Raw genomic sequence first — 443,826 nt, forward strand, 5'->3', positions numbered from 1 at the left:
GCCACGCGGTGCAGGGTCTGGCCGCGGGCCAAATGCCACTGGGCGGGGGGCAGGGCCTCGCTGGATTGATGCCGTTGGGACATTGAACTTCTCCTGAGTGAGTCGCCATTCTTTGGAAACAGTCCAGGCGCGTCCAATCAAAAGGCCGCCTTGGATTGATACGCTTGGCGCATGAATCAACGCACCCGCCCTTTGGCCGTGGGTCCCTTGCGGGCCTTCGAGGCCGTGGCCCGCTTGCTCAACTTCCGCGCGGCGGCGGAGGAACTGCACCTGACGCAGCCCGCCATCAGCCGCCAGATCAAGGCCCTGGAAGACGAGCTTGGTCAGGCCCTGTTCCAACGCGGCACGCGGCACGTGGCCCTGACCCCTGCGGGCCAGCAACTGCAGGCCGCCGTCGTGCCCCTGCTGCTGCGCCTGGACGGCACGGTGCAGCAACTGCGGCAAGACCAAGGCCGCCAAGTCATCCACCTCACGACCTTCGCCAGCCTGGCCAGCCTGTGGCTGCTGCCGCGCCTGGAGGCCTTCCAGCGCGCCCAGCCCGACATCGACATCCGCGTCAGCGCCAGCGACGCGCTGCAGGACCTGGAGGGCAAGGGATTCGACCTCGCGCTGTCGCTGAGCGTGCAGCGCCCGCCCGAGGCCGAGCCCATGTTCCCCGACTGGGTCACGCCCGTGCACAGCCCGGCGCGCGCGGCGCGCATCGCCAGCGGCGACCTGAAGCCCCTCAAACGCCCGCAGGACCTGGCCGAGCACACCCTGGCCGAGGAGGACGACAACCGCCCTTCCAGCCAGTACGCCAGCTGGCGCCACTGGCTGCGCGCGCAGGGCCTGGCGCAGCTGCAACCGCGCCGCTGGCTGCTGCTGAACTTCACTTACCAGCAGATCCAGGCCGCGCTCAGCGGCCAGGCCGTGGCCCTGGCGCGCCTGCCTTTGGTGGCCGACGCCCTGCAACGCAGCGAGCTGATCGAGACCTTCGGGCCCGAGCGCCGCGTCCTGACCCCGTCGCGCTACTGGCTGCGCCTGCACCCGCAGGCCCTGGGCCGGCCTGAGGTCGCGTGCTTCGTGGCCTGGTTGCGCGACGAGGCCGCGGCCACCTGCGCGGCCATGGGGCTGACGGAGGCCGCGCCATGAGCGCCGGGCTGTCCGCCCGCTTCGACACCCGCGTGCTGCGGGTGGCCCCGCTGCACCCCCTGGGTGCAGTGCAAGCGGCCGACGCCGCGCCCTTGGCCGCCCTTCGCCATTGGTGCCTGGCCGAGCCGCAGCGGCGCTTGGCCTGGCGCCCGGCCGAGGCCGCCCCGGGGGTCGACCTGGCGCGGGCCTTGGAGGCCCTGCAGCGCGAGTTGGACGGCGACTTCCAGCTCCTGGCCTTGGCGCCCGGCTGGCCCCGCCTGGCCTTGCGCCTGCGGGTCAAACTGGCCGACGCCCTGCCCGCGCGCTGGCGCCCGGCCGATGCGCCGTGGGACGCCGGCTACCTCGCCGACGACCCGGCCGTGCGCGCCGCGCTGCGCCAATTCCGGCCGCGCCGCCCCACCCTGATCGTCAGCGACCCGATGCCCGAGGCCGCCCTGCAAGCCAGCCTCGAGGCCCTGCACGCCGCCGCGCCGGGCTTCGCGCGCCCGGTGCGCCTGCTGGTCCAGCCCGGATGAAGACTCAGGGGGCCCAGACCTCGCGCTCCGTCACCACCACGCCCAAGGGCACGTCGTGCGGCTCGGCCGCGAAGGCGCACTCGCCCACGCTCCAGGCCAAGCCCACGGCCATCACGCCGGGGTTGGCGGCCAACCAGCGGTCGAAGTAGCCGCCGCCATAGCCCAGGCGCAGGCCCTCGCGCGTCACGCCCAAGCAGGGCACCAGCACCACGTCGGGGTCGGCCGGCGCGCCGGTGGCCGTGGGAATGCCCATGCCGTCCTTGGCGCTCGGCGGCTGCCCATTCCACGCGCGGTACTGCATGGCGCCACCGGGCTCGGCGTGCGGCAGGGCCAGGCTCACGCCCGGCAGGGCATGGGCGGCCCAGTAGGCCGGCGCGTCGAACTCACCCGGCAACGGCCAGTACAGGCCCAGGCACAGCGGCTCCAACTGCTGCATCACCGGCGCCAGTTGCGCCGCCAAGCCGGCCGGGGCCTGCGCGCCCGCGGGGCTGGCCAGCCAGGCCTGGCGCTCGGCTTTGAGGCGGGTTCTGAGGGCCGCACGCGCCGAGGGCAAGGGGTTTTCGTGTTCAATGGCGTCCATGCGTTTCCTGAAGTTGTTGAAGTTCTGTGCCGCGGCGACGGGTGCCGCATTGTTTCTGGCCGGCGCAGCCGCCGGTCAAGCCGCGCCCGTGGCCGACGACCCCTTGCTCAATGCCGCGCGCGAGGCCTGGCGCAAGCGCGACCGCGCCGACCTGGCGGTGCTGAGCGAGCGCGCCCAAAGCGAGCAGCACCCGCTGGCCCCTTGGGTGGACTACTGGGCCCTTTTCGCCCGGCTGCCGGCCGCGCAGGTGGCCGACCTGCAGGCCTTCTACCGGCGCTGGCCGGGCAGCTACGTCGAAGACCGGCTGCGCAACGACTGGTTGCTGGAGCTCGGCCGCCGGCAGGACTGGTCGGCCTTCGCCGCCGACTACCCGAGCTTTCGCATGGACGACGACCGCGAGGTGCACTGCCACGCGGTGGTGGCCGAGCACCAGCTCGGCACCGGGCCGCTCAAGCCCGGTGGCACGGCCGCGGAGCCCTTCAAGGTGCGTGCCTTGGCCGTGTGGCTGGCCCAGCGCGAGGCCACCGAGCCCTGCACGCGCTTGGGCGAGCTGCTGAGCGAAGGCCGCAAGCCGGTGTTCGGCGCGGCCGAGCACTGGGCCAAGCTGCGCAGCGCCGTCGAGGCCAACCGCTTGGCCACGTTCAAGCAGACCGCCGAGCTCACCGGCCGCCACCAACAAACCCAGCTGGTGCGCGCCTTCGAAGACCCCACGCGCTACTTGCTGCGCGTGGCAAAGGCCGGCGGTCGCGGCGACCAAGAGGCCGCCGCCGTGGCCCTGGTGCGCCTGGGCGCTAGCGACACCGACCGCGTCGAGCAGCTGATGCGGCAGACCTGGAGCGCCGCCCTGGCCCCCGACCTGGCGCAGTGGGTCTGGGCGCAAACCGGCCGCCAGGCCGCGCTGCGCCTGGAGCCCGACGCCGCCGCGCAGTACCAGCGGGCCCTGGCCTTGGGCAAGGCCCCGACCTGGAGCGCCGACACCTGGGCCTGGGGCGTGCGCGCCGCGCTGCGCGCCAACGGCGGCGCCGGCGACTGGGCCCTGGCGCAGCGCCTGCTGGACGCCATGCCCGAGCCCGTCCGCCAAAGCGACCCGGCCTGGGACTACTGGCGTGCGCAAGCCCAGTACCGCAACGCGGCCGAGGGCCCCGAGGGCGAGCCGGCGCGCCGCGCGGCACGTGCCGCCTTGCAGGCGCAGGTGTCGCCCCTGAACTTTTACGGCCAGCTGGCGGCCGATGAGCTGGGCCTCAAGTGGGCCCTGCCGCCCACGCCCGCCCCGCTCACGGAGGCCGAGCGCCAGGCCGCGGCGCAGCACGCGGGTCTGAGCCGCGCCCTGCTGCTCATCCGCCACGGCCTGCGCAACGAAGGCGTGCGCGAGTGGAACTTCAGCCTGCGCGACCTCGGGAACGACCGCGCGCTGCTGGCCGCCGCCCAGCGCGCCTGCGACGCCGAGGTCTGGGACCGCTGCATCAACACCAGCGAGCGCACCAAGACCGAGGTCGACCTCGCGCAGCGCTACCCCACCCCCTTCCGCCAGCAGGTGGTGAGCCACGCCCAGGCCGCCGGCCTGCACGCGGCCGACCCCTTCGGCCTGATCCGCCAAGAGTCCCGCTTCATCACCGACGCCCGCAGCGGCCCCGGGGCCAGCGGCCTGATGCAGGTCATGCCCGCCACCGCCAAGTGGACGGCCAAGAAGATCGGCCTGAGCGACTACCACCCCAAGCAGATCCACGACGCCGACACCAACCTCAAGATCGGCATGGGCTACCTGCGCCACGTGCTGGCGGCCTTCGACGGGGCCTTGCCTTTGGCCGCCGCCGCCTACAACGCCGGCCCCGGCCGCCCCACCCGCTGGCGCGAGGGCGTGAGCATGGATGCTGCCGCCTGGGCCGAGACCATTCCTTTCACCGAGACGCGCGACTACGTGAAGAAGGTGCTGACCAACGCCACCTTGTACGCGCGCCTGCTGGGCCAGCCCGACGCACAGCTGCGTCAGCGCCTGGGCCAGCGCATCGGCCCGCGTGCAGCGGGCAGCCCCAACCCTGCGGACACCCTGCCATGAGCACCCCTTCCCTTCGCGTCCTGGTTCTGGGCGGCAGCGGCTTCGTCGGCCGCGCGCTGTGCGAGCAATTGCAGCGCGCGGGCCACCGGGTCTCCGTGCCCACCCGCCGCGACCGCCAGGCCATGCCGCTGGGGCCGTTGCCCGCGCTCACGGTGGTGCGCGGCGACGTGCTTCAGGACCCCGCCCTGCTTGAGCGCCTGCTGCCCGGCCACGACGCGGTGGTCAACCTGATCGCCGTGCTGCAGGGCAACCACGAGCGCTTCGAGGCCGTGCACGTCGCCTGGCCGCGTCGCTTGGCGCAGGCCTGCCTGGCCGCCGGCGTGACCCGCCTGGTGCACGTCAGCGCCTTGGGCGTGGACGCCAAGGTGGACGGCGACGACAGCGCCCCCTCGCGCTACCTGCGCTCCAAAGGCCGGGGCGAGGCCGCGCTGCGGGCCCACGCCGGCTTGCGCCTGACGGTGCTGCGCCCCTCGGTGATCTTTGGCGCGCAAGACCGCTTCTTGAACCTGTTTGCCAAGCTGCAGGCCCTGTTCCCCGTGATGCCCTTGGCCGGGGCCAGCGCGCAGCTGCAACCGGTGTGGGTGGGCGACGTGGCCGAGGCCATCGCGCGCTGCTTGGTGTGGCGCGAGACCGAGGGCCAAACCTACGAACTTGCCGGCCCCGAGGTGCACACGCTCAAGGCCCTGGTGCAACTGGCCGGCACGGTGAGCGGACATCCCCGCCCCGTGCTGCCGCTGCCGGGCCCGCTGGCCTTCGCCCAGGCCCTGGCCATGGAGTGCCTGCCGGGCGAACCCTTGTTGAGCCGCGACAACCTGGGCTCGCTGAAGGTGGCCAACGTGGCCACCGGCCGACTGCCGGGCTTGCGCGAGCTGGGCATCACGGCCCACAGCCTGGCGGCCGTGGTCCCGAGCTACCTGGCCCCCGGCCAGGGCGTCGCCCGCCTGGACGGCCTGCGGGGCCGGCGCTGACGCGCACAAAGTGGTGAATTCACGCCGGCCCTAGGGAAACACCCAAGGGCTCGCGTCAGCCCGGCTTCAGGGTGCGTGGCTACGCTCGAACATCGCACTTCATTGAATGAGGCCATGTTCAATCTCAACCGGTGGCGCATCTCCCAACGCTTCTTGCTCGTCATGGGCCTGTTTTGGGTGGCCTTCGCCTTCGTGGCTGGGCTCAGCCTGTGGGGCTTGTTCCGCGAGGCAGGCGATCTTTCCGACGTGGCCGAGCGACGGTTGCCGGTCATCTCGAAGCTGGAGCACTTGATCAAAAACAACCAGGCCAATCGGCTGGAAGTGCTGCTGATGTTCCAGCACGCGCCCGACAGCCCCACCGCGGCGCTGCACGACCACCCCTTGACCTTGCACTTCGACGCTTTTCAAAAGCGGCGGGACGCGAACCAAGCCCTTTGGGCTGACATCAAAGCCAGCATCTCCGATCCCGAAGGCCTGCGCCTCCTCGCGGACACGGACATCAAACGCAAAGCCTGGATCGACAAGGCCGACGCCGCGATCAAGGCCATACAGGCCGGGGACTCCAGCCCCGCCACGGTAGGCGCCTTCCTCGCCGCCGGGCGCGCAGAAGGCAAGGCCTTGTTCGACGCGGTCGAACTGCTCATCGACCACCAGGAGGACTTGACACAAGCCGCGGCCGACGGCGCCCAGCGAAACGCCCAGCGTACGTTGTGGATCATCGTGGGCCTTGCCGTGCTCGTCGGCATCCCGGCCACCTGGATGTTCCTGAGTCTGTTGGCCCGCATTCGAATGGGCTTTGCACAGGCCGACGAGGTGGCTACGGCAATCGCCCAAGGAGACTTGCGCGTGGACACCGACGCCGAGGGGCACGACGAGATCAGTCACCTGCTGCACCAGATGCACGACATGCGGCTTCGACTGCTTGAACTGATTCGCTCCGTGAAGCAGGCCGCCGAAGGCGTGCAGGTCGCCGCCAGCGAGGTGGCCGACGGCAACATGGACTTGTCCGCCCGTACCGAACAAACGGCCAGCAACTTGCAGCAGACGGCGAGCACCACGGACGAACTCAGTACCACGGTGCGGCAAAACGCCGACAACGCCCAACAGGCCAATGCCCTGGCCCAAAACGCCTCCGAGGTGGCTGGGCGGGGCGGCCAGGTGGTGGGGGACGTGGTGTCCACCATGCGCGGGATTCATGACAGCTCCCGCAAGATCGCCGACATCATCGGCGTCATCGACGGCATCGCCTTCCAAACCAACATCCTGGCCCTGAACGCCGCCGTGGAAGCCGCGCGCGCAGGCGAAGCCGGTCGCGGCTTCGCCGTGGTGGCCAGCGAGGTGCGCAACTTGGCGCAGCGCAGCGCCGATGCTGCCAAGGAGATCAAGAGCCTGATCGGCGCCAGCGTCGATCACGTTGAGCAGGGGACGCAACTGGTGGACCGGGCCGGTGCCACCATGACCGACGTCGTGAGCGCCATCGAGCGCGTCAGCGCCATCGTGGGCGAGATCAGCCGTGCCAGTGCCGAGCAAAGCGAAGGCGTCGGACTGGTCGGTCAATCCTTGAGCCAAATGGACCAAGCCACTCAGCAGAACGCAGCCCTCGTGGAGCAAAGCGCCGCGGCCGCCGCCAGTTTGCGCGACCAAGCCAACCAGTTGGTCGACGCCGTGGCCGGCTTCAAGTTGCCCTGAACGCCAGAGGACCGCCACCTTGCGTGGCGAGCCCCTGGCTTCATCGGCCTGGGCGAGCGCCCAAGGTCGCACTCAATCCAAGGTCAACGCCACCTTCACGCTGCCGTCCACCGAGCCCTTGTCGATGTAGCCGATGGCGTCGGGATTGGCCGCGACGAACTTCTTCACGTCGGCGGCCGTGGCCATTTCCTTCGGTGGCGTGGCCTTGCCCGAGAAGGCCAAGCGAGCCCAGGTGGCCTTCACCTGCGAGCCGGTTTTGCCCGCGGCCTTCGTGTAGAACTGCTCGCGCGCCGGGTTGCCTTCGGGCAGGTCCACCGCCTGCGCCACCCCACCCGGCAGGCTGTTGGTTTTGCCCATGAACATGGACGCCACCTGCTCGGCGCTCAAGCCGCTGGCGCTGCTTTTGGGGTTGACGATGACGGCCACTTGCGCGTGGCTCAGGCCCGCCGCCAGCCCCAAGCCCAGGGCCAGGCCGACGCGAACCACGGTTGTGTTGAATCGCATGGCGGGCTCCTCAGAAGACGACGTCGTAGGCGACGCTCAGCACACGCGCCTTGCCCGAGAACGCGGGCACCGTCTTGTCCTTGACCTGGTCGATCTGGAACTTCAGCGCCCCGCCCTTGTGCACGTCATAGCGCAGCGCCAGGGTGCGCGTGTCCAGCTTCACCGGCACGTAGGTGTTGGCCTCGAAGCGGGTCTTTTCCTTGTACCCACTCAGGCCCGCCGTCACCGTGAAGCCGCCGAACATCCGGCCCAAGGTGATCAGGTGGAAGTCGGCGTCGTAGCCCACCGCGTTCATGCGCTTGGCCTTGCCGAATTCGCTGCGCAGCTGCCACTCGTCCCAGTCGCCGTTGAACACGAGACCGAGGAAATCTTGGCTGGCCTTGGTGCTGCCATCGAACAGAACGGCTTGGTCGCCCGTGGTTTGGTCCTTCGCTTGGAACTTGGTGCGCGTGTAGCTGATGCGCCCGGTGAACCAGTCCTTGCTCATCTCCAGCGAGAGGCCGGTCACGCCGCTCCACTTCACCTCCACCGGATCGGGGCCGAACAAGGTCGAGTAGGGGTTGTCGCGGCTCTTTTCGGCGCCGGCATAGGCCTCGGCGCGCAGCGACCAGTCGCCCAGGCTGCGCGTGGTGCTCAGGCTCGCGCCGTTGTAGTTGACGACGTCCCAGCCGTACACGTCGGGCGAGGGGCGGATCGTGTTGTAGGCAAAGCCCACGTCCTGGAAGTCGGAGTAGTAGTACAGCGGCAGGCGCTTGCGGCCCACTTGCAGCTTCCACTCGGGCGTGGGCGACCAGGTGAGGTAGGCCCACTCCAGGTTGACGCGCTGGTCCTTCAAGGTGCGCGCCGTCACCTGCGCCGTGGCCGACCACTGCCGGTTGAAGCTGTAGTCGGCCTGCACGCCTGCGCGGGTCTCGCGGTTCAAGGCCAAATCGTCGGTGTAAACCGCGCCGGTGCCCCAGTTGGCCACGTACCGGGTGCACGCCTCGTTGTACTTGTCGGCCAGGGAATCGACGGGCACACAACTGCCGCTGGTCTTGCCCGCCACCACCGAGGCAAAGCCGCTCAGCTTGAGGTCATCGGCCTGAGCGGGCGCCGCCACGACCAGCGCGCAGCAGGCCGCCGCCACCGCTTTCTTGTTGCTCCAGCAAATCTTCATCGAGATCTCCATGGGTGAACACAAAGCTGCAAGGCAGGAGGCGGTGCAGCCCCTCCCTTATAGCCAGTCCCGGTTCCCTTGGTGCAATCGTTGCCAAAGAGCGACGCCGGCGGGCGCCGGCCCCTGATCAATCGCGGCCTCATTTCGCATCAATCGCGCGTCGCATCCCGGCACACTGGCGGCCAGCAAGGAGATCCGGCATGCAACTCGTCATCGGCAACAAGAACTACTCGTCCTGGTCCATGCGCCCCTGGGTGCTGCTGACCCACTTCGGCATCCCCTTCACCGAGGTGATGCTGCGCTTCGACACCTTCCAAGAAGGCTCGCGCTTCAAAACCGCCGCCGCGCAGTACAGCGCCACGGGTAAGGTGCCGGTGCTGGTGGAGGACGACGGCTTCGTCACCTGGGACACCCTGGCCATCGCCGAGCGCGTGGCCGAGCTGGCCCCGCAGCACGCCGTGTGGCCCACCGACCCGCTTCAGCGCGCCCGCGCCCGCAGCCTGGCCGCCACCATGCACAGCGGCTTTGGCGACCTGCGCCGCCTGTGCCCCATGAACATCGACGCCGAGCTGGCCGCCGTGGGCCGCCGCCTGCTGGCCACCGAGCCCGGCCTGAAGGCCGACCTGGCGCGCCTGGAGGCCCTGTGGGGGCCCGAGCTGCAGCGCCATGGTGGCCCCTTCCTTTTTGGGCCTTTCAGCGCCGCCGACGCCTTCTTCGCCCCCGTGGCCATGCGCGTCACGCGCTACGGCCTGCCCCTGTCGGCCCCGGCCCAGGCCTACGTCCAGGCCCTGTGCGACAACGCCGCCGTGCAGGCCTGGGTGGCCGGCGCCCTGGCCGAGAAGGACTTCGTGGCCGAGGACGAGCCCTACCGCACCGACCCCGCCCAGCCCTTCGTCTGACGCCCCTGGGGCGGGGCTTGCGACACTCCGCCCCATGGAGATCTACGAAGTCGGCGGCGCCGTGCGCGACGCCCTGCTGGGCCAGCCCGTCAGCGACCGGGATTACGTCGTCGTGGGCGCCACGCCGGAGCAGATGCTGGCCCAAGGCTTTCAGCCCGTGGGCAAGGACTTCCCGGTCTTTCTTCACCCCGAGACGCACGCCGAGTACGCGCTGGCCCGCACCGAGCGCAAGACCGGCCCCGGCTACAAAGGCTTTGCCGTGCACGCCGCGCCCGGCGTCACGCTGGAAGACGACCTGGCCCGGCGCGACCTCACCGTCAACGCCATCGCCCGCGCGGCCGACGGCACGCTGATCGACCCCTTCCACGGCCAGCAGGACCTGCGCGACCGCGTCCTGCGCCACGTCAGCCCCGCCTTCGAGGAAGACCCGGTGCGCATCCTGCGCCTGGCGCGCTTCGCAGCGCGCTGGCCGGACTTCACCGTCGCCCCCGAAACCCTGGCCCTGTGCCAGCGCATGGTCGAGGCCGGCGAGGTGGACCACCTGGTGCCCGAACGCGTGTGGCAAGAAATCGCCCGCGGCCTGATGGAGGGGGGCCCCGCGCGGATGCTGGCCGTGCTGCGCGACTGCGGCGCGCTGGCGCGGCTGGCACCGGAGCTGGACGCGCTGTGGGGCGTGCCCCAGCCCCTGGAGCACCACCCCGAGGGCGACACCGGCACGCACATCGAGCTGGTGCTGGCCGAGTGCGTGAAGGCCGCCGCCCCGCTGACCGTGCGCTTCGCCGCGCTGACGCACGACCTGGGCAAGGCCCTGACCCCCGCGCACGAACTGCCCCGCCACATCGGCCACGACGCCAAGGGCCGCAAGCCGCTCAAGGCCCTGTGCGAGCGCTGGAAGGTGCCGGGCGACTGCCGCGAACTGGCCGAGCTGGCCTGCGCCGAGCACATCCACGTGCACCAAAGCTTGGGCTTTGGCGCAGCCGCCGTGTGGCGCCTGCTGCAGCGCAGCGACGCGCTGCGCAAGCCCGAGCGCTTCTTGCAAATGTTGCAGGTCTGCCAGCACGACGCGCAGGGCCGCACCGGCCTGCACGAACGCCCTTACCCCCAACGCGCACGCTTGGGCCAAGCCCTGTCCGCCGCCCAGGCGGTGGACAGCGCCGCCGTGAGCGCGCCCTTGCTGGCGGTGGGCGCCCGGGGCGAGGCCATCGGCCGCGCCGTGGCCGCCGCCCGCGAACACGCCATCGCCACGACACTTCAGGCATTCGATTCCGAAGGAGCTTCCGCATGAAAGCCAACACCGTTCTCGACACCATCGGCAACACGCCCCACATCCGCCTGCAGCGCCTGTTCCCCGGCGCCGAGGTCTGGATCAAGAGCGAGCGCAGCAACCCCGGGGGCTCGATCAAAGACCGCATCGCCCTGGCCATGGTGGAAGCGGCCGAGGCCGACGGCAGCCTCAAGCCCGGCGGCACCATCGTCGAGCCCACCAGCGGCAACACCGGCGTGGGCCTGGCCATGGTGGCCGCCGTCAAGGGCTACCAGCTGGTGCTGGTGATGCCCGACAGCATGAGCATCGAGCGCCGCCGCCTGATGCTGGCTTACGGCGCCCGCTTCGAACTGACCCCGCGCGAAAAGGGCATGAAAGGCGCCATCGCCAAGGCCGAAGAGCTCATGGCCAGCACGCCCGGCGCCTGGATGCCGCAGCAGTTCAACAACCCGGCCAACGTGGCCGTGCACATCCGCACCACGGCCGAAGAAATCGCCGCCGACTTCCCCGAAGGCCTCGACGCGATCATCACCGGCGTGGGCACCGGCGGCCACCTCAGCGGCTGCGCCGAGGTGCTCAAGAAGCGCTGGCCGCAGCTGAAGGTGTTCGCCGTCGAGCCCGCAGCCAGCCCCGTCATCAGCGGCGGCAACCCCTCGCCCCACCCCATCCAGGGCATCGGCGCCGGCTTCATCCCGGGCAACCTGCACATCGACCAGCTCGACGGCGTGGTCCAAGTCGACGCCGAAGCCGCCCGCGAGATGGCCCGCCGCAGCGCCCGCGAAGAGGGCCTGCTCGTCGGCATCAGCAGCGGCGCCACGCTGCAAGCCATCGCGCAGAAGCTGCCCGAACTGAAGCCCGGCGCGCGCGTGCTGGGCTTCAACTACGACACCGGCGAGCGCTACCTGTCGGTAGACGGGTTCTTGCCGGCGTGAGCCACGGGTCCGATCAACCCGCCGGCGGCCGCGGCGCAGTCAAGGCCGCGCTGGACGCTTTCAGCGAGCAAGGCATCCCGCTCAAGGTCGTCCGCAGCTTCCTGAAAGCGAACAAGCCGGAAGGCTTCGACTGCCCGGGCTGCGCCTTCCCCGACCGGCCCGGCGCCTTCGGCCCCGACAGCTGCGAGCAGGGCCAAAAGGCCATCGCGTGGGAGATGACGCCCAAGAAGGCCGACGCCGCCTTCTTCGCGCAGCACACGCTCACCGAACTGCGCACCTGGAGCAACCGCGACCTCGAAGCCGCCGGCCGGCTCACCGAGCCGCTGCGCTTCGACGCGGCGCAAGACCGCTACGTGCCCATCGGCTGGGGTGAGGCCTTCGCCCTGGCCGCCGAGGCCATGCGCGCCTTGGCGCCCGAGCGCGTGAGCTTTTACGCCAGCGGCCGCAGCAGCAACGAGGCCGCCTTCCTGTGGCAGCTGCTGGCCCGCGCTTATGGCAGTGGCAACCTGCCCGACAGCAGCAACCTCTGCCACGAGCCCTCGGGCCTGGCGCTGAAACAACAGATCGGCGTGGGCAAGGGCACGGCGCAGCTGGACGACTTCGAGGCCGCCGACTGCATCTTGGTGGTGGGCCAGAACCCCGCCACCAACCACCCCCGCCTGATGGGCACCCTGCACGCCGCCAGCAAGCGCGGCGCCACCGTGCTGGCGCTCAACCCCATCGTGGAGCGCGGCTTCGTCAATTTCGCCGACCCCAAAGACCTGGGCGAGATGCTGACCAACACCGGCCGCCGCGTGGCCAAGCGCGTGGTGCCGGTGAAGATCGGCGGCGACCTGGCGGCGCTCAAGGGCGTGGCCAAGCAGTGGTTCGAGTGGGAGTTCCAAGGCCGCTCGGTCTTCGACCTCGACTTCATCCACACCCACACCCAAGGCTTCGACGCGCTGGCCGCCGACGTGAAGGCCACGCCCTGGGACGCCATCGAAGGGCAAAGCGGCCTGCCGCGCGCGGCCATCGCCGAGCTGGCCGAGGAGCTGGCGCGCGCGAAGGCCACGCTCATCACCTGGTGCATGGGCCTGACGCACCACGAGCACGCGGTGGCCACCATCCAGATGCTGGTGAACCTGCAGCTGCTGCGCGGCCAGATCGGCCGGCCCGGTACCGGCGTGGTGCCCGTGCGCGGCCACAGCAACGTGCAGGGCGACCGCACCATGGGCTGCACCACCAGCGTGAGCGAGCGCTGGCTGGCCAACCAGGAAGACGCTTTTCCGGGGCTGCGCCTGACCCGTGCCGTGGGGCTGGACGCCACGGCCACCGCGCAAGGCCTGGTGGATGGCAGCGTGCACGGCCTGCTCTCCTTGGGCGGCAACTTCGGCGTGGCCGGGGCCGACGCCCCGCGCGTGCTGCAGGGCCTGTCCGGCACGGCCTTCACCCTGCACATCGCCACCAAGCCCAACCGCACCCACCTGCACCCCGGCCGCACCGGCCTGCTGCTGCCCTGCCTGAGCCGCACCGACCTCGACCCCGCCGGCCCCATCAGCGTGGAAGACAGCATGAGCATGGTGCACGCCTCGCGCGGCATCCAAGCGCCCTTGAGCCCGCTGATGCGCAGCGAGCCCGCCATCGTGGCCGGCCTGGGCGCCGCGCTGCTGGGCGAGGCCAGCGTGCGCTGGCACTGGCTGGCCGAGGACCACGCCCGCATCCGCGACGCCATCGAGCGCTGCCAGCGCGGCGTGTTCGACGGCTTCGACGGCTACAACGCCAAGCTGCAGCAGCCCGGCGGCTTCTGGCTGCCCAACGCCGCCGCGCGGCGCGAGTGGCGCACCGCCAGCGGCAAGGCGCAGCTGGTGCCCCAAGCCCTGCCCGCACAAGGCGCCGTGGCCCGCGCCTGCGCGCAGCTGCCGCAGGGCGAACGCGCCCAGGTGCTGACGCTGATGACCGTGCGCAGCCACGACCAGTTCAACACCACGGTGTACGGGCAGGACGACCGCTACCGCAACGTCTTCGGCACCCGCACCGTCGTCTTCGTCAACGAGGACGACGGCCGGCGCTTGGGCCTCGTGGAAGGCCAGCGCGTCGACGTCGAAGGCCTGCCCATCGACGACGGCCAGACCCGCTGGCTGCGCGGCTTCGAGGTGCGCTGGCTGGCCATCGCCCCCGGCTGCGCGGCGGCCTACTTCCCCGAGGCCACGCCCCTGGTGCCCCTGGGCCTGGTGGCCCAAGGCGCACGCACCCCGGCGGCCAAGGCCCTGCCCATCCGCCTGCACGCGGCATCCGAATGAGCGCCCCAGACTGGGCCGCCCCGCCGCCCGAGGCCTACGCGCAGGGCTGGTCCAGCGTCCACGCCGAGCGCCACGAGGGGCACGCGCCCGAGGTGGGCCTTGAGCCCGTGGTGGAAGAGGCCCCGGTCACCCTGGTCTTCAACGCCCAGCACGCCCAGGTGCTGATGGCCACCCCGCTCGACGTCGAGGCCCTGGCCCTGGGCTTTTGCCTGAGCGAAGGCCTGATCGAGCGGGCCGACGAACTCGTCGACCCCCTGCAGGCCCTGCCCGCTGGTGCGGGCCTGAGCGTGCTCGTCACCCTGCCGCCCCAGCGCCTGGCGCCGCTGCACGCCCGCCTGCGCCAAGGCGCCGCTGTGGGCGCCTGCGGCCTGTGCGGTCTGCCCGACCAAGCCGCGGCGCTGGCCCTGCCCTCGCCTCGCACCATCACCACCGCGCCCCCCAGCGCCGAGGCCATCGCCCGCGCCCTGCAAGCCCTGCCCGCCGCACAGCCGCTGAACCAACGCACCGGCGCCGCCCACGCCGCCGCGCTGGCCGCGCCCGACGGCCGGCTGTTGGCGGTGATGGAAGACGTGAGCCGCCACTGCGCGCTGGACAAGCTCATCGGCCACGCCGCCCGGGTGGACCTGCCGCTGCGCGACGGCTTCGTGCTGATGAGCAGCCGCGCCAGCTTCGAGCTGGTGCAAAAGGCGGCCCACGTGGGCGTGCCAGCCTTGGTCACCGTGTCGGCCCCCACCGGCCTGGCGCTACGCGCGGCGCAGCAGGCCGGCTTGCACCTGATGGGCTTTGCGCGGGAGGGGCGGGTCACCGCTTACGGCGAGCGTCAGCGCTGACCCGCCGGCGTCAAGTCGCGCCCAAGCGCGACAGGTAGAGGTGCAAGGCCCGCAGGTCGGTGTCGTTCATCGTTTTGAGGGACGAGAAGGGCATCACCGCGATGGCGGTGCCATCCGCCCGGCGGCCGCTGCGCATCATGGCCACGAAGGCGTCGGCGCTGGCATAGCGCGGCATCGCGCTGCCCTCCCCGGGCGCCAAGCGCGGTGCCGCCGGCCAGTCGGGCGGTGCCCCCACGATCTTGCCGCCGGCCCAGGCCGCACCATGGCAGCCCTGGCACATCTGCGCCACGTAGCGGCCGTGCTCGACCGTCACGCCCTCGGGCACGGGCATGGCAGCAGGCAGGCGGTGGTCGATCTTGGTGTACGCCTCGGGGATGGCACCCAAGCCATACATCACCCGGCCGGGCAAGGGCAGTTGCACCACGCCGGCCTCGCGGCCGGGCTGCGCGGGCAACTGCCGCACGTAGGCCACCAGGCCGGCGAGGTCGTCGTCGGTGAGGCGGTTGTAGTCCTCGCTGGGCATCAGGCGCAGCACGCGGCCGTCGGCACCCACGCCGTGGCGGATGCTGCGCACCCAGTCCTCGGGCCGGTAGCCGGCCATGCGCGGGTTGCCGGCCGTGAGGTTGGGCCCCGCCAGGAGCAGGCCCTTGCCATCGTCGGCCAAGGTGGCGCCGGCGCCACTCGCCCCGTGGCAATCGGCACAGCCGCGCGAGCCGTACAGGTAGGCCCCTCGCTCGATGGCCGCCGCGTCGGTGCGCAGCGCCACCGCGGGCACGTCCAGCGTGACCCGGCGGGCTGCCCGCTGCTCGCCCAAAACCAAGCCAGTGGCCACCACACCGCCCACGGTCAGGGCCAACAACACCACCGCAGTGCCACCCCATTTCCATCCGAGCTTCATGCAACCCTCCTCATCCCGCTTGAACCCGTGCCCGTTGCGCGACCCACCCGGGGTATCAGCCGAAAGCCAGCACCACGTCCCAATGCGCCACCAGCGCGTCTTTCTCGTGATGGCCACTTGGTTCGATCCAGCGGGCCATCTTGGTGGCCCGACCGGCGGCCGAGCCCGCGTTCAACAGCCCATCAGACTCGTTGCGCCGCTCGCCTTCGAAATACATCTGCGTCACCAAGCGCGATGCCGCGCCCCGCACCTCGAAGTGAATGTGCGGCGTGCGGCGTCCGTACTCGCCGGGCTTGATGGTCTTGAGGGCGTAGCGTCCCTCGGCATCGGTTTTCAAGCGCGCGAAGCCCAGGAAGGCGGGGTCCAGCGGCGCGCTGCTGTCGTCGCCAGAATGCGCGTAGCGCCCCACCGCATTGGCCTGCCAAATGTCCATTTGCACCCCGGCCAAGGGCATGCCGCGTCGGTCGAGCACGCGGCCACTGAGGTAGAGCAAGGTGCCCATGGCCTTGCCGCTTCGGCCTGGGGCACTGGTCAGGTCGGCGTCGCTGTCGGGCGCGTGGCCTTCGGGATAGAAGGGGCCCAGGGCGTCTTCCGAGGTTGGTCGACTCAGGGGCGACTGCGCCCACGCCAATCCCACCGCGGGCAACAGCAGGCCCCCTGCTGCTGCCCGCAGCACTGTGCGGCGTGACAGCCCCGTCAAAGGCCCGTCATCGTGTGCGTCGGCATCGGGTTCGGTGGGAAGCAGCAAACGGCCCATCTCCATCTCCAGCGCGTTCCAGGACCCCCAATCTAGGACGACCGGCGGGCACCGTCCTTCGCACTTACCCGCGCCTGCCCCCTCAACGTGGGGGCGAGTACCGCCCCAGCTCGTTCTTCGCGATGGTGACCCGGTGCACCTCGTCCGGCCCATCGGCCAGGCGCAGCGTGCGTGCGCCGCCGTAGAACTCGGCCAGGGGCGTGAGGTCGCTGACGCCGGCGCCGCCGTGGGCCTGGATGGCCCAGTCGATGACCTGGCAGGCGACGTTGGGGGCCACGACCTTGATCATGGCGATCTCGTTCTTGGCCACTTTGTTGCCCACGGTGTCCATCATCCAAGCGGCCTTGAGCGTGAGCAGGCGGGCTTGCTCGATCATCAAGCGGCTTTGCGCCACGCGCTCGTGCCACACGCCCTGGGTAGCCAGGGGCTTGCCGAAAGCGACGCGGCTGCTGAGGCGCTCGCACATCAGGCGCAGCGCGCGTTCGCTCATGCCGATGAGGCGCATGCAGTGGTGGATGCGGCCGGGGCCGAGGCGGCCTTGGGCGATCTCGAAGCCGCGGCCTTCGCCCAGCAGCATGTTGGCGGCGGGCACGCGGACGTTCGTGAAGCGCATTTCGCAGTGGCCGTGCGGCGCGTCGTCTTGGCCGAAGACGGGCAGCGGGCGCACGACATCGACCCCCGGGGTGTCGGCCGGCACGAGGATCATGGACTGCCTCTCGTGCTTGGGCGCCTCGGGGTTGCTTTGGCCCATGACGATGTAGATGGCGCAGCGCGGGTCGCCGGCGCCGCTGATCCACCACTTGCGGCCGTTGATGACGTAGTCGTCACCGTCGCGCTCGATGCGCGTGGCGATGTTGGTGGCATCGCTGCTGGCCACGTCGGGCTCGGTCATGGCGAAGGCGCTGCGGATGCTGCCGGCCAGCAGGAGCTTGAGCCAGCGCTCTTGCTGGGCGGGCGTGCCGTAGCGGGCCAGCACTTCCATGTTGCCGGTGTCGGGCGCGCTGCAGTTGAAGACCTCGCTGGCCCACAGCACGTGGCCCATGCGCTCGGCCAGGGGGGCGTACTCGGCGTTGGTCAGGCCCGCCCCAAGTTCACTCTCGGGCAAAAAGAGGTTCCACAGGCCTTCGGCCTGGGCTTCCTTCTTGAGCGTCTCGATGGTTTGCAGCGGCGTCCAGCGCCGGCCGGCGGCGGTGTTGGCGGCCAGCTCGTCGCGGGCGGCTTGTTCTTGGGGCTCGATGCGTTCGCGCATGAAGGCGTCCACGCGGGCCAGCAGGGCGTTGCCCCGGTCGGTCATTCCAAAGTTCACAGTGCGATTCCTTGTTGGGCGAGGTGCCAGCCGAGTTGGGCCACCTGTGGCGCCAGCGCGCCTTGGGCCACGGCCTGCTGGCTGCTGGCGATGCCCTGCGCGGCGCGTGCGGCCACGCCTTGCATGATGGCCGCCAGGCGGAAGAGGTTGTAGGCGAAGTAGAAGTTCCAGCGCTGGCCCACCTGCAGGCCGGTGCGGGCCTCGTAGCGGGCGCAGTAGTCGCGCAGGGCGGGGATGCCTTGGGCCGCCAAGTCCACGCCGGCCAGCCCCCGCATGGGGCCAGGCGGCGCCACCCAGGCCAGCGCGTGGTACGCGAAGTCGGCCAGGGGGTCGCCCAGGGTGGACAGCTCCCAGTCGAGCACGCCGATGACCTGCGCTTGGTCGCGCGTCCACACCAGGTTGTCCAGCCGGTAGTCGCCGTGCACCAGGCGCGTGAGCACGGTGTCGGGCGCCGGGGCGTTGGCGGGCAGCCACTCGATGAGGCGCTCCATCGCGTCGATGGCCGGGGCGTGCGCACAGCTGGCGCGGTACTGCTTGGTCCAGCGGCCGAGCTGGCGGTCGTAGTAGTTGCCGGGGGCGCCGTAGTCGCGCAAGCCCGCGGCATCGAGGTCCACCGTGTGGATGGCGGCGATGGTCGCGTTCATGGCGTCGAAGATCGCGCCGCGCTGTTCGGGCGTGTGGGTTTTCAGGCGCGGGTCCCAGTGCACCTCGCCGTCCAGGTAGTCCATCACGTAGAAGGCGCGGCCCAACAGGGCTTCGTCTTCGCACAGCGCGTGCACGCGGGGCACGGGCACGGCACTGCCGGCCAGGGCCGTCATCACGCGGGCTTCGCGCTCGATGGCGTGGGCCGTGGGCAGCAACTGGGCCACGGGGCCGGGCTTGCAGCGCATCACGTAGGCCTTAGGCGGCGTGATGAGCTGGAAGGTGGGGTTGCTCTGGCCGCCGTTGAAACGGGCCACCGTCAGCGGCCCTTGGAACCCGGCCACGTGGGCCTGCAGCCAAGCCTCGAGGGCCGGGACGTTCAACCAGGGCGTGTCGTCGGCCGCGCGGGTGCCGGCAAAGGAACTCATCGGGGGGTCTCCTATCGAGCCGCCGATCATCGCGCCGCGCGGTGGCCACAATCTGTCCCCCAGGCGACAACCTGGGAAGACCCCAGCATGAGCCCCCCCACCGCCGCCGACCCGACGCTCGACCCCCTGCCCCTGCTGCGCCGCCACCCTTGGTTCGCGGCGCTGCCGGACGCCTTGCAGCAGGCGATCGTGGCGCGCGCGCGCCCACTTCGGCTGGCCCACGGGCAGGCGCTGTTCCACCGGCGCGACCCAGCGGACGCTTGGTACGGCATCTTGCAAGGGGCCATCCGCATCGGCGCGGCCTCGGCCGAGGGACGCGAGCTGACGCTGACCTACCTGGAGCCGGGCGCCTGGTTCGGCGAGATTTCGCTGTTCGACGGCGAGCCGCGCACGCACGACGGCCAGGCCCAGGGCGACACCGTGCTGCTGCGCGTGGCCCGGGCCGACTTCGAGGCCCTGCTGGCCGAGCACCCGGCGCTGGCGCGCGCGCTGCTGCAACTGCAAAGCCAGCGCCTGCGCATGATGTTCGGCCTCATCGAAGCCGCCAGCCTGCTGCCCCTGCCGCAACGCCTGGCGCAGCAGCTGCTGAGCCTGGCCGACACCTACGGCGAGCCCGGCCCACAGCCGGGCACGGTGCGCATCGCGCTGCGCCTGCCGCAAGACGCGCTGGGCCAGCTGCTGGGCACCAGCCGGCAGCGCATCAACCAGGCCCTGAAGGCCTGGGAGCGCGACGGCTGGCTGCAGCAGCGTTACGGCGAGATCGTGCTGCTGCGCTTGGACGCGCTGCGGGCCGAGGCTGGGGGCTGACTTAGCGCACCGAGGCCAAGGCGCTGGCCCAGGCCTTCGTGGACTGGCGCACCCAAGCTTCGGCACGGGGGCCGTCGTCCACGGCGTAGGCGCCTAGGGCGACCAGGCGGTCTTGGTGGCGCACCATCACCGTGCCCAGCAGCATGGGCATGGGGCGCCCGTCGCCCACGTCGAAGACGGTTCGCATCAGGTAAGCGAAGGTCTGCGGCTCGTCGAACACCACGCCCAGGGGCTGGAGTTCACCGACCTTCAGCTGCACCTTGCTGTCGCCCGTGGCGCGCTGGACCTGCTGGCTCACGCTGTCGGCCACCTTGGGCATCTGCTGGCGCAGTTGCTGCATGAAGCTGGCCTGGTCGCCAATGACGGCGTTGCGCACGGCCTGGAAGTCGGCCGCCGACAGGGCCATGCCTTCGCGTCGGCGGTGCACCTGCAGCATGTAGTAGCGCTTCAGGCCCTCGGCCTGGCCAGCGCTCATCGCGCGCACCTCGGCCGGATCGACCCAGAAGGCCAGCAGGCGGTTGGACGGGCCGGTCATCGCTTCGCCCATGCGCTGCAGGTCGGGCGACAGGCTGGCCGCGTCCACATAGCCCTGGGGCACCGGGAAGGGCAGCGCCTGGCCGTTGACCTGCAGGCGCACCGTGCTCGGTGGTGCTGCCAGCGCGGTCGCCACGGGCGCGAACAGCGCCGCCGCCAGGCAGACCGCCGCGAAGAGCTTGGATGAAATCGGGGCCATGCCGCGCGCTCCTGGGCCGGTGAAAGTGGGGCCGGATTGTGGCGGCGTCGGGTTCAGGCGCGTCCGAGCGCGAGCCAGGCCACGGCCCCCGCCACGCCGCACTGCGCCAGCAAGGCCAGGGCCACGCTGCGTCCGTAGGCCACGCCCCCCGCGGTGAAGGCCAGCACGCCGCGCGTCAACCCGTTGGCCCCAAGCGCCAAGAGCAGGGCCAGCGCCAGCGTGGGCGCTTCGATGCGGCCGTCGCGCGCCAGCCCGGCCAACGAGGGCAAGGCGGCGTGCGCGTCGGCCAGGCCGGCCAAGGCCGCGCCACCGAGCACGCCCAAATCGCCCAGCGCGTGTTGCGCACCGCTCACCAGCACCGTCACCCCCGTGAGCACCGCCGCCAGCACCAAGGCCTCTCGCGGACGCAGCGGGCGGCGCCCTGCGGGGGCGGCCTCGGGCAAGCTGGGCGGGGCCAAGAGCCAACCCGCCACCAAGGCCACGGCCAGGCCGCTCAGCGCCACCGGCGTCCAGGCCCGCGCCGCCGCAGGCGCCAGGGGCCACAGCATCAGCAGGGTCTGCACCCAGGTGGCCGCGGTGGACAAGACGGCCGCCGCGGCAAAGGCCCGTGCGCTGCCCCCCTGCTGCCGCGCCTGCGTGCCAAAGCCGGCCACGGCCGCGGTGCTGGACACCATGCCCGCCAAAAAGCCCGACGCCAGCCAGCCCGCGCGGCTTCCCAGCAGGCGCAGCGCCACGTGCGCCAAGGCCTGCAGGGCCAGCAGCAGCAGCACCAAGCCGCCCAACTGCCGGGCACTGACACCGCCCAACCACGCCAGCGGCGCGGATGGCAGCAAAGGCATGACCAGCAGGGCGATAGCGCCGAGCAGCAGGAGGTCGTGCAACTCTTCCTCGCGCAGCACGGCGCGGGCGAAGTGGTGCAGCCGCGTGCGCAGCGCCAACAAGCCGGTGAGCACGCAGGCCGCGGCGGCCGCGCCCAAGGGCTGGGTCAGGGCCAGCGCCCCGATCAGGTAGGTGGCCAAGAGCGCCAGCTCGGTGGTCAAGCCCGGGTCTTTCGGGCGCTGCCGCCACAGGGTGGCGCTGAGCACCGCCGCCACGGCCAGGAGGCCAGCGGCCACCAGCCAGGGCTCGGCCAGCCAGGCCGCCAACGCGCCGGCCAGGGCCGCGACCGTGAAGGTGCGCAGCCCGGCCACCTCGCGATCGGGGCCTTCGCCCTTGCGGCGCTCCCGCTCCAGGCCCACCAGGAGGCCGCAGCCCAAGGCCACGGCCGCACCGACCCAGGGCAGGCTGTCGAGCGCCATCAAGCGTCGAAGAAGTAGGCCTTGGCGATCAGCCCGTCGCGCACCTCGTACACGGCCGCCACCTCGAAGGGCTCGGGCCGCACGCCATGCACGCGCTCGTGGTCGAACACCTTGCTGCCCACCACCAGGCGGCCCAGCAACTCGGCGTGCAAGCCCGGCAGGTTGAAGCGGTTCGCCGCGTAATGCGTGGCCAGCGCGGCCTTGCCTTGGATCGAGGGCTCGGCCGCGGGCGGCCGGTACAGCGCGATGTCCTCGCTGTAGCAGGCAATGAAGCGCGCCAGGTCGCGGGCGTTGTAGGCGTCGAGCTGTTCTTGGGCGAGTTGTTCGGGCGTCATGGGTGGCATCCCAAGTTCATGCGTGGTGTCCCAAGCCCCGCCGGGCCGCCCCAAGGGGCTTGCGCCCCCTCGGGGGGTGGCGACCGAAGGGAGACTGGGGGCTTTACCCCACCCGGCAGACCTTCAGCATGTTCGTGCCGCCCGGGTAGCCCATGGGCTCGCCGCAGGTGATGGCGTAGGTGTCGCCCGGCATCAGCACGCCGCGCTCGACCAGGATCTTTTCCGCGGCCAGCAGCGCCGCATCGCGGTCGTCGAACTTGGGCATGAGCAGCGGGTAGACGTTGCGGTACAGCGCCATCTTGCGCTGGCTGATGGGCTGCGTCGTCAGCGCAAAGATGGGCACCTTGATGCGGTGGCGGCTCATCCACAGCGCGGTGGAGCCCGACTCGGTCAGCGCCAGGATGGCCTTGCAGCCCAGGTGGTGCGCGGTGAACAGCGCGCCCATGGCGATGGACTGGTCGATGCGCGCGAAGCGGCGGTCGGCGAAGTCGGTCTCGATGCTGACGTACTCGGCGCGCTCGGCCTCGAGCGCGATGGCGGCCATTTGCTCGACGGTTTCGACCGGGAACTTGCCGGCCGCGGTTTCGGCGCTGAGCATCACGGCGTCGGTGCCGTCCAGCACGGCGTTGGCCACGTCGCTCACCTCGGCGCGCGTGGGCACCGGGTTGACGATCATGGACTCCATCATCTGCGTGGCCGTGATGGTCAGCTTGTCCATCTCGGCGGCCATCTTGATCATGCGCTTTTGCAGCGCCGGCACGGCGGCGTTGCCCACTTCCACGGCCAGGTCGCCGCGGGCGACCATGATGCCGTCGCTGGCCTTCAAGATGGCTTCCAGCTGCGGAATGGCCTCGCTGCGCTCGATCTTGGCGATCAGCGCCGCCTTGTGGCGGTAGGGCTCGCCGGCCACGTTGGCCAGTTGGCGGGCCAGTTCCATGTCGGTCGCGTTCTTGGGGAAGCTGACGGCCAGGTACTCGCACTGGAAGGACATCGCGGTCTTGATGTCTTCCATGTCCTTGCCGGTCAGCGCCGGGGCGGTGAGGCCGCCGCCTTGCTTGTTGATGCCCTTGTTGTTGCTGAGCTCGCCGCCCATCTTGACCGTGGTGTGCACGGCCGCGCCGCGCACCGCGTCCACCGTCAGCACCAGCAGGCCGTCGTTCAGCAGCAGGGTGTCGCCGGGCTTCACGTCGCGCGGCAGCTCCTTGTAGTCCAGGCCCACGGCGTTGACGTCGCCCAGCTCGGTGCGGTCGGCGTCCAAGATGAAGGGGGCGCCGTTCTCCAGCATCACCTTGCCTTCGGCGAACTTGCCGACGCGGATCTTGGGGCCCTGCAGGTCGGCCATGATGGCCACTTCCTTGCCCACGCGGCGACCGGCCTCGCGCACCATGGTGGCGCGGTCGATGTGGTCTTGCGCCTTGCCGTGGCTGAAGTTCAGCCGCACCACGTCCACGCCCGCGCGGATCAAGCGCTCCAGCATCTCGGGCGTGTTGGAGGCAGGGCCCAGGGTGGCAACGATCTTGGTGGCGCGGGTCATGGCGATGTAACTCAATTACGTAATCTGGCGATTATGCGATTACATCGTGGCTCGGCGCCAGGGGGTCGGCACCCCCTCTGACAATGCCAACATGTCCCGCCTGCTGACCATTCCCCAACGCCGCGACGAAACCCTGAGCCCGGCGCAGCGCAAGTTCAACCGCCTGCAGCAGCAGATCCAGGAGGTTCGCGAGCGCTTGGCCGCCTGGGACGCGGCCTGGCCCGGCTTTGCCAAATCGCACGCCGAGTCCGTGGTCCCGCTGCGGCAACTGGCCGAGCAGTACCGCCGCGAAACCGCCATTCACCTGGACCACTGGCTGTCCGAGGGCGGCTGGTCGCAGGGCGAGCGCGGTGCGCTGCAAGACCTGGTGTGCGAACTGGCCCGGGAGGTCATCGAGGACCACGGGCTGGACGCCGGGCAGCAGGCCTGGTGGAAGGACCTGCACGACCGCCACGCCGAGCTGGGCTTCGACGCCGAGAACGCGCACCACATGGCCGTGCTCAAGCGCATGCTGGAGCGGCAGACCGGGCTGGACCTGCGCGACCTGGAGGTGGACAACGAGGCCGACCTGATGCGTCACGTGCGCGAGCGCCTGCACGCGCAGCGCGACGCCGAGGGCGAGCCCGAGGAGGCGCCCACGCCCAAGCCCAAGAAGCTCAGTGCCGCCCAACGCAAGCGCCAGGCCGAGCGCGAGGCCGTGGCGGCGCAAGCCCAACAGTCGCTGCGCACGGTGTTCCGCAAACTGGCCAGCGCCCTGCACCCCGACCGCGCCAGCGACGCGGCCGACGGCGAGCGACGCACCGCCCTCATGCAACGCGCCAACGCCGCCTACGCGGCCGAGGACCTGCTGGGCCTGCTGACCCTGCAGTTGGAGATCGAGCAGATCGACGACGCCCACCTGCGCGGCGCCAGCGAGGCCCAGTTGAAGCACTTCAACGCCGTGCTGCAGGAGCAGTTCGACGAACTGCAGTCGGAGCTGGCGCTCAAGGAGCGGGCCTTTTGCGCCGAGTTCGAGTTGCGTCCCCGCCAAGGCCTGAACCCGGCCAAGCTGGCCCCCGTGCTGGCCCATGCCGTGGCCGACATGCGGGCCGTCGCCTACGAGGCCAAGCGCGACCTCGCCTGCGTCATCAGCCGCGACGGCACGCGGCGCTGGCTCAAGAAGCGCAAGGCCGAGCTGCGCGTCGATTTCGGCTGAGGCTCATTCGTCCCAGCGGAAGCGCCACAGCGCCACCGCGGCAAAGGCGGCACTGAAGGCCAGCAGCACGGCCGTGGGTTGCAGCGCGGCCTCCAGCCCCAGGCCGCGCCAGGTCATGGCGTCGATGCCGTCCACTGCCCAGCGGGTGGGCACGAACAGGGTCACGGTCTGCAGCCACTCCGGGAAGATGAACGAGGGCACCCAGGCGCCGCCCAGCATCACCATCAGCAAGGTGACCATGATGGCCAAGCCGCGGGTGGCCTCGGGCGTGCGCCCCAGGGCGGCCACCATCAAGCCGAAGGTGGCGGTCAGCACCGAGAAGGCCAGCAGGATCGCCAACAGGCCCAGCGCGCTGCCGTGCACGCGCACGCCGAACACGCCCATGCCCACGGCCAGGATGGCCACGAACAAGCCGAAGGCGATGAGGGTCGCACTGGCCATGCGGCTGCCCAGCAAGCTGGCGCGGCCCAAGGGCGCGGCGCGCAGGCGCTTCCACAGGTCCATGCGGCGCATCAAGAGCAGGCCCACGCCGATGTCCACGCCCAGCATGAGGATGAACTGCACCCCCATCCCACCGAAGGAGTGCGCGTAGCCGTTGTAGCCCTGGGCCGGCCCGCTGCCGGCACTGGCTTCCACGGCGCGCAGGGCGAAGGGCTGGCGCAGCCCACCGACCGCGCCCGACGAGGCCGCGCCCGAGGCCGGGGCCGCCTGCGCCTGCACCTTCTCGATGCTGCGGAACATCGCCGCCAGGTCCTCGCGCTGTGCATCGGGCAGGCCCTCGGCCGACTCGGCCTGCTGGCGCAATTCGCGGAAGGTGCTGCCGCTGGGCGACATCGCGTCTTGGCCCACCACCTGCATCACCGACTGGCTCAACAGCCCCTCCACCATGGGCAGCACCATGGACTGCGACGGGTCGTGCGTGACGACGATCTCGGGCGCCGGACCGGCGCCGAACATCGCCCGGCCCGCCTGGGCGCCAAAGCCCGCAGGCAGGGTGATGGCGGCCCGCAGCTCGCCCTTGCGCACCTGCGCCGCCGCCTGCCCGGCGGGCAGCACCTGCACGCTCAGGTTGGCGTGGGCCTGCAGGCCGGCCAGCACCTTGGCGCTGCTGGGGCTGCCGTCCAGGTCGGTGACCGCCACGGGGATGCGCGAAGGCTTCCCCGCGCTGCCACTGCCACCGAACAGGGAACCGAAGAAGGCGGCGATCAGCACCGGCGCCAACAGGTTGAGCACGAGCGCACGGCGGTCCTGCAAGAACAGGCGCAGGTCCTTGCGCACCAGGGCGAAGAAGGCGGGGCTCATGCCGACGCTCCATCGCGCAGGGTGCGCCCGGTGAGGTGGAGGAACACGTCCTCGAGCGAAGCGCGGCCGCTGCTCAGGTGCTTCACGCGCCGCCCCTGGGCGGCCAGGGCCTGCAAGACCGCCGGCGCGACCTCGAGGTCGTCCACCCCCAGCACCAAGCGCGCATCGAAGGCCTGCACGCGCTTGACCCCCGGCAGGGTCGCCAAGGGCGGCAGCGCGGGAGGCCCGTCCAGGTCGATTTGCAACTGCTGCGCCGCCGGCAACTGCGCCAACAACTGCGTCAGGGTGCCCTGGGCCACCACGCGCCCGTGGTCGACGATGACGATGGCATCGGCCAGGCGCTCGGCCTCTTCCATGTAGTGCGTGGTGTAAAGCAGGGCCTTGCCCTCGCGCTTGAGGCCTTCCAGCGTGTCGAAGATGGCGTTGCGGCTTTGCGGGTCCACGCCGGCGGTGGGCTCGTCCAGCAGCAGCACGTCGGGGCCGTGCACCAGCGCGCAGGCGATGTTGAGCCGGCGCTTCATGCCGCCGCTGAAAGTCGAGGGCTTGTCGCCGGCGCGGTCCAGCAGGCCCACGCGGGCCAGCACCTCGGCGGCGCGTTCGCGCTGCTGCGCGCGGCTCAGGCCGTACAGCGCGCCGAACAGCTCCACGTTGGCCTGCGCCGGCAGGTCCTCGAAGAGGGCAATTTCTTGCGGCACCAGGCCGATGCGGCGCTGGTAGGCGTTGCGGTCCTGCGCCAGGGTGTGGCCGCCGATGGCCACGCTGCCGGCGTCGGGCGCGGTAAGCCCACACACCATGCCGATGGTGGTGGACTTGCCAGCGCCGTTGGGGCCCAGCAAGGCCAGCAACTGGCCCGGGGCCAAGGACAGCGAGACGCCGTCGACGGCGACGCGGCTGCCGTAGGTTTTGCGCAGTTGCTGCGCTTCAAGGCCGAGGCTCATGGGGGCTCCTGGGAGGGGATGGCGCGCATCTTCTCCGTCCCACCCGGCCTGGAGCATCCCCCTGGCGACGGATGGCGCGCGCGCGGCGCCAATCGACGGCCGCGCGGCGCCAGCAGCGTCAGCCCGCCGCGCGCTTCGCCAAGATCTCGAAGGCCGGCAGGGTCTTGCCTTCCAGCACTTCCAAAAAGGCGCCGCCGCCGGTGCTGATGTAGCTGACCTGGTCGGCAATGCCGTACTTGGCGATGGCCGCCAGGGTGTCGCCACCGCCCGCGATGGAGAAGGCGCTGCTGGCCGCGATGGCGCGGGCCAGGGTTTCGGTGCCGTGCGAGAAGGCCTCGAACTCGAACACGCCCACCGGGCCGTTCCAGACGATGGTGCCGGCGGCCTTGAGTTGCTCGGCCAGCATCGCGGCCGTCTTGGGGCCGATGTCCAGGATCAGGTCGTCGTCGGCCACCGCGTCGGCCGCCTTGACGGTCGCCGACGCGTCGGCGGCGAAGGCCTTGGCGGTCACCACGTCCACGGGGATGGGCACCGCAGCGCCACGGGCCTTCATGGCCTCGATCACGGCACGGGCCTCGCCCAGCAGGTCGGGTTCGGCCAAGCTCTTGCCGATCTTCAAGCCCGCGGCCAGCATGAAGGTGTTGGCGATGCCGCCGCCCACGATGAGCCCGTCCACCTTGGACGAGAGGGCCTGCAGGATGGTGAGCTTGGTGCTGACCTTGCTGCCCGCCACGATGGCCACCAGCGGGCGCGCCGGTTGGGCCAGGGCCTTGGAGATGGCGTCGATCTCGGCCGCCAGCAGGGGGCCGGCGCAGGCGATGGGCGCGTACTGGGCGATGCCGTAGGTCGTGCCCTCGGCGCGGTGCGCCGTGCCAAAGGCGTCGTGCACAAAGATGTCGCACAGCGCGGCCAGCTTGCGGGCCAGCTCGTCGTTGTTCTTCTTCTCGCCCTTGTTCAGGCGGCAGTTCTCCAGCAGCACCAGCTCGCCCGGGGCCACGTCCACGCCGTCCACCCAGTTCGCCACCAGGCGCACGGGGCGGCCCAGCAGCTCGGCCATGCGCGCGGCCACGGGGGCCAGCGAGTCCTCGGGCTTGAACTCGCCCTCGGTGGGGCGGCCCAGGTGCGAGGTGACCATCACGGCGGCACCGGCCTTCAGCGCCAGCTCGATGGCGGGCAGCGAGGCGCGGATGCGCGTGTCTTCGGTGATGGCACCGCGCTCGTCTTGCGGCACGTTGAGGTCGGCGCGGATGAAGACGCGCTTGCCCTGGGCAGCGCCTTGGGCGACGAGGTCGGCGAAACGGATGACGTTCATGGTCGTGGGAGGAAGTGAAGAAAAAAGATTACCAACCGAAGCCCAGCTTGAGCACCAGCATCGCGGCCATGCCGCACACGATGGTGGCCAGGATGCTGCGGCGCCAAAAGTAGGCCAGCGTGCCCACCAGGGCGGCCGGCCAGCGGGGGTCCTGCCAGGTGCCGATGAGTTGCCCCTGGGTCATGAACACCTCGGGCGCCACCACGGCCACCAAGGCGGCCAAGGGGGCCACCTTGAGCGCCTCGCGCGCCCAGTGCGGCATGGGCCAGGGGCGCTCACTCAACATGAAGAAGTTGCGCGCCAGCACGCTGATGCCCGTCAGGCCCGCGATGACGATCCAGATCTGCGCTTCCGTCATGCTTTGCCTTCTCGCGCATCCAGCCACCAGCCCAAGGCGCCGGCCACCACGATGGCGGCCACGATGTGCAGCTTGAAGGGCAAGGCATAGGCCGCGATGGACACCGCGCCGGCCACGCCGGCGACGATCCACAGCACGCGCTCGTTGAGCAGCGAGTAGGCCATGCCCAGCAACGCCAGCACCCCCGCGAAGCCCAAGCCCCAGGTGGTGGGGATGCGTTCGGCCAACAGGATGCCGGCGATGGACGCCGTCTGCCAGGCCGTCCAGTTCACCGCCACCGTGCCCCAAAAGTAGGCCTCTTGCCCCGGCCCGGGCTGCGGGTCGGGAAAGCGTTTGACGAAATTGACGAAGTTCAGGTCACCGGCCAGGTAGCCGATGGGCCAGCGGCGGTGCCGCGGCAGGTGCCCGAAGTAGTGCCGCCACTGCGCGCTGAAGATGACGAAGCGCAGGTTCACGCAAAAGGCCGTACCCAACAGCACCCACAGCGGCGCGCCGGCGGCGATGAGCGGCAGGCTGGCCAGTTGCGCGCTGCCGGCGAACACCAGCAGGGTCATGGCCAGGCACTGGGCCAGGGTCAGGCCACTCTTGACCATGGCCACCCCCGTGACCAAGCCCCACGCGGCAATGCCCAGCGAGGGGCCCGCCATCTCGCGGGCGCCGCGCCGGAACTCGGGGTGGCGGTAAAAAGGGGGGGCGCTGGACGTGTTCAAGGCCCGCCATTGTGGCGGGCCCGGGTTTCACCCGAGTACGGGTCGGTTCACAGCTTCTTGACGCTGCCGCTGCCGGCGATGCTGCTGCTCACCTCGGCGTTGCCGCTGTAGCGCACGTCGCCGCTGCCGGCGATGCTCACCTTGAGCTTGCGATTGGCCTGCACCGAGGCATCGCCGCTGCCGGCGATGCTGACCTTGACCTCGTCGGCGACGAGTTCGCCGGTCTTGACGTCGCCGCTGCCGGCGATCGAGACGCCGAGCTCGGTGCTGCGCCCGTCGACCACCACGTCGCCGCTGCCCGAGACGTTCACGCTCAGCTTGTCGGCCTGCAACTGGCGGGCCAAGACGGTGCCACTGCCGGCCACGCTCAGGTCCAGGGCGCCGACCTTGAAGCTGGCGATCTCGGCCTTGCCGGAGCCGGCGATGGCCAGGGCGCGCAGGGTGGCCATGTCGACTTCGACCTTCAGCGGCTGTTTGGCGTACAGGTTGTAGCCGCGCTTGACGCCAATCTCCAGCACCTTGCCCTTGTGACCGTCCACGACCCGGGTCTCGACGTAAGGCAGCAGGTTGCCATCGCCCTCGAGTGACAGGCGTGCCGTCGGGGCCTGCCGAACGGTCACGTCAAAATGACCGGCCAGGCGGATGGCTTCGAAGCCGTCGACGTTGCGGGCTTCGCGCAGCGGCTTGCCGTCGCCCTTGACCTGCTCGCCCGCGCTGCTGCCGAAATTGAAGGTGAAGGCCACGGCAGCGGCGCTGAAGGTCAGGGCCAGGGCGGTGGCGCCCGTGAACAGGGTGCGGCGAAGGAGGGGGGACGTCATGGCAAGGCTCCGTGGGTGTTCAGTGCCTCGCATCCTGCCCCGCGGTGGCTGACAAGCCATGGCCGCTGCGACGAACTGCGATTTGCTGCGCCTGATCGGCGCCCTGCGCGGCCCGGCCGGGCCGCGGCCTCACTCGCTGGCCTTCTTTTTGGGCGGGGCCGACGCCTCTTCCTCGTCGTCCTTCTTGGCCTTCTTGGGCTCGGGGCGGGGCACCACCGGCGCCACGCCTTCGAGCTTGTTTTCGCGCATGTACTCGTCCATCTCCCGCCAGCCCGTGTACACGGCCGACTTCTGGGCCTTGGGGTTGAGCGTGTAGCAGTCCTCGATCGCGCGCATGGCGTGCCGGCAGGCGCTGCCGATGGCCTTGCCCTCGGCCTCTTTGGCCGCAGCCTCCTTGGCCGGATCGGGGATGCCCAGCATCTCGCAACCCGCCAACAGGCCAACCAGCGCCAGGGCGCTCAGGGTCCGGTGGGGGGCAAGACGGCGGTTCATGGGGTACTTATCGGTGGGCGGGCGCGCGCCTTGAACGAGAACAGCGGGGCAAACACCGGCCTTATTGGCCGCGGGCCATGGCCATCAGGCGCGCCACGCGCTCTTCGGTGCTGGGGTGCGTGCTGAACAAGCCGCGCAGGCCGCCACCGGACAGCGGGTTCATGATCATCATTTGCGCCGTTTCCGGGTGCGCCTCGGTGGGGCTCAGGGGAATGCCACGGGCCAGTTGGTGGATCTTCTCCAGCGCGCTGGCCAGGGCGGCCGGGTCGCCGCTGATCTCGGCGCCACCGCGGTCGGCCTCGAACTCCCGGGCCCGGCTGATGGCCATTTGGATCAAGCTGGCAGCCAAGGGCGCGAGCAGCATCACGGCGATGCTGGCGATGGGGTTGGCCGGGCGCCCCTCGCTGTCGCGTCCGCCAAAGATCATCGCGAAATTGGCCAAGGCGGAAATGGCGCCGGCCATGGTCGCGCTGATGGTGCTGATCAGGATGTCGCGGTGCTTGACGTGCGCCAACTCGTGGGCCATCACGCCGCGAATCTCGCGCTCGCTCAAGGCGCGCAGCAGGCCGGTCGTGGCCGCCACCGCGGCGTGCTGCGGATTGCGCCCCGTGGCAAAGGCATTGGGCGCTTGCTCGTCAATCAGGTAGACCCGCGGCATGGGCAAATTGGCGCGTTGGGCCAGCTCGGCCACCATGGCATAGAAGCGCGGGGCCGACTGGGCGTCGACCTCTTGCGCGTTGTACATCTTCAGCACCAGCTTGTCGGAGAACCAGTAGCTGAAGAAGTTCATCGCCAGCGCGAACAGCAGCGCCAGCATCATCCCGGTTTGCCCGCCCATGACCTGCCCCACCGCCATGAACAAGGCGGTGATGGCGGCCATCAGCAGGGCGGTTTTCAGCAGGTTGAACATCGCAGGGACTCCTTGGAGGGGGATCGTCGCCTTAGATGGGCGCGACGGGCCTTCAATTCAAGCCCAAGCCTGGCCCACGTGCAGGGGCAAGGGCTTGAGCACCGTCGAGGCCGGGCCGCGCTTAGCGCCCGGGCGTTGCGCTTCGGTGACGACCAGGCTGCCCTCGCCACAGGCCACCTCGGGGCCGTCGGCGTGCCAGGCCAGCACCGCGCCGGGCGAACCACCGCCCTGGGCCACGCGCGCACGCCACAGCTTCACGGCCTCGCCGCCCAGGCTCGCCACCGCCCCCGGGAAGGGGTCGAAGGCGCGCAGCCGGCGTTCGATGGCCGCCGCGGGCTGCCGCCAATCGATGGCGGCCTCGGCCTTGTCGATCTTGGCGGCATAGGTCACGCCCTCGGCCGGCTGGGGCACGGGCACCAGGCGGTCCAAATCGGCCAGGGCCTCCACGATCAAGCGGGCGCCTTGCTCGGCCAAGCGCTCGAACAGGCTGGCGCTCGTCTCGTCGGGCGCCAGGGGAAAGGCCTCGCGCAACAGCATGGCGCCGGTGTCCAGGCCCGCGTCCATTTGCATGATGGTGTTGCCGGTTTCCAGGTCGCCCGCCTCGATGCAGCGCTGGATGGGGGCCGCCCCCCGCCAGCGCGGCAACAGGCTGCCATGGATGTTGAGGCAGCCCCGCGGGGGAAGGTCCAGCACCCACTGGGGCAGGATCAGGCCGTAAGCGGCCACCACCATCAGCTCGGGCGCCCAGGCCTGCAACTGCGCCCGCGCCGCTTGGGCGTCGGCGTCGAACTTGCCCCCCAGGCGCAGGCCCTGCGGCTGGATCACGGGCACGCCAGCCGCCAGGGCGGCCTGCTTCACCGGCGAGGCTTGTAGCTTCATGCCCCGCCCGGCGGGCCGGTCGGGCTGGGTCATCACTCCGACGAGTTCGTGGCCCGCGGTCAGCAAGGCCTGCAGCGCCGCTTCGGCAAACGCCGGCGTGCCGGCGAAGACCAGCCGCATCAGCCCAACCGGTGCGCGGTGCGCGCCTGTTCGTCGCGGGTGCGCTTGAGCATCTTGGTCTTGATGCGGTCGCGCTTGAGCGGGCTGAGGTACTCGACGAAGACCTTGCCCATCAGGTGGTCCATCTCGTGCTGGACGCACACCGCCAGCAGGCCCTCGGCCTCGAACTCGTACACCTCGCCATCGCGGTTGAGGGCGCGAACGCGAACCTTCTCGTGGCGGCGCACCTTGTCGTAGGTCTGAGGCACCGAGAGGCAGCCCTCCTCCTCCTCCCGCAGGGTCTCGCTGGCTTCCACGATCTCCGGGTTGATGACCACCATGGGCTGGTCGCGACCCTCGCTGCAGTCCATCACCAGCACGCGCACGTGCCGGTCCACTTGCGTGGCGGCCAGGCCCACACCCTCGGCGGCGTACATGGTTTCCAGCATGTCGTCGACCAATTGGCGGATGCCCGCGTCCACCTCGGCCACGGGTTGGGCGACGGTGTGCAGGCGGGGATCGGGGTAACGCAAGATGCTCAAACGGGCCATGGGCTTGTATCGGGGTGTTGCAGAGGCGATGCTGGGCGGCGTCAACGGGTTCTTGCCAGCGCGAACCGCCTCCAGATGGCGGCAGAATGGCGCCGGTCAAGGGAGGGGTGAATTGTCGCCCAGGCCCCGCGAACCATGGACGCGCCAGGCTTTGCTGGCGCGAACCCAACCGGGAGAGTTCCGTTGAAGCCTTATCGCCTGAGCCCCATCCCCCTGCTGCTGGCCCTGAGCCTAGGCACCGGTCTGGCCCACGCCACCAACTTCCCCGTCACCAACGACCAAAAGGCCACGGCCGAGCGGGTGGCGCAGGCCGGCGTGCCGCTGGAGGCGCTGGCCCCCAATGCGCCCGACAGCTACACAGTGAAGTCGGGCGACACGCTTTGGGCCATTTCGACGATCTTCCTGAAGACGCCCTGGCGCTGGCCCGAGTTGTGGGGCATGAACCGCAGCCAGATCGCCAACCCGCACCTGATCTACCCGGGACAGACCCTGTTCCTGATCAAGCGCGACGGGCGCGCGACCCTGGAGTTGGCGCGCGAAGCCGGTGGCGTTGCTGATGGCAAGTTGAGCCCGCGCGTGCGCGGCAGCGCCCTGGCCGACAACCCGGTGGCCGCCATCCCGCAGCACCTGATCGAGCCCTTCCTCAACGAGGCCGTGGTGTTCGACCGCGACGAACTGGCCACGGCACCGCGCATCGTGGCCGCCCCGGAAAACCGGGTGCTGATGACCGAAGGCGACCTCGGTTACGTGCGCGGCGTGCAACAGCCGATGACGGAGTACCGCGTGTTCCGCACGCCGGTGCCCCTGCGCGACCCGAGCACCGGCGAGATCTTGGGCTACGAAGCCCGCTACCTGGCCAAGGCCGAACTGACCCGCCTGGGCGGGCAATCCGGCGGCAAGGACGACCTCGAGATCCCGGCCACCATCAAGATCGGCAAGGTGCGCGGCGAGGTGGGGGTGGGCGACCGCCTGAGTCCCGTGCCGCCGCGTTCGTTCAGCCAGTACGTGCCGCACGCGCCGGACAAGCCGATCGAGGGCCGCATCATCTCGATCTATGGCGACGCCCTGACGGCCGGTCAGAACCAAATCGTGGCGCTCAACCGCGGCACCGCCGACGGCGTGGAGCGCGGCCATGTGCTGAGCCTATGGCGCGCCGGCAAGCGCGTCATCGACCGCACGGCCGAGCGCCCACAAGACGTGCAACTGCCGGACGAGCAGCACGGCGTGCTTTTTGTGTTCCAGACCTTCAGCCGCGTCAGTTACGCGCTGATCATCACGGTCAAGGAACCCGTCAGCCCCGGCGATCGATTCAGCCAACCCTGACGGTTCCGCGGTGGACCCGCGCCGCGAACTGCAGGCCTGGCTGACGCTGCTGGGCACGGTGGGTCGGGGTACGGCCCGCAAGCTGCTGCTGCGCCACGGCAGCCCGGAGGCCGTGCTGGCCGAGGCCGCCTTGCCCGCCCCGAAGGCACCGCTCGAGCCGATCCTGGCGCAGACCTGGGCCTGGCTCGACGGCGGCCCGCAGCGCTCGGTGCTGCGCCTGGGCGACCCCGACTACCCCGCCGGCTTGCTGGCCGCCCCAGACGCGCCCTTGTTGCTGTTTCTGGAGGGCGATCGCACCCAGTTGGGCCGCCCGGCGGTGGCCATCGTCGGCAGCCGCAACGCCACCCCGCAAGGCGTGGAATTGGCCGAGCGTTTCGCCGCCGAGTTGGCCGCACTGGACTGGGTGGTCGTGTCGGGGCTGGCCCTGGGCATCGATGGCGCCGCCCACCGCGGCGCCTTGCGCGCGGGTGGTTCGACCTGGGCGGTGCTGGGCAACGGGCTGGATGCGCCCTACCCGACGCGGCACCGCGGCTTGGCGGACGACATCCGCCGCAGCGGGCTGTTGCTGAGCGAACACGCCCCGGGAACGCCGCCCCTGCCGGCCCATTTCCCGGCCCGCAACCGGGTGATCGCCGGCCTGAGCCACGGCTGCTTGGTGGTGGAGGCGGCCTTGCAGTCGGGCTCCCTGATCACCGCCCGCCTGGCCCTGGAGGCCGGTCGCGAAGTCTTCGCCGTGCCCGGCCCGATCCGCTCCCCACAAAGCCAGGGCTGCAACGCCCTCATCCAGCAGGGGGCTCAATTGGTGCAGAGCGCCGCCGAGATCGACGCGATCTTGGCGCCTCAACGACCGCGTTCCGCGGCGCCCACACCGGCAGCATCGCCCGCCCGAGAGGCCGCCTTGGAGGACGATCCCTTGCTCGTGGCACTGGGCTGGGAGCCGAGCAGCTTCGATGCCCTGCAAACCCGGCTAGGCTGGCGCACCGATGCCCTCAGCGCGCGTTTGCTCGAGTTGGAGCTGCTTGGCCTCGTCCGCACGCTGCCCGGGGCGCGCTTCGAGCGGACCTGAAGGCGGGGAAAGCACGGGCTTTGCGGGCCCGTTTTCCGACCGAGCGCCAGAACCCGGCGGGTATCATGGGCCCATGTTTGACGTGCTCGTCTACCTCTACGAGACCTACTGGCGTCCCGACGCCTGTCCGGATCCCGCCCAGCTGCAGCGCAAGCTCACGGCCATGGGCTTCGAGCGCGACGACATCCAGGACGCCCTGACCTGGCTGGACGGACTGGCCGCCAGTGCCCAAGCAGTGCAAAGCCAGTCTCGCGCCAGCAGCGTCCGCGTCTATACGGACGACGAGCTCGACCACCTCGGCGAGGCCTCGATCGGTTTCATCCGCTTCCTGGCCACGGCGGGCGTGCTGCCGCCGCCCATGCGCGAAGTCGTCATCGACCGGGCGATGGCCGTGGGCGGCTCGCCCATGGCCCTGGAAGACCTGAAGATCATCGTGCTGATGGTGTTCTGGAGCCTGGGTGAAGAGCCCGATGCGCTCATCCTCGACGAGTTGTTCGTCGACCCCGAAGATCGCCTGATCCACTGAGCGGCGCCCAGGCGGCACCGCGCCGCCATCACGGCGGCCCGCTCACTTCAGCGCGTCGGGCTGGGCTTCCAACATGGCCAGCGCATCGCGCGTGGCCTTGACCGTCAAGGACTCTTCCTGGGCCGGCTGCAGCAAGCCGGCTTGCAAGTAGCCCGCCAAGCGGTGCAGCGGGAACAGGATCGCGCGCCCCTGGGGCGACACGAACAGCCGCAGCGAGTGCTGCGCACCGACCCAGGCCAACTGCACCGTGTCTTCGCGGCCGCGGAAGTTCAAGCGGAACCAACCGCCCACCGGCAGCTCCCGCGCCCACTGGTACATGGCCTCGTTGGGCTGCTGCCCCCCGTCCGACACGACCTCCAAGCCTTCGCGCTCGTGACCGGACAGGTCCCGGACCAGGTCCTCGTCGAGGTCGATGTCGGCCACGCTGGGCAGCATCGACTCCAGGTCTTGCAGGCGCTCGAACAACTCGTCCAAGCGCTGCTTGGGGATGGGCGCGGCCTTGGTCGTGAAGGCCGTGGCCAGCACCGCATTGAGCTTGCGGATGTGCTCGTCTTGCTTCTTGGCCGGGATCGTGGCGTGCCCCATGCCATCGCGCAGGGTTTTGAGCAGGGCCGGGAAGCGGCGAATCACCTCCGCCCGCTCTTCCGGTGAGCTCTTGGCGCCGCCGGACCAAATCAGGTCGGCCGCGGCACGCTTCATCTTCACGGTGGTTTCGGCCTGCGGGCCGTGGCGCATGGCCGTCACGGCCAGCACATCCGCCCAAACCTGGAACAAGAACTCGCGCAGGCCGTCGTCCACCGGCATGTCGGCCAGCATCTTGCGCAACTCGATCGTGTACTGGATGGCCAGGGTTTCGCGCTGCTCCACCTGCTGGGCCAGCGAGACGCCCTTCTTGCTCGCGTCGTTGTCTTCGGCAAAGAAGTGCGACAGGAAGGACTCGAACTCGGTCAACACCGTCTGGAAGACCTTGCGGCCGGTGTCCGGGTAGGCCTCGACCACCTGGACGATGCGCTTGACCTCGCGCTCCAGCACGTCGCCCATGGCCTGCGACGGGTCGAAACCCAGTGCGCAGGCGCCCATGCGGTCGATCAGCGAGCGCGCCGGGTGGTCGTTGGTGGCGAAGAAGTCGGGCTCCAGCACCGCGACGCGCAGAACCGGCATCTGCAGGCGCGCAAACCACACGCGGATGCTGGCCGGCAGGCGCTCGTCCTGCAAGATGCTTTGGAACATCATGGCCACCAACTCGATGGTGGCGCGCTCTTCCGGACTGCCGGCCGCCTGCTTGAGCACCTGCTTGAAGGCCTGGCTGCGCGCCCGCGACTCTTCCAGCAGGCCGCCCGTTCCCACCGCCTCGGCCGGCGCACCGCTGCCCCCCCCGTGGGGCCGTTGCAGGGCCACTTGGGCGCGTTGAATGACCGCCTGCAGCCGGGGCGAGATGCGCACCAGCCCCTGGGCATCCAGCGGGGCGGTGCGCGCGCCGCCCTCGGCGGCCATCAGCCCTTCGGACGAGGGCGCCATCGCCAGCGCTGGGCGAACCACCGCCATGGCAGGCACCTCGCGGGCCAGCACCTGCTGCATCTGCTCCAACACCTCGGCCGAGCGCATCGCCACAGGGCTGCGGCGCACCGCGTCCCGTGCGCCGGACCCGCTGACCAAGGCCCCTCCGCCGGTGGAGTGCGACACCGCCCCGTCCACCATCACCACCTCGTAGGCGGGCGACGCGCCGAAGTCGGCGCGGTGGCGGTGCTCGGGCCGCAGGTTCCCCGCCGCCGAACTCGACTCGACGAAGCTGGCCCCCACCGGCACGGTGGCCTGCACGCCGCGCGTGCGCCGGATGAAAGGCCGCAAGTCCACGTCGGGCAAGACGCCCTGCTCCAGCAACCAGTGGTTGGCGTCGTGGTAGGCCGCTCCCAACCACTGGGCAAACTCCGCCTCCAGGGTCTCGTGCAGGACCTGCCACTCCGATGGGGTCAGGTCGGCCTTGGCCCAGGCGTCGATCCAAATCAGGGCGGTGGTTTGCGGCCGCAGCAGGTCGTCGGGCAACAGGTCGCCCCGGCGCTCCAGGGCCTGCATGCGGGTGCGCAGGTCGGTGAACTGCCAATGGGCGTCGCCCACCAAGGACAAAGCCAGCCGGCTGCTGGCGATCTCGCGCTCGATCGTGGCGTCGCCCACCAAGGACAGGCTGCTTGCGCCTTGCGGCGGCGGCGTCGCGGGTGGGGCTGCGCTGGGCGCGGGGGCGGTCGTGCTGCCCTTGGCGGCACGGAACTGCGCGCGCAGGGCTGCAATGAGGCCCATCTGCCACGTGGCGCCATGCTGCTGAAGGCTCGACAAGACGTCGCGCAGTTGCCCAGGCCGCACCGAGTCGGCCACCTTGCTCATCAAGCGCTGCTGCACGGCCTCCACGAGCACGGCCGGCACCGCGGCAGAGCCGCGGACCAAGCTGTCCACGAAGACTCGCCGCGCGGACTGCGCCAGGGCGGCGGGGGCGGGGGCCGTGGTCATGAAAGGGGGTGGCTGGCGGCGGGTCGCAAAGGGCCCGAAACCTTACACCACGGCCCCGGCGTTCGGGTCGTCCGGGTCTTCGGTTTTCACCGAGACTTTCACCAAGTCCTCGCGCTTCACGCCCAGCCACATGGCGATGGCCGCGGCCACGAAGACCGACGAATAAATGCCGAACAAGATGCCGATGGTCAGCGCCACCGCGAAGTACTTCAGGGTGGGCCCGCCAAAGACCAGCATCGAGAGCACCATCATTTGGGTGCTGCCGTGCGTGATGATGGTGCGACTCATGGTCGACGTGATCGCGTGGTCGATGACCTCGTGCGGCGTCATCTTCCGGTACTTGCGGAAGGCCTCGCGCACCCGGTCGAAGATCACCACCGACTCGTTCACCGAGTAGCCCAACACCGCCAAGATGGCCGCCAACACCGCCAGCGAGAACTCCCACTGGAAGTAGGCGAAGAAGCCCAAGATGATCACCACGTCGTGCAGGTTGGCGATGATGCCCGCCACCGAGAACTTCCACTCGAAGCGGAAGGCGAGGTAGACCATGATGCCGATCACCGTGAAGGCCATCGCGTAAGCGGCATCCCGGGCCAATTCGTCACCCACCGACGGGCCCACCACCTCGCTGCGGGTCAGCTTCAAGGGCTCAACCCCCTCGGCCGTGACGCACACCTGCTTGCTGACCTGCTCGCCCTTGTCGGTGACGTAGGACTTGGTTTGCACCTGGCCGTTTTCTGCCGCACAGAGACGCTGGAAAACTTCGGACACGACCTCCGTTTGCTTCTTGCCAGGACGCACCGGCAGGCGAAGCATGATGTCGCGCGACGACCCGAACTTCTGCACCTGGAACTCGCCGAAGTTCATCGGTTCGACCGTGTGTCGCACCGCCTCGGGGTTGGCGGGTTGGGCGTACTCCACCTCCATCACCGTGCCGCCGGTGAACTCGATCGACAGGTGCAGGCCCCGGGTCACCAGAAAGAACACCGCCAGGGCGAAGGTCAAGAACGAGATCGCGTTGAACACCAACGCGTACTTCATGAACGGGATATCCCGTTGGATGCGGAACAGTTCCATGTCAGGCTTCCCCGTCTTTCGTTGCCGGCTGCGTGGCCGGGCGCCATACCTGACCGATCGACACCTTGCTCAGCTTGCGCTGGCGGCCGTACCAAAGATTGACCAAGCCGCGCGAGAACATCACCGCCGAGAACATCGAGGTCAAGATGCCCAGGCAGTGCACAACGGCGAAGCCCTTCACCGGCCCCGAACCAAAGGCCAACAGGGCCAAGCCGGCGATCAAGGTCGTGACGTTGGAGTCCAAGATGGTCGCCCACGCGCGCTCGTAGCCGATGTGGATGGCCGTCTGCGGCGCCACCCCCGCCCGCAGCTCCTCGCGAATGCGCTCGTTGATCAGCACGTTGGAGTCGATGGCCATGCCGAGCACCAGGGCGATGGCCGCCATGCCGGGCAAACTCAAGGTGGCCTGCATCATGGACAGCACGGCCACCAACATCAACAAGTTGAAGCCCAGCGCCAGCGAAGAAAACACGCCAAACAGCATGTAGTAGCCGCACATGAAAACGGCCACCGCCACGAAGCCCCAGATCACCGACTGGAAGCCGCGCGAGATGTTTTCCGCGCCCAAGCTCGGGCCGATGGTGCGCTCTTCGATGATGTCCATCGGCGCGGCCAACTGACCGGCGCGCATCAGCAGCGCCAGGTCCGTGGCTTCTTGCGGGTTGGCCATGCCCGAGATGTGGAAGGACGCGCTCAGCTCCGACTGGATCGTCGGGGCCGTCAGCACTTCCTTCTTGCCTTTCTCGACCAGGATGACCGCCATCCGGCGCTTGACGCCGTCGCGGGTCGTCGCCTTCATGGAGGCCGCCCCGGCACTGTCCAGGCCCACCACCACGACCGAGCCCCCGCCGCCTTGCTGGTCGAAGTTCGCATCAGCGCGGTTCAGGTTGTCGCCGGTGAACACCAGTTGCTTGGAGACGAGCAGCGGCTCCGGGCCGTTGCCGCGGTTGTCGCGGCCGTACAGCAATTCCATGTCCGAAGGCACGTCACCCGCCAGCGCAGCCTGCAAGCGGCCGGGGTCGTAGTCGCGCACGCCTTGCTGGCCGTGGGCCTCGACCATCCGCACTTCCAAGGTGGCGGTGCGGCCGATGATGCCCTTGGCCCGCGCCGTGTCCTGCACGCCCGGCAACTGCACCACCACCCGATTCAGGCCCTGCTGCTGGATCACCGGCTCGGCCGTGCCCAGCTCGTTGACGCGGTTGTGCAGGGTGTTGATGTTCTGCTTCAGGGCCGCGTCCTGCACCGCCACCAGGCTCGTGGGCTTGAAGCGGCCGGTCAAGGTCAAAGATTGACCCTCGCCCGCTTCTTCCCAGGTCATGTCGGTGATGCGGTCCGACAGCAGGTTGCGCGCGGTGTTGCGCGTGGCGGCGTCGGTGAAGTTCAGCACCAAGCTGTCGCCCACACGGGCCACGCTGGCGCGGATCTTCTTCTCGCGCAACGCCAAGCGCGCATCGCCCATCAATGCGTCCACCTTCTTGCTGATGGCCGCCTTCATGTCCACCTCCAGCAAGAAGTGCACGCCGCCCCGCAAGTCCAGGCCCAAGTACATCGGGAAGGCCCGGATCTGGGCCAGCCACTGGGGCGACCGCGACACCAGGTTTAAAGCCACCACGTAGTCCGGCTCTGCCGGGTCGCGGTTCAGGGCCTTGCTGATGGCGTCCTTGGCCTTGATCTGCACGTCGGTGTCGCTGAAGCGCGCGCGCACCGAGTTGCCTTCCCACTGCACGAAGTCGGGCGTGATCTTGGCATCGGCCAAGGCACCCAGGACGCGGTCACGGACGCCGGCGTCGACCTTCACCGAGGTGCGCGCGGCCGACACCTGCACCGCAGGGGCCTCGCCAAAGAAGTTGGGAAGGGTGTACAGCGTCCCGATGACCAGCGCAGCGGCCAGCACCAGGTACTTCCACAGGGGGTAACGATTCATGATGGGCAGTCCTCACGCCAGCGCCACAAAGGCCCGGCGGCGTCGCCCGGCGCGCGGCCGGGCTGGCGATTCACTTCAGGGTGCCCTTGGGCAGCACTTGCGCCACGGCCGAGCGTTGCACTTGCAACTCGACGCCCGACGCCACTTCCACGTGCAGGACGCTGTCGCCCAACTTGCTCACGCGGCCCAGCACGCCGCCGGCGGTCACGACCTCGTCGCCCTTGGCCAAGGCCTCGATCATGGCCTTGTGTTCCTTCTGACGCTTCATCTGGGGACGGATCATGATGAAGTACAGCACCACGAACATGGCCACCAGCGGCAGCAAGCTCAGCAGGCTGGATTCGGGCGAGGCCGCAGGCGCAGCGGTTTGGGCAAAGGCGGTAGAGATCAGCACGGCAATGGCTTCCTGGGCAGTGACACCGAGGTTGACCCCTCGGCAAACGAACCCGCCATTCTAGGTGGCGGGGGATGGCGTGGAACTGGGGCGTCGCGGCGCTTTCTCAAGCCCGGACAATCCCTGGATGACCCCCCCGCAACTCACCATCGACGGCCCCATCGCCACGCTCCGCCTGTGCCGCCCGGCACAAGCCAATCGACTGGAACTGGACGACTTGGAGGCGATCCGGGCGCACATCGATGCACTGAACGCCACGCCTTCGGTGCGGGTGGTCCTGGTGCGCGGGGAAGGTAAGCATTTTTGCAGTGGCTTCCACATCGACACCGTGCCCCAGGTCGATGCCCCCGCCCTCTTCGAGGCCTTGTGCAGTGCCTGGGAGTCGGTGGAGCCCATCACCGTGGCCGTTCTGCACGGCGGCGTGTGGGGCGGCGCCACCGACCTGGCCCTGGCCTGCGACTTCCGGCTGGGTAGCCGCGACACGCAAATGGCCATCCCGGCCGCCCGCCTGGGCCTGCACTACCACGCTGGGGGCATGCGCCGGCTGGTCAGTCGTCTCGGTCTCGGAACTGCCAAACGCTTGCTCCTGGCCGCACAAACCCTCGACGCCGAGGCCATGGCCGCGGCGCACTTCCTGGACGAGCTCTACGACGACCGCGCGCGACTCGAGGCAGGCGCCCTCCGCTGGGCCGAACAACTGGCCGGCCTCGCGCCTTTGGCGCTGCGCGGCATGAAGCGGCAGCTCAATGCATTGGGCCAAGGCACTTGGAGGGCCGACCGGCACGCCCAAGACGCCGCCGAATGTGCGCGGTCTCGCGATTTGGTCGAGGGCGTGGCCGCGTGGCAGGCACGACGACCCCCTGAATTCAAGGGCGAGTGATCGCACGCGGCCGGCTTGAGCGACAATAGCTGGCTGCACGGGAGCCGTGCCGTTCATTCCAACCATTCGAACAGGCGAGAACCAGCGTGGCCAAGGACACCACCAAAACGTTGATCGAGGCCGATGGCCTGCGCTACAAGTCCAAAGCACCGGGCTCGCCGTTCGCGGCCACCTCGTCGTTTGGCGCGGCCACCATGTCCTGCTTCTTGTGCGGCAAGCACCGCCCCCGGGCCATGCTGAAGTCGCGCAAGCTGTTGGGCAAGAGCCAGCCGGTGTGCGCACCGTCGTGCAAAGAGCTGGAAGAGCAGCTGGCGACCAAAAAGTAATCAGCGCCTGCCCCGGGTTCAGGGGCAGGGCAAGCCTGTAGGCAGTTCGTCACGAACTCGCCCTAGCATCGCGCCCGGTTTCCACCACCGGTACGCGCATGACCCCCGACACCCACACTGCCGTCAGCGATGACGGTCTGCGTTTCGAGGCCAAGCTGAACGGCTCGCCGTTCTTCGGGAGCGGCAACATGCGCTCGTGCTTCAAGTGCGGCAAGCACCGACTGCCGTCGGCGCTGCGCACCTTCAAGTTCATGGGCCGGCAAGAGCGCGTGTGCGCGCCGGCTTGCGAGCCCCGCTGAGTCAACCCTTGGGCTTCGCCCCGCGATCGGGGCGGGGACCCCGGCGCTCCGACGGTCGGCCATCGGGACGCTGACCCGGCCGCCCTTGCGGCGGGCGGCGCGGCGCTGACGGCGGCATGGCAGCCAATTCGGCTTTGGCTTGCGCCAACAGGGCGTCCAACGACGCCTCCTCGACGCCTTTCAGCGCGCAGAAATTGGCGCGGCTGAGCGACGTTCGCTGCCAGTCCGCCAAAAGATCCAGCCGCCAGCGCCGGGCGGCCTCCATCTCTTGCTCGCGCGCCTGCTGGCGCTCGCGGCGCTCGGCCAGGGCCTTCTTCGCGGCCTCGCGGTGCTCGTCGGCCACGTCGCCCGCCGGCTGGCCGTCCAGGTCGATGCGGTGCGGCTCGCGAACGATGGCCCGCAGGTAGGCATTGCCGGCCGTGTAACGCCGCAAGAAGGCCGTCAACACCGGCCTGGGGAACACGCCGGGCGCACGGGCTTCGATGTCGGCCTGGATCTTGAGCTTGATGGGCTTGGGCGCCCCGCCGAACAAGGCCGGAAACAAGGCTTTCAAGCGCTCGGCCGCGGCTTCGGGGCTGCGCACCGCCGCCGGCGCGGCGGGGGCCTCAGGAACGGGCTCGGCGGGGGTATCGGACGACATGGCAACAACCGTCAAGGGAAACCCGGCATCGTAAGCCAGGGGCCTTGAAACGCCTCGGAGCGACCCCAGGTGCCTTGGCACCTCGACTCTGTCAGTCACCGCCCCATGAGCAAGCACACCCACGCTTTCCAAGCCGAAGTCCAGCAGATCCTGCACCTGGTCACGCACAGCCTGTACTCGAACAAGGAGATCTTCCTGCGCGAGTTGGTCTCCAACGCCAGCGACGCCTGCGACAAGCTGCGCTTCGAAGCCCTGGACAACGCCGCCCTCTTCGAAGACACGCCCAACCTCGACATCCGCCTCTTGGTGGACAAAGAGAAGCGCACGCTGACCATCCGCGACAACGGCATCGGCATGAGCGCCGACGAAGCCATCGCCCACCTGGGCACCATCGCCAAGAGCGGCACGCGCGACTTCATGGCCCGGCTGGGCGACGACAAGAAGGGCGACGCCAACCTCATCGGTCAGTTCGGCGTGGGCTTCTACTCCGGCTTCATCGTGGCCGACCGCATCACGGTGGAAAGCCGTCGCGCCGGACTGGATAAAGGCCAAGGCGTGCGCTGGAGCAGCGACGGCACGGGCGAGTTCGAGGTCGAGACCATCGAGAAAGCCGAGCGCGGCACCGACGTCATCCTGCACCTGCGCGCCGACGAGGACGACTACCTCCAGGCCTGGCGCCTGCGCAGCATCGTCGGCAAGTACAGCGACCACATCAGCCTGCCGATCCTGCTGAAGAAAGAGGTGTGGGACGCCGAGAAGAGTGCCTACGTCGCCACCGACGATTGGGAGACGGTGAACAAGGCCAGCGCCTTGTGGACCCGCGCCAAGAGCGAGATCACCCAAGAACAGTACGACGAGTTCTACAAGACCCTGAGCCACGACAGCGAGGCCCCGCTGGCGCACACGCACAACCGCGTGGAGGGCCGCAGCGAGTACACGCAGCTGCTCTACATCCCGGCCAAGGCCCCGTTCGACCTGTGGAACCGCGACAAGAAGCCCGGCGTGAAGCTCTACGTCAAGCGCGTGTTCATCATGGACGACGCCCAGGAGCTGATGCCGACCTACCTGCGCTTCGTGCGCGGCGTCATCGACTCGGCCGACCTGCCGCTGAACGTCAGCCGCGAGCTGCTGCAAGAGAGCCGCGACGTGCGCGCCATCCGCGAAGGCTCGACCAAGCGCGTGCTGTCGATGTTGGAGAGTTTGGCCAACAGCGAAGACCAAGCCGAGAAAGACAAGTACGCCGGTTTCTGGAAGGAGTTCGGCTCCGTGCTCAAGGAGGGCCTCGGTGAGGACTTCCAGAACCAAGAGCGCATTGCCAAGCTGCTGCGCTTCGCCTCGACCCATGCCAGCGAAGGGGTCAGCCTGGCCGACTACGTGGCACGCATGAAGGAAGGCCAAGAGGCGATCTACGTGATCACCGCCGACAGCCTGGCCGCCGCCCAAAGCAGCCCGCAGCTGGAGATCTTCCGCAAGAAGGGCATCGAGGTGCTGCTGCTGACCGACCGCGTGGACGAGTGGATGCTGAGCCACCTGCACGAGTTCGAGGGCAAGCCACTGCAGTCGGTGGCCAAAGGCGCGGTGGACCTGGGCAAACTGCAAGACGAGGCCGAGAAGAAGGCCCTGGAAGAAGCGGCCGAGGCCTTCAAGCCCTTGTTGGACAAGCTGAAGGACAGCCTGAAGGAGCGCGCCAAGGACGTGCGCATCACCACGCGCCTGGTGGACAGCCCGGCTTGCGTGGTGGTCGACGAGGGCGACATGAGTGCGCACCTGGCACGCCTGCTCAAGCAAGCCGGCCAATCCGCGCCCGACACCAAGCCCACGCTGGAGGTCAACCCCGAGCACGCACTGGTGAAGGCTTTGGACGGCCATGCGCAGTTCGACGACCTGGCCCAGGTGCTGTTCGACCAGGCTTTGCTGGCCGAAGGCGGCACGCTGGCCGACCCCGCGGCCTACGTCAAGCGGGTGAACCGCCTGCTGTTGGCCTGAGCTCAGGCAAAGCCGTCGCCGTCAAAGTCGACGGCGTCGTCCCCCTCGGACACCGGGGGCGCGCGCAGCGCCCCCGAGTCGTTCTGGGCCTCTTGCATGGCCTCGAGTTGCTCCCCCAGCTTGGTCACTTGGTCTTCCCAGTAATTGGGCGTGCCGAACCAAGGAAAAGCAATCGGAAACGCGGGGTCGGTCCATCGCTTGGCGATCCAGCCGCTGTGGTGAACCATGCGCAAGGTCCGCAGGGGCTCGATCAAGCGCAGCTCGCGCCGGTCAAAGGGCATGACCTGCTCGTAGCCGTCGAGCAAGCAGGCCACCTGCGAACGCGCTTGGGCCGGGTCGCCACTGAGTAACATCCACAGGTCCTGCACCGCCGGACCGGTCACCGCATCGTCCAGGTCCACGAAATGGGCGCTGCCACCGGGCGTCCACAGCAGGTTGCCCGGGTGGCAGTCGCCATGCAGGCGCTGCAGGCGAAGGTCCGGCAAGGCGTCGAATGCGGCTTGAACCGCGTCCAAACAGCGATCGACCTGGGCCAACCACCGCCCTTGAACGTTCGGGGGCAACTCGCCGCTGGCCACCACCGCGGCGCGGGCGGCGTCACCGGGGGCTCGCCCCACCCAGCGCGGTCGGTGCACGAACTCGCGCTCGCGGCCGCTGCGGTGGATGCGCGCGATGAAGCGCCCCAGGGCCTCCAGCACCTCGGGGTCTTCCAATTCCGGCGAGCGGCCACCTCGGCGGCCCGCGGCCGCGTAGCGCAGGCCTTGCCAATGGGCCAGCGTGGGCGGCTCCCCCATCAGCTGCGCGCCAGTGGCTCTCAAGGTCAAGGGGGCGGCCAAGGGCACCTCGGCCAGCTGCAGATCGAGGGCAAAGCGGTGCTCTTCCAGAATCTGCGCATCGGTCCACCGGCCCGGCCGGTAGAACTTGGCCACGATCGGCTCCCCTTCCTCCAAGTGGACCAGATAGACCCGGTTCTCGTAGGAATTGAGTTGCAACAGACGGCCGTCGCCGCGCAAACCCGCGGCATCCAAAGCGTCCAAAACCCGGCTGGGGTCGAGGTCGGCGTAATCGAGGTTCAAGGCGAGGGGTCCGGCGGCGGGGGCGGCGCATCATCCCCCAGCAACTGCCGGACTTCGCCCTGGACCGTGTCCACGAAGTCTTGCAACTGCTTGGCCTGGTGCTTGAAGCGGAAGTCCCACTCGCCCAACTGCGTTTCGATGGCTTCTTCGGTGTGGCTGCGCCAGGTGTCGCTCGGCAGGTGCAAGCGGGACGTGACCGTGCCACCGTCGGTCGCTTCGGGCCACGCGCCAGCGCGCTCGGCAATGCGCAACATCGGCGCGTTCTCGGACAGCGCGTGGATCAACAAGAAGCGCTTGTTGCGGTTGCGGGCGTGCAAACAGGCCAACTGGAACAGCCGCCCGCCCAGTCCCCGCCCGCGGTAACGGGGCAACACCGACACGCCAAACTCGGCGGTGTCGTCCTGCCATTCGGCATCGGGGGGGTAGGCCACGTGCGCCGCGGCGACCAACTCCAGGCGCCGGTTGAAGATGCCCAGGACCTCGTCGCGCTGGAAATCCAAGGACAGGGCGTAGCGGGTGATCTGCGCATCGCCAGCGGCATAGCCAAATCGCAAGTAGCGATCGGCCGGGCTCAATGCCAGCAGGTGGCGCAGGAGGCGCCGCCGGTGGCGACGGGCCAGCGCACGGATGGGCACCCAGGCGACCAGTTCGCGCCAGCGTTGGAGGGCGGCATCCAGGGAGGCGGGCATGGGCGAAGGGTCGCAGCTTGCCGGCCTGGGGTCAACCCTGTTAGACTCGCGGGCTTTCCTGCGTCTTACTGGGTTTGGGCGCAGGGGTTGGTTTGAGAGCCTGCCGGGCGCCTTTTCTGAGGCGCTCCTCACAAGCAGGGCCGAAAAGCAGCCTGGAATTCTCCAAAGAAGCCCAACATCGAGAACATCTCATGAAGACCTTCAGCGCCAAGCCGGCCGAAGTGACGCACGAGTGGTTTGTGATTGACGCCACCGACAAGGTGCTCGGACGTGTTGCCAGCGAAGTGGCACTCCGACTGCGCGGCAAGCACAAGGCCATTTACACGCCTCACGTGGACACCGGCGACTTCATCATCGTCGTGAACGCCGACAAGATCCGTGTCACCGGCACCAAAGCCGAAGACAAGATCTACTACCGCCACAGCGGTTTCCCGGGCGGCATCTACGCCACCAAGTTCAAGGACATGCAGGCCAAGCACCCCGGCCGCGCCTTGGAAAAGGCCGTCAAGGGCATGCTGCCCAAGGGCCCCCTGGGCTACGCCATGGTCAAGAAGCTGAAGGTCTACGCCGGTGGTGAGCACCCGCACGCCGCTCAGCAGCCCAAGGCTCTGGAAATCTAAGGACGCACGATGATCGGAAATTGGAACTACGGTACCGGCCGTCGCAAGTCCTCGGTGGCACGTGTCTTCATCAAGAAGGGCACGGGCAAGATCGTCGTGAACGGTCGTCCCATCGAGCAGTACTTCGGCCGTCAAACGTCGATCATGGTCGCTCGCCAAGCCCTGGTGCTGACGAACAACAGCGAAACCTTCGACGTCAAGGTCAACGTCCGCGGTGGCGGCGAATCCGGTCAAGCCGGCGCCGTGCGCCTGGGCGTGACCCGTGCCCTGATCGACTACGACGCGGCCCTGAAGCCGGAGTTGAGCAAGGCCGGCTTCGTCACCCGTGACGCCCGTGAAGTCGAACGTAAGAAGGTCGGTTTGCACGGCGCCCGCCGCCGGAAGCAGTTCAGCAAGCGCTGATCCGCACCTGCCCCGACAAGAAGGCCGCAGCAACCCTGCGGCCTTTTTTCATCACGCCGATAATCGCGCGTCTTGCAGAAAGGTTTGCCCATGTCCGCCCTCGCCGCCGAAGCCCCCGTTGCCATGCCCGTCCCGCTGGTGTTCACCGACAGCGCCGCCAACAAGGTGGCCGAGTTGGTGGCCGAAGAGGGCAATCCCGACCTGAAGCTGCGCGTTTTCGTCCAAGGTGGCGGCTGCTCGGGCTTTCAGTACGGCTTCACCTTCGACGAGGTGGCCAACGAAGACGACACGCAAATGAGCAAGAACGGCGTCACCTTGCTCATCGACTCGATGAGCCTGCAGTACCTGATGGGGGCCGAGATCGACTACAAGGACGACCTCCAGGGGGCGCAGTTCGTGATCAAGAACCCCAACGCCACCACCACCTGTGGTTGCGGTTCGAGCTTCTCGGTCTGAGCCCCAACCCTCCCCGCCAAAGCCGCCCTCGGGCGGCTTTTTTCATGCGGGGTACATGGCCCCCAGCACGCGCGGGCCGCGCGCCCCCGTGACGCCTGGCAGGTTCCCCGGTTGCTGGCGAACGAAGGCGGCCGCCAGCCAAGCGAACGCGGCCGCTTCCACCTGCATAGGCGGCAAGCCCCGGTCGCCACTGCCCACGAGCACGACGCCGGGCAAGCGCGCCTGCAACCGGCGAAGAAGGTCCGCATTGAAGGCCCCGCCCCCGCACACGATCAACTCGACGGCGCCGGGCTGGTGCCGCTTCAGCGCGTCCGCCACCGACCAAGCGGTGAACTCCGACAAGGTGGCCTGCACGTCGCGCGGGTCGATGCCGGCGAGCGGCTGGCGCTGCAGCCACGGCCAATCGAAGAGGTCGCGCCCCGTGGAGCGTGGTGGCGGCAGGGCGAAGTAGGGTTCGGCTTGGAAGGCCCGCAGCAAAGCGGGCTGCACCGTCCCCCCTGAAGCCCAACCCCCCCCGTCGTCGAAGGGCAGATCCAGATGGTGAGCCGCCCAAGCGTCGAGCAAGGCGTTGGCGGGCCCGGTGTCGAACCCCAGGGTGCGGCCGTCGCCGTGCAGAAAGCTCAGGTTGCCCATGCCCCCCAGGTTCAACACCGCGATGTCGACCCCCGCCTTCCCAAACACGGCGCGATGGAAGGCCGGGACCAAGGGCGCGCCCTGCCCGCCCGCCGCCACATCGCGGCTTCTCAAGTCGGCCACGACGTTCAGCCCGCTCAGTTCGGCCAAGAGCGCCGGGTTGAGCAATTGCAGGGTATAGCCCCACTCGGGCCGGTGGCGGACGGTTTGGCCGTGGGCCGCCACGGCCCGCACCGGCGGCAAGGGCCCCAAGGCCTGGATCGCCGCGGCGTAGCACCGGGCCAGCTCCTGCCCCGCCATGGCAGCGCGGTGCAATTCGTCCGGCCCACTGTGATTCAGGGCCAACAACTCGGCGCGCAGCGCGCCGGGGAAGTCCAAGTGGGCGTGGGCCAGCACACGAAGCCCCCCGCCGGCCGGCAACTCGGCCAGCACCGCGTCCACCCCGTCCAGCGAGGTGCCGGACATGAGGCCGATGAAGGCCTCAGTCGCGACCGGTGACACCCTCGGTCAGCGAAGCGGCCACGGCCAGCTGGGTGCGAGCCGACGCAACCTGCGCCTGGAAGGGCTTGGCCGCGGCAGCCGACAGGCGCACCGCTTCGCTGGCACGTGCCAACAGCCGCGGGTCTTGGTGCCGTCCGTTGACGCGGAATTCAAAGTGCAGGTGCGGTCCCGTGGCCCAGCCGGTGGCGCCCACAGCGCCGATCCGCTGCCCCTGTTCCACGCGCTGCCCTTGCCGCACGTCGATGCGGCTCAGGTGGGCGTACAAGGTTTCTTTGCCCCCGGCGTGGCGCACCACCACCGTGTTGCCGTAGCCGTTCTGACGGCCGGCGAATTGCACCCAGCCGTCCCCCACGTTGCGCACGGGCGTGCCCGTGGGCGCGGCGTAGTCGATGCCGTTGTGCTGCCGCCAGGTCTGAAGGATCGGGTGGAAACGCATGGAGAAGCCCGAGCTGACGCGCGAGAACTCCATCGGGCTGGCCAAGAAAGCGCGGCGTTTGCTTTGCCCGTCGAAGCCGTAGTAGCCCGCCTTGCCGCCCCCGGCCTCGTCTTTGAACCACACCGCCTGGTGGGTCCGGCCGGCATTGACAAACTCGGCCGCCAGCACCTGGCCGGCACCGCCGCCCCAGGTCACTGGCTCGCCATCGGCCGTGAGCGCTTCGAACACCAAGCTGAAGCGATCGCCGCGGCGCAGTTCTCGGTGGAAGTCGATGTCCCCGGAGAACATGTCCGCCAGTTGCGACGCCACCGCATCGGGCAGTCCGGCCTCGTCGGTGGCGGCAAACAACGAGGTCTCGATCTGACCGCTGCCCAAGCGAACCTGGGTTTCGTAGCGCCCGAGCTCGACCCGCGCGCCCCATTGGCCCTGCGCATCGCGCTCGACGATCAAGCGGGAAAAGTGCGTGCGCTCCAAATCGGCGTTGGCCACCGGGAAGCGCGCCACCAAGCGCTCAACGCGGCCGTCGGCGTCGGCCGCCAACTCCACGCGCTTGCCAGCGCGCCCTTGCAGCAGTTGACGGGCCGTGCCATCGCTGCGCAAGAAGGCCACGAACGTGGGATCGAACGCCCCCATGCGGCTGAGCAGGCTGTCGGCGCTGTCGCCAGGGCGGGTTTGGTCATGGCGAACCAGGCTCAGCCGGTGCTGGGCCAGGGCCTCGATCTGGTCTTCCAGGGCCAGCGCCGGCAAGGCCTCCACCACCGCCTGCTGCGGCAGGCTGCGGCCGTCGGGCACCAAGGGCCCCAGGGCAAAGGCGGTCACGCCGGAGCCACCCAAGAGCGCCAACAGGACCCCGGTCAGGGCGCGCGGGTGGCGGGCAGCAAATCGTTCCAGAGGGCGGAGCCACAGGCTCGCGCGTTCAAAACCAAGCATGCGAATCGACAGTGAGGCGGCATCGAGCCGCTGGGGTTTGTTGGCAGCCTCGGGGCGCACCCCGGGGCGTCGAACAAGGCCAAGCCCCTGATCCGCGTGCTCGACCGGCCCTCCAAGGCCAGGAGCGCGGGCAGGCCGCTCACCTAGAATCTTGCCGACCCCACCTCCTTGGGCGGCGTCGCAAGACGGCGGAGTTTAGCCGAGACGCCCCGAACCCCCAAGTTCATGGGATGCCCGCATCGGGTTTGCACGATGACGCCGACCCCGCCGGCGGCAAGACGACGGCAAAAGCCGCGAGTTAACGCCCTTTAACGACCGAACGACGCCATGAGCACCCAAGTCACCCCCCATCCGGTCACCGACGCCGTGCGCGAGGCCTTGGCCGTCACGCGCCGTGGGGTGCAAGAACTGCTGCCCGAGGACGCCTGGGTGGCCAAGCTGGAGCGCTCGGCCGCCACCGGCAGGCCTTTGCGCATCAAGCTGGGGCTGGACCCGACGGCGCCCGACATCCACCTCGGGCACACGGTGGTGCTGAACAAGATGCGGCAGTTGCAGAACCTGGGGCACCAGGTGATCTTCTTGATCGGCGACTTCACCAGCATGATCGGCGACCCTTCCGGCCGCAACAGCACCCGCCCGCCGCTGACGCGCGAGCAGATCAAGGCCAATGCCGAGACCTACTACGCCCAAGCCAGCCTGGTGCTGGACCCGAGCAAGACCGAGATTCGCTACAACTCCGAGTGGAGCGAGCCGCTGGGCGCCGCCGGGCTGATCCAGCTGGCAGCCAAGACGACCGTGGCGCGCATGATGGAGCGCGACGACTTCACCAAACGCTTCCAGGCGCAAACGCCGATTTCCTTGCACGAGTTCCTGTACCCGCTGATGCAGGGCTATGACTCGGTGGCGCTGAAGAGCGACCTGGAGCTGGGTGGCACCGACCAGAAGTTCAACCTGCTGATGGGCCGCCAGCTGCAGCAGGAGTTCGGGCAAGAGCCCCAGTGCATCTTGACCATGCCCTTGCTCGAAGGCCTGGACGGCGTCGAGAAGATGAGCAAGAGCAAGAACAACTACATCGGCATCACCGAACCGGCCAACAGCATGTTCGCCAAGGTGCTGTCGATCAGCGACACGCTGATGTGGCGCTGGTACGAGTTGTTGAGCTTCGAGTCGCTGGAGGCCATCGCCAAGCTCAAGGCCGAGATCGAGGCCGGTCGCAACCCCAAGGACGCCAAAGTGGCCCTGGCGCGCGAGATCACCACGCGCTTCCACAGCGCGGCAGCGGCCGACGCGGCGCAGGCCGACTTCGAGAACCGCGCCCGTGGCGGCATCCCCGACGAGATGCCCGAGCTGACGCTCAGCGGCGACATGGGCCTGGGCGCCCTGCTCAAGGCCGCCGGCTTGGTGCCGAGCAGCAGCGAAGGCCTGCGCAAGGTCGAGCAAGGCGGCGTGCGCGTGGACGGCACGGTCGTCAGCGACAAAGGCCTGAAGCTGCCCCCCGGCACCTACGTGCTGCAGGTGGGCAAGCGCCAGTTCGCCCGCGTCACCCTGCAGAGCGCCTGAGCATGAGCAAGGCGCCGCCCGAGTTCAAGGCCAAGCTGCCGCGTGGCGCCACGGTGCACGCGCTGTGGGTGCTGCCGCTGATCGCGGTGCTGGGCCTGTGGCTCGTCAACCCCTGGAAGAGCAGCACGCCCCTGGCCTTCCGCGCCAAGGCGGCGATGGAGGCCCAGCGTGCGCAAGAGGCCGAACGCGCCGGCACCGCAGCCGCCAAGGCCGGGGCGGTGATGCCCATCGGGGCCGTTCCAGCCGAGGCGCCGGCCTCGCGCTGACGCGACCCCGCCTTAGGCGTTGCTGACGCCACTGGCCACGTGGCCCGAGGGCACGTGGCGGCTGGCGTGGGCGATGTGGCCGAGCTGGTCGTCGAAGAAGAAGTCGGGCTCGAACTCGCGCAGGAATTCGCCCTTGGGCAGGCCACCGAGGAACATGGCCTCGTCCACCTCCACCTGCCAGTCCATCAGCGTGCGCACGGCGCGCTCGTGGGCCGGGGCGCTGCGGGCGGTGACCAGCGCGGTGCGCAAGCGCATGGGCGCGTTGGCCTCGCTGCCCACGGCCTGCAGGCGCACCAGGGCGTCCAGCAAGGGCTTGAAGGGCCCGGGCGGCAGCGGCTCGTGCTGGTGGGCGCGTTCGTGGGCCTGGAAGGCGTCGAGCCCGTCGCGCTGGAACACGCGCTCGGCCTCGTCGCTGAACAGCACGGCATCGCCGTCGAAGGCGATGCGCAGCTCGTCCGGATGGGCGGCGCTGGCATGGCGGCTGTCGGGGTACACCCGCGCGGCGGGCACCCCAGCGGCCAGGGCGTCGCGCACGTCGGTTTCGTTGGCGCTCAAAAACAGCTGCGCGTTCAGCGGCTTGAGGTAGCGCCAGGGGCTGCGGCCGCGGGTGAACACGCCCCGTTGGATGGGCAGGCCCAAAGCCTGGGCCGAGCGGTAGACGCGCAAGCCGCTGATGGGGTCGTTGCGGCTGAGCACCACCACCTCCACCTGCGGCGCCTGGCCGGGCGTGTTGAAGGCGAGCAGCTTGTTGGCGAGCGAGAAGGCCACGCCGGGCTTGGCGGGCTGCTCCAGGCGCTGCTGCTGCAGGGCCATGTAGGCGTGGTCGTCGCTGGCTTCGAAGAGCTGGTTTTCCTCTTCGAAATCGAAGAGCGCGCGCGAGCTGATCGCGACGACGAGGCAGCCATCGAGCGACACCGGCACGGTCAGCCTTTCAGGCCCAACTGGCGCCAGCCGTCGATGCCGAGCTTCTCCAGCGTCGCCATGTTCGTGTCGAAGATGGACTCGGGGTTCGGGAAGGCGGCCACCGCGCGGTCGATGCTGTCCTCGCGCAGCAGGTGCAGCGTCGGGTAGGGCGAGCGGTTGGTGAAGTTGGTGATGTCGTCGGGCTCGGTGCCCTCGAACTGGTACTGCGGGTGAAAGCTGGCCACCTGCAACTCGCCCTCCAGGCCGATATCGGCCACCAGCGCGTCGGCGGCCTCCAAGAAGTCGTTGTAGTCCAGGAAGTCGGTCAGCACCCGCGGGTGGATCAACAAGGTGGTGTCGGTCTGCTCGGGCGGCGTGTCGTGGAGGTGGTTCAGCTCCGCCGCCAGCTCGTACAGCAGGTCTTCCACCGTGGTGGCCGCACTGACCACGTAGCGCACCTTGCCCTGTACCTGAACGGCCTTGGCAAAGGGGCACAGGTTCAGGCCGATGACGGCCTTCTCGACCCAGGCTTGGGTGTCTTGCAGGACTTGTTCGTCGGTCATGGGGTGGCGTTCAAAAAGGCCTCGGCCAGGCGCACCCACATGGTGCCGCCCACGGGGATCAAGGCGTCGTTGAAGTCGTAGCTGGGGTTGTGCAAGGTGCAGGGGCCCAAACCGTGGCCGCCCACGCGGTGGGTGCCGTCGCCGTTGCCGATGAGGAAGTAGCAGCCCGGCTTGTGCAGCAGGTAGTAGCTGAAGTCCTCGGCGCCCATGGTGGGCTCGAAGTCCTGCACCGTGGCGCCCATGTCCACCAGGGCCTGGCGCACGAAGGCGGTCTCGGCCACGTGGTTCACGGTGGGCGGGTAGTTGCGGTGGAAGTCGAACTCGGCCGTGAGCTCGAAGGCACCGGCCAGGCCTTCGGTCAGCTCCTTCATGCGGCGCTCGATCAGGTCGAGCACCTCCACCGTGAAGGTGCGCACCGTGCCCTGCAGTTCCACGCTGTCGGGGATGACGTTGGTCGCCTCGCCGGCCTTGAGCATCGTGACGCTGATGACGCCGGTGTCGATGGGCCGCTTGTTGCGGTTGATGATGGTTTGAAAGGCCGTCACCAGCTGGCAGGCGGCCGGCACCGGATCCAGGCCCAGGTGGGGCATGGCGCCGTGGGCGCCCTTGCCGCGCAGCGTGATCTTGAACTCGTTGCTGCTGGCGAACACCGGCCCCGGGGCCAGCGCAAAGGTGCCGGCCGGCATGCCGGGCCAGTTGTGGGCGCCGAACACCGCGTCCATGGGGCAGCGCTCGAACAGGCCGTCCTTGATCATTTCGCGCGCCCCGCCGCCGCCCTCTTCGGCCGGCTGGAAGATCAGGTAGACCGTGCCGTCGAAGTTGCGGTAGCGGCTCAGGTGCTGCGCGGCGGCCATCAGCATGGCCGTGTGGCCGTCGTGCCCGCAGGCGTGCATGCGACCGGGGTAGGCGCTGGCGTGCGCAAAGGCGTTTTTCTCGGTCATGGGCAGCGCGTCGATGTCGGCGCGCAGGCCCACGGCGCGGGGGCTGCTGCCGTTCTGCACGATGCCCACCACGCCCGTCTTGCCCAGCCCGCGAATCACCGGGATGCCCCACTCGGTGAGTTTGGCGGCGATCAGGTCGCTGGTGCGCTGCTCTTGGAAGCAAAGCTCGGGGTGGCGGTGGATGTCGCGGCGCAGCGCGGTGATCGCCTCGCCTTGGGCGAGCACGGTGTCGAGCAATCGCATCAGTCGTTCTCCAGGGTCCAAGTCAGGCCGGCGTCGGCGAGCACCGGCATCGCCGCGGGGCCAAAGGCGGCGCCCGGGCTGAGCACGCCCGCGCGCCCGGCACCCAAGCGGCCTTCGGCCAAGGCCAGGCCCACGGCGGCCATCATTTCAGGGGTGGAACGGTAGCCCGGGTGCCCCTCGGCCACCAACTCTCCGCGCAAGGCCGCACCGCCCTCGCCCACGGCACGCCAGCGCAGGGCGTAGCCCATGGTGTCCAAGGCCTCGGGGCTGGGGCCTTCGCCCGGCTTCGGGCCCACCAGCTCGATCAAGCGTTGCAGCGCCTGCCGGCCCAGGTCGGAGGGCGCGCCGGCCGCGGCACTCATTGCCGCCAGCGGCGCCGACAAGGTGGCCGCCGTGGACCACTGCGCCGCGCGGCTGGTCGCGCCCAGGCCGGCTTGCACCCAGGCGCTGGCGGGGAGCACGCTGGCGATGGGGCCCAGCCAGGGCTCGACGCCGTCGCGCATGGCCATGCCCTCGCGGTAGCGGAATTGCGGGGCAAAGGCCTCGCCCCGCAGCACCGCCGAGCGCAGCACCAGCGGCGGGTTGATGAAGGGGGCCGGCAGCGCGGGCGCCATCACCGAGCCCCAGGCCTCGTCCCACCAGGGCGACAGCGGCGCAGCGTTGCGCTGGGCCACGGCATTGGCATTCCAGCCCTCGGGCAGCTCGTCGGGCAACAAACAGTCCATGCGCTGCAGGCTGTTGCTGCGGTCCAGCGCCAGCACCGTGCCCATGGAGGCCAAGGTGCCGCCGCTGACAGCGTCGGACAAGCGCCGGATGCCCGGGCCGGTGAAGCGCACGGCCACGTCCAGGTCCAGCAAACGCTGGCCGTGCCGCACTTGCATCTCGGCGGCCACCGTCTGCGCCAGCACGTCGAAGGGCAGGGCCTCGTAGCCGCAGGCATGCACCACGAGCACCCCCTTTTGGGCGGCCTCGGCGTGGTGGCGCTGCACCATTTGGCGCATCCAGAAGGTCTCGCCGCTCAGGTCCAAGTGGTGGCAGGCCCCGGCCAAGCAGGCCTGCACGACCGGCTCGCCCTGCACCGCGTACGGACCCGCCAGGTTCAGCAGCACCCGGCTGCTGCGCGCGAGCTTGGCGATGGACGCGGCGTCGCCCAAATCGGCCGGCAGCACTTGGAACGAGCCCCCGCTGACGGCGTCCAAGGCCTCGGGCCGGCGACCGGCCAAGGCCACGCGCAGGCCGCGGCCCGCCGCCTGGCGGCGCAGGGCGCGCACCAATTGGCGCCCGGTGAATCCGGTAGCGCCCAGCACCACCACGTCGAAGGGTTTCTTGGTCACCGTGACATCATCGCCGGATTCACAGGGCCCCTGCCTCCCTGCGGTCGCCCCCAAGCGGGCGCGGTGGGCGGGTGGTGGCCCGGCGTCCGCCGGTCCCCGGGCCTGCGCTCACCGTTTTGTTTGAACTGCCCGCATGACCTCCCGAATCGTTCACGGCGCCTGCCCCCACGACTGCCCCGACACCTGCGCGCTGGCGGTGCACGTGCAAGGGGAGCAGGTGATCAAGGTGCAAGGCCGCGCCGACCACCCCAACACCCACGGCGCGCTGTGCACCAAGGTCAGCCGCTACGCCGAGCGCACGCACCACCCCGAGCGGGTGCTGACGCCGCTCAAGCGCGTCTCCAAGAAGACCGAGCCGCCGCGCTTCGAGCCCATCGGCTGGGACGAGGCCGTGCGGGCGATCGCCACGAAGTTCAACGCCATCGAAGACAAGCAGGCCATCCAGCCCTACAGCTACGCCGGCACCATGGGCCTGCTGCAAGGCGGCAGCATGGCCGACCGCCTGTGGAACCGCCTGGGCGCCGCCCGCCTGGACCGCACCATCTGCGCCAGCGCCGGCGCCGCCGGCCTGACGGCCGCCTACGGGCACCGCATTGGCATGCACGTGCGGCACTTCGCCGACGCCAAGCTGATCCTGATCTGGGGCAGCAACAGCATCGCCAGCAACCTGCACTTCTGGACCTACGCCAACCAAGCCAAGCGCAAGGGCGCCAAGCTCGTCGCCATCGACCCCCGCCGCACCGAAACCGCCGACAAATGTCACCAGCACCTGGCCCTGCGCCCGGGCAGCGACGGCGCCTTGGCGCTGGCGCTGATGCACGAGTTGATCGTCAACGACTGGCTGGACCTGGACTACATCGAGCGCGCGGTCGAGGGCTTTGAGGGCCTGCGCGCCAAGGCGCTCGAATGGCCGCCCGAGCGTGCCGCGCCCGTGACCGGCCTGAGCGTGGACGAGATCCGCGGCCTGGCGAAGGACTACGCCCAGACCGCCCCGGCCGCCATCCGCCTGAACTACGGCATGCAGCGCGTGCACGGCGGGGGCAACGCGGTGCGCCTCATCGCCCTGCTGCCCTGCCTGACCGGCGCCTGGAAGCACCACGGCGGCGGCCTGCTGCTCAGCGCCTCGGGTTGGGCTGCGCCCTTCAAGAACAACGACGCGCTGGAGCGCCCCGACCTGCTGGCCGGCCGCCAGCCGCGCATGGTGAACATGAGCGCGATTGGCGACGCGCTGCTGCACCCCGGCTCGGCCGAGTTCGGCCCGCCCATCCAGGCCCTGGTGGTCTACAACAGCAACCCCGCGGCCGTGGCGCCCGAAAGCGCCAAGGTGGTGAAGGGCCTGCAGCGCGAGGACCTGTTCACCGTGGTGCTGGAGCACTTCATGACCGACACAGCCGACTTGGCCGACCTCGTGCTGCCGGCCACCACGCAGTTGGAGCACCTGGACGTGCACACCAGCTACGGGCACACCGACGTGCTGATCAACGAGCCGGCCATCCCGGCGCAAGGCCAGGCCAAGCCCAACACGCAGGTCTTTCGCGAGATCGCCGCCGCGCTGGGCTTCACCGACCCTTGCTTCGCCGAGGACGACGAGGCCCTGGCCCGCCAAGCGCTGACCGGCATCGACTTCGACGCCCTGCGCGCCCAAGGCTGGCTGCCCCTGCCCGTGCCCGAGCACCCGCTGGCCGATGGCGACTTCCCCACCCCCAGCGGCAAGGCCTGGGCCACGCACCCCACCCTGGGCGTGCCCGACTTCGTGCCCAACCACGAGTGCGCCGAGGTGGACCCCACCCTGGCCGCGCGCTACCCGCTGGCCATGATCAGCCCGCCGGCGCGCAACTTCCTGAACAGCAGCTTCGTCAACGTGAAGAGCCTGCGCGACATCGAGCGCGAGCCGGTGCTGGAGATGCACCCCGACGACGCCGCGGCCCGCGGCATCGCCGACGGCGCCATGGTGCGCGTGTTCAACGACCGCGGCGAGCAGTTGCTGCGCGCCGCCGTGAACGGCCGCGCGCGGCCCGGCGTGGTCAACGGCCTGGGCATCTGGTGGCGCAAGTTCGGGGTGGACGGCAAGAACGTCAACGAGCTGACGCACCAGCGCCTGACCGACCTGGGCGCCGCCGCCACCTTCTACGACTGCTTGGTCGAGGTCGCCCCCGCGTGATCCGCCGGGCCCTGCTGGCCTCCGCCGCGCTACCGGCCCTGGCGGGTTGCGCCGGCCTCGGCGAGTGGGCCTACCGGCTGCGGCAGTTCAACGGCCACGTCGAGCTGCTCAACCGCGCCCGCCCCGTGGACGCCTGGCTGGCCGACCCGGCCACGCCCGAGGTCACCCGCCAGGCGCTGCAGCTGGCCCTGCGCCTGCGCGCCTTCGCCGTGCGCGAGCTGGCCCTGCCCGACAACGCCAGCTACCAGCGCTACGCCGCCCTGCCGCCCGAGGCGCAAGGCCAGGTGGTCTGGAACGTGGTGGCCACGCCCGCCGCCAGCCTGCGGCCCCGCAGCTGGTGCGCCCCGGTCATGGGCTGCGTGGCCTACCGCGGCCACCACGAGCGCCGTCGCGCCGTGGACCAAGCCGACGCCCTGCGCGCCGAGGGCTGGGACGTGCACCTCTACGGCGTGCCCGCCTACTCCACCCTGGGCTGGAGCAATGCGCTGGGTGGCGACCCCTTGCTCAGCAGCTTCGTGCACTGGCGCGAGGACGACCTGGCCCGCTTGCTGTTCCACGAGATGGCCCACCAGCGGGCCTACGCCCCCGACGACACCGGCTTCAACGAGAGCTACGCCACCGCCGTGGAGCGCCTGGGCGTGGCCGCCTGGCAGCGCGCCCAAGGCCGCAGCAGCGAAGCCACCCCCGAGGACGCGGCCCGCGAGCAGCGGCGCGAGCGCTGGCGCGCCCTGGCCCTGGCGGCCCGTGCCGACCTGGCCGCGCTGTACGCGCAGGCCCCACCCGACTGGGCCGCGCGCAAGCGCCAGCGCTTTCAGCAATTGCACGACGAACTCGCCGCGCTGGCCGCCCGCGATGCGGGTTACTCGGGCTACCTGGCCTGGGCGCGGCAGGCGAACAATGCCCACCTTGCCTTGCTGTCGGCCTACCAATCCCAGGTGCCCGCCTTCGAGGCCCTGTTCCACCGGCTGGGCGGCCGCTGGCCGGACTTCCACGCCGAAGTCGCCCGCCTGGCCGCCCTGCCGTCATCGCAACGATCGTTCTGAGGTTTCCATGTCCCACATCCGCATCCACCGCGACCACCACCTCGGCCTGGCCAAAGCCCGCAAGATCGCCTGGGCCTGGGCCGAGCAGGTCGAAGCCGAGTTCGGCATGGAGTGCACCGTCATGGAGGGCGACGACAGCGACACCGTCGAGTTCACACGCAGTGGCGTGAAGGGCCAACTCGTGGTCACCGCCAGCACCTTCGAGCTCGACGCCAAGCTCGGCCTGCTGCTGGGCGCCCTGCGCGGCACCATCGAGTCGCACATCGAGAAAGAGCTCGACAAGCTGCTGGACAGCTCGAACAAGTCAACTCGAGCCAAACGCTGAGCAGTCCTCCAACGTAAACATTACTAGGTCTTCGAATTGAAATACAGGGAAAGTCAAAAAGACAAATCACTCCGGTCATGGTTTAACTCGGACATGACCAAAGGGTTGCTCCGAAGAATATCATTAACCACAGGTACTTTGAGGGGGTTATCAGCCTTCTCAATGACGATTGAATATCCCATTACCGCAATAGCAGGCAAAAACGGCGCCGGAAAATCAACATTCTTAGCGATGGCCGCGTGCGCCTTCCACGCCCCCGCATCTAGCTACAAATCGCCACGTCGCAAGAACGCCTATTACACCTTTTCCGACTTCTTCGTACAGCACCCTGCCGAGGTTCCACCGCAGGGACTCGAAATACATTACGACATCGCATATAACAATTGGCGAGCGACGCCCGATCTACCAAACGGAGTTGGAATTGGCACCCAATCTCGACACAAGTCAAAGGGGGGCAAGTGGAACGACTACGACACCAGGGTGAACAGAACGGTAGTGTTTATTGGCATTGAACGAATCGTTCCGCACAGCGAGCGCAGTCAATCAAAGTCATATTCTCGCGCGTTCAAAGACTCTCCCAAAAAGGGTTGGGAAGACAAGGTTATGGCGACTGTCGGCGCCATATTGGGAAAAAGCTATTCCGATTTCAGGTATGTTGAACACTCAAAGTACAACCTACCAATAGTCGCAGTGGGCCAGACCATCTATTCAGGCCTAAACATGGGAGCGGGAGAGAATGCGCTATTTGAAATCTTCTCTACGGCCTATTCCGCCGGAGAGGGAGCGCTTTTAATCATCGACGAGATTGAGTTAGGCCTACATGCTGAAGCACAGCGCAAGTTCGTCGAAAAGCTCAAGGACGTATCCCTTGAACTCAAGATACAAGTTATATGCACAACTCATTCCAAAGAAATTTTCGACTGCCTACCATCCGATTCGCGCTTCTACATGGAGTGCATCGGAAATAGGACTCGAATTACTCCAGAGGCCTCCTCAGATTTCGCATTTGCCAAGCTCAGCGGCAGCGAATCCTGCGACATGGATATTCTGGTAGAAGACACAATAGCAGAGTCAATCGTCCGCGCCGCATTACCGGCCTCGGCCAGGAGTCGAGTAAGGTTCGTAGTCGTAGGATCGGCTTCTGCACTTTCGAGGCAACTAGCTGCAGCTTACATTCGCAATCCAAGTGCACCAGTGCTTGCAGTATTTGATGGCGATCAAGCAAACAAGATGCAGGCGAATTTTGGTCATGCAAAGAGCATGGCAGAGCGAGTCGCCGCCGACTTTGAAGGCTGGTTCAAAGCACACTCTATTTGCCTACCAGGAAAAACATGGCCAGAAGCTTGGCTGCTTGCAGAAGCGCGCCAACTTGCAGATGTAATCGCACCGACATTCAAGACAGAAGAAGCCGACTTCATTGAATATCTTGAATATGCCCTACAGGCGGGGAAGCACAATGAATTTCACGAACTTGGTAAGCACCTCGGCCTGACGCCTGACGTTTGTCTGTCGCACATCTGTCAAAAAGTTTGCGAGTCACCTTCCGACCAAATACTTGAGCTGATCGAGATGACTGCAAATACTCTTCCGTAAGCAAGCTAGAAGCTTAGTGACCTACGCTTCGTATAGGTTGAAGTTGTCCCTGAAAGTGCATTAGCCACATTTGCCGATCTAGCTGACAGGTCTATGCTTTCCCAAAGAGCTGATATCGGCTCCGCAGTCCTGTTCTTCATCCAAACGGCCTCGACCCTGGGCTACGCGGTGCTGTACTCCACCTTGGTGCTGTACGCCACGCAGCACCTGGACTACCCCAGCGACAAGGCGGCGGCGGTGATGGGCGTGTTCGGCGCCTTCAACTACGGGCTGCACCTGTTCGGCGGCACGCTGGGCGGGCGCTGGATGAGCAACCGCAACCTCTTCGTGGGCGGCATGCTGTTGCAGGTGGCCGGTTGCGCGGCGCTGGCGCGGGGCGACGAAGCCGGCCTGTTGTGGGGCCTGGCGATGTTCTTGACGGGCAGCGGCCTGAACGTGACCTGCCTCAACATGATGCTGACGCAGCGCTTCGCGCCCGAGGACCCGAGGCGCGAGGGCGCGTTCTTGTGGAACTACGCCGGCATGAACGTGGGCTTCTTCATCGGCTTCACGGTGGCGGGGCACTACGAGCAGGCGCAGGCGTACTCGGCGCTGTTCAGCTTCGCCACCGTCGGCAATGCCGCGGCCATCGTGCTGGCCCTGGCCTTTTGGAAGACCCTGGCCGATCGCGACACGCCACTGATGCAGCAGCCCCCGGCGGGCTGGCGCTGGCGCTTCGCGGCGGCCAGCGCCGTGATGCTGGGCCTGGTGCCGGTGCTGTGGTGGGCCCTTCAGCGCCCGGGCGACACGGCCTGGGCCCTCAAGGGCTTTTGCGCGCTGGTGGCGCTGTGGGTGCTGCAGTTGACCTGGCGCCACCCGGTGCTCGCCGAGCGCCAGCGCATGAAGGCCTACGGCGTGCTGACCTTGGGCTCGCTGGTGTTCTGGTCGCTCTACCAAATGGCGCCCAGCGGCTTGCAACTCTTCGCCGTGGGCAACGTGGACCTGCAGCTGTGGGGCTGGCGCATCGCCCCGCAGTGGGTGCAAAACATCAACACGGTGGTGATCGTGGTGGGCGGGCCTTGGCTGGCTCACCTGTTCGCGCGCTGGCGGGCCAAGGGCTGGCCGGTGGACGTGCCGCAGCAGTTCGCCGCCTCGCTGTTTTTGATGGGCCTGGGCTTCTTGGCCCTGCCGCTGGGCATCCAGCTCGCGGGCGCCGACGGGCGCGTGGCCTTCGGATGGCTGGGTTTGAGCTACGTGCTGCAGTCCCTGGGCGAGCTGCTGATCTCGCCCGTGGGCTACGCCATGATCGGCCGCCTGGCCCCGAAGCAGCACCAGGGCCTCTTGATGGGCGCCTGGATGCTGGTGACCGGCCTGGCCTCGCTGTTCGCGGGCGACTTCTCAGGGGTGGTGGCCCAGCCGGCCGACGGCTCGCCCCTGACCAGCAACCCGGCCTACGCGCTGCTGTTCACGCAGCTGGGGGTGGGCAGCCTGCTGACCGGGGCCGTGATGCTGGCCCTGGTGCCGCGGCTGCGCCGCATGATCGGCTGAGGCCCCAAAAACAACGGCTCCCGAGGGAGCCGTTTCAGCGGGGCGACGCTGGACTTACTTCAGCGACTCGACCAGGTCGATGTACTGCTGCATCGCGTCCTTGGGGTCGGTGCCCTTGAGCTCGTCCCAGGCGCCCCACTTGGCGCGACCGACCATGTCCATCATGCCGGGCTTCTTGGTTTCGTTGTCGCCTTCGGTGCCCTGCTTGTAGAGCGCGTAGAGCTTGAGCAGGGTTTCGTTGTCCGGGCGCTCGGACAGCTTCTTGGAGTCGGCCACCGCGGCGTCGAATTTCTTCTGCAGGCTCATCGTGTCTCCTTCGGCAAACAGCCATTGAAAAAGGGGGTGGTGCGGGGGATGTTAGCGACAGAATCGGAGCCCCTTCGCCTCCTTCTTGCGCCCTGCCCATGACTGTGCTGCACGAACGCATGTCCCGCGTCGACACCGCCTGGCTGCGGATGGACACGCCCGAGAACCTGATGATGATCGTCGGGGTCTGGCTGCTGAGCCCGCGCATCGAGCTGGAAGCCCTGCGCGAACGGGTGAGCGAGCGCCTGCTGCAGTACCGCCGCTTCAAGCAGTGCGTGGTGGAAGACCCGATGGGCGCCCAGTGGGTGGACGCCCGCGACTTCGACCTGGCCGACCACGTGGTGGCCGTCGAGCTCGAGCCGCGCAAGGGGCAAAGCCGCATGGAGGCCCTGAAGGAGCACGTGGCCGCCCTGACGGCCGAGCCCTTGGACCCGCGCATGCCGCTGTGGCAAATCCAGCTGATCCAGGACGTGGACGGCCGCAGCGCGATGGTCTCGCGCATCCACCACTGCATCGCCGACGGCATCGCGCTGATCTCGGTCATGCTGTCGATCACCGACGGGGGCCTGCCGCCCCCGAAGCGCCGCAAGAAGGACCCCGAAGAGGAGCACGAGCTGGACTGGCTGGTGGACAGCCTGCTCAAGCCCGTGACCAACCTGACCGTGCAGGCCGTGAAGCTGACCAGCAAGGGCGTGGCCAAGGGCATGGACGCCTTGATGCTGCCCGAGCACCCCATGGACGGCACGATGCACATGGCCAAGATGGGCTTCCAGGCCATGAGCGACATCACGGCCTTTGCCATGATGCCCAACGACTCGCCGACGCGGCTCAAAGGCAAGCCGGCCATCGCCAAGCGCGTGGCCTGGAACGACGACCTGACCTTGGACCGCGTCAAGGTGGTGGGCAAGGCGCTGAGCGGTTCGGTGAACGACGTGCTGCTGAGTTGCGTGGCCGGCGCCATCGGCGACTACCTGCGCCACAAGGGCGACGACCCCACGGGCAAGGAGATCCGCGCCATGGTGCCGGTCAACCTGCGGCCCATGGACAAGGCCTACCAGCTGGGCAACCGCTTCGGCCTGGTGCCGCTGGTGCTGCCCATCGGCATCGACAACCCGGCCGAGCGCATGTACGCCGTGCGCGCCCGCATGCACGAGCTCAAGGGCAGCTTCCAGCCCATCATGGCCTTCGGCCTGCTGAGCGTGGCCGGCCTGCTGATCAAGCCCGTGCAGCACGCGATGCTGGGCCTGTTCGCCAAGAAGGCCACGGCGGTGATGACCAACGTGCCGGGCCCTCAGGTGCCGCTCAAGTTCTGCGGCAGCACCGTGGACAAGGTGATGTTCTGGGTGCCCCAGAGCGGCGACATCGGCATGGGCGTCAGCATCCTGACCTACGCCGGCAAGGTGCAGTTCGGCCTGATCACCGACGCCGGGCTGTGCCCCGACCCGCAGGCCATCGTCGACCGCCTGGGCCCCGAGTTCGACAAGCTGGAAACGCTGACCCTGATGCTGCCCTGGGGCGAGGACCAGCTCAACGCCCTGGCCTGAACGGCGCCGGTCGGCGCGGCGTCAGAGCACGTGGCTGCGGTCGCCGTGGGCAAAGCCCATGGCGTCCCACTCGACGCCGGCGGCGCCGAAGCCGATGACCTTGAAGATCTCGCCCATCTCGTGCTCGGTGATGAGCTTTTGGGCCATGGCGCGCTCTTTCAGCGACGCCGCCTGCAACAGGTCGGTCAGGCCGCAGTTCAGCAGGAAGTGCGCCTGCGTCGTGTAGCCCAGCACCGCCAAGCCGGCGTCCTGACCGGCCAGGGCGATGGTGGTGAAGTTGACGTGGGCGGTGATGTCCTTCTCGCCCACGGCCGTCAGCGGATCGGGGTCGGCCCGGTGCTGGTGGTGGCACATCAGGGTGCCCCCGATGCGCTGGGGGTGGTAGTACTCGCTGTCGCCAAAGCCGTAGTCGATGAGGAACATCGCCCCAGCCTCGAGCGCCGCCGCCAGCGTGCGGATCCAGGCTTTGGCGTGCGGGTGTACCTCGGTGACCGTGCCCGCCACCCAATGGCCGGAGTCGAAGGGCGGTCGGCGGTCGGTGGGGCGGTCGGCCCAGCCGAAGCCGGTCTCGGTCGGCACCACGCCGCGCTCCAGCCAATGCTGGCCGTCGAAGTGCAGCAGCTTCACGGGCATGGCATCCAAGACCTCGTTGCCGATGACCACGGCGGCCAGGCGCGACGGCAAGGCATCGACCCAGCGCACGCGCTCGCCGAAGCGCGCGAGGCGCTGCTGCTGCCGCTCGCGCAAGGTGGCCGACAGCTCGACGATGACGTACTGCGGCAGCGCGGGCCCGGCCAGGCTCAACGCGTCCAGCACCTGCTCGGCCAGCGCGCCGCTGCCGGCACCGAACTCCCACACCTCGTTCACGCCGGTCACGTCCAAGGCCTGCGCCACCTGCCGCGCCAGGGCGTGGCCGAACAGCGGGGACATCTCGGGCGCGGTGACGAAATCGCTGCCGCCATGCGGCCCCAGGCCGAACGTGGGGCGGCCGCTGGCGTAGTAGCCCAGGCCGGGGGCGTACAAGGCCAGGGCCATGAACTCGTCGAAGGGCAGCCAGCCGCCGGCCTGCGCGATGCGCGCGGTGATCTGCGCGGCCAGGGCGCTCGGGGGGCTCGTGCTCACGGCCGCTGGCGCTGCAGCGCCCATTGCACGAAGTCGCCCGCCGACAAGGCCGGCGCCACCAGCTCACCCTGCAGTTCCTGGCAGCCCCAGGCCTGCAGCAGCTGCCACTGCTCGCGCCGGCGCACGCCCTCGGCCCCGACGCGCAGGCCCAGGCCCTGGGCCATCTGCACGATGGCGCGTGTCACGGCCATGGCGCCTGGGTCGTGGGGCAGGCCGGCCACGAAGCTCTGGTCGATCTTCAGCTTGTCCAGCGGCAACTGGGTCAGGTGGGCCAGCGCGGTGTGGCCGGTGCCGAAGTCGTCCACGGCGATGGACACGCCCAGGCGGCGCAGGTCGTGCAAGGTGGCGGTGGCGCTGCGCACGTCGTCCATCAGCATGCGCTCGGTCAGCTCCAGCTGCAGCCAGCCCGCGGGGATGCCGACCTCGTCGATCACCTGCGCGACGGTGTCGGCGAAACCGTCGATGCGGAACTGCAAGTGCGACAGGTTCACGGCCACCGGCACCTGGGGCACGCCGGCCTCGTGCCAGGCCTGGGCCTGCAGGGCCGCCTGCCGCAAAACCCACTGGCTCAACGGCACCATCAGCGGGTGGCGCTCGGCCACGGCGATGAAGCTGTCGGGCGTGAGCAGGCCCCGCTCGGGGTGGCGCCAGCGGATCAGGGCCTCGGCACCGACGAGCGCGCCGTGCACCGGCTCGACCTGGGGCTGGAAGAAGAGCTCGAACTCGCCCCGGGCCAGCGCGTCACGCAGTTGGCTCTCGATGACCAGGTCGGCGTAGGCCGACTGGGCCATCTCCGGCCGGAAGAACTGGAACTGCTTGTCGCCCCGGGCCTTGGCCTCGTACATCGCCGTGTCGGCGTGCTGCAGCAGGGCGTCGGCGTTGTCGCCGTGCTCGGGGTACAGCGCGATGCCGATCGAGGGCGTGACCGACAGCGAGCGGCCGTGCGCTTCCACCGGCACCTCCACCACGCGCAGCACGGCCTGCACCACGGCCAGCACGTCGTCGCGCTGGTGCAGGGTGTCGAGCAGCACGACGAACTCGTCGCCGCCGAAGCGGGCCACGTGGTCGCCCGCGCGCAGGCAGGTGCGCAGGCGCTCGGCCACGGTGACGAGCACGCGGTCGCCTTCCAGGTGGCCCAAGGAATCGTTGACCCGCTTGAAGTTGTTCAGGTCGATGAAGAGCAGGGCGAGCTGGTCGTCGCTGCGGCGCGCGCGCTGCAGGCTGCCCTGCAGGCGCTCCATGAAGGCGACGCGGTTCATCAAGCCGGTCAGGGCGTCGTGGTGCGCCAGGTGGTGGATGCGCGCCTGCGCCGCCAAACGGTCGCGGATGTCGCGCACGATGTTCATGCGCAAGGTGGTGCCGTCGCGCTGCAGCGTGCGCGCGATGAGCTCCACCGGGATGATGTGGCCGTCGCGGTGGACGATGGCGCTGTCGTAGCGCAGCTCTTGGCCCTGGCGCATCACGGCCTCGACGCGCGCGCGCTCCCCCGGCGCCACGAAATCCAGCACGAAGCGGCCGACCAGCTCGTCGCGGCTGTGGCCGATGAGGGCGCACAGCGGCGGGTTGGCGTCGGTGATGCTGCCTTGGTGGTGGAAGACGATGCCCTCCACCGTGGCGTGCAGGAACTTCTCCAGGCGCGACTCGCTCTCGCGCAGCGCCTGCTCGGCGCGCCGGTGCTTGCTGATGTCGGAGATCAGCACGAAGGCGGCCACGGTGCGCCCCTGCTCGTCCAGGTGCGGCAACAGGTTCACCTCCAACCACTGGAGCTCGCCGTTGGGGCGGGTCACGGTGCGCTCGTAGGTGGCGGCGCGGCCCTCCTCGTTCACCCGCTGCACCGCCGGCTCGATCTGCGCCGCGGCCTCGGGGCCGATGATTTCGGCGAAGGTCTTGCCGATCGCGGTTTCTGGCGTCAGGCCGAAGGTTTCGGCGTAGAGCCGGTTCGCGTACAGGCAGCGGTTGGTGCCGGCCTCAAACTGGGCGATGAGCACGGGCACGTTGTCGCCCAGCAAGCGAAAGCGGGCCGCCTCCTCCAAGGCCTGGCGGTGGGGGTCGCTGAGCGCGGGGACGCGGTCGCTCACGGCAGGGCGTCGAAGGTGTCCATCGCCAGGCACAGGTCTTCCCAGGCCTTGAGCTTGTCCTGCGGCTGGCGCAGCAGGTAGGACGGGTGGTAGGTCACGATGGCCGGTCGGCCGTCGGCCAGGCGGTGCACGCGGCCGCGCAGCTTGCCCAGGGCCTCGTCGGTGCCCAACAGGCTCTGCGCCGCCATGCGGCCGAACAGCAGCACCAGCTTCGGGTTGACGAGCTCGATCTGGCGCAACAAGAAGGGCTGGCACGCGGCCATCTCGGCCGGCTCGGGGTTGCGGTTGCGCGGCGGCCGGCACTTGACGGTGTTGGCGATGAAGACCTGCCGCGCCGGCTCGGGCGCGGCGCGGTGCAGGTTCATCGCGGCCAGCATGGCGTCCAGCAACTGGCCGGCGGGACCGACGAAGGGCTCGCCCTGGCGGTCTTCCTGCTCGCCGGGCGCCTCGCCCACGACCATCCAGCCCGCCGGCATGGCCCCAACCCCGGGGACGGTTTGCTGCCGGCCCTCGCACAGGGCGCAGGCGCGGCAGTCGCGGATGGCCTGCACCAGGGCGGGGGCGTCCAGGGCCAAGGGTACGACCGGGGCCGATGCCCTTTCGACGGCGGGTGCGGGTGCGGGTGGGAGTGCCGGCGCGTGGGCAAGGACAGGGGGGGGCGCCGTCGGCGTGGCGGCTTCGGGCGCGGCCCGGCGAGGCACGCCGGCCGGGGCCGGCGCGGCCGTGGTCACGGCGGGCGACGGGACGAGCGCATCCGGCATGGCCGCTGGCTCCCCGGTCTTGGCCGGCCACCAAGCGCGCACGCCCAGGGCCTCCAGCAGCGCGTGCTGGCGGGCGGTCCAACGGGGGTTGGCACTCACAGGGCGGGCTCCTTCAACAGCCGGCGCATCAGGCGGGCGTCCTCGCGCTGTTGGGCGTTGAGCGGGTAGTAGCCGCGGCGCAGGCCCATGGGCTCGAAGCCTTCCCGCGCGTACAGGGCCTGGGCGCGGGTGTTGCTCACGCGCACCTCCAGCCACAGCTGCGCGCTGTCGCGTTCCTGCGCCACGGCCACCATGTGCTGCAAGGCCACGCGGCCCCAGCCTTGGCCCCAGCGATCGCGGGCCACGGCCAGGTTGAGCAGGTGGAACTCGTCCAGCACCGCCATGGCCACCCAGTAGGCCACAGGCTGCTCGCCGTCCGAGCCCACCCAACCGAGGTGACCGGCCGCCAGCGAATCGATGAAGTTGCCGCGGGTCCAGGGGTGGCTGTAGACCTGCTGCTCGATGGGCAGGATGCGCTCGACCTCGGCCACCGTCATCGGCGTCCACTGCAGGGCCGGGGCGCTGGGGCGCAGCACGGCGTTCACGGCGCCTCCGCGGCCGGCTGGGCCTGCGCGCGAGCCTGCTCGCGCTCGGCCGTGGTTTGCGCGACCTTGTCGCGCACGTACAGGGGCAGCGCATCGGCGGCGTCCAGCCAGCGCCCGGACCTCGCCGCGGCGATGGCCAAGCGCCCCAGGGCCTGGGCACGGTGGGCTTGCTGCGGCCAGGTGCGCGCGCCCGGCGGCGGGGTCAGCAGCGCCAGGCCGTTGCCGGCCCAATCGCTGCCATCGTCGGTTTCGCCGACCAAGGCCTCGGGGCGGTCGAGCCCCGGCGCGCGCACCACCGTCCAGCCTGCGTCGCAGCGGGCGTAGCGTGCGTGGTACAGCTCGCCCATGCGGGCGTCGACGACGACCGTGCACGCGCGCAGGCTGCCCTGGGACTGGGCCCAGGCGTCTTCGGCCACCAGGCACAGGCTGTCCACGGCCATCACCGGCCGGTCCAGGCCCAAGGCCAAGCCCTGGGCCACGGCGCAGGCGGTGCGCAGGCCGGTGAAAGCCCCCGGCCCTTGGCCGAAGGCCACGCCCTGCAGGTCGCGCCAGGTCCACCCCAAAGCGTCCAGCATGGCCTGCGCCGTGGGCAACAGGGTGTCGGACGACTGGGCGCCGCCGGGGGACTCGCGCGCCTCGCGCACGGCGTCGCCCTCGGTCAGCGCCAGGCTGAGCGTGTCGCCCGCGCAGTCCATCGCCAGCAGGCGGGTGGACGCGGTGAACGGGGCGAACGGGGGCGGCATCGGCATGGGCGCAGTTTAGGTGGCACCCCCTCTAGGATGGCGCCATGAAACGTCGTGACACCTTGTCGCTCGCGCTGGCCTGGGCGAGCGCCAGCGCCTGGGGCCAGGTGCCCAGCGCCGTCCTGCCCGACGCGGTTCAACAGGCGCTGCGCCAAGCGCAGCTGCCCGCCAGCGCCCTGGCCCTGTGGTGCGCCCCGGTGCAAGGGGGCGAGCCGCGCCTGGCGTGGCGCGCCCAGGCCCCGCACAACCCCGCCTCCTTGGCCAAGCTGGCCACCACCTGGATGGCCTTGACGCAGCTCGGCCCCGGCTGGCGCTGGCGCACCCCGGTCTGGTTGGACGGGCGCGTGGACGCGGCGCGTGGCGTGCTGAAGGGCGACTTGGTGATTCAAGGCCGCGGCGACCCCAGCCTGGTGCTGGAGCGCCTGTGGTTGCTGCTGCGCCGCGTGCAGCAACTGGGCGTGCGCGAGATCGACGGCGACCTCGTGCTGGACAGCAGCGCCTTCGCGCCCGAACCGCAGTCGCCCGCCGACTTCGACGGCGAGGCCTGGAGTCCGGGCAATGTGCAGCCCGACGCACTCCTGCTGAACTTCAAGTCGCACACCTTGGCCATCCGCCCCGACGCCGAAGCCGGCGTGGCCTGGGTGCGCGCCGACACGGGCCTGCCGCCCTTGCTCCAAGTGCCGCTGCGCCCGGGGCCCTGCCGCGACCCGCGCGGGGCCCTGCGCGCCAACTGGGTCGAATCGCCCGGGCAGCCGGCCCCCCTGCACCTGGCCGGAAGCCTGCCTGCCGCATGCGGGCCGCAGCAGTGGCCGCTGGCCGATGCCGACCCAGCGACCTACAACGCGCGCTTGCTGGCCCAGGTGTGGCGCGAGTTGGGCGGGCAGTGGCGCGGCCAGGTGCGCTCGGGCCCTGCCCCCACCACGCCGCCCAGCTTCGAATGGAGCTCGCCGGCGCTGGCCGAGGTCGTGCGCGACATCAACAAGCACAGCAACAACCTGATGGCCGAGCAGTTGGCCTTGACCCTGGCCTGGGAAGCGGGCGACCGACCGGCCACCCGCGCCGCCGCCCGCCAACGCCTGGCCGCCTGGCTGCAAGCGCGCCTGGGCTGGGCCGAGGGCAGCTTCGTGCTGGACAACGGGTCGGGCCTGTCGCGGCAGGCCCAGCTCAGCGCGGCCCAACTGGGGCAGCTGCTGCAGGCCGCCTGGCAAAGCCCCGTGATGCCGGAGTTCGCCGCCTCCTTGCCCTTGGCGGGCGTGGACGGCACCTTGTCGCGCGACCCCACGCGCTTCGGCGGCGCGCAGGCGCGCGCCCACCTCAAAACCGGCTCGCTGCGCGACGTGGCGGCGGTGGCCGGCTACGTGCAGGCCCAGGACGGGCAACGCTGGGCCTTGGTGGCGATGCTGCAGCACCCGCAAGCGCGCAGCGGCCGCGGCGTGCTCGACGCCGCGGTGCGCTGGGCCGCCGGCGCTTAGAAGGGGTTGTTGACCGCGCGGGTCAGGGCCAACTGACCCAGCAGGGCCTGGCCCCGGGGCGACAGGCGCTGTGCATCGGCCCACAGCCAGGTGTTGGCGTTCGCGTCGGCCACCAGGGTGCTGGTGGTGCAGTTCGGCAGGGGCGTGGCGCAGGCCGCGGCCGTCACGTTCGCCAGCGACTGCAGGCTGGGGAAGCGAACGACCTGCGAGATCGACTCGTCCAAAAGCACCAGGCCGATGAGGCGACCGTCGTTCAGCAGGTCCAGGCGCATGGCCGTGTTGAAGGTTTCGGTCAGGCGCGTCAGCAGCGCGGCCCGGTCGGTGTCGGTGTTGGCCGCTTTCTGGGCCAGGCCGTAGGGCGTCAGGCCCAGGTCGGCGATGGTCGACACCACGATGCGGCCGTTGGCGTTGGCCAAGCGGTTGACCTGGGCGGCCAGGGCCCGCGCGCGCACGGTCAATTGGTCCTTGATCTGGGCCTCGGTCAGCGCGGGGTACTGCTGGTACAGCTCCACCACGTCGTTGCTGCCGGCCATGATGGTGATCAGGTCCTTCGGCCCCACCGTGCCGCTGGCGAGGTGCTGGTCGACCTGGGTCTTGATGTCGGCCACCTTCGCACCCAGGGTCGCGTACTGGAACGCGGTGACCGTCTTCGCTTCCGGGTTGCAAGCGGCCATCACCAGGCCAAAGTTGTTGGCCAGGGTTTGCGTCCACACCGGCGAGGCGGCGCAGTCCAGGGTCGCGGGGGCGATGATGGTGCCGTCGGTGGCGTTGCGCTTGAAGTCGCTGATGCCGTAGCGACGGCCGTCGGGTAGGACCAAGCTGGACTCGTCGCCAAAGGACAGCAGGCGCGTGGGCTTGAAGGGCTCGACCTGACCGCCTCCGCCACCGCAAGCGACCAACAGGGCGGTCAGGGAGGTGGCCAGCAGGCCCAGGCGCCAGCGCGCAGCGTTCATCACAGGATCTCCAACACTCAATTCATGACGGGTGGGCTGCGGCCGCCCGTTGCAGGCGGTCCAGCACCCCGGCCCATCGCGGGTCGTCGCCCGGGGGGGCTTCGACCCAAATCTCGCGCACGCCCTCGTCGTCCAAGCGCCGCAGGGTGGCGAACAGTTGCCTTGCCGTCAAACCCGGGTCGTCGGCCATGGCCACCCAGCGCCAGGCCGCGTGGGCCCAACGGGCGCGGGAATATACCGCCAGGCCCGCCGGCGCCCGGGCGGCGGCTTCGGCCAGGGCCTGCGCCAAGCCGGCCGGGCTGAACAGGCGCAGGCGGGCGTGGGGGGCGTAGTGCGCCGCCAAGGTGCCGGCGGCCTTGGGGGCTTGGGCGTCGGGGGCGCGCAGGGCTTCGCCCGCGGCGGCGGCCAAGGCGGCCGCCGACAGGGTGCCCGGCCGCAGCAGCACCGGGTGGCCGCGGGAGCAATCGACGATGGTCGACTCGATGCCCACGTCGCAGGCACCGCCGTCGAGCACCGGCACCGCCCCACCGAACTCATCCAGCACGTGCTGGGCGGTGGTGGGGCTGACGCGCCCGAAGCGGTTGGCACTGGGCGCGGCCAGGCCAGGCACGCCCAGGCGCTGGGCCTCGGTCAGGACGGCGGCGAACCCGGGGTGCGACGGGCAACGCAGCCCGATGGTGGCGTGGCCGCCGGCGGCGCCCTCGGCCACCCCCGCGCGGCGCGGCACGATGACGGTGAGCGGGCCGGGCCAAAACGCGGCCGTCAGGCGCTGGGCCAGCGCGGGCCAGTCGGCGGCAAAGGCCTGGGCGGCCGCGGCGTCGGCCACGTGCACGATGAGCGGGTGGTCGGCCGGCCGGCCCTTGGTGGCGAAGATCTTCGCCACGGCGCGGTCGTCGTCGGCCCGGGCGGCCAGGCCGTAAACGGTCTCCGTGGGCAGGGCCACCAGGCCGCCATCGGCCAGGGCCTGCGCCGCTTGGGCCACGCTGAGCAGGCTCACGCGCCGTCCAGCCCGTCGGTTGGCAGGCCCAGGCGGGCGGCCACCTGGCGCGCCACGGCCAAGGCCTCGGGCTGCGAGCCGGCGGTCACCGTCAGGTGGCCCATCTTGCGGGCGCGGCGCGGTTCGGTCTTGCCGTAGAGGTGCAGGTGCACGCCGGGCAGGGCCAGCACGCCGGGCCAATCGGGTTCCCGCTGAGCGCCTTGGGCGTCGAACCACAGGTCCCCCAGCAGGTTGAGCATCACCGCCGGGCTGTGCAGGCGCGGGGTGCCCAGGGGCAGGCCGGCCATGGCCCGCACCTGCAGCTCGAACTGCGACACCGTGCAAGCGTTGATGCTGTGGTGGCCGCTGTTGTGCGGGCGCGGGGCCATTTCGTTGGCGAGCAGGCGGCCGTCGGCGAGCACGAAGAACTCGGTGCACAGCACGCCGACGTAGCCGAAGGCGTCGGCGATGGCGCGGGCCGAGGCCTCGGCCTGGGCGATCAGCGCCGGGTCGATGCCCGTGGCGGGCACCACCGTGGTGGCCAGGATGCCGCCCACGTGCCAGTTGCGCTGCGCGGGCAGGGTGACCATGGCGCCGTCGCGGCCGCGGGCCACGATGACGCTGAGCTCGGCCGCCAGCGGCAATAAGGCCTCGAGCACGCAGCGCACGCCGCCGAGCTCGGCGAAGGCCGCGCGCAGCTCCTCGCGGCTGCGCACGCGGCGCTGGCCCTTGCCGTCGTAGCCCATCGTGGCGGTTTTGAGGATGCCGGGCAGCAGGGCGTCGGGCACGGCGTCCAGGTCGGCCGGGGTGCAGAGCACCGCATGCGGCGCGCAGGGCACGCCGCTCTTGGCGAAGTGGGCCTTTTCCAGCGCGCGGTCTTGGCACACGGCCACGGCCGCGCCGGCCGGGGCCACGGGCAGGGAGGCCGCCAGGGTGTCGAGCACCTGGGCGGGCACGTTCTCGAACTCGGTGCTCACGGCGCCGCAGGCTTTCGCCAGCTCGGCCAGGGCCTGCGGGTCGGTGTAGGCGGCTTGCAGGTGCCAGTCGGCGGCCGCGCCGGCGGGGCTGGCCGGGTCCGGCTCCAGCACGGCCACGCGGTAGCCCAGGCTTTGCGCGGCGTGAACGGCCATGCGGCCCAGCTGACCGCCGCCCAGCATGCCCAGCCAGGCGCCCGGCAACAAGGCGTCGCTCATTTCAGCTCGGCGCTCATGGCGCGGGCCGCGGCGGTTTGCTTCTCGCGGAAGGCCTGCAGGCGGGCCTGCAGCGCCGGGTCGCTGCCCGCCAGCATGGCCACGGCAAACAGGGCCGCGTTGGCCGCACCGGCGGCGCCGATGGCGAAGGTCGCCACCGGGATGCCCTTGGGCATTTGCACGATGGAGTGCAGGCTGTCGACGCCCTGCAGGTGGCGCGAGGCCACGGGCACGCCCAGCACGGGCACGGTGGTCTTGGCGGCGATCATGCCCGGCAGGTGGGCCGCGCCGCCGGCGCCGGCGATGATGGCCTTCAGGCCGCGGCCCAGCGCGCTTTCGGCGTAGCGGAACATGTCGTCGGGCATGCGGTGGGCCGAAACCACCTGGGCTTCGAAGGGCACGCCGAACTCCGTGAGAATCTCGGCCGCTGCCTTCAGGGTCTCCCAGTCGCTGCTGGAGCCCATCACCACGCCGATGCGTGGGTTGGTCGGGTTGGTCACTCGCGCTCCTTGCGCTGGGTCGCTCAAACAGATTGAATTTTAGGCAGTCCCCCTCACCTGCCCTCCCCATGATCGACATCACCCTCGAGAACTTCCAAAACGACCTGCTGGCCGCCAGCGTGCAGACCCCCGTCCTGCTGGACATTTGGGCGCCCTGGTGCGGCCCCTGCAAGTCCCTCGGGCCGGTGCTGGAGCGCCTGGAGGAGGAGTACGCCGGCCGCTTCGTGCTCGCCAAGCTCAACAGCGACGAGCAGCCCGAGATCGCCGGTCAGCTCTCGGCCGCCTTCGGCGTGCGCTCCATCCCGTTCTGCGTGATGTTCGTCGGCGGACAGCCGGTGGACGGCTTCGTCGGCGCCCTGCCGGCCGAGCAGATCCGCCAGTTCCTGGACAAGCACGTGCCCAGCGAAGGCGCGCTGGCCGCCGAGGCCGAGGTGCAAGAGGCCGAGGCCTTGCTGGACCAGGGCGACACCGACGCCGCGCTGGCCCGACTGCAAGACGCGCTGGACGCCGACCCGGGCAACGAGGTGGCGCGCTTCGACCTGGTCAAGGCCTTGATCGAAGGCGGGCACCTGGCCGCCGCGCAGGCTGCCTTCGAGCCCGTGGCCGCGTTGGCCGCCGACAAGATCACGCCGCACGCGCGCTTTGCAGCGCTGGGCCAATGGCTGGCCGCGCTGCAGGCAGCGCAGGGCGCCGACGCCGGTGCGCTGCAAGCCGCCATCGCCACCAACAAGCGCGACTTCGACGCCCGCTTCTTGCTGGCGCAAACGCACGCCGCGCGCGGCGACTTCCCCGCCGCGATGGACGAGCTGCTGGAGATCGTGATGCGCGACAAGGCCTGGAACGACCAGGCCGCGCGCAAGCTCTACGTCGCCCTGCTCGAAATCCTGACCAAGCCCCTGCCCAAGCCCGCCCCCGGCAAGGAGGCCGGCGCCAGCAAGCTGCAGCTGACCGGCCACGCCGTGACGGCCCCGGCCGACCCGGTGGTGGACGCCTACCGCCGCAAGCTGAGCATGGCGCTGTTCTGAGCGCCTGAGCTCAGGCGCTGGGCTGCAGGCCGCTGGCCGCCAGCCCGGCGCGCCATTGCGCCTGCAAGGCAGCGAACGCCGCCCAGGCCTCGCGCGCTTGGGCCGCGTGGCGCGCGGCGTCGGCCGCCTGCCCCAAGAGCCCGTGCACCTGCGCCAGGCGGCCGTGCGTCACGCCGCGGTCGTCGTGGTGCACCTGGGGCGTGAGGGCCTGCTCGGCCACCGTCGCCATGTGGCGGGCTTGGTCGGCGCGCCCGAGTTGGGCGTGGCACCAAGCCAAGTCGGCCAAGAGCGAGGATTCCAGCCGCTGCAGGCCCTGCTCCACGGCGGATTGCAGATTCGCGTCGTACAAGGCCACGGCCTCGGCGAACTGCCCTTCCACGACCAGCACCTTGGCGCGCAGCAGCGGGTTGAGCACCTGCAAGGAGGCGATGCCCACCGCGCGCTCGAAGTTGTCGGCCGAGTTCACGCTGGCCAAGAGCGCCGGCAAGGCCGCCTGGCCGCCCTCCCCCAGCTCGGCCTGGCGGACGTGCGCCACGCGCAGTTCGGCGGTGTTGTAGACCAGCGAGGCCACGGTGGCGTCGTCGCCCGCCCGGGTGGCCAGCGCGCGGCAGGCCAGTTGCCAAGGGCGCGAGGCCGCCGCATCCCCGGCGTACAGGTGGGCCAGGGCCACCCACAGGTGGATGCCCGCGTGGGCCACCAGGTCGGTGTCGGCCGGCAGGGCCAAGCCGGCTTGGGCGTGCCGCACCAGGGCCGGCAGGTCGTGCCGGTAATAGGCCATGTTGGCCAGGTAGCGGTAGGCCTGCGCCTCGGCGGCCTTGGCCCCGCCGGCCCGGGCCAGGGCCTGGGCCTTTTGGAAATGCTCAGTGGCCTGGGTGCCGAGGTCGTTCAGGTAGCCGATCAGGCCTTCGGCCAGGTGCAGCCAGGCGGCCAACTCCGGGTGGGGGCTGGCGAAGGCGAGCTGGTGCAGGCCCGTGAGCTCGTCGCGCGCCGTTTTGAGCTCACCCTGGCGGATGAGCAAGAGCGCGCGCTGGGCGCGCAAGATCAAGGAGGGCAGGCGTTGGCCGGCGGCCTCGGCCGCTTGCAGTTCCTGCTCGACGCGGGCCAGCAAGCGGGACTTCATGCTCAGCCCTTCAGGCGCGCGAAGGCCTCGGCGTAGGTGGCCGCCGTCTGGGCCACGACCTCGGGCGGCAGGGCCGGCGCAGGTGCGGTCTTGTTCCAGGGCTGGGCCTCGAGCCAATCGCGCACGAACTGCTTGTCGAAGCTGGGCGGGTTGGCGCCCTGCTCGAAGGCGGCCTGGTAGCCGCTGATGGGCCAGTAGCGGCTGGAGTCGGGCGTCAGCACCTCGTCCATCAGCGTCAAGGTGCCATCGGCGTCCAGGCCGAACTCGAACTTGGTGTCGGCAATGATGATGCCCTTGGTCAGCGCGTAGTCGGCGGCGCGTTGGTACAGGGCGATGGCGGTGTCGCGCACCTTGGCGGCCATCTCGGGCCCGATGAGGGCGGCGGCCTGCTCGAAGGAAATGTTCTCGTCGTGGTCGCCCACGTCGGCCTTGGTGGCCGGGGTGAAGATGGGCGCGGGCAGCTTGGAGGCGTTTTGCAGGCCCGCCGGCAGCGGCACGCCGCAGACCGCCTGGCCGGCTTGGTACTCCTTCCAGCCGCTGCCGGCCAGGTAGCCGCGCACCACGGCCTCGATGGGCAGGGGCTTGAGGCGCTTGACGAGCATGGCGCGGTCGCGCACCTGCGCGACCTCGTCGGCCGCGACCACGCTCAGCGGGTCGTCACCGGTGAGGTGGTTGGGCACCACGTCCTGGAGCTTCTCGAACCAGAACAAGGCCATCTGCGTCAGCAGCGCGCCCTTGCCGGGGATGGGCTCGCCCATGACCACGTCGAAGGCCGACAGGCGGTCGGTGGCCACCATCAGGATGCGGTCGTCGCCCACCGCGTAGTTGTCGCGCACCTTGCCGCGGGCCAGCAGGGGCAGCGAGTGCAGGGAGGACGAAAGCAGGGCGGTGGTCATGGTTCGCAAGGGACGGGGGCAGCAAAGGCGGGAATTGTCACAGGCCGCGCAGCGCCTGGACGAAACCGGGCTGGGCGCGGTGCTCCAACTTCAGCCAGGCCAGCCACAGGCGGCCGGCCTCGGGGGAGAGGCGGCCCAGGGTCTCGCGCACCAGGGCCAGCGCGCCCTCGAAGGGGGCGCGCGCTTGGCGCAGCTCATCGGCCAGCAGGCGCTTGAGCCAGTCGGCGGCCACGGCGTCGTGCTCGGCCGGCAGCTCGCCCACCCAGCGGCGCAAGGCCCCGGCGGGCACGGCGCGAGGCGTCGCCAACCAGGCCAGGGCCTCGTCGACGCGGCCCTCGCTGCGCCACAGGTCCAGGCGCAGGCCGGCCAGGGTCTCGGCGGTGAAGCCGGGGGCGGCATCCAGCGCCGCCCAGCAGCGCTCGCGCTCGCGCGCCACGTCGGCCCCGGCATTGGCCGCCGCCTGCAGCAGCGCGTGGTAGCCGGCCACGCTGGGCGCGCGCTCGAAGGCGCTGCGGCGCAGGGCCAGCACCTCGGCGTCCCAGCCGTCGCGTTCGTACACGGCCACCAAGGCGGCTTCCAGGCCCGCGTGCCAAGGGTGCGCGCGGTGGGCCTGCTCGGCGGCCTGGACGGCCTCGCGCTGCCGGCCCCAGCGCTGCAGGGCCTGCACCAGGGCCAGGTGGTCGTCGGCGCTGCGCAGGTCCTCGCGCAGCAGCGCCAGTTCGCCCGGCCCATCGCCCGTGGCCTGCAGGTGGGCGCGCCAGGCTTGCTTGGCGGCGGCGCGCTCGTCAGGGTCGGCCTCGGGGTCGTCACGCCGCGTCGCCCAGCGCTCGGCCAGGCGCTGGCCCCAGCGGGCCACGGCCTCGGGCGACAAGGCGGCGAGCACGGCCGCGCGGTCGACCACGCCCTCGGCGTCGTCGACCGCGAGCGCGTCCGCGGCCGCGGCGCACTCGGCGGGCGACCAGCCGGACGCCGGCAAGGCCTGACACCAGCGGGCCACCAAGGCCCGCATCAGGTCGTCGGCCTGCCCCTGGGCGTCGCCCACCCGGCGCGCGCTGCGGCGCAGCCGGGCCAGGGCCCAGGCGCAGGCCTGCACGGCCAAGGCGGGGCGCTCGCTCAGCCAGCCGTCGACCAAGCCCAGCACGCCCTGCGCGCGGCGCAGGTGCGCCGGCCAGGTGCGGGCGCGCAAGCCCCCGGCCGGCGCGGCCAAAAAGGCGGCCACGGCGCGGCGCGCGGCCGCGGTGTCGCTGGCGGGGGCCGCCAGGGCCGCCCAGGCCTGCAAGTTGCGGCGCAGACCGGGGTCCACGGCCGCCCAGTCCAACAGCCGCTGGGCCAGGGCCTCGGGCGGCTGGGCGCGCACGAAGGCGGCCCAGGCCGGCTCGCGTTCGGGCGGGGCGATGGGCGGCGCCGCCACGGCCTCGCCCAAGGCCGCCCGCCACACCATGGCCACGGCCGCCGCGTGCTTGCAGGGGTGGCCGCTGCGGGCGTGCGGGCAGTCGCACTGGGCGCGCAGGCGCACCCCGGGGGCGTGGGTGAGGCGCACGGCGTAGGCCCGGCTGCCTTGGACCGTCGCTGTCACGGCCTGCGTCGCGCCTTCGTGCGCGGCGCTCAAGGGCCCCACGGCGCGGGCCAGCACCGCGGGCGGCCAGTCCCGCGCCAGGGCGTCGTTGCTCAGGGCCTCCAGCAGGGTGCGGTCGGCCCCCTGCCGCGCGGCCTCACGCACTCATGGCCCCAAGCGCGAGCACGGTCAACATCCCCAGACCCAGCAAGATCCAGTGCAGCACGACCAGCACCGTTGCGCGCAGCAGCACCGTGGGCCAGCGCCCACCGTAGACCCGGCGCAGGGCGATCAGCGGGTACAGGTTGGACCAAGCCCAGACCCCGAAGCCCACGACGGCCGAGGGGATCAGCGCCAGCAGCAGGCAGCCGTACCAAAAGGCGTGCAGGTGCATGGCGAACACGAAGTGCTCGCCGTAGGTGCGCCGGCGCCCCCAGGTGACCAGCGCGAGCAGGCCGGCGTAAAACGGAATGGACGCCAGCACCGCGTAGGGCGCCATGCCCATCACCGAGGCCCAGAGCTTCTTGTTGAAGGCTTCGGGCTCCTTGCGGTAGTGCTCCCACACCCGCTGGGCGCGCTCCTGCATCCAGGCCGGGGTGCCGTCGAAGCGGGCCTGCGGCTCGTCGGCCTCGATGGGTTCGGACGCCGCCGACGCCGCACGGGCGGCTTGGATCGCCGACGCCGCAGGCTTGGGCGGCACGCTGGGCACCGGGCCCGAGGCCGCGGACCAGGGCGCGTCGGCCTCGATGGCCGCCCGCTCCTTGGGGTCCAGTTGCACCATGTCGGTCGGCGACACGGACAGCTTGAGCAGCAGGAAGAACACCAAGCCCAGGGTCAGCACCAAGCGCAGGGGCAGCACGTAGCGGCGGCGCCGGCCCGCCAGGTACTCCAGCGTCAGGAAGCCCGGGCGGGCCATCAGGCCCCACAGGCTCTTCCACAGCACGCCCTCGGCGGCCACGTAGTGGGCGATCCACTCGTGCACGAACTCCCACAGCGTGGGTGGGTGGTTTTGGGCGTGCTGCCCACACTGGCTGCAGTAGTGGTCCCAGGGCGCGAGGCGGTGGTCGCAGTTGGGGCAGTGGCTGGGGGGCGTGTCGCTCATGGCAGGGCGTTCGGAAAGCAACACGGCGGCCCAAGGGCCGCCGTGCGTCAAGCGTCAGGGGCGCTGAAGTGTCTCAGTTCACCTGCTGGGCCAGCTCGCCCTTGGCATACGCCGCGGCCATGTCCACGAGGGTGCGCGGCTTCTGGGCGCGGCCTTGGCCTTCGCAGCCGAACTCCAGGTAGCGCTGCTTGCAAATGGCCTGCGCCGCGGCGCGGGCGGGCTTGAGCCACTCGCGGGCGTCGAACTTGTCGGGGTTCTCGGCCAGGAACTTGCGCACCGCACCCGTCATCGCCAGGCGGATGTCGGTGTCGATGTTGATCTTGCGCACGCCGTGCTTGATGGCCTCTTGGATCTCCTCGACGGGCACGCCGTAGGTCTCCTTCATCTGGCCGCCGTACTGGTTGATGATGGCCAGCAGCTCTTGCGGCACCGACGAGGAGCCGTGCATCACCAGGTGGGTATTGGGGATGCGGGCGTGGATCTCTTTCACGCGGCCGATGGCCAAGATGTCGCCCGTGGGCTTGCGGCTGAACTTGTAGGCGCCGTGGCTGGTGCCGATGGCGATGGCCAGCGCGTCCAGTTGGGTGGCCTTGACGAACTGCGCCGCCTCTTCGGGGTCGGTCAGCATCTGGTCGTGGCTGAGCTTGCCCTCGGCGCCGATGCCGTCTTCCTCGCCAGCGTCGCCGGTTTCCAGGTTGCCCAGGCAGCCCAGCTCGCCCTCGACCGACACGCCCACGCGGTGCGCCATCTCGACCACGGTGCGCGTGACTTCCACGTTGTACGCAAAGTCCGCCGGCGTCTTGCCGTCGTCGCGCAGCGAACCGTCCATCATCACGGAGCCGAAGCCCAGGTCGATGGCGCCTTGGCACACCTTGGGGCTGGTGCCGTGGTCCTGGTGCATCACCAGCGGGATGTGCGGGTAGGCCTCGGTGGCGGCCTGGATCAGGTGCTTGATGAAGGGCTCGCCCGCGTACTTGCGCGCCCCGGCGCTGGCCTGCAGGATGACCGGCGCGCCCACCTCGTCGGCCGCGGCCATGACGGCCTGCACCTGCTCCAAGTTGTTGACGTTGAAGGCAGGAATGCCGTAACCGTGCTCGGCGGCGTGGTCGAGCAACTGGCGCATCGAGACGAGTGCCATGGGAAACCTCAGCGGGGAGTTGAAAAGACTTTCCAGGCGCGATGTAACCGCGCCGTAACTGCTCGGGATTCTACGGAGGCCACTCTGCCGCCATTCCCCCACGGTCGGGGTGGAACTGCGGCGTCTGGCCCACGAATTACGCGGTGTTTCAGGACTTCGTCAGCGTTTGCGGGGCGGGCGCCGTTCCTAGACTGGAACCATGTCCGTGAACCGCCGCCGCCTCGTCCTGCTGTTGCCCGCGCTGGCCGCCTTGGGCGCCTGCAGCGCGCCCGTGCGCAGCCCCGCCCCCGTGGGCGTGCGCCAGGTGCTGCAGTGGCAAAGCTGGGTGGACCCCAAGCTCCAAGGCCAGATCGCGCTCGGCCAGGTCACGGGCGGCGACGCCCCGGCCACGGGCATGCTCAAGAAGACCTTGGCCTGGTTCTGGGGCACCCCGGCCGACACCGCCGTGCTGAGCGACGGCCTGGAAGACCAGCTGCGGGCCCTGAGCCTGCTGGCTGCGCTGCCCGGCCAAGGGCGTTTCGCGCTCGACGCCAAGCTGCTGCAACTCGACGCCGGCGGCTTGGTGCTGGGCGCCGAGGCGCAGTCCCAAGTGCTCTACACCCTGCGCGAGGGCGACAAGGTCGTCTACCAGCGCCGTGTGCGCGCCCAGGCCCAGACCGGTTGGGGCGACCACGTCCTGGGCAGCGACCGCCAGCGCTTGGCGAAAGAAGCCGCGATCAAGGAGAGCCTGCGGCTCTTGGCACTGGACTTGGTGACGCTGCGGGTTTGAGACCCTGGCGGGTCACCGCCACCCAAACATCATCTGCCGCGCCAAGGCCTGCCGCAGCGGCGGCAGGTGCTGCAGGGCGCGCAGGCCCAGCTCGCGCAGGCCGGTGGCGAGGGGCAAGTCGACGGCAAACCCACGGGCGAAGAGGTCGGTGGCGCCCATCAGCATCCAGCGGTCGGGCGTGCGCTGGCGCTGGAAGCGGGCCAGGCCCTCGTCCAGGCCCGCGGCGTCACGCAGCGCGCGGGCCAGGGAGACGGCGTCGCGCAGGCCCAGGTTCAGGCCTTGGCCGGCCACGGGATGCAAGGTTTGCGATGCGTTGCCGATGCGCACCACCCGGCCCTGCACCTGCTGGCGCTCGGCGTTCAGGCCCAGCGGAAAGGCCTTGAGCGGGCCGATGCCGGTGAGGTCCTGCGCCTCGGGCGGGAACAGGCTGCGCAGCGCGGTCAGGCGTTGGCCGTCGTCCAGCGCGGCCACCGGGTCGTCGGTGCTGGCCACGCACCAGACCAAAGCGGCACGCCGGCCCTGCGCATCGTCAGGCAAGGGCAGCAGCGCGAGCGGGCCGCTGCGGGTGAAGCGCTCCACCGCCAGCCCGCGCGGCACGCCGGGGCCCAGGCGCAGCTCGCCCACCCAGGCGGTTTGGCCGTAGTCGCGGCGCAGTTCGCGCCCGGCTTGGTCGGCAAAGAGGCCCCCTTCGGCCAGCACGACGAGGTCGAAGGCCTCAGCCACGCCGGCGTCCAGCTCCACGCGGCCGTCGCCCAAGGGCTTGAGGCCCGAGGCGCGCTGGCCGAACTGATGGCGCAGGCGCTGCGGCGCTGCGGCCTGCTGATGCAGCCAAGCGCTTTGCAGCGCGCCGAGCACGCTGCCGTACGCGAGCACGGCACCCAGCAGGGGCGCGCGCATCTCGGCCGCCGTCAGGCGCAGTTCGGCCGCACCGGGCGGCACCTGGCTGACGCTGATGGTGGTGATGGGCTCGGCCTGCTCGGCCGGCCAGGCCTGCAGGCGCTGCAGCAGCTGCACGCTGCCCAGGCCCAGGGCCAGGGTGCGGGCGTCGCGGGTGAGGTCGGCGTCCAGCGGACGGGCGTCGAACACGGAAACCGCCGCCCTCGGCAGGGCTTGGGCCAAAAGTTGAGCGGCGCACAGGCCCACGGGGCCGGCGCCGACCACGGCGATGGAAGGGGAAGGCACACTCACCCTCCCATCGTACGGACCCGCCCTTCCTCCCCATGCACTACAACCGCCTTGGCCGCGCTGGCCTGCAAGTCTCTGCCCTGTCCTTGGGCTCTTGGGTCACGTACCACAACCAGGTGGACGTGGACGCCGCCGTGGAGCTGATGGCCGCCGCCTTCGACGCCGGCGTGAACTTCTTCGACAACGCCGAGGTCTACGCCAAAGGCCAAAGCGAGGTGGTCATGGGCGAGGCGCTCAAGCGCCTGGGCTGGCCGCGCCTGAACTACATCGTCAGCACCAAGTTCTTCTGGGGCTTGGAGCGCGACGGCAACACCGTGAACCGCAAGGACACGCTGAACCGCAAGTACCTGATGCAGGCCATGGACGGCAGCCTGAAGCGCTTCGGCTTGGACTTCATCGACCTGATTTACTGCCACCGCCCCGACCCGCACACGCCCATCGAAGAAACCGTGTGGGCCATGCACAACCTGATCGAGCAGGGCAAAGCGCTGTACTGGGGCACCAGCGAATGGCCGGCGGCCGACATCCGTGCCGCCTACGAGATCGCCGAGCGCCACCACCTGCACAAGCCGCTGATGGAGCAGCCGCAGTACCACCTGCTGCACCGCAGCCGCGTGGAGCAGGAGTACGCCCGGCTGTACGAGGAAATCGGCCTGGGCCTGACCACCTGGAGCCCGCTGGCCAGCGGCCTGCTGACGGGCAAGTACCGCGAGGGCGTGCCGGCCGGCAGCCGCGGCGCGATGGAGAACATGGCCTTCTTGCGCGACGGCCTGCTGGACGCGCAGCGCAACGCCGCCGTGGCGCAGCTGCTGCCCATCGCCGCCGAGTTGGGCGGCAGCGTGGCGCAGTTGGCCATCGCCTGGTTGACGATGAACCCGCGGGTGTCCACGGTCATCCTGGGCGCCAGCAAGCGCACGCAGTTGGACGAGAACCTGGGCGCCTTGGCCTTGCGCGACAAGCTGACGCCCGAGGTGATGGCGCGCATCGACGCGATCACGAAGCCGCTGGCGGCTTGAGCGCTTCCGGCAGGGGGCGCACGCAGTTGCGCCCCGCCGCTTTGGCGGCGTAGAGGGCCTGGTCGGCCTGGCGGCACAGGGCCTCCAGGTCGGTCGCCTCGGTGCTGTGGGCCACGCCCAGGCTGGCCGTCAGGGTGCAGGGGCGCCCGCCGTGCACGAAGCCCGCGGACGACAGCCTTTGGCGCAGGCGCTCGGCCAGCTCCAGGCCCCCGGCCATGGGCGTGGCCGGCAGCAGCAGGGCGAACTCCTCGCCCCCGTGGCGGGCCAAGGTGTCAACGCCCCGGCACCCCGCCTGCAAGACCCCGGCCGCATGGCGCAGGGCCGCATCGCCCCCGGCGTGCCCCAGTTCGTCGTTGACGCGCTTGAAGTGGTCCAGGTCCAGCAGCAGCAGGCAAAAACCCACGCCCTGGCGCTCGGCGCGCGCCCACTCCTGGGCCAGCAGGTGGTCGAACTGGCGCCGGTTGTAGAGCTGGGTCAGGTGGTCGCGCTCGGCGCGGTGGCGCAGCACCAGCAGCAAGCGCGTGAGCACGCCCACCACCAGGCTGCCGTTGAGCAGCAGCGCCAGCACCACGAAGGCCCACAGGGTGCCCGAGGGGTCGCCGGCGGCGCCCGCGTGGGGGTCGGGCGAGGGACCGAGCAAGCGCCCCGCCATGACCAAGGCCGCCAGCGCGAAGGGGCTGGCCAGGGCCCAGGCCATGCGAGGACCGAACTCGCGCTGCGTGGCACGCCAGAGGTCGGCGGCCAAGCCGCTCAGCAGCCACGCGGCCGTGCAGGAGTACAGCCAAAAGTAGGCCATCACCGACCCAGCCCCCACCGGCAGACCGGCGTACACCAGCGCCACCAGGCCCAGGCCGAGCGCATCGCGCCGGGCCGTGGAGGGCCGCTTGAAGAGGGCCTGCACCCCGCCGCGCGCCAGCCAGAAGGCCGACAGGCCGAGGACGTCGGCCACCGGCCAGGCGGCCAACGCGGGCACCGGGCCGGCCAGGGCGCTGCGCTGCAAGGTGAGCACGACGCTGGCCACCAGCACCAGGTTGGCCGCGGCGAAGCGCCCTGACGCCGCCGACGCCACGCGCAGGGCTTGCCCCAAGAACAGCCACAGGCCCACGAAGCTGCCGGCCAGCAGGCCGATCACCGCGAGCAAGGTGTCGTGGACGCCCATGGCGCAGGGCCGGCTAGCTGGCGCTCAGGCCGCCGCTGAGGGCCACGGCATCGCGGCCGGCGGCCTTGGCCCGGTACAGGGCCTCGTCGGCCCGGCGCAGCCAGGCGTCGGGCGCGTCACCCACATGGGGCACGGCCACGTGCACGCCGATCGACACGCTCAATCGGCCCAGCGGGGCGTCGCCATGCGGCAAGGCCCGCACGGCCAGCGCGGCGCGCAGCAGTTCGGCACGGTCCACCGCGGCCGCGGCGTCGCAATGCGGCAGCAGCATCACGAATTCCTCCCCCCCGTAGCGGGCCGCCATGTCGGTGTCCCGTCGGGCGGCATCCTGCATCATGGCCGCCACCGCCCGCAAGGCCTCGTCGCCGGCCTGGTGGCCGTGGCGGTCGTTGTAGCGCTTGAAATAGTCCACATCGATCATCAGAACCGCCAGGGGCGTTTGAGACCGGAGTGCGTTTTGCCATTGGTGCTGCAACTGCGCCATCAGCGCCCGGCGGTTGGCCAAGCCCGTCAGCTCGTCCACCCCCGTGAGTTGCTGCAGGCGGGCGTTGGCGGCGCGCAGCTCGGCCTCGGTGCGGCGCTGCTCGGTGACGTCGGTCATCACGCCCACGAAGAAGCGCTCGCCCGCGGCCTTGACCTCGCTCATGGCGGCTTGGAGCACCAGCGCCCGCCCGTCGCGGTGCCGCGCGTTCAACTGACGGCGGGTGCCCAGCCAGCTGGAGTCCTCGCCCCGCAGGTGGCGCCCCAGCTCCGCACGCAGCACCTTGGCGTCGTCCTCGGCCAGCACCAGCTGGCCGGGTTGGCCCAAGAGCTCGGCCTGGCTGTAGCCCAGCAAGGCTTCGGCGGCCGGGTTGGCGCTCAGGAAGCAGCCGCTCAAATCCATCGTGATGATGGCCGCGCCCGTGGTTTGGATCAGCGCCTCCAACTGCGCCTGGCTGGCCGCCAGGCGCGACTCCTGGCGCCCGATGGCGGTCACGTCCTGGCGCACAGTGACCACAAAGCCCTCGGGGGTGCGCGTCTCCTGCATCAGCACCTCGCGCCCGTCGGGCAAGCGCTGCAGCCGCGGTTCGGGCCGCTGGCCGTGCTGGGCCACGCGCTGCGCGATCCACTCCTCTTCGCGGCCCTGGGCCTCCACCGGCAAGCGGCCCAGGCGCTGCGACACCCGCACGGCCTGCTCGAAGGTGCCGCCGATCAAGGCGTCGTAGTCCACATCCGGGTTCCAGCTGCGGAACAGGCGGTTGACGATGAGCAGCTTGCCCTGCGGGTCGTAAATCTCCAGGCCCACCGGCAGCGCGTCGACCGCGCGACGCAGCAACTGCTGCTCGCGCTCGGCCTGTGCCTTGGCCTGGGCCAGCAGGTGGCGGGCACCCACCAGCTCGCTGACGTCTTGGCGCGTGGCCACGAGGTAGCCCGAGGGCGTGCGCTGCTCTTGCACCTGCAGCCAACGCCCCCCGGTTTCCATCAAGAAGGGCCGCCCCAGCTTGCCCCGCTGCGCCAGGCGCTCGGCCAGCCATTCCTGCACCCGGCCCACGGCCGCCGGGACGTAGCCGGCCTCGGCGCTGCGGCGGGCCAGGTCGGTGAACAGGACCCCCGGCTGTAAAAAGTCAGCGGTGCCGGGGTGCAATTCGCGCACGCGCTGGTTGCAGCGGATCAGGCGGTCGTCGGGTCCCCAGATCTCGAACCCCGCCGGGAAGGCCTCGAGGGCCTCCTCCAGCAGGGCCGAGGCGGCCCGCGCCGCGGTGCTGGCGTCGCGCAGCGCGTCCTCCTGCGCCACCCGGTCGGTCCAGTCGGTTCGCAGGCTGAGCGTGCCCCCGCCGGGCAAGCGGCGCTCGACGATGCGCAGCGTGCGGCCATCGGCCAGGCGCTGCAGGCGCGTGTCGCCGCCCGCGCGGTGCACGGCCAGGCGTTGGGCCACCCAGGCCCGCTCCTGCCCCGCGGGCAGCTCGGCCCGCCCGCTGGCGGCCACGTCACGCAACAAGGCCTCGTAGGTTTGGCCGAGGTACAGCAGGTCCCGCCACTCGGGGTATTGCGCCGTGAACGCGGGCGAAATCAGGGCCAGGCGGTCGTCGGCGTCGAACACCAGCACCGCCTCGTCCATGGCAAAGCTGGCCTCACTCCACAGGGCCTGGGCGCGGTTCGCGCGGCCTTCCCGCCAAGCCAGGACCGCGACCCAAGGCACGCACAAGCCCAACGCGATGGCGGGGTCGAGGCCGCCCCAGCCCACCCCGACCACGAGCCCCGCCGTCAGCGCCAAGGCCGCCATGCCCCACGCCGACGGCCGGCCCATCACGCCAAGGCCCCGTCGTTCAGGGCCTGCCAACGCTCCGGCGTGCCGACGTCGACCCAAGGCGTCTCCAGGCGCTGGGCGCCCACCCGGTCTTGGGCGATGGCCGCTTCCAAGCAAGGCCGCAGGGCTTGCCGCTGGCCCGGGCGCACACCCGCCACCAAGCCCGCACGGAACAGACCGACGCTGGCCCAGGTCAGGCAAGGCCCTTCAAAGCCTTGCGCACGGCTGCAGGCCAAGCCTTCGGCGTCGATGCCGAAATCGCCCTGCGGGTGATGCGGCGCGTTCGGGGCCAGCCACAACTGCGCGAGCCGTTCGGGCCGCGCCGCGAACGCGGCCACCGCCGCGGCCGGAAAGTCAAAGCCGGGGATGAACACGTCGCCCGACACCACCCAAAACGGGTCGTCGGGCTGCTCCACCAAGCCCGGCAAGGCCGTGGCCATGCCGCCCGCGGTTTCCAGCGCGCCCCCGTAGGCCGCCTCGTGGCTGTAGCGCAGGCGCAAGCCCCAGCGGCTGCCGTCGCCCAGCGCCGGCTCGAAAGCCTCGGCCAGCCAAGCGGTGTTGATCACCACCTCGCGCACCCCCGCCGCCGCCAGGGCTTGCAGGTGCCACACCACCAGGGGCTGGCCGCGCACGGGCAGCAGGGGCTTGGGGGTGTGGTCGGTGTGCGGCCGCAGGCGCTCGCCTCGACCGGCGCACAGGATCAATGCCTTGGGAGGACGCATGGCGCGCAGTGTCGCAGTGGCGGGGGGCGCCGGGCGCGCGACACCCCCCGGGCTTGCCCTGCCGTCGACGGCTTCGCCGCGCGGCAAGCCGCGCTGTGCATCCCTGCCACAGCGGGCGGTGCCGGGGTTTCTAGAATCCCGTGTTTTCCCCAATCCGCGCTGCCCCACCATGCCCAAGAACACCGCCTTGATGGCCCACGCGATCCGCGCGCTGGCCATGGACGCCGTCCAAGCCGCCAACTCCGGTCACCCCGGCGCCCCCATGGGCATGGCCGAATGCGCGGTGGCGCTGTGGGGCGGCGCCCTGAAGCACAACCCGGCCGACCCGCTGTGGATCGACCGCGACCGCTTCGTGCTGAGCAACGGCCACGGCTCGATGCTCATCTACGCGCTGCTGCACCTCACGGGCTACGAGCTGCCCATGAGCGAGCTGCGCAACTTCCGCAAGCTGCACAGCAAGACCCCCGGCCACCCCGAAGTGGACGTGACCCCGGGCGTGGAAACCACCACCGGCCCGCTGGGCCAAGGCATCGCCAACGCCGTGGGCATGGCCCTGGCCGAGAAGCTGCTGGCCGCCGAGTTCAACCGCCCCGGCCACAACGTGGTCGACCACCGCACCTACGTCTTCCTGGGCGACGGCTGCATGATGGAAGGCGTCAGCCACGAGGCCTGCGCGCTGGCAGGCGCCTGGGGTTTGAACAAGCTGATCGCCGTGTACGACGACAACGGCATCTCCATCGACGGCCAGGTCGCCCCCTGGTTCGCCGACGACACCGCCAAGCGGTTTGAAGCCTACGGCTGGAACGTCATCGGCCCGGTGGACGGCCACGACGTGGCCGCCATGCAAGCCGCCATCGCCCAGGCCCAGGCCAGCACCGCCAAGCCCACGCTGATCCGCGCCAAGACCGTCATCGGCCAAGGCAGCCCCAACCGCGCCGGCACGGCCAAGGCCCACGGCGAGGCCCTGGGCGCCGACGAGATCGCGCTGACCCGCGCCGCGCTGGGCTGGACGCACGAGCCCTTCGTCATCCCCGAGGGCGTGTACGCCGACTGGGACGCCAAGGCCGAAGGCGCCAAGCTGCAAGCCAGCTGGGCCGAGCGCCTGGCGGCTTACGCCAAGGAGCACCCGGCCCTGGCCGCCGAGCTGGACCGCCGCATGAGGGGCGAGCTGCCCGAGACCTTCGCCAAGACCGTGGCCGACCTGCTGGCCAGCACCCACGCCAAGGCCGAGACGGTGGCCAGCCGCAAGGCCAGCCAGCTGGCGCTGGAGGCCTTCACCGCCGCGCTGCCCGAGATGCTGGGCGGCAGCGCCGACCTGACCGGCTCCAACCTGACCAACACCAAGAGCACGCCCGCGCTGCGCTTTGAGGACGGCAAGCCCAATGGCGGCCGTCACATCAACTACGGCGTGCGCGAGTTCGGCATGGCCGCCATCATGAACGGCGTGGCCCTGCACGGCGGCTACTTGCCCTATGGCGGCACCTTCCTGACCTTCAGCGACTACAGCCGCAACGCCATCCGCATGGCCGCGCTGATGAAGCGCCGCGTGGTGCACGTGTTCACGCACGACTCCATCGGCCTGGGCGAAGACGGCCCGACGCACCAGTCCATCGAGCACGCCGCCAGCCTGCGCCTGATCCCGCACCTGGACGTCTGGCGCCCGGCCGACACCCTGGAAACCGCCATGGCCTGGGCCGCGGCCATCGCCCGCCAAGACGGCCCCAGCGCCCTGCTGCTCAGCCGCCAAAACCTGCCTTACGCCCCCAAGGCCGACCTGTCGGTCGTGGCCCGCGGCGCCTACGTGCTGGCCGAGCCGAGCGAAGTCGGTTTGAAGAAGAAGCCCAAGGCGGTCATCGTCGCCACGGGCTCGGAAGTGCAGTGGGCACTGCACGCGCAGCAGCAGCTGGCCAAGGACGGCATCGCCGTGCGCGTGGTCTCCATGCCCAGCACCAACGTGTTCGACCGCCAGGACAAGGACTACAAGAAGTCGGTGCTGCCCAAGGGCCTGCCGCGCATCGTCATCGAAGCCGGCGTCACCGACGGCTGGTGGAAGTACGCGCCCGACGCCGTGATCGGCATCGACCGCTACGGCGAGTCGGCCCCGGGCAACGTGCTGTTCGAGCACTTCGGCTTCACGGCCGCCAACGTGGTGGCCACCGTCAAGGCGGTGCTCAAGAAGAAGCGCTGATCGGATTTCGCGGGACCCCTCACCAGGGTCCCGCTTTGTTTTTCAACCTTCCCCCTAGGAGACTCTCATGACCATCAAAGTTGGCATCAACGGCTTCGGCCGCATCGGTCGCATGGTGTTCCGTGCGGCCGTTCAGAACTTCTCGAACGAGATCGAGATCGTCGGCATCAACGACCTGCTGGAGCCCGACTACCTGGCCTACATGCTGAAGTACGACAGCGTGCACGGCCGCTTCCAAGGCGACGTCAGCGTCGACGGCAACACCCTGGTCGTCAACGGCAAGAAGATCCGCCTGACCGCCGTGAAGGACCCGGCCGAGCTGAAGTGGAACGAAGTCGGCGCCGAGGTGGTGATCGAGTCCACCGGCCTGTTCCTGACCAAGGAAACCTGCGAGAAACACCTGCAAGCCGGCGCCAAGAAGGTCATCCAAAGCGCCCCGAGCAAGGACGACACGCCGATGTTCGTGTACGGCGTGAACCACCAGACCTACGCCGGCCAGACCATCATCAGCAACGCCAGCTGCACCACCAACTGCCTGGCCCCGGTGGCCAAGGTGCTGAACGACAAGTGGGGCATCAAGCGCGGCCTGATGACCACCGTGCACGCCGCCACCGCGACGCAAAAGACCGTGGACGGCCCGAGCAACAAGGACTGGCGCGGCGGCCGCGGCATCCTGGAGAACATCATCCCCAGCAGCACCGGTGCCGCCAAGGCCGTGGGCGTGGTGATCCCCGAGCTGAACAAGAAGCTGACCGGCATGTCGTTCCGCGTGCCCACCAGCGACGTGTCGGTGGTCGACCTGACGGTGGAGCTGAACAACGCCGCCACCTACGCCGAGATCTGCGCCGAGATGAAGGCCCAGAGCCAAGGCGCCCTGAAGGGCGTGCTGGGCTACACCGAGGACAAGGTCGTGGCCACCGACTTCCGTGGCGAGCCCTGCACCTCGGTGTTCGACGCCGAAGCCGGCATCGCCCTGGACGGCACCTTCGTCAAGGTCGTGAGCTGGTACGACAACGAGTGGGGCTACAGCAACAAGTGCCTGGAGATGGTGCGCGTCGTCGCCGCCTGAGCGGTCGCATTCCACGCGCCTCGACAAGCCCCGCTCCGTGCGGGGCTTTTTCTTGGGCGCGTGCCACGGCCAGGCTCCCTAAACTCGGCGCATCGCCCCCAACAAGGTCCGCCCATGCACCGTGCCTTTGCCCTCACCCCCCTGGCCGCCCTGCTCGTCGCGAGCGCGGTGCAAGCCACCCCCGAAGCCGAAGCCCGCCTGATCGTCCGCCTCAAGGCCGACGCCCCGGTGGTGCAGGCCCGCCGCCTGGCCGCCCGCGCCGACGCGCACGAGGTGGCCGACGTGGCCCAACGCCGCGCCGACGCGCTGGGGCAGCGCCTGGGATTGACCCTGACCGCCGGCCGCGCACTGGACACGCGCACGCAGGTCGTCACGGCACGGGGCGTGAACAGCGAGACCCTGCGCCAGCGCCTGGCGCGCGACCCGCAGGTGGAGCTGGTGGCGGTGGACCGCATTCGCCGCCACAGCCGCGTGCCCAACGACCCCATCTACGGCAATGGCGGCGGGGTGGGCCCGGCGGCCGGGCAGTGGTACCTGAAGCCGCCCGCCGGTGACGTGCGCTCGTCGATCAACGCCGAGGGCGCCTGGGACCTGACCACCGGCTCGTCGACCGTGGTCGTGGCCGTGCTGGACACCGGCGTGCGCCTCGACCACCCCGACCTCGTGGCCAACCTCGTGCCGGGCTACGACATGATCGGCGCGGGCGGCGGCGGCAGCGTGCGCCTGGCGGTGGCCAACGACGGCGACCTGGCCGACCCCGATCCCAGCGACCCCGGCGACTGGGTCTCGCAGGCCGACGTGGACGGCGGCACCTTGGGCAGCGGCTGCACGGCCGACAGCATCGACGACAGCAGCTGGCACGGCACCAAGGTGGCCGGCCTGATCGCCGCCACGGCCGACAACGGCGTCGGCGTGGCGGGCGTGGGCTGGGCCACCAAGGTGCAGCCCATCCGCGTGCTGGGCAAGTGCGGCGGCTACGACTCCGACATCTTGGTCGGCATCAAGTGGGCGGTCGGCGCCTCGGTGCCCGGCCTGCCGGTCAACACCACGCCGGCCAAGGTCCTCAACCTCAGCCTCGGTGGCACGGGCCCTTGCACGGGCAGCACCGGCGCCCTGTACGTGGAAGCTTTCGCTGAAGCGACCGCGCGCAACGCGGTGGCCATCGTGGCCGCCGGCAACTCGGCCGGCGAGCCGGTGGACAGCCCGGCCAACTGCACCGGCGCCATCGCCGTGGCCGGCCTGCGGCACGTGGGCAGCAAGGTGGGCTTTTCCAGCATGGGCCCCGAGGTCGCGCTGGCCGCCCCCGGCGGCAATTGCGTGAACCTGAACGGCAGCTGCCTGTACCCGATGGTCACCACCAGCAACAGCGGCACGCGCGGCCCGGCGGCCAACACCTACACCTACAACGAGGCGGCGGTGGGCACCAGCTTCGCCACGCCCCTGGTGGCCGGCGTGGCCGCCTTGCTGTACGCCCGCGACCCCAGCCTGACGGCCGCCCAGGTGCGGACCGCCCTGACCAGCACCGCGCGCCCCTTCCCGACCAGTGGCAGCGGCAGCACCGTGAACGCCTGCCCGGCCCCGGTCACCGGCACGGAGGTGCTGGAGTGCTACTGCACCGCCACCACCTGCGGCGCCGGCATGCTCGACGCGCGCGCGGCCGTGGCCTCGGTCGGTGCGCCGCCCCCGGCCCCACCCGCACCCGCCACGGGCGGGGGCGGCGGTGGTGGGGCCTCGCACCCCGCTTGGTTGTTGGGCCTGGCCTTCGCCGGCCTGTGGCTCAACGGCCGGCGGAAGCCGGGCTCGAAGCGGCCGCAGGTGCCGCCTCCGGCACCGCGCTGAGGCCCGCGGCGCAGGCACGCGGCGCCCCGGGCCAGTCGGCGCCCGTGGCCTGGGCCTGCGCGGCCGGCCAATCGGCGCTGCGCAGGTAGAAGTTGCGGCTGGGCTCTTGGGTCGTCACCAGGCGCAGGGCGCGCAAGCCTTTGTCGCGCAAGCGGTTGAGCTCGGCCTGCGCCTCGTTGCGGCTGCTGTGGCGCGACACCACCCAGCTGCGCTGCGCCTCGGAGCCCAGGCGCTCGGCCTTGGCCTCCACGCCCACGCGGGCCAGCACCTGCTTCTTGCGCGCCAGTTCGTCGGCGTCGTCGGCCGGTCGCGTGGCCACCGCCCACTCGCCGGGCTGGGTGTGCACCCAGGCCTGCAAGCCCTGAACTCCCAGCGCGTCCAAAGCGGCCCGGGCGGCCGGCACCGCGGCCAGGTCGGGCCACGGGCCCACCTCGCGGCACACCGGCACGTGGCGCAGCACCTTCTGCGCTTCTTCCGCGCTCAGCCACTTCAAGCGCTCCGGCGACTGCTGCTGCGCCAAGCGCTCGGGCTCGCGCTGGGTCGAGCCCGGCGAACCGCCCAACCAACCGCGGCCCCACGCCCACATCAGCGCGTTGGCCGCCAAGAGCACCACCAAGATCCAGCGCAACATCGTCGTCAGCCTTCCATCGATCGCACGCTCACCTCGCCCGCCGCGACGGCGTGCAGCCCCCCGGCGTCGTCGCGCAGGGTCAGCGCGCCCTCGCCATCCACCCCCAGCACGGTGCCTTGCAGGGCCCCGGCTTGCACGCGCAGGCCGCGCAAGGCGTCGCGCGCCTCGAAGGCCGTGCGCCAACCCGCCCAGCCTTCGCGCGGCCAGCCGTTCAACAGGGCCACCAGCGCTGGCCCCACGCAGGCCAAGGCCGTGCTGGCCGTCCAACGCGGGTCCAGGCGCTGCAGGCCGGCGGCTGGCTGGCCGGGGTCGGCCTCGGGCTCGGCCACGTTCAGGCCCACGCCCACGACCACGGCTTGCACGCGATCGCCCTTCAGCACGGTCTCGATGAGGATGCCGCCGAGCTTGGCCTCGTCCAGGCGCAGGTCGTTGGGCCACTTCAGGCGCATGCGCTGGCCCTGCGGCTCCAGGGCCTCGGCCAGGGCCGCGCCCACGGCCAAGGACAGGCCGGTCAGCGGCGCGCCCTGCCAGGGCCAGGCCAGGCTGAAGGTCAGCGAGGCGCCCGGCCAGCTGTGCCAAGCCCGGCCCAGGCGGCCGCGCCCGGCGGTTTGCCGGTCGGCCACCAGCAGGCGCGGGGCGCTCAAGCCCTGGCGCGCGGCCTCGAGCAAAGTGGAGTTGGTGGACGGGCACTCGGCCACGGCCTGCAGGTCGAAGCCCGGACCCAGGGCCAGGCGCAAAGCCGTCAGCGCGTCGCCCGCCATGGGGTCAGCGCTTGGGCGCCAGCATGGTGCCCCGGCAGTTGGGGGCGCCGCACAGGCACTGGTAGGCCCGCTTGAGCTTGGGCGTATAGCGCGCGTCGAGCACCAGGCGGTAGTCGTAGAACAGCTCCTCGCCCGGCTGCAGGTCGCGCAGCGCCTTGATCCAGACGCGGCCCTGGATCTCCTCGGTCTCGCAGTTGGGCGCGCAGCTGTGGTTGATCCAGCGCGCGTCATTGCCGCCGTACAGGGCGTCGATCGTCAGGCCCGATTCGAGCTGGAAATAGAAGGTGTGGTTGGGGTCGCTCGGGTCGTGGGGGTGGCGCCGCTCGGCCTCCTCCCAGTCGATGCGTTCACCCTTGTACTCGATGACCTTCTCGCCCGCGGCGATCGGCGCCACGGCGTAGACGCCCCGACCGTGCACGCCCGACTGTTTCACCTGGATGCGGGACGGGGTCTTGGCGGCGGGCATGGCTTCGCTACAGTGGTTTTGTGTGGGCGTGCGCGCGTGAGCGTGTGCGCACACGCACGCGAGAGGCGGCGCATTGTGCAGCAGCCCACCTTTGAACCGAGAACGATCCCGCATGAGCCTCAAGACCCTGGTCATCGCCGAAAAGCCCTCCGTGGCCCTCGACATCGTGCGTGCGCTCACGCCCAGCAGCGGCAAGTTCGAGAAGCACGACGAGTACCACGAGAACGAGCACTACGTCGTCAGCTCGGCCGTCGGCCACCTGGTGGAGATCGCCGCCCCCGAGGGCGTGGACCCCAAGCGCGGCAAGTGGAGCTTTGCCAACCTGCCGGTGATCCCACCGCACTTCGACCTGCAGCCCATCGACAAGAGCAAGGGCCGGCTGAACGCGCTGGTCAAGCTCATCCGCCGCAAGGACGTCGGCCAACTCATCAACGCCTGTGACGCGGGCCGCGAAGGCGAGTTGATCTTCCGCTTGATCGTGCAGTACGCCCAACCGGCGCGCGGCAAGTTCGACAAACCCATCCAGCGCCTGTGGCTGCAGAGCATGACGCCGCAGGCCATCCGCGACGGCTTTGCCGCGCTGCGCAGCGACGAGCAGCTGCTGCCCCTGGCCGACGCCGCGCGTTGCCGCTCCGAGGCCGACTGGCTGATGGGCATCAACGGCACCCGGGCCATGACGGCCTTCAACAGCCGCGACGGCGGCTTCTTCCTCACCACCGTGGGCCGGGTGCAAACGCCCACCCTGTCGATCGTGGTGGAACGCGAAGAAAAGATCCGCAAGCACGTGGCCCGCCCCTACTGGGAGGTGCGCGCCGAGTTCGACGCCGCCGCCGGCCAGTACGAGGGCAAGTACATCCAGCCGGGCTTCAAGAAGGGCGACGACCCCGATGCCCGCGCCGACCGTCTGTGGGACCAGGCGGCCGCCGAGGCCATCGCCAAGGCCGTGAAGGGCCAGCCCGCCACGGTCACGGAAGAAAGCAAGCCCAGCACCCAGGCCAGCCCCACGCTGTTCGACCTGACCACGCTGCAGCGCGAGGCCAACTCCCGCTTCGGCTTCAGCGCCAAGACCACCCTGGCCCTGGCCCAAGCCCTGTACGAAAAGCACAAGGCCCTGACCTACCCGCGGACCGACAGCCGCCACCTGCCCGAGGACTACGTGCCCGTGGCCAAGCAAACGGCCGAAATGCTGCGCGACGCCGACCTGCCGGGCCCGCTGGGCGCCCTGAGCCAGCACGCGGCCACGGCCTTGAAGGCCGGCTACATCAAGCCGACCAAGAAGGTGTTCGACAACACCAAGGTCAGCGACCACTTCGCCATCATCCCCACGTTGCAGTCGCCCTCGAGCCTGAGCGAGGCCGAGGCCAAGCTGTACGAGCTGGTGGTCAAGCGCTTCCTGGCCGTGTTCTTCCCGGCGGCCGAATTCCAGGTCACCACGCGCATCAGCACCGCCGCCGGCCACCAGTTCCAAACCAACGGCAAGGTGCTGGTCAACCCCGGTTGGCTGGCCGTGTACGGCAAAGAGGCGCAGGACGACGACGCCACCCTGGTGGCCGTGGCCCCGGGCGAGGTGGTGCGGGCGGAGAGCGTGGACGTCAAAGGCCTGCACACCAAGCCGCCGGCGCGCTACACCGAAGCCACGCTGCTGGGCGCCATGGAAGGCGCGGGCAAGCTCATCGACGACGACGAGTACCGCGAGGCCATGGCCGAGCGCGGCCTGGGCACCCCGGCCACGCGAGCCAGCATCATCGAAGGCTTGCTGACCGAGAAGTACCTGCTGCGCGAAGGCCGCGAGCTCATCCCCACGGCCAAGGCCTTCCAGCTGATGACCCTGCTGCGCGGCCTGGAGGTCGAGGAGCTGACCCAGCCCGAGCTGACCGGCCAATGGGAGTACCAGCTCAGCCAGATGGAGAAGGGCAAGCTCAGCCGCGAGGCCTTCATGGCCGACATCGCCAAGATGGCCGAGCGCGTGGTGGCCAAGGCCAAGAGCTACGACCGCGACACCATCCCGGGCGACTACGCCACGCTCAGCACGCCCTGCCCCAACTGCGGCGGCGTGGTCAAAGAGAACTACCGCCGCTTCGCCTGCACGGCCTGCGAGTTCTCCATCACCAAGATCCCCGGCGGTCGCAGCTTCGAGCTGGCCGAGGTGGAGCAGTTCCTGCGTGACAAGCGCATCGGCCCCTTGGAGGGCTTTCGCTCGCGCATGGGCCGCCCCTTCACGGCCGAGCTGCAGCTGGTGCGCGACGACGAGATCAAGAACTGGAAGCTCGAGTTCGACTTCGGCGACGACAAGGCCGGCGACGACGGCGAGCCGGTGGACTTCAGCGCGCAATCGCCGCTGGGCGCCTGCCCGAAGTGCCAAGGCCGCGTGTTCGAGCACGGCAGCAACTACGTGTGCGAGCACGCCGTGGGCGACAAGGTCAGCTGCGACTTCAAGAGCGGCAAGATCATCCTGACCCAGCCCATCGAGCCGGCGCAGATGAGCAAGCTCTTGGCCGAGGGCGGCACCGACTACCTGGAAAACTTCGTCAGCAACCGCACGCGGCGCAAATTCAAGGCCAAGCTGGTGTTCGATGCCAAGGCGGGCAAGGTGAACTTCGAGTTCGAGCCGCGGCCCGAGAAGAAGCCCGGCGCGGCCGCCAAGGCCAGCAAGACGGCCGCGCGCAAGCGGGCCTGAGGTCGGTGCCCGAGTTCCTTCGCGCCAAGCCGGGCAGCCTGCAGTTCCGCCTGCTGGCCGCCCTGGCGCTGAGCGCAGGGCTCATCGTGCTGCTGGCCGGGCTGGGCTGGCAGGCCTTCGAGCAAGACCGCCTGGACCGGCAGTTCCAGCAGCACCAGACCACCCTGGTGGAGCTGGGCAAGCGCGGCCTGGCCACGCCCCTGTGGAACGTGGACGGCGCGGCCGTGGACAGCGTGCTGCAAGGCCTTCTGATGGACCCGGCGGTCGACCGCATCGAGATCCACGCGCCCGGCCTGCCTGGGGGCAGCTTGGCGCGCCAGAAGCCCCACAGCGGCCCCGCGACCGAGGCGGGGCCCACGGTCGCGTTCGACATCGACTACAGCGGCACCGGCAGCGCCGGCGCCACGCGCGTGGGCCGGGCCGAGATGGTGATGAACCAGGCCCAGTTGCGCCAAACCCAGCGCGACGCCCGCCTTTTCATCCTCGCGCTGCTGGCCGCGCTGCTGCTCACCCTCTCGGTCGTGGCCTACCTTTGGCTGGACCGCCTGGTGCGCCGGCGCCTGCAGCAGGTGGGCGATTGGAGCCAACGCCTGGCCCACGGCCAGTGGGACGCTCCCATGCCTGCGCAGGCCCAGGACGAGCTCGGCGTGCTGGCCGAGCAGCTCACGCACATGGCCCGGCAGATCCAAGGCTCGGCCCACGAACTGCACGTCAGCGAGCAGCGCTACCGCAGCCTGTTCGAGAACGCCGGCGAGGGCCTGTTCCAGCTGGACCACCGCGGGCGCCTGGTCGACGTCAACAACGCCCTGGCGACCATGCTGGACTTCGGCAACGCCGCCCAGGCCCTGGCGCAGAGCCGCCGCCCCACGCGCCTGGTGCGCATCGCGCGCGACGACCGGCGCCACATCGCCGACCGCCTGGCCCGCCAAGACTCGGTCACCAACCTGCCCATGCCCATCACGACCCGCAGCGGGCGCACCCTGTGGGTGGAGCTCTCGCTGCACCGCGTTGTGGCCGACGCCAGCGAGCGCCCCCTCTACCAGGGCATGCTGCTGGACATCACCGAGCGGCGCGCCGCCGAGAAGGCCTTGAGCCTGCACCGCGAGGAGCTGGAAGAGCTGGTGCAGGCGCGCACCACCGAGCTCATCGAGGCCAAGCAGCGCGCCGAAGCCGCCAGCGAGGCCAAGAGCCGCTTCCTGGCGGCCATGAGCCACGAGTTCCGCACGCCGCTCAACGCCATCCTGAGCTTTTCGCAGCTGGCGCAGATGAACGACGCCCTGCCGATGGACACCCGGCGCCAGCTCGGCCTCATCGTCGACTCGGGCGAGCACCTGCTGGCCATGATCACCGAGCTGCTGGACCTGGCCGCCATCGAAGCCGGCCGCCTGCGCTTGAACCTGGCCCCGGTGCAACTGGCCTCGCTGGCCGAGCTGTGCACCGACGCCGTGCGCCTGCGCGCCCAGGCCAAGCAACTCGGCCTGCAAATCAAGATCGACCCGCAGCTGCCCTACCGCGTGCTGGTGGACGGCCAGCGCCTGCGCCAGGTGCTGCTGAACCTGCTGTCCAACGCCGTCAAGTTCACCGACCAGGGCCTGGTGAGCCTGGAGCTGCGCGTCACCGAACGCACGGCCGGCCGCGTGAGCCTGCAGTTCGTGGTCAGCGACACCGGCATCGGCATGAGCAAGGCCCAGCGCGCGCACCTGTTCGAGCCCTTCGCCCAGGTCAGCGACGTGGCGCAGCGCCGCAGCGGCGGCAGCGGCCTGGGCCTGACGATCTGCGCGCAGCTGCTGTCGCTGATGAACAGCCAGCTCGAGCTCGACAGCGCGCCCGGCCAGGGCAGTCGCTTCTCGTTTGAGCTCGACCTCGCCATCTACGAACCCTTGGGAAGCCTGCCCTAACAATCGGGGCATGGACACCGACGGCCTCCTTCCCGCCCTTTCCGCCCTGAACCGCGCCGCGCGCGAGGCCAGCCGCCGGATGGCGCGCGCCTCCACCGCCGCGCGCAACGCCGCGCTGCACGCGCTGGCGCGTCGCTTGCGCGCCGCGCCCGAGGCCTTGCAGGCCGCCAACGCGCAAGACCTGGCCGCCGCCGCCCACCTGGACGCCCCGCTGCGTGCACGCCTGGTGCTGGACGCCGCCACGCTCGCCACCCTGGCCGAAGGCTGCGAGCAAATCGCCGCCCTGCTCGACCCCGTCGGCGCCATGACGAACCTGCAGCGCCGCCCCAGCGGCATTCAGGTGGGCCAGATGCGCGTGCCCCTGGGCCTGTTCGGCATGGTGTTCGAGAGCCGCCCCAACGTCAGCATCGAGGCCGCCAGCCTCGCCATCAAGAGCGGCAACGCCTGCATCCTGCGCGGCGGCTCCGAGGCCCTGCACAGCAACCGCGCGCTGATCCAACTGGTGCAAGAGGCCCTGCGCGAGGCGCAACTGCCCGAGGCCGCCGTGCAGCTCATCGACACCCCCGACCGGGCCGCCGTGGGCTGGCTGTGCCGGGCCGACATCGACCTGCTGATCCCGCGCGGCGGCAAGGGCCTGATCGAGCGCGTCAGCGCCGAGGCCACCGTGCCCGTGCTCAAGCACCTGGACGGCAACTGCCACTGCTACGTCGACGCCCACGCCGACCTGGCCCAGGCCTTGACCGTGGTGGACAACGCCAAAACGCAGAAGGTCAGCCCCTGCAATGCGACGGAAAGCCTGCTGGTGCACCGCGCCGTGGCCGCCGAATTCCTGCCGCGCCTGGCCGCGCTGTGGGCTGCGAAGGGCGTGACCTTCCACGCCTGCCCCGACAGCCTGCCGCTCCTGCAGCGAGTGACCACCGCGGCCGTGCCCGCCACCGAGGCCGACTGGGGCACCGAGTACCTGTCGCTGGACATCTCCGTGAAGCTGGTCGACGACCTCGACGCGGCCATCGCCCACATCAACCAGCACGGCAGCCACCACACCGACGCCATCCTCACCACCCACCACCCCAGCGCCATGCGCTTCCTGCGCGAAGTGGATTCGGCCAGCGTCATGGTCAACGCCAGCACGCGATTCGCCGACGGTTTCGAGTACGGCCTGGGCGCCGAAATCGGCATCAGCACCGACAAGCTCCACGCCCGCGGGCCGGTGGGGCTGGAAGGGCTGACGACCTACAAGTGGGTGGTGCTGGGCGAGGGGCAGGTTCGCACTTGAGCCCCGGCGGCACGGCCTCGCGGGGCGCCCCGCGCGGCTGCGGAGAATCGCCGCATGACCGCCTCCACCCCGTCCCTCGTCCCCACCGATCGGTTGCCGGCGGAAGCCCTGCACGCCGCCTTCACGCGCGCCTTTGCCGACTACGTGGCCGGCCCCTTCCAGCTGGACCTGGCCCAGTGGCCGGGCCTGCTGGCGCGGCAGGGCATCGACTTGGCGCTGGGACGCGCCGCCGTGGACGCCGCCACGGGTGACGTGCAGGCCTTTGCCCTGGTGGCGCCGCGCCCGGCCCTCTCGCGCTGGCGCCTGGGCACCATGGGCGCGGTGCCCGAGGCCCGCGGCAGCGGCGCGGCGCGCCAGTTGCTGCAGGACCTGCTGCAGCGCGCCTGCGCGGCCGGCATGGCCGCCCTGGAGCTGGAGGTCTTCGCGCAGAACCCGCGGGCGATGCGCCTGTACGAGCAGCACGGCTTCGTGCCGCGGCATCCGCTGCGGGCGCACCGGCTCGTGGCCCCTGAGGCCGGTGGCGCCACCCCGATGCCCGCGGCCTGGGCCCAACCCCAGGCCGCTGCGCTGGCGTGGTTGGACGCCGCGGCCGCCGCCCTGCCCGACCTGCACTTGCAGGTCTCGGCGCCCGTGGTGCAGGCGCTGACGGTGCCGTGGACGGCATGGCAACGCGGCAGCGCGCAGCTCGTGGTGAGCGGCGACCGGGCGGCCGGCCTGATCGTGCGCTCGCTCGTTGACCACGACCCCGCCCAGGCCGACGCCGAGGTCCTGGTCCGCGCGCTGTTGGCCGCCCACCCGGGGGCGACGGTCACCGTGCCCGCGCTGCAGCGGCCCGACCTCGGCGGCGAAGCGCTGACCCGCCTGGGTTTCGAGACCGAGCCGCTCTGGCAGTGGCTGATGCGCTGCGACTTGCGATGACCCTGGGGGACACAGCCGGCCAGGCGCTTGCCCGCGCCGGGGGCCTGCCCCCTGATTGGGCGGGGCGCCCCGTTCAACCCCCTCGCGCCTCCTGAGAATCCGGCCTTGAGAAGCGCTGTTCAGGGAAGGCGATGAGACGACTCTTGGTTTTGTTGGTGATGGCGTGCGCTTGCTGGGATGCCGCGCACGCGGCGCCCTTGCGCGGGTTGAGTCCGCTGGTGTCCGCAGAGGCGGGCGTTCCGATCGAAGAGCTGACGCGAAGGGCCGAGGCCGGCGATGTCGAGGCGCAAGTGGCCTTGGCTGTCATCAGCACCGGCTGGCTGGGCCATCGCGCCGACCTGCCGGCAGCCGAACGGTGGGCCACGGCGGTGGCGCAACAGGGCGACGTGCGGGGTGACTTGGTCTTGGGGCTCTTGGTCCTGGTGGACCCGACTCGGGCCACCGAAAGCGACAAGGCAAAGGCCCTGGAGCGCCTCGAGGCGGCGGCCCTGTCGTTGCCCCAGGGGCGTGCCGCTTTGGGATTGGCCTTGCGTCGGGGCGCGCTTGGAGAGGCCGACCCAGTCCGAGCGCGGACCCTGTTGGCCCAGGCCGCCGACGACGACAACCTGGAAGCCCTCTTCGAGCTGGCCGACATGCTGGACACCGGGACGGGCGGCGCCCCAGATCCCCGGGGAGCGACGGAGCTCTACCAGCAAGCGGCCGAGCAAGGCCACCTCCGCAGCACCACCCGATTGGGCTATCGCCTTCTGTACGGGAAGGGCACCGACGCCAACCCCACCCAAGGCAAGAAGTGGCTCGCTTCGGCCGCTGAGCGGGGCGATGCGGTGGCCCAGGCGGCGTTGGGGGAGGCCTACCGTGGCGACGTCTTGGGAAGCCCCGACCCGTTGAAGGCGCGGCAATGGTTTCGCTTGGCCGCCGCCCAAGGAAACCTGTTTGCCATGGTCCAGTTGGCCCAAATGCTGATGGACGGCGAAGGCGGCGACAAGAACCCGGTCGAGGCCAGCCGGCTGTTTCTGCGTGCTGCCGAAGGCGGCAGCCTGGTCGCGCGCAACGAATTGGGCGTGGCCTTCGAAACTGGGCAGGGCGTGGCCCGCCACCTGGACAAGGCCATGGCGCACTACCGCACCGCGGCCGAAGCCGGCTTCCCGAGGGCGCAGTACAACTTCGCCCGAATGCTCGAAAGCGGCCCCGCAGCCTCCCGCGATCTTGCGGCGGCACGGCGTTGGTACCGCGTGGCCGCCGAGGGCGGCATCCGTGCCGCGCACTATGGGTTGGGCGAGATGCTGCTGCAGGGACGGGGCGGCCCCGTCGACAAACCGGGGGCACGCGCATCGTTCCAAGCGGCAGCTGAGGCCGGACATGCGGCCGGGCAAGTGGCCCTGGCCAACCTGCTGATGGGGGAACAGGGCGACCCTCCGGACCCAGAGGGCGCGTTGAAGTGGTACCGCCAAGCGGCCGAGGCTGGACACGCGGGAGCCCAACGCAAAGTCGGCATCATGTTGCTGGATGGCAAAGGGGTCGAAGCGGATCCGGAGCAGGCGAAGGCTTGGCTGCGCAAAGCGGCCTCAAGGGGCGATGTCATCGCGCAAGTTCTTGCGGTCTCGTCAGTCTGCGGATCGGAAGCCGATGCCGAGTTGTCCCGGCAATGCGCGGCGTGGGTTCAAAGTTGTGCGGACGCTGGTGTCCCCCACTGCGAATGGGTGCTCGGCATCTCCCTGCAGAACGGCTACCGGATCGATCGCAATCCGAAAGAAGGCGTCCGCTACCTGCGCCGAGCCGCCATGCAGGATCACGCTAGCGCCCAAGCCCGGTTGGCACGACTCCACCACCTAGGCGATGGCGTCCCCAAGGATCAAGTGGCGGCCATCAAGTGGGCCAACAAGGCCGCCGCACAAGGCAATGCCGAGGCGCAGGCTTACCTTGCGAGTTGGTACGAGAACGGCATCGGATTGCCGAAGGACCTGGGCAAGGCCTTTGCCTTCGCGACGCAGGCTGCCGAAGGCAAGGACCCGCAAGGCCTGAACAACCTCGCTTGGTTGCACCACCAAGGCCTGGGAACGCCCAAGGCGCCCGACAAAGCCGTTCCGCTCTACAAGCAGGCCATCGAAGCTGGCAACAACAATGCCATCAACAACCTGGCCATCCTTCTGGAGGAAGGCGCACCCGGCGTGGACAAGGACATCGACGAGGCGCGGCGCCTGTACGTCCAAGGCGCCGAACAAGGCATGTCTTGGCCCAAGGTGCGCCTGGCTCGGATGCAGCGCGACGGCTTGGGAGAACCGGCCGACAAAGCCGCCGCTTGCGCCAAGCTGCGAGAAATCGCTGCCAAGCCTTCCAGCTATGCCATGTACGAAATGGGCGTTTGGATCGAGGAGGGGCACTGCCCGAGCCAGCAGCGCGATCGCTTGGCCGAGGCCATGCAGTGGTGGCGAAAGGCCGCGGCGAAAGACTCGGATGACGCGCAGTACCGACTTGGTTTGGCCCACAAAACCGGCGTCGGCGCCCCCAAGGACCCGGCATTGGCCACACAGTGGTTCCAGCGCGCGGCGTCGCAGGGTCACGCCAAAGCGCAGCAAGCGCTGCGCGCGCGCTGAGTTCAGCTCAACTCAAGCCGCGAAGGCCAGGCTGGCCATCGACAGGGTGCCGTAGCGCAGGCCGCCGGGCCCCACGGGCTCGACCTGCCAGCCCTCGCCCGCGGCGCCCAGCGCCACCAGCAGGGGCCACCAGTGGTCGGGCGTGGGGTGGGCTTGGCGGGCCAAGCCTGCGCCGAGGCCGTTGGGCCACAGGGCCTGCAGGCCGGCTTCGTCGCGCGCGGCCAGCAGGGCCATCACGTGCTCGACGAAGGCGCGGGCGTGGGGCGCTTCGGGGCTGCCGGGCGCGCGGAGATCGCGCAGGTTGTGCGTGAGGCTGCCACTGCCGATGACGAGCACGCCCTCGTCGGCCAGCGGGGCCAGCACGCGGCCGAGGGCGAAGGCCATGGATCCACCCTGGCCGTCGATGCGCGCGGGCAGCGAGACCTGGAAGGCGGGCACGTCGGCCTCGGGGTAGAGGTGCATCAGCGGCACCCAGGCGCCATGGTCCAGGCCGCGGTGCGCGTCGGCGCGGGGCTGCGCGCCCGCCGCGGTCAACAGATCGATGGCACGCTGCGCCAGCGCGGGGTGCCCCGGCGCGGGGTACTGCAGGGCCTCCAACTCGGGGCCGAAGCCGCCGAAGTCGTGGATCGTCTCGGGCTGGGCCACGGTGCCGACTTCGAAGCCGGCCGTCATCCAGTGCGGCGAGACGACGCACACGGCGGCAGGCCGCGGGCGGGCTTGGGCCCAGGCGCGCAAGGCGGCGCCCTCAGGCCCGGGTTCCAGCGCGAAGGTGGGCGCGCCGTGGCCGATGAAGAGGCTCATGGGATCGTCCTCAGGGGTTCACTTTCGGCAGCACGATGGGCGTCTCGACGCCGTCGCGTCGCTCCACCTTCGTGAACGGGGGCAGGCCGGCCAGCATCTGGCGGCCGAAGGCGGTGCCGCTCAGGCGGCCGTCGTAGCAAACGAGCGTGGCGTGGTCGGTTTCGCTGCGGATGCCACGGCCCAGCCACTGCGCCAGGCGCACGGCGGTGGCGGGCACCACGGACTCGACGAAGGGGCTGCGTCCTTGCACCTGCAGCCACTCGGCGCGGGCCTCGGCCACGGGGTCGTCGGGACTGGCGAAGGGCAGCTTGGGCACGAAGACCCACTCGCACAGCTCGCCGGGCAGGTCCAGGCCCTCACCGAAGCTTTGCAGGCCGACCAGGATGGAGCGCTCGCCGCGCGCCACGGCCGCGCGGTGCTCGCGCAGCAGCCAGTCGCGCGGGCCCTCGCCTTGCACGCGCATCTGCTCGCGCACGTGCGCCGGTGCGGCGGCCACGATGGCGTTGAGCTGCACCCAGCTGCTGCACAGCACCAGCGCGCCGCGTTGCACTTGCTTCCAGTCTTGCAGCATCAGGCGCGCCACCTCGGCGGTGTGCTCTTGCGCCGCCTTGGGGCTGGCGCGGGTGGGCACGACGACAAGCTTGCCCTGGGTCGCGTGGTCGAAGGGGCTGCTGACCTCGCGCGTGAGCACGTGGGGCTTGCCGCTCAGGCCGGTCTCGCGCAGGAAGTGGTCGAAGCGGCCCAGGGCCTTGAGCGTGGCCGAGGTGACGACCACGGCGCGCATGGCGGGCCACAGGTGGCGGCGCAGCACGCTGCTGGCCAGCAAGGGGCAGGCCCGGGCGGTGACGCGCAGGTGCGCGCCGCCCAAACTGAAGTCCAGCCATTTGGCCACCGGGGGCTCGCCCTCGTCGGGTTCGCTCAGGGTGAGCTGGGCGGTTTCCAGCACGTCGGCCAGGCGTTTGAAGGGCGGGCCGATCTCGGCCACCTGCAGCGCGATGAGCGGGCCCAGGGTGTCGTCGGCGGCGCGCTCGGCCTTGAGGAAGGCCGAGAACTCGGTGGCCTTGTCGTGCAGGCGCTGCGCGCAGTCGCGCACCGCCTGCCAGGGGCCGACGAGGGCGGCGGGCAGCAGGCCGTGCTCGAAACGCACGCGCGCGGGGGCCTGGGTGCCACGCCCCATTTCCTGCAGCTCGCTCACCGCGCCCCAGCCGGCCTCGGCCATCACGGCGCGCATCAGCTCGTCCAGGGCCTGGCTCAAGGGCGAGCCGCAGCCGTCGAAGCCCCCGGGGTAGCGCAGCAGCTGCGCGGCGTGCACCAGGGCCTTTTCCAGGCGCTGCAGCCAGCGGCGGTCGCTGAGCGTGGCCTCGCAGGCGAAGTGGGCCAGCGCGGTCTCGGCCAGGTGGTGGCCCTCGTCGAACACGAAGATGGCGCGGTCGCCGCTGGGCAGGCTGCTGGCGTCGCTGCGCAGGCTGGCCAGCACCAGGTCGTGGTTGGCCACCAGCACGTCGGCCTTGGCCGCGGCGCGCTTGGCGTCGAAGTAGGGGCAGTGGTGGAACTTGGGGCACTGGCGGCTGGTGCAGCTCATGCGATCGGCCGCGATGGCGTGCCACTGCACAAGGTCGTCGGGGCCCAGGCTGTCGCGCTCGCCGTCCCACTGGCCGGTGTCCCAGCGCTGGCGCAGCGCCTGCCAGCGCTCGATCGGCAACGTGGTCATGGGCTCGGGCTCGGCGGTTTCGTCGCCGGGCGGGGCCAGGTCGGCCAGCCCCACTTGCTCGCCGGTGCAGGCCTGCTCCAACTTCACCGGGCACAGGTAGCGGCCGCGGCCCTTGAGCAGGGCCACGGTGGGCGCCACCTCCAGCGCGTCGCCCAGCTCGGGCAGGTCCTTGCCGATGACTTGCTCTTGCAGCGCCACGGTGGAGGTGCTGACGACAACCTTGACGCCCGCGCGGCGCGCCAGGGTGATGGCGGCGGCGAGGTAGGCGCGCGTCTTGCCCACGCCGGTGCCGGCCTCGATCACGGCCACGCGCGTGGGGGCCTCGGGCTCGAAGGCGGCCTCGGCCAGGGCGTCGCCGATGGCCAGCAGCATTTCGCGTTGCCCGGCGCGCGGGGTGGCGCCGGGGACGGTGGCGATCAGGGTGTCGTACAGCGCGTCGAGGTCGCGGTGCAGGTCGGCGGGGGAGACGGGCATGGGGGGCGGATTGTCTGGGGCCTGGGGCCCCGCGGCCCCCTCGTGGCGCTGTTGGGTGTGTTCAGTTCGAATCAATGACAGGTGCCGGTGCTTCTTCTGCGTTGCAGCCCGCAGGGGCTTCACCCCTGCACCCGACCCCCTTTTGTCTTGCCAAAAGGGGGGAAAAGCGCCCGCCCCGGCTCCAGCGCCCCAGCCTTCGGCTGGGGTTCCCTGCGCTGCTCGTTCCGGGGGGCTGCGGGATTGAACTCCCTGCGTTCGCTGCGCTCACTGCGGTCAGACAGCAATCCCGGGTCAGAGCTTGAAGCGCGCTTCGCGCGCGTCCCCCCTGCACTGCGCTGCTCGGCGCCTCCGAACGGGGCAAACAGCCGGAACAGCCCGGACTGCGGAGCGTTGCGCCGTTTCCCGGCTGCTGGCTGTTCGGCTGTTCGCCCCGTTTGACGAGCCGAGCAGCACAGCCGAGTCCGGCGCGCGCGTCAGCGCGCTTCGTGAACTGACTCCGCCCGACTGTCTGACCGCAGTGAGCGCAGCGAACGAAGGGAGTTTCGGGCGGGCCGGGCTTGGCGAGCAGCACAGGGAACCCCCGCCACCGGCGGGGGCGAAGGCTGCCGGGGCGGGCGGTTTTGGCTTCTTTTGACAAGACAAAAGAAGCCCGGGTGCAGGGGGTGGAACCCCCTGCGGGCTCTCACAAACAGCGAGTCAATCCCCTCGAAGCCACCCCTCCCCCAACGCCCCCTGCAACCACCCCGCCAATCGCTCTGGCGCATCGAGCCACGCCAGCACCTCCGGCACCTCACACGCCCCGGTCACGCTGGCGCCAGCGCGCAAACCAGACAGGAACGCCGCCAACCCCGCGTCCACCGTCTGGAAGTGCGGCCGCAGCCCTTGCCGCCACACCAAGAGCCAAGTGGGCTCGCTCAGGGCCACCACCGGCGGCACCTCCTCGTCGGCCTCGATGGCCTTCCACAGGCTCACGACGTTGGTCGTGATCGGCCGCAGGCGAACGCTGGGATGCAAGGGCGCCGCGCGCTGCAGCCACACGCCCTCGGCATCGGCCTGCGCCGCCGCGGCGTCGAGTGCGGGCACGTCGGGGCCGTCGAACGCGGTGCGAAGGTCCCAGTCCAGCTGGGCCAACTCGGCCAGCTCGGGGTTGTGCGGGTAGCGCGCGGCCAAGTGGGCGACAAAGGCCTCGCTGTAGCGGTTGAGGCTGCGCGCGCGTGGCGGGTGCTGCGGCGCGAAGGCGGTGGCCTCGGCGTGGAACAGCTCGTCGCCCATGAAGCGGGCCGTCTTGGCGAAGGTGTCGGCCAGCACCTCGGCCAGGCGGGCGCGGTAGGCGTGGTGGTAGACGCCCAGGCGCTGCAGCGGGTCGGCGCCGGCGGGCGCGCGCAGCAGCGCGGCCGCGTCGGGGCGCTCGGCGGGCAGGGCCTCGGACAGCACGTGGTCGGCCACACGACGTTGGGTCGTGCCGAGGTCGGGCGCATCAGCTTGGCGACCGAACTCCAAAGGCGGCGCCGGTGTCACGGGCACGACCCCAGCGCCTTGCGCATCCACCTCGGCCGCGTGCCGTCGCGCCACGGCCAGCTCGGCCAGCAGCTCGGGCAGCGGCGGGATGTCGGCGTCGCGCTCGATCATGGCGGCCACGGGGCCGAACAGGCGGCGGGCCTCGCGGTACAGGGCCCAAACCTCGGGCGCCACGGGGTGGTCGTGGGTGTCGATCAGCAGCCCATCGCCTTCGCGCGCGGGCGAGTGCCCGGCGAGGTGGATCTGCTGGATGCGATGCGCCGGCAGCGCACGCAGGTAGCTCAAGGGGTCGAAGCCGTGGTTCACGCTGCTGACGAACACGTTGTTCACGTCCAGCAGCAGCAGGCAATCGGCCTCGTTGGCGATGTGGCTCAAGAACTGCCACTCGCTGTGCGCCGAGGCGCGGTAGTCCAAGTAGCTGGACACGTTCTCAATCACCAGGCGGCGGCCCAAGGCGTCTTGCGCCTGGCGGATGTGGTCGATCACGAGGCGCGCGGCCTCGTCGGTGTAGGGCAAGGGGTAGAGGTCGTGCAGCTGCTCGGGACCGGGACCGATCCAGCACAGGTGGTCCGACACCCACAGGGGCTCGACGCGGTCGGCCAGGGCCTTCACGCGCGCCAGGTAAGCGCGGTCCAGGCCCGAGGCGGCGCCAAGGGACATGGCCACGCCGTGCATCGCCATGGGCACGTCGCGGCGGAGGCGGTCCAGCACCTGCAGTGGCTTGCCGCCCTCCACCAAATAGTTGTCCGTGATGATTTCCAGCCAGTCCACGGGCTGGGGCGCCGCCAAGAAGTCGGCGTAGTGCGCGGTGCGCAGGCCCAGGCCGAAGCCGGTGCCGCATTGGGCGATGGAAGCGTTCATGGGGTCGCCCACAGCGCTGCGCCAGGACCCGCCCGGCGCAGCTGGGTTCGTGACGCGATCAGGCCTTGATGTCGCCGATGGTGCCGCCGTCCTTCAGGCATTCCATCGCGGTCTTGGCCTTGAAGCCGTGGCCCTTGCAGCCGTTTTGGCCCTTGCAGTTGTGCTCGGTGGTCTTGCAGTCGCTGTTGCCCTTGCAGTCGTGCACGTTGTAGCAATGCACCTTGTCGTTGGCGGCGATGGCCTTGCCCGTCGAGCCCTTGGGCGCGTCGGCGGCGAAGGCGGAGGCCGACAAGGCCAGCAGGGCGGCGGTCATGGCGAAGGAAGCGGCGGTCTTGGTGCTCATGGGAATCTCCAAAAAGGATGAGGTGGGAAGGGCAGGCCGTCCGGCGCTTTGGGGGTTGCATCGTTCGGTCTGAGCATGAGTCGACCGACCCACGACATCCTTACGCCGCCCACCGCAAAAAAGTTTCACGGCGCCGCTGCCTACACTGCCGCGCCCCGTTCCTGCCTTGCCCACCGTGCCCCGTTTCGCTCCGCTGTTGCTCTTGATTGGCCCCGCGTTGGCCGCCGCACAAGGCGCCGCCGTGTCCGCCGCCGACGACGCCTTCGGCACCAGCGTGGGCCGCGAAAGCATCGGCCTGTACTCGGCGAGCAGCGTGCGCGGCTTCTCGCCCACGGCCGCGGGCAATGTGCGCATCGAAGGCCTGTACTTCGACCAGGTGTGGAACCTGCCGCAGCGCCTGCGCGGCGCCCAGGCCATCCGCGTGGGCCTGAGCGCGCAGGGCCAGGCCTTTCCGGCGCCCACCGGCGTGGTGGACGTGCGCCTGCGCCGCCCGGGCGAGCGCGCCAGCGTGGACCTGGCCGTGGGCGGCGACGCCTGGGGCGGCCGCTACGTGGAGCTGGACGGCAGCCGGCCGCTGGGCGCGGGCTGGTCGGTGCAAGGCGGCGTGCAGGCCACGCACACCGAGTACGGCAACGGCACCGACGCCAACAACACCACCGCCGCGCTGGCCCTGCGCTGGCGGCCCGACACCCACACCGACGCCACGGTGTTCTGGGCCCGCACCGACACCACGCACGACCAGATCGGCCCCCTGCTGCAACCCGGCTACGCCGGCCTGCCGCCTTTCAGCCCGCCTCGCCAGTTCCAAGGCCCCAGCTGGGCGGCTTACCAAGGCGTGGGCTTGAACCGCGGCCTGCTGTTGCGCCATGCGCTCGATCCCGCTTGGACCCTGCGCCTGGGCCTGTTCCATTCCGAGTTCGACGACCGCGCCAGCTTCGCCAACCTGATGCTGGACCTGCAGCCCGACGGCACGGGCCTGCGCCGCGTGATCAAGGACCCGCCGTCCAAGGTCGCATCCGACAGCGGCGAGCTGCGCCTGACCCGCCACTGGGCGGACGGCGACTGGCAGCACCGCCTGAGCCTGCAGGCCAGCGGCCGCTCGCGCACCCGCCTGGTGGGCGGCTCGCAGAGCCTGGACTACGGCCGCATGGCCATCTACGCGCCCTTCGAGCCCTCTCAGCCCAGCTGGGCCTTTGGCGAGCGCACGCACGACCGCGTGCTGCAGCGCAGCGGCGGCTTGGCCTATGGCCTGCAGTGGGCGCGCCAGGTCGAGGCCAGCGTGGCCTTGCAGCGCAGCGACTACCGCAAGACGGTGCAAAGCCCCTCCGCATCGGGCACCCCGCGCGCCGCCACCGCCAGCCAACCCTGGCTGCCCATGGCCAACGGCGCCTGGCACTTGAGCCCCACGCTGGCGGTTTACGCCGGCTTCACGCAAGGCCTGGAAGAAAGCGGCGTGGCCCCGGCCAACGCCAGCAACCGCAACCAGGCCATGCCCGCGCTGCAAACCACGCAGCGCGACGCCGGCCTGCGCTGGCAGGCCACGCCCGGTCTCAAGCTGGTGGCCGGCGTGTTCGACGTGCGCAAGCCCTACTACAACCTCGACGCCGCCAACCTCTTCACCGAGCTGGGCGAGGTGCGCCACCGCGGCGTGGAGCTGTCGCTCAGCGGCGCGCTGTCCCCCGAGTGGCAGCTGGTCACCGGCGCCGTGCTGATGCGCCCCCGCGTCAGCGGCGAGGCCGTGCGCCTGGGCCGCGTGGGCGAGCGCCCCGTGGGCCAAGCCGAACGCAGCGGCCGCCTGAACCTGGTGTGGCGCCCCGCCGCGCTGGGCGGCGCCGCCTTCGACCTGGGCCTGGCCCACACCGGCCCCATCACCGCCACGCGCGACAACCGCGTGAACCTGCCGGCGCTGACCGAGCTCGACCTGGGCGCCCGCTGGACCTTCCAGCTCGGGCCCCAAGCCCTCACGGCCCGCGTGCTGATGACGAACGCGCTGAACCACCGCAGCTTCGAGCTGCGCGGCAGCGGGCTCTACGTCGAGCGCCCGGGGCGCCTGCTTCAGGCGAGCCTCAGCGCGGCGCTGTGAACCCGTCGCGGCCGGGGAAGTCCGACCCGCCGCCGCTCGCGCTGTGCGCGATCTTGGCCACGGCCAAGGCGGTGGCCAGCTTGGGCACCAGCACCGCCCACCCCAGGCTGCCGAGCGCCGACGCGTAGAACCCGTGCTCGGGGACCCAAACGAAGGACTGCGCGCCTTCGATGGCCAGCACCGCATGCCCCTTGAACTGGGCCCAGGTCCATGCGGCAGGCACGTCCCAAAAGATCCAAGCGTGCTGGACCCCCAGCGCGAGCCCCGGCAGGGCCAAGCCCACGGCGGCCAACAGCACCAGGTCCCACCGGTCCGCCCGGTAGGCGCGCTGGCGCGCCACCCAGACGAAGCCCGCCATGGCCGCGCCGCTGCCCAGCAGCGTCCCGACGGGCAGCAGGAGCCAGGCCACGGCGCCCAGCAGGTCCAAGCCCAGCGCCTGCTGCACGATGAGCTGCACCAGCAACACGTTGAGGGCACCCAGGGCCAAGGCCAGCCAGGGAGCGCCTCGGGGCGCGCGCACGCTCATGGGCCCCACTCCGGCGGACGCACGAAGTCCGGGTTGGTCCGCTCGGTCAGCAGGTGGTCGCGCCAGGCGCCATCGATGAACAGGTAGTCCCGTGCCAGCCCCAGCGGCCGAAAGCCCAGGCGCTGCAGCACGGCGGCGCTGCGCGCGTTCTCGGGGCGGTAGGCGGCCTGCAGGCGGTGCAGGTTCAGCGGCCCGAAGGCTTCGCCGACGACAGCCTGCAGGGCCTCGTGCATCAGGCCGGCGCCTTGGTGGGCGGCGTCCAGCGCGTAGCCGAGCGAGGCGCCCTGGTGCGGGCCGCGCGCCACGTTGCTGAGCGAGGCCGAGCCGATCACGACCTGGGGCGCGTCGTGCCGCGTCAAGAACCAGCGGTAGGCACTGCCGTTGGCCTGCGCCAGCGCTTGACTGGCCAGCAGCTCGCGCTGGTGCGCGGCGGTGTGCAGGCCCGCCGGGCGGGGCGGGTCCCAGGGGGCGAAGTGCTCGCTGTTGCGGCGCAGGAAGTCGGCCACCGCCTCGGCCAGGTCGGCGTGCGGCGCGCGCAGCAGCAGGCGAGCGGTGCGCAGCGCGTGCATCAGGTCGGCGCAGTCCAAAGCGCCGGCGGAACGAGCGAGATCAGCGCCTCCTCCTGCGCCGCGTCCACGCACTCTTTGGGGATGAACATGGCGCTGCGTTCGGTGTGGAACAACCAGCCCGAAGGCAACGCCTGCGCGCGTCGGAAGCCCGACCATGGAAGACCTTGCGGACCAAAGCCGTCGCTGTCGCGGGTCAGGCCCTCAGCGTCCAACCGGAACAGGCAGTGCCCCATGCTGCGGCGCTTGCGCCACCACACCAGGGGCACGACCAGCTGCCAAAACCCGAGAGACGCGGCCCGTTCCCACCGGTTCAGCGGCCGGCCGATTTTTTCGCCGGCTTCCGTTATGGCCTCGGTCCAGCGCTCGGTGGTCACGGCCCGGTAGGCGCGCAGGCTGTAGTCCACGTGGATGGTCAATGGTGCTTGCATGAAATCTCAGCCGTCCAACAAAGCGGCCACGCGCTGGCGCAGGCCCTCCGGGCTGACCTGCTGCGGCGGCACGGGCTCGCCCACCACCACCTCCACGCGGCTGAACAGGCCGCGGCGGAAGGGCTTGACCATGGCGGTGCCGCCCTCGGCGCGGCTGAAGAACGAGCCCCACAGGTTCTTCAGCGCCATGGGCACCACGGGCACGGGGTCGGTTTCCAAGATCTTCATCAGCCCGGCCTTGAAGGGCTGCAGCGTGCCGTCGCGGGTGATGCCGCCCTCGGGGAAGATGGCCAGCACATCGCCCTCGCGCAGCACCTGCGAGGCGGCTTCGAAGGCCTTGGCGTAGGCCACGGGGTCTTCCTTCTGCGAGGCCACGGGGATGGCCTTGACCAGCTTGAACAGCCAGCCCAGCACGGGGATGCGGAAGATGCGGTGGTCCATGATGAAGCGCACCGGGCGCGGGCTCACGGCCATGAGCAGCACGGCGTCGATGAAGCTGACGTGGTTGCACACCAGCAGCACCGGGCCCTCGGTGGGAATGTGCTGCTCGCCCTTCAGGCGCAGGCGGTAGATCGTGTGGCTGAGCACGAAGGCGATGAAGCGCAGCAGGTACTCGGGCACCACCAGGAAGATGTAGGCGCCGACCACCGCGTTGGCGATGCCAATGGCCAAGAACAGCTGCGGCACCGTGAAGCCGCTGGACAGCATGGCGCCGGCGATGACACTGGCGGCGATCATGAACAGCGCGTTGAGGATGTTGTTGGCCGCGATGATCCGCGCGCGGTGCGTGGGCTGCGCCCGCAACTGAATCAGCGCGTACATGGGCACGCTGTACAGGCCGGCGCTCAGGGCGATCAAGGCCAGGTCCAGCATCACGCGGGCGTGGCCCGGTGCGGCGACGAACTCGCGCAGCGTGAAGGCCGCGCCGGTGTGCACCGGCAGCGCCGTGCAGGCGAAGTACAGGTCCACGGCGAACACCGTCATGCCCAGGCAGCCCAGGGGCACGAGGCCGATCTCGACCATTCGGCGGCTCAGCGTTTCGCACAGCAGCGAACCGATGGCGATGCCCACCGAAAACACCACCAGCAGCAGCGAGGCCACCTGCTCGTTGCCGTGCACCACGTCCTTGGCGATGGCGGGGAAGTTGCCCAGGAACACGGCACCCACGAACCACATCCACGAGATGCCCAGCAGCGAGCGGAACACCACCAGGCTTTCGCGGGCGATCAACAGGTTGCGCCAGGTCTCGCTGAAGGGGTTCCAGTTGATGCGCAAGTTGGGGTCGCTGGCCGGCGTCTCGGGCAGGGCCTGGGCCACCAGGCGGCCGACGAGGGCAAAGGCCAGGCAGCCCCAGGCCACGTAGTGCACGCCCACCTCGGGAATGGCGATGAGCACGCCGCCCAGGATGTTGCCCAGCAAGATGGAGACGAAGGTGCCCATCTCCACCATGCCGTTGCCGCCGGTCAGCTCGTCGGGGCGCAGGTGCTCGGGCAGGTAGGCGTACTTCACCGGCCCGAACAGGGTGCTGTGCAGGCCCAGCAAAAAGATGCAGCCCAGCATCACCGGCACGGCCTTGGCGTACAGACCGTAGCAGCCGATGACCATGATGGCCACCTCGAAGCTCTTGATGCCGCGCATCAGCGCGCGCTTGTCGAACTTGTCGGCCAGCTGCCCCGAGGTGGCGCTGAACAGCACGAAGGGCAGGATGAAGACCGCGCCGATCACCAAGCCGGCCATGGCCGGCGGCAGCCAGCTCACCGACAGCTGGTAGGTCACCAGCACCGTGAAGGCGAACTTGAACAGGTTGTCGTTGGCGGCGCCCAGGAACTGCGTCCAAAAGAAGGGCGCAAAGCGCCGCTGGGCCATCAACGCAAACTGGCTGGGGTGTTCTTGGCTCAAGGTCCGGCTCCCGGGTTTGGCGGGCGATTGTCGTCAGCGAACCGTGCGCTCTGGCGTGCCCAAGCCGCTGCGCGACACCCAGGCAAACACCGAGTCGGCGGTCACGGTGTCGATGCGGTCGCTGAAGCGCAGGTGGCTGGGGTGGTCGTCGAAGGCGACGTTGGCCTTGGTCATGCGGCCGCCCAAGCGCGTGAGGGCGCCGATGCGCAGGCGCGTGGGCTCGTAGCCCTGCAAGCGCAGCCAAGCTTGGGCACGCTCGCGGTCCACGGCCTCGGGCGCCAGGGCGCCGGCCAGGGTCTCGGTCAGCCACTGGTTGCTTTGTTGGTAGCGCGTGCCCCAGGCGTAGCTCACCACGCTGTAGCGGCGCTCGTGCCAGCGGGCCAGGCCCGCGTTGTCGTCCAGCAAGGGCCGAAGGCGCTGGGCCACATCGGGCCGCAGCACGGTGAAGGCGGCCTCATAGCGGTGCGGGCTGTCCAAGAAAAAGTCGCCCAGGCCCTGGCGAAACACGCCAGCACGGTCGCTGCCGCAATGGTTCAGCTTGTGCACCACGCGCCAGGTGCCGGGCACCTCGCCCTCGGCCGGCTTCACCCGGTAGGCAAAGGCCAGGTGCGACCAGCGCAGGTGGTACTGGCTCAGGTCCTGCCCGGCCCGCGCGAGCAGCACGACCTCGGCGCCGCTGGCGTCCAGCGCGCGGGCGGTGCGCTCGCCCAGGGCCAGGCCCTGGCTCACCGCGTGCACGGTGGGTGGGCGCTCTTCGCAGGGGCGCCCGGCGTGGGCCGTGGCCAGGGCGAGCGCCATCGCCAGCCCGGCGGCGACGCGGCGCAAGGCGGGGCTCATCGGGTGATGGCCTCGTTGTAGAGCAAGGCCTCGCCGATGGCGCTGGGGATGAAGGCGATGGCCTGCCCCGCCACCGACAGCACCGTGCCCGTCGACACGACGGTGACGGTCACCGCCGTGCCCACCGACAACAGCGCCGACTGGGCCACGCGCCCGGCGAAGCGGATGCTGGCGCGGGCGCCGTCGCTGGCGCGCTCCACCACCCACACGGTGCCGGCGGCGCTGACCTGCACGCTCACCACGGTGAGCGCCACGCCGCCGCTGAGGATGGCAACGGGGGCGGCCACCGACACCGCCACCGGCAAGGCCGACAGCGCGCTGAGTTCGGACAGCTCACCGTGGGCCCGCGCAGGCACCGCGGTGAGGGTCAAGGCCGCAGCAATGGCCGCGGAAACCAACGAGATCGACATGCGTTTCATGCTCATCACTCCTTCGAAGTTCAGGCGCGCTCGGCCATCAAGGCTTCGTGCGCGTCACGCAGGGTCTTGGCCAAGGTGAAGGCCGAGGAAATCAAGAACAACCACGACACCACCAAGAAGGCGGCGTAGGGCGGTTGCACGCTCAGCTGCGACAGGCCCCAGCCGGTCAGGCCCATCGCGCAGCCGAAACCGCCCCAGACCACCAGGCCCCAGGCCGGGGTTTCGGGCAGGTGCGCGTGGCGGTCTCGCACGTACTTGGCCAGCGCGAACACCGTGCACAAACAGAACACGTAGGCCATCACCATGAAGGCGCGCTCGATGGGCGCCACGGGGAGGTAGGCCAGGCCCGAGCCGCACAGCACGACCGCGACGCCGAAGGAGATCCAGACCTGCACTTGCCAGGCCTTGGTGTCACGGCGGAGGTGCGGCATCGAAGAGGGGGTGTTCATGGGAGGACTTGCGCTCCAGCAGTTGAGGTGGGCGCATCGTGTCGACGGCCGTCGCGGGGGTCAAAGCCTTTGGCCCGGGTGCCGACGCGTGCGCCGGCCGGTATCGCCGGGCGGCACCGGCGGGCGGTTGGGGGCGGCTACGCTGTCGACCTTCCCCACAGCACCAGGCCCGGGAGGGGCGCGTGGACCGACTGCACCAGATCAAGGCCTTCGTGGCCGTGGCCGATGCGCTGAGCTTTGCCGGCGCGGCGCGGCGCTTGGGCCTGTCGCCACCCGCCGTCACGCGGGCGGTGAACGAGCTGGAAGCCCACTTGGCGGTGCGCCTGCTGACGCGCACCACGCGCGTGGTGCGACTCACCGAGGCCGGCCGCCGCTACGCCGAAGACTGCAAGCGCATCCTGGCCGATTGGGCCGAAGCCGACGAGTCGGTCAGCGGCCTGCACGGCACGCCGCAAGGCTCGCTCATCGTGACGGCGCCGGCCCTGTTCGGCGCGCGGCACGTGACGCCGGTGGTCACGCAGTACCTCGATCGCTACCCGCAGGTGCAGGTGGCCTGCTGGTTCTTGGACCGCGTGGTGAACCTGGTCGAAGAAGGGGTGGACGTGGCCGTGCGCATCGGCGAGTTGCCCGACTCGAGCTTGCAAGCGGTGCGCGTGGGCCAAGTGCGGCGCGTGGTCGTCGGCGCGCCCAGCTACCTGACCGCGAGGGGCCGCCCCGAGCGGCCCGAGGACCTGGCCCGCCACACCCTGGTGGCCGCCAGCGGGGTCAGCCCGCAGCCGCAATGGCGCTTCGAGCGCGACGGCGAGGTGCAGACCGTGGCCCTGCAGCCGCGCCTGACCACGACCAGCAACGACGCCGCCTTGTCCGCCGCCGTAGGCGGCTTCGGGCTGACGCGCTTGCTGTCGTACCAGGTGCAGGACGCGGTGACCCAGGGCCGGCTGGAACCGGTGCTGACCGCCTTCGAGCCCCCGCCCTTGCCGGTGCACGTGGTGCACCGCGAAGGCCGCCATGCCTCGCTCAAGGCACGCGCCTTCATCGACCTGGCCGTCAGCCTGCTGCGCGAGGACCCGGCCCTGCGCTGAGCGCCTCGGCCACGCGCCGCTCGACCGCGGCGTCCACCAGCGCCGCCACCTCCTCGGCGGTGTAGCGCGGCGTGATGTGCTGCGGGCAGTTCCAGTCCCAGGCCTCGACGCGAATCACCCAGCCGCGCTCGACCACCGCCCGCGTGCTGGGCAGCACCAGCTGCGCCAGCAAGTCCGGCTCGTCGGGACCCACGGCGCGCGCGCGGCCCAAAAGCTTGAGGCGGCGGCGCTGCACGCTGTCCAGCAGGAACAGGCTCACGCGGTCGTTGCCCTGCAGGTTCCCCGCGCTGATGTACTGGCGGTTGCCGCGGTAGTCGGCAAAGCCCAGCGTTTGCGGGTCCAGCACCCGCAGGAAGCCCACGGGGCCGCCCCGGTGCTGCAGGTAGGGCCAGCCGGTCTCGCCCACCGTGGCCATGAAGAAGTGGTCGCGCGCCGCCACGAAGGCCGCCTCGGCCTCGCCCAAGCGGTCGTTGGGCGCGGCCTCGGGGGCGTCGAACTTGGCGTAGGCCGCGCGGCTGCCCTGCCGCGCCTGCCAGTCGCGCACGGTGGGGGTGAAGGCCAGGTCGCTGAAGGCGCGGCTCATGGGGCACTCCTGTGAGACTGGCTTTACAGGTCGCGCGGGGCGCGGTGCTGCAGCGCGGGCCATTGCTCGCGCGCGGCCTTCAGGTGGCCGGGCACGTCGCTCAGCCACTTGACCTGCACTTCTTTCGTGACGTTCAGGTAGAGCTTGCCGTCGACGACGCGCCACACGGTGGGGTCGCCATCCAGCTTGCGGCCCAAGGCCACGCCCATCGCGCAGAAGCCCCCGAATTGCGGCAGGTAACGCGCGGGGTGGGCCACGAAGGCGTCGCGGTGAGCGGCGCTGGCGAAGCGGTACTCCACGCCCTCGTGGCGTGCGGTGAAGGCCGCCGTGCCCAAGCGCGGTGCGCCGTCCAAGAAGTAGGCCACCACGTCGTGGCCGCGCAGGGCCAGGCTTTGGGCGTCCACGTTCACGGCGGCCGTGGAGCTTTCGTCGAAGGCCCAGGCGCTCGGGGCCAGCACGGCGGTGAGGGACGTGGCCAAGGCCAAAGCGCGCAAGGAGGCGGAAAGGAAGTTGCGGGTCATGGGGTTCTCCAAAAGAAGCAGAGTCAGAAGAAGGGGGTCAGGCGGCCACGGCGCTCAGCAGCGCCACCTTGGGAAAGTCGATCTCGACCTGGCTGGCTTTGCCCACGATGTTGGTCAGCAGGTTCATGCCCACGTGGGTGATGACCTCGACCACCTCGGCATCGCTCAACCCCGCGGCACGGGCGGCGGCCAGCTCGGCGGCGCTGATGGCGCCCCGATGCTCGTTCAGCGCCAGCGCCAGGGCCACGGCGGCAGAGGCGTGCGCGTCGGCGCTGCGGCCTTCGCGATTGGCGCGCATCTCGTCGACGCTCAAGCCGGCCTTGCGGCCGATGGCGGTGTGGGCGCTGACGCAGTAGTCGCAGGCATTGCCTTCGGCCAAGGCCAGGGCGATGCGCTCGCGGGTGGCCGGACTCAACGCGCCGGCGTTGGCCACGTGGTGCAGGCCCAAGAAGGCGCGCAGCGCGTCGGGCGAGTGGGCCAGCACGCGCAGGAAGTTGGGCACCGCGCCCAACTGGGCGTGGATGGCGTCGAACAGGGCTTGCTGCTCGGGCGAGGGGGTGGTGACGGGCGGGATGCGGTTCATGGGGTGGCTCCTTGGGGATGGGCAGCGGCGCTGCGGTGGAGCGAACTGTGATTGAGCGCACCGAATAAAGGAATAACCGCCAAACGCAATTCATTGTTCCGGTTTATGAATCAATCGGCGCGCAATGCCGCTGGGCTACGCTGCGCCCCATGTCGAGCACCCGTGACCTCATCGCCGCGCTGAAGGCCGAACTGAAGCTGGCCGGCATCACCTACGCCGAGCTGGCGCAGCACCTGGACCTGGCCGAGAGCAGCGTCAAGCGCATGTTCGCCACCGAGGGCGACCTGCCGCTGTCGCGCATCGACGAGGTGCTGCGCGTGCTGAAGATGGACTTCGCCGACCTGGCCCGCCGCGTGGCCGACGCGCAGCCCCTGCGGCGCGAGCTGTCGGAGGAGCAAGAGCAGGCCGTGGTGAAGAACCCCAAGCTGCTCTTGATGGCGATTTGCTGCCTGTCGCAGTGGCCCTTCGAGCAGGTGATCACGACCTACGACTTCGACGAGGCCGAGGCCATCGGCCACCTCGCCCACCTGGACCGCTTGGGTTTCATCGAGCTGCGCCCGCTGAACCGTTACCGCCTGCTGGTGGCCAAAACCTTCCGCTGGCGCCCGGGCGGCCCGGTGATGCGCTTCTTCCGCGAGCACGCCGTCGACGACTACTTCGACTGCGACTTCGACGGCGAGGGCGAGCGCCTGATGGTGGTGCACGGCCAAATCGGCCACAACCTGATCACGGCCTTCAACGAGCGCCTGGAGCGCGTGACGCAGGACTTCGCGCAGCAGCACCTGGCCGACCAGCGCCTGCCGCCCGACCAACGCCGGCCCTACACGCTGGTCATCGCCGTGCGCTCGTGGCTGTTCGGGCCGTTCGCAGCGCTGCGGCGGGACGCCGCGGCGCCGGCGCGGGCCGAACCTGCGGTGCCGCACGAGCCGCCATCTCCGCTGCCCCGTTGACCGGCGACCGCCGGCTCAGTCGGCCGCCAAGCGCCCCGGGTTGATCACCCCCGCCGGGTCGAACTGCGCCTTCAGCCGCGCCAGCACCGGCGCCAGCACGGCCGAGGGCGGCTCGAAGACCGGGCCGAGCTTGTCCATCGCCGCGTACAACGTGGCCTGACCGCCGGCACGGCGGGCCAGGTCGCGGATGCGCCCGCCTTCCAGCGGGGTGACGAGCCAGCGCAGGGCGCCGCCCCACTCGATGAGTTGCTCGCCGGGCACCTTGAGCAGGGGCGCGGTGGGCGGCACCGACACGCGCCAGATGGCCACGCCGCTGCCCGCTTGGATGGCGCGCACGGCGCCGGCGAAGAACTCGTCGGTTTGGTGGCGCAGGCCGGCCCAAAAGGCGTCGGCGGCTTCAGCAGGCAGCACCTCGCCGCCCAGGCGCTGGCGGGCGCTGGCCACGGCCGCTTCGTTGCCGGCCAGGCGCAGCAGCAGGCCGCCGTCCCACCAGGCGCTGGCACTCAAGGGGAAGCCTTGGGCGGCGGCGCGGTTCATGGCGTACAGCGCGTCGTCGTGCTCGGCGTGGAAGTGCAGCGTGGCCTGCACCTGCGGCAGCGGTGCCACTTGGAAGGTGGCCTCGGCGATCAGGCCCAGCGTGCCCATCGCGCCCACCATCAGGCGGCTGACGTCGAAGCCGGCGACGTTCTTCATCAGCGTGCCGCCAAACTTCAGCACCTGGCCTTGGCCGTCGATGAGGGTGAGGCCCAGCAGGTGGTCGCGCACCGCGCCTTGGTAGGGGCGCGCTGGGCCGCTCAAGCCCGTGGCGACGAGGCCGCCCACGGTGCCCTCGTTGCCAAAGCGCGGGGGCTCGCAGGCCAGGTGCTGGCCGTGTTGGGCGAGCAGGTGTTCCAGCTCGCGCAGCGGGGTGGCGGCGCCGACGGTGACGTAAAGCTCGGAGGGCTCGAACGCTCGGACGCCGAGGAGCTCGGGCTCCTGCCCCAAGCGCCAGGGCGCGCCCAGCGGCACCCCGCCGTAAAAGCGCTTGCTGCCGTGGCCGATGAGCTCCAGCGGCTGCTGCCGCGCGCTGGCCTCGCGCAGGCGGTCGGCAATGCTTTGCATCAGAAGCGCTCCAGCTCGGGGTGCGGCAGCACGCCGCCGCGCACCCACAGCTTGCCGCCCTCGGCGCAGCGGTTCAACAGCGGGATGGCCTTGCCGGGGTTCAGGTGGCCGCTGGGGTCCCACGCGGCCTTCACGCCGTGGAAGGCCTTGAGCTCTTCGGCGCTGAACTGCACGCACATCGAGCCGAGCTTCTCCACGCCCACGCCGTGCTCGCCGGTGACGGTGCCGCCCATGGCCACCGCGGTTTCCAGGATGGCCGCACCAAAACCCTCGGCGCGGCGGATTTGGTCGGGGTCTTTGGCGTCGAACAGGATCAGCGGGTGCAGGTTGCCGTCACCGGCATGGAACACGTTGGCGCAGCGCAGGCCCCACTCGCCCTGCATGGCCTCGATGCGTTGCAGCATCTCGGCCAGGCGGCGGCGGGGGATGGAGGCGTCCATGCACAGGTAGTCGGGGCTCAGGCGGCCGCTGGCGGGGAAGGCGTTCTTGCGCCCGCTCCAAAAGCGCAGGCGCTCGGCCTCGTCGCGGCTGACCTCGATGCGCGTCGCACCGCAGCGCTCCAGCACGGCGCGCATCTGCGCCAGCTCGGCCTCCACGCTGGCGGGCTCGCCATCGCTCTCGCACAGCAAGATGGCGGCGGCGTTCAGGTCGTAACCGGCGTGCACGAAGGCCTCGACGGCGGCGGTCATCGGCTTGTCCATCATCTCCAGGCCGGCGGGTGTAAGCCCCGCGGCGATGAGCGCGGCCACGGCCTCGCCGGCCTTCGTCACCGCGTCGAAGCTGGCCAGCAGGCAGCGGGCCAGCGCGGGCTTGGGGGTCAGGCGCACCAGCACCTCGGTCACCACCATCAACAGGCCTTCGCTGCCGATGGCCAGGGCCAGCAGGTCGGGGCCGGCGGTGTCGATGGCGCCGGCCATGCTGCCCAATTCGATCGGCTCGCCGTCCACCGTGTAGCCCTTGAGACCGATGACGTTGTGCAGCGTCAGGCCGTACTTCAGGCAGTGCACGCCGCCGGCGTTCTCGCTGACATTGCCGCCGATGGTGCAGGCGATCTGGCTGCTGGGATCGGGCGCGTAGTACAGGCCGTGCGCGGCGGCCGCCTCGCTGATGGCGAGGTTGCGCACGCCGCACTGCACGCGCGCGGTGCGGGCCAGGGGGTCGATGGCCAGCACGCGGTTGAACTTGCTCAGGGCCAGGCTCAGGCCCAGGGCGTGCGGCATGGCGCCGCCCGACAGGCCGGTGCCGGCGCCGCGCGGCACGATGGGCACGCCCAGGCGGTGCGCGGCCTTCAGCACGGCCACGAGCTCGTCCTCGGTGGCCGGCAGGGCCACGGCCAGCGGGCGCTCGCGCATGGCGGTGAAGCCGTCGCACTCGAAGGGCGCGAGTTGGGCCTCGCGCCAGACCAGGCTCTCGGGCGGCAGGTGCGGCTTCAGCGCGGCCAGCAAGGCGCGCTGGCGGTCGGCGCGGTCGGGCGCGTCGGTCGAAGCCAGGGCCATCAGCAGGGCATCAGCGGCGCTTGGCCGGCGCGCGCTTGCGCGGCGCGGCCTTCGGCGCGGGCGCAGCGGCCGCCTCGGCCTCGGCCCGCTGGGTGGACAGGCTCTTGGCCATGCTGCCGGCCACGGCCTGGGGCACGCTGGCGGCCTTGCGCAAGGTGTCGCCCGCGGCGTCGATGCTTTGTTTGACCAGGCTCTGCGCCAGGCCCTTCGCGGCGTCGGTGGCGCTGTCCTTCATCGCATTGGCGGCCACTTGGCTGAACTGTTGCGTGAGCGCGCCCCACCACTGCATCGGGTCCACGCCCAAGCCAGGTGCGCCTTTGCCCGAGGCCCCAACCGCCGCCGAGGCTGCCGCCCCCGCCGCCTTGCCTGCGGCCTTGGTGGCGCCCTTCAGGGCGGCGCCGGCCACCTTCTTCGTGACCTTCTTGCCGGCCTGCACCGCCGAGGCCGCCCCCGGCGGTACGCCGGGCATGCCCGGCACCCCGCTGAGGTCGGGCACCTTCAGCGCCTCCTTCAGCTCGGACATGGGCACGTTCATGCTTTTGAGGGTCGACAAGGTCATGCGCTGCACCTCCAGCGCCTGGATGGTGGCGGCCAGCATGCGGGCGTTTTGCTCCAGCCAGAACTGCACGGTGCGCAGCTCTTCGATGCGCTTGCCCAGCTCCTCCGGGTTCAGCGTGGGCGCGACCCACTGGCCGATGGCCCCGATGCCCGGCAAGTTGCTGCCGGCGTTCTTCATCAGGCCTTGCAGGAAGTCGAAACCGGGCACGAACTTGCTGAACTGGGCGTCGCTCATCGCAGCTCCTTGGCGGGGGAAGGCCTTGATCCTACTTCCGGCCACCGAGCGGGATCAGGCCCCCCAGCGCGTCAACACGTCGTAGTCGCGCAGCGACAGCCCCGGCGGCTGCGGGTAGCCTGGCAATTGCCACACGCGCGAGCCGCGGACCGCCGCGAGCGAGGCGCCGAAGTGGCGTTGGAACAGGCGCCGGTAGCTCCCGTCGCGCCGCGCCCGCTGCAGGCCCTCCATCAGCACTGCACGCAGCTGGGGCCGGTGCGGGCCGACGAAGAAACAGTCGTCCAAGGGGTAGAAGAGCAGCACACCCGGCACCACCGCCAAGGGGACTTGGGGGTCACTGAAGCGCAGCAGCTCCGACGGCGTTTCGTTCAGGCCGCGGCTGAGGAAGTCCAGGCTGCCTTGGCGCAGCCCCGCGTACAGCAGGTCGGTGCTGCGCGCGGTGACGACCTGGAAGCCCAGTTGCGCCATCAAGGGCATGTCGCCCCAATCCTGGCCGTAGCCCAAGCGGTGCCGCTGTTGCAGGTCGCTCAAGTGCGTCAAGGCGGTGAACTCGGGCAGGCGGTCGGCCCGCACCACCAACTGGCGCACGCCCAGCAGGCCGCGCCGCAGGGGGAAGTCCACGCGCGTCAGCGAAAACTCCGCGTACAGCGCGGGGTCCAGCGCGGGCAAGGGCGCCACGTCGGCGTGCCCATCGCGCAACTCGCGCACCTGGCGTGGCCAGGTTTGCGTGGACAAGAGGCGCAGCGGGTCGGCCGCGTGCCCGGCCTTGTCCAGCGCCAAGCGGGCCAACTCGCCCTGGAAGAAGGTTTGCCGCTCCACGTGCACGGGCGGGCCGGGCATGCGCACCGTGGCATCGCCCTGCGTCTCGGGCGTGTGCGTGGTGCGCGACCAGGCCGCCGGCGCCGCGAAGGCCCAGGCCCCCAAGCCCGCAAGAAGACGTCGCCGCTCGGTCATGGTCGGGGGCTCACAGCAGGGCCAACAGGCCGGCCACGCCCAAGCCCAGCGCGGCCAGGGCGTCGCCGGCGATCAAGCCGCCGCCCACCAGGGAGGTGGTGCTCATGTCGCTGGGCGTCCCGTCGCCCTGGGGGGCCGGGCGCAGGCTGTTGAACAGGCTGGAGACGATGCCGCCTGCCCCGAACCACAGGGAGGTGGGCAGGTTCACGAAGCCGCCGAAGCTGAAGGCGTAGGGGCTGGGCAGCACCAGCGCGTCGACACAGAAGTCGGTGACAAAGCCGGCCCGGCCCGAGGCCACGAAGCGGCGGTACGCCACGGCGCGCTTGAGCAGCTTGCGCGCCAATTCGACGCCGAAGCCAAAGCCCAGGCCGATCAAGATGGCCACCGTTTGGTGCGGGTTGGGCTCGGACAGCCCGCGCAGCACGCCCACGAACTTGTAGGTCATGGCCGAGGACCATTGCGCCGGCTGTTGGTCGGCGCTCATCACCGTTTGGTCCAGGCGCAGCACGGGGTAGGCGGCCATGAACAGCTCGGCGATGCCCACGGCCAACAAGGCCCCGACCAAGATGCCGCTGACCTGGAAGCGGAACTGCAGCGCGCGGTTGGAGCCCAGGCGCCAGCCCGTGCTGCGGTCTTGCTGCATGTCGCAGCCGATGCTGGTGGCCACCAACAGCACGGTGGCCGCCATGAGACCCACCATGGGGTCGGTGAGGCCGGCCAGCGCGAACACGATGACGCTGACGACGAAGGCCGAGCTGATGGGATTGCTGTCGCTGATGCCCACCGAGATGCCGTTGCCCATCACCAGCACGGCCGTCATGCCGAGGCCCATCAGCATGAAGAGCAGGGGCACGTCGAAAAACTGCGTGCCGCAGACCACCACGGCCACGGCGCTGGCGGCCACAAAGGCCAACAAGCGCGGCACGCTGTGGCGGGGGCCGCGCATTTCGTCGGCCACGGGCAGGGGATCGGGGTCAACGCCGCGCAGGCGCTGGAAGGCCTGCCAGAGGATGAGCGCGATGTCGATGACCGTGGCGCCCAGGATCATGCCCAGCGCGATCAAGAACGCGATCTTGCGGAAGGGTTCGCCGTCTTTGAGCCAGCCGATCTCGACAAAGGTTGGTGTCAGCGCCCAGAAGAGCAGGCCCGAGGTGATGGCCGGGATGGTGATGCGCGCGCCGACGATGAGGCCGGCGCCGAAGGTGGCCACGCTCATCTCGATGGCGCCGAGCACCGCCACCTTCACCGAGGCCACGCCCAGGCCCAGGCCCACGCCCATGCCGCCGAACAAGCGCGCCACCGACTGCTTGAGCAGCACCGGATCGGTCAGCGCCCGGATGATGTTGGCCACGGCCAGGCCCGAGGGGTAGGTGAGCTTCATGCGCTCCACCAGCACCGGCGTGTACAGCATGCCAATGCCGCAGCCGAGCAGGCCGATGGCCAGCATGTAGCTCACCATCTGCCAGGTGGGCACGGGCGGCAGGCCCATCCACACCCGCGCCTGCAGCAGCGAGCTCATGGCCATCATGCCGGCCACGCTGGCGGCCATGGTCTGCATGTAGTTGGCGCCGTGCCGGCCGGCCGCGCCGTAGCCCAGGGTGACGATGGAGCCCAAGATGCCGGCCATGACCTGCGCGTTGACGTAGAAGCCCACGGCGAAGTTCATGTAGCTGGCCGCCAGGCCCCCCAAGGGCCCCAGCACCAGCATGCCCACCACCACCAAGAGCGCGTAGTAGCCGGGCGTGCCGATGGGGGGCAACCACGCCCAGCGGCGGGCGTCGGCAGGGCTCAAAACGGCATCGGTCATGTCAGGGGGCCAGGGATCGCGAACAACAACCTGGCAGGCTAGCCGGCGCGCAAGGCGTCGCGCCTGCCGACTTTCCCCCGTTCTGGCGGCAATCTCGGGAAAACCCGGGGCTCGATAATGCCGGGTTCCCTGCCGGATTGCCCCTCATGACCGATTTGTCCCGCCTCGACAGCGAAGTGCGCCGCCGTCGCACCTTCGCCATCATCAGCCACCCCGACGCGGGCAAGACCACGCTGACGGAAAAGCTGCTGCTGTTCTCGGGCGCGATCCAGATCGCCGGCTCTGTGAAGGCCCGCAAGGCCGCGCGCCACGCCACCTCCGACTGGATGGAGATCGAGAAGCAGCGCGGCATCTCGGTGGCCTCGTCGGTGATGCAGATGGAGTACCGCGACTGCGTCATCAACCTGCTGGACACCCCGGGCCACCAGGACTTCAGCGAAGACACCTACCGCGTGCTGACGGCCGTGGACGCGGCGCTGATGGTCATCGACGCCGCCAACGGCGTCGAGCCGCAAACCCGCCGCCTGCTGCAGGTTTGCCGCGCGCGCAACACGCCCATCCTCACCTTCGTCAACAAGATGGACCGCGAGGTGAAAGACCCGCTGGCCCTGATGGACGAGCTGGAGCAAGAACTCGGCATGGCCATCTGCCCCTTCACCTGGCCGGTGGGCATGGGCAAGCAGTTCGGCGGCGTGATGGACCTGCGCGCCCGCACCATGCGCGTGTTCGCCCCGGGCGAGGACCGCGCTGGCGGCGACGAAGAGCTGATCACCGACCTGGACAACCCCGCGCACGAAAGCCGCTTCGGCATGGCCTGGGGCCAGGCCCAGGGCGAGCTGGAGCTCGTGCGCGAGGCGGCCACGCCTTTCGAGCACAGCGAGTTCCTCGCCGGCCACCAAACGCCGATGTTCTTTGGCTCGGCCATCAACAACTTCGGTGTGCGCGAGGTGCTGGACGCCCTGGTGGAACTGGCCCCACCCCCGGGCGAGCGCGCCGCGCTGCAGCGCGTGGTGGCGCCCACCGAGAAGAAGTTCAGTGGCGTGGTGTTCAAGATCCAGGCCAACATGGACCCGGCGCACCGCGACCGCATCGCCTTCGTGCGCGTGGCCAGCGGCCACTTCGAGCGCGGCATGAAGCTCAAGGTCACGCGCACGGGCAAGGACTTCCGCCCCAACACCGTGGTGTCCTTCCTGTCGCAGCGCCGCGAGCTGCTGGAAGAGGCCTTCGGCGGCGACATCATCGGCATCCCCAACCACGGTGTGCTGCACCTGGGCGACACCCTGACCGAAGGCGAGCCGCTGCAGTTCACCGGCCTGCCCTTCTTCGCCCCGGAAATGTTCCGCAACGTGGAAGTGGCCGACCCGCTCAAGACCAAGCAGCTGCGCGCCGGCCTGCAACAGCTGGGCGAAGAAGGCGCCATCCAGGTCTTCCGCCCCATGGCCGGCAGCGTGCTGATGCTGGGCGCCGTGGGCCAACTGCAGTTCGAAGTGGTGGCCCACCGCCTGGAGCACGAGTACGGCGTCAAGGCCCGCATCCAGCCCTGCCGCTTCCAGGTGGCGCGCTGGGTCACGGCCGACGACGAGAACGAGTTGAAGAAATTCATCGCCGCCAACGACCACCGCATGGCCCTGGACGCCGTGGACGCGCCGACCATCTTGGTGGAGTACGCGCCCGAGCTGCGCGCCATCCAAGAGAACTGGCCCAAGATCCACTTCCACGCGCTGCGCGAGCACGCGGGGCTGGTGTTCCAGAAGCGCATGGACGGCTGATGCCCACCTTGCACGAAGCGGCCGACTACCAACCGCTTTTGCGCCAGAAGTTCGAGCAGGTTCGCCACCGCCTGCTCGCTCGTTGGCCGACGGCCCGAATCGAGCACATCGGTGCATCCAGCCTGCCTGGTGCCGTCTCCAAGGGCGATTTGGATGTGCTCATGCTGGTCGCCCCCAAAGACCTCGAAGCCGTCCGCATGGTCCTGGTCGACGACGGATACACCGAAAAGACCGACACCTTGCGCACCTCCATGCTGTGCATGCTGGAGGCCCACGACCATGCCGTGCAACTGGTCGCGGCAGGGTCGCGCCACGAACGCGACTTTCTGACATTCCGTGATCGACTGCGCGCCGACCCCCACCGGGTCGCCGAGTACAACGCCCTCAAGCGTCAGCACGCGGGGGCCAGCGACGCCGACTACCGGGCAGCGAAAGCGGCCTTCATCCAGCTGGTTTTGCGCTGACCATCGTGTGCGGATGCACCCTGTGCCGCAGAGCAAGCGCTGCGTCGCAAGGGGCGGGCGCCCAGGGGGCATGGAGTGCACCATTCACTCACCCCAACAGGCACCCCAGGGAGCCCACCATGTTTGCCAACGACCTCGACCGCCTCGCCGCCCTGCACAGCAATGGCAAGCTGAGCGACGAGGAGTTCCAACGCGCCAAGGCCCGCGTGCTGGACGGGCAAGACCCTGCGCCAGCGACCGCTGCCGCTGCCGCGGTGAACGGCTTGCGCCGCAGCCGCAGCGATCGCTGGATCGGTGGCGTGTGCGGCGGCCTGGCCCGGGTCACCGGCCTGGAGGCCTGGGGCTGGCGCCTGCTCTTCGTGCTGGGCCTGTTCCTCAGCGGCTGCAGCCTCTTGGCCTACGCGCTGCTGTGGATCTTCGTGCCCAACGAGTGAGCCTCGACCGAGGGCGGCCCGTGCCGCCCTCGCCCTCTTGGGGTTCAGAACGCGTTCACAGCGTCCAACGCAGCCCCACCGACAGCGAGCGCCCCGGCAGCGGCGCCAATCCCCGCACCGTGACCGTGCTGCTGGCGCTGTAGGCCAGCGTGTTGCCCAGGTTGTTCAAGCGGACGAAGAGCAGCGCGTCCTGGCCCTGCCAGCGCCATCGATAGCTCCCCGCCACGTTGACCTGCGTCCAACCCGGCGTCGCCAGGTCGTCCGAGGGCACGCGGTCCTGCGCCTGGGCGCGCAGCACCTCGGCCTGCCAACGCCAGGCCGCGCCCTGCCAGGCCAGACCCAGCTTGAAGCGCTGCGGCGCGATGCGCGGCAAGGGCTCGCCCGTGGCACGGTTGTCGGCCCGCACGCCGTCCCACTGCGCCTCCAAGTCCAACGTGCTGCCGGCGCCCTGCCACAGGCGCTGCGTGCCTTGCAGCTCCCAACCCTGCAAGCGGGCTGGCACGGCGCGGAAGGCGTAGACCGGGAAGGCCTCGCCGTCGGCGTTGACAACGTCCGGCTCGCCCGTGGGCAGCAAGGCGATGTAGCGGCCGAAGTCGCTGCGGTAGACCTGCAGCTGAACCTGCCGGCCGCTGCCTTGCCAGTGCAGGCCCAGCTCGCCGTGCCGGCCTTGCTCCAAACGCTGCGCCGTGTCGCCGCGCTCGAAGGTGGCGGTGGCGGCGTGCACGCCGTTGGCGTAGAGCTCGTACGAGGTGGGCGCGCGCTCGGTGCGCGAGAGGCTGCCGGTCAAGCGCCAGCCTTCGCCCAGGTCGCCGTTCCAGCCCAAGGACGCGCTGCGGGGCGTGAAGCGCCGCTGCACGGCCGCGCCGAACTTGGGCTCGGCCGGGTCGGCGTCGCCCAGGGAATCGACGCTCGCACGCTCCACGCGCAAGCCGGCGCTCCACTGCCAGCGCGGGTCGGCCTGCCATTGCCCGAGCCAGAAGGCCGCGGCGTTGCGCGTGCGCGTGCTGGGCACGAAGGCCTCCTCGCCCAGGGCCTCGAAGCGCGAGGCCTCGGCCTGCGCGCCGAACACGCCGTCCAGCATGCCACCGGCGACCTCACGGCGCGCGTGCACGGCTTCCACGCGCACATCACCGCCACGGTTCTTGAAGGTGGTGCCCACCTCGCCGCTGCCCTCGACCTCTTGGTGCTGGTAGTCGGTGAGGCTGCCCTGCACGCGCAGCGCGGGCAGCCAGACGGCCAGGTCGCGCCACTCGCCCGACACGGCGGCCTTGTCGCGCTTCATCCGGATGGTCACGTCGTCTTCGGTCACCACGCCATAGTCGTTGCCGTGGTGGTCGACGCTCAGCCCCAAGTGGCCCCAGGCGCCCACGAGCGAGGCGCCCACGGCGCCGCCCTGCGCGGCACTGGCGGAGTTGAGCACGCGGGTCGACAGCCCAGTGCCACCCGCCCCGTCAGGCCGCTCGAACCGCGGCACGCGCAGGTCGTCGGTGCGGCGCCAGAAGGCGTCGGCGTGCCAGGCCCAGCCGTCGCTGCCTTGGTCCATCACGGCCGAGACGCCGCGTTGGCCGTCGGCGCCGCCGACGCGAAGTTGGCCGGCAGCGCTCAAGCCCCGCGCCGGGGTGCGTGGGATGCGCTGGTCGATGGCGTTCACCACCCCGCCCACGGCGCTGCCACCGTAGAGCAAGGCGGCGGGGCCGCGCAGCACCTCGATGCGCTCGACCACCAGCGGGTCAATCGGTACAGCGTGGTCAAAGCTGAGCGCCGAGGCGTCGAGCGAGGCGCCCGCGTTGCTCAGCACGCGGATCCGGTCCCCGTCCTGCCCCCGCACCACAGGGCGGTTGGCATTGGGGCCGAAGTACGTGGACGACACGCCGGGCAGGCCGTCCAAGGTGTCGCCCAGCGCACTGCCGCGACGCAGCACCAGGGCATCGCCGTCCAGCACGGACACCGCGGCGCTGGTCTGCGTGCTGCGCAGCGGGTTGCCGGTGACGACCACCGGCTGCAAGGCGGGGACGGCGACGTCCGAGGCGGCCGCCGCGGGCGGGGTGGCGGCGGCTGCTGGAGTCGATTGGGCCAGAACCGGCGCCGCGCAAGCGGCGGCGAACAAAGCGGCGGCCACGGCAAGGCGTTGCCGGGAGAAAGGGCAGAAGGTCAACATGGAAAGGAGGTCCTTCCCCGCGCGGCGGCGCCGAGCGGGGGTGCAGAGGCAATCAGGCGCCGCACCAAGCCCCAAGGCTGGGGGCACGGCGGGCGAAGCGAAGGCTCAGGCCCGGACCGGGGGGGCGCGCGCCGGCGGGCGGTGCCAGCCGAGCGTCGTCGCAGGGGCCGGCAAGGAGACGCCGACGGCCCAGCGCGCGGGGGGCTCGTGCAGCAGCGGCGCCAGGGCCGCGCTGGGCATCCCAGCGACGCACAGGGCATCGAACCACTGGCACAGGTCCGAGCCGTCGTCGTGGCCAGCCGCCAGCTCATGCAGCCAAGCCTGGGTGGCCGGCGGACCGGCATGCCCTGCATGGGCGCCGTGCCGGTCGTGCGTGCGGCGCATCGCGGCGACGTCCAGCACCGCGCGGTCGTCGGCCACCGACAGCCCCACGGCATGGGGCACGCCCGCCCCCGGGTGGAGCACCGCGTGCACCCAGGCCAGGCCCTGGGCGCCCAGCAAGGCGACCAAGACCGCGGCCAGCCACCAGCGGGCGGCCATGGGGGGGCGAGGGCGGTGAATCACGGACGCATTGTCGCCAGCCACCGTCCTAGGATGGGGCGTTCCTCCCGCGCCACGGCTTCGGCCCCGATCGATGAGCCACGACCACACCATCGGCCCCGACCAACTCTGCATCGGGATGTACGTGCACCTGGACCTGCCCTGGACCTCGCACCCCTTCACCTTTTCCAGCTTCAAGATCAAGAGCCTGGAGCAGGTGGCGGCGATCCAGGCCCTGGGCATTCAGTCGCTGCGTTACTCGCCCGAGCGCAGCGACAGCCAGCCCCTGCCCGCCCCGGAAGTGCCGCCGGAGGCGGGCAGCAGTGCCCCCGCCCCCGACCCCGCCGCCCTGGCCGCCAAGCGCGAGCGCCTGGAGCGCATGGCCGCGCGCCAAGCCACGGTGCAAGCCTGCGAGCGCGCCTTGCTGTCCAACAGCCGGGCGGTCAAGTCCATCACCCAAAACCTGTTCGCCAAGCCCAAGCAGGCCTACGAGGAGGCCGGCGCCCTGATCGGCGGCATCGCCGATTCGATGCTGGTCGACGCCGACGTGGCGATCCAGTTGATGGCGGACAAGGTGGGTGGCGAGGACGTTTACATCCACTCGCTGAACGTCGCCATCCTGTCCATGATCTTGGGCCGCGAGTTGAAGGCCCCACCCCCGGCCCTGAAGTTGCTCGGTTTGGGAGCGCTGCTGCACGACATTGGCAAGAGCGAACTGCCCGAGCGGGTGGCGCGCAAGGCCGGCGCCCTGACCGCGGCCGAGCAGTCGGTGTTTCAAACGCACACCAGCAAGGGCGCCGACATGGCGCGCACCATGGAGGTCGCACCCGAGGTGCGCGCCATCATCGAGCAGCACCACGAGCACGCCGACGGCACCGGCTACCCGCGCAAGCTCACCGGCGCGCAGATGACCCTGCTGACCCGCATCGTCTGCCTGGTCAATGCCTACGACAACCTGTGCAACCCCGTGGACCCGAAGCGGGCGCTGACGCCACACGAGGCCTTGTCGCTCATTTACGGGCAACGTCGTGCCCATTTCGACGCCACGGTGCTGACGACCTTCGTGCGCAGCGTGGGCATCTACCCGCCAGGCACGGTGGTGGCCCTGAACAACGGCACCTTGGGCATGGTGGTGTCGGTCAACAGCAGCCGCCCCCTCAAGCCCACGGTGTTGGTCTACGACCCCGCCGTGCCCAAAGAAGGCGCCATCGTGGTCGACCTCGAGCAAGAGCCGGACGTGGCCGTGGCCAGCACCCTGCGCCCGCAGCAGCTGCCGGCGGCGGTGTTCGATTACCTGTCGCCGCGCAAGCGCACGACCTACCACTTCAGCACCGAAGGCGCGCCGGGCTGACGCCGCGCAAAGTCACCGCCGCCGAACCGGCGCAAGATGGGCCCCATGAAACGACGCTGGCTGCTCCTCCTGCCCCTGCTGTTGGGGGCCGTTGCCCTGCTGTGGGCCTGGCAACGCCCCCGCCCAGTGACCGCGGTGACCCCGACCCGGGGCGAGGCCATCGACGCCGTGTTTGCCACCGGCGCGGTCGAGCCCGTGGTGCAACTGCCCGTGGCACCGCGCGTGGGCGGGCGCCTGCTGGCCCTGAGCGCCGACGAAGGGCAGTCCGTCAAGAAGGGGCAGTTGCTGGCCCGCCTGGAAACGGCCGAGGCCGACGCGCAACTGGCCGAACTGGCCGCGCGCGAGCGGCAGGCCCAACTGGCGCTGGACCGCACCGAGGCCTTGGTGCGGCAGCAGTTCGTGGCCGCCAGCGAGGCCGACCGCGCCCGGGCCGAGCGCGATGCCGTGCGGGCCCAAGCCGCCCGGGTGCAAGCCCAGCGCGGCTATGCCCTGCTGCTGGCGCCCGAAGCCGGCACCGTGCTGCGGCGCGACGGTGAGGTGGGCCAATTCATCCCGGCCGGCCAGGCCGTGTTCACCTTGGGCGACGCCCAGCGCTTGCGCGTCAGCGCCGAGGTGGACGAGGAAGACATCGCCCGCGTCCAACCCGGGCAGCCCGTGGTGCTGCGCGCCGCGGCCCTGGGCGATGGGGTGTTCGACGGCGTGGTGGACGCCATCACGCCGCGTGGCGACCCGGTGGCCCGCAGCTACCGCGTGCGCATCGCCCTGGCCCAGCCGCCTGCAGGCCTGCGCGTGGGCATGACGGTGGACGCCAACATCGTGCTCGCCCGCCGGACCCAGGCGCTGCTGCTGCCCACCGGGGTGCTGCAGGGCCAGACGGTGTGGGTGATCGACCAAGGCCGGGCCCGGCCGCGCACGCTCCAACTCGGGGCGCGCGGCCAGGGCAAGGCAGAGGTGCTGGGCGGGTTGGACGCGAAGGAATCCGTCATCGCCGAGCCCGACGGCTTGAAGGACGGCCAGCGCGTGAAGGCCGCGCCTTGAGCCCGCGATGGGAGTGGCCATGCGGGTGATCTTGGCCGTGGCCCGGGCTGAGCCAGGTCCAAGAGGCGGCCCAAGGCCGCTTCGCCGCCGGGCGAAGGACCGCCCCTGTCGTGCAGGGGCGGGCCGGGGGCGACCATGCGGGTGATCTTGGCCGTGGCATGGGCCCACCTCATCGGCCGCAAGCGCCAAACCCTCGTCGCCCTGGGGGGCGTGATCTTGGGGGTGGCCTTCTTCCTGGCCGTCTCCAGCCTGATGCGCGGCTCCGAGCGGGACTTCCTGCAGCGCCTGGTGGACAACGCCCCGCACATCACCGTGTACGACGAGGCCCGCGAGGCCCCGCCCCAGCCCGCGGCCCTGCGCTGGCCCGAGGCGGCCCTGAACCTGCCGCGGGTGAAGCCCCAGCGCGAAACGCGGGGCATCCGAGGCTGGCCGCGAATGCTGGAGGCGCTGCGCGCGCGCGAGGGCGTGCGGGCGGCACCGGTGCTCAACGGCGCTGTGGTGCTGTCCTTTGCCGGCCGCGTGCAGGGCCTGCAGATGCAGGGCATCGAGCCCCAGGCCATGCGGGGCGTGTCCACCATCGAATCGAAGATGGTCGCCGGCAGCCTGGACGCGTTGGACGCCGACGCCAACGGCATCGTGCTGGGGGCCGGCCTGATGCAGCAGTTTCAACTGCGCCTGGGCAGCACGGTGAGCGTGGTGGCCGCAGGCGGCAGCAGCCGCCCGATGAAGGTGGTGGGCGTGTTTCGCACGGGCAACCAGGCCTACGACGAAGGCCAGGCCTTCGTGAAACTGGGCCGCGCACAAAGCCTGCTGGGCCGCGAGAACCGCGTCAACCGCCTCATCCTGCAACTGGACGACCCGCAGGCCGCGGCCGCCCTGGCGCCGGCGCTCGAGCGCGAGTTCGGCACCAAGGCGGTGTCGTGGACGGAGGCCTCGCAAGACATCCTGTCCCTGCTGGTCATCCGCAACCTCATCATGTACACCGTGGTGTCGGCCATCTTGGTGGTGGCCTCGCTCGGCATCTACAACACGCTCAGCACCGTGGCCCTGGAAAAGACCAAGGACATCGCCATCCTCAAGAGCATGGGCTTTCACGCGCGGGAGCTGCAGCGCATCTTCCTGCTGCAGGGCCTGGCCGTGGGCAGCGTGGGAAGCCTGCTGGGCCTGGGCTTGGGGGCGCTGTTGATGCAGGCCCTGGCCCAGGTGCAGGTGAAGCCGCCCGGCGCGCTGGACGCGAGCAGCCTGCCGCTGTACTGGGGTGCCGAGCAGTTCGCGCTGGCCGCCGGCTTCGCGCTGGCCGCCAGCCTGGCCGCCGCCTGGCTGCCGGCGCGCAAGGCCGCGGCCCTGCACCCGGTGGACATCCTGCGGGGCGCGGCCTGATGCAACGCCGTCTCGCGCTCGCGCTCTCCCTCGGCCCCAGCACCAGCGCCTGGTCCGCTGGCGCTGGCGCCGAGGAGCCGCTGCGGGACCTGGTGTCCCCCCGCCTACCGCCCGCGCTCACCCCGTGGACGACCGAGGGTGACCTCGCCATCAACCCGCAGTCCTTGCACCCCAAGCTGCGCCACCTGCCCCGGGCCTGAGATGCACCCCTTGATCGAGACCGAGGCCCTGACACGCACCCTGCCGGGCGAGCTGCCGGTGACCCTGGTGCGCGACGTGAGCCTGCGCATCGACCGCGGCGAGTTCGTGGCCATCGTGGGGCCCTCGGGCTCTGGCAAAAGCTCTTTGCTCTACCTGCTGGGCCTGCTGGACCGGCCGACCTCGGGGCGGCTGACGGTCGACGGCGAAGACACCGCCGACTTCGACGAAGACCGCTTGGCCGACCTGCGCCTGGCCAAGCTGGGCTTCGTGTTCCAGTTCCACTTCTTGTTGCCCGAGTTCAGCCTGCTGGACAACGTGGCCCTGCCCATGCGCCGCTTGGCGCGGCTGCGCGAGACCGAGATCGTGGCCCGAGCACACGCGCTGTTGGACGACTTGGGCCTGCAAGGCCACGCCCACAAGCACCCGCACCAGATCAGCGGCGGCCAGCGCCAGCGCGTGGCCATCGCCCGCGCCCTGGCCAACCAACCCCTGTTGATCTTGGCCGATGAGCCCACGGGCAACCTCGACAGCGCCAGCAGCGCCAACGTGCGCGACTTGCTGCGCAGCCTGTGCCGCACGCAGGGCACCACGGTGGTGACGGTGACGCACGACCTGGGGTTTGCCGCCGCGGCCGACCGGCAGATCGCCCTGGTCGACGGCCGCCTGGCGCCTCAGGCCTGAGGGGCCGCCGAGCGGCGGACCACCCGCACCGGCTGCAAGCGCGCGCGCAGCTGGCCGCAGCCGCCCTCCACGTCCTGCCCCGCCGAATCGCGCAGCTTGGTCAGGATGCCGCGCGCGTGCAGGCGCCGGGCCAGGTCGCGGCAAGCGTCCCAGCTCGGTCGCTGGAAGGGCAGTCCCGGCACGGTGTTGAAGGGGATCAGGTTCAGCATGGCCGGCTGGCCTTGGAACAGGCGCACCAGGCCCTCCACCTCGTCGTCGCCGTCGTTCACGCCCTCCAGCAGGGTCCACTGCACCTGCAGCGGGTAGCCGGTGCGGCGGGCGTAATCGCAGGCCTGGGTCATCAGCCACTCGGGGCTCAAGCGCGGCGCGCGGGGCAGCAGTTGTTCTCGCAGGGCGGGTTGCGTGGTGTGCAGGCTCAGCGCCAGCGCCGGCTTCACCGCACCGCGGCCCAAGCGCTCGAACACGCGCTCGTCGCCCACGGTGCTGAACACGAGGTTCTTGTGGCCGATGCCGCCCTCGGTGCCCAAGGTGTCGATGGCGGCCAGCACGGCGTCCAGGTTGTGGGCCGGCTCGCCCATGCCCATGAAGACCACCTTGTTCACCGCACGCAAGGTGCGCGCGGTGGCCACCTGGGCCAGCAGCTCGGCGCTGCCCACCTGGCGGATCAGGCCCAGCGTGCCCGTCATGCAAAAGCCACAGCCCACGGCGCAGCCGACTTGGCTGCTGATGCACAGGCCGCCCCGGGGCAGCAGCACGGCCTCGACGCTCTGCCCGTCGTGCAGGCGCAGCAGCAGGCGCTCGGAGCCGTCTTCGCTGGGTTCGCGCGCGTGCAGCGCGGCCACGCCCTGCCATTCGGCCATCAGGCTCGGCAGGGCCTCGTGCAGCGCCTTGGGCAGGTAGTGGGCCAGCGGGTTGCGGCCCCGGTCGAGCGGGATGGCCTGCAGCCAGTGGCGCAACAGGCGGCTGCGGTGCTCGGGGCGCGCGCCCAGGCGCTGCAGGGTGGCGTCGATCTCGGCCAGGCTTGTGGGGGACATGGCCGGGATTGTCGACCGCGCCTCAGCGCAGGGGCATCACGGCCACGATCTCTTCGCCATCCATTTCGCCGGTCGGCACGAACCCCAGCCCCAGGTAGAAGCGCTCGGGACTGCCGTCTCCCGGGATGTACGAGGTGTACAGCTGCACGTGCCCTTGCTGCCGCGCATGCTGGGCCACCGCCGCGATCGCCAAACGCCCGACCCCACGCCCTTGGAAGCGCTGGTCGATCATGAAGCGCCACAACCCCATCCTGGGGTCGGCCGGCGGGTCGGCACGCTGGGACTGGTCCTCCAGCATGACAAAGCCCGCCAGCTCGTCGTCCGCGTAAATGGCTCGGTACCAGGCCTCGGGGTGGAACAGGGCCTGCGCCAGCGACACCGCGTTGGGAGCGACGAAGTTCTCTTGACCCGGCCCCAGGGACAAGCGGCACACCGCCCGGACGGTGTCGGCGGTGATGGCCCGCAGTTCGACCTGCATCAGCGGTTGTAGTTCACCGGCAGCCAGTCGTAGCCCTTGCCGTTCTCGCGCAGCTTGCCGATGCCCGGGAAGCTGATGTGGGCCACGCCCACGTAGTAGCCGCCACGCGCGGCGTTGTCGTAGGCCTGGAAGCGCTGCGGGCCGGCGGCCTTGGGGTCGCTGTCGAAGGCGATGGTCACCTCCGGGTTCTTGAACTGCACGGCAGCCACGTGCATCAGGTCCCCCCAGAGCACCAGCTTGTCGTCGCCGCTTTCCACCACGTAGATGCTGTGGCCCGGCGTGTGGCCGTAGGTGGGCACGCTGCGCACGCCCTTGACCAGCTCGGTGGCGCCGTCGAAGGGCTTGAAGCGGCCGGCGTCTTGGTAGGGCTTGATCACGCGCTTGGCGTTTTGCATGCTGCCGCGCGCGGCCTCGGGGGCTTGGGCCTCGTCGCCCAGCCAGAAGCCGCTTTCGCGCTGGTCGGCGCGCACCGTGGCCTTGGGGAAGGCGGGCTTGCCGTCCTTGTCCAGCAGGCCGTTGATGTGGTCGCCGTGGAAGTGGGTGATGTAGACCTCGTCGACCTGGTCGGGCGTGTAGCCGCTGGCCTTCAGGTGGGCCAGCAGCAGGCCGGTGGGGGCGCCGCCTTGGCCGGCGTGGCCGGTGTCGATCAGCACCAGCTTTTCGCCGGTGTGGATCAGGTAGGCGTTGACCGAGGTGGCCAGGGGGATGCCGAGGTAGGCCTCTTGCAGGCGGCGGGCCACCAGCGTGGGGTCGGGCGTTTGCAGCAGCTTGTCCACGGGCAACTGGAAGATGCCGTCGTTCAAGGCGGTGACTTCGAAGCTGCCCAGCTTCATGCGGAACCAGCCGGGCGCTTGGCCGCCGGCTTGGGGCGGGGCGGCCAGGGCGATCGTGGGCAAGGCCAGAACGGCGGCGGTGGCGGCAGCAGCAAGGATTTGGCGCATGGGTCGGGCTCCGGGGCTTGAAAAGTCGCCAGCCTATCGACAATTGCCCCCTTATGCCTGCTGCCCCCCAGAAACAACGCATCGTCGTCGGCCTCTCCGGCGGCGTCGACTCCGCCGTCACCGCCGCCCTGCTCAAGCGCGAGGGCCACGAGGTGATTGGCATCTTCATGAAGAACTGGGAGGACGACGACGACAGCGAGTACTGCTCGTCCAACGTCGACTTCGTGGACGCGGCCGCGGTGGCCGAGGTGGTGGGCATCGAGATCGAGCACGTCAACTTTGCCGCCGAGTACAAGGACCGCGTCTTTGCCGAGTTCTTGCGCGAGTACCAGGCCGGGCGCACGCCCAACCCCGACATCCTGTGCAACGCCGAGATCAAGTTCAAGGCCTTCTTGGACCACGCGATGCGCCTGGGGGCCGACGCCATCGCCACCGGCCACTACGCGCGCCGCCGCGTGCTGCCCTCGGGAGAGTCGCAGTTGCTCAAAGGCTTGGACCCGCTGAAGGACCAAAGCTACTTCCTGCACCGCCTCACCCAAGCCCAGCTCAGCAAGGTGATGTTCCCGGTGGGCGAGCTGCCCAAGACCGAGGTGCGCCGCCTGGCCACCGAATGGGGCCTGCCCAACGCCAAGAAGAAGGACAGCACCGGCATTTGCTTCATCGGCGAGCGGCCGTTCCGTGAGTTCCTGAACCGCTACCTGAGCCACGCGCCGGGCGACATCGTGGACGAGCGCGGCCGCAGGCTGGGCGAGCACGTGGGCCTGAGCTTCTACACCCTGGGCCAGCGCCAAGGCCTGGGCATCGGCGGCGTGAAGGAAAAAGGCAGCCCGCGCGGCGGCGGCGAGCACGCGCCCTGGTTCGTGGCCGCCAAGGACCTGGAACGCAACCGCTTGGTGGTGGTGCAAGGGCACGAGCACCCGCTGCTGCAAAGCCCGGCCCTGCGCTTCACCGATCCCTCGTGGATCGCCGGCCCGGCGCCGGCCGATGGCCGCTACGCCGCCAAGACCCGCTACCGCCAGGCCGACGCCCCCTGCGCGCTGCAGGGCGATCGCCTGGCCTTCGACGACCCGCAGTGGGCCGTCACGCCCGGCCAAAGCGCCGTGCTGTACGACGGCGAGGTTTGCCTGGGTGGCGCGGTGATCGAGCAGGCCGAGCCCCTGCCCCGCGCATGACCAACGTCGCGCCGGCCCGGGCCCGCTAGGCTTCGGCCGTGCCGCCTTTGCCTCCCCACCCGCCCACCGCCCGCCCCTGGCTGGACCGCCTGGTCGAGCCCACGGTGGCCCTGCGCGGCGTGGCCCTGGCCCTGGTGCTGCTGGAGCTGCGCGCCGCCTTGGCCGCCCTGACCGGGGCCGCCGCCGAGCCCTTCGACGGCCTGATCAACCAGCTCTGGCAGCTTGGCGGCGGGGACGCCCGGGACCGCGCCCCCCTGCTCTTGAGCTTGGCGCTGATGCTGCCCACGGGCTGGGGCCTGTGGCGATTGGCGCGCCAGCAGCACATCGACACCCCGCCGGCGCACGTCTGGCTGTGGTTGCTGGCCCTGGATCTGCTGGCCTTCGCCGTCACCCCGGCCCTGGCCTTCATCGTCACGGTGCTGGCCGGCGTGATGCTCAGCGCCCGCGCGGCCCTGGCCTTTGCCGCCTTGCAGGTGCTGTTGGCGTTGGGGCTTTACGCCCTCTTGCCCAGCGAGGCGCAGCGGCAGGAGCAGTCGCTGGGCCTGATGCCGGCCCTGTTCACCCAAGGCCTGTGGATGGTGGCGCTGTACGGCCTGGGCTTCGGCCTGGGGCGGCTCACGGCCTCGCAGGCCGACAAGCGCCGCTGGCTGCAGGCCATGCTCGCCGAGCGCCTGTCGGCCGAGCAACTGCACGACGAGCAACTGCGCTACAGCGAGCGCCTGGGCCTGGCCCGCGAGCTGCACGACCTGATGGGCCACCACCTGACCGCGTTGAACTTGCAGTTGCAGCTCGGTGAGGCCTTGTTGGCCCGCGCGCAAGGCCCCGCCGCCGCTGGCGCCTTGGCGAAGGCCCGCGGCGTGGCCGAGCAGCTGCTGGCCGACGTGCGCGAAGCCGTGAGCCTGCAGCGCGAGCAGGCCCGCATCGACCTGTCGGCCGCGCTGCAAACCTTGGCACAAGGCATCGACACGCCGCGCATCGCCTTGAGCCTGGACCCCGAGGCCGTGCGCGACCTCGGCCCTCGCACGGCCCACGCCCTGTTGCGCTGCGTGCAGGAGGCGGTGACCAACTGCGTGCGCCATGCGCGCGCCAGGCACCTGAGCATCGAGGTGCGCACCGACGGGACCGAGGTCCTCATCCGCATCGACGACGATGGACAGGGCCAGCCCAAGCTCAAACCCGGCAACGGCCTGACCGGCATGCGCGAGCGCCTGACCGAGCTTGGCGGCAGCCTGTCGGTGCTGCGCCAACACCCAGGCTTTTTGATCGAAATGCGCTGCCCGCGCGACACGGAGACCCACGCATGAACGCCCCCGTCACTCCCATCCGCGTGCTGCTGGTCGAGGACCAGCAACTGGTGCGCGAAGGCCTCAAGGGCCTGCTCGCGCTGTGCCCTGACATCCACCTGGCCGGCGAGGCCGAGGACGGCGCGCAGGCCCTGACCATGATCCAGGCCGACCCGCCCGACGTGGTGCTGAGCGACATGCGCATGCCGCGCCTGGACGGCATCGGCCTCATCCGCGCGCTGGCCGCCCGCGCGCTGGCCGTCCCCGTGGTGCTGCTCACCACCTTCGACGACCGCGAGGCCTTCGACGAGGCCGCGCGTGCCGGGGCCAAAGGCTTCCTGCTCAAGGCCATCAGCGTGGACACCCTGGCCCAGGCCCTGCGCGACGTGGCCCAGGGCGGCCTGGCCCTGCGCCCCGGCCTGACCGAGCGCGCCACGCGCCCCGGCGCCACCGAGCGGGCCTTCGAAGGCCTGCCCGACCCCGAGCCGCTCAGCCCCAAAGAGCTGCAGGTGTTGCGCCTGGTGGCCTCGGGCCGCTCGAACACCGAGATCGCCACCTTGCTGGGCAACAGCGAGGGCGTGATCAAGAACCACTGCTCGGCCATCTTCGCCAAGATGGGCGTGCGCGACCGCACCCAGGCGGTATTGCGGGCCATCGACCTCGGGTGGATCTGAGCCCCTCGCGGCCATGAAAAAGGCGACCCGAAGGTCGCCTTTCTTTTGGGGCCGGTGAACCGAGGTTCAGGCGGCGCGCTTTCGGCGGCGTGCAACGCCGGCGCCGATCAGGCCCAGGCCCACCAGGGCCAGGGTGGCGGGTTCCGGCACGTCGGTGGGCGGCACCACGTCGAGGTTGGCGTCGAACCACAGGTACTGGTTTTGCACCACGGCGTTCAGGCCCGCGGTGGTCGAACCGGCCAGCACCTTGCTGTTGCCTTGGCCGTCACCGAAGCCCACCGCGGCCACCGTGCTGGTGCTCGTGCGCTCCCAGCCCATGCCTTGGTAGAAGAAACCGATCTTGCCCTCGCCCACCGGCACCTCGAACAGGTCGCTGCGCAGCACCAGCTGGAAGCTGTTCAGCGCGCTGGCGTTGTTGCTGAAGTAACCCACGCGGTCCCAGGTCACGATCAGTTGGTCGGCGCTCAGGTTGTAGTGCACCAGGCCCGAACCGGCATTGCGCGTGTCGACGTCGCCGAACCAGGGCGAGATCACGGGGGCGTTGGCGCCCGTGGGGCCGGTCGGCACGAAGGCCGAGATGCCGGCTCCGAAGCTCACGTTGCCGTTGTTGTTGATGTACAGGCTGTTGTAGGTCGTGCCGAAGTAGGTGACGTTGAAGCCCAGGGCCAGCTGCATGAAGCCGTCGTCGTTGCGACCGCTGGCGTTGCCCACGTTGGCCGCGTTGCCGCCACCGGTGGTGACGATGTTCGGGCCGAGGTTGGTGGTGTAGTAACCACCGGCCGTGTAGACGCCGGGCGAGTCGTTCAGCGCGGTTTGCGGGATGACGACGACGTCGGCCTGTGCCGCGGTGGCAGCCACCAGGGCGAGGGCCGAAACGGCGCAACGGAATGCATTCATGTAGTGCCTCTCTGATTGGTATCGGAATGCAACACCGCGTTGCACCCTTCAGAGAAAGCGAATCCCGTGCCAGCCTAGCGTTTTCCCTAGCGCCACTGGGGCGATCGCGGGCAGTTGGGCGGTCCAACGACGCAGGACGCACCCGGCCTGTCAGCGCCCCCGACAGGGCACCAGCGCCACACACCCCCCACGTCTGCGGGGTCACTGCCCCTTGAACAGGCCCTGGAACTGGCGCGAGACCGGCAGCTTTTCGCTGCGGCCCTTCAAGGTCAGCACCATGTTGTTTTCGTCGACGCGCACGGCGCTGGCGATGTGCCGGCTGTTGACCAACACCGAGCGGTGCACCTGCCAAAAGACCTCGGCGTCCAGCGTGGCGATCAGTTCCTTCAAGGGGGTGCGAATCAAGGCCTCTTGGTCGGCGGTCACCACCCGGGTGTAGCGCGTGTCGCTCTCGAAAAAGACCACCTCGTCGGGCTGGATGAGCTTGATCTCCTTGCCCACGCTGGCCTGGATGGGCCGGCTCGCCGTCGCGCGCGGCGGCAGCAGGGACTGCAAGAGCTGCGTCAGGTCGGGGGCTGCGGGGGCGGGCGTCGTGCGCGCCCGCAGCTTGTCGATGGCGCGCTGCAGGCGCGCATCGTCCAAGGGCTTGAGCACGTAATCGATGGCCCCGGCGTCGAAGGCCGCCAGCGCGTGGTCGTTGAAGGCGGTGACGAACACCACTTGCGGGGGCGTGGCCAGTTGGCTGGCGCGTCGGGCCACGTCCAGGCCGGTGAGGCCGGGCATGCGGATGTCCAGGAAGGCCACGTCGGGCTCGTGCTCCAGCACGGCGTCCCAGGCATCGACGCCATTGGTGGCGGCCGCCACAAGCTGGGCCTGCGGCCACAGCCGGGCCAGGGCCGCCTTCATTTGCTCGCGGGGGCCTTCCTCGTCGTCGGCGATCAGGATCTTGCAGGCGGTCATGGGCGGTCTTGAATGAGCACCTCGGAGCGGCAGCCGCTGCCGTCGGGGTGCAAGGGTTGGAGGGTCATGGTGGCGCGCTCGCCCCACAGCTGGCGGAAGCGGTCGCGGGTGTTGCTCAAGCCCAGGCCAGGCTTGAAGGGCTGGGGCAGGCCGGCGCCGTCGTCGTCGACGCGCACCAAGGCGCGCCCGTCGGGCTGACGCTGACTGCGCAGGGTCACGGTGCCGCCGCGCAGCGCCGGCTCGATGCCATGGGTGATGGCGTTCTCCGCCAGCGTCAGCACACTGCCCGGTGGCACCAACAGGCCGTCCAGCGCCGGGTCGTGGTCGATGGACCAGCGCAGGCGATCGCCCAGGCGCGCTTGCATGATCCCGAGGTAGGTGCGCACCAGCGCCCACTCTTCCGTCAGGGGCATGCTTTCCCGCTCGAACAGGGGCAGGGTGGCGCGCAGGTAGGCGGCCAGGTCCTTGAGCAAGGGGGCGGCGCGGGGGTCGTGTGTCTCCACCCAATGCGTCAAGCTGGCCAGGGTGTTGAACAAGAAGTGCGGGTGGATCTGGGCTGTGGCCAAACGCCGCGTCAGCGCCAGCTGTTGCTGTTGATCGGCGATTTCGCGAAGCCGCGCCTCGATCTGGGCCACGCGAAAGATGACCATCAACAACCAGCTCGTGACGATGAAAACGTACGTGCCCAGGAAGGCCACACCCACGGCCTCGTGCCCTTTGCCCAGCCATGCCGCCAAAGCGAACAAGGTCAGCACCAGCACGCCGACCGAGGCGTAGCTCGCTTGCCCCAGGCGTTTTCGACTGGGCACCCGCCACAACCATCGCGACGCCGCCAACACGGCCCAGGTCAGTGCCATCACCCCGGGGACGAAAACAGCCATCAATCTCACCGGCCATTGCATCGCCATGAGCGCGAGCAAGGTGATGACGTTGAAGTACAGGTAGGAGTCCACCCCGGCGGGCCAGGGCTGCTGCCCGGCCACGGCCAGCTCCTCGGCGCTGAACACGCGGCGAGGCCCAGGACACACCCACTGGGTCCAGTCCTTCCACCAGGGGCGTGAATCGGCGGGCGAGGTCGTCATGGGCGGCAGTCTAGGAAGCCCGGCCGCACGCCGCGGCCCCCAAGGGGCGAATGGCGGACATCAAGCGACGAGCTGCCCCTGCCGGAACACCGCCAGCGTGCCCGGCGCCAGGCGGACCCAGGGCTCGTCGGGCGTCAAGGGCTCGGTGGCCACGATGGCCACGCGGTCGCTGGGGCGGGTGTGCTGGGCAAAGTCCACGCTCAGGTCGTCGTCGGCCAAGCGCGCGGCGCCAAAGGGGTCGGCGCGCAGCAGGTAGTGCAGGTTCGTGCTGGCGTGCGCCCACAGGGCCTCGCCGTTGCTGAGCAGCAAGTTGAAGGTGCCCTGGGCGTGCAGTCGGGGCAGCAGCTCGCGCAAGGTCAGGGTGAGCTCGTCGATGCTGGGCACGCGGCAGTGCGCCTTGGCCAGTTCCTGCATCAGCCAGCAAAAGGCGTGCTCGCTGTCGGTGTCGCCCACCGGACGAAAGGCGCCGTGCAAGGGCGGGCGGAAGGTTTTCAAGTCGCCGTTGTGGGCGCCCACCCAGTAGCGGCCCCACAGCTCGCGGCTGAAAGGGTGGCTGTTTTCGAGGGCCACGCGGCCCTGCGTCGCCTTGCGGATGTGCGCAATGACGACCTCGCTGCGAATCGGGTAGCGCTTGATGGCCTCGGCCAAGACCGAGTCCTTGGCGCTGTTGGGGTCGACGAACAGGCGCAGGCCCTTGCCCTCGAAGAAGGCGATGCCGAAGCCGTCCGGGTGCTCGCCCGCGCGGGCGCTCAGGCCGGCAAAGCTGAACATCACGTCGGTCGGCACGTTGGCGTTCATGCCCAGGAGTTGGCACATCGCGCTTACTCCAGGAACAGGCGGTGGATGGCGCGCAGGCTCACCAAGGTGCCCGGGTTGCTGGTCTCTTCCAGCACCCCGCTCATGCGCTGGCGCAGCTTGGCGCTCTTGCGGCCCCGCCAAATCAACAGATCGGCCACCCAGGGGTGGCGGTTGACGCGGTTGGCCCGCTCGTACATGCGGAACTTCGGCCGCAAGGCGTCCAAAGCCGCCTCGTAGCGGGCTCGCGCGGCCGCGTCCTCGCCCTGGGCCAGCAGCGCGTCGGCCGCGGCGATGGCGGTCTGCATGGCCTTGCCGATGCCCTCGCCCGTGAACGAGTAGGTGCTGCCCGCGGCCTCGCCCACCACCATCAGGCCCGGGCGGCTGAAGCGCGCGCCTTCCAGGCTGCAGCGCAGCGGCGCGCCTTTCAGTTCGCCCACCAAACGCCCCTCGCGCATCAAAGCCGCCGCCGGTGGGTGCGCCGCGACGAACTGGTCGAAGACCTCGCGCAGGTTCACGGCCTTTTTGTGGCCCTTGCCGTCGATCGATTCGTGGCTTTCCGAGATGCCCACGCCGATGTTGAAGTGGCCGTCCGGGGCCGGGAAGATCCAGCCGTAGCCCGGACGTACCGCCTTGCTCCAAACCACCTCCAGCTCGGTGATGCGCCCGACCATGGAGGGCGCGTGCACATACCCGCGCAGCGCCACGCAACTGGGCGTGTGCCGCGTGCACATCCCGGCCGCCTGCAGGGCCTTGGGCACCGCACCGGTGGCGATCAGCACCCAGCGCGCGCGGCGCTCGACGAGGGCCTCGCCGCACTTCAAGCGCACGCCCACCACGCGACCCTCAACCTCGAGGGGGGCTTCGAAGCGGGCCTGCTCGAACACCGCACCGGCGTCGATCGCGGCGCGCAGCAGCAACTCGTCGAGCTGGCGGCGGGGCAACACGGCCAGCGAGCCGGGCACGTCCAAATGCCCGCCCCGCGGCCCCACCGCGCGCACATGGCGCACGCGCTGGGCCTTCTCCATCACCGCGTCCAGCAGGCCCAAGCGGGCCAGGGCCTGGTGCGCGTCCGGGATGAGCCCGTCGCCGCAGACCTTGTCGCGCCCGATTGGCTGTTGGTCGACGACCAGCACGCGCCAGCCGGCCTGCGCCAGCACCCGCGACGCAGCACTGCCTGCCGGGCCCGCGCCCACCACCACCACGTCCCAGTCTGCTGCCGCCATTGCGCTTCGAGCCTCGTCCATCGCTGGCATTGTCCCCATGAAAAAAGGCCCCGCGAGCGGGGCCTTTTGGGGGACGCAAGTACCGACCGGGATCAGAACTTGTAGGTCACGCCGACGCGGAAGGTGCGGCCGCGCACGTCGTACAGGCTGATGTCGGTCAGGTTGGTCCAAGCCGGGTCGAACGGGGGCATCTTGTTCAACACGTTTTGGATCGACAGCGACGCGCTGAGGTTGGCGTCGAAGGCGTAACGGCCGAACAGGTCCACCGTCGTGCTCGACCCCGTGCGGGCCGGCAGCACGCCGTTCTGGAAGCGCGGGTCTTGCGGCGTGAACCACGACGAGGCCAGGGCTTGCTGGTAGAAGCTGTGCGTGTAGTTCACGCGGGCCGTCAGCGCCAGGGCGCCTTGGTCCAGGCTCACCGACAAACCAGCGCGGGTGCGCGGGATCGTGTTGGAGCCGGCGTTGGTGCCCACGTACTCCACACCGTCTTCCTTGAAGCTGTGGATGTAGGTCACGTTAGCCGTCGTGGTGATGCGACCGATGTCGGTGGCAAAGCGCAGCGAGCCGTCCAGGTCGAAGCCCGAGGTGATGCGCGAGGCCAGGTTCTCGTAGTTCGACAAGATGGTCACGACGCCGTTCGTGCCCGACGTGGTGTCACGCAGCACTTGGGCGGTGCTCGGGCAGGGCGTTCCGCTGAAAGGCACGCCACCGTTCGGGCAGGTGGCGTCGATGATGTCCTGGAAGGACTTCGACGACACCACGTTGCGCCAGTCGATGCGGTACCAGTTGGCGCCGAAGCTGACGTCCTTGGTCGGCTCGAACACGACACCCACGGTGGCGCTCTTCGAGGTCTCGGCCTTCAGCTTGGGGTTGCCCGAGTACACACCCGACACCTGACGAACCACATCGTCTTCAGGATCGGTCACCGTCGTGAAGAAGGTGGCTTCCGAGGGCGAGATTTCCGGCAGGGTCGGGGCGCGGAAGCCCTTGCCCCAGTTGGCGCGAACCAGCATGCCGTCCATCACGCGGTACTTCACGCCGACCTTCGGGGTCGTGGAGGTGCCGTAGTCGCTGTAGCGGTCCATGCGGACGGCCAACTGCGCTTCCAGGTCCTTGATGAAGGGCAGCGACAGTTCGCCGTACACCGAGGTGTTGGTGCGGCTGCCGTCGGTGGCGGTGATGCCCTGACCCAGGATGTCGCCGTTCTTGGCGATGGCGGCCGGGCGGTCCTTGATCGCTTCGCGGCGGAATTCGAAGCCGATGCCCAGGCCGATGTCGCCACCGGCCAGCGAACCGACGGTCGTGCTGGCGCGGGTGTCGACCATTTGCAGGTCGGAAATGGCGGCGCGCTCGAAGTTGGCGCGCATCAGGTCGCGCACGGCGGCCGAGTTCAGGCTCGGACGGTCCACGTTGTACTGGATGGCGCCGGTGGAGCCCGCGATGGGGGTGGGCGGCTGCGGGGTGCTGGGCACGCCGAAGGCGGTGCTCGTGCCGGCCTTGCTCAGGCGGTTCAGGTTCAGCGTGGTCGTGTCGCTGCGCGAGATGGTCACGCCGCTGTCCAGGTCCCAATCGCCCAGGGTGTAGGTCACGCCGGCCAGCACGCGCGCGGTGGTCGAGGTGATCTCGCTGTTGCGGGTGCCCATGTCGTTCAGCACGCCGTTGTAACGCGCGGGGGTGCTGAAGGGGTTGCCGCTGGCGCCAGGGCCGAAGGTGATGTTGTAGGTGAACGGACGCAGGCCGGCCGGGGTCTGTTGCAGGCCCGTGGTGCCGGCAAAGAAGGTCGACTGGAAGGTCTGTTCGGTTTCGGTGCGGCTCAGGCCGGCTTCGACGAAGGCCGTGGCGTTGGCCGACAGGTCGAAGGTGGCGCGACCGTAGCTGTTCAGGCGCTTGGTGCCCGGCAGCGCGGTGAACTGCTTGTTGTAGTCGAACGTGCAGAAGGTGCTGTCGGCACGGCCACCGATGCCGGTGGTGGCGTTCAGGTTCGCAGCCGTCGGCTGGATCAAGCCAGCGGCCAAAGCCTGGTCGCGGGTCATCACGGTGCCGCCGATTTGCGAGCACTCGCTGATGGCGCGGTACTGGTTGGTGAAGGCCGTGCCGGCGGCGTTCAGTGCGCGCCAGGTGCCAGCACCCGTCAGCGACTGCAGGTTGCGGCCACCGACGCGATCGCGGAAATCACGGGTCTTCAGGTACTCGGTGTCCGACTGCAGCAGCAGGTCGCGCTGGTAGTAGTCGATCGTGCCGAAGACGTTGAAGCCCGAGGCGGCACGGTCGCCGTAACCGAAGGTGCCGGTCACGCGGGTGTCGTTCTTGCCTTCAAAGAAACCGGCGTTCGCGCGGATCTCGGCGCCCTTGTAGTCCTTGCGCAGGACGATGTTCACCACGCCGGCGATGGCGTCGGAGCCGTAAATGGCCGAGGCGCCGTCCTTCAAGATGTCGATGCGCTCGATGGCGCTCGTCGGGATGGCATTCAGGTCAACGAAGGTGTCCTGCAGGTTCTGGGCGTAGCCATAGCCGGCGGTGCGGCGGCCGTTGATCAGCACCAGGGTCGTCTTCTGGCCCAGGCCGCGCAGCGAGATGCCGGCAGCGCCCGGGGCGAAGCTGTTCGAGAAGCTCTCACCGAAGCTGCCCAGGTTGGAGGGCAGGTTGCGCAGCACGTCGGCAGCGGTCGGCTGACCGGTGCGCTCGATCTGCTCGCGGGTGATGATTTCCACCGGCGCGACGGTTTCCTTGTCCAGGCGCTTGATGTTCGAGCCCGTGACTTCCACGCGCTCCAGCTGCTGGGGCTGGGCAGGCGGGGGGGTTTGGGTTTGGGCCATCACAGCCGAGCCGCTGACGGCGACCAACGCGGCCAGGGCCAGTTTGGAGTGTTTGAACACGACTTCTCCAGTTGACAAAAACAAAGCCCGACGCCGGTTGGCGTCAGGCACCAAAACTTGGGTGGAGCCGGCCCGTGGGCCGCCGTAACACCAAGAAACGGGTGCGATTTTTTGACCGCACCCCATTTCAGCACCCTAGGGCGAACCCGTCGCCAGGGCGGTTCGGCAGCGGCATGGGCCTAGGGTTGACGCTAAGTGCTTGAAATCAAAGCGAGATATCCGGCCAACGAAGGCTCCCAGCGGGCGCCAAGCCCTGGACGGCCGTGACTCAAAAACAACATCGCACCACGGTCGATGGCCCAAGCCCCCAAGCGACTCAAGGATTCACACCCTCCCGCTTGACAGCCCAGACCCCTGCCTCGCGGACCCCTGGCCGCCCCTCCAAATGCAGCAAAGCCCGGCATTGCCGGGCTTCGTCGCTCAAAAACACCCGATCGGGCTCGTTCAGCCCACCTTGACCCGCAGGCGCCAGGCGTGCAGCAAGGGCTCGGTGTAGCCGCTGGGCTGGGCCAGGCCCTGGAACACCAGGTCCAACGCCGCCTGGTAAGCCGGGCTGGGCGAGGCCGTGCCGATGCGTGGGGCCATGGGCGTGTAGGCCGGGTCGCCGGCGTTCTGCTGGTCCACGACCGCGGCCATGCGCGCAAAGGTGGCGCGCACCTGGGCCTCGCTCACCACCCCGTGCAGCAGCCAGTTGGCGATGTGCTGGCTGCTGATGCGCAGCGTGGCCCGGTCTTCCATCAGGCCGACGCCGTGGATGTCGGGCACCTTGCTGCAGCCCACGCCCTGTTCGACCCAGCGCACCACGTAACCGAGGATGCCCTGGACGTTGTTGTCGAGCTCTTGCTGGCGCTGCTCGGGCGTCCAGGCGACCACCACGTCATTCGGCGCCACGGGGATGGTGAGCAGGGCGTCGCGCAGCGCGGCCCAGTCGGGCGTTTGCGCTTCCAAGTCACGCTGCACGGCGGCCACGTCCACGCGGTGGTAGTGCAGCGCGTGCAGGGTGGCGGCCGTGGGGCTGGGCACCCAAGCGGTGTTGGCGCCGGCCTTGGGGTGGGCGATCTTTTGCTCGAGCATCGCGGCCATCAGGTCGGGCATGGCCCACATGCCCTTGCCGATCTGGGCGCGACCGCGCAAGGCGCCGTGCAGGCCGCGCAGCACGTTGAGCTTCTCGTAGGCCTGGATCCAGCTGGAGGCCTTCATGTCGGCCTTGCGCAGCATGGGGCCGGCGTGCATGGCGGTGTGCATCTCGTCGCCGGTGCGGTCGAGGAAGCCGGTGTTGATGAAGGCCACGCGCGAGCGCGCCGCGGCGATGCAGGCGGCCAGGTTGGCGCTGGTGCGGCGCTCCTCGTCCATGATGCCCAGCTTGACGGTGCTGTCGGGCAGGCCGAGCAACTGCTCCACGCGACCGAACAGCTCGCAGGCGAAGGCCACCTCGGTGGGGCCGTGCATCTTGGGCTTGACGATGTAGACGCTGCCTTGGCGGCTGTTCTTGAAGGGGCCACTGCCCTTGAGGTCGTGCAGGGCGATGGTGACGGTGACCAGCGCGTCGAGGATGCCTTCGGGGATCTCGCCGCCGCTGCCCAAGCGCACCGCCGGGTTGGTCATCAGGTGGCCGACGTTGCGCACAAAGAGCAGCGAGCGGCCCGGCAGCGTCAGCTCGCCGCCATTTGGCGCGGTGTAGCGGCGGTCGGGGTTCAGGGTGCGGGTGATGGTGCGGCCGCCCTTGTCCAGGGTCTCGCTCAGCGTGCCTTTGAGGATGCCGAGGTAGTTGCGGTAGGCCACGATCTTGTCGTCGGCGTCCACGGCGGCGACGGAGTCTTCCAGGTCCAGGATGGTGGACAGCGCCGCTTCCACCAGCACGTCGGCCACGCCGGCGGCGTCTTGCGCGCCGATGGGGCTGTTGCGGTTGATCTGGATTTCGAAGTGCAGGCCGTGGTGATTCAGCAGCACGGCGCTGGGCGCGTCGGCCGCGCCTTGGTGGCCGGCGAACTGGGCCGGGTCCTTCAAGGCGCCCACACCGTCCACCACCAGGGCGCCGTTCACCACGCGGTAGCCCTTGGCGTCGGCGTGGCTGCCGCCAGCCAGGGGGGCGGCTTCGTCGAGGAACTGGCGGGCGAAGGCGATGACCGCCGCGCCGCGGACCGGGTTGTACTTGCCCGCGCGCTCGCGGCCCTCGCTCTCGGGGATGGCGTCGGTGCCGTAGAGCGCGTCGTACAGGCTGCCCCAGCGGGCGTTGGCGGCGTTCAGCGCATAGCGGGCGTTCATCACCGGCACCACGAGCTGGGCGCCGGCCTGCAGGGCCAACTCGGCGTCGACGTTGGCGGTGGTGGCCTGGGGATCGGTGGGCTCGGGCTGCAGGTAACCGATCTGCGTCAAGAAGGCCTGGTAGGCCGGCATGTCGGCGATGGGCCCCGGGTGGGCGCGGTGCCAAGCGTCCAGTTCGGTTTGCAGGCGGTCGCGTTCGGCCAGCAGCGCGGCATTGCGCGGCGCCAGGTCGTGGGCGATTTGGTCGAAACCGGCCCAGTAGGCCTCGGGGCTGACGCCCGTGCCGGGCAGCACTTCTTCGTTGACAAAGCGGTGCAGCGAGGCGGCGACTTGCAAGCGGTGGACGGACACGAAGGCCATGGCGAACTCCTGAACAACACGGGATGGCGCCAATTTAGGCGTGCACAGGCTTAGGATTCACGCAGTCTGAGCGAATCATTCGTGCAAAAAAGTCATGGATAAGTTCAAGCAGCTCGAAACCTTCGTGGCCGTGGCCACCAAAGGCAGCCTGACGGCCGCGGCCGCGCTGGAGGGCATCGCCCCCGCGGTGGTGGGCCGGCGCATGGACGCGCTCGAGGCCCGCCTGGGCGTGCTCTTGATGCGCCGCACCACGCGCAAGCTGACGCTGACGCCCGAGGGCCAGGCCTTTCTGGAAGACGCCCAGCGCCTGCTGGCCGAGTGGGCGGCGGCCGAGGGCGCCGTGAGCGCCGGCAGTGTGCAAGCCAAAGGCCATTTGCGCGTGACGGCCCCCGCCGGCTTTGGGCGCCGGCACGTGGCCCCCTTGGTGCCCGGCTTCCTGGCCGAGCACCCCGGCCTGAGCCTGAGCCTGAACCTGTCGGACCGCGTGATCGACCTGGTGAACGAGGGCTTCGACTGCGCCGTGCGCGTGGGCGACCTGCCCGACTCCAGCCTGGTGAGCCAGCGCCTGGCCGACAACCGCCGCCTCGTCGTGGCCACGCCCGAGTACCTGAAGCGCGCTGGCACGCCCCAGCACCCCAGCGACCTGGCGCGCCACCACTGCCTGATGCTGAGCAGCGAGGCCAGCCAAACCCGCGGCTGGGCCTTCCAGGTCGACGGCAAGGTGGTGCACCACCGCCGGAGCGACCGCAGCGGCGGGCGCCTGGACTGCACCGACGGCCAAGTGCTGCACGACTGGTGCCTGCAAGGCCTGGGCCTGGCCTGGCGCAGCACCTGGGAGGTGGCGGGCGACCTGCAGTCGGGCCGCCTGGTCAGCGTGCTGGACGCCTTCGCCGCGCCGCCCAACGGGGTCTACGCCGTTTACGCGCAGCGCGCGCACCAACCCTTGCGCGTGCGCCTGTGGATCGAGCACTTGAAGCGCCACTACGCGCGCAGCGAGTACTGGATGCGGGTGGGCGGGTGAACGCCAACGCGCTGGCGGCGGTGCTGGCCGCCGCGCTGCTGCACGCGCTGTGGAACGTGGCGGCCAAGCACGCCCGCCGCGGCGAGGGCGACGCCGTCGCCTTCCAGGCCTTGACCGCCGGGGCCGTGGTGCTGCTGTGGGCGCCGGCCGCGCTGTGGTGGGGCAGGGCCGAGTTGCCGCACTGGGGTTGGCAGGCCTGGGCCTTGGTGATGGCCAGCGGCGCGGTGCACCTCCTCTACTTCAGCAGCCTGCTCACCGGCTACCGCGTGGCCGACCTGACCGTGGTCTACCCCATGGCCCGCGGGAGTGGCCCGCTATGGACGACGATGACCGCCGTGCTGCTGCTGGGCGAGCGCCCCTCGGGCTGGGGCTGGGCGGGCCTGGCCACCATCGTGCTGGGCATGGCCCTGCTCACCGGCCTGCTGCGCCGCCGGCCGCTGACGGCGCCGGTGCGGGCGGGTCTGCGCTGGGGTGTCCTCACCGGGGCCCTGATCGCCAGCTACACGGTCATCGACGCCTACGCGGTGAAGGTGCTGCTGCTCAGCCCACTGCTGGTGGACTACTTCGGCAACCTGCTGCGCCTGCCGCTGCTGCTGCCGGCGCTGGCCCGCAAGCCCGCGGGCACCCTGGCCAGCACCTGGCGCGACACCTGGCGCTCGGTGCTGATCGTGGGCACGCTGGCGCCGGCCGGCTACATCCTGGTGCTGTGGGCCTTGCAATCGGCGCCGCTGTCGGCCGTGGCGCCGGCGCGCGAGTGCTCGATGCTGTTCGCCGCCCTGCTGGGCGGGCACCTGCTGCAAGAGGGCGACCGCTGGGCGCGGGGGCTCGGGGCCCTGTGCATCGCCGCCGGGGTGGCCCTGCTGGCCGGTGCGTGACCAAGGGCATCCCCCAGACGGGCGGGGAGCCTGTCGGTCTTGCGCAACAGGGCCTGGCGGCCTTCCCGCCCCTTTCAGAATGCGCGCCGGCACTGCCTCGGCGGCGCCACCGTCCTCACCAACATTTCAAGGGAGTTCCATGAAAAAGTTTGCCCCCCTGCTGCTGGCCGCGCTGCTGTCGGCCCCCGCCATGGCCAACGAAGGCGCCGTGTTCGGCCTCGACTACGGCCACACCAAGGTGTCCGATTCCGACCTCAGCGGCAACGGCCTGGGCCTGTTCGGCGGCTACCGCTTCAGCGATTCGGTCGCCGTTGAACTGGGCTACCGCCAGCTGTTCAACGAAACGACCCGCGATTTCGGCACCCCGGTCAAGATCAAGGGCACCGCCCTGCAGGCCTCCGTCCTCGGCTACCTGCCCCTGAGCAAAGACTTCTCGCTGTTTGGCCGCCTGGGCTACAACCGCCTGAAGGCCAAGGCCAGCGCCGGCGTGGCTTCGGCCAGCAGCTCGGACAGCAAGGCGCTGTTCGGCGTGGGCGCCGAGTACAGCTTCACGAGCAACGTGTCGGGCCGCTTCGAGTACCAGAAGCCCGCCAGCGACACGAGCTCGCTGCTGTTCGCCGTGAAGTTCGGCTTCTGATCGACCGGTCAGCCCCAAAGAAAAAGCCCGCCTCGGCGGGCTTTTTTCATGGGCCGGTGCGGCTCAGGCCGACAGGCACTCTTTCATGAACTTCTTGCGATCGTCGCCGGCCAGGTTCTTGGTCTTGGCGTCGGCGTTGCAGGTCTTCATCTTTTCTTGCTGGGCGGCCTTCTTGTCCACCGGCTTGGCCGACAAGCATTGCTTCATGTGGGCCTTGCGCTCGTCGCCGGCCAGGTTCTTGTCCTTGGCCTCGGCATTGCACATCTTCATTTTTTCTTGCTGCGGACCGGCCCAAGCCTGGGGCGCTGCCCAGACCGCCGCCACCGTCATCAGCACCGCCACGATCGTCGTCTTCATGTCGCTCTCCTGGTTCAAGGGTTGAGTGGGGGGACCACGGCGCCGATGCTAGGGGCATGACCCCGGCGCCGCCAGGGCTTTACGCTTCGAAACGCCCGCCTGGAGGGGGTTCCCCCTTTTGGGGGCTGGGCCATCGGGCTTGCCCCGGGGCACAAGCGACGCGATTGGACCAACACTGCCGCATCGGTGGCCCTCCCTCAGGGCGACCCCATCGAGCAAAGGGACGTGTCAGATGCCATTCCCCTGGAGCCGGACCCCCTCGGGAGGCGACACCGCCTCTGAGGCGTCGGACGACCAACGCCGGTCGAGCCCTTCGGCGCCGTCGCCAGCGGTGTGGGTGGCCCTGGGCCGCTCGGCTTCCTCCTTGGGGCAGGGGGCGGCCGAGGTGCGCGGGGTGCTGGACGACACGCACAAGGCCGTGGAGAACCAACACCAAGCCCTGGACGCCTTGGCGGCGTCCTTGGCCCAAGTCGCCCAAGCGCAATCGCGCATCCAAGACAGCACGGCCCACAGCAGGCAAACGGCGCACAGCGCGGCCCTGGCGCTGCAGCAGTTGGGGGCCGAGGTGCACGACATCGCCAGCAGCCTGCGCCAGGTCAGCGAAGCGGCCCAAGACATCACGCAGGTGGCGCTGAACACCCGGCTGGTGGCCTTCAACGCCACGGTGGAAGCCAAGCGCGCGGGCGAGGCTGGGCGCGGCTTCGCCGTGGTGGCCGACGCGGTGAAGGACCTGGCCGGTCGCGTTGAATCCACGAGCAAGGCCATCGTGAACTCGGTGCAGCAACTCGACGCCCGCATCGAGCGCTTGCGCGCCGAGTTGCAGCCCGATGCCCAGGCGGGCGCACCGAGCGCTGGCATCCACGGGGCCATGGCCGCCATCCAGCAGGACGTGGCCGCCATGGCCGCGGCCGCCCAAAGCTCGGCCGCCGTCACGCAGGCCTTGGACGCGCAAGCCCACGCTCTGCAATCGCAGCTCGGCGGCACGCTGGGCGGCTTGGCGCAAGCCGTGCGGCACGCCGATGGCTTTTTGACCATGAGCGAGCAGCTCATCGACACCATCGCCGAAACCGGCGTCGAAACCGACGACAGCCCTTACATCCGCGCCGCCCAACGCTGCGCGCGCGAGATTGCCCAGCGCCTCGAGTCGGCCTTGCAGCGCGGCGAGATTGCACTGCCGGCCTTGTTCGACAGCACCTACCGCCCCCAGGCGGGGACGGACCCGGCGCAGTTCCTGACCGACTTCAGCGCCTTGGCCGAGCGCTGCTTCCCGGACGTGCAAGAGGCGGCCTTGACACTGAGCGACAAGGTGGTGTTTTGCATCGCCGTGGACCGCAACGGCTACGTGCCCATGCACAACCGCGCCGTGAGCCACGCCCAGCGACCCGACGACCCGGTTTGGAACGCGGCCCACAGCCGCTGGCGACGGATCTTCAACGACCGCACGGGCCTGGCCAGCGCCCGCAACACCCGCCCCTTCCTGCTGCAAACCTACCGCCGTGACCTGGGCGGCGGCAAGACCATGGTGCTCAAGGAGTGCGCGGCGCCCATCACCGTGCAGGGCCGCCACTGGGGCGGCCTGCGGCTGGCCTACAAGTTCTGACTCAGAGGATGCGGCGCGGATGCGCCAGTTGGTCGTGCGCCGCATGCAGGCGGCGCACCAGCACGCCGATGAAGGCGCGGTCGAAGCGGTGCTGGGTTTCGGCCGACAGCGAGCCCAGCAAGGCCGGCGTGAATGACACCGTGGTGCAGACGTCCACGACGCGGATGTCGGTGCTGTGCTTGCGCATCTCAGGGTTGGGCGCGAGGTAGGCCATCTCACCCACCGAAGTGCCCGCGCCCAGCGTGGCCACCACCTTGCCGTCGCGCACGACCTCCACCCGGCCCACGGCCAGGATGTGCACGCTGTTGCCCTCGTGGCCGCGCTTGTAGATGTGATGCCCCAGCGGGTAGCGACGCCAGCGGGCGCGGCGCACCACTTCCCACAACTCGATGTCGCCGAAGTCCTTGAAAAACTCGAGCGAGCGCAGCAGGTTGAAGCGCTCGGAGTCCTTCACCTCGGTGAAGCGGGCCAAGGGGATGAGTTGCTTGGCGACCAAGTCGGCCAGGGCCTTGGAGAACTCGGCCCAGTCGGTGAAGCGGTCTTCGGGGCGCTTGGACAGGGCGCGCTGGATCACGCCATCGAGCTCCATGCCCACGCCCTCCCGCAACTCGATCAAGGGCTTGGGGGCCTGGTGGTAGATCTGGTTCATCAGCGCAATCTGGCTGGGCGCCTCGAAGGGCGCGCGGCCACTGATGAGGTGGTAGAGCACCGCGCCCAGCGCGTACTGGTCGGCGCGGGCGTCGATGTCGCCACCGTCCAACTGCTCGGGCGGCATGTAGGCCAGGCTGCCCACGCGGTGCACCTGGGTCTGCTCGCTGTCGAGGTGCAAGGCCGACCCGAAGTCGGTGACTTTGACGTCCACCACCTGACCGTACTCGTCGAGTACGGCCAGCAGGTTGGCGGGCTTGACGTCGCGGTGGATCACCCCGTGGCGGAAACAGTAGTCCAGGGCCATGCCGCACTTGAAGCCGAGTTCGACGATCTGGTCCAGGGGCAGCAGGCGGTCGGCCCGGCAGAAGTGCTTCAGCGTGACGCCGGGCACGAATTCCATCACCAGGAAGGGCGCCTCGGCGTCGAACACCGCGTCGAGGATGCGCACGACGTTGGGATGCTGCAGGCGACCGGCCAAGCTGGCCTCGGCGGTGAAGAAGTGGTCCCGCATGTTCACCGCCCCGTCGGCGCTGCGGCTGGTGTCGCGCCAAGTTCGCACGCGCTTGACGGCCACGTCCTGCCCAGACACCGGGTCGTGGCACAGGTACACGTCGCTGGTGGCGCCCTCGCCGAGACGGCGGGTCACCTTGTAGCGACCGACGTACGCCGGCAGCTCCAGCTCCGGCAGCGTGGTGCTGGGCGCAAAGCCGCTGGAAGGCAGCGCGTCGGTGGCGGTGGGATCGCTGGGCATGGGCGTCCATCCTGCCACCAAAGGCGGCACGCCGCCCTCCATAGAATGCCCAGCATGATTCATGCCACCCAGGCCCTGCTCGACGCGTTGGCCGCCGCCTTGCGCGAGATCGCCCCCGAAGCCCCCCCGGCTGCCGCCTTCGAGCAGCCCAAGCAAGCCAGCCATGGCGACCTGGCCATCACGGCGGCCATGGGCCTGGCCCGCAGCCTGAAAAAGAACCCCCGCGAACTGGCCACCCAGCTGGTGACCGCCTTGGAGGCCCAGCCCGCGGTGCAGCAATGGGTTGCCTCGGTGGAAATCGCCGGCCCCGGTTTCATCAACCTGCGCCTGAAGCCCGCTGCCAAGCAGGCCGTGGTGGGCGAGGTGTTGTCGGGCGGCGCCGCTTTCGGCCACCAAGCGCCGACCGCGCGCCGCGTGCTGGTGGAGTTCGTCTCCGCCAACCCCACCGGTCCCTTGCACGTGGGCCACGCCCGCCAAGCCGCGCTGGGCGACGCCGTGTGCAGCCTGCTGGCCACGCAGGGCCACCAGGTCACCCGCGAGTTTTATTACAACGACGCCGGCGTGCAGATCGCCACGCTGGCGCGCAGCACCCAGTTGCGCTTGCAGGGCTTCAAGCCGGGCGACGCCTGCTGGCCCACCGACCCGGAGAACCCCGAGAGCAAGGGCTTCTACAACGGCGACTACATCCAAGACATCGCAGACGCCTTCTTGCGCCAGGAAACCGTCACGGCCGACGACCGGGCGTTCACCGCCAGCGGCGACGTGAACGACCTGGACGGCATCCGCCAGTTCGCCGTGGCCTACCTTCGCCACGAGCAGGACTTGGACCTGCAGGCCTTCGGCCTCAAGTTCGACAACTACTTCCTGGAAAGCAGCGTCTACGCCAACGGGCGCCTGGAGGCCGCCGTGCAGCGCATGGTGGACGGCGGGCACACCTACGAGAAGGACGGCGCGCTGTGGTTCCGCTCGACCGAGTACGGCGACGACCAAGACCGCGTGATGCGCAAGCGCGAGGGCGGATTCACCTACTTCGTGCCCGACGTGGCCTACCACGTCAACAAGTTCGAGCGTGGCTTCACGCAGTGCATCAACATCCAGGGCACCGACCACCACGGCACCATCGCCCGCGTGCGCGGCGGCCTGCAGGCACAGGGCCTGGGCATCCCACAGGGCTTCCCGGACTACCTGCTGCACAAGATGGTCACGGTGATGAAGGGCGGCGAAGAGGTCAAGATCTCCAAGCGCGCCGGCTCGTACGTGACCCTGCGCGACCTGATCGACTGGACCAGCCGCGACGCGGTGCGCTTCTTCCTGATCAGCCGCAAGGCCGACACGGAGTTCGTGTTCGACATCGACTTGGCCCTGAAGGCCAACGACGAGAACCCGGTGTTCTACGTGCAGTACGCCCACGCGCGCATCTGTTCGGTGCTGCGCCAGTGGACGGGCGACGTGCGCGCGGCCGACACCGCCCTGCTCACCGCCCCCACCGAGTTGGCGCTGATGACCCTGCTGGCCGAGTACCCGGCCATGTTGAGCCGCGCCGCACAAGGATTGAGCCCGCACGACGTGGCCTTCTACTTGCGCGACCTGGCCGGGGCCTTCCACAGCTACTACGCGGCCGAGCGCTTCTTGGTCGACGACGAGGCCTTGCGCGGCGCGCGCATGGCCCTGCTGACCGCCACCCGCCAAGTGATTGCCAACGCCCTGGGCGTGCTCGGCGTTAGCGCCCCAGAGCAAATGAACCGCGACCCCGAAGCCACCGAGCCCAGCGAGGAAACTGCATGAGCGTCAACAAGAAACCCGGCGGCGCCGGCGACCAACGCGGCGGCTTCGGCCTGGGCTTGATCGTGGGCCTGCTGCTGGGCCTGGCCATCGCCTTGGGCGTGGCCCTGTACGTGACCAAGGTGCCCATCCCCTTCGTCGACAAGGTGCCGCAGCGCAGCGCCGAGCAGGACGAGGCCGAGGCCAAGGCCAACAAGGACTGGAACCCCAACGCGCCGCTGAGCCCGGGCCACGCCAAATCGCGCGCCACGAGCGCCAGCGGCGTGGTGGCCCCGGCCCCCACCGTGGCTTCGGCCCCCACGGCCACGGCCCCGGTGGCCGCCGCAGCGACCAAGCCGGCGGCCAGCGCCGCCGCACCGGCCCCCGCGCCGGCCGCGGCCGCCTCCAAGCCCGAGGCCGGTGGCGTGGTGTTCTTCGTCCAGGCCGGCGCCTTCCAACAGCCGGCCGAGGCCGAGCAGCAGCGGGCCAAGCTCGCCATGCAGGGCTTCAACGCCAAGGTGTACGAGAAGGAAAGCAACGGCCGCCTCGTCTACCGCGTGCGCATCGGCCCCTTCGACGCCAAGGCCGACGCCGAGAAATTGCAGGCCGATGTCGAGGCCGCCGGCCTCGAGGCCGCCCTGGTTCGCGCGCAGCGCTGAGCCCTTACCCACCCCCGACCGTCACGGAGTGACCATGACCCGTCTGAACCGCCGCCACGCCACCTTGGCCACCGCCACCGCCCTGGTGGGGGCCGCCGGCCTGAGCCCCAACGCCTCGGCGCAGAACGTCGCCTTGCAAGAAGGCCGCAACTTCCGCCGCTTGCCCAAGCGCCTGGCCAGCACGCCCGGCAAGATCGAGGTGCTGGAGTTCTTCCTGTACACCTGCCCGCACTGCTTCGATTTCGAGACGCAGATGGGCCCCTGGATCAAGACCCTGCCGGCGAACGTCGAGTTCAAGCACGTGCACGTGGCCTTCCAGGCGGTGACCAAGCACTACCAGCGCCTGTACTTCGCGCTCGACGCCATGGGTGTCGAGAAGCAATTCCGCTCGGTGATCTTCACGGCCATCCACCGCCAAGGCAATCCGCTGGACACGCCCGAGGCCGTGGTCAAGTTGCTCGGCCCCTTGGGCCTGGACGCGGCCAAGTTCAACGCCACCTTCAACGCCTTCGGCGTGAACGCGCGCATCAACAGCGCCAACCAACTGGCCGCCGCGTACACCATCGACGGCGTGCCGACGCTGGGCATCGGCGGCCTGTACCTGACCTCGCCGGAGATGGCCCGCAATGGCGAGCGCGTGCCCGCCGACGTCAGCGGGCAGCGTGCCGTCGCGATTGCCAACCAACTCATCGCCAGCATCAAGGCCTGAAGGCCCCACGCCCCATGCGCCCCCTCGTTCTCTGCCTGGCCCTGGTGGCCCCGTTCGTCCCGGCGGTCCACGCCGCGCAGGGCGACCGCACGCGCCCCCTGGCCATCGAGAACGACGGCGGCGGCGTCTTCAACGCGCAAACGCGGCGCACCGAGTTCAGCGGCAAGGTGCTGCTGACCCAAGGCAGCTTGCAGATGCGTGCCAACCGCCTGGAAGCGCAGCAGCGCGACGACGGCAGCGTCTTCGTGTTGGCGCAAGGCGCGCCCACGGAGCCCGTGCGCTTCGAGCAGGCGCGCGACGTGCCCGGCGAGCGCATCGCCGGCCAGGCCGAACGCATCGAGTACGACAGCGCGGCCGAGACGGTGCGCTTCGTCGGCGGCGCCACCGTGCGCCGGCTGCGCCAAGGCCAGGTGGCCGACGAGGTGACCGGGGCGGTCATCGTCTACAGCAGCCGCGCCGAAACCTTCGCGGTGGAGGGCGGGCAGACCGCGCCGCAACCGGGCGGCCGGGTGCGCGTGATCATGATGCCGCGCGACGCCGCCGGCGCACCGGCCGGCGCCTCGGGCGTGCCCCTGCAAACCACCCCCGCGCTGGCGCCGCCTGCGACCCCACGATGACGGCCGCCCCCTCGCGCCTGGAGGCCCAGGGCCTCCAAAAGAGCTATGGCGTTCGCAAGGTCGTCAAGGACGTGCACCTGGCGGTCAGCGCGGGCGAGGTGGTCGGGCTGCTCGGCCCCAATGGCGCCGGCAAAACCACGACCTTCTACATGGTGGTGGGCCTGGTGCGGGCCGACGCCGGCAGCATCCACATCGACGGCCAGGCCGTGCAAGGCCTGCCCATCCACCGGCGCGCAAGACTCGGTCTGAGCTACCTGCCCCAAGAGGCTTCGATCTTTCGCAAGCTGACGGTGGCCGACAACGTCCGCGCGGTGCTGGAGTTGCAGCTCGACGAACGCGGCAAGCCCTGGCCCCGCGACCGCATCGAATCGGCGCTGGACGAGTTGCTGGGCGAGTTGTCCATCGAGAAGCTGCGCGACTCACCGGCGCCCGCCTTGTCGGGCGGCGAACGCCGTCGCGTGGAAATCGCCCGCGCGCTGGCCACGCAGCCGCGCTTCATCCTGCTGGACGAGCCTTTCGCCGGTGTGGACCCGATCGCGGTGCTGGAGATCCAACGCATCATCGGCTTCCTCAAAGCACGCGGCATCGGGGTGCTGATCACCGACCACAACGTGCGCGAGACCCTGGGCATTTGCGACCGCGCTTACATCATCAGCGAAGGCGCGGTCCTGGCCGAAGGGCGTCCCGACGAGATCGTGGCCAACCCCGACGTGCGCAAGGTCTACCTGGGCGAGCACTTCAAGATGTAGGCCCCGGGCCCGCGTCGCGAACCGATCCCGCATGAAGCCCAGCCTTCAGCTCCGCCACAGTCAGCACCTGTCGCTGACGCCGCAGCTGCAGCAGTCCATCCGGCTGCTGCAGTTGTCGACGCTGGAGCTGCAGCAAGAGGTCCAGCAGATGCTGGACGCCAACCCCCTGCTCGAGCCCGACACCGACGACGGCGACCTGCCCCTGGCGGCGCCGGAGCTGCCGCCCAGCAGCACGGCCGAGCGGGAAGAGCGCGACGAGGCCAGCGGCGGCGAGGCCGCCGAGCTCAGCGGCGAGGACTTCGGCAAGACCGAGCAAGAGGACTGGGCCAACGGCACCGAGGGCGACGACTTCGACGGCATCCGCGAGCTGCCGGCCAACGCCCCCGTGGGCGAGGGCGGCGACGACGAGGGCCGCGACTTCGACGCCGCGCCGGTGTCGCTGACCGAACACCTGCGCGAGCAGCTCGTGGGCCGCCGGCTCAGCGCCATCGACCGCGCTGCGGTGGAGCTGCTGATCGAATCCCTGGATGGCGACGGCTACCTGGCCGACCCGCTGGACGAGCTGGTGCTCAGCCTGGCCGGCGAGGACCCCGAAGCGCAAGAGGAGCTGCTGGAGCAGTTGCAAGTGGGCCTGGCCCTGCTGCAGAGCATGGACCCCGCGGGCGTGGGCGCCCGGGGCTTGGGCGAATGCCTGCAACTGCAGCTGCGCCGCCGGCCGCCCTCGCCGGTGAACACCCTGGCGCAAACGGTGTGCGCCAAGTACCTGGACCTGCTGGCCAAGCGCGACTGGCGGCGCCTGGGCGCACTGACGCACAGCGACGAGCCCGAGCTGAAGGCGGCGCACGCCCTGATCGGCACGCTGGAGCCCAAGCCGGGGCGCGCCTTCGGCCAGGACAGCAACACGCCCGTGGTGCCCGACGTGCTGGTGCGCCGCGTGGGCCGCCAGTGGCGCGCCGTGATCAACCCCGAGGTCTGCCCCAAGCTGCGCGTGAACGAGATGTATGCCCGCGCGCTGAAGCAGACCAAGGGGGCCGTGAGCGGCTCGCCCCTGGGGGGGCAGTTGCAAGAGGCGCGTTGGTTCATCAAGAACATCCAGCAGCGCTTCGACACCATCGCCCGCGTGTCGCAGGCCATCGTCGAGCGGCAAACCGGCTTCTTCAACCACGGCGAGCTGGCCATGCGCCCGTTGGTGCTGCGCGAGATCGCCGAGGAGCTGGGCCTGCACGAGTCCACCATCTCCCGCGTCACCACGCAGAAGTACATGGCCACGCCGCACGGCACCTTCGAGCTAAAGTTCTTCTTCGGCTCCGGCCTCAACACCGAGGCCGGCGGCGAGGCCAGCAGCACCGCGGTGCGCGCGCTCATCCGCCAGTTCATCGCCGCCGAGGACGTGAAAAAGCCCTTGTCGGACAGCGCCCTGGCCGCCATGCTGGAAGAACAGGGCATCCAATGCGCCCGCCGCACCGTCGCGAAGTACCGCGAGGGCATGAAGATCCCCACCGCGCCCCTGCGCAAAGCCCCTTGAGTTCCTCCCCCGACACCGCCGACGCCCACGAACCCCGGGGACGCCTGTTCCTGCCCTGCGGCGCTGGCGTCGAACCCCTGCTGGCCGACGAAGTGCGCGCGCTGCTCGGCGGCGCCTTGAACGGCCCGCGCGTCGAGGCCCAACGCGGTGGCGTGGCCGTCATCGACGCGCGCCTGCGCGACGTGATGGCCCTGAACCTGCACAGCCGCCTGGCCACGCGCGTGCTGGTGGAGCTGGCCCACGGCCCCTACCGCGACGAGCGCGATCTGTACGAGCTGGCCTACGACGTGGCCTGGGACGCCTGGCTCACGCCGGCCCAAACCCTGCGCGTGGACGTGAGCCAGCGCGGCTCCTCGCTGCAAAGCCTGCACTTCGCCGGCCTGCGAGTGAAGGACGCCGTGTGCGACGCGCTGCGCGAAAGCACGGGCGAGCGCCCCAGCGTCGACACCCGCGACCCCGACCTGCCACTGTTCCTGCACCTCGAGGCCGAGGTGGCCACCCTGTACGCCGACAGCTCGGGCGAGCCCCTGTTCAAGCGCGGCTGGCGCCAAGACACGGGCGACGCGCCGCTCAAAGAAACCCTGGCCGCCGCGATGCTGGCCGCCGCCGGCTGGCGCGGCACGCCGGAGGCCGGCGGCGCCTTCAACGACCCCTGCTGCGGCAGCGGCACCCTGGCCATCGAGGCCGCTCAGATCGCCTGTGGCATCGCTGCTGGCGGCCAACGCCGCTTCGCCTTCGAGCGGCAGTTGCCCTACCAAGACCTGCGCACCGTGTGGCAGCAGTTGCGCCAGCAGGCGCGCGCGGCCGAGCACGCGCCGACCGTGCCGGTCTTCGCCAGCGACGTGAGCTTCCGCATGGTCGACTTCGCGCGGCGCAACGCCGAGCGCGCCGGCGTGGCCCACGCCATCAAGCTGCAGGGCGGCGATGCACTCGAACGGCCGGCCCCCGTGCTGCCCGAGGACCTGCCCGGCACGCTGATGCTGAACCCGCCCTACGGCGAGCGCATCGACGTGGCCGGCAAGGCCGGCCGCGAAACCGCGCAGCAGCAGCCGGCCGACGCGGGCGAGGACTTCTTCACCCAACTGGCCGCCCACTGGAAGCGCCAGTACACCGCCCACCCCGCGGGCTGGACCGGCTGGCTGCTGAGCCCCGACCGCGAGCTGCCCAGCCGCATGCGCCTGAAGCCGGCGCGCAAGCTGCCGCTGTGGAACGGGCCCATCGAGTGCCGCCTGTTCCGCTTCGACCTGGTGGCCGGGAGCCTCAAGAAGTGACGGGCCTGCGTCGCCGCGAGCACCTGGCTTGGGCAGGCGGCGCGTGGGCGGGCTCGGCGCAGGGGCAGGCCCCCGCGGTGCCGCTGCGCGTGCTGTGGCTCGTGACCGGGGGCGAGCACCGCGACGCCGTCATGCGGGTGCTCAACGGCTTCCAGGCGGCCTACCCGTCTTGGGCGGTGCAGCCCCTCGAAATGGACCAGGCCGACTACAAGGCCCGCGTGCCGCAGATGCTGCTGACCCGACCGGCGCCGGCGGACGTGATGTTTTGGTTCGCGGGCGAGCGCCTGCGGGAGTTCGTGCGCCAAGGCCAGTTGGAACCCTTGGGGGCCCTGGCCCGCGCCGACGGCTGGGCCCGGGGCTTCCAGCCGGCGGTGTTGGCCGAAGCGTCCGAGCAGGGCGAGCTCTACGGCCTGCCCTTGTCGACCTACCTCTGGGGCTTCTTCTACCGCCGCAGCGCCTTCGCGCAATGGGGCGTGACGCCGCCGCGCAGTTGGCCCGAGTTCCTGGCCCTGTGCCGGCGCCTGCAAGCCCTGGGCGTGGCCCCCTTGATGCTCGGAGCCAAAGACAGCTGGGCCGTGGCCGGCTGGTTCGACCAGTTCAACCTTCGCCTGCACGGGCGCGAGTTCCACGGCGCCCTGATGCGCGGGGCCATTCCCTACACCGACCCCAGGGTGCGCGCCAGCTTCCTGGCCTGGCGGCAGCTGCTGGAGCTGGGCGCCTTCCACCCCCGCTGTGCCGAACTGGACTGGCGGCAGGCCGTGCCCTACGTCAGCCGCAAACTCGGCGCCATGATGCTCATGGGTGGCTTCGCGGCAGGGCAGTTTCCGCGCGCGATCCGGGACGACTTGGGCTGGTTCCCCTTCCCGGCGCTCGACCCCAAGCAGCCCCCTTTGGAGGAAGCGCCGCTCGACGTCCTGGTGATGCCCAAGCACGCCAGCAACAAGGCCGGGGCCCGGGCCCTGCTGCGCCACGTCGCTCAGGCCGAGGTGCAAGGTGCTTTCAACGAAAGCACGGGCATGCTGGCCCCGCACCTGCAAGCGCCAGCGCCCACTGTGGACTGGATGCGCGACAGCGCCCAGGCCCTGCAGCAGGCCCGCGGCATCACCCAGTTCTTCGACCGCGACGCCCCCTCGGCCTTTTCGGGGCCGGCCATGGTGGCGCTGCAGCGCTTCGTGGCCCAGCCCCAAAGCCTGGACCGGGTGCTGGCGCAGTTGGACTCGCTGCGCCTGCGGCATTACCCCGGCGCGGGCTGAGGGCGCCGCACGCCGGCCAGTGCCTCAGCCCCAGCCCAGGCCGATCCAGGCCAGCAGGCTGAGCGGCGCGGTGTCGGCCCGCAAGATGCGCGGCCCCAAACCCACGGGCTCGAAGCCCGCCGCCACGGCCGCCGCCAGCTCCGCCGGGCTGAGCCCGCCTTCGGGGCCGGTCAGCAGGGTCAGCTGCGCGGGGCGCTCGGACGGAGCGCGCACGGCTGCCGCCCCCGGGCTGGCCACCCAGCGGTGCCCTGCGAGCGGCGCGGCCAGCCAGCTGTTCAAGGGGCGCACCGGGTGCAGCATGGGCACGCGGGTGCGGCCGCATTGCTCGGCCGCGGCCTGCGCCACGCCTTGCCAGTGCGCCACTTTTTTGTCAGCGCGCTCGCCAATCAGGCGCAGCACGGAGCGCTCGCCCACCAAGGGTTGCAGCGCCGCAGCCCCGAGCTCGGTGGCCTTCTCCACCAAGAAGTCCATGCGGTCGTTGGCCGGCATCACCACGGCCAGGGTCACGGCCGTGGGCAACTCGCGGTCCAGCGGCGTGAACTGGCGCAGCACCACCTGCACCACGCTGCGGCCCATCTGCGTCACTTCGGCCGTCCACTCGCCCGCCAGGGCGCCGTCGCCGCGGCCGTCGAACAAGGTGATCGCGTCGCCCGGCTGCAGGCGCAGCACTTGGGCGTGGCGGGTGGGGCCGGGGGGCAGGTCCAGCACCTGGCCAGCGGCGGTCAAGGGCAGGTCGACGAAGAGGCGCGCAGGCATGGAACGGGCAAGAAAAATGGCGGCACGGAGGCCGCCATCATCTCAGGGGAGTGGCCCGATCAGGCCATCGCGGGGTAGTCGGTGTAGCCCTTGGGGCCCGGCGTGTACAGGGTGCTGAAGTCCACCTCGTTGAGCGGAGCGCCTTTTTGCAGGCGGGCGGGCAGGTCGGGGTTGGCCAAGAAGGCTTTGCCGAACACGATCGCGTCGCCACGCCCCTCGGCCAGGGCCTTCGCGGCGCTGGCCCCGTCAAAGCCACCGTTGAGCATCAGCACGCCCTTGAAGTGCTCGCGCGCCACGCGGGCAATCGAGGCTTCCGCCGGCAGCGCCTGGTCGGCGTGGCGCATCTCCAAGAAGGCGATGCCGCGCGCGCTGAGCTGCTGGGCCACGTAGGCCACCAGGGCCTCGGGGTCGCTGTCGGCGATGTCGTTGAAGGCCACCAGGGGCGACAGGCGCACCGAAACGCGGTCGGCCCCGGCCACGGCGATCGCCGCGTCCACCACCTCGAGCAGCAATCGGGCGCGGTTCTCGATGGAGCCGCCGTAGGGGCCCGTGCGGTCGTTGACGCTGTCGCGCAGGAACTGGTCGATCAGGTAGCCGTGCGCGCCGTGCACCTGCACCCCGTCGAAGCCCGCGGCCAGCGCGCGGCGCGTGGCGTCGGCGAACAACTGCACGATGCCCGGGATTTCGTCGTCGCGCAGGCGGCGCGGGGCTTCGTAGGGCTGCTTGCCCTGCGGCGTGTGGATGACGTCGTCGCGGATGGCGCGGTCGGTGCTGCTGATCGGCTGCACGCCCCCGTTCAGCAGCGAGTGGGCCGCGCGGCCCGGGTGCCAGATCTGCAACTGGATGCGACCGCCCGCTGCGTGCACGGCGTCGGTGACTGGCTTCCAGCCGGCCACGCAGGCCTCGTCAAAGATGCCGGGCTCGCCGGTGAAGGCGCCGCCGTCGGCGGCGGCCATGGTGGCTTCGGCGATCAAGAGACCGGCGCTGGCGCGCTGCGCGTAGTGCTCGGCGATGAGTGCGTTGGCGATGTGCGTCGTGCCGGCGCGGGCGCGGGTCAGCGGGGCCATCACCACGCGGTTGGGCAGGGTCAGGGCACCGGCGGTGAGGGGCGAGAACAAGGTGGGAGCGGTCATGCGGGAAGAATTCAAGCGCGGAGTAGTCACAACTGGCGGTCGCCGCCTCGATTTCAAGGCATGACCGCCAGTGGCGGGCGCGACTTTGCCCGCGCGCGCCCGGACCTGCAGCGCGCAGGGGCATCGCGATTTGCGTTAGGCGCCCAGCAAAAAGCCGGGCGCGGGGCCCGGCTTTTCAGGGGCGCGGCGCTCAGGCCTTCGGCTTGTCGCGCAGTTCGCGGCGCAGGATCTTGCCCACCGGGGTCTTGGGCAGCTCGGTGCGGAACTCGACGATCTTGGGGCGCTTGTAGCCCGTGAGGTTGGCCTCGCAGAAGGCGCGCACGTCGGCGTCGGTCACGGCGGGGTCCTTCTTGACGATGACCACCTTCACCGCCTCGCCCGCCTTCTCGTCGGGCACGCCCACCGCGGCGCACTCCAGGATGCCGGGCATTTGCGACAGCACGTCTTCGATCTCGTTCGGGTAGACGTTGAAGCCGCTGACCAGGATCATGTCCTTCTTGCGGTCGACGATGCGGAAGAAGCCGCGCTCGTCCACCATGCCCACGTCGCCAGTGCGGAAGAAGCCGTCGGCCGTCATGACCTTGGCGGTTTCGTCCGGGCGCTGCCAGTAGCCGGCCATCACCTGCGGGCCCTTGATGGCGATTTCGCCAGGGCCGGGCGAAGGCACTTCGTTGCCGTCGTCGTCCAGCAGCTTCAGCTCGGTGTTGCACACGGGCAGGCCGATGGTGCCGGTGTAGGCCGTGCTGTCGCAGGGGTTGCAGGTGGCCACCGGAGAGGTCTCGCTCAGGCCGTAGCCCTCGCAAATCGGGCAGCCGGTCTTCTCGAGCCACAGCTTGGCGGTGCCCTGCTGCACGGCCATGCCGCCGCCCACGCAAATCACCAGGTGGCTCCAGTCCACGGTGTTGAACTCGGAGTGGTTGGCCATGGCGTTGAACAGGGTGTTCACGGCCGGGAAGCTGTGGATCTTGTGCTGGCTCAGCTCCTTGAACACGGCGGGGATGTCACGCGCATTCGGGATCAGCACGTTCACGCCGCCCTTGTGCATGGACAGCATCAGGTTGGCCGTGAAACCGAAGATGTGGTACAGCGGCAGCGCGCACACGGTGTGCACCTGCTCGCCCGCGGGCACTTTCTTCAAGGCGGCGTCGTAGAAGGCCTCGGCCTGCAGCACGTTGGCCACCAGGTTGCGGTGCAGCAGCACGGCGCCCTTGCTGACGCCCGTGGTGCCGCCGGTGTACTGCAGCAGGGCGATGTCGTCGGCCTTGAGGCTGGGCGGCGTGTAGGTCATGCCGCGGCCCTTGGCCACGGCGGCGTTGAAGCGCACCATGCCCGGGAACTCGACCGGCACGATCTTGTTCTTCTTGCGCACCACGTAGTTGACGAGCTTGCCCTTGAAGAAGCCGAACAGGTCGCCGATGGCGGCCAGCACGACGTGCTTGGTCGGCACCTTGTCGTAAACCTCCTTCAGCGTGGCGGCGAAGTTCTCGACGATGACGATGGCCTTGGCGCCGCTGTCCTTGAGCTGGTGCTCCAGCTCGCGCGGGGTGTAGAGCGGGTTGACGTTGACCGCCACGAAGCCGGCGCGCAGCACGGCGGCGATGGCCACCGGGTACTGGAAGACGTTGGGCATCATGATGGCCACGCGGTCGCCCTTGACCAGGCCCAGGCCCTGCAGGTAAGCGGCCAGCGCGCGCGAGGCCTCGTCCACCTGGGCGAAGCTCAAGGACGCGCCCATCATCTTGTAGGCGGCCTTGCTGCCGTGGGTCTTGAACGCGGTTTCGATCAGCTCGATCAGGTTGCCGTAGCGGCTGGGGTTGATCTCCGCCGGCACGCCGGGCGAGTAATGCTTGAGCCAAATCTTGTCCACGGGTCGTCTCCTTCGGGGTCTCTTTGATTCTGCGAGGGCATGCCACCGTGGCGGCTAGGGAATTGGCCTAGCTTTCGGCCACGACGAAGACAGCAAAGCGCCCCGCGGGGCGCTTTGCCGCTGGGGGCAACCCTTACTCCACGGCCTTGACCATGTCTTCCACGACCTTCTTGGCGTCGCCGAAGACCATCATGGTCTTGTCCATGTAGAACAGCTCGTTGTCCAGGCCGGCATAGCCCGCGGCCATCGAGCGCTTGTTCACGATGATGGTCTTGGCCTTGTAGGCCTCGAGGATGGGCATGCCGTAGATGGGCGAGCCCTTGACCATGGCCGCGGGGTTCACCACGTCGTTGGCGCCCAGCACGATGGCCACGTCCACCTGGCCGAACTCGCCGTTGATGTCCTCCATCTCGAAGACCTGGTCGTAAGGCACCTCGGCCTCGGCCAGCAGCACGTTCATGTGGCCTGGCATGCGGCCGGCCACCGGGTGGATGGCGTACTTGACGGTGATGCCCTTGTGCGTGAGCTTCTCGGCCAGCTCCTTCACGGCGTGCTGTGCGCGGGCCACGGCCAGGCCGTAGCCAGGCACGATGACCACGGTCTCGGCGTTGCCCAGGATGAAGGCCGCGTCGTCGGCGCTGCCGCTCTTGACGTTGCGCTGCGCTTGGGCTCCTTGAGCCACCGCCGCCTCACCGCCAAAGCCGCCCAAGATGACGCTGAAGAACGAGCGGTTCATGGCCTTGCACATGATGTAGCTCAGGATCGCGCCCGAGCTGCCCACCAGCGAGCCGGCAATGATCAGCATGCTGTTGCCCAGGCTGAAACCGATGCCCGCCGCCGCCCAGCCGGAGTAGCTGTTGAGCATGGACACCACCACCGGCATGTCGGCGCCGCCGATGGGGATGATGATCAGCACGCCGAGCACGAAGGCGATGGCGCACACGGCCAAGAAGGCGTTCCAGTTCTGCGTGGCCATGAAGTAGGCCACCAGCCCGAGCAAGGCCAGGCCCAGCGCGGCGTTGAGCGCGTGCTGCCCCTGGAACTGCACCGGCGCCCCCTGGAACAAGCGGAACTTGTACTTGCCGCTGAGCTTGCCGAAGGCGATGACCGAGCCGCTGAAGGTGATGGCCCCGATGGCCGCGCCCAGGCACAGCTCCAGCCGGTTGCCCAGCGGAATCTCGGCGCCGCGCGCCAAGCCCGGGATGAGGGCGTAGGGCTCGACCACCGCCGCCACGGCGATGCACACCGCGGCCAGGCCGATCATGCTGTGCATGAAGGCCACGAGCTCGGGCATCTTGGTCATCTCGACCTTGTTGGCCATGTAGGCGCCCAGCCCACCGCCGAGCACCAGACCCGCCAGCACGTACACCAGGCCGCCCCAGGGGTTGGCCTGGCCCAGCTCGGTGGCCAGCTTGCCGATCAGCGCCACCGTGGTGAGCGCGGCAATCGCCATGCCCACCATGCCGAACACGTTGCCGCGGATGGAGGTGGTGGGGTGGCTCAGGCCCTTGAGTGCCTGGATGAAGCAAACGCTGGCCACCAGGTAGGCCAGGACGACGAAGTTCATGCTCATGGCTTGTCTCCACGCTGGCGCAAGGCGGCTTGCACCAGCGAGCTGGCCAGCGCGCCGGCGGCCATCGCGATCAGCAGGCGGTAGTCACCGCCCACGTCGAAATGCTGCAGCAGCAGCACGGTGGGGATGGACACGCCCAGGAAGGTGAGCGCCAGCGGCAGCACGGGCCCGTTCATTTCGCGCCCCCCGCCTTCTTGTCCTTTTTAGTTCCGGCCCGCTGCGCTTCACATGCCGCAGGCATGTGAGCCTTCTCTGAAAAGCCCTTGGCGTCGGTCATGTCATTTGCCCTCCGGCTTTTTGGCGGGCTTTTTCTTGAACATCTCCAGCATGCGCCGGGTGACCAAAAAGCCGCCGAACACGTTGACCGCGGCCAAGGCCACCGCCGCCACGCCCATCACGCGGCCCAGCGGGGTTTCGGTCAGCGCGGCGGCCAGCATGGCGCCCACGATGACGATGGCCGAGATGGCGTTGGTGACGGCCATCAGCGGGGTGTGCAGGGCGGGGGTCACGTTCCACACCACGTGGTAGCCCACGTAGATGGCCAGCACAAAAATGATCAGGTTGACGATCGTCGGGGACACGGCGTCCATGGCGGGGCTCCTTACTTGCGCTTGACCTCACCGCCCTGGGCCATCAGGCAGGCGGTGACGATGTCGTCGTCGGTGGGCAGGCTGAGCTTCGCGTCCTTGTCGACGATCAGCTTCAGGAAGTCGAGCACGTTGCGGGCGTACAGCGCGCTGCTGTCCGCCGGCACGGTTGCGGGCAGGTTGGTCTCGCCCACGATCGTCACGCCATGCACCTGCACGGTTTGGTTGGCCACCGTCAGCGGGCAGTTGCCGCCCACGCCGCCGGGGCCGCGGCCGGCGGCGATGTCCACAATCACCGAGCCGGCCTTCATGCTCTTCACCATCTCCTCGCTCACCAGGGTGGGCGCGGGACGGCCGGGGATGAGCGCGGTGCTGATCACGATGTCGGCCTGCGCCACGCGCTTGGCCACCTCGGCGGCCTGGCGTGCCAGCCAGCTCGGCGGCATCGGGCGGGCGTAGCCGCCCACGCCTTCGGCGGCTTCCTTCTCTTCGGCGGTCTCGTAGGGGACGTCGATGAACTTGGCCCCCAGGGATTCGACCTGCTCTTTCACCGAGGGCCGCACGTCGCTGGCCTCAATGACCGCGCCCAGGCGCTTGGCGGTGGCGATGGCCTGCAAGCCGGCCACGCCCACGCCCAAGACCACGACGCGCGCGGCCTTGATGGTCCCCGCCGCCGTCATCAGCATGGGGAAGAGCTTCGGGTAGTGGTGGGCGGCGAGCAGCACCGCCTTGTAGCCCGCGATGTTGGCCTGGCTGGACAAGACGTCCAGGCTCTGCGCCCGGGTGGTGCGCGGTGCGGCCTCCAGGGCAAAGGCGGTCAAGCCGGCCTGCGCCATGGCCTGCAGGCCCTCGGCGTCGAAGGGGTTGAGCATGCCGACCAGCACGCTACCGGGCTTCATTTGGGCCAACTCGGCGGCGCTGGGACGCTGCACCTTCAGCACCAGCTCGGCGCCCAGGGCGCCCGCGGCGTCGGTCAACTCGGCCCCGGCGGCTTCGTAGGCGGCGTCGGTGCAGGCGGCGGCCAGGCCGGCGCCCCGTTCCACGCGCACCGTGTGCCCGGCGGCCTTGAACTTCTTCGCGGTCTCGGGCGTCACCGCAACGCGGGTCTCGCCGGCCGCGCTTTCACGCGGAACTCCAATCAGCATGGGCGTGTCTCCTCGAAGGAGCGCGCAGCTTACACGCCGCTTACAGCGAGTTACGGCGGCCCTGCGCCCCTGGCGATGGCTCGCCTGCACGGGGCCGAAGCCAGCTCGCCCCCTGGGAGACCCCCTTACCCGCACCGGTTCGGTGCGCTAGGCTGTCCTTTTCGGCGAACCTTGGGAGAGCAGCACATGAACCTCAATCGGATGCGGATCGGACAGCGCTTGGGCCTGGGCTTCGGCCTGATGGCGGTGTTGTTGGCGGTGAGCCTCGGGGTTGCCATTCAGCGCGTGGGCAAGCTGGAGGAAGCCAGTCTGCAGGTCATCGAGATGGAACGGCGTGCCGGTTTGGCGGAGGCCTGGATGGGCCAGACCGACCTCAACGCCAACCGCGCGGTAGCGATCGCCAAGTCGGGCTACGCCGAGGCCGTGGTGAAGCACTTCGACCCGATGGTCAAGGCCACCTCGGAGCGGATCAGCAAGGTGCAGAAGGAGCTCGAAGCCTCGGTCAGCACCGAGCGCGGCAAGGCCCTGATGGCCGAGATCGCCAGCACGCGCAAGGCCTACATCGACCAGCGCAACCAGGTGTTCGCGACGCTCAAGGCTGGCGACCTGGAAGGCGGGCAACGCAAGGTGGAGACCGACATGCTGCCCGCCGTCGCCACCTACCTGAAGGCCTTGGAGGTCTTCGTGGCCTACCAAGACGAGCTCGTCAAGGCCACCTCGGCGCAGGCCACGGCCGACGCCCAGTTCGCCCGCGTGGTGCTGGCGGTGATGCTGGTGGTGTGCGTGGCGGTGGCCATGGGCTTCGGTTGGGTCATCACGCGCTCGGTCACCGCCCCGCTGCAGCAGGCCCGGCGCAGCACCGAGGCCATCGCCCAAGGCGACTTGACGGTGGACGTGCGCGCCGAAGGCGACGACGAGTTGGCCGAGATGCTGCGCGGCCTCGAGCAGATGCAGCAGCGCCTGCGCACGCTGGTGGGCGAGATTCGCGCCGGCACCGAGGGCATCAACACCGCGTCCAGCGAGATCGCGGTGGGCAGCCAGGACCTGTCGCAGCGCACCGAAGAGGCGGCCAGCAACCTGCAGCAAACCGCCAGTTCGCTGGAAGAGATCACGGCCACAGCCCGGCAGGCCGCCGACTCCGCCGCCCAGGCCAACCAACTGGCCGGCAGCGCCGCCGAAGTCGCCCGCCGGGGCGGCGCCGTGGTGTCCGAGGTGGTGCAGACAATGGGCGCCATCAACGACAGCTCGCGCCGCATCGCCGACATCATCGGCACCATCGATGGCATCGCCTTCCAGACCAACATCCTGGCGCTCAACGCCGCGGTGGAGGCCGCGCGGGCCGGCGAGCAAGGCCGTGGTTTTGCCGTGGTGGCCGGCGAGGTGCGCCTGTTGGCACAGCGCAGCGCCGACGCGGCCAAAGAAATCAAAACCCTGATCGCCAACAGCGTCGAGAAGGTCGAAGCCGGCACGCGCCTGGTGGGCGACGCCGGCAGCACCATGAACGACATCGTGGCCAGCGTGCAGCGGGTGACCGACATCATTGGCGAGATCAGCGCCGCCACCGGCGAACAAAGCGCCGGCATCGGCCTGGTGAACGACGCCGTGACCCAACTGGACCAGGTCACGCAGCAGAACGCGGCCTTGGTGGAGGAGTCGGCGGCCGCCGCCGAATCCTTGAGCGAGCAAGCCGCTCGCGTGGCCGCGTCCGTGGCCGTGTTCCGAACCTGAAGAGAATCCCCGACCGCATGGCCGAGCTCCGCTGGAAACCCAACGTCACCGTCGCCGCCTACATCGAACACGAGGGCAAGCTCTTGTGGGTGCGCGAGCACACCAGCCGCGACGGCATCCGCATCAACAACGCCGCCGGCCACCTGGAGGCCGAGGAAACCCCGCTGCAGGCCGTGTGCCGCGAGGTGCTGGAAGAGACCGGACATCCCTTCCGGCCCGAAGCCATCCTGGGCTTCTACCTGAGCGACATCCGCCGCACCGGGGGCGAGGTGGTGCGCTTCCTGCGCATTGCCTATGTGGGCACCGTGGGCCCTCGCGAGCGCACCGAGTTGGACCCGCCCATCATCGAAACCCTGCTGCTGAGCGCCGACGAGATCCGCGCCCGACCGCATGAACTTCGCTCGCCCCTGATGCTGCGCGGCCTGGACGACTACGAGGCCGGCCGGCGCTACCCCTTGGACTTGATCTGGAGCGCCGAGTGAGCTTTGCTTTGGTCATCTTGGAAGCCCACGGCCAGCGCGCCGAACGGGGCCAGGCCTGCGGCGAGGCGGCCTACGCGGCCATGCTGGCCTTCGCCGACGACTTGCGCGAGCGCGGTCAACTGGTGCTGGCGCAGGCGCTGGCCACGGCGCAGCAGCGGCACCTGGATGGGCGCTGGACCGACGGCCCCTTCACCGAGGCCAAAGAGTTCCTCGGCGGCATCTTCTTGCTGCAGAACGTGAGCCGCGCCGAGGCACAGGCCATCGCCACCGCCTGCCCGGCGGCGGCCTGGGCCACGGTGGAATTGCGGGAACTGGGGCCCTGCTTCACCTGAGGCCCTGGGGCGTGTCGAATGGCAGGCCCCTCGTTCGTCGTGGAGCATCACCCCTGCCGAAAGGACCCCCGATGCCCCGCTACCTGATCCAAGTCCGCGCCACGCCCATGAGCGAAGCGGGCGAGTTCCCCGACGACCCCACGCTGGTGGCCCGCATGATGGCTTTCCACGAAGAGTTGGCGCACGCGGGCGTGCTGCTGGACTGCTCGGGCTTGATGCCGTCCAGCCAGGGCTTTCGCGTGCACTACTCGGCGCAGGGCGAAGCGACCGTGATCGACGGGCCCTTCGCCGAGACCAAGGAGCTCATCGCCGGCTACACGCTGATCGAGGTGCGCTCCCGCGACGAGGCCCTGGCCTGGGCCCGGCGTTTTCCGGCGCCGTTTCCCGGCCAGCCCTGCGACATCGAAGTGCGCCCCCTGTTCGGTGGCATGAGCGACGCTACGCCCGAAGAGGCCGAGCGCGAGCTGCGCGAGCAGCTGGGTCAGATCCGCAGCGCGCGATGAGCCCGCCGGCGGGCGCCGAGGCCCACCGCGCCATCCAAACGGTCTGGCAGCTGGAGGCGCCCGCCCTCGTGGGCGCCCTCACCCGCCTGACCCACGACCTGGCACTGGCCGAAGACTGCGCCCAAGACGCCCTGCTGGCCGCGCTGGAACGCTGGCCGCACGATGGCCTGCCGCGCAACCCCGCCGCCTGGCTGATGACCACCGCCAAGCACCGCGCCCTCGACCGCCTGCGCCACGGCCAGGTGGCCGTGCGCGAGCAAGCGGCCTTGGGCCAGGACGCCGACGCCCGGCACGACGCCGTGGCGCCCGACCCGCTGGCGCTGATGCTGGCCGACGAGGCCGCGCCGCTGCGCGACGAGGTGCTGCCCCTGCTTTTCATCGCCTGCCACCCGCTGCTGTCGCGGGAGGCACAGTGGGCGCTGACCCTGCGCCTGGTCGGCGGCCTCAGCGTGGCCGAAATCGCCCGCGCCTGCTTTGCGCAAGAGGCCACGGTGGCCGCGCGCATCACCCGCGCCAAGAAGGCGCTGGCCGGCCAACCCTACGGCCTGCCGCCGGCGGCCGAGCGCCAGCAGCGTTTGGCCAGCGTTTGCACCGTGCTGTACCTGATGTTCAACGAGGGCTACGCCGCGCACAGCGGCCCCGACTGGACGCGGCCCACGCTGTGCCACGAGGCCCTGCGCCTGACCCGTACCTTGGCCGCGCTGTGCCCGACCGACAGCGAGGTGCTGGCCCTGCAAGCGCTGATGGAGCTGCAGGCCTCGCGCCTGCCGGCGCGCGCCGACGCGCAGGGCCGCCCGGTGTTGCTCATGGACCAAGACCGCCGCCGCTGGGACCCGCTGCTGCGCCAGCGGGGGCTCCAAGCCCTGGTCCGTGCCGAAGCCTTGGCCCAGGGCAACCCCGGGCCCTTGCTGTTCCAGGCCCTGCTGGCGGCCTGCCACGCCCGCGCGCTTCGCGCCGAGGACACCGACTGGGCGCGCATCCTGCAGCTGTACGACGCGCTGCTGGAGGCCCAGCCCAGCCCGGTCGTGGCGCTCAACCGCGCGGTGGCCCTGTCCCAAACCCAGGGCCCGGCGGCGGCGCTGCCCGAAGTCGACCGCCTGGCCGACGCCCTGCACGGCTACCCTTGGTGGGCCAGCACGCGGGCCGAGTTGTGCCTGCAACTCGACCGGCCCCGCGAGGCCCTGGCGGCGCTGGACCTGGCCATCGCCTGGACCCAGAACGGGGCCGAACGGGCCCTGTTGCAATCGCGGCGCGCGGGTGTCGAATCCCACCTGCCTCAAACGTCGAGCTGAAACCTTCACTTGGAGCCCCCCATGGCCCGCGTCAGCACCTACTTGAACTTCCCCGGCACCACCGAAGCCGCATTCGCCCACTACCGCGACGTGTTCGGCACCGACTTCGAAACGCCGCCCCTGCGCTTTGGCGACATGCCGGCCCAGCCGGACCAGCCCCCGTTGCCCGAGGAGGCCCGCCAGAAGGTCATGCACGTGGCCCTGCCCATCCTAGGCGGACACGTGCTGATGGGCACCGATGTCATCCCCGGCAGCGGCTGTGGCGCCCACGAGATGGGCAACGCCGTGACCCTGAACCTCGAGCCCGACACCCGCGCCGAGGCCGACCGCCTGTACGCCGCGCTCAGCGAGGGCGGCAGCGCGGACGCCCCGATGGCCGACATGTTCTGGGGCGCTTACTGGGGCGTGCTGCAAGACCGCTTCGGCCTGCGCTGGATGATCAACTGCGCCGAACCCAAGGCGACCTGAGCCCGCTCCTTCCCACCCCTTCCCGCACGCCCATGCCCCACACCCTCCGCCTGCAGCGCGTCTTGCGCGCCCCGCCCGAGCGCGTGTACCGCGCCTTCTTGGAACCCGCCGCCATGGTCAAGTGGCTGCCCCCCTTCGGCTACACCGCCACGGTGCACGAGATGGACGTCCGCGTGGGCGGTGGGCACCGCATGTCCTTCACCCACTTCGGCACGGGGCACAGCCACAGCTTTGGGGGCCGCTACCTGGAGCTGGTGCCCGGTGAGCGCATTCGCTACACCGACCGCTTCGACGACACGAACCTGCCGGGCGACATGACCTGCACCATCGCGCTTCGGCCGGTGCTGTGCGGCACGGAGTTGACCGTCGTGCAGGAGGGCGTGCCCGACGCGATCCCGGCCGAGATGTGCCACCTGGGCTGGCAGGAATCGCTCGTCCAGCTGGCGCAGCTGGTCGAGCCCGAGATCCCCAGCCCCTGAGGCGCGGGCCGCGCGAAGGGGCGACGCGGTCCGGGTGGGGCCCCGCACAATGCCGCCCCTTCCGCCCGGGTCAACGCCGCGCCATCGCGCCGCGTTGCCGGCTTCCATCCCTGCCGCTTCAACGTCCCATGCCTTTCGCCCCGTCCGTCCGCGCCGTGTTGGCCAGCCTCACCTTGGCCCTGCTCACCGCCTGCGGCGGCGGGGGCACCGTGGTCATCGGCGATGGCGGCGGCAGCAACAACCCGCCGCTGCCCGCGCCCAACCCCTTCCCCACGCCGCCCACGCTGAACTGCAGCACCGCCGGCCTGGCCGCCGCCGCGCAAAGCCGCTGGCCCGTGGTCTGCATGCTGACCAGCAGCGGTGAAATGGTCATCGAGCTGTACGACAGCTACAGCCCGGCCACGGTGAACAACTTCCTGGCCTATGTGAACACGGGCTTCTACAGCGGCACCCTGGTGCACCGCGTGGACCGCGACTTCGTCTTCCAAGGCGGGGGCTACACCAGCGGCCAAGTGCCCAAGAACGCGCTGTACAACCCGGTGGTGCTGGAAGACAACAATGGCCTGAGCAACCTGCGCGGCACGATCGCCATGGCGCGCCGCACCGAGCCCAACACCGCGACCTCGCAGTGGTTCATCAACGTGCGCGACAACATCGACCTGGACTACACGCCGCAGCGCCGGGGCTACGCCGTGTTCGGCCGCGTGATCTCGGGCCTGCCGGTGGTCGACGCCATCAACGTGACGCCGGTCTACACCTACAGCGCCACCGACATCCGCCCCCGCGTCGAGATCCTGACCTACTGGGTGCGCCGGGTTCAGTAAGGGCTTGAGGGGCCCGAGACAATCGGGCCCATGCCCGCCCAGACCTACACCCTCTCCGACTTCGACTACGAGCTGCCGCCGGAGCTGATCGCGCAGCACCCGGCGGCCGAGCGCAGCGCCTCGCGCCTGCTCGACGCCCGCGGCCCCGCCTTGGTGGACCGCGTGTTCCGCGAACTGCCCCACCTGCTGGAGGCCCGCGACCTGCTGGTCTTCAACGACACCCAGGTGATCAAGGCCCGGCTGCATGGCGTCAAAGCCACAGGGGGCAGCGTGGAGGCGCTGATCGAGCGCTTGCTTCCGGGCGCCCACGAAGTTTGGGCGCACGTCCGCGCCAGCAAGAGCCCCAAGCCCGGCAGCACGGTGCGCTTTGCCGAGGCCTTCGATGCCGAGGTGCTGGGCCGCTGCGGGCCGGAGAACGGCCTGTTCCACCTGCGCTTCCCGGCCGACCCCTTGACGCTGCTGGACGCGCACGGCCACGTGCCGTTGCCACCCTACATCGAGCACGAGGACAGCGCCGACGACGTGCGCCGCTACCAAACCGTGTTCGCGCAGAACCCGGGCGCGGTGGCCGCGCCGACGGCCGCGCTGCACTTCGACGAGGCCTTGTTGGCCGCCCTGCCGTGCCCGCGCGCCAACGTCACGCTGCACGTGGGCGCCGGCACCTTCCAGCCGGTGCGCGTGGAGAACATCGCCGAGCACCAGATGCACAGCGAGTGGTTCAAGGTGCCGCAGGCCACCGTGGACGCGATCGAGGCCTGCCGCGCCCGCGGCGGCCGCGTGGTGGCCGTGGGCACCACGACCTTGCGCGCCCTCGAGTCCGCCGCGCGCGGTGGCCGCTTGCAGGCGGGCGCGGCGGAGACCGACATCTTCATCACCCCCGGCTTCCATTTCCAGGTCGTGGACGCGCTGATCACCAACTTCCACCTGCCCAAGAGCACGCTCATGATGTTGGTGAGCGCGCTGGCCGGCTACGAGCACATCCGGGCGGTGTACGGCCACGCGGTGGCCGAGCGGTACCGCTTCTTCAGCTACGGCGACGCGATGCTGCTGGCGCGCCTGGGCTGAAAATCTCGGGCATGCCCCACCCGCGCAGCACCGACGACACCGCCGATGACCGATTCGCACCCCATGGCCGGGTGAGCCTGCAGGCCGTGGGCCAGGTGCTGGAGACCGAGGCGAGCGGCCCCTTCAACGTGGAACTGATCAAGGCCTTGGCCCACTTGATCGCCGCCGTGGTGCCACCGCTGGCGGCCCGTGGGCCCTGGGGCCAGTGCGTGGTGTTCCACCGCAGCGTGATGGCCTCGCCCGACACTCTGGCGGCCTTTGCCCAGTTGCTGCAAGACACGGCCCGCCAGGGCCTGGGACCGGCGGTCACGGCCTACGTGATCGACCCGGGCATTGAAGGCGCGACCTTGATGCCTCGGCATTTCGCCCGCTGCTTCGCCGAGGCTGGCCTGGCCTTTGAAATCTTCCAGCAGGCCGAACCGGCTCGGGGCTGGCTGCGGGAACGCTTGGCCGGAACCTGATCAGTCCTCGTTGTGGGTGAGCAGCGGCATGCTGCCGCCCGAGTCCTTGCCGATCAAGCCGGCGCGGCTGTACACCCCCAGCTTGTCGCGCGTGTCGGCGATGTCGAGGTTGCGCATGGTCAGCTGGCCGATGCGGTCGGCCGGCGTGAAGGCGGCGTCCTCCACCTTTTCCATGCTCAGGCGCTCGGGCGCGTAGGTCAGGTTGGGGCTCTCGGTGTTGAGGATGCTGTAGTCGTTGCCGCGGCGCAGTTCCAGCGTCACCTCGCCGGTGATGGCGCGCGCCACCCAGCGTTGGGCGGTTTCGCGCAGCATCAGGCACTGCGGGTCGAACCAGCGGCCTTGGTACAGCAGGCGACCGAGCTTGCGGCCGTTCCAGCGGTACTGCTCGATGGTGTCTTCGTTGTGGATGCCGGTGACCAGACGCTCGTAGGCGATGTGCAGCAACGCCATGCCCGGGGCTTCGTAGATGCCGCGGCTCTTGGCTTCGATGATGCGGTTCTCGATCTGGTCGCACATGCCCAGGCCGTGGCGGCCACCGATGGCATTGGCCTCCATGAACAGGTCCACGGCGCTGGCGAAGCTGCGGCCGTTCAAGGCCACGGGCACGCCCTCTTCGAAGCGCACGCTCACCGTTTCCTTCTTCACCTCGACGTCGTCGCGCCAGAAAGCCACGCCCATGATGGGCTTGACGATGTGCAGGCCCGAGCTCAAGAACTCCAGGTCCTTGGCCTCGTGCGTGGCGCCCAGCATGTTGCTGTCGGTGCTGTAGGCCTTTTCGACCGACATCTTGTAGTCGAAGCCGTTGGCGATGAGGTACTCGCTCATCTCCTTGCGACCACCCAACTCGTCGATGAAGGTCTGGTCCAGCCAGGGCTTGTAGATCTTGAGCGCCGGGTTGGCCAGCAGGCCGTAGCGGTAGAAGCGCTCGATGTCATTGCCCTTGTAGGTGCTGCCGTCGCCCCAGACGTTCACGCCGTCTTCGCGCATGGCCACCACCAGGGCGGTGCCGGTCACCGCGCGACCCAGGGGCGTGGTGTTGAAGTAGGTGGCGCCGCCGGTGCTGATGTGGAAGGCACCGCTTTGGATGGCGGCGATGCCCTCGGCCACCAACTGCGCGCGGCAGTCGATCAGGCGGGCGATCTCGGCGCCGTAGGCCTTGGCCTTGCGGGGGATGTCCTCGTAATCGCTTTCGTCAGGCTGACCCAGGTTGGCCGTGTAGGCGCAGGGCACGGCACCCTTGGCCTTCATCCAGTGCACGGCGGCGCTGGTGTCCAGGCCGCCAGAGAAAGCGATGCCGACGCGCTGGCCGACGGGGATGGATTGCAGGATGGTGGCCGACACGGTCGCTCGCTGAATGAAAGGTGGGACTGCGGGAGAACCCGCAAGTTTAGGTGGCGGGGTCGGGCGGCAGCCACCCAATCCGGCCTTGGCAGGCTTCGTCCAACGCGGACGCCAGCGCCCGGGCGCCGTCGGCCGGCAGGCGCAGTTGCAGGGTCACCTGCGCGCCGTGTTGGGCGTCCAGCAATTCGGCCCCGGCCTGCTGGGCCATGCGCCGCACCAGGCCTTCTTGCGGGTAGGGGAAGGTGCAGCGCAGGGTTTCCAGGCGCTGCAAACGGGTGCGCGGGGCGTCGATCAAGGCCTGTGCCACGGCGTCGGTGTAAGCGCGCACCAACCCGCCAGCCCCCAATTTCACACCCCCGAAGTAGCGCACCACGGTGGCCAGCACGCCCTCCAGGCCTTGATGGCGCAGCACGTCCAACATCGGCCGGCCGGCGGTGCCGCCGGGCTCGCCGTCGTCGTTGGCTGCGCTTTGACCGCCGGCCAGCAGGGCCCAGCAGACGTGGGCCGCCTGGGGGTGCGCAGCGCGCAAGGCCGCCACCCGGGCCAAGGCCTCGGGGCGGCCGGCACAGGGCTCCACGCAGGCGATGAAGCGGCTCTTCTTGACCAGGGTCTCGGCCTGCACCGGCGCGCTGAGGGTGTCCACGTAAAAAAATGGAGGAAGGTGAATCCAAACGGCGCCCGCCGCCGCTCTAAGTCGTCATCATCCCCGCAACTCTTTGGAGCACCCCATGGGTCCCGACATCCTGCGCGAAAACTTTGCCCTGCTCATCCCCTTGACGGCGATGCTCATCCCCATCGTGGCCATCGTGGCCTACTACCTGAACAAGGCCTCGAAAGACCGCCTGCGCCACGAGACCATCCGCGAGTTGGTGCGGGCCGGCCAGCCGATCCCGCCGGAGCTGCTGTCGGGCGACGACACCCCCGTGGACAAGCCCTCGCCCGGCAACCCGAACCGCAGCCTCACGCCCGGCGTCACCAACCTCGCCGTGGGCTTGGGCTTGATGGGCATGTTCTGGCTCATGAAGCCCGGCTCCTGGCTGTGGGGCATCGGGCTGATTCCGTTCTGCCTGGGCCTGGGCTTCTTGCTGCTGTGGCGCATCGAGCAGAGCGCCGCCAAGCCCCCGGCCGCCTGATGCCCTGGCCCGATGCGGCCCTCGAAGCCCAGCACATCGCCCGCGCCCGCGCGGGCGACCGCGCCGCGTTCGCGGCCTTGGTGCAGGCGCACCAGGGCTACCTGCGCCGCCTGCTGCGCCGCCTGTGCCAAGGCGACGAGGGCCGGGCCGACGACCTCGCCCAGGAGGCCTTCTTGAAAGCCTGGCGCGCGCTCCCGCAGTTCCGCGGCGAGGCGCGTTTTCGCACCTGGCTCACGCGCCTGGCCTACTCGGCCATGAGCGCGGAACGCCCGGCCCCACCCGTGGTGACCGACAGCGAACCGCCCGACTGGCCGGTGAGCGACTTCGCCCCCGGCACGGCCTGGCGCCTGGACCTGGACCGCGCCCTGGCGACCCTGAACCCGCGCGAACGCGACGCGCTCTTGCTGTGCCTGGCCGGCGACCTCAGCCACGCCGAGGCCGCGGCCGTGCTCGGCTGCCCCTTGGGCACGCTGAAAACCCTGGTGCTGCGCGCCCGGGCCAAACTGCGCCTGGCTTTGCGCGACTGGGCCCCGGAGGCCGCATGACCCCTTCCGATCGATCCGACGACCCCACCGCCTTCGACGCCTGGCTGCGCGACGCATTGCGGGCCGAGCCCGAGCCCCTGGACGACGGCTTCAGCCTGCGCGTGATGGCCGCGCTGCCGGCGGCGCCCCGCTCGGCAGCGCATGCCCAGGTCGACCCCTGGCGGCGTCAGGCGGCCGCGCTGGCCACCGCCGCCGCTGGCATCGGCTTGGGCGCCCTGGCCCTGTTCGGCGGGGCCTGGCCGCTGGCGGAACAGGGCTTGGCCGCGCTCAGCCTCGTGGGCCTCATGGCCTGGTGGTCGCTGCCCCAGTCAGCGGGCGGCGGCTGGCGCTGAGGGGATGGGCACCACCTCGTAGTGGTGCCCGATCGCCTCGCCCAGGTTCTGCTTGGCCAGGCGCTTCCAGGTGCCGTCCAAGCGGGCCGCCTCGGCCGCCTCGCGCAGCAGCTGCCGCGTGGCCGCCGGCACGTGGGCCCGCGACACCGCCCAGCCGGCCATGAAGGCGTCCTGGGGCAACCAGTCCATCAAGCGCTGCTGGGCCATCCAGGCCTCGCTGCGGCCGTGCAGGGAGCCGGGCAAGATCAGCACCGCCGACACCCGCCCGGCCTCGTAAGCGCGCAAAAGCCCGGCCATGTCGGGGCTGTCGCTGACGCGCCCCTGCGCCCGCAACTGGTCCACCCAGGCCTGGGCCGATTCGGCCCGCTTGCCCCGGGCCACGACCCCGAGGCGCAACTCTGGGTTGGCGTCGAAGGCCGCCCGGCTGCCCGTGCGCTCGGCCAGGGCCGCCGGCATCAGCACCATGGAGCGCAGGCGGGTCAGCAGCAGAAAGTCGGCCTCGGCGGCCCGCTCGGGCGAGTACGACGCGCCGGCGCTCAGGTGCACCATGCCCTGGGTGAGGGCCGGCCACAGGCGCGTGGGGTTGGTGCTTTCGATCTTGAAGGTGCAGCCCGTGCGGGCCATCAGCTCGCGCGCCACGTCGGCGTCGAAACCCCGCTGGGCGCCGGTTGCGTCGCGCTCGAACACCCCCGGGTAGGGCAACAAGGCCACCTTCAGCTCGCCGCACTCGGCCAGCGCCAGGCCCGACGCGCCCAGGACCACCAGGGCCATCGCCGCGCGCAGCCCCACCCCAATGAAGCACTTGCCCAAGGCCATGGCCGCAGTCTGCGCCGAGCACGAGCCGCCGCCCATCGGCGTTTGCGCGCACTCGCCCGCGACAATCGGGCCATGCTTCAGTTCGAACTCCTGCGCCAGGAAGGCGCCGCCCGCCGGGGCCGCATGACGCTCAACCACGGCGTGGTCGAGACCCCCATCTTCATGCCCGTGGGCACCTACGGCACCGTCAAGGGCGTGATGCCCCGCGACCTGAACGAGATGGGCGCGCAGATCATCTTGGGCAACACCTTCCACCTGTGGCTGCGCCCGGGTTTGAAGGTGATGGAGACCTTCGGCGGCCTGCACCAGTTCGAGAACTGGCAAAAACCCATCCTGACCGACAGCGGCGGCTTCCAGGTGTGGAGCCTGGGCGCCATGCGCAAGATCAGCGAAGAAGGCGTCAAGTTCGCCAGCCCCATCAACGGCGACAAGCTGTTCCTCACGCCCGAGGTCAGCATGCAGATCCAGACGACGCTGAACAGCGACATCGTCATGCAGTTCGACGAGTGCACGCCCTACGAAACCAAGGGCCGGCTGACCACCGAGCGCGAGGCCCGCGCCAGCATGGCCATGAGCCTGCGCTGGGCCAAGCGCTGCCAGGACGAGTTCGCCCGCCTGGAGAACCCCAACGCCTTGTTCGGCATCGTGCAGGGCGGCATGTTCGAGAACCTGCGCGACGAATCCGCCGCCGGCCTGGTGGACCTGGACTTCCCCGGCTACGCCATCGGGGGCTTGAGCGTGGGCGAGCCCAAGGCCGACATGCAGCGCGTGCTGGCCCACACCGCGCCCTTGTTGCCGACGAACAAGCCGCGCTACCTGATGGGCGTGGGCACGCCCGAGGACTTGGTCGAGGGTGTCGCCAACGGCATCGACATGTTCGACTGCGTCATGCCCACCCGCAACGCGCGCAACGGCCACCTGTTCACCCGCTTTGGCGACCTGCGCCTGCGCAATGCCCGTTACCGCGAGGACGCGCGCCCCATCGACGAGACCTGCGCCTGCCAGGCTTGCGCCCACTTCAGCCGCGCCTACCTGCACCACCTGGATCGCTGCGGCGAGATGCTGGGCCCGATGCTGACCACCATCCACAACCTGGCCTACTACCTGAACCTGATGCAGGAAATGCGCGACGCGCTGGACCAGGGCCGCTTTGCCGCTTGGAAGGCCCAGTTCCACGCCGACCGCGCGCGGGGTGTCTGAAGTCACCTAGGCGCAAACCCGGGGACCCTCGCCCCCCAGCGACTGGCTAGCATGGCCCTTCCACTGCGGGGAGGACGACCATGCTGCGCAATCTGAGCATCCGTAAACGGCTTTTGTGGGTGTACATCGCCTTCGTGGTGCTCATCTTGGGCATGGGCGCCCTGGGCATCTGGGTGGCCAGCACCCAAAACACAGCGTTCAACCGCTTCCAGCATGGGGTGCTGGGCGGCTCGACCCATGCGCTGCTGACCCGCGTGGAAATGCTCAACATGCGCCGCTACGAAAAGGACATGGCGCTCCACGTCCAAGACGCTGCCAAACGCGCCGAATACCAAAAGAAGTGGGAAGACGCCTACGCCGCGGCCGAGAAGGCCATGGCGGAACTCGATCGGCGCATCGTGGACCCCGCCAGCATCGAGGCCTTGAAGCGGGTGCGCGAGCACCTGTCGAAGTACCACGAAGGCACCCGCGCGGCGATGAAAGACCTGGACGGCAAGGACACCGCCGAAGCGAACAAGGCCCTCCGGGTTGCGCAGCCGGCCTACGTGGAGGCCGACAAAATCTTGGCCGGCGCGCTGGAAACCGTGGACCGCTTTGCCAAGGCCGCCACCGACAAGCTGAACGGCCTCTACAACGTGGTGCTCTACGCCACCATCGGGGTGGTCGTCTTCGCCCTGGCCATGGTGGTCATCGGCGGTCGCATCGTGTCGGCGTCCATCGTGGACCCGCTGCGCCGGGCCGAGCAGTTCTCCAGCCAAGTGCGGGACGGCGACCTCACCGGCGACCTCGCCAACAGCGGCAACGACGAAGCCACGCAACTCTCGCAGGCGCTCATCGACATGCAGGCGTCGCTGCAGAAGATCGTCGGCAACGTGCGCCAGGCGGCCGAAAGCATCCAGGTGGCCAGCTCCGAGGTGGCCAGCGGCAACCAAGACCTCAGCCACCGCACCGAACAAACCGCCGCCAGCCTGCAGCAAACCGCCAGCGCGATGAACGAGCTCACCGCCACGGTGAACCAAACCGCCGACTCGGCGCGCACCGCCGCCCAACTGGCCAGCCAGGCCAGCAGCGCGGCCGAGCGCGGCGGGGCGGTCGTGGGCGAGGTGGTCAGCACGATGGAGCAGATCAACCACTCCAGCCGCCGCATCAACGACATCATCGGCACCATCGATGGCATCGCCTTCCAGACCAACATCCTGGCCCTGAACGCCGCGGTCGAAGCCGCGCGGGCCGGTGAGGCGGGCCGCGGCTTCGCCGTGGTGGCCGCCGAGGTGCGCAGCCTGGCGCAACGCAGCGCCGAGGCCGCGCGCGAGATCAAGAGCCTGATCGGGGCCAGCGTCGAATCCGTGGACGCCGGCACGCGCCTGGTGGCCGACGCCGGCACCACCATGGACGAGATCGTGTCCTCGGTCCAACGGGTGACCGACATCATTGGCGAGATCAGCGCCGCCGCGGGCGAGCAGAGTTCGGGCATCGGCAGCGTCAACGACTCGGTCGTTCAACTCGACCAAGCCACGCAGCAAAACGCCGCCCTGGTCGAGGAATCGGCCGCCGCGGCGCAAAGCCTGCGCGAGCAGGCGCAGAAGCTGGCCGAGGTGGTCGCGACCTTCCGCCTGCCCGGCGGCAGTGCGGCGGCGTACAAGGCCCCGACGCCTGCGCCGGCCTCCAAACCAGCGGCCAAACCCCTGGCCAAGCCGGCCGCCAAGGCCGCGGCCCCGCGCTCGGCGCCCGCCGCCAGCGCCCCCCGGCCGGCCCCCAGCCCCTCCCCTGCGCCCGCGCCCGCCAGCGCCAGCGCCAGCGCCGACGGCGATTGGGAAACTTTCTGACAGAGGCGACGCTGGGGACGCCAAGACCGAGGGTCAGCGGCCCCGCATCGCCAGCTTGAACAGCTCCGGGATCGACACCTCCCGGGGACCAGGCACCACGCGAAACGCCTCCCCCGCCTGCAGGCGCCCAGGGCGCTGCACGGCCAGGTAGAAGCCGCAATACCCACTCTGGGCCATGAGCTTCACCGCGTGCTTGAAGCCCAAGGCGACATTGAACTTGAAGCAGGGCTGGCGCGGCTCGCTCACCACCAGTTCGCAGTCGTCGAAGCACAGCCGGTCGCCCAACCAGACCTGGCCCTCGAGCAAACCGCTGAGGCTCAGGTTCTCGCCCATGGCGCCCCACGGCAAGGGCGCTTGCCAGTCGGCCACGCCGGCCTGCGCGCGCACCGTTTGCCAGAAGGGGTAGTGCTCGCTGGGGTAAGCGTAGACGGCCTTGCTGAGACCGCCGTGCACCGTCAGGTCGGCCTGCTCGTCGCCGTCCAGGCCCATTGGGCCCACGGCCACGGGGCCCTCGGCGGGGCGCTTTCGGATGGCGCTGGTGACCCATTCGCCGTCCAGGGTCTGGATCGGGGCGCTGGCCGCCCGGTTCAGGCTCAAGAGCTTCATGCCCGCAGTGTCCGTGACGGAATGGGCACATTGGCACATGCGCCAAGCGCATAACCCCGCACCTCCGGGGAGTTACGAGCCGGTTACAGCCGGCCGACAATCGGCCACCGCAAGCGGTATTGGGTGAGCGTCGGCGCCGCAGGCCCTCACCCAATCCTGCTTTTGTAACTTTGATGGAACCCCTCCCCATGAACGCTCCCACGATGGAAGGCTTGCGCCTGAACGTCCCGGCTTATGTCAAACACGCCCGGCTGATCGCCTGGGTGGCCGAAATCGCCGCCCTGACCGAGGCCGCCGACGTCTACTGGTGCGACGGCTCGCAGGCCGAGTACGAGCGCCTGTGCAACGAGTTGGTGGCCAAGGGCACCTTCAAGCGCCTGAACCCCGCCAAGCGCGCCAACAGCTTCCTGGCCTGCTCCGACCCGAGCGACGTGGCCCGCGTGGAAGACCGCACCTTCATTTGTAGCCGCGAGAAGGACCAAGCCGGCCCAACCAACAACTGGATGGCGCCCGACGAGATGCGCGCGCTGCTGCAAACGGGCCGCAGTGACGGAACCCCGGCCCTGTTCAAAGGCGCCATGAAGGGCCGCACCCTGTACGTGGTGCCCTTCAGCATGGGCCCGCTGGGCTCGCCCATCGCCCACATCGGCGTGGAGTTGAGCGACAGCGCCTACGTGGCCGTGAACATGAAGCTCATGACCCGCATGGGCAAGGGCGCCTTGGAAGTGCTGGGCGACGACGGCGACTTCGTGCCCTGCGTGCACACCGTGGGCGCGCCGCTGCAAGCCGGCCAGGCCGACAGCGCCTGGCCCTGCAACCCGACCACCAAGTACATCGTCCACTACCCCGAAACCCGCGAGATCTGGAGCTACGGCTCGGGCTACGGCGGCAACGCGCTGCTGGGCAAGAAGTGCTTCGCGCTGCGCATCGCCTCGACCATGGGCCGCGACCAGGGCTGGCTGGCCGAGCACATGCTCATCCTGGGCGTGACCAACCCGCAAGGCGTCAAGCGCCACGTGGCCGCCGCCTTCCCCAGCGCCTGCGGCAAGACCAACTTCGCCATGCTGATCCCGCCCGCGGGCTTCGACGGCTGGAAGGTCACCACCATCGGCGACGACATCGCCTGGATCAAGCCCGGTGCCGACGGCCGCCTGCGCGCCATCAACCCCGAGGCCGGTTACTTCGGCGTCGCCCCGGGCACGAACACCCTGACCAACCCGAACTGCATGGCCTCGCTGGACCGCGACGTGATCTTCACGAACGTGGCCCTGACCGACGACGGCGACGTCTGGTGGGAAGGCATGACGGCCGAGGCCCCGGCGCACCTGATCGACTGGCAGGGCAAGGACTGGACCCCGCACGACGCCAAGGTCGACGGCCGCAAGGCCGCGCACCCGAACGCGCGCTTCACCATCGCCGCGGCCAACAACCCGGCGCTGGACGCCGAGTGGGACAACCCCGAAGGCGTGGTGATCGACGCCTTCATCTTCGGCGGCCGCCGCAGCACCACGGTGCCGCTGGTCACCCAGGCCCGCAACTGGGTGGAAGGTGTGTACATGGCCGCCACCATGGGCAGCGAAACCACGGCCGCCGCGTTCGGCCAACAGGGCGTGGTGCGCCGCGACCCCTTCGCCATGCTGCCCTTCATGGGCTACAACATGAGCGACTACTTCGCCCACTGGCTGAAGATGGGCGCGCAACTCGGCGCCAAGGCCCCGGCCATCTTCTGCGTCAACTGGTTCCGCAAGGGCGCCGATGGCAAGTTCGTGTGGCCCGGCTACGGCGACAACATGCGCGTGCTGGCCTGGATGCTGGACCGCATCGACGGCAAGGCCGAAGGCAGCGAGAACGCCTTTGGCGTGTCGCCCAAGTACGACGAGATCAACTGGACCGGCTTGCCCTTCACGCACGCCCACTTCGAGACCGTCACGCACATCCACAAGGCCGACTGGACGGCCGAGATGAAGCTGCACGACGAGCTCTTCGCCCAGCTGGCCCTGCGCCTGCCGGCCGAACTGCCGGCCACCAAGGCCGCCATCGAACAGCGCCTGGGCGCGCTGTGATTCGGCGGGCCTGACGCCCGCCCCTTCAAAAACACCCGCCACGGCGGGTGTTTTCATTTCCAATCCCCCCATGGCCCAAGACCTCACCCCCAAAGAGTTCGACGAACTCGACGAATTGCTCGCCCACACCCCCGGCGACCTCGAAGCCATGGACGTCGCCATGCTCGACGGCTACCTCTGCGGCGTCCTGGTGCAGCCCGACGTGCTGCCCATGGCCGAATGGCTGCCCGCCGTGCTGGACGCCGAGTCCCGCCCGCTGCCTGCCGACGCCGACCCGGCCTGGCTCGCCCGCGTGCAGGCCCTGATCGAACGCCGCCACGCCGCCCTGCGCGAGGCCCTGGCCGACGAACAGTGGTTTGACCCGTTGGTGCTGCAGCTGGCCGACGACGCCGAGCCGGACCCCGAGGAGGACCCGGCCTTCACGGCGCTGCCGGCCGTCAGCAAGCCCTTGGTGCCTTTCGCCAGTGGCTTCGTCACCGCCATCAACGCCTTCCCCAACGGCCTGCTGAGCCTCACGCACGACGACATCCAGCAGGCCCTGGACCGCATCTGCCGCCACCTGCCCTCCACCACCGACGAAGAACGCGCCACCACCGCTGCGCTGGACGTGGACGTACCGCTCAAGACCCTGGACGACGCCGTCGAAGACCTGGTCATGGCCGTGGTCGACCTCGACGCCATCACCAGCAGCGAGCGCTTCCACGTCGAGCAGCGCGTGCGCGACACGCCCAAGGTGGGCCGCAACGACCCTTGCCCCTGCGGCAGCGGCAAGAAGTACAAGGCCTGCCACGGCAAGACCTGAACCTTGCAGCTCCAACTGCTGAGCGACCTGCACCTGGAGCGCCACCCGCACTTCCAGCCCCAGGTCGCCGCCGACACCCTGGTCCTGGCCGGCGACGTCGGCTCCTACCAAGCCGGTTCCCTGCTGGGCGCCTGGGGCCCCGAGGCCGATTGGGGCCTGGGCCGCTTTGCGCAAGGCTGGCAGCGGGTGCTGTACGTGCCCGGCAACCACGAGTACGACGGCCTGCCTTGGCCTGACACGCGCGAGCGACTGCGCGAGCGCGCCGAAACGCTCGGCCTGACCTGGCTGGACCGGGAAGTCGTGGTGATCGACGGCGTGCGCTTTGTCGGCTGCACGCTCTGGGCCGATTTCGACCTGCTCGTCGACCCCGGCTCGCCCATGGCGGCGCAACTCAAGGCGCGCGACAAGGCCTACCGGGCGGCGAACTTCTACCTGCGCAAGTACAGCGCGCTGGAGCACGGCGCCCCCATGCTGGCCGAGCGCCTGCGCGAGCTGGCCCTGGCCGACCAGGCCTGGTTGCGCGAGGCGCTGGCACAGCCCTTCGCGGGCAAGACCGTCGTCGTCACCCACTTCGCGCCCAGCGTCTTGAGCGCCGACCCGCGCTACGGCGCCGTGCCCGGCACCGCGGGCTTTTGCAGTGCGCTGGACGCGTTGCTGCCCCAGGCCGACCTGTGGCTGCACGGCCACCTGCACTGCGCCATCAACTACCGCGTGGGCCGCTGCTGCGTGGTGGCCAACCCTTTGGGCTACGCCACCAAGGGCGAGCAAGACGGATTCCAGCCCCGTTGTGTGCTGACGGTGTGAGCCGCGCCCCGCGCCTTTGACCGGCCGCAAGAAAAGGGAGTCGCTGCTGTCGCACACTGAAGCCTCACAAACGGAGGAGCCCCCGATGAAGATCCTTGTCGCCGTTGACGGCAGCGCCAGCACCAAGCGCGCCCTAGCCTACTTGGCCGCCCACGATGAATGGCTGGGCAGCCACCACCGCTACAGCCTGTTGCACGTCGTGCCGGCGGTGCCGCCCCGCGCCGCCGCGGTCATCGACAAGGCCACGCTCGCGGGCTACTACGCCGACGAATCGGAAAAGGTGTTCAAACCCCTGCGCACCTTCTTCGTGAAGCAAGGGCTGGACGCCGAGTACCTCAGCAAGGTGGGCCACGCGGCCGAGGTCATCAAGGCCGTCGCCACGAAAACCAAACCCGACCTGATCATGATGGGCACCCACGGCCACAGCGCGCTGGGCAACCTGGTGCTGGGCTCGGTCAGCACCAAAGTGCTGGCCCAAACGGACGTCCCGGTGCTGCTCATCCGCTGAGCGGCCTGCACACGGGCACAAAAAAACCGGGGCGCGCCCCGGTTTTCTTTTTCCCCACCGCGCTCAGTTGCTGTTGCGACGCTGACGCATCCAGGCCATGGGGTTGTCCAAGGGGGGGTGCGCGCGTTGGCTCTCCAGCAGGCCGTAGCCCGGCTGCGGCGCCTTGGGGTCGTCTTCGAGGCTGGCCTCCATGCCAAAGGCGGTGCCCATGTCGGCGGGGTCGGCCACCGGTCGCACGGCGGCGGGCGAGCGGCGCAGGAACTTCAGGGCGGGAGCGAAGCGCATGGGGTACCTCTTGAGTGCGGTGCTCGAACGACGGGAACTGTGGCAGACCCAGGTGACGACTTGATGGCATTGAGTGTGCCCACGGCCCCCCGCCGCACACACCCCCAAAAAGGGTGAGAACACCCGTTTGTTGGGAAAACCTCACGCCCATGCCGCCCTTGAATTCGGGGGGTGCACAACGGCATGGCCGCGGCCGTCGTTGACCGCCCCCTTTGGGCTAACGTGCCGGCATTGGGCTTGGCAAGGGCCGCGCGCTTGACCCGAGCGGCAGCGGCGCCTTGGGCCCCATCGCCCGCCACCCGCGGGCTTTGCATTCCCCGTTCAAGGAGATCCCATGAAAGTGGTGGTTCTGGGCGCCGGCATCGTCGGCGTCAGCACGGCCTGGTACCTGCTCGAGGCAGGGCACGAGGTCGTCCTCGTCGACCGGCAACCCGACGCCGCGCTGGAAACCAGCTACGCCAACGGCGCACAGATTTCGGTCAGCTTCTGCGAACCCTGGGCCAACGCCTGGGTGCCGATCAAGGTGGCCAAGTGGCTGCTGCGCGACGACTCGCCCCTGCTGTTCCGCCCCCGGCTGGAGCTGGCCCAGATGCGCTACGGCCTGGCCTTCTTGAAGGAATGCACGACGGCGGCCTTCGAGCGCAACGTCGAGGAGCTCGTCCAGCTCGGCCGCTACAGCCACGCCCGGCTCAAGGAGTTGGTCCCCGCCACGGGCATCGAGTACAACCGCCTGGAGAAGGGCATCCTGCACTTCTTCAGCAGCCAACAAGACTTTGACAACGGCGTGGCCGGCGCCGAGGTGATGCGCCGCCACGGCGTGGACCGCCGCGTGCTCAGCCGCGACGAGGTGCTCAAGGTCGAGCCTGCCTTGGCCACCTTCGGCCCCAACATCTTCGGCGGCACCTACACGCCCAGCGACGAATCGGGCGACGCCCTGGTCTTCACGCAGAAGCTGGCGCAAAAGTGCTTCGAGCGCGGCGCCGAGAAGCGCTTCAACACCCACATCCTGGCGCTGGAGCGCCAAGGCGGCGAACTCTCCGGCGTGCGCGTGCGCACGTCCGAAGGCCGCATCGAAACCCTCACCGCCGACGCCTACGTTGTGGCCCTGGCCAGCTACGCGCCGCAACTCGTCAACCCGGTGGCCGACTGCCTGAACATCTACCCGGCCAAGGGCTACTCGGCCACGCTGCGCTTGAAGCAACCCGAGAAGGCCAGCACCGTCAGCCTGCTGGACGACACCCGCAAGATCGCCATCAGCCGCTTGGGCGACCACGTGCGCATCGCCGGCACGGCCGAGCTGGCAGGGCTGGACACGGCCCTGAACACCCCCACCGCCCGCACCCGCTGCGAAGCCCTGGTGCGCCGCTACGAGGCCCTGTTCCCCGGCGTGGCCGACCTCAGCGAGCCGAACTTCTGGACCGGCCTGCGCCCGAGCACGCCGACCAACATCCCCTACATCGGGCGCAGCAAAAAGCTCAAGAAGCTGTGGCTCAACTGCGGTCACGGCACCCTGGGCTGGACGCACGGCGCCGGCAGCGGCCATGCCATGGCCGAGCTGATCAGCGGCCGCAAGCCGCCGACGGACTTTCGCTTCTACGGCGTCTGAAGCGGGCCATCAGGTGGGGCGCTGGCTGGCGCCCCACACGATGACGACCATGCCCAGCAGGGCCAGGGCCGCGCCGGCGAGGTCCGAGCCCGTGGGCCGGATGCCGTCCACCGCCCAAAGCCAACCCAGGGCCACCACCAGGTACACGCCGGCGTAAGCGGCGTACACGCGGCCCGAGGCGGTGGGATGCAGGCTCAACAGCCACACGAACAGCGCCAAGCTGGCGGCCGCTGGCAGCAGCCACCACGCAGGGGCCTGGCCCTGCAGCCAGCGGTAAGGCAGGTAGCAGCCGACGATCTCGGCCACGGCCGTCAGCGCGAAGAGGCCCAAGGTCTTGAGGTCGAACATGCGGCGGCCTGGGTCAACCGCCGGCCGCCGACTTCAGCGCCGTGACCTCGATCTCGATCTTCATGCGCGGGTCCAGCAGGCCCACGCACTGCATCGTGGCCGCGGGCCGGACCGCGCCCAGGTGCTTGCGCAGCACCGGCGCGCAGGCCGCGAAGTCGCGGGCCTCGGGCAGCAGGTAGGTCACCCGCACCACGTCGTTCAGGCTGGCGCCGGCCTGCGCGAGCGCGGCGGCGATGTTCTGAAAGCACTGCTCGGCCTGGACGGCCACGTCGTCCGAGATGGTCATCGTGGCGTAGTCGAAGCCGGTGGTGCCCGACACGAAGACCCAATCGCCCTGCACCACGGCGCGGCTGTAGGCGAGTTCGTGCTCGAAGGGAGAGCCGGAGGAGATGAGGGTGCGGGTCATGGCGAGGCGGGCAATGGCGACATCGCCATCCTAGAGAAGGGTTGCCGGCGGGTGCTCCCTAGAATCCGCGCCCTTTTTGTTTGGAGAGCCCCGTGGCCGCCCCCTCGTTTTGCGCCATCGACTTCGGCACCTCCAACTCGGCCGTGGCCCTGCCCCAGCGTGAGGGGCATGGCGAAGGCATGGCCCTGGTGCCGCTCGAAGGCACGGCGCTGACCATGCCCACGGCGGTCTTCTACTTCGCCGAAGGCGCGCACGACGCCGACGGCCCCCCGCGGGCCTTTGGCCGCGCGGCCCTGCGGGCCTACGTGGATGGGCACGACGGGCGCTTGATGCGCTCGATGAAGAGCATCCTCGGCAGCGACCTGCTCGACCAGCACACCGACGTGGGCGGCGGGCGCAGCGCCAAGTACGCCGACGTGGTGGCCGGCTACCTGAAGCGCTTGAAGCGCGTGGCCGAGGCCCAGCAAGGGCAGGCGCTGACGCACGCGGTGCTGGGCCGGCCGGTGTTCTTCGTGGACGAGGACCCGGCGCGCGACGCGCAGGCCCAGGCCGCGCTGGAAGCCGCCGCCCGTGCGGTGGGTTTTGCCGAGGTGGCCTTCCAGTTCGAACCCATCGCCGCGGCCTTCGATTACGAGCGCCAGACCCAGGCCGAGCAGTTGGTGCTGGTGGCCGACATCGGCGGCGGCACCTCCGACTTCTCGCTCGTGCGCGTGGGCCCCGACCGCATGGCGCGCGCCGACCGCCGCGACGACATCCTGGCGCACCACGGCCTGCATGTGGCCGGCACCGACTTCGACCGCCGCGTGGCGCTGGACGGCCCGATGCGCGCCCTGGGCCATGGCGCGCTGGGCCCGGCGCGCAGCGACGGCCCGCCGCGCGAGGTGCCCACGGGCATCACCTTCGACCTGGCCACCTGGCACCTGATCAACACCTGCTATACGCCCAGCGTGCTGGCCGAGATGCGCCAGCGCCGCGCCGATTACGCCGACCCGGCGCAGCACCGCCGCCTGATGACGGTGCTGGAAGATCACCTGGGCCACCACCTCGCCGACCAGGCCGAGGCCGGCAAGATCGCGTTGGGCGGCGCCGGCGACCTGGCCGACGCGCACGACTTCGACCTGACCCTCGTCGAGCGCAACCTGCATTGGCCCTACACGCGGGCGCAGTTGCAGGGCGCGCTGGCGGTGGACGTGGCCGCCATCGCCGACGCCGCCGCGCACACGGCCCAATTGGCCGGCGTGGCGCCCGCGCGCGTGGACGCGCTGTACTTCACCGGGGGCTCCACCGGCCTGGCGCTGCTGCGCGAGGCCATCGCCGCGAAGTTCCCCCGCGCCGCGCGGGTGCAGGGCGATGCCTTGGCCTCGGTGGGCCAGGGCTTGGGGCTGCACGCGCGCCGCGTGTTCGGCTGAGTCCCTGCGTGGGCCTCAAGCCCAGGGCGTCGCCCCCACGCCCAGAGCGCCCGCGGACATGAGCGCGACTCCGAGTGCCGCACTGCCGATCAGCCAGTGGCGTTGCCGCGCTGCCTGAATGCCGACGACGGCAGCGCCCATCGCCGCCACGGGGAGGAGCCAAAGCAGCGGAACAAGGCTGGGGATCAGCCCAAAGCTGGCCGCGCCAGGGTGGGCGCCGAAGGTGACGCCCAGGGGCACGCCCAAACCAACCCCTGCGAGAACCCCCAAGCCCACCACGGCCCAGGCCAAGTGAATGGATGGATTGAGCGCTTGGGCGGCATGGCTGCGGCGGAGCCGGCGGTAGGACCCCAGCAAGGCGGGCACCAAGACGCCGCCCAGAACCCACACCACCGAGCCACTCAGCAACAACACGACCCCCCAGGGCCAGCCACCGGATTGCAGGCGTGCGGCCGTCGCGATCAGTTCCGGCCTTGGCGCCACGTCGAGCACGAAATCGGGCGCGCTCATCGCAGCCAAGCAGGCTGTGTCCAAAGGTTGTTTGGGTTGGGTGATGAAGCGCGACACCAGACCGCGCGGACACTCGCCGGCGCCACGCACCACGTGAGCGGCCCGAGCCACGGTGATGGCGGTGGCGGCCGGGCCGATGGCTTGCGCGACCGCTGCACCGTCGGGCTGGAAGCCGTCGTAACCCGCCGACAGGACCAGCACGGGCACCGTGGTGTTGACGGGCAAGGTGGGCGGTGTACCAACGGCCCAGTTCGCGCAAGCGCCGTCTTGCACGCCCGTGAACATCGACATCCAGCTTGGGCCGCTGCCCGCGGCCACCGCGTGGTGCCGGGGGCGGTCGCGGCAGTCGGTGCCCATCAAGCCGGCCACAGAACCGCCGGCATGGGTCATGAAGTCGCCCATGAACAAGGGCAGGCCCAGAGCCGGGGCGAGGGCGTCGCCATCGCGGCGACCCAGGGCGTCCAAGAACCAAGGCACGGCACGGGCTGTGGCCTCGCTATAGAACAAGCCGTGCAGGGCGGTGCGCATGGCCAGTTCGTTGGCGACATAGCGTTGCCCCTGGAAGTGGAACTCCAAGGGCTGTGCGTCGAGGCCGGCCAAGGCCCCATCGGCTTGAGCGCGACTCAGGCCCGGAAAGCGTTGGGCGCATGCGGTGTCGGCCGCGCACTCCTCCAATAGCCGGTCGATGGCGCGGCCTTGGGCTTCGCGCACGGTGGGCACAAAGGCCTCAGGGGGGTAAAGCGAATCCAGCACCGCCGACTCGATGACCTCGGGGTGGCGGGCCAGGTAATCGGCCGCCACGGCGGTGCCGTAGGACATGCCGTACACGGCCCAACGCGCGATGCCAAGGGCTTGGCGAATGGCCTCGGCGTCGCCCACATTGCGTTCGGTGCCGAAATGCTCGGGCAACAGCCCCGCAGCGCGCATTTCGTCCCAGCACGCGTTGATGGCGGAGCGCCGCGCCGTGTCGGTGCGCTCGCCGCGCAGGGCGCCGACGCTGGCAACCATCAGGGCGCGGTAGGTGTTCTTGCAGAGGGCTGGGCCGGTACGGCCTCCCCCTCGCATGTCAAAGGCAATGCTGTCGCGACCCGGCACGAAGTCCTTGCTGCCCTGCCCCATGAACTTGACTTGCTCACCACCAGGGCCGCCATGCAAGATCAACAGCGGCGCTGCACCGGGTTTCGGTGCGGCGCTGCGTTTGACCACCACGGCCAAGTCGAAGTGGCCCGCCTCTGGGCGTGTCGGATCGCGCAGCACCCGAACCGTGCCGCAGCGCAGTCGCGTTCCGATCTCTGGGCTGGCGACGGGAATCTCACAAGGCCGTTCAGCGAAGCGGGGAGCACCCGTGGCTTGGGCGGCGTCGGCCGCCCCCCCCCCCGCCAGCGCGGTCGGCATGGCAAAAAAGGCCAGCCCAAGGCTGGCGACGACACACCGGACAAGCGAGCGAAGGAGGCAGAGGGGCGTCATGCCGTGAACCTCGGAACAAGGAGGCGGCAGGTTAGCGACGCGCGGGGCGCCCGCGCCAGCAGGCGATCCCGAGGATGCGGGAGGGGGTCGACCCTAGGCGCTAGCGCGCTGGGCTCAGAGCAGGGGCGCCACCGCCACGCGGTTGTGGCCCTGAGTTTGCGCACTCAGGCGGGCCGACTCGGCGTGCTGGTAAAGCTGGGTCTCGTTCCAGCGGTTGGCCGCCGTGGACACCGAGACGCCGATGGACACCGTGAGCGACACGCTCGCGCCCGCGCCCAACTCCAGCGGCTGGTTGGCCACGGCGGCCCGCAAAGCCTCGGCCACGGGCGCCGCGGCCTCTGGGGGGGTGTCGGGCAGCACCACGGCGAAGGTGTCGGGCCCGTAGCGGGCCACCACGTCGGAAGCGCGGACACGCTGTTGCAGGCGCTGCGCGCAGGCCTTGAGCACGCTGTCGATCACGCGCGGCGCGTGGTGGTGGTGCAGTTGGGCCATGCCGTCCAAGGTGATCAACAAGAAGGCCACCGGCTGGCCCTCGCGCTGACTGCGCGCCAGCGTGTGCTGCAACACCGGGTGCAGGCCCCTTCGGTTCAAGCAGCCGGTCACCTCGTCGTCGGCCAGTTGCTCGCTCAGGCCGGCGTGGCTGCGGTCCAGCAAGGCGATCAAAAAGATGACCGTGCCGGCCAGCAGGGGCAAGGCCAGCACGTGGCCCCAGGGCACCGACTGCTCGCTGGCGGGCTGGGCGCCCAGCCAAAGCGCCAACAGGGCCGTCAGGCCCAGCACGGCGGCCAGGCCGCGCACGCCCCCCGGCAGGTCGCGCCAGCGCGCCAACAAGAACACCGCCCCAGCGCCGGGCACCACGGCCAGCACACCGCCCAAGATGAAGCCCGACAGGGGCAAGGGCAAGCCCAAGGCCAGGGCCGAGGCCAAGGCACCGGCCGCGGCCAGGCCGATCTCGCGCGGCGCCAGGGCCTGCCCGGTGAAGCCCTGGCGCACGGCCACCGTCATGCCGGTGAGGCTGGCGAACAGCAGCACCCGGCCCACGGCCGCCGCGGCCAGGCTGCTGCCGGCGCTGCCCAGGGTGGCCAGCGCGCCCAGGCCCAACCACACGCCCAAGGTCCAGGTGCGCAGGCTGGGGCTGGCGGCGCGCGGGCGCCGGGCCAGCAACAGGGCCACGCTGACGAGGAAGACGGCGCTCAACAGGGCCAGGTCGAAACTCGGGAGGTGCAAGGTCATGCGCTGCACGATGCCACCAAGTGGCCGGGCCGGTGCTGCGGTGTTCCCCGGGGCACGTGGGGTCTTGCACGTTTCGCAGCAGCTCATGCCGCCCTTGACGGCGCCATCGCCGCGGGCCGCCAACAATGCAGGCCTGACGCCTTTGCCCTCGATGCCCTTGCCATGCCGCACTTGCCCAGCAAACTGCCGAACGCCGGCAACACGATCTTCTCGGTGATGTCCACCTTGGCCGCCCAGCACGGCGCGGTGAACCTGGGCCAGGGCTTCCCCGACTTTGGTGCCGACCCCGTCCTGCTGCAGGCGGTGACCGAGGCCATGGCCGCCGGTCATAACCAGTACCCGCCCATGCCCGGCGTGCCGGCCCTGCGCCAGGCCATCGCCAGCAAGCTGCTGGCCCTGTACGGCCAGGCCTACGACCCCGACACCGACATCACCGTCACCGCCGGCGGCACCCAGGGCCTGGCCACGGCCTTCCAGGCCTGCGTGGGAGCGGGCGACGAGGTGATCGTCATCGAGCCGGCCTACGACAGCTACGACCCCGCCATCCGCATGGCCGGCGGCGTGCCCGTGGGCGTGCCGATGACCGGCGACTACCGCATCGACTGGGACGCGGTGCAGGCCGCCATCACGCCGCGCACCCGGGCCCTCGTGCTGAACACGCCGCACAACCCCAGCGGCCGCATCGCCACGCGCGAGGACTTGCTCACGCTGCAGGCCCTGGCCGAGCACCACGACCTTTTCGTGGTCAGCGACGAGGTCTACGAGCACATGGTGTTCGACGGCGCCACGCACCACAGCGTGGCCGCCTTCCCCGGCCTGGCGGCGCGCAGCTTTTTGGTCAGCAGCTTCGGCAAGACCTTCCACGTCACCGGCTGGAAGGTGGGCTTCGTGGCCGCACCGCCCGCCTTGAGCGCGGCCTTCCGGCGCCTGCACCAGTACACGGTGTTCACCGTGCACACGCCCACCCAGCACGCGCTGGCCGCCTACCTGGCCAACCCGTCCCCTTGGCAGGGCTTGAGCGCCTTCTACCAAGCCAAGCGCGACGCCTTCCGCGCCGCGTTGGCGGCCACGCCACTGCAGCTCTTGCCCTGCGAGGGCACCTACTTCCAGACGGTGGACTACAGCGCCATCTCGGCCCTGCCCGAGGCCGAGTTCGCCCGGGTGCTGACGACCGAAGTGGGCGTGGCCGCCATCCCCCTGTCGGTCTTCTACCAACGGCCGCAAGAGCGGCAGCACGTGCGTTTTTGCTTCGCCAAGAAGCCCGAAACCCTGGCCCTGGCGGCCGAGCGACTCGCGAAGCTGGCGTGAGCCCGTTCACCGCCTTGGCGCTGGCCGCCGTGCGGGCTTACCAGCGCTGGGTGTCGCCCTACAAGGGCTTTGCCTGCGCCCACCGCGTGCACCTGGGCGGGCCCAGCTGTTCGGCTGTGGGCGCGCGGCTGCTGCGCCGCTTTGGCGTGTGGAACGGCTGGCCGCTGCTGCGCCAGCGCTTGCGCGCCTGTGGCGACGTGCACCGCGACCACCACGGCATTCGTCAGGGCGCTCCACGGCGCTGGTTCACGGGCTTGGTGCTGCGCCAGCGGGGCGACTGCGACCTGCCTTGCGACTTCGACGCTTGCGACGGCCCAGGACGCGGCTGGGCCCTGGACTGCTGCGATTGCGGCTGCGACCTGTTCGACTGGGGCGGCCGCAAGAAGCGCGACGAGCGCCGCACGGCGCGCAAAAAAACGCGGGCGCTGTAGGGCGGCTCAGCGCCGCGGCGGGCGTCCGCCTCCGCCACCGCCGCCCGAACGCGGCGGGCCGCCGGGGCGGCGTGGGCCGCTCTTGTGGGGGGCCTTCTGCGGCCCTTTTTGTGGACGCGACACATCGGCCAGCAGCAGCGAGTGCGACACCAGCACCTCCACCGCCTCGCTCAGGTGCGCGGCGGGCTCGATGGCCTCGATGGCCTCCAGCAGCTCGTCGGCGTCCTCGAGGTCCTCGGGGTCCAAGAACTGGTAGATGCCGGCCAGGCCCTCGAGCAGCTCGGCGTTGTTGCAGGCCATCAGGCCGCGCGGGAAGGCGTCGGCCCCCAGCGCAAAGCCCGCCACCCAGGGGTAGACCGCGGCCAGGATGGTTTCCCAGTCTTCGGGGTCGGCGTCGTCGCCGTCCTCGTCCACGGGTTCGAAGACCCAGGGGTCGAACCACTGCCGGTGGCGGATGGCGGCGTCCAGCTGCTGCAGCCGGCGCATGGCCAGGGCCCGGATGGGCTCGGCGTTGTAGCCCACGGGCGGCGCGCGGCCGTCCTCGCTGTCCAGCACCCAGCGCAGCCACTCGGCCGGCGGCGGGGCCTTGGGCTGCAAGGCCACGGCGGTGAGGTAGCCGTCGAGCATGGACACGTCCAGCGGCTCCAGCGGGGCGGGCACGTCGTCCAGCAGGGCTTGCAGGGCATCGAGGTCGAGGGGGGCGTCGGCTTGCATCCTGGGATTGTCCCGGCATGACGCTCGGCACGGCGGGCTTTGGCCCCAACAATCGCCGCTTTCGTCACAGCGACCCCCGACACCCCATGTCTTTCACCGCTCGCTTCACCGCCGCCGCCCTGGCAGCCATCGCCGCGCTCGCCAGCGCGCCCGCCCAGGCCGCCACCCAAGGCTTCTACCGCCAGCCCGCCGCCCAAGGCGACCTGCTCGTGTTCCTGAGCCAGGGCGACCTGTGGCGCGTCAACGGCGGTGGGGGCACGGCCGTGCGCCTGACCACCCACGCCGGGGCCGAGATCAGCCCGGTGCTGCTGCCCGACGGCCAGACCCTGGCCTTCGTGGGCCAGCTGGAAAGCGCGGGCGACGTATACACGATGCCGATCACCGGCGGCGCGCCGCAGCGCCGCACTTGGCTGGGTAGCGCACAAGTGCGCGTGTGGGGCGCCGACCGCGAGGGCAACCTGCTCGTCACCGCCCCGGCCACCGACGGCCGCCCCGTGAGCACCGGCTACCGCCTGGTGGGCAAGGACCTGCAACCTTTGCCCGTGGGCGACGCCAACGACCTGGCCTTGAGCCTGGACGGCCGCACCCTGTACTTCACCCGCCACGGCCTGCGCGGCGACAACGCCAAGGGCTACCGCGGCGGCGCGCTGGCGCAAATTTGGGCGCTGGACCTGCAAGGCCAAGACGAGGCCCGCCCGCTGCTGGGCGCCGACTTCCCGCGCAGCAACGCCAAGCGCCCGATGGCCTACCGCGACCGCGACGGGCAAGAGCGCCTCGCCTTCCTGAGCGACCGCGACGGCTTCTTCAACGTCTGGTCCGTCAAGCCCGACGGCAGCGGCGCCAAGGCCCACACGGCTTGGAAGGACTTCGACGTGCGCAGCGCCAGCATCAGCGGCCCGCAGGTGGTGGTGGCGCGCGGCGCCGACCTGCACCGCGTGAGCCTGCTGGCCGAGGGCGCGCAGCAGCCGCCTGCCCTGCCCATCGCCTTGCTCAGCGACGACACCGCGGCCAACACGCCGCGCTGGATCAAGCGCCCGCAGGACTTCCTGACCGAGCTGAGCCTGAGCCCCACGGGCGAGCGCGTGCTGCTGGGCGTGCGCGGCCGCTTGGCCACGCAAGGCACGCAGGGCCTGCGCCGCGCCGAGCTGCAGCAGCCCGAGGGCTCGCGCTGCCGCGACGCCGCTTTCAGCAGCGACGGCAAGCGCGTGTTCGCGCTGTGCGACTTCAGCGGCGAGGTGGAGCTGTGGCAACTGGACGCCCTGGGCGGCCCGGGCCGCCAGCAGCTGACCCAAGGCGGCCAGGTGGTGCGCACCGGCTTGACCCCCTCGCCCGACGGGCGCTACGTGGCCCACACCGACCTGGCCGGCGCCCTGTACCTGACCGACCTGAAGGCCGAAGGCGGCCCCAAGACCCGCGAACTCGACCGCGCGGGCCGCGGCGGCATCGGCAACCTGGCCTGGCACCCCGACAGCCAAGCCCTGGTCTACAGCAAGAGTGGCACCATCGGCTTCCGCGGCCAACTGTGGCTGCACCCGCTGCAAGGCCAGCCCGTGGCGCTGACCAGCTCCCGCTTCGACAGCGGCGACGCCGCCTTCAGCCCCGACGGGCAGTGGCTGTACTTCGCCAGCCGCCGCCACTTCGCCACCCAGCCGGGCAGCAGCGTCTGGGCCGACCGCAACATGGGCCCGGCTTTCGAGCCCGGCGAGAAGGTCTTCGCGCTGGCCCTGCAGCCGGGGCTGCGCCTGCCCACCGCCGCCAAGGACGAGCTGCCGAGCCCCCCGCCCAAGGCCGAGGCCAAGCCAGACGCCAAAGCCGACGGCAAGGCCGATCCCAAGGCCGACGCCAAGGCCGCCGACGCCAAGAAGGACGCCAAGCCGGCGTTGCCCAAGATCGTGCTGGAGGGCCTGGCCGAGCGCCTGTTCGAGCTGCCCATTCCCCCCGGCCGCGTGAGCGACCTGGCCGCCGACGGCAAGCGCCTGTGGTGGCGCGAGGCCGACGGCTTTGCGGCCGGTGCGCTCAAGACCCTGGCCCTCGAGCCGGGCGCCGTGCCCGACACCCACAGCGAGCGCGTGCGCCGCTTTGCCCTCACGCCCAGCGGCAAGCACCTGCTGGTGCAGCGCGATGCCGCCCCGGGCAGTGCGCCCGAGGTGCTGCTGCTCGACGCCGCGCCCAAGCCCCCGGCCGACCTGGCCAAGGCCACCGTGCGCTGGAGCGATTGGCAGATCAGCCTCACGCCGCGCCAAGAGTGGCAGCAACTGTTCGACGACGCCTGGCGCTTGTCGCGCGACCACTTCTACGACGCCCAACTGCACGGCGTGAATTGGAAGGCCAGCCGCGAGCGCCATGCCGCCCTGCTGCCGCGCGTGGGCGACCGCGCCGAGCTCGCCGACCTGATGGGCCAAATGGCCAGCGACCTGAACCTGCTGCACAGCCAAGTCGGCGTCGGCGACCTGCCGGCGCAGGCGGAGGAACCGCCGGCCATCGCCGGCCTCGGCGCCAAGCTGGCGGCGCACGCGCAAGGCGCGCGCATCGAGCGCCTGTACCGCGGCGACCCCGAGCTCATCACCGACCGCGGCCCCTTGCTGGCCCCGGGCCTGGACGTGCGCGACGGCGACGTCATCACCGCCGTGAACGGCCGGCCCATGCGCTGGCCCGAGGGCGTCACCCTGCTGCAAGGCGAGGCCGGCAAGCAGGTGCGCCTGGAGTTGCTGCGCGGCACGGAGCGCCGCAGCCTCATCGTCACGCCGGTGGACCCGCGCCGCGAAAGCGACCTGCGCTACAACGACTGGCGCCACGCCCGCGCCCAGGCCGTGGACAAGGCCAGCAACGGCCGCATCGGTTACCTGCACTTGCGCGCGATGGGGCCGGGCGACGTGGCCGACTTCGCCAAGGACTTCTACGCCCAGTTGGACAAAGAGGCCCTGGTCATCGACGTGCGCTTCAACAACGGCGGCAACATCGACAGCTGGATCTTGGAAAAGCTGCTGCGCCGTGCCTGGGCCTGGTGGCAGCCCCGCCACCCGGCCGGCGGCGACACCTACCCCAACATGCAGAACAGCTTCAGCGGCCCGCTGGCCGTGCTGGCCAACGAGAACACCTACAGCGACGGCGAGACCTTCGCCGAAGGCTTCAAGCGCCTCAAGCTGGGGCCGGTGTTCGGCAAGACCACCAGCGGCGCCGGCGTGTGGCTGAGCGACCGCAACCGCCTGATGGACAACGGCATCGTGCGCGCGGCCGAAACCGCGCAGGTCGACGCCAACGGCCACATCTTGGTGGAAGGCGTGGGCGTGACGCCCGACGTCGAGGTGGACAACCCGCCGCGCGACACCGCCAAGGGCGGCGACGCCCAACTGCAAGCCGCCGTGGCCGCGCTGATGAAGCAACTGCCGGCCAGCACCCCGGCACAGCGCACGCCCCGCGTGAAGGCCTACCCCGACCTGAAGCGCTGAGCAGACGCTTAGAAGAAGTCCACCGAGCCCACCGAAACGGGCGGCGCCAGCCGCCCGTCTTCCACCAGCCTCTCGTGGCACAGGGCTTGGTTGCGCCCCGACTGCTTGGCAACGTAGACCGCGCGATCCGCTCGCTCCAAGGCCGCATGAGGGGTGTCGTCGGGCAGCAGTTCGGTGAAGCCCACGCTCAGGGTGATGCGGCCCACTTGCGGGAAGTCGTAAATCTCGGCGGCCAACCGCAGCTTCTCGAACGCGCGGGCAGCCCCGGCTTGCGGAGCCCCACGCAGCAGCACCACAAACTCTTCGCCGCCGAAGCGGAACAGGCGGTCGGTGTGGCGAAAGCAAGCGCGCATCAATCGGGCCATGAGCAACAAGACCTCGTCGCCCACCAAGTGACCGTAGGTGTCATTGACCCGTTTGAAATGGTCGACGTCGATCATGCCGAGCCAAGCCGGCGAGTCGGCCGAGGCGGCGCGTTGATCCAAGTCCTGGGTCGGTGCCGTTTGCTCTCTCGCCAGGGTCATTTGCGCGGCACGGGTGAACGCCTCGTCAAAGGTTTTGCGGTTCAGCAAGCCGGTGAGCAGATCCCGCTCGTTGTCAGTGACCAGTTCGCGGAAGTTGCCATAGAAGCGCAAGAAGCTGGACACCATCCGCACCTGCTCTTGCGTCATCGCCTCGGAGGAGGCGATTTGCAAGACGCCCGCGCCACCGTCGTCGTCGAACAAAGGGAAGCAGGCGAGGTGTTGGGCTTCGTCGTCGATAGAGAAGCAAGGATCGCCTTGGGCCAGGGCGCGCGCCGCTTCGAGTTGTGTGTCCAGCAAGGGCAGCTGTTCCAGCGCCAAGGAAGGCGAATCGAAATGCAAGCCCACCTCGTTGGCGCGTTGCAGGGCGCGCACCGTCCAGCGCACGTGGGGGTGATCGTGCACCGTCATTCGCACCGCGGCCCACTCCGGCCTCAGGGTATCCATCACCAAGGTGACCAAGGCCTGGTCCAAGCGCTCCAAATCGCGAAGCGCTGTGACATCGGCCAACTGGTTGACAAGGTTCATGGCGGGCGGCGAGTCAGGGCTGGAGGGTGAAGGTTGAGGGCGAGTCCGGGCGGGTCAGTCGCGTCACAGGCCAAGGCAAACTCAGCGGCGCACGATCAGGGGCTGGAGCTCGCTGCTCGCGCGCAAGCGGCGCGCGGCCTCTTGCGCCTGCTCGGCCGAGTCGAAGGGGCCGAGTTGCACGCGGTGCAGGCCGCGGTCGCGGAAGGTGGTCAGCAGGGGCTCGGCCTGCGGCCATTGCTGGCGCACGCGCTCCTTCAGGGCCAGGGCGTTGTCCAGGCCCTTGAAGCTGCCCAGTTGCACCCAGATGCCCGGGCTGGGCGCGCGCACCTGCGGCGCCGCGTCGTCCACCGGCGCTGCCTCGCGCAGGGCCTGCGTGCCGGCGATGTCGGGCGCGCCCACGGGCGTGGCGGGCGCGGCCAGCACCGGGTCGGGCGGCGTGCCCTCGCGCGTCCAGCGGCCGGCGCGGATCTCCTCGAAGGTCAGGCGCTGGATTTCGACCGGTGCCACGCCGCGGTGCACGTCGAGCTTGAGCGCGGCGGTGTAGCTCAGGTCGATGACGCGGCCCTTGCTGAAGGGCCCGCGGTCGTTGACGCGCACGATCACCTCGCGCCCATTGGCCGGGTTGCGCACGCGGGCGTAGCTGGGCAGGGGCCAGCGCGGGTGGGCCGCCGTCATGGCGAACATGTTGTAGGTCTCGCCGCTGGCGGTGGGCCGGCCGTGGAACTTCTTCCCGTACCAACTGGCCAGGCCCTTTTCCGAGTAGGGGCGGTCTTCCAGCAGGGGCTCGTAGCGCTCGCCCAGCACTTCGTAGGGCTTGTTGGGCCCGCCGGGGCGGATGGGTTCCACGCGGGGCACCGCATCGGGCACCTTGAGCAGGTCGGGCGGCACTTCGGCGGTCAGACCGTCGCGCCCTGCGCGCTCGGGCGCGGGCAGCGGGTTGGGCGCGCGCGTGGCGCAGCCCGTCACCAGGGCCAAGGTCAGGCCCAGCGTCAGCCAGAGAGTGAGCCGTTGCAGCATGGGCGCGCACCTTAGCATCGCGGGCTCAGCCGCTCCAGGCCCGCCGCAAGCCACCATGTCCGACACCGTTTTCCCGCCCCCGCCGCTGCCAACGCTGACCGTGGTCGGCCGCCCCGAACGCTTCCCGGTGCACCGCATTTACTGCGTGGGCCAGAACTACGCCGAGCACTCGCGCGAGATGGGCTCCGACCCGCAAAAGGTGCCCCCGTTTTTCTTTGCCAAACCGGCCGACGCCGTGTTCGAGCCCACGCTGCACGGCGCCCTGCCTTACCCCAGCGCCACCGAGAACCTGCACCACGAGGTGGAGTGGGTCATCGCGCTGGGCGCACCGCTGCACCGCGCCACGCCCGCGCAGGCCTTGGCTGCGGTGTGGGGCCATGCGGTGGGTTTGGACCTGACCCGCCGCGACCTGCAGGCCACGGCCAAGGCCGGCGGCAAGCCCTGGGACACGGCCAAGGGCTTCGACCGCTCGGCGGTGATGGGCCCCCTCCAGCCCCTGGCGGGCGTGCTGCCCAGCGCCGGCCGCATCGCGCTGAGCGTGAACGGCACGCCGCGCCAACAAGGGAACTTGAGCGACCTGATCTGGCCCGTGGCGGAACTGCTGGCCAAGCTCAGCGCCTTCTATGAATTGCAGGCGGGCGACCTCGTCTTCACAGGAACGCCCGCCGGCGTGGGCCCCTTGCTGCCGGGCGACCGCGTCGAAGCGAGCATCGAGGGCCTGCCCCCGCTGACCTTGGAGATGGCCCCCCGTGTTTGACCACAACGAAACCCTGGACGAGGCCCGCGCCCGCAACATCGCGGACGCCTTGCGCGAAGACATCGGCGTGGCCGACTGGACGGCGCGTCTCACCCCGGCCGGTCAGCGCGTGAGCGCGCAACTGCGCGTGCGCGAGGCGGCGGTGTGCGCCGGCCAGCCTTGGTTCAACGGCGTTTACGCCGCCCTGGACCCGAGCGCGGTGCTGAACTGGCACGTGGCCGAGGGCGCCGAGATGCAGGCCGACACGGTGATCTGCACGATCGAGGCCGACGGCCGTGCGCTGCTCAGCGCCGAACGCCCGGCGCTGAACTTCCTGCAAACCCTGTCGGCCGTGGCCACGCTCACGCGCCAGCACGTGAAGGCCATCGAAGGCGTCAGCCCCAACCCCAAGGGCTGCGCGATCCTGGACACCCGCAAGACCCTGCCGGGCTTGCGCCTGGCGCAGAAGTACGCCGTGCGCATGGGCGGCGGCGCCAACCAGCGCCTGGCGCTGTACGACGGCATCCTGATCAAAGAGAACCACATCGCCGCCGCCGGTGGCGTGACGGCCGCGCTGCGCGCGGCCGAAGCGCTGAACGCGGGCGTGGGCATCCAGATCGAGGTGGAAACGCTGGACCAGTTGGACGAGGCCCTGCAGGCCGGCGCCACCAGCCTGCTGCTGGACAACTTCTCGCTCGAGGCCCTGCGCGAGGCCGTGCGCCGCAACGCGGGCCGTGCGCTGCTGGAAGCCAGCGGCGGCATCACGCTGGAGGCCCTGCGCGCCATCGCCGCCACGGGCGTGGACCGCATCAGCATCGGCAAGTTGACCAAGGACGTGCGCGCCGTCGACTACTCCTTGCGGGTGCTGGGGCCGCTCGTCTCGACATGACCCTGCGGCCCATGCAAGCGGCCGACGCCGACGCGGTGCTGGCCGTGCAGCAGGCCGCCTACCCGCCCAGCCACCATGAAAGCTGGGCGGTCTTGGGCCGCAAGCTGGCGCTGTGGCCGGCGGGCTGCTGGGTGATGGCCGACGGGGCCGGCACCGTGCAGGCCTACCTGTTCAGCCACCCCGGCCGCTTGGACGCGCCACCGCCCCTGCACGGCCTGCTCGACGCCCTGCCCGAAACCCCCGACGCCTACGCCCTGCACGACCTGGCCTTGCACCCGCGCGCCCAAGGCCAGGGCCTGGGGTCGGTGCTGTGGCGCCAAGCGCTGGCCTGCGCGCACGCGGCGGGCCTGCCGGCCATGAGCTTGGTGGCGGTGCAGGGGTCGGCGGGGTTTTGGGGGCGGCAGGGATTCCATGCGGTGGACGCGTCGACCGTGGCGGGGCTGGTGGAGAAGTTGGCGGGGTATGGGGCGGATGCGGTGTTCATGCGGCGCCCTGCCTGGGCCGCTGCTTGAGTGCTTTGGGTGGGAGCCCTTGGGGGCTTCACCCCCAAACCCCGACCCCCTTTTGTCTTGCCAAAAGGGGGGAAAAGCGCCTGCCCCGGCTCCAGCGTCCTGGCCTGCGGCCAGGATTCCCTGCGTTCGCTGCGCTCACTGCGGTCAGACAGCAATCCCGGGTCAGTGCTTGAAGCGCGCTGACGCGCGCGCCCCCCTGCACTGCGCTGCTCGGCGCCTACGAACGGGGCAGCAGCCGAATACCGAACAGCCCGGACTTCAACCCGTGGCGCCGTTTCCCGGCTGCTGGCTGCTCGGCTGTTCGCCCCGTTTGACGAGCCGAGCAGCGCAGCCGAGTCCGGCGCGCGCGCAGCGCGCTTCAAGCACTGACTCCGCCCGACTGTCTGACCGCAGTGAGCGCAGCGCACGAAGGGAGTTTCGGGCGGGCCGGGCTTGGCGAGCAGCGCAGGGAACCCCCGCCAACGGCGGGGGCGAAGGCTGCCGGGGCGCCGCGGTTTTGGTTCCTTTTGACAAGACAAAAGGAACCCGGGGTGCAGGGGCGGAGCGCCCTGCGGGCTCTCCCGAAAGCACCCCACCCTCAGCGCACCGACGCCAAGAACCCTTCCACCGCCTGCCTCGCCACCGCCTCGTCCAAGGTCGGCGCATGCCCCCGCATCGGCACCTCCACCGCCTGCAGGCGCGGCAGTCGCTCGCGCATCGCGGCCACGGTGGCCGTGCTGAGCAAATCGCTCAAGGCCCCGCGCAGCAGCAACATGGGCACCGCCTGGGCCGCGTCGAACAGGGGCCAGAGGTCCGGCACGGCCGATCCGTTGGCCAGGCCCTGGGCGATGGCGGGGTCGTAGTCGGCCACCCAACGGCCCTCGTCGACGACGTGGGTGTCGGCCACCATCTGCCGCCAGTCGTCGGTGCTGAAGTCGGGAAAGACGCTGGCCTGCGTGGCGGCCGTGCGGGCCACGGCCTCGTCCAGCGAGGTGGCGGGCGGCTGGCGCCCCACGTAGCCGGCGATGCGCGCCAGGCCCTCGGCCTCCAGCACCGGGCCCACGTCGTTGAGCACCAGGGCGCGCACGCGGCCGGGCTGCATCGCCGCCAGCATGGTGCCCATCATCCCGCCCAGGGACGTGCCGACGACGTGGACCTGAGGCACCGCCAGGTGGTCGAGCAGGGTCAGCACGTCGGCCACGTAGCGGTCGGGGCGGTAGCGGCTGGGGTCGGGGTCGCGCTCGGACAGGCCGCGGCCGCGCAGGTCCGGGCAAAGCACGCGCCAGCCTTGCGCGCTGGCGCGTGCCGCCAGCCGGGCAAAGTCGCGGCCGTTGCGCGTCAGCCCCGGCAGGCACAGCAGCACCGGCGCCCCCGGGGCGGCGCCGAGCCACTCGCTCACGTGCAGGCGCAGGCCGTCGTCGCTGCGGTGGTAACGATGGACCTGCACCGTCCTGACCTCCGCGCTCAGAAGCGGTAGGCCGCCGTCATCGACACCTGGCGCGGCGGGCCGTAGAAGCCGCTCAGCACCCCGAGGGCCGGGATGTTGTAGCCATCGGTGCGGTAGGCCTTGTCCGTGAGGTTGCTGCCTTGCAGCGACAGGCTCAGGGCCTTGTTCACCTGCCAGATGGCGCCGGCGTTCACCAGGGTGTAGGCCGGCTGGGCGATGGCCTCGCTCAGGTCGGTGGTGGGATAGACCTTGCTGCGGTGGCTGACGCCGGCGCGCAGGCGCAGCTCGCCGCCCAGGAAGAAGGGCGTGCTGTACTCGACGTCGAGCGCGCCCGAGGTCTTGGGCGTGTTGCTGAACCACTTGCTGCTGGCCACGTTGACGCCACGGTCCAGGTACTCCTTGTACTTGGCGTCGATGTAAGACGCATTGCCTCGCACCAACCACTGGGCGCTGGGGCGCCAGATGAACTCGAGCTCGAGGCCGTTCACGTCGGCCTTGCCGGCGTTGGTGAAGTCGCCGAAGAAGCCGGGCTGGCCGTTGGCCTGGGTGAAGGAGGTGAACACCGACAACTGCACGTTCTTGTACTTGTTCATGAACGCGGCGGTGTTCAGCTCCAGGCGGCCGTCGTCCAGCACGGTCTTGACGCCGAACTCCAGCGAGGTCAGTTCTTCGTCCTCGAAGGGCTTGGACGACGAAGGCACGGCGGTGACGTTGGCGCGGATGTTGTAGCCACCGCTCTTGAAGCCACGCGACACCGTGGTGTACAGGTTGGTGCTGGGCGACCAGGCGTAGTCCAGCGACAGCTTGGGCGACCAGTTGTTGACGTTGCGCGTCTTGTCGAAGTCCGACACGGTGGCGATGGGCGTCGTGAAGGTGTCGTTGCTGAAGGCGCGGTTGAGCACCACGGCGCGCTTTTCCTCGCGGGTGTAGCGCAGGCCGGTGGTGAGGTTCAGCTTGTCGCTCAGGGCCCAGTCCCAGTCGCCGTACAGCGCCGTGCTCTTGGTGAACACGCGGCCGTTGGTGTCGCCAAAGGAGGCGTTGAAGAAGTTGTTGCGCACGCGGCCGCCGGCGTCGCCGTCGAAGCGGTAGAAGCCCAGCACGCCACCGTGGGTGTTGAGCAGTTGCAGCTCGTAGGTCTTGGCGCTGTCGTTGTAGGCGGCGCGCACGTCGGCGATCTTGTTGGGCAGGCCGTCGAAGTCGATGGAGGTCTCGGTGTCGCTGCGGCGGTTGGCGACCACGAACTTGGCCGACCAGTCGCCGCTCAACTGCAAGTTGGCGGTGATGGCGCTGCCGTCGCCGTCGGTGTAGTTGGTGTTGGCCATGCCGCTCTTGATGTCGTAGCGGCTGGTCATCAACGTGTCGCCGGGCACGAAGCGGTTGGTGGCCAAGCGCTGGAAGCCGCGCATGTTGGAGTTGTCGCGGGTGGCGTCGGCGCTGACCTGCAGGCTGAAGGGCAGGTCCTTGGGGAACCAGCCGAACTGCACGCGACCGGCGTCGGTGTCTTGGTTGCTGACGTCGCTGCCGTCGGTCAGGTTCTTGCCAAAGCCGTCGCGGCTCAGGGCGGCCACGGCCACGCGGCCGCGCCACTCGCCGCTGTCGTTGGCGCCGCCCACCGAAGCCTTGGCCTGCACCTGGCCGTAAGAGCCCAGGGTCAGCGAGCCTTGGCCCGACAGGCTGGTGCCCAAGGGCTTGCTGACGTACTTGACCGCCCCGCCGATGGTGTTCTTGCCGTACAGCGTGCCCTGCGGGCCGCGCAGCACCTCGATGCGCTGGACGTCGAACACCTCCAGCAGCGCGCCCTGCGGGCGGGCGATGTAGCTGTCGTCCAGGTAGATGCCGACGCCCGGGTCCACGCCCCACAGCGGGTCGGCCTGGCCCACGCCGCGGATGAAGGTGGTCAGCGTGGTGTTGCTGCCGCGGGCGGCGTACACGGTGAGGCTGGGCACCTGGCCCTGCAGGTCGCCCAGGTTCTTGACGTTCAGCCGGTCGAGGCTCTCGGCGGTCAGCGCGGTGACGGCCACGGGCGCGTCCTTGATCGTTTCCTCGCGCTTGCGGGCCGTGATGGTGACCTTCTCCAACTGCGTGGAGTCGGCCGCCGGGGCGGCGGCGGCTTGGGCCATGGCCTGCGGCGCGGCAAAGGCGGCCAAGAGGCTGAGCGACAACAGTCGCAGCGGGAACGGACGGGTCATCGGGGGTCTCCTTGGGATGCGAGTTCGGCGCGGAATCGGGGACGCGCCGTCGGGTTGGACAGTGCCGATAGCGCAAGCGCCGTGCCGGCTTGTGGCGTTCGAGGGAAAACCATCAAGTTCGTTCGACCGGTCGGCCAAGGCGCGGCCCCGCCGCGGGGGCGTCACCGGGTTGTCACGGGGCTGGCGGGTCCCGGCGGCGGTGGCGAGCTGTCTGCCGGGCGGTCAGTGATCGGGATTCAGACAGCGCGCCTCACTGCGCTGTCCATCCACCATCCACCGGCAAGGCCACCCCGGTGATGCCGGCCGCCGCGGGGCTGCACAAGAACACCGCCACCTCGCCCAGGGCCGAAGGCGGCAGCAGGGTCAGGTTGGGTTGCTTTTCACGCAGCAGCTCGCGGATGCCGGCCTCGCGGTCGCCCCCCACCGCGGCGGCGCGGGCCTCGATCTGCGGCTGGATCAGCGCCGTGTCGGTCCAGCCCGGGCAGATGCAGTTGGCGGTGATGCCGTCGGTGGCCGTCTCCAGCGCCACGCCCTTGTTCAGGCCCACCAGCCCGTGCTTGGCCGCGAGATACGCCCCCTTGTTCAGCGAGGCCACCAGGCCGTGCACTGAAGCGATGTTGATGAGCCGGCCCCAGCGGCGCTGGCGCATGCCGGGAATGGCCGCCTTCATGGTGTGAAAGCACGCGCTGAGGTTCACCGCCAGGATGGCGTTCCAGCGCTCGGCCGGGAACTCGGCCACGGGGCAGGTGAACTGAATGCCGGCGTTGTTGACCATGATGTCGATGGGCGCGAGCAGCGCTTCGGCCTGCGCCACCAAGCCCGCGGCCTGGGCTTCGTCCATCAGGTTGGCGCTCACGTAGGTGCAGCGGGCGCCGGTGGCGGCTTGAAGCTGGGCCGCCACCTCGGCGCCTTGCGCGGCGGGCTCGATGCCATGCAACACCACTTGGGCGCCGGCGCGCGCCAGCGATTCGGCGATGGCCAGGCCGATGCCTTGGGTGGATCCGGTGACGAGGGCGGTGCGGCCGTGCAGGGACATGGTGGGTTCCGAAGGTGGGCAAAGAAGGGGGGCGCACCGCCGAAGCGGCGCGCGGGTCAGGCCGCGAGCAAGAAGCGCTCGACGATGCCGAATTGCTCGGGCGTGTTCAGCGCCGGGGCGTGGCCGCAGCCTTCGATCGTCACGCCCACGGCGCGGGGGCCGCGGTTGCGCATGGCGTCGAACACGGCGGGCGTGAGCAGGTCGGAGTCGGCGCCGCGCAGCACGAGCACGGGCAGGCTCAGGCGGTCCCAAGCGGGCCAGCGCGCGTAGTCGTCGGGGTGGTGCACGAACTGCATCACCATGGCCGGGTCGTAGTGCGGCGTCACGCGGCCGTCGGGCAGGCGGCGCACCGAGGTTTCGGTCAGCGAGCGCCACTGCGCGTCGCTCAACCAACCGTAGGGCGCGTAGACCTGCCGGAAGTAGGCCTCGAGCTCGGTCAGCGTGGCGAAGGCCGGCGGCGCGCCGGCGTAGTCGCGGATGCGGCGCAGCGCCGCGGGCTCCAGCTCGGGGCCGATGTCGTTCAGCACCAGGCGCTGGATGCGGTGTCGCAGGCGCCCATCGGCCGCGACGAGCCCGATGGCGCCGCCCATCGAGGTGCCCACCCAATGGCAGCGCTCGACGCCGAGTTGGTCCAGCAGGCTTTCCGCCAGCTCGGCGTAGAAGTCCAGGCAGTACTCGGCCTCGGGCCGCGGGCTCCATTGCGACAGGCCGCGGCCGAGGGTGTCGGGGCAGATCACGCGAAAGCGCGCGCTCAGGTGCTGCGCCAGCGGGTCCATGTCGCGCCCCGTGCGCGCCAGGCCGTGCCAAGCGACGACGACCTCACCGTCCGGCGCGCCCCAGTCGGTCAGGTGCAGCTCGCGGCCGGCGCAGCGGAGGTAGCGGCTTTGCATGGCTCAGCGCTTCAGGGATGCTGAACGGAGGCGACCCACGATGCCGGTGGGGAAGTGATACACCGACAAGACGAACAGCACCCCCAGCCACAGCAGCCAACGGTCGGGCGACACCAGCGCGCCCAGCACCGGCACGTCGCCCAGGGGGCCTTCGGCCAGGCGCATGAGGTCTTGCAGGTAGTTCTGCGCCAGCACGAAGAGCACCGAGCCGATGACGGCGCCGTACACCGTGCCCATGCCGCCGATGACGACGATGAGCAGCACGTCCAGCATGATCTCGAAGGACATCGAGGTCTCGGGCCCGGCGTAGCGCAGCCACAGCGCCAACAGCGCACCGGCCACGGTGGCGAAGAGGGCCGCCAGCACGTTGGAGGCCGTGCGGTACACGACGGTGCGGTAGCCGATGGCCTCGGCGCGGAAGGCGTTTTCGCGGATGGCCATCAGCACGCGGCCGAAGGGCGAGTTGACGATGCGCAGCATCAAGAGCACCAACGCCGCCACGGTGAAGAACACCAGGTAATAGGTCAGCAGCCGGCCGTCGACCGTCACGCCGAACACGGGCTCGTCCAGGAACTGCGTGGCCGGGCGCAAGAGCGCGGGCAGGCGGAAGTTCAGGCCGTCCTCGCCGCCCGTGAACTCGCTCAGCTGCGAGGCCAAGGTCAAGGAGGCCGAGGCCACGGCCAGCGTGATCATGGCGAAGAAGATGGCCTTGACCCGCAGCGAGGCCAGGCCGATCACCAGCGACAGCAGCAGCGAGGCCAGCAGCGCGGCGGCCAGGCCCAGGCCCAACGCCGTCCAGCTCGGCTCCATGCGGCTGCTGGCGATGGCGATGCCGTAGGCCCCGATGCCGAAGAACATCGTGTGCGCGAACGACACGATGCCGGTGTAGCCCAGCAGCAGGTCGTAGCTGACCACCAGCGCGATGAACACCAGGGCCTTGGCCGCCACGTTCAGCGACTTCGTGCCGGGGAACAGGAAAGGCGCCAGGGCCAGGCCCAGCACGGTGACGACGAGCAGCAGCGTCAGCCAGCGGCTGCGCGGCAGGTCGTGAGACAGCAGCGCGCGGATCATCACCCAGCCCTCCGCGCGACGGGGTACAGCCCTTCGGGCCGCCACAGCAGCACCAGCACCATCAGCGCGATGTTCGAAAACAGCGCCGCTTTGGGGGCCAAGAAGCCCGTGTAGTTGGCCACCAGGCCCACCAAGAGCGCGCCCACCAGGCAGCCCGCCGTGGAGCCCAGGCCCCCGATGATGATGACGATGAACAGCAGCACGTTGACCTCGTGCCCGATGCGCGGCGTCACCCCCTGCTGGTACAGGCCCCACAGCACGCCGCCCAGGCCGGCCAGGGCCGAGCCGACGACGAAGGTGCCGACGAACAGGCGGCGGATGCGGTAGCCCAGGCTCTCGACCATCTCGCGGTCTTGCACGCCGGCGCGGATCAAGAGGCCCACCTTCGTGCGGTTCAGCACCCACAGCAGGCCCAGCAGCACGGCCACGCCCACGAGCATGGCCAGCACGCGAAAGCGCTCCACCGCCACGTCGCCCAGCACGAAGGAACCCCGCAGGCTTTCCGGCATGGGCAGGGGCACGAGCTGCGAGCCGTACTGCATCTTCAGCAGTTCCTCGCCCACGATCAACCCGCCCATGGTGATGAGGATCTGCTTCAGGTGCAGGCCGTACACCGGCCGCACCAGCACGCGCTCGAAGGCCAGGCCCACGCCGGCCGCCACCGCCATGCCCACCGTGCAGGCGATGGCCACGGCGCCCAGGTTGGCCAGCACGCTGGGCGAGATCGACCAGTCGAACAACCACCCGTCCGCGCCCAGCACGCTGGTGGCCACGAAGGCACCCAGCGCGATGAACAGGCCGTGGCCGAAGTTCAGCACGTCCATCAGGCCGAACACGAGCGTCAGACCCGAGGCGATGATGAACACGATCAGGCCCATGGCCAACCCGGCCAGGGTGAGCGTGGCCCAGGTGCTGCCGCTGCCGATCAGCGGCCAAGCCAGCAGGGCCACGGCGCCCAGCAGGGCCAGGGGGGCGAGGTCGGGGCGCTCTTTGGGCACCGATTCCGCTGCAGTGATGCTCATGAGTGCCTCCAGCGAAGGGCCGCTCCCGAGCGGAGGCGGCCCCCTCGGGGGGTGGCGAAGGCCCGAAGGGCCGTAGACGGGGGGCTCACTGGTGCGCTCCCAGGCTCAGGCCGAGCAACTCTTGCTGCCTGGCCTCGTCGTCGATCAGGTCCTGCATCGCACCGGCGTGCACCACGCGGCCGTTGTCCATCACGGCCACGCGGTCGCCCAGGGCCTTGGCCACGGCGAAGTTCTGCTCCACCAGCAGCACCGTGGTGCGCTGGGCTTTGAGCGCGCGCAGCGCCTCGATCAGGTTCTGCACGATGGCCGGGGCCAGGCCCTTGCTGGGCTCGTCGATCAGCAGCAGGCGCCGCGGCTCGACCATCGCGCGGGCGATGGCCACCATCTGCTTTTGCCCGCCGCTGAGCTTGCCGGCGGGGTAGAGCCAGAACTTCTTCAGCGCGGGGAAAAGGCCAAAGAGCCACTCCAGCCGTTCGCTGTCCAAGTCGGCGAGGCGCTGCGCGCCGCGGGCGGCGAGCAGCAGGTTCTCGGCCACCGTCAGGTCGCTGAAGATGCCCATGGTCTCGGGCACGTAGGCGATGTCGGCCTGCGCCACCTCGGGCGTGGCGCGCGGCAGCGGCGCGCCGGCGAAGCGGAGCGTGCCTTGGCTGGCGCCCCACAGGCCCATGATGGTGCGCAGCGTGGTCGTCTTGCCGGCGCCGTTGCGGCCCAGCAGCATGGTCACCTCGCCCTCGGGCACGGCGAGGTCGACGCCATGGAGGATGTGGTACGCCCCAATGTGGGTGTGAACGCCCTGGAGTTGCAGCAGGGGCGCACCCAGCGACGGGCCGCTCCCGAGCGGGTGCGGGCTCCCTTGGGGGGTGGCGGAGGCCGGGACGGCCGGAGACGGGGGGCTCACGGTCGTCATGCGGCCACCTCGCTGGCGATTCCGAGGTAGGCGTTTTGCACCACCGGCGACGCGATCACCGCCTCGGGTTCGCCATCGGCCACCAACTGCCCCTGGTGCAGCACCACGATGCGGTCGGCCAACTCGCGCACCACGTCCATCTTGTGCTCCACCAGCAAGATCGTGTGCTGGCCCTCGCGCTTGAGCTCGCGGATCAGGTCCAGCACCACGGGCACCTCGTCCACGCTCATGCCGGCCGTGGGTTCGTCGAACAGGTAGACCTGCGGCTTCAGCGCCATCAGCACGGCCACCTCGAGCTTGCGCTGATCGCCGTGCGGCAGGCTGGCAGCCAGGGCGTCGGCGCGCGAGCCCAGGCGCACGCGGTCCAGCAGGGCCTGCGCTTCGTCGATGAGCGCGCGGTGGTTCCGCCACACGCTGAGCATGCGCAAGCCCACACCGTGCCGCGCCTGCACGGCCAGGCGCACGTTCTCCAGCACCGTGAGATTGGGGAAGAGTTGCGTCAGCTGGAACGCCCGCCCCAGGCCCTTGCGCGTGCGCAGGGGCGCGCTCAAGGCGGTGAGGTCTTCGCCGTTCAGCAGCACCTTGCCCGAGGTGGCGGGCAACTGCCCGCTGACGAGGTTGAAGTAGGTCGTCTTGCCGGCGCCGTTGGGGCCGACGATGGCCGTCAGCGTGCCGGGCGCGAAGCGGCAGGACACGCGGTCCACCGCCACGTGCCCGCCGAAGCGGATCGTGAGGTCTTGGGTTTCGAGCACGGGGTCACTTCTGGCCGTTGCGAATCGGGACGTTCATCTCCGACGGCTTGATCTCGCGCACCAACTCCGGCACGCCCCACTCGAAGGCCGGGTCCACCTTGATGCGGAAGTGGTACATCGACTGCATGGCCTGGTGGTCCTGCGGGCGGATGGTCATTTCGCCCTTGGGCGATAGGAACTTCAGGCCCTTGAGCGCGCCTTGCAGCTTGGCGGCCTTGGGGTCGCCGCCGGTCTTCTTCAGGGCCTCGACGATGGCAATGCCCGCCGTCATGCCGCCGGCCGTGAACATGTCGGGCGGGGTCTTGAACTGCTTGTAGTGGTTGGCCACCAGCCACTCGTTGGCCGGGTTCTTGGGCAGGCCGAAGTAGTAGTACGCCGCGCCCTCCATGCCCGGGAACTGGCGGTAGGCCGTCATGGCCGGCAGGATGTTGCCGCCGGTGGCGATCTCGATGCCGTGGCGCTTCAAGTCCAGGTCGGCGATCTTGAACGGGTTGCCCGCGCCGGCCCAGAGGATGAAGATCACCTTGCGGCCCGGCTGGCCCTTGAGCTTGTCGATCAGGCGCTGCGCCCCGGCGGTGAAGTCGGTGGTGGTGGTGGGCAGGTACTCCTCGTGCACCAGCTTGGCGGTCTTGAGCGCCTCGCGGAAGGCCTTGATGCCGTCGCGGCCAAAGGCGTAGTCCTGCGCCAGGGTGGCGATGGTGGTGCCCGGCTTGTCCAGCGCCACGGCGTTGGCGATGGCGTCTTGCGAGCTGTTGCGCCCGGTGCGGAAGACGAAGGGGTTCCACTTGTCGCCGGTGATGGAGTCGGCCACGGCCGGCTCCACGATCAGCACCTTGCCGTACTCCTCGGCCACGGGCAGCAGGGCCAAGGCCACGCTGGAGCTGGTGGGGCCCACGGCGAGGTCGGCGCGGTCGTCGTCGAAGGCCGCGGCCAGGCGGCTCTTGCCCACGTCGGGCTTGCCCTGGTCGTCCTTCTCGATGACCACCAGCTTGCGGCCGTTGACCGCCATCGTGCCGTTGGTGGCGTACTGCAGGCCCAGCATCAGGCCGGTGTGCGTTTGCTTGCCGTAGGCCTCGAGCGGGCCGCTCTTGCTGTAGACGTGGGCGATGCGGACTTCTTGCGCTGCGGCCGGCATGGCGTGCAAGGCGAGGGGGGACAGGGCGGCGGCCAAGAGCGCGCGGCCCAGCCCGCGACGGGGGAGCAGGAGGAATTGCATCGGGTGTCTCCGTGAGCAGTGAAAGCCGCGTTGCAAGGCCCATGCCACGGCGGCGCTTCTGCGGGTTCCCCCTTGGTTTTGCGGGGCCAGAAGGGGGAAGCGCCACCGGCACATGCCCGAAGTTCAGACAGCGCCAAATTGCCGTCCAAATTTCAGGCAGATCGCCTGCTCACAAGCCGTACAGCGCGATCTTTTCGTACAGGGCCGCGCGCGACATGCGCAGCAGCTTGGCCGTGGCCACCTTGTTGCCCTGCGTGTGCGCCAAGGCAGCGGCGATGGCGCGGCGCTCGACGTCGGCGATCTGCTCCGACAGCGGGCGCAGCACGTCGGCCGGGGCCACGGCGGCGTCGGGGGCGCTGCTGGGCTTCGCGGGGGCGGCCGCCATCGCGGGTGCGTCGGGCAGCAGCCCGGCGAAGTGGCGCGCGCCCAGGTGCAGGTCGTCGCTCATCATGCTGGCCTGCTCCAGCGCGTTGCGCAGCTCGCGAATGTTCCCCGGCCAGGCCTGCCGCGACAGCAGCTCGATGGCGTCGGGCTCCAGCATGCGCAGCGGCATGCCCGAGCGGCGGGCGATGTCCTCGCTCAAGCTCTCGACCAAGGCCTCGATGTCGTCGCGCCGCTCGCGCAGCGGCGGCACGCGGATGGGCAGCACCGCCAGGCGGTAGTACAGGTCGGCGCGGAACTCGCCCGCGGCCACCATGGCGCTGAGGTCGCGGCTGGTGGCGGCGATGACGCGCACGTCGATGCGGTGCACCTTGTTGCTGCCCAGGGGCTCGAACTCTTGCTCTTGCAGCACGCGCAGCAGCTTGCTTTGCAAGGCCAGCGGCATGTCGCCGATTTCGTCCAGGAACAAGGTGCCACCGTCGGCGATGGCGAACTTGCCGTCGCGCCCTTTGCGGTCGGCGCCGGTGAAGGCGCCCGGGGCCACGCCGAAGAGCTCGGCCTCCAGCAGGGTGTCGGGGATGGCGGCGATGTTGATGCCGACCAAGGGCTTGGCGGCGCGCGGGCTGGCGGCGTGGATGGCGTGGGCCAGCAGCTCTTTGCCGGTGCCGGTTTCGCCCAGCAGCAGCACGGTGGCGTCGCGCGTGGCCACGCGGCGGGCCTGGCGCTTGACCTCCATGGCCGCCGCGCTGGTGCCGACGAAGCTGGTGATTTGGTACTTGGGCCGGCGCTGCTCGCTCAGTTGCCGGCGCGCGTCGTCCAGTTGTTGCTGCAGGTGGGCAAACTTCTGCACCAGGGGCTGCAGGCTGCTTTCGGTGTGGTCGGCCAGCACCAGGCCGATGGCGCCGATGACCTCGCCGTGCGGGTCGCGCAGCGGCAGGCGGCTCACCACGAATGTGCCGGCCTTGTTGGTCAGCAGGTCGACGAGGATGGGGCGGCCGCTGTCGATGACCTGCGCCAGCAGGGTGTTGGGCACCACCTCTTCGACGCGGTGGCCGACGAACTCGGTTTCTTGGTCGAAACCCAGCGCGGGCAGGAAGCGCTTGTAGCCGTCGCTGATCCAGACGATGCGGTGCTCGCGGTCCAGCAGCATCATGCCCTGCGAGGCTTCGGCCAGGTGGTCGAACATCGACTGGGCCGCCAGGCGCAGCACGTCGTCCAGGTCGGCGGGCAGGCTGGGGGCGGGGGCGGGGCGCAAGACGGGGGCGAACGGCATAAGGGGGCGATTGGAACCGCAGGAAACTCCCGACGCCATCGGGACTGAGCCCAGGCCGCAATCGCGGTACAACCGGGGCATCGCCACCTGGATTCGCACGATGGCTTCAGCCCCCCCCCTGCCCACCGAGGCCGACGAGTTGCTCTTGCTCGACGAGGACGCCCCGTGCGCCGAACCGAGCGGCCCGGCCCCGTGGCGCCTGCTGGTGGTGGACGACGAGCCCTCGGTCCTGGAGGTGACGCAGATGGTGCTGGGCCAGCACCAGTGCGGCGGGCGCCCCCTGTCCCTGACCCTGGCCCAAAGCGCGGCCGAGGCCCGCAGCATCCTGGCCCAGGACCCCGACTACGCCTTGGCCTTGGTCGACGTGGTCATGGAGACCGAGAACGCCGGGCTCGACCTGGTCGACCACATCCGGCACGACCTGCACCTGGACGCGCTGCGCATCATCGTGCGCACCGGCCAGCCGGGCCTGATGAACAAGCAAACCGTGCTCTCCCGCTGGGGCGTGGACGACTTCTGGCTCAAGACCGAACAAAACGCCACCACGCTGCGCCAGTCCATCTGCGCCGCGCTGCGGCCGCCGAACACGCCGCACCCGCCCTGTCACGCTTGAGCATCGCCTGATGCGCGCCGCGCTGCAGGACATCATGCGTCGCGTGTCGATGAGCCCGCTCATCGACGGCGGTGCCGAAGCCGATGCCATCCGGCTGGTGCTGGCCAGCGCCTGCGAGGGCTTGGCCATCCAGCGCGCCGGTGTGTGGTTTCTCGACCCTTCGCGCCAAGAGATCCGGTGCCGCCTGCTGATCGACCTGGCGCACGGCACCGAATCGGAAGACTTGGTGCTGACGCAGCGCGACTACCCGGCCTACTTCGACGCCCTGTCGCGCGAGCGGGCCATCGCGGCCCACGACGCCCACAGCGACCCCAGCACGCGCGAGTTCAGCGCCGGCTACCTGGCACCCCTGGGCATTGGTGCCATGCTGGACGTTCCCATCCGGCACCACGGGCAAATGATCGGGATCGTGTGCTGCGAACACACCGGCCCAGCCCGCACGTGGACCCCGGAAGAGATCACTTTCGCCACGGGTTTGGGCGACCTCGTGGGGCGCGCCATCAACGCCCGGCAGCAGCGGGAAGCCCAAGAGGCCCTGGCGGTGCTCAACCAGGAACTCGAACGCCGGGTCGAGGCCCGCACGGCCGAGTTGCGCGACATGCAGTCGCAGTTCGTCGAAACCGAAAAAATGGCAGCGCTGGGTGGTTTGGTGGCCGGCGTGGCGCACGAGATCAACACCCCCCTCGGCGTGGCCGTGACCGCCACGAGCCTGCTGCGCGACAACCACCGCGCCATGAGCGAGGCAGTGGCCAGCGGACGCCTGTCCCGCTCCGATGTGACCCGCTGGCTGGCCCAGCAAGACCAAGCGATTGACCTGCTGGAGGCCAACATCGGGCGCGCCGCCCACTTGGTGGACAGCTTCAAGCAAACCGCCGTGGACCAAAGCACCGACCTGCGGGAGATCGTGGCCTTGGGTCCGCTCGTGAAGCGAACGCTCACCAGCTTGCAACCCATCACGCGCCAAGTGTGCGAGCACGTGCAGGTGCACGTGCCCGAAGGGCTTTCGATAGAAAGTCACCCCGGCAGCTTGATCCAGGTGCTCACCAACTTGCTGACGAACGCCGCACGGCACGCCTTTGCGCCGCCGCGCCCCAACGCCGAACTGGCGGTGGCGGCGCGGGTACTGGACAAAGACTGGGTGGAGCTGAGCGTGCGGGACAACGGCGTGGGCATCGATCCGGCCTTGCAGCGCCGGGTGTTCGAGCCCTTCTTCACCACCAAGCGCGGCCAAGGCGGCAGCGGCCTGGGCTTGTCCATCGCCTACAACCTGGTGACACAACGCTTGGGTGGGCGACTGACGCTCGATAGCATGCCGGGCCAAGGCAGTTGCTTCCGCGCGGTGCTGCCGCGCGTGGCGCCACAGGTTCAGCCCGACAACGCCTCGTAGAGCGCCAGGTAGGCCTGCGTCAGCCCATGGTTGGGCTCCAGGTGGATCAGCGGCAGTGCGCGCTCGTGGCTTTCTTTGACCTTCACGCTGCTGCCCAGGTAAGGCTGCAGCACGGGCAGGCCCTCGTCGATCAAGGCCTGCACCGTGCGCTGCGGCAGGCTGGCCCGCGGCTGGAACTGGTTGACCACGATGCCTTCGACGTGCAGGGCGTCGTTGTGGTCGGCCTGGATCTCTTGCACGTTCTGCATCAGCTCGTACAACGCACGGCGCGCGAACTCGTCGCAGTCGAAGGGGATCAGGCAGCTGTCCGCCGCGATCAGCGCCGAGCGCGTGTAGAAGTTCAGCGCGGGCGGCGTGTCGATCCACACCTGGTCGTAGCCCTCGGCCACGTCGTTCAGCGCATCGCGCAGCTTGTAGATCTTGTGGCGCGTTTCCAGCTTGCTGTGCAACTCGTCCAGCTCGGCGCTGGCGGGCATCAGGTGCAGGTTCTCGAACGGCGTTTCGGTGATGAAGTCGGTGGCCTTGGCCGGGCGCACGCTGAACTTCAACGAGTTGTCGAAGAAGGCCGCGCTGCCGGTGCCCTCGGGCGGCGGCTCGTCGCCCAGCAGGTAGCGCGTGGCGTTGGCCTGGCGGTCCAGGTCGATCAGCAGCACGCGCTGGCCCTGGGCCGCGGCGATGGCCGCCAAGTTGGTCGTGATGGTGGACTTGCCCACCCCACCCTTCTGGTTGAAAACGACGCGCCGCATGGCAACTCCGGAAGCTGAAAAGGCGGCCGGATTGTGCGCTGCAGCAATCGGCCCGCGCGCCTGGGCCGTGTCGCTTGGAGGCGGCGCTCTAGGCCTGGGCCTGGGCCTGGGCCGGCTCCTCCATGCCGCCCCACGCCAGGCGCGACAGGCGCTGCAACTGCACCGCCGCGGCCACGGCCAGCACGATCAGCATGGCCTGACCGAGCTGTGGGGCCAAGGCCGGCCAAGGCAGCGGCCCGAGGAGCTTGGCCAGGGGGTTGCGCAGCGCCAGCACCAGCAGGCCCAGCGCCACCCAGGGCGCCCAGCGCAGTGCCGGCGCACCCTGCATCAGCACCCGGCCCGCCAGCAAGACCAACAAGGCCGCGACAAAGCCCAGGGTGAAGAGGGTCTCGAGGATGGGACGGGCCTTGCCGCCCCAGGCCGGCTGCGCCTGGAACGCCATCCAGGCCAGGCAGGCCAAGGCCAAGCCCAGGGCCAGGCTGCGGGCGCGCTGCGCTGGGGCGTCCGCGTGCTGCACCGCGCCGGCCGGTGTCGGCTTGAGCAGGGGCAGCAGCGCCAGGCCCAGCAGGCCCACGGCCGCGTCGATCAAGAGCGTGACCGGGTAGCCCCAGGCGTCGATCGCGATGCCCTGCCAGCTGGCCGAGGTGGCGATCGCCACGTTCGACAGCGCCATGTAGGCCGTGAACTGCGTGCCGGCCACCCTGGGATTGGTGACGTCCATCATGGCCGCGGTGCGCGTGCCGTACTGCAAGCCCATGAACACGTTGTAGGCCATGGTGGCGATCCACATCGCCTGCACCAGCACCGGCTCCAGGGTGCGCGCGCCGGCCGGCTTGGGCATGACGTGGCCCTGGGCCGACAGCATCCAGGCCAGGTACAGGCAAGGCAGGCTCATCAGGGCCGTGTACACGGCCAGCGTGCGCCGCCGGCCCAAGCGGTCGGACAGCCAACCGCCCAGCACCATCGCCAGGCCCGAGGCGATCGTCGACCACAGGGTGATGGCCGCGACCTGCGCGTCGTCGAATCCCAACTCCACCGAGAGGTTGGACTGCAGGGCCAGGCCCAGGCTCATCGCGCCGGCCGGCAGCAGGCAGAACAGCACGCCGGCAAAGGCCCCGCGGCTGCCGAGGAAGGCACGGAAGGCTTGGACCGAGAACTGGCGCATCTCGGCCATCACCTCGCCGGCGCCGCGGCGCACACGCGCGGCGCCCGCCGCGGCCGAAGCGGCCGCCTCGGCGACGGCCTCTTTCATGGGCAGCACCACCAGGCCGGTGACCGAAAGGATCGCCAATCCGACGAAGAAGAAGGTCGGCTGAAAGCCGGTGTACGGGGTGAGCATCAACACGCCCGAGCCGCCGATGGCCTGGCCCAACGAGGCGCCCGCGAACATCAGGCCGTTGGCCAAGCCGCGCTCGTTCTCTGCCAGGGTGTTGCAAGCCAGCGCATCGATCGCCACGTCCTGCACCGCGCCGAAGGTGTTGTGCACGAAGAGCAAGGCCGTGAACAGCGCCAGCTGCTGCGGCAGGTCTAGCAGCACCAGGCCGCTCAGGCTGGCCGCCATCAGGAGTTGCATGGCGATGATCCAGGCCCGGTAGTGGCCAAAGCGCGCCGAGCGGAACACGTCCACCACAGGGCCGAAGGCCCACTTGAAGCTCCAGGGCAGGTAGAACGAGGCCACAAAGGCCCCGATCTCGGTCGGGCTCACGTCCATGCGCCGCAGGTAGGTGGCGATGGCGGTGACGGCGAAGCCCAGCGGGATGCCCTCCGTCACGTACAGCGCAAAAAAGGCACCGAGTCGGCCGCGGCGCGTGGCCAGCAGGTTGGGCAGCATGGAGAACCCCAAATGCGACAACGCCCGCTGGGCAGCAGCGGGCGTTGGCTTTGTCTTTTGGCGCGACCGGCAAGAATCGAACTTGCGACGTGGCCTTCGGAGGGCCGCATGATATCCACTTCACCACGGTCGCAGCGAAGCCCGCCATTGTAGTCGGACCCCGCTGGCTATACTGCGCGACCTCTTTTCCCTGCGCCAACCCCGTGTTGAGGACCGCATGAGCCACGATCACCAAGAAGCCCACGAAGGCCCGATCAAGACCCCCAAGCAACTGGCCTGGGCCGTGCTGTTTGCCTTCGTGGTCCCCATCCTGACCATCATCTTGCTGGCTTACGCCGTGACCAGCCACTTCAAGCCCGCCGCGGGCACGGACGGCCTGGAGGCCGAACGCGTGGCCCAGCGCATCAAGCCGCTGGCCACGGTGGAAGTGAAGGACGCCAGCGACGTGAGCGCCCTGAAGACGGGCGAGCAGGTCTACCAAGCCCAGTGCGCGGCTTGCCACAACAGCGGCGCCGCCGGCGCCCCCAAACTCGGCGACGCCGGCGCCTGGGGCCCGCGCGTCAAGACCGGCTACGACGCCCTGCTGACCTCGGCCCTGAAGGGCAAGGGCGCGATGGGTGCCCAAGGCGGTGGCGACTTCTCCGACGTCGAAATCGGCCGCGCCGTGGTCTACATGGCCAACCAAGGCGGTGCCAAGTTCGACGAACCCAAGCTGCCGGCCGCCCCGGCCTCGGCCGCGCAGTAAACCAGCCAGGCCCAGCCTCCCAAAGCCGCCCACCGGGCGGCTTTGTCGTTTCAGGGTTGGCGCACGAAGCCGAAGCGCGCCGGCAGGTCGGCGCGGGGCAGTTCCTCCAGCGCCCAATCGCCCTTCGCCAGGCGGTCGGCGGCCAGGTCCATGTCCAGCGAATGCACCAGGCCCAGGCCCTTGGGCGTGGCGAGGTAAAGCCAGCCGCCCTCGTCCAGCACCGCGGCGGTGGCCCCCAGGGTCTCGCCCGTGTGGTCGACCACCCGGCCGTCGTCGTGCAGGCGCAGCACCAAGGGCGCGGCCTCCAAGGCCACGAACACCCGTTGCGGTCCGTTCTGGAAGTACCAGCGGCCGTCGGCGTGCGCCAGGTAGTTGCGGTGGATGAACTCGCGCAACTTGTCGTGCCGCAGCAGGCTGCCCTTCGGCCTTGGGAAGGCCCCCGCCGCCTGACAGGCGTCGTCCCGCAGGTACCAGTCGCCGCGCGCGTCCAGGCCCAGCCAGCCGCGGCAATCTGGCACGTTGGGCCACTTGGCCATCGCGGCCTTGACGAGGTCGTCCATCAGCCCAAGTGTGGCGCCAGCCAGGTGCAGACGCTGTGCGGCAGGTCCAAGACCGTGCCCGGCCAGCGGCCACTGGGAAAGCCCACGTGGCCCCCATGCGCCGGCTGCCACAAGGTGACCGGCCGGCCGGCGCTCACCCGGTGCGGCAGGCTCTGGGCGGGCACGAAGGGGTCGTTGCGCGCGTTGAGCACCAGGCTGGGCACGCGCAACGCGTCCAGGTGGGGGCCGGCGCTGCAGCGGGCGTAGTAGTCGGCCGCGTCGCGAAAGCCGTGCACGGGCGCGGTGAACACGTTGTCGAAATCGCGCAGGCTCTGGGCGCGGCGCATCGCCGCCTCGTCGAACAGGCCCGGGTGCTGCTGCAGCTTGCGCAGGGCCTTGGGCACCATGCTGCGCAAGAAATAGCGGGTGTAGATGTGCCGGTTCAGGCCCTGGTGGATGGCGTCACCGGCCGCGGCCAGGTCCAGCGGGGCCGACACGGCCACCACGGCGCGGACCGTGTGGGCGGCGTCCGCGCCCGACTCTTGCGCCCAGCGCAGCAGCGCGTTGCCGCCCAGGCTCACGCCCACGGCGACCATCGGGCCCGGGTGGCGGGCCTGGCACTGCGCCAGCATCCAGCCGATTTCCGTGAAGTCCCCCGAGTGGTAGGCCCGCGGCCCGCGGTTCAGCTCCCCCGAGCAGCCGCGGAAGTGGGGGATGGCGAAGGCCCAACCCAGCTTGCGCGCGTGGCTGGCAAAGGCCTGGCTGTAGTGGCTGGCGGAGCTACCTTCCAGCCCATGGAACAGCACCAGCAGCGGGCCGTTGCCACCGTGCGCGGGCTCGCGCAACCAGTCGCAATCGACGAAGTCGCCGTCGGGCGTGTCCCATCGCTCGCGGCTGAACACCGGCGGGTGCTCGGGGTGCTGCAGCCGGCTGAACAGCTTGGGCCAAATGGTTTGCGCGTGCCCGCCGGGCAGCCAGCGCGGGGCGTGGATCTTGGGCGGCTTCAATGCAGGACGTTGGCGTCGCCGCTGTGCACGCTGGGCGACTCGTCGGCCGTGCCGGGGCTCGCGTGGTGCAAGACCATGCGCCAGCCTTCGGCGGTGCGCATGTAAACGTTGGTGGCCATCACCCAGGCGATCTGCGCCCCGCCGCCTTCGGCCGGGCCGGGCACGAGCACGCGCTCGCGCACCTGGTGCACGGCAAGCTGGTCGGTGGTCAGGCGAGTGACCTCGGCCGCCTGCACGGCCACGGGCCCGCGGGCGAACAGGGCGCCGAAGCTGGCACGGATGGCGGTGGCGCCCACCACCGGCACGCCCCCGGGGTGGATCAGGCGCACCAACTCGTCGTTGACCCACAGCGACATCAGGCGATCGAGGTCGCCGGCCTGCAGGGCCTCGTAAAACTGCGCCTCGATCTCGTCGGGGCTGGCCATCAACACGGCCAGCGGGGCCTTGCGGCGAACCACGGGGCCTGCGCTCAGTGGCCGTGCGCCAGGGTCTCGCCGGCCTTGAGCCGGTACTCGGTGCCGCAGTAGGGGCAGCGGCCCTGGCCGTTGTGACTCAGGTCGATGTAGACCTTGGGGTGGCTGCTCCACAGCGCCATGTTCGGGTTCGGGCAGGCCACGACACCGTGACCTTGCAGGTCTTTGGCGCTGACTTCGACGACGGCAGGGGCTTGGCTCATGGTGCGGCACTCGGCGGGTTGAGGGCGCAATTCTAGGAAGCGCGCTGCAAGGCGGCCTCCAGCAGGCGGCTGCCGGCGTCGAAGCGCAGGTGCACCTCGTCGCCCGCGGCGTCGCGCCAGCGGTAGGTGTGGGCCCGCTCGGGCACGGCCTCGCCCAGGCTGCCGGCCAGGGCCAGCACGTCCACCAAGGCCTGGCCGGGCTGCAGCCGGCTGTGGAACATGACGGCGTTGGCCACCTGCCCGATGGGCGCGCTGCCGGCCTGGCGCATCACCTTCATCAGCTTGCTGAACTGCAGCAGCAGCAAGAACACCAGCACCGTGAGCACCAGCACCACGCCTTGCCAGCCCATGGCCCAACCGCCGGCCACGAGTGCGGCCAAGGCCAGCAAGCCCGTCACCGCGGCCTTCACAGCGACCTCACCAGGTCCATGGCCTCTTCGATGCGCTCGACGGCATGCACCGTCAGGCCCTCGATCGGCTTTTTCGGCGCGTTGGCCTTGGGGATGACGGCGATGCTGAAGCCCAGCTTGGCCGCTTCTTTCAGGCGCTCTTGGCCGCGCGGCGCGGGGCGCACCTCGCCGGCCAGGCCCACCTCGCCGAAGGCCAGAAAGCCCCGCGGCAGCGGGCGGCCGCGCAGCGAGCTTTGGATGGCCAGCAGCACGGCCAGGTCGGCGGCCGGCTCGCTGATGCGCACGCCGCCCACGGCGTTGATGAACACGTCCTGGTCGTTGGTGGCCACGCCAGCGTGGCGGTGCAGCACGGCCAGCAGCATGGCCAGGCGGTCGCGCTCCAGGCCCACGCTCAGGCGGCGCGCGCCGCCGCTGTCCACCAGGGCCTGCAGCTCCACCAGCAAGGGGCGCGTGCCCTCCAAGGTGACCAGCACGCAACTGCCAGGCACAGGCGCGGCGTGCGCGCTCAAGAAGATGGCGCTGGGGTTGCTCACGCCCTTGAGGCCCTTCTCGGTCATGGCGAACACGCCGATCTCGTTCACCGCGCCGAAGCGGTTCTTGATGGCCCGCACCAGGCGGTAGGTGCTGTGCGTGTCGCCCTCGAAGTACAGCACCGCGTCGACGATGTGCTCCAGCACGCGCGGGCCGGCCAAGGCGCCTTCTTTGGTGACGTGGCCCACCAGCACCATGCTGCAGCCGCTGGCCTTGGCGTGGCGCGTGAGCAAGGCGGCGCATTCGCGCACCTGGGCCACGCTGCCGGGCGCGCTGGTCAGCTGCTCGGTGTAGACGGTCTGGATGGAGTCAATCACGCAAAAGGCCGGCGCTTCGGCATCCAGCGTGGCCAGGATGCGCTCGAGGTTGATCTCGGCCAGCACGCGCACCGCCGTGCCCGGCAGGCCCAGGCGGCGGGCGCGCATCGCGACCTGCGCGCCGCTTTCCTCGCCCGTCACGTACAGCACCTTCATGCCGGTGGACAGGGCTTCGAGCGCCTGCAGCAGCAGCGTGCTCTTGCCGATGCCCGGGTCGCCGCCGATCAGGGTGACGCCCCCGGCCACGATGCCGCCACCCAGCACGCGGTCCAGCTCGTCGATGCCCGTGGGCGTGCGCGCCGTGTCCACGGCCTCGATCTCGCTGAGCGTGGCCACGGGCGTGGTGCGCGCCAGGGCTTGGAAGCGGTGTCCCCCCGCCTTCGGCTCGGCCACGCCCTCCACCAGGGTGTTCCATGCGCCGCAGCCCGGGCATTTGCCCAGCCATTTGGCGCTGGTGGCGCCGCACTCGCTGCAGGTGTATTGGGTCTTCTCTTTGGCCATGGCGGCATTGTGGGTGAGGGTTTGCGATGAGGCGGACTGGGCACAGGACTCGAGCGCTGCCCCGGCGAGCCCCTGGAGTTGCCGCAGAATCGATCGGCCCCGCGCGCCGCGGACCCGACCCGGCGCGACCGCTTGTTTTGGCTGTTGGAGACCCGGTGTGATCCTCGATCTGATTCCCTCAAGCACCCGCGCCGCTGGCCTGGGCGCCCTGATGAAAGGCGCTGGCAAGGTCACGCGCTTCATCCCCATCCCGCAGCCCACGCTCCTCGTGGGCCCCGGCGCCAGCGTCCGGCTGGGCGAGGCCGTGGCCGGCTTCGGCCACACCAAAATCTTGATCGTCACCGACGCGGTGCTGGCCAAGCTGGGCCTGCTCAAGGGCCTGGCCGACGCGCTGACCGAGGGCGGCACCGAGTACGTGGTGTTCGACGAGATCACGCCCGACGCGCCCATCCCCTTGATCGAGCGCGGCATCGCCACCTTCAAGGAGCACGGCTGCGACGCCATCGTCGCCGTCGGCGGCGGCTCGTCGATCGACTCGGCCAAGGCCATCGCCATGGCCGTGGCCAACCCCAAGCCCATCCGCAGCCTGGCCGGCTACTTCAAAGGCCGCCGCAACCCCATCACCCTCTACGCCGTGCCCACCACCGCCGGCACGGGCTCCGAGGTGACCGTGGCCGCCGTCGTGGCCGACCCGGAGCACGAGGACAAGGTCGTCATCGTCGACCCGCGCCTGGTGCCGCGCATGGCGGCGCTGGACCCCGCCCTGATGACCGGCCTGCCGCCCCACATCACCGCCGCCACGGGCATCGACGCGCTGACGCACGCGGTGGAGGCCTTCATCGGCAACTGGGCCACGCCCTACACCGACGGCCTGGCGCTGACGGCCGTGGGCCTGATCTTTGCCAACCTGCGCACCTGCTACCGCGACGGCAAGAACCTGGCCGCGCGCGAAAAGATGGCGCTGGCCAGCACCTACGCCGGCATGGCGTTCACGCGGGCCAACGTGGGCTACGTGCATGCCATCGCCCACCAATTCGGCGGCAAGTACCACACGCCGCACGGCCTGGCCAACGCCATCATGCTGCCGCTGGTGCTGCGCTACTCGGCGCCCGCGGTCATGGACAAGCTGGCGCAGCTGGCGATCCGCGCGAAGCTGGGTGGCGAGGGCGAACGCACCGAGACCCTGGCCGAGCGCTTCCTCGACGCCGTCGAGCAGCTCAACGAAGACCTGGGGATCCCCACCCACTTGGCCGCGCTGCGCGAGGAAGACATCCCCGCGCTGGCCAAGGCCGCCTGCCACGAGGCCCACGTCGGCTACCCCGTGCCGCGCTACATGACGCAGGAGGTGTGCGAGCAGCTGATCCGCAGCGTGCTGCCGCCCGACGAACCGGCACCCGCCCCCAGCAAGCCGGCGGCGAAGAAGGCCGCCAGCAAGGCCGCTGCCAAGAAACCCGCCGCCAAGGCCGCCCGCGGCAAGTCGGCCCCCTGAACACGACGCAAGGAGACACCCCCATGAAGAAGGTTGTGACGGTCACCCTCGGCCCCTCCGAGCAGGACTTCTCGTTCAAGACCAAGTTCCTCGGCCAGCAGTTCGAAGTGACCCGCCTGGGCGCCGACGACGACACCACGCAAGCCTGGGAGCTGATGCGCCGCCACCAAGCCGACGCCGACGCCATCGGCCTGGGCGAGATCGGCGACCACTACCAAGTGGGCCTGCGCACCGTGGTGAACAAAGAAACCAAGCGCCTGCTCAACGTGGTGACCCGCGTGCCCGTGACCACCGGCGCCACGCTGCGCCGCCTGCTGCAGGTGCGCGCCGTGCGCCACGTGCAGCACGAGCTGGGCCACTACTTCAACAACAACATCGTGCTGTTCCTGAGCGGCATGCGTAACTACGACATGGCCGTGGCCATGTCCGACTACACGAAGAACCTGAACTTCGCCGACGCGCTGTTCCAGACGGGCGCACCGGCCATGCTCAGCTCCCTGGACCAGCTCGAGCTGTACGCCAAAGGCATCAAGTGGGCCCTGCCCGCCGCGCCGCGCGAAATCCTCGAAAAGTCGCTCGGCGGCCTGAAGAAGAAGCGCATCGTGGCCGAGGTGGCGCGCTCGCACGTCATCGTGGGCACTTTCGCCGAACTCAAGGCCGTGGGCAACCCGGCCAACCTGGCGGGCAAGACGGTCATCACCTCGGCGGTGGACGACGAGCGCCTGGCCTACTTCAAGCTCTGCAAGGTCAACCTCGTCATCGACGTCTCGCCCAAGCTCTTCGACCAGGTCGTGGGCATCAACGTGATCGAGGCCATGATGCTGGCGGCCATCGGGAAGTCGCCCGAGGAGGTCTCGGACGACGACTTCGTCGAGATGATCGACGAGCTCAAGATCACGCCGCGCCTGCTGCACCCCACGGGCAAGTTCCGCAACATCCGGCGCTTCGCCTTCGTGATCCACCCGCTGAGCCAGGAGTTCATCCGCAAGGGCTTCCCCATCCCCAAGGCCACGCCCAAGTTCATCATGGACAAGGTCGAGACCCTGGCGGCGCACATGCCGCCCATGGTCTATTGCAAGATGGAGAACATCATCAGCCCCACCGGCGCCGAGGCCGAAGGCTGGCTGATCAGCGTGGGCGGCACGCCCAAGGAGATGCTGGCCCGCAGCCCCGAGTTCACCTACCGCCGCCTGCTGCAGGCGGCCGAGATGGCCGAAAAGCTGGGCGCGCAAATCATGGGCCTGGGCGCGTTCACCAAGGTGGTGGGCGACGCCGGCATCACCGTGGCGCGGCGTGCGCCCCTGCCCATCACCACGGGCAACAGCTACTCGGCCTCGGGCGCGCTGTGGGCCGCTGCCGACGCCATGCGCCGCATGGGCCTGGTCAAGGTCAACAAGGGCGACAAGCGCGTGCCGGCCAAGACCATGGTCATCGGCGCCTCGGGCTCCATCGGCTCGGTCTCGGCCCGCCTGCTGGCCATGGCCTTTGACGAGGTTGTCATCGCCGGCCGCGACATGAAGAAGCTGGAGGAGTTGAAGAAGAGCATCCTCAAGGACACGCCCGACGCCAAGGTGGTCTGCTCGATCGACTACGACAGCCTGCTGGCCGACATGGACATGATCGTCACCAGCACCAGCGGCGCCGGCAAGAAGATCTTGGACATCACCAAGGTCAAGCCCGGCTGCGTCATCACCGACGTGGCCCGCCCGCTGGACCTGCCGCCCGAAGAGGTGGCCAAGCGCCCCGACGTGCTGGTCATCGAGTCGGGCGAGATCGAGCTGCCCACCAAGGTGCGCGGCATGAAGAGCATCGGCCTGCCCAACAACGTCATCTACGCCTGCCTGGCCGAGACCATCGTGCTGGCGCTGGAGGGTCGCTTCGAGGTCTTCACCATCGGCCGCGACACCGAGTGGCCGAAGGTCAAGGAGATCTACAAGCTCGGCCTCAAGCACGGCATGAAGCTGGCGGCGATCTCGGGCGTCAAGGGCGTGTACTCCGACAAGGACATCGCCAAGGTCGTCGAGCTGGCCAAGAAGGCCCGCCTGAACTGGAACGGCGGGGGGGCCGCGCCCGCCGCCGAAGCCCCGGCGAAGAAGGCCCCGGCCAAGAAGCCGGCCGCGAAGAAGGCCGCCGCCCCGGCCAAGCCCATGCCCGCCGTGAAGAAGATGGCGGCCACCAAGCCGGCCACCAAGCCGGCGGCCAAGAAGGCCCCGGCCAAGAAGGCGGCCCCCGCCGCCTGAGGCCCACCCCGACCCGGTCGAACGCCCCCTCGCGAGGGGGCGTTCTTCTTGGGGGGGTGCCAGACGTCAGGCCGGCGACGGGCGTGCTTCAATCCCCGCCTGTTGGGAAGGAAGAGAAGGACGCCCCGCCATGGACCTGCACGTTTGGCTCACTTTTTTCGCGGCCTCCTGGGCCATCAGCCTGAGCCCCGGCGCCGGCGCCGTGGCCGCGATGAGCAGCGGCCTCACCCACGGCTTCCGGCGCGGGTACTGGACGACCGCCGGTCTGATCCTCGGCATCTGGACGCAGGTCCTGCTCGTGGGCGTGGGCCTGGGCGCTTTGGTGGCCACCTCCACCACCCTGTTCGCCGTCATCAAGTGGGCGGGCGTGGCCTACCTGGTCTACCTGGGCGTGCAGCAATGGCGCGCCCCGGCCCGGGCCCTGGTGGCCGAGGACGACGGCGTGAAGGGCGGCGCCTCGGCCCGGCGGCGCGACCTCGTGCTGCGCGGCTGGATGGTCAACACCATCAACCCCAAGGGCACGGTGTTCCTGCTGGCCGTGGTGCCGCAGTTCCTCTCGCTGAGCCAGCCGCTGGCGCCGCAGTACGGGGTCATCGCCCTGACCCTGGGCTTCACCGACCTCGTGGTCATGGGCGGCTACACCGCGCTGGCCGCCAAGGTGCTGGGCGCGCTGACCGACCTGCGCAAGATCCGCCTGATGAACCGCGTTTTCGGCGGCCTGTTCGTGGGCGCCGGCCTGCTGCTGGCCAGCGTCAAGCGCGCCTGAGGCCGGCCCCCGCATGCGACCGATGCCAACCTGGCTCTTGTTCCTGGTGCCCACGCTGATCTGGGCCAGCACCTGGCACGTCATCCTCTACCAACTCGGTTCGGTGCCCGTGCTGAACTCTGTGGGCTGGCGCTTCGGCCTGGCCGCGGTGCTCATGGCGCTGTTGGCCTGGCAGCAGGGCGCCCGTTTGCGCCTGCCGCTGCGCGTGCACGGCTGGCTCATCGCCGCGGGCGTCATCCAGTACGGCGGCAATTACTGGGGCGTGTACGAGGCCGAGCGCTACATCCCCTCGGGCCTGGTGGCCGTGCTGTTCGCGTTGATGGTTTTCGGCAACGCGCTCGGGGCTTGGTGGGCCTTCGGGCAAAAGAGCCCCCGCGCCTTCTTGATCGCCGCCTTGGGCGGCGTGGCCGGCGTGGTGATGGTGTTCTGGCCCGAGATCGCCAGCACCGGCGCGCGCCCGCACGCCGCTTGGGGCCTGGCCATCGGCCTCTTGGCCGTGGTGGCGGCCTGCGTGGGCAACATGCTCACCCTGCACCTCACGCGGCAGGGCCTTCCGCTCATCCCGGTGCTGGCTTGGGCGATGGGCTACGGTGCGCTGTTCTTGATCGGCATGGCCGGCGTGACCGGCATCGGCTGGGCCTTCGACTGGCACGCGCCCTACGTGCTGTCTTGGTTGTACCTGACGGTGTTCGGCACCGTCATCGCCTTCGTTCTGTACTTCAAGCTGGCGCAGCGCGAAGGCCCGGCGCGCGCCGCCCTGATGGGCGTGGTGATCCCGGTCATCGCCCTCGGGGTGTCGGCCTTGTTGGAGGGCTGGCAGCCCACGCCCCTGGCCTTGGCGGGCATGGCCTTGTGCGTGGGCAGCGTGGTGATGGCCCAGCGGGTGGGAGCGAGCAAATCATGAGCATGAGCTTGGTGGTGACCTGGGCGGGCACGGCAGTGCCCACGCGCGAGGCCTGGCAGCAGGCGCTGGACGCCGCCGGCATGCCGGCGCAACTCGGCGAGGTGGGCGACCTGGCACAGCACACCGGCTTTTGGCCGGTGACCTGGCAAGGGCGCCCCAGCGGCTTCGAATGGCAATGGGGCCCGGCCGACGCCACCCTGGGCGGCCCCGCCGGCGGCAGCACGGCGCTGTTGGTGGCCCAGGGCGACAACGCCCCATCGGCGCTGGCCGCGGCCGCGACCCTGTCGCGTTTGATGAACGGCCCGCTGGAGGACCCGCAAAGCGGCGACACCTTGGAGCCCGACGAGGCCCTGGCCTGGGCCTGGGCGCAGATCGCCGCCTGCCAGAAGGCGCGCGCCGACGGCAGCGACGCCGAGTGCGCCAACGACCCCGGCCTGGGGCGCGGCGGGCGTTGGCTCGTGGGCCTGCTGGCCCTGGCCTTGGCGGCCGTGGCGCTGACCCTGTTGTTGCGCTGAACCGCATGCCACGCTTCGGGCAGGACGTCCCGCCGCACGCCCGCCGCCCCGTCGCTTGGTACGCGCCGGCCACGCTGTGGCAGGCGGCGCGCAAGCTGCTGGCGGCCGAGCAGTTCGCCACCCACCTGGACCGCCGCGAGACCTTTCCCAGCGACCTGCGGCCCGTCGACCTCAGCGCCGACCCCTGCAGCCCAGCCGCGCCCTTTTGGTTCGACTTCGCTTCCGACACCGGCGACGGCGGCGACGCCACCGTGGCCGTGGCCCAGGGCCTGCTTGCGCCGTCGATGGCCGGCACGCAGGCGCAGGACGAGCGGGGCCAGCCCCTGCCGCAGGTACGCTTGCTGGTGCTGGGCGGCGACCTCGCCTACCCCGGCTCGGGCCGGCTGGACTACCAGTACCGCTTCATCGAGCCGCTGGACCAGGCCCTGCGCTGGGCGCAGCGACGAGCCGGCTTCGGGCGCTGGCGCCATGCGGTCGACGCCGCCCGCGAAGGCACGCCGATCGCCGCCGACGACAAGGTGGTCGTCGCCATCCCGCAGAACCACGACTGGGCTGTCAGCGCGTCCACCTTCTGCCGCTACTTCGTCAACACCGACGCCGGGGCCGTGCTGGGCGCGCGCACGCCACAACGGCAAACCTGGTTCGCGCTGAAGCTGCCGCGCAACTGGTGGGTGCTGGGCCTGGACTTCGCGCTCGAGGGCGACCTCGACCGCCCGCAGTACGAGGGCTTCAAGGCCCTGCTGAACCAAGGCCTGGGCGCGGGCAGCCAGGTGGTGCTCGTCTACCCCGAGCCCTACTGGACGCGCCCGCTGGGCGACCACGCGCCCGAGGGCTACCCCAAGCGCTACCAGCGCCTGGAGGCGCGGTTGCTGGCCGCGGGCGCGCGCATCCGCCTGCGCCTGGCCGGCGACCTGCACCACGTGGCGCACGAGCAGCTGACCTTGCCCGACGGCAGCGACACCCACCTGCTGGTGGCCGGCCACGGCGGCGCCTTCACGCACGCCACGCACACGCAGGAGGTGCGCGGCCGCAAGGTGCTGCGTGCCGTCAGCGGACCGGGCGACGAGTTGGCCCAGCACGTCGAGATCGGCCTGCCGCGCAACCGGAACGAGGCGGCACTGCCCGCCTTCGAGCCCGGCGTGCGCTACCCCGACGAGGTCGCGTCGCGCCGCCTGGGCTGGCGCGCTTGGGCCGCGGCCTTCCGCGCGCGCGGCAGCGGCATGGCCCAGGGCTGGCGCGGCTGGTGGGCCGAGCAGTGGGACAGCAACCGCGGCCTGCTGCCCGTGCTGGGCGGCCTCGTGGGCCTGCTGACCTGGTTCGGCTGGGGCATCCACCCGCAGGTGGACCTGAGCCGCGTGCCCAGCCCCAGCGCCGTGCTGCCCGCGCTGGCCGTGCTGGTCGCCTGCGCCGCCGCCGTGTGGGACCCGCTGGCCCCGCGCCGCGCGCTGCTGCTGGGTGCGGGGCATGGCCTGGCGCAACTGAGCGCCGCCTGGGGCTGGACCCTGCTGTGCTTCAACACCCTGGGCCCTTGGCTGGGCTGGCCCGCCTTCGTGCTCGCCTCCGCCCTCAGCGGCGGGCTGCTGCTGGGCCTCGCCCTCGCACTGGCCTGCGGCGGCTTGGGGCTGGCGTCCAACGCGGCCTCGGGCCTGGTGGCGCACGAGGGGCACAAAGGCTTCGTGCGCTTCCGCCTGGACGACGCGGGCCTCACCGCGTTCGTGCTCGGGCTGGACGAGGTGCCGGCGCAAACCGCGGTGCCCACCGACGCCCCCTTGCCCAGCGGCTGGCGCGTGGTGACGCGCTTCACGCTGCGCGACTGAGCCCGCTCAAAAGCGCGAGCCGGGCTCTTGCAAGAAGGCCAGCTCCTCGGCCGTGCTGACGCGGCCCAGGGCCTCGTTGCGGTGCGGGTAGCGCCCGAAGCGATCGACGATGGCCCGGTGCCGCCGCTCGAAGTCGAGCACGTGCGCCGCCCGCTCGGCGAACAGCGGCTCGGCCACCGCGTGCACGGCGCGCGACTCGCTGTGCATGTAGGGCATGTAGAGAAAGGCGCGGCGCTCGGGCGGCAAGGCCAGGTCGGCCCCCTGCGCCACCGCCTCTTGCGCCAGGCCCAGGGCCAGCGGGTCGCAGGCGAAAGCCTGCGCGGTGCCGCGGTGCCGATTGCGCGAGAACTGGTCCAGCACGATCACCTCGGCCAGCCGGCCTTCGGGCGTGGCACGCCAAGCCCACAGCTCGGCCTGCGCCGCTTGCGCGTGCAGCACCCCGAAGCGCGTGGCGATGGCCGCATCGAAAGCCGGGTCGACCTTCCACCACTGGGCGGTGCTGATCTCTTCGAACCAGAAGGCGAGGACGTCGTGGGCGGTCATGAGAAGCTCGATGCGGCGAAACCCCAACGGTAGCGCCCTGCGGGCGGGGGATGACCGCAGCGTCGTGACTTCGCACAATGCCGCCTTTTCGTCCGCACCGCCCTCACCATGGTCGACCCCCTCGACAAACTCAACCGCCTCACCGAATCGCACGGCGCGCTGCAGCCCGGCAAGGGCTTGGTGTCGGGCGTCATCGCCTTGTCCCTGGCCATCCTGTGCTTCCTGGGGGTGCTGGCCTTCCTGTTCCCGCAGTACCTGACGACGCCGCAGCTGCGCCAGTCGTACAACGTCGAGGTGATGCGCCAGCTGCTGTACTGGTCGCTGGTCATCGCCGGCGGCATCGCGCTGTGGAACATGGTCTTCGGCCGCGTGCGCTGGCTCTCAAGCGGCACCTTCGTGCTGCTGGGCCTGTGCCTGGCGCTGGGCGGCCACAAGGTGGAGGTGGACCCCAACTTCCCCGACGGCACGCCCTACATCGGCCTGGACTGGTTCATCTTGGACCTGCTGGGCTCCACGCTGCTCTTCGTGTTCGTCGAGAAGCTGTTCCCCCTGCGCAAGGACCAGCCCGTGTTCCGCCCGGAGTGGCAGACCGACTTCCACCACTTCATCGTCAACCACCTGATGGTGGGCTTCGTGCTGCTGGCGGTGAACCTGCTGGTGCACAAGTTCTTCGGCTGGGCCGCCAAGGACGGCGTGCAGGCCTGGGTGCAGGCCTTGCCCTTCCCGGTGGCGCTGTTCCTCATCATTTTGGTGGCCGACCTGATGCAGTACTGGACGCACCGCGCGTACCACGAGGTGCCCCTGCTGTGGCGCCTGCACGCCGTGCACCACAGCGTCAAAAGCATGGACTGGATGGCCGGCAGCCGCCAGCACATCCTGGAGCTCATCCTGACCCGCACCCTGGTGCTGGCGCCGATCTTCGTGCTCGGCTTCAGCAAGGAAGTGATCGACGCCTACATCGTGGTGGTCGGCTTCCAGGCGGTGTTCAACCACGCCAACGTCAGCGTGCGCCTGGGGCCGCTGCGCTACCTGATCGTCACGCCCAACTTCCACCACTGGCACCACAGCCAAGACGCCGAGGCGCTGGACAAGAACTACGCCGCGCACTTCGCCTTCCTCGACCACCTCTTCGGCACCGCCGTGCAAAGCGAGCGCAAGTGGCCCACGGCCTATGGCGTGCTGGGCGACTACGTGCCCAACGGCTTTTGGGCGCAGTTCAAGTTCCCCTTCACGTGGAAGGGCTGAGCCGCCAGCGCTGACACAAAAGCTTCACGGCGCTGACACGGCGCTTTCATCGGTGCTGCCTAGCGTGGCGGGTCTGTCATTCCTTGCGACCCGCCACCATGAACCAGCCCGTTGACCCCACCCTCATCGACTTCAACGACGAGGACAGCAACCGCAGCGCCAACCCGCACTTCAACCAGGTGCTGGACGCCCGCCTGAGCCGCCGCAGCCTGCTGCGCGGCGGCTTCGGTGGGGCCACCACCGCCGTGCTGGGCACCACCCTCTTGGCCGCCTGCGGCAGCGACGACCCCGTGGCCCCGCCGGCCCCCGCGCCCGCGCCAGCCCCCGCCCCCTCGCCCATCGTGACCCGCTTGGGCTTTGGCGCCGTCAACAAGAGCCTGGCCGACGTCGTCACCGTGCCCGCCGGCTACACCGCCACCATCTTGTACGCGCTGGGCGACCCGCTGCGCGCCGCCACCCCGGCCTACAAGAACGACGGCACCGACACCGACTTTGAGAACCGCGCCGGCGACCACCACGACGGCATGGAGTGGTTCGGCCTGTCAGCCACCGGCACGCCCTCCACCACGGCCACCGACCGCGGCCTGCTGGCCATCAACCACGAGGCCACCACGGACGAAACCCGCAGCAGCTTCTTCATCCACGCCAGTGGCGGCACTTCCACCCTGCCCCGCCCCGTGGACGAGACCGACAAGGAGATGGCCATTCACGGCATCTCGGTCGTGGAGATCAAGAAGTCGGGCAGCACCTGGGCCTACGTGGCCGACTCGGCCTTCAACTTCCGCATCGTGCCCAACACCGAGATCGACATCGGTGGTCCGCTGCGCGGCAACGCCTTGGCCATCACCAAGTACTCGCCCACCGGCACCGTCACGCGCGGCACCCTCAACAACTGCGGCACGGGCAAGACCCCCTGGGGCAGCTTCGTCACGGGCGAGGAGAACTGGTCGGGCTATTTCTTCCGCGTGGCCACCGACAACGCCGTTCGCGGCAACGACAAGTCGGTCACCGCGCTGAACCGCTACGGCCGCGCCCAAGGGGCCGCGTCACGCCACGGGTGGGAAACCGCCAGCGCCGACGACCGCCACCTGCGCTTCAACATCAGCCGCTCGGGCGTGTCGGTGGACGGCAGCGACGACTACCGTCACGAGATGAACCTCCAGGGCTACATCGTCGAGATCGACCCGTACACCAAGACCAAGAAGGCCGTGAAGCGCAGCGCCCTGGGTCGCTTCGCCCACGAGAGCGCCGCCTTCAGCATCCCGGTGGTGGGCCAGCCCATCGCCGCCTACATGGGCGACGACTCTCGCAACGAGTACATCTACAAGTTCGTGTCGACGGCGGTGTGGAGCGCCGCCGACGCCACGCCGACCGACCGCTTGGCCACCGGCGCCAAGTACCTGGACCAGGGCAAGCTGTTTGTTGCCAAGTTCAACGCCGACGGCAGTGGCCAGTGGATCGAACTGAGCATGACCAACCCCACGGTGCGCGACTACACCGGCTACCCCTTCGCCGACCAGGCCGACATCTGCGTCAACGCCCGCTTGGCCGGCGATGCCGTGGGCGCCACCAAGATGGACCGCCCCGAGTGGTGCTCGGTGAACCCGAAGAACGGCGAGGTCTACTTCGCCTTGACCAACAACAGCAACCGCCGTGTGGACCCCACCGGCGGCAGCCAGTTGGTGCCCGACAGCGCCAACCCCCGCGCCTACAGCGACATCCGCGGTGGCACGTCGACCAACTCGGGCAACCCCAACGGTCACATCCTGCGCTTGAAGGAAGGCACCGGCGGCGCTTCGGCCACGGCCTTCACCTGGGACATCTACGTCTTTGCCGCCGAGACCAGCGCCGCCACCGGCACGGTCAACCTCAGCAACCTCACGGGCGACCAAGACATGTCCAGCCCCGACGGCCTGGCCTTCAGCCCGACGACCGGCATCTGCTGGATCCAAACCGACGACGGCGCCTACACCGACGTCACCAACTGCATGATGCTGGCCGCCATCCCCGGCCAGGTGGGCGACGGCGCCAAGCGCACCCTGAGCTACGCCCGCAGCGGCGGCGGCACCTTGACCGTGGACACCTACGTGGGCGCCACGCCCACGGCCGACAACCTGAAGCGCTTCTTGGTCGGACCGAAGGACTGCGAGATCACCGGCATCGCTGACACCCCCGATGGCAAGGCGCTGTTCGTCAACATCCAGCACCCGGGCGAGGGCACGCGCATGGCCGACGTGACCGACCCGACGAAGTACACCAGCCAGTGGCCGTCCAACGCCGGCTATGGGGCCGGCAAGCGACCGCGCTCGGCCACCATCGTCATCACCAAGAACGACGGCGGCGTGATCGGTTCTTGATCGGGCAGGGCCAAGCCCTTGGGCCGCGCCGCGAGGCGCGGCCTTTTTCGTTTCAGGCGTGCCAGGGCTGCGCCATCAGCGCTTCTTCGCCAGCCAGCCAGTGGGCGACGGGCGTGGGCACGCGGGTGTCTTGTTCCCAGCCCAGCAGCGCACAGCTTTGCGCGTTCGGCACGAGGCCCCGCTTCCCCACCACGGCGCCCTTCACGTAACCGGCGGCGCACAGGCGCTCGCCGTCGTGAAACTCGAAGCGCATGAAGTTCCAGTGCTCGTTGCTGCCCTCGGTGCGAAAGCGCAGGGTGTAGCGCTGGAAGGGCTTGAGCCCGCGGCGGTAGGTGATGAAGGAGCCGCCGGCCATCGGGCGCCAGCCTTGCTTGATCATCAGGCCGAAGAACCCAAAGCGAACGAAGTACTCGATCAGCATCAGGTCGAGCATCGTGAGGTAGCGGCCGTTGTTCATGTGGCCGTTCAGGTCCAAGTCGTTGGGCAGCACCCGGAAGGTGCGCTCGATGGTGTCGCCCGGCTGGATGCGGGGCTGGCGCCAGGCGCGCCACAGGGCCCAAAGCAGTCGCAGGTAGAGGTTCATGGTCGGCCTAGAATTGGTTCGAATTGGAACCAGTTTAGTTCCGATCCGAACCATCTGTCAAACCATGCCCCGCGCCCGCAACCCCGCCAGTCCCGCCCTGCCCCCCGCCCACGACGCCTGGCTGTCGGTGGTGAAGGCCTACCACCTGTGCGACCAGGTGCTGACCCAGCGCCTGGCCGCCTTGGGGCTGAAGCTGAGCGAGCACGAGGTCTTGGTCAACCTGCTGCTGCACCCGGGCGCCACGCAGCAGCAACTGGCGGCGCACAGCTTCACGGCCAAGAGCGTGATGAGCGCGCTGGTGGGCAAGCTGGAACAAGCCGGCTGGCTGCGGCGCGAGCCCGACGCCAGCGACGCCCGCGCCTGGCGGCTGCACCTCACCGACGCGGGCGACACCCTGGCGCGCCGCGCGTTGGCGGTGCAGGCCGAGGTGGTGCAGCGCATGACGGCGGCGTCCAGCCCCGCCGAGCTGCGCGATTTGCAGCGGCAGATGGACGCCGGCAGCACCGCGCTGCGCGCGATGCTCGACGCCTCCTGAAACGACACCGCCACCCGGAGGTGGCGGTGCTTTTGTTGGCGAGGCGACTCAGGCCTTGGCCAGTGCGCCGATCTTGGCCTGATCGCGCTGCAGCTCTTCGCGCTGCGTGATGCGGCGGAACCAGATCGTCACCACCGAGCTGCTGAGTACGATGAAGAACGAGTACAGGATCGGCAGCAGCAACACATCGCGCTGCTGGTCGCCGGCGAAGCTCAAGGTCACGATCAACACCGCCAAGGGGCCGTTCTGAATGCCGGTTTCCAGCGCGATGGTGCGACCCCGGCGCGGCGTTTGGCGCAGCAAGCGACTCAAGCCATAGCCCAGTGCGAAGCCAAAGAGGCCCAGGCCGATGGAGGCGGCGTACACCGGGAAGCCGGTGTCCAGCAGCAACTGGAAGTTGCGCGGCACCCAAGAGCCCATCAGGAACAAGATGACGGCCACGCCCAAGAGGCCACCGATCATCTCCACGACCGCGCCCACGTTGGCGTTCCACTTGCGCATGGCGATGCCGATCACGGTTGGCACCAACAGCACGAACAGCACCTGGATCACATTGCCGGGCGGGATCTTCCAGTCGCCTTCGATGCCCTGGCTGTAAAAGGCCAGCGTGAGGGGCACCATGAAGATGGCCACGATGGTCGAGCCCATGGTCATCAAGATGGACAGGCTCAAGTCGCCCTTGCTGAAGTACGTGAAGATGTTGCTGGTGGTGCCACCGGGCATGCAGCCCATCAAGATCAGGCCCACGGCGTAAGCCGGGGGCAGTTGGAGCAGCGTGGCCAGGCCATAGGCCAGGGCGGGCATGACCCCGTACTGGCACACCAGGCCCACGAACACGCCCTGGGGACGGCGCAGCGCGATGGCGAAGTCCTTGAAGGTCAGGCTGGCGCCCATGCCCAGCATGATGACCATCATCATCACGCCGAGCAGCTTGGTTTCGAGTTCGCTCAACATGGCCTCAGCCCTTCTTGTTCATGGTGGCCAGCACTTCGGCGCGCAGGTCTTTGCGGAGGATCTTGCCGATCGGCGTCTTGGGCAGCTCGTCGCGGAACTCGATGCGAGTGGGCATCTTGTAGGCCGTGAGCTTGCTGCGGCAGTGCGCCAACACGGCCTCGGCCGTGAGGCTGTCGTCGGCCTTGACGACGTAGGCGCGCACGGCCTCGCCGGTCTTGGCGTCGGGCACACCGATCACGGCGGCCTCCATCACGCTGTCGAGCTGCGTGATGACGTCTTCGATCTCGTTGGGGTAGACGTTGAAGCCGCTGACCAAGATCATGTCCTTCTTGCGGTCCACGATCTTGAAGGTGCCGTCTTCGCTCATCACCGCCACGTCCCCGGTGTACAGCCAGCCGTCCTTCAGCACCTTGGCCGTTTCCTCGGGGCGCTGCCAGTAGCCCTGCATCACCTGCGGGCCGCGCAAGATCAACTCGCCCGGCGCCCCCAGGGCCACGTCGTGGCCGTCGTCGTCCACCAGGCGGATCTCGGTCATCGGCGCCGGGATGCCGATGGTGTCGACCTTGCGGCCGCTGCTCAGCGGCTGGAAGCAGGCCACCGGGCTGCTCTCGGTCAGGCCGTAGCCCTCCACCAGCGGGGCGCCGGTCACGTCCTCCCAGTGCTTCACCACCGCGTGGTGCATAGCCGCCCCGCCGCCGCCTGCCGCCTTAATGTGCTTGGGCGGGAAGGCGGTGAACCACTCCTCGTGCATCAGCGCGTTGTAGAGCGTGTTCACGCCGGTGAGCCAGGTGATCTTGTAGTTCTCCAGCGCCCGCTGCAGGTTCTGGATGGGCCGGGGGCTGGGCACCAAGATGTTGCGCGCGCCCATGCGGTACATGGTAAGGAAGTTCACCGTGAACGCGAAGATGTGGTACAGGGGCAAGGCCGTCAGCACCACCTCTTTGCCCTCGTCGATGTGGCTGCGCACCATGCCCAGCATCTGGTCCAGGTTCCACAGCAGGTTGCCGTGGGAGAGCATGGCGCCCTTGGCGACGCCAGTGGTGCCCCCGGTGTACTGCAGCAGGGCCAGGCTGTCGTGCTTCAAGTCGCGCACGTAGGCCTGCACGTCGCCGCCCGCGGCCCGGCCTTGCGCCAGCGCTTCGGGCAGTCGCGTGGCCTTCAGGCCGTGGGCCGGGATGAGCCGGTTCCAGTGCTTCATCACGCCGTACACGATGGGCTGGACCACCGGCGGGAAGAACTCGGGCACGCGGGTGATCACCACGTGCTGAATGGCCGTCTGCGACAGGATGGCTTCCAGCTTGTCGGCGAACAGGTCGACGACCACGATGGCCTTGGCCCCGCTGTCCTTGAACTGGTGGGCCATCTCGTCGGCCGTGTACAGCGGGTTGGTGTTCACCGCCACGCAGCCGGCTTTCAAGATGCCCAGCAGCGTCACGGGGTAGCTGAGGCAGTTGGGCATCTGCACGGCCACGCGGTCGCCGGCAGCGAGCTTGCACACCTCGCGCAGGTAGCGGGCCAGCGCGTCGCTCATCTCGTCCACCTGGGCGTAGCTCAGCGAGCCGTACATGCCGTTGGGCATCACGCAGGTGAACGCGGTTTGGCTGGCGAAGCGCTGGGCCGCTTGGCGCGCCATGTCGGGCAGGTGGCGCGCGCTGGGCGTGGGCAGGGTGTGCGGGATGGTGTCGCCGTAGTGCGAAAGCCAGGGCTTGCCCAGGTACACGGAGTCGGTCGAGGTCATCGGCGAGGCGGAGTAGGAAAGGGATCCGGCGGCCTGCCGGGGCGGGCGGAACTTACCTGTAACCGACCGGCCGCACCAGAGGATCAACCCCCGCCCACGGGCAGAAAAAGCCTTTTGTTTTCAAAGGCTTAATCGCCCCCGCACACGCGGCCGCGGCCGGCCTTGACGGCACTGCGCACGGCCTTGCCGGCCAGGCGCCGCTGCTGCGAGCCGCGCGTGGGGCGGGTGGCGCGCCGCACGGCGGGCACGTGGGCGGCGGCCTGCACCCAGGCCACCAGGCGCTCGAGGGCGTCTTGGCGGTTCATGTCCTGGCTGCGGTGCACCTGCGCCTTGATGACGAACACGCCCTCGCGGCTCAGGCGCTGGTCGTCGCTGGCCAGCAGGCGCGCCTTCACCGCCTCGGGCAGGCGGCTGGCGCGCACGTCGAAGCGCAGTTGCACCGCGCTGCTGGTCTTGTTCACGGCCTGGCCCCCGGGGCCGCTGGCGCGGATGAAGCTGAACTCGACCTCGTCGTCCTGCGGGCACCAGGCCGACAGCAGGCCCATCACTCGTCCAAGCGCACGGGCACGCGCGGGGCCAGCGCGCACATCAGCTCGTAGCCGATGGTGCCGGCCGCGTGCGCCACCTCGTCGATGGGCAGCACCGCGCCTTGCCGGCTGCGCCCCCACAGCGTCACCTCGCTGCCCACCCCGGCCTCGGGCAGGGCGCTCAGGTCCACGGCCAGCATGTCCATGCTGACGCGACCCAGGGTGCGGCTGCGAACCCCGTCCACCAGCACCGGCGTGCCGGTGGGCGCGTGGCGGGGGTAGCCGTCGGCGTAGCCGCAGGCCACGGTGCCGATGCGCATGGGCCCGGGCGCCGTGAAGGCGCTGCCGTAGCCCACGGTGTCGCCAGCCTGCAGCTGCTGCACGCCCAGCACCTGCGCGCGCAGGCTCATGCCGGGCTGCAGGCCCCAGTGGGCGGCGTCGTGCTCGGGGTAGTCGGGCACACCGCCGTAGCCCAGGATGCCGGCGCGCACCCAGTCGCCGGCCACGTTCACGCCGCCGGCCAGAGGCCGCTGCGCGTGCCGCAGGGTGGCGGCGCTGTTGGCCAGGCTGCGCTCACCCGGCAGGTCGGCCGTGGCCGCCTCGAAGGCCGCCAGCTGGTGCGCGATACCGTCGGCGCCCAGGCGCGTGGCGTCGGCGTCGCTGAAATGGGTCATCAGGCTCACGTCCTCGACCTGCGGCAGGTTCACCAGGCGCTGCCAGGCCGCGCGGAAGGCCTGGGGCGCGAAGCCCAGCCGGTTCATGCCGCTGTTCATCTTGAGGAAGACGCGGTGCGGCAGGTTGGTCTTGTGCGCGGCCAGCCAGTCGATCTGGTGTTCGGCGTGGATCGCGTGCCACAGGTGCAGGCGCGAGCACAGCTCCAGGTCGCGCGGCTCGAACACGCCTTCCAGCAGCAGGAGGGGGCCGCGCCAATCCAGCGCGCGCAGGCGCTCGGCCTCGGCCAGGTCGATGCACGCAAAGCCATCGGCCACCTGGCGCTGGGCCTCGAAGCAGCGCTCGATGCCGTGGCCGTAGGCGTTGGCCTTCACCACGGCCCACACGCGCGCGCCCCCGGCGCGCTCGCGGGCCACGCCCAGGTTGTGGGTCAGGGCACTGGCATGGACGGTGGCTTCGATCGGGCGCGGCATGGGCCGCAATTTAGCCGTAGCAACACTGGGTTACGCTTTCCGCCCCCGAGACGAGCTCCAACAGGCCAAGCGCCAGGCGATGAAAAAAGGCTTCTACACCATCATGTCGGCGCAGTTTTGCAGCTCGCTGGCCGACAACGCCTTGTTCATTGCAGCCATCCAGCTGCTCAAGGACAGCGGCGCGCCCGAGTCGCACCGCGTGGCCTTGGTGCCCATGTTCGCGCTGTTCTACGTGCTGCTCGCGCCCTTCGTCGGTGCCTTTGCCGACGCGCTGCCCAAGGGCAAGGTGATGTTCATCGCCAACGCCATCAAGGTGGTGGGCTGCTTGATGATGCTCGTGGGCGTGCACCCCCTGGTGGCCTACGCCGTGGTGGGCCTGGGCGCGGCGGCCTACTCGCCGGCCAAGTACGGCATCCTCACCGAGCTGCTGCCCGTCTCGCAGCTGGTCAAGGCCAACGGCTGGATCGAGGGCCTGACCATCGCCTCCATCATCTTGGGCGTGCTGCTGGGCGGGCAGTTGGTGGGGCCGCACATCGCCCCGCACCTGCTGGCGCTGGACCTGCCGCTGATCGACACCGGCATCGACACCGCGCCCGAAGCCGCCATCACCGGCCTGGTGGCGCTGTACATCGCCGCGGCGGCCTTCAACCTCTACATCCCGCGCACCTGCGCCCAGCTCATGCCGATGGACCGGCCGCTGGCCCTGCTGCGCGACTTCCGCGAGTGCAACCGCAAGCTCTGGCAGGACAAGCTGGGCCAGATCTCGCTGGCCACGACGACCCTGTTCTGGGGCGTCAGCGGCAACCTGCGCTACATCGTCATCGCCTGGGCCGCCGCCGCGCTGGGCTACAGCACCACGCAGGCCAGCAGCCTGGTCGGCGTGGTGGCCATCGGCACCGCGGTGGGCGCCTTGGTGGCCAGCTGGTGGATGCGCCTGGACAAGGCCGTGAAGACCATCCCCTTGGGCACCCTGATGGGCGTGCTGATCGTCGTGATGATCGGCATCCGCGACGTCTGGGTGGCCGCGCCCTTCCTGATGGTGATGGGCGCCATCGGCGGCTTCCTGGTGGTGCCCATGAACGCCCTGCTGCAGCACCGCGGCCACAGCCTGATGGGCGCGGGCCGCAGCATCGCGGTGCAGAACTTCAACGAGCAGGCCTGCATCCTGGGCCTGGGCTTCCTGTATTCGGGCCTGACGGCCTGGGGGCTGCACGCCTTTGGCGCCATCACGGCCTTCGGTCTGTTGGTGGCCGGGGTGATGGAGCTGATCCGCCGCTGGCACCTGCACAACCGCCGCGAACACAACGAGGAGGTGGAGCGCTTGCTGGCCATCGCCCGCGGCGACGAGGACGACGGCAAGGGCTGCCACTCCTGAGAGTCTGACGCGCGCCGCGCGCGCCGTCACGGCTGATTTGCACGGGTGGCGCGTCGGCGCCACGGCGCGCATCCTGGGGACGCCATCCACCCTGGGAGCTCGCCATGCACTTCGCCTCGACCCCCACCACGGCCCACCGACCGGAAGCCCAGCGCGCCTGGAGCGTCGGCCTCGTTGTCGGCCTGCACGCGGCCGTCATCTGGGCCTTCGCCCAGGGCCTGATGCCCCGCCTGCCCTGGCAGGCGCCGCCGGCACCGATCGCCACGCGGGTGGCCCAGCCCGAGCCCCCGCCCCCCACCGTGCCGCCGCCCCGCGCCGAGCCCACGCTGCAGCGGCCGGTGTTCGAGGTTTACGTGCCGCCGGTGCTGGTGGACCCCGCACCGAGCAACACGGCCCTCACCGGCACCACGACCCAGGTGCCCGAAGGGCCCGTGACCGTCACGCCGCGTCTGCCGGAGGCCCAGCCCGGCACGCCATCCGGCGAGCGCAGCACCCCGGCGCGCCAGAGCGCCGCCCTGCTGTGCCCGGTGATGGTCCAACCCGAGCCCCCGGCCAGCGGCTGGGAGGGCGTGGCCCAGTTCACCGTGCAAGGCACGGTGCAAGGCGGGCGCGTGGTGGCCGTGGAGGTGCTGAGCCGCAGCGGCGTGGCCGACCGGCGCGCGCAGCGGGCGCTGACGGCCGCCGTCGACACCGCGCTGCGCAGCTACCGCTGCAACAGCGACGGGGTCTTCGTGCAGGAGTTCGTGTTCCGGCCCGAATGAAGCTCCGCTGAAAAGCACAACGGCCCCCGCGGGGGCCATTGGGTTGGGCGGGTCAGCGCTCAGGCACTGGCCGGGGCGCTGCCTCCACCACCGCCACCGCGCCGACCGCGTCCCGTCGTGGGCGGCGCGGTGACCAGGGGCTTGCCACTGAGCACGGCCTCGATGTGCACGCTCCAGGCGCGGGCGATCTTGAAGCAGCCGCTGTGGTTCAGGTGGATCTCGTTGTGCCAGTCGCCGCTGATGCCACTGGAGCCCAGCGCCGCCGGGGCGATGGGCACCTGGGTGGAGTCGAAGACCTGCAGGCTGGGGTACTGCGCCGCATCGGCAGCACAGGCCTTGAAGAGCGCGGCCAGCTTGGACAGCATCAAGCGGCTCATCGCCGCCCAGTCGGCCTGCGGGATGGCGTAGGCCTTGAGCGCCGGGTACAGCCAAGCGCCCGAGGCGCTCTCGGCCCCGGCCGGCCTCGGCGTCGGCACCGCGTAGCAATGGATGAACAGGGGCTTGCCCTGGCTCGGGCCGGCGTCGCGCAGGCTGAGCACGTGCTTCAGGTTGGCGCGCACGTACTCGCCGAAGGTGGCCCAGCCGTCTTCGCTGAAGTAGCGCGACACGCCGGCGCTGGGCGCGCCCCACTCGGTCTGCTTGCGCAGCAGGCGAAGGTTCATCGGCACCGGCTCGCCGTTGGCCTGCACCGCGGGCACCATGGCGGCCGACACCAGGTCGTTGCCGCCCACGCTGAGCAGCACGCCGTCCCAGGTTGGGGCGCTCGGGTCGGTCAGCAGGCGGATGAAATCGGGCGAGCTTTCCAGGTCGACCATGCGCCGCAGGGCGTTGTGGTGGCCCGCGCAGCTCACCGCCACCGTCGGCTGGCCGAACACCAGTTCTTCCAGCAGGTTGGCGTGGGCGTCCACCTTCGCGGCGGCGAACGAGAACCACGAGTCCCCGTGCGCCAGCAGGCGCCAGCGGAAGGTGGACAGGTCCGGGCGGCGTTTCAGCTCGTCCGGCGTGAGGCACTGCAAATGTTCCATGCGGGATTCCATCTTGCGCTCTCGTTCCCCCTGGATGTCCCCCAGGGCAGGGCGGGCGCATTGTGTGCTCAAAAACAGGGCGCCGCCGCCCGCTCTACCATGCCAAGTTCTTAAGGAGATTCCCCCATGTCCGCCTCCGTGTACGACTTCGAAGCCGTCTCCATCACCGGCAAGCCCGTGAAGCTGCAGGACTTCCGCGGCCGGGTGCTGCTGCTGGTCAACACCGCCAGCAAGTGCGGCTTCACCCCCCAGTTTGAAGGGCTGGAGCGCCTGTGGAAGGACTACGAGGCCCAGGGCCTGACGGTGCTGGGCTTCCCCTGCAACCAGTTCGGCGGGCAAGACCCCGGCTCCAACGGCGAAATCGCCGAGTTCTGCCAGCTCAACTACGGCGTGAGCTTCCCGATGATGGCCAAGGTCGACGTCAACGGCGGCGACGCCCACCCCCTGTGGCAGTGGCTCAAGAAGGAAAAGCGCGGCCTGCTGGGCACCGAGCTCATCAAGTGGAACTTCACCAAGTTCCTGGTGGGCAAGGACGGCCAGGTGCTGGAGCGCTACGCGCCCAACGACGAACCCGCCAAGCTGCGCGCGGACATCGAAAAGGCCCTGGCGGCGTGAGCCAGCCCCCGCAGCTGACCGTTTGCCTGTCCCAGGGGGCCGAGGACTGGGCCGCCGAGCTCAACCTGCGCCTGGCCGGCCAGGTGCAGGCCAGCGCCTGGCACGACGGCGCCCCGCCGGCCGAGCTGGCCGTGCTGTGGAAGCCCCCGCCCGCCTTCTTCGCGCAGCAAACCCAGCTGAAGGCCGCCTTTGCCACCGGCGCCGGCGTGGACGGACTCTTGGCCTTGGCCCCGCCGCCCGGGCTGCCGCTGTACCGCCTGGAAGACGCGGGCATGGGCGTGCAAATGGCCGAGTACGTGCTGCACGCCCTGCTGCGCTGGCACCGCCAGTTCGACGCCTACGCCGCACAGGCCGCCCAAGGCCACTGGCAGCCCCGCGCCCCGCTGCGCAAGATCGACTGGACCGTCGGCCTGCTGGGCTGCGGCGTGCTGGCCCAGCCCCTGGTGCGCGCCTTGCGCGGCCTGAACTTCCCCGTGCAGGCCTGGGCGCGGCGCGCGCGCGAGGGCGGTGACCTGCCCGTCTTCACCGGCGAAGACGGCCTGAACGCGCTGCTGGCGGGCTCGCGCGTCGTCGTGGCCTTGCTGCCGCTGACCCCCGACACCGCCCAGCTGCTCAACGCCGAGCGCCTGGCCCGCATGGCGCCGGGCAGCTACCTCGTGAACATCGCCCGCGGCGGCCTGGTCGACGAGGCCGCGCTGCTGGCCGCCCTGGACCGCGGCCACCTGGCCGGCGCGGCGCTGGACGTGTGCGCCACCGAGCCCGCCGGGCCCGAGCACCCCTTCTGGCGCCACCCCCGGGTGCAGCTGACGCCGCACATCGCCGGCGCCACCCTGCGCGACGAGGCCCTGGACCAAATCGCCGACAAGCTGCGCGCCTGGCTGCGCGGCGAACCGATCAGCGGCCGCGTGTCGCTGGAGGCCGGCTACTGAGCATGGCAACCGAGCCCTACAGCCAAGGCGTGGCCGCTTACGCCGCCCTGTTCCCGCGCCCCGAGCACGAGCTGGCCGCGCTGTGCGCCGCCTTCGGCCCGGGCGAGGGCCGCTGCGTGGTGGACCTGGGCGCCGGCCTGGGCGTCAGCGCCCTGGGCCTGGCCCGCGCCGGCTGGCAGGTGCAGGCGGTCGAGCCCGACGCCGAGATGGCGGCCTCCCTCGGCACCCGCCTGGCGCTGGAGCCCGCGCTGCAAGCGCAGGTCGCCCTGCTGGCCGACAGCACCCGCCTGCCCGACGCCCAGGCCGATGCGGTGCTCTGCCAATCGGTGCTGCACCTGCTGCCGCCTGCCGAGCAGCACGCGCTGCTGACCGAGGCCGCGCGCCTGCTGCGCCCGGGCGCCCCGCTGTGGATCGAGGCGCCGTTCGCCAGCCCCCTGCGCGAGCCCATCCCCTGGGGCTGCGTGGGCACGCGCGCGCTGGGCCTGGGCCGCGTGGAGCACCACCGCTGCATGGAACCTGACCGCGACAGCGGCCCCGAGGCCTGGGCCACCGCGTGGCGCTTCGAGGTCTGGCAGGGCGGGCGCTTGCTGCACGAAGTGGCCCGCCGCTACCGCTGGACGCCCCTGCACACCCAAGCCTTGGCCCGGGCCACCCGCGCCGCGGGCCTGAGTGGGCTCACCGTTTGGGCCGATTGGGCCGCCCGCACCCCCTTCGACCCGGCCCTGGCCACCTACGGCTTTGCGCGCTGCCAGCGCCCCAGCCTCCCCACCGAACGCACCAATCCATGATCGTCGTCCACCACCTCAACGACTCGCGCTCGCAGCGCATCCTCTGGCTCTTGGAAGAGCTGGCGCTCCCCTACGAGATCCGCCACCACCAGCGCGACGCCAAGACCCGCTTGGCCCCGCCCGCGCTGGCGGCCGTGCACCCGCTGGGCAAGGCTCCCGTGGTGCAAGACGGCACGCTGACGCTCATCGAGTCCGGCGCCATCGTCGACTCCCTCCTGCGCCGCCATGGCCAGGGTCGCCTGCAACCCGCTGCGGGCAGCGATGAGTTCGAGGCCTACCAGCAGTGGCTGCACTACGCCGAGGGCTCGGCCATGCTGCCGCTGATGCTCAAGCTCTACACCTCGCGCTTGGGCGAAGGCGCGGCGCCGCTGGCACCGCGCATCGACAGCGAGATCGCCAACCACCTGGGCTTCGTCGACCAATCGCTGAAAGACCGCGAATGGCTGCTGGGCGATGCCTTCACCGGCGCCGACGTGCAGATGAGCTTCGTCGGCGAGGCCGCCGGCCCGGCCCGCGCCCACTTCCCGCACCTCGACGCCTGGGTGCGCCGCTTCCAGGCCCGCCCCGCCTACCAACGCGCGTTGGCCCGCGGCGGCCCGTACGTGTTCGCGCGCTGACTACAGGATGAGGCCCATCTCCAGGGTCTCGAAGTACACGCCGCGGTGGCACAGGCCCATGGGCCGGCGCCCCTCAATGGCAAAGCCCAGGCGCTCGTAGAGCCGCAACGCCGGCCCGTTGTCGGCCCGCACCTCCAGGTCGATGCGCACCAGGCGCCCCTGCCTCCGCGCCGCGTCCAGCGTGGCCCGCAACAGGCGCTCGCCCAGGCCCTGGCGACGCGCGGCCGCCAGCACGCCCATGCCCAGCTGCCCCCGGTGCCGCAGGCCGTCGGCCCACTGCGGCAGCGCATCGCACCAGCCCAGCACCCGCTCGCCGTCCCAGGCCACGAACTGCGGGTGCCCCGCTTCGACGTTGCCCGCCACGAAGGCGTGCACCTGCGCGAAGGGCGGCGCCTGGTGCTGCCCCAGCATCAGGCTCTCGCGAGCCACCGCATCCAAGCAAGCGTGGAACGACTCGGCGTGTTCGAGGCGGATGGGAACGATGGTGACGGCGGCCATGCCGCGATTCTGGTGCCCACCATGACGAAAAGGCCGAAGGCCCGACCCCCTTTCGGGAGCCGGGCCTTCGGTGGTCTTGCACCCCGCCGCGAGGGCGGGTGTTAGGCGCTGGTGGGGGAGGCGCTGCGCTTGGCGACGACGATCACCGTGGGCAGCTGCGCGACCGGCGTGGCGCGCTTGACGGTCATCACGACCGGGGGCAGTTGAACGATTTCTGCGGCGGGCTTCTCGCCGTTGCCGGCGTAGGTCGCGGCGCTGGCGAAGGTCAGGCCGGCCATCACGGCGATGCTGAGGGCGCCACCGACGGTGTCGAGGACGGGGGCGGTGTTGAAGGTCTTGGTCATGGTGGGCTCCTGGCGGTGGGGTTGCGTGTTGCGGTGACTGAACTTTGATCGTTCAGGCCTCGCATCGCCATGGCCAAGCGACGAGCCGACGCAGCGTGCGATGGGCTGCGGCCAGCGCCGTTTGAATGGGAGGCGCCCGATACTTCGACGCACCGTTCACGCCAGCCACCACCCCCATGCACCCGACCTCCATGCACCGCCGATTCGTTTTGGGTCTCTCGTTGGCATGGCTTGCCGGCAAGGCCGGTGCCGCCACCCCAGGGTGGCTGAAAGGGCGGTGGGAGCTGATGCACGACCCCGATGGCAGCCCCAAGGACTTCTTGGAGTTCGGAGACGGCAATGAGGTCTTGAGCATCTCCGAGCGCGGCCGCGTCACGAGCGGCGTCTTTGCCATTCGGGACGAAGGCATTCAGCTCAGCTTCCTGCTGCCCAACGGCAAGACCGTTCGAATGCTGATGCTCCCGTCCGCCAACCAGCGGCAGCTGCGGGTCAAGTCGAACAGCACCGGCAACGTCGCGGTGTACGAAAAGACCAAGCGCTGAGGCCTGCAGAGGGTCCACGCCCCCGAAAGGCCGAAGGCCCGACCCCCTTTCGGGAGCCGGGCCTTCGGTGGTCTTGCACCCCGCCGCGAGAGCGGGTGTTAGGCGCTGGTGGGGGAGACGCTGCGCTTGGCGACGACGATCACCGTGGGCAGCTGCGCGACCGGCGTGGCGCGCTTGACGGTCATCACGACCGGGGGCAGTTGAACGATTTCGGCGGCGGGCTTCTCGCTGTTGCCGGCGTAGGTCGCGGCGCTGGCGAAGGTCAGGCCGGCCATCGCGGCGATGCTGAGGGCGCCACCGACGGTGTCGAGGACGGGGGCGGTGTTGAAGGTCTTGGTCATGGTGGGCTCCTGGCGGTGGGGTTGCGTGTTGCGGTGACTGAACTTTGATCGTTCAGGCCTCGCGTCGCCACGCCCAAGCGACGAGCCGACGCAGCGCGCGACAGGCTGCGGTCAGCGCGGGTTGAGTGGCGGGCTGGGACACTCCCGCCATGGCCACTGCCCCCACCTCCACCCTCGACTGGCCCGGCGAGTTCCGCCGCTTCGCCCGCGAGGAATGCCCCACGCAAACCACCACGGCCGCGCTGTGCCAGGCCCTGGCCGACTGGCCCGCGCTGGCGGCGGCGATGGCCCTGGCGCCACCGGCCCAGGCCCGCGCCAATCTCTTGCTGGCGGCGGTGCACGAGCGGGTACTGGCCGGCGCGGCGCCCGAACTGGCCCCTTACTTCCCCAGCGCGCAAGGCACGCGGGCGCCCGACGCCGAACTCGCCCCCCAGTTGCACCAGCTGCTGGCCCGCGAGCGCAACGCCATCGAGGCCCACCTGCGCAACCGCGCCACCCAAACCAACGAGACCGGCCGCTGCGCCGTGCTGCGCCTGGCCCTGGATGCGCTGGTGGCCCACACCGGCCAGCGACGCCTGGCCTTGTTCGACTTCGGCGCCAGCGCCGGCCTGAACCTGGGCGTGGACGGCGACCGCGTGCGCGTGGCGGGCGGCGAGCGCGGCCCCGGCATGCGACTGGAATTGGATTGCGACTGGCGCGGCGGGCCCCTGCCGCCGGCCCAAGACTGGGCCTTGGTCGCCCGCGCCGGCACCGACCTCGCGCCCATCGACCCCAGCGACCCGGCCCAGCGCCGCTGGCTCGAAGCCTGCACCTGGCCCGACGACACCGCGCGCCTGGCGCGGCTGCGGCAGGCCCTGGCCTGGGGCGCAGACGCCGTGCGGGCGGGTGGCTACCGCGTCAGCGCCGACGACGACGGCCTGGCCGCGCTGGCCGCCTGGCTGCCCGGCCTGCCTGCGGGCGTGCAGCCCGTGCTGTTCAACAGCTGGGTCCTGGCCTACTTCTCGGCCGAGCAGCGCGCCACGCACCGCGCGCGCGTGCAGGCCTTGGTGGAGCGCCACGGCCTGGCGGTGCTGTGCGCCGAGGCCCTGGCCTTCCACCCCTGGGGCGACGGCCTGCCGCCCGCCCCCGAGCCCTCGGCCACCCTGTGGACCCTGCACGACCGCACCGGCACCCGCCCCTTGCTGTGGAGCCACCCGCACGGCGCCTGGGCGCGTGCCGCTTGAACCCCACCCGAAACCCTGCTCCGCATCGGCCCATGGAGCAGCGGGGATGATGCCGCCCATGATTTACGCCCTGCTGAAACTCATTCACTTGCTCAGCATCGGCCTGTGGGTGGCCGGCATGGGCTTCACGCTGCTGATCTTGCGGCCCGCCGTGGCCGACTTGGAGCCAGGTGCGCGCGTCCGACTGATGCACGCCGTGTTCACACGCTTCTTCCGGGTGGTCACGGTCGTGTCGGTGCTGAGCCTGGTCACGGGCTACTGGATGCTGGGGCGCACGGCCAAAACCGTGGTGCAAGCCGGCGGGCAATTCGACATGCCCTTGGCCTGGACCCTGATGGCCGTGCTGGGCACCTTGATGGTGGCCATCTTTTTCCACATCCGATTCGCGCTCTACCGCCGCTTGGACCGCGCCGTGCAGGCCAGCGATTGGCCCCTGGCCGCCAAAGCCCTCGACACCATCCGGCAATGGGTGGCTTTCAATTTCGGCTTGGGCTTGCTGGTGGTGGTCATTGCGGCCATGCGCCCCTTCCTCTGAGCCCAAGCCATGCAAGCCCCCCACATCACGCGCATCGACAGCACGCAGGGCATGACGCCCACGCTGGACCGTCCCCGCCCCGACCGACTGGAGGCCGGCGACCCCCAGCGCTGGACCTGGCTGCTGCACGAAGCCGGCCCCATGAGCGCGGGCGTGTGGGCCTGCGAGGTGGGCCGCTGGCGCATCGCCTTCCCGCCGCACAAGCAGGAGTACTTCTTCGTGCTGGAGGGCCACGTGCGCTTGCACGACCGCCACGGCCAGGCGGTGGACGTCGTGGCCGGCCAGGGCGCTGTCATCCCCCCAGGCTTTGAAGGGGCCGTCGAAGTCGTTCATCCCGTGCGCAAGCAGTTCGTCGTCGTGGACGTGCAACCCGTCCCATGACCAACGGGCCCCCCTGAGGCCCTGGCTACATTGCCCCCCGCCGCAAGCACGTCGGCGGGAGATTGGGTTTGAACACCGCGAACAAGAAACTGCAAGCACCTTGGTGGCGCCGCTGGCGCGGCCGTTTGATCGTGGCCGCCTTGGTCGTCGTCGGTGGGGTGGGCTGGCGCCTGATGAACCCGCCCAAGCCGCCGCCACCGCCGCCCACCGGCGTGGTGGAGAAGGGCCACATCACGCAAGTGGCCCAGGCCGCCGGCGTGCTCCAGGCCAAAACCCGCGTGGACGTGGGCGCGCAAGTCAGCGGCCAGATCCGCGAGCTGCACGTGCAACTGGGCCAGTCGGTCAAGAAGGGCGACCTGCTGGTCAGCCTGGACCCCGAGCTGGCGCGCAACGAAGTGGCGCAGGCCGAGGCCGCACTGGCGCAGCAACGCGCGCTGCTGGACGCCCGCCAGGTCGACCTGGCCAGCGCCCGCCGCGAGGCCGAGCGCCAAAAGCGCCTGCTGGCCGGCAAGGCCACCGCCGGCCTGGAGGCCGAGCGCGCCGAGAACGACCTGGCCAAGCTGGAGGCCGACGTGCGCGGCCAAAGCGCCGTGATGCAGCGCCTGCAGGCCGACCTGGCCCGCGCGCAACTGCGCCTGGGCTACACCCGCATCACCGCGCCCATGGACGGCACCGTGGTCAACCTGCCCGTGCAGGTGGGCCAGACCGTCATCGCCGTGCAGATCACGCCCGTCATGCTGACCCTGGCCGACCTGCGCACCATCACCGTGCGCACCAAGGTGCCCGAGGTCGACATCCAGTCGGTCAAGGTCGGCCAGAAGGCCAGCTTCCTGACCCTGTCGGGCCAAGGCCAACGCTACGAAGGCCGCGTGCGCGTCATCCAGCCCGTGCCCGAGCGCAGCGGCAACGCCGTGTTCTACAACGTGCTGTTCGACGTCGACAACGCCGCCGGCCAGCTGTTCTCCGACATGACCGTGCAGGTCGACATCGAGACCGGCGAAGCCAAGGACGTGCTCACCATCCCCGTGGTGGCCCTGGGCGAGCGCGACAAGGACGGCCGCCAGCTGGTCACCGTGGTCGGCAGCGACAACAAGCAGACGCCGCGCCGCGTGCGCACCGGCTTGCAAGACGGCGCCCGCGTGCAGGTGCTGGAAGGCCTGAAGGCCGGCGAGAAGGTGCTGCTGGCACCGCCCTCGGCGGCCGAGGCGGCCTCGGCGCCGGCATCGGCCGCGTCCAACTGATCGGGCCAACATGCCACTGATCGAGTTGCGCGGCATCGCGCGCCACTACCGCATCGGTTCGATCGAAGTTCGGGCGCTCGACGGCGTGGACCTCGCCATCGAGGCCGGCGAGTTCGTGGCCATCATGGGCCAATCGGGCTCGGGCAAGAGCACGATGATGAACGTGCTGGGCTGCCTGGACAACCCGACCGAGGGCCAGTTCCTCATCGACGGCCAGGACGCCGCCCACCTCGGGCCCGACGAGCTGGCGGCCCTGCGCCGCGAGCGCTTCGGTTTCATTTTCCAGCGCTACCACCTGCTGCCGCACCTGGATGCCCGCGGCAACGCCGCCCTGCCGGCCGTGTACGGCGGCGTGGGCGCCGGCGCGCGCCGCAGCCGGGCCGAGGCCCTGCTGGAACGCCTGGGCTTGGGCGAGCGGATGCACCACAAGCCCAACGAGCTGAGCGGGGGCCAGCAGCAGCGCGTCTCCATCGCCCGCGCGCTGATGAACGGCGGGCAAATCATCCTGGCCGACGAGCCCACCGGCGCGTTGGACTCGGCCTCGGGCGCCGAGATGCTCAAGCTGCTCAAGGAGCTGCACGAGCGCGGCCACACCATCATCTTGGTCACGCACGACGCCCACGTGGCCGCCCACGCCCAGCGCGTGATCGAGCTCAAAGACGGCAAGGTCGTGCGCGACGACGGCACGCCCGCCCAACACCGCCCGCCGGCGCAAGCGCCCGAGTCGCAGGTGCCGCCGCAAGGCGGTTGGCTGCGCCGCGTGCAGGTGCAGTGGCGCGAGGCCCTGGCCACGGCCTGGCTGTCGCTGCAGGGCAACCGCCTGCGCACCGCGCTGTCCATGCTGGGCATCAGCATCGGCATCGCGTCGGTCGTCAGCATCGTGGCGCTCACCAGCGCCGCGCGCACCACCTTCGAGGGCGAGTTCGCCAGCCAGTTCCAGGGCCGCATCTGGATGTGGACCGGCAACCCCGAGTTGCCCCCCGGCATGCAGCCGCCGCTGTTCACCCCCGCCCAGGTCGACGCCGTCGGCGCGCTGGACGGCGTGGCCGGCCTGCTGCGCGAGCGGCAAACCATGGTGCAAGTGCGTTACGGCTCGCGCGAGCAGCCCTCGCAGGCCCAGGCGGCCAACGCCTCGCTGCTCAAAGACCGCAAGCTGCGCATCAAAGAAGGTCGCGACTTCGCTCCTCTGGAGTTGGACAGCGGCCAGCAGGTCACCCTGCTCGACCACGAGACCGCCAAGAAGCTGTTCAAAGACGGCCAGTCGCCCGTGGGCAAGACCATCTTCTTGAGCGCCGCCGGCGGCATGGACGCCGGTGGCTTGGGCGGCAACGCCGGGGCCGGCGGGCTGGGCGCGGCCCCGCCGCCACCTCCCGTGGCCATGCCTTACCTGGTGGTGGGCGTGGTGGAGCAAGACAGCCAGCTCGGCTTCAACTTCTCCAACAACCTCATCTACCTGCCCGAGCGCACCTACCGCGCCAAGCTGGACGCCAGCGTCAACCTGCAGGCCTTCGCCATCAACCTCGTCAAGGGCGTGCCGCCGCAGCAGGTGCTGGCCCTGGCCAAGCACCGCCTGCGCGCCATGCGCGGCCGCGAGGACTTCAGCTTCTGGGTGGGCGACGAAGCCTTCCAGAAGATGCAAACCTTCAACGCCGGCTTTGCCGCGCTGCTGGCCGGCGTGGGCGCCATCGCGCTCATCGTCGGGGGCGTGGGGGTCATGAACATCATGCTGGTCTCGGTCAGCGAACGCACCCGCGAGATCGGCATTCGCATGGCCGTGGGCGCCCGCCAAAGCGACGTGCGCCTGCAGTTCCTCATCGAGGCCGTGGTGCTGTGCTGCTTGGGCGGCCTGGTGGGCGTGGCCCTGAGTTGGCTGGGCGCGCAAGGCATCAACGCCGTGCAGAACGCGCTGGAGGTCAGCGTCAGCTGGCAAGCCCTGGGCGTGGCCTTCTTGGTCTCCAGCGGCGTGGGCCTGCTCTTCGGCACCCTGCCCGCCCGCCGCGCCGCGGCCTTGAGCCCGGTCGACGCCCTGGCCCGTGAATGAACCCGATGCGGATGACGCCATGACGACCCTCCCTTTCCGACTGAGCCCGTTGTTGCTGGCCGCGCTGCTCGCCGCCTGCGCCACCGCGCCGGCCTCGCTGCCCCCCGAGGCCGCCTCGGCCCCTCCCACGGCCTGGCAGGCCGAGCCCGCCGACGCCACCGCGCCCGACTGGGCCGCCGTCACCGACCCCCAGCTGGCCGACCTGCAAGCCCGCGCCCTGCGCGCCAACCGCGACCTGGCCCAGGCCGCGCTGCGCTGGCGCCAAGCGCAAACCCAGGCCGAGATCGGCGGCCTGCGCCTGCGCCCCAGCCTGGGCGGCAGCGCCTCGGCCAGCAAGCCGCTGGAAGGCGCCAGCACGCGCACGGTGGACGTGGGCGGCGTGAGCGTGCCCATCACCAGCAACGTGGGTTGGAGCCGCAGCTACGGCCTCAGCGCCAGCGTGGGCTACGAGCTCGACCTCTGGGGCCGCATCGCTGCCAACCAGGCCGCGCAAGCGGCGCAGGCCGAGGCCGCCCGCACCGACCTCGACGCCGCCCGCCTGCTCATCCGCCAGCGCGTGGCCGAGGCCTACTGGACCCTGGCAGCCATCGACCTGCAGCGCCCCCTGGCCGAACAGCAGCTCGCCCTCAACCGCGAGAACCTCGCCCTGGTGAGCCTGCGCGTGCGCGAAGGCAAGCTGCTGCCGCTGGAGATCGACAAGGCCGCCAGCACCGTGCAGCAGGCCCAGGTGCGCCTGAGCGACCTGGCCGCCGACGCCCAACTGCAGCGCAACACCCTGGCCCTGCTGCTGGGCGAGCCCCTGCCCGGCCCCGACGGCGGCGGTTTCGTGGCCGAGCCCCGCCTGCCGGTGCAAACCGTGCCGCAGTGGGCGCCCGGCGCTCCGGCCGAGGTGCTGGGCCGCCGCCCCGACGTGCAGCGCGCCCGCCTTACTGTGGACGCCGCCCTGGCCCGCCACCGCGCGGCCGACGCCGAGCGCTACCCGAGCCTGAGCTTCAGCGCCAGCGTCAGCACCGGCGGCTCCCGCGCCGCCGACTGGCTCAGCCAGCCCATTGCCAACCTGGCCGCCAACCTGGCCGTGCCCCTCATCGACTGGCGCCGCCTGGACCTGCAACGCGACAACGCCCGCACCGAGGTCGAACTCGCCGCCTTGGCCCTGCGCGACACCGTGCAAAAGGCCCTGGTCGAGATCGAGGGCCAACTCGTCGACGGCGAGCGCCTGCGCCAGCAACTCGCCGCCAACGCGCTGCGCCTGCAAGAAGCCACCGCGGCCGAACGCCTGGCCGCGCTGCGCTACGAGGTCGGCGCCATCTCCCGCGCCGACTGGCTGCAAGCGCGCAACGCCATGCTGGAAGCCCAGCAGGGCCAAATCCAGCTGCGCCTGCGCGCGTGGCTGAACCGCGCAGCCCTGGCCAAGGCGGTGGCTGGCGCCTGAACGGGGGGCAGCGCGCGCGCTCAGCGCCCGCTCAGCGCCCTTAGCATCCCGGCCCTTCGCATTCGCTCGGGCCGGGAGGGCAGCATGGACGTTCATCAACGCATCGCGGGCTTGTTCCTGGCCATGCTCAGCCTGTTCGGTTGGGTCACGGCCGCGGTGCTGGCCGCCGCGCTGTTGAGCTTCGGTCCCGGGGCCAACGAGCCTCAGCTGTTTTGGCCGTGGCTGTTCACCCTGCCCATCGGCCTGCTGATCGTGGGCGTCGCGCTGCTGTGGGCCTTCGGTGCCCTGCACGCCGGTGTGTCGCTGTACCGCGGTCGCCGCAGCCGCGCGCTGGTGCCCGTGGCGGCCATCGCCCTGCTGGGCTTCCCCTTGGGCACGGTGGCGGGCGTCTACGCGCTGTGGTCCGTCTGGCGTGAGCAAGCCCCAAAGCTGCCCCCCGACTGGCGCCACATCGCCAGCGACTAGCGCGTGGCCCAGCGCAGCGCATGACCCCGACGCCCCTGCGCCTGGCCTGCCTCTGCGCCGCCTGGTGCCGCGCCTGCGAGGCCTACCGCCCCGTCTTCGAAGCCACCGCCGCCCAGCTGGGCCTGCCCGCGGTCTGGGTGGACGTGGAAGACGAGGCCGACCGCCTGGGCGACCTGGACATCCAAACCTTCCCCACCCTGCTGCTGTTCAACGACGAGCAGCTGCTGTTTGGCGGCCCCGTGCTCCCCGACGCCAACACCCTGCAGCGCCTGGTGCGCCACGCACTCGACGCGCCCACGCCAGAGGCCGAGGGCAGCTTCGCCGAGGGTTTGGCGTGGTTGCGTGGGCAGGCCGGTGGGCCTGCGGTGGCCTGAAGGCCAAGGGCCCCTTGGGCCACGCGTTGGCAAGCCGCCATGCGGCCGCATACTGGCCATGACCATGGCGATCCGCGCAAATTCAGTCTGCGCCACTTCGCGGCTTGTTCATGACCCGTCCAACGAGCGACTCAGGAGTCCTAGGTTGTTGATCCAAAAGACGTTTTCAGCCATGCCGAAGCGCGTTGTTATGCGGAGGCATAACGTGTTATCCGGCGTGTGAGCGCTCTAAAACCAAGTTAGGTGCTCTTATGTCTGTGGTCGAAAAGTTAATGGATGGAGCTGTTGCAGACATTGATGTTCTGCGCTCTCTTGACGGTCAAGGCGATGTATTTACCCTCGCACGAGACGTCGATTTTCTGTTGCGTGCCCCAAATCGCGAGAAGGCTGAGCTTGTCGCGCAATTAATCAACGAATATCAATATGGGGCAGCAACGCCGTTGCACGATGAAAATGGAGATAGCGTCCAAGTAGTGATCAATATGCCGGTAACTCAAAACGTCATTTTGTCCGTCTCCGGTTTCATGACCTGCCTGGCAGCTATCTATGGCCTTGAATTTGATGGGTGGGGCTGTGTTGCTCAATCCCGCACCTAACAATTCCGTCGAGAGGGACGGTTTGCAAGCAGCGCTTGCAAATACCTTCCGCCGCTTCGCGGCTCCGGCCGCCCCTCACGTCAAACGTTATGCCGCTTAAATTGCGCCCTTTCGACGCGGAGGTGAGCACGCTATCTGTCTCGGACATCGCGTGGGCCAGCTACGATGGTCGCAAACTGGAGGTCGTGGTTGCCCAGGTTGCAACTAGCGAGGGGAAGTTCAAGGGGATGAAGTTCACGTTCGACTGGGTAACGGGATTTCGCTTTCTTGACGAAGGCGATCTGCTCAGATACTGGAGGTCCGACGGATATCGAGGCGGCCATCACCTTTTCTCTGTAGAAGCAGGAGGATGGGCAGAGGAGGAGTTCAAATTGGAGGGCGTTACAGAGAAACGTAGCGAGTGGCTCGTGGTCACAGCAAACGGATGTATGAACGTCTTTGCTCACGATGCCCCGGAGATCCTATATGGCGAGTTCGATGACCGTGCATAACAAGCCGCTGCATCGGATCGCCTTCGGCTCCCGCTGAGCGGCGACGTTAGACAGCATGGACTCGCGCAAGCTCGTAGTTCACCTTGAGTCTGCCTTCGCTGACTACGATTCAAGTCTGGCGAGGCCTGAGTCTGTCGTGTTGGCTGGCCTAACCTGGCCCACGGAATACTGGGCTGAGTTGGCAGTTCGTTGGTTAGAAGAAGGTGCTCCGATAACCGATGAAATTGCGTTGGCACTTGACGGCTTAAATAAGAAGCCGTTTAGCCAGGGGGTTCGGCATCGGGCTTGTGCACTCGCTCGTCGGTGGCACAAAAGAGCGGGCAATGCTGTCTAACCTTTCAATCAGCCGGACGTGGTCCAGCAAGCTGGCCCACGCCGGTTATTTCAAACGTTGGGCAGCACTCGATGCAGATTGATCGACCTTCTTGGGAGCTTCGCGGAATCCGATGCCAGTGCTGCGCAGGGCAGGGCGCACTTTGCTTTTCGGCGTGCCCCAATTGCGAGGCTGTGGTGCTGGTGTGTGATGAAGTGGGTACCGCATATCTAGACCCGAACGACCTAGAAACTGCGATCTATGGCGCGCTCGATGATCCGAATTGCAGGTGTCCTAGGTGTTCGGCGAAGCGAATCTCTGAATTTGAAAGCGCCTCATCGGAGCAGATTCAGCTGGCAGGATTTCCAGTTGGCGCGTATGAGTGAGAGCGTGCTGCCCAACCCGTCATTGCAGCCGCCCTGCGCCAGCTGCGCTGGCTGGTCGGCTGAAATACGACGTTAGGCATCTCATGAAACTACACCCATCAGAGATTGCGTTTCTGCTAGATCTCGCGGCCGCGAAAGCTTCATGGAAAGCTGCCGCTGCTGCAGGTATCTCAAACCCAAGTGCCGTGTGGATTGAGAATGCCAATGCATGGTCAAAGTTGTCTGAATGCTTGAAGCAGGCGGGAGCAACGGAAAACTTTGTTGAAGTCGTCTCGGAGCTTATGTCCGGTTTGCTTCACTCGGTATTGGTTTCCCTCGATGGAGGAACATCACTCGCGGAAACCACACTTATATCATTGCGGGATGAAGAGGGGCACGAGTTCAAACGCTTCTTGCACGAGTTCTGGCCCGAGTATGCGGAAAGAACGAGCAGCCGAGAGGAGTCAGGGCATTGAGCTGCTCACCAGCGATGCCTAATGCTTCCGTCGAGAGGACGCTTCCCCGCGAGCCGGTCAACGCCTCTCAAGTCAAACGATATGTTTCTTTAGAGCTTCGTGACATGCCCATTCAGCACTGCCCAGTTTGTGGGTTCGGACCCATTCCTAAACCATATACAAACGAGCAAGAACTCCGGAACAGTTTTGACATCTGTTCATGCTGTGGATGCGAATATGGCTACGACGATAACCAAGCACACTACAAACGGTGGTCTGAGTCAGGCTTTCCATGGTTCGAACCAAAATTGAAGCCTCTCAACTGGAGCATTTCTTCGCAGTTCGCACATCAGGTTCGCCCATGGCCTCCTGAGCGCGGAGAAACATAACAATTCGCTGCAGGGTCGACGGCTCTGAGCTCAAACATTAGGCTTTACGAACTGTCGATAAATGCCTGGTATTGGAGTCGTCGTCTTTGGTTTGGAGCTTGTGATGGCTACAAGAAGGCGAAGCAAAGTGAGAATTGACCATCCGCTGCAACCGACCCGAACGCGCTGCGCTGGCTTGTTCGGCTGAGCTTCAAAATTAGGCTTCACTATCGATGCTCGATATTCCCAACGACTTTCCGCTGCACAAGCTTGTCTCACAAGAGCTCATGCAGCTGTGCATCGGTTCCAACGATATTGTCCTTCGCTTTTATCAGCGAGACGAGATCGAATCAATGGCGGAAAAATGGAAACCTGGGGCCACTATCGCTATCGATTCAGGTTTCGAACTTAGCGACAAAGGGCGTGTAATCTGCGCTGCTTCGAATGAGGATCTGGGAAACTCAGCAGGTGGACTCACGGTGCTGTTGCGCCAGATCATTTGCTCAGTTGAGCGTTTGCCAAGAAACGAACTTCTTCTCAGGTTTTCTAAGGGCCATGCACTTCACTTGGTTACTGATGAAATGGGTTATGAGTCATTCCATATTGAGCTTGATGGCGACATGATTGATGTCGCTGCGCCATTCAGCGGTGCCTGACCTCTCGCAGCAGCCGACCTGAGCCCGCTGCGTGCCTTTATTCGGCTGAGTTCAATCGTTGATCAACAGCTCAGGGGCACTGTGAGCGGCCCCTCCGGGTCGACAGCGACGACTCAGACCCCCGTGATGACGACGCGCCTCGCCCCCCGCAGAGAATCCCAGCCCTGACCCCGCCCGGTCGACCAAGCCGCCTCTTCCTTCCCCGATTGCTGGCGCCACCAGCCCCCCATGACCGACGCCCCCACCCCCGCCCTGCCGAACTGGCCCCAGGCCTACCCGGCCACCGGCGCCAGCGCGACCTTGAAGCAGCGCAACGAAGACTTCGTCGTCACCGAGTTGCCGCTGCAAGCGCCCTCGGGCGCGGGCGAGCACGTGTGGGTGGAGGTGGAGAAGAACGGCGCCAACACCGCCTTCGTGGGCCAGCAGCTGGCCGCGGCGGCGGGGGTGAACGACTGGGACGTGGGCCACGCCGGCCTGAAGGACCGCCATGCCGTGACGCGGCAGTGGTTCAGCCTGTACTTGCCCAAGGGAGAGACGCCCGACCTGACCCTGCTGCAGCACCCAGAGTTCCAGGTGCTGAGCCAAAGCCGGCACGTGAAAAAGCTGCGCCCTGGCGACCTGCTGGGCAACCGTTTTCGCATCGTGCTGCGGGACGTGAACGGTGACCGCGGCGCCATCGAGGCCAACCTGCAGGCCATCGCGGCGCAGGGCGTGCCCAACTACTTCGGCGCGCAGCGCTTTGGGCACGACGGCGGCAACGTGGAGCAGGGCCGGGCCATGCTGGCGCGCGAGATCCGGGTGCGCAACCCGAAGAAGAAGGGCATCTACCTGTCGGCCGTGCGCTCCTTCGTGTTCAACGAGGTGCTGGCGCTGCGCATCCAGCAAGGCCTGTGGGGCCAGACCTTGGCCGGCGACGTGCTGGACGCGGCCGGCCTGCCCACCGGCCCGCTGTGGGGCCGCGGCCGCGTGAGCACCAGCGAGCAGGCCCAGGCCCTGGAGAACGGCGTGGCCGAGCGCCATGCCGCCCTGTGCGACGGCTTGGAGCACGCCGGCCTGGACCAAGAGCGCCGCAGCCTGGTGGCCCGCCCGGAAGGGTTGCGATGGGAATGGTTGCAGGGCGACGAGCTGGCGCTCGACTTCGCCTTGCCTCCCGGCACCTACGCGACCTCGGTGCTGGCCGAGGTGCTGCGCACCGCCGAGCCGCCGCGGCTCAGCGACGACGAGCCCACGCCCGCCGAGTGAGCCAAAACGCTCAGCGGCTCAGGCCAGGTCGGCGTCCAAGGCCGGCGGCCGGGTGAAGTCGGCGTCGAGGTTCATGGCCAAGCTGGCGGCCTCGACCACGCGCCACAGGTGGGGCGGCATGGCCAAGATGCCGGCCGGCGTTTTGTGGGCACGCAGCCAGGCCGCAATCTCTTGGTGCTGGGCGGCGCTCAGCAGGTCGAGGTGGCGCATTTCGTCAAGGGTGTTCACGGGCCCAGTATGCGGTCGCTGACCCCGTCAGGCCGTGCCCGCCGGCGTCGCGTAATCGAACACGATCTCCCAACGCCCTTGGGCCAAGCGCCGCCACATCGAGTTGAAGCGCAGCAGCAACTTGCCATCCGGCCCGTGCACCGGGCCGGCGGTGCGCCCGAGCTCGCCGCTGGGCAGCACCAGCGCGGTGTCGGGGGCCCAGCTGAACGGGGGCGTGGGGCCGTCGAAGTAGGCGCGCCAGCCGGCCACCACGGCCTCGGGGCCGATGAGCGGGGCCCGGCCGCCGGTCCACACGGTGTCGGGCGCCAGGAAGGCCTGGAAGGCCGCGAGGTCGCGCGCGGCCATGGTGGCGGCAAAGGCGATTTCGGTCGCGCGCAGCTGCTCGGTGCGGCGGGCGATCTCGGCGGCGTCGGGCCAGGCCGGGGCGGCGGCCGAGGCGCCCGACGTGCCCAAAGGCAGGGCGGCAGCGGCCATGAGGGCGGTGCGTCGTGGGGGCATACAAACCTCGCAAACCAGGGCTGGATGGGCATCCAGTTTCGCCACAATGGCGGGCCATGCCGGAAGCCACGCCGACCCCCGCTTCACCTGCCAAAGCGGCAAAGCCCGCCGCCGCTGCGCCCTCGGGCCCGCGGCGGGCGATGGAGCGCCTGGGCCTGATCCGGCCCATCGACCTGGCCCTGCACCTGCCGCTGCGCTACGAGGACGAAACCCGGCTCGTGCGCCTGCGCGACGCGCGCCCCGGCGACACCGTGCAGTTCGAGGCCACGGTGAGCGACAGCCGCGTGGAGGTGCGCCGCCGCCGCCAGCTGCTGGTGAGCCTGCGCGACGACGACGGCCAGACCGTGCTGCTGCGCTTTTTGCACTTCTACCCCTCGCACCAAAAGACCCTGAGCGAAGGCCGGCGCGTGCGCGTGCGCGGCGAGCTCAAGGGCGGCCTGTTCGGCCGCGAGATGGTGCACCCGACCTTCAAGGCCGTGGAGCCCGACACGCCGCTGGCCGCCGCGCTCACGCCGGTCTACCCCGCCGGGGCCGGCCTGCCGCAGGCCTACCTGCGCAAGGCCATCGAGGCCGCGCTGCCGCGCGCGCCGCTGCACGAGCTGCTGCCGCACGGATGCGTGCCCGCAGGCCTGCCGCCGCTGCGCGAGGCCCTGACCCTGCTGCACCACCCGCCGCCCAGCGTGCCGCAGCAGCAGCTGCAAGAGCACACGCACCCGGCCTGGCAGCGCCTGAAGTTCGAAGAGCTGCTGGCCCAGCAGCTGAGCCAGCTGCAAAGCAAGGCCCTGCGCGCCCAGCACCGCGCGCCCGAGCTGCGCGGCCGCGGCCTGGTGGAGCGCTTGCTGGCGGCGCTGCCCTTCGCGCTGACGGGCGCGCAGCAGCGCGTGGCCGAAGAGATCGCGACCGACTTGGGCCAGGCGCAGCCCATGCACCGCCTGCTGCAAGGCGACGTGGGCTCGGGCAAAACCGTGGTGGCCGCGCTGGCCGCGGCCGTGTGCATCGACGCCGGCTGGCAGTGCGCGCTGATGGCGCCCACCGAGCTGCTGGCCGAGCAGCACCTGCGCAAGCTGGTGGGCTGGCTGGAGCCCCTGGGCGTGCGGGTGGCCTGGATCACCGGCAGCGTGAAGGGCAAGAAGCGCGAGGGCCTGCTGGCCGATGCCGCCAGCGGCGAGGCGCAGCTGGTGGTGGGCACGCACGCCGTCATCGAAGACAAGGTGCAGTTCGACCGCCTGGGCCTGGCCATCGTGGACGAGCAGCACCGCTTCGGCGTGGCCCAGCGCCTGGCCCTGCGCCGCAAGCTGGCCGAGCGCGGCCTGGAGCCGCACCTGCTGATGATGAGCGCCACGCCCATCCCGCGCACCCTGGCCATGAGCTACTACGCCGACCTGGACGTGAGCACGCTGGACGAGCTGCCGCCCGGGCGCTCGCCCATCGTCACCAAGGTGTTTGGCATGGGCAAGCGCGACGAGGTGATCGAGCGCATCGCGCACGAGATCGACGCCGGCAAGCAGGTCTACTGGGTCTGCCCGCTGATCGAGGAAAGCGAAGAGAGCGACCTGCAGGCCGCCACCGTGACGCACGCCGAGCTGGCCGACCTGCTCGGCCCCGAGCGCGTGGGCCTGCTGCACGGGCGGCTCAAGGCCGACGAGAAGGCGGCGGTGATGGCGCGCTTCTCGGCCAACGAACTGCCGCTGCTGGTGGCCACCACCGTCATCGAGGTGGGCGTGGACGTGCCCAACGCCACGCTGATGGTCATCGAGCACGCCGAGCGCTTCGGCCTGGCGCAGCTGCACCAGCTGCGCGGGCGCGTGGGGCGTGGCGCGCAGGCCAGCGTGTGCGTGCTGCTCTACAGCGGCCCCTTGAGCGAGAGCGGCCGCGAGCGCCTGAAGGCCATGGCCGAGACGACCGACGGCTTCGAGATCGCCCGCCGCGACCTCGCCATCCGCGGCCCCGGCGAGTTCATGGGCCACCGCCAAAGCGGCGCCGACCTGCTGCGCTTTGCCGACCTGCAAGACGACGCCCCCCTGCTGGTGGCCGCCCGCGCCCAAGCCCCCGCGCTGCTGCGCGAACACCCCCAAGCGGCGCAGGCGCACGTGCAGCGTTGGTTGGGCGGCAAGGCAGAACTGTTGAAAGCCTGAGCATGGATGCCACCGCCCCTTCAGCCCCCACCGACTTCATCGGCGTCTTCCCCGAGGCCCTCGACCGCGCCCTTTGCCAGCGCCTGATCGACGCCTTCGAGGCCAGCCCGCACCGCGTGCCGGGCCGCACCGGCGGTGGGGTCGACGTGACCAAGAAGCGCTCCAGCGACCTTTACCTGAACGACCACCCCGAGTGGCGCGAGGCCCTGCTGCAGGTGCAAAAGGCCGTCACCTTCCAGGCCACCGAGTACTTCCGGCGCCACCCCTTCGGCTTGATCGCGCCCATCGCCCTGACGGTGGCCGACCCCGCCACCGGGGCGCCGACGCCGCTGACGATCGACAACTGGGCCACGCACGGCGAGCCGCGCGCGATGGACCTGATGCGCACCCTGTACCGGCTGGGGCCGGTGCAGATGCAGAAGTACGACCAAGGCAGCGGCAACTACGGCTACTGGCACTGCGAGACCTACCCCGACAACGCCCGCGCCGAGGCGCTGCACCGCGCCTTCCTGTTCATGGTCTACCTGAACGACGTGACCGAAGGCGGCGAGACCGACTTCTTCCACCAGCAGCGCAGCCTGCAGCCCACGGCCGGCACCTTGGTCATCGCGCCGGCGGGCTTCACGCACACGCACCGCGGGCGCGTGCCGGTGTCGGGGCACAAGTACATCCTGACAAGCTGGATCCTGTTCCAGCGGGCGGAGGCGCTGTACCGCTGAGCCGGACCGCTGGCATGGGGTTGCCGTGACATTGCACCGTTGTGGGGCCTAGACGCCCGCGCTAACCCTGCTGCCCGGCGCAACAAAGGGTTTCAAAGTCGGTTCCATTGCAACCTCCCCAGGGAGCCGACGAATGAACCCCATGCAACCCAGCGACCAGTTGGTCGCCCGCCTGATCAACCTGTTTCGGCAAGCGTTCGGCCCGTCCGCCTTCATGGCGGCCGAGCGCGGCCTGACCCAGCTGAGTGGCTTTGCCGCCGCCGCCGCGGCCTTGATGGGCTTTGGCCTTGCGCTGTTCGCCGCCATCAAGACCGACGCCCTGTCGCTGATGCTGTTGGGCGTCGCCTGGGTCGTGGCCGTGGCCGTGCTGCACTTCATCGGCTCGCGGATGCTGGTCAGTTGCGCGCTCACGCTGCGCAACACGCCGTCGAACGTGTCCTCGCAAGACTACTTGGAGGTCTTGGGGCTGAGCTGCATCGTCGTGCTGATCGGCGCCTTGCTGGGCGGCCTGTACCTGGCCATCAAGCTGAGCAGCTTGACGCCCCTGTGGTACGGCCTGGGTGGCGCCATCACGATGCTGTTCTTCGCCAGCATGTACCTCAATCCAACGCTGATCAACACCAAGGTGCACGCCACCGCGTCGGCCGGTGAAGACGCCGTGGCCGTCTCGGTCCTGACCCTCAAAACCTTCGTTCGCCTGGCGCCGGTGGTGTTTGCCGTGCTGACCTTGGCCGGGGCGGGCGCACTGGGCTACGGCCTGGTGCAGTTGGCCAAAGAGGGCGCCGACGAAATCATGATCGGTGGGCTGGCCTCGGCCTCGGGCTTCGGCATCGTGGCCGTGGGCCTGCTGTACCCGCTGGGCGCCTACCTGAGCTTCGTGCTGGGCTACTTGGTGCTGGACATCGCGCGCTCCATCTTGTCGCTGCCCCGCCTGCTGCAGCCGGCCGGGGGCGCGGCCGAAACCGAGCCCGTGGCGCCCGCGGCCCCGGCCGCCGAGGTGGCCGAGGCCTCGCCCTCGCAAACCGCCGCCTTGAAGCTCATGGCGGGCATCGCCGGTGCGGCCCTGGTGCTGGGCATCGTGGGGGTCCAAGGGAAGCAGTACTACAACGAGTACCAGGAGAAGCGCGCCATCGCCAAGATGGAAGAAGAGCGCATCGCGGCCGAAAAGAAGGCCGAGGAGGAACGCGTGCGGGCCGAGCAGGAACAGCAAAAGGCCGAAGCCGCGCGCATCGCCAAGATCGCAGCGGCCGTCACCGCCTTGAAAGGCCGCGAGGCCATCGACCTCGTGGTGTCGCCCGAGGTCTCGGCGCCGATCAAGGCCATGTTGGGCAACCAACAGGCCACCTTCGAGCGCTACTTCGCCGTGGGCCAGCCGGTGCTCGTGCAAGAGGGCTTCGTCGTGGCCACCGGTTGCATGGTGGACTCGTGCGGCAGCAACGAAGGGATCGTGGCCGTGAACACCGCCACCGGCAGCGTGCACGCCGCGGTGTACTTCAACCAACAGGTCAAGATCCTGGGCGACGACACCGCCAGCTCGGCCCCTGCGCCGATCCGCAAGTGGGCCCTGAAGTTCCAGTGACCCCAGGCGGGGGGTCACACCCCTTGCCGGCCGTCGCGGTGGGCAGGCGCCACCGCGCACGGTGACGCCCGGTACCGGGCCGCCAGGCTGTCATAGGGTTTTCACTTAGTTTTGCGATCCTCTTGGCCATCACCACCAAGGAGAACGCGATGAACCGCTGGATGCGCACCTGGAACGCGATGGGCCGTTGGGTCTTGAAGGGCGAGGCCTACCTCGCGGACGGGGGCGGCCAAGGCCTGCTGTTGCTGGGCGTGGCCGGCACCTTCGTCCTCGGTTTGGTGCGCTTGGCACATTGACCGCCTTCGGCCGCTGCTTAGACTGGCCCCCAGCGTCTCGGGAGGACGATCGGGGCATGACAGCGCGACAACAGCGGCGATGGGGGGCAGCGGCCGTGGGCGCGTTGCTGGCGGCACTGCACCTCGGCGTGGCGGCCAGCGAGGCAGCACGTGGGTGCCCGGCCGAGGCGGTGCGCATCGCGCTGCCCGACCTGCCCGCGGGTGAGTTCCTCAAGGGCAAGGGCGACCGCTTCGCCAGCCCCGACCCCGGGCACCTGGTGCGCGAGTTGCGCGAGGTCGAGCAGCGACTGGGCTGCCGCTTCGAGCTGGTGCGATTGCCCGTGGTGCGCATGGTGCGCGAGGCCAGCGCGGGCCAGTTCGACCTGGTGGTGCCCACCCCCGAGGCCATGGCCTTGGCCCAGGGCTGGTTGCTGCCGCGCAGCGGCGACCGGACCAACCTGCAGTTGGCGGTGGGGCACTCCAGCCTCAGCCTGTTCGTGCTCAGCACGCGCGCCGACGACCTGCGCACCGCCTGGGCCAGCGACGGCCGCCCCAAGGGCAGCGTGGGCGTGGTGGCGGGCAGCGTGCCTGCGGAGCACGCCAAGGCCGCGGGTTGGAGCGCGCAGACCATCCAGGACTTCGAGCGGGGGCTGGCGATGCTGATGCTGCAGCGCGTGGACCACGTGTTCGCCCCGGCCCTCTCGCTGGCCGACAGCGAGCCCGTGCGCAGTGGCGAGGTGGTCGCGCTGTTGCCACCGGTGCTGCCGGTGGCCTACTTTCCCGCCGCGACGCCGGCCTTCGGGCAACGCCACCCCGAGTTCTTGCGCGCGTTTTGGCGGGCGGCCTGCCAGGCCTCGCTCGCGCGCCGCAGCGACCGGCCGAGCTGCAAGCCCTGAGCGCCGCTCAGGCGCCGGTGGCCACGGGCTTGACCCGCAAGGCCCACACCACGCCGGCCACCAAGAGGCCAATGCCCAACAAAGCCAGGCCCGAGGGCGCCGCCCCGCGCAGGGCGTAGCCGTAGGCCAGCGCGGCCAGGGTCTCGAAGACGATCAGCTGGCCCACCAGGGTCGTGGGCAGGCGCTGGCTGGCCTCGTTCCAGCACAGGGTGCCGCCCCAGCTGGCGAACAGGCCGATGGCCAGCATCAGCCCGACGAAGGCCAGGGGCTGGGGGCCCAGGGGCAGCGCGAAGTCGGCCGGCACGCCCGGCAGGCCCAGGGCCTGCAAGGCGAGCAGCGCGAGCAGGCCCAGCAGCGACATGGGCAGGGTCACCAAACCCTGCGCCGTGGCCCAGGCCCGCGGGTTGCGGTCGGGATGGGCGCGCAGCCAATCGGCGTTGCGAATGGGGTACCAGGTCCAGGCGGCGAGTGCCACCAGGGCGATGGCCGCGCCCTGCAGATAGCGGCCGGTTTCGTCAGCGGCCAGGCCGGCCGCCTCGGTGTGGTTGACGCACGCAATGCCGAGGCCGATGGCCGCCAGCGAAGGCGCCAAGCGGCCCCAAGGCAGGTGGCCGTCGCGCTGCGCGTTGCGCCGGTTGCTGGCCACCGCGATGACCACGGGCAAGGTCCCGATGATCACGCTCACCAGCGGGTTGCCCGCGCGCTGGATGGCCGCCGCCAGGCACAGGTAGTAGAGGAAGTTGCCGATGGCGCTGAGCTTGGCGGCCTCCCACCAGTCGGCGGCGCGCAGCGCGCGCAGGTCCTGGCGGTCCAGCAAGGCCAGGGGCAGGCACAGCAGGCCGAAGGCCAGGTAGCGGCCCACGGCCAGCAGCGCCGGCGGGTAGGCGGGGAGCATCAGCGGGGCGACGAACACCAGGCCCCACATCAGGCCGGCGGCCAGCGCGAATGCGGTGCCCGACAGCAACTGCGGGGCGGCGGGGGCGGTGGACGGGGGCATGGGCGGGCGGGACAGGCGGGAGCGCGCAGTGTCGCCGTGCAAAAGCACCGCGCGAGCGCCCTGGCGTGACCCGCCCGGGCGGCAACCCCAGGCCGATCGGGCGGCGCCAGGTCGACACTGGCACCCCACCCCGAATTCGCCCGCCTCGTTCATGCGCGCCCCCTGCCCGCCACGCGCCCTGGCCCCCGACCGGCCGGGCGCCCACGTCCACCGAACGGCATGAACCCGGTCGACGACCTCGCCTGGCTGGAGGCCCACCGGCCGGCCTACTGGGCCGAGCCCTCGCGGGCCACGCAGTGGCTGCCCGAGGCCCTGGCGCGCTGGGAACGCGCGCGCCACGGCCCGCCCAGCCACGAGGCGGTGGCGCTGGCCCTGTTCACGGCGCAGTTGCTGGCGGAGGCCTGGCGTTCGGAAGACGTGCACACGCTCACCGAGCAGGCGCTGCCCTGGGTGCGCGAAGGCTGGGGCGAGGCGCACCGCAGCGGCCTGTTGCAGTTCGCCTGCCGCATGCACCTGCGCTTTGCGCGCATCCCCGAGGCCCTGGCGGTGCTGCAAGAGCTGCAAGCCCTGGCCGCGCAAAGCCAGCGCGAGCTGGACCGCGCGCACGCGGCGCGGGCCCTGGCGCACACCCTGTTCGCGCAGTACGAGCTGCCGCGGGCGCTCGACGCCATCGACGACGCCCTGCAAGGCTACGAACGCGCCGGCGAAGGCAGCTGCTGGGTGGACCTGCACGTGCTGCGCGCCTTCGTGCTCGACGCGATGGGCGACGCCGCCGGGCGCCTGGCGGCCAACTTGCGCGGCGCCGAGGCCGCGGCGGCGCAGCGGCGCTGGACCTTCGCCTGCAACGCCATGACCGGGGCCGCCGAGGCCTGGGCCACCCGCGGCGAGTTGGTGGAGGCCGAGGCGGCGCTGGTCGAGTGCCGGCGCTACCTGGCCCTGGCCGGCGAGGGCGCCGAGCGCATCGCCAAAGAAGTCTGGGCCGTGGAGGCGTTTTGCGCCGCCGAGCGCGGTGAACCCGCCCAGGCCCTGGCGCTGATGAAGCAGGTGATCGCGCTGGGCGAGGCCTGGTCGACCCGGCGCCAATTGGCCAAGCGCCTGGCCCAGGCCGCCCCATGGGCGGCGCAAGCCGGCCAGGCCGAAGAAGCCCTGGCGCTGCTGGCACGCTCGCATGCCCTGGAGCTGGCCGAGCACCAGGACGCGAGCAACCGCGAGTCCTTGCTGAAGCTGGAGCGCATCGAGCGCCAGCACGCGCAGGCCGAGCAGGCCCGCAGCGAAGAGCACGCCCGCGCGCTGCAGGTGCAGATGCGCGTGCTCGAGCACGCGTTGGAGGTGCAGCGCGAGCTGCAGGCCGAGCTGGTGCAGACCAGCAAGCTGGCCACCCTGGGCAGCCTGCTGGCCGGGCTGGCGCACGAAATGAACACCCCGGTGGGCAACGCCCTCGCGGCCCTGAGCGCGCTGCAAGAACGCGTGGGCGCCTTGACGCAGGCCGTGGACCAAGGCGGGCTGACGCGCACGCGCCTGCTGCAGGACCTGGACGAGGTGCAGCGGGCCGCCGCCTTGGCCCGGGACGGGCTGGACCGCGGCATCGGCCTGCTGCAGCAGTACAAGGACATCGGCACGGCGCCCGACCGCGAGCCTTTGCAGGCCGTGGCGCTGCCGGACTTCGTGCGCAGCGTGTGGGGCCGGGTCATCCCGCCAGGGCGCATGCTGAGCCTGCGGGTGTACGCGCCTTGGTCGCTGCACGTGCCCACCAACGCCCTGGCCGACGTGCTGGTGCAGTTGTTCCAGAACTGCGACCGGCACGCCTTCGCGCCCGAGGCCACGGGCGAGGTGCGCGTGCGCGCCTGGGTCGAGGACGGTCGCATGCACCTGCAGGTCAGCGACAACGGCCGCGGCATCGCGCCCGAGTTGCTGCCGAAGGTGTTCGACCCCTACGTGTCGACGCAGTTCGGCCAAGGCCGCAGCGGCCTGGGCCTGTTCGTGGCGCAGGTCAGCGCCACGCAACGCCTGGGCGGGCGCCTGACGGCCGCGAACCGGCGCCAGGGCGGCGCCAGCTTCACCTTGAGCTGGGCCCTGCGGCCCAGCGACGGCGCGGCGCCTTTGGCCTCGCCCCGCTCGGGCGACCGCGCCCGAGCTTGACCAACCGGCGACCGCGCCCGGGCTTGATCAACCGGCGAACGCGCTAAGGCTCGATCACGCCGCGGCCGCGCTCGGGCCGCTGGCCATCGCGCGCCGCTGCAGGCGCCAGGCCCGCAGCAGGGCACGGACCTCGTCGTCGGGCACCGGGTGCAACTTGCGGTACTCGCGGCAGTCGCTGGTGCGGGTCATGAGGCGGTGGTTGATCAACTCGCGGCGCAGGGTGGCCGGGTCGCCGAAGAGGTGCAGGGCCTTCAGGCGCTCGTTGACCTCGCGCTCGCTGTAAACGCGCTTGGCGTCGAAGTGCTGCCACAGCAGCCACATCGCCAGGCGCTGCACGCTGAACTTCACCGGCCAGCGCATCAAGCGACCGCGGCTGTCGAACTGCTGCAAGGCCTTGCGCGCGCCCTCGCTCAGGGGCAGCGGGGCGGGGGCGTCTTCGGCGGCCAGGGGCGCGTCGGGCACCGGCGCCATGGCCGCCTGCAAGGCCTGCAGGTTGCGGAAGCCCTGCGCGCGGGCCATCAGGTTGAGCAACTCCACGTGCCCGGGCGGCTCGGCCCGTTCGCGCAAAGACTGGCCGAGCGCGCGGGCGAAGCGCGACGCGTCGGTGACGACAAACGACAAGGGAACTCGGTGCATGCCGGACCTCCATGGCGTGCGCGCGACCCCGGCGCCAAAGGCGCGGGCACTGGGGGTTGCCGACTTCCAGACTGGCGCACGCGAGGCGTGGCAAGTGCGGGCGAATGCGGGCAGGTTTAGCTCGCGGCGGGGGCCGCGCGGCAACGCCTGGGTGAACTGCCGACCGGGTCGTGATGGTAGACCCAGTCGGCGCGATCGGCCTGGTCGGCCTGGACGGCCCTCGCTCAGTGCATCTGAACCGGGGTCTGGCTCAGGTTGGCGTAGCGCTCGATGAAGTCGTCGTAGTCCTCTTCGCTCGAATCGCCCTCGCTCAGGGCCTCGACGCCTTCCTGGAACTGCTGGGCCAGGGCGCCTTCGATGAAGATTTCTTTGCGGGCGAACTTGTCGACGATTTCGTACCCCCCGCGCGAAAGGTGCGGGGCATCGTCCTCGTGGTGCGCGTCGGTGACGGGCACGTCAAAGCGAACCACGATGTAGCTGTCTGACTGGTAGAGCAGGTGCATGACTTCCTCCTGACCGTTGACGTGGTGCGCAAAACGCCGCTTTCAAGGGCTGGCGTGAGCCCATCTTGGCACGGTGCCCAGAAAAGCGGGGGCTTGCCCCCTTTCATCGGCCGCTCGGTGTGGGAGATTGATCACGCCCGGTCACGGCGAAGCGCCGGAAGCGGCAGGATTCCACAGCAGCTCCCAGCGCTCGTCGCCCAGCACTTTGTGCACCAGGCGCAAGGGGCGCTGCGCATCGGCAGGGTCCAGCCACAGCTCGATCTCGGCCTGCGCTTGGCCTTGGGCCACGCGCCGCCAGCGCTGGGCCTGGCGCACCTGCCCGTCGGGCAGGGTCAGCGGCTCGGACCCGACGCGCTCGAAACGCCAGGGGTGCGTGCGGCCGCGCCAATCGACCACGGCCAACTCGGCCACCTGCGCCTCGGGCCGCGCCTGCAGCAGGGCCGGCAGTTGCAGCATCCAACTCAGGCGGTCTTGCTGCTGCGCCGTGGGCTGGGCCTCGGCGTCGTGGATCACGCGCTGGCCCTGGCGGCCGCGCTGCACGGCAAAGCGCTGCGGCGCCAGGCCCTGCAGGCCCAGCTCGCCCCGGCTTTCCCATCGCGGCAGCGCCCGTTGCTCGGTCCGGCGGTGCAGCACCAGGCTGTAGCGCTCGGCGTCGTCCGCGCCCGCCGGACCGGGCTCGCGCCGCCATTCCAACCAGGCCTCGCCGGCGTGGCCCTCGTGCGTCAGCACGTAGCCCCAGCGCGCCGTGCCAGGCAGGGCCAGGGCTGGGGACGCCGCCGGGGCCGCGGAGGCGTCCCGCTCTGACGCCGGCGGTGGAAGTGGGGCCGCGGCCGGCGCCTCGGTCGGCGCAGGGCGCGGTGGGGGCCGCGTCACGCCCGCCACGCGCAGCGCCGTCGCAGCCGGTGGGGCGGGTGGGAGGGGTGGCGCGGGGGCCGCCGCGCTCTCCGGTGGGGCCAGCGTGCGCAGCCGCAAGGCCGGCGCCGCGCCCACGGCGGGCGAGGCCTCCGGGCGCAACGCCACCGGCCGGGGCCATAGCAACACGGCGTGCAGCGCCAGCGCGCCCAGCCACCACGGCAGCCAGCCCCGAGGGCGGGGCGCAGAATCGGCGGCCTTTGACGCGAGCATGGCTCGCATTGTCGGAACAAGCCCCGAAGGAGAGCCCTGTGATGCAACGACGTGCCCTGTGCGGCCTGACCTGTTGGGCCCTGGCGCCCCACGCCTGGGCCCTGTCGCTCAGCGAGACCGACGCCGCCAGCGGCGTGCGCGCGGCCTTGGAGCGCGGGGCCGGCGCGGCCGTGGACGCCCTGGGCCGCAACGGGGGGTTCTTCAACCACCCCACCTTGAAGATCGAGTTGCCCGGGCACCTGAAGAGCGCGGCCAAGCTGCTGAAGGCCACCGGCCAAGGCAAGAAGGTCGACGCCCTGGTGCTGGCCATGAACCGCGCGGCCGAGCAGGCCGTGCCGGCCGCGCGCGACCTGCTGGTGCAAACGGTCAAGGGCCTCAGCGTGGAGGACGCGCTGCAGTTGGTGCGCGGCCGCGGCGACGACGCCGTGACCCGCTTCTTCGAAAGCAAAACCCGCGTGCCCCTGGGCGCCAAGTTCCTGCCGATCGTCACGCAGGCCACCGAGCGCGAGAGCCTGGCCGACAAGTACAACGCCGTGGCCGGCAAGGCCGCGGGCCTGGGCCTGGTGAAGGACGAGGACAAGACCATCGAGGGCTACGTCACGCGCAAGGCCCTGGACGGCCTCTACTGGATGATCGGCGAGGAGGAAAAGAAGATCCGCCAAGACCCGGTGGGCACCGGCAGTGCGCTGCTGAAGAAGGTGTTCGGTCGATGAGGCGCTGGCGCATCGCCCTGGCCGGCATCGGCTTGGGATTGAGCGTGGGCTGGGCCACGGTCCAGGCCCAAACCGCCCCCGGCCCGCTGCGCTGGGCGGCGCAAAACGACGTGCTGACCCTGGACCCGCACAGCCAGAACCACGCCACCACCCTGTCCTTGCTGCAGCACTGCTACGAAGGCCTGACGCGCTTCGACGCCAAGCTGCAGATCGAGCCCGCGCTGGCCACGGGCTGGACGGTGATGAGCCCCACGCAAGTGCGCTTCCAGCTGCGCCGCGGCGTCAAGTTCCACGACGGCACGCCCTTCAGCGCCGACGACGTGGTGTTCAGCTTCCAGCGCATCACCGCGCCCACGGGCAACCTGCAAAGCTACGTGAGCGGCATCCAGGCCGTGCGCAAGGTCGACGCCCACACCGTGGACCTGCTGCTCAAGGCGCCCAACCCCGCGCTGCTCGGCAACCTGACCGACTTCCGCATCGTCAGCAAGGCCTGGGCCGAGAAGCACCGCACGCTGCAGCCGCCCGACTTCCGCGCCAAGCAAGAGAACCACGCCTCGCGCAACGCCATGGGCACGGGGCCCTACAAGATCACCGCCTGGGTGCCCGAGCAGCGCCTGAGCCTGGTGCAGAACCCCGAATGGTGGGACGCCAAGAACGCCAGCAACGTCACCGAGGCGGTGTACCTGCCGATCAAGAGCGACCAGACGCGCATGGCGGCGCTGATGTCGGGCGAGGTGGACCTGCTGACCGAAGTGCCCTTGCAAGACGTGGCGCGGCTCAAGGCCGACGCCCGCCTGAAGCTGCTGATGGGCAACGAAGTGCGCGCCATCTTCATCGGCATGGACCAGGGCTCGCCCGAGATCGCCGGGGGCAGCGTCAAGGGCGCCAACCCCTTCAAGGACCGCCGCGTGCGCGAGGCGATGAACCTGGCGATCGACCGCCTGGCCCTGCAGCGCGCCATCATGCGCGGCCTCTCGATGCCGGCCGGCAGCCTGGTGTCGCCGGGCGTGGACGGCCACGACGCCAGCGTGGACGCGCCCTTGGCGGCCGACCCGGCGCGGGCGAAGACGCTGCTGGCCGAGGCGGGCTACCCGCAGGGCTTCGCCGTGCCCTTCCAGTGCCCGAACAACCGCTACGTCAACGACGAGGAAATCTGCCAGGCGGTGGTGGCCATGTGGGCCCGCATCGGCGTGCGCGCCACGCTCGCCACGGAGGGCTTCTCGACCTTCAGCGCCCGCGTGCAGCAGTTCGCCTACCCGCTGTACCTGTTCGGCTGGAGCGCCCCCACCTACGACGCCTTCCCCACGCTGCAGGCCCTGGCCCGCACCCGCGGCACGGGGGCAGACGGCAGCTTCAACTACTTCCGCCTGAGCGACCCCGCGCTGGACGCGCTGATCGACGCCGCCGCGGTGGAGATGGACCCGGCCAAGCGCACGCGGCTGATGGTGGACGCGCAGGCGCGCATCAAGGCCGAGCACTACTTCATCCCCTTGCACCACCAGGTGCGGCCCTGGGCCATGAAGCCCAACGTGAGCACCTTGCACCGCTCCAACGACCGGCCGGAGATGCGCTTCACGCAGCGCCGCTGACGGCGGCAGGTCGGCCTTCTACACTTGCTGCAACCGCTTTCAGACACCGACCCCGTCCGGGTCCTGCCCCCCGTTTCGCATGCGCAAAAGCCCTCCTGCCGGTGACCGATCGTCCGGCCCCGTGACCCTCGGCATGGTGGCCGAGGCCAGCGGCGTCTCGCCCAGCACGGTGTCGCGCATCCTGAACGGCACCGCCATCGTCAGCCCCGAGAAGCGCGCCGCGGTGGACCGCGCCATCGCCGAACTCGGCTTCGTGCCCAACCCCATCGCGCGCGGCCTGGCCGGTGGGCGCACGATGAGCGTGGGCGTGGTCACGCAGAGCATCGACAGCCCCTTCTACGGGGTGGCGCTGCGCGGGATCGAGGAGACCCTGGAGCCGGCCGGCTACAGCGCGCTCTTCGTCAGCGGGCACTGGGACGAGGCGGTGGAGAAGCGCTGCATCGACACCCTGCGCAGCCGCCGCGTGGACGGCATGATCATCCTCAACGGCCGCCTGGGCGACGCCGCGCTCAAGGCCCTGGCCAAGGCCCTGCCGGTGGTCGTCACCGGCCGCAGCCTGAAAGCGCCGGGCCTGTGCGCGCTGGACTTCAACAACGTGGAAGGCGCGCGCCTGGCCACGCAGCACCTGATCGACCTGGGGCACCGCGACATCGCCCACCTCAGCGGCGACCTGGCCCACCCCGACGCGCGCGACCGCCTGGCCGGCTACCGCGCCGCCCTGGAGGCCGCGGGCCTGCCGTTCCGCGAGGCCTTGGTGGAGAGCGGCGGCTACTTCGAGGACGGCGGCCGCGACGCCACGCAGCGCCTGCTGGACCGCGGTGCCCGCTTCACGGCGCTGTTCGCGGCCAACGACCAGATGGCCTTCGGCGCCTCGGTGGCGCTGCACAAGCAGGGCCTGCGCGTGCCGCAAGACGTCTCGCTGGTGGGCTTCGACGACCTGGCCCTGGCCGCGCACATGGCGCCCCCGCTGAGCACCGTGCACCAAGCCAGCCTGGAGTTGGGGCGCACCGCGGCGCAGGGCATGCTGAACCTGCTGGCCGGCGACAAGCCCGCCCTGTCCCTGCCCGAGCCGCGCCTGATCGTGCGCGACTCCTCGGGGCCCGCCGCGCGCAGGCGCTGAACCACCCGGCGCGCTCAGCCGGGCTTCGGTTCGTCGCCCGCGGCCTCGGCCCGCTCGCGCGCGTCGCGCTGCGCGCGCACCCAAGCGTCGGCCTCGTGCGGGTGCTCGAACTCCTGCATGAGCAGGTGGTACTGCTCAAACAAGCTGGCGAACCGGCGGCGCATGAAGCGCATGCCTTCCAGCTCGGGGTCGGCCACCCAGGCCACCGCCGCCAGGCGGTGCGGCCGGCTGTAGACGGCGATGAAGCCCTGCGTGTAGGCCTCGAAGGCCTCGGGCGACATCAGCGCGCTGTGGTGCCAGTGCACCACGCCCCCGAACCAGCGCCCCTTGACCAACCAGCGCTGGCGCGCCAAGGCCCGCATGCGGTCGTAGCGCTGCAGGGCCTCGAGGTTGAAGGGGCCGATGGCGTCCCACCACACCACGCCGTCGCGCCAGCCCACGCGGAACTCGCCGTGCGGCGCGAAACCCGCCGCCGGCAGGTCGTGCGTCGACATCACCCCGTCGGAGACGGGCGTGGGGACGTACGGCGGTCGGTGCGGCATGGGCGGATGGTAGGCCGCGCGGCCGGCCTCGCCCTTCGCAAAGGGCCGTGACCTTCGGCAGGGGATAGGTGTACCAGTGGACTGGTACAGTGGTTCACTCCATCGCCATGCTGCCCATCCAGTTCCAAATCAACACCGGCTCGGCCGAGCCCATCTACCGCCAGCTCATGGAGCAGGTGCGGCGCCGCGTGGCCGCGGGGCAGTGGGTGGCGGGCCAGGAACTGCCCTCGGTGCGGGAACTGTCGGCCGAGCTGACGGTGCACCCGATGACCATCAGCAAGGCCTACAGCCTGCTGGAGGGCGAGGGCCTGTTGGAACGCCGCCGTGGCCTGCCGATGGTGATCGCCGCGGCGCACCGCAAGGCGGCGCCGGGGCGCGAGCGCATCGAGCAGTTGCGCCCCACCTTGCAGCGCGCGGCCGACGAGGCCCGCGAGCTGGGCATCGCCCCGGCGCAGGCCCTGGCGCTTTTTGAACACCTCTTGAACGACGACCCTGGGAGTCCCCGATGAACGCCCCCCTCCTCCACGCCGCCCCGCAGGTGCAGATCGACGGCCTGACCCTGGCCTACGACAAGAAGGCCGCGCCCGTGCTGCGCGGGCTGGACTGGACGCTCAAGCCGGGCCAAGTCGTGGGCCTGCTGGGCCGCAACGGCGCCGGCAAGACCACGCTGCTCGAGGCCCTGCTGGGCCTGCGCGAGCCGCAGAGCGGCACGGTGCAGCTCTTCGGCCAGGCCGCGAACGCGCTGGACGACGCCGCGCGGGCCCGCATCGGCTACGTGCCGCAGGGCAGCGACCTGTTCGAGAACCTGACGCCCGCGCAGCTGCTGGCGTATTTCAAGGCCTTCTACCCCCGCTGGAACCAGGCCAAAGTGGACGGGCTGATGGCGCGCTGGGCCATCCCCGCCGACCAGGCCATCGGCAAGCTCAGCGGCGGGCAACAGCAGCGCCTGTCCATCATCCGCGCGCTGGCGCACGAGCCGGACCTGCTGATCCTGGACGAGCCCGTGGCGAGCCTGGACCCCATCGGCCGGCGCGACTTCCTGCGCGAGCTGGTCGACCACGTCATCAACCGCGGCACCACGGTGGTGTTCTCCACCCACATCCTCAGCGACTTGGAGCGCGTGGCGTTCAATGTGGCCTTCTTGAAGGACGGCCAGATCGCGTTGCAGTCGCCCTTGGACGAGCTGCTGGAGCAAACCCGCCGCGTCACGGGCGAGGCCACCGCCGTGGCCGCCTTTGCCAAGGCACACCAGCTGGCCACGCTGGCCAGCCAAGCGGCCCAGCCGGGGCAAAGCCGCCTCGTGCTGCGCGGCAGCTGGCCCGAGGCCCTGCCCGAGGCGCTGCTGTTGCAAACGGTGACCTTGGACGACCTCTTCGAGGTGCTGACGTGACCCTGCGCGCGCTGGGCACCGTGCTGCGCGCGGCCGCCCGCCGGCCGCGCGGGCCCGAGGTCTTGGCCATCGGCGGCGCGCTCTTTGGCCTGGGCTTCGCCGCCCTGTCGCTGGGGCGCCCGTGGGTGGTGAACGCTTCCATCGTGCTCGGCGTGTTGGTGACCCTCGTGGCCCAGCACTTGGTGCACGGCGTGGCCCGCCAGAACCACCCGCACCTGGCGCGCTTGATGCCCCGCCACCCCCAGGCCCTGCGGCAGGCCATGGGCGCGATCGTGTCGGCTGGCCTGCTGGTCACGGCGGCCCTGACCTGGCTGCTGGTGCCGCAGGAGCGCCCAGCCATGCTGCTCGTGGCCCCCTTGGTGATGTGGCTCTCGGGCTGCCTGGCCCTGGCGCGCACGGGCCTGGCCCTGCTCGCGCCGGCGCTGGCCGTCGGCACGCTGTGGGGCGCGCGCCAACTGGGCTTCGACAAGACCGAGGCCCTGTGGGCGGGCATCGCGGTGGCCGCCGCCTTGGCGCAGTTCGTCCTGCCGCGGCTGCTGCGGCGCGGCGACGCCCAACACGCCACCCAATGGCGCCGCCGCCGCAACACCGAGGCCTTGCTCGCCGTTTCGCTGGAAGGCGGCAAGCTCGGGGCCTGGCAGGGCCAGGGTTGGCTTGCCCGCCTGATGCGCTGGTGGCTGTGGCCGACGCGGCGCATGCTCGACGCGGCCCGGGCTCCAGTGCGCGATGCGCGCGACGCGCTGCGCCGCAGCCATTGGTCGGTGAGCCCCAGCCTGCACCTGGCGCAGCAGACCTGGCTCTTGCTGACCGTGGGCGTGCCCTTGTTCGCGCTGGCGGTGGCGCCCACGGCCCTGCGCAGCGAGCCCTCTGCTTGGACCCCGCCCTTGCTCCAAGGCCTATCGGTGGGCCTGGCGATGTGGCTGTTCCTGCTCAACATCGGCGCGACGCTGACCGAGCACTGGAGCACGCGCGCCGAACAGGCCCTGTTGCGCCTGCTGCCCGGGCTGCCCCAGGGCGAGGCCCTGGGGCGGGCGTGGCGGGCGCAGTTGCGCCGGCACGCGATCGGCGGCTGGTTCTTGCACGCCGTACCGGCCGTGGCCGCGAGCCTGGCCTGGGGCCCCGGCCTGTGGCCCCACGCCTTGGCGGGCTGCCTGGTGGCGGCCCCGGCGGCGCTGCTCGTGCCCCTGACCCGTTGGCAGCACCAGGGCGCGCCCCGCGGCACCTGGATGAACTGGGTCAGCGCTTGGGCAGCGGTGTGCGGCGCCGTGGCGGCCCTGCCGGCGGCCGGTGGCCCGCCCCTGGGCACCGTGGCCATCGCCGCCGGCCTGTTGGGTGCCTGCTTGGCCTGGCGCTGGCGGCCCCTGCCCCGCAGCGCCCCCTGGCCGACCGGTCATGCCGGCCTCGTCGACGCGGTCGACCCCCTTGCAAAGGACGCCTGAGCATGTCGCGATCCCCTTGGTTCCCGTTGGCCGCCCACACCTGGCGCGGCATGCACAACGCAGGCCAAACGCGCCCCCTGGCGGCCGGTTTGGTGCTGGCGGCGCTGGCGCTGTGGCTGTTGCCACGGGCCACGGCCCTGTCGCACGACTTCCTCGCGGGCATGGTCAGCGCCGTGGCCTGGGTCGGTCTGTGGTGGGTGCAGGTCGAGGCCCTGTTGCAGCAAAACCGGGCCACGCTCGCGCGCCTGGTGCCCGGCCATGCACAGGCCCTGCGGCGCAGCCTGGTGGCGCAATGGCTGGTCTTCACCGCACTCGGGGTGCTGCTGGTGGCCGCGTCCTTGGGGGCCTGGGACCGCTGGGCGGCCTGGGCGGCCGGCGGCGGCCTGCTGCTGTTCGCACTGACCTGGCTGATCCGCCACCCCGTGCTCTGGCTCCCGGTGAGCGTCGCCTTCTTCGGCGGCCTGTCGCAGCTGCGCCGCTTCCGCGCGGACCTGGTGGCCGCGCGCGACGCCGCCCTGGCCGTGTTGAGCGACCCCCTGCAAGGCCCGCTGTTCTTGGCGCTCGGGGCCCTGGTGCTGGGGCTGCTGCTGCGGCGTGCGATCGGCGACGGCAACGGCGCACACCGCCGCCACACCGAGCGGCGCGACCGGATGCTGGCCCTGAACCGTGCCATGCAGTCGGGCCAAGGGCTGCCGGCCAAGCACCAAACCGGCTGGACGGGCAGCCTGCACCGGCTGGCCGCGCTGCCCTGGCAGGCGCTGATGGCGCGCCAGTTGCAGCCCGGCGTGTCGCCCGCCGCGATCGGGCGGCTCAACCTCGTGCTGGCCGGCCCCTCGCACTGGGCGCGCCAACTGGGCGTGGCCCTGCTGGTGCTGCTGTTCGTGATGCTGCCCCTGGTGGCGCTCTTCCTGTGGCTGCCCCCAAGTCGCAGCGGCCAGTCGCCGATGGACGCCATGCGCTACGGCCTGTGCATGGGCTTGTTCAGCATGGGCCTGAACCCCTTGATGCAGCTCAGCGGCGCGCTGTCGGCGCGGCGGCGCGAACAAGGCCTGCTGATGCTGGCACCCGGGGTGCCCCAGGGCCGGGCCTTGCGCGACGCCTGGGCCGCTTACCAGGTGCGGCAGTTCCTCATCGGCTGGGGGCTGTGCACCGCCGGCACCTGGGTGTTGGTCGGCGTCTTCGGCAGCGCCGACGCCCAGGGTTTCGTGGCGGGCTTCGCGGCGGGCTGCTTGCCCTTGGTGCGGCTGGCCTGGCGCGACTGGGCGCGGCTGAAAGACAGCGGCTTGCGCAGCACGCGCAGCGTGCAGGTGGCCAGCTTGGCGGTGTTGGGCGGCGGCACGCTGACGGGCACCGTGGCCGAGAAGCTGGCGCTCCCTTCGGGCCTGAGTCTCGGCCTGGGCGTGTTGGCCGCGCTGGCCTTGGGCGCTTGGGCCTGGGCCCGGCGCGACCGCCTTCCCGCCCCCTTCCCGGTGGGGCGCCTACAGGGGTAGTTCGGTGAAATAGCGCCCGCCGTGGAAGATCAGCGGCTGGGCGCCCGCACGGTGGACACAGCGTTCCACCTCGCCCACGAAGATCACGTGGTCGCCCTCTTCGTACTGGCTGCGGTTGGCGCACTCGAACACCGCGGCACAGCCCGGGATCAGCGGCACGCCGCCGGCCCCGTCTTCGGTCACCAAGCCGGCAAAGCGGTCGATGTCGCGCGTGGCGAAGCGCTTGGCCAGCTCGATCTGCTCGGCCGCCAGGATGTGGATGGCGTAGTGGCTGCCCCGCGCGAAGGTGGGCATGGTGTGCGCCGCCGTGCGCAGGCTCCACAGCACCAGGGGCGGGCCGAGGCTGACGGAGTTGAAGCTGTTGGCCGTCAAGCCCACCGGCGTGCCGTCGGCCGCGCGTGCGGTCACGATGGTGACGCCCGTGGCGAACAGCCCGAGCGCGGCGCGGAACGAGGGGGCGTCAGGCGGCGACATGCCCGCATTGTGGTCGGGCCTACGATCCCGCGCCGCCCGCCCCCCGCTTCCCCCTCCGACCGACATGCTCTTCGCCCGCCTGCACCGCCTCGCCATCGTCGTCCTCTTGGGCTTCGCCTCGGGCCTGCCCCTGGCGCTCAGCGGCCAGGCCATGCAGGGCTGGTTGACGCAAAGCGGCCTGAGCCTGGCCACCATCGGCTTCCTCACGCTGGTGGGCCTGCCCTACACCTTCAAGTTCCTGTGGGCGCCGCTGATCGATCGCTTCGACCTTCCTTTGTTTGGGCGGCGTCGGGGGTGGATCGCCTTGACGCAGGCCCTGCTGGCCGCCGCGCTGTGGGGCATCTCGCAGTTGGACCCGGCCACGCAGCTCGGCCCCTTCGCCGCGCTGGCGGTGCTGATCGCCTTCCTGAGCGCCAGCCAAGACGCCGCCTACGACGCCTACCGCGCCGACCTGCTGCCGCCCGACGAGCGCGCGCTGGGCGCCAGCCTCAACACCTTGGGCTACCGCCTGGCCATGGTGGTCAGCGGCGGGCTGGCCTTCATCTGGGTCGACCCGGCCGCCGGGGCCTTGAGTTGGCCCACGGTGTACCGCGGCTTCGCGCTGACCATGCTGGGCGCCGCCGTGCTGACGCTCGCCGCCAGCCCCCGCCTGCCGCGCACCCTGCGGCCCGAGACCGATGCGCGGCGCGACCTCGTCGGCTTCGCCGCCGTGGTGGCCGCCGTGGCAGCGGGCGTGGTGCTCACGCAGCAGGTGCTGGAGCCGGCGGTGCAGGCCCTGCTGGCCCCGGCCACGCCCTTGGGCAAGAAGTGGGCCGACCTGGCGGTGCTGCTGCTGGGCCTGGCCGTGGTGGGGCCGCTGGCGGCCTACACGGCCCGGCGCGCGCGCTTTGGCACCCTGCTCAGCGGCCTGAACGACTACCTGGCCCAGCCCGGTGCCAAGGCCATGCTGGCGCTGATCGTGCTCTACAAGCTGGGCGACGCCTTCTCGGTGAGCCTGCTCACACCGTTTTTGCTGACCGGCGTGGGCTTCGGCAGCGCCGAGGTGGGCGTGGCCAACAAGCTCTTCGGCCTGTGGCTGAGCATCGGCGGTGCGCTGCTGGGCGGCCTGCTGATGCTGCGCCTGGGCCTGTTTCGCGCGCTGCTGGCCTTCGCCGTGCTGCAGGGCGTCAGCAACCTCGGCTTTTGGTGGCTGGCGGTGCAAGGCGCCGGGCAGATGGGCGCGGTGACCGTGCCGGCCTTCGACTGGACCATCGTGAAACTGGCCACCGAGACCCGGCTCGATGGGGGCCTCCTGATGGTGGTGGCCATCGACAACCTGTGCGGCGGCATGGGCACCGCCGCCTTCCTCGCCTTCATGATGGCCCTGTGCCAGCAGCGCTACTCGGCCACGCAGTTCGCGCTCCTGTCGGCCCTGGCCTCGGTGGGCCGGGTCTGGGTGGGGCCGCTGGCCGGCGTGCTGGCCGAGAGCATCGGCTGGCCCACCTTCTTCCTCGTGTCGATCGCCTTCGCCGTGCCGGGCGTGCTCTTGTTGTGGGCCCTGCGCGCCCCCATCTCGGCGCTCGATCGCCCCAAAGGTGACACGCCGGCCGACGACTGACCACAATCACCGCCATGAACCTGCTGCCCGACCACGACCCCCACCTGCCCAGCGCGCCCCCGCACGGCTGGGGCCGCTGCGACTGCCACCCCACGCCCACGACACGGCGCCTGTTCACCGGCCTGCTGGTGGCGGGGGGCGCGAGCGCCGCGCTGGCGCAAGAGGGCATCGACGTGGGCCGCACCAGCCGCTTCACCAGGCTGGTGCCGGCCGGTCAGGTGGAGCAACTGGGGGCGCAGCAGTACACGCAACTCAAGCGCGAGGCCTTCGCGCAGAACGCCCTGCTGCCCGGCAGCCACCCCCAGGTGGTGCGCCTGCGCTACATCGCGCAGCGTCTCTTGCCGTTCGCGCCGCCCTGGAACGCGGCGGCGCGCGATTGGCAGTGGGAGGTCAACGTGCTGGCCAGCAAGCAGCTCAACGCCTTTTGCATGCCCGGCGGCAAGATCGCCTTCTACACGGGCATCCTGGTGCAACTGCAACTCAGCGACGACGAGGTGGCCACCATCATGGGCCACGAGATCGCCCACGCGCTGCGCGAGCACGCCCGCGAGCGCATGGGCAAGGAGCTGTCGCGGCGGGTCGGCGTCAGCGTGGTGTCCAGCCTGTTCGGCCTGGGCAACACCGCCACGGCCGGGGCCGACCTCTTCACCCAACTGGCCGCGCGCGGCTGGGGCCGCGAGGACGAGAGCGAGGCCGACCTGGTGGGCATGGACCTGGCCGCCCGCGCCGGCTACGACCCGGCGGCCGGCATCAGCCTGTGGGAAAAGATGGGCCGCGCCAACAAGGGCGGCCCGCCGCAGTGGCTGAGCACGCACCCCAGCGGGCCCACGCGCATCCGCGACATCCAGGCCAACCTGCCCAAGGTCACCGGCCTGTTCAACCGGGCGCCCAAGCCCGACCAGCGCTTCCCGCCGGCCCAGGCCTGATCCTCAATCCAGGCCCCGGGGCCGTGTCCCCGTCGCAAACCGCCCGGCACGCCGGGTGGGCGTGCCCACAATGGGGCGCATGAACCCGCCTCGCCTCGCCGCCCTGCTGCCGCCGCCCGACGTGCTGCGCTACTACGCGCTGGGGCTGCTGCCCTTGGTGCTGGTGTACCTCGTGGCGGTGGAGACCGACGGCGTCTGGAGCCGCGGCTTCAACCTGTGGAGCGCGCTGCACGGCATGGCGCAGAACATCGGCCCGGCCCTGCTGCTGCTGCTGGGCGTGTGGCCCTTCACCGGCTGGATGGCCGCGCGCGGCTTCTCGGCCCGGCGCCAACTGCTCAACCACGCCGGCATGGCCCTGGTCTTCGCCGTCACGGCGCACGGCCTGACCTGGGGGGTCATCGCCCTGCGTTACAGCGTGGCCGCGGCCGAGGGCGCGCGCGCCAACTGGTTCCTGTGGCAGTCGATGTGGCTCATGATGATGTACTGGGCCGCGGCCGGGGGCTTCAGCGCCTACCGCGCCATCGAGCGCGCCCGGGAGGCCGGCGCCGCCGCCGCGCAAGCCCAGGCCCTGCTGGCGCAAACCGAGCTGGCGGCGCTGCGCAACAAGCTCAACCCGCACTTCTTGTTCAACACCCTGCACAGCATCCTGGCCCTGGTGCGCAAAGAGCCCAAGCGCGCCGAGGCCGCGCTGCACCGCTTCAGCGACATGCTGCGCTACGTGCTGGACACCGAGCGCAGCGGCCACGACCAGGTGCTGCTGCGCGACGAGTTGGCGTTCACCGAGCAGTACCTGGCACTCGAGGCCCTGCGCTTGGGCGAGCGCCTGCGGCTCGATTGGGACGTGGACGAGGACGCCCTGCGTGCCACCGTGCCCGCGCTCACCGTGCAGCCGCTGGTGGAGAACAGCCTCAAGCACGCCTTCAACCCCCGCAGCACGCCCGGCACCCTGCGCGTGGCGGTGCACTGCGAGGGCGATCGCCTGCACATCGAGGTGGCCGACGACGGCCCCGGCTGCACGCTGCCCGCCGACGGCGGCTTGCCCACGGGCACCGGCCTGGGCCTGCCCACGGTCCAGCGCCGGCTGGCGCTGCGTTACGGCGCGGCCGCCCAGTTCGAACTGGCCTCGTCGCCCGGACAGGGCTTCGCCGTCCGCCTGCAACTCCCCGTCACCGCCCCAGAGAGCGCCCCATGACCCCCATCCGCGTGCTGATCTGCGAAGACGAGCCCCTGGCCCGCGACACCCTGCGCGACTTCATCGCCGAGCAGCCCCAACTGGTCCTGGTGGGCGAGGCCGCCGACGGCGCGCAGGCGCTCAAGCTCATCCGCGCGCTGCAGCCCGACCTCGTGTTCATGGACATCCAGATGCCCGAGCTCACCGGCCTGGAGGTGGTGCGCCAGCTCGACACCGTGCCGCCGCTGATCTTCACCACCGCCTACGACCAGCACGCCGTCACGGCCTTCGAACTCAACGCGGTCGACTACCTGCTCAAGCCCTTCACGCAAGAGCGCTTCGACGCCGCGGTGCAGCGCGCGCTGCACGAGGCCTTGCCGCCGCAGGAGCGGCAACAAGCGGCCCAAGCCGCGCTGGGCGAGCGGGACAGGCATGACGCCCCGCTGACCCGCATCCTGGTGCGCGACCGCGGCCGCATCTTCCCCGTGGCCCTGGCCGACATCGAGCACCTCAAGTCCGACCTGAAGTACACGCAGATCACGGCCCGCGGCAACAGCTACCTGGTGCGCATGGCGCTGACCGACCTGGAGGCCAAGCTCGACCCGAGCCGCTTCTTGCGCGTGCACCGCAACGCCATCGTGAACCTGGACTTCGTCGAGAGCATGAAGCCCGACGAGCAAAGCCAGTTGCAGATCCGCATGCGCGACGGCACCGAGCTGCTGGCCAACCGCGACGCCAGCCGGCGCCTGCGCGACGAAGCGCTTTGAGGCCGCGGGCGCGCCCGGCGCGCGACACTCGCCGCCCATGAACGGCTCCCTCACCGTCCTGGGCCACGGCAGCGTGGACTGGGGCCTCGTCGCCATCTTCGCCACCGTGTACGCCGGCATGTTCCTCGGCGGCCTGCCCAAGCTGCGCCTGGACCGCACGGGCGTGGCGCTGTTGGGCGCCATCGCGGTGATCCCGCTCACGGGCTGGAGCGTCACCGAAGCGGCGCAGACCGTGGACCTGCCCACCATCGTGCTGCTCTTCGCCTTCATGGTGGTGGCGGCGCAAATGCGCCTGGGCGGCTTCTTCGGCGCCGTCACGCGCGGCGTGGGGGCGCTGCCCTGGTCGGGCCCGATGCTGCTGGGCGCCTTGATCGCCGTGAGCGCGGCGCTGTCGGCCGTGTTTTCGAACGACGTGGTCTGCCTGGCCGTCACGCCCGTGGTGGTGGCGCTGTGCCGCCAACGCGCAATGCCCCCCGTGCCCTTTTTGATCGGCCTGGCCTGCGCAGCCAACATCGGCTCGGCGGCCACGCTGATCGGCAACCCACAGAACATGCTCATCGGCTCGATGCTGAAGCTGCACTTCGCCGACCACCTGCGCCATGCCGCGGTGCCGGTGGTCTTGAGCCTCGTCATGCTGTGGGTGTGGCTGGTGCACGGCACGGGCCGCGCCGGCTGGGCCGAGCGCGCGCCCCCCGCGCTCAACGGCCACGACACCCCGCCCTTCGACGCCTGGCAAACCGCCAAGGGCCTGAGCGTGGCCGCCGTGCTGATGGGCGTGTTCTTGTTCACCGACTTCCCGCGCGAGCTGGCCGCGCTGATCGGTGCCGGCGTGCTGCTGCTCAGCCGGCGCCTGCACAGCGCCGAGGTGATGGGCTACGTCGACTGGTCGCTGCTGCTGCTGTTCATGGGCTTGTTCGTGGTCAACCACGCCTTCCAAACCACGGGCGTCGCGGCGCAGGCGGTGGCGTGGGGCGCCACGCAGGGCATCCACCTGCACGAGCCCGGCACGCTGACCCTGGTGAGCGTGCTGCTGAGCAACCTCGTCTCCAACGTGCCGGCGGTGATGCTGCTGCTGCCCCACCTGGGCCCGAACCCGCAGGAGGCCGGCATGCTCTTGGCGCTGGTCAGCACCTTGGCCGGCAACCTGCTGCTGGTGGGCTCCATCGCCAACCTCATCGTGGTGGACCTGGCCGCCAAGCAAGGCGTGGCCATCGATTGGCGCCAGCACCTGCGCCTGGCCGCGCCCGCGGCGCTGGGCAGCCTGGGGCTCACCGTGGGCTGGTTGGTGCTGACGCGATGAGCGCGCTGGACCGCCGCACGGCTTTGGCGCTGACCGGGCTGGGCCTGAGCGCTGGCCTGAGCGCGCCCGCTGGGGCGCAGGCCGGCGGGGCCAAGCGCCTGCGCGTGGCGGCCGACATCGCCGAGGTCGCCTTCGACCCCCCGCGCGTGTCCGACCGCACCTCGGTCACCGTCAACGCCCACATCTTCGAGCCCCTGCTCACCTACGACCCCCTGGCCGAGCCGGCGCGGCTGCGCCCGCTGACCGCCGCCGCGCTGCCCGAGGTGAGCGACGACCACCGCCGCTTCGTGTTCACGGTGCGGCCCGGCATCTTCTTTTCCGACGACCCGGCCTTTGGCGGTCGGCGGCGCGAGCTGGTGGCGGCCGACTACGTCTACAGCATCAAGCGCTACTACGACCCACGCATCCCCAGCGAGCACCTGTACCTGTTCGAGAACGAGGGCCTGCTGGGCCTGAGCGAGTTGCGCCAGCGCGCCATCGCGGCCAAGACCGGGTTGGACTACGACGCCCCCGTGCCGGGCCTGCGCGTGCTGGACCGCTACCGCTTCGAGGTGCGTCTGTCGCGCCCATCACCGCGCTTCGTGGCCCTCTTCGCGGCCTCGGGCTTGACCGGCGCCATGGCGCGCGAGGTCGTCGAGGCCTACGGCGACCAAATCGGCGCCCACCCCGTGGGCACCGGGCCCTTCGTGCTGAAGGACTGGCGCCGCGGCTCGCGCATCCTGCTGGCGCGCAACCCCGGCTTTCGCGACGAGCGCTACGCGGCCACGCCGCCGCCGGACGACCCCGAGGCCGTGGCCTTGGCCGCGCGCTTGCAGGGCCGGCGCCTGCCCATGGTGGACGAGGTCGAGGTCCACATCATCCAAGAGGAGCAGCCGCGCTGGCTGGCCTTCGTGGGCGGCGACATCGACGCCATGGAGTTGCCCCAGGGCGTGGCCAGCTTGGCGCTGCCGAACGGTCGATTGGCGCCCAACCTCGTGGCCCGCGGCGTGCAGGTGCACCGCTTCCTGGACGCCAGCGTGCGCCAGACCTTCTTCAACTGCCAAGACCCCGACCTGGGCGGCCTGAGCCCCGCGCGCGTGGCCCTGCGCCGCGCCATCGCGCTGGCCTACGACAACGCGGCGGAGCTGCGCCTGGTGTTCCGCAACCAAGGCCTGCCGGCCCAATCGCTGATGCCCCCCGGCGTCACAGGCTACGACCCCACGCTCAAGACCGAGATGGGCGCTGGCGACCTGGCCCGCGCCAAGGCCCTGCTGGACGTGCACGGCTACCGCGACGTGGACGGCGACGGCTGGCGCGAGCACCCCGACGGCCGCCCCCTGGTGCTGCGCATGGCCGGCGTGCAAGACGCGCGGCAGCGCCAGATCAACGAGCTGTGGGAGAAGCAAATGCGCGCCGTGGGCCTGCGCATGCGCTTCGAGGTGGGGCAGTTCGGCGAGCTGATCAAAAACTCACTGGCCGGGCGCCTGCAGATGTGGAGCTTCGCCTGGACCACGCAGTTCCCCGACGGCGACTTCTTCCTCGCGCTGGCCTACGGGCCCAACAGCGGGCAGAGCAACGACGCGCGCTTTCAACTGCCGGCCTTCGACCGGGCCTACGAGGCCCAACGCGCGCTGCCCGACGGGCCCGAGCGCCTGGCTGCCATCCGCGAGGCCCAGCGCTGGATGCTGGCCTACATGCCCTACCTGGCGCACAGCCACGCGCTGCGCGTGGACATCAGCCACGCCCAGGTGCGCGGCTACCGCCGCCACCGCTTCACGCGGGACCTGTGGCGTTACACCGCCCTGGATTGATTCAGGCGCTGCGCGGGTGGCGCGACAGCAGCAGCATGCCCTCGGCCGTCAGCGGCTCGGGCTCGGGGCGGGGCACGGCGCGGCGTTCGCGCAGCGACTCGCGGCCGATCTCGCCGCGCAGGCGGCGGTCGTCGGCCACCACCATGCCGTCCCAGTGGCCGCTGCTGGCGGCCACCAAGTCGGCGTGCGGGGCCAGCAGCAGGCCAGTGCCGCTGCGCACCAGCACGTCGCTGGCGTTGACCACGTTGAAGATCAGCCGGTCGGCCACGGCGCTCAGGCCGCTGCCGGCGAAGTCGGGCTCGAACTCGACCTGCTGCGCGCCGCGCAGGTTCACCACCACCCACTCGTCGGGGCCGACCACGGTGTCGAGCGTGAAGGCCTTGAGCAGGCTGTCGTCCACCTCGTAAACGTGCACCCCGCGCACGGCGCGGCTGGGGCCCAGGCGCATGTCCACGCCAAAGGCATCGACCTCGCCGGTGGGAGCCAGGGCGGCCAGGCGCTGGCTCAGGCCGGCCACGGTGGCGTGGATGTTGGCCGGCGGCAGGGCCGCGGCGGGCGGCGCCACCGTGGCCGCCGCACCGAGCAGGGTGCGCGGCGCCGTCAGCACCCAGTCGGGCAGGGCCTTGGGGGCTGCGGCGTCGCTGGCTTGGTGCAGCGCAGCGCCTTCGTCCGCCAAGCGGCGCACCTGCTCCAAGTCCCACCGCGACGCGGCCTCCGACGCCGCCGGGAACGACAGCAGGGCGGAAACGAGCAGGAAGGGGGGCGTGTGGCGGGCGGACATCAAGGGCAATCGGAACGCGCCAGCAGGGCTTGCTGGCATGGCCTGAATTGTCGAAAGGCGGCCCTGACGGCGCACTGACACGCCCCCCCGCGTTCGAACGAGCCGTCGCCGCGAAAAGTGCGAACTAACGCACACTTTTGGCGGCTTCGCCCCCAGCGACTCAGCGGCGACCCAAAGCCGCGTCGGCCACGAAGGGGTTGCTGCGCCGCTCGGCGCCGAAGCTGCTCTCCGGCCCGTGGCCGGGGATGAACACCGTCTCGTCCCCCATCGGCCACAGGCGCTGGGTGATGGAGGCGATCAGCTGGTCGTAATTGCCCTGCGGGAAGTCGGTGCGCCCGATGGAGCCGGCGAACAGCACGTCGCCCACGAAGGCGCGCTGGGCGCTGGCGCTGTGGAACACCACGTGGCCCGGCGTGTGGCCGGGGCAGTGGCGCACGCTCAGGGTCTCGTCGCCCAGTTGCACCGTGTCGCCGTCGGCCAACCAGCGCGTGGGCGTGAAGTGCTCGGCCGGCGGGAAGCCGAACATCTGGCTCTGCTGCGGCAAGCCGTCGATCCAAAACTGGTCGCCCGGGTGCGGCCCCACGATGGGCAGGTCCTGCTCGCGCGCCAGCTGGCCCGTGGCGCCGGCGTGATCGATGTGGGCGTGCGTCAGCCACAGCGCCTTGAGCGTCAGTCCCCGCGCCTTGACGGCGGCCAACAGGCGTGGGATTTCGCCCCCCGGGTCGATCAGCGCGGCCTCGTTCGTCCGGTCGCACCAGACCAGCGAGCAGTTCTGTTGAAAGGGCGTGACGGGGAGGGTTTCGTATCGAAGCATGGGGCGGAGCGGTCGCAGGCAGGCAGGCAGGGGGCGAATCGAACGGCGGCGCCGAACGGGCGAATCACCGTTCATCTTGCCCCATGACCGACCCACGAAGTTCTAGCCAAGCACCTGGGTGCGTTGCGGGCTTCTGTCCCGCGGCATAAAGCAGGACACTGGCGCCACGCCGGAGGATCCAGGGAGCAACACATGAAAACAGCGGCGATGGTGGGACTGCTCGGCGCCTTGGCGGTGTCGGGCGTGGCGGCGAACGAGCGGGAGGTCACGGTCTGCGCCGACCCCGACCCGCCGCCTTCGGTGTACTGGGTGCGCGACGCGCAGGGCCACAAGACGCAAGCCCTGACGGGTTTTGGCGTGGACCTGATGAACGAGGCCTTCGCCCGGCTGGGCGTGAAGGTGCGCTGGATCGGCCACTACCCCTGGGCGCGCTGCATGAAGGAGGTGGAAGACGGCCGCACCGACTTCGCCTACGGCGCGTACTACAGCGAAGAGCGCGCGCGCCGCTTCGCCTACTCGGTGCCTTTGCGTGCGCTGACGCCGCAGGTCTTCTCCATGCGCGATCGCCCGGTCGACGTGCGGAGCAAGGCCGACCTCAAGCGCTACGCCGGCTGCGGTTTGACGGGGGCGAGTTACGCGCACTACGACCTGGGCCCGGCGGACCTGGACACGGGCGTGAACACCTACGCCAAGCTGATCACCAAGCTCAAGCTCGGGCGCTGCGACTACTTCGTCGAGGAGCTGGAGGTCATCCTGCGCTTGAAGGACGTCGGGCAGGACCTGCTGGCCGACGAGGACCTGGTGCACGGCCCCGTGCCCGATGCCACCGCCCCGACCACGCACCTGATCGCGGGCAAGACCAGCGCAGCGGCGGCCCGCCTGCCGGAGCTGGACGCCGTGCTGATCCCGCTGATCCGCTCGGGCGAGGCGGCGCGTTACTGGCGCCGCCACAGCAGCAGCCTGCCCTACAAGCCGGGCAAGCTGCCGTCCTGAAGCCTGCGGCGCCGCGCGGCCTCAGGGCCGGAACTTGCGCACCAGGTCTTCGACCTTCGGTCCGCCGGCCTGGGCCGAACTGCTGACCTTGATCACGCTCATCGTGCGCTCGGCGCCCGCCTCCAGCGTGGCCTGGTGGATGGCCTGCAGCAGGGGCCAGATCTTCTCGGCCGGGCCCTCGATCACGGTGCCCAGGGCGTGCACCTCGTAACGCAGGCCCGAGGCCTGGATGACGGCGATGGCGGCGTCGACGTGCTTGTAGCGGTCGCTGGCCGTGCCCGTGGGCCGGGGAAGGACCTGGATCTCGGCGATCACGTGGTTCGGCGGGGTCGGGGCGGGCTGCGCGGGCTGGGCCGAGGCGGCGGTGCCGGCGAACAAGGAGGCCGCCAGCAGCGAGGGCCGGAGGCGTTGCAGGAAGGAAGGTTTGCGGTGGGCCATGTGCGTCGTTGGCAATGGCAGTTCGGCATGCGCCCGGGGCCGCGAGGCCGGCGCGTGAAAGAGCGCACCGGCGACCTGTGAGCGTGCTTCCCTGCGCGAGGATTACCTCGAATCCCCGGTCGGGGACTCCGAAGCGCCGCGAAGCGCTTCTGGTCAGGTTCAAAGGGACTCTCTCAGTCGGCCGGGCCGCTCGGCCCAACCAACACCCCCAGCGAATGACCCCGCGCCGAGGGCCAACAGGCCGCGTCGGAGTGGGGTCGGGCGGCAGTGTAGGCAGGCCCGGCGAAAATCGCGGATTGCGCAACTTTCGCGCCCTCCCTTTTCTCAAGCGAACAACATGGACCTCAAGCTCCCCATCACCATCATTGACGAACTCAGCGACAGCGAGATTCGCGCGCAGGGCGAGCTGGACTTGGCCAGCGGTGAGATCCGCAACGTCCGCTACGAGGACTACGACGCCGCCACCGAGGGCCTGCCCGGCGCCAAGGAGGACTACGAGTTCAGCGTCGGCATCCTGAGCAACGGCAGCCGCGAGGTGGAGTTCCGCGTCGAGGTCGACGCCATGGGCACGCGCTACTCGGTGACGCCCACCGAGCTGCTGGAGCTCAAGGGCCGCGCCGCCGCACTGTTCACCCAGGCCCCGGGCAAGAAGGCCGCCAGCCGCTGAACCCGCGCGCCAAGGTCAGCGCGCGAGCTTGCGTGCGCGCTTGACCTCGTACATGCGGGCATCGGCCTCGCGCAGCGCGGCGTCGGCGGCCAGGCCCTGCGGGTGCAAGGCCACCACGCCCACGCTGGCGCCGCCGTAGGCCAGCGTCAGCCCGGCGCCCAAGTCGTAATCGCCCAGGCAGGCCTGCGCGCTGCGCTCGGCCCAGTGCTGGGCCGCCGAGGCGGGCTCGCCGGTGTCGATCCGCGAGGGCGGCGACGCGGGCGACACACCCGGCCCCAAGGCCAAAAGCAAGAACTCGTCGCCACCCAGGCGCCCCACGAGGTCGCCGCCGCGCAGGCTGGCCAACAGGCGGGTGGCCACGGCCTGCAAGAAGCGGTCCCCGGCTTGGTGACCGTGGTGGTCGTTGATGGCCTTGAAGTCGTCCAGGTCGACCACGCCCACCAAGAGGCAGCGGTTCTCCCGCTGGGCCCGGGCCAGCAGGCGCTGCAACTCGTCCATCAAAGCCCGGCGGTTGGGCAGGCCGGTCAGGGCGTCGCGCAGGGCGTAATCGGCCAGCGTGGCGTTCGCCGCGTGCAGCGCCGCCACCAGGCGCTCGCGCTCGATGAGGCTGGCCACCAAGCCCGAAAACAGCTTCAGCAGGGCCTCGGCGTCGGGGCCCACGGTGCGCGACTGGGCACTGGCTGCACACAAGGTGCCCAGCAGGGCGCCGTCCTCGCCGCGGATGGGCTCGCTGACGAAGGTTTGGATGCCCAGGGCGCGGGCCGTTGGCGCATCGCCCCAACGCTGAGGCACGTCGCTCACGGCCGTGTGGCCGGCGTCCAGCGCGCGCTTGCACAGGGTGTCGTTCCACCGACTCACGAGGCCCTCGGGCACCTGCAAGGAACCCGTGTTGTGGGAGAAGCGGATGAGGTGCGCACCGGCGGCCAGGTCGACGGTGGCGAGGTAGGTCGATTCCAGGCCCAAGGCGTTGCCCAGCAGGCGGAGCAGCGGGCGCACCAGCCGCTCGACCGACTGGGCCGCCGGCACGGCGATCGACAACTGAGCAAGGTCGGGCTCCACGCACAGGCCTCCGGTCGGTCAAGGCCTGTCAGTTTGCGCCAGATCGGAGGGACGGTGGCCGGCGCAGGGGACTATGGAATCCATTGCCGTTGTCAATTGGCGCAAATAGTTTCTTTTGCAGAAACTATTCGTCATCGTCACAGCCCTCCCCGGAGTCGCCCATGTCCGCCACGTCCCAGTGCCCCTTCCACGCCACCGCCGTGGCCGCCGCCGCCACGCACCAAGTGCGCACCAATGCCGACTGGTGGCCGAACCAGTTGCGCGTGAACGTGCTGCACCAGCACGCCCCGGCGTCGAACCCCTTGGGGGCCGACTTCGACTACGCGGCCGAGTTCCAGAAGCTGGACCTGGACGCCGTGGTGGCCGACCTCACGGCCCTGATGACCGACTCCCAAGACTGGTGGCCGGCCGACTGGGGCCACTACGGCGGCTTGATGATCCGCTTGGCTTGGCACGCCGCCGGCACCTACCGCGTGCAAGACGGCCGCGGCGGCGCGGGCACGGGCAACCAGCGCTTCGCGCCGCTGAACAGCTGGCCCGACAACGGCAACTTGGACAAAGGCCGCCGCCTGCTTTGGCCCATCAAGCAGAAGTACGGCAACCGCCTGTCCTGGGCCGATTTGTTCATCCTGGCCGGCAACGTCGCGCTGGAGTCCATGGGCTTCAAGACCTTCGGCTTTGCCGGCGGCCGCGAGGACATCTGGGCGCCAGAAGAAGACATCGACTGGGGCAAGGAGCGCACCTGGCTGGGCGACGAGCGCTACCAAGGCGACCGCCAGCTCGACAACCCGCTGGCCGCCGTGCAGATGGGCCTGATCTACGTGAACCCCGAGGGCCCCAACGGGAACCCCGACCCCGTGGCCTCGGGCCGCGACGTGCGCGAGACCTTCGCCCGCATGGCCATGAACGACGAAGAGACCGTGGCCCTGGTGGCCGGCGGCCACACCTTCGGCAAGGCCCACGGTGCCGGCGACCCCAAGCTGGTGGGCCCCGAGCCCGAAGCCGCGCCGATCGAGGCCCAGGGCTTCGGCTGGATCAACCGGTTCGGCACGGGCAAGGGCGTGCACACCACCACCAGCGGCATCGAAGGCGCCTGGAAACCGAACCCCACGCGCTGGGACAACGGCTACTTCGACATGCTCTTCGGCTACGAGTGGGAGCTCACCAAGAGCCCGGCCGGCGCACACCAGTGGACGCCGAAGAACTGCAAGCCCGAGCACCTGATCCCCGACGCGCACGACCCGTCGAAAAAGAGCCCGCCGATGATGACCACGGCCGACTTGTCGCTGCGCTTCGACCCGGGCTTTGAGAAAGTGGCGCGCCGCTTCCACCAGGACCCAGCCGCCTTTGCCGACGCCTTCGCCCGCGCCTGGTTCAAGCTCACCCACCGCGACATGGGCCCGCGCGCCCGCTACCTGGGCAAGCTCGTGCCCCAGGAGGTGCTGGTGTGGCAAGACCCCGTGCCCGCCGTGGACCACCCGCTGATCGACGCCACCGACGTGGCCCAGCTCAAGGCCCAGGTGCTGGCCTCGGGCCTGGGCGTGCCCGACCTGGTGCGCACGGCCTGGGCCTCGGCCAGCACCTTCCGCGGCAGCGACAAGCGCGGCGGCGCCAACGGCGCGCGCATCCGCCTCGCGCCGCAGAAGGACTGGGCCGCCAACGACCCGGCGCAACTGGCCACGGTGCTGGCCGTGCTGGAGGGCATCCAGCGCGACTTCAACGCGAAGGCCCCGGGGGACAAGCGCGTGTCGCTGGCCGACCTGATCGTGCTGGCCGGGGACGCGGCCGTGGAGGCCGCGGCGAAGGCCGCGGGCCACGCGGTGAGCGTGCCCTTCACACCCGGCCGCACCGACGCCACGCAGGAGCAGACCGACGTGGACTCCTTCGGCTGGCTGGAGCCCCGGGCCGATGGCTTCCGCAACTTCGCCGCACCGGGCACCGAGGCCGTGGCGGCCGAGCTGCTCATCGACAAGGCCCAACAGCTCACCCTGAGCGCGCCCGAGATGACGGTGCTGGTGGGCGGCCTGCGCGCGCTGGACGCCAACGCGGGCGGCGCGAAGCACGGGGTGTTCACGCAGCGCCCGGGGCAGCTGACGAACGACTTCTTCGTGCAGCTGCTGGACATGGGCACGACGTGGTCGCGCTCGAGCGCCAACCCCCACGTGCTCGAAGGCCGCGACCGCAAGTCCGGCGCCGTGAAGACCACGGCCACCGTGGTGGACCTGGTCTTCGGCTCGAACTCGCAACTGCGGGCGCTGGCCGAGGTCTACGCCCAGGCCGACGCGGGCGAGAAGTTCGTGCGCGACTTCGTGGCCGCGTGGTCCAAGGTGATGCACCTGGACCGCTTCGACCTGCGCTGACCGCCGCGCAGGCCCCAGGCCCGGCGCCCTTTGCACGGGGCCCGGGCCGGCTTGGGGGCGCTCAGCGCGCCGCGCGTTCGCGCAGGGCCTTCAACTCGGCCGCCATCAGGCGCTCGCGCAGGTCGGCCCCTTGCAAGGACGCCAGGGTCACCACGCCGTGGATGGCCAGGCCCAGGCCCCAGCCCCAGAACGGCAGGCCGTGCCAGCGGGCGTTGTCGTGCAGGTTGCTGAGCAGGAACAGGCCACCGTTCACGCACACGAACACCAGCAGGTGAACGAGGAAGCCCATCTTCATCTCGACGCGCTTGCGCGCTTGCCGGCGCAGGGCGATGTCGTCGGCGCGTTGGGCGGGGGTGGCAGCGTTCAGGTCGGTCATGGCCGGGCTCCGGTGGGGTGGGGAATGAACGCATGGTTCCTGGCCCCGGTGCGGGGCGCGAGCCCGGGGCGACGAATCGCCAGCCTCGCCGCCGAACGGCGATCCGGCGGCGCGAACGGCGAGTGAACGGCGGGCGACTCAGAGCAGGGAGGTTTGCTCCGGCCCCGACGGCGCGGCGGCGCGGGCCTGCAGCAGCGCGTCGGTGCGCTGCGCGTCGCTTGGGTCGAACACCTCGGCCGGCGAAGGCCGAACCAGGGCCAGGGCCTCGGCCTGGGTGCCGAACAGCCAGGCCTCCCAGTCCTCGGGGTCCATGTGGGCCACGGCGCGCTTGTCCTGCGCGTGCGGCGGCAGGTTCGGGTCGGGCTTGTGCAAGCGCCCCAGCAAGGGGTGGCCGTCGCAGTTGCAGGTGATCAAGGTGTAGTTGGGCACGATCTCGCCGGTGGCGGGGTCGGTCCAGTGCGCGTACAGGCCGGCCAAGGCCCAGGGGCGGCCATCGCGGCGCTGCAGGCGCCACCACACGTTCTTGCCGGTTTCCCAGTTGGGCTCTTGGTACCAAGCGGCGGGGATCAGGCAGCGCTGCCCCCGCGCCCAGGCCTGGGCGTAGGTGCGGCGCTCGGCCACGGTTTCGACGCGGGCGTTGTTCGTCAGGATGGCGCGCGAACTGGGCCGCGCGCTGCGGCTGCCCGGGGCGATGAGGCCCCACTGGCCCAGCTCGCACACCAAGCCATCGCCCTGCGGCCGCACCAAGGCGCCGCGCTGGTACGGGCCCACGGTGCCCTCGACGTAGCCCTCGGGCACGACGCTGCGGAAGTGGGTGTGGATGTCGCCTTTGGGGCTGACGTGGTACAGGTTGCACATGGCCGTGGCGCTGGCAGGGCGGAACGCGGGAGATCGAAGGGAATTGCAACACGCACCCCAGGGCCGTGAAAGTGCGGGGGGCCCGGGCCGCGATGAAGCGGTCACACTGCGGGGCAGCGCCACCTTCGATGCCACGTTGAACGCCCCGTCCCCCCACATCGCCTTGCGCACGGTCCAGCACCGCGTGAAGCTGGGCGCGGCCCTGCCCTTCAGCGTGCTGGACGACAACGGCCGCCTGCTGCTGGCCAAGGGGCAGGTCATCGCCAACGAGGACCAGCTCGAGTCCCTGCTCGGGCGTGGCGCCCTGGTGGACCGCGGCGAGCTGGACGCCAGCCGGCGGGACCCGCGCAAGGTCGGCGCCGAGACCCTGGCCGAGCTCTGGACCGAGGCCCTGGACCAAACCAACCGCATGCTGCGCGCGAGCTTGCACGGCGACTTTGCCGGCGCGCTGGACGAGCTGTGCGGGCCGTTGTTGGCGCTGATCGAGCGCGACCCGGACCTCGCCCTGTTCCAAGTGGTGCGCCAAGAGGGCATGGGCGAGAACCAGTACGGCGTGCGCCACGGCGTGCACACCGGGATCGCGGCCGTGCTCGCCGCCAAGCGCCTGGGTGCCAGCGCCGAGGAGGTGGGGCGCGCGCTGCGCGTGGCGCTGACCATGAACCTGTCGGTGCTGGAACTGCAGGGGCGCCTGGCCCACCAGGTCTTTCCGCTGAAGCCGCCGCAGAAGGTGGCCTTGCAGCAGCACCCACTGGAAAGCCGGCAGATGCTCGAGGCCAATGGCGTGAGCGACGCCGACTGGCTGCGCGCCGTGGCCGAGCACCACGAAACGCCCGAGGGCACCGGCTACCCCACCGGCACGCGCGAACCCAGCCCCTTGGCCCAGCTGATCAGCGCGGCCGACGTCTACACCGCCAAGCTCAGCACCCGCGCCAGCCGCGCCCCCATGCCGGCCGACCGCGCCGTGCGCGACTTCTTCCTGAGCCGCAAGACCCAGCCGGCCGCGGCGGCCATCCTCAAGGAGGTGGGCGTGTTCCCGCCGGGCACCCTGGTGCAACTGGCCAACGGCGAGCGCGGTGTGGTGGTGCGGCGTGGGGCGGCGGGCAACACGCCCATCGTGGCCACCTTGCTGAACAAAAACGGCGAGCCGCTGATGTCCCCGGCCCGGCGCGACACCGCCCAGGCCGCCCAAGCCATCAGCGCGGTGCTGACCCTGCAGGACCTGAAGGTGCGCATGATCCCCGCCAAGCTGGTGCTGGTGGGCGGGCCACCGCCGGCCTGAGCGTCGCGCCCGGCCGCTCACAGGCGGCCGGTCCTGGGTCCTCACCCATGCCCGTCCGCTTGCAGGCGGCCGGTCCTTCGTGAGGCGTCGGACCGTCCACTGGGACGGTCCTCGGTCCTCACCCATGCCCGTCCGCTCGTAGGCGGCCGGTCCTTCGCGAGGCGTCGGACCGTCCATTGGGACGGTCCTCGGTCCTCACTCAGAACGATTGGCCCAGGCCGGACCACCAGGTGGCCAGCGCCACCGCCAGCAGGCCCAGCACGACGGCGCTGCCGATCTTCCAGGCCGACCAAGGCCGCTCGCCCATCACGGCGCCGCTGTGCCCGTTGACGACGACCTGGCAGCGCTCGCCCTGCCAGCGGTAATGCACCAGCCACACCGGCAGTAGCAGGTGGCGGAAGCGGACCTCGGAAAACCGCGGGCTCATCTGCACGATGCGCTGCTCGTCGCCGCCGATGTCGCGCCGCACGGCCTCGCGCAGCACGGGCAGCATGAAGTGCTCGCGCGCCGTGGCGAAGGCCGGGCGCAGGCCCAGTTGGTAGGCCTCCACCGTGAAGCCGGCCAGCAGTGCCGGGTCGTAGGGCTGCAGCAGGGCCACAGGCACCTCGCCCAGCACCTGGTCGCGGCTTGCGGGCAGGCTGTTCGACGCGGCCACGATCACGTCGTCGAAGTCGTGGCGCACCTCGCCGCGCACGCGCTCCCAATCGGTGACGGTGCGGCGCTCTGTCACCACGCGGCCTTGGGCGTCGGTGCGCGCACTCACCTCCACGCGGTGGGTGCCGCGATCGCCGGCGTAAGCGGTGTCGGTTCGCGCGTCGAAGGACCAGGCTGGCAGGTACGCGCCGCGCAGCCCTTCGGGCGCGCGCACGGCCTGGCGCAGGGCATTGGGCGCGAACCATCGGCTGTCGATCCAGCGCTGGAAAGCCAGGCGTGCCGCCGCGTCGTCGAGCCGAAAGGGCAACACCGCCTGCGGCCGAATCAAGCGTTCGGCCTGCGCTTGCACGCTGCTCAGCGGCGCCGTGCAAAAGGCGCAGGTGCTGGCCATCACGTTCGGGTCGAAGTGGGTGTGCGCGCCGCACTGCGGGCAGGTGACGACCTGCGGCTCGATGGCCGGCTCGTTGCCGGCGCGCTGCTCCAGCGCCGCCTCGTAGTCCTGCTCGGCGAGGGCGGCTTCGCGGGCCACCGTGCCCCCTTCGGGCAACACCGTTTGCCCGCCGCAAGCGACGCAAGCGAGTGCACCGCTGCGCGGCTCGAAGCGCATCAGGCCGCCGCAACCCGCGCACACCGGCGGTTGGTGAGCGGACGTGGCGTCGGTGCCTGGATCGGTGGTGGCGTGGGCGGGCATGGCGGCGGCATTGTGGGGCGGTGTGGGCGTCAAGCGGCGCAAACCCAAAGGGGTGAGGCGGCGCGCGCCACCTAGAGTGCAGACCTTTGGTTGGCGGCAGGAGCCCGGCTTGATCCTTCGTTCATTGACCCTGTTGGCGGGCGGCCTGCTGGCCGTCAGCGCCGCGGCGCAAGCCCTGAACACCGAGCGCCCCGCCGGCCTGCGCGAAGCACCGTCCACCTGGCACGCCTTCACCGACGCGCGCTTGGTGCTGGCCCCGGGCCAGGCGGTCGAGCGCGGCACCCTGCTGGTGCGCGACGGCCGCATCGTGGCCGTGGGCGCGAACGTGGCGGTGCCGGCCGGCGCCCGCGTGTGGCCGTTGAATGGGCGCAGCGTCTACGCCGGCTTCATCGACCTGGCCAGCCCCCTGGGCGTGCCCGCGGCCATGCGCGAACCCCCGCCCGCGCCGGTGGCCAACCCCTTCGACCCGGCCAGCAACCGCGCGCCCGCGCGGCCCGAGGGCCCGGCGCCGGTCGCGCGCAGCCTGTCGCTGCGCAACCCCATGGTCCGCCCGGAGCAGCAGGTGGCCTCGCAGTGGGAGGCCACGCCCGAGGCCGTGGCCGCGCTGCGGCAGCTGGGCTTCACCGCCGTGCTGGCCGCCCCCGGTCACGGCGTGCTGCGCGGCCAAGGCGCCCTGGTGGCCCTGCGCGACGGCCGCGACGCAAAAGACGCCGTGCTGGCGAGCGCGCCCTCGCAACACCTGGGCTTCGACCTGCTCGGCTGGGGCCGCTACCCCAGCTCTTTGATGGGCGCGACCGCGTTGCTGCGCCAGACCCTGCTGGACGCCCGCTGGTACGGGCAGCAGGCCGCGGGCCGCGCCGCGCCCAACGCCAGCCTGGCGGCCTTGCAGCCCGTGCTGAAGGGCGAGCAGCTGGTGGTGGCCCAGGCCCGCGACGAGCAAGACCTCAGCCGCTGGCTGGCCCTGCGCGACGAGTTCGGCCTGCGCCAGCGCTTCGTGCTGCAGGGCACGGGCCACGAGTACCGGCACCTCCAGGCGCTGCAAAAGGGCCAGGCCACCGTGCTGGTGCCCCTGGCCTTCCCCGAGGCCCCGGCGGTGGCCGGCGACGCCGGCGCGCAAGCCCCGCTGCACGAGCTGCAGCACTGGGAGGCCGCGCCTTCGAATGCCGCCTGGCTGGCGCAAGCCGGTGTGCCCGTGGCCCTCACCGCCGCCGGGCTGCGCCGGCCCGAGCGCGACTTCTGGCCCCGCGTGCGCCAAGCGGTTCAGCGCGGCTGGCGTGCCGATGCCGCCTTGGCCGCCCTGACCACCACGCCCGCCGCGCTGCTGAACGAAAGCGCGCGCTTGGGCACCCTGGCCCCGGGCAAGCTGGCCCACGCCGTGGTGATGAGCGGCGACCCCTTCACCGACCCCGAGGCCGAGCCGGTGCTGTCCGTGGTGGGCGAGCAGGTGCACCTGCACGCCGCCTGGCGACAGCCCGACGCCCGTGGCCGCTGGACCCTGCCCGACGACAGCGTGCTGACCGTGGGCGGTCCCCGCGCCAAGCCCACGGCCCAACTCGGCGAGCGTGCCTGCACCCTGGCCCTGGACGACGCGCAGTGGCAATTGGGGTGTGGCGACTGGCAGGTGGTGGCGCAGCAAAGCGGCGAGCGCCTGACCGGCACCCTGCGCCGTGGCGGCGAGCCCCTGGTCGACTGGCAGGCCAAGCGCAGCGCGCCGCACACGGCCAAGCCGGCCGCGGTCGAAGCGCCGCCCACGCCGATCACGGACGGTCGCTACCCCTACGGCGCCTACGGCATCGCCCCCGCGCCGGCCGAAACGGTGCTCATCCGCGGCGCCACGGTCTGGACCCAGGGGCCGCAAGGCACCTTGGCCGCCGCCGACGTGCTGGTGCAAGACGGCCGCATCGCCGCCGTGGCCCCCACGCTGGCCGCGCCGTCCGGCGCGCAGGTGATCGAAGCCCGCGGCCTGCACCTCACGCCCGGCCTGGTGGACGCGCACTCGCACATCGCCACCGCCCGCGGGGTCAACGAAGGCAGCGACTCGGTCACCGCCGAGGTGCGCGTGGCCGACGCGCTGGACGCCACCGACATCAACCTTTACCGCCAGCTGGCCGGCGGCGTGACCACCGCCAACCTGCTGCACGGCTCGTCCAACGCCATCGGCGGACAAAGCGCCGTGGTCAAGCTGCGCTGGGGCCAGCCGGCCACGGGCCTGCTGTTCAGCCAAGCACCGCCGAGCAACAAGTTCGCCCTGGGCGAGAACGTCAAGCAGTCCAACTACGGCAACGGCGAGCGCTACCCGCAGACCCGCGCCGGCGTCGAGCAACTGCTGCGCGACGCCTTCGCCCAGGCCGAGGACTACGCCGCCCGTCGCGCGGCCGACCCGAGCGGCACGCGCCGCGACCTGCGCCTGGAGGCCCTGGCCGAGCTGCGCGCCGGCACGCGCCACATCCACATCCACAGCTACCGGGCCGACGAGATCTTGATGTTCATCCGCCTGGCGCGCGAGAAGCAGCTCAAGGTCGCCGCCTTCCAGCACGTGCTGGAGGGCTACAAGGTCGCGCCCGAGATCGCCAGCCTCGGCGCTGGCGCCAGCTCGTTCGCGGACTGGTGGGGCTTCAAGGCCGAGACCTTCGACGGCGTGGTGGGCAACCCGGCGATGCTGGTGCGCGCCGGCGTGCTGACCAGCGTGAACAGCGACGACGCCGAATTGGCCCGGCGCCTGAACACCGAGGCCGCCAAGTCGGTGCGCGTGGGCGGCCTGTCGCCCGAGGAGGCGCTGGCCCTGGTCACGCGCAACCCGGCGCGGCAGCTGGGCGTGGACCGCTGGATCGGCAGCGTCGAGCCCGGCAAGCACGCCGACCTGGTGCTGTGGAGCGGCCCCCCGCTGTCGGCCTTCAGCACCGTCCAGTCCACCTGGGTGGACGGGCGCCGGCTGTACGACCGCCGCCAAGACGCCCTGCTGCGCCTGCGCGACGCCAAAGAGCGCGAGCGCCTGCTGATGCGCGTGGCCCAGGCCACGGAGGCCGGCGACAAGAAGGACAAAGCCGCAGCGCCGGCCAGTGCGCTCGATGCGCTGCTGGCCCGCTCGCGCGCGCTGGCCCGCATCGCCCACGCCGACTACCACGACGGCCAAGCCGCCCACGAGTGCACCGAGGAGCACCTGCAATGAAGCGCCGCCTGTTCCTGAGCGCCGCTGCGGCGGCCGCCGCCGGGGCCTCCGCCCAGATCGCCCGCCCGCCCCAGCCGCCCGCGGCGCCCCTGCTGCTGCTCGGCGCCACGCTGCACCGCGTCTCGGCCCCGCCCTTGGTGCGCGGCCAGCTGCTGGTGGTGGACGGGCGCATCGCAGCCGTGGCCGCCGAGGGCGAGGCGCTGGCGCTGCCCCCCGGCACCCAAACCCTGCGCCTGGACGGCCTGCAGCTCTACCCCGGGCTGGTGGCGGCGAACACCCAGCTCGGCCTGGTCGAAGTGCCGACCGTGCGCGGCACCGTGGACGTGCAGGAGCGCGGGCCGCTGAACCCCAACGCCCACACGCTCACCAGCTTCCACGCTGACAGCGAGTTGGTGGCCGTGACCCGCGCCGACGGGGTGCTGACGGCCGAGGTGGCCCCCGTGAGTCCGCCCGGCGGCCTGCTGGCCGGCCGCAGCGCCGTGATGCAGCTCGACGGCTGGGCCTGGCCCGACATGGCCTTGGTGCCCGAGCACGCCCTGCACCTGCACCTGCCGCCCACGCGCGCCGTGGCCGACGAGGACGACGACGACGAGGGCACGCCCGCACCGGCCAACGCCGTGCGCGGCCGCCTGCGCCAACTGGACGAGGCCCTGGCCCAGGCCCGCGCCTACGCCGCGCAGCGCGAGGCCGACCCCAAAGCGCCGCGCGACCTGCGCCTCGAAGCCCTGGCGCCTTTCGCCGCCGGCCGCGCGCCGGTCTTCGTGCACGCCCAAGAGCTGAGCCAGCTGCGCCAGGCGCTGGCGCTGACCGAGCGCCACGGCCTGCGCACCACCCTGGTCGCCGGGCCCGACGTGGTGGCCCTGGCCCCGCTGCTGAAGGCCCGCGGCATCCCCGTGCTGGTGGACGGTGTGCAGAAGCTGCCCCTGCGGCGCGACGACCCCATCGACGCGGCCGAGACCGTGCCCGCCCGCCTGCACGCGGCCGGCGTGCGCTTCGCCATCGCCCGCCAAGGCGGCCTGCGCGGGGCGCCCAACATCCGCAACCTGGCGCACGAGGCTGCCGCCGCGGTGGCGCACGGCCTGCCGCCCGAGGCCGCGCTGCGCGCCATCACGCTGGACGCCGCGGCGCTGCTGGGGGTGGACGGGCTGCTGGGCTCGCTGGACGTGGGCAAGCTCGCCACCTTCTTCGTCTGCGCCGGCGACCCGCTGGAGCCGAGCACGCGCGTGCAGCGCGTGTGGGTGCGCGGCCGCGAGATCGACCCGCGCAACCGCCACACCCGCTTGATGGACAAGTACCAAGCCCGCTGAGGCCCGCGTCCCCCACCCACCCCGGAGCCCGACCATGGCCTTCATGGGCATCGCCGACTATCCCGCCTTCGCGCTCGCCATCTGGGTATTCTTGATGATCCCCGGGCCGGGCAACCTCGTGCTCATCGGCGCCACGGGCAAGGGCGGCGTGCGCGGCGGCCTCGCGGCCTCGTTCGGCGTCATCGCCGGCGACCAGGTGTTGATGTGGAGCGCGGTCGCCGGCGTGGCCGCGGTGCTCCAGGCCGCGCCCACCCTGTTCACCGCCGTGCAGTGGGCCGGGGCGGCCTACCTGGTGGTGCTGGGCGTCAAGATGCTGCGCGCCCGGCCGGGCACGGGCCCGGTGCTGGAGGTCCAGCCGCGGCACTACTTCCGCCAGGCCCTGGGCATCACCTTGCTCAACCCCAAGGCCATCGTTTTCTACATGGCCTTCTTCCCGCAGTTCGTGCACCCCACGCAGCACCAGGGCCTGCTCACCTTCGCGGCCATGGCCCTGACCGTGGCCGCCATCACCCTGCTGTACTGCGCCCTCGCCATCGCCCTCACCCGCTGGGCGGCCGACCGCTTGCGCGCCAGCCCGATGGCCGGCGTGTGGCTGGAGCGCGGGGCCGGCGGCTTGCTCGTGGGCTTTGGTTTGAAGCTGGCGCTGGGGCGCTGAGGGCATCGGAAACCCTTCCCGATCGCAGGCCACTGCGGTTGGATGCCGGGGCGCTGGTAGCCTCTAGAGCATGAGCATGTCCGAGCAAGAACGCCTGCAAGCGCTGGCCGATTTGGAAGTGATGGACAGCGCGGCCGAGCGCGAGTTCGACGCCCTGGTGGCCATTGCGTCGGCGGTGTGCAACACCCCGATCTCCCTGATCAGCCTGGTGGACGACCGCCGCCAATGGTTCAAGGCCAACGTGGGGCTGCCGGGGGTGACCGAGACCCCGCGCGAAGTCGCCTTTTGCGCGCATGCCATCCAAGGCGATGCGCTCTTCGAGGTGCCCGACGCGACGCAGGACGCCCGCTTCGCCGACAACCCCTTGGTCACTGGCCAACCGGACATCCGCTTCTACGCCGGTGAGCCACTTCGCCTGAGCAATGGCGCCCGGGTGGGCACCCTGTGCGTGATCGACCGGTCGCCGCGCGTGCTGGACGAGCACCAGCGCACCGTGCTGCGGCACCTGTCGGTGGCGGCGGTCCAGGCCTTGGAGGGGCGCCACGCCCTGCGAGCCTTGCAACGGGCGCGCGAGGCGCTGCGCGCGGCCGAATCGCGCTTCGGCGGCCTGACGCAGGTGGCGCCGGTGGGCGTCTTCGCGGCCGATGCCCAGGGCCGGGCGATCTACACCAACGCACGCTGGCGCAGCATTTACGGGCTGAGCGACGACCAAGCCCTGGGCGACGGCTGGGCCAGCACCTTGCACCCCGACGACCGCGACACCGTGTTTGCGGCCTGGCGCGATGCCGTGGCCGCACGGCGCGAACTCGACCTCAGCTTCCGCATCCAGCGCCCCGACGGCAACCTGCGGCGCGTGCACTGCCGGGCGCGGGGCCTGCGCGGCGAGGACGGCGAACTCAGCGGCTATGTGGGCTCGGTGGAAGACGTGACCGATCGCAGCCTGTCGGCCGACGCGCTGCTGGACCTGCTGCAAAGCCAGTTCATCGTCACGGTCACCGACCTGAAAGGCACGATCTTGCAGGCCAGCCCGGCGGCGGCGGCCATCAGCGGCTACACCGTCCAGGAGCTGGTTGGTGCGCCCCACAACATCGTGAATGCGGGGGTGCACCCGAAGGAGTTTTTCCAAGGGATGTACGACACCCTGCAGGCGGGCCGGACCTGGCGCAGTGAGAAGTGCAACCGGCGCAAGGACGGCTCGATCTACTGGGTCGATGCCGTGCTGGCGCCCCTGCCCGGCCTGGACGGCCGCACCGAGCGCTACGTCTCGATCGCCACCGACATCACGGCGCGCAAAGCGCAGGAAGCCGCGCTGGGGCGCCTGCAGGCCTTGCTCGAACAAACCGGCGAAGTGGCCGGGGTGGGCGGGTGGGAGCTTGAGATCGGGGCCGCCGGCCCGGTCTGGACCGACCAAACCTGCCGCATCCACGGGGTGCCCCCGGGGCACCGACCCAGCCTGGAAGAGGCCTTGGACTTCTATGCCCCCGAGGCCAAACCGGTCATCAGCGAGGCGGTGGCCCGGGCCCTGGCCACCGGAGGGGGCTGGGACCTCGAACTCCCCGTCATCCGCCGCGACGGGCGCCGCATTTGGGCCCGCGCCGTGGGCCACGTCGAGATGCGCGACGGGCAAGCGGTTCGCCTGATGGGCGCTTTCCAGGACATCACCGAGAAGCGCCGACAGGCCGACGAACTGCGCGGCGCTCACCAACGCATGCGCTTGGCGGCCGAGAGCGGCGGCATCGGCATCTGGGACTTTGAGGTGGCCACCTCGACCCTGACTTGGGACGCGCAGATGCACCGGCTCTACGACTCGCCCAACGACGGCCGCCCGTTGGGGCACGCCGATTGGCGCGATCGCATCCACCCCGAGGACGTGGGGCGCGCCGAGGCCGACCTGGCGCGCGCGCACGCCACGGGAGAGCCCTTCGACAGCGAGTTCCGCGTGGTCTGGCGGGATGGCAGCGTTCACCACATGCGGGCCACCGCACTCATCGAGAAAGATGCCACCGGGCGCCCGCTCCGGACCGTGGGGGTCAACTGGGACGTCACGCCCCTGCGGGAGATGGCGGCGCAATTGGCAGAGCAGCACGAGCTGCTGCACGTGACGCTCGAATCGATCGGCGACGCCGTGATCACCACCGACCAAGCCGCCAAGGTGACCTGGCTGAACCCGGTGGCCGAACGGCTCACGGGCTGGCCCAAGGCCGAGGCCAGCGGTCGGCACTTGGACGAGGTCTTCCAGATCGTCAACGAAGCCACCCGCCTTCCCGCCAAGAACCCCGTCCTGACCTGCCTGAGCGAAGGCAAGATCGTGGGCTTGGCCAACCACACCGTGCTCTTGGCGCGCGACGGCCAGGAGTACGGCATCGAAGACTCGGCCGCGCCCATCCGCCGGCCCGGGGGAGAAGTGCTCGGCGCTGTCTTGGTCTTCCACGACGTGACCGAGCAGCGCCGCATGAGCGGCGAGATGAGTTATCGCGCCACGCACGATCCGCTGACCGACCTGTTCAACCGCACCGAGCTCGACCAGCGCCTGCGCGCCTTGCTGCACGCGGCCCACGCCGACGGCAGCCAACACGCCCTGCTGTACATCGACCTGGACCAGTTCAAGGTGGTGAACGACACCTGCGGCCACAGCGCGGGGGACGAGCTGTTGCAGCAGGTCGCGAAGCTCATGCAGCGCTGTGTGCGTTCGCGCGACGTGCTCGCGCGCTTGGGCGGTGACGAGTTCGGCGTGCTGCTGGAGCAATGCACCACGGAGCAGGCCATGCGCGTGGCGCAGAAGATCTGCGACGAGATGGAGCTCTTCCGGTTCGCACGGGGCGATCAACGCTTCCGGGTGGGGGCCAGCATCGGCCTGGTTCCCGTCGACCGGCGCTTTGCCACGCCCGCGCTCGTCATGCAAGCGGCCGACGCGGCCTGTTACTCGGCCAAAGAGAGCGGCCGAAACCGGGTGCACGAATGGGTCGAAACCGACGCCAACCTGGCGCACCGCCACGCCGAGATGCAGTGGTCCACGCGCTTGGAGCAAGCGCTGGACGACGACGCCTTCGTCCTCTTCGGGCAGCGCATCGTTTCGTTGACCGAAGCCGACGTGGGCTTGCATGCGGAGTTGCTGCTGCGCTTGCCCGACGGGCGCGGCGGCTACCACCCCCCGGGCTTGTTCTTGCCCGCTGCCGAGCGCTACCACTTGGCGTCGCGCATCGACCGCTGGGTGCTGCGTCAGGTCATCGACTGCCTGCAGCGCTCGCCCGACCGCGAGCGCTTGGGGCTGCTCAGCATCAACCTCTCGGGGCAGTCGGTGGGCGACCGGGCGTTCCACGCCCACGCCCTGGCGCTGCTGCGGGAGGCGGGCGCCTCGATTTGCGAGCGCTTGTGCCTGGAGATCACCGAGACGGCCGCCGTGACCAACATGACCGACGCGTCGCAGTTCGTGCGCCAGGTGCGCGAGCTTGGCGTGCGCGTTGCGCTCGACGACTTTGGCGCTGGCGCGTCGTCCTTCGGCTACCTGAAGCAGCTTCAGGTGGACTTTCTCAAGATCGACGGGCAGTTTGTGAAGGACGTCATCGACGATCCGCTCGACGCGGTGGCCGTGCGCAGCTTTGTAGAGGTGGCCGCGGTGGTGGGTGTGCGAACGGTGGCCGAGTTCGTGGACCGAGCGGAAGTGATGGCGCGTGTCCGCGAGATGGGCGTGGGCCATGCGCAGGGCTTCCACCTGCACAAGCCCGAGCCTTTGACGCAGTTGATGGCCACTTACCGGACGTGAGCGTCGGCGGCGTCACCACGCTGGCCGTGCAGCACGAACGCACGCTGTGGGTGCGAGGCGCCGGCGACGCCCAAGCCCGCCCGCTGTGCGCCGCCAGCGGCCTCGTGCTTTTGGGCCAGCGCGCCTTCGTGGTGGCCGACGACGTGCTGGACCTGGCCAGCTTCGCACTGGACGCCCCCTCGGAACCCGGGCAAACCTGGCGGCTGTTCGACGGCACCCTGCCCGAGGACCCTGCCGCGCGCAAGGCCGCCAAGCCCGATGCCGAGTCCCTGCTGCACCTGCCGCCCAGCCCCGAGCACCCGCACGGCGCGCTGCTGGCCCTGGGCTCGGGCTCGCGGGCCACGCGCTTTCGCGGTGCGCGCTTGGCGCTGGGCCCCGACGGCCTGCCCCACGGGCCGGCGCAGCCGCAGGACCTGCATCCTTGGTTTGACACTTGGATGCCCAAGGTGCACGAGCCCAACGTCGAAGGCGCGTTCGTGCAGGGTGAGGAACTCGTGCTGCTGCAGCGCCGCAACGGCCACGCCGGCACCAACGCCACCGTGACTGGGCCCTGGCCGCCAGCGCCGGGCTGCGAACCCCGCGTCACGCGCTGGGATTTGGGCTTGCTCGACGGCGTGCCCTTGGGCTTCACCGACGGCTGCGCCTTGCCCGATGGCGGCTGGCTCTTCAGCGCCGCGGCCGAAGACACCGACGACGCCTACCAAGATGGTCGCTGCACCGGCTCCGTGCTGGGTCGCGTGGGGCCCGACGGCGCGCTGCGCGGGCGGTGGACCTTGTCGGTCACGGCCAAAGTCGAGGGCGTGGCGGTGCAGGCGCTGGCGTCCGGTTGGCGCGTGTGGATGGTGACCGACGCGGACGACCCGACCCAGGCGGCGAGTTTGCTGAGCGTGGTGCTGCCGGGCTAAGGCCTCACCAAGCCCGCTGCCGCGTCACGACCTCCCACCACATCCGCCAGTCGCCCATCAGGCTGTAGAGCGGGTAGCGGAAGGTGGCCGGCTTGTTGTGCTCGAAGAAGAAGTGGCCCACCCAGGCGAAGGCGTAACCCTGCAACAGCGCCACGAGTGCCCACCAGGGATTGGCCGTGAGCACCGCAGTGAGCAGCAGGGCCAGCGCCAGGCTGGTGCCCACGACGTGCAGCCGGCGCGAGGTGGCGTTGGCGTGCTCGCTCAGGTAATACGGGTAAAAGTCTTGGAAGCGGGTGTAGCGGGCGGTGTCGGTCATGGCATGGGCCGGGCCATTCGGGGCCCCGAGCTTGCGCCCAAGCCGGCGAGCGCCGCCTCGGGAATGCCCCGGACCCCAGGGGCGGCTGGGGCGCGAGGCTTCGATTCGTCGCCCAGGCGCCGGGCTTCGTCGCCGATTCCCGGGCTTCGTCGCCCCAGTGCTGCGACGAGGCTGGCGGGTGGGTAAGGTGCGCCCCATCCCCTGCCGATGCACGGGACCGAAGCCCCCAGCGCGCCACCTCGGCCGCCGGGGCGGGACGCCGGGGCCCTCCTGCCCACCAGGAGCCCGGCGGGCAGGCCCTCCGTCACGGGGGATCGCTTGGAACGCCACCCCGCCCCCGACGGACCCAGGGGTGCGCCGGTGGGTGGAGTGGCCGGCCGGCCCTCAGCCCGGCAAGTTCCAGCGGCCGTCGCGCACCGCCTCGCACCACACGGCGAAGGCCTCGGCGCTCAAGGGGCGCGACAACCAATAGCCTTGCGCCACCTCGCAGCCCAGCTGGCGCAGGCGCTCGGCCTGCGCCACCGTCTCCAGGCCCTCGGCCACCAGGTTCAATTCCATGGCCTCGGCGATGGAGACGATGGCCCGGGTGAGCGAGCGGTCGTCGGTGTCCGAGTCCAGGCGGCTGACGAAGCTGCGGTCGAGCTTGAGCTCCGACACCGGCAAGCGGCGCAGGTAACTGAGGCTGGAGTAGCCGGTGCCGAAATCGTCGATGGACACGCCCACGCCCATGGCCCGCAGCGCGCTGAGCTGGGAGACGGCGCGGCGGTCCTGGGCCTCGTCGAGCATCAGGCGCTCGGTCACCTCCAGGGTCAGGCCCTCGGGCGGCAGTGCGTGCTGGGTCAGCGCCGCCTGCACATCGGCCACCACGTCGTCGTGCACAAAGCGGCTGGGCGACACGTTCACCGCCAGGCCGGGCACGGCCAGGCCCTGGTCCCGCCAAGCGGCCCATTGGGCGCAGGCGGCGCGCAGCACCCAGGCGTCGATGGCGTTGACCAGGCCGCATTCCTCGGCCAGGGGGATGAAGCGGTCGGGCGGGATCCACCCCCGCCCCGGGCACGGCCAGCGCAGCAGCACCTCGGCGCCCAGCAAGGCCCCGCTGCGCAGGTGCACCTTGGGTTGGAAGTGCAGCTGCAAGCCGCCTTCGGCCAGGGCCTTGCGCAGCTCGGCCTCCATCCAGCTCTTCTCTTCCAGGGCGCGCGCCATGGCGGGGGTGAAGCCGCGCGCGCACTGGCGCCCCGCGGCCTTGGCCTGTACCAGTGCGAGGTCGGCGTGCTTGAGCAAGCTCTCCAAGGTGTGCCCGTCGTCGGGGAAGAGGCTGAAGCCGATGCTCATGCCCAAGCGCACCTCGTGCCCGCGCACGGCGGGCCAGGCGGCGTCCATCGCGGCGCACAGAGCGTCGGCCGTGTGCGTGGCGGCCTCGCGATCGGCCTCGGGCAGCAGCACCACGAACTCGTCGTCGCCCAGGCGAGCCAGGGTGTCCAGGCCGGGCAGGCTTTGCGCCAGGCGGCGGGCCACCGCGCGCAGCACCTCGTTGCCGGCGGCGTGGCCCTGCAACTCGTTGATGGCCTTGAAGCGGTCCAGGTCCATCAGCAACACGGCCGCGCTGGCCCCGGCCGCCTGCAAGCGCTGCAGTTGGGCTTCGGCCCGGCGCGTGAACAGGCCGCGGTTGGGCAGGCCGGTGGTCGGGTCGAAGTAGGCCAGGCGCTCGATGCGGGTCTCGTGCTCGTGGTGCAACAGGGCCACGCGGCACAGCTGCGTGCAGGCTTGAACCAACAGGCGGTGGTAGGGGTCAACGGCCGCTTCTTGCCAGTAGTACAGCGCGAAAGTGGCGCCCACGCGTTCGGCGTCGAGCATCACCGGCGTGGACCAGCACGAGGCCAGGCCGTAGCCCAGGGCCAGCTCCTTGTACGCCGCCCAGAGCGGGTCGGTGGCGATGGAGCGCACCTCGACGGGCTCCTTGCGCCATGCGGCGGTGCCGCAAGAACCGGCTTGCGGGCCGATCAGAGCGCCTTCCAACGCGGCCGAGTACGCGCTGGGCAGGCTGGGGGCCGCCAGGGGGTGCACGCGGCCTTGCTCGTCCACGGCCAGCACGGTGCAGGCCACCCCGGGCGCCACGGCCTCCACCTCGCGGCACAGGCGGTCCATCACCTCGGGCAGGGGGCGGGCGGTGGCCACGGCCTCGAGCACGGCGCGCTGGATGCCGTCGATGGCGGCGCGTTCGCTGACGTCCACGCGCGGCCACACGCTCAAGACCCAGCCCTCGCCCTGGGGCGCGGCATCGGCCTGCACGGTGACGGGCAAGGGCTCGCCCTGAGCGCGGCGCAGCACGCTGGCCCGCGCCGGGCCGTGCTCGCCTTCCACCCAACGGGCCCAGGTTTCGGGCTGCAGCAAGGGGAGCGCGCCAGGGTCCAGGCCCTCCTGGCCCACCCAGGCCCGCAAGCTGGCGTTGAGGCGCAGCACGCGCCCCTGGGCGTCCAACCAGGCCAGGCCGACGTCGTGGTGGGTGCGTTCAAGCGGTGGCATGCGCTGGGTCTCCCTGGCCAAGCTGCAAAGGCCTTGACGCTATCGCAGCCCAGCGCCTGGCGCCAGCCGTTGACCCCTTGGGGCCCAGGAATTCCTCGGAATCGTGCGGTCGTTCCGGCGCCGAGGACTGCCCCTAGCATCCCGGCATGGCCAACGCCCCCGATGCCCTTCACGTCGACCGCACCGCCGAGGGGGCGGTCCCGCCGCCGCGGGCGGTGCGCACCTTCGACGCCCTGCCCGGCCCGCGCCGGCTGCCCCTGCTGGGCAACCTGTGGCAGGTCCAACCCACGCGCTTTCACCAACAGCTGGAGGCCTGGTGCCGCCGCTACGGGCCGGTGTTCCGGCTGCAGCTGGGGCGCCACGGGCGCGTGGTGGTGGTGGGGGAGCACGCGGCCATCGCCCAGGTGCTGCGCGACCGCCCAGAGGGCTTCCGGCGCACCGAACGCTTGCAGGACATCTGGCTCGAAATGGGCCTGCTGCCCGGCGTGTTCGGCGCCAATGGGGAGGTCTGGCAACGCCAACGGCGCATGGTCATGCACGGCTTCGACCCCGCCCACGTGCGCCGCTACCACCCGCAGCTGCAGCGCGTGGCCGATCGCCTGGTGGCCCGCTGGCAGGGGGCGGCCGCGGCGAATCAGGCCATCGACCTGCAGGGCGATTTGATGCGCTTCACCGTGGACGCCATCGCCGGGCTGGCCTTCGGCGCCGAGGTGGACACGCTGTCGAGCGACGAGGACGTCATCCAACGCCACCTCAACCGCCTGTTCCCCGTGCTCTTTCGGCGCGTGTTTTCGCCGCTGCCCCTTTGGCGCTGGTGGCCGAACGCCGACGACCGCGCGCTGCCGGCGACCGTGGCCGCGGTCAATGCGGCGGTGGACGGCTTCGTGCGCGAGGCCCGCGCCCGCTTGGCCGCCGACCCCACCCTGCGCGAAGCACCGCGCAACCTGCTCGAGGCCATGCTGGTGGCGGCCGACCTGCCCGACAGCGGCATCGACGACGCCCAGGTGGCCGGCAACGTGCTGACCATGCTGCTGGCCGGCGAGGACACCACGGCCAACACCCTGGCCTGGCTGATCCACCTGCTGTGGCAGCACCCGGCCGAGCTGCAGCGGGCGGTGGACGAGGTGCGCCGCGTCTGCCCCGCCGGCCGCGCGGCGAGCCTGGACGAGTTGGCGCAACTCGAACACCTGGAAGCCTGCACCCACGAGGCCATGCGCCTCAAGCCGGTGGCCCCGATGAACGCCTTGCAAGCCCTGCGGCCGACGGTGTTGGCCGGTGTGCAGATCGAACCCGGCATGCTGGTCATGGCCGCGATGCGCCACGACCCGATGAACGAGGCCTTGGTGCCCGAGGCGGCGGCCTTCCGGCCCGAGCGCTGGCGCGGCCAGGGCGGTGCCGTCGAGGCGGCGCACCACCCCAAGCGCGTGTCCATGCCCTTCGGCGCCGGCCCGCGCATCTGCCCCGGCCGCTACCTGGCCCTGTTGGAGATCAAGACCGCCATGGCCGCCTTGCTGGCGAACTTCGACCTGGCCCACGTGGGCACGGTGGACGGCCGACCGCCCGAAGAGGTGCTGCACCTGGCCATGGCCCCCAAGGGCCTTCGCATGCGCCTGCGCGCTCGCGCGCAGGGTTGGGACCGCGCCTGATCAGGCGCGCAGGTAGCGGTCGTAAATGGCCTGGAACCGGCCGTTGGCCTTGAGCAGGCGCAGGCCGGCGTTGAAGTCGTCGCGCACCGCCGTGCTGCGAAATACCGGGCGGTAGTCCAGCGGGTTGACCTGGGTGAAGTCTTGCTCGACCACCGGGCGCAGCGCCGGGCCGGCCGGGTCTCGGGCGGCTTGCTTGACGAAGTAGCGAAAGATCGTCCGGTCGCTCAACACCACGTCGCAGCGGCCCAGCATCAACAGGCGCACGTGCACCGCCTGGTCGTTGATCTCGCTGTAATGGCCGGCGGCCCGCACCGGCTCCAGCCACGCCGGGAAGCGCGACAGCGCCCCCGGGAACGAGACCACCCTCAGGCCGTCCAGGTCGCGGGGCTGGCGCAGCTTGAGCGCCCGCTCGCGCAGGGTGATGAGCACGTTGTCGTACACGACGGCCGTGTCGCCATGGTGCCCGCCGTACTGCGTCAGGTCCTGGCCCAGGTCGGTCATGGTCGCGTCCACGGTGCCGGCTTTGAACTCCAAGGGCACGCGCGCGAACGGGAAAAACAGGGGCTCGAGCGTGTGGCCGCGCAACGCCAAGGCCTCGCGGAACACGTCGACCTCGATGCCCGACGCGGTCTGCGGGAAGCAAAACGGCGGGATCTTCTCGCCGAAGGCCATGCGCACGGTCAGGCCCTTCGCTGCCGCACTGAGCGGCAGCGCGGCCCCCAGCAGCAGGCGTCGGCGCAGGGACGGGTTCATGCCCCGATGCTAGGCCCCTGCAGAAGGGGCGCGCGTCGGGGTCGACCTCAGGGCCGACGCACCGCGCCCGAGCGCGCGCTCTCCAAGAGCGCCTGCACCAAGCGCGTGGTGTCGCGGGTCTCTGCCCAGGTCGGCCAGTGCGGGTGGGGCGGCTCGCCGCGCGCGAGGGCCGCCAGCGCCTCGGCCTCCAGCCGGAAGCCGTTGCCTTGCGGCACGGGCTCGCGCTGGCCTTCGTAGCCGCGGTAGACCTCGATCCAGTCCAGCCCTGGCCCCACGTGGTTGTGAAAGCCACAGGCCAAGGCGCCCTCGCTGCCAACAATGCGCAGGTGCCGGTGCACCAGGGCGTCGAAGCGGCATTGCACCGTGGCCATCAGGCCGTCGTCCCAGGTCAGCACCGCCGCGAGCGCGTGGTCGGCCCCGCCGGGGCCCCAGGTGGCGCTGGCCTGCACGGAAGCGGGCAAGCGCCCGGCCAACGCACGGACCATGCTCAAGGGGTAAACGCCCACGTCCCACAGCGCGCCACCGCCCAGCGCCGGGTCCAGGCGGTAGTCGGCGTCGTTGCGCAGCGTGAAGCCGAACTCGCCCGACAACTGCCGCAGCGTGCCGATCTGCCCGCCGCGCACGCGCGCCAGCAGCTCCAGCGTCTGCGGCTGGAAGCGGTAAGGGAAGGCCTCCAACACCGTGCGCCCCGCGGCCTCGGACGCGGCCTGCAAGCGGTCCACGTCGTCGACGCTCAGGGCCATGGGCTTCTCGCACAGCACGTGCTTGCCCGCCGCCAAAGCGCGCAGGGCCCAGGGCACGTGCTGGTCGTTGCTCAAGGGGATGTAGACGGCGTCGATGTCGGGGTCGCCGAGCACAGCCTCGTAGTCGGGCAGCACGCGGGGGACGGCCTGCGCCTGGGCAAAGGCCGCCGCGCGCTCCGCACTGCGGCTGGCCACCGCGGTGACCTGCACGGCGCTGGACGGCGCCACGCCCTGGCAAAAGCCGGCCGCGATGCGCGCGGCGCCCAAGATGCCAATGCGAAGAGGAGCGTTCATGGGGGACTGAGGAGCTCAAGAGGGGCGAAGGTTCGCACGCCAAGAAAAAGGGGCCTGCAGCGCAGGCCCCTTCGGTCGACCAGGTGACGAGGCTTACTTGGCCTTCATCAGGCGCTCGAGCAGCGGGCTGAGCAGCGCCAGCAGCACGCCGGCGCCGATGGCGAAGGCGGCCAAGAAGGGGTAGAGCGCGTAGCCGCTGCCGTGCAGCATCTGCTCCATCACGCCGGCCAGGTAGTTGGCGGCAGCGCTGGACAGGAACCACACGCCCATCATCAGGCTCAGCACCTTGGCCGGGGCCACGCGGCTGACCATGGACAGGCCGACCGGCGACAGCATCAGCTCGCCCAGGGTGTGGATGACGAAGACGATGGCCAGCCAGTGCATGCCGACCTTGACGCCGGTGTCGGCGATGCCTTGCGCCATGGCCATGACGATGAAGCCCAGGCCCAAGACGACCATGCCCAAGGCTTGCTTGAGCGTGTCGCCCATCTTGAAGCGGCTTTGGTCCAGGCGCGTCCACAGCAGGGCGAACACCGGGGCCAGGGCCACGATCACCAGGGGGTTGATCGACTGGAACCACGAGGCCGGCACTTCGAAGCTGCCGACCATGCGCTGCGTGTTCTGGTCGGCGAACAAGGCCATGGTGCCGCCGGCCTGCTCGAAGCCGGTCCAGAAGGCGATCACGAACACCATCACGATGACGATGCTGATGACGCGGCCCCACTCGGCGCCGGTCAGGGGCGCGTGCTCGGCGTCCTTGGCGTCGGGTTTGATGATCCACCAGATGGCGCCGCCGATGCCGCCCACGGCGATGGCCACTTGGGCCAGGGTGGGCAGGCCACCGAACACGGGGCCCACGACCTTCCACAGTTGGTAAGCACCGACCACGAAGGCCGTGCAACCGGCGCTCCACATGGCGATCAGCGGTGCGTCCTTGAACGTGACCGGGCCTTGGTGCGGCATCAGGCCCGAGCGGCCCAGGGCCGGCTGTTGCCAGCAGAACTGGACCAGGCCGGCGGCCATGCCCACGGCGGCGGCGCCGAAGCCCCAGTGCCAGCCCATCTTCTCGCCCAAGGTGCCGGCCACCAGCGGGGCCAGGAAGGCGCCCAGGTTCACGCCCATGTAGAAGATGGAGTAACCGCCGGCGCGACGGGGGTCGTCTTCACCGCGGTACAGCTCGCCCACCATGGAAGTGGTGTTGGGCTTGAAGAAGCCGTTGCCCACGATGATCAGACCCAGCGCGTAGTACAGCAGGGGCTCGAAGGCCATGGCCAGGTGGCCCAGCATCATCACCACGCCGCCCACGATGGCGGCACGGCGCTTGCCCAAGATGCGGTCGGCGACGGCGCCGCCGATCAGCGGCGTCAGGTACACCAAGCCGGTGTAGATGCCGTACAGGGCCAGCGCGTTGTCGCGGCTGTAGCCCAGGGCGTTCACGAGGTACAGCACGAGCAGGGCGCGCATGCCGTAGTAGCTGAAGCGCTCCCACATCTCGGTGAAGAAGATCACCTTGATGCCAGGCGGCTGGCGGGTGTCGTCGGCGGGCGCTTGTGGCGCGGTGCCGCTCAGGGGGGTGGCGTTGGTCACGGGTTTCAGACTCCAGATGCGACACGGCCGCGCGGGTGGCGCGGCCGGTCAGGGAAGCGCGGATTGTCCTCGCGCTGCGTCAGGGTTTGACCTGGGGCTCGCCCTATGGGGCCGGCCCTGCGCCCCCCCCGCCGCTGCGGGGGTGGTCAGGCGCATCGGTTCGGCGCATATTGCGGTTTCCGCATTGAGGGAGACGCCGATGGCCCCCCGTGTCTGGAATCCGTATGCGCCCACCGCCAGCGCCACCACCCCGCCGCTGCCGCGGGCTTCGCTGGACGGCTTGGAGGTCCAAGACTCCTCGTTCGACCACTGGTTGGAGTCGGGCGGTGAGCGCCGGCGCCGGCCGCGCACCGCCGGCTCGGCCGCCGACCGCGGTCGCGTGCCCTTGGAGACAGGCGTGCAGGCCAGTGGCTGGGACCGCTTGGGCGACGCCTTGCTCAAGTCCTGAACGCCGACGAGCGCCCATGAAAAAGCCCGCCGAAGCGGGCTGGGTGGGCGTGGGTCGGCGCCGGATCAGGGGTAGAGACCGCGCTCTTCGCGCGCCTGCAGCACGCGCGTGCACGCCACCGTGAAGGCCGCGGTGCGCAGCTTGATCTTGTGCTGCTCGGCCGTTTCCCAGATGTGCTTGAAGGCGCCGATCATGATCTTGTCCAGGCGCAGGTTGATCTCGTCTTCCGTCCAGAAGAACGAGCTGAAGTCCTGCACCCACTCGAAGTAGGACACCGTCACGCCACCGGCGTTGGCGATCACGTCGGGCACCACCACGATGCCGCGGTCGGCCAGCACGTCCTCGCCGTCGGGCGTGGTCGGGCCGTTGGCGCCTTCCAGCACCAGCTTGGTGTGGATGCGCTTGGCGCGCTCGGCGGTGATCTGGCCTTCCAAGGCGGCGGGGATGAGCACGTCGCTCTTCACGTCCCAGAAGTTCTCGTTGTCGATCTTGTCGGCGCCCTTGAAGCCGCCCACGCCACCGGTCTTGGCCACGTGGTCCAGCAAGTCAGCGATGTCCATGCCGCTGTCGTTCTGGATGGTGCCGGTGTGGTCTTGCACGGCCACCAGCTTGGCGCCGTTGGCCACGAAGAGCTTGGCGGCGATAGAGCCCACGTTGCCGAAGCCCTGCACGGCGATGCGCGCGCCTTCCAGCGGCTGGTTCAGGCGGCGCATGGCTTCGCGGCCGACCACGAACACGCCGCGGCCGGTGGCTGCCACGCGGCCCAGCGAGCCGCCGAGTTCGATGGGCTTGCCGGTCACGACGCCCGTGGCGGTGGCGCCCACGTTCATCGAGTACGTGTCCATCATCCAGGCCATGATCTTGCCGTTCGTGTTCACGTCGGGCGCCGGGATGTCCTGCGTCGGGCCGATGATGATGCCGATCTCGCTGGTGTAGCGGCGGGTCAGCTTCTCCAGCTCTTTCTCGCTCAGTTGCTTGGGGTCGACGCGGATGCCGCCCTTGGCGCCGCCGTAGGGCAGGTTCACGGCGGCGTTCTTGATGGTCATCCAGCCGGACAAGGCCATCACCTCTTCCAGCGTGACGTCGGGGTGGTAGCGCACGCCGCCCTTGCCCGGGCCGCGGGTCAGGCTGTGCTGCACGCGGTAGCCCTCAAAGTGGGCGATGGTGCCGTTGTCCAGCTCGATGGGGATGTCGACGATCAAGCAGCGCTTGGGGCGGCGCAGGGTCTCCACCCAGCGGCCCAGGTGGCCCAGGTAGGGCTCCACGGCGTCGATTTGGGACAAGTAGGTGCCCCAAGGCGAGTTGCGCGTGGGCGAAACGAAAGACACGTTCGGCATGAAGCCTCCGAAGATTTTTTAGTGGGGCGAACGGTAACCCGTCGAAACCTTGTGCGGATCGCCCCTGCGACGCCGCTTGAACATCCCCTTATGCGGCGCTTGCATCGTCCTTGGCGAAGCCTGGGTCGTCAATCGGTGGGGATGCTCAAGGCGGGCTCGGCGGACAAGGCCACGACGTGGCGAGCGCCTGGGCCGCAGCGACCACCTTGGGGTCCTCGGGCGGGTGAACGAAGCCCCGATCGGCAAACGCCTTGACGATCGCCGGGTCCGACTCAATGTGATGGAACGGGGTGCGCTGCTGGCCACCTCGGCCTTCTCGCAGGCCGTCGGGCTGGCAACGCTGGATCAAGTCACCCCAGGCACGGGATTCCACCTTGTCCAGGCCGTACAAGCTGCCCCAGCGCGCGAGTGCGGTCCACGACGCCTCGTCGCCCCGCTGGGCGGCCGCTCGGTGCCACTCGGCCAATTGCGCCGCCACGTCGGGGGCCCAGCTCGCCTTGGGGGGTCTGTCCAGCGCCGCCTCGTAGTCGCGCACGGCGCCCGGCCAGTGCGCCGCCACCAGGCGCTCGGCGATGGCCTTGCGCTGCGCCAACAGTTCGGGCGTGACCGTTTGGCAAGCACGCTTGCCGGACGCGAACCGCTCCAACACGAATTTGGCGACGACCGGCCCACCCCACTGCTGGGTGCGTGCCGAATCGCTCAGTTCGTCGAGCACTTCCGGTTTGTGACACAAGCTCAATTGCCGAAAGGCCAAGGCCAGGGTCTCGGGCCGGCCCGCGTCGATGTTGCGTTGGATGTGGGGCGCGAAGCCTTCCGATCCCATATCCGGCGGCCACAAGCCCTGGCCTGCCGCCGCCGAGCGCGATGGCTCAGACGCAGGCGGTGCCGGAAGACTGGAGGCCGGCAAGGTCGGTGCACGCACCTCGGTCGAAGCAGCCGTCATCGGCACTTCAGGCGAGGGACGTGTTGGTCCCGCCTGGTCGGCACGCCAAGTCCAAGCCACCACCACGGCGCCCGCCAATGCCGCCAGCGCGATCGAAGCCTTCATCCGTGTTCTCCCTGTGCAGGGCGCGCATGCTAGCCACGGGGTCGGGCACGCCGCGCCCGTACCATCCGGCGCACCCATGACCGGCCTGTCGCTCGCCCTCCTCTACCTCGTCGCCGCCGTGCTCGGCGTCGTGGCCTGCCGCAGCTTGAAGCTGCCGCCGATGTTGGGCTACCTGGTGGTGGGCGTGCTGATCGGCCCCAACGCCCTGGCCCTGGCGCAAGACACCGCGGGCCTGCGCTACATCGCCGAGTTCGGCGTCGTGTTCCTCATGTTCGTCATCGGGCTGGAGTTCAACCTGCCCAAGCTGCGCAGCATGAAGCACCTGGTGTTCGGCCTGGGCCTGCTGCAGGTGCTGCTCACCGTCATCGGCTCCATGCTGGGCAACCTGGCGCTGGCCTGGGGCACGCGCTTCTTGGGCGTGGAGTGGGAGCTGGGCTGGCAAGGCGCGCTGGTGCTGGGCGCGGCCATGGCCATGAGCTCCACGGCCATCGTGGTCAAGCTCATGGCCGAGCGGCTGGAGTTGGAGAGCGAGCACGGCAAGCGCGTCATGGCCGTGCTGCTGTTCCAAGACCTGGCCGTGGTGCCCTTGCTGGTGCTCATTCCGGCGCTCAAGGCCAGCGGCAGCGAGATGGCGGCCGACATGGCCTGGGCGGCCCTGAAAGCCGTCGTCGTGCTCACCCTGCTGCTGTGGGGCGGGCAAAAGGGGATGCGCTGGTGGCTGACCCTGGTGGCCAAGCGCAAGAGCGAAGAGCTGTTCGTGCTGAACCTGCTGCTCATCACCCTGGGCCTGGCCTGGCTGACCGAGCACGCCGGCCTGAGCCTGGCGCTGGGCGCCTTCGTGGCCGGCATGCTGATCGCCGAGACCGAGTTCAAGCACCAAGTGGAAACCGACATCCGTCCCTTCCACGACGTGCTGCTGGGCCTGTTCTTCATCACCATCGGCATGAAGCTCGACTGGCAGCCCGTGGTGGACCAGTGGTGGCTGGTGGGCCTGCTGGCGCTGGGGCCCACGCTGGCCAAGTTCGCGCTGGTGGCGGCCTTGGCCCGGGGCTTCGGCGCGCCCCCGGGCACGGCCCTGCGCACCGGCCTGTACCTGGCCCAAGCGGGCGAGTTCGGCTTCGTGCTGCTGGGCTTGGGCGCGGCGCAAGGCTTGGTGGGGGCCCAGTGGGTCAGCCCGGTGCTGGCGGCCATGGTGATCTCGATGATGGCCACGCCCATGATCGTGATGTTCAGCAACCGCATCGTCATGAAGCTGTCCAGCAGCGACTGGCTGCTGCAGTCGGTGCAACTGACCACCATCGCCAAGAAGGCCTTCAAGGCCGACGCCCACGTGATCATTTGCGGCTTCGGCCGCAGCGGCCAAAACCTGGCGCGCCTGCTGGAGGGCGAGCACATCCCCTATATGGCGCTGGACCTGGACCCCGACCGCGTGCGCCAGGCCGCCGCCGCCGGCCGCAGCGTGGTGTTCGGCGACGCCGCCCGCCTGCAGGCCCTGATGGCCGCCGGCCTGCACCGCGCCAGCGCCGTGGTCATCAGCTACCACGACACCCCCAGCGCGCTGAAGGTGCTGCGCCAGATCCGCGCCCAGGCCCCGACCGTGCCGGTGGTGGTGCGCACGGTGGACGACAGCGACCTCGACGCCCTGCGCGCGGCCGGCGCCACCGAGGTGGTGCCCGAGGCGATCGAAGGCAGCCTCATGCTGGCCAGCCACGCGCTGGCGCTGGTGGGCGTGCCCATGCGGCGCGTGATCCGGCTGACCCGCGATGCGCGCGACGCGCGCTACGGCCTGCTGCGCGGCTACTTCCACGGCGCCGACGACGACGGCATCGACGAGCGCGAGCAAGCGCGGCTGCGCTCGGTCACCCTGCCCGTGGCCACCCGCCACGCCGGCGTGCTGGCCGGTGAGTTGCTGTTGGCCGAGCAAGGCATCCAGCTCGTGTCGCTGCGGCGTGCCGATGGCGCCGTGTGCACGCCCGATGAGGCCTTGCGCGTGCAAGGGGGCGACACCCTGGTGCTCAGCGGCACCCCCGAATCCTTGGCCCTGGCCGAAGAGCGCCTGATGCGCTGACGGCCCCCTCCCTTGCCCCCGATGACTTCGCCCCCTCGCCGCCGCGTGATCCTGATGCGCCACGGCGCCGTGCAGTACTTCGACCCCGCGGCCGCGGCGCCCCTGGCAGCGCACGGCGTGCCCCTCACCGCCGAAGGACTGGCCCAAGCCCGCACCGCCGGCCTGGCCCTGGCCGCGGCCGGGGTGCACATCGACCTGGCCATCGCCAGCGGACTGCCCCGCACCCTGCAAACGGCCGAGGCCGTGCTCGGCGCCCAGGTCGCCCCGCCCGCCCTGGAAACCTGGCCGGAACTCGAAGAGGCGCGAGGCGGCCGCCTGCGCGACCTGCCTGCCGACGCGCTGCTCGACGCATTCACCGCGCTCCAGCGCGGCCCCTTGACCGATGACACCCGCTTCTTGGGCGGGGAGCGCCTGGGCGACCTGCTGGACCGGGTGCTGCCCGCCTGGGAGCGTTTGCGTGCCCGCCAGGATTGGCAGGTGGCGCTGGTGGTGGCCCATGGCGTGGTCAATGCCGCCTTGCTCAGCCACGTGGTGAGTGGCGGCCAGCGCATGGTGCTGCCCGGCTGGCAACAAGAGCCGGCCTGCCTGAACCTCATCGACCTGGGGCCGGCGCCGGGCGATGACGTGCTGCGCGCCTGCAACTTGGCGCCCACCGACTGGCTGCAACGCGACACCCGCACCACGACCATGGAACGCCTGCGCGACGACTTCTTGGGCTGGTCGGCCGCGCGCCAAAAGTTACACAGGGTTACCCCGTAAAGCACGGGGTTTCCCGGAGTCGGAAGGTTTACCACCCTAGTTCTGGGGGTATCGCGTGATGCTTGTCACGCGAATCAATTCGAAAGTGGGCCCACTTCTTGCTGCTGCGTGGGCTTCGTTCGGCACGACCGGGCGATACGGGTTTGCCCGAACCGGGGCGGACCTGTTGGATTGAAGAACTTTTTCAGGACCTCCCCTCCCATGATCAGCAGCAAAACCACTTTGAAGGCACTGGCCGCCGCGGCCAGCTTGGCCCTGGCCGCCAGCGCCTCCGCCGCCACCGTCACCGGCTCCAACAAGGGCTTGGAATGGACGGCCAAGAGCAACATCGTCGGCGCCACGTCGACCGGCACCGTCGCCGCCGGCGGCGACCCCCGCTACTTCGCCACCGCGCCGAAGTACAGCGGCGTGGCCACGCTGATCATGGAGTACTCCGACGGCGGTCGTTACATCTGCACCGGCTCGCTCCTTCTTGACACCCGCTCGATCCTGACGGCCGCCCACTGCGTGGCCCCGCAAGAAACTGCCACGCTGGTCAAGACCACGGCGTACTTCAACAACAGCGGCAACCCCGACACCGTGCCCTCGGCCGATCCGGCGTCGCAGGCCCGCGTCATCGAACGCGTGACCATCAACCCGAACTACACGGGCGAGGTCATCGACGAGAACGACATCGCCGTGCTGCGCATGGCCGACGTCGCCCCCAGCTTTGCCCAGGCCTACACCCTGTCGAGCCTGACGGACCTGCAAGGCCAGACGTACAACATCGCCGGCTACGGCGGCCGCTCCACCGTCGGTGGCAGCGTGGGCGTGAACGCCGGCACCGGCCGCCTGCGCCAGGGCAACAACATGTACGACTACAACCTGGGCAATGCGGCGTTTGAAGGCTTCTTCGACGGCTTCTTCGGCACCGCCTCAACCAAGAACGTGTGGATCGCCGACTTCGACACCGGTCTGGCCGTCAACAGCCAGTCTTGCCGCATCGCCGCGGCCGTGGCCGCCGAGGACACCGACCTGACCCCGTTCTGCAACCTGGGCGTGACCAACGAAGTCAGCAGCGCTGGCGGCGACTCGGGCGGCCCCCAGTTCGTCGACGGCAAGCTGGCCTCGGTGACCTCCTTCGGCCTGAGCTTCGGCACGGGCTGGGGCGACGCCGTTCGCGGCCTGCAAAGCTCCTTCGGTGAGATGAACGGCTTCGTGCCGGTCTACGCCCACCTGGGCTTCATCACTGGCGCCATCCCGGAACCCAGCAGCTTCGCGCTGTTCGGCATCGCCGGTCTGGGCCTGCTGGCCGCGCGTCGCCGCCGCGCCTGAAACCCTGCGTCAGGGCTTCGGCCCTGAGCCCCTCGCCCGCGCGGCCTTGGCCCCGCGGGCTTTTTCATGCCCGCGCGCGGCTCACTTGCCGATGCAGAAGCGGCTGAAGATCTCGCCCAGCAGGTCGTCCGCCGTGAACTGGCCGGTGATGGCCGACAACGCGTCGTGCGCCAGGCGCAGCTCTTCCGCCACCAGGTCCAGCGGCGGCGCCTTCAGGCCCACATGGGCCAGGGCCAGACCCAGGTGCTCGGTGGTGGCGGCCAGCGCGCGCACGTGGCGCTCGCGGGCGATGAACAGGCCCTCTGGCACGGCCTGCCAGCCCACGCGGCGCAGCAACTCGCGGCGCAGCGCGTCCAGGCCCTCGCCGGTTTGGGCACTAAAGGCGATCGCCCCCTCGGGCACCGCCGCGTCGGGCGCGGCGTCGCGCTTGTTGAAGGCGTGCAGCAGGTGCGGCTCCAGGTTGGCGTCCACCGCCTGCAGCTGCGCACGGATGCGCGCGTCTTCGCGCTGGTAGTCGGCCTCGCCCCAGCGGGTCAGGTCGTGCAGGAACAGCACCACGTCGGCGTCGGCGATGGCCGCCCAGCTGCGCTGCACGCCGATCTTTTCGACCACATCGTCGGTGTCGCGCAGGCCCGCCGTGTCGGTGATGTGCAGCGGCACGCCGTCGATCTGGATGCTTTGCTGCAGCGCGTCGCGTGTGGTGCCGGCAATGGGCGTGACGATGGCCAGCTCGGCGCCTGCCAGCGCGTTCAAGAGCGCGCTCTTGCCCACATTGGGCTGGCCAGCCAGCACCACCTTCAGGCCCTCGCGCAGCAGCGCGCCTTGGCGCGTGCGCTCGCTGATGCGCGCCAGGCGCGCTTGCAAACCTTCCAGTTGGCCGATGACGTCGGCCTGCTGCACGAACTCGACGTCCTCTTCTTCGGGGAAGTCGAGCGTCGCCTCCACGAACATGCGCAGCTGCACCAGCGCGTCGCGCAGGCCGTTGACTTCTTTGGACAAGGCGCCATCCAGCGCCCGCGCGGCGCTGCGCGCGGCGGCCTCGGTGCTGGCGTCGATCAGGTCGGCCACGGCCTCCGCCTGCGCCAGGTCCAGCTTGCCGTTCAAAAAGGCGCGCTGCGTGAACTCGCCCGGCTCGGCCAGGCGCAGGCCCGGCATCAGCGCCAGGCAGCGCGCCAGCAGCAGCTGCAAGATGACCGGCCCGCCGTGGGCCTGCAGCTCCAGCACGTGCTCGCCGGTGTAGCTGTGCGGCGCTGGGAAGTGCAGCGACAGGCCGTGGTCGATGGGGCTGCCGTCGGCCGCGCGCAGCGCGCCGTAGTGCGCGTGCCGGGGCTTCAGCGCCTGGCCGCACAGGGCCTCGATCAAGCCGTCCAAGGGCTGCCGCGACGACACCCGCACGATGCCCACCGCCCCCCGCCCCGGTGCGGTGGCGATGGCGGCGATGGGGTCTTGGTGACGGGCGAGCATCGTGCGATTGTCCAAATGAAAACGCCGCGCATCAGCGCGGCGTTTTGGAGTGTGGCGCGGGGGAAGGTCCTAGGCCGTTCTTCGTAGAACGCTCTGGGCACCTGGCAACCGCGAAAGACCTTCTTTCGAAGACCCTTGGGTGGCACGCCCCGCATGCCCTCGATTGAAATCCAGTCCGCCCTGCAAGGGGAGCCCTCGGACGCGGGGCCACCCCTCGTTCGCGTGACTTAGTGCTGCACCCCGAGCTGTTTGTTGATCATCCATTGCTGGGCGATCGACAGCAGGTTGTTCACCAACCAGTACAGCACCAGGCCGGCCGGGAAGAAGAAGAACAGGCCGCTGAAGATCAGGGGCATGATCCACATCATCTTGGCCTGCATGGGGTCCGGCGGCGCCGGTTGCAGCCACACCTGCAGCAAGCTGCTCAGCGTCAGCAGCACGGGCAGCACGTAGAACGGGTCCTTGGCGCTCAGGTCGGTGATCCACAGCAGCCAGGGCGCATGGCGCATCTCCACGCTGGACAGCAGCACCCAGTACAGCGCGATGAAGAAGGGCACCTGCAGCAGGATCGGCAGGCAGGACCCCAGCGGGTTGACCTTCTCCTCCTTGTAGATGCGCATCATTTCTTGCTGCATCTGCTGCGGCTTGTCCTTCAGGCGCTCCCGCATCTCCATGATCTTCGGGTTCACCTTCTTCATCTTGGCCATCGAGCGGTAAGCGCTCGCGTTCAGGCCATAGAAGGCGATCTTCAGCAGCACCACCAGCAGCACGATGGACCAGCCCCAGTTGCCGATCAGGTTGTGGATCTGGTCCAGCAGCCAGAACAGCGGCGTGGCCAAGATGCGGAAGAAGCCGTAGTCCTTCACCAGGTACAGGCCCGGCGCCAGGTCGGCCAGCTTCTTCTCTTCCTGCGGGCCCACGAACAGCAGGTCGTCGGCGTGCGCCGTGGCGCCGGCGGCGATGGGCTGCATCGGCAGCACCATGCCCGCCACGTACAGGCCGTCGTTATTCTGTCGAACGTAAAACTCGCGATCGGCCTTGTCGTTGCGGATCCAAGCGCTCACGAAGTAGTGCTGCACCATGGCCACCCAGCCGTCTTGCGCCTTGCGCTCGCCCTCGAACTCCTTCTTATTGAAAACGAGGTCCTTGAACTCGACCTTGGTGTACTTGATCTTGTCGTGGTACAGCGCCGGGCCGGTGAAGGTGTGCGTGCCCAGGTACTGCGAGCCTTGCGACATCGAGCTGCCATCGCGCTGCAACTGCAGGTACAGCTGCGGCGTCACCGGCGCCGTGCCGGCGTTCACCACCTCGTGCCGCACCTTCACGACGTAGCTGCCGCGCTCGAAGGTGTAGGTCTTCACCAGCTTCAGGCCGCCCAGCTCGGGCGACTCGAAGCGCAGGTTCAGCTGCTGCGCACCGTCGGCCAGCTTGCGCTCGGGCGACACCAAGGTCATTACCGCGTTGTCATGCCTTGGGGCATTCGGTACGCCCACCAAGCCCGACTGTGCGGCGTAAGCGCGCTGGCGATCCAGCACGCGCATCGGCGCGCGCTCGGGCGTGTCGTCGCCGTGCTTCAGCAGGGCCACGTCCACCAGGCTGCCGCCCAGGGTGCTGAACTGCGCCTTGATCAAGTCGGTCTCGATGGCCACCAGCTCGCCCTGCGGCGGCGCCGAGGCGGGCGCGCCGGGGGCCGCGGCCGCAGCCGGCGTGGCGCCGGTCTGCATGGCCGCCGGAAGCGCCGCGCTGGCGGGCGCGCCGGCCGCGGCCGGTTGCGTCGTGGCCGCCGGGGTGGGGCTGAACATCGAGGGGCGGCCTTGGTGACGCTGCCAGCCATCCCAAAGGAAGACCAGCGACATCGTGAAGACCACCCACAGCACGGTGCGACGGATATCGGTCATGGGTGCGAACGGGTTGAAGGATCGGAGAACAGGCGGGTGAACAGCCGCGGCGGCTGCTCGGGCACGGGGTCGTGCCCCCCCAAACAGAAAGGATGGCAGCGCAGCAGGCGCCGCGCCGCCAGGTACGAACCTGCGGCCGCGCCGTGGCGTTGCAAGGCCTGCATCGCGTAGCCCGAGCAGCTCGGGGTGTAGCGGCAGCCGGCGTTCAGCCAGTGGCTGAAAAACACTTGGTAGAAGCGCACCAGCGCCATCAGCAGGCGGCGCATCACGGCGTCACCTGTGTGTCTTTGGGCGGGCGCGGCTTGGGCGGCTTCGGGTTCGCCGCGCGGCGCCACAGCGTGGCCAAGTCGTCGCGCAGGTGCAGGCGCAGCGCGTCGCTTTTGGCGCTGACGAACTGCTTTTTGTCGATCGGCGCGCGCAGGCGCACCGCCCACAGGCCGGCCGGCAAGGGCGCGCCGGCGCGCAGTTGCTCCAGCAGCGTGGCCCGCACCAGGCGCTTGACCAGGTTGCGCGTCACCGCGCGCTTGGCCAGGCGTTTGGGCACGACCAAGCCCAGCCAATGCCCGCTCACGTCGGACGCGGCAGGCGGCTGGGCAGGTTCATCCACAACGGAGACGCTGCTCGGCACCGAGTCTGTGGATAACCCTGTGGGCAAGCTGTGACGAGGTGGCACAGGCCGACTGGGCACGCTGCTCAGATGGTGCACGGCGAACAGAGGGGATCGGGCGCGGCTGGGCTGACCCAGCAGTCGCTCAAAGTCGGCCGCACGCTGGATGCGGCCGGGGCTGGGGCACAGGCCCAGACGCTCGGGCGACGTCATGGCGCCGCCGGCAAGCAGTCTTAGACAGCCAGGCGCTTGCGGCCCTTGGCGCGGCGAGCGGCCAACACGGCACGGCCACCGCGGGACTTCATGCGCACCAGGAAACCGTGCGTACGAGCGCGGCGGACCTTGGAGCCTTGGTAAGTGCGTTTCATGGGATCACCTGATTCATCGTGGTCTGCACGCCAGACGACCTGACCGGGATTGGCAACAGGACGGCGGCACGCACGACGGGGTTTGACAAGCGCCTCTCGACCGCGAACCCCCAAGGCCCCACCCGTGAGCCCGGAAACCCGGGAAGGTAGGCAAAGGAAATCCGCCGCCAAACGGCGAAAAGCCCGCGATTACACCAAAGCTTTCCACCCGGCGTCAAGGTCAACCCCAAGTCGCTGTGGGATGTCGGGGGCCACCCCCCTCGGAAAACTCCTGTGGATAAATCCTTGGCAGCGGGGCCCGCGTCCGTACAATCGCCGGCCTTGAAAAGAGACTTGTCCACATGTCCGCCCACCATGTCTGATGCCGCCCTGCCGGGCGCTGCCCTGACACCCGACCTCTCCGCCACCCTGGTTTCTGGCGCCCTGTCATCGCCGGCCGAGGTGTGGGCGCAAGCCTGCGCGCGCCTGGCGGCCGACCTGCCCGAGCAGCAGTTCAACACCTGGATCAAGCCCCTGGCCGAACCCAGCCTCACGCTCGAGCCCGAGGGCTGGACCGCCAAGCTCACGGTGCCCAACCGCTTCAAGCTGGACTGGATCCGCACGCAGTACGCCGGCCGCCTGGAAGGCCTGCTGACCGACGTCGTCGGCGCGCCCGTGCGCCTGGCCCTGGCCGTGCAGGCCAACACCACGCCGCCCACCCGCGCCCAAGCGCCCCAGGCCGCTCAAGCGGCGCAGGCCCAGTCCGGCGCGCCAGCCGGCAACGCCTCGGCCCCGGCGGCGCCCGCGCGCGCCACCGCGCCCACCAACGCCTGGGCCGGCGGCACCGCCGTGGCCCCCAGCAACCGCCTGAACCCGGCCCTCACCTTCGACACCCTGGTGGCCGGCCGCGCCAACCAAATGGCCCGCACCGCCGCCTTGCACGTGGCCGGCGCGCCCGGCGGCACCTACAACCCGCTGTTCATCTACGGCGGCGTGGGCCTGGGCAAAACCCACCTGGTGCACGCCGTGGGCAACGCCCTGCTGGCCGACCGCCCCGACGCCCGCGTGCTCTACCTGCACGCCGAGCAGTTCATCAGCGACGTCGTCAAGAACTACCAGCGCAAGACCTTCGACGAGCTCAAGGCCAAATACCACTCGCTGGACCTGCTGCTGATCGACGACGTGCAGTTCTTCGCCGGCAAGGACCGCACCCAAGAAGAGTTCTTCAACGCCTTCGAGGCCCTGCTGGCCAAGAAGGCACACATCATCATGACCTCGGACACCTACCCCAAGGGGCTGGTGGACATCGACGAGCGCCTGACCAGCCGCTTCGACTCGGGCCTGACCGTGGCCATCGAGCCGCCCGAGCTGGAAATGCGCGTGGCCATCTTGATCCGCAAGAGCGAGCAAGAAGGCATGCCCCTGCCCGAGGACGTGGCCTTCTTCATCGCCAAGAACGTGCGCGCCAACGTGCGCGAGCTCGAAGGCGCGCTGCGCAAGGTGCTGGCCTTCGCCAAGTTCTCACACAAGGAAGTCACCATCGCCCTGGCCCGGGAGGCCCTGAAGGACCTGCTGTCCATCCAGAACCGGCAGATCGGGGTCGAGAACATCCAGAAGACGGTGGCCGACTTCTACAAGATCAAGGTCGCCGACATGTACAGCAAGAAGCGCCCGGCCTCCATCGCCCGGCCGCGCCAAATTGCCATGTACCTGGCCAAGGAACTGACGCAAAAGAGCCTGCCCGAAATCGGCGAGCTCTTTGGCGGCCGCGACCACACCACCGTGCTGCACGCCGTGCGCAAGATCGGCGGCGAGCGGCAAAAGAACACCGAGCTGAACCAGCAACTGCACGTGCTGGAGCAAACGCTTAAAGGCTGACCCTGAGCCTGCGGCGAGAATGCCCGTTGGCCTAGAAGATCCCTCTCGGAGACGCAGAAGATGATCGTCCTCAAAGGACCCCAAGACCAGTTGCTCGGCGCCCTGCAATCGGTGGCCGGCATCGTCGAGCGCCGCCACACGCTGCCCATCCTGGCCAACGTGTTGCTGCGTCGCCAAGGCGACGAGGTCGAACTCATCACCTCCGACCTGGAAATCCAGGTGCGCACCCGCGCCAAGTTCGACGGCAGCAGCGAGCCCTTCGCCACCACCGTGGGCGCCCGCAAGCTCATCGACATCCTCAAAAGCCTGCCCAGCGACCAGCTCTGCAGCCTGTCCAGCGCCCAAGGCAAGCTCACCCTGCAGGCCGGCAAAAGTCGCTTCACCCTGCAAACCCTGCCGGCCGACGACTTCCCGCTGGTGCAAGAGGCCGTCGACTTCGGTCCCGCCTTCAGCGTGCCCCAGGCCACCCTCAAGGGCCTGATCAACCAAGTGCACTTCGCCATGGCGGTGCACGACATCCGCTTCTACCTGAACGGCATCCTCTTCGTGGCCGAGGGCAAGACCCTCACCCTGGTGGCCACCGACGGCCACCGCCTGGCCCTGGCCCAGGCCACGCTGGACGTGGACATGCCCAAGCAAGAGGTCATCCTGCCGCGCAAGACCGTGCTGGAACTGCAGCGCCTGCTCAAGGACAGCGCCAAGGACGAAGGCGCCGCCATCGAGATGCGCTTCTCCAGCAACCAAGCCCGCTTCAGCTTCAGCGGCCTGGAGTTCGTGACCAAGCTCGTCGAGGGCAAGTTCCCCGACTACAACCGCGTCATTCCCAAGGGCCACAAGCACAAGCTCATCCTGGGCCGCGCCCCGCTGCTGGCCTCGCTGCAGCGCGCCGCCATCCTGACGAGCGAGAAGTTCAAGGCCGTTCGCCTGACCTTCCACGAGCACACCCTGACCATCGCCGCCAGCAACGCCGAGCAGGAAGAGGCCAAGGAAGAAATCGAAATCGACTACGACGGCGACAAGATCGAAACCGGCTTCAACGTCACCTACCTCACCGAGGTGCTGGCCAACATGCCGCAAGAGATGGTCGCCCTCGACCTGAACGACAGCGCCAGCAGCGCGCTCTTCTCCATTCCTGAACGCAGCGACTTCAAGTACGTGGTCATGCCCATGCGCATCTGACCTCGTCAGCGTCAAGAACAAAGCGGGCCTCGGCCCGCTTTGGTGTTTGAGGCCCCAGGGCCTCCTTGCTTTGCAAGACCCCGAGTTTCCCGAAAGTTGTCCCCATGAGCGATCAAGCCACCCCCGAGAACCAACCCGCTGCCCCCCAACCTGGCTACGGCGCGGACTCCATCCAGATCCTGGAAGGCCTGGAGGCGGTGCGCAAGCGCCCCGGCATGTACATCGGCGACACCTCCGACGGCACCGGCCTGCACCACCTCGTGTTCGAAGTGGTCGACAACTCCATCGACGAGGCCCTGGCCGGCCACTGCGACGACATCACCGTCACCATCCACTCCGACAACTCCATCAGCGTCATCGACAACGGCCGCGGCATCCCCACCGGCGTCAAGATGGACGACAAGCACGAGCCCAAGCGCTCGGCCGCTGAAATCGCGCTGACCGAGCTGCACGCCGGCGGCAAGTTCAACCAGAACAGCTACAAGGTCTCGGGCGGCCTGCACGGCGTGGGCGTTTCGTGCGTGAACGGCCTCAGCAAGTGGCTGCGCCTGACGGTGCGCCGCGACGGCAAGGTCCACCAGATCGAGTTCAAGCAGGGCGTGCCGCAAGACCGCCTGATCGAAGTCGTCGACGGCTTCGAGACCAGCCCCATGCGCGTCATCGGCGAGACCGACAAGCGCGGCACCGAAGTGCACTTCCTGCCCGACACCGAGATCTTTCAGCAGAACAACGAGTTCCACTACGACATCCTGGCCAAGCGCCTGCGCGAGCTCTCGTTCCTGAACAACGGCGTCAAGATCCGCCTCGTCGACGAGCGCCACCAGAAGGAAGACCTGTTCGCCTACGCCGGCGGCGTGAAAGGCTTCGTCGAGTTCATCAACCAGGGCAAGAAGACCCTGCACCCGAACATCTTCCACGCCATCGGCGAGAAGCAAAGCGAGCAAAACACCACCATCGGCGTCGAGGTGGCCATGCAGTGGAACGACGGCTACAACGAGTCCGTCCTCTGCTTCACCAACAACATCCCCCAGCGCGACGGCGGCACCCACCTCACCGGCCTGCGCGCCGCGATGACCCGCGTCATCAACAAGTACATCGAAGACAACGAGCTGGCCAAGAAGGCCAAGGTCGAGATCAGCGGCGACGACATGCGCGAAGGCCTGGCCTGCGTCGTGTCCGTCAAGGTTCCCGAGCCCAAGTTCAGCTCGCAAACCAAAGACAAGCTCGTCAGCAGCGAAGTGCGCGCCCCCGTGGAAGACATCGTCGGCCGCCTGCTCACCGACTGGCTGCTCGAGAACCCCACCGACGCCAAGGCCGTCTGCAACAAGATCGTCGAAGCCGCCCGCGCCCGCGACGCCGCCCGCAAGGCCCGCGAAATGACCCGCCGCAAGGGCGTGCTCGACGGCTTCGGCCTGCCCGGCAAGCTGGCCGACTGCCAAGAAAAGAACCCCGAAAACTGCGAGATCTACATCGTGGAGGGTGACTCCGCCGGCGGCTCCGCCAAGCAAGGCCGCGACCGCAAGTTCCAAGCCATCTTGCCCCTGCGCGGCAAGATCTTGAACGTCGAAAAAGCCCGCTACGAAAAGCTGCTCAGCTCCAACGAAATCATCACCCTCATCACCGCGCTGGGCACCGGCATCGGCCGCACCGGGGGCAACGACGACTTCAACCCCGACAAGCTGCGCTACCACCGCATCATCGTGATGACCGACGCCGACGTTGACGGCGCCCACATCCGCACCCTGCTGCTCACCTTCTTCTACCGCCAGATGCCCGAGCTGGTCGAGCGCGGCCACATCTACATCGCCCAGCCGCCGCTCTACAAGGTCAAGCAAGGCAAGCACGAGCAGTACCTGAAGGACGGGCACGAGCTGGACGCCTTCCTGCTCAAGGTCGCCCTGCAAGACGCCAGCCTCGACACCGCGAGCAATGGCTCAGGCACCACGCTCAAGGGCGAAGCCCTGGACGTGTTGGCCCGCAAGTACGTCACCGCGCAGTCCGTCATCGAGCGCCTGTCCAACTGGATGGACGGCGAGGCCCTGCACGCCATCGCCGGCGGCCTGGCCCTGAACCTCGACAGCCGCGAAGCCGCCGACGCCAGCGCCGCCAAGCTGGCCGGCGCGCTGCACGCGGCCACCGTCACCGCCGAGACCGACCCCCGCACCGACAAGTTCTTCCTCAAGATCGCCCGCGTGCACCACGGCAACGTGCGCGCCAGCGTCATCCACGCCGACTTCGTGCACGGCGCCGACTACGAAGCCCTGGCCGACGCGGGCCTCAGCTTCCAAGGCCTCATCCAAGCCGGCGCCATCGTGCGCAAGGGCGAGGGCGAGAAGGCCAAAGAAGCCAAGGTCGACGACTTCCGCGCCGCCATGGCCTGGCTCATGGGCCAAGCCGAAGGCAGCGTGGGCCGCCAGCGCTACAAGGGCCTGGGCGAGATGAACCCCGAGCAGCTGTGGGAAACGACGATGGACCCCAACGTCCGTCGCCTGCTGCGCGTGCAGATCGAAGACGCCATCGAAGCCGACCGCGTGTTCACCATGCTGATGGGCGACGAGGTGGAGCCGCGTCGGAACTTCATCGAGGCGAATGCGCTGAGGGCGGCGAACATTGACGCTTGAAGCGACCGTCGACGCATAGGCCGCCAGATTAGTTGCGACTCGCGCCTTTGAAGGCCGTGGCCGATGCCGAGCATCGCAGCATGGTGAACATGCTTGAAGTGTTGCTGGCCAACTACTGCTCGAACTCAAACAAGGCACGTCGTCCTGCGACCAAGGACCATACACCTCATCGAGCAGCACCCAAACAGAAGCTCATCCCTTGAGCCTTTGGGCGGCTAGAAGACCAAAAATGCTCAGCCCAATCCCAGTGAAACTGAACGAACTTGAGCGGTTGAAGCTCGCTTCAACAGCACACCACTTGAAAGCCAGCAAGTCTCAGGATGTCTCTGAGTTGCTGACGCACGACTACGCCTTGTGGCAAGGCAAGCTCGAAGGCCTGCTCGAACTACTCCCCAATGAGCCGCTCTTCGATTTGATCGTCTCCTCCCCGCCGTACAACATCGGAAAAGAGTACGAGACTCGGCAAGCACTCGATAGCTATTTGGAGTGGCAAGAACAGCTAATTGATGAGCTCGTCCCTCGGCTCAAACCTGGCGGCTCCTTGTGCTGGCAAGTGGGGACCTATGTCGATGACAACCAGATTTGGCCGTTGGACATTGAGTTCGCTCCGATCTTTAAGCGCCACGGATTGCAGCTACGCAATCGCGTGGTGTGGCACTTTGGCCATGGCCTGCATGCACAAAAGCGCTTCTCGGGCCGCTACGAGGTTGTGCTTTGGTACACCAAGACCAAGACCAGCAAAGACAAGTACACCTTCAACCTGGACATGGTTCGGGTTCCTGCCAAGTACCCAGGGAAAAAGCATTTCAAGGGTCCCAACCAGGGGGAGTTCTCGGGCAATCCGCTGGGCAAGAACCCCGAAGACGTTTGGAACATTCCCAACGTCAAAGGCAACCACGTTGAAAAGACCAATCACCCTTGCCAATTCCCTGTGGGCCTCATCGAGCGGCTGGTGCTCTCACTCACCAACCCCGGGGACTTGGTGTTCGATCCGTTTGCAGGCGTTGCCTCTGCGGGCGTAGCAGCAGCTCTACACGGTCGTCGCTTTTGGGGCTGCGAGCTCAACGCCAGCTATGCCAAGACAGGCTTTGAACGGTTGCAAGAAGCCCTCGATGGCACGATTCGCTATCGCCCGCACAACAGGCCCGTGTTTGATCACACCAGAAGTAGCCTTTCGCGGGCCCCGGAGGGGTACAAAACTCGGGAGGAAGAGTGAAGTTCTACAAGTACAGCCACTGCGCTGGGGATAAGGCAGTCCCCAAGAGCCATCAGAAGGACATCGAAGCGGCCATTACTGCCATCACGATCAAGCCGGCAGAGGGAGCCGCCACCAAAATTCGTGATGCCTTTTTGATCACGATGAAGTCCATGGGCTGGTCTGGCGAGGTTCAAGTCTCAAAGGACTCGGACATGACCATCACGTCCAGCAAAGACAACGTGGGGCTGTGTTTGCAAACGGGCAATGTGGCCCGGATGTACGCAGACATCATCAAGCTGCAAGTGCTGTACTTCGACAACGCGATCAGCAGTGCTGCCATCGTTGTGCCCTCCCAAGAGGTCGCCAAAGCTATTGGCAAGAACATCGCACAAGCCAAACGCCTTGAACGTGAGTTGGAAATTTTCAAGAAGGCCTACCACGTACCGACCCTCGTCTATGCCTTGGAGTGAGCATGATCAATAACCAGATTTCCCAGATGGCAGCGAGCTCACGCTTTGGCTGGCCCAAGCCCAAACGCACCGAAGAGTTCGCCAAATTGCTGGCCAACCCGCCCGGTGCCACGGATCGTGTCGTGTTCCAAGGCAAGACCATCGACATTCCAATCGTTTGCGTTCCAATTGATCTGCCCAAGTACCGCTTGGTGAACGGTCGCACCGCGTCTTTGCAGTCCGAGTACCTCGCTAAGAACACCAAGGCGAGGGCAGATCTTTTTAGTGGAGATCCGGAACTCTGGGATGCCCAGGAAGCACAGCACAACTTGCTGCTGCAACTGGCAAAACAAGCGGGCCTTGCCGGCTACTTTGACGACACGACCAATCGACAGGTCAACCCGATCCTGCTCGATGAGAACGGCTTTGTCGTCAACGGCAACCGCCGCCTGGCGACCTGGCGCGAGCTCCTGCATAAGGAGCCCGGCACCTACAAGCACTTTCAGCACATCGACATCGCAGTGCTTCCCCACTGCGAAGAGAAAGAGATCGATCGACTCGAAGCCAGGCTTCAAATCACCAAGGACATTCGCGCGGATTACAGCTGGGATGCCCAGGCCAACATGATGCTGGCCAAGCAAAAGCGCGACAACTTTTCCAACAAGGAGTTGGCTGAGCTCTACGACATGAAAGAGGCCGAGGTTCAGTTGCTCTTTGACATGCGTGCCTATGCCGAAGAGTTCTTGAAGTCGCGCTCCAAGCCCAATCACTGGTCGATGGTGTCGGACTCTGAGTTCGCCTTCAAAAAGATCGTGGCTGCACGGGGAAAGATTTCCAGCGTTGGAAAGCAGCAGGTTTTCAAGGAGGCCGCGTTCATTCTGATTGACAAGCCAGAGGAGGCTGGGAGTCGTCTGTATGAGGCGATTCCTGCGGTGCTCGACAGCATTGACGAAGTTCGCACCAAGCTGCTGGAAACCTTTAAGGTTGAACCTGCCAAGCCCGCTGATGATGCGCTGACTGATCTCTTTGGCGGCGTGCCGCCAGCCGCTGGCGAAGACCCCAGGGACTTACCGCTGGCGCAGGAGATTCAAAAACCCGAAAACGTCGATGCCGCTCGCAAGATCATTGTGGAGGTCATCGACAGCCAGCGACAGCTTCAAAAGGACGCCAAGAGCGCGAACTATCTTCTGGATTGCTGTGCGAAGGCACAAGCGGCTCTTGCCGCTGGGGTGAAAGAGGGATTGCGCCCCGAGTCAAAGCTCGATGGCGTGCTCAAGCAGCTCGAAGCCATCCAAGCTCAGTCCGAAAAGATTCGAGCCTACGTGGAGCAGCATGCTAAGCGTTGACTATCGAGCGATTGATCGACGGGCTGTGTTGAGTTGGGCCACCCCCGACGAGTCGGCCCCATGGTTTGATGTCATCAAGCGCCTGATCCTTGATTCGACCGAAGACGCCAAACAAGAAGCCGCCCTCACGATCTCGCTGCCGTGGTGGAACTTCATCGCCCTGCGCAATCGCTTTGGCGAGGTGTGCGCTGGATACAAGCTGCTCCCTGGCAGCACCCTGGGCATAAGCCCCGAAGCTGCCGATCTACTCCGCCAGTCACGCCGCGCCACGGACGGCTATCAGCTTGCAATGCAAGCACAGGCGGTCGATGAGCAGCAACTACGCGCGAAGCTCCGAGAGCTTGGCTTTGCTCGCAATCTCACCGAGAAGCAAGCTCGCAACGTCAGCCGCATTGCAGCGCTGCCGGCAGGTGCTACGTTCTCGGTTCCGGGCGCTGGTAAAACGACCGAGGCACTTGCAACTTTCTTCTATCGAGCCAGCGCCGATGAACGTCTTCTGGTGATCGCACCGAAGAACGCCTTCGCCGCTTGGGATGAGCAGATCAAAGACTGCATGCCCCATCTGCAAACGCAGTTCACTCGACTGCGGGGTGGCAAGGAAAAGATTGCCAAACTGCTTGGCGACGATCCGCGATGGCTGCTCATCACGTATCAGCAACTCGCTCGCGTTCCGGATCTGGTTGCTGCCCATGTTGCGCAACACAAGACGCACGTCTTTCTGGACGAAAGCCATCGCATCAAGAGCGGTGTCGGGAAGCAGACAGCGCGAGCTGCTCTGGGCCTTGCTCACTTGCCTGTTGGCAAGTTGATCATGTCAGGAACGCCCATGCCCCAGGACGCTGAGGATTTGATCCCTCAGTTTGCATTCCTCTATCCTGAAATTCCAAGCAACAAGGACACGGTGGTTGAGCTCATCAAGCCCGTGTACGTACGCACCAACAAGACTGAGTTGGGCTTGCCACCTGTGGATCGGGTGATGGTGCCGCTTCCAATGGCCCCGATGCAAAGTGAGCTCTACAAGCTCATGAAATTTGAGGTGTCCCGTGAAGGTGCCACTGCGCTCAACACGCGCAGCAAACAGGCGTTTCGCAGCCTTGGCCGCTCCGTTGCACGACTCTTGCAGTTTGTCTCCAACCCAGCACTCTTGTCGTCGGAGATCGCCTTTGCTCACCCCGATCTGCTGGCTGGCGTCCTAGCTGAAGGCGATGGCCCGAAGCTCAAATATGTCTTGAAGAGAGCTCGGCAACTTGCCCGCGACGGGCACAAAGTGCTCATCTGGTCGTCGTTCGTTCGTAATGTCGAGTACATCGCACAGCGGCTTGCAGACCTCGGCGCTGTCTACATCCACGGTGGCGTGGATGCCGGCGACGAAGACGACGATGAAACGCGCGAAGGCAAGATCAAGCTCTTTCACGACGATCCCAATGTTCGGATCATGGTGGCCAATCCAGCCGCTGCCAGTGAGGGCGTGAGCTTGCACCGCGTGTGCCATCACGCGCTGTATCTGGATCGGACCTTTAACGCTGCCCACTACCTGCAATCGGAAGATCGCATCCATCGCTTTGGACTGCCGCTCGACCAGAAGACCACCATCGAGATCGTGGAGTGCCTGGATTCGGTGGATGAGACCGTTCGCATGCGGCTGGGTTTGAAAATCGGTGCGATGGCGGAGGCATTGGAAGACTCGTCCCTGCGCCCCGACCCCATTGCCCTGGACCCCAACGACATCGAGGACTACGAGGAGTACAGCACTGGCTTGTCCTCTGATGACATCGAAGCATTGCTTAAAGACTTCAACAGGGGGCAAGAGTGATCGCCTTCTCGCCAGGTCTTGCCCAGGGCTGTTTCGAGCTTCTGGCCATCACCGCAAGGCAAAAGCTCACCTTCACAGAGATCAAGGGCGCATTTGCCTACCTTGGTAGCTTGCCAGCTCAAAAAGTCGTGGAAACCGCGCAAGCACTCAACTGGTTGCAGGCAAGCGAACTCGGGCATGCGGAGCACACCCCTTGGGGTTCACGGTTGTTTGCGACTCCAGGGTACGAAACTCAACTGCGCCAAGCTCTGCTGGACTACATCGACATTGAGCACCCGAGTTGGGTGCAGAACGCCAGCTTTGGCCGTAGTCGTGTCATCAGCTTTGCCGGAAGCCAGATTGCTCAGGTGTTTGCTGAGGCTGGCCTAGCGGATGGAACCAGTGAACCGGTTGTTGCGTTCTGGGATGCACTTGCTGCTCGTGCTCGTGGTCAACGGGACGATAGGCTCTCCCAGATCGGCCGGCTGGGCGAGCGACTGACCATCGATTACGAAACCCAAAGAACTGGAAGACATCCAACGTGGGTCGCCATCGACAACAACGCTGATGGCTATGACGTGCTTTCGGTTGTCGGACCAACCGATCTCCACCAGCTGACCATCGAAGTGAAGACTTCGACACAAGGCACCTCTGGATTTGCCATGCTCACTCGCAACGAGTGGGAAATGGCCATCGAGTCAGAGCGCCATGCTTTTTACTTTTGGGATCTGGGGGGCTCTTCAAAGCCAAAGCTCGCCATCGTTAGCAGCGAAGCGATGCTTGAACACATGCCACAGGACCAAGGCGCGGGGCAGTGGGACTGCGCAAAGATTCCGTTCTCGGCCTTTAAGCATTCGTTCGCCTGAATCCAAAGGCACTGACGTCAACTGCCGATGATTTGACCAAGGCTCAGGCGCTTCAGAAGGCGCCCCGAGGGCCTGAGGCTATTTTCAGGGATCAGGACGAGTGACACCCGAGAGGTCGCAGTGGCGCCGATGGTCTTGATCGAGCTCCGGCATTGAGCGCCTCGCCACGTTTTCGGGATGCCACCGAGCTTGGGCCTTGGGCGACGGGCGGCCTCAAAGCCTCTATGCCGTGACTCTGTTCCACTCGCACCGGTGAATCCCCCCTCCCCCTCACTCAAGCCTCCCTACCCACCCGCCCCGCTGTTCCCGCTGCCCCAATCCACCCACGCGGCCCGCCTGCCGGCCGGCCTGACGCCCGAGGACTGGCAGCGCTTGCGCCAGGCGGCGCACGTGCTGCCGCAGGTGCTGCAACCCGACGATTTGGACGAGGGCAGCGACGAAGCGCTGGAACGCTTGGGGGCCATCCAAATTGCCAAGGCCGCCGCGGGCGGGCGGCCGAGCCGTTGGATCCTGCCGCAGCACGTGGCCGTGGCGCTGGCGCAGTTGCAGGCCACGCCGATGGCGAACGACCTTCGGCCCCGACTGCAAGCGCGCTGGCAGCAACTGGAGTCGATGGGCTTGCAGCGCGAGGGCCTGCTGTTCACCCGCCTGTGCCAGCAGCCGCTGCAGTTGGCGCATGAGGGTTGGCGCATTGAGCTGGCGCACCGCGTGCCGGTGCCTGAAGAGCCGGTGTGGGCCTTCTTTCGGGACGGGGACTTGGCGGCGCTGCGGCGGGCGCTGGGGCAGAGGCCGCCTTACTCGCACGGGGCGGAGCTGACCCTGCACCTGAACCACTTGGTGGCGCGCAGCGAGGCGATGGGCAAAGGGACCCAGTTGGCCGCGCTGCTAGTGCGCCTGCAGGCCGAGTGCAGCGTGGCCATGCCCTTCGAGGACCTGAAAGCCGCGCTGACCCGCGCGCAGGACCGCTGGGAGCAGGCGGTGGGCGAGCAGGACCGGCTGGCCAGCCTGGGCCGGGAGCTGGCCTTCCGGGGCTACCCGGACAGCTTCGAGGCGGCGCGCCAGCTGAGCCGGCGCGTCACGCTGTACCTGGGGCCGCCGAACAGCGGCAAGACCTACGCGGCGTTCGAGCAACTGGCGCAAGCGCGCTCCGGGGCCTACCTCGCCCCGCTGCGCCTGCTGGCGCTGGAAGGGCGCGACCGCTTGGTGGGGCGCGGCGTGGCGTGCTCGCTGCTGACCGGCGAAGAGAGCGTGCCGGCCGAGAACGCGCGGGTGGTGAGCAGCACCATCGAGATGGCCGACACCCGCGAGCCGGTGGACGTGGCGGTGATCGACGAGGCGCAGATGCTCTTCGACCCCTCGCGCGGCTGGGCCTGGACGCAAGCCATTTGCGGCGTGCCGGCACGCGAACTGATCATCATTGCCAGCGCCTACGCCGCGCCGGCCCTGGAGCGCCTGCTGGCGCTGTGCGGCGAACGGCCCGAGCGGCGCGTGTTCGAGCGCAAGCAGCAGGTGCAGTTGTTGGGCGTGCCGGTGCCCATGGCACACCTGCAGGCGGGCGACGCGGTGGTGGCCTTCAGCCGCCGCGACGTGCTGATGCTGCGCGACCAAATTGCCGAGGCGGGGCACCGCGTCAGTGTGATCTACGGCGCCCTGCCGCCCGAGGTGCGCCGCCGCGAGGCCGAGCGCTTTGCCGTGGGCGCCAGCCAGGTGCTGGTGGCCACGGACGCCATTGGCATGGGGCTGAACCTGCCGATTCGCCGCGTGCTGTTCTCCACCTTGGAGAAGTTCGACGGGGTGGGCGACCGCACCCTGAGCGTGAGCGAGGTGCACCAGATTGCCGGCCGCGCCGGCCGCTACGGCCTGCACGACGAGGGCTTTGTCAGCGTGCTGAAGGAAAGCGAGGCCAGCTCGCTCAAGAAGCTGCGCGAGCTCTTGCCCAAAGAGCCGCGCGCGCCGCGCGACTTCAAAGCGCCGGTGGCGCCGAACTGGACGCATGTCCGCACCATTGCCGAGCGCATGGGCGTGAAGAAGCTCTATGCCGTGCTGAGCATCTTCATGCAGCAGCTGCGCCTGGACGACGCGCACTTTGCGGTGGCCGAGCTGGAGCAGATGCTGGGCCTGGCCGAGCTGCTGGACCGGCGCGCGAGCGCCTTGAGCTTGCAGGACCGCTTCCGCTACGCGCAGGCGCCGGTGGACACGCGGCTGCCGCAGCTGATGGAGCAGTACGAAACCTGGGCCACCGCGCACGCGCTGACCGGCCAGGCCGGCGCGCCGCACTTTGTGGACGACGTGGACGAGCACGCGCGCCTGGACCGCATGGAGCAGGCGCTGCGCTTGTGCACCCTGTGGCTGTGGCTGGACTTGCGCTTCCCGGGCTGCTACGGCCACGTGGACGCGGTGCTGGACCTGCGCAGCCGATTGAACGACGGCATCGAGCGCCAGCTCAAGGGGCGCCGGCCGCTGTGGCAGCGGCGCGGGCGTTGACGCGTCTGCAGCGCCCGCGCAAAAACCAAAAGGCCCGCCGGAAAGGCGGGCCTGTCTTGGGGCGCTGAACTTACTTCTTCCGAGACTTTCTCGAAGCCGCGAAACCGAGCAAGGCCAAACCGCCAAGGGCCAGGGAGCCCGGCTCCGGCACTTGGGCGGCATTGAACATCACGTCGTCGATGCCGTGGAACAGACCCACGTCTGAACCAGAGCCGTAGCGCACGGTCACGCTGGTCACCAGCTCATCGCTGATGAAGCCCAGGAACTGGTCGTTGACGTCGTTCATGTTTGCGACCACCGAGAGGGTGGCGAGCCACCCATTGGCGTCAAACACATCCATGAAGGCCGTGAACCCACGCGAGCAGCACAGGTCGTCATTGCCAAACCAGAGCCCGACGGACGATGTTGGCGCGGCAAAGCTGATGGTGATTGGGTCGGGAAACGAATTGGTCGTGAGACCGAAATTTCCAGCGTGCTGAATGCCAGAACCGCCAAGTCGACGGATGCCGGAAGACGCGCTGTAGGCGGCGCCGGGCGCAAAGGCGCCGTCCTCAAAGTCCTCGGTGGTGTAGGTCCCCTGGGACATTCCAGCTGGGCCGCTGACTTGCACGACGCCCGCACTGGACATCGCAGGGGCCACCACCAGGGCGGCGAACAGGAACCGGATCAACTTTTTCGTCATGACCAATCCTCCAGGTGATTGAACGCTTCGCCGCGTCGGCACGGTGGCGATCGCAAGGTCCGTGCCGGAAGTCAATCGGTCGGATCAGTCAATGACTTGCTGGGCGAGCCTGCTCCAAGAGCCGCCGCCCACTCTGCCCGCTGTAAAACCAGCCAACAGGAGCGTGGGCGGTGCGCCACCGGGAGCAGGTACGGCGTTCAGGGGAGCAACGCGTCCAGCGCGCGCTCGAAGGCGGCCACGGTGCGGTCGATGTGCTGCAGCTTGTCCAGCCCGAACAGGCCGATGCGGAAGCTGCGGAAGTCGGTGCCTTCGTCGCAGGCCAGGGGCACACCGGCGGCGATCTGCAGGCCTTGGTCGGCCCAGGCTTTGGTGTTTTGCCATTCGGCGTGCGGGGTGTAGCTCACCACCACGCAGGGCGCCTGGAAGCCGGGCGCGGCCACGCTGGGAATGCCGCGCGACTCCAGCAGGCCGCGCACGCGGCGGCCCAGTTCTTCTTGGGCGGCCTTGGCGGCGGCGAAGCCGAAGGCGCGGGTCTCGTGCACCGCGTCGCGCAACTGCGCAAGGCCGTCGGTGGGATAGGTGGCGTGGTAGGCCATCTGGCCCTGCTCGTGCGCGGCCATGATGGCGGCCCACTTCTTGAGGTCCAGCGCAAAGCTGCTGCTGGTGGTCTCGGCCAAGCGCGCCACGGCACGCGGCGAGAGCATCACCAGGCCGGCGCAGGGCGTGCTGCTCCATCCCTTTTGCGGTGCGCTGATGAGCACGTCCACGCCGGTTTGGGCCATGTCCACCCACATGGCGCCGGAGGCCACGCAGTCCAACACGAAGAGGCCGTCGTGCGCGTGCACGGCGTCGGCAATGGCCTTGAGGTGATCGTCCGGCAGCATCAGGCCGGCGGAGGTTTCGACGTGCGGAGCGAAGACCACGGCGGGCTTCGTCTCGCGGATGGTGCTGACGATTTCGTCGAGCGGCGCCGGCGCGAAGGGTTCGGTGGCGCCGGGCTGCGCACGGCGTGCCTTCAACACGGTGGACGAGGAGGCCACGCCCGCCATCTCGAAGATCTGCGTCCAGCGGTAGCTGAACCAGCCGTTGCGCACGATGAGCACGTCCTTGCCGCCGGCGAACTGGCGGGCCACGGCCTCCATGCCATAGCTGCCCCCGCCGGGCACCACCACGGCCGCGGCGGCGTTGTAGACCTCCTTCAGGCCCGCGGACAGCTCTTGCATGACCGTGGCGAAGCGCTTGGAGAGGTGGTTCAGCGAGCGGTCGGTGTAGACGACGGAGTACTCGAGCAAACCATCGGGGTCGATGTGGGGGTGCAAGCCGGGCATGGGGTTCCGCCTTCGAGGGCATGGCTGGGGCGGCTGAGTGTAGGAAACCGAGCCGGGCCGCATTGGCCCGCTGCACGGCGCTTCACGCAAGAAGAAGGCACGCGCCATGGCTGACAGACGCTGGCCGCAGGGCCGCATTTCCACAATGCCCGCCATGCAGCATCCCACCCCGCGCCCCCCTTTGCCCTCATCCAGCTTGCCGCTTGCGGGCTTGCGGGTGGTCGAGATGGGCCAGCTCATCGCCGGGCCTTTTGTGGGCAAGACTTTGGGCGACTTTGGGGCCGAGGTGATCAAGATCGAACCGCCCCAGGGCGGCGACCCCCTGCGCACGTGGCGCTTGATGCAGGACGGCACCTCGGTGTGGTGGCAGGTGCAGTCGCGCAACAAGCGCTCGCTGGCGCTGGACCTGCGCACGCCCGAGGGGCAAGACCTGGCGCGCCGCTTGATTGCCGAGGCCGATGTGCTGGTGGAGAACTTTCGACCCGGCGCGCTGGAGGGCTGGGGCCTGGGCTACGAGGCCCTGTCCACACTGAACCCGGGCTTGGTGATGCTGCGCATTTCGGGCTACGGGCAAAGCGGGCCTTACCGCGACCGGCCGGGCTTCGGGATGATTGGCGAGGCCATGGGCGGCCTGCGCCACCTGACGGGCGAGCCCGACCGGGTGCCCGTGCGATGCGGGGTGTCGATCGGCGACACGCTGGCGGCGCTGCACGGCGTGATCGGGGTGCTCACCGCGCTGTACCACCGCAAGGCGAACGGTGGACCGGGGCAAGTGATCGATGTGGCGCTGCACGAGGCGGTCTTCAACTGCATGGAAAGCCTGCTGCCCGAGTACAGCGCCGCGGGCGTGGTGCGCCAACCGGGGGGCTCGGCGCTGCCGGGCATTGCGCCGAGCAATGCCTACCGCTGCGCGGACGGGGTGGTGCTGGTGGCGGGCAATGGCGACTCCATCTTCAAGCGGCTGATGCACGCCATCGACCGCGACGACCTGGGCACGGACCCGGCGCTGGCGCAGAACGCCGGGCGGGTGGCGCGGGTGGCGGAGATCGACGCGGCCATCGAGGCCTGGACGCTGACCCGCGGCGTGGACGAGGTGCTGGCGACGCTGACCGCCGCCGATGTGCCCGTGGGCAAGGTGTACACGGCGGCGGACATTGCCGCCGACCCGCACTACCAGGCGCGGGACATGCTGTTGACGCAAACCACGCACGAGGGCCGCACGCTCACGGTGCCAGGCATCGTGCCCAAGCTGCTGGGCACGCCGGGCGCCCTGCGCACGCCAGCGCCGCGCCTGGGCGAAGACACCGACGCCGTGCTGGCCGAGCTGGGCCTGAGCCCCTCGCAGGTGGCGGCGCTGCGCGAGCGAGGCATCGTGGCCTGAGCGCCCAAAGACCGGCGGGCAAGGCCCCCGGCCACCCGGGGCCTTGCAACCCGACTTCTCAAAATGAACTATTCAGTTCAAAATGAGACCACTGAGTTCATAAAGGCCAAGTCATGACTTCATTCGATCGCGCCGGCCGGGGCTTGTTGGCGGCCGTGGCGCTGGTGGCGTTGGCCGCCGCTGGGCCCGCCCTGGCCGCGGAGCCCGCGCGCGGCGGCCAGCCGCTGTGGGAGCTGGGCGGCGCGGTGTTTGGCGTGTCGCAGCAGGCCTACCCGGGGTCGGACGAGCACCTGAACCGCGCGTTGGTGCTGCCCTACTTTGTCTACCGCGGCAAGGTGCTGCGCGCCGACCGTGAGACGGCGGGCCTGCGCGCCATCAAGACCGAGCGCTACGAACTGGACGTGGGCGTGGCAGGTGCCTTTGGCGGGGGCGATGACGAGATCAAGGCCCGACAGGGCATGCGCGAACTGGGCACCCTGGTGGAGCTGGGGCCTCGCCTCAAGGTCCGACTCGGCGAAGGGGGCGGCACCGCCGGCAGCTGGCGCCTGGACCTGCCGGTGCGCGGCGTGTTCGACCTGAACGACCGCGCCCGCCACCGCGGCATGGCCTTTGAGCCGGAACTCTCGTTCCAGCGGCAAGCCGCCGGGGGCTGGCGGTACAGCACGGGGCTGAGCGCCATCGTGGCCGACCGCCGTTTGGCCGATCACTTTTACGGCGTGAGCGCCCAGGACGCCATGGCGGGACGCCCCGCCTACACCGCGCAAAGCGGCCTGGTGGCCTGGCGCTGGTCGGTGTCGGCCACGCGCGCTTTGGGGCGCGACTGGCGCGTGTTTGGCTTTGCCCGCTTGGACAGCGTGGCCGGCGCCGCCAACGAGAACAGCCCCTTGGTGCGCAAGACCACGGGCAGCACCGTCGGCCTGGGGCTGACCTACACCTGGATGCGATCGGAGACCCGCGCGAATGACTGAAGCCCACCCCCTGCGCCGCGCCCTGCCCCTGGCCATTCTGGTGGCCTGGAGCCTGAGCACGGCCAGCGCCCAAGCGGCGGCGCCGCTGCCCACGCTGGACGTGAACGCCTACATGGGCCGCTGGCACCAAGTGGCGCTGTACCCCAACCGGTTCCAGGCCCAGTGCCTGGACAGCACCACGGCCACGTACCGGCTGCTGGACGACGGCCGGGTGGAAGTGGCCAACCGCTGCCGCACCCAAGACGGCTGGGACGAGACGGTGGGCGTGGCGCGGCCGCGCGATGGCACCGTGCGCCAAGACGGCGGGCGCGTGCTGGCGCCGGCCTCGCTGGAGGTGAGCTTCTTGCCCAAAGCGCTGCGCTGGCTGGGCGTGGGCTGGGGCAAGTACGACGTGGTGCACCTGAGCCCTGGGGCGCCGCAAAGCGGCTGGGCCGTGGTGAGCGAACCCAGCAAGCAGTACCTGTGGGTGCTGTCGCGCACGCCGCAGTTGGACGACACCCAGTGGGCCGCGGTGACGGCCGAGTTGCAGCGCATGGGCTTTGACCTGCAGCGCTTGAAGCGCGAGGCGCCGCCGCGGGAGTGAGCGGGGCCGGCCGGGCCGAGCGCACCGCTCAGGGCGACGCAGGGGCTTTGGCGATCTCGGCGAGGCGCTGGACCACGGCGCGGCCGGCGTCCGTCCAGGGGGCGATGAGCTCGAAGTGACCGGCCTCGTCGAGCGTCAGCAGGCGCACGGGGGTGTCGGCCTTGTCGACCGCCAAGCGCTGGTAGCGGCGGGCGTGGGCGGGGGCGACGATGGGGTCGTACAGGCCCGAGACCATCCACACCGGCACGCCCAGGGGCAGCAGCGCAGCGGGAGAGGTGTCGGCCCAGGCGGCGGTGCCGCGCTGGGCGGCGTTGACGAGGCGGGGGATGGTGTCGGCGCCGCAGGCGCCGCCCACGAAGGGCGCGCCCCAGGCCAGATCGCCCACGCCGGCCACGGGCACCACGGCGTGGATGGGCAGGGGCTGGGCGCGGTGCAGCGGGCTGCTGGCGGGCAGGTTCTTGCGGGCGGCCAGCCACAGGGCGAGGTGGCCGCCGGCGCTGTGGCCGGTGGCGGTGACGCGCTGCAGGTCCAGCGGGTGCTGGGCGGCCAGGGTGCGCAGGTGGTCGGCGGCCTGGGCCAGGTCTTGGAAGGTGGCGGGGTAGCCGCCGTTCGCTTCGCCCTCCGGCGCACCTGCGGCGCCCAAGCGCCGGTAGGTGACGCTGTAAACCGCCACGCCGCGCTGGCGCAGGGCCTCGGCCTGCCAGGCCAGCAGCTCGGGGCCGGGCAGGTCGGCGCGCCAGCAGCCGCCGTGCACCATCAGCACCACGGGGTGGGGGCCGGGCCCGGCGCTGGCGGGGGGCAGCCACAGCTCGGCCTGCTGCGGCGGCAAGGCGCCGTAGGCCACGCGGGCCTGGGGCTGCGGGCGCTCTGGGCGGTCCAGCACCTGGCGGAAGCCGATGAACTGGGCCTGGGCCGGCAGCAGCGCGCTGGCGAGCAACAGGAGGGCGGTGGCAAGTTGGCGCATGGGGTTCAGGATGGGGTTCAAGCAGAGCGAGATGGGGTCCGCGCCAGGCGCAGGCCCAGCAGCGTGAAGCCGGCGTTGAGCAGCAGCAGCTCCAGGCCGATTTGGTAGCTGCCGAAGAGCGCAGCCTGGTTCGCGTCGATGGCGAAGCACAGCGCGGGCGCGGCCAGGGCCACGGGCAGGGTCCAGCCCGGGCGGGTGGGCGGCCAGCGCAGCAGGCTGGCCAAGAACAGGCCCAGCAGCGGCCCGTAGGTGTAGCCGGCCAGCTTGAGGATGAGGCCGATCATGTGTGGGTTGTCCACGGCGCGGAAGGCCATCACCAGGGCCAGGAAGGCGGCGGCAAAGCACAGGTGCACGGCGCGGCGCAGGCGGGTGCGCTGGGCTTCGTTCAGGTCGGCCCGCTGGGGCAAGCGCAACAGGTCCAGGCAGGTGCTGGCGGTGAGCGCGGTGAGCGCGCCGTCGGCACTCGGCAGCAGGGCCGAGACCAGGGCCAGCACGAAGACGGCCTGGGCCAGCGCGGGCAGGTGCTGCAGCACCACCGTGGGAAACAGCGCGTCGCCCCGCGCGGCCACGCCGGCCTGCAACGCGAACAGCTGCAGCAGCCCGCCCAGCAGCAGGAACAGGAAGACGACGCCGAGCATGAGCGTGCTCATGACGAGGAGGTTCTTCTGCGCGTCCGCCAGGCGGGGCACGGAGATGTTCTTCTGCATCATTTCTTGGTCCAGGCCCGTCATGGCCACGGCGATGGCGGCGCCGGCCAGCAGCTGCTTGGCCCAGAAGTGGCGGCTGTCGGGGTCGGTGACGAAGACGGTGCGCAGGCCGGCCTCGTCCAGCCGGGCCCAGGCCTCGGCGGGGCTGGCGCCCAGCGCGTGCAGCACCCAGGCGCCGCAGGCCAACAGGCCCACGAGCATGCCGGTGGTTTGCAGGGTGTCGGTCCAGACGATGGCCTTGACGCCGCCCTCTAGCGTGTAGAGCAGCACCACGCCCACCAGCACGGCGGCGGTGAGCGCGAAGGGCACGCCGGGGGCCAGGGGCAGCAGCACGCCGTCGTGCAGCACGCGGGCCACCAGGTACAGGCGCGCCGTGGCGCCCAGCAGGCGGCTGACCAAGAAGAACACGGCGCCGGTGCGGTGGGCCTCGGGGCCCAGGCGTTCGCCCAGCACCTGGTAGATGCTGGTGACGCGCAGCCGGTAGTACAGCGGCAGCAGCACGAAGGCGATGAGCGCGTAGCCCACGAACTGGCCGAGCGCGATCTGGAAGTAGCCGAAGGCGGTGCTGCCCACGCTGCCGGGCACGCTGACGAAGGTGACACCCGACAGCGAGGTGCCGATCATCCCGAAGGCGACCAGGCCCCAGTGGCTTTGGCGGTTGCCGATGAAGAAGCTGTCGTTGGTGGCCGCGCCCCCACGCCGCGCGGCCCAGCGCGCCACGCCGAACAGCAGGGCGAAGTAGCCCAGCACGAGGGCGAGCAGCAGGGGCGCGGTCATGCCCAGCATTGCAGCACCGCGCGCACGGCGCGGCGCTGCCCGAAAACCCGGCTCAGGCCCTGGCCGTCAAGGTTCGGTGCCGAGCACGGTGTTCAAGAAGGTGAAGGTGTCGGCCCACTCTTGCACCACGCCGCCCACGGCCGAGCCCACGCCATGGCCTTGGGCGCCGTCGGCCCGCACCAGCACCGGGCTGCGCGCGCCCACCAGGGCCTGGGCGGTGGCGGCGAACTTGGCGGGCATCCAGGGCGAGACGCGCTGGTCGTTCAGGCCCAGGGTGACCAGGAGCGCGGGCGGCAAGTAGGCCGGCTTGGCGCGCAGCTGGGCCTGCAGGATCAGCAGAGCGTCCTGGCTGGCCAGCGCCCGGAAGCCGGCCTCGGTGCGGGGGTCGCCCATCTCGGCGTACTGGTTGGGACCGTTGGCCATGGCCTCCAGGCGGGTGGGGTTGAGCACGGCCACGCGCGGCACGGCGGCACGGAACAAGTCGGGCCGCTGCAGGGCGGCCACCGGGGCCAACAGGCCGCCGGCGCTGGTGCCCATGGCGGCCAGTTGGACCGGCGTGGTGAGTCCCAGCTTCACCAGGGTTTGGCCGCAGGCGATGAAGTCGGCATGGGCCTTGGGTTTGTTGGCCTCGCGGCCGCCCTCGTGCCAGGCGCGGCCGCGTTCGTTGCCGCCGCGCACGCCGCAGTAGGCCAAGGTGTGGCGCGAGGCCCAGGCCAGCAAGCTGGGGTTGTAGATGGGCTCCACCGTGGGGATGCCGTAGGCGCCGTAGGCCTCCAGCAGGGCGGGCTGCGCGCCTTGGGCCGTGCGGTGGCGGATGACGACCATGGGCACCTCGGTGCCGTCGGCGCTGCGCGCGAGGTGGCGGCTGACCTGGAGCTGGGCGGCCTCGGCCCAGACCTCGGACGCGACGCCGATGGGGCTCAGGCGATCGCCCTGCAGGCGGTAGAAGCCGCGCGCTTGCGTCCAGCCCGACAGGCTGGCGACGAGGCTGCGCTGGCCGTCGCTGGGGGACAGGGACTCCAGCGCGGCCTCGAAAGGCAGGGCCACCTCGCGCACGGGGCCGCGGCCGCCGGGCATGAAGCGCAGGTGGGCCGCGCCGTCGCGCGTGCCCACGAGGTAGAGGCCGTCGCGGCTGGTCGCGATGTCGACGATGGGGGTGCGGTCGCCCACGGCCACGCGCTGTTTGGGGCCCAGCTGCCCCTTGCCGCGCAGCGTGGCGACGAAGACCTCGCCGCCGGATTGCTTCAGGGTGCTGAGCAGGTACAGGCGGTCGCCCTGCAAGGCAGCGCCGGTGACACGCTGCTCGTAATCGGCCACGGGCTGCCATTGCGGGCGGCCGGCGATGACGTCGGCGGTGAGGGCCACGAGCATGCGGCGGTCGGCGCGGGCGTTGGCGCCCACGGCGAAGGTCCAGCGGCTGTCGGGCTCGGCCATCACGATGGGGAACTCGGGCGGCTGCGTGGCCGCGGTGCCCGGCAGGCCGAAGCCGAACACCGGCTTCGGATCGGCCCCCAAGCGGGTGACGTGGGCCACCATGGTTTCCAGCGGGTTGCCCTTGGCGGGGTCGCCCAGGCGGGAGATGACGGCGTGCTGGGCGTCGAGCCAGTTGGCGCGGAAGTCGCCGAACACCGGGCCGAAGCGCTGGCCCACTTCGCGGCCGGTGGCCACGTCGAGAAAGCGCACGTCGCCCACCTCGCTGCCCTTGCTGCTGGCCAGCAGGGCGACGGTGCGGCCGTCGGGGGCGACGCTGAAGTTGTTGAGCGCGCCGCCCTCTTCGGCCGCGGGGTCGAAGAGCACGCGCTCGGTCCAGGCCTGGCCCTGGCGTTCGCGCACGACGAGCTTGGGCGTGGGCTCGCCCACCAGGCTGCGGCGCACGAACTGCCGCCCACCCACCTCCACGAGGCCGGCGTAGCGCACGCCGGGCTGCAAGGCCTGCTGCAGGCGTTCGACCCAAGCAGCGCGCTCGGGCCGTGCGGCCAGTTGGGCCATGCCCTCGGCGGTGGCGGCTTGGAGCCAGGCTTGCAGGTCTGCGGCCCGGTCGCTGCGCTCCATCCAGCGGTAGCGGTCGTCGATGGCGATGCCGTGGCGTTGCTCTTGCAGCGGCTCGGCCGGCGCCAGCACGCGCGGGCTGACGAGGGGCGCGGGCGCGCGTTGGGGGCTTTGCGCGACGGCCCAAGCGGGCAGACTCAGCAGGAGGGCAGACAACAGATGGCGACGCATGGGGGCTCCGAACGGGATGGGGGCGGTCGCCATCTTGGGGTGCGGTCGCCCGCTCGGCATCGGGGCCATCACGGCCCCAGAAAAGGGGGGGGGTGGGCTCGACCGCTCAGCGGCCCGCGTGCGGTTCGAGCGCGGCTTGGATGGCCTGCAGGCCGGCCAGGGCGCCCATCGCCAGCCCCACGCCGAAGGCCTCGGGCAGGACCGACTCGCGCGGGTTGATGCGCACGACCTGGCCGCCGTGCTGCAAGGCCACGGTCTCGCTGAAGTGGCGCACCGAGGGGATGTGGGTGCCGGCGCCGAGCTCCACCACCACAGGCCGCTCGACGCGCAGCAGCCAGGCTTGCAGGCGCTGGGACTGGGCGTCGTAGCGGGTCGAGTCCCAGCCCCAGTCGCCGAACATCAGGATGGCCGGGCGCTGCAGGCCGCCGCACTGCGGGCAGCGGGGCAAGGGACCGCGCCAGCGGCAGGTGCGTTCGTCGACGTCGGGCTCCAGGTGGTCGGCCCGCATGGGGGGCTCGCCGCAAGCGTCCAGGCACTGCAGCCAGTGGATGGAGCCGTGGCACTCGTGCAGGGTCTGCCAGGGAAAGCCGGCCCGCTGGAACTGGCCGTCGACGTTGCTGGTGAACACGGCCACGCCCTGCGGCAGGGCCTCGCCCCAGCGGCGCAGCAGCTCGAAGCCGGCGTGCGGCACGGTGCGGCGGTACAGCGCCAAGCGGTGGCCGTAGAAGCCCCAGGCGAGCTCGGGGTCGCGCACGAAGGTGCGGGGGCTGGCCACCTCGGTGAAGGCCAGGCCGGCCTCGGCCAGCGGCGGGTAGGCGCGCCAAAAGCCCTCGTTGCCACGGAAGTCGGGCAGGCCGCTGTCCACGCCCATGCCAGCGCCGGCGGCCACGATCAGGCCGTCGGCCTGGGCGATGAGCTCGGCAGCGACGAGGAGGTCGTTCATGGCGGGTTCTTCGCGCCTTGGGCGCGATCGAAGACGGCCTGCGCCTGAGATCGCCAGACCGGCTCGGCCTCGGCCGTGCGGCGCAGGGCCTGCTGGGCGGCGTCGCGCGCCGCGGCGCGTTTGCCCAGGGCGAGTTGGGCGTGGGCGAGGTTGATCCAGGCGATGGCGCTGTCGTGCTGTTGGGCGGCGGCGGCGAAGGCCTGCGCAGCGCCCGCGGCATCGCCCCCGGCCAGGCGGGCGTTGCCCAGGCCCAGTTGCGCCACGAGGCGCCCGGGCCAGCGGGCCAAGAAGCTGGCGTAGGCGACGGCGGCGCGCGCGGGGGGCGCGGCGCGCTCGAAGCCGAGGGCGGCTTGCAGCGCGTCGGCCTCGGTGGCGGTGGCGCTGAGCTGCTCGGGCGGCAGCAGGGTCAGGGCCCAACGCCCGCCGCGCGCCCAGGTGCGCTCGAGCGTGGCAAAGGAGAACTCGGCCCGGCGCTGGGTGCCACTGCGCAGCCAGGCCAGCTCTTGCGGGCGGTCGTAGCCGACGAGGACGGCGTAGTGCCACTGGGGCAGCCAGTCCAGGCCCAGGTTGAGCAGCATCACCACCGGCTGCCCCGCCGCCACGCTGGTCAGCAGGTCCGGCAGCCGGCCGGGCAGGCGCGTGGCCACGGCACCGGCGCGGCGGGCGGCGCCCAGCATCTCCACCGCCAGGCTGCCACCGCGGGCGGGCAGGAACACGCCCTCGCCCAGCGCCGCCACGTCGGCCGGCAGGCCAGCATGGCCCAGGGCCGTGGCCAGGGCGGCCGGGCCGCAGTGCAAGGGGGTTTGCGGCACGAAGGGCACCGCGTCCAGCTCGGCCCGCAGGGGCAGGCCCGGGGCGCTGCCGGCCTGGCGCAGGGCCGCGGTGTCGAGCGGCGGCGCCAGCACGGCGCAGCCGCCCAGCCCCGCCAGCGCCAGGGACCCGGCCCCGGCGCGCAGCAGGGTCCGGCGTCGGGTCAACGCACCGAGCGGGTGAAGGGGAAGACCTTCGTCAGGCCGAGGATGTCGGTCACCAAAAGGATGACGAACACGGTGAACAGGGTGCCGATGACGTCGGCGCCGGCCGGCGCGCTGTCGATCTGGCGCAGCAGTTCGGTGGCTTCGGCGTCGGTCAGGGTGTTGACGCGGGCGCGCACCTGGTCGATGGAGACGCCGCGGTCGGCCAGGGCCTTGGCGAGGTCGGCACGGTCCAGCGCGGCGTTCAGGCGGGCGCGGGCTTCGCTCGCTTGGGGCACGGCCATCAGCACGGTGGCCGCTTGCTCGGTGCTGATGGCCTGGGCCATCACGGGCTGCACGGTGGCGCTCAAGCACAGGCCCAGCACGAGGCTGGAGGCGATGGCGCGGCGGGCGCGGACGAGTCGGGACATGGGGGGCTCCAATTGAACTTGAAGCCCGGATGGTAGGAGCGGCGCGGGCCTCAGCGCTTGGCGCTTTGTGAGGGGGCGTTGCGCGGCTTGCGGCGGCGCTCGCCGCCGGCGTTCAGCCAATGGTCGAAGTGGCTGGGCAGGACTTCGAGGCCGTCGAGCGTGGCACGCATTTCGGGGCCGCTGGCACGGGCGTGCGGGACGGCGCGGGGCTCCGCGGCCTCCTGGGAAAACTTGCTGGGGGGGTTACTGCTCCTCATGCCCCGAAGTTTGTGAGCAAACGTTTAGAGCCGGTCTCCCCTGCCTCAGGGATGGCACCGTGCATAGTTCACACATACGGGTTTTCCCGTACGCTCGCCGTGCCCTGCGGCCGCCCGGTCAACCGCCCCGAAGGCGGCGGCGCTACGGGGCATCCGCCCGACTTGGCCACAATCGCCCCCGATGCGCCCCACCCTCCTTCGCCGCTCCCTCTTGCCGATCGCCTGCGGCCTGGCCCTGCTGGGGGGGTGCACGTCGCCGCGCCCCAAGACCGACCTGAAATCGCCGGTGTACCAGCGCGAGGCGTTCACCGCCGACGAGACCTTTTCGCGCCTGTTCGACACGCCCGTGGCGCAGAGCTGCGAGGCCGCGCGCCGGGCCCTGCTGAGCCAGGGCTACATCGTGTCGCGCGCCGACGAGCGCCAGGTCGTGGGCAGCAAGCGCTTCCAGCCCGAGGGCGAGGTGCACGTGGAGCTGACCTTCAACATCGTCTGCGCCACCGAGGGCGAGCGACTGAGCACCCTGTTCGTCAGCGCCCAACAAGACAAGTACGTGCTGAAGAAGAACCCCAACGCGGCCAGCATCGGCGTGAGCGCGGTGGGCTCGATCTCGGTGCCGGTGGGCTCGACCGAGGATTCCCTGGTCAAGGTGGCCAGCGAAACCGTGCCCGCCGGGGTGTTCTACGACCGCTTCTTCGCCCTGGTGCAGCGCATGCTGAAGGTCCAGGCCGAGGGCGGCTGAGGCACCGAGCCGCCGAACTTGTGGCGCGAAAGCGCCATTTCTCACGGCCGCAAGGGGAGAAAAGCCGGGTTGACGCCCACTTGGGGGCGCCGAAGCGCGCGTCAGGGACGACAATGTCGGTCGCTACGCTGCTCTAGACCTTCGGTTCAGGGGTCTTGGGTTGTGCCGATGTCCTCGTGACGTCCGCCGGCCTTTGTTTTTGGGTTGATCTTTTGGAGCGTTCAGCACCGTGCAGGGAAGGTCCCGGCACGTGAATTCATCGCTCTCTCGAAAGGATTTCCCATGAGCACCCAGCAAACCGGCACCGTGAAGTGGTTCAACGAAACCAAGGGCTTCGGCTTCATCACCCCCGATGACGGCGGCAAGGACTTGTTCGCCCACTTCAGCGCCATCCAGACCAAGGGCTTCAAGGTCCTGCAAGAAAACCAGCGCGTTTCGTTCGAGGTGGTTCCCGGCCAAAAGGGCCCGCAAGCCGCCAACATCGTTCCGCTGTAAGCAGAACCCCCCATCGGGCCGGGAGGGCGCCTTGCGGTGCCTGCCCGGCTTTTTTGCATTCAGGAGAACTTCATGGCCAAAGAAGAACTGATCGAAATGCGCGGCAAGGTGGACGAAGTGCTGCCCGACTCGCGCTACCGCGTCACCCTGGAAAACGGTCACCAGCTGATCGCTTACACCAGCGGCAAGATGCGCAAGCACCACATCCGCATCTTGGCGGGCGACAACGTCGCGCTGGAGATGAGCCCATACGATTTGGGCAAGGGTCGCATTACGTTCCGGCATCTGGAACGCCGCACCTAAGCAGCTCCGCGGCGCTATGGTCCCGGGCTCTGTTTTCACCGAGCCCCCCATGAGCGACGAACTGCCCCGCGACGACCACGCCCTGCGCGACGCCGCGTTCGACTACCACCGCAGCCCGACGCGCGGCAAGATCGCCGTCACCCCCACCAAGCCCCTGGCGAACCAGCGCGACTTGTCGCTGGCCTACTCGCCGGGCGTGGCCTTTCCCTGCCTCGCCATCGAGGCCGACCCGAACGCCGCCGCCGAGTACACGGCCCGCGGCAACTTGGTGGGCGTGGTCACCAACGGCACGGCGGTGCTGGGCCTGGGCGACATCGGCCCGCTGGCCGCCAAGCCGGTGATGGAGGGCAAGGGCTGCCTGTTCAAGAAGTTCGCCGGCATCGATGTGTTCGACATCGAGCTGAACGAGAAGGACCCCGACAAGCTGGTCGAGCACATCGCGGCGCTCGAGCCCACGCTGGGGGGCATCAACCTCGAAGACATCAAGGCGCCCGAGTGCTTCTACGTGGAGCGCAAGCTCAAGGAGCGCCTGTCCATCCCCGTCTTCCACGACGACCAGCACGGCACGGCCATCATCAGCGGCGCGGCGCTGCTCAACGGGCTGGAGATCACCGGCAAACGCATCGGTGACATCAAGCTGGTGTGCTCCGGCGCCGGCGCGGCGGCCATCGCCTGCCTGGACCTGATGCTGGGCCTGGGACTGAAGGTGGAGAACGTCTTCGTCGTCGACAGCAAGGGCGTGATCCACAGCGAGCGCGAGGACGCCAAGAGCGGCAAGCTGGACGAGAGCAAGCGCCGCTACGCGCAAACCACGGCGCACCGCACCCTGGGCGAGGCCATCGACGGGGCCGACGTGTTCTTGGGCTGCAGCGCGGCCGGCGTGCTCAAGCCCGAGATGGTGGCGCGCATGGCGCCGCAGCCGCTGATCCTGGCGCTGGCCAACCCCGAGCCCGAAATCCGCCCCGAGGCGGCGCTGGCCGTGCGGCCCGACGCCATCGTGGCCACGGGCCGCAGCGACTACCCGAACCAGGTCAACAACGTCCTGTGCTTCCCCTACATCTTCCGCGGCGCGCTGGACTGCGGCGCCACGCGCATCACCGAAGAAATGAAGCTGGCCTGCGTGCGCGAGATCGCCGCGCTGGCCAAGGCCGAGGTGAGCGACGAGGTGGCCGCGGCCTACGCCGGCCAGGAGCTGAGCTTCGGGCCGCAGTACCTGATCCCCAAGCCGTTTGACGCGCGCTTGATCTTGCGCATCGCCCCCGCGGTGGCCGAGGCCGCCGTGGCCAGTGGCGTGGCCACGCGGCCCATCGCCGACATGGAGGCCTACCGCCAAAGCCTGCAGCGCTTTGTGTACCAAACCGGCCTGGTGATGCGCCCGGTGTTCACCGCCGCCAAGGCGCGCCGCGCCCGCGTGGTCTACGCCGAGGGCGAGGACGAGCGCGTGCTGCGCGCCGCCCAGGTGGTGGTGGACGAAGGCCTGGCGCGGCCCATCTTGGTGGGGCGGCCGGCCGTGATCGCGGCGCGCATCGAACGCGCCAAGCTGCGCCTCAAGGTGGGCGTGGACGTGGAGGTGGTGGACCCCGAAGACGACCCGCGCTACCGCGAGTGCTGGGAGGGCTACCAGCGCTTGATGGGCCGCGAGGGCGTGACCCCGAGCATGGCCAAGGCCGCGCTGCGCCGCTCGAACACCCTGATCGCCGCCATGCTGGTGCGCCGCGGCGACGCCGACTCGATGCTTTGCGGCCTGGTGGGCCGCTTCGAGCAGCACCTGGAGCACGTGCGCGACGTGATCGGCCTGGCGCCGGGGGTGAGCAATTTCGCCACCGTCAACGCCCTGCTGCTGGACGAACGCACGCTCTTCATCGCTGACACCTTCGTCAACGAAGAGCCGAGCAGCGCGCTGCTGGCGGAGATCGCCGGCTTGGCCTGCGACCAGATGGGCCGCTTCGGCCTGACGCCCCGCGTGGCCTTCGTCTCGCACAGCATGTTCGGCAGCAGCAAGCGCCCGAGCGCGCGGCGCATGCGCGAGGCCGCCAGCCTGTTCAAGGCGCAGCGACCCGGCGTGAACTGCGATGGCGAAATGCACGGCGACGCGGCGCTGGACCCCGAGGTGCGCCGCAACTTCCTGCCCGACAGCACGCTGCAGGGCGAGGCCAACCTGCTGCTGCTGCCGAACCTGGACGCGGCGAACATCTTGTTCAACGTGCTCAAGGTGACGGGCGGCCACGGCGTGACCGTGGGCCCCGTGCTGCTGGGCGCAGCGCAGCCGGTGCACATCCTCACGCCGTCGAGCACGGTGCGGCGCGTCATCAACATGACGGCCCTGGCCTCGGCGGGTTGATTCCCCCTGGGGCGTTCGCTAGCGGACACCCCAGTGGCGCGAACGCGGCAGAGGAACGCACACTGGCCGCGCGGCCAGTGGGGCCGCGCCCTCGTTCCGACGCCGCCCATGCCCCTTCGCCCTGCCCGCCCTTGGGCCTTGTTCTTCGCCGGCCTCTTCGCCAACCAGTTCGCCGTCTCCGCGGCGTCCGCGCAAAGCCTCAACGTCTTCGAGCAACTGCAGAACGCGGGCCTGAGCATCTGGGCCATCGGCGCGCTGTCGGTGCTGGCCTTGGCCGTGGCGCTGGAACGCGCCCTGCACCTGCGCCGCGCGCGCCTGGTGCCCGCCGGCTTGGTGGACGCCGTGCTGCCCGCGTGGCGGCAGGGCGATGGCGACGCCGTGCAGCAGGCGCTGGCGCGCTCGCCCAGCCTCTTGGCCGAGGTGCTGGCCAGCTGGTGGCAGCACCGGCACGCCGGCGCCGCGGCCTTGGAGCGGCGCGGCGGCGACCTGGCCTCGCGGGCGCTGCGGGCCCACCAGCAACGGGCCTACCCGCTGGCCGTGGTGGCCACGGTGGCGCCCATCGTCGGCCTGCTGGGCACGGTGGTGGGGATGATCGAGGCCTTCCACGTCATCGCCTTCACCGGCGCGCTGGGCGATCCCACGCTGCTGGCCGGCGGCATCAGCAAGGCCCTGGTGAACACCGCCGCGGGGCTGACCGTGGCGCTGCCGGCGCTGGCGCTGCACCACCTCTTCAAGCACCGACTGGCCACCGTCGGCCTGGCGCTGGAGGGCGAGCTGCAGCGCGTGCTCGATGCCGCCTTCCCGGCCCCGGAGGTGCGAGATGCGCATTGATTGGCAAGACGCCGGCGACGAGCCCGAGATCGGCCTGATCGCGCTGATCGACTGCATCTTCTTTCTGCTGATGTTCTTCATGGTGGCCACCAGCTTCAAGCAGCAAGAGGGGCAGCGCCTGGCCAAGGAGCTGCCCATCAACCTGCCGCAGGCCGAGGCCGCGCTGCGCGACCTGGACCCAGCCGGCCCCGCGGCCTTGGTGATCGGGTTGGACGCGCGCGGCCAGCTGTACCTGGACGGCGCGGCAGTGAGCGTGCAGGCCTTGCACGACGGCCTGCGCGCGGCGGCACAACGCCGGCCGGTGCCGCCGGTGCGCCTCGAGGGCGACCGCAGCGTGCCCCTGCAGCAGGTGGTGCACGTGCTGGACCTGTGCGCCTTCGAGGGGCTGACGCAGGTGTCGGTGCGCACCCGGGCGAAGTGATGGCCTGGCAGGCCACCCCGGCGGCGAGCGACTGGCTGCGCCGCCACCCCTACCTGGCGGCGGCGCTCGCGCTGCACGGCCTGGGCTTGGCGCTGCTGTGGGCGGCGGGCCCTTACCAACTCACGCGGCAGCAGGCGGCGCGCGACGAGGCCTTGATCGCCGCATCGCTGCAGCAGGCCCAGGCGATGCAAGCGCAGCGCCGGGTGCGCGCGCTCGAAGCCGCCCAGCGGGCGATGACCGGCGAAGGGCCCGCGGCCGACGCCCCCCTGCCCGACGACCCGCCGGCGCTGGCCGAGCGGGCCCAGGCCGCCGCCCGGGCGGTGCATGCGGCCGACCAAGTGGCCCGCGCCGAAGAGCTGGCCCGCCTGCGCCAACGGCCGCGCGAGCAGGCCCTGGCCGAGGTGCGGGCGCAAGACGCCCAAGCCGCCGCGGCGTCCGGCCCCACCCCACCGGCCGACGCACTGGCCCAGGCCGAACGCCAGACCCAAGCCGCGTTGGCACGGCAAGCCGCGCGCGACGCGCGGGCAGCACACGGCACCACCGTGCAGTTGGGCGGGCCTGGGGGAACGACAAGGGGTGCGGGGGCCCGGGGTGGGTCGAGCGATGGAGCGAGCGGGGGCAGCGAAGGCGACGGGCGGCTCGCCGGGGGCTCGGGCAGTGGCACCAACGCGGGCGCACCAGGGGTGGCCGGCAGCGCGCTGGAACGCGGCCGACAACCGGCCACGGTGCGCGCCCACGACCCCGCCGCGCCGGTGGCCGCGGCGGCCACCGGCGCCGTGCACCACCTGGCGCGCGGCCGGCGCCTGGGCGCGGGCGGCGCGCTGGCCGATCGCGTGCTGCTCGACGCCTGGTACGTCCTGGGGCCCTTCGACAGCCCCGCCGGCCGCGCGGGGCAGTTGCGCGTCGAGCCGCCCGAGCTGGGCGTGAACCTGGACGCGGTGTACGCCGGCGCCGGCGGCCGGGCCTTGCGCTGGCGCTTCGTGCAAGAGCCCGCCTACCCCTTGGTGCCACAGCCGCGCCGCGAGAACGCGACCTACTACGCCACCACCGAAGTGCACAGCCCCGACGACCGCGAGGTCTGGCTGGACATCGGCGCCGACGACGACAGCCGCCTGTGGCTGAACGATCAGCTGGTGTGGGACAGCGGCCCAGGCGACAAGCCCTGGTACCACCGCCCCTTCTACACGCTGGGCCCGGCGCTGCGCCACGCCGGCCTGGCCGAAGGCAGCGTGCGCGTGCGCCTTCGCCCCGGCCCGAACCGGCTGCTGTTCAAGCTGGTGAACGGCATCGACCTGATGTTCTTTTCGGTCACCCTGCGGCCCTGATTCGGCGCTCGGCCGGGGCGGCCCTCCCCCATTCGGAGGAGCCGCGACTTTCCCTGGGGGCAACCCGCTACTGGTTCACCCCAGCCCCCCCCACAATGCCGCCGCCCATGGTTGACTTGCACCACCCGACGTTGTTGATCGCCTTGGCTGTGGTCACCCTCGTCACCGCGGCCATGGTGCTGCTCGCCGGTCCGCTCGCGGGCGCGCGCCGCGAAAGCCATTGGTGGGCCGCCGGCTACTGCGCCATGGCCTTGAGCCTGGGCCTGTTCATGCGCATCCCCGCTCCCTGGGGCTCGGTCTTGGGCACCGGCTTGCTGTGCGGCGGCCTGGGCCTGGTGATGGGGGGCTTTCGCGCTTACGCCGAGTTGGGGCGGGTGCCCTTGCCCGGGTTGGTGCTCGGCACCCTGGGCCTGGCGGGCGCCGGCCTGGGCGCCACCTGGGGCGTGGACCCCCTGACCAGTTCGCGCGTGACCGCCCTGGCCGGCCTGGCCGCCACGGCCTTCACCGCCGGCTGGCTGTGGCAGGCCCCGATGCGCGACGCGCAAGCCGCCGCGCGCATCACCGCCACGGGGTGTGCTGGCGTGGGCGTGGCCATGGCCTGGTGGCTGCTGGGCACGGCCTGGGGGCCGTGGACGGAACAACTGACGGCGTGGACCAGCCTGGCCGTGCTGGCCTGCCAGGTGGTGGTGCTGGCCGGGCAAATGCTGTTGCTGACGCAGCGCCACGCCGCCAAATTGGCGCAGGCCGCGGCCACGGATTCGCTGACGGGCATCCACAACCGCGCTGGCTTCGAAGAACTGGCCACGCGCAAGATCGGCCGCGCGGCACCGACCGAAGAGCCGCTGGCCCTGCTGGTGTTCGACATCGACCACTTCAAGCGCATCAACGACACGCACGGCCACCCCATCGGCGACCGCGTGCTGCGCCGCGTGGTGGGCCGCGCGCTGAACACCCTGCGCCCCGACGACCTGCTGGGCCGCTGGGGCGGCGAAGAGTTCGTGGCCCTGCTGGTGGGCGTGACGCCCGAGCAGGCCTGGGACGCGGCCGAGCGCCTGCGCGTGGCCATCGCCAGCCGCGGCTTCAAGCTGCCCGACGGCACCCGATTGAGCGTGACGATTTCCGTTGGCCTCATGGCCACCCGGGCCAACACCCTGGACCCGCGCACGCAGCTGCGCAAGCTGGTGGCGGTGGCCGACGTGGCGCTGTACGAGGCCAAGCGCGGCGGGCGCAACCAGGTGCAGGTGGGCGAGCCCAACACCCGGCCGGTGCCCTTGGGCGAGGCCGAGGTCTCGCCCTGGGTGGCCGGTCAGACCGCCTGAGGGCCGCAGCCCCCAGGCCGAACGGGTCTTAGCGCGCGGGGCGGCGGCGACGCAGCCAGCCCGCCGCCACCAGGCCCAAACCCGCCAAGGCCAGGCCCGCGGGCTCGGGCACCTCGGCACCGGCTTCGGTGAAGAAGGCCGTGCCCCAGACGTCAAAGCCCGGGTTGCCTTGGAAGCTGGCGGACAAGCTGCCCACGCCCGTGCTGGTGTTCACCGTGATGACCTGGGTGCCGGACATGCCGTACAGCGTGGCGTTGTCGGGCGACGCCAGGCCGTACACCGCGCCGAAGCCGATGTTGCCCACGGCCGTGCCGGCGCCGGTGCTGGTGTTGACGCGCACCAGCTGGTTGTTGGTCGAGCTCATGTACAGCTGGCCGCCCGAGAAGGCGAGGTCGCCGGCCGAGATGAAGCCGCCCAGGTTGCCCACGAACGAGGCCGCGCCGGTGCCGGTGTTGATGGTGAACAGGCTGCTGTTGGCCGCGTACAGGGTGCCGTCGGCGCCGAACACCAGCGAGTTCAGCGTGGTGCCCAGGTTGCCCACCAGGGTGGTGCTGCCGTTCGTCGTGTTCACGCGGTACAGCTGGTTGAAGCTGATGCCGTAGAGCTCGCCCGTCGGGCTGAAGGCGATGTCGGTCAGCGCGAAGCCGGCGTTGCCCAGCAAGGACCAGGTGCCGGTGGTGGCGTCCACCACGCCCACTTGACCGCCACTGCCCGAGAAGTACAGGGAAGGCCCAGCGTGGGCCGCACCGGCCAGGGCGAGTGCGGCGGCCGCGGCGGTGGCGGCTTGACGAAAGCGATTCAGAAACATGCAGTTACCTTGGTTGAAGGGCACTGCATTCAGCAAACCGTGTGCCACCCACGAAAACACGCGGCCGGCCGCGCGCTGGGCGGTGGGGCTGTCAAACCCACCGACACCCTCGCGGTGACAAACTTTTTCAAGCCCGCAGCAGCGGCAGCACGCCGCCGCCATAGCCCGGGAACAGGCGCGCGAGTTGCGCGTCCTTCAGGCCCAGGTGCTGCGCGGCCACGCCGGCGAACACGGCGCGGTAATCGGTGGTGATGGCGAGGTCGCGGCCCTGGTAGCGGGCGCTGGCCTCCAGGCCCGGCCAGTCGCCATGCACGCGACCGCCTTGCACGCGACCGCCCAGGGCCCACAGCACGTTGCCGTGGCCATGGTCCGTGCCGCCGTTGCCGTTCTCGCGCACGGTGCGGCCGAACTCGCTGACGACCAGCACCACGGTGTCGCGCCACAGCGGGCCCAGCTCGCGGGCCAGCAGGGCCAGGCCCTGGCCGATGGGCGCCAAGCGGCCGGCCAGTTGGCCGGTGCTGGCGCCTTGGCGCACGTGGGTGTCCCAACCGCCCGCTTGCAGCAGGGCGAACTGCACGCGCGGGTCGCCGCGCATCACGCGGGCCAGGCGGCGCGCGTCGTCGGGGAAGCCGGCCGCGGGCGGCGCGCCGTTGTCGGCGGCCATCATTTCGCGCTCGGCCCCGCTCGCGCTCATCATGGGCGGCTCGACCAGGGCCTGCGCCATCTGCTCGCGACCGCGCTGGCCCTCGGCCCAGGCTTTGGCGTAGCGCGGGTCCTCGGCGTAGAGCTTCTCCAGCCCGGCCGCCAGCGCCGGCTGCGCTTGCCGGGCGCTGCGGGCACCGCGCCCGCCGTTGCCGGCCGGCAGCGCGGCCACGTCGGCGTGGCCGCCCAAGATGCGCGGGCGCGTGGGGCCGGCGTACACGGCGCGCACCGCATCGCTGTCGCCGCCCAGGGTCAGCAGGCGGCCCATCCAGCCGTCTTGCGTGGTTTTCACCCCCGGAGTTCCGCTCTCCAACTCGTCTTGCGCCTCGAAGTGGCTGCGCCCGCTGGCCTGCGCGCCGCAGGCGTGCACGAAGCCGAGCTGACCGGCGGCCCACAGGGGCTGCAGGTCCTTCAGCGCAGGATGCAGGCCGAAGCGGCCGTCGAGGTCGAGCACGCCGCCGTCTTGCCCCGGGCCCGGCAGGGCGATGGTGGGGCGCTCGCGGCGGTAGTCGGCGTCGGCATGGGGCGCGACGACGGACAGGCCGTCCACCGCGCCGCGCAGCAGCACGACGACGAGCCGTTGCGGCGCGCCGCTGGTGGCGGCGTGGGCCCAGGGGAGTGCCCCCAGGGCAAGGGCACTGGCGATGGCTTGGCGGCGTGTGGTCATGGTGCTCAGCAGTTTTGGAAGTCCGGGGAGGCCAGCAGCAAGGCGGCTTGCAGGCGCGGGGGTTCGGCGGCCACGGCGGCACGGGTGCGCGGGCCGATGGTCTCGCCCAGGGTGGCCAGCAGCTCGCTGGCCTGCGGGTTCACGCGCTGCGCCAGGCGGCCGGCCACCTCGGCACGGCGGGCCAGGGCCTCGGGGTCGAGCCAGGCGGCCCGGGTGGTCTTGGGGCCGTCGGGCGTGGGCCAGGCGAAGGGCGCTTGCCCCAGCCCGCGCAGGCCTTGGACCACGGGCTCGACCAGCTCGGGCCGGCCGTTCTGGCCGGTGGCGCGCAGCAGGGTGACGACGAAGCGCTGCGGCGTCTTGAACTTGGCGCCGATCACCTCGGGCGACACGAAACGGGGGTGCGTGAACAGGGCCTGCAAGGTGACGCGCAGGTCGCCGTCGCTCTTCAAAAAGGCGTCGGCCACGGCTTGGATCAGGTCGGCCGGCGGCGCGTCCGACACGAAGTGCAGCGCCAGCTTGGTGGCCAGGTGGCGCGCGGTGCTGGGGTGGCGCGCCAGCTGGTCCAGCGCCCATTCGCCCTGCTGCTGACCGCGGCCGGGCACGCGCTGGCCCAGCCAGGTCTTGGGCCCGTCGTCGTGGCGGCGGGGGTCGAAGGCGAAAAGCTCGTCGGCGCGGTCGCTGCGGCGGCCGCGGCCGGGCGCCAGGGTCCAACCGGTCAGCACGCGGGCCAGCTCGGTCACGTCGGCCTGGGTGTAGCCGCCGTCCACGCCCAGGGTGTGCAGCTCCATCAGCTCGCGGGCGTAGTTCTCGTTCAGGCCGCCCGCGCCACCGCCCGGCGTGCGCACGTTGGCGCCGGCCTTGGTGCTGAGCCAGTTGTCCAGGTAGAACAGCATGGCCGGGTGCTTGGCCGTGGCGCCCAACAGGTCGCGGAAGCGCCCCATGGCGTGCGGCGCGATGGCGCGGTGCAGGTAGTCGCCCACCATCACGCGGCAAAAGCCTTTGGCGATGAACACGTTGAAGTGGTGGAACCAGAAGTCGGTCATCACCGCGTGCAGCTGGCGCGGGCTGTCCAGCGCGGGCAGCAACCAGGTCTGCACGGCCTGGCCCATGGCCTGGCGCACCTGCTCGCGGCGCTCGCTGTTGCCTTCGCTGGGGTCGCGGCGCTGGCTCTCGCGGTAGGCGTTCACCGCGTCGCGCAGCGGCGTGGCGTGCAGGGCGGCCAGGCGTGCGTCCAGTTCGGGCTGGGGCAGGCGCTCGGGCTGCAGCTGCTCGTCCAGGTAGGCGCGCCAGCCCATGGCCTGCACGCGCGCCAAGTCGCCAGGGCGCGGGCCCCAGGCCAGGCGGTTGAGGGCGTGCACGGCCAGGGTCTCGGGCGAGGGTGCTGCCGCGCGCGCGGCAGGCAGCCAGGGCAGCACGGCGGCGGTGCCCAACAGGGTGCGTCGGAAGAGGTTCATGCGGTGCGCCAGGCGTCTTGGGGGCCGAGTCCGGCCGGGGCTTGGGAGAGGCGCTGGCGTGCGTCGGCATCGTCCAGCAGGTGGGCGCGCCACCAGTCGGTGCTGGTGGCGCGGATGAGGGCGTGGTGGCGCTCGGCCTGGGCCACGGCGGCGTCGGGCCGCGGGCGGGCGCTGCGCTGGCCTTGGGCGTTGCCCGAGAAGCTGGCGTGGTCGGCACCGTCCAGCCACAGCTCGGCCTTGCGGCCGCGGCCGCTGGGCAAGGCGTCGTACACCTGGCGCCGGTAGTCGCCGCGGGTGGCGCGCTCGCTGCCCGCAGTGGCGAAGGGGTCGGTGTCGAAGGAGCCGGTGAGGCAGAGCACCGGGCGCTCGATGCCGCCAAAACCACCCTCCCCGCGCGCCGGCGGCGAGGGGCTGAAGGCCGCGAAGGCGCGCGGCCGCGGGTCAGCGAGCGGGGCCGGTCCGCGGCGGCCGTAGCTTTGACCGGCAACGGCCAAGGTGGTGTGCCCGCCGAACGAATGCCCGGCCATGCCGATCGCATCCAGGCGCAGGCGGGCCAGCAGCGCATCGCCCGCGGCCTGGCGGCGCGCCAGCTCGTCGAGCACGAAGCGCACGTCCAGCGCGCGGGCCTCCAGCTGGTCGGCGTTGGCGGCCTTTTGCAACGCACGCGGGCCGCCATGGCGCAGCACCTCGGTGTCGCTGCCCGGGTGCTGCAGGTGCAGGGTGGCGATGCCGGCGTCGGCCCAGGCCTGTGCCCAGGCCCGGCCGGCGTCCACGCTGCCGCCCAGCCCGTGGCTGAACAGCACCAGGGGCACCCGATCGGCGCCTGCCGGCAGGCGCAAGCGCAGGGGCAGTTCGCGCTGGCGGGCCGCGTCGGTCCAGCGCAGGGCGTCGGTGCCGGGTTCGTCGCGCGCGCCGGGGGCCGAGGCCGGCGCAGCGCGCCGTTCGGCACGGCGCTCGGCCCACCGCTCCCGCAGGCCCTGCGCCGTTGCGGCATGGGCCAGCGCCAAGCCACCCAGCGTGAGGAAGATGCGTCGATCAAGCATGGCCGCAGCATGCCCCAGCGGGGGTGCGCCCAGCGTGTGCGCTGTGCAAAGAAGCGTTGCTCTGGCCCGGTCGCCACTTCCGTCACAAGGCATCCTCCCGACGCGGCTCAAGGGCTTGGCCGGCTCGCGACAATCGCGCCATGCCCACGTCCCGCCTGCCGCTCTGGATCGCCCACCTCGCCCTGCTGGGTGGGCTCGCAGCCACGCACGCACTGGCGCAAGCGCCCAGCCCGAGCCCCGCGTCGACGGCGACGCCGCGCTGCACCCAGCCGCTGCGCGTGGCCTTCGTCGACGTGGACCTGGGCCCCTACCTGCCGGGCCAGGGCGACGCCTTTGCCGACCCCCCGGGTCACTTCGTGAACTGGGTGCGCCGCGAGGCCGCGCGCTGGGGCTGTGCCGTCACGCTCAGCCGCCTGCCACCGGCCCGCCTGCAAACCGCCCTGGCGCAGGGCGAGGCCGACCTCGGCATCGGCCTGGCGTCCACGCCCGAGCGCGAAAAGGCCTGGGTGTTTCCGCGCGACGCGCAGCAGCGCATCGACGCCCGCCTGTCCCTGTTCGAGGCCGAGGTGCTGCTGCTGGCCCGCCAGGACGCTGTGGCCCAACTCGGCTGGAACGGACGCGACTTCGCAAGGCCGGTCACCATCGGCGGCGCCAAGGGATCGGCGCCCCTGACCCTGGTGCAGAACCGCGGCTGGAAAGCCGTTCCCGTGATGAGCACACCGCAGGGCCTGCGCATGCTGCGCGCGGGGCGCTTCGACCTGCTCGTCGCCCCCTCGGTGTTGGTGGAGCCGCAAGCGCTGGCGGCCGCGCCAGCGCTCGTGCCCTTGCACCCGCCGCTGGCCGTGAAGACCTACTACGCGCCGGTCAGCCCCGCGCTGTGGAAGGACAACCCGGCCTTGGTGCGGGCCCTGTGGCGCGGCCTGTGCCGCACCGGGCGGGAACACGCCGGCCACAGCACCGCGCGCTGCGACGCTGGCGCCGGCTGAGCAACCGCCCCGCTCGCCTTCAGACTTGCATCAGGCGCAGCAGCGCCGCCACCGTGTTGAGGTTGCGCGCCGTGCCGGCCTCGGCCGCCGGCACGCGCAGCTTGCTGCTGCCCATGCCCGAGGCGTAGTGCACCACCACCTCGCGCGCCAGCAAGGCGATCTCCTCGTCGCGCTGGTGGCGCACCGTGGCCAGCGCATCGGCCGGCACCGGGCCGGGCAAAAAGCTCACCAGCACCCGGTTGGGTGCGGCCTCGCGAAACGGCTGCGCGTCGAGCACGCGCGCCAAGTCCTCGGCCGTGCGCATCACCACGCCCACCTCGCGGCCTTGCTGCGCGGCCAGTGCTTCGCTCAGCAGCGCCTGTACGTCCTCCGAGGGCCGTGGACTGTCCACCAGCAAGTTGCCGCTGGCCAGGTGCGTGCGCACCCGCGTGAATCCCAGGCTCTCGGCCAGCGCACGCAGCTCGGCCATCGGCAAGAGGCCGGTGCCGCCGACGTTGACAGCGCGAAGTAGGGCGAGGTGGGTGGGCATGGCGACGATTGTCGGCATGGCCACAATGCCGTCTGCCTGTCCCCCTCCACTTGCCATGAAGAACTGCATCGCCACCGCCCTGATCGCCGGGGCCTTGGGCCTGTCGGGCGCTGTTCACGCCAGCCGCCCCGCCGTCCCTGCCGAGACCGTGTGCACCTCGGTGCCCGAGCCGCAGTTCACTGGCGTTCGCGAAACGGAGTCGGTGTACGAGGCCGAGCTGACCTTGGAGCAAGGCCGCCCTGTTGCTCTGAGTTTCAAGATTTTGCAGGGCCTGAAAGACCGTCGCGCGCAGCGAGCGGTCATCGTGGCCCTGTCTGACGCCAACCGTGCCATGGCCTGCGGCGACTTCACCGGCAAAGTCAGTCGGCGCCACGTGGTACCCGCCACGCCGGTGCCCCAGCCGTGAGCGGACATCGACCTCGGAGCCGCGGGCCACTGCTTCCTTGCGGTGCCACGGTGCTGGTCCTGCTCCTGGCACCACCAACTCTCGCGACCGAGCCGACGCCAGCCACCGCCTTGCCCCTCCCGGCCATGCGCGCCCTGGCCGACACCTACGCCCGCGTTCGCCAACTGCGCCCCGATGCGCCCCCGCCCGAACAGCTGCTGCTCGGCGCCATGAACGGCATGCTTCGCGGCTGGGCCGACGACGACAGCGCCGTTTGGTCGCCCGAGGACTTGGCCCGCCAGAGCGCCGCCGCCTCGAAGGGCTCGCGCGGCTTAGGCTGGGCCATCGGCGTGCGCGACGGCCACCTCGTCGTGGAGCACCTGCACCCGCGCGGCCCCGCGGCCCAAGCCGGGCTGCGCGTGGGCGACCGCCTGATCGCCTTGAACGGCCAAGGCCCTTCCCTGGGTGCGGCCCAACGGCAAGCATGGACGGATGCGGAGTCCCTGCACGTCACCGTGTGGCGGCCCTCGGCCGAGACCCTGCTGTCGGTTCGCTTGCAGGCCGCCGACCTGCCGGCGCCGACGTGGCAGCTGCGACGCAGCGCCCCTGGCGTGCTTCACCTCACGCCGCCCGATTGGCAGGCCACCGCCGCCACCGACCTGGCGCGCCAACTGGACGCCGCCCAGCGCGAGGCGCCGTTTCGCCGCTTGGTGCTGGACCTGCGCGGGCACAGCGGTGGCGTGCTGAGCGCCGCCGCCGACGTGGCCGCGATGTTCCTGCCCGAAGGCAGCCCGGTGGCCGCGTTGCAGCCCTTGGCCGGGGGCGCCGCCGAGCCCCTGCAAGGCAAAGCGCCCCAACGCAGCAGCCCCGCGTGGCGCACGCTGCCCCTGGTGGTGCGCGTGGACGAGAGCACCGCCGCCGGCGCCGAGCTGGTGGCCGCCGCATTGCAAGACGCCGGCCGCGCCACCGTGGTGGGCCGCCCCACCCTGGGCCACACGCGCATCCGCACGCTGTCGGCCCTGCCCGAGGGCTACGCCCTGTCGCTGGTCACCCACCGCTGGGTGCGCCCAAACACGGAGCGCGCCCAGCGCGACGCCGGCGTGCAGCCCGATTGGCCACTGCACAGCGATGCAGAGTTGGACACCTGGCTCATCGTTCGGTGAGAGACGTCCATTGGATGCTTGGAAGCGCTAGTCAGTACAGGCCGGCTGGGCTGCTTGGATTCCGACAGCAACGCCGATTCGACTGCTATGGTGATCGTTCACCTTGGACCTACAACTCGTTAAGGCGCAGGCACATGCAGCCCTCTCCTCAGGATTTGGCCCAAGAGGCCTCACGCGCGACAGAGATTCTGCAAGGCAAGGTCGTGGCGCGAATCGCTCGCCTGCGCAACACCGAGGTCCTCGTCGAGTTCACTGACGGAACGCGCCTCTTCGTTGATCGGTCTGACTCTGCGGTCGAGCTTTCCATCACAGGAGGAGCATCGGATTGAGTCACATCGACAAGTTGATCGGGCAATTGTTTGGTTGCCACCCAACGAGCACGCGTAGGCCATTCGGTCAGCGCTTTGACCGGTCGCTTTATCTGACGGCTCCACCGTTAAGTGAGCTCGCACGTTGAAGCTAGAAACGATGTTCTGGGCTAGGTCGCGGACGGGTCGCCTGATTGAAGGCGCAGCGTGGGCACTGGATTGGGCCATTGGTCTGGGGCTCGTCTCAGGTGCGGTCGTCGCAGTGGTCTTGGGAAAGCTCTTGCTGGGCGGCATCCTTGCGCTGGTGGCGCTTGGCGTGTTTCTGCGGTTCAAGCGACGGCGGTCCAGATCAACGAATGCAGACGTCGAATGAGCATTGGTCGGTTGGTCGATACCGATCCATTGCTTGCCCCTTTGCGGTACCCGGGTCTTCGCAAGAGGGCTCGCACCTGTGTCGCGAGGTCTGGCCGATCGTTCGAGCCGACGCCGCTGACCGTTGGACCGAGTCGTTGACGTCAGACAGCACTGCCAATCGCCATGTCATCTGCCCTGTTCGCCCAACTTGAGCGCTTGCGCGCGGACGGTGCGCTCGTCCTCCTCAAGTGGGACCCCGAGCGTGTCGTCGACCGCTGCACCGTGGTTGTGACTCGTTCAGACACCGACTACGCCTGGCGCAAAGACTCCGATGACATCGCGGGTGCTGTAGCCGAGGCGGTCGCCGCCTACTGGGCAGCGCACGCAGGCGGGGCTGGCTGACGGAACCGCCTGATCCGCAGACCTCAAACCCCAAGTGCAAATGGCGCACCGTGGTGCGCCCCCAAGGGCCTTCTTGAGTGACAACCATGCCCCAAAGCAATCTCGCCTCCCAGGTCATCGCTGAAGCCGTTTCGTTGATGCGTGCCCAGGCCTTTCCCCTGTTCACATTCGCCCTCTACTTCGACCATGAATCCGAAGCCTTGTCGGTTTGCGCCGACACGGAAGAGAACTCCTCTCAGACGGTCACGGCCATCAATCAGTACAACGCGAAGCACTTTCACCGGTACGTGGCAGAGGGCGACATTCAGATGGCGAAGCTTTGGCAGGCGAACTTGGGGCGCAGTCTGTCGCTGGGGGACTTTTCGATGGTCAACCTCGCGAGGACCCCTGCTTCCGGTGTGGCGCAGTCGGACGAGTTTTTCCTCTCGCTCGTCCATTCGGTGATTGCCCACGAAGCCACCATCCTGGCCCTGTCGCCCACTCCGGAACGCGTGGTCTTCGCGTGCTCGGGCATGACCGACGAAGTCGCCTTCGTGTGGTCAGCCGATGGCGGAACCCACACCTAGGCTTGAGCCGTCATCCACGCCGCCTCCCTGCTTCGCTGTAATGCGGCCAGGGGTGTGGATTCGGTGGTCCAGCGCCCGGGCTGAACAGTGACCCCGAGCCGCGCGGTGCCTGGGGAGTTTGCGGCCCCTCGAGGAATCAGTTCTCCGCGGGGCGGCACGCGGCTCGCATGGTTGGCGTCCGCTGCTGCTCCAGCTAGCCGCGCCCGAACGGCGGCGCGAAGCCGCGCAGGGCGTCTTCGCACTCCGGCAGTTTGGCGTCGGCACCGATCAGCGCTCGCACCTTCGCCACGAAGGCCCGCGCGCGCTCGACTTGGCCGATTTGCACCATCGCCGACACGGCGGGCGCAGCCTCCCCGTCGACGAAGGCCTGGGCAGAACGGCGGGTCTCTTCGGGGCCGCGATCGCTGCGAGCGCGATCCGACAGCCCGTTGAAGGTGCGTTGGATCCCAGCCAGCACCAGGGGTTCGTCGAAATGCTGCATCGCGAGAGAGGCGTTGCCCGCCGCCACCAAGGCGGGCAGGGCGCTTGAGACGAAAGCGGGGAGGTCGGCGGGGCGGTGCATCTGCAGCCACAGGGCGGTGGCGGCACTGCCGGAGGGATCGGCCAGATGCAAATCGAGTGCCACCAGATCGCGAACGGCCTGTTGCTGTGCAGGGCCGCCGGCGCGAACTTGGGCCGCAGCGGCGTCGCGCGCTTCGCGCATGTCCTGCAGCGCGGGCGGGTACAGCTCGGCCAGTGCACGCCAATGGGACAGGGCGAAAGACAGGCGCACGCCACTGTGCGCCGCATCGATCCCCAAGGCGTTGCTGAAGTACCAGCGGTGGTAGGCCGCCACTTGGGCGTAACGGCCAGCCGCCAAGTCAGCACGGGCTTGCCGATCCAACACGTCCAAGTCGGGCTGGGCCGGGGGCGTCCAAACCGGCTCGAGCTTGGGCGCTGGCAGGTCACCCAGGTCGCCAAACCGCGGCGCCTGCCCCGCCAGGGCGGCCATAGTGACGGGCAGGGTGGCTTCTGCGCCCAGCAAGGCTTGGGCGCTGGTGGCCAGGGCCATGGCGCGGTCGAATGCACCGCCCTTGACCAAGGCTGCCACCGTCGGGGCGACCTGGCGGTCCATGCTCTCTTGGGCGTGGCGAATGCGGTCCTGCTCGGTCCATTGCGGGAGCCCGTAGCGGCGATCCATGCCCAACTCGTGCATGCGCTTGGCGTCCCGGAGAAGCTCGTCGGTGTCGATGAACGGCAGCGCCATCGCCACGCGATCGGCCGCCACCAACGCGGGCAGGGCCAAGGGCGCGAAGGTCCGAGCGTCCGCCGGGCGGCGCTCCAGCAACCACGCAAAGCTGTCGGCGGTGGCGCCGGGATCGTTCAGGTGGGCATTCAGCGAGACCAGCTCTTGCATCGCGCTGTGCGATCCATAGCCGCCGGCCCGGACCTTGGCCGCCGCACGGTCGCGCGCGTCGCGCAGGTCAAGCAAGGCCGGGGAGTGCTTCTCGCCCACCAGCCGCCAGTAAGCCAAGGCATACGAGAGCCGGACGCCGCCGTGGGGGCCTGGGGCTCGGCTCATCTCGTGGTAGCGATTGAGGAGTCCAGCGGCCTTCTCCCACTCGCCCTTCGCGATGGCCTCCTGGGCCTGTTGGAACAGCGCATCCACTTCCTTGGCCGACGGCACGATCCACGGTGTCGATTGACCCATGGCAACGCCGCTGCAGAACAACAAAGCGAGCAGCCAACGCGAGCGCGTTGGCTTGACGGTGATTCGATTCAAGGAGCCTCCCTGGAAGCGCCGCTGGGTGGCGCGATCGCGCGGGATTGTGGTCGGCGACACGAGGGCCCCATCCCCCCAGATTGGATGGGGTCAGGGGCCGCCTTCAACGCCTCAGCGCGCCAACGGGCTCCCCGCCTTCCACGCCGCGTCGGCGCTGCGCTGGAACGCCGCCAGGGGCGTGGGTTCGGTGGCCCAGCGCTGGGGTTGCACGAAGTCGGCGCCGTAGACCTCGAAGCGGCGCAGCACCTTGCCTTCGGCCGCGGCCTCGCGGGCGACGAGGAGTTGCAGGCCGTCCTTGTTCGGAGCCCAGCCGGCGAACTCGGCCATGCCCAGGCCGGGCACGGCGGCGCTGGGGGGCAGGACTTGCACGGTGCCATCGCGGCCCAGGCGCCAGAGTTCGGTCCAGCCGTCCAGGGGTTGCACGGCCAGCACGAGCGAGCGGCCGTCGGGGCTGAGGCGGGCGCTGGTGGCGTGCACCCAGGCGTGGGTGCAACGCTGCACGGTGTCGAGCCACTTGCCCTCGGGATTCGGGTGCTGCCAGCGCAGGCAGGTCTCGCCGGGCGTGGCGCCGGCGCTCAACACCAACTGGCCGCTGCCCAAGCGCTGCTCGCGCACGGCGGGGCGGGCGGCCCAACGCATGGGGGCCATGCGCAGCGCGGCCTCGCGCAGGGCGGGGGCGTCGTCGTCGCTCAGCTCGGCGGGGAGCAGCTGGGTCCAGGCGGCCAGGGCCTGGCCGGCGGGGGCGGTGGCGTCGGTGCCGCGCTGGGAGAAGGCCAGGCTGCTGAGCACGCCCACGCGGCGCAGCAGCAGGCGGTTGCGCAGGGGGCCGGGCAGCTCGGTCAGGTTGATGGCGTCCAGCGCCTGGGCGCGGGCGGCATGCACCGCCGCCCACTGGTGGGCCGGGGTGTCGGCGCTCAGGCACTCGGGGCGGGTCAGGGCCAGGGCGGCGCGGGCTTGTTGGTCGGGGCGGGCCGCGGGGTGGCCGCGCAGCAGGCGGGCGGGCTCGGGGTTGGCGCACAGGCGCTGGCTGCCGTCGGCCAGGGGCACGGGGCGCAGGGGGTAGCCGTAGCGGGCGGCCACTTCGGCCTGCGCGGCGGCGCTGCTTTGCTGGCCGGGCGTGGCGGCGGCCTGGGCGCGTTCGGCCAGGCGTTCGTTCACTTCTACCAGCGCGTCCAGCAGCTCGGCGCCGGCGGGGCCGGTGAGCCAGTCGGCCGGGGCGCGTTCGATCACGGCGGCGGCCAGGCCCAGGCCCAGCGCTTCGGCGCCGGGTTGGCGGCGCACCAGGCGCAGCTGGGCGCTGAGCTCGGGCAGCGCGCTGGCGCCGTCCGTCAGGGGCAGCAGGCGCTCGGCGCGCACGAAGCCGCCGCGCTCGCGGCGGTGGTCCCACACCTGCAGCCAGTCGCCTTGGGTGCCGCGCACTTCCAGTGCTTCACCGCGGGTGAGCGGGGTGAGCAGGGGCGCGGCGTCCTTGGGCGCGGCGCGCAGGGCGCTGCCGTCTTGCAGCACCAGGGCCGACGCGGCGTGGGCGGGCTGTGGCAGCAGCAAGGCCAGGGCGATGGCGGCACTGGAAGCCAGGGCCACGGCGGTGGCTTGGGCCAGGGTGTGACGGAGGTGCATTTGCAGGGTGGGCATGGCTCATTCCTCCGAGGTGGTTTGCGTGGCCGGGGCGGGGGCGGCGTCCAGCGGGCCGCCCATCAGGCTGCCGGCGATGCCGGGGGGCGCCACGATGACGCGCACCTTGTCGCTGAGCTTGTCGGCCAGGGTCTTTTGCACCAGCAGCGGGTGCTTGGTGATGAGGCGGCCTTCGCGCTCCATTTGCACGGCGTTGACCTTGCCGATTTCGGCGATGCGGTAGGCCTCGGCGTCGGCCAGCTTTTGGCGCGCCTTGGCCTCGCCCTCGGCCTCGATCTGGCGGGCTTGTGCCGCGCCTTCGGCGAGCTTGACGCGCGACTGGCGCTCGGCCTCGGCTTCGAGTTGGCGCTGCTCGATCTGGCGCTGCTTGAAGGGCAGCACGTGCTTCATGGCTTCTTCCTGGCCCTTGGCCTGGATGAGTTGCTCGCGGGCGGCGGCCTCGGCGGCGATCTCGCGGTTGCGGCGCTCGGTGTTGGCGTTGATCTCGGCCTCTTGGCTTTGCTTGGCGCGCAGCTCCAGGGTGAAGCGCATCTTGTCGGCGGCCAGGCCTTCGGCCAGCAGCGCGTCCATGCCCTTGCGGTAGTCGGCCGGCAGGTCCACGGCGCCGAAGTTCAGGCCCTTGAGCACGATGCCGTCGGCGGCCAGCTGGGTGCGCAGCTCGGCCTCGACGCGGCGCTGGATCTCGGCGCGCTGGCTGCTGAACAGCTCGCGCACCGTGTGCTGCGCCACGTGCTTGTAGAGGATGGAGGCCAGCGCGGGCTCGACGAGCTCGGCATCGATGCGCTCGGGCAGCTTGCGGGCCAGCATGGGCAGCTGCTTGGGATCCAGGCCCAGGCGCAGGCTCACTTCCAGGCCCACCGACAAACCTTCCACGGTTTGCAGGGCTTGCGCGCTGTCGGCGCGCTTCAGGCCTTGGGCCTGCAGCACCCAGTCGCGGGCCGGCAGCAGGCGGGCTTCGTGCACGCCGGGCAGCACCCAGGCGCGGCCTTCGTCCAGCACACCGACGCCGCCCGTCCACGTGTTCGTGCGCACCAGCTGTTGGCCGCGGGGGATGGTTTGCGTTTGCTGGCTCAACCACCAAGCGCCACCGGCCAGCGCGGCCGCGGCGGCCAGGGGCAGCAGGGCGCGGCGCAGGGGCGGCAGGGTGTGGCGGGCCAGGCCCTCGGCGGCGTCCAGCAGGCGTTGACCCACGGTGGGGGCGGTGGGGATCGGGGCGGCGGTGTTGTTCAGCGGGTCGTTCGAGGCGGTCATGGAAGCTCTCCTTGGAGCGGGTGGTCGATGGGTCTCACTGTCCGGCCGACCCCCCGGAGCGCGCCAGGGCGCCGCGGGGTGGGAGTGGGGCGTGCCGCGGAAGAAAGCTTCCGCGCGGGGCGGCTGGGCGCAGTGCGACGATCTCGCCGTGAGCACGCCCATGAACGCCCCCACCCTGCGTATCGCCGTCGTCGAAGACGACCCCCCCACCAGCGACCAGCTCGTGCGCTGGCTGCGCGCCGCCCAGCCGCAGGCGCAGATCGACACCTACTTCGACCGCGACAGCGCCGAGGCCGGGCTGCAGCGCGAGCGCTACGACCTGGTGACGCTGGACCTGGAGCTGGGCCGCGAGCGGCACGCCGGCATCGCCCTCATCAACCTGCTGAACAAGCGCGGCCAGGGCACGCCGGTGTTGGTGGTCAGCGCCATGCCGGCGGCGGTGTACCGCTCCATCATGAAGGCGCTGGACGCCTGGGACTACCTGCAAAAGACGCAGTTCGACGAGGCCGAGTTCATCGACACGGTGCTGGCCCTGGTCCGCCAGACGCGGCAATCCACCGCCCCCGCGAGCGACGACGCCCCCACGCTGGACCCGTTGTGGCAGCGCACCCCGCTGTGGCGCGGCCAGAAGCTGAACCTGCCGCTGACGGCGCAGCGCATCCTGGCCACGCTGCTGGAGCACCGCGGCGAGGTGGTGGCCTACGAGACCCTGTTCGACGCCGTGAAGAGCGGCCGCAGCCGCGACAACGTGCGCAAGCACATCGCCACCATCCGTGACGCGCTGCGCGAGGTGGACCCGGCCTTCGACGGCATCGAGAGCGTGCCCATGCGGGGCTTTCGCTGGTCGGCGCGGTGAACCGCTTCAACCCGCACTTGCCAAGGCTGCCGCGGCTGCCCCTCGCGGCCTTTCGGCGGCGCGCGCTGCTGCGCGCCGTGTTCCTGGCCCTGCTGGCCGGCAGCGCGTTCTTGGTGCTGCAGCTGCTGACCGACGAGCGCCAGCGCCTGCAGCGCGCCTACGAGGCCGGCTTTCGCGGCCAGCTGGACGTGCTGGCCGAGCGCCTGCGCCACCCCAGCGGGCAGTTGGCCCTGCGCAACGCCGACCGCCCGGCTGACACGGCGCAGGGCAGCGTGCCCCTGCGCCTGCCCTTCGGCGCCATCGACTTCGACGACCCGGCCAAGGCCGAGCGCGCGGTGGAGATGAGCGGCTGCGCGCAGCGCCACGCCGACGGCAGCGAGGCCTGCATCGCCGTGGGCCAGCGCGCCAGCGCCGGGGCCTTCGTGTACGCCGTGGTGCGATTGCAAGCCGGGCCCTTGCTGGGCCGCACGCCCGGGCAAACCGCCTTGGACGAGGTGCACCGCGCCCAGGTGCTGCTGACCCACGCCGGCCAGCGGCAGCGCTGGCTGGCCCCGCTGGAGCTGCTGAGCGAGCGCCGCGGCCAACTCGCCGGCTTTGCGACTGACGCCGACGCGCTGGACCCCCGCGCCCGTCCCGACCGCGACTTCCGCGGGTGGCTCTGGCAAGAGCCCGCCTGCGTGCAAGACGGCGACGACCCCACCACCTGCGCGCGCCGCACCCTGCTCACGCTGCGCGTGCCCGTGGCCGCCTGGCGCGAGGCCGCGCGCGCTGGCGCGGCCTGGCCGCCGGCCGACCTGCCCCAACTGCGCGTGGCCGTGCAGCTGCTGGGCCCGGATCCGCAGCGCGGCCTGCTGTTCGACAGCCTGCGCCCCGGGGCCAGCCCCGCGCCGGGCGTGCAAGACCTGGCCGCCAGCCTGCAAGCGGGCGAGCTGCTGACGGTGTTCGCCGCGCAGGGCGAGGCCCCCATCGCTCGCGTGCAAGGCCCGGCCCCCGCAGGGCAGGCGGCCTACCCCTGGCTCACCCGCCTGATCCGCCGCCTGCCCGCGGCGCGCCTGGAGGGCCCGCTGCAGGCCGAGGCCACGCTGCCCAGCGGCCACCGCCTGCGCCTGGAAGGCGACCTCAAGAGCGTGGACCGCACGCTGAGTGCCACGGCCACGCGCTACGCCGGCTACTTCGGCGGTCTGGCCGGCGCCATCGCACTGGCCTGGTTGATCGTCGAGATCGGCCTGCTGCGCCGCATGGCGCAACTGACCCGCCGCGCCAACGCCCTGACCTTGCAGCTGCAGCGCGCGCCCGACCAGCTGCCGCCGCTGGACGTGGACGACTTGAAGGGCCGCGACGAGCTGGGCATCTTGGCCGGCACGCTGAGCGAGCTGCTGGGCCGCGCCCGCGAGCACCTGCGCGGCGAGCAGTTGCGCGCCCACCAAGAGCGTGAGCAGTGGCAGGCCGTCGGCCACGAAATCATGAGCCCGCTGCAAAGCCTGCTGGCCCTGCACGGGGCCGAGGACGACGCCAGCCGCCGCTACCTGCTGCGCATGCAGGCGGCGCTGAACCTGCTGTACGGCCAGGCCTCGGTGGGCGAGGCGCTGACGCAGGCCCAGGTGCAGCGCGAGCGACTGGACCTGGCCGACTTCCTGCGCCAGGTCGCCGCCAACGCCCCCTACGCCGGCATCGAGCAGGTGGTGGCCGAGGGCTGCGAGGCGCCCTGCGAGGTGTTGGCCGATGCGCTGAAACTCGAGGACGCCCTGACCCATTTGCTGACCAACGCGCAGCGCTACCGCGTGGCCGGCACGCCCATCGTGCTGCGCCTGAGCACCACCGAAGACAGCGCCCTGGTGGAGGTGCACAACCAGGGCCCGACCATCGACCCAGCGCGCCTGGCCACCCTGTTCGAGCTGGGCGCGGGCGACGCCGAGGGCCCCACGCACCGCGGCCAAGGCCTGTTCATCGCCCGCGGCTACCTGGCCAAGATGGGCGGCGCGATCGCCGTGCGCAACGCCGACGGCGGCGTCATCTTCACGCTGAGCCTGCCGCGCGCGACCTAGGGTTTTCGGGCGGCCCCGCCGCGCTCGCCGCGGCGCACCATGACAGCATGGTGACGATGGACCTTTTGTGGCGCTACTGGACGCCCGCCGAGCTGCAGGTCAACCTGCTGGTGTTCGCCAACATCCTGGGCGCCCTGCTGCTGGGCCTGGTGGTGGGCTACGAGCGCACGTACCACGGCAGGGCGGCGGGCATGCGCACCTACGGCCTGGTGTGCATGGCCTCGTGCGCGCTCACGGTGCTCACCGCCCACCCGCTGCACTGGTTCGGCGGCCTGCCGGCCAGCACCTTCGCGCACTACGTGCCGCCGGACCCGACGCGGGTCATCCAAGGCATCGTCACCGGCATCGGCTTCTTGGGCGCCGGGATGATCATGAAGGACGGCATGTCCATCAGCGGGCTGACCTCGGCCGCCTCGCTGTGGGCCTCATCGGCCATCGGCATCTTGGTCGGCGTGGGCTTCTACGCGGCGGCCATCCTGCTCACAATCCTGTCGGCCAGCTTGATGATGTGGGCGGCGCGCATCGAGCGCCTGCTGCCATCGCGACCGGCGATCACGTTGACGCTGACCTACCGCGCCGGCGTGGAGCCCGATCGCGGGGCCGTGGAGGCCGCCGCGCAGGCGCGGGGCTACCGGGTGGCGCCGGGCTCCTTCCACGTGCGCTACACCGAGGGGCGGCACGTGTGGCGTTTCGTGGCCCAGGAGGTGGACCGGGCCAAGGCCGTGCCGCTCACCGGCCTGGGCGAAGACCTCGCCCGCCTGCCGGGGCTCGAAGGCTTCGAGATCGGGCACGCGCGCAACTGAGGCGCCCCCTCGGGGGCGCACTCCCGCTCAGTGCGGTTCGCCCTCCGGGCAGGTTTGGCGATCTTTGAAGTACGGGCGCGTTTGGCGGCACAGGCGCTGCCAGAAGTGGCGCACCCAGGCTTCGTTGGCCGCGGCGAACTGCGGGTTCACCGGCGCGAAGAATCGCAGGTGGAACATCGTCGGCCCCACCGCCCGAACGGCACCGCCGCCGGCGGCCAGCACGTCGGGCATCAAGACCACGTCGAAGCGCCCCCGGTGCAGCATGGTCCAGCCCTTCGCGAAATCGGGCGTCAGCTCCACGCGCAGTCCCTCTGCCGCCAGGGCGTCGGCGTAAAGCGATCCGCGCAGCGCGCCGTAGCGCAAGGCCGCGGGGCCGTTCTGGCTCAGCTTGGCCTGCACCGCGGGGTGGCGCTGGGCGGTGGCGTACAGCCGAATGTCGATTTCGGCGATCGCCCAGCGCTCGTCGGGCCGCCCATGGGCGTCGACCGGGAAGCGCATCAGGCGCTGGCGCTCGTCGCTGGCGGCCAGCCCAATGGCCACGTCCAACTCCCCCGCGCTCAAGGCCTGCACCAGGCGGCGCACGGGCAAGCGGTGCAGGCGCACGGGGCAGTCCAGGCCCTTGAGCGTGCGCTGCAAGGCCTCGACCAGGGTGCCCGGCGGCGTGGCAAATCGCTCCCCTTGGCCCAGCACAAAGGGGCGCAGGTCAACGTCCAGAAAGCCCACGCGAAGCGCGGGGGGGCAGGGAAGCGGCGCGGCAGGCGGCGTTGCCGCCTCGAGCCGGGTGCACCCCAGGAGGACGGCCGCGCAACCGGCCAGTAGGCGAGCTCGGCAGGGCATGACGGCATGTTCGGCCGCACGCCTCCACCCAAGATCAGTACAAATACTTATCTAAGGTTATTTATTCGCTATGGTTGACTTGTGAAGAATTTATGATCGATTCCCTCACGGCCCCGCCCAGCCCTGCGGGCCGAGCTCTTGGCGCAGCACGGCGGGGGGGTAAAAGCGGCGCATCGCCCGCTGGACGTGCCCGCCCGCCACCATCGACTCCAGGGCCGCCAGCAGGCGGTCTTGCGCGTCCACCGGCATCGAATGGCGCGACACGTAGGCCCCGCCTTCGTACATGGGCAGGCCGCCCAAAGGGTGCAGGGCAAAGCGCGCGTACTGCCCCACGTCGGCCTCCAGCGATTCGCCGTACACGGTCAAGGGGTTGAGCACGGTGAACTGCACGCGCCCGGCCTGCACCATGCGCAAGGCGGTGCTGGGGTCGCGCACCATGGTCACGCGGTGCTGCAGGCTCAGGGCCCGCAGGAACTCGTCGTAAGTGGGCCCGAAGGTGTAGCCGCTCACCAGGGCACCCAGCCACTCGCGCCGGGCCAACAAGGCGTGGATGTCGCCAGGAACGGGGACACCGCTGACATCGGACCGGGTGACCAGGTGCACCACGCCCTTGAAGAAGGGCGCAAACCGGGCCACAGCGTCGCGCCGCGGGTGGCGCACCGCCGGCCAAAAGATGTCGGCCTCATGCGTCTCGAAGAACATCTTGACCTGCCGCGCCCGCGGCGTGAGCCGCGCCTCCACCGGGCAGCCCAGGCGGCGCGCCAGCAACTCCACCAGGTCGGGCAGCACGCCGTCCAGGTGCTCCTCGCGCAGCTGCACCAAGGCGCCCGCCGGCGACAAGGGCATGCGCAAAGGGCGGCACGCGGCGCCTCGCCCCGCGGCCGCTGCCGGCCCCACACCGAAGGCGGCACTCGCCGCCACCCAAGCCAAGGCTTGCCGGCGGCAGGGGCAAAGGAAGGGGGCGCGGCGCGGCATCGCCCCATCGTGGCGCGGCGCCGCACCAGCAGCAAAGGAATAAATACCTATTGGCGCAAATCTTGAGGGGATTTGCTCGCCCTCAGGCCACGCGCCGCTGCGTTCGTGCGTCGAACAGGTGCAAGGACTCCGGCGCCCACTGCAGGTGCACCAGGTCGCCCACGCGCTCGCGCACCTGGCCCGGCACGCGGGCGGTCAGGCGGCCCAGGGCGGTGTCGGCGGCCACGTAGGTTTCCGGGCCGGTGGGTTCGATGAGGTGGATGCGCGCGGGCAGGCCGCGGTCGGCGAACTGCAACGCCTCGGGGCGCAGGCCCAGCAGGCAGTCGCCTTCGGGCAGGCGCTCGGTTTGCGCCTCGGTCAGCATCAGCATCTGCCCGTTGGCGGCCAGGCCGCCCAAGGCGCGCTGGGCGTTGACCCAGTTGATGGCGGGCGAGCCGATGAACTCGGCCACGAACACGGTGGCCGGCGCGGTGTAGATCTCGTGCGGGGTACCGAACTGCTGCACCTGCCCGTCCTTCATCACGGCGATGCGGTCGCCCAGGGTCATGGCCTCGACTTGGTCGTGCGTGACGTACACGGTGGTGGTGCGCGTGCGCTGGTGCAGCAGCTTGATCTCGGCGCGCATCTCCACGCGCAACTTGGCGTCGAGGTTGGACAGGGGCTCGTCGAACAAGAACAGCTGCGGCTCGCGCGCCAAGGCGCGGCCCATGGCCACGCGCTGGCGCTGCCCGCCGCTGAGCTGTGCGGGGCGGCGGTCCAGCAGGTGCTGGATCTGCAGCAGCTCGGCCACCTGCTGCACCTTGGCCTCGCGCTGCGCTTTGGGCACCTTGCGCATTTCGAGCGCGAAGGCGATGTTCTGCGCCACGTTCATGTTCGGGTAGAGCGCGTAGCTCTGGAACACCATGGCGATGTCGCGGTCCTTGCTGGGCAAGTGCGTGATGTCGCGATCGCCCAGGTGGATGTGGCCGCTGGTGGGCTGGTCCAGGCCCGCGATCATGCTCAGCAAGGTGCTCTTGCCGCAGCCGCTGGGGCCGACCAGGATGAGGAACTCGCCGGGCTCGATCGCGATGTCGATGCCCTTGAGGATCTCGGTCTCGTGGAAGGTCTTGCGGATGCCTTGGATCTTGAGGGACTGCATGTCAGCCTTTCACGGCGCCAGCGGTCAAGCCGCGCACGAAGTACTTGCCGGCCAGCACGTAGACGATCAGCGTGGGCAGCGCGGCGATGAGCGCGCCGGCCATGTCCACGTTGTATTCCTTGACGCTGCTGGTCGTGTTGGCGAGGTTGTTGAGGCCCACGGTGATGGGCTTGTTGTCGAAGCCGCTGAACACGGCGCCGTACAGGAAGTCGTTCCAAATGGCGGTGAACTGCCAGATGACGGTGACGGTGACGATGGGCCCCGACAGCGGCACCAGGATGCGCCAGAAGAAGGTCCAGAAGCCCGCGCCGTCCAGCTGCGCCGCCTTCAGCAACTCGCCAGGCACGCCCAGGTAGTAGTTGCGGAAGAAGAGCGTCGTGCTGGGCAGGCCGGCCAGCACGTGCACCAGCACCAGGCCCACCAGCGAGTCGCTCAAGTTCAACCAGCCCAGCACCTGGCTCATGGGCAGCAGCACCACCTGCATGGGCATGAACACGCCGAACAGGATGAGCGCGAACATCAGCTCGCTGCCGCGGAAGCGCCACTGCGTGAGCACGTAGCCGTTCAGCGCCCCCAGCACGGTGGAGACGATCACCGCCGGGATGACCATGGCCACCGAGTTCAAGAAAAAGGGCTGCAGGCCGTTGCACTGCATGCCGGTGCAGGCGCTGCCCCAGGCCTTGGCCCAGGCGCTGAAGTCCAGCGAGGGCGGCAGGCTCAGCAGGCCGCCGGCGTACAGCGCGTCCATGCTTTTGAACGAGGTCGCCAGCATCACGTACAGCGGCGCCAAGAACACCAGCGCCAGCGCGGCCAGCACGGCGCCCAGGAAGAGGCGGTGCGCTTTCATCGCTTGGCCCTCAGCTCGGAGTACAGGTAGGGCACCACGATGGCGGCGATGGTGGCCAGCATCATGGTGGCGCTGGCCGCACCCAGGCCGATCTGCCCGCGGGTGAAGGCCATCGTGTACATGAAGGTGGCGGGCAGGTCGGTGGCGTAGCCGGGGCCGCCGGCGGTCAGCGCCATCACCAGGTCAAAACTCTTGATGGCCAGGTGCGAGACGATCATCAGCGTCGAGAAAAACACCGGGCGGAGGCTGGGGATGAGGATGCGCGCGTAAATCTGCGGCAGGCTCGCGCCGTCCACCTGCGCAGCCTTGACGATGGACTCGTCGATGGCGCGCAAGCCGGCCAGGAACAAGGCCATCACGAAGCCCGCGCTTTGCCAGATGGCGGCGATGACGACGCAGTACAGCGCCTTGTCGGGGTCGATCAGCCAGTCGAACTTCACGGTGGTGAAGCCCAGGTCGTGCAGCACCTTCTCCAGGCCCAGGCCGGGGTTCAAGATCCACTTCCAGGCGGTGCCGGTGACGATGAAGGACAGCGCCATCGGGTACAGGAACACCGTGCGCAGCGCGCCTTCGGCGCGGATCTTTTGGTCGAGCAGCACGGCCATCAACAGGCCCAGGGCCATGGCCCCGCCGATGAACAGGCCGCCGAACACCGCCAGGTTGCGCAGCGCGAGCCACCAGCGTTCGCTGGCCCACAGGGATTGGTAGTGCACGAGGCCGGCCCACTCGTAGTTGGGCAGCAGGCGCGAAGCCGAGAACGACAGGTAGCCGTTCCAGGCGATGAGCCCGTAGATGAAGCCCATGGCCAGCACGAAGGACGGTGCAAGCACCAGCTTCGGCAGCCACGGCGTGGAGGGCGATGAAGACAACATGGGAACCCGAAGGGCAATTCAAAAAAGGGCGGCCTCGCCCCCGTTCAAAGCAAGGCCGCCGTCAAACCACGCGAGCCCCGGGGCGGTGGGCGCCCAGGGCTCGCGTCTCCCTCTGCTCAGGACCCCTTGGCCGCGGCGGCGATGCGCTGCTTGGCCTGCGCCACCGTCATGCTGTCGTTGTTCCAGAACTGGCTCACGACGTCCTTGATGCCGCCTTCCACCGCCGAAGGCACGGCCATGCCGTGGGCGATGGAGGGCACCAGGCTGCCGCCCTTGGCCGTGGCCAGGAAGTCGGCGTTGCTTTGCTTGGCGCAGTCGTCGAACTTGTCCATCTTCAGGTCGGTGCGCACCGGGATGGAGCCCTTGTTCAGGTTGAACAGCTCTTGGAACTCGGGCGACATCACGGCCGACGCGAAGTCGCGCTGGGCCGCCTGGTTGGCCGAGTTCTTCAGCTTGAAGAGCGCAAAGCTGTCGACGTTGAAGGTGAAGCTCTTGGCCGTGCCGGGGGCGGCGGCGCAGACGAAGTCCTTGCCCGGGGCCTTGCCCGCGGCAAGGAACTCGCCCTTGGCCCAGTCGCCCATCAGCTGCATGCCGGCCTCGCCCTTGATGACCATGGCCGTGGCCAGGTTCCAGTCGCGGCCGGGGCTGTTCTTGTCGGTGTAGGCCTTGACCTTGCGGAAGGTCTCCAGCACCTTGTCCATCGTGGCGCTGTTCAGCGTCGCGGCGTCCAGCTGCACCAAAGCCTTCTTGTAGAACTCCGGCCCACCCACGCCCAGGGCCACCGACTCGAACACGGTGAAGTCCTGCCAGTTCTGGCCGCCGTGGGCCAGGGGGATGACGCCGGCCTTCTTCAGCGCCTCGGCGGCGACGAAGAACTCGTCCCAGGTGGTGGGCGCCTTCACCCCGGCCTTCTTGAGCACGGCGGCGTTGGCCCACAGCCAGTTCACGCGGTGCACGTTCACCGGCGCGGCCACGTACTGGCCGTTGAACTTCATCACGTCGCTGACCACCTTGGGCAGCTTGGCGTCCCAGCCCTCGGCCTTGGCCACGGCGTCCATCGGCTGCAGCAGGCCTTCGCGCGCCCACTCCTGGATGGAGGGGCCCTTGATTTGCGCCGCCGCCGGGGCGTTGCCCGAGACCACGCGGCTCTTGAGCACGGTCATCGCCGAGTCGCCGCCGCCGCCGGCCACGGCGAAGTCCTTCCAGGTGTGGCCCTTGGCCTGCAGGCTGGCCTTCAGGCCTTGCGCGGCCTTGGCCTCGCCCCCGGCCGTCCACCAGTGCAGCACTTCCACCTCGCCGGCTTGCGCGGCGCTGCTCAAGGCCAGCGCCAGGCTGGCGGCCACCATCGTCAGTTTTGCGTTCATCGTGTGTCTCCTCGGGGAATCAGAACCACCACTCGACCTGGGCGCCAGCGCTGGTGCCCGAGGTCTTGCCGTTGAAGGCCGGGTTGCCGGTCACGTTGCCCGCGGCGGCGTTCCACTTGGCCGTGGTGACGTAGAAGCGCAGCTCGGGGCGCGACCAGAAGCTGCTGTCGATCGACAGGGTCGGGGCCAGGGTCAGTTTCGTCAGGCGCGCGGTGGCGCCGCCCTCGGGCTTGTACTGGCTCACGCCCAGCTCGCTGACGAACTTGAAGTGGCGCGACAGGCCGTAGCTCATGCGCCCGCCGATGGAGCTGGACGTGGTGCTCACGCCCGCGCCGTTGGTTTCCTTGGCCAGCAGCAGCATGACCTGGCCGCCCAGCGCGCCGCTTTGGCCGTTGAACGACTCGACGATGCGCCAGCCCTTGGCCTTGCTGCCGGCGCTCAGGTCGCCGAAGTTGCTGTTCAGCGCGGCCGAGCCTTGCGACAGCTGCACCCACAGGGTGTTGCTCAGGCCCGTGCCCAGGAACTTGCTTTGGTCGTGGCGCAGGGCCAGGGCCGCGCCCGAGGTGCCGCCCGTGAACTGGCCCTTGGTCAACGTGGCGAAGACGTTGAGCTTGGCGTCGTCGTTGGCGGGCAGGTTCACCCACTCGAAGTTGACGCGGTGGCCCGGCTTGTTGGGCTGGTCGTCGTTCTTGTAGTACGCCACACCAAAGGTGCCGCCCACGTTCTTCACGCCAGCGCCCACGCCCTTCATCTCGGTGAAGAAGGTGTCGACGATGTGCACGTCGCCGCGGCGGCCGCGCTCCTTGCCGATCCAGAAGGTGGCCTCGGGGGCGAAGTCAAAGCCCTTGACCTCGGCCCACAGCTGCTCGATGGCCAGGCCCTTGCCGTCGGTGTCGGTGTTGCCCGTGTAGTGGTTCGTCATCAGGCTGACGCGGGCCTCCAGGCCGTCCTTCTTGACGTCCTGGCTCAGCAAGAACTCGCCGTACAGGTCGCACTCGTTGCCCAGGCGGTACTTCATGCCGCTGGTGCCGCCGTTCAGGGCGTAGCAGGCGCGGTTGGTGCTGTTGCTCGTCAGGCCAGGGCCGGCGCGGAAGTAACCGCTCCAGTCCACGGCCTGCGCGGTGGGGGCGCTCAACGCGCCGGTCAGGGCCAGCAGGGCGGCCAGGGGCAGGCGCGCCATGCAGCGCACGCCAGGGGTTCGGGTCATGGGGGGGTCTCCTCGGGGTTTTGGTGCTGCTGTGGCGCCAGGTTCCGGATCCCGACGTTCAGCAAACGTTCATGTTCGCTAGCGGGGCGGATGTTAAGGAGACGTTCAGGTCGATGAATCGGTAGTTACCTTAATGTTTCATGAACACCTGGTAACTCCGGGGGTCGAGGCCCCGGGGCGCCGTGGCGGCGCCTTCAGGGGGCGCGGCGCTCGAAGTGCAGCAGGTCCCACCAGGCCCCGCCCAGCTCCAGGCTGCGGGTGGAGCGGCCGTACACGCTGAAGCCGTTGCGCGTCAGCACGCGCACGGAGCCCAGGTTCTCGGGCCGGGCGGTGGCCTCCAAGCGCACCAGGCCGTGCACGCCAAAGGCCTGCGCCAGCACCAAGCGCACGGCCTCGCTGGCCACGCCGCGGCCGGCGTGCCAGGAGTCTGGGTGGCAGCAGCTCAGGCTGGCGCCGAGGTCCCAGGGGCGACAGGCTAGGCGTCGGCGACGCCGCGTGGCAGGCCACGTCAGGAGCCGGCAACGACGCTTGTCGCCCCTGTGGCTCGGCCCGAAGGGTGGCCCCTGGATCCGGCGCATACGTTGTCGCTCCTTCTTGTGGACACGAGTCCACGGCGGCGTCGCTCCTAGCCTGCGCCGGATCCAGGGACCACGCCAGCCTGAGCTGCTGCCACCCAGACTCCTAGCCCACGCGGTAGCCCAGGTCGGCCGCGTGAAAGTGCGCGCGGCGCACGCGGCTCAGGTTCACGCGGCCCACCAGGGCGCCGGTGGCGTCGCGCACCAGGTACTGAAAGCCCAGGTCGGCCGCTGCCTCGCGCTGGGCCTGGGCGATGGCGGCTTGCACGCCCCCAGGTTCGTAGTAGGCCGCGGGCCGGGCGTTGATGTGCGACTCGAAGTACGCGCGGTTGGCCAGTTCGAAGGCCAGCAGCGCGTCGGCGTCGGCCGGCGTGGGCGGGTCCAGGCGCAGCCGGGGCGCGGTCATGCGCGCGGGCCCGGCGGGATGGCGTAGGTGCCCACGGCGTGCGCCACGGGCTCGTCCAGGCCCTCGGAGTACAGCGTCACCTCCCCCACCGCCAAGCGCTGGCCCACCTTCATCAGGCGGCACACGCCCACCACGCGGCGGTCGGCCGCGGGCTTGCGCAGGAAGTGGATGCTCAGGTCCGTGGTCACCGCCAGGGGCACGAGGCCGATGGCGCCCAGCACCGCCACGTACAGCGCCACGTCGGCCACGGCCATCAGCACGGGGCCCGACACCGTGCCCCCCGGCCGCAGCTCGGCCGGGCCCACGGCGTGCGCCACGGTGGCGCCGCCAGGCTCGACCGACAGCACCGTGCAGCGGGTTTGCGGGAACTCCGCGGCCAAGAAGGCCGCGATCGCGTCGCGGTCGGGCAGGGCCGTCACGGCGTGGGGCTCAGCCGGCCTTCTTGGGGCGGTGCAGCGCGCACAGCTTGTGGCCGTCGGGGTCGCGCACGTAGGCCAGGTGCAGCACGCCGGCCACGCTTTCGCGCGGGCCCGGGGGCTGCTCGATGGACGTGCCGCCGTGGGCCACCGCCACGTCGTGGAAGCGCTGCACCTGCTCGGGGCTGTCGCACAAGAAGCCCAGCGTGCCGCCGTTGGCCACCGTGGCCGGCTCGCCGTTGATGGGCTGGCACACGCCAAAGCTGGCGCCGCCGTGGCGCCAGAACGCGCGCCAGTGGCCGGTGCCGGCCTGGCTGCGCGCGCCCGGGGCGGCGCCCAGCACGCCGAGCACGGCGTCGTAGAAGGCGATGGCGCGGTCCAAGTCGGCGGTGCCGACCATCACGTGGCTGAACATGGGTGGGGTCTCCTGAAGGGGGGAAGGGATGGATGGGCCGACCGCGTCAGGCCAGGGGCCTGGCGGCGCGGCGCTGCCGAGAGTGGACCTCAAACGCGCCGGGCTTGCCGGTCAGCGCTCGGCATCCAGCACGAAGACCATGCCGAAGGCGCCGACGGACACCGTGCGTCCGTTCACCGTCGTGTACGAGGCCACCCCCAGCGGGTGGTAAGTGGACGTGAAGGCCGCCAGCGCGCCCAGCCCCAGGGCGCCCGCCAAAGGGCTGCGCTCCGCCACCGCGGCCTTGATCTTGTCGCGGTGCTGCTCGGGGGAGGGGTTGAGCAGGAAGGCGGCGGCGGTGAGGGCGGCGCCGGTGGCGGCGGCGATGAGGGTCGTTTTGGTCATGGGAATGCAGCTCGCAAAGTCAGGAAGGATGGCGCCCGACGCCGAAGTCAACAGCCAAAGCAACGCTGGTCGGGAACATCAAGGACATGAAACCGGTGCAAGTGCAAGTCATGACTGGCCCTCTCGCAAGCCGAACGTCTTCGCGAACTCTGGATCCACCCAGACCGACTGGACTTGGCCTGGCTGCAAGACCACCGGCTCGGGCTCAGACAGCCCTGCACTGAACGCAGCAAGGGACTCGGCGAGAAGAGTGGCTGCGTTGGTGTCGTGGTCCCAAAAGGCAACGCCGCCTGACCGCAGCACCACGAAGAAGTTGCCGCAACCATCTTCTGCCAAAACTTCGCCTTGCAAGCCTTCCGGTCGCGAGCCCTGAAAGGCACGGATGACGCCGTATTCATCGCCCTCTTGGCTCCGGAATACCTTTCCTTCCATTTCAATTGCAAACATGTGGGCTGCCTTAAGGCGTTGACGGTCTTATCAGGAAATTCCAGGGCTGTGTTCTAGGACTGCGTTTGGGCAAGAATATTTTTCAAAACCCGATCTGGATCCAAGTCGAAACCAGTAGCCGACGCGCCACTCCAATTCACACCAACCAACAATCCATCCTTGGCGAGACCGGGAGCCCACCGCTCCAAAAACTCACGCAGTTCTAGCTCATAAGGAACAAATCCAAAGTATGCAGGAACCGTGGCAATGATCTTTTCTGCGCGACTTTTGGTGGACCAAAAAGGTTGCGCCCTCTTCCCATCGCTGTTCATTGGCGCAGGAAAACCCTCTTTGTCTCGGATGGTCCAAAGCCTGCCATTGCGAGCCACCTCTTGGTAAAAAACCGCGGCGTGTGCTGATGAAATAGACAATCAAACTCCTGACAGAAGCGACGCAACGAGAGCGCTGACTTACCAAGCTGCGCCGGATTTTCCTGTGGCTCAACGCTCAACAGGCGGGAAATCTTCGTGGCATCTTGGCAAGTAACCCCAAATGCGCACGATATCTTTCTGGACCTCGTATTCAAATCCGATGCGTTGAATCATGGAGATGATTTCATCTGAATGGTCCGTGATCTTCGGTGGCATCAATCGCCCCATCTGAGTGCGCTCATGAAGACCAATATCAAACCACTGCACACATGTAAAGGGAAATGGCAAGTGGTAGAACCATTCAACGTCCCAGTCGGAAACATGGCCTGTGACTGATTTTGAACGGTAGGACGGCCGCCAGCCGGACATGCCGCGCACAAACGAAATGAGCTCATTCCATTTGGTGAAGTTGGCTGCGCCAACCAACCCACGTAAAGCCGCCTTCTCCCGAAAGTCATCTGCGATGTTCCGGGGATTGGCATCTGCCATTGGAAGCGAAATCATTGGCAAGCCTTACGAATCAACTGAAACCCATTTTCCAATCCATCAGAACGAAAGGGAGCGAGGTTGAATGTCATGCTCGATACGGTTCTAATTTTTGATGAAAGGGGCAGCAATAAGCCACTGCGGGTCTTGTTGAATCTCGTAAGCGAAGCCTCTCACCAAGCCCTCTTTGTTCACTTGCGACTGAAGGTATTGGTGAACAACATCAGGGTCATCAAAGTACACAAACACATGGAGAAAGGTGTCACCAAACAAATGACCCAAATAATGCGCGACTGTGAGGCTCTTGATGCCTTCAACCAATTCGTCTTCTAGTTTGTTTGCAACTGCAATCTCTTCACCCTTTGGCAAGCCGTTCGCATACAAAGCAGCTTCGTTGAGTGTGATACTTAGCCTCAAACACCAAGAAAACTTCTTCTTGTAGGCGTAGTTTTTGTAGGCCGCGTTGAATGAACCAATGACAGGTTTTCCGTCAATTTTCCCCTCAAGCACCATGAATTTTTCTACAGGGAATATTTCTTGAGGCTTGGCAGCATTTGCCATGGAGCCGAAAATCAAAGAAATTAGTGAGGCAAACATAACTCCATTCAACAGACTCATGGACACCTTCTCGCGATGCGCCTCAAGCGCAACTAGTAGTTAACAAGTTGAAGGGGAGCAGGCGCTGCCGAGAATCACCAATGCGCACGCCCTATATCAAAGCCGCTGTCGGCATTTCCAGTGATTGATTTATGAGCCACATCCCTGCCTAGCGCTAGACGGGCCACTTGGACACCGGTTCGGTGCGAGCGGGGGAGCCCTTGGCAACGCTCTCGTTCACGCTGCTTAGAAGCGTCTGCACCAAGACCGGGGGACCCGACAGACTCAGGCCAACGTAGGTCTCGGCCCTGAGGCGAAGCTGCCCCTCGGGCAAGGTGACGCGATAGGTGACGATCTCTTGGGAGCCGCCAACGCCCCAATCCGGACGGCCCATTTGGCCGCCAGCGGCCCGCACGGCAGCACGAACGCGGGCCAGCAGAGCGTCGTCATGTTCGTCGCCCAGACGCACTTCGGTGGCGCCGGGTGGATCGGCATCCAGACCCGAAGGGGCGCGACGTCGGAACAGGGCTGAGAGCGAGCGCATGAGCCCGATTCTGGGTGGAACGCGGCACACGCCGCTGCAATCGCGCCCAGTGGCTCGCTCAGCCGCCCCTCACCCCTGCGCCCGCGCCCGCCCCTGCGCCGACGCCAAGGGCCCCACCGCCGGCACCAGCGCCCCCGCCGCCCCCAGCCCGAAAGCGGGCATGTTGACGTACACGTTCTCGTAGCGGCCGGGGCCAACAAGGTAGGTTTCGTGCCAGATGCCGACGCTGCCGTCCGTGCCCACGGCGCGGTTGAAGGCGGCCCAGGCGGGCAGGTGCTGGGCGTCTTTGGCCTTGGCGTAGGCCAGCAGCTGGTCCAGCGAGCGCCAGTACTGCAGCATCAGCGTGGTGCGGCCGAAGTAGCTCTCGCCGTGCAGGAAGCCGAGTTCGGGCTTTTGCGCCAGCTCGCGCAGCATGCGGGGCATGGCGGCGATGACGGGGCCCCAGCGGTCCACGCGCCAGGGGCGGTTGAAGCGCATGCCGATGAGGAAGACGACGAAGTCGCCGTCCAGGCGGGCGGTCATGCGGGCGGGGTGGATCGCGCTCATGCGGCCTCCGCGGCCACGGGGGTGGCCTGGGGGCCTTCGGGGCGCCAGGTGCGCAAGGTGGCGATGAGGGCCTCGTCCAGCGGGGTGTGGGGCAGGGCCTCGCCCAAGCGTTGGCGCAAGCGGGTGCCGTCGAGCTGGTGGGGCACGTCCCACAGGTAGCGCATGGTCAGCAGCTCGCGCAGCAGGGGCACGAAGGGCGCGGCCAGCTGCCAGGACCACCAGGCCATGGGCTTGGCGTGCACGTGCTCGATCCACCCCAGGCGCATGGCGGCGCGGGCCAGGCCTTCGAGCAGCTCGCGCCCGGTGAGGGTGTGGCCTTCAAAGTGCAGGCGTTCGTGGGCGTCGGCACCGCGGCGCTCGGCCAGGGCGACGAAGGCCTGGGCCAGGTCGGGCAGGTAGGCCCAGGCGTGGGACACGCCGTCCATGGGGCCGGGGTAGACGAGGCGGCCTTGGGGCAGCTTCTTGGCGATGAGCAGGTCCAGCCAGGTGCCGATGTTGGGGCCTTGGCCGGGGCCGAAGAAGTCGCCGGCGCGCAGCACGGCGCTGCGCAGGCGGCCGGCGGCGGCGCGCTCGGCCAGCTCGTGCTCCAGCTGCGCGCGCAGCTCGCCTTTGCGGGTGCTGGGGGCCTCGGGGGTGGTTTCGGTGAGCCGGGGCGGCATGCCGGCGCCGTAGGCGTACACATTGCCGGGCAGCAAGAAGGTGGCGCCCAGGCGCTCGGCCACGTCCATGCCCTGGCGGGCCAGGGGCAGCATCTCGGCGTCCCAGCGGGTGTAGAGCGGGTTCACGGCGTAGACCACGGCGCGCGCGCCTTGCGCGGCCTGGGCCAGGGCGGCGGTGTCGGCCAGCGGCAGGGTCAGGGCCAGGGGGCCGAGGCCGTCGGCGCGGCGGGCCTGGGCCAGCACGCGCCAGCCCGAGCTGGCAAAGGCCTGGACGGCGGCGCGGCCCAAGCGGCCTTGGGCGCCGAGGACGAGGACGGTGGGCAGGGGCATGGTGGGCTTTCCGGGGCTTGTGAACGGAGAACGAAGGGGCGAACCGAGGGTCGGTGGGGTTCACTGTGCCCAGCGCGCGTTCATTCCACAATCGGCCATCCCTGCAACCCAGCCATGCGTTTTGGTATGAGCCCACTGCCCCGCTTCGATTGGTCCCTGGTGCCCAGCTTCCTGGCGGTGCTGGACGCCGGCAGCCTGATGGGCGCGGCCCGCGCGCTGAACGCGCAGCAGCCCACGCTGTCGCGCCACATCGCGGCGCTGGAGGCCCAGCTGGGGGTGGCCCTGTTCGAGCGCACGGGGCGCGGCGTGCAGCCCACGGCGGCGGCGCGCGCGCTGGCCGACGCCGCCCGCCACATGGCCGAGGGCGCCGACCGGATGAACCAGCAGCTGCTGCGCCGCGCCAGCAGCATGCAGGGCACGGTGCGCGTCAGCGCCAGCCAGGTGCCGGCCGTGACCCTGCTGCCGCCGCTCTTGGCCGAGCTGCACCGGCAAGAGCCGGGTCTGCAGGTGGAGCTGGTGGCCACCAACGCCGTGAGCAACCTGCTGCGGCGCGAGGCCGACATCGCCCTGCGCATGCTGCGGCCCGTGCAAAGCGGGCTGGTGGCGCGCAAGCTGGGCGAGGTGGCGGTGGTGGCCTGCGCCCACGAGAGCTACCTGGCGCGCCGCGGCACGCCCCGCGCGGTGGCCGACTTGGCCGGCCACACCCTGGTGGGCATGGACCGCGACCCGGGCATCTTGCAAGGCTTTGCCGCCGCGGGCATGCCGCTGACGCGCGAGCACTTCGCGCTGCGCACCGACGACCAAACGGCCTACGCCGCGCTGGTGATGGCGGGCGCGGGCATCGGCTTCATGGCGCGCTACTTGGTGGACAGCACGCCGGGCCTGGTGGCCCTGCTGCCCGAGCTGCCCACGCCGCGCCTGCCGGCGTGGCTGGTGGTGCACCGAGAAATTCGCGGCAGCCCGGCGGTGCGGCGGGTGTTCGACTTTTTGGCCGAGGCCCTGCCGCCCTTGCTGGCCTGAGCGCCGGGGCGCCCGAACTCAGTCGATGCGAACGCGCTTTTGCCCGGCTGGCGCGCGGCGCTTGGGCAGGGTGAGCGTGAGCACACCGTGCTCGTACTTGGCCGAGGCCTCGCTGTCGTCGATGTCCACGGGCAGCTGGATGCTGCGGGCCACGGTGCCGTAGTAGCGCTCGCTGCGCACCACGCGCTCGGCCCGGCCCTCGCCCTCGCGCTGGGCGTCGAGCTGCTTGACCTCGGCGCGCAGGGTCACCAAACCGCCATCGATGTCGACGTGGATGTCGTCCTTGGCCACGCCCGGCAGCTCGGCCAGCACGGTGTAGGCCTTGTCGGACTCTTTGACGTCCAGGCGGATGCGCTCGGGCAGCGCGTCGCCGTGCAGAGGGCGCACAAAGAAGCCGGGCGAGGCGTCGCGGAACAGGTCGTCGAAGAGGTTGGCTCGGATGGGGAAGCGGTTCATGGGGGGAACTCCCGTGGAAGGCATGGAAGAAGACGGCCCCGATCGGCCCGCAGGCCGCGTTGGGGCACCCACTCAGCGACGCTCCGGATCGCGCTGCAGGGAGGAACTTAGGGGCGCCCCGGCGGACTTTCAACACCCCCGTGCGGGCGGCTTGATCGACGTCAAACGTGCCAGGCGCCGCACAAAAGCGCACCTGACCTTTTGCCAGGGGCCCACCTTTCGCTAAGCTGTTACCAACCCTCACGCATTTGGGGTGCGCCCGCCACGCGGCCGTGCCCGCTTCACCCATGACCGACGACCTCCTTTGGATCTTGGCCGCCGTGGCCGTGCTGGCGGTGGCCGTGTTTGGCCTGCGCCAATGGCAAGCCAAGCAACGGCGCGACGCCGAGGCGATGGCCGAGATCCAGGCCAGCCTCGAACCCACCTCCGAAGAGGCCGCGGCCGAGTCCGCCCCGGGCGAGGCGGTGGTCGACGCCACCCCTGACGCCGCCAGCGCCGACGGCGCGGCCCCCACGCCCGCAGCGACCGAGCACGCCGACACCGAGTGGGTGCCGCCCGAGGCCGCCCCCACGCCGCTGCCCGACGACCCCGAGGCCCAGGCCGAGGCCGAGCGCTACGCCGCCTTGGTGCAGGCCCTGGCCGACGACGACGCGGCCACCGTGGCCGCCGTGAAGGCCGAGGCCGAGCAGGCCGAAGCCGCCCGTGCCGCCGAAGCGGCGCGCTTGGAGGCCGAGAGCCTGGCCGTGGAGCAAGCGGCGCTCGCCGCCGAGGCCGAGCGCGAAGAAGCGCAGCGCCTGGCCGCGGAGGCAGAAGCCGCTGCCGCGGCGGAAGCGGCCGCTGAGGCCGAGCGGCTGGAGGCCGAACGTTTGGCCGCCGAGGCCGCCGCCGAAGCCGCCCGGCAGGCCGAGGCAGAGGCCCGCGCCGCGGCCGAGGCGGCCGCCCGCGAAGCCGCTGCGCGTGCCGAGGCCGAGCGGCTTGAAGCCGAACGCCTGACGGCCGAGGCCGCCGCCCAAGCCGAGGCCGCACGCCTGGCCGAAGAAGCAGCCGCCCGTGAAGCCGCAGCCCGTGCCGAGGCCGAGCGCGTGGCGGCGGAAGCAGCGGCGCAGGCCGAGGCCGAACGCCAGGCCGCAGCGGCGGCGGCTGCCGCTGCGGCTGCCGCCAGCGCGGCGGCCGTGCCCACCCGCCCCTTGGCCCCTGGCGAAACCATCGTGATGGTGGTCGACGACTCGAAGATCGTGCGCGTCAAGACCAGCCGCGCCCTGGCCCCGCAGGGCTACCAGGTGGTGCTGGCCGAAAGCGGCGAAGAGGCCGTGGAGAAGATGGCCGCCCAGCTGCCGCACGTGATCATCACGGACGTGGAAATGCCCGGCATGGACGGCTTCGAGCTGACGCGCCTGGTGCGCAACGACCCGCGCACGGCGACGCTGCCCGTCATCATGATCACCGGCGCCGACGACCGCCAAGAGGCCGCGGCCGCCGCCGGCGTGACCGAGCTTTTGGGCAAGCCTTACTCCGAAGAGAAGCTGATCGCCAGCATCGAGCAGGCCCGCTTGGCCGTGCAGGTGGCGGTGGGCTGAACCGCGGCGGCCGCCAGGGGCCGCCGAGGGCAGCGCCCTAGGGGTCATTCCGGGCCTGTCGCGGGCCAGGGCTTGGGGATGATGCGCGCCCTCATTCACCCCAATTTCAGAAAGCCCTTTCCCCATGGCCCTGGTCATCAAGAAGTGGTCCGCCAGCCGCACCCCCGACGCCAACGGCAACTACGTGCACCTGGTCGGCCGCGAAGCCGGCTTGTTCGCTTGGCTGCTGTCCTTGCTGGGCATCGACCCGACCACCGAGATCGAGATCAAGGACAAGCTGATCGTCTTCACGCAGGGCTCGCTGTCGGGCAAGCAAAAGCGCGTGATCCCGATGCAGTCGGTGTGCTCGGCCTACTACGGCTACATCAAGCCCTGGCAGGCCGCGGTGGTGCTGGGCATCGTGCTGATGCCGATCTTCTTCCTCGGCCTGCTGGTCGGCCCGCTGTACTACTTCCTGAACAAGGAACTGACGGTTGGCGTGGTCGAGAACTCCGGCTGGTCGGGCGGCTTCGCCTTCAAGCGCTCGGTCATCGAGGGCCAGAACATCGACGAGGCGCAGGCCTACGAGGTGATCGACATCGTGCGCAGCCTGATCGAGGCCAAAACGGCCTGATCCGGGCCAGCCGCTCGTCAACCAGGGCGCCCACAGGCGCCCTTTTTCATGCGCGCTCAGCCCTTGGCCAGCGGCAGGCTCACGGTGACCACCAGGCCCTGCGGCGCGTGGCCGGCCACGGCCACCCGGCCGCCGTGGCGCTCGGCGATCTCTTTGACGATGGCCAGGCCCAGGCCGCAGCCGCCGCCCTCGTGCGTGGCGCGCACGAAGCGCTCGAGCACCTTGTCGTGCCAGTGCGCGGGCAGGCCCGGGCCGGTGTCGGTGACGCTGAGCTGCACCTCGTTGGCCAGCACCAGCACGCGCACCGTCACCTCGGCGCCGCGGCCGGCGTAGTGCAGGGCGTTGTCGATCAGGTTGGCCAGGGCCTCGCGCAGCAGCGTGGGGTGGCCGCGCACCGGGGCCACGGGGCTGCTGCTGTCGTCCAGGCCCAGGTCCAGCCCAGCGGCCAGGGCGCGGGGCACCCACTCGGCGGTCAACTCGCGGGCGAGCTTGGCCAGGTCCAGGGCTTGGAAGGTCTGCGCGCCGCCGGCCTCGGGCTCGGCGCGGGCCAGGCTCAGCAGCTGGGCCACCAAGTGCGCGCTGCGCGTGGCGCCCTCCACCACGCGGCGCAAGCGTTCGCGTTGGGCGGGGTCGTCGGCGTCGGCCAGCGCGATCTCGGCCTGGCCCTTCAAGCCGGCCAGGGGCGTGCGCAGCTGGTGGGCGGCGTCGGCGATGAAGCGGCGCTGGCCCTGCACGGTGCGCTGCACGGCGTCCAGCAGCTGGTTGATGGCCATGGCCAGCGAGCGCAGCTCGGTGGGCGCCACGTCGAGCTGGATGGCGCGCAGGTCGTCGGGGGCGCGGCCCTCCACGGCCTTGCGCAGGCGGTGGATGGGCGCCAGGCCGGCGCGCACGCCGGCCCAGACGATGAGGCTCATGATGACCATGAGCACCGACAGGGGCAGCACGGTGTCGATGAGCAGGCGCTGCGTCAGCTCTTGGCGGTTGGCGCTGCTGCGCGCCACCTGCACGCGCATGGTGGTCGGCGGGCCCTCGGGCTCGCCCACCTGCAGGGTGAGCGAGGCCACGCGCAGGTCTTGTGGGGCCTGGCCTTCCTCGCCGGGCAGCTGGCCGTCGTACACCAGGGGCTGGCCCAGGGTTTCGTTCACGCGGGCGCGCTGCGGGGGCTCGGGCAGGTTGCGGTTGCCCAGGATGAACTGGCCGGGCGGCGAGCTGACGGTGTAGAGCAGCTTGTCGTTGGGGTCGGCCTCGAGCACGTCTTGCGCGGCGCGGGGCAGGTCGATCACCAGGCCGTGGCCCAGGGGCTTGATCTGGCGCGACAGGGCGCGCGTGGCCTGCAGCAGGCTGGCGTCCACGGCCTCGGTGGCGTAGCGCTCGGCCAGCTTGTAGGTGAACAGCGCGCCCGCGGCCCACAGCACCAGCTGCGGCAGCAGCAGCCACAGCAGCAGCTGGCGCTGCAGCGAGGCGGGCTGCGCCGGGCTCATGGCGCGGCTTGCGCTTCCAGCAGGTAGCCCAGGCCGCGCACGGTGCGCACGGCCACGCCGGCGCCTTCGAGCTTCTTGCGCAGGCGGTGGATGTAGACCTCGATGGCGTTGCTCTGCGGCTCGCCGCCGTCTTGGCCCCAGGTCTGCAGGATTTGCTCTTTGGTGACGACGCGGTCGCGCTGCGCCATCAAGAGCTCCAGCAGCAGCCACTCGCGCGGGCTGAGCTCCAGGGGCTGCTCGTCGACCAGGGCGCGGCGGCTGTCGGCGTCGAGCGTGAGCTGGCCCAGGCTTTGCCCGCGCGGGGCGCTGGGGCTCAGGCGCGCGCGGCGCAGCAGGGCGTTGAGCCGGGCTTCGAGCTCGGGGAAGTCGAAGGGCTTGGTCAGGTAGTCGTCGGCGCCGGCGTTGAGGCCGGCCACGCGGTCTTCGAGGCCGTCGCGCGCGGTGAGCAGCAGCACCGGCAGGGCCGGCTGGGTGACGCGCACGCGCTGCAGCACGGTCAGGCCGTCGACCATGGGCAGGCCGATGTCGAGCACGGCGGCGTCGAAGGCCTGGCGGCCCAGCAGGAACTCGGCCACGGCGCCGTTGGGCGCGTGCTCCACGGTGAAGCCCGCGCGGCGCATCTGCGCGCACAGCGCATCGGCCAGCAGGGCGTCGTCTTCGGCCAGCATCAGGTTCATGAACAAACTTTAATGAACCTGATCACGGCCGGACAGGCTCACTTTCCCGGAGGGCGGGAGATGCTGACCTCGCCAAACGTGACGAACAGGCGCACCGTGCCCGAGTAGCCGCGGTACACGCCTTTCGCGTCCCCCAGGCGGCTGGCCACGGCGGCAAAGGCCCAGGCCTCTTCTTCGCCACAGCGCACCACCCGGGTGTTGAACTTGGGAAGACGCTCGCGCTCGCCCCACTGGCGGGCCAACTCGGCGTGCTGGCGCAAGGCCGGCGGCACGGCAGCGTGGTCCCAGCCCCATTGGAAGCTGGCCGTTTCGGTGTCGTAGGTGCCCACCACTTGCAGCGGCGCTTCGGCGCGGCGGCCGTCGGCGAACTCGAAGCTCAGCACGCCACGCGACAGGTCGGCCGACCAGCGCTTGGCCTTGCCCAAGCCCCATTGGGCTGCATGGGCCTCGGCCTGCTGTTGCATGGTGGCCAGCGAGGCCTGGATGAAGGCCTCGGGCGACTCGGCGTGCGCCGGGGTGGGCAGGGCCCAGGTCAACAGGGCACACAGCAACAGCGAAGCAAGGCGCGTCATGGCGGGGCAGGCAGGCAAAGGCAAAGCCGGAGTGTCCCCCGCCCGGCCCGCGGCCCCCACAATCGCCGCCCATGAAACGCCGCCACTGCCTGGCCGCCGCGCTGGCCGCCCCCGCCCTGCTCCGCGTTCCCGCCCACGCGCAGGCGCGGCCCCGCACGGTGGGCGACCGCCTGCAACTGCTGCCGCCCTTGGCCATGCCCGGGCTGAACCGCGAGCGCACGCTGCGCGTGTACCTGCCGCCCAGCTACGCCAGCCAGCCCGGCCAGCGCTACCCCGTCATCTACTTCCACGACGGGCAGAACCTGTTCGACGAGGCCACCAGCTACGCCGGCGAGTGGGGCGTGGACGAAACCTTGGACGCCTTGGCCGCGCAGACCGGCTTCGAGGCCATCGCCGTGGGCATCGACAACGGCGCCGAGCGCCGCATGCAAGAGCTCAACCCCTGGGACCACCCGCGCTTCGGCCTGGGCGAGGGCGAGGCCTACCTCGCGTTCGTGGCCGAGACCGTGAAGCCCCTGATCGACCGCCAGTTCCGCACCCAGCCCGGCCGCGCCCACACCGGCCTGGCCGGCAGCAGCATGGGCGGGCTGATCACGATGGCCGGGCTGTGCCTGTACCGCGGCACCTTCGGGCGCGGGCTGGTGATGTCGCCCTCGCTGTGGATCGCGCCCCAGGCCTTCGATCTGGTGGAGAAGCAACCCTTGCCGGCCGACACCCGCGTCTACGTCTACGCCGGCGGCCGCGAGGACCGCGACATGGTGGCCAACGCCGAGCGCCTGCACCGGCTCATCGCCAAGCCCGCCGTGGCGACCCTGCGCGTCAACGAGGCCGGCCAGCACAACGAGCCCACCTGGCGTGCCGAGCTGCCGGCGGCGCTGCGCTTCGCCTTCGACCTGCCCGCCTGAGCCCACCCCCCGATTCGACCCCGCTGACCCGACCGTGCTGACCCTGACCGACCTTGGCCTGCGCTTTGGCGGGCTGACCGTGCTGCAAGGCCTGAACCTGCGCCTGCGCGCCGGCGAGCGCGTGGCGCTGCTGGGCCCCTCGGGCTGCGGCAAGAGCAGCGTGCTGCGCGTGCTGGCCGGCCTGCAAGCGCCCAGCGAAGGCCGACTGGCCTTCGACGCCGGCTACGCGCCGCGCTGGGGCAGCGTGTTCCAGCAGGCCACGCTGATGCCCTGGGCCCGCACCGTGGACAACGTCGCCCTGCCCCTGCGCCTGCAAGGCCTGGGGGCCGGCGCCGCGCGCGAACGCGCCGCCGCGCAGATGGCCCGCGTGGGCCTGGGGGGCTTCGAGCGGGCCTACGCGCACGAGCTGAGCGGGGGCATGCAGATGCGCGCCGCGCTGGCGCGCGCGCTGGTCACCGAGCCCGAGGCCCTGCTGCTGGACGAGCCCTTCGGCGCGCTGGACGAGATCACCCGCGAGCGCCTGGGCCAGGAGCTGCTGGCCCGCTGCGCCGAACAGCCCAGCCTGGCCGTGCTGCTGGTCACGCACAGCGTGTTCGAGGCCGTGAGCCTGGCCGACCGCATCGTGGTGATGTCGCCCCGCCCGGGCCGCGTGCGCGCCGAGATCGACGTGGCCTCGGCCCGCAGCGCCGAGGGCTGGGCGCAAAGCGACGCCTACTTCGCGCTGGTGCGCCAAGCGCAGGAGGCGCTGGCCGCCGGCATGCAGACCGCGCAGGGGGCCGCCGCATGAAGCGCTGGGGTTCGCACGCCCTGCAACACCTGCCCGCGGCCCTGCTGCTGCTGGCCCTGTTCGGCGCCTGGGAAGCCGCGGTGCGCGGCGGCGCCGTGCCGCCCTACCTGCTGCCCGCGCCCAGCACCATCGCCAGCACCTTGGTGGACGACTTCGGCAGCTTCGCCGGGGCCTGGGCCTTCACGCTGAAGGTCACGCTCAGCGCCCTGGCCCTGGCCTGCGCCAGCGGCATCGTGGGGGCGGCGCTGTTCGCGCTGTCGCCCGCGCTGGAGCGCGCCGTGATGCCCCTGGCCATCGGCCTGCAGGTCACGCCCTTGGTGGCCATCGCGCCCATCATCCTCATCTACGTGAACGAGCCCAGCACCGCCCTGCTGCTGTGCGCCTGGGTGGTGGCCTTCTTCCCCATCCTGAGCAACACCCTGGCCGGCTTGCGCGCCACCGACGCCGGCTTGAACGCGCTGTTCCAGCTCTACGGCGCCACGCGCTGGCAGCGCCTGCGCTTCTTGCTGGTGCCGGGCTGCGTGCCCTACTTCCTGGCGGGCCTGCGCATCGGCGCCGGCCTGGCGCTGATCGGCGCCGTGGTGGCCGAGTTCGCCGCCGGGGCCGCCGGCAGCCAAACCGGCCTGGCCAGCCGCATGCTGGAGGCCTCGTTCCGCACCGACATGCCGCGCATGTTTGCCTGCCTGGCGCTGGTGGTACTCACCGGCCTGGGGCTGTACGGTGCCGTCGCCGCGCTGGAGCGCGCGTGGGTGGGGACCTGGCGGGGGCGCTGAAGCGCCACCTGGCTGCACGTAAGCTCGCGCCCCGATGTACACCCGCTTCTTCGGGCTGAAGCGAGAGCCCTTCTCGATCGCCCCCGACCCCCGCTACCTGTTCATGAGCGAGCGCCACCGCGAGGCGCTGGCGCACCTGCTCTATGGCGTGCGCGGCGGCGGTGGCGTGGTGCTGCTGACGGGCCAGATCGGCGCCGGCAAAACCACGGTGTGCCGCGCCTTCTTCGAGCAGCTGCCGGCGCACGTGCACGTGGCCTACGTGGTGAACCCGAAGCTGTCGGCGCTGGAGCTGCTGCAGACGGTGTGCGACGAGTTCCACGTGAGCTACCGCCCCGAACCGACCGAGAGGCACGAGCGCCCGCGCAGCGTCAAAGACTTCATCGACCCGCTCAACGCCTTCTTGCTGCAGGCCCATGCCGCGGGCGAGAACTGCCTGTTGGTCATCGACGAGGCGCAGCAGCTGTCCAGCAAGGTGCTGGAGCAGCTGCGCCTGCTGACCAACCTCGAAACCAACGAGCGCAAGCTGCTGCAGATCGTGCTCATCGGCCAGCCCGAGCTGCGCACCCTGCTGGCCCAGCCCGAGCTGGAGCAGCTGGCGCAGCGGGTCATCGCCCGCTACCACCTGGAGGCGCTGGACGAGGCCGACACCACCCGCTACGTGCGCCACCGCCTGGGCGTGGCCGGTTTGGCCGGTGCCTTGCCTTTCGACGCTGGCGCGCTGCGCGCGCTGCACAAGCTCTCGGGCGGCATCCCGCGCCGCATCAACCTGCTGGCCGACCGCGCCTTGCTGGGCGCCTACAGCGGCGACGCGCCGCGCGTGAGCGCCGCCACCGTGCGCCGCGCCGCGGCCGAGGTGATGGGCGAAGAGGCCCTGCCCAAGCGCAAGGCCTGGCGCGGCTGGGCCGGCGGGGCCGCGGGCGTGGCGCTGCTGGCCGGCGCCGCCTGGGCCTGGCAGGCCGCCCCGTGGCGCGCAGCGCCGGCCCCAACGCCCAAGCCGGCACCGGCCCTGCCCGCCGCCAGCGCGGCCGCGCCTCGCGCGGCTTCAGCGCCACCAGCCGCCGCATCGGCACCGGCCCCCAGCGCCTCGGCGCCCGCGGTGGCCTACGCGCCCTTCGCGAACGAAGAGGCCGCCTGGCGCGCCCTGGCGCCGGCCTGGGGCTGGACGCCCAGCGCCGAGCGCCCCGTGTGCGAGCAAGCCGGCGATCACCAAACCCGCTGCTGGCGCCAGCGCCTGAGCCTGGCCGACCTGCGTCGACTCGACCGCCCGGGTCTGCTGACCCTGCAAGCCGCCGACGCCCCGCCCAGCGCGGCGCTGCTGGTGGCCTTGCGCCCCGACGCCGCCGTGCTGCGCGGCGCCCAGGGCGAGTGGGTGCTGCCGCTGTCCGAGCTGGCCGCGCAGTGGCGCGGCGACTTCGCCACCCTGTGGCGCACGCCCGAGGGCTACCGCGGCCGCCTGGGCGAGCAAGCCCCCGCGCCGCAGGCCCAGTGGCTGACGCGCCAACTCGCCCTCGCGCAAATCGGCCAGCCCCTGCCGGCCGCAGCCAGCCTGCGCCAGCGCATCGCCGCCTTCCAAGCCGCCGAGGGCCTGCCCGCCGACGGCATGGCCGGCCCGCGCACCCTCATGCACCTGAACCGCGCCACCGGGGTCGACGAACCCCGCCTGAGCGCTGTCAACCTCCACGAGCGCCGCTGAATGTCCTACATCCTCGACGCCCTGCGCCGCGCCGAAGCCGAGCGCGAACAAGAGAAGGCCAGCGTGCCCGGCGTGCACAGCGCGGTGCTGAGCGACTTGCCGCTGCCGCCCGCCGCCGCCCGCGCCGCCGGCCGTGCGCCGCTGTGGTGGGGCTTGGGGCTGATCGTTCTCGCGGGCGTGGGGGCCGGCGCGTGGTGGCTGGGCCGTTCGGCCCCGCCCGCCGCGATGCCGCCCGCACCGGCGCCGGCGGCCCTTGCGCAAGGGGCGGCGCCGCCCCCCTCGCCCGGCCCCGTCGCGACCGCGGCCCCGCTTCTTGCGCCAGCAACAGCGCCAGCGCCGGCGGTGCGCCCGCCCGCGCCCGCTCCAGCGCCGGCCCCGACCGCCAAGCCACCGAGCCCCGCGCCCACGGTCCCCACGGCGGCAGCGCCCGCAGCACCGGTCACGCCAGCGCCCGCCGCCGCGATGCCCACCTACCGCGAGCTGCCCGAGGCCACGCGCCGCCAGCTCTCGCCCCTGACCGTGGGCGGCGCCATGCACTCGCCCGACCCGGCCAGCCGCATGCTGATCCTGAACGGCCAGGTCGTCCGCCAGGGCGACACCGTCGCCCCCGGCCTGGTGCTGGAGGAGATCCAGCCGCGCGCGGCGGTGCTGGTGTTCCAGGGGCAGCGGTTCACGCTGCCGTATTGAAACCGCCCCACCCTTGAGGCGCCGCTTGATCCCACGCCTTGTCCATCGCTGGCCCGTCCTCGTGCTGGCCGTTTGCTGCGTGGGCGCCGCCACCGCCAAGCCGGACGTTCGGCTGCAGTTGCTGGACAGCCGCATGCTGCCGATCGCACCGGCACCGAGGGTTGACGGACGCACAACGACCACCCAGCTTGAACCCTTCACCCGCGCCCCCATCCGGGTGTGCGACGACCGCCGCGTGACGCGACCGGGTTGTGTGCGCTTGAGCGACGAGGTCTGGATGGCCCAGGCCATCGAATGGCGGGGCGTCCACGCCCAGGATGCAGCGGCTGCCTCCTTGGCCGCCGTCGTCCAATGGAGCGACCGGGGCTGCACGGTGTGGCTGGCCGGCGAGCAGGGCGCGGCCCTGGCGCGCTGCGACAACTTGCAGTTGTTGGAGGGCACCTGGCGGCGCGTGGGCCCTCCCGCTTGGTCGTCTTCCGCGCTGCGCGAAACCGCGGCGGCATCGGTGAACCGGGTGACGCCCCTGCTGCAAAAGTGTGGGCGTGTGGCCGCGTCCCAGGACGTGACGCCCGATCGCGACGCCGAAGAAGGCCACCGCTGGGCGCGCGAAGCGATCAACGTGGCCTACGCGGGCAACCGCAGCGAGTTCCGTGCCTTCCAGCGCCTGGACGTGCATTACCCCAAGACCGACCAAACGGTGCGCTTGCTGATCCTGCAGGTGGACGGCGAACCGCCCCAAGGGCCTTGGTTGCACCTTCGCCAGGCGGGTCCCGTCCCGGCCGGCGCGGCATCGCCTTGCGTGCGTTGAACCGGCGTTAGCGCGCGCCCACCCAGGTCAATCGCACCCGCCCACCCGGCGCCCGCTGCACCGCGAACACCGCCGCCGCTTTCGCGATCGGCTGCGCCTCGGGCACCGGGCTGAAGTCGCCGCGGCTGCGGCGGTGCAGCTGCACGTGCACCACGCGCCCGGCCTTCACGAAGGCCAGGGTCATCTCGCCGTCGTCCTGGCTTTCCACCTGCACCGAGCGGGCGCAGCCGGCGTCGTCCAGCTTCAGCGCGGCGCAGACCGTGGTGCGCGAGGCGTAGGGCTCGAAGAGGTGCATCGCGTCCCAGTCGAAGGCGGTCAACTCGGCGATGCGCACGCGGCGGGTGTCGGGGTCGTCCACCGCCCGGCCCAGGGCGCGGCTGACGTCGTGCGAGGCGGGCGTGCACGCCACCGCCGTCATCGCCAAGGCCAGGGCCAAGCAGTTAGCCCGGCGCGCGCTCATGGGATGCCGAGCACCTTGTGCGTTTGCACGCTCAGGCGCCATTGCGGGTGGGCCAGGCAGTGGGCGATGGCGGCCTGGGTGTGCTGCTTTTGCAGCAGGCCGTCCATGGGCTGCAGGTAAAAGTGCTGAAAGTCGAGGTGCTCGAAGCGCTCGGGTCGGGCCAAGGGCTGGGGGAAGACGAGCTTGAGCTCGTGGCCCGCCGTCAGCACCACGGGCGCGTCGGCCTTGGGGCTGACGCAGATCCAGTCCAGGCCCTGGGGCGCGGGCTGGGTGCCGTTGGTTTCCACCGCGACCTCGAAGCCTTGGGCGTGCAGCGCGTCGATGGCGGCTTCGTCCAGCTGCAGCAGGGGCTCGCCCCCGGTGCACACGACGTAGGGCTTGCCTTGCGTCAGGTCGGGCCAGCGGGCGGCCACGTGGGCGGCCAGGTCTTGCGCGGTGGTGAACTTGCCGCCGCCCTCGCCGTCGGTGCCGACGAAGTCGGTGTCGCAGAAGTTGCAGACCGCCGTGGCGCGGTCTTGCTCACGGCCGCTCCACAGGTTGCAGCCGGCAAAGCGCAAGAACACCGCGGGCCGGCCGGCCTGCGCGCCCTCGCCTTGCAGCGTGTAGAAGCATTCTTTGACGGCGTAGGTCATGGGGAAGTCCTCCGCGCTTCGCGCTGCGGAATTCGCGCTTGGGAGCGGCCCGACGCGCTCATACCGGAATCAACTCGTTCGTGTCGCCCAGCGTCGCAATCGCCCCGCTGCCGCGGGTTTCGAACAGGTCGACGCGGTCGGTGGCGGGCAGCACCTCGCGGGCGGCCTGCAGCACGTGGGTGGCCAGGGTGGCGCAGTCGCCGTCGCTCAGCGCGGGGTCCTGGTGCAGGGGGTGGTGGTCCAGGCGCTTGAACACCGGGTTGAACAGGGCCTTGACGTCGCCGTAGTCCACGGCCCAGCCCAGCACCGCGTCCAGCGGGGCCTGCAGGTGCAGGCGCAGGGTGAAGGTGTGGCCGTGCACGCCGGCCAGCGGGTGCCCTTGGGGCGCGCGGCGCAGCTGCACGGCGGAGTCCATGCTGAACTCTTTCCAGATGCGGTAGTTCGCGCCGTCGAAGTTGGCGCCGCTGCTGCCGGTTTCGAACACGGTGACCCAGCTCAAGGCCGGCAGCTGGGGCTTGAGCTGCGCCCAGATCCAGGACGACAGGCGCTCGCTGGTGGGGTTGTCCAGGCCCGGCAGCTCGTTCAGGCAGCGGTAGTTGAGCTGGAAGTGCAGCGGCGCCCAGAGATCGTCGAGGTGGTCGTAGTCGATGGCAAGGTCGTCGTTGGCGCCCAGGGTTTGGTTGGCGTGCACGATGACCTCGAAGCCGTGGCCGTGCAGGCGCCCGCACTGGTGGCCGGGCGGCACGTTGGGCAGCCAGTGCGCGCTCTGGAAGCGGTAGCGCCGCCACACGTGGGCGTGGCCGGCGGTGTCCAGGTCCACGCCGCTGTGGGGGGTGCTGGCCACGCTGACCTGGCCGAGGCCGGGCACGTCGCCGAGCTGCGCGCGCAACCAGCGGGCCAGGTTCTCGTCGGTGGGGTTGGGCAGGTGATCGTTGAGCAGGCCGTGGTCCAGCGGGGCCACGGCGGCTTCCAGGCGCTCGCGCAGGGTGGCCACCTCGGCACCGGGGAAGGGCGCCCAGCCCGAGGGCAGGGCCCCGCGCACGCGGGCGAAGTAGCTGTGGCCGTGCAGGCGGCGGCTGCGGTGCCCTTCCGGCAGGGCGGGGATGTGGCAGGCGGCTTCGAAGCCGGCGCCGGCGCTGTGGAGGAGGCTGGGGTTCACCCCCGTGATTGTCGGGCGCCAAGCGCGCCGCCGCCGGGGAGAATCGCGCCCACATTTTTGGCGTGGGGCGATTCGGTGCGGCGAGCGGTTTGGGCAGGGATTGGGGCATGGGTCTGGGGCGCGTGGTGCGCCGCCTGGGCCGCGCCGTCGGCCGCGCTGCCGCCGCAACCCCTGGCCGAACCGCGCTTCGAAAGCCTGAGCGACGCCGGCTCCATCCCCGACGGCGTGGTCTCCTCGGTGGCGCTCGACCCGAACGGTATGGTCTGGGTGGGCACGAGCGTGGGCCTGCTGCGCTACGACGGGCACCACTTCGTGCCGGTCTCGATGGCCGGCCTGGGCCGCACCGGCGTGGGCACCACCTTCGTGCGCACCTTGATGGCGGCGCGCGACGGCCGCATTTGGGTGGGCACCGACGGCCGCCTGCTGGGCGCCTACGACCCGCGCACCGAGCAGTGGCAGGTCTACCGCCACGACCCCAAGCAGCCCGACAGCCTGGGCGGCGTGGTGCGCACCCTGGCCGAAGACGCGCAGGGCCGCATTTGGGTGGGCAGCAACGGCGGCGGCCTGCAGGTGCTGGCGCCCGGCAGCGACCGCTTCCAGCGTTACGGCGCCGCCGAGGGCCTGCCCGACCCGCGCGTGCAGCAGATCACCATCGGCCCCGACGGGACGGTGTGGGTGGGCACCTGGAACGGCCTGGTGCGCCTGCTGCCCGGTGCCCAGCGCCTGACGCCCCTGCCGCTGCACGACGACACCGAGTTGCGCCTGGCCGGCCAGGTGGTGCACGCCATCACCCTGCTGCCCGACGCCAGCCTGTGGCTGGGCACGCAAGACGGGGAGCTGTGGCGCGTGGCCCTGGCCGAAGGCGTGGCCACGCAGCTGGACCGCCGGCCCGGCACCCTGGGCGCGGTGCAAACCATCACCGCGGTGAACGCCCGCGAGCTGTGGGTGGGCCGCGGCGCCGGCATCGAGCTGCGCGACCCGGCCAACGGCCTGCTGCTGCGCAGCCTGCGCCCGCGCGCCAGCAAGCCCTGGAGCCTGGCCGGTGCCGACATCCGCGCCATCTTGCGCGACCCGGCCGACCTGCTCTGGGTGGCCGGCTACGGCACCGGCCTGCAGCGCGTGAACAACCTGGACCAGGCGCTGTGGGTGCGCCGCGCGGACGAGGACCCGCGCAGCGCGATGGCCGAGCCCGACGTGCGCAGCCTGCTGGCGCTGCAAGACGGCACGGTCTGGGCGGGCACGAACGACCGCGGCATCGCCATCCTGGACAGCGCGCTGCGCACCGTGGGCGGCATCGCCGGCGGGCAGCAGGGCCTCGAACCCGGCCGCGTGACGGCGCTGGCGCAGGGCCCCAACGGCCACCTGTGGGTGGGCGTCGAATCCAAGGTCTACGAGTTCGCCCACGCCAAGGCACAGGCCGTGCCCCATGAAGTGGGCCGCGGCCGCCTGCGCCGCCTGATGGTCGACCGCGAGGGCGTGGTCTGGGCCGGCACGCAAGACGGCCTGTACCGCCGCGCGGCGGCGGGCGGGCGCTTCGAGCGCGTGGCCCACCACGACGGCCGCGCGCTGGTGGGCGGCGTCAACGCCATCGAGCAGGCGCCCGACGGCAAGCTCTGGGTCGGCGCCGAAGCCGGCCTGTTCCCCATCGCCGCCGGCGGCAAGGCCCTGGCGCCCATCGCCTACGCGCCGCAGGGCGGGCTGGCCAGCCCCAACGTGGTCGGGCTCTTGATCGGCCGCGACGGCACCCTGTGGGTGGACACCACCGCCGGCCTGCACCGCATGAGCGCCTGGGACGGCCGGCAGGCCACCATGGCTTATTTGGGCGAGCAGCCGGGCGTGGGCACCGAGGCCTTCGGCGCCAACCTGCTGGAAGACGCCCGCGGCAAGCTGTGGACGCACCGCGGCGTCTACGACCCGGTGCAGCAGCGCGCGCGCCAACTGGGCGTGGCCGACGGCGTGGACATCGGCTCCGCTTGGTTCCGCGCCTACGCCAAGGCCAGCGACGGACGCTTGCTCTTCGGCGGCAGCCGCGGCGTGCTGGTGGTGCAGCCGCAGGCCTTCGAGCTGACGCGCTTCATGCCGCAGGTGGTGCCCACGGTGCTGCGCATCGGCTCGCGAGAGGTGCCGCTGGCGCGCCTGCAACCCACGCTGGTGCTCGCACCCGACGAGCGCAGCTTCAGCCTGGAGTTCGCCGCCATGGACCTGAGCGACCCGGCGCGCAACCGCTACCGCTTCCGCCTGAAAGGCGTGGACGCCGATTGGATCGAGTCGCGCACGCGCCAACGCCTGGCCACCTACGGCGGCCTGGCGCCCGGCCGCTACACCCTGGAGGTGCAGGGCAGCAACCGCCACGGCGAGTGGAGCCCCAAGCTGCTGAGCGTGCAGGTGCAGGTGCAGCCCGCCTGGTGGCAAACCTGGTGGGGCCGCGGCCTGGTGCTGCTGGGCCTGCTGGGCCTGGGCTGGGCCGGCGCGCACTGGCGCACGCGCCTGCTGCGCAAGCGCCAAAGCGAGCTGCAAGAGCAGGTGTCCATCGCCACGCACGCGCTGGAGGCCAAGTCCAAGGCGCTGGAGCAGTCGGCGCTGACCGACCCGCTGACCGGCATGCACAACCGCCGCTTCGTGCTGCAGCGCCTGGACGACGACCAGCGCCTGGCGCGCCGCCACCTGGAAGAAGCGCTTCGCCTGGGCCACCCGCCGCCCACCGACGCCGATCTGTCCTTCGTGATGATCGACCTCGACCACTTCAAGCGCATCAACGACGAGCTGGGCCACGCCGCCGGCGACGCCGTGCTGGTGCAGATGCGCCCGCGGCTGCAGAAGGTGTTCCGCGACTCCGACTACCTGGTGCGCTGGGGCGGCGAGGAGTTCTTGGTGGTGGCCCGCGGCACCTCGCGCGAGGGCCTGGCCGACCTGGCCGAGCGCGCCCGCTGCGCGGTGGCCGACGAGCCCTTCATCATCCCGGACGGCGAACCGCTGCGCGTGACCTGCTCCATCGGCTTCGCCTGCTACCCACTGGACCCGGCCGAGCCGCGCGGTGCGCCCTGGTCGGCCGTGCTGGCCGTGGCCGACGCGGCGCTCTACGCCGCCAAGCGCGAAGGCCGAAACCGCTGGGTGGGCGTGGTGCAAGGACGGGGAACGCCCTTTGCCATCGCTCAGTCGCTCAGCGGCGAGCTGGAGTGCGAGGCCCGCGTCGTGCGGGGGGCGCCCGGCCCCTGAGCCACCGTCCTGACTGCGTGCAGAATCGGCCGCAGCACGGAGGCAGGAGGTTGGTTTGCGGGCGATGCGGGCAACGCGCTGGAGGCTGGGCGGGGTGGGGGCACTCGGCCTCGTGCTTGGCCTCTCGTTCGGCCTCGTGCTCGGCCCCGCCAGCGCGCAGGCGCCGTCGGCGACGCCGCCCCCCAGCCTCTTCGAGCCTCACTTCGAAACCCTCGGCGACGGCGCGTCCATCCCCGACGGCGTGGTCTCCACGCTGGGCGTGGACCCGCAAGGCATGGTGTGGATCGGCACCAGCGTCGGCCTGGTTCGTTTCGACGGGCACAGCTTCACGCCCGTGGCCCTCAACGCCCCCGACCGCCGCACCGGCGGCACCACCTTCATCCGCGCGCTGCTGGCCGCGCGCGACGGTCGCATCTGGCTGGGCACCGAGAGCGAGGGCCTGTCGGTCTACGACCCGGTGGCCGACCGCTGGCAGGTCCACCGCCACACACCGCAGCAGCCCGACAGCCTGGCGCCCGGGGTCATCCGCACCATCGCCGAGGACCGCGGCGGCCGCATCTGGGTGGGCTTCATCGGCGGCGGCCTGCAAATGCTGGACCCGGCGAGCGGGCGCTTTCGCACCTACGGCGCGGCGCAAGGCCTGCCCGACCCGCGGGTGCAGCACGTCAGCGCCGACGCCGACGGCAACCTCTGGGTGGGCACCTGGAATGGCGTGGCCGTGCTGCCGGCCGGGGCCGAGCGCCTGAGCCGCCCCAAGCTGCCCGACGGCCAGGCCTTCGGGCTGGAAGGCCAGGTGGTGCTGGCCTTGGCGCCGATGCCGGACGGCAGCGTTTGGGTGGGCACGCAAGACGGTGCGCTGTGGCAGGTGCCGCGCACCGTGGGCAGCCCCCGCCGGCTCGACGACGGCCCCAGCACGCTGGGCGCCGTCCAGGCCATCTCTCGCGTCAGCGAGCGGCAGGTGTGGATCGGCCGCGCCGCGGGCATCGAGATCCGGCAGCCCGACGACGGCCGCTTGCAGCGGGCCCTGCGGCCGAACATCGCCAAGCCCTGGGGCCTGGCTGGGGCCGACATTCGCAGCCTGGTGCGCGACCCCGGTGGCGTGCTCTGGGTCGGCGGCTACGGCAGTGGCCTGCAGCGCGTGAACACCCTGGACGAGGCCGTGTGGGTGCGCCGCCCCGATGCCGATCCGCAAAGCGTCATGGCCCGACCCGACGTGCGCAGCCTGCTCGTGCTGCGCGACGGCAGCCTGTGGGCCGGCACCAGCGATGGCGGCATCGCCCTGCTCGACGCGCAGCTGCGCACCGTGGGCGCCATCCCCAGCGGGCAGCAGGGCCTGGGGCCGGGGCGCGTGGCCGCTCTGGCGCAGGCGCCCGACGGGCGGGTGTGGGCCGGCGCCGAAGCCCGCGTGCTGGTCTTCGCCCACGCACGGGCCGTGGCCCAGTCCTACGCCGTGGGGCCAGGCCGCGTGCGCCGCCTGCTGGCCGACCGCGACGGCGCCATCTGGGCGGGCACCCAAGATGGCCTGTACCGCTTGGCGCCCACCGCCACCGCCTTCGTGCGCGTGCAGCACCAAGACGGCCGGCCGCTGACGGGGGACGTGAACGCCCTCGTCCAGGCGACCGACGGCACCGTGTGGGTCGGCGCCGAGACCGGCCTGTACCCGGTGCCCGCGGGCAGCGACCGCCTTGCGCGCATCGCCTTCGGCCCCGACGCCGGCTTGGTCAACCCCAACGTGCTGGGCCTGCTGCTGGACCGCGGCGGGCGCCTGTGGGTCGACACCACGGCCGGCCTGCACCGCCTGCGCGACTGGGACGGCCAAACGGCCCAGATGGAGTACCTGGGCCACAAGCTGGCCCAGGCCACGCACACCGTGCCGCAGGCCTTCGGCGCCAATTTGCTGGAGGACGAGCGCGGCCGCATTTGGACGCAGCGCGGCGTGTACGACCCGCGCGAGCAGCGCCTGCACGTGCTCAGCAGCGCCGACGGGGTGGACATCGGCACGGCCTGGTTCCGCTCCTACGCCCAAACGCTCGATGGGCGCCTGCTGTTCGGCGGCAGCCGGGGCGTGCTGGTGGTGCAACCGCGCGACTTCCAGCCCTCGCGCTTCGAGCCGCCGGTGGTGGCCACGGGCCTGCGCGTGGGGGCGCAGGAACGGCCCCTGTCGCAGCTGCAACCGCGCCTGCTGGTGGGGCCGTCCGACGGCGGCTTCACGCTGGAGTTCGCCGCCCTGGACCTGAGCGAGCCGGCGCGCAACCGCTTTCGCTACCGGCTGCTCGGCCACGACGGCGATTGGATCGAGACCACCAGCCGCACGCGGCAGGCCAGCTACGGCGGCCTGGCCCCCGGGCGCTACACGCTGCAGGTGCAGGGCAGCAACCGCAACGGCGACTGGAGCAGCCGCTTGCTGATCGTCGACGTGGAGGTGCAGCCCGCTTGGTGGCAAGCCTGGTGGGGCCGCCTGCTGATGGTGGCCGGCGTGCTGCTGGGCACCCTGGGCCTGTCGCACTGGCGCACGCGCGTGCTGCGCCAGCGGCAAAGCCAGCTCGAGGCCCGGGTGGCCGAGGCCACGCGCGCGCTGGAGGCCAAGACGCGGGAGTTGGAAGACTCGGCGCTGACCGACCCGCTCACCGGCCTGCGCAACCGCCGCTTCGTCGTGCAGCGCCTGGACGACGACCTGCGCCTGGTGCGCCGCCAGTTCGAAGAGGCGCAGCGCCGGGGTGCCCCGCCCCCGAGCGACGCCGACCTGTCCTTCGTGATGATCGACATCGACCACTTCAAGCGGGTCAACGACGAGCACGGCCACCCGGCCGGCGACGCCGTCCTGGTACAGATGCGCGAGCGCTTGCAAGAGGTGTTCCGCGAGTCCGACTACCTGGTGCGCTGGGGCGGCGAAGAGTTCTTGGTCGTGGCCCGCGGCACCTCGCGCGAGGGGCTGCCCGAGCTGGCCGAACGCGCGCGCAGCGTGGTGGCCTCGCGGCCCTTCTTCTTGCCCGACGGCACGGCCGTGAAGGCCAGCTGCTCCATCGGTTACGCCTGCTTCCCGCTGAACCGCGCGCAGCCGCGCGCCGAGCATTGGTCGGAGGTGGTGGCCCTGGCCGACGCGGCGCTCTACGCCGCCAAGCGCGAGGGCCGCAACCGCTGGGTGGGCGTGCAAAGCGCCGAGGCCGCGCCCGTGCTCGAGCTGATCGCGTCGGTCAACGCCAGCCTGCCCGACGCCCGCATGCAGATCGAGCGCGGCCCCAAGGCCTGAGCCGGCTCAGGCCCAACCGGCGATCCGGTCGAACTGCGCCGCGCGGGGGAACACCGCGGCCAGGGCCGCGGCGTCGGTGCCGAACCAGCGCGCCAGCTCGGCGCCCAGCTGGTCGGGCGCGGTGGTGGGGATCCACACGCCTTGGCCCGCATCGTCCGGCCCACCCACCTCCAGCGTGGGGAAGCGCCCCAGCAAGCGCCCGCCGGGCACCGGGCCGCCCACCACCAGCTGGTGGCTGCCCCAGCCGTGGTCGGTGCCCGCGCCGTTGCTGGGCAGGTTGCGGCCGAAGTCGCTGGCGGTGAACAGGCAGACCTGCTGCGCCAGCCCCATCGCCGTGAGCGCGGCGTGAAAGGCGGTGACGGCGCCGTCGATCTCGGTGAACAGCTCGTTCTGCCGCTGCAGCTGGTCGTCGCCGTGGGTGTCGAAGCCGCCGATCGAGGCGAAGAAGCACTGCCGGCTCAGGCCCAGCGCACCGCGCGCAGCAACCAGCTGGGCCACGGTGCGCAGCTGCCGGCCCAGGCCGGTGTCGGGGAAGGGCGTGCTCAAGGACTGGTTGGCCAGCGCGCTGGCCAGCACGCGCTGGGTGTCGAGGGCGCGGCCCATGACGTTGAGCCAGGTCTGCTCGAAGGGGTCGCCGCGCGCCTCGACCAGGGTGGCCGCGACGGCCTGGCTCAGCGGATCGCTGCCGCTGGGTTGGTAGAAGTCGAAGCCGAAGCGCCCGCTGCTGCTCACGCGGTAAGGCGTGAGCCCGCGGTCGCCCGCCTCCCACAGGTTGCCGCCGGCCACGCTGAGGGCGGCGTAGCCGCGGTTGGCGCTGCCTTCGGCGACGCTGCGCTCGAGCAAGCGGCCGCCCCAGCCGCTGCGCCCAGGCGCGTCCACCGTGGCGCTTTGCCAAGCGCCCTGCTGGTCGCTGTGGCTGAACAGGTTGGCCGGCAGGGGCACGCTGCGCGCGCGCCATTGCGCCTGCGTGGTGGGCACCATCAGCGGGCCGATGTTGGCCACGAAGCTGGCCTGGCCCGCGTTCACCAGGCCCTGCACCCCGGCCCAGGCCGGGTGCAGGCCGTAGCCGCTGGCGTTGCTGAAGGCCAGCGGCCGAAGGCTGCTTTGCGCCAGGGCCAGGTTGGGCCGGGCGCGCTGGTAGCCGCTGTAGCGTCCATCGGTGGGCACCAGCCAGTTGTTGGCGTCGTTGCCTCCGAACAGGAACAGGCAGACGATGGCCTTGTAGTCGGCGCCGGTGGTGGTCTCGGCCAGGGCTTGGAGCTGGGCCCAGGGCGCCAGCGCGGCGGCGGCGCTGGCCTGCAGGAAGTGGCGGCGGTGCATGCGGCGGGCCCTCAGTGTTGGATGACGAAGTCGGGCTGCAGCGCGGTGAGCACCAGCGCGGCCTCCACGCGGGCGTTGCGGTCGTTGGCCGAGATCGCGTTGACCAAGGCCAGCAGGCGCGCGCGCGTGCCGGGCTTCATCTGCAGGGTGAAGAACAGCAGGTCCAGCCGGTCGACGAGGCCGTTGGCGTCGCCCGCCAGGGCCACCAGGGGCGCCACGTCCAGCACCAGGCGGTGCGCCTCGGGCCAGCCGTAGCCTTGGGTGTGCACCAGCTCGGCAAAGAAGTTCAGGCTGCCGGCCACCGTGGTCTCGCCGGTGATTTGGAACTCCGGCGCCACCAGGCCGGCCGCGGCGATGGGGCCCGCCGGGCGGTAGCCGGGGCTGTAGAAGTTGAAGACCGAGGGCGCCAGCAGCGGGCTTTGGCCCAGCGCGTCGTCGCTGCCGTCCAGGTAGTGGATGCGGTTCTGGCCGCTGGGGCTCTTGGCGTTGAGCGCCCGCAGGTAATTGGCGAAACGCACCACCGGCTCGCGCTGCTTGCCGAAGTTCAGAGGCGGCGTGTCGCCGCGGGCTTCGGGGTCCAGCAGCACGGCGCGCAGCGTGGCCGCCAGGTTGCCGCGCACGCCCAAGCCGTCGTTGACGAAGGTTCGTGCCACGCGCTCGATGTAGGCCGGGCTGGGGTTGCTCGTCACCAGGCGCTGGATCAGCTGGCGGGCAAAGAAGGGCGGCACGTTGGGGTGGGCAAAGATCGCGTCCAGCGCGTCGCCCAGGTCCTTCTCCGGCGTTTGCCCGGCCGGCAGCACGCGGCCGTTGAGCAGGGTCTTTTCGCCGCTGTCGTGGAAGGCCGGCCAGGCCTGCATGGGCTGGGACCACAGGCGCTCGTCGTTGTCGTCGTGCTCGTGGAACTGGCGCGGGTCTTGGTTGTTCAGGCCGCCGTAGCTCCAACCGCTGAAGGCCTTGGCGAAGCCCTTGACCACCGCCTCGTCGTAGGTCGGCAGCGGCTGGCCGTTGGCGTCGCGCTGCACGCTGCCGTCCAGGTTCAGCTGCACCAGACCGATGGAGAACAGCTGCAGCACCTCGCGCGCGTAGTTCTCGTTGGGGTGCGTGCCGGCGCGGGGGTCTTCCTTCTCGCTTTCGAGCAGGTTCAGGTAGTAGCCCATGGCCGGGTGCAGGGTCACGTCCTGCAGCAGCGCGCGCCAGTTGCCGAAGGCATGGCGCTGCAGCAGGTCGGTGTAGCTGCTCATCGCCACCGGGCGGATGTCGGGCGCGACGTTGCTGATGACGAAGACCTGCAGCAAGGCCCAGGCCATGCGCGCGCGCAGCTGGTCCTCGCCCGCCAGCCACTGCTGCCACAGGGCCTCGTAGCTGGCCTCCTCGGGGATGCGCTTGGGCACGTCGCGCAGGGCCTGGTCGCGCCCGCGCTGGGTTTCGATGGCGGCCAGGTGCGAGACCAGCGGCAGGCGCATCTGCGCGTTCAGCCAGGCGTCGAAGCCCTGGGCCACCAAGGCGTCCACCTGCGCCGGCCCCGTGGGCCCGAAGCTGGCCTGGGTGAGGAAGCGCACGGCGTCGCGCCGGCTCGGTGGGGGCGCGGGCGGCGCCGGCGGCACGGGGCTGGGCGCTGGCCCGTCACTGCCACCGCCGCCCCCGCAGGCTGCCAGGCCAGTGGTGAGCGCCGCCAGGGTCACCAGCGATCCGGCGGCGGGCAGGCCCGCGTCAGGCGGCGCTTTGGGCGGCGCCTCGGCCGGCGGCGCCGGGGGCGTGGTCAGTGCTTCAGGCATGGCGATCCCCCCGACAACGAACTCGCCCGGATGCTGCGCGCCGCCGGGCGCTTCGGGGGTCAGCAAGCGTGAGCGCCTGTGCCAAGCCGCAACCGCGGCAACAACCCGACCGCCGGACTTGGCTTGTGCGCGGGCCGGAGCGCGGACAGCGCGCCTTGGGCATGATCTCGCCCCTCGCTTCCACGCCCACCCTCCCATGCGCCGCCCTGCCCTCCCGCTCCTGGCCCTGACCGCCGCCCTCGCCACCGCCGGCGTTCACGCCCAAGCGCCCAAGACCGTCGACACCGTCGCCACCGGCCTGGACCTGCCCTGGGCCGTCGCCTTCCTGCCCGGGGGCGACTTCTTGGTGACCGAAAAAACCGGCGCGATGCGCGTGGTCAGCGCCAAGGGCCAGATCGGCGCGCCGCTGTCGGGCCTGCCGGCCGTCGACTACGCCGGCCAGGGCGGCCTGCTGGACGTGGTGCTGGACCGCGACTTCGCCCGCACCCGCGCGCTGTCGTTCTGCTTCACCGAGCCCGGCACCGGCGCCGACAAGGGCAAGAACGGCACCGCCCTGGCGCGCGCCACGCTCAAGGCCGACCGCTCGGGCCTGGAGAACGTGCAGGTGATCTTCCGGCAGGCACCCAAGATCGACGGGCGGCACCACTTCGGCTGCCGCATCGTCGAAGCCGCCGACGGCCAAACCCTGTTCATGACCCTGGGCGAGCGCTACAAGGGCATGCAGCAGGCGCAGACCCTGGACAACCACCTGGGCAAGGTGGTGCGCGTGGGCAAGGACGGCAGCGTGCCGGCCGACAACCCCTTCGTGAAGACGCCGGGCGCCAAGCCCGAGATCTACTCCCTCGGCCACCGCAACCCGCAGGGCGCGCTGCTGGACGCCGACGGGCGCCTCTGGGCCCACGAGCACGGCCCGCAGGGCGGCGACGAGATCAACCTCGTGCGCCCCGGCGTCAACTACGGCTGGCCCGTCATCACCTACGGCGAGAACTACGGCGGCGGCAAGATCGGCGACGGCATCACGAAGAAGGACGGCCTGGCCCAGCCCGTGTGGCACTGGACGCCGTCGATCGCCCCCTCGGGCTTCGCGCAGATCACCAGCAAGGCCTATGGCGACGCCTGGCAGGGCAGCTACATCGTGGGTTCCCTCAAGTTCCGCCAGCTGCAGCGCGTGGTGCTGAAGGACGGCGCCATCGTCGGCACGCCCGAGGTCTTCGCCACCGACCTGGGCCGCGTGCGCGACGTGCGCCAGGGCCCCGACGGCCTGCTCTACGTGCTGACCGAGGACGCCCCCGGCCGCCTGCTGCGCCTGAAGCCTTGATCGAGGTCTTGCTGCTGACGACGGCCGGCGCGCTGCCGCCCGTCGTCGTCACTGGCGGCCTGCGCAACGCACCGCTGCTGGACGTGCCCAGCGCCGTGGGCGTGCTCGACGCCGAGGCCCTGGCCCGCAGCGGCCCGGGCGCACAGCTCAGCGAAGCGCTGTTGCGCCTGCCCGGCGTGTGGGCCGCGGACCGCGGCAACGCCGCGCAAGACTTGCAGCTCAGCGTGCGCGGGTTCGGCGCGCGCGCCAGCTTCGGCGTGCGGGGCCTGCGCCTGTTCGTCGACGGCCTGCCCGCCACCGCGCCCGACGGCAGCGGCGCCGTGGGCCACTTCCCGCTGGACGCGGCGGCGCAGCTGGAGCTGCTGCGCGGCCCCTTCAGCGCGCTGCACGGCGTGCACAGCGGCGGCGTCTTGAGCCTGCGTACCCGCGCCCCGCAGCCAGGCCCCACCCGCTGGCAGGCCGAGGCCTGGGCCCAAAGCGACGACCAACAGCAGCTGCGCCTGCAGGCCGAGGGCGGCGCCGACGCCTCGCCCTGGCGCCTGGGCCTGGCCCACTGGCGCAGCGCGGGGCAGCGCCCGCAGGCCAAGGCCGAACGCAGCCTGCTCGATGCCCGCTGGGACTGGACGCCCGGCTGGAGCGCGCGGCTCAACCTGCACAGCCAGCCGGCGCAAGACCCCCTGGGCCTGACCCGCGCGCAGTGGCAGGCCGACCCCGAGAGCACCGCGGCGGCCGCGCTCGCCTTCCACAGCCGCAAGACCCTGCAGCAGCAGCAGCTGGGCGTGGCGGGCGGCTGGAACGACTGGCAACTGCGCGCCTGGGCCTCGGCCCGGCAGGTGCGGCAGTGGCAGGCCATTCCGGTGGCCACGCAGGCGCCGGCCGCCCACCCCGGCGGCGTGATCGACCTGGACCGCCGCCAAGTCGGCGCCGACCTGCGCCACGAGGGCCCCGGCTGGACGGTGGGCGTCCAGCTCGACGCGCAAGACGAGCAGCGCCGCGGCTTCGAAAATTTTGTCGGCCCCGCCCTGGGCGTGACCGGCGCGCTGCGCCGCGACGAGCGCAACACGGCCTTCAACGGCGAGGTTTACGCGCAAAGTGAGCACCGGCTCACCGACGGGCTTGCCCTGCACGCGGGCCTGCGCTTGGGCCAGCTGCGCGTGGCCAGCCGCGACCGCTTCCTGGCCAACGGCGACGACGGCGGCCGCCAGCGCACGCCCACCGCGCTGCCCGCGCTCGGCCTGGTCGGTCAGCTCGGCGCCGGCACCCGCGGGTTCGCCAGCCTCGGCCAGGCCCGCGAAACCCCCACCCTGGCCGAGCTGGCCTACCGGCCCGACGGCAGCGCCGGCCTGAACACCGGCCTGAAGGCCCAACGCAGCCGCCAGGGCGAGGCCGGCCTGAAGCACCGCGACGGCGTCTGGGCCTGGGAGGCCGTGGCCTTCGCCGCCGACACCGCCGACGAGATCGTCAGCGCCCGCAACAGCGGCGGCCGCGCCGCCTTCGCCAACGCGGGCCGCACGCGCCGCCAGGGTTTGGAACTGCAGGCCCAAGGTCCCTTGGTGCAAGGCTGGCGCTTCGCGCTGGCCGCCACCGCCCTGAGCGCCCGCGTGCGCCAGCCCTACGCCGTGTGCGGCGCGCCGCCCTGCGCCAGCGCTGCGCTCACCGTGGCCGCCGGCGCCCGCCTGCCCGGCGTGCCGGCCCGCGCGCTGCGCCTCGATCTGGAAAGCCCAGCGGCGGCGCCCTGGCAAGCCGGCCTCACGCTCAGCGGCCGCAGCCGCCTGTGGGTGGACGAGCGCAACAGCGACGCCGCTCCCGGCACCACGCTGCTGGCGGCCTGGGCGCGCTGGCGGGTCGACCCCGACACCACGCTGACCCTGCGTGCCGACAATCTCGCCGACCGCCGGCACGTCGCCAGCGTGATCGTCAACGAGGCCAACGGCCGCTTCTTCGAGCCCGGCCCCGGCCGCCGCTTGAGCCTGCAACTGCAGCATCGATCTCCAAGATGAACATCGTCCTCGCCGACCGCATCGCCCCCACGCCCTGGCGCAACGGCGGGGGCCAGACGCGCGAGCTGTGGGTGGGGCCGAACGTGGCCGACTGGCGCGTGCGGCTGAGCTTGGCCGACATCGCCCAAGACGGGCCCTTCAGCGCCTTCCCCGGCGTGCAACGCCACTTCGCGGTGGTGGAGGGCGCCGGGGTGATGCTCACCCTGGCCGGCCGCGAGCACGCCGTCACGGCCGGGGGCGACCCCATCGCCTTCGACGGCGCGCTGGCCCCCGGCTGCCGCCTGATCGACGGCCCGACGCGCGACCTCAACTTGATGCTGCAAGGCGGCGCCCGCGGCACGCTGGCGCTGGCCGCGGCCGAACGCCCCTGGCAGGGCCCGCACGCCTGGCGGGCTTGCTTCGTCAGCGACCCGGCCGTGCTGCTGCTGCCCCACGGCGAGGCCCTGCCTCTGGCGGCGCGCTGCCTCGTCACCGACCTGCCGGCCGGGCCCCTGCGCCTGATGCCCAGCGGGCCGGGGCCCAGCTTTTGGGTGGGCGTGGACGGCCTCTGAGGACCGAGCGCCTCAGGCCGCCTTGCCCGGGGCGCGTTCGACGATCTTGGCCCAGCGTTCGCTGCCCGTGCCCAGCAGCTGCTGCAGGCGCTGGAACCAGGCCTCGACCTGCTCGTGGCTGGGCACGCCCTGCGCGCCGCGGAAGTGCATCTCGCGCTCCAGGTCTTGCAGGCCGTGGTGCAGCGCGCGCTCGTGCTGCCACAGCTCGCGCGTGCGGCGCATCTCCAACCAGGCGCCCAGGCCCGTGCCCACGGTGGTGAGCACGAGCACGATGAACTGCAGCAGGGGCCCGAACTGCGTGCCCAGCAAGAGGCCCAGGCCGGCGGTGATGCTGGCCGCGGCGCTCAAGGCGATCAGGCCGGTTTGGCCCCAGCGGTAGGCGTCGCGGTGGCGCTCGGCCTGGCGGTCGAAGTGGGCCCGCTCGCCGGCCACCAGGTCCAGCAGGTGTTCGTAGGCGTTCATGGTCAGCCCACGCGAACGGTCGACATGAGCGGCGACACGCCCAACCAGGCCTGGTGCGCCCACATCGCCATGGCGCCGTAGGCCACGGTGCCGATGACGAGCGTCAGCGCCGTGCCCAGGGCCGTGCCGGCCGGCACGCTCACCGGGCGGCGGCGCGCGGCGCGGAAGTCCAGCACCGCCCACAGCAAGAAGCCGCCGAACAGCAGCAGATCGGCCGCCGTGTGGTTCACCAGCAGGTGGGCCAGGGCCCAGACCTTGACCGACAGCACCATGGGGTGCTTCACCGCGGCCTTCAGGTGGTTGCGCGGCACGTAGGCGGCCACCATCAACCAAAAGGCCAGCAGCACCAAGAGGGCCACGAGGTGGCGCAGTCCCTTGGCCATGCCCTCGGGCGGGAAGAACAGGGGCGCGGCCTCCAAGCGCGCTTGCGCGTAGCCCCAAATCAGCAGGCCCAGGCCCAGGGCCGACACGAGGCTGTAGAGCCCCTTCCAGCGGTTCTCGCCCAGGCGGGCGATTTGCGCCTGCCGCCAGGGCTCGGCCCAGATGCGCACGCTGTGCACGCCCAAGAACAGAACGAGACCGAGAACGAGAACCAACCAGGACATGGGGGCCTTGTGAGGGGAGCGCGGACCAATCCCGCGCCGGCATTCTGGCGATCTTTGCGCGTCATGCCAGCGTCACCCCGTTGTGGCACCCTCGTTCGCATGGCCAAAGACTTCAGCACCCTGGAGGACAGCAACCCCTCCGCCAACCCCACCCTCCACGACGCGCCCTTCCAAGCCCGGCGCCGCCTGCTGCGCGGCGGCCTGGCCTCGGCCGTCACCGGCCTGCACTCGCCCCTGGCGGTGCAAGGCGGGGCGCTGACGGCGTTGCTGTCGGGCTGCGCCAGCGCGCCGGTGATGAGCGGCCCCAAGCTCGGCTTCCAGCCCGTGCCCCTGTCGGACGCCGACACCGTCACCGTGCCCGAGGGCTACGTGGCGCAGGTGCTGCAGGCCTGGGGCGAGCCGGTGGGCGTGGCCGGGAACCTGCCCGCCTTTCGCCACGACGGCCGCAACACCGCCGCCGAGCAGGCCGTGCAGATGGGCATGCACCACGACGGCCTCGCCTTCTTCCCGCTGCAGGGCTCGGACCGCGGCTTGCTGGCCATGAACCACGAGTACGGCGACCACGGCCTGCTGTTCGCCGACGGTGGCCGCGAGTGGGGCCCCGAGCAAGTGGCCAAGAGCCAGGCGGCGCACGGCCTGAGCGTGTGCGAGATCGCGCGCCAGGCCGATGGCAGCTGGGCCGCCGTGCGCCCCTCGCGCTATGCGCGCCGCGTCACGCTGCAAACCCCCTTCGCCGTGGGCGGCCCGGCCGCCGGCCACCCGCTGATGCAAACCGCCGCCGACCCCAGCGGCCGCCGCGTGCTGGGCACCTTGGCCAACTGCGCCGCCTCGCGCACGCCCTGGGGCACCTACCTGTCGGGCGAAGAGAACTTCATCGGCTACTTCCTCGGCCCCAACCGCCCGAATGCCCACGAGGCCCGCTGGGGCCTGCGCCCGGGCGAGCCCTGGGGCTACCGCTGGGCCGAGCACGACGCGCGCTTCGACGCCAGCGCCCACCCCCACGAGCCCAACCGCTTCGGCTGGGTTGTCGAGCTCGACCCCTTCGACCCGAGCAGCACCCCGGTCAAGCGCACGGCCCTGGGCCGCGCCGCGCACGAGGGGGCCACGGTGGCGCTGACGAAGGACGGTCGCGCCGTCGTCTACTCGGGCGAGGACGCGCGCTTCGAGTCCATCTACAAGTTCGTCAGCCGCGACCGCGTGAAGCCCGGCGGCGCCCAGGCCAACGCCACGCTGCTGGACCACGGCACGCTGTACGTGGCCCGCTTCGACGCCGACGGCACCGGCCGCTGGCTGCCCCTGGTGCACGGCCAAGGCGGCCTCACGCGCGAGGCCGGTTTTGCCGACCAGGGCGAGGTGCTCATCAAAGCCCGCCAGGCCAGCGACCGCCTGGGCGCCACCAAGATGGACCGCCCCGAGTGGATCGCCGTGGACCCGCAGGGCCAGGTCTACGTGACCCTCACCAACAACAGCCAGCGCGGCGCCCCGGGCCGCCCCGGCGTGGACGCGGCCAACCCGCGCGAGAACAACACCGGCGGCCACATCCTGCGCTGGCGCGAAGACGGCGATTTCGACGGCGAAACCTTCCGCTGGGAGCACTTCGTGCTGGCCGGCGACCCCGCCGCCGAGCGCACCGACGCCCGCGGCCGCATGAAGGGGCCGCGCGACGCGGCCGCCTTCGCCTGCCCCGATGGCCTGTGGGTGGACGGCCGCGGCGTGCTGTGGATCCAGACCGACATGAGCAGCAGCGAGATGGGCGCCGGCGTGGCCTTCCTGGAGAAGGACAGCGCCAACCCCCCGCCCCCCGGCCCGCGCGAGCTGGTCAAGCTGGGCAACAACGCGATGTTGGCCGCCGACCCGGCCACGGGCGAGATCCGCCGCTTCTTCGTCGGGCCCGTGGGCGCCGAGATCACCGGCATCGACATGACGCCCGACGGCCGCACGATGTTCGTCAACATCCAGCACCCGGGCGAGACCCCGGGCGACCGCAGCGACCCGGCGAACCCCCGCGCGTTTTCCAACTGGCCCGATCACCGCGCCGACGGCCGGCCGCGATCGGCCACGGTGGCGATCCGCAAGCGCGACGGCGGCCTCATCGGAACCTGAGTCCGTCGTCCCCTGCGCACCGGCACACTCGGGCCCGTGCAAGCGCTTCACGACCACCTCCAAGCCCTCGACCCCGAGGCCCCCCGCGCCCAGCGCCACCTGGCCCTGGTGGCCCTGCTCGACGGAGTGCGCCGCCCGGTGCGCGCCGGCGCGCCCCTGGACCCCGAGCTGCCGCTGAGCCGGCTGCGCGCCCTGTGCCAGCACCTGGCCGACACGCCCGACGCCCAGCGCCGGCTGCAGGACTTCCTGGCGGCCGTGGCCGGCGGCGTGGACGCGCCGGCGCTGCTGGCCGACCACGGCTTCGCGCGCCAGCCCTCGCTGCTCAGCGAGGTGCGCCGCCGCCTGGCCTTGCGCTGGCTGCCCCGCACGCCCGACACCGACGACCTGGGCGAGCTGCTGCAGCTGCTGTTCCGCCCCGGCGACGTGGCCTGGCTGCGCGCCCTGCCGCCCGAGCTGCTGGAGCCCCTGGGCGCGCTGGTGGGGCAGGCCCTGCCGCAGGGCTGGCCCGCCGCCCTGCACGACGCCCTGATGCTGTTGGGCAGCGCCGTGGCCGGTGCCGCGCACGGGCCCGACCTGCGCCGCCGCATGGCGCCCGAGCTGCTGCAGTCGCGCCCCTTCCGCCAGCTGCCCGCGGCGCTCTCGGCGCTGCGCACGGCGCAAGAGGCGGGCGATGTCGCGGAGACCCTGCGCCAGGCCGCTTACCTGCGCGCGCTGATCGAGGCCTGCCGCGAGGCCGCCGACAGCGTGTTCCAGCACCTGGAAGCGCACGGCGTGTCGGTCGACATCGTGTTCAGCACCGAGCAGCTCAAGGCCCGCCTGGCGCGCATGGAAGCGCTGCTGGACGCCCTGCTCAGCCCGCCGGCCAGCGGCGCCTGGCGCGCGCTGCTGGTGCAACTGGTGGAGATCAATGGCCAGCGCGGCCTGCGCCAGCTGGTGGGCGAGCAGTTCGGCCTGATGGCCCGCCAGATGGCCGAGCGCCACGCCGAGACCGGCGAGCACTACATCACCACCGACCGCGCCGGCTACCGCGACATGCTGCGCCGCGCCGCCGGCGGTGGATTGGTCATTGCGGGCACCACCTTCGCCAAGTTCGGCATCGCCGCCGTGGGCCTGGGCGCCTTCTGGACGGGCCTGTGGTCGGGCGTGAACTACGCCATCAGCTTCCTCGTCGTGATGCTGCTGCACTGGACGGTGGCCACCAAACAGCCGGCCATGACCGCGCCCGCGCTGGCCGACAGCCTGGCCGGGCTCAAGCCCAACCGCGACGACGCCGAGGAGGACGCGGCCATCGAGGGCTTCGTCGACCGCGTGGCGCAGCTCATCCGCTCGCAGTTCGCCGGCATCGTGGGCAACGTCGCCATTTGCGGTCCGGTGGTGCTGGCGGTGCAGCTCATCGCCCAGCAATGGCAAGGCGCGCCCCTGGTGGGCGAGGCCACGGCGCGCTACGTGCTGCACAGCCAAACCCTGCTCGGCCCCACCCTGCTGTTCGCCGCCTTCACCGGCGTGCTGCTCTTCCTCAGCAGCCTCGTCGCCGGCTGGGCCGAAAACGCCTTCGTCTTTCACCGCCTGGACAGCACCCTGGCCTGGAACCCGCGCATCGCCCGCGTGCTCGGTGCCAAGCGCGCGCAAGCCTGGGCCGCCTGGTGGCGCCGCAACATCTCGGGCGTGGTGGCCAACACCAGCCTGGGCCTGATGCTGGGCGTGGTGCCCGCGCTCTTGGCCTTCGTGGGCGTGGGGCTGGAGGTGCGCCACGTCACCCTCAGCACCGGCCAGCTGGCGGCGGCCCTGGGCGCCCTGGGCCCCAGCCTCTTGGCCACGCCCGAGTTCTGGTGGTGCATGGCCGCGCTGGTGGGCATCGGCGTGCTGAACCTGGGCGTCAGCTTCTGGCTGGCCCTGCGCGTGGCCATCCGTTCGCGCGGCGTGCAAGTGCGCGACCGCAGCCGCCTGCGCGCCGCGCTGTGGCGGCGCGTGCGCCGGGACCCGATGAGCTTCTTGCGACCGCCGGCTGAAACGCCTTGAAGTGGCCTGAGACGGCTCAGGCCTGGAGCAACTCCGCCAAGGTGCGCGCCACCACCTTGGTGGCCGCGCGCAGGTCGCTCAAGGCCAGGTGCTCGTCGGCGCGCTTGGCGTTGCTCTCCAGCACGGTGCGCGGCCCGGCGCCGTAGATGACGGCGGGCACGCCGGCGGCGCCGTAGAGGCGCACGTCGGTGTACAGCGGCGTGCCCACCTCGGGCGGGGTGTCGCCCAGCACCGCGCGGGCGTGGCGCTGCAGCGCCTGCACCAGGGGCGCGTTGCGCGCGTCGGGCTTCAAGGCGTGCGCCAGCAGCAGGCGGCGGATGCCGACTTGCACCCGGCCGTCGTGCGCGCGCACCACGCGCTCGATGCGGGCGCGCAGCGTGGCCTCCACCTGGGTCGGGTCTTCTTCGGGGACCATGCGGCGGTCGAGCTTGAGCACGACCTTGCCGGGCACCACGTTGGTGTTGCTGCCACCTTCGATGCGGCCCACGTTCAGGTAGGGGTGCGTGATGCCGGGCACCGACGAGCGGATCTGGCGCAGCGCCGCGTTGTCGGCGTACAGCGCACCCAGCAGGTGCGTCGCGGCCTGCAGCGCGTCCACGCCGGTGTCGGGGTAGGCCGCGTGGCTGGCCTGGCCGGTGAGCGTCACCTCCAGCTGCAAGCAGCCGTTGTGCGCCGTCACCACCTGGTGGCTGAAGCCAGCGGCGATCAGCAGGTCGGGCTTCGTCAGGCCTTGGCGCAGCAGCCAGCCGGGGCCCAGCTCGCCGCCGAACTCCTCGTCGTAGGTGAAGTGCAGCTCCACCGCACCGCGCAAGCTTGCGCCACTGGCCTCGAGCGCGCGCAGCGCGAAGGCGTAGGTGGCGAAGTCGCTCTTGCTCACGGCACTGGCGCGGCCGTAGAGCTGACCGTCCACGACCTCACCGCCATACGGGTCGCGCGTCCAGCCCTCGCCCGGGGGCACCACGTCGCCGTGGGCGTTGAGGGCGATGGTCGGGCCGCCGTCGGCGAAGGCGCGGCGCACGATCAGGTTGGTGATGCTCTGCATGCCCTGGGCCTGCACCTCGGCGGCGGGCACGGGGTGCGCTTGCGCGGGCAGGCCCATCTCGGCCAGCAGGCGCGCGGTGAGGTCGGCGTGCGGCGCGTTGTTGCCCGGCGGGGTGTCGGTGGGCACGCGCACCAGGGCCTGCAGGAAGCGGACTTCCTCGTCGAAGTGGGCGTCGACCCAGGCGTCGAGCCGGGCGAAGTCGAAGGCAGGGCTCATGGGGCGTTCAACAGGGCGCGGAAGGCGTCGACGCACAACTGCGCGTCGTGCGCCGTGATGCTTTCCAGCGGGTTGTGGCTGATGCCGGCGTTGCCGCCGCGCACGAAGAGCATGGCCTGCGGCAGGCGCTCGTGCAGCTTCATGGCGTCGTGGCCGGCGCCGCTGGGCAGGTGGAACACGGGCAGGCCGAGCGACTGCACCGCGGCCTCCCAGCGCGCTTGCCACGCCGGGTGGCTGGGCGCGGCGTGGGCGGCCAGCGTGGGCTCCAAGGTGAATCGCAGGCCGCGCCGCGCGGCGATGGCTTGCAGCGCGTGCAGCACCTCGTCGCGCAGGCGGTCGCGCGTGGCGTCGTCGGGGGCGCGCAGGTCCAGGCTGAAGCGGCAGCGGCCGGGCACCACGTTGATCGAGCCGTTGGGCACCTGCAGCTGGCCCACGGTGCCCACGGCACCGGGCAGCGCGCTGGCGAGGCGCTCCACCGCCAGCACCAGCTCGGCCGCGGCGGTGGCGGCGTCGCGGCGCGTGGCGCCCATCGGGGTGGTGCCGGCGTGGCTGGCCTGGCCGATGAGCTCACCGGTGTAGCGGTGGCTGCCGTTGATGGAGGTGACCACGCCCAGGGGCAGGTTCAGCGCGTCCAGCACCGGGCCTTGCTCGATGTGCAGCTCCACGAAGCCGCGGTAGCGCGCCGGGTCGCGCTTGAGCGCGGCGATGGCCTCCATGCGCGCGGGCAGGCCCGCGGCCTGCATGGCCTCGCGCATCGTCACGCCCTGGGTGTCGGTCTGGTCCAGCCAAGCCGGGTCGAAGCCGCCGGTCAGTGCGCTGGCGGCCAAGAAGGTAGCGGGGTAGCGCTGGCCTTCTTCCTCGGCAAAGGCCACCACCTCCAGGCCGTGCTTCGGGCGCTCGCCCGCCGCGCGCAAGGCGCGCACCACGGCCATGGGCACCAGCACGCCCAAGCGCCCGTCGTACTTGCCGCCGTGGCGCACGGTGTCGTAGTGGCTGCCGGTGAGCAGGCGCGGTGCTTGCGCGTCTTGGCCGTCGTAGATGCCCACCACGTTGCCCACGGCGTCGATCTCGACGCGGTCGAAGCCCGCCTCGCGCATCCACGCGGCCAGGTCTTGCGCGCAGGCCTGGTGGGCGGGGGTCAAGTAGGTGACGGTCAGGCCGTCGTCCACCTCGCTGTGGCGCGCCAGGTCCTCGGCGCGGTCCCACACCCACTCGCCATCGTCGATGCGCTCGCCCACCAGTTCGGCCAGGCGCAGCTCGGCAATGCGGTGGATCTGCCGCAGGCACTCGGCGAACTCCCAATCGGGGTGGCCGTCCAGCCGGCGGGCGAAGGTCTCGATGATCTGCGTGCGGCTCAGGCCCGTGCCTCGCGGGCCCCGAACGGCCAGGATGAACGGCCAGCCGAAGCGCGCGTGGTAATCGCGGTTCAGCTGCTGCAGGCGCGCGTACTCCTCGGGGCTGCAGGCGCCCAGGCCGGCGGCGGCCTGCTCAGCACGGCTCTCGGCCGTCAGCACCGCGGCTTTGCCCACCAGCTCGGGGTGGGCGCGGATCAGGGCCAGCTGCGCCTCGCGCCCCGCGGCGTCCAGCACCTCGGCGCAGGCGCGCTTGAAGGCGGCCAGGGTGGGGTGCGGCCCGCGCGCCAGCGCTTGCTCGACGATCCAGGGCGAGTGCTCGTACAGGCCCTGCAGTTGCTCGCGTTTCAGGTCCATGCGAAGGCCGTGGTCGGGTCGTAGGGGTGCACGTCGCGCCAGTGCTGCGCGATGTCGATGCGGCGGGTGATCCACACGCGGTTGTGCGCCTGCACGTGGTCCAGGAAGCGCTGCAACGCGCGCATGCGCCCCGGGCGGCCGAGCAGGCGGCAGTGCATGCCGATGCTCATCATGCTGGGCCGCTCGTCGCCCTCCGCGTAGTGCACGTCGAAGGCGTCGCGCAGGTACTCGAAGAACTCGTCGCCGTGGCTGAAGCCCTGCGGCAGCGCGAAGCGCATGTCGTTGCAGTCCAGCGTGTAGGGCACCACCAGGTGCGGGGCGTCGCCGCCGTCGGTCTTGCGCACGCGCAGCCAAAAGGGGAGGTCGTCGCCGTAGTGGTCGCTGTCGTAGGCGAAGCCGCCGTGCTCGGCCACCAGGCGGCGGGTGTTGGGGCTGTCGCGGCCGGTGTACCAGCCCAAGGGCGCGCTGCCCGTCAGGCGGCGGATGACCTCGACACCGCGCAGCAGGTGCTCGCGCTCGGTCGCTTCGTCCATCGTTTGGTAGTGGATCCAGCGCCAACCGTGGCAGGCGATCTCGTGGCCCAGCTCGACGAAGGCGGCGGTGACCTCGGGGCAGCGCTCCAGCGCCATGCCCACACCGAACACGGTGAGCGGCAGGCCCCGGCGTTCGAACTCGCGCAGCAGGCGCCACACGCCCACGCGCGAGCCGTACTCGTAGATGCTCTCCATGCTCAGGTGCCGCGCCGGGTAGCTGGCGGGGTTGGCCATCTCGGAGAGGAACTGCTCGCTGCCGGCGTCGCCGTGCAGCACCGAGTTTTCGCCGCCCTCTTCGAAGTTCAGCACGAACTGCACCGCGACGCGGGCTTGGCCCGGCCACTGCGCATGCGGCGGGTTGCGGCCGTAGCCCTTGAGATCCCGGGGGTAGCTCATGCCAACGCTCCAAGCGCTTCCATCAAGTCGGTCGTGCGCGGCTGCAGCTGCAGGCCGCGTTCCACGTTGCCCAGGTGCTGCTCCATCAGGCGCACGGCGGTCTTGCTGTCGCCGCGCTCGATGGCGTCCACCAGGGCCACATGCTCGTGGGCCGAGTGCTCGGCCGAGTGCTGGCTTTGAAACATCAGCGCGATGAGCGAGCAGCGCGCCAGCAGGTCGCCCAGCAGCTCGGCCAGCACGGCGTTGCCCGCCAGCTGGGCCAGCAGCACGTGGAACTCGGCCAGCAGCCGGGTGCGGCCGGGCACGTCGCCTTTGGCCAGGGCCTGCGCCTCGCGCTGCAGGTGGGCGCGCAGGCTCTTCACCTGGGCGGGGGTGATGGACTTGCACAGCTGCTTGACCAGCTGCAGCTCGATCATTTGCCGCACCTCGAAGACCTGGCGGGCCTCGTCGATGCTGGGCTCAGCCACGAAGGCGCCGCGCGCGGGCAGTAGCTGCACCAGGTGGTCGCGGCTGAGCTGGTTCAAGGCCTGGCGCACGAGGGTGCGCGACACCTGGAACAAGTCGGCCAGCTGCTGCTCGACCAGCTTGGTGCCGGGCATCAGGCGGCGCTCGACGATCGCCGCCGTGAGGGCGTCGACGATGCGCTGGGTTTGGCTGATGGGCTCGGCGGCTTTCATGCGTGTATGCTTGAGTGTATACAGTTTGGACCGCACGACGGCGAACCATGGGCCAGCTTTCCACCCACGTTCTTGACACCGCCCACGGCCGCCCCGCGGCCGGGATGGCCGTCACCCTGCAGCGGCTCGACACCGACGGCCAAGCCCACACCGTGCGCGAGATCCGGCTCAACGCCGACGGCCGTGGCGATGGCCCCTTGCTCGATGAAACCGCCATGGCCGTGGGCCGCTGGCGCCTGGTGTTCGCCGTGGCCGACTACTTCCGTGCGCAGGGCGTCGCCCTGCCCGAGCCGCCCTTCGTCGACGTGGTGAACCTGGACTTCGGCATCGCCGACGCCAGCGCCAAGTACCACGTGCCCCTGCTGGTCAGCCCCTGGAGCTACAGCACCTACCGGGGGAGCTGAGCTTGGACACCACGTACCTCCTCGACTGGGCCAACCTGCTGCTGCGTTGGGCCCACGTCATCACGGCCATCGCCTGGATCGGCTCCTCG

At 70.4% G+C, this 443,826-nt stretch carries 420 protein-coding genes and 1 tRNA gene (2 of these 421 running past the window's edge); 206 read left to right on the forward strand and 215 right to left on the reverse strand.

Annotation, left to right across the window (positions count from 1 at the left end; genetic code table 11):
- Nucleotides 1-83 carry the start of a DUF2917 domain-containing protein gene (locus tag EOD73_RS11030; protein WP_127683066.1) on the reverse strand. 190 nt of this gene lie to the left of the window's left edge, so only the first 83 of its 273 coding nucleotides appear in the window; its start codon is at nt 81-83; the stop codon falls past the left edge of the window.
- 88 nt (nt 84-171) lie between these two features.
- On the opposite strand from EOD73_RS11030, the gene EOD73_RS11035 reads away from it, so the two are divergent.
- Together EOD73_RS11035 and EOD73_RS11040 are read left to right on the forward strand one after the other, a co-directional pair.
- On the forward strand, nt 172-1,131 hold the full coding sequence (locus EOD73_RS11035; protein WP_127683067.1) for a LysR family transcriptional regulator: 960 nt from the start codon (nt 172-174) through the stop codon (nt 1,129-1,131).
- Nucleotides 1,128-1,646, forward strand: coding sequence for a hypothetical protein (locus tag EOD73_RS11040; RefSeq protein WP_127683068.1), 519 nt, complete (start codon nt 1,128-1,130; stop codon nt 1,644-1,646). Before EOD73_RS11035 ends, EOD73_RS11040 begins: the two co-directional genes overlap by 4 nt.
- A 4-nt stretch (nt 1,647-1,650) precedes the next feature.
- Here EOD73_RS11040 and EOD73_RS11045 read toward each other — a convergent pair whose 3' ends face one another.
- The gene (locus EOD73_RS11045; RefSeq protein WP_127683069.1) at nt 1,651-2,226 is read right to left on the reverse strand and encodes a 5-formyltetrahydrofolate cyclo-ligase; all 576 of its coding nucleotides are present in this window, start codon (nt 2,224-2,226) and stop codon (nt 1,651-1,653) included.
- On the opposite strand from EOD73_RS11045, the gene EOD73_RS11050 reads away from it, so the two are divergent.
- The 3 genes from EOD73_RS11050 (at nt 2,225) to EOD73_RS17950 (ending at nt 6,939) form a co-directional block, all read left to right on the forward strand.
- Nucleotides 2,225-4,282, forward strand: coding sequence for a lytic transglycosylase domain-containing protein (locus EOD73_RS11050; protein WP_240660686.1), 2,058 nt, complete (start codon nt 2,225-2,227; stop codon nt 4,280-4,282). The two genes, EOD73_RS11045 and EOD73_RS11050, sit on opposite strands and share 2 nt — an antisense overlap.
- Nucleotides 4,279-5,250 carry a complex I NDUFA9 subunit family protein gene (locus EOD73_RS11055; RefSeq protein WP_127683071.1) on the forward strand — a complete coding sequence of 324 codons (972 nt, stop codon included), beginning with the start codon at nt 4,279-4,281 and terminating at the stop codon, nt 5,248-5,250. The genes EOD73_RS11050 and EOD73_RS11055 overlap by 4 nt, the downstream gene beginning before the upstream one ends.
- A gap of 114 nt (nt 5,251-5,364) precedes the next feature.
- Nucleotides 5,365-6,939 carry a methyl-accepting chemotaxis protein gene (locus tag EOD73_RS17950; protein WP_127683072.1) on the forward strand — a complete coding sequence of 525 codons (1,575 nt, stop codon included), beginning with the start codon at nt 5,365-5,367 and terminating at the stop codon, nt 6,937-6,939.
- A gap of 72 nt (nt 6,940-7,011) precedes the next feature.
- Here the strand turns inward: EOD73_RS17950 and EOD73_RS11065 are convergent, their stop codons facing one another.
- Nucleotides 7,012-7,443 (reverse strand): type 2 periplasmic-binding domain-containing protein, encoded by a 432-nt coding sequence (locus EOD73_RS11065; RefSeq protein ID WP_240660687.1) that lies wholly within the window; start codon nt 7,441-7,443, stop codon nt 7,012-7,014.
- Nucleotides 7,444-7,453: 10 nt separating this feature from the next.
- Nucleotides 7,454-8,599: a hypothetical protein gene (locus EOD73_RS11070; protein ID WP_127683073.1), complete on the reverse strand. Its 1,146-nt coding sequence runs from the start codon at nt 8,597-8,599 to the stop codon at nt 7,454-7,456.
- A gap of 200 nt (nt 8,600-8,799) precedes the next feature.
- Here EOD73_RS11070 and EOD73_RS11075 point away from each other — a divergent pair, with 200 nt between their 5' ends.
- Genes EOD73_RS11075 through fdhD form a run of 5 tightly spaced genes read left to right on the forward strand, consistent with a single transcriptional unit; the run spans nt 8,800 to nt 14,803 of the window.
- Entirely contained in the window at nt 8,800-9,498 is a 699-nt protein-coding gene (locus EOD73_RS11075) for a glutathione S-transferase family protein (protein WP_127683074.1), read from the forward strand.
- 34 nt (nt 9,499-9,532) lie between these two features.
- Complete coding sequence (locus tag EOD73_RS11080; protein WP_127683075.1) at nt 9,533-10,783, forward strand: multifunctional CCA addition/repair protein; 1,251 nt, start codon at nt 9,533-9,535, stop codon at nt 10,781-10,783.
- Nucleotides 10,780-11,694 carry a cysteine synthase A gene (gene cysK, locus EOD73_RS11085; protein WP_127683076.1) on the forward strand — a complete coding sequence of 305 codons (915 nt, stop codon included), beginning with the start codon at nt 10,780-10,782 and terminating at the stop codon, nt 11,692-11,694. Before EOD73_RS11080 ends, cysK begins: the two co-directional genes overlap by 4 nt.
- Nucleotides 11,691-13,973, forward strand: a complete 2,283-nt coding sequence (locus EOD73_RS11090; protein WP_127683077.1) for an FdhF/YdeP family oxidoreductase — start codon at nt 11,691-11,693, stop codon at nt 13,971-13,973. The genes cysK and EOD73_RS11090 overlap by 4 nt, the downstream gene beginning before the upstream one ends.
- Complete coding sequence (gene fdhD, locus EOD73_RS11095) at nt 13,970-14,803, forward strand: formate dehydrogenase accessory sulfurtransferase FdhD (protein WP_127683078.1); 834 nt, start codon at nt 13,970-13,972, stop codon at nt 14,801-14,803. The genes EOD73_RS11090 and fdhD overlap by 4 nt, the downstream gene beginning before the upstream one ends.
- 10 nt (nt 14,804-14,813) lie before the next feature.
- Here the strand turns inward: fdhD and EOD73_RS11100 are convergent, their stop codons facing one another.
- The 4 genes from EOD73_RS11100 to EOD73_RS11115 form a co-directional block, all read right to left on the reverse strand.
- A complete protein-coding gene (locus EOD73_RS11100) occupies nt 14,814-15,701 on the reverse strand; it encodes a c-type cytochrome (protein ID WP_127683079.1) in 888 nt (295 codons plus the stop codon).
- 55 nt (nt 15,702-15,756) lie between these two features.
- Nucleotides 15,757-16,458, reverse strand: a complete 702-nt coding sequence (locus tag EOD73_RS11105) for a dioxygenase family protein (protein WP_164846041.1) — start codon at nt 16,456-16,458, stop codon at nt 15,757-15,759.
- An 82-nt stretch (nt 16,459-16,540) separates the two neighbouring features.
- Nucleotides 16,541-17,752, reverse strand: coding sequence for an acyl-CoA dehydrogenase family protein (locus EOD73_RS11110; protein WP_127683479.1), 1,212 nt, complete (start codon nt 17,750-17,752; stop codon nt 16,541-16,543).
- A gap of 8 nt (nt 17,753-17,760) precedes the next feature.
- Nucleotides 17,761-18,834, reverse strand: coding sequence for a phosphotransferase family protein (locus EOD73_RS11115; RefSeq protein WP_240660688.1), 1,074 nt, complete (start codon nt 18,832-18,834; stop codon nt 17,761-17,763).
- 87 nt (nt 18,835-18,921) lie between these two features.
- Here EOD73_RS11115 and EOD73_RS11120 point away from each other — a divergent pair, with 87 nt between their 5' ends.
- Entirely contained in the window at nt 18,922-19,641 is a 720-nt protein-coding gene (locus tag EOD73_RS11120) for a Crp/Fnr family transcriptional regulator (protein WP_127683082.1), read from the forward strand.
- Between the two features lies 1 nt (nt 19,642).
- Here EOD73_RS11120 and EOD73_RS11125 read toward each other — a convergent pair whose 3' ends face one another.
- From EOD73_RS11125 to pyk, 4 genes are all read right to left on the reverse strand, one after another.
- The gene (locus tag EOD73_RS11125; protein WP_127683083.1) at nt 19,643-20,374 is read right to left on the reverse strand and encodes a hypothetical protein; all 732 of its coding nucleotides are present in this window, start codon (nt 20,372-20,374) and stop codon (nt 19,643-19,645) included.
- A 53-nt stretch (nt 20,375-20,427) separates the two neighbouring features.
- Nucleotides 20,428-21,672, reverse strand: coding sequence for a DUF4010 domain-containing protein (locus tag EOD73_RS11130; RefSeq protein WP_127683084.1), 1,245 nt, complete (start codon nt 21,670-21,672; stop codon nt 20,428-20,430).
- Entirely contained in the window at nt 21,672-22,007 is a 336-nt protein-coding gene (locus tag EOD73_RS11135) for a nuclear transport factor 2 family protein (protein ID WP_205702456.1), read from the reverse strand. Before EOD73_RS11135 ends, EOD73_RS11130 begins: the two co-directional genes overlap by 1 nt.
- 103 nt (nt 22,008-22,110) lie before the next feature.
- Nucleotides 22,111-23,541: a pyruvate kinase gene (pyk, locus tag EOD73_RS11140; RefSeq protein ID WP_127683086.1), complete on the reverse strand. Its 1,431-nt coding sequence runs from the start codon at nt 23,539-23,541 to the stop codon at nt 22,111-22,113.
- A 91-nt stretch (nt 23,542-23,632) separates the two neighbouring features.
- Here pyk and EOD73_RS11145 point away from each other — a divergent pair, with 91 nt between their 5' ends.
- Nucleotides 23,633-24,736: a hypothetical protein gene (locus EOD73_RS11145; RefSeq protein ID WP_127683087.1), complete on the forward strand. Its 1,104-nt coding sequence runs from the start codon at nt 23,633-23,635 to the stop codon at nt 24,734-24,736.
- A gap of 3 nt (nt 24,737-24,739) precedes the next feature.
- Here EOD73_RS11145 and EOD73_RS11150 read toward each other — a convergent pair whose 3' ends face one another.
- From EOD73_RS11150 to def, 10 genes are all read right to left on the reverse strand, one after another.
- Nucleotides 24,740-26,038: an ABC transporter permease gene (locus EOD73_RS11150; RefSeq protein ID WP_127683088.1), complete on the reverse strand. Its 1,299-nt coding sequence runs from the start codon at nt 26,036-26,038 to the stop codon at nt 24,740-24,742.
- Nucleotides 26,035-26,976, reverse strand: coding sequence for an ABC transporter ATP-binding protein (locus tag EOD73_RS11155; protein WP_127683089.1), 942 nt, complete (start codon nt 26,974-26,976; stop codon nt 26,035-26,037). Before EOD73_RS11155 ends, EOD73_RS11150 begins: the two co-directional genes overlap by 4 nt.
- A 118-nt stretch (nt 26,977-27,094) precedes the next feature.
- Nucleotides 27,095-28,288, reverse strand: a complete 1,194-nt coding sequence (locus EOD73_RS11160) for a phosphoglycerate kinase (protein ID WP_127683090.1) — start codon at nt 28,286-28,288, stop codon at nt 27,095-27,097.
- A 28-nt stretch (nt 28,289-28,316) separates the two neighbouring features.
- The gene (locus tag EOD73_RS11165) at nt 28,317-28,646 is read right to left on the reverse strand and encodes an AzlD domain-containing protein (protein WP_127683091.1); all 330 of its coding nucleotides are present in this window, start codon (nt 28,644-28,646) and stop codon (nt 28,317-28,319) included.
- Nucleotides 28,643-29,293: an AzlC family ABC transporter permease gene (locus tag EOD73_RS11170; protein WP_127683480.1), complete on the reverse strand. Its 651-nt coding sequence runs from the start codon at nt 29,291-29,293 to the stop codon at nt 28,643-28,645. The genes EOD73_RS11165 and EOD73_RS11170 overlap by 4 nt, the downstream gene beginning before the upstream one ends.
- 110 nt (nt 29,294-29,403) lie before the next feature.
- Nucleotides 29,404-30,174 carry a head GIN domain-containing protein gene (locus EOD73_RS18050; protein ID WP_441316919.1) on the reverse strand — a complete coding sequence of 257 codons (771 nt, stop codon included), beginning with the start codon at nt 30,172-30,174 and terminating at the stop codon, nt 29,404-29,406.
- Between the two features lie 129 nt (nt 30,175-30,303).
- The gene (locus EOD73_RS11175) at nt 30,304-30,666 is read right to left on the reverse strand and encodes a hypothetical protein (RefSeq protein ID WP_205702457.1); all 363 of its coding nucleotides are present in this window, start codon (nt 30,664-30,666) and stop codon (nt 30,304-30,306) included.
- Between the two features lie 61 nt (nt 30,667-30,727).
- Nucleotides 30,728-31,576: a zinc metalloprotease HtpX gene (htpX, locus tag EOD73_RS11180; protein ID WP_127683092.1), complete on the reverse strand. Its 849-nt coding sequence runs from the start codon at nt 31,574-31,576 to the stop codon at nt 30,728-30,730.
- A 57-nt stretch (nt 31,577-31,633) separates the two neighbouring features.
- A complete protein-coding gene (gene fmt, locus EOD73_RS11185; protein WP_127683093.1) occupies nt 31,634-32,575 on the reverse strand; it encodes a methionyl-tRNA formyltransferase in 942 nt (313 codons plus the stop codon).
- Nucleotides 32,575-33,105, reverse strand: coding sequence for a peptide deformylase (def, locus tag EOD73_RS11190; protein ID WP_127683094.1), 531 nt, complete (start codon nt 33,103-33,105; stop codon nt 32,575-32,577). The genes fmt and def overlap by 1 nt, the downstream gene beginning before the upstream one ends.
- Nucleotides 33,106-33,240: 135 nt before the next feature.
- On the opposite strand from def, the gene EOD73_RS11195 reads away from it, so the two are divergent.
- From EOD73_RS11195 to EOD73_RS11205, 3 genes are all read left to right on the forward strand, one after another.
- The gene (locus EOD73_RS11195) at nt 33,241-34,428 is read left to right on the forward strand and encodes a LysM peptidoglycan-binding domain-containing protein (RefSeq protein WP_127683095.1); all 1,188 of its coding nucleotides are present in this window, start codon (nt 33,241-33,243) and stop codon (nt 34,426-34,428) included.
- Nucleotides 34,429-34,438: 10 nt separating this feature from the next.
- Nucleotides 34,439-35,494 (forward strand): DNA-processing protein DprA, encoded by a 1,056-nt coding sequence (gene dprA / locus EOD73_RS11200; protein WP_127683096.1) that lies wholly within the window; start codon nt 34,439-34,441, stop codon nt 35,492-35,494.
- Between the two features lie 73 nt (nt 35,495-35,567).
- Nucleotides 35,568-36,020, forward strand: coding sequence for a Smg family protein (locus EOD73_RS11205; protein ID WP_127683097.1), 453 nt, complete (start codon nt 35,568-35,570; stop codon nt 36,018-36,020).
- A 42-nt stretch (nt 36,021-36,062) separates the two neighbouring features.
- Here the strand turns inward: EOD73_RS11205 and EOD73_RS11210 are convergent, their stop codons facing one another.
- The 4 genes from EOD73_RS11210 to yajC all read right to left on the reverse strand — a co-directional run bounded on the left by EOD73_RS11210 (nt 36,063) and on the right by yajC (nt 41,917).
- Entirely contained in the window at nt 36,063-38,522 is a 2,460-nt protein-coding gene (locus EOD73_RS11210) for a DUF1631 family protein (protein WP_127683098.1), read from the reverse strand.
- A gap of 42 nt (nt 38,523-38,564) precedes the next feature.
- Nucleotides 38,565-39,599: a protein translocase subunit SecF gene (gene secF / locus EOD73_RS11215; RefSeq protein ID WP_127683099.1), complete on the reverse strand. Its 1,035-nt coding sequence runs from the start codon at nt 39,597-39,599 to the stop codon at nt 38,565-38,567.
- A gap of 1 nt (nt 39,600) precedes the next feature.
- Nucleotides 39,601-41,523: a protein translocase subunit SecD gene (gene secD, locus EOD73_RS11220; RefSeq protein ID WP_127683100.1), complete on the reverse strand. Its 1,923-nt coding sequence runs from the start codon at nt 41,521-41,523 to the stop codon at nt 39,601-39,603.
- A gap of 70 nt (nt 41,524-41,593) precedes the next feature.
- Nucleotides 41,594-41,917, reverse strand: a complete 324-nt coding sequence (gene yajC / locus EOD73_RS11225; protein ID WP_127683101.1) for a preprotein translocase subunit YajC — start codon at nt 41,915-41,917, stop codon at nt 41,594-41,596.
- Nucleotides 41,918-42,044: 127 nt separating this feature from the next.
- On the opposite strand from yajC, the gene EOD73_RS11230 reads away from it, so the two are divergent.
- The 3 genes from EOD73_RS11230 to EOD73_RS11240 all read left to right on the forward strand — a co-directional run bounded on the left by EOD73_RS11230 (nt 42,045) and on the right by EOD73_RS11240 (nt 43,422).
- Complete coding sequence (locus EOD73_RS11230; protein WP_127683102.1) at nt 42,045-42,797, forward strand: enoyl-CoA hydratase/isomerase family protein; 753 nt, start codon at nt 42,045-42,047, stop codon at nt 42,795-42,797.
- Nucleotides 42,798-42,883: 86 nt separating this feature from the next.
- A complete protein-coding gene (locus EOD73_RS11235) occupies nt 42,884-43,123 on the forward strand; it encodes a hypothetical protein (RefSeq protein ID WP_127683103.1) in 240 nt (79 codons plus the stop codon).
- 98 nt (nt 43,124-43,221) lie between these two features.
- Nucleotides 43,222-43,422 carry a hypothetical protein gene (locus tag EOD73_RS11240; RefSeq protein ID WP_127683104.1) on the forward strand — a complete coding sequence of 67 codons (201 nt, stop codon included), beginning with the start codon at nt 43,222-43,224 and terminating at the stop codon, nt 43,420-43,422.
- A 1-nt stretch (nt 43,423) separates the two neighbouring features.
- On the opposite strand, the gene EOD73_RS11245 is transcribed toward EOD73_RS11240, so the two are convergent.
- On the reverse strand, nt 43,424-44,062 hold the full coding sequence (locus tag EOD73_RS11245; protein WP_127683105.1) for a ProQ/FinO family protein: 639 nt from the start codon (nt 44,060-44,062) through the stop codon (nt 43,424-43,426).
- A 105-nt stretch (nt 44,063-44,167) separates the two neighbouring features.
- Between EOD73_RS11245 and htpG the strand changes: the two genes are divergently transcribed.
- Nucleotides 44,168-46,048, forward strand: a complete 1,881-nt coding sequence (htpG, locus tag EOD73_RS11250; RefSeq protein ID WP_127683106.1) for a molecular chaperone HtpG — start codon at nt 44,168-44,170, stop codon at nt 46,046-46,048.
- Nucleotides 46,049-46,050: 2 nt separating this feature from the next.
- On the opposite strand, the gene EOD73_RS11255 is transcribed toward htpG, so the two are convergent.
- Nucleotides 46,051-47,124 carry a serine/threonine protein kinase gene (locus EOD73_RS11255; protein WP_127683107.1) on the reverse strand — a complete coding sequence of 358 codons (1,074 nt, stop codon included), beginning with the start codon at nt 47,122-47,124 and terminating at the stop codon, nt 46,051-46,053.
- Entirely contained in the window at nt 47,121-47,813 is a 693-nt protein-coding gene (locus EOD73_RS11260) for a GNAT family N-acetyltransferase (protein WP_127683108.1), read from the reverse strand. The genes EOD73_RS11255 and EOD73_RS11260 overlap by 4 nt, the downstream gene beginning before the upstream one ends.
- 191 nt (nt 47,814-48,004) lie before the next feature.
- Between EOD73_RS11260 and rplM the strand changes: the two genes are divergently transcribed.
- From rplM to erpA, 3 genes are all read left to right on the forward strand, one after another.
- Complete coding sequence (gene rplM / locus EOD73_RS11265; RefSeq protein WP_127683109.1) at nt 48,005-48,433, forward strand: 50S ribosomal protein L13; 429 nt, start codon at nt 48,005-48,007, stop codon at nt 48,431-48,433.
- Nucleotides 48,434-48,442: 9 nt separating this feature from the next.
- Nucleotides 48,443-48,835 (forward strand): 30S ribosomal protein S9, encoded by a 393-nt coding sequence (gene rpsI / locus EOD73_RS11270; RefSeq protein WP_127683110.1) that lies wholly within the window; start codon nt 48,443-48,445, stop codon nt 48,833-48,835.
- Nucleotides 48,836-48,925: 90 nt separating this feature from the next.
- Nucleotides 48,926-49,291: an iron-sulfur cluster insertion protein ErpA gene (erpA, locus tag EOD73_RS11275; RefSeq protein WP_127683111.1), complete on the forward strand. Its 366-nt coding sequence runs from the start codon at nt 48,926-48,928 to the stop codon at nt 49,289-49,291.
- A gap of 42 nt (nt 49,292-49,333) precedes the next feature.
- On the opposite strand, the gene EOD73_RS11280 is transcribed toward erpA, so the two are convergent.
- Together EOD73_RS11280 and EOD73_RS11285 are read right to left on the reverse strand one after the other, a co-directional pair.
- Nucleotides 49,334-50,425, reverse strand: a complete 1,092-nt coding sequence (locus EOD73_RS11280) for an anhydro-N-acetylmuramic acid kinase (protein ID WP_259370329.1) — start codon at nt 50,423-50,425, stop codon at nt 49,334-49,336.
- Nucleotides 50,406-51,680, reverse strand: a complete 1,275-nt coding sequence (locus EOD73_RS11285) for a M23 family metallopeptidase (RefSeq protein ID WP_240660690.1) — start codon at nt 51,678-51,680, stop codon at nt 50,406-50,408. Before EOD73_RS11285 ends, EOD73_RS11280 begins: the two co-directional genes overlap by 20 nt.
- A gap of 438 nt (nt 51,681-52,118) precedes the next feature.
- Here EOD73_RS11285 and tyrS point away from each other — a divergent pair, with 438 nt between their 5' ends.
- Together tyrS and EOD73_RS17560 are read left to right on the forward strand one after the other, a co-directional pair.
- Nucleotides 52,119-53,351, forward strand: a complete 1,233-nt coding sequence (gene tyrS, locus EOD73_RS11290; protein WP_127683114.1) for a tyrosine--tRNA ligase — start codon at nt 52,119-52,121, stop codon at nt 53,349-53,351.
- Between the two features lie 2 nt (nt 53,352-53,353).
- On the forward strand, nt 53,354-53,617 hold the full coding sequence (locus EOD73_RS17560) for a hypothetical protein (RefSeq protein WP_164846042.1): 264 nt from the start codon (nt 53,354-53,356) through the stop codon (nt 53,615-53,617).
- A gap of 12 nt (nt 53,618-53,629) precedes the next feature.
- On the opposite strand, the gene EOD73_RS11300 is transcribed toward EOD73_RS17560, so the two are convergent.
- From EOD73_RS11300 to EOD73_RS11315, 4 genes are read right to left on the reverse strand one after another with little or no spacing between them, the layout of a single operon-like run.
- On the reverse strand, nt 53,630-54,538 hold the full coding sequence (locus EOD73_RS11300; protein WP_127683116.1) for a 5'-nucleotidase: 909 nt from the start codon (nt 54,536-54,538) through the stop codon (nt 53,630-53,632).
- 2 nt (nt 54,539-54,540) lie between these two features.
- Nucleotides 54,541-55,083 (reverse strand): DUF1415 domain-containing protein, encoded by a 543-nt coding sequence (locus tag EOD73_RS11305; RefSeq protein ID WP_127683117.1) that lies wholly within the window; start codon nt 55,081-55,083, stop codon nt 54,541-54,543.
- Entirely contained in the window at nt 55,080-56,267 is a 1,188-nt protein-coding gene (locus EOD73_RS11310) for a M20 aminoacylase family protein (protein ID WP_127683118.1), read from the reverse strand. The genes EOD73_RS11305 and EOD73_RS11310 overlap by 4 nt, the downstream gene beginning before the upstream one ends.
- Nucleotides 56,267-57,601 (reverse strand): saccharopine dehydrogenase family protein, encoded by a 1,335-nt coding sequence (locus EOD73_RS11315; protein WP_164846043.1) that lies wholly within the window; start codon nt 57,599-57,601, stop codon nt 56,267-56,269. Before EOD73_RS11315 ends, EOD73_RS11310 begins: the two co-directional genes overlap by 1 nt.
- Nucleotides 57,602-57,734: 133 nt before the next feature.
- Between EOD73_RS11315 and EOD73_RS11320 the strand changes: the two genes are divergently transcribed.
- From EOD73_RS11320 to EOD73_RS11340, 5 genes are all read left to right on the forward strand, one after another.
- A complete protein-coding gene (locus EOD73_RS11320) occupies nt 57,735-59,762 on the forward strand; it encodes a molybdopterin-containing oxidoreductase family protein (RefSeq protein WP_127683120.1) in 2,028 nt (675 codons plus the stop codon).
- Nucleotides 59,759-60,805, forward strand: a complete 1,047-nt coding sequence (locus EOD73_RS11325; RefSeq protein WP_127683121.1) for an aminopeptidase — start codon at nt 59,759-59,761, stop codon at nt 60,803-60,805. The genes EOD73_RS11320 and EOD73_RS11325 overlap by 4 nt, the downstream gene beginning before the upstream one ends.
- Nucleotides 60,806-60,812: 7 nt before the next feature.
- A complete protein-coding gene (locus EOD73_RS11330; RefSeq protein ID WP_127683122.1) occupies nt 60,813-61,130 on the forward strand; it encodes a polyhydroxyalkanoic acid system family protein in 318 nt (105 codons plus the stop codon).
- 93 nt (nt 61,131-61,223) lie between these two features.
- On the forward strand, nt 61,224-62,723 hold the full coding sequence (locus EOD73_RS11335) for an ATP-dependent nuclease (RefSeq protein ID WP_127683123.1): 1,500 nt from the start codon (nt 61,224-61,226) through the stop codon (nt 62,721-62,723).
- Nucleotides 62,724-62,816: 93 nt separating this feature from the next.
- Nucleotides 62,817-64,250, forward strand: a complete 1,434-nt coding sequence (locus tag EOD73_RS11340) for a peptide MFS transporter (RefSeq protein WP_127683124.1) — start codon at nt 62,817-62,819, stop codon at nt 64,248-64,250.
- A gap of 54 nt (nt 64,251-64,304) precedes the next feature.
- On the opposite strand, the gene EOD73_RS11345 is transcribed toward EOD73_RS11340, so the two are convergent.
- The gene (locus tag EOD73_RS11345) at nt 64,305-64,556 is read right to left on the reverse strand and encodes an acyl-CoA-binding protein (RefSeq protein ID WP_127683125.1); all 252 of its coding nucleotides are present in this window, start codon (nt 64,554-64,556) and stop codon (nt 64,305-64,307) included.
- A 98-nt stretch (nt 64,557-64,654) separates the two neighbouring features.
- Between EOD73_RS11345 and EOD73_RS11350 the strand changes: the two genes are divergently transcribed.
- Nucleotides 64,655-66,100: a wax ester/triacylglycerol synthase family O-acyltransferase gene (locus EOD73_RS11350; protein WP_240660691.1), complete on the forward strand. Its 1,446-nt coding sequence runs from the start codon at nt 64,655-64,657 to the stop codon at nt 66,098-66,100.
- A 21-nt stretch (nt 66,101-66,121) separates the two neighbouring features.
- Here the strand turns inward: EOD73_RS11350 and EOD73_RS11355 are convergent, their stop codons facing one another.
- The 5 genes from EOD73_RS11355 to tsaB are packed head-to-tail and all read right to left on the reverse strand — an operon-like array spanning nt 66,122 to nt 71,394.
- Nucleotides 66,122-67,246 carry a class I SAM-dependent methyltransferase gene (locus EOD73_RS11355; protein ID WP_127683126.1) on the reverse strand — a complete coding sequence of 375 codons (1,125 nt, stop codon included), beginning with the start codon at nt 67,244-67,246 and terminating at the stop codon, nt 66,122-66,124.
- Nucleotides 67,219-69,300 (reverse strand): putative bifunctional diguanylate cyclase/phosphodiesterase, encoded by a 2,082-nt coding sequence (locus EOD73_RS11360; protein ID WP_164846044.1) that lies wholly within the window; start codon nt 69,298-69,300, stop codon nt 67,219-67,221. The genes EOD73_RS11355 and EOD73_RS11360 overlap by 28 nt, the downstream gene beginning before the upstream one ends.
- A complete protein-coding gene (locus EOD73_RS11365; protein ID WP_240660693.1) occupies nt 69,297-70,160 on the reverse strand; it encodes a uracil-DNA glycosylase in 864 nt (287 codons plus the stop codon). Before EOD73_RS11365 ends, EOD73_RS11360 begins: the two co-directional genes overlap by 4 nt.
- Nucleotides 70,157-70,645, reverse strand: coding sequence for a ribosomal protein S18-alanine N-acetyltransferase (gene rimI / locus EOD73_RS11370; protein WP_240660694.1), 489 nt, complete (start codon nt 70,643-70,645; stop codon nt 70,157-70,159). Before rimI ends, EOD73_RS11365 begins: the two co-directional genes overlap by 4 nt.
- On the reverse strand, nt 70,642-71,394 hold the full coding sequence (tsaB, locus tag EOD73_RS11375; protein WP_240660695.1) for a tRNA (adenosine(37)-N6)-threonylcarbamoyltransferase complex dimerization subunit type 1 TsaB: 753 nt from the start codon (nt 71,392-71,394) through the stop codon (nt 70,642-70,644). Before tsaB ends, rimI begins: the two co-directional genes overlap by 4 nt.
- A gap of 38 nt (nt 71,395-71,432) precedes the next feature.
- On the opposite strand from tsaB, the gene dacB reads away from it, so the two are divergent.
- Complete coding sequence (gene dacB, locus EOD73_RS11380; protein ID WP_127683128.1) at nt 71,433-72,860, forward strand: D-alanyl-D-alanine carboxypeptidase/D-alanyl-D-alanine endopeptidase; 1,428 nt, start codon at nt 71,433-71,435, stop codon at nt 72,858-72,860.
- On the opposite strand, the gene EOD73_RS11385 is transcribed toward dacB, so the two are convergent.
- Genes EOD73_RS11385 through purE form a run of 4 tightly spaced genes read right to left on the reverse strand, consistent with a single transcriptional unit; the run spans nt 72,857 to nt 76,443 of the window.
- A complete protein-coding gene (locus EOD73_RS11385; RefSeq protein ID WP_127683129.1) occupies nt 72,857-73,813 on the reverse strand; it encodes an SGNH/GDSL hydrolase family protein in 957 nt (318 codons plus the stop codon). The genes dacB and EOD73_RS11385 overlap by 4 nt on opposite strands.
- Before the next feature lie 22 nt (nt 73,814-73,835).
- Entirely contained in the window at nt 73,836-74,810 is a 975-nt protein-coding gene (locus EOD73_RS11390) for an L-threonylcarbamoyladenylate synthase (protein WP_127683130.1), read from the reverse strand.
- Nucleotides 74,807-75,982, reverse strand: a complete 1,176-nt coding sequence (locus tag EOD73_RS11395) for a 5-(carboxyamino)imidazole ribonucleotide synthase (protein ID WP_127683131.1) — start codon at nt 75,980-75,982, stop codon at nt 74,807-74,809. Before EOD73_RS11395 ends, EOD73_RS11390 begins: the two co-directional genes overlap by 4 nt.
- The gene (gene purE / locus EOD73_RS11400) at nt 75,979-76,443 is read right to left on the reverse strand and encodes a 5-(carboxyamino)imidazole ribonucleotide mutase (protein WP_127683486.1); all 465 of its coding nucleotides are present in this window, start codon (nt 76,441-76,443) and stop codon (nt 75,979-75,981) included. Before purE ends, EOD73_RS11395 begins: the two co-directional genes overlap by 4 nt.
- 104 nt (nt 76,444-76,547) lie before the next feature.
- Between purE and EOD73_RS11405 the strand changes: the two genes are divergently transcribed.
- The gene (locus tag EOD73_RS11405) at nt 76,548-77,504 is read left to right on the forward strand and encodes a tetratricopeptide repeat protein (protein WP_127683132.1); all 957 of its coding nucleotides are present in this window, start codon (nt 76,548-76,550) and stop codon (nt 77,502-77,504) included.
- A gap of 10 nt (nt 77,505-77,514) precedes the next feature.
- Here the strand turns inward: EOD73_RS11405 and EOD73_RS11410 are convergent, their stop codons facing one another.
- From EOD73_RS11410 to fba, 5 genes are all read right to left on the reverse strand, one after another.
- Nucleotides 77,515-78,624 carry a hypothetical protein gene (locus EOD73_RS11410; RefSeq protein ID WP_127683133.1) on the reverse strand — a complete coding sequence of 370 codons (1,110 nt, stop codon included), beginning with the start codon at nt 78,622-78,624 and terminating at the stop codon, nt 77,515-77,517.
- 2 nt (nt 78,625-78,626) lie between these two features.
- Entirely contained in the window at nt 78,627-79,520 is an 894-nt protein-coding gene (locus tag EOD73_RS11415; protein ID WP_127683134.1) for a phosphoribosylaminoimidazolesuccinocarboxamide synthase, read from the reverse strand.
- 37 nt (nt 79,521-79,557) lie between these two features.
- Nucleotides 79,558-81,240: an SWIM zinc finger family protein gene (locus EOD73_RS11420; protein WP_127683135.1), complete on the reverse strand. Its 1,683-nt coding sequence runs from the start codon at nt 81,238-81,240 to the stop codon at nt 79,558-79,560.
- Nucleotides 81,233-82,177, reverse strand: coding sequence for a DUF3667 domain-containing protein (locus tag EOD73_RS11425; RefSeq protein ID WP_127683136.1), 945 nt, complete (start codon nt 82,175-82,177; stop codon nt 81,233-81,235). Before EOD73_RS11425 ends, EOD73_RS11420 begins: the two co-directional genes overlap by 8 nt.
- Nucleotides 82,178-82,250: 73 nt before the next feature.
- On the reverse strand, nt 82,251-83,315 hold the full coding sequence (fba, locus tag EOD73_RS11430) for a class II fructose-bisphosphate aldolase (protein WP_127683137.1): 1,065 nt from the start codon (nt 83,313-83,315) through the stop codon (nt 82,251-82,253).
- Nucleotides 83,316-83,514: 199 nt separating this feature from the next.
- Here fba and EOD73_RS11435 point away from each other — a divergent pair, with 199 nt between their 5' ends.
- Nucleotides 83,515-84,084: a hypothetical protein gene (locus tag EOD73_RS11435; protein ID WP_127683138.1), complete on the forward strand. Its 570-nt coding sequence runs from the start codon at nt 83,515-83,517 to the stop codon at nt 84,082-84,084.
- Nucleotides 84,085-84,096: 12 nt separating this feature from the next.
- Here EOD73_RS11435 and EOD73_RS11440 read toward each other — a convergent pair whose 3' ends face one another.
- Entirely contained in the window at nt 84,097-85,272 is a 1,176-nt protein-coding gene (locus tag EOD73_RS11440) for an FAD-dependent monooxygenase (RefSeq protein WP_240660696.1), read from the reverse strand.
- A gap of 32 nt (nt 85,273-85,304) precedes the next feature.
- Between EOD73_RS11440 and EOD73_RS11445 the strand changes: the two genes are divergently transcribed.
- Complete coding sequence (locus EOD73_RS11445; RefSeq protein ID WP_127683140.1) at nt 85,305-86,285, forward strand: potassium channel beta subunit family protein; 981 nt, start codon at nt 85,305-85,307, stop codon at nt 86,283-86,285.
- Here EOD73_RS11445 and EOD73_RS11450 read toward each other — a convergent pair.
- Genes EOD73_RS11450 through EOD73_RS11460 form a run of 3 tightly spaced genes read right to left on the reverse strand, consistent with a single transcriptional unit; the run spans nt 86,263 to nt 90,453 of the window.
- Nucleotides 86,263-87,444: a GGDEF domain-containing protein gene (locus EOD73_RS11450; protein WP_127683141.1), complete on the reverse strand. Its 1,182-nt coding sequence runs from the start codon at nt 87,442-87,444 to the stop codon at nt 86,263-86,265. The two genes, EOD73_RS11445 and EOD73_RS11450, sit on opposite strands and share 23 nt — an antisense overlap.
- Before the next feature lie 13 nt (nt 87,445-87,457).
- Nucleotides 87,458-89,731 (reverse strand): diguanylate cyclase, encoded by a 2,274-nt coding sequence (locus tag EOD73_RS11455; RefSeq protein ID WP_127683142.1) that lies wholly within the window; start codon nt 89,729-89,731, stop codon nt 87,458-87,460.
- A complete protein-coding gene (locus EOD73_RS11460) occupies nt 89,731-90,453 on the reverse strand; it encodes a nucleotidyltransferase family protein (protein ID WP_127683143.1) in 723 nt (240 codons plus the stop codon). The genes EOD73_RS11455 and EOD73_RS11460 overlap by 1 nt, the downstream gene beginning before the upstream one ends.
- Before the next feature lie 169 nt (nt 90,454-90,622).
- Between EOD73_RS11460 and tkt the strand changes: the two genes are divergently transcribed.
- The 3 genes from tkt (at nt 90,623) to EOD73_RS11475 (ending at nt 95,549) form a co-directional block, all read left to right on the forward strand.
- Nucleotides 90,623-92,641 carry a transketolase gene (tkt, locus tag EOD73_RS11465; protein WP_240660697.1) on the forward strand — a complete coding sequence of 673 codons (2,019 nt, stop codon included), beginning with the start codon at nt 90,623-90,625 and terminating at the stop codon, nt 92,639-92,641.
- A gap of 67 nt (nt 92,642-92,708) precedes the next feature.
- A complete protein-coding gene (gene gap, locus EOD73_RS11470; RefSeq protein WP_127683144.1) occupies nt 92,709-93,710 on the forward strand; it encodes a type I glyceraldehyde-3-phosphate dehydrogenase in 1,002 nt (333 codons plus the stop codon).
- Nucleotides 93,711-93,824: 114 nt separating this feature from the next.
- Entirely contained in the window at nt 93,825-95,549 is a 1,725-nt protein-coding gene (locus tag EOD73_RS11475) for a S8 family peptidase (RefSeq protein ID WP_127683145.1), read from the forward strand.
- Here EOD73_RS11475 and EOD73_RS11480 read toward each other — a convergent pair.
- The 3 genes from EOD73_RS11480 to EOD73_RS11490 are packed head-to-tail and all read right to left on the reverse strand — an operon-like array spanning nt 95,488 to nt 97,407.
- The gene (locus EOD73_RS11480) at nt 95,488-96,180 is read right to left on the reverse strand and encodes a hypothetical protein (RefSeq protein WP_127683146.1); all 693 of its coding nucleotides are present in this window, start codon (nt 96,178-96,180) and stop codon (nt 95,488-95,490) included. The two genes, EOD73_RS11475 and EOD73_RS11480, sit on opposite strands and share 62 nt — an antisense overlap.
- Nucleotides 96,181-96,185: 5 nt before the next feature.
- Complete coding sequence (locus EOD73_RS11485; protein WP_164846045.1) at nt 96,186-96,941, reverse strand: biotin--[acetyl-CoA-carboxylase] ligase; 756 nt, start codon at nt 96,939-96,941, stop codon at nt 96,186-96,188.
- Between the two features lie 4 nt (nt 96,942-96,945).
- Nucleotides 96,946-97,407 carry an SET domain-containing protein gene (locus EOD73_RS11490; RefSeq protein ID WP_164846046.1) on the reverse strand — a complete coding sequence of 154 codons (462 nt, stop codon included), beginning with the start codon at nt 97,405-97,407 and terminating at the stop codon, nt 96,946-96,948.
- 112 nt (nt 97,408-97,519) lie between these two features.
- Here EOD73_RS11490 and EOD73_RS11495 point away from each other — a divergent pair, with 112 nt between their 5' ends.
- From EOD73_RS11495 to EOD73_RS11515, 5 genes are all read left to right on the forward strand, one after another.
- Nucleotides 97,520-100,084 carry a DNA topoisomerase III gene (locus EOD73_RS11495; protein WP_127683149.1) on the forward strand — a complete coding sequence of 855 codons (2,565 nt, stop codon included), beginning with the start codon at nt 97,520-97,522 and terminating at the stop codon, nt 100,082-100,084.
- Nucleotides 100,085-100,089: 5 nt separating this feature from the next.
- Nucleotides 100,090-101,982 carry an ATP-binding protein gene (locus tag EOD73_RS11500; RefSeq protein WP_127683150.1) on the forward strand — a complete coding sequence of 631 codons (1,893 nt, stop codon included), beginning with the start codon at nt 100,090-100,092 and terminating at the stop codon, nt 101,980-101,982.
- 10 nt (nt 101,983-101,992) lie between these two features.
- Nucleotides 101,993-103,258 (forward strand): glutamate-5-semialdehyde dehydrogenase, encoded by a 1,266-nt coding sequence (locus EOD73_RS11505; protein ID WP_127683151.1) that lies wholly within the window; start codon nt 101,993-101,995, stop codon nt 103,256-103,258.
- Nucleotides 103,259-103,312: 54 nt separating this feature from the next.
- Nucleotides 103,313-104,176, forward strand: a complete 864-nt coding sequence (locus EOD73_RS11510; RefSeq protein WP_127683152.1) for a GNAT family N-acetyltransferase — start codon at nt 103,313-103,315, stop codon at nt 104,174-104,176.
- Nucleotides 104,177-104,307: 131 nt separating this feature from the next.
- Nucleotides 104,308-106,770 (forward strand): tetratricopeptide repeat protein, encoded by a 2,463-nt coding sequence (locus EOD73_RS11515; RefSeq protein WP_127683153.1) that lies wholly within the window; start codon nt 104,308-104,310, stop codon nt 106,768-106,770.
- A gap of 12 nt (nt 106,771-106,782) precedes the next feature.
- On the opposite strand, the gene EOD73_RS11520 is transcribed toward EOD73_RS11515, so the two are convergent.
- From EOD73_RS11520 to bufA2, 4 genes are all read right to left on the reverse strand, one after another.
- On the reverse strand, nt 106,783-107,571 hold the full coding sequence (locus EOD73_RS11520; RefSeq protein WP_127683154.1) for a DODA-type extradiol aromatic ring-opening family dioxygenase: 789 nt from the start codon (nt 107,569-107,571) through the stop codon (nt 106,783-106,785).
- Nucleotides 107,572-107,581: 10 nt separating this feature from the next.
- Nucleotides 107,582-109,756, reverse strand: a complete 2,175-nt coding sequence (gene dinG / locus EOD73_RS11525) for an ATP-dependent DNA helicase DinG (protein WP_127683155.1) — start codon at nt 109,754-109,756, stop codon at nt 107,582-107,584.
- A gap of 696 nt (nt 109,757-110,452) precedes the next feature.
- Nucleotides 110,453-112,135, reverse strand: coding sequence for an MNIO family bufferin maturase (gene bufB, locus EOD73_RS17955; RefSeq protein ID WP_127683156.1), 1,683 nt, complete (start codon nt 112,133-112,135; stop codon nt 110,453-110,455).
- Between the two features lie 58 nt (nt 112,136-112,193).
- Nucleotides 112,194-112,478, reverse strand: coding sequence for a BufA2 family periplasmic bufferin-type metallophore (gene bufA2 / locus EOD73_RS11535; protein WP_127683157.1), 285 nt, complete (start codon nt 112,476-112,478; stop codon nt 112,194-112,196).
- 175 nt (nt 112,479-112,653) lie between these two features.
- Between bufA2 and EOD73_RS11540 the strand changes: the two genes are divergently transcribed.
- Nucleotides 112,654-114,561 carry a TonB-dependent receptor domain-containing protein gene (locus EOD73_RS11540; protein WP_164846047.1) on the forward strand — a complete coding sequence of 636 codons (1,908 nt, stop codon included), beginning with the start codon at nt 112,654-112,656 and terminating at the stop codon, nt 114,559-114,561.
- On the opposite strand, the gene EOD73_RS11545 is transcribed toward EOD73_RS11540, so the two are convergent.
- The 7 genes from EOD73_RS11545 to EOD73_RS11575 form a co-directional block, all read right to left on the reverse strand.
- Nucleotides 114,545-115,087, reverse strand: coding sequence for a hypothetical protein (locus tag EOD73_RS11545; RefSeq protein WP_127683159.1), 543 nt, complete (start codon nt 115,085-115,087; stop codon nt 114,545-114,547). The genes EOD73_RS11540 and EOD73_RS11545 overlap by 17 nt on opposite strands.
- The gene (locus tag EOD73_RS11550) at nt 115,084-115,674 is read right to left on the reverse strand and encodes a GNAT family N-acetyltransferase (RefSeq protein WP_205702458.1); all 591 of its coding nucleotides are present in this window, start codon (nt 115,672-115,674) and stop codon (nt 115,084-115,086) included. Before EOD73_RS11550 ends, EOD73_RS11545 begins: the two co-directional genes overlap by 4 nt.
- Entirely contained in the window at nt 115,656-116,084 is a 429-nt protein-coding gene (locus tag EOD73_RS11555) for a YcxB family protein (protein WP_127683160.1), read from the reverse strand. Before EOD73_RS11555 ends, EOD73_RS11550 begins: the two co-directional genes overlap by 19 nt.
- 6 nt (nt 116,085-116,090) lie before the next feature.
- Complete coding sequence (locus tag EOD73_RS11560; protein WP_127683489.1) at nt 116,091-117,950, reverse strand: MFS transporter; 1,860 nt, start codon at nt 117,948-117,950, stop codon at nt 116,091-116,093.
- Between the two features lie 66 nt (nt 117,951-118,016).
- Entirely contained in the window at nt 118,017-118,820 is an 804-nt protein-coding gene (locus tag EOD73_RS11565) for a DUF2145 domain-containing protein (protein ID WP_127683161.1), read from the reverse strand.
- Nucleotides 118,817-119,239 carry a hypothetical protein gene (locus EOD73_RS11570; RefSeq protein WP_127683162.1) on the reverse strand — a complete coding sequence of 141 codons (423 nt, stop codon included), beginning with the start codon at nt 119,237-119,239 and terminating at the stop codon, nt 118,817-118,819. Before EOD73_RS11570 ends, EOD73_RS11565 begins: the two co-directional genes overlap by 4 nt.
- Before the next feature lie 20 nt (nt 119,240-119,259).
- A complete protein-coding gene (locus tag EOD73_RS11575; protein ID WP_127683163.1) occupies nt 119,260-119,688 on the reverse strand; it encodes a YiaA/YiaB family inner membrane protein in 429 nt (142 codons plus the stop codon).
- A gap of 182 nt (nt 119,689-119,870) precedes the next feature.
- Here EOD73_RS11575 and EOD73_RS11580 point away from each other — a divergent pair, with 182 nt between their 5' ends.
- Nucleotides 119,871-120,770 (forward strand): LysR family transcriptional regulator, encoded by a 900-nt coding sequence (locus EOD73_RS11580; protein WP_127683164.1) that lies wholly within the window; start codon nt 119,871-119,873, stop codon nt 120,768-120,770.
- Here EOD73_RS11580 and EOD73_RS11585 read toward each other — a convergent pair.
- From EOD73_RS11585 to EOD73_RS11595, 3 genes are read right to left on the reverse strand one after another with little or no spacing between them, the layout of a single operon-like run.
- On the reverse strand, nt 120,736-121,353 hold the full coding sequence (locus EOD73_RS11585) for a pyridoxamine 5'-phosphate oxidase family protein (protein WP_127683165.1): 618 nt from the start codon (nt 121,351-121,353) through the stop codon (nt 120,736-120,738). The two genes, EOD73_RS11580 and EOD73_RS11585, sit on opposite strands and share 35 nt — an antisense overlap.
- 23 nt (nt 121,354-121,376) lie before the next feature.
- Nucleotides 121,377-121,874, reverse strand: coding sequence for a YHS domain-containing (seleno)protein (locus EOD73_RS11590; RefSeq protein ID WP_127683166.1), 498 nt, complete (start codon nt 121,872-121,874; stop codon nt 121,377-121,379).
- A gap of 37 nt (nt 121,875-121,911) precedes the next feature.
- Nucleotides 121,912-122,457, reverse strand: a complete 546-nt coding sequence (locus EOD73_RS11595) for a carboxymuconolactone decarboxylase family protein (RefSeq protein WP_127683167.1) — start codon at nt 122,455-122,457, stop codon at nt 121,912-121,914.
- Between the two features lie 149 nt (nt 122,458-122,606).
- Between EOD73_RS11595 and EOD73_RS11600 the strand changes: the two genes are divergently transcribed.
- Nucleotides 122,607-123,407, forward strand: a complete 801-nt coding sequence (locus EOD73_RS11600) for a helix-turn-helix domain-containing protein (RefSeq protein ID WP_127683168.1) — start codon at nt 122,607-122,609, stop codon at nt 123,405-123,407.
- A gap of 15 nt (nt 123,408-123,422) precedes the next feature.
- Here EOD73_RS11600 and glcE read toward each other — a convergent pair whose 3' ends face one another.
- From glcE to EOD73_RS11625, 5 genes are read right to left on the reverse strand one after another with little or no spacing between them, the layout of a single operon-like run.
- The gene (gene glcE / locus EOD73_RS11605; protein ID WP_127683169.1) at nt 123,423-124,508 is read right to left on the reverse strand and encodes a glycolate oxidase subunit GlcE; all 1,086 of its coding nucleotides are present in this window, start codon (nt 124,506-124,508) and stop codon (nt 123,423-123,425) included.
- A complete protein-coding gene (locus tag EOD73_RS11610; RefSeq protein ID WP_127683170.1) occupies nt 124,508-126,004 on the reverse strand; it encodes an FAD-linked oxidase C-terminal domain-containing protein in 1,497 nt (498 codons plus the stop codon). The genes glcE and EOD73_RS11610 overlap by 1 nt, the downstream gene beginning before the upstream one ends.
- 10 nt (nt 126,005-126,014) lie before the next feature.
- Nucleotides 126,015-126,797, reverse strand: a complete 783-nt coding sequence (locus EOD73_RS11615; RefSeq protein WP_127683171.1) for a PhaM family polyhydroxyalkanoate granule multifunctional regulatory protein — start codon at nt 126,795-126,797, stop codon at nt 126,015-126,017.
- A 54-nt stretch (nt 126,798-126,851) separates the two neighbouring features.
- On the reverse strand, nt 126,852-127,751 hold the full coding sequence (locus tag EOD73_RS11620) for a transporter substrate-binding domain-containing protein (RefSeq protein WP_127683172.1): 900 nt from the start codon (nt 127,749-127,751) through the stop codon (nt 126,852-126,854).
- Between the two features lie 10 nt (nt 127,752-127,761).
- Nucleotides 127,762-129,558 (reverse strand): OPT/YSL family transporter, encoded by a 1,797-nt coding sequence (locus tag EOD73_RS11625; RefSeq protein WP_127683173.1) that lies wholly within the window; start codon nt 129,556-129,558, stop codon nt 127,762-127,764.
- Between the two features lie 146 nt (nt 129,559-129,704).
- On the opposite strand from EOD73_RS11625, the gene EOD73_RS11630 reads away from it, so the two are divergent.
- From EOD73_RS11630 to EOD73_RS11640, 3 genes are all read left to right on the forward strand, one after another.
- Nucleotides 129,705-131,327, forward strand: coding sequence for a peptide chain release factor 3 (locus EOD73_RS11630; RefSeq protein ID WP_127683174.1), 1,623 nt, complete (start codon nt 129,705-129,707; stop codon nt 131,325-131,327).
- Nucleotides 131,327-131,791: a GrpB family protein gene (locus tag EOD73_RS11635; protein ID WP_127683175.1), complete on the forward strand. Its 465-nt coding sequence runs from the start codon at nt 131,327-131,329 to the stop codon at nt 131,789-131,791. The genes EOD73_RS11630 and EOD73_RS11635 overlap by 1 nt, the downstream gene beginning before the upstream one ends.
- Nucleotides 131,792-131,910: 119 nt before the next feature.
- Nucleotides 131,911-132,225 carry a PspC domain-containing protein gene (locus tag EOD73_RS11640; RefSeq protein ID WP_127683176.1) on the forward strand — a complete coding sequence of 105 codons (315 nt, stop codon included), beginning with the start codon at nt 131,911-131,913 and terminating at the stop codon, nt 132,223-132,225.
- Nucleotides 132,226-132,280: 55 nt separating this feature from the next.
- Here the strand turns inward: EOD73_RS11640 and EOD73_RS11645 are convergent, their stop codons facing one another.
- Both EOD73_RS11645 and EOD73_RS11650 read right to left on the reverse strand, forming a co-directional pair.
- Complete coding sequence (locus EOD73_RS11645; RefSeq protein WP_127683177.1) at nt 132,281-134,383, reverse strand: TonB-dependent receptor; 2,103 nt, start codon at nt 134,381-134,383, stop codon at nt 132,281-132,283.
- Nucleotides 134,384-134,488: 105 nt separating this feature from the next.
- Nucleotides 134,489-134,923, reverse strand: coding sequence for a hypothetical protein (locus EOD73_RS11650; protein WP_127683178.1), 435 nt, complete (start codon nt 134,921-134,923; stop codon nt 134,489-134,491).
- A 94-nt stretch (nt 134,924-135,017) separates the two neighbouring features.
- Here EOD73_RS11650 and EOD73_RS11655 point away from each other — a divergent pair, with 94 nt between their 5' ends.
- The 5 genes from EOD73_RS11655 to EOD73_RS11675 all read left to right on the forward strand — a co-directional run bounded on the left by EOD73_RS11655 (nt 135,018) and on the right by EOD73_RS11675 (nt 139,574).
- Nucleotides 135,018-136,274, forward strand: a complete 1,257-nt coding sequence (locus EOD73_RS11655; protein WP_127683179.1) for a cyclic di-GMP phosphodiesterase — start codon at nt 135,018-135,020, stop codon at nt 136,272-136,274.
- A gap of 45 nt (nt 136,275-136,319) precedes the next feature.
- Entirely contained in the window at nt 136,320-137,312 is a 993-nt protein-coding gene (locus EOD73_RS11660) for an efflux RND transporter periplasmic adaptor subunit (RefSeq protein ID WP_164846048.1), read from the forward strand.
- A 135-nt stretch (nt 137,313-137,447) separates the two neighbouring features.
- Nucleotides 137,448-138,692, forward strand: coding sequence for an FtsX-like permease family protein (locus EOD73_RS11665; protein WP_127683181.1), 1,245 nt, complete (start codon nt 137,448-137,450; stop codon nt 138,690-138,692).
- On the forward strand, nt 138,692-138,892 hold the full coding sequence (locus EOD73_RS11670) for a hypothetical protein (RefSeq protein ID WP_127683182.1): 201 nt from the start codon (nt 138,692-138,694) through the stop codon (nt 138,890-138,892). The genes EOD73_RS11665 and EOD73_RS11670 overlap by 1 nt, the downstream gene beginning before the upstream one ends.
- Before the next feature lies 1 nt (nt 138,893).
- Nucleotides 138,894-139,574: an ABC transporter ATP-binding protein gene (locus tag EOD73_RS11675; RefSeq protein WP_127683183.1), complete on the forward strand. Its 681-nt coding sequence runs from the start codon at nt 138,894-138,896 to the stop codon at nt 139,572-139,574.
- Here the strand turns inward: EOD73_RS11675 and EOD73_RS11680 are convergent.
- Genes EOD73_RS11680 through EOD73_RS11690 form a run of 3 tightly spaced genes read right to left on the reverse strand, consistent with a single transcriptional unit; the run spans nt 139,565 to nt 142,027 of the window.
- Entirely contained in the window at nt 139,565-140,608 is a 1,044-nt protein-coding gene (locus tag EOD73_RS11680; RefSeq protein ID WP_127683184.1) for an RNA methyltransferase, read from the reverse strand. The two genes, EOD73_RS11675 and EOD73_RS11680, sit on opposite strands and share 10 nt — an antisense overlap.
- A gap of 22 nt (nt 140,609-140,630) precedes the next feature.
- Complete coding sequence (locus tag EOD73_RS11685) at nt 140,631-141,086, reverse strand: GNAT family N-acetyltransferase (protein WP_127683185.1); 456 nt, start codon at nt 141,084-141,086, stop codon at nt 140,631-140,633.
- Entirely contained in the window at nt 141,086-142,027 is a 942-nt protein-coding gene (locus EOD73_RS11690) for an MBL fold metallo-hydrolase (RefSeq protein WP_127683186.1), read from the reverse strand. Before EOD73_RS11690 ends, EOD73_RS11685 begins: the two co-directional genes overlap by 1 nt.
- 53 nt (nt 142,028-142,080) lie before the next feature.
- On the opposite strand from EOD73_RS11690, the gene mnmA reads away from it, so the two are divergent.
- The 3 genes from mnmA to EOD73_RS11705 are packed head-to-tail and all read left to right on the forward strand — an operon-like array spanning nt 142,081 to nt 145,156.
- Nucleotides 142,081-143,199, forward strand: a complete 1,119-nt coding sequence (gene mnmA / locus EOD73_RS11695; protein WP_127683187.1) for a tRNA 2-thiouridine(34) synthase MnmA — start codon at nt 142,081-142,083, stop codon at nt 143,197-143,199.
- 38 nt (nt 143,200-143,237) lie between these two features.
- Nucleotides 143,238-144,503 carry a sensor histidine kinase gene (locus EOD73_RS11700; protein WP_127683188.1) on the forward strand — a complete coding sequence of 422 codons (1,266 nt, stop codon included), beginning with the start codon at nt 143,238-143,240 and terminating at the stop codon, nt 144,501-144,503.
- Complete coding sequence (locus EOD73_RS11705) at nt 144,500-145,156, forward strand: response regulator transcription factor (protein WP_127683189.1); 657 nt, start codon at nt 144,500-144,502, stop codon at nt 145,154-145,156. Before EOD73_RS11700 ends, EOD73_RS11705 begins: the two co-directional genes overlap by 4 nt.
- Before the next feature lie 66 nt (nt 145,157-145,222).
- On the opposite strand, the gene EOD73_RS11710 is transcribed toward EOD73_RS11705, so the two are convergent.
- From EOD73_RS11710 to EOD73_RS11740, 7 genes are all read right to left on the reverse strand, one after another.
- A complete protein-coding gene (locus tag EOD73_RS11710) occupies nt 145,223-146,053 on the reverse strand; it encodes a PEP-CTERM sorting domain-containing protein (protein WP_127683190.1) in 831 nt (276 codons plus the stop codon).
- Between the two features lie 201 nt (nt 146,054-146,254).
- Nucleotides 146,255-147,013 carry a LytR/AlgR family response regulator transcription factor gene (locus tag EOD73_RS11715; protein ID WP_127683191.1) on the reverse strand — a complete coding sequence of 253 codons (759 nt, stop codon included), beginning with the start codon at nt 147,011-147,013 and terminating at the stop codon, nt 146,255-146,257.
- Nucleotides 147,010-148,095, reverse strand: a complete 1,086-nt coding sequence (locus tag EOD73_RS11720; protein WP_127683192.1) for a sensor histidine kinase — start codon at nt 148,093-148,095, stop codon at nt 147,010-147,012. Before EOD73_RS11720 ends, EOD73_RS11715 begins: the two co-directional genes overlap by 4 nt.
- Nucleotides 148,096-148,155: 60 nt before the next feature.
- Nucleotides 148,156-148,911, reverse strand: coding sequence for a class II glutamine amidotransferase (locus tag EOD73_RS11725; protein ID WP_127683193.1), 756 nt, complete (start codon nt 148,909-148,911; stop codon nt 148,156-148,158).
- A 5-nt stretch (nt 148,912-148,916) separates the two neighbouring features.
- Complete coding sequence (locus EOD73_RS11730; protein ID WP_127683194.1) at nt 148,917-150,116, reverse strand: geranylgeranyl reductase family protein; 1,200 nt, start codon at nt 150,114-150,116, stop codon at nt 148,917-148,919.
- Between the two features lie 92 nt (nt 150,117-150,208).
- Complete coding sequence (locus EOD73_RS11735) at nt 150,209-152,992, reverse strand: TonB-dependent receptor (protein ID WP_164846049.1); 2,784 nt, start codon at nt 152,990-152,992, stop codon at nt 150,209-150,211.
- Nucleotides 152,993-153,436: 444 nt separating this feature from the next.
- Nucleotides 153,437-155,617: a malate synthase G gene (locus EOD73_RS11740; protein WP_127683196.1), complete on the reverse strand. Its 2,181-nt coding sequence runs from the start codon at nt 155,615-155,617 to the stop codon at nt 153,437-153,439.
- Between the two features lie 94 nt (nt 155,618-155,711).
- Between EOD73_RS11740 and EOD73_RS11745 the strand changes: the two genes are divergently transcribed.
- The 3 genes from EOD73_RS11745 to EOD73_RS11755 all read left to right on the forward strand — a co-directional run bounded on the left by EOD73_RS11745 (nt 155,712) and on the right by EOD73_RS11755 (nt 158,150).
- Nucleotides 155,712-156,638: a LysR family transcriptional regulator gene (locus tag EOD73_RS11745; RefSeq protein ID WP_127683197.1), complete on the forward strand. Its 927-nt coding sequence runs from the start codon at nt 155,712-155,714 to the stop codon at nt 156,636-156,638.
- The gene (locus tag EOD73_RS11750) at nt 156,635-157,513 is read left to right on the forward strand and encodes a DMT family transporter (protein ID WP_127683198.1); all 879 of its coding nucleotides are present in this window, start codon (nt 156,635-156,637) and stop codon (nt 157,511-157,513) included. The genes EOD73_RS11745 and EOD73_RS11750 overlap by 4 nt, the downstream gene beginning before the upstream one ends.
- A 139-nt stretch (nt 157,514-157,652) precedes the next feature.
- Nucleotides 157,653-158,150: an outer membrane beta-barrel protein gene (locus EOD73_RS11755; RefSeq protein WP_164846050.1), complete on the forward strand. Its 498-nt coding sequence runs from the start codon at nt 157,653-157,655 to the stop codon at nt 158,148-158,150.
- A gap of 63 nt (nt 158,151-158,213) precedes the next feature.
- Here the strand turns inward: EOD73_RS11755 and EOD73_RS11760 are convergent, their stop codons facing one another.
- The gene (locus tag EOD73_RS11760) at nt 158,214-158,507 is read right to left on the reverse strand and encodes a PsiF family protein (RefSeq protein WP_127683200.1); all 294 of its coding nucleotides are present in this window, start codon (nt 158,505-158,507) and stop codon (nt 158,214-158,216) included.
- 337 nt (nt 158,508-158,844) lie between these two features.
- On the opposite strand from EOD73_RS11760, the gene EOD73_RS11765 reads away from it, so the two are divergent.
- The gene (locus tag EOD73_RS11765; RefSeq protein ID WP_164846051.1) at nt 158,845-160,107 is read left to right on the forward strand and encodes a methyl-accepting chemotaxis protein; all 1,263 of its coding nucleotides are present in this window, start codon (nt 158,845-158,847) and stop codon (nt 160,105-160,107) included.
- A gap of 1 nt (nt 160,108) precedes the next feature.
- Here the strand turns inward: EOD73_RS11765 and EOD73_RS11770 are convergent, their stop codons facing one another.
- Entirely contained in the window at nt 160,109-161,509 is a 1,401-nt protein-coding gene (locus EOD73_RS11770; protein WP_127683202.1) for a serine/threonine-protein kinase, read from the reverse strand.
- A 54-nt stretch (nt 161,510-161,563) separates the two neighbouring features.
- Here EOD73_RS11770 and argS point away from each other — a divergent pair, with 54 nt between their 5' ends.
- Genes argS through EOD73_RS11810 form a run of 8 tightly spaced genes read left to right on the forward strand, consistent with a single transcriptional unit; the run spans nt 161,564 to nt 170,053 of the window.
- Nucleotides 161,564-163,294, forward strand: a complete 1,731-nt coding sequence (gene argS, locus EOD73_RS11775) for an arginine--tRNA ligase (RefSeq protein WP_127683203.1) — start codon at nt 161,564-161,566, stop codon at nt 163,292-163,294.
- Nucleotides 163,291-163,929, forward strand: coding sequence for an SPOR domain-containing protein (locus EOD73_RS11780; RefSeq protein WP_127683204.1), 639 nt, complete (start codon nt 163,291-163,293; stop codon nt 163,927-163,929). The genes argS and EOD73_RS11780 overlap by 4 nt, the downstream gene beginning before the upstream one ends.
- Nucleotides 163,930-163,963: 34 nt before the next feature.
- A complete protein-coding gene (locus tag EOD73_RS11785) occupies nt 163,964-164,638 on the forward strand; it encodes a thiol:disulfide interchange protein DsbA/DsbL (protein WP_164846052.1) in 675 nt (224 codons plus the stop codon).
- Between the two features lie 14 nt (nt 164,639-164,652).
- On the forward strand, nt 164,653-165,255 hold the full coding sequence (gene lptA, locus EOD73_RS11790; protein ID WP_127683206.1) for a lipopolysaccharide transport periplasmic protein LptA: 603 nt from the start codon (nt 164,653-164,655) through the stop codon (nt 165,253-165,255).
- Nucleotides 165,252-166,004: an LPS export ABC transporter ATP-binding protein gene (gene lptB, locus EOD73_RS11795; protein WP_127683207.1), complete on the forward strand. Its 753-nt coding sequence runs from the start codon at nt 165,252-165,254 to the stop codon at nt 166,002-166,004. Before lptA ends, lptB begins: the two co-directional genes overlap by 4 nt.
- Before the next feature lie 31 nt (nt 166,005-166,035).
- Complete coding sequence (locus tag EOD73_RS11800; RefSeq protein ID WP_127683208.1) at nt 166,036-167,529, forward strand: RNA polymerase factor sigma-54; 1,494 nt, start codon at nt 166,036-166,038, stop codon at nt 167,527-167,529.
- The gene (locus tag EOD73_RS11805; protein WP_240660698.1) at nt 167,526-168,800 is read left to right on the forward strand and encodes a THUMP domain-containing class I SAM-dependent RNA methyltransferase; all 1,275 of its coding nucleotides are present in this window, start codon (nt 167,526-167,528) and stop codon (nt 168,798-168,800) included. The genes EOD73_RS11800 and EOD73_RS11805 overlap by 4 nt, the downstream gene beginning before the upstream one ends.
- Nucleotides 168,797-170,053, forward strand: a complete 1,257-nt coding sequence (locus EOD73_RS11810) for an ABC transporter substrate-binding protein (protein ID WP_127683210.1) — start codon at nt 168,797-168,799, stop codon at nt 170,051-170,053. Before EOD73_RS11805 ends, EOD73_RS11810 begins: the two co-directional genes overlap by 4 nt.
- A 24-nt stretch (nt 170,054-170,077) precedes the next feature.
- Here the strand turns inward: EOD73_RS11810 and EOD73_RS11815 are convergent, their stop codons facing one another.
- The 7 genes from EOD73_RS11815 to EOD73_RS11845 all read right to left on the reverse strand — a co-directional run bounded on the left by EOD73_RS11815 (nt 170,078) and on the right by EOD73_RS11845 (nt 177,114).
- Nucleotides 170,078-170,809: a 16S rRNA (uracil(1498)-N(3))-methyltransferase gene (locus tag EOD73_RS11815; RefSeq protein ID WP_127683211.1), complete on the reverse strand. Its 732-nt coding sequence runs from the start codon at nt 170,807-170,809 to the stop codon at nt 170,078-170,080.
- A gap of 59 nt (nt 170,810-170,868) precedes the next feature.
- On the reverse strand, nt 170,869-171,942 hold the full coding sequence (locus EOD73_RS11820; RefSeq protein ID WP_127683212.1) for an alkene reductase: 1,074 nt from the start codon (nt 171,940-171,942) through the stop codon (nt 170,869-170,871).
- 190 nt (nt 171,943-172,132) lie between these two features.
- Nucleotides 172,133-173,809, reverse strand: coding sequence for a long-chain-fatty-acid--CoA ligase (locus EOD73_RS11825; RefSeq protein ID WP_127683213.1), 1,677 nt, complete (start codon nt 173,807-173,809; stop codon nt 172,133-172,135).
- 133 nt (nt 173,810-173,942) lie between these two features.
- A complete protein-coding gene (locus tag EOD73_RS11830) occupies nt 173,943-175,382 on the reverse strand; it encodes an NAD(P)(+) transhydrogenase (Re/Si-specific) subunit beta (protein WP_127683214.1) in 1,440 nt (479 codons plus the stop codon).
- A complete protein-coding gene (locus tag EOD73_RS11835) occupies nt 175,379-175,558 on the reverse strand; it encodes a hypothetical protein (RefSeq protein ID WP_127683215.1) in 180 nt (59 codons plus the stop codon). The genes EOD73_RS11830 and EOD73_RS11835 overlap by 4 nt, the downstream gene beginning before the upstream one ends.
- 102 nt (nt 175,559-175,660) lie before the next feature.
- Nucleotides 175,661-175,972, reverse strand: a complete 312-nt coding sequence (locus EOD73_RS11840; protein WP_127683216.1) for an NAD(P) transhydrogenase subunit alpha part 2 — start codon at nt 175,970-175,972, stop codon at nt 175,661-175,663.
- Between the two features lie 11 nt (nt 175,973-175,983).
- Entirely contained in the window at nt 175,984-177,114 is a 1,131-nt protein-coding gene (locus EOD73_RS11845; RefSeq protein WP_127683217.1) for a Re/Si-specific NAD(P)(+) transhydrogenase subunit alpha, read from the reverse strand.
- Between the two features lie 186 nt (nt 177,115-177,300).
- On the opposite strand from EOD73_RS11845, the gene EOD73_RS11850 reads away from it, so the two are divergent.
- The 10 genes from EOD73_RS11850 (at nt 177,301) to EOD73_RS11895 (ending at nt 184,748) form a co-directional block, all read left to right on the forward strand.
- On the forward strand, nt 177,301-178,842 hold the full coding sequence (locus EOD73_RS11850; RefSeq protein WP_127683218.1) for a methyl-accepting chemotaxis protein: 1,542 nt from the start codon (nt 177,301-177,303) through the stop codon (nt 178,840-178,842).
- A 17-nt stretch (nt 178,843-178,859) separates the two neighbouring features.
- Nucleotides 178,860-179,324 (forward strand): NUDIX domain-containing protein, encoded by a 465-nt coding sequence (locus tag EOD73_RS11855; protein WP_127683219.1) that lies wholly within the window; start codon nt 178,860-178,862, stop codon nt 179,322-179,324.
- A complete protein-coding gene (locus EOD73_RS11860; protein ID WP_127683220.1) occupies nt 179,321-179,656 on the forward strand; it encodes a YciI family protein in 336 nt (111 codons plus the stop codon). The genes EOD73_RS11855 and EOD73_RS11860 overlap by 4 nt, the downstream gene beginning before the upstream one ends.
- A gap of 71 nt (nt 179,657-179,727) precedes the next feature.
- Entirely contained in the window at nt 179,728-180,159 is a 432-nt protein-coding gene (locus tag EOD73_RS11865; RefSeq protein ID WP_127683221.1) for a YciI family protein, read from the forward strand.
- The gene (locus tag EOD73_RS11870; RefSeq protein WP_127683222.1) at nt 180,156-181,451 is read left to right on the forward strand and encodes an RNA polymerase sigma factor; all 1,296 of its coding nucleotides are present in this window, start codon (nt 180,156-180,158) and stop codon (nt 181,449-181,451) included. Before EOD73_RS11865 ends, EOD73_RS11870 begins: the two co-directional genes overlap by 4 nt.
- Nucleotides 181,452-181,472: 21 nt before the next feature.
- Nucleotides 181,473-181,919 (forward strand): VOC family protein, encoded by a 447-nt coding sequence (locus EOD73_RS11875; RefSeq protein ID WP_127683223.1) that lies wholly within the window; start codon nt 181,473-181,475, stop codon nt 181,917-181,919.
- A gap of 32 nt (nt 181,920-181,951) precedes the next feature.
- Nucleotides 181,952-182,398, forward strand: a complete 447-nt coding sequence (locus tag EOD73_RS11880; RefSeq protein ID WP_127683224.1) for an SRPBCC family protein — start codon at nt 181,952-181,954, stop codon at nt 182,396-182,398.
- 128 nt (nt 182,399-182,526) lie between these two features.
- The gene (locus EOD73_RS11885; RefSeq protein ID WP_127683225.1) at nt 182,527-183,222 is read left to right on the forward strand and encodes a peptidylprolyl isomerase; all 696 of its coding nucleotides are present in this window, start codon (nt 182,527-182,529) and stop codon (nt 183,220-183,222) included.
- A 30-nt stretch (nt 183,223-183,252) separates the two neighbouring features.
- On the forward strand, nt 183,253-184,287 hold the full coding sequence (gene queA / locus EOD73_RS11890) for a tRNA preQ1(34) S-adenosylmethionine ribosyltransferase-isomerase QueA (protein WP_127683226.1): 1,035 nt from the start codon (nt 183,253-183,255) through the stop codon (nt 184,285-184,287).
- A gap of 11 nt (nt 184,288-184,298) precedes the next feature.
- Nucleotides 184,299-184,748, forward strand: a complete 450-nt coding sequence (locus EOD73_RS11895; RefSeq protein WP_127683227.1) for a hypothetical protein — start codon at nt 184,299-184,301, stop codon at nt 184,746-184,748.
- Here EOD73_RS11895 and argG read toward each other — a convergent pair whose 3' ends face one another.
- The gene (gene argG / locus EOD73_RS11900; protein ID WP_127683228.1) at nt 184,749-186,089 is read right to left on the reverse strand and encodes an argininosuccinate synthase; all 1,341 of its coding nucleotides are present in this window, start codon (nt 186,087-186,089) and stop codon (nt 184,749-184,751) included.
- Between the two features lie 46 nt (nt 186,090-186,135).
- Nucleotides 186,136-186,732: an IMPACT family protein gene (locus EOD73_RS11905; protein WP_127683229.1), complete on the reverse strand. Its 597-nt coding sequence runs from the start codon at nt 186,730-186,732 to the stop codon at nt 186,136-186,138.
- Nucleotides 186,733-186,817: 85 nt separating this feature from the next.
- Between EOD73_RS11905 and EOD73_RS11910 the strand changes: the two genes are divergently transcribed.
- Genes EOD73_RS11910 through EOD73_RS11920 form a run of 3 tightly spaced genes read left to right on the forward strand, consistent with a single transcriptional unit; the run spans nt 186,818 to nt 188,099 of the window.
- Nucleotides 186,818-187,222 carry a DUF6249 domain-containing protein gene (locus tag EOD73_RS11910; protein ID WP_127683230.1) on the forward strand — a complete coding sequence of 135 codons (405 nt, stop codon included), beginning with the start codon at nt 186,818-186,820 and terminating at the stop codon, nt 187,220-187,222.
- Entirely contained in the window at nt 187,222-187,767 is a 546-nt protein-coding gene (locus tag EOD73_RS11915) for an RNA polymerase sigma factor (protein WP_127683231.1), read from the forward strand. Before EOD73_RS11910 ends, EOD73_RS11915 begins: the two co-directional genes overlap by 1 nt.
- Nucleotides 187,764-188,099: a hypothetical protein gene (locus EOD73_RS11920; protein WP_127683232.1), complete on the forward strand. Its 336-nt coding sequence runs from the start codon at nt 187,764-187,766 to the stop codon at nt 188,097-188,099. Before EOD73_RS11915 ends, EOD73_RS11920 begins: the two co-directional genes overlap by 4 nt.
- Here EOD73_RS11920 and EOD73_RS11925 read toward each other — a convergent pair.
- Complete coding sequence (locus tag EOD73_RS11925) at nt 188,076-188,915, reverse strand: substrate-binding periplasmic protein (RefSeq protein ID WP_164846053.1); 840 nt, start codon at nt 188,913-188,915, stop codon at nt 188,076-188,078. The two genes, EOD73_RS11920 and EOD73_RS11925, sit on opposite strands and share 24 nt — an antisense overlap.
- Nucleotides 188,916-188,987: 72 nt before the next feature.
- On the opposite strand from EOD73_RS11925, the gene tgt reads away from it, so the two are divergent.
- Nucleotides 188,988-190,115, forward strand: a complete 1,128-nt coding sequence (tgt, locus tag EOD73_RS11930; protein ID WP_127683234.1) for a tRNA guanosine(34) transglycosylase Tgt — start codon at nt 188,988-188,990, stop codon at nt 190,113-190,115.
- Nucleotides 190,116-190,195: 80 nt separating this feature from the next.
- Entirely contained in the window at nt 190,196-191,941 is a 1,746-nt protein-coding gene (locus tag EOD73_RS17960) for a methyl-accepting chemotaxis protein (protein WP_127683235.1), read from the forward strand.
- 33 nt (nt 191,942-191,974) lie between these two features.
- On the opposite strand, the gene EOD73_RS11940 is transcribed toward EOD73_RS17960, so the two are convergent.
- Nucleotides 191,975-192,547 (reverse strand): MOSC domain-containing protein, encoded by a 573-nt coding sequence (locus EOD73_RS11940; RefSeq protein WP_127683236.1) that lies wholly within the window; start codon nt 192,545-192,547, stop codon nt 191,975-191,977.
- A 188-nt stretch (nt 192,548-192,735) separates the two neighbouring features.
- Between EOD73_RS11940 and EOD73_RS11945 the strand changes: the two genes are divergently transcribed.
- From EOD73_RS11945 to EOD73_RS11960, 4 genes are all read left to right on the forward strand, one after another.
- Nucleotides 192,736-194,610, forward strand: a complete 1,875-nt coding sequence (locus EOD73_RS11945; RefSeq protein WP_127683237.1) for a phosphoenolpyruvate carboxykinase (GTP) — start codon at nt 192,736-192,738, stop codon at nt 194,608-194,610.
- Nucleotides 194,611-194,680: 70 nt separating this feature from the next.
- A complete protein-coding gene (locus EOD73_RS11950) occupies nt 194,681-195,412 on the forward strand; it encodes a UPF0149 family protein (RefSeq protein ID WP_127683238.1) in 732 nt (243 codons plus the stop codon).
- A gap of 3 nt (nt 195,413-195,415) precedes the next feature.
- Nucleotides 195,416-196,216 (forward strand): metallophosphoesterase, encoded by an 801-nt coding sequence (locus tag EOD73_RS11955; protein ID WP_127683239.1) that lies wholly within the window; start codon nt 195,416-195,418, stop codon nt 196,214-196,216.
- 85 nt (nt 196,217-196,301) lie between these two features.
- Nucleotides 196,302-196,724, forward strand: coding sequence for a universal stress protein (locus EOD73_RS11960; RefSeq protein ID WP_127683240.1), 423 nt, complete (start codon nt 196,302-196,304; stop codon nt 196,722-196,724).
- Between the two features lie 63 nt (nt 196,725-196,787).
- Here EOD73_RS11960 and EOD73_RS11965 read toward each other — a convergent pair whose 3' ends face one another.
- The gene (locus EOD73_RS11965) at nt 196,788-197,009 is read right to left on the reverse strand and encodes a hypothetical protein (RefSeq protein WP_127683241.1); all 222 of its coding nucleotides are present in this window, start codon (nt 197,007-197,009) and stop codon (nt 196,788-196,790) included.
- Nucleotides 197,010-197,343: 334 nt separating this feature from the next.
- On the opposite strand from EOD73_RS11965, the gene EOD73_RS11970 reads away from it, so the two are divergent.
- Nucleotides 197,344-198,615, forward strand: a complete 1,272-nt coding sequence (locus tag EOD73_RS11970) for a D-amino acid dehydrogenase (RefSeq protein ID WP_127683242.1) — start codon at nt 197,344-197,346, stop codon at nt 198,613-198,615.
- A gap of 9 nt (nt 198,616-198,624) precedes the next feature.
- Here EOD73_RS11970 and EOD73_RS11975 read toward each other — a convergent pair whose 3' ends face one another.
- Nucleotides 198,625-198,963: a YnfA family protein gene (locus tag EOD73_RS11975; protein WP_127683243.1), complete on the reverse strand. Its 339-nt coding sequence runs from the start codon at nt 198,961-198,963 to the stop codon at nt 198,625-198,627.
- A gap of 13 nt (nt 198,964-198,976) precedes the next feature.
- Nucleotides 198,977-199,369 (reverse strand): RidA family protein, encoded by a 393-nt coding sequence (locus tag EOD73_RS11980; protein WP_127683244.1) that lies wholly within the window; start codon nt 199,367-199,369, stop codon nt 198,977-198,979.
- A 92-nt stretch (nt 199,370-199,461) separates the two neighbouring features.
- Here EOD73_RS11980 and EOD73_RS11985 point away from each other — a divergent pair, with 92 nt between their 5' ends.
- Entirely contained in the window at nt 199,462-200,778 is a 1,317-nt protein-coding gene (locus EOD73_RS11985; protein WP_240660699.1) for an Hsp70 family protein, read from the forward strand.
- Between the two features lie 15 nt (nt 200,779-200,793).
- Here the strand turns inward: EOD73_RS11985 and EOD73_RS11990 are convergent, their stop codons facing one another.
- Both EOD73_RS11990 and EOD73_RS11995 read right to left on the reverse strand, forming a co-directional pair.
- Entirely contained in the window at nt 200,794-202,683 is a 1,890-nt protein-coding gene (locus EOD73_RS11990) for an alpha/beta fold hydrolase (RefSeq protein ID WP_164846054.1), read from the reverse strand.
- Nucleotides 202,684-202,869: 186 nt separating this feature from the next.
- Nucleotides 202,870-203,988, reverse strand: a complete 1,119-nt coding sequence (locus tag EOD73_RS11995) for a GGDEF domain-containing protein (protein WP_164846055.1) — start codon at nt 203,986-203,988, stop codon at nt 202,870-202,872.
- Nucleotides 203,989-204,150: 162 nt separating this feature from the next.
- Here EOD73_RS11995 and EOD73_RS12000 point away from each other — a divergent pair, with 162 nt between their 5' ends.
- Entirely contained in the window at nt 204,151-205,296 is a 1,146-nt protein-coding gene (locus tag EOD73_RS12000; protein ID WP_127683247.1) for a methionine aminotransferase, read from the forward strand.
- Nucleotides 205,293-205,727: a membrane protein insertion efficiency factor YidD gene (gene yidD / locus EOD73_RS12005; RefSeq protein WP_164846056.1), complete on the forward strand. Its 435-nt coding sequence runs from the start codon at nt 205,293-205,295 to the stop codon at nt 205,725-205,727. The genes EOD73_RS12000 and yidD (EOD73_RS12005) overlap by 4 nt, the downstream gene beginning before the upstream one ends.
- A gap of 6 nt (nt 205,728-205,733) precedes the next feature.
- On the opposite strand, the gene EOD73_RS12010 is transcribed toward yidD (EOD73_RS12005), so the two are convergent.
- Nucleotides 205,734-206,441 (reverse strand): YecA/YgfB family protein, encoded by a 708-nt coding sequence (locus EOD73_RS12010; protein ID WP_127683249.1) that lies wholly within the window; start codon nt 206,439-206,441, stop codon nt 205,734-205,736.
- An 86-nt stretch (nt 206,442-206,527) separates the two neighbouring features.
- On the opposite strand from EOD73_RS12010, the gene EOD73_RS12015 reads away from it, so the two are divergent.
- Entirely contained in the window at nt 206,528-209,890 is a 3,363-nt protein-coding gene (locus EOD73_RS12015; RefSeq protein WP_164846057.1) for a S41 family peptidase, read from the forward strand.
- Between the two features lie 8 nt (nt 209,891-209,898).
- On the opposite strand, the gene EOD73_RS12020 is transcribed toward EOD73_RS12015, so the two are convergent.
- Entirely contained in the window at nt 209,899-210,939 is a 1,041-nt protein-coding gene (locus tag EOD73_RS12020; RefSeq protein ID WP_127683251.1) for a GGDEF domain-containing protein, read from the reverse strand.
- 81 nt (nt 210,940-211,020) lie between these two features.
- Nucleotides 211,021-211,956, reverse strand: coding sequence for a septal ring lytic transglycosylase RlpA family protein (locus tag EOD73_RS12025; RefSeq protein WP_164846058.1), 936 nt, complete (start codon nt 211,954-211,956; stop codon nt 211,021-211,023).
- A gap of 55 nt (nt 211,957-212,011) precedes the next feature.
- Here EOD73_RS12025 and EOD73_RS12030 point away from each other — a divergent pair, with 55 nt between their 5' ends.
- From EOD73_RS12030 to EOD73_RS12040, 3 genes are read left to right on the forward strand one after another with little or no spacing between them, the layout of a single operon-like run.
- Nucleotides 212,012-212,713 carry a fumarylacetoacetate hydrolase family protein gene (locus EOD73_RS12030; RefSeq protein WP_127683253.1) on the forward strand — a complete coding sequence of 234 codons (702 nt, stop codon included), beginning with the start codon at nt 212,012-212,014 and terminating at the stop codon, nt 212,711-212,713.
- On the forward strand, nt 212,706-213,581 hold the full coding sequence (gene nadC, locus EOD73_RS12035; protein WP_127683254.1) for a carboxylating nicotinate-nucleotide diphosphorylase: 876 nt from the start codon (nt 212,706-212,708) through the stop codon (nt 213,579-213,581). The genes EOD73_RS12030 and nadC overlap by 8 nt, the downstream gene beginning before the upstream one ends.
- Nucleotides 213,578-214,093: a GNAT family N-acetyltransferase gene (locus EOD73_RS12040; protein WP_127683255.1), complete on the forward strand. Its 516-nt coding sequence runs from the start codon at nt 213,578-213,580 to the stop codon at nt 214,091-214,093. The genes nadC and EOD73_RS12040 overlap by 4 nt, the downstream gene beginning before the upstream one ends.
- A gap of 577 nt (nt 214,094-214,670) precedes the next feature.
- Here the strand turns inward: EOD73_RS12040 and EOD73_RS12045 are convergent.
- The 10 genes from EOD73_RS12045 to EOD73_RS12090 all read right to left on the reverse strand — a co-directional run bounded on the left by EOD73_RS12045 (nt 214,671) and on the right by EOD73_RS12090 (nt 226,256).
- A complete protein-coding gene (locus EOD73_RS12045) occupies nt 214,671-215,519 on the reverse strand; it encodes an alpha/beta fold hydrolase (protein ID WP_164846059.1) in 849 nt (282 codons plus the stop codon).
- A 17-nt stretch (nt 215,520-215,536) separates the two neighbouring features.
- Nucleotides 215,537-217,708 (reverse strand): TonB-dependent receptor, encoded by a 2,172-nt coding sequence (locus tag EOD73_RS12050; protein ID WP_127683257.1) that lies wholly within the window; start codon nt 217,706-217,708, stop codon nt 215,537-215,539.
- A gap of 250 nt (nt 217,709-217,958) precedes the next feature.
- Nucleotides 217,959-218,744 (reverse strand): 3-hydroxybutyrate dehydrogenase, encoded by a 786-nt coding sequence (locus tag EOD73_RS12055; RefSeq protein WP_127683258.1) that lies wholly within the window; start codon nt 218,742-218,744, stop codon nt 217,959-217,961.
- Nucleotides 218,745-218,800: 56 nt separating this feature from the next.
- A complete protein-coding gene (locus EOD73_RS12060; RefSeq protein ID WP_127683259.1) occupies nt 218,801-219,634 on the reverse strand; it encodes an alpha/beta fold hydrolase in 834 nt (277 codons plus the stop codon).
- Between the two features lie 3 nt (nt 219,635-219,637).
- Nucleotides 219,638-220,705, reverse strand: coding sequence for a branched-chain amino acid ABC transporter permease (locus EOD73_RS12065; protein ID WP_127683260.1), 1,068 nt, complete (start codon nt 220,703-220,705; stop codon nt 219,638-219,640).
- Complete coding sequence (locus EOD73_RS12070) at nt 220,705-221,727, reverse strand: branched-chain amino acid ABC transporter permease (RefSeq protein ID WP_127683261.1); 1,023 nt, start codon at nt 221,725-221,727, stop codon at nt 220,705-220,707. The genes EOD73_RS12065 and EOD73_RS12070 overlap by 1 nt, the downstream gene beginning before the upstream one ends.
- 85 nt (nt 221,728-221,812) lie before the next feature.
- Complete coding sequence (locus tag EOD73_RS12075) at nt 221,813-222,547, reverse strand: ABC transporter ATP-binding protein (RefSeq protein WP_240660708.1); 735 nt, start codon at nt 222,545-222,547, stop codon at nt 221,813-221,815.
- 83 nt (nt 222,548-222,630) lie between these two features.
- Nucleotides 222,631-223,386, reverse strand: a complete 756-nt coding sequence (locus tag EOD73_RS12080) for an ABC transporter ATP-binding protein (protein ID WP_127683263.1) — start codon at nt 223,384-223,386, stop codon at nt 222,631-222,633.
- A gap of 4 nt (nt 223,387-223,390) precedes the next feature.
- On the reverse strand, nt 223,391-224,521 hold the full coding sequence (locus EOD73_RS12085) for a substrate-binding domain-containing protein (RefSeq protein ID WP_127683491.1): 1,131 nt from the start codon (nt 224,519-224,521) through the stop codon (nt 223,391-223,393).
- A gap of 250 nt (nt 224,522-224,771) precedes the next feature.
- On the reverse strand, nt 224,772-226,256 hold the full coding sequence (locus EOD73_RS12090; RefSeq protein WP_127683264.1) for a sigma-54 interaction domain-containing protein: 1,485 nt from the start codon (nt 226,254-226,256) through the stop codon (nt 224,772-224,774).
- 100 nt (nt 226,257-226,356) lie between these two features.
- Here EOD73_RS12090 and EOD73_RS12095 point away from each other — a divergent pair, with 100 nt between their 5' ends.
- Both EOD73_RS12095 and EOD73_RS12100 read left to right on the forward strand, forming a co-directional pair.
- The gene (locus tag EOD73_RS12095) at nt 226,357-226,869 is read left to right on the forward strand and encodes a response regulator (protein ID WP_164846060.1); all 513 of its coding nucleotides are present in this window, start codon (nt 226,357-226,359) and stop codon (nt 226,867-226,869) included.
- A gap of 10 nt (nt 226,870-226,879) precedes the next feature.
- Nucleotides 226,880-228,256, forward strand: a complete 1,377-nt coding sequence (locus tag EOD73_RS12100; protein ID WP_127683266.1) for a sensor histidine kinase — start codon at nt 226,880-226,882, stop codon at nt 228,254-228,256.
- On the opposite strand, the gene EOD73_RS12105 is transcribed toward EOD73_RS12100, so the two are convergent.
- The 3 genes from EOD73_RS12105 to EOD73_RS12115 all read right to left on the reverse strand — a co-directional run bounded on the left by EOD73_RS12105 (nt 228,235) and on the right by EOD73_RS12115 (nt 230,966).
- On the reverse strand, nt 228,235-229,002 hold the full coding sequence (locus EOD73_RS12105; RefSeq protein ID WP_127683267.1) for a ParA family protein: 768 nt from the start codon (nt 229,000-229,002) through the stop codon (nt 228,235-228,237). The genes EOD73_RS12100 and EOD73_RS12105 overlap by 22 nt on opposite strands.
- Nucleotides 229,003-229,090: 88 nt before the next feature.
- Nucleotides 229,091-230,833, reverse strand: coding sequence for an MFS transporter (locus EOD73_RS12110; protein ID WP_127683268.1), 1,743 nt, complete (start codon nt 230,831-230,833; stop codon nt 229,091-229,093).
- A gap of 58 nt (nt 230,834-230,891) precedes the next feature.
- Nucleotides 230,892-230,966, reverse strand: a tRNA-Arg gene (locus EOD73_RS12115).
- An 84-nt stretch (nt 230,967-231,050) separates the two neighbouring features.
- Here EOD73_RS12115 and EOD73_RS12120 point away from each other — a divergent pair.
- The gene (locus tag EOD73_RS12120; protein ID WP_127683269.1) at nt 231,051-231,578 is read left to right on the forward strand and encodes a c-type cytochrome; all 528 of its coding nucleotides are present in this window, start codon (nt 231,051-231,053) and stop codon (nt 231,576-231,578) included.
- A 50-nt stretch (nt 231,579-231,628) separates the two neighbouring features.
- Here EOD73_RS12120 and EOD73_RS12125 read toward each other — a convergent pair whose 3' ends face one another.
- The 6 genes from EOD73_RS12125 to radA are packed head-to-tail and all read right to left on the reverse strand — an operon-like array spanning nt 231,629 to nt 235,559.
- A complete protein-coding gene (locus tag EOD73_RS12125; protein WP_127683270.1) occupies nt 231,629-232,138 on the reverse strand; it encodes a DUF2946 family protein in 510 nt (169 codons plus the stop codon).
- Nucleotides 232,138-233,124 (reverse strand): YheT family hydrolase, encoded by a 987-nt coding sequence (locus EOD73_RS12130; RefSeq protein ID WP_205702461.1) that lies wholly within the window; start codon nt 233,122-233,124, stop codon nt 232,138-232,140. The genes EOD73_RS12125 and EOD73_RS12130 overlap by 1 nt, the downstream gene beginning before the upstream one ends.
- Nucleotides 233,121-233,582: a YybH family protein gene (locus tag EOD73_RS12135; protein WP_240660700.1), complete on the reverse strand. Its 462-nt coding sequence runs from the start codon at nt 233,580-233,582 to the stop codon at nt 233,121-233,123. Before EOD73_RS12135 ends, EOD73_RS12130 begins: the two co-directional genes overlap by 4 nt.
- 11 nt (nt 233,583-233,593) lie before the next feature.
- Nucleotides 233,594-233,800 carry a zinc-finger domain-containing protein gene (locus EOD73_RS12140; protein WP_127683271.1) on the reverse strand — a complete coding sequence of 69 codons (207 nt, stop codon included), beginning with the start codon at nt 233,798-233,800 and terminating at the stop codon, nt 233,594-233,596.
- Nucleotides 233,801-233,832: 32 nt separating this feature from the next.
- Nucleotides 233,833-234,210: a hypothetical protein gene (locus tag EOD73_RS12145; RefSeq protein ID WP_127683272.1), complete on the reverse strand. Its 378-nt coding sequence runs from the start codon at nt 234,208-234,210 to the stop codon at nt 233,833-233,835.
- A complete protein-coding gene (gene radA / locus EOD73_RS12150) occupies nt 234,207-235,559 on the reverse strand; it encodes a DNA repair protein RadA (RefSeq protein ID WP_127683273.1) in 1,353 nt (450 codons plus the stop codon). The genes EOD73_RS12145 and radA overlap by 4 nt, the downstream gene beginning before the upstream one ends.
- 157 nt (nt 235,560-235,716) lie before the next feature.
- Between radA and EOD73_RS12155 the strand changes: the two genes are divergently transcribed.
- The 6 genes from EOD73_RS12155 (at nt 235,717) to EOD73_RS17565 (ending at nt 243,290) form a co-directional block, all read left to right on the forward strand.
- Nucleotides 235,717-237,048, forward strand: a complete 1,332-nt coding sequence (locus tag EOD73_RS12155) for an iron-containing alcohol dehydrogenase (protein WP_240660701.1) — start codon at nt 235,717-235,719, stop codon at nt 237,046-237,048.
- Nucleotides 237,049-237,071: 23 nt separating this feature from the next.
- Nucleotides 237,072-239,288 (forward strand): DUF8754 domain-containing protein, encoded by a 2,217-nt coding sequence (locus EOD73_RS12160; protein ID WP_127683274.1) that lies wholly within the window; start codon nt 237,072-237,074, stop codon nt 239,286-239,288.
- Between the two features lie 130 nt (nt 239,289-239,418).
- Nucleotides 239,419-240,054 (forward strand): LysE family transporter, encoded by a 636-nt coding sequence (locus EOD73_RS12165; RefSeq protein WP_127683275.1) that lies wholly within the window; start codon nt 239,419-239,421, stop codon nt 240,052-240,054.
- A 13-nt stretch (nt 240,055-240,067) separates the two neighbouring features.
- Complete coding sequence (locus EOD73_RS12170; protein ID WP_127683276.1) at nt 240,068-240,958, forward strand: DMT family transporter; 891 nt, start codon at nt 240,068-240,070, stop codon at nt 240,956-240,958.
- Nucleotides 240,955-241,473 carry a hypothetical protein gene (locus tag EOD73_RS12175; RefSeq protein ID WP_127683277.1) on the forward strand — a complete coding sequence of 173 codons (519 nt, stop codon included), beginning with the start codon at nt 240,955-240,957 and terminating at the stop codon, nt 241,471-241,473. Before EOD73_RS12170 ends, EOD73_RS12175 begins: the two co-directional genes overlap by 4 nt.
- Nucleotides 241,474-241,478: 5 nt before the next feature.
- The gene (locus EOD73_RS17565) at nt 241,479-243,290 is read left to right on the forward strand and encodes a hypothetical protein (RefSeq protein WP_164846061.1); all 1,812 of its coding nucleotides are present in this window, start codon (nt 241,479-241,481) and stop codon (nt 243,288-243,290) included.
- A 6-nt stretch (nt 243,291-243,296) separates the two neighbouring features.
- Here the strand turns inward: EOD73_RS17565 and EOD73_RS12185 are convergent, their stop codons facing one another.
- Nucleotides 243,297-243,833 (reverse strand): DUF924 family protein, encoded by a 537-nt coding sequence (locus tag EOD73_RS12185; RefSeq protein ID WP_127683278.1) that lies wholly within the window; start codon nt 243,831-243,833, stop codon nt 243,297-243,299.
- Nucleotides 243,834-243,941: 108 nt separating this feature from the next.
- On the opposite strand from EOD73_RS12185, the gene EOD73_RS12190 reads away from it, so the two are divergent.
- Both EOD73_RS12190 and EOD73_RS12195 read left to right on the forward strand, forming a co-directional pair.
- Nucleotides 243,942-245,078 (forward strand): sterol desaturase family protein, encoded by a 1,137-nt coding sequence (locus EOD73_RS12190; protein ID WP_127683279.1) that lies wholly within the window; start codon nt 243,942-243,944, stop codon nt 245,076-245,078.
- Nucleotides 245,079-245,176: 98 nt separating this feature from the next.
- Entirely contained in the window at nt 245,177-247,435 is a 2,259-nt protein-coding gene (locus EOD73_RS12195; RefSeq protein ID WP_127683280.1) for a PhoX family protein, read from the forward strand.
- Nucleotides 247,436-247,487: 52 nt separating this feature from the next.
- Here the strand turns inward: EOD73_RS12195 and EOD73_RS12200 are convergent, their stop codons facing one another.
- Complete coding sequence (locus EOD73_RS12200; RefSeq protein ID WP_164846062.1) at nt 247,488-248,018, reverse strand: acyl-CoA thioesterase; 531 nt, start codon at nt 248,016-248,018, stop codon at nt 247,488-247,490.
- A gap of 64 nt (nt 248,019-248,082) precedes the next feature.
- Between EOD73_RS12200 and EOD73_RS12205 the strand changes: the two genes are divergently transcribed.
- Nucleotides 248,083-248,553 carry a MarR family winged helix-turn-helix transcriptional regulator gene (locus EOD73_RS12205; RefSeq protein WP_164846063.1) on the forward strand — a complete coding sequence of 157 codons (471 nt, stop codon included), beginning with the start codon at nt 248,083-248,085 and terminating at the stop codon, nt 248,551-248,553.
- Between the two features lie 48 nt (nt 248,554-248,601).
- Here EOD73_RS12205 and EOD73_RS12210 read toward each other — a convergent pair whose 3' ends face one another.
- The 4 genes from EOD73_RS12210 to alr form a co-directional block, all read right to left on the reverse strand.
- Nucleotides 248,602-249,507: a bile acid:sodium symporter family protein gene (locus EOD73_RS12210; protein WP_127683283.1), complete on the reverse strand. Its 906-nt coding sequence runs from the start codon at nt 249,505-249,507 to the stop codon at nt 248,602-248,604.
- 4 nt (nt 249,508-249,511) lie between these two features.
- The gene (locus EOD73_RS12215) at nt 249,512-251,245 is read right to left on the reverse strand and encodes an AMP-binding protein (RefSeq protein ID WP_127683284.1); all 1,734 of its coding nucleotides are present in this window, start codon (nt 251,243-251,245) and stop codon (nt 249,512-249,514) included.
- Between the two features lie 128 nt (nt 251,246-251,373).
- Nucleotides 251,374-251,790 carry an alternative ribosome rescue aminoacyl-tRNA hydrolase ArfB gene (arfB, locus tag EOD73_RS12220; protein WP_127683285.1) on the reverse strand — a complete coding sequence of 139 codons (417 nt, stop codon included), beginning with the start codon at nt 251,788-251,790 and terminating at the stop codon, nt 251,374-251,376.
- A complete protein-coding gene (gene alr, locus EOD73_RS12225; RefSeq protein WP_127683286.1) occupies nt 251,790-252,917 on the reverse strand; it encodes an alanine racemase in 1,128 nt (375 codons plus the stop codon). The genes arfB and alr overlap by 1 nt, the downstream gene beginning before the upstream one ends.
- A gap of 79 nt (nt 252,918-252,996) precedes the next feature.
- On the opposite strand from alr, the gene lplT reads away from it, so the two are divergent.
- Together lplT and EOD73_RS12235 are read left to right on the forward strand one after the other, a co-directional pair.
- The gene (gene lplT / locus EOD73_RS12230) at nt 252,997-254,292 is read left to right on the forward strand and encodes a lysophospholipid transporter LplT (protein WP_127683287.1); all 1,296 of its coding nucleotides are present in this window, start codon (nt 252,997-252,999) and stop codon (nt 254,290-254,292) included.
- Between the two features lie 104 nt (nt 254,293-254,396).
- Nucleotides 254,397-255,053: a hypothetical protein gene (locus tag EOD73_RS12235; protein WP_127683288.1), complete on the forward strand. Its 657-nt coding sequence runs from the start codon at nt 254,397-254,399 to the stop codon at nt 255,051-255,053.
- Nucleotides 255,054-255,112: 59 nt separating this feature from the next.
- On the opposite strand, the gene EOD73_RS12240 is transcribed toward EOD73_RS12235, so the two are convergent.
- On the reverse strand, nt 255,113-256,078 hold the full coding sequence (locus EOD73_RS12240; protein WP_127683289.1) for a hypothetical protein: 966 nt from the start codon (nt 256,076-256,078) through the stop codon (nt 255,113-255,115).
- A gap of 126 nt (nt 256,079-256,204) precedes the next feature.
- Here EOD73_RS12240 and EOD73_RS12245 point away from each other — a divergent pair, with 126 nt between their 5' ends.
- From EOD73_RS12245 to EOD73_RS12260, 4 genes are read left to right on the forward strand one after another with little or no spacing between them, the layout of a single operon-like run.
- The gene (locus tag EOD73_RS12245; RefSeq protein WP_127683290.1) at nt 256,205-256,693 is read left to right on the forward strand and encodes a glutathione peroxidase; all 489 of its coding nucleotides are present in this window, start codon (nt 256,205-256,207) and stop codon (nt 256,691-256,693) included.
- The gene (locus EOD73_RS12250) at nt 256,690-257,622 is read left to right on the forward strand and encodes a 2-hydroxyacid dehydrogenase (RefSeq protein ID WP_127683291.1); all 933 of its coding nucleotides are present in this window, start codon (nt 256,690-256,692) and stop codon (nt 257,620-257,622) included. Before EOD73_RS12245 ends, EOD73_RS12250 begins: the two co-directional genes overlap by 4 nt.
- A gap of 2 nt (nt 257,623-257,624) precedes the next feature.
- On the forward strand, nt 257,625-258,410 hold the full coding sequence (locus EOD73_RS12255) for a class I SAM-dependent methyltransferase (RefSeq protein WP_127683292.1): 786 nt from the start codon (nt 257,625-257,627) through the stop codon (nt 258,408-258,410).
- Nucleotides 258,407-259,027: a glutathione S-transferase family protein gene (locus EOD73_RS12260; protein WP_127683293.1), complete on the forward strand. Its 621-nt coding sequence runs from the start codon at nt 258,407-258,409 to the stop codon at nt 259,025-259,027. Before EOD73_RS12255 ends, EOD73_RS12260 begins: the two co-directional genes overlap by 4 nt.
- Here the strand turns inward: EOD73_RS12260 and EOD73_RS12265 are convergent, their stop codons facing one another.
- Complete coding sequence (locus EOD73_RS12265; RefSeq protein WP_127683294.1) at nt 259,028-259,525, reverse strand: GNAT family N-acetyltransferase; 498 nt, start codon at nt 259,523-259,525, stop codon at nt 259,028-259,030.
- A 101-nt stretch (nt 259,526-259,626) separates the two neighbouring features.
- A complete protein-coding gene (locus tag EOD73_RS12270) occupies nt 259,627-259,869 on the reverse strand; it encodes a hypothetical protein (RefSeq protein WP_127683295.1) in 243 nt (80 codons plus the stop codon).
- Between the two features lie 176 nt (nt 259,870-260,045).
- On the opposite strand from EOD73_RS12270, the gene EOD73_RS12275 reads away from it, so the two are divergent.
- Complete coding sequence (locus EOD73_RS12275; RefSeq protein WP_127683296.1) at nt 260,046-260,411, forward strand: hypothetical protein; 366 nt, start codon at nt 260,046-260,048, stop codon at nt 260,409-260,411.
- Between the two features lie 98 nt (nt 260,412-260,509).
- On the opposite strand, the gene EOD73_RS12280 is transcribed toward EOD73_RS12275, so the two are convergent.
- Nucleotides 260,510-260,752, reverse strand: a complete 243-nt coding sequence (locus EOD73_RS12280; protein WP_127683297.1) for a hypothetical protein — start codon at nt 260,750-260,752, stop codon at nt 260,510-260,512.
- A 149-nt stretch (nt 260,753-260,901) separates the two neighbouring features.
- Between EOD73_RS12280 and EOD73_RS12285 the strand changes: the two genes are divergently transcribed.
- The 13 genes from EOD73_RS12285 (at nt 260,902) to truD (ending at nt 272,930) form a co-directional block, all read left to right on the forward strand.
- Nucleotides 260,902-261,975, forward strand: coding sequence for a DUF2332 domain-containing protein (locus EOD73_RS12285; RefSeq protein ID WP_127683298.1), 1,074 nt, complete (start codon nt 260,902-260,904; stop codon nt 261,973-261,975).
- A gap of 46 nt (nt 261,976-262,021) precedes the next feature.
- A complete protein-coding gene (locus tag EOD73_RS12290) occupies nt 262,022-262,510 on the forward strand; it encodes a CopD family protein (RefSeq protein WP_310733056.1) in 489 nt (162 codons plus the stop codon).
- Nucleotides 262,511-262,519: 9 nt separating this feature from the next.
- Nucleotides 262,520-262,891: a cupin domain-containing protein gene (locus EOD73_RS12295; RefSeq protein WP_127683299.1), complete on the forward strand. Its 372-nt coding sequence runs from the start codon at nt 262,520-262,522 to the stop codon at nt 262,889-262,891.
- Nucleotides 262,892-262,959: 68 nt separating this feature from the next.
- Entirely contained in the window at nt 262,960-264,132 is a 1,173-nt protein-coding gene (locus EOD73_RS12300; RefSeq protein WP_127683300.1) for an efflux RND transporter periplasmic adaptor subunit, read from the forward strand.
- A gap of 10 nt (nt 264,133-264,142) precedes the next feature.
- Entirely contained in the window at nt 264,143-266,173 is a 2,031-nt protein-coding gene (locus tag EOD73_RS12305) for an ATP-binding cassette domain-containing protein (RefSeq protein ID WP_127683301.1), read from the forward strand.
- Nucleotides 266,174-266,192: 19 nt separating this feature from the next.
- On the forward strand, nt 266,193-267,605 hold the full coding sequence (locus EOD73_RS12310; RefSeq protein WP_127683302.1) for a TolC family protein: 1,413 nt from the start codon (nt 266,193-266,195) through the stop codon (nt 267,603-267,605).
- Between the two features lie 84 nt (nt 267,606-267,689).
- Nucleotides 267,690-268,070 (forward strand): hypothetical protein, encoded by a 381-nt coding sequence (locus EOD73_RS12315; RefSeq protein WP_127683303.1) that lies wholly within the window; start codon nt 267,690-267,692, stop codon nt 268,068-268,070.
- Between the two features lie 20 nt (nt 268,071-268,090).
- Nucleotides 268,091-268,444 carry a thioredoxin family protein gene (locus EOD73_RS12320; protein ID WP_127683304.1) on the forward strand — a complete coding sequence of 118 codons (354 nt, stop codon included), beginning with the start codon at nt 268,091-268,093 and terminating at the stop codon, nt 268,442-268,444.
- A gap of 251 nt (nt 268,445-268,695) precedes the next feature.
- Nucleotides 268,696-269,040, forward strand: a complete 345-nt coding sequence (locus tag EOD73_RS12325) for a ribonuclease E inhibitor RraB (protein WP_127683305.1) — start codon at nt 268,696-268,698, stop codon at nt 269,038-269,040.
- A gap of 122 nt (nt 269,041-269,162) precedes the next feature.
- Nucleotides 269,163-269,531 carry a hypothetical protein gene (locus EOD73_RS12330; RefSeq protein WP_127683306.1) on the forward strand — a complete coding sequence of 123 codons (369 nt, stop codon included), beginning with the start codon at nt 269,163-269,165 and terminating at the stop codon, nt 269,529-269,531.
- Between the two features lie 782 nt (nt 269,532-270,313).
- Complete coding sequence (locus EOD73_RS12335; protein WP_127683307.1) at nt 270,314-270,685, forward strand: hypothetical protein; 372 nt, start codon at nt 270,314-270,316, stop codon at nt 270,683-270,685.
- A 580-nt stretch (nt 270,686-271,265) separates the two neighbouring features.
- Entirely contained in the window at nt 271,266-271,688 is a 423-nt protein-coding gene (locus tag EOD73_RS12340) for a hypothetical protein (RefSeq protein WP_127683308.1), read from the forward strand.
- Nucleotides 271,689-271,916: 228 nt separating this feature from the next.
- Complete coding sequence (gene truD, locus EOD73_RS12345) at nt 271,917-272,930, forward strand: tRNA pseudouridine(13) synthase TruD (protein WP_127683309.1); 1,014 nt, start codon at nt 271,917-271,919, stop codon at nt 272,928-272,930.
- Nucleotides 272,931-272,948: 18 nt separating this feature from the next.
- Here the strand turns inward: truD and EOD73_RS12350 are convergent, their stop codons facing one another.
- Both EOD73_RS12350 and EOD73_RS12355 read right to left on the reverse strand, forming a co-directional pair.
- Nucleotides 272,949-273,158: a hypothetical protein gene (locus EOD73_RS12350; protein ID WP_127683310.1), complete on the reverse strand. Its 210-nt coding sequence runs from the start codon at nt 273,156-273,158 to the stop codon at nt 272,949-272,951.
- A 27-nt stretch (nt 273,159-273,185) separates the two neighbouring features.
- Nucleotides 273,186-273,656 (reverse strand): YybH family protein, encoded by a 471-nt coding sequence (locus EOD73_RS12355; protein WP_127683311.1) that lies wholly within the window; start codon nt 273,654-273,656, stop codon nt 273,186-273,188.
- A gap of 56 nt (nt 273,657-273,712) precedes the next feature.
- Between EOD73_RS12355 and recG the strand changes: the two genes are divergently transcribed.
- The 5 genes from recG to EOD73_RS12375 all read left to right on the forward strand — a co-directional run bounded on the left by recG (nt 273,713) and on the right by EOD73_RS12375 (nt 279,260).
- On the forward strand, nt 273,713-275,791 hold the full coding sequence (gene recG, locus EOD73_RS12360) for an ATP-dependent DNA helicase RecG (RefSeq protein ID WP_127683312.1): 2,079 nt from the start codon (nt 273,713-273,715) through the stop codon (nt 275,789-275,791).
- Nucleotides 275,792-275,793: 2 nt separating this feature from the next.
- The gene (locus EOD73_RS12365; RefSeq protein WP_127683313.1) at nt 275,794-276,510 is read left to right on the forward strand and encodes a 2OG-Fe(II) oxygenase; all 717 of its coding nucleotides are present in this window, start codon (nt 275,794-275,796) and stop codon (nt 276,508-276,510) included.
- 133 nt (nt 276,511-276,643) lie between these two features.
- Entirely contained in the window at nt 276,644-278,089 is a 1,446-nt protein-coding gene (locus EOD73_RS12370) for an Ivy family c-type lysozyme inhibitor (RefSeq protein ID WP_127683314.1), read from the forward strand.
- A 149-nt stretch (nt 278,090-278,238) separates the two neighbouring features.
- Complete coding sequence (locus EOD73_RS17570) at nt 278,239-278,385, forward strand: hypothetical protein (protein WP_164846064.1); 147 nt, start codon at nt 278,239-278,241, stop codon at nt 278,383-278,385.
- Nucleotides 278,386-278,441: 56 nt separating this feature from the next.
- Nucleotides 278,442-279,260 (forward strand): transporter substrate-binding domain-containing protein, encoded by an 819-nt coding sequence (locus tag EOD73_RS12375; protein WP_127683315.1) that lies wholly within the window; start codon nt 278,442-278,444, stop codon nt 279,258-279,260.
- Nucleotides 279,261-279,267: 7 nt separating this feature from the next.
- On the opposite strand, the gene EOD73_RS12380 is transcribed toward EOD73_RS12375, so the two are convergent.
- A complete protein-coding gene (locus EOD73_RS12380) occupies nt 279,268-280,224 on the reverse strand; it encodes a DMT family transporter (protein ID WP_127683496.1) in 957 nt (318 codons plus the stop codon).
- 252 nt (nt 280,225-280,476) lie between these two features.
- Between EOD73_RS12380 and EOD73_RS12385 the strand changes: the two genes are divergently transcribed.
- On the forward strand, nt 280,477-282,396 hold the full coding sequence (locus EOD73_RS12385) for a sensor histidine kinase (RefSeq protein WP_127683316.1): 1,920 nt from the start codon (nt 280,477-280,479) through the stop codon (nt 282,394-282,396).
- Between the two features lie 54 nt (nt 282,397-282,450).
- On the opposite strand, the gene EOD73_RS12390 is transcribed toward EOD73_RS12385, so the two are convergent.
- From EOD73_RS12390 to EOD73_RS12400, 3 genes are all read right to left on the reverse strand, one after another.
- On the reverse strand, nt 282,451-283,032 hold the full coding sequence (locus tag EOD73_RS12390) for a DUF2087 domain-containing protein (protein WP_127683317.1): 582 nt from the start codon (nt 283,030-283,032) through the stop codon (nt 282,451-282,453).
- Nucleotides 283,033-283,256: 224 nt separating this feature from the next.
- A complete protein-coding gene (locus EOD73_RS12395) occupies nt 283,257-283,535 on the reverse strand; it encodes a BTH_I0359 family protein (protein WP_127683318.1) in 279 nt (92 codons plus the stop codon).
- 141 nt (nt 283,536-283,676) lie between these two features.
- Nucleotides 283,677-284,660 carry a hypothetical protein gene (locus EOD73_RS12400; protein WP_127683319.1) on the reverse strand — a complete coding sequence of 328 codons (984 nt, stop codon included), beginning with the start codon at nt 284,658-284,660 and terminating at the stop codon, nt 283,677-283,679.
- Between the two features lie 41 nt (nt 284,661-284,701).
- Between EOD73_RS12400 and EOD73_RS12405 the strand changes: the two genes are divergently transcribed.
- The 3 genes from EOD73_RS12405 (at nt 284,702) to EOD73_RS12415 (ending at nt 288,082) form a co-directional block, all read left to right on the forward strand.
- Nucleotides 284,702-285,373: a DUF4197 domain-containing protein gene (locus tag EOD73_RS12405; protein WP_127683320.1), complete on the forward strand. Its 672-nt coding sequence runs from the start codon at nt 284,702-284,704 to the stop codon at nt 285,371-285,373.
- Complete coding sequence (locus EOD73_RS12410; RefSeq protein ID WP_127683321.1) at nt 285,370-286,962, forward strand: ABC transporter substrate-binding protein; 1,593 nt, start codon at nt 285,370-285,372, stop codon at nt 286,960-286,962. Before EOD73_RS12405 ends, EOD73_RS12410 begins: the two co-directional genes overlap by 4 nt.
- A 121-nt stretch (nt 286,963-287,083) precedes the next feature.
- Nucleotides 287,084-288,082, forward strand: a complete 999-nt coding sequence (locus EOD73_RS12415; protein WP_240660702.1) for a LacI family DNA-binding transcriptional regulator — start codon at nt 287,084-287,086, stop codon at nt 288,080-288,082.
- Between the two features lie 14 nt (nt 288,083-288,096).
- On the opposite strand, the gene EOD73_RS12420 is transcribed toward EOD73_RS12415, so the two are convergent.
- Nucleotides 288,097-288,624, reverse strand: a complete 528-nt coding sequence (locus tag EOD73_RS12420; protein ID WP_127683323.1) for a hypothetical protein — start codon at nt 288,622-288,624, stop codon at nt 288,097-288,099.
- A gap of 107 nt (nt 288,625-288,731) precedes the next feature.
- Here EOD73_RS12420 and EOD73_RS12425 point away from each other — a divergent pair, with 107 nt between their 5' ends.
- Genes EOD73_RS12425 through EOD73_RS12440 form a run of 4 tightly spaced genes read left to right on the forward strand, consistent with a single transcriptional unit; the run spans nt 288,732 to nt 292,943 of the window.
- Nucleotides 288,732-289,133 (forward strand): GntR family transcriptional regulator, encoded by a 402-nt coding sequence (locus EOD73_RS12425; protein ID WP_127683324.1) that lies wholly within the window; start codon nt 288,732-288,734, stop codon nt 289,131-289,133.
- Nucleotides 289,130-290,014, forward strand: a complete 885-nt coding sequence (locus EOD73_RS12430; RefSeq protein WP_127683325.1) for an ABC transporter ATP-binding protein — start codon at nt 289,130-289,132, stop codon at nt 290,012-290,014. Before EOD73_RS12425 ends, EOD73_RS12430 begins: the two co-directional genes overlap by 4 nt.
- A complete protein-coding gene (locus EOD73_RS12435; RefSeq protein WP_127683326.1) occupies nt 290,011-291,453 on the forward strand; it encodes a hypothetical protein in 1,443 nt (480 codons plus the stop codon). The genes EOD73_RS12430 and EOD73_RS12435 overlap by 4 nt, the downstream gene beginning before the upstream one ends.
- A 2-nt stretch (nt 291,454-291,455) precedes the next feature.
- Nucleotides 291,456-292,943 (forward strand): hypothetical protein, encoded by a 1,488-nt coding sequence (locus tag EOD73_RS12440; RefSeq protein WP_127683327.1) that lies wholly within the window; start codon nt 291,456-291,458, stop codon nt 292,941-292,943.
- Here the strand turns inward: EOD73_RS12440 and EOD73_RS12445 are convergent.
- Nucleotides 292,932-293,417 carry a flavin reductase family protein gene (locus EOD73_RS12445; protein ID WP_127683328.1) on the reverse strand — a complete coding sequence of 162 codons (486 nt, stop codon included), beginning with the start codon at nt 293,415-293,417 and terminating at the stop codon, nt 292,932-292,934. The two genes, EOD73_RS12440 and EOD73_RS12445, sit on opposite strands and share 12 nt — an antisense overlap.
- Before the next feature lie 64 nt (nt 293,418-293,481).
- On the opposite strand from EOD73_RS12445, the gene EOD73_RS12450 reads away from it, so the two are divergent.
- The 6 genes from EOD73_RS12450 (at nt 293,482) to EOD73_RS12475 (ending at nt 300,968) form a co-directional block, all read left to right on the forward strand.
- On the forward strand, nt 293,482-295,014 hold the full coding sequence (locus EOD73_RS12450; RefSeq protein ID WP_127683329.1) for an AmpG family muropeptide MFS transporter: 1,533 nt from the start codon (nt 293,482-293,484) through the stop codon (nt 295,012-295,014).
- A 14-nt stretch (nt 295,015-295,028) separates the two neighbouring features.
- Nucleotides 295,029-295,940, forward strand: coding sequence for a M48 family metallopeptidase (locus EOD73_RS12455; protein WP_127683330.1), 912 nt, complete (start codon nt 295,029-295,031; stop codon nt 295,938-295,940).
- Nucleotides 295,941-296,019: 79 nt separating this feature from the next.
- On the forward strand, nt 296,020-297,132 hold the full coding sequence (locus EOD73_RS12460) for a sensor histidine kinase (RefSeq protein WP_164846065.1): 1,113 nt from the start codon (nt 296,020-296,022) through the stop codon (nt 297,130-297,132).
- The gene (locus EOD73_RS12465) at nt 297,129-297,878 is read left to right on the forward strand and encodes a LytR/AlgR family response regulator transcription factor (RefSeq protein WP_127683332.1); all 750 of its coding nucleotides are present in this window, start codon (nt 297,129-297,131) and stop codon (nt 297,876-297,878) included. The genes EOD73_RS12460 and EOD73_RS12465 overlap by 4 nt, the downstream gene beginning before the upstream one ends.
- 37 nt (nt 297,879-297,915) lie before the next feature.
- Complete coding sequence (locus EOD73_RS12470) at nt 297,916-299,178, forward strand: anion transporter (RefSeq protein ID WP_127683333.1); 1,263 nt, start codon at nt 297,916-297,918, stop codon at nt 299,176-299,178.
- Nucleotides 299,175-300,968, forward strand: coding sequence for an ABC transporter substrate-binding protein (locus EOD73_RS12475; protein ID WP_127683334.1), 1,794 nt, complete (start codon nt 299,175-299,177; stop codon nt 300,966-300,968). The genes EOD73_RS12470 and EOD73_RS12475 overlap by 4 nt, the downstream gene beginning before the upstream one ends.
- 1 nt (nt 300,969) lies before the next feature.
- On the opposite strand, the gene EOD73_RS12480 is transcribed toward EOD73_RS12475, so the two are convergent.
- On the reverse strand, nt 300,970-301,749 hold the full coding sequence (locus EOD73_RS12480; RefSeq protein ID WP_164846066.1) for a collagen-binding domain-containing protein: 780 nt from the start codon (nt 301,747-301,749) through the stop codon (nt 300,970-300,972).
- Nucleotides 301,750-301,909: 160 nt separating this feature from the next.
- Complete coding sequence (locus tag EOD73_RS12485; protein ID WP_127683336.1) at nt 301,910-302,563, reverse strand: MBL fold metallo-hydrolase; 654 nt, start codon at nt 302,561-302,563, stop codon at nt 301,910-301,912.
- Between the two features lie 192 nt (nt 302,564-302,755).
- Here EOD73_RS12485 and EOD73_RS12490 point away from each other — a divergent pair, with 192 nt between their 5' ends.
- Nucleotides 302,756-303,556 carry a substrate-binding periplasmic protein gene (locus EOD73_RS12490; protein ID WP_127683337.1) on the forward strand — a complete coding sequence of 267 codons (801 nt, stop codon included), beginning with the start codon at nt 302,756-302,758 and terminating at the stop codon, nt 303,554-303,556.
- 21 nt (nt 303,557-303,577) lie between these two features.
- Here EOD73_RS12490 and EOD73_RS12495 read toward each other — a convergent pair whose 3' ends face one another.
- On the reverse strand, nt 303,578-303,994 hold the full coding sequence (locus EOD73_RS12495; RefSeq protein ID WP_205702462.1) for a thiamine-binding protein: 417 nt from the start codon (nt 303,992-303,994) through the stop codon (nt 303,578-303,580).
- Nucleotides 303,995-304,331: 337 nt separating this feature from the next.
- Between EOD73_RS12495 and EOD73_RS12500 the strand changes: the two genes are divergently transcribed.
- Entirely contained in the window at nt 304,332-304,661 is a 330-nt protein-coding gene (locus EOD73_RS12500; protein ID WP_127683338.1) for a hypothetical protein, read from the forward strand.
- Nucleotides 304,662-304,676: 15 nt separating this feature from the next.
- On the opposite strand, the gene EOD73_RS12505 is transcribed toward EOD73_RS12500, so the two are convergent.
- Complete coding sequence (locus tag EOD73_RS12505; protein ID WP_127683339.1) at nt 304,677-305,720, reverse strand: sensor domain-containing diguanylate cyclase; 1,044 nt, start codon at nt 305,718-305,720, stop codon at nt 304,677-304,679.
- A gap of 161 nt (nt 305,721-305,881) precedes the next feature.
- On the opposite strand from EOD73_RS12505, the gene katG reads away from it, so the two are divergent.
- Nucleotides 305,882-308,080, forward strand: coding sequence for a catalase/peroxidase HPI (gene katG, locus EOD73_RS12510; protein ID WP_127683340.1), 2,199 nt, complete (start codon nt 305,882-305,884; stop codon nt 308,078-308,080).
- 61 nt (nt 308,081-308,141) lie between these two features.
- On the opposite strand, the gene EOD73_RS12515 is transcribed toward katG, so the two are convergent.
- Both EOD73_RS12515 and EOD73_RS12520 read right to left on the reverse strand, forming a co-directional pair.
- On the reverse strand, nt 308,142-308,456 hold the full coding sequence (locus EOD73_RS12515; protein ID WP_127683341.1) for a 2TM domain-containing protein: 315 nt from the start codon (nt 308,454-308,456) through the stop codon (nt 308,142-308,144).
- 138 nt (nt 308,457-308,594) lie between these two features.
- Nucleotides 308,595-309,314 carry an SOS response-associated peptidase gene (locus EOD73_RS12520; protein ID WP_127683342.1) on the reverse strand — a complete coding sequence of 240 codons (720 nt, stop codon included), beginning with the start codon at nt 309,312-309,314 and terminating at the stop codon, nt 308,595-308,597.
- 136 nt (nt 309,315-309,450) lie between these two features.
- On the opposite strand from EOD73_RS12520, the gene EOD73_RS12525 reads away from it, so the two are divergent.
- The gene (locus tag EOD73_RS12525; protein ID WP_164846067.1) at nt 309,451-310,593 is read left to right on the forward strand and encodes an HD-GYP domain-containing protein; all 1,143 of its coding nucleotides are present in this window, start codon (nt 309,451-309,453) and stop codon (nt 310,591-310,593) included.
- 199 nt (nt 310,594-310,792) lie between these two features.
- Here EOD73_RS12525 and EOD73_RS12530 read toward each other — a convergent pair whose 3' ends face one another.
- Complete coding sequence (locus EOD73_RS12530) at nt 310,793-311,938, reverse strand: primosomal protein N' (replication factor Y) - superfamily II helicase (RefSeq protein ID WP_127683344.1); 1,146 nt, start codon at nt 311,936-311,938, stop codon at nt 310,793-310,795.
- 109 nt (nt 311,939-312,047) lie between these two features.
- Between EOD73_RS12530 and EOD73_RS12535 the strand changes: the two genes are divergently transcribed.
- From EOD73_RS12535 to EOD73_RS12555, 5 genes are all read left to right on the forward strand, one after another.
- Entirely contained in the window at nt 312,048-315,107 is a 3,060-nt protein-coding gene (locus EOD73_RS12535; RefSeq protein ID WP_164846068.1) for an amidohydrolase family protein, read from the forward strand.
- The gene (locus EOD73_RS12540; RefSeq protein WP_127683346.1) at nt 315,104-316,414 is read left to right on the forward strand and encodes an amidohydrolase family protein; all 1,311 of its coding nucleotides are present in this window, start codon (nt 315,104-315,106) and stop codon (nt 316,412-316,414) included. Before EOD73_RS12535 ends, EOD73_RS12540 begins: the two co-directional genes overlap by 4 nt.
- Before the next feature lie 34 nt (nt 316,415-316,448).
- Nucleotides 316,449-317,069 carry a LysE family transporter gene (locus EOD73_RS12545; protein ID WP_127683347.1) on the forward strand — a complete coding sequence of 207 codons (621 nt, stop codon included), beginning with the start codon at nt 316,449-316,451 and terminating at the stop codon, nt 317,067-317,069.
- A gap of 76 nt (nt 317,070-317,145) precedes the next feature.
- Complete coding sequence (locus EOD73_RS12550) at nt 317,146-320,832, forward strand: PAS domain-containing protein (RefSeq protein WP_310733057.1); 3,687 nt, start codon at nt 317,146-317,148, stop codon at nt 320,830-320,832.
- A complete protein-coding gene (locus EOD73_RS12555) occupies nt 320,829-321,737 on the forward strand; it encodes a DUF6929 family protein (RefSeq protein WP_127683348.1) in 909 nt (302 codons plus the stop codon). The genes EOD73_RS12550 and EOD73_RS12555 overlap by 4 nt, the downstream gene beginning before the upstream one ends.
- A 4-nt stretch (nt 321,738-321,741) precedes the next feature.
- Here the strand turns inward: EOD73_RS12555 and EOD73_RS12560 are convergent, their stop codons facing one another.
- Nucleotides 321,742-322,053 (reverse strand): Mpo1-like protein, encoded by a 312-nt coding sequence (locus EOD73_RS12560; RefSeq protein WP_127683349.1) that lies wholly within the window; start codon nt 322,051-322,053, stop codon nt 321,742-321,744.
- A gap of 384 nt (nt 322,054-322,437) precedes the next feature.
- Nucleotides 322,438-324,576: a putative bifunctional diguanylate cyclase/phosphodiesterase gene (locus EOD73_RS12565; RefSeq protein ID WP_127683350.1), complete on the reverse strand. Its 2,139-nt coding sequence runs from the start codon at nt 324,574-324,576 to the stop codon at nt 322,438-322,440.
- A 146-nt stretch (nt 324,577-324,722) separates the two neighbouring features.
- On the opposite strand from EOD73_RS12565, the gene EOD73_RS12570 reads away from it, so the two are divergent.
- Nucleotides 324,723-326,222 (forward strand): cytochrome P450, encoded by a 1,500-nt coding sequence (locus tag EOD73_RS12570; RefSeq protein ID WP_127683351.1) that lies wholly within the window; start codon nt 324,723-324,725, stop codon nt 326,220-326,222.
- Here EOD73_RS12570 and EOD73_RS12575 read toward each other — a convergent pair whose 3' ends face one another.
- The 3 genes from EOD73_RS12575 to EOD73_RS12585 all read right to left on the reverse strand — a co-directional run bounded on the left by EOD73_RS12575 (nt 326,223) and on the right by EOD73_RS12585 (nt 329,599).
- A complete protein-coding gene (locus tag EOD73_RS12575; RefSeq protein ID WP_205702464.1) occupies nt 326,223-326,975 on the reverse strand; it encodes a substrate-binding periplasmic protein in 753 nt (250 codons plus the stop codon). It lies immediately after the preceding gene.
- A 47-nt stretch (nt 326,976-327,022) separates the two neighbouring features.
- Nucleotides 327,023-328,012 carry a Gfo/Idh/MocA family protein gene (locus EOD73_RS12580; protein WP_127683352.1) on the reverse strand — a complete coding sequence of 330 codons (990 nt, stop codon included), beginning with the start codon at nt 328,010-328,012 and terminating at the stop codon, nt 327,023-327,025.
- Nucleotides 328,013-328,105: 93 nt separating this feature from the next.
- Nucleotides 328,106-329,599 carry a peptide MFS transporter gene (locus tag EOD73_RS12585; RefSeq protein ID WP_205702465.1) on the reverse strand — a complete coding sequence of 498 codons (1,494 nt, stop codon included), beginning with the start codon at nt 329,597-329,599 and terminating at the stop codon, nt 328,106-328,108.
- Between the two features lie 199 nt (nt 329,600-329,798).
- Here EOD73_RS12585 and EOD73_RS12590 point away from each other — a divergent pair, with 199 nt between their 5' ends.
- Nucleotides 329,799-330,047, forward strand: coding sequence for a hypothetical protein (locus tag EOD73_RS12590; RefSeq protein WP_127683353.1), 249 nt, complete (start codon nt 329,799-329,801; stop codon nt 330,045-330,047).
- Nucleotides 330,048-330,112: 65 nt separating this feature from the next.
- Here EOD73_RS12590 and EOD73_RS12595 read toward each other — a convergent pair whose 3' ends face one another.
- Together EOD73_RS12595 and EOD73_RS12600 are read right to left on the reverse strand one after the other, a co-directional pair.
- Complete coding sequence (locus EOD73_RS12595; protein ID WP_127683354.1) at nt 330,113-331,384, reverse strand: Glu/Leu/Phe/Val family dehydrogenase; 1,272 nt, start codon at nt 331,382-331,384, stop codon at nt 330,113-330,115.
- 145 nt (nt 331,385-331,529) lie between these two features.
- Nucleotides 331,530-332,207 carry a hypothetical protein gene (locus EOD73_RS12600; protein WP_127683355.1) on the reverse strand — a complete coding sequence of 226 codons (678 nt, stop codon included), beginning with the start codon at nt 332,205-332,207 and terminating at the stop codon, nt 331,530-331,532.
- 301 nt (nt 332,208-332,508) lie between these two features.
- Between EOD73_RS12600 and EOD73_RS12605 the strand changes: the two genes are divergently transcribed.
- The 3 genes from EOD73_RS12605 to EOD73_RS12615 all read left to right on the forward strand — a co-directional run bounded on the left by EOD73_RS12605 (nt 332,509) and on the right by EOD73_RS12615 (nt 336,573).
- Nucleotides 332,509-334,500, forward strand: a complete 1,992-nt coding sequence (locus EOD73_RS12605) for a monovalent cation:proton antiporter family protein (RefSeq protein ID WP_127683356.1) — start codon at nt 332,509-332,511, stop codon at nt 334,498-334,500.
- A 21-nt stretch (nt 334,501-334,521) separates the two neighbouring features.
- Nucleotides 334,522-335,259, forward strand: a complete 738-nt coding sequence (locus tag EOD73_RS12610) for a histidine phosphatase family protein (RefSeq protein WP_127683357.1) — start codon at nt 334,522-334,524, stop codon at nt 335,257-335,259.
- A 201-nt stretch (nt 335,260-335,460) separates the two neighbouring features.
- Nucleotides 335,461-336,573: a trypsin-like serine protease gene (locus tag EOD73_RS12615; protein WP_127683358.1), complete on the forward strand. Its 1,113-nt coding sequence runs from the start codon at nt 335,461-335,463 to the stop codon at nt 336,571-336,573.
- Between the two features lie 81 nt (nt 336,574-336,654).
- On the opposite strand, the gene mnmE is transcribed toward EOD73_RS12615, so the two are convergent.
- The 5 genes from mnmE to rpmH form a co-directional block, all read right to left on the reverse strand.
- The gene (gene mnmE, locus EOD73_RS12620) at nt 336,655-338,037 is read right to left on the reverse strand and encodes a tRNA uridine-5-carboxymethylaminomethyl(34) synthesis GTPase MnmE (RefSeq protein ID WP_127683359.1); all 1,383 of its coding nucleotides are present in this window, start codon (nt 338,035-338,037) and stop codon (nt 336,655-336,657) included.
- A gap of 227 nt (nt 338,038-338,264) precedes the next feature.
- Nucleotides 338,265-339,935, reverse strand: a complete 1,671-nt coding sequence (gene yidC, locus EOD73_RS12625) for a membrane protein insertase YidC (protein WP_127683360.1) — start codon at nt 339,933-339,935, stop codon at nt 338,265-338,267.
- A complete protein-coding gene (yidD, locus tag EOD73_RS12630) occupies nt 339,932-340,204 on the reverse strand; it encodes a membrane protein insertion efficiency factor YidD (RefSeq protein ID WP_127683361.1) in 273 nt (90 codons plus the stop codon). The genes yidC and yidD (EOD73_RS12630) overlap by 4 nt, the downstream gene beginning before the upstream one ends.
- Nucleotides 340,201-340,755: a ribonuclease P protein component gene (locus EOD73_RS12635; protein ID WP_127683362.1), complete on the reverse strand. Its 555-nt coding sequence runs from the start codon at nt 340,753-340,755 to the stop codon at nt 340,201-340,203. Before EOD73_RS12635 ends, yidD (EOD73_RS12630) begins: the two co-directional genes overlap by 4 nt.
- Before the next feature lie 20 nt (nt 340,756-340,775).
- The gene (rpmH, locus tag EOD73_RS12640; protein ID WP_127683363.1) at nt 340,776-340,910 is read right to left on the reverse strand and encodes a 50S ribosomal protein L34; all 135 of its coding nucleotides are present in this window, start codon (nt 340,908-340,910) and stop codon (nt 340,776-340,778) included.
- Nucleotides 340,911-341,264: 354 nt separating this feature from the next.
- On the opposite strand from rpmH, the gene dnaA reads away from it, so the two are divergent.
- From dnaA to EOD73_RS12685, 9 genes are all read left to right on the forward strand, one after another.
- The gene (gene dnaA / locus EOD73_RS12645; RefSeq protein ID WP_127683364.1) at nt 341,265-342,767 is read left to right on the forward strand and encodes a chromosomal replication initiator protein DnaA; all 1,503 of its coding nucleotides are present in this window, start codon (nt 341,265-341,267) and stop codon (nt 342,765-342,767) included.
- 60 nt (nt 342,768-342,827) lie between these two features.
- Nucleotides 342,828-343,946, forward strand: a complete 1,119-nt coding sequence (dnaN, locus tag EOD73_RS12650; RefSeq protein ID WP_127683365.1) for a DNA polymerase III subunit beta — start codon at nt 342,828-342,830, stop codon at nt 343,944-343,946.
- Between the two features lie 104 nt (nt 343,947-344,050).
- Nucleotides 344,051-346,567, forward strand: a complete 2,517-nt coding sequence (gene gyrB / locus EOD73_RS12655; protein WP_127683366.1) for a DNA topoisomerase (ATP-hydrolyzing) subunit B — start codon at nt 344,051-344,053, stop codon at nt 346,565-346,567.
- 229 nt (nt 346,568-346,796) lie between these two features.
- Nucleotides 346,797-347,783, forward strand: a complete 987-nt coding sequence (locus EOD73_RS12660; RefSeq protein WP_127683367.1) for a DNA-methyltransferase — start codon at nt 346,797-346,799, stop codon at nt 347,781-347,783.
- Nucleotides 347,780-348,235 (forward strand): BglII/BstYI family type II restriction endonuclease, encoded by a 456-nt coding sequence (locus tag EOD73_RS12665; RefSeq protein ID WP_127683368.1) that lies wholly within the window; start codon nt 347,780-347,782, stop codon nt 348,233-348,235. Before EOD73_RS12660 ends, EOD73_RS12665 begins: the two co-directional genes overlap by 4 nt.
- A 2-nt stretch (nt 348,236-348,237) precedes the next feature.
- On the forward strand, nt 348,238-349,560 hold the full coding sequence (locus EOD73_RS12670) for a hypothetical protein (RefSeq protein ID WP_127683369.1): 1,323 nt from the start codon (nt 348,238-348,240) through the stop codon (nt 349,558-349,560).
- Nucleotides 349,561-349,588: 28 nt separating this feature from the next.
- Nucleotides 349,589-351,373 (forward strand): DEAD/DEAH box helicase, encoded by a 1,785-nt coding sequence (locus tag EOD73_RS12675; RefSeq protein WP_205702466.1) that lies wholly within the window; start codon nt 349,589-349,591, stop codon nt 351,371-351,373.
- The gene (locus tag EOD73_RS12680; RefSeq protein ID WP_127683371.1) at nt 351,370-352,218 is read left to right on the forward strand and encodes a protein NO VEIN domain-containing protein; all 849 of its coding nucleotides are present in this window, start codon (nt 351,370-351,372) and stop codon (nt 352,216-352,218) included. Before EOD73_RS12675 ends, EOD73_RS12680 begins: the two co-directional genes overlap by 4 nt.
- 252 nt (nt 352,219-352,470) lie before the next feature.
- On the forward strand, nt 352,471-354,702 hold the full coding sequence (locus EOD73_RS12685) for a helicase-related protein (RefSeq protein ID WP_240660703.1): 2,232 nt from the start codon (nt 352,471-352,473) through the stop codon (nt 354,700-354,702).
- Between the two features lie 70 nt (nt 354,703-354,772).
- On the opposite strand, the gene EOD73_RS12690 is transcribed toward EOD73_RS12685, so the two are convergent.
- The gene (locus EOD73_RS12690) at nt 354,773-355,384 is read right to left on the reverse strand and encodes a PEP-CTERM sorting domain-containing protein (protein WP_127683373.1); all 612 of its coding nucleotides are present in this window, start codon (nt 355,382-355,384) and stop codon (nt 354,773-354,775) included.
- Between the two features lie 197 nt (nt 355,385-355,581).
- Complete coding sequence (locus EOD73_RS12695; RefSeq protein WP_127683374.1) at nt 355,582-356,712, reverse strand: aminotransferase class V-fold PLP-dependent enzyme; 1,131 nt, start codon at nt 356,710-356,712, stop codon at nt 355,582-355,584.
- Between the two features lie 154 nt (nt 356,713-356,866).
- Here EOD73_RS12695 and EOD73_RS12700 point away from each other — a divergent pair, with 154 nt between their 5' ends.
- From EOD73_RS12700 to EOD73_RS12710, 3 genes are all read left to right on the forward strand, one after another.
- Nucleotides 356,867-358,093 (forward strand): CaiB/BaiF CoA transferase family protein, encoded by a 1,227-nt coding sequence (locus EOD73_RS12700; protein WP_127683375.1) that lies wholly within the window; start codon nt 356,867-356,869, stop codon nt 358,091-358,093.
- A gap of 113 nt (nt 358,094-358,206) precedes the next feature.
- On the forward strand, nt 358,207-359,061 hold the full coding sequence (locus EOD73_RS12705; protein ID WP_127683376.1) for a MipA/OmpV family protein: 855 nt from the start codon (nt 358,207-358,209) through the stop codon (nt 359,059-359,061).
- The gene (locus EOD73_RS12710; protein ID WP_127683377.1) at nt 359,054-359,644 is read left to right on the forward strand and encodes a lipocalin family protein; all 591 of its coding nucleotides are present in this window, start codon (nt 359,054-359,056) and stop codon (nt 359,642-359,644) included. The genes EOD73_RS12705 and EOD73_RS12710 overlap by 8 nt, the downstream gene beginning before the upstream one ends.
- A 28-nt stretch (nt 359,645-359,672) precedes the next feature.
- Here the strand turns inward: EOD73_RS12710 and EOD73_RS12715 are convergent, their stop codons facing one another.
- The 6 genes from EOD73_RS12715 to EOD73_RS12740 all read right to left on the reverse strand — a co-directional run bounded on the left by EOD73_RS12715 (nt 359,673) and on the right by EOD73_RS12740 (nt 366,639).
- Nucleotides 359,673-360,608: an alpha/beta hydrolase family protein gene (locus EOD73_RS12715; RefSeq protein ID WP_127683378.1), complete on the reverse strand. Its 936-nt coding sequence runs from the start codon at nt 360,606-360,608 to the stop codon at nt 359,673-359,675.
- A 17-nt stretch (nt 360,609-360,625) separates the two neighbouring features.
- A complete protein-coding gene (locus EOD73_RS12720; protein WP_127683379.1) occupies nt 360,626-362,092 on the reverse strand; it encodes a sodium:solute symporter in 1,467 nt (488 codons plus the stop codon).
- Nucleotides 362,093-362,158: 66 nt separating this feature from the next.
- Nucleotides 362,159-364,312, reverse strand: a complete 2,154-nt coding sequence (locus EOD73_RS12725; RefSeq protein ID WP_164846069.1) for a prolyl oligopeptidase family serine peptidase — start codon at nt 364,310-364,312, stop codon at nt 362,159-362,161.
- Between the two features lie 106 nt (nt 364,313-364,418).
- Nucleotides 364,419-365,255, reverse strand: coding sequence for an SIR2 family NAD-dependent protein deacylase (locus EOD73_RS12730; RefSeq protein ID WP_127683381.1), 837 nt, complete (start codon nt 365,253-365,255; stop codon nt 364,419-364,421).
- Nucleotides 365,252-366,232, reverse strand: a complete 981-nt coding sequence (locus EOD73_RS12735) for a PA2778 family cysteine peptidase (RefSeq protein WP_127683382.1) — start codon at nt 366,230-366,232, stop codon at nt 365,252-365,254. Before EOD73_RS12735 ends, EOD73_RS12730 begins: the two co-directional genes overlap by 4 nt.
- Nucleotides 366,229-366,639: a PA2779 family protein gene (locus tag EOD73_RS12740; protein WP_127683383.1), complete on the reverse strand. Its 411-nt coding sequence runs from the start codon at nt 366,637-366,639 to the stop codon at nt 366,229-366,231. Before EOD73_RS12740 ends, EOD73_RS12735 begins: the two co-directional genes overlap by 4 nt.
- 438 nt (nt 366,640-367,077) lie before the next feature.
- On the opposite strand from EOD73_RS12740, the gene EOD73_RS12745 reads away from it, so the two are divergent.
- From EOD73_RS12745 to EOD73_RS12780, 8 genes are all read left to right on the forward strand, one after another.
- A complete protein-coding gene (locus EOD73_RS12745) occupies nt 367,078-367,635 on the forward strand; it encodes a DUF2242 domain-containing protein (protein ID WP_127683384.1) in 558 nt (185 codons plus the stop codon).
- A gap of 282 nt (nt 367,636-367,917) precedes the next feature.
- On the forward strand, nt 367,918-368,130 hold the full coding sequence (gene cspE / locus EOD73_RS12750) for a transcription antiterminator/RNA stability regulator CspE (RefSeq protein ID WP_127683385.1): 213 nt from the start codon (nt 367,918-367,920) through the stop codon (nt 368,128-368,130).
- Between the two features lie 72 nt (nt 368,131-368,202).
- Nucleotides 368,203-368,433: a translation initiation factor IF-1 gene (gene infA / locus EOD73_RS12755; RefSeq protein WP_127683386.1), complete on the forward strand. Its 231-nt coding sequence runs from the start codon at nt 368,203-368,205 to the stop codon at nt 368,431-368,433.
- Between the two features lie 49 nt (nt 368,434-368,482).
- Nucleotides 368,483-370,774 carry an NADP-dependent malic enzyme gene (locus EOD73_RS12760; RefSeq protein WP_127683387.1) on the forward strand — a complete coding sequence of 764 codons (2,292 nt, stop codon included), beginning with the start codon at nt 368,483-368,485 and terminating at the stop codon, nt 370,772-370,774.
- A gap of 108 nt (nt 370,775-370,882) precedes the next feature.
- Nucleotides 370,883-371,605, forward strand: coding sequence for a MotA/TolQ/ExbB proton channel family protein (locus tag EOD73_RS12765; protein ID WP_127683388.1), 723 nt, complete (start codon nt 370,883-370,885; stop codon nt 371,603-371,605).
- Nucleotides 371,595-372,026, forward strand: a complete 432-nt coding sequence (locus EOD73_RS12770) for an ExbD/TolR family protein (protein WP_164846070.1) — start codon at nt 371,595-371,597, stop codon at nt 372,024-372,026. The genes EOD73_RS12765 and EOD73_RS12770 overlap by 11 nt, the downstream gene beginning before the upstream one ends.
- Complete coding sequence (locus tag EOD73_RS12775; RefSeq protein WP_127683390.1) at nt 372,026-373,351, forward strand: hypothetical protein; 1,326 nt, start codon at nt 372,026-372,028, stop codon at nt 373,349-373,351. The genes EOD73_RS12770 and EOD73_RS12775 overlap by 1 nt, the downstream gene beginning before the upstream one ends.
- Nucleotides 373,352-373,458: 107 nt before the next feature.
- Entirely contained in the window at nt 373,459-374,670 is a 1,212-nt protein-coding gene (locus tag EOD73_RS12780; RefSeq protein ID WP_164846071.1) for a GGDEF domain-containing protein, read from the forward strand.
- Between the two features lie 28 nt (nt 374,671-374,698).
- Here the strand turns inward: EOD73_RS12780 and EOD73_RS12785 are convergent, their stop codons facing one another.
- The 4 genes from EOD73_RS12785 to EOD73_RS12800 all read right to left on the reverse strand — a co-directional run bounded on the left by EOD73_RS12785 (nt 374,699) and on the right by EOD73_RS12800 (nt 379,344).
- Nucleotides 374,699-375,478 carry a PEP-CTERM sorting domain-containing protein gene (locus EOD73_RS12785; RefSeq protein WP_164846072.1) on the reverse strand — a complete coding sequence of 260 codons (780 nt, stop codon included), beginning with the start codon at nt 375,476-375,478 and terminating at the stop codon, nt 374,699-374,701.
- Between the two features lie 127 nt (nt 375,479-375,605).
- Nucleotides 375,606-376,847 (reverse strand): DUF1501 domain-containing protein, encoded by a 1,242-nt coding sequence (locus tag EOD73_RS12790; RefSeq protein WP_127683393.1) that lies wholly within the window; start codon nt 376,845-376,847, stop codon nt 375,606-375,608.
- Nucleotides 376,848-376,852: 5 nt separating this feature from the next.
- Entirely contained in the window at nt 376,853-378,301 is a 1,449-nt protein-coding gene (locus EOD73_RS12795) for a DUF1800 domain-containing protein (RefSeq protein WP_127683394.1), read from the reverse strand.
- Complete coding sequence (locus EOD73_RS12800) at nt 378,298-379,344, reverse strand: alpha/beta hydrolase family protein (protein ID WP_127683395.1); 1,047 nt, start codon at nt 379,342-379,344, stop codon at nt 378,298-378,300. Before EOD73_RS12800 ends, EOD73_RS12795 begins: the two co-directional genes overlap by 4 nt.
- Nucleotides 379,345-379,484: 140 nt before the next feature.
- On the opposite strand from EOD73_RS12800, the gene EOD73_RS12805 reads away from it, so the two are divergent.
- Nucleotides 379,485-380,330, forward strand: coding sequence for a substrate-binding periplasmic protein (locus tag EOD73_RS12805; RefSeq protein ID WP_127683396.1), 846 nt, complete (start codon nt 379,485-379,487; stop codon nt 380,328-380,330).
- A gap of 19 nt (nt 380,331-380,349) precedes the next feature.
- Here the strand turns inward: EOD73_RS12805 and EOD73_RS12810 are convergent, their stop codons facing one another.
- Nucleotides 380,350-380,859 carry a DUF1697 domain-containing protein gene (locus EOD73_RS12810; RefSeq protein ID WP_127683397.1) on the reverse strand — a complete coding sequence of 170 codons (510 nt, stop codon included), beginning with the start codon at nt 380,857-380,859 and terminating at the stop codon, nt 380,350-380,352.
- Nucleotides 380,860-380,914: 55 nt separating this feature from the next.
- Between EOD73_RS12810 and EOD73_RS12815 the strand changes: the two genes are divergently transcribed.
- From EOD73_RS12815 to EOD73_RS12835, 4 genes are all read left to right on the forward strand, one after another.
- Nucleotides 380,915-381,265, forward strand: a complete 351-nt coding sequence (locus EOD73_RS12815; RefSeq protein WP_127683398.1) for a hypothetical protein — start codon at nt 380,915-380,917, stop codon at nt 381,263-381,265.
- 50 nt (nt 381,266-381,315) lie between these two features.
- On the forward strand, nt 381,316-382,407 hold the full coding sequence (locus EOD73_RS12820; RefSeq protein ID WP_127683399.1) for a S41 family peptidase: 1,092 nt from the start codon (nt 381,316-381,318) through the stop codon (nt 382,405-382,407).
- Nucleotides 382,408-383,252: 845 nt separating this feature from the next.
- Nucleotides 383,253-383,471: a hypothetical protein gene (locus EOD73_RS12830; protein ID WP_127683400.1), complete on the forward strand. Its 219-nt coding sequence runs from the start codon at nt 383,253-383,255 to the stop codon at nt 383,469-383,471.
- Between the two features lie 86 nt (nt 383,472-383,557).
- The gene (locus tag EOD73_RS12835) at nt 383,558-384,037 is read left to right on the forward strand and encodes a hypothetical protein (RefSeq protein WP_127683401.1); all 480 of its coding nucleotides are present in this window, start codon (nt 383,558-383,560) and stop codon (nt 384,035-384,037) included.
- A 193-nt stretch (nt 384,038-384,230) separates the two neighbouring features.
- Here the strand turns inward: EOD73_RS12835 and EOD73_RS12840 are convergent, their stop codons facing one another.
- The 3 genes from EOD73_RS12840 to EOD73_RS12850 form a co-directional block, all read right to left on the reverse strand.
- Nucleotides 384,231-385,799 (reverse strand): hypothetical protein, encoded by a 1,569-nt coding sequence (locus EOD73_RS12840; protein ID WP_127683402.1) that lies wholly within the window; start codon nt 385,797-385,799, stop codon nt 384,231-384,233.
- Nucleotides 385,800-385,910: 111 nt separating this feature from the next.
- Nucleotides 385,911-387,431 carry an SH3 domain-containing protein gene (locus EOD73_RS12845; protein ID WP_127683403.1) on the reverse strand — a complete coding sequence of 507 codons (1,521 nt, stop codon included), beginning with the start codon at nt 387,429-387,431 and terminating at the stop codon, nt 385,911-385,913.
- 3 nt (nt 387,432-387,434) lie between these two features.
- Nucleotides 387,435-388,682 (reverse strand): SPFH domain-containing protein, encoded by a 1,248-nt coding sequence (locus EOD73_RS12850; RefSeq protein WP_127683404.1) that lies wholly within the window; start codon nt 388,680-388,682, stop codon nt 387,435-387,437.
- A 160-nt stretch (nt 388,683-388,842) separates the two neighbouring features.
- Between EOD73_RS12850 and EOD73_RS12855 the strand changes: the two genes are divergently transcribed.
- From EOD73_RS12855 to EOD73_RS12865, 3 genes are read left to right on the forward strand one after another with little or no spacing between them, the layout of a single operon-like run.
- Nucleotides 388,843-389,538 (forward strand): response regulator transcription factor, encoded by a 696-nt coding sequence (locus tag EOD73_RS12855; protein WP_127683405.1) that lies wholly within the window; start codon nt 388,843-388,845, stop codon nt 389,536-389,538.
- Complete coding sequence (locus EOD73_RS12860; RefSeq protein ID WP_127683406.1) at nt 389,535-391,583, forward strand: sensor histidine kinase; 2,049 nt, start codon at nt 389,535-389,537, stop codon at nt 391,581-391,583. Before EOD73_RS12855 ends, EOD73_RS12860 begins: the two co-directional genes overlap by 4 nt.
- Before the next feature lie 56 nt (nt 391,584-391,639).
- Entirely contained in the window at nt 391,640-392,386 is a 747-nt protein-coding gene (locus tag EOD73_RS12865; protein WP_310733058.1) for an MgtC/SapB family protein, read from the forward strand.
- A gap of 27 nt (nt 392,387-392,413) precedes the next feature.
- Here EOD73_RS12865 and EOD73_RS12870 read toward each other — a convergent pair whose 3' ends face one another.
- From EOD73_RS12870 to EOD73_RS12960, 19 genes are all read right to left on the reverse strand, one after another.
- Nucleotides 392,414-393,109 (reverse strand): transporter substrate-binding domain-containing protein, encoded by a 696-nt coding sequence (locus EOD73_RS12870; protein ID WP_127683408.1) that lies wholly within the window; start codon nt 393,107-393,109, stop codon nt 392,414-392,416.
- A gap of 219 nt (nt 393,110-393,328) precedes the next feature.
- Nucleotides 393,329-394,069 carry a substrate-binding periplasmic protein gene (locus tag EOD73_RS12875; protein WP_127683409.1) on the reverse strand — a complete coding sequence of 247 codons (741 nt, stop codon included), beginning with the start codon at nt 394,067-394,069 and terminating at the stop codon, nt 393,329-393,331.
- A 211-nt stretch (nt 394,070-394,280) separates the two neighbouring features.
- Complete coding sequence (locus EOD73_RS12880) at nt 394,281-395,336, reverse strand: ABC transporter ATP-binding protein (RefSeq protein ID WP_127683410.1); 1,056 nt, start codon at nt 395,334-395,336, stop codon at nt 394,281-394,283.
- A gap of 1 nt (nt 395,337) precedes the next feature.
- The gene (locus EOD73_RS12885) at nt 395,338-396,183 is read right to left on the reverse strand and encodes a carbohydrate ABC transporter permease (RefSeq protein WP_127683411.1); all 846 of its coding nucleotides are present in this window, start codon (nt 396,181-396,183) and stop codon (nt 395,338-395,340) included.
- Nucleotides 396,180-397,055: a carbohydrate ABC transporter permease gene (locus EOD73_RS12890; protein WP_127683412.1), complete on the reverse strand. Its 876-nt coding sequence runs from the start codon at nt 397,053-397,055 to the stop codon at nt 396,180-396,182. Before EOD73_RS12890 ends, EOD73_RS12885 begins: the two co-directional genes overlap by 4 nt.
- Nucleotides 397,056-397,171: 116 nt before the next feature.
- The gene (locus tag EOD73_RS12895; RefSeq protein ID WP_127683413.1) at nt 397,172-398,419 is read right to left on the reverse strand and encodes an ABC transporter substrate-binding protein; all 1,248 of its coding nucleotides are present in this window, start codon (nt 398,417-398,419) and stop codon (nt 397,172-397,174) included.
- Between the two features lie 19 nt (nt 398,420-398,438).
- On the reverse strand, nt 398,439-399,626 hold the full coding sequence (locus EOD73_RS12900) for a maltoporin (protein ID WP_127683414.1): 1,188 nt from the start codon (nt 399,624-399,626) through the stop codon (nt 398,439-398,441).
- A gap of 194 nt (nt 399,627-399,820) precedes the next feature.
- The gene (locus EOD73_RS17900) at nt 399,821-400,204 is read right to left on the reverse strand and encodes a GNAT family N-acetyltransferase (RefSeq protein ID WP_127683415.1); all 384 of its coding nucleotides are present in this window, start codon (nt 400,202-400,204) and stop codon (nt 399,821-399,823) included.
- Nucleotides 400,205-400,307: 103 nt separating this feature from the next.
- On the reverse strand, nt 400,308-400,607 hold the full coding sequence (locus EOD73_RS12910) for a GNAT family N-acetyltransferase (protein WP_127683416.1): 300 nt from the start codon (nt 400,605-400,607) through the stop codon (nt 400,308-400,310).
- Nucleotides 400,604-401,026: a PaaI family thioesterase gene (locus tag EOD73_RS12915; protein WP_310733059.1), complete on the reverse strand. Its 423-nt coding sequence runs from the start codon at nt 401,024-401,026 to the stop codon at nt 400,604-400,606. The genes EOD73_RS12910 and EOD73_RS12915 overlap by 4 nt, the downstream gene beginning before the upstream one ends.
- A 10-nt stretch (nt 401,027-401,036) precedes the next feature.
- The gene (locus EOD73_RS12920) at nt 401,037-401,438 is read right to left on the reverse strand and encodes a VOC family protein (protein WP_127683417.1); all 402 of its coding nucleotides are present in this window, start codon (nt 401,436-401,438) and stop codon (nt 401,037-401,039) included.
- A gap of 111 nt (nt 401,439-401,549) precedes the next feature.
- Nucleotides 401,550-401,822, reverse strand: a complete 273-nt coding sequence (locus EOD73_RS12925; RefSeq protein ID WP_127683418.1) for a hypothetical protein — start codon at nt 401,820-401,822, stop codon at nt 401,550-401,552.
- A gap of 108 nt (nt 401,823-401,930) precedes the next feature.
- Nucleotides 401,931-402,269 carry an SMI1/KNR4 family protein gene (locus tag EOD73_RS12930; protein WP_127683419.1) on the reverse strand — a complete coding sequence of 113 codons (339 nt, stop codon included), beginning with the start codon at nt 402,267-402,269 and terminating at the stop codon, nt 401,931-401,933.
- A gap of 53 nt (nt 402,270-402,322) precedes the next feature.
- A complete protein-coding gene (locus tag EOD73_RS12935; protein ID WP_127683420.1) occupies nt 402,323-402,679 on the reverse strand; it encodes a DUF2750 domain-containing protein in 357 nt (118 codons plus the stop codon).
- Nucleotides 402,680-402,748: 69 nt separating this feature from the next.
- Complete coding sequence (locus EOD73_RS12940) at nt 402,749-403,183, reverse strand: DUF6678 family protein (RefSeq protein WP_164846073.1); 435 nt, start codon at nt 403,181-403,183, stop codon at nt 402,749-402,751.
- 87 nt (nt 403,184-403,270) lie between these two features.
- Nucleotides 403,271-403,783, reverse strand: a complete 513-nt coding sequence (locus EOD73_RS12945) for a DUF695 domain-containing protein (RefSeq protein WP_127683421.1) — start codon at nt 403,781-403,783, stop codon at nt 403,271-403,273.
- Nucleotides 403,784-403,937: 154 nt separating this feature from the next.
- Entirely contained in the window at nt 403,938-404,306 is a 369-nt protein-coding gene (locus tag EOD73_RS12950) for a hypothetical protein (RefSeq protein WP_127683422.1), read from the reverse strand.
- 69 nt (nt 404,307-404,375) lie between these two features.
- On the reverse strand, nt 404,376-404,852 hold the full coding sequence (locus EOD73_RS12955; RefSeq protein ID WP_127683423.1) for a DUF4188 domain-containing protein: 477 nt from the start codon (nt 404,850-404,852) through the stop codon (nt 404,376-404,378).
- Nucleotides 404,849-405,841, reverse strand: a complete 993-nt coding sequence (locus EOD73_RS12960) for an NAD-dependent epimerase/dehydratase family protein (RefSeq protein ID WP_127683424.1) — start codon at nt 405,839-405,841, stop codon at nt 404,849-404,851. Before EOD73_RS12960 ends, EOD73_RS12955 begins: the two co-directional genes overlap by 4 nt.
- Nucleotides 405,842-405,967: 126 nt before the next feature.
- Here EOD73_RS12960 and EOD73_RS12965 point away from each other — a divergent pair, with 126 nt between their 5' ends.
- Nucleotides 405,968-406,861, forward strand: coding sequence for a LysR family transcriptional regulator (locus EOD73_RS12965; RefSeq protein ID WP_127683425.1), 894 nt, complete (start codon nt 405,968-405,970; stop codon nt 406,859-406,861).
- Between the two features lie 18 nt (nt 406,862-406,879).
- Here EOD73_RS12965 and EOD73_RS12970 read toward each other — a convergent pair whose 3' ends face one another.
- Nucleotides 406,880-407,317, reverse strand: a complete 438-nt coding sequence (locus EOD73_RS12970) for an Hsp20/alpha crystallin family protein (RefSeq protein ID WP_127683426.1) — start codon at nt 407,315-407,317, stop codon at nt 406,880-406,882.
- Between the two features lie 287 nt (nt 407,318-407,604).
- Here EOD73_RS12970 and EOD73_RS12975 point away from each other — a divergent pair, with 287 nt between their 5' ends.
- On the forward strand, nt 407,605-408,894 hold the full coding sequence (locus EOD73_RS12975) for a response regulator (protein ID WP_127683427.1): 1,290 nt from the start codon (nt 407,605-407,607) through the stop codon (nt 408,892-408,894).
- Nucleotides 408,895-409,018: 124 nt separating this feature from the next.
- On the forward strand, nt 409,019-409,507 hold the full coding sequence (locus EOD73_RS12980; RefSeq protein WP_127683428.1) for a hypothetical protein: 489 nt from the start codon (nt 409,019-409,021) through the stop codon (nt 409,505-409,507).
- Between the two features lie 56 nt (nt 409,508-409,563).
- On the opposite strand, the gene EOD73_RS12985 is transcribed toward EOD73_RS12980, so the two are convergent.
- From EOD73_RS12985 to EOD73_RS12995, 3 genes are read right to left on the reverse strand one after another with little or no spacing between them, the layout of a single operon-like run.
- Nucleotides 409,564-410,988 carry a sensor histidine kinase gene (locus tag EOD73_RS12985; RefSeq protein WP_127683429.1) on the reverse strand — a complete coding sequence of 475 codons (1,425 nt, stop codon included), beginning with the start codon at nt 410,986-410,988 and terminating at the stop codon, nt 409,564-409,566.
- Nucleotides 410,985-411,665 (reverse strand): response regulator transcription factor, encoded by a 681-nt coding sequence (locus EOD73_RS12990; RefSeq protein WP_127683430.1) that lies wholly within the window; start codon nt 411,663-411,665, stop codon nt 410,985-410,987. Before EOD73_RS12990 ends, EOD73_RS12985 begins: the two co-directional genes overlap by 4 nt.
- A gap of 38 nt (nt 411,666-411,703) precedes the next feature.
- Nucleotides 411,704-412,237 carry a DUF6882 domain-containing protein gene (locus EOD73_RS12995; protein WP_127683431.1) on the reverse strand — a complete coding sequence of 178 codons (534 nt, stop codon included), beginning with the start codon at nt 412,235-412,237 and terminating at the stop codon, nt 411,704-411,706.
- Nucleotides 412,238-412,308: 71 nt separating this feature from the next.
- Here EOD73_RS12995 and EOD73_RS13000 point away from each other — a divergent pair, with 71 nt between their 5' ends.
- From EOD73_RS13000 to EOD73_RS13025, 6 genes are read left to right on the forward strand one after another with little or no spacing between them, the layout of a single operon-like run.
- Complete coding sequence (locus EOD73_RS13000; RefSeq protein WP_127683432.1) at nt 412,309-413,142, forward strand: alpha/beta hydrolase; 834 nt, start codon at nt 412,309-412,311, stop codon at nt 413,140-413,142.
- Nucleotides 413,143-413,176: 34 nt separating this feature from the next.
- A complete protein-coding gene (locus EOD73_RS13005) occupies nt 413,177-413,929 on the forward strand; it encodes an ABC transporter ATP-binding protein (RefSeq protein ID WP_127683433.1) in 753 nt (250 codons plus the stop codon).
- Nucleotides 413,926-414,702, forward strand: a complete 777-nt coding sequence (locus EOD73_RS13010) for an ABC transporter permease (protein ID WP_127683434.1) — start codon at nt 413,926-413,928, stop codon at nt 414,700-414,702. The genes EOD73_RS13005 and EOD73_RS13010 overlap by 4 nt, the downstream gene beginning before the upstream one ends.
- A 34-nt stretch (nt 414,703-414,736) precedes the next feature.
- Entirely contained in the window at nt 414,737-416,395 is a 1,659-nt protein-coding gene (locus EOD73_RS13015; protein WP_127683435.1) for an ExeA family protein, read from the forward strand.
- A complete protein-coding gene (locus EOD73_RS13020; protein ID WP_127683436.1) occupies nt 416,396-417,082 on the forward strand; it encodes a general secretion pathway protein GspB in 687 nt (228 codons plus the stop codon).
- 25 nt (nt 417,083-417,107) lie between these two features.
- Nucleotides 417,108-417,890: a hypothetical protein gene (locus EOD73_RS13025; protein ID WP_127683437.1), complete on the forward strand. Its 783-nt coding sequence runs from the start codon at nt 417,108-417,110 to the stop codon at nt 417,888-417,890.
- Between the two features lie 7 nt (nt 417,891-417,897).
- Here the strand turns inward: EOD73_RS13025 and EOD73_RS13030 are convergent, their stop codons facing one another.
- From EOD73_RS13030 to EOD73_RS13040, 3 genes are read right to left on the reverse strand one after another with little or no spacing between them, the layout of a single operon-like run.
- Nucleotides 417,898-418,350, reverse strand: coding sequence for a hypothetical protein (locus EOD73_RS13030; protein ID WP_127683438.1), 453 nt, complete (start codon nt 418,348-418,350; stop codon nt 417,898-417,900).
- A complete protein-coding gene (gene queE / locus EOD73_RS13035) occupies nt 418,347-418,982 on the reverse strand; it encodes a 7-carboxy-7-deazaguanine synthase (protein ID WP_127683439.1) in 636 nt (211 codons plus the stop codon). The genes EOD73_RS13030 and queE overlap by 4 nt, the downstream gene beginning before the upstream one ends.
- A 58-nt stretch (nt 418,983-419,040) precedes the next feature.
- Complete coding sequence (locus EOD73_RS13040; protein WP_127683440.1) at nt 419,041-420,141, reverse strand: 6-carboxytetrahydropterin synthase; 1,101 nt, start codon at nt 420,139-420,141, stop codon at nt 419,041-419,043.
- A 75-nt stretch (nt 420,142-420,216) separates the two neighbouring features.
- Here EOD73_RS13040 and EOD73_RS13045 point away from each other — a divergent pair, with 75 nt between their 5' ends.
- Both EOD73_RS13045 and EOD73_RS13050 read left to right on the forward strand, forming a co-directional pair.
- Nucleotides 420,217-423,357, forward strand: a complete 3,141-nt coding sequence (locus EOD73_RS13045; RefSeq protein ID WP_127683441.1) for a ligand-binding sensor domain-containing diguanylate cyclase — start codon at nt 420,217-420,219, stop codon at nt 423,355-423,357.
- A gap of 136 nt (nt 423,358-423,493) precedes the next feature.
- Nucleotides 423,494-426,607 (forward strand): ligand-binding sensor domain-containing diguanylate cyclase, encoded by a 3,114-nt coding sequence (locus EOD73_RS13050; RefSeq protein WP_164846074.1) that lies wholly within the window; start codon nt 423,494-423,496, stop codon nt 426,605-426,607.
- A 6-nt stretch (nt 426,608-426,613) separates the two neighbouring features.
- Here the strand turns inward: EOD73_RS13050 and EOD73_RS13055 are convergent, their stop codons facing one another.
- Complete coding sequence (locus tag EOD73_RS13055; RefSeq protein ID WP_127683443.1) at nt 426,614-427,927, reverse strand: DUF1501 domain-containing protein; 1,314 nt, start codon at nt 427,925-427,927, stop codon at nt 426,614-426,616.
- 11 nt (nt 427,928-427,938) lie between these two features.
- Entirely contained in the window at nt 427,939-429,702 is a 1,764-nt protein-coding gene (locus EOD73_RS13060; protein ID WP_164846075.1) for a DUF1800 domain-containing protein, read from the reverse strand.
- A gap of 196 nt (nt 429,703-429,898) precedes the next feature.
- Between EOD73_RS13060 and EOD73_RS13065 the strand changes: the two genes are divergently transcribed.
- From EOD73_RS13065 to EOD73_RS13075, 3 genes are read left to right on the forward strand one after another with little or no spacing between them, the layout of a single operon-like run.
- A complete protein-coding gene (locus EOD73_RS13065; RefSeq protein WP_127683445.1) occupies nt 429,899-431,020 on the forward strand; it encodes a PQQ-dependent sugar dehydrogenase in 1,122 nt (373 codons plus the stop codon).
- Nucleotides 431,017-433,020, forward strand: a complete 2,004-nt coding sequence (locus EOD73_RS13070) for a TonB-dependent receptor family protein (protein WP_127683446.1) — start codon at nt 431,017-431,019, stop codon at nt 433,018-433,020. The genes EOD73_RS13065 and EOD73_RS13070 overlap by 4 nt, the downstream gene beginning before the upstream one ends.
- Nucleotides 433,017-433,571 carry a HutD/Ves family protein gene (locus EOD73_RS13075; RefSeq protein WP_127683447.1) on the forward strand — a complete coding sequence of 185 codons (555 nt, stop codon included), beginning with the start codon at nt 433,017-433,019 and terminating at the stop codon, nt 433,569-433,571. The genes EOD73_RS13070 and EOD73_RS13075 overlap by 4 nt, the downstream gene beginning before the upstream one ends.
- A gap of 12 nt (nt 433,572-433,583) precedes the next feature.
- Here EOD73_RS13075 and EOD73_RS13080 read toward each other — a convergent pair whose 3' ends face one another.
- The gene (locus EOD73_RS13080) at nt 433,584-434,033 is read right to left on the reverse strand and encodes a DUF4231 domain-containing protein (RefSeq protein ID WP_127683448.1); all 450 of its coding nucleotides are present in this window, start codon (nt 434,031-434,033) and stop codon (nt 433,584-433,586) included.
- A gap of 2 nt (nt 434,034-434,035) precedes the next feature.
- Complete coding sequence (locus EOD73_RS13085) at nt 434,036-434,638, reverse strand: NnrU family protein (RefSeq protein WP_127683449.1); 603 nt, start codon at nt 434,636-434,638, stop codon at nt 434,036-434,038.
- Nucleotides 434,639-434,737: 99 nt separating this feature from the next.
- Here EOD73_RS13085 and EOD73_RS13090 point away from each other — a divergent pair, with 99 nt between their 5' ends.
- Nucleotides 434,738-436,741, forward strand: a complete 2,004-nt coding sequence (locus EOD73_RS13090) for a PhoX family protein (protein ID WP_127683450.1) — start codon at nt 434,738-434,740, stop codon at nt 436,739-436,741.
- Nucleotides 436,742-436,777: 36 nt separating this feature from the next.
- Nucleotides 436,778-438,760, forward strand: a complete 1,983-nt coding sequence (tlpB, locus tag EOD73_RS13095) for a transporter-like protein TlpB (RefSeq protein ID WP_127683451.1) — start codon at nt 436,778-436,780, stop codon at nt 438,758-438,760.
- Nucleotides 438,761-438,776: 16 nt separating this feature from the next.
- Here the strand turns inward: tlpB and EOD73_RS13100 are convergent, their stop codons facing one another.
- From EOD73_RS13100 to EOD73_RS13115, 4 genes are read right to left on the reverse strand one after another with little or no spacing between them, the layout of a single operon-like run.
- Nucleotides 438,777-440,018: a M20/M25/M40 family metallo-hydrolase gene (locus EOD73_RS13100; RefSeq protein WP_127683452.1), complete on the reverse strand. Its 1,242-nt coding sequence runs from the start codon at nt 440,016-440,018 to the stop codon at nt 438,777-438,779.
- A complete protein-coding gene (gene uraD, locus EOD73_RS13105) occupies nt 440,015-441,727 on the reverse strand; it encodes a 2-oxo-4-hydroxy-4-carboxy-5-ureidoimidazoline decarboxylase (RefSeq protein ID WP_127683453.1) in 1,713 nt (570 codons plus the stop codon). The genes EOD73_RS13100 and uraD overlap by 4 nt, the downstream gene beginning before the upstream one ends.
- Nucleotides 441,718-442,656 (reverse strand): allantoinase PuuE, encoded by a 939-nt coding sequence (gene puuE / locus EOD73_RS13110; protein WP_127683454.1) that lies wholly within the window; start codon nt 442,654-442,656, stop codon nt 441,718-441,720. Before puuE ends, uraD begins: the two co-directional genes overlap by 10 nt.
- Complete coding sequence (locus EOD73_RS13115) at nt 442,653-443,333, reverse strand: GntR family transcriptional regulator (RefSeq protein ID WP_127683455.1); 681 nt, start codon at nt 443,331-443,333, stop codon at nt 442,653-442,655. Before EOD73_RS13115 ends, puuE begins: the two co-directional genes overlap by 4 nt.
- A gap of 47 nt (nt 443,334-443,380) precedes the next feature.
- On the opposite strand from EOD73_RS13115, the gene uraH reads away from it, so the two are divergent.
- Nucleotides 443,381-443,737: a hydroxyisourate hydrolase gene (gene uraH, locus EOD73_RS13120; protein ID WP_127683456.1), complete on the forward strand. Its 357-nt coding sequence runs from the start codon at nt 443,381-443,383 to the stop codon at nt 443,735-443,737.
- A 2-nt stretch (nt 443,738-443,739) separates the two neighbouring features.
- On the forward strand, nt 443,740-443,826 hold the beginning of the coding sequence (locus EOD73_RS13125; protein WP_127683457.1) for a urate hydroxylase PuuD. Its footprint extends 1,116 nt past the window's final position; 87 of the gene's 1,203 nt are visible here — the first part of the coding sequence; the start codon lies at nt 443,740-443,742; its stop codon lies beyond the right edge, outside the window.

Source organism: Inhella crocodyli (assembly GCF_004004565.1).
Classification (GTDB): domain Bacteria; phylum Pseudomonadota; class Gammaproteobacteria; order Burkholderiales; family Burkholderiaceae_C; genus Inhella; species Inhella crocodyli.

What these genes read in the sequence shown, in the direction of transcription:
- EOD73_RS11035 (WP_127683067.1), top strand. Translation starts at nt 172, where the DNA reads ATGAATCAACGCACCCGCCCTTTGGCCGTGGGTCCCTTGCGGGCCTTC.
- EOD73_RS11040 (WP_127683068.1), top strand. Translation starts at nt 1,128, where the DNA reads ATGAGCGCCGGGCTGTCCGCCCGCTTCGACACCCGCGTGCTGCGGGTG.
- EOD73_RS11050 (WP_240660686.1), top strand. Translation starts at nt 2,225, where the DNA reads ATGCGTTTCCTGAAGTTGTTGAAGTTCTGTGCCGCGGCGACGGGTGCC.
- EOD73_RS11045 (WP_127683069.1), bottom strand. Translation starts at nt 2,226, where the DNA reads ATGGACGCCATTGAACACGAAAACCCCTTGCCCTCGGCGCGTGCGGCC.
- EOD73_RS11055 (WP_127683071.1), top strand. Translation starts at nt 4,279, where the DNA reads ATGAGCACCCCTTCCCTTCGCGTCCTGGTTCTGGGCGGCAGCGGCTTC.
- EOD73_RS17950 (WP_127683072.1), top strand. Translation starts at nt 5,365, where the DNA reads ATGTTCAATCTCAACCGGTGGCGCATCTCCCAACGCTTCTTGCTCGTC.
- EOD73_RS11065 (WP_240660687.1), bottom strand. Translation starts at nt 7,443, where the DNA reads ATGCGATTCAACACAACCGTGGTTCGCGTCGGCCTGGCCCTGGGCTTG.
- EOD73_RS11070 (WP_127683073.1), bottom strand. Translation starts at nt 8,599, where the DNA reads ATGAAGATTTGCTGGAGCAACAAGAAAGCGGTGGCGGCGGCCTGCTGC.
- EOD73_RS11075 (WP_127683074.1), top strand. Translation starts at nt 8,800, where the DNA reads ATGCAACTCGTCATCGGCAACAAGAACTACTCGTCCTGGTCCATGCGC.
- EOD73_RS11080 (WP_127683075.1), top strand. Translation starts at nt 9,533, where the DNA reads ATGGAGATCTACGAAGTCGGCGGCGCCGTGCGCGACGCCCTGCTGGGC.
- cysK (WP_127683076.1), top strand. Translation starts at nt 10,780, where the DNA reads ATGAAAGCCAACACCGTTCTCGACACCATCGGCAACACGCCCCACATC.
- fdhD (WP_127683078.1), top strand. Translation starts at nt 13,970, where the DNA reads ATGAGCGCCCCAGACTGGGCCGCCCCGCCGCCCGAGGCCTACGCGCAG.
- EOD73_RS11100 (WP_127683079.1), bottom strand. Translation starts at nt 15,701, where the DNA reads ATGAAGCTCGGATGGAAATGGGGTGGCACTGCGGTGGTGTTGTTGGCC.
- EOD73_RS11105 (WP_164846041.1), bottom strand. Translation starts at nt 16,458, where the DNA reads ATGGGCCGTTTGCTGCTTCCCACCGAACCCGATGCCGACGCACACGAT.
- EOD73_RS11110 (WP_127683479.1), bottom strand. Translation starts at nt 17,752, where the DNA reads ATGACCGACCGGGGCAACGCCCTGCTGGCCCGCGTGGACGCCTTCATG.
- EOD73_RS11115 (WP_240660688.1), bottom strand. Translation starts at nt 18,834, where the DNA reads ATGAGTTCCTTTGCCGGCACCCGCGCGGCCGACGACACGCCCTGGTTG.
- EOD73_RS11120 (WP_127683082.1), top strand. Translation starts at nt 18,922, where the DNA reads ATGAGCCCCCCCACCGCCGCCGACCCGACGCTCGACCCCCTGCCCCTG.
- EOD73_RS11125 (WP_127683083.1), bottom strand. Translation starts at nt 20,374, where the DNA reads ATGGCCCCGATTTCATCCAAGCTCTTCGCGGCGGTCTGCCTGGCGGCG.
- EOD73_RS11130 (WP_127683084.1), bottom strand. Translation starts at nt 21,672, where the DNA reads ATGGCGCTCGACAGCCTGCCCTGGGTCGGTGCGGCCGTGGCCTTGGGC.
- EOD73_RS11135 (WP_205702456.1), bottom strand. Translation starts at nt 22,007, where the DNA reads ATGACGCCCGAACAACTCGCCCAAGAACAGCTCGACGCCTACAACGCC.
- pyk (WP_127683086.1), bottom strand. Translation starts at nt 23,541, where the DNA reads ATGACCCGCGCCACCAAGATCGTTGCCACCCTGGGCCCTGCCTCCAAC.
- EOD73_RS11145 (WP_127683087.1), top strand. Translation starts at nt 23,633, where the DNA reads ATGTCCCGCCTGCTGACCATTCCCCAACGCCGCGACGAAACCCTGAGC.
- EOD73_RS11150 (WP_127683088.1), bottom strand. Translation starts at nt 26,038, where the DNA reads ATGAGCCCCGCCTTCTTCGCCCTGGTGCGCAAGGACCTGCGCCTGTTC.
- EOD73_RS11155 (WP_127683089.1), bottom strand. Translation starts at nt 26,976, where the DNA reads ATGAGCCTCGGCCTTGAAGCGCAGCAACTGCGCAAAACCTACGGCAGC.
- EOD73_RS11160 (WP_127683090.1), bottom strand. Translation starts at nt 28,288, where the DNA reads ATGAACGTCATCCGTTTCGCCGACCTCGTCGCCCAAGGCGCTGCCCAG.
- EOD73_RS11165 (WP_127683091.1), bottom strand. Translation starts at nt 28,646, where the DNA reads ATGACGGAAGCGCAGATCTGGATCGTCATCGCGGGCCTGACGGGCATC.
- EOD73_RS11170 (WP_127683480.1), bottom strand. Translation starts at nt 29,293, where the DNA reads ATGGCGGGCCCCTCGCTGGGCATTGCCGCGTGGGGCTTGGTCACGGGG.
- EOD73_RS18050 (WP_441316919.1), bottom strand. Translation starts at nt 30,174, where the DNA reads ATGACGTCCCCCCTCCTTCGCCGCACCCTGTTCACGGGCGCCACCGCC.
- EOD73_RS11175 (WP_205702457.1), bottom strand. Translation starts at nt 30,666, where the DNA reads ATGAACCGCCGTCTTGCCCCCCACCGGACCCTGAGCGCCCTGGCGCTG.
- htpX (WP_127683092.1), bottom strand. Translation starts at nt 31,576, where the DNA reads ATGTTCAACCTGCTGAAAACCGCCCTGCTGATGGCCGCCATCACCGCC.
- fmt (WP_127683093.1), bottom strand. Translation starts at nt 32,575, where the DNA reads ATGCGGCTGGTCTTCGCCGGCACGCCGGCGTTTGCCGAAGCGGCGCTG.
- def (WP_127683094.1), bottom strand. Translation starts at nt 33,105, where the DNA reads ATGGCCCGTTTGAGCATCTTGCGTTACCCCGATCCCCGCCTGCACACC.
- EOD73_RS11195 (WP_127683095.1), top strand. Translation starts at nt 33,241, where the DNA reads ATGGACGCGCCAGGCTTTGCTGGCGCGAACCCAACCGGGAGAGTTCCG.
- EOD73_RS11205 (WP_127683097.1), top strand. Translation starts at nt 35,568, where the DNA reads ATGTTTGACGTGCTCGTCTACCTCTACGAGACCTACTGGCGTCCCGAC.
- EOD73_RS11210 (WP_127683098.1), bottom strand. Translation starts at nt 38,522, where the DNA reads ATGACCACGGCCCCCGCCCCCGCCGCCCTGGCGCAGTCCGCGCGGCGA.
- secF (WP_127683099.1), bottom strand. Translation starts at nt 39,599, where the DNA reads ATGGAACTGTTCCGCATCCAACGGGATATCCCGTTCATGAAGTACGCG.
- secD (WP_127683100.1), bottom strand. Translation starts at nt 41,523, where the DNA reads ATGAATCGTTACCCCCTGTGGAAGTACCTGGTGCTGGCCGCTGCGCTG.
- EOD73_RS11230 (WP_127683102.1), top strand. Translation starts at nt 42,045, where the DNA reads ATGACCCCCCCGCAACTCACCATCGACGGCCCCATCGCCACGCTCCGC.
- EOD73_RS11240 (WP_127683104.1), top strand. Translation starts at nt 43,222, where the DNA reads ATGACCCCCGACACCCACACTGCCGTCAGCGATGACGGTCTGCGTTTC.
- EOD73_RS11245 (WP_127683105.1), bottom strand. Translation starts at nt 44,062, where the DNA reads ATGTCGTCCGATACCCCCGCCGAGCCCGTTCCTGAGGCCCCCGCCGCG.
- htpG (WP_127683106.1), top strand. Translation starts at nt 44,168, where the DNA reads ATGAGCAAGCACACCCACGCTTTCCAAGCCGAAGTCCAGCAGATCCTG.
- EOD73_RS11260 (WP_127683108.1), bottom strand. Translation starts at nt 47,813, where the DNA reads ATGCCCGCCTCCCTGGATGCCGCCCTCCAACGCTGGCGCGAACTGGTC.
- rplM (WP_127683109.1), top strand. Translation starts at nt 48,005, where the DNA reads ATGAAGACCTTCAGCGCCAAGCCGGCCGAAGTGACGCACGAGTGGTTT.
- rpsI (WP_127683110.1), top strand. Translation starts at nt 48,443, where the DNA reads ATGATCGGAAATTGGAACTACGGTACCGGCCGTCGCAAGTCCTCGGTG.
- erpA (WP_127683111.1), top strand. Translation starts at nt 48,926, where the DNA reads ATGTCCGCCCTCGCCGCCGAAGCCCCCGTTGCCATGCCCGTCCCGCTG.
- tyrS (WP_127683114.1), top strand. Translation starts at nt 52,119, where the DNA reads ATGAGCACCCAAGTCACCCCCCATCCGGTCACCGACGCCGTGCGCGAG.
- EOD73_RS17560 (WP_164846042.1), top strand. Translation starts at nt 53,354, where the DNA reads ATGAGCAAGGCGCCGCCCGAGTTCAAGGCCAAGCTGCCGCGTGGCGCC.
- EOD73_RS11305 (WP_127683117.1), bottom strand. Translation starts at nt 55,083, where the DNA reads ATGACCGACGAACAAGTCCTGCAAGACACCCAAGCCTGGGTCGAGAAG.
- EOD73_RS11310 (WP_127683118.1), bottom strand. Translation starts at nt 56,267, where the DNA reads ATGCGATTGCTCGACACCGTGCTCGCCCAAGGCGAGGCGATCACCGCG.
- EOD73_RS11320 (WP_127683120.1), top strand. Translation starts at nt 57,735, where the DNA reads ATGACCTCCCGAATCGTTCACGGCGCCTGCCCCCACGACTGCCCCGAC.
- EOD73_RS11330 (WP_127683122.1), top strand. Translation starts at nt 60,813, where the DNA reads ATGTCCCACATCCGCATCCACCGCGACCACCACCTCGGCCTGGCCAAA.
- EOD73_RS11335 (WP_127683123.1), top strand. Translation starts at nt 61,224, where the DNA reads ATGACCAAAGGGTTGCTCCGAAGAATATCATTAACCACAGGTACTTTG.
- EOD73_RS11340 (WP_127683124.1), top strand. Translation starts at nt 62,817, where the DNA reads ATGCTTTCCCAAAGAGCTGATATCGGCTCCGCAGTCCTGTTCTTCATC.
- EOD73_RS11345 (WP_127683125.1), bottom strand. Translation starts at nt 64,556, where the DNA reads ATGAGCCTGCAGAAGAAATTCGACGCCGCGGTGGCCGACTCCAAGAAG.
- EOD73_RS11350 (WP_240660691.1), top strand. Translation starts at nt 64,655, where the DNA reads ATGACTGTGCTGCACGAACGCATGTCCCGCGTCGACACCGCCTGGCTG.
- EOD73_RS11355 (WP_127683126.1), bottom strand. Translation starts at nt 67,246, where the DNA reads ATGGGCGCTGCAGCGCCAGCGGCCGTGAGCACGAGCCCCCCGAGCGCC.
- tsaB (WP_240660695.1), bottom strand. Translation starts at nt 71,394, where the DNA reads ATGCCGATGCCGCCCCCGTTCGCCCCGTTCACCGCGTCCACCCGCCTG.
- dacB (WP_127683128.1), top strand. Translation starts at nt 71,433, where the DNA reads ATGAAACGTCGTGACACCTTGTCGCTCGCGCTGGCCTGGGCGAGCGCC.
- EOD73_RS11385 (WP_127683129.1), bottom strand. Translation starts at nt 73,813, where the DNA reads ATGAACGCTGCGCGCTGGCGCCTGGGCCTGCTGGCCACCTCCCTGACC.
- EOD73_RS11395 (WP_127683131.1), bottom strand. Translation starts at nt 75,982, where the DNA reads ATGAGCGACGCCTTGTTGCCGGGCGCCTGGCTGGGCATGCTGGGCGGC.
- purE (WP_127683486.1), bottom strand. Translation starts at nt 76,443, where the DNA reads ATGGGCTCCAGCAGCGACTGGGAGACCCTGAAGGCAGCGGCCGAGATT.
- EOD73_RS11405 (WP_127683132.1), top strand. Translation starts at nt 76,548, where the DNA reads ATGATCGACATCACCCTCGAGAACTTCCAAAACGACCTGCTGGCCGCC.
- EOD73_RS11410 (WP_127683133.1), bottom strand. Translation starts at nt 78,624, where the DNA reads ATGAAGTCCCGCTTGCTGGCCCGCGTCGAGCAGGAACTGCAAGCGGCC.
- EOD73_RS11415 (WP_127683134.1), bottom strand. Translation starts at nt 79,520, where the DNA reads ATGACCACCGCCCTGCTTTCGTCCTCCCTGCACTCGCTGCCCCTGCTG.
- EOD73_RS11425 (WP_127683136.1), bottom strand. Translation starts at nt 82,177, where the DNA reads ATGAGCGACACGCCCCCCAGCCACTGCCCCAACTGCGACCACCGCCTC.
- fba (WP_127683137.1), bottom strand. Translation starts at nt 83,315, where the DNA reads ATGGCACTCGTCTCGATGCGCCAGTTGCTCGACCACGCCGCCGAGCAC.
- EOD73_RS11435 (WP_127683138.1), top strand. Translation starts at nt 83,515, where the DNA reads ATGTCCGTGAACCGCCGCCGCCTCGTCCTGCTGTTGCCCGCGCTGGCC.
- EOD73_RS11445 (WP_127683140.1), top strand. Translation starts at nt 85,305, where the DNA reads ATGCACTACAACCGCCTTGGCCGCGCTGGCCTGCAAGTCTCTGCCCTG.
- EOD73_RS11450 (WP_127683141.1), bottom strand. Translation starts at nt 87,444, where the DNA reads ATGGGCGTCCACGACACCTTGCTCGCGGTGATCGGCCTGCTGGCCGGC.
- EOD73_RS11455 (WP_127683142.1), bottom strand. Translation starts at nt 89,731, where the DNA reads ATGGGCCGGCCGTCGGCGTGGGGCATGGCGGCCTTGGCGCTGACGGCG.
- EOD73_RS11460 (WP_127683143.1), bottom strand. Translation starts at nt 90,453, where the DNA reads ATGCGTCCTCCCAAGGCATTGATCCTGTGCGCCGGTCGAGGCGAGCGC.
- tkt (WP_240660697.1), top strand. Translation starts at nt 90,623, where the DNA reads ATGCCCAAGAACACCGCCTTGATGGCCCACGCGATCCGCGCGCTGGCC.
- gap (WP_127683144.1), top strand. Translation starts at nt 92,709, where the DNA reads ATGACCATCAAAGTTGGCATCAACGGCTTCGGCCGCATCGGTCGCATG.
- EOD73_RS11475 (WP_127683145.1), top strand. Translation starts at nt 93,825, where the DNA reads ATGCACCGTGCCTTTGCCCTCACCCCCCTGGCCGCCCTGCTCGTCGCG.
- EOD73_RS11480 (WP_127683146.1), bottom strand. Translation starts at nt 96,180, where the DNA reads ATGTTGCGCTGGATCTTGGTGGTGCTCTTGGCGGCCAACGCGCTGATG.
- EOD73_RS11485 (WP_164846045.1), bottom strand. Translation starts at nt 96,941, where the DNA reads ATGGCGGGCGACGCGCTGACGGCTTTGCGCCTGGCCCTGGGTCCGGGC.
- EOD73_RS11490 (WP_164846046.1), bottom strand. Translation starts at nt 97,407, where the DNA reads ATGCCCGCCGCCAAGACCCCGTCCCGCATCCAGGTGAAACAGTCGGGC.
- EOD73_RS11495 (WP_127683149.1), top strand. Translation starts at nt 97,520, where the DNA reads ATGAGCCTCAAGACCCTGGTCATCGCCGAAAAGCCCTCCGTGGCCCTC.
- EOD73_RS11505 (WP_127683151.1), top strand. Translation starts at nt 101,993, where the DNA reads ATGGACACCGACGGCCTCCTTCCCGCCCTTTCCGCCCTGAACCGCGCC.
- EOD73_RS11510 (WP_127683152.1), top strand. Translation starts at nt 103,313, where the DNA reads ATGACCGCCTCCACCCCGTCCCTCGTCCCCACCGATCGGTTGCCGGCG.
- EOD73_RS11515 (WP_127683153.1), top strand. Translation starts at nt 104,308, where the DNA reads ATGAGACGACTCTTGGTTTTGTTGGTGATGGCGTGCGCTTGCTGGGAT.
- EOD73_RS11520 (WP_127683154.1), bottom strand. Translation starts at nt 107,571, where the DNA reads ATGAGCCTCTTCATCGGCCACGGCGCGCCCACCTTCGCGCTGGAACCC.
- dinG (WP_127683155.1), bottom strand. Translation starts at nt 109,756, where the DNA reads ATGCCCGTCTCCCCCGCCGACCTGCACCGCGACCTCGACGCGCTGTAC.
- bufB (WP_127683156.1), bottom strand. Translation starts at nt 112,135, where the DNA reads ATGAACGCTTCCATCGCCCAATGCGGCACCGGCTTCGGCCTGGGCCTG.
- bufA2 (WP_127683157.1), bottom strand. Translation starts at nt 112,478, where the DNA reads ATGAGCACCAAGACCGCCGCTTCCTTCGCCATGACCGCCGCCCTGCTG.
- EOD73_RS11545 (WP_127683159.1), bottom strand. Translation starts at nt 115,087, where the DNA reads ATGAGCGTGCGCGCGCCCCGAGGCGCTCCCTGGCTGGCCTTGGCCCTG.
- EOD73_RS11555 (WP_127683160.1), bottom strand. Translation starts at nt 116,084, where the DNA reads ATGCAAGCACCATTGACCATCCACGTGGACTACAGCCTGCGCGCCTAC.
- EOD73_RS11560 (WP_127683489.1), bottom strand. Translation starts at nt 117,950, where the DNA reads ATGGCCCAGCGGCGCTTTGCGCCCTTCTTTTGGACGCAGTTCCTGGGC.
- EOD73_RS11565 (WP_127683161.1), bottom strand. Translation starts at nt 118,820, where the DNA reads ATGAGCCCCGCCTTGCGCCGCGTCGCCGCCGGGCTGGCGATGGCGCTC.
- EOD73_RS11570 (WP_127683162.1), bottom strand. Translation starts at nt 119,239, where the DNA reads ATGAAACGCATGTCGATCTCGTTGGTTTCCGCGGCCATTGCTGCGGCC.
- EOD73_RS11575 (WP_127683163.1), bottom strand. Translation starts at nt 119,688, where the DNA reads ATGAACACCCCCTCTTCGATGCCGCACCTCCGCCGTGACACCAAGGCC.
- EOD73_RS11585 (WP_127683165.1), bottom strand. Translation starts at nt 121,353, where the DNA reads ATGAGCCGCGCCTTCAGCGACCTGGCCTTCACCCCCACCGTGCGCGAC.
- EOD73_RS11590 (WP_127683166.1), bottom strand. Translation starts at nt 121,874, where the DNA reads ATGACCCGCAACTTCCTTTCCGCCTCCTTGCGCGCTTTGGCCTTGGCC.
- EOD73_RS11595 (WP_127683167.1), bottom strand. Translation starts at nt 122,457, where the DNA reads ATGAACCGCATCCCGCCCGTCACCACCCCCTCGCCCGAGCAGCAAGCC.
- EOD73_RS11600 (WP_127683168.1), top strand. Translation starts at nt 122,607, where the DNA reads ATGTCGAGCACCCGTGACCTCATCGCCGCGCTGAAGGCCGAACTGAAG.
- glcE (WP_127683169.1), bottom strand. Translation starts at nt 124,508, where the DNA reads ATGCAAAGCATTGCCGACCGCCTGCGCGAGGCCAGCGCGCGGCAGCAG.
- EOD73_RS11610 (WP_127683170.1), bottom strand. Translation starts at nt 126,004, where the DNA reads ATGGCCCTGGCTTCGACCGACGCGCCCGACCGCGCCGACCGCCAGCGC.
- EOD73_RS11615 (WP_127683171.1), bottom strand. Translation starts at nt 126,797, where the DNA reads ATGAGCGACGCCCAGTTCAGCAAGTTCGTGCCCGGTTTCGACTTCCTG.
- EOD73_RS11620 (WP_127683172.1), bottom strand. Translation starts at nt 127,751, where the DNA reads ATGACCGAGCGGCGACGTCTTCTTGCGGGCTTGGGGGCCTGGGCCTTC.
- EOD73_RS11625 (WP_127683173.1), bottom strand. Translation starts at nt 129,558, where the DNA reads ATGACCGATGCCGTTTTGAGCCCTGCCGACGCCCGCCGCTGGGCGTGG.
- EOD73_RS11630 (WP_127683174.1), top strand. Translation starts at nt 129,705, where the DNA reads ATGACCGATTTGTCCCGCCTCGACAGCGAAGTGCGCCGCCGTCGCACC.
- EOD73_RS11635 (WP_127683175.1), top strand. Translation starts at nt 131,327, where the DNA reads ATGCCCACCTTGCACGAAGCGGCCGACTACCAACCGCTTTTGCGCCAG.
- EOD73_RS11640 (WP_127683176.1), top strand. Translation starts at nt 131,911, where the DNA reads ATGTTTGCCAACGACCTCGACCGCCTCGCCGCCCTGCACAGCAATGGC.
- EOD73_RS11645 (WP_127683177.1), bottom strand. Translation starts at nt 134,383, where the DNA reads ATGTTGACCTTCTGCCCTTTCTCCCGGCAACGCCTTGCCGTGGCCGCC.
- EOD73_RS11650 (WP_127683178.1), bottom strand. Translation starts at nt 134,923, where the DNA reads ATGGCCGCCCGCTGGTGGCTGGCCGCGGTCTTGGTCGCCTTGCTGGGC.
- EOD73_RS11655 (WP_127683179.1), top strand. Translation starts at nt 135,018, where the DNA reads ATGAGCCACGACCACACCATCGGCCCCGACCAACTCTGCATCGGGATG.
- EOD73_RS11660 (WP_164846048.1), top strand. Translation starts at nt 136,320, where the DNA reads ATGAAACGACGCTGGCTGCTCCTCCTGCCCCTGCTGTTGGGGGCCGTT.
- EOD73_RS11665 (WP_127683181.1), top strand. Translation starts at nt 137,448, where the DNA reads ATGCGGGTGATCTTGGCCGTGGCATGGGCCCACCTCATCGGCCGCAAG.
- EOD73_RS11670 (WP_127683182.1), top strand. Translation starts at nt 138,692, where the DNA reads ATGCAACGCCGTCTCGCGCTCGCGCTCTCCCTCGGCCCCAGCACCAGC.
- EOD73_RS11675 (WP_127683183.1), top strand. Translation starts at nt 138,894, where the DNA reads ATGCACCCCTTGATCGAGACCGAGGCCCTGACACGCACCCTGCCGGGC.
- EOD73_RS11680 (WP_127683184.1), bottom strand. Translation starts at nt 140,608, where the DNA reads ATGTCCCCCACAAGCCTGGCCGAGATCGACGCCACCCTGCAGCGCCTG.
- EOD73_RS11685 (WP_127683185.1), bottom strand. Translation starts at nt 141,086, where the DNA reads ATGCAGGTCGAACTGCGGGCCATCACCGCCGACACCGTCCGGGCGGTG.
- EOD73_RS11690 (WP_127683186.1), bottom strand. Translation starts at nt 142,027, where the DNA reads ATGCGCCAAATCCTTGCTGCTGCCGCCACCGCCGCCGTTCTGGCCTTG.
- mnmA (WP_127683187.1), top strand. Translation starts at nt 142,081, where the DNA reads ATGCCTGCTGCCCCCCAGAAACAACGCATCGTCGTCGGCCTCTCCGGC.
- EOD73_RS11705 (WP_127683189.1), top strand. Translation starts at nt 144,500, where the DNA reads ATGAACGCCCCCGTCACTCCCATCCGCGTGCTGCTGGTCGAGGACCAG.
- EOD73_RS11710 (WP_127683190.1), bottom strand. Translation starts at nt 146,053, where the DNA reads ATGAATGCATTCCGTTGCGCCGTTTCGGCCCTCGCCCTGGTGGCTGCC.
- EOD73_RS11715 (WP_127683191.1), bottom strand. Translation starts at nt 147,013, where the DNA reads ATGACCGCCTGCAAGATCCTGATCGCCGACGACGAGGAAGGCCCCCGC.
- EOD73_RS11720 (WP_127683192.1), bottom strand. Translation starts at nt 148,095, where the DNA reads ATGACGACCTCGCCCGCCGATTCACGCCCCTGGTGGAAGGACTGGACC.
- EOD73_RS11725 (WP_127683193.1), bottom strand. Translation starts at nt 148,911, where the DNA reads ATGTGCCAACTCCTGGGCATGAACGCCAACGTGCCGACCGACGTGATG.
- EOD73_RS11730 (WP_127683194.1), bottom strand. Translation starts at nt 150,116, where the DNA reads ATGGCGGCAGCAGACTGGGACGTGGTGGTGGTGGGCGCGGGCCCGGCA.
- EOD73_RS11740 (WP_127683196.1), bottom strand. Translation starts at nt 155,617, where the DNA reads ATGGCCTTCGTGTCCGTCCACCGCTTGCAAGTCGCCGCCTCGCTGCAC.
- EOD73_RS11745 (WP_127683197.1), top strand. Translation starts at nt 155,712, where the DNA reads ATGGATAAGTTCAAGCAGCTCGAAACCTTCGTGGCCGTGGCCACCAAA.
- EOD73_RS11755 (WP_164846050.1), top strand. Translation starts at nt 157,653, where the DNA reads ATGAAAAAGTTTGCCCCCCTGCTGCTGGCCGCGCTGCTGTCGGCCCCC.
- EOD73_RS11760 (WP_127683200.1), bottom strand. Translation starts at nt 158,507, where the DNA reads ATGAAGACGACGATCGTGGCGGTGCTGATGACGGTGGCGGCGGTCTGG.
- EOD73_RS11770 (WP_127683202.1), bottom strand. Translation starts at nt 161,509, where the DNA reads ATGCCCAGCGATCCCACCGCCACCGACGCGCTGCCTTCCAGCGGCTTT.
- argS (WP_127683203.1), top strand. Translation starts at nt 161,564, where the DNA reads ATGATTCATGCCACCCAGGCCCTGCTCGACGCGTTGGCCGCCGCCTTG.
- EOD73_RS11780 (WP_127683204.1), top strand. Translation starts at nt 163,291, where the DNA reads ATGAGCGTCAACAAGAAACCCGGCGGCGCCGGCGACCAACGCGGCGGC.
- EOD73_RS11785 (WP_164846052.1), top strand. Translation starts at nt 163,964, where the DNA reads ATGACCCGTCTGAACCGCCGCCACGCCACCTTGGCCACCGCCACCGCC.
- lptA (WP_127683206.1), top strand. Translation starts at nt 164,653, where the DNA reads ATGCGCCCCCTCGTTCTCTGCCTGGCCCTGGTGGCCCCGTTCGTCCCG.
- lptB (WP_127683207.1), top strand. Translation starts at nt 165,252, where the DNA reads ATGACGGCCGCCCCCTCGCGCCTGGAGGCCCAGGGCCTCCAAAAGAGC.
- EOD73_RS11800 (WP_127683208.1), top strand. Translation starts at nt 166,036, where the DNA reads ATGAAGCCCAGCCTTCAGCTCCGCCACAGTCAGCACCTGTCGCTGACG.
- EOD73_RS11815 (WP_127683211.1), bottom strand. Translation starts at nt 170,809, where the DNA reads ATGCCTGCGCGCCTCTTCGTCGACCTGCCCTTGACCGCCGCTGGCCAG.
- EOD73_RS11820 (WP_127683212.1), bottom strand. Translation starts at nt 171,942, where the DNA reads ATGACCGCTCCCACCTTGTTCTCGCCCCTCACCGCCGGTGCCCTGACC.
- EOD73_RS11830 (WP_127683214.1), bottom strand. Translation starts at nt 175,382, where the DNA reads ATGAGCATGAACTTCGTCGTCCTGGCCTACCTGGTGGCCAGCGTTTGC.
- EOD73_RS11835 (WP_127683215.1), bottom strand. Translation starts at nt 175,558, where the DNA reads ATGAACGGGCCCGTGCTGCCGCTGGCGCTCACCTTCCTGGGCGTGTCC.
- EOD73_RS11840 (WP_127683216.1), bottom strand. Translation starts at nt 175,972, where the DNA reads ATGGACGCCGTGTCCCCGACGATCGTCAACCTGATCATTTTTGTGCTG.
- EOD73_RS11845 (WP_127683217.1), bottom strand. Translation starts at nt 177,114, where the DNA reads ATGCTGATTGGAGTTCCGCGTGAAAGCGCGGCCGGCGAGACCCGCGTT.
- EOD73_RS11850 (WP_127683218.1), top strand. Translation starts at nt 177,301, where the DNA reads ATGAACCTCAATCGGATGCGGATCGGACAGCGCTTGGGCCTGGGCTTC.
- EOD73_RS11855 (WP_127683219.1), top strand. Translation starts at nt 178,860, where the DNA reads ATGGCCGAGCTCCGCTGGAAACCCAACGTCACCGTCGCCGCCTACATC.
- EOD73_RS11865 (WP_127683221.1), top strand. Translation starts at nt 179,728, where the DNA reads ATGCCCCGCTACCTGATCCAAGTCCGCGCCACGCCCATGAGCGAAGCG.
- EOD73_RS11870 (WP_127683222.1), top strand. Translation starts at nt 180,156, where the DNA reads ATGAGCCCGCCGGCGGGCGCCGAGGCCCACCGCGCCATCCAAACGGTC.
- EOD73_RS11875 (WP_127683223.1), top strand. Translation starts at nt 181,473, where the DNA reads ATGGCCCGCGTCAGCACCTACTTGAACTTCCCCGGCACCACCGAAGCC.
- EOD73_RS11880 (WP_127683224.1), top strand. Translation starts at nt 181,952, where the DNA reads ATGCCCCACACCCTCCGCCTGCAGCGCGTCTTGCGCGCCCCGCCCGAG.
- EOD73_RS11885 (WP_127683225.1), top strand. Translation starts at nt 182,527, where the DNA reads ATGCCTTTCGCCCCGTCCGTCCGCGCCGTGTTGGCCAGCCTCACCTTG.
- queA (WP_127683226.1), top strand. Translation starts at nt 183,253, where the DNA reads ATGCCCGCCCAGACCTACACCCTCTCCGACTTCGACTACGAGCTGCCG.
- EOD73_RS11895 (WP_127683227.1), top strand. Translation starts at nt 184,299, where the DNA reads ATGCCCCACCCGCGCAGCACCGACGACACCGCCGATGACCGATTCGCA.
- EOD73_RS11910 (WP_127683230.1), top strand. Translation starts at nt 186,818, where the DNA reads ATGGGTCCCGACATCCTGCGCGAAAACTTTGCCCTGCTCATCCCCTTG.
- EOD73_RS11915 (WP_127683231.1), top strand. Translation starts at nt 187,222, where the DNA reads ATGCCCTGGCCCGATGCGGCCCTCGAAGCCCAGCACATCGCCCGCGCC.
- EOD73_RS11920 (WP_127683232.1), top strand. Translation starts at nt 187,764, where the DNA reads ATGACCCCTTCCGATCGATCCGACGACCCCACCGCCTTCGACGCCTGG.
- EOD73_RS11925 (WP_164846053.1), bottom strand. Translation starts at nt 188,915, where the DNA reads ATGGCCTTGGGCAAGTGCTTCATTGGGGTGGGGCTGCGCGCGGCGATG.
- tgt (WP_127683234.1), top strand. Translation starts at nt 188,988, where the DNA reads ATGCTTCAGTTCGAACTCCTGCGCCAGGAAGGCGCCGCCCGCCGGGGC.
- EOD73_RS17960 (WP_127683235.1), top strand. Translation starts at nt 190,196, where the DNA reads ATGCTGCGCAATCTGAGCATCCGTAAACGGCTTTTGTGGGTGTACATC.
- EOD73_RS11940 (WP_127683236.1), bottom strand. Translation starts at nt 192,547, where the DNA reads ATGAAGCTCTTGAGCCTGAACCGGGCGGCCAGCGCCCCGATCCAGACC.
- EOD73_RS11945 (WP_127683237.1), top strand. Translation starts at nt 192,736, where the DNA reads ATGAACGCTCCCACGATGGAAGGCTTGCGCCTGAACGTCCCGGCTTAT.
- EOD73_RS11950 (WP_127683238.1), top strand. Translation starts at nt 194,681, where the DNA reads ATGGCCCAAGACCTCACCCCCAAAGAGTTCGACGAACTCGACGAATTG.
- EOD73_RS11960 (WP_127683240.1), top strand. Translation starts at nt 196,302, where the DNA reads ATGAAGATCCTTGTCGCCGTTGACGGCAGCGCCAGCACCAAGCGCGCC.
- EOD73_RS11965 (WP_127683241.1), bottom strand. Translation starts at nt 197,009, where the DNA reads ATGCGCTTCGCTCCCGCCCTGAAGTTCCTGCGCCGCTCGCCCGCCGCC.
- EOD73_RS11970 (WP_127683242.1), top strand. Translation starts at nt 197,344, where the DNA reads ATGAAAGTGGTGGTTCTGGGCGCCGGCATCGTCGGCGTCAGCACGGCC.
- EOD73_RS11975 (WP_127683243.1), bottom strand. Translation starts at nt 198,963, where the DNA reads ATGTTCGACCTCAAGACCTTGGGCCTCTTCGCGCTGACGGCCGTGGCC.
- EOD73_RS11980 (WP_127683244.1), bottom strand. Translation starts at nt 199,369, where the DNA reads ATGACCCGCACCCTCATCTCCTCCGGCTCTCCCTTCGAGCACGAACTC.
- EOD73_RS11990 (WP_164846054.1), bottom strand. Translation starts at nt 202,683, where the DNA reads ATGCCGACCGCGCTGGCGGGGGGGGGGGCGGCCGACGCCGCCCAAGCC.
- EOD73_RS11995 (WP_164846055.1), bottom strand. Translation starts at nt 203,988, where the DNA reads ATGACCTTGCACCTCCCGAGTTTCGACCTGGCCCTGTTGAGCGCCGTC.
- EOD73_RS12000 (WP_127683247.1), top strand. Translation starts at nt 204,151, where the DNA reads ATGCCGCACTTGCCCAGCAAACTGCCGAACGCCGGCAACACGATCTTC.
- EOD73_RS12010 (WP_127683249.1), bottom strand. Translation starts at nt 206,441, where the DNA reads ATGCAAGCCGACGCCCCCCTCGACCTCGATGCCCTGCAAGCCCTGCTG.
- EOD73_RS12015 (WP_164846057.1), top strand. Translation starts at nt 206,528, where the DNA reads ATGTCTTTCACCGCTCGCTTCACCGCCGCCGCCCTGGCAGCCATCGCC.
- EOD73_RS12020 (WP_127683251.1), bottom strand. Translation starts at nt 210,939, where the DNA reads ATGAACCTTGTCAACCAGTTGGCCGATGTCACAGCGCTTCGCGATTTG.
- EOD73_RS12025 (WP_164846058.1), bottom strand. Translation starts at nt 211,956, where the DNA reads ATGCTGCAACGGCTCACTCTCTGGCTGACGCTGGGCCTGACCTTGGCC.
- EOD73_RS12030 (WP_127683253.1), top strand. Translation starts at nt 212,012, where the DNA reads ATGTCCGACACCGTTTTCCCGCCCCCGCCGCTGCCAACGCTGACCGTG.
- EOD73_RS12040 (WP_127683255.1), top strand. Translation starts at nt 213,578, where the DNA reads ATGACCCTGCGGCCCATGCAAGCGGCCGACGCCGACGCGGTGCTGGCC.
- EOD73_RS12050 (WP_127683257.1), bottom strand. Translation starts at nt 217,708, where the DNA reads ATGACCCGTCCGTTCCCGCTGCGACTGTTGTCGCTCAGCCTCTTGGCC.
- EOD73_RS12055 (WP_127683258.1), bottom strand. Translation starts at nt 218,744, where the DNA reads ATGTCCCTGCACGGCCGCACCGCCCTCGTCACCGGATCCACCCAAGGC.
- EOD73_RS12060 (WP_127683259.1), bottom strand. Translation starts at nt 219,634, where the DNA reads ATGCAAAGCCGCTACCTCCGCTGCGCCGGCCGCGAGCTGCACCTGACC.
- EOD73_RS12065 (WP_127683260.1), bottom strand. Translation starts at nt 220,705, where the DNA reads ATGATCCGCGCGCTGCTGTCTCACGACCTGCCGCGCAGCCGCTGGCTG.
- EOD73_RS12070 (WP_127683261.1), bottom strand. Translation starts at nt 221,727, where the DNA reads ATGAGCATCACTGCAGCGGAATCGGTGCCCAAAGAGCGCCCCGACCTC.
- EOD73_RS12085 (WP_127683491.1), bottom strand. Translation starts at nt 224,521, where the DNA reads ATGCCGGCCGCAGCGCAAGAAGTCCGCATCGCCCACGTCTACAGCAAG.
- EOD73_RS12090 (WP_127683264.1), bottom strand. Translation starts at nt 226,256, where the DNA reads ATGCCGTTCGCCCCCGTCTTGCGCCCCGCCCCCGCCCCCAGCCTGCCC.
- EOD73_RS12095 (WP_164846060.1), top strand. Translation starts at nt 226,357, where the DNA reads ATGGCTTCAGCCCCCCCCCTGCCCACCGAGGCCGACGAGTTGCTCTTG.
- EOD73_RS12100 (WP_127683266.1), top strand. Translation starts at nt 226,880, where the DNA reads ATGCGCGCCGCGCTGCAGGACATCATGCGTCGCGTGTCGATGAGCCCG.
- EOD73_RS12105 (WP_127683267.1), bottom strand. Translation starts at nt 229,002, where the DNA reads ATGCGGCGCGTCGTTTTCAACCAGAAGGGTGGGGTGGGCAAGTCCACC.
- EOD73_RS12110 (WP_127683268.1), bottom strand. Translation starts at nt 230,833, where the DNA reads ATGCTGCCCAACCTGCTGGCCACGCGCCGCGGCCGACTCGGTGCCTTT.
- EOD73_RS12120 (WP_127683269.1), top strand. Translation starts at nt 231,051, where the DNA reads ATGAGCCACGATCACCAAGAAGCCCACGAAGGCCCGATCAAGACCCCC.
- EOD73_RS12125 (WP_127683270.1), bottom strand. Translation starts at nt 232,138, where the DNA reads ATGGACGACCTCGTCAAGGCCGCGATGGCCAAGTGGCCCAACGTGCCA.
- EOD73_RS12140 (WP_127683271.1), bottom strand. Translation starts at nt 233,800, where the DNA reads ATGAGCCAAGCCCCTGCCGTCGTCGAAGTCAGCGCCAAAGACCTGCAA.
- radA (WP_127683273.1), bottom strand. Translation starts at nt 235,559, where the DNA reads ATGGCCAAAGAGAAGACCCAATACACCTGCAGCGAGTGCGGCGCCACC.
- EOD73_RS12160 (WP_127683274.1), top strand. Translation starts at nt 237,072, where the DNA reads ATGAAGAAGGTTGTGACGGTCACCCTCGGCCCCTCCGAGCAGGACTTC.
- EOD73_RS12165 (WP_127683275.1), top strand. Translation starts at nt 239,419, where the DNA reads ATGGACCTGCACGTTTGGCTCACTTTTTTCGCGGCCTCCTGGGCCATC.
- EOD73_RS12170 (WP_127683276.1), top strand. Translation starts at nt 240,068, where the DNA reads ATGCGACCGATGCCAACCTGGCTCTTGTTCCTGGTGCCCACGCTGATC.
- EOD73_RS12175 (WP_127683277.1), top strand. Translation starts at nt 240,955, where the DNA reads ATGAGCATGAGCTTGGTGGTGACCTGGGCGGGCACGGCAGTGCCCACG.
- EOD73_RS17565 (WP_164846061.1), top strand. Translation starts at nt 241,479, where the DNA reads ATGCCACGCTTCGGGCAGGACGTCCCGCCGCACGCCCGCCGCCCCGTC.
- EOD73_RS12185 (WP_127683278.1), bottom strand. Translation starts at nt 243,833, where the DNA reads ATGACCGCCCACGACGTCCTCGCCTTCTGGTTCGAAGAGATCAGCACC.
- EOD73_RS12190 (WP_127683279.1), top strand. Translation starts at nt 243,942, where the DNA reads ATGGTCGACCCCCTCGACAAACTCAACCGCCTCACCGAATCGCACGGC.
- EOD73_RS12195 (WP_127683280.1), top strand. Translation starts at nt 245,177, where the DNA reads ATGAACCAGCCCGTTGACCCCACCCTCATCGACTTCAACGACGAGGAC.
- EOD73_RS12200 (WP_164846062.1), bottom strand. Translation starts at nt 248,018, where the DNA reads ATGAACCTCTACCTGCGACTGCTTTGGGCCCTGTGGCGCGCCTGGCGC.
- EOD73_RS12205 (WP_164846063.1), top strand. Translation starts at nt 248,083, where the DNA reads ATGCCCCGCGCCCGCAACCCCGCCAGTCCCGCCCTGCCCCCCGCCCAC.
- EOD73_RS12210 (WP_127683283.1), bottom strand. Translation starts at nt 249,507, where the DNA reads ATGTTGAGCGAACTCGAAACCAAGCTGCTCGGCGTGATGATGATGGTC.
- EOD73_RS12215 (WP_127683284.1), bottom strand. Translation starts at nt 251,245, where the DNA reads ATGACCTCGACCGACTCCGTGTACCTGGGCAAGCCCTGGCTTTCGCAC.
- arfB (WP_127683285.1), bottom strand. Translation starts at nt 251,790, where the DNA reads ATGGGCCTGCTGTCGGCCTGGTGCCCGCAGGACGACGAGGTCGAGTTC.
- alr (WP_127683286.1), bottom strand. Translation starts at nt 252,917, where the DNA reads ATGCCGCGCCCGATCGAAGCCACCGTCCATGCCAGTGCCCTGACCCAC.
- lplT (WP_127683287.1), top strand. Translation starts at nt 252,997, where the DNA reads ATGAAAAAAGGCTTCTACACCATCATGTCGGCGCAGTTTTGCAGCTCG.
- EOD73_RS12235 (WP_127683288.1), top strand. Translation starts at nt 254,397, where the DNA reads ATGCACTTCGCCTCGACCCCCACCACGGCCCACCGACCGGAAGCCCAG.
- EOD73_RS12240 (WP_127683289.1), bottom strand. Translation starts at nt 256,078, where the DNA reads ATGGAACATTTGCAGTGCCTCACGCCGGACGAGCTGAAACGCCGCCCG.
- EOD73_RS12245 (WP_127683290.1), top strand. Translation starts at nt 256,205, where the DNA reads ATGTCCGCCTCCGTGTACGACTTCGAAGCCGTCTCCATCACCGGCAAG.
- EOD73_RS12255 (WP_127683292.1), top strand. Translation starts at nt 257,625, where the DNA reads ATGGCAACCGAGCCCTACAGCCAAGGCGTGGCCGCTTACGCCGCCCTG.
- EOD73_RS12260 (WP_127683293.1), top strand. Translation starts at nt 258,407, where the DNA reads ATGATCGTCGTCCACCACCTCAACGACTCGCGCTCGCAGCGCATCCTC.
- EOD73_RS12265 (WP_127683294.1), bottom strand. Translation starts at nt 259,525, where the DNA reads ATGGCCGCCGTCACCATCGTTCCCATCCGCCTCGAACACGCCGAGTCG.
- EOD73_RS12270 (WP_127683295.1), bottom strand. Translation starts at nt 259,869, where the DNA reads ATGACCAAGACCTTCAACACCGCCCCCGTCCTCGACACCGTCGGTGGC.
- EOD73_RS12275 (WP_127683296.1), top strand. Translation starts at nt 260,046, where the DNA reads ATGCACCCGACCTCCATGCACCGCCGATTCGTTTTGGGTCTCTCGTTG.
- EOD73_RS12280 (WP_127683297.1), bottom strand. Translation starts at nt 260,752, where the DNA reads ATGACCAAGACCTTCAACACCGCCCCCGTCCTCGACACCGTCGGTGGC.
- EOD73_RS12285 (WP_127683298.1), top strand. Translation starts at nt 260,902, where the DNA reads ATGGCCACTGCCCCCACCTCCACCCTCGACTGGCCCGGCGAGTTCCGC.
- EOD73_RS12290 (WP_310733056.1), top strand. Translation starts at nt 262,022, where the DNA reads ATGATGCCGCCCATGATTTACGCCCTGCTGAAACTCATTCACTTGCTC.
- EOD73_RS12295 (WP_127683299.1), top strand. Translation starts at nt 262,520, where the DNA reads ATGCAAGCCCCCCACATCACGCGCATCGACAGCACGCAGGGCATGACG.
- EOD73_RS12305 (WP_127683301.1), top strand. Translation starts at nt 264,143, where the DNA reads ATGCCACTGATCGAGTTGCGCGGCATCGCGCGCCACTACCGCATCGGT.
- EOD73_RS12310 (WP_127683302.1), top strand. Translation starts at nt 266,193, where the DNA reads ATGACGACCCTCCCTTTCCGACTGAGCCCGTTGTTGCTGGCCGCGCTG.
- EOD73_RS12315 (WP_127683303.1), top strand. Translation starts at nt 267,690, where the DNA reads ATGGACGTTCATCAACGCATCGCGGGCTTGTTCCTGGCCATGCTCAGC.
- EOD73_RS12320 (WP_127683304.1), top strand. Translation starts at nt 268,091, where the DNA reads ATGACCCCGACGCCCCTGCGCCTGGCCTGCCTCTGCGCCGCCTGGTGC.
- EOD73_RS12325 (WP_127683305.1), top strand. Translation starts at nt 268,696, where the DNA reads ATGTCTGTGGTCGAAAAGTTAATGGATGGAGCTGTTGCAGACATTGAT.
- EOD73_RS12335 (WP_127683307.1), top strand. Translation starts at nt 270,314, where the DNA reads ATGAAACTACACCCATCAGAGATTGCGTTTCTGCTAGATCTCGCGGCC.
- EOD73_RS12340 (WP_127683308.1), top strand. Translation starts at nt 271,266, where the DNA reads ATGCTCGATATTCCCAACGACTTTCCGCTGCACAAGCTTGTCTCACAA.
- truD (WP_127683309.1), top strand. Translation starts at nt 271,917, where the DNA reads ATGACCGACGCCCCCACCCCCGCCCTGCCGAACTGGCCCCAGGCCTAC.
- EOD73_RS12355 (WP_127683311.1), bottom strand. Translation starts at nt 273,656, where the DNA reads ATGCCCCCACGACGCACCGCCCTCATGGCCGCTGCCGCCCTGCCTTTG.
- recG (WP_127683312.1), top strand. Translation starts at nt 273,713, where the DNA reads ATGCCGGAAGCCACGCCGACCCCCGCTTCACCTGCCAAAGCGGCAAAG.
- EOD73_RS12365 (WP_127683313.1), top strand. Translation starts at nt 275,794, where the DNA reads ATGGATGCCACCGCCCCTTCAGCCCCCACCGACTTCATCGGCGTCTTC.
- EOD73_RS12370 (WP_127683314.1), top strand. Translation starts at nt 276,644, where the DNA reads ATGAACCCCATGCAACCCAGCGACCAGTTGGTCGCCCGCCTGATCAAC.
- EOD73_RS17570 (WP_164846064.1), top strand. Translation starts at nt 278,239, where the DNA reads ATGAACCGCTGGATGCGCACCTGGAACGCGATGGGCCGTTGGGTCTTG.
- EOD73_RS12375 (WP_127683315.1), top strand. Translation starts at nt 278,442, where the DNA reads ATGACAGCGCGACAACAGCGGCGATGGGGGGCAGCGGCCGTGGGCGCG.
- EOD73_RS12385 (WP_127683316.1), top strand. Translation starts at nt 280,477, where the DNA reads ATGAACCCGGTCGACGACCTCGCCTGGCTGGAGGCCCACCGGCCGGCC.
- EOD73_RS12390 (WP_127683317.1), bottom strand. Translation starts at nt 283,032, where the DNA reads ATGCACCGAGTTCCCTTGTCGTTTGTCGTCACCGACGCGTCGCGCTTC.
- EOD73_RS12395 (WP_127683318.1), bottom strand. Translation starts at nt 283,535, where the DNA reads ATGCACCTGCTCTACCAGTCAGACAGCTACATCGTGGTTCGCTTTGAC.
- EOD73_RS12400 (WP_127683319.1), bottom strand. Translation starts at nt 284,660, where the DNA reads ATGCTCGCGTCAAAGGCCGCCGATTCTGCGCCCCGCCCTCGGGGCTGG.
- EOD73_RS12405 (WP_127683320.1), top strand. Translation starts at nt 284,702, where the DNA reads ATGCAACGACGTGCCCTGTGCGGCCTGACCTGTTGGGCCCTGGCGCCC.
- EOD73_RS12410 (WP_127683321.1), top strand. Translation starts at nt 285,370, where the DNA reads ATGAGGCGCTGGCGCATCGCCCTGGCCGGCATCGGCTTGGGATTGAGC.
- EOD73_RS12420 (WP_127683323.1), bottom strand. Translation starts at nt 288,624, where the DNA reads ATGCCGCACCGACCGCCGTACGTCCCCACGCCCGTCTCCGACGGGGTG.
- EOD73_RS12425 (WP_127683324.1), top strand. Translation starts at nt 288,732, where the DNA reads ATGCTGCCCATCCAGTTCCAAATCAACACCGGCTCGGCCGAGCCCATC.
- EOD73_RS12430 (WP_127683325.1), top strand. Translation starts at nt 289,130, where the DNA reads ATGAACGCCCCCCTCCTCCACGCCGCCCCGCAGGTGCAGATCGACGGC.
- EOD73_RS12440 (WP_127683327.1), top strand. Translation starts at nt 291,456, where the DNA reads ATGTCGCGATCCCCTTGGTTCCCGTTGGCCGCCCACACCTGGCGCGGC.
- EOD73_RS12445 (WP_127683328.1), bottom strand. Translation starts at nt 293,417, where the DNA reads ATGTCGCCGCCTGACGCCCCCTCGTTCCGCGCCGCGCTCGGGCTGTTC.
- EOD73_RS12450 (WP_127683329.1), top strand. Translation starts at nt 293,482, where the DNA reads ATGCTCTTCGCCCGCCTGCACCGCCTCGCCATCGTCGTCCTCTTGGGC.
- EOD73_RS12455 (WP_127683330.1), top strand. Translation starts at nt 295,029, where the DNA reads ATGAACCTGCTGCCCGACCACGACCCCCACCTGCCCAGCGCGCCCCCG.
- EOD73_RS12460 (WP_164846065.1), top strand. Translation starts at nt 296,020, where the DNA reads ATGAACCCGCCTCGCCTCGCCGCCCTGCTGCCGCCGCCCGACGTGCTG.
- EOD73_RS12465 (WP_127683332.1), top strand. Translation starts at nt 297,129, where the DNA reads ATGACCCCCATCCGCGTGCTGATCTGCGAAGACGAGCCCCTGGCCCGC.
- EOD73_RS12470 (WP_127683333.1), top strand. Translation starts at nt 297,916, where the DNA reads ATGAACGGCTCCCTCACCGTCCTGGGCCACGGCAGCGTGGACTGGGGC.
- EOD73_RS12475 (WP_127683334.1), top strand. Translation starts at nt 299,175, where the DNA reads ATGAGCGCGCTGGACCGCCGCACGGCTTTGGCGCTGACCGGGCTGGGC.
- EOD73_RS12480 (WP_164846066.1), bottom strand. Translation starts at nt 301,749, where the DNA reads ATGTCCGCCCGCCACACGCCCCCCTTCCTGCTCGTTTCCGCCCTGCTG.
- EOD73_RS12485 (WP_127683336.1), bottom strand. Translation starts at nt 302,563, where the DNA reads ATGCTTCGATACGAAACCCTCCCCGTCACGCCCTTTCAACAGAACTGC.
- EOD73_RS12490 (WP_127683337.1), top strand. Translation starts at nt 302,756, where the DNA reads ATGAAAACAGCGGCGATGGTGGGACTGCTCGGCGCCTTGGCGGTGTCG.
- EOD73_RS12495 (WP_205702462.1), bottom strand. Translation starts at nt 303,994, where the DNA reads ATGGCCCACCGCAAACCTTCCTTCCTGCAACGCCTCCGGCCCTCGCTG.
- EOD73_RS12500 (WP_127683338.1), top strand. Translation starts at nt 304,332, where the DNA reads ATGGACCTCAAGCTCCCCATCACCATCATTGACGAACTCAGCGACAGC.
- katG (WP_127683340.1), top strand. Translation starts at nt 305,882, where the DNA reads ATGTCCGCCACGTCCCAGTGCCCCTTCCACGCCACCGCCGTGGCCGCC.
- EOD73_RS12515 (WP_127683341.1), bottom strand. Translation starts at nt 308,456, where the DNA reads ATGACCGACCTGAACGCTGCCACCCCCGCCCAACGCGCCGACGACATC.
- EOD73_RS12520 (WP_127683342.1), bottom strand. Translation starts at nt 309,314, where the DNA reads ATGTGCAACCTGTACCACGTCAGCCCCAAAGGCGACATCCACACCCAC.
- EOD73_RS12530 (WP_127683344.1), bottom strand. Translation starts at nt 311,938, where the DNA reads ATGCCCGCCCACGCCACCACCGATCCAGGCACCGACGCCACGTCCGCT.
- EOD73_RS12540 (WP_127683346.1), top strand. Translation starts at nt 315,104, where the DNA reads ATGAAGCGCCGCCTGTTCCTGAGCGCCGCTGCGGCGGCCGCCGCCGGG.
- EOD73_RS12545 (WP_127683347.1), top strand. Translation starts at nt 316,449, where the DNA reads ATGGCCTTCATGGGCATCGCCGACTATCCCGCCTTCGCGCTCGCCATC.
- EOD73_RS12550 (WP_310733057.1), top strand. Translation starts at nt 317,146, where the DNA reads ATGTCCGAGCAAGAACGCCTGCAAGCGCTGGCCGATTTGGAAGTGATG.
- EOD73_RS12560 (WP_127683349.1), bottom strand. Translation starts at nt 322,053, where the DNA reads ATGACCGACACCGCCCGCTACACCCGCTTCCAAGACTTTTACCCGTAT.
- EOD73_RS12565 (WP_127683350.1), bottom strand. Translation starts at nt 324,576, where the DNA reads ATGCCACCGCTTGAACGCACCCACCACGACGTCGGCCTGGCCTGGTTG.
- EOD73_RS12570 (WP_127683351.1), top strand. Translation starts at nt 324,723, where the DNA reads ATGGCCAACGCCCCCGATGCCCTTCACGTCGACCGCACCGCCGAGGGG.
- EOD73_RS12575 (WP_205702464.1), bottom strand. Translation starts at nt 326,975, where the DNA reads ATGAACCCGTCCCTGCGCCGACGCCTGCTGCTGGGGGCCGCGCTGCCG.
- EOD73_RS12580 (WP_127683352.1), bottom strand. Translation starts at nt 328,012, where the DNA reads ATGAACGCTCCTCTTCGCATTGGCATCTTGGGCGCCGCGCGCATCGCG.
- EOD73_RS12590 (WP_127683353.1), top strand. Translation starts at nt 329,799, where the DNA reads ATGGCCCCCCGTGTCTGGAATCCGTATGCGCCCACCGCCAGCGCCACC.
- EOD73_RS12595 (WP_127683354.1), bottom strand. Translation starts at nt 331,384, where the DNA reads ATGCCGAACGTGTCTTTCGTTTCGCCCACGCGCAACTCGCCTTGGGGC.
- EOD73_RS12600 (WP_127683355.1), bottom strand. Translation starts at nt 332,207, where the DNA reads ATGGGATCGGAAGGCTTCGCGCCCCACATCCAACGCAACATCGACGCG.
- EOD73_RS12605 (WP_127683356.1), top strand. Translation starts at nt 332,509, where the DNA reads ATGACCGGCCTGTCGCTCGCCCTCCTCTACCTCGTCGCCGCCGTGCTC.
- EOD73_RS12610 (WP_127683357.1), top strand. Translation starts at nt 334,522, where the DNA reads ATGACTTCGCCCCCTCGCCGCCGCGTGATCCTGATGCGCCACGGCGCC.
- EOD73_RS12615 (WP_127683358.1), top strand. Translation starts at nt 335,461, where the DNA reads ATGATCAGCAGCAAAACCACTTTGAAGGCACTGGCCGCCGCGGCCAGC.
- mnmE (WP_127683359.1), bottom strand. Translation starts at nt 338,037, where the DNA reads ATGCTCGCCCGTCACCAAGACCCCATCGCCGCCATCGCCACCGCACCG.
- yidC (WP_127683360.1), bottom strand. Translation starts at nt 339,935, where the DNA reads ATGACCGATATCCGTCGCACCGTGCTGTGGGTGGTCTTCACGATGTCG.
- EOD73_RS12635 (WP_127683362.1), bottom strand. Translation starts at nt 340,755, where the DNA reads ATGACGTCGCCCGAGCGTCTGGGCCTGTGCCCCAGCCCCGGCCGCATC.
- rpmH (WP_127683363.1), bottom strand. Translation starts at nt 340,910, where the DNA reads ATGAAACGCACTTACCAAGGCTCCAAGGTCCGCCGCGCTCGTACGCAC.
- dnaA (WP_127683364.1), top strand. Translation starts at nt 341,265, where the DNA reads ATGTCTGATGCCGCCCTGCCGGGCGCTGCCCTGACACCCGACCTCTCC.
- dnaN (WP_127683365.1), top strand. Translation starts at nt 342,828, where the DNA reads ATGATCGTCCTCAAAGGACCCCAAGACCAGTTGCTCGGCGCCCTGCAA.
- gyrB (WP_127683366.1), top strand. Translation starts at nt 344,051, where the DNA reads ATGAGCGATCAAGCCACCCCCGAGAACCAACCCGCTGCCCCCCAACCT.
- EOD73_RS12660 (WP_127683367.1), top strand. Translation starts at nt 346,797, where the DNA reads ATGCTCAGCCCAATCCCAGTGAAACTGAACGAACTTGAGCGGTTGAAG.
- EOD73_RS12670 (WP_127683369.1), top strand. Translation starts at nt 348,238, where the DNA reads ATGATCAATAACCAGATTTCCCAGATGGCAGCGAGCTCACGCTTTGGC.
- EOD73_RS12690 (WP_127683373.1), bottom strand. Translation starts at nt 355,384, where the DNA reads ATGACGAAAAAGTTGATCCGGTTCCTGTTCGCCGCCCTGGTGGTGGCC.
- EOD73_RS12695 (WP_127683374.1), bottom strand. Translation starts at nt 356,712, where the DNA reads ATGCCCGGCTTGCACCCCCACATCGACCCCGATGGTTTGCTCGAGTAC.
- EOD73_RS12700 (WP_127683375.1), top strand. Translation starts at nt 356,867, where the DNA reads ATGCAGCATCCCACCCCGCGCCCCCCTTTGCCCTCATCCAGCTTGCCG.
- EOD73_RS12705 (WP_127683376.1), top strand. Translation starts at nt 358,207, where the DNA reads ATGACTTCATTCGATCGCGCCGGCCGGGGCTTGTTGGCGGCCGTGGCG.
- EOD73_RS12710 (WP_127683377.1), top strand. Translation starts at nt 359,054, where the DNA reads ATGACTGAAGCCCACCCCCTGCGCCGCGCCCTGCCCCTGGCCATTCTG.
- EOD73_RS12715 (WP_127683378.1), bottom strand. Translation starts at nt 360,608, where the DNA reads ATGCGCCAACTTGCCACCGCCCTCCTGTTGCTCGCCAGCGCGCTGCTG.
- EOD73_RS12720 (WP_127683379.1), bottom strand. Translation starts at nt 362,092, where the DNA reads ATGACCGCGCCCCTGCTGCTCGCCCTCGTGCTGGGCTACTTCGCCCTG.
- EOD73_RS12725 (WP_164846069.1), bottom strand. Translation starts at nt 364,312, where the DNA reads ATGCGTCGCCATCTGTTGTCTGCCCTCCTGCTGAGTCTGCCCGCTTGG.
- EOD73_RS12730 (WP_127683381.1), bottom strand. Translation starts at nt 365,255, where the DNA reads ATGAACGACCTCCTCGTCGCTGCCGAGCTCATCGCCCAGGCCGACGGC.
- EOD73_RS12740 (WP_127683383.1), bottom strand. Translation starts at nt 366,639, where the DNA reads ATGTCCCGACTCGTCCGCGCCCGCCGCGCCATCGCCTCCAGCCTCGTG.
- EOD73_RS12745 (WP_127683384.1), top strand. Translation starts at nt 367,078, where the DNA reads ATGCGCCCCACCCTCCTTCGCCGCTCCCTCTTGCCGATCGCCTGCGGC.
- cspE (WP_127683385.1), top strand. Translation starts at nt 367,918, where the DNA reads ATGAGCACCCAGCAAACCGGCACCGTGAAGTGGTTCAACGAAACCAAG.
- infA (WP_127683386.1), top strand. Translation starts at nt 368,203, where the DNA reads ATGGCCAAAGAAGAACTGATCGAAATGCGCGGCAAGGTGGACGAAGTG.
- EOD73_RS12760 (WP_127683387.1), top strand. Translation starts at nt 368,483, where the DNA reads ATGAGCGACGAACTGCCCCGCGACGACCACGCCCTGCGCGACGCCGCG.
- EOD73_RS12765 (WP_127683388.1), top strand. Translation starts at nt 370,883, where the DNA reads ATGCCCCTTCGCCCTGCCCGCCCTTGGGCCTTGTTCTTCGCCGGCCTC.
- EOD73_RS12770 (WP_164846070.1), top strand. Translation starts at nt 371,595, where the DNA reads ATGCGCATTGATTGGCAAGACGCCGGCGACGAGCCCGAGATCGGCCTG.
- EOD73_RS12775 (WP_127683390.1), top strand. Translation starts at nt 372,026, where the DNA reads ATGGCCTGGCAGGCCACCCCGGCGGCGAGCGACTGGCTGCGCCGCCAC.
- EOD73_RS12780 (WP_164846071.1), top strand. Translation starts at nt 373,459, where the DNA reads ATGGTTGACTTGCACCACCCGACGTTGTTGATCGCCTTGGCTGTGGTC.
- EOD73_RS12785 (WP_164846072.1), bottom strand. Translation starts at nt 375,478, where the DNA reads ATGTTTCTGAATCGCTTTCGTCAAGCCGCCACCGCCGCGGCCGCCGCA.
- EOD73_RS12790 (WP_127683393.1), bottom strand. Translation starts at nt 376,847, where the DNA reads ATGACCACACGCCGCCAAGCCATCGCCAGTGCCCTTGCCCTGGGGGCA.
- EOD73_RS12795 (WP_127683394.1), bottom strand. Translation starts at nt 378,301, where the DNA reads ATGAACCTCTTCCGACGCACCCTGTTGGGCACCGCCGCCGTGCTGCCC.
- EOD73_RS12800 (WP_127683395.1), bottom strand. Translation starts at nt 379,344, where the DNA reads ATGCTTGATCGACGCATCTTCCTCACGCTGGGTGGCTTGGCGCTGGCC.
- EOD73_RS12805 (WP_127683396.1), top strand. Translation starts at nt 379,485, where the DNA reads ATGCCCACGTCCCGCCTGCCGCTCTGGATCGCCCACCTCGCCCTGCTG.
- EOD73_RS12810 (WP_127683397.1), bottom strand. Translation starts at nt 380,859, where the DNA reads ATGCCCACCCACCTCGCCCTACTTCGCGCTGTCAACGTCGGCGGCACC.
- EOD73_RS12815 (WP_127683398.1), top strand. Translation starts at nt 380,915, where the DNA reads ATGAAGAACTGCATCGCCACCGCCCTGATCGCCGGGGCCTTGGGCCTG.
- EOD73_RS12830 (WP_127683400.1), top strand. Translation starts at nt 383,253, where the DNA reads ATGTCATCTGCCCTGTTCGCCCAACTTGAGCGCTTGCGCGCGGACGGT.
- EOD73_RS12835 (WP_127683401.1), top strand. Translation starts at nt 383,558, where the DNA reads ATGCCCCAAAGCAATCTCGCCTCCCAGGTCATCGCTGAAGCCGTTTCG.
- EOD73_RS12845 (WP_127683403.1), bottom strand. Translation starts at nt 387,431, where the DNA reads ATGCCCACCCTGCAAATGCACCTCCGTCACACCCTGGCCCAAGCCACC.
- EOD73_RS12850 (WP_127683404.1), bottom strand. Translation starts at nt 388,682, where the DNA reads ATGACCGCCTCGAACGACCCGCTGAACAACACCGCCGCCCCGATCCCC.
- EOD73_RS12855 (WP_127683405.1), top strand. Translation starts at nt 388,843, where the DNA reads ATGAACGCCCCCACCCTGCGTATCGCCGTCGTCGAAGACGACCCCCCC.
- EOD73_RS12865 (WP_310733058.1), top strand. Translation starts at nt 391,640, where the DNA reads ATGGACCTTTTGTGGCGCTACTGGACGCCCGCCGAGCTGCAGGTCAAC.
- EOD73_RS12875 (WP_127683409.1), bottom strand. Translation starts at nt 394,069, where the DNA reads ATGCCCTTGTCGCCGGCGGGCGCCTTGGTGCAGCTGCGCGAGGAGCAC.
- EOD73_RS12880 (WP_127683410.1), bottom strand. Translation starts at nt 395,336, where the DNA reads ATGCAGTCCCTCAAGATCCAAGGCATCCGCAAGACCTTCCACGAGACC.
- EOD73_RS12885 (WP_127683411.1), bottom strand. Translation starts at nt 396,183, where the DNA reads ATGAAAGCGCACCGCCTCTTCCTGGGCGCCGTGCTGGCCGCGCTGGCG.
- EOD73_RS12890 (WP_127683412.1), bottom strand. Translation starts at nt 397,055, where the DNA reads ATGTTGTCTTCATCGCCCTCCACGCCGTGGCTGCCGAAGCTGGTGCTT.
- EOD73_RS12895 (WP_127683413.1), bottom strand. Translation starts at nt 398,419, where the DNA reads ATGAACGCAAAACTGACGATGGTGGCCGCCAGCCTGGCGCTGGCCTTG.
- EOD73_RS12900 (WP_127683414.1), bottom strand. Translation starts at nt 399,626, where the DNA reads ATGACCCGAACCCCTGGCGTGCGCTGCATGGCGCGCCTGCCCCTGGCC.
- EOD73_RS17900 (WP_127683415.1), bottom strand. Translation starts at nt 400,204, where the DNA reads ATGCGCCGGATCCAGGGGCCACCCTTCGGGCCGAGCCACAGGGGCGAC.
- EOD73_RS12910 (WP_127683416.1), bottom strand. Translation starts at nt 400,607, where the DNA reads ATGACCGCGCCCCGGCTGCGCCTGGACCCGCCCACGCCGGCCGACGCC.
- EOD73_RS12920 (WP_127683417.1), bottom strand. Translation starts at nt 401,438, where the DNA reads ATGTTCAGCCACGTGATGGTCGGCACCGCCGACTTGGACCGCGCCATC.
- EOD73_RS12925 (WP_127683418.1), bottom strand. Translation starts at nt 401,822, where the DNA reads ATGACCAAAACGACCCTCATCGCCGCCGCCACCGGCGCCGCCCTCACC.
- EOD73_RS12930 (WP_127683419.1), bottom strand. Translation starts at nt 402,269, where the DNA reads ATGTTTGCAATTGAAATGGAAGGAAAGGTATTCCGGAGCCAAGAGGGC.
- EOD73_RS12940 (WP_164846073.1), bottom strand. Translation starts at nt 403,183, where the DNA reads ATGATTTCGCTTCCAATGGCAGATGCCAATCCCCGGAACATCGCAGAT.
- EOD73_RS12945 (WP_127683421.1), bottom strand. Translation starts at nt 403,783, where the DNA reads ATGAGTCTGTTGAATGGAGTTATGTTTGCCTCACTAATTTCTTTGATT.
- EOD73_RS12950 (WP_127683422.1), bottom strand. Translation starts at nt 404,306, where the DNA reads ATGCGCTCGCTCTCAGCCCTGTTCCGACGTCGCGCCCCTTCGGGTCTG.
- EOD73_RS12955 (WP_127683423.1), bottom strand. Translation starts at nt 404,852, where the DNA reads ATGAGCGCGATCCACCCCGCCCGCATGACCGCCCGCCTGGACGGCGAC.
- EOD73_RS12960 (WP_127683424.1), bottom strand. Translation starts at nt 405,841, where the DNA reads ATGCCCCTGCCCACCGTCCTCGTCCTCGGCGCCCAAGGCCGCTTGGGC.
- EOD73_RS12965 (WP_127683425.1), top strand. Translation starts at nt 405,968, where the DNA reads ATGAGCCCACTGCCCCGCTTCGATTGGTCCCTGGTGCCCAGCTTCCTG.
- EOD73_RS12970 (WP_127683426.1), bottom strand. Translation starts at nt 407,317, where the DNA reads ATGAACCGCTTCCCCATCCGAGCCAACCTCTTCGACGACCTGTTCCGC.
- EOD73_RS12975 (WP_127683427.1), top strand. Translation starts at nt 407,605, where the DNA reads ATGACCGACGACCTCCTTTGGATCTTGGCCGCCGTGGCCGTGCTGGCG.
- EOD73_RS12980 (WP_127683428.1), top strand. Translation starts at nt 409,019, where the DNA reads ATGGCCCTGGTCATCAAGAAGTGGTCCGCCAGCCGCACCCCCGACGCC.
- EOD73_RS12985 (WP_127683429.1), bottom strand. Translation starts at nt 410,988, where the DNA reads ATGAGCCCGGCGCAGCCCGCCTCGCTGCAGCGCCAGCTGCTGCTGTGG.
- EOD73_RS12990 (WP_127683430.1), bottom strand. Translation starts at nt 411,665, where the DNA reads ATGAACCTGATGCTGGCCGAAGACGACGCCCTGCTGGCCGATGCGCTG.
- EOD73_RS12995 (WP_127683431.1), bottom strand. Translation starts at nt 412,237, where the DNA reads ATGACGCGCCTTGCTTCGCTGTTGCTGTGTGCCCTGTTGACCTGGGCC.
- EOD73_RS13000 (WP_127683432.1), top strand. Translation starts at nt 412,309, where the DNA reads ATGAAACGCCGCCACTGCCTGGCCGCCGCGCTGGCCGCCCCCGCCCTG.
- EOD73_RS13010 (WP_127683434.1), top strand. Translation starts at nt 413,926, where the DNA reads ATGAAGCGCTGGGGTTCGCACGCCCTGCAACACCTGCCCGCGGCCCTG.
- EOD73_RS13015 (WP_127683435.1), top strand. Translation starts at nt 414,737, where the DNA reads ATGTACACCCGCTTCTTCGGGCTGAAGCGAGAGCCCTTCTCGATCGCC.
- EOD73_RS13020 (WP_127683436.1), top strand. Translation starts at nt 416,396, where the DNA reads ATGTCCTACATCCTCGACGCCCTGCGCCGCGCCGAAGCCGAGCGCGAA.
- EOD73_RS13030 (WP_127683438.1), bottom strand. Translation starts at nt 418,350, where the DNA reads ATGAGCGCGCGCCGGGCTAACTGCTTGGCCCTGGCCTTGGCGATGACG.
- queE (WP_127683439.1), bottom strand. Translation starts at nt 418,982, where the DNA reads ATGACCTACGCCGTCAAAGAATGCTTCTACACGCTGCAAGGCGAGGGC.
- EOD73_RS13055 (WP_127683443.1), bottom strand. Translation starts at nt 427,927, where the DNA reads ATGCACCGCCGCCACTTCCTGCAGGCCAGCGCCGCCGCCGCGCTGGCG.
- EOD73_RS13060 (WP_164846075.1), bottom strand. Translation starts at nt 429,702, where the DNA reads ATGCCTGAAGCACTGACCACGCCCCCGGCGCCGCCGGCCGAGGCGCCG.
- EOD73_RS13065 (WP_127683445.1), top strand. Translation starts at nt 429,899, where the DNA reads ATGCGCCGCCCTGCCCTCCCGCTCCTGGCCCTGACCGCCGCCCTCGCC.
- EOD73_RS13075 (WP_127683447.1), top strand. Translation starts at nt 433,017, where the DNA reads ATGAACATCGTCCTCGCCGACCGCATCGCCCCCACGCCCTGGCGCAAC.
- EOD73_RS13080 (WP_127683448.1), bottom strand. Translation starts at nt 434,033, where the DNA reads ATGAACGCCTACGAACACCTGCTGGACCTGGTGGCCGGCGAGCGGGCC.
- EOD73_RS13085 (WP_127683449.1), bottom strand. Translation starts at nt 434,638, where the DNA reads ATGTCCTGGTTGGTTCTCGTTCTCGGTCTCGTTCTGTTCTTGGGCGTG.
- EOD73_RS13090 (WP_127683450.1), top strand. Translation starts at nt 434,738, where the DNA reads ATGGCCAAAGACTTCAGCACCCTGGAGGACAGCAACCCCTCCGCCAAC.
- EOD73_RS13100 (WP_127683452.1), bottom strand. Translation starts at nt 440,018, where the DNA reads ATGAGCCCTGCCTTCGACTTCGCCCGGCTCGACGCCTGGGTCGACGCC.
- uraD (WP_127683453.1), bottom strand. Translation starts at nt 441,727, where the DNA reads ATGGACCTGAAACGCGAGCAACTGCAGGGCCTGTACGAGCACTCGCCC.
- puuE (WP_127683454.1), bottom strand. Translation starts at nt 442,656, where the DNA reads ATGAGCTACCCCCGGGATCTCAAGGGCTACGGCCGCAACCCGCCGCAT.
- EOD73_RS13115 (WP_127683455.1), bottom strand. Translation starts at nt 443,333, where the DNA reads ATGAAAGCCGCCGAGCCCATCAGCCAAACCCAGCGCATCGTCGACGCC.
- uraH (WP_127683456.1), top strand. Translation starts at nt 443,381, where the DNA reads ATGGGCCAGCTTTCCACCCACGTTCTTGACACCGCCCACGGCCGCCCC.